The following is a 458,307-nucleotide window of genomic DNA, read 5'->3' on the forward strand; positions in this document are numbered from 1 at the left end:
CGCGGGGCGTGATGGGCTCGATGGCACCGCGCAGGCCGTGCACGAGCCCGGCGGAGAAGTCCACCATCCGGCGGGCCTCGGCCTCGCTCATGCCGGTGAGGTTGATGATGACGGGCGCGCCGTCGCGGAAGGCCTCGCCGATGACGCGGGCCTCGTTGTAGGTGGAGGGGTGCACGGTGACGATGCGGCGCAGATCGGGCACCGACACCGGCTCCAGAGCGGCCTCATAGGCGCTCGGGGCCGACGGCTCGGGGTCGGCCTCCTCGGCCACCTGATCGAAGACGGGGGCGTAGACCTCCTCGTCCTCCGCGTAGAGCTCCCGCTCGGGCTCGGTGTACCCGAGGAATGTCGACACCTTGCGCAGTGCGCTCATAGCTGGCTCCTTCTCCGTTGGCTCCCCCGGGCGTCCCCTGGCCTCCCGGTGTGGGCGACGTTATCGGTCATCGGAGCGAGCGTCGGTGATTGGGCACGGCGTGTCCTCGAAGCGACCATGAGGCAATACCCCTACGATCAGGCAATTCTCAGATTGTTGTCAGGACGATACCAGCCAGGCGCCCCGTGGTTCCCTCGCGGCGGTAGGAGAAGAAGCGCTCATCCTCGAAGGTGCACCACTCGCCCGGCGCGATCCGCGCGACACCGGAGCGCTGAAGCTGGGCGATAACGCCGGCCGCGACGTCGAGGCCGGGGGTCCCCCAGGATGTGGTGGAGGCGCAGGCCGGCTCGACGGCGGCGGCCTCGTCGCGCATGGTTCCGGGCACCTCGTAGCAGCGCCCGCAGATGCTCGGACCGATCGCCGCGCTGATTCCCGACGGATCTGCCCCGAGCCGCGTCATCTCCTCGACCGTCCTGGGCACGACGCCGCCGAGCATGCCCCTGCGGCCGGCGTGGACCGCGGCCACCAGGCGCCCATCCGCGGAGGCGAGCAGCAGTGGCACGCAGTCGGCGACCAGCACGCCCGCGCCGCGCGGGGACCGGGCAGAGGCCTCCTCAGCGCGCGCGTCGAGGATGAGGGCGTCGGCGGTCGGGGCGCTCCCCCGCCGGGCATGGGCGATGATGTCGGAGTGGACCTGGTTCATCCAGGCGATGTCCCCGCCCTCCAGGCCCACGGTGCTCTCCAACCAGGCACGGCAGGCGGCGACATGGGCGGGGTCGTCGCCGACGTGGTCGGCGAGGTTGAGCCCGGCGTAGCCCGCATCGATCGGTGCGGGCAGGCGAGAGGCCCCCGCGCCGCGGGAGGTGAAGTACCCGCGGGCGCGGGGGCCCAGGTCGGCCTCGATAAGGCCGGGGATCGTCATGCCGGCTCCCGCGCTCAGCGCAGGAAGTCGGGCAGGTCGATGGTGTCCTCGGCGTCGGCGCCCAGCATCGGGGGCACCGCGAGCTCCACGGGGGGCTGCTCGGCGGCGGCGTCCACGAACACGGGAACGGAGCCGGTGTTGTCCGAGGGCGAGACCGGGACGGAGGCGGGGCGCTCCTGGGCGACGGGCGCGGGCAGCGGAGGAACCGCAGTGGGGGCGGAAGCGGACACCGGGGCGGACTTCACCGCCGGCGGCTGCGGGACCGGAGTGGTCACGGCGGGGTCCGCCGCGTGCGAGGAGTTGCGGGGCTCAACGGTGCGGGTGGCCGGCTGAGCGGAGTGGCGGGCGCTCTTCTGGGAGGCCGCGCGGTCGAGGCCCGCGGGGACGGGCTCCTCATCGAAGCCGGCCGCGATGACGGTGACGCGGACCTCGTCACCCAGAGCGCCGTCGACCACGTTGCCGAAGATGATGTTCGCCTCGGGGTGGACGGACTCGCGCACGAGGTTGGCGGCCTCGGAGATCTCGAAGAGGCCGAGGTCGGAGCCGCCCTGGAAGAAGATGAGGACACCGTGGGCGCCATCGATGGAGGACTCCAGCAGCGGGGAGGCGATGGCCTGCTCGGTGGCGGCCAGCGCGCGGCCCTCGCCGGTGGCCGAGCCGATGCCCATGAGGGCGCTGCCGGCGTTCTGCATGACGGACTTGACATCGTTGAAATCGACGTTGATAAGGCCGGGGGTCGTGATGAGCTCGGTGATGCCCTGAACACCTTGGAGGAGGACCTGATCGGCCTGCTTGAAGGCGTCGACCACGGAGATGTTGCGGTCCGCGATCTGCAGGAGGCGGTCGTTGGGGATGACGATGAGGGTGTCGACCTCGGCGCGAAGCTTGTTGACGCCCTCCTCGGCCTGGGCGGCGCGGCGCCGGCCCTCGAAGGAGAACGGACGAGTGACCACGCCGATGGTCAGGGCTCCGAGCTCGTGAGCGACACGCGCCACGACGGGCGCGGCACCGGTGCCGGTGCCGCCACCCTCGCCCGCGGTCACGAAGACCATGTCCGCGCCCTCGAGGGCCTCGCGGATCTCCTCCTCATGGTCCTCGGCGGCCTTGCGCCCGATCGACGGGTCCGCCCCGGCGCCCAGACCGCGGGTCAGATCCCGACCGACGTCGAGCTTCGTGTCCGCGTCGGACATGATGAGGGCCTGGGCGTCGGTATTGACCGCCAGGAACTCCACGCCGCGCAAGTCGGCCTCGATCATGCGGTTAACGGCGTTGACTCCGCCACCGCCGACGCCCACGACCTTGATGATCGCCTGGTAGTGCTGGGACTCCACCACTGTCTGCCTCCGCGCTCGTGCGAGCCCTCCGGGCTCCCCTCGACCCTCAACCTCACGTTGAGGTTTATACTTATGTCATTCTTGCGATGACAAGGGCAACGCTATGGGTCCGCGGCGGAACCGGCCTGGATTTTCCTCGGCGTGTCAGACGCGCGCTCAGCGGGTCGTCGGGTTGTGCGGCGCGGAGACGTCATAGACGCGGGCAGACGTGGTCAGCAGGGTGGCCAGGACCCTCGCCTTGAGGGCGTTCTGGGAGCCGTCGCCCCACACGACGCTCGCCCCATCGGCCAGGGACAGCCCCACCTGGCCCGTGGTGGAGATCGTCGCCTGGGAGACCCGCTGGCGGGTCGCCGCGTCGAGGCTGCCCATGATGGCCGTCATCGTGGCGACCTGCGCGGCGTTGAGAGGCGGGGCGCCGCCCTCCCCCGCCCCGTCAACGGCCAGGCGCGCGAGGCCTGCGGGCGCCTCGGTCACGGTCTCGAGAACAACGGCTTCGGAGTCGAGCACCGCGTATCCCTCTTCGGTCTCCTGCGCGGCGACCGGGTTCCTCAGCTCCAGGGAAACGGTCAGGCCGTGGGGCCAGGAGCGGGTCACTGTGGCCGAGCGCACACGGACCAGGCCGTCGGCGACCTCGCCACCGAGCCGATCGACGTCGAGCCTCACGAGGGACTCCCCCTCGTGGGCGGCGAGCACGCCGCGCACCTGGTCGGCGTCCACTCCGCTGCTGGCGTCCTGCGCCCCCTCGACAGTGATATCCGCCGGGCGCAGGGCCAGGAGCGGGGAGTAGAGGACGCCCCAAGCGATCGCAGCGATGACCAGGATGACGGCGACGGCGCCCGTCAGGCGCCGCAGCCTCAGGGTGCGGGCGGCCCGGCGCCGCTCGGCCAGGCGGTCGGTGAGCCCGGTGGAGATGACGGAGGAGGCGGCGTGCTCGCGCAGCCGCCCGAGTGAGCCGGGTTCGGCCCTGGTCGCGACCCCGGTCGGAGCAGTGGCAGAGTCCGCGCCGGGCACTGCGGCGGAGTATCGCGCGGGACCGGCCCCCTCGGGGATGGCAGAGCCGGGACGGGCCCTGCCTCCGGCCCGGTCGGGGGCCTGCCGCGCCTCCTCGACGCCCGTGGGCTCGACGGGCTCGTGCGTCGGGCGCGGAGCGCGGGGCCTCCTCATCGGCTCCCCCGGCCCTCGGAGTCGGAGGCGGGCGACGCCGTGAGATCGGCGAGGATCACCTCGCCGAGCGCGGTGACATCCCCCGCCCCGACTGTCAGAAGGAGGTCGCCGGGGCGCGCGAGGGCGGCGATGGCGTGGGCGGCCTCGAGGCGGTCGGGAATGAAGCGGGCCCTGGAGCCGGGGACCTCGGCGACGATCGTCCCGCCATCGACCCCGGGGAAGTCCTCCTGGGCCTCGCGGGCGGGGTAGACATCGGCGACGACGACGGCGTCGGCCTTGGCCAGGGCGGCGCCGAAGCGGGGGGCGAAGGCGGCGGTGCGGGAGAAGAGGTGGGGCTGGAAGAGGACGAGCAGGCGGCCGCCCCGCGCGGTGGCAACCCCGCGGGCGGTGGCCACCAGGGCCTCGATCTCGGTCGGATGGTGCGCGTAATCGTCCACCACCCGCACTCCCCCGGCCTCGCCGCGGTCCTCGAAGCGGCGCCCGGTACCGCCGAAAGCGCCCAGGGCATCGGCCATCGCCTGACCGGCGACCCCCAGCTCGACGCCCGCGGTCCAGGCGCCGGCGGCGTCGAGGGCCACATGGTCGCCCGGGACCCGCAGGTCGAGTGAGACCAGCTCCCGCGCGCCGTCGGGAGTGGCGCGGGCGAGGGTGGCGGCGGTGGAGCCCGCTGCCCTGCCGGTGATCCGCAAGCGGGTGTGGGCCTCGTGGCTGGGACCGAGGAAGGCCGGCTCGGCGTTGCCGAAGGTGGCCACGCGCAGTCCCTCGGCGACGGCGGAGGCGGCGAGGCGGGCGGCGCCCGGGTCGTCGGCACAGGCCACGAGCAGCCCACCGGGGACGAGACGCCGTGCGAAGTCGACGAAGGCGGCCTCGAAGGCCTCGGGCGTGCCGTAGTTGTCGAGATGGTCCGGCTCGACATTCGTCACCAGGGCGATGCGCGGGGCGTAGTTGAGGAAGGAGCGGTCCGACTCGTCGGCCTCGGCCACGAAGGCGCGACCGGAGCCCAGATGCGCGCCGGTGCCCAGGGCGCGGACCACGCCGCCGATCGCGAAGGAGGGGTCCGCCCCCGCCTCGGTGAGCGCCTCGGCGAGCATGCCGGAGGTGGTGGTCTTGCCGTGGGCGCCGGCCACGGCGACGAAATCGCGGCCCTCCGCGGCCAGGGCGAGGGCCTGGGAGCGGTGCAGGACCTCCTGGCCGCGCCGGCGGGCGGCGGCCAGCTCGGGGTTGGCCTCCTTGACGGCGGTGGAGACGACGAGCGTCGCGTCGGGCGGGACGTTGGCGGCGGCGTGGCCGATGACCACGCCGATCCCGGCCGCGGCGAGGCGGTCGAAGGCCTCGCCCCCATTGGCATCGGAGCCGGTGACCGCGGCACCGCGCTCGACGAGCAGCTGGGCGACGACGCTCATGCCCGCGCCGCCCACGCCCACGAGGTGGAAGGCCCGGCCCTCCAGGCCGGCGGGCCCGGAGGCCCCCGGATGACTGGGCTGCTCGCTGGTGCTCATTTCTTCTTCCCTTCGGCATCGGCGCTGCTGGTCACTGCGGCTCGGATGAGGGCTCCGAGCCGGGCGGCGCCGTCGCGCACGCCCACACCGGCTGTGGCCCTCGCCATGGCGGCGCGCTGCTCGGCGTCGGCGATGACGCCGGTGAAGGAGAGCAGGGCGTCGGCGTCGAGATCGGCGTCGGGGACGATCCGCCCTCCCCCAGCGCTCACGCAGTCGGCGGCGTTGAGGCGCTGCTCGCCGTTGCCGATGGGCAGGGGAACGTAGAGGGCCGGCAGGCCCAGCGCCGTCAGCTCGGCCACGGTCCCGGCACCGGAGCGGCACACGACGCCGTCGGCGCAGGCGTATGCCTGCTCCATGGCAGTCAGGTAGTCGAGGACCCGGTAGCGGTCCGGAAGGGACGGGTCCTGCCCGGCGGCGCTCTCCAGGGCCTCGCGCACGGGGACGTCCTTGCCCCTTCCGGTCAAATGGAGAACCTGGAGCCCCTTGGGCAGGCGGGCCATCGAGGCGGAGAGGACCTCGTTGAGGCGCTGCGCGCCGAGCGAGCCCCCGGTGACGAGGAGGGTGGGGCGCTCGGGGTCGAGGCCGAGGGCGGCGGCGCCCTCGCGCCGGGCGGTGGCGGCGCCGTCGGCGGTGACCTGGGACGCGACGAGCCCGGCGATCGCGGGGCGCAGGGGTAGCCCGGTCATCTCGGTGGATCCCTTGGCGGCCATGAGCGGAGTGGAGGCGAAGGTGAGGGCCACGGCGCGGGCCCAGCGGGCGCCGAGCCTGTTGGCCAGGCCGGGGCGGGCGTTCTGCTCGTGGATGACGATGGGCACGCCGGCGCGGCGGGCGGCGAGGTAGGCGGGGGTGGCGACGTAGCCGCCGAAGCCGACGACGACGTCGGCCCCCACGCGCTCGATCGCCTCGCGCGCGGCGCGCACGGCGGAGCGCAGGTTGCCGGGCAGGCGAAGCAGGTCGAGACTCGGCTTGCGGGGCAGGGGGACGCGGGGGATGAAGGCGAGGTCATGGCCGGCCTCGGGCACGAGGCGCGCCTCCAGTCCCTGGCGGGTGCCCAGGACGAGGATCCGAGTGCCCGGATGGCCGCCCAGGGCGGGGTCGGTCAGGGCCGCGGCCGTGGCCAGGAGGGGGTTGACGTGGCCGGCGGTGCCTCCCCCGGCCAGGAGGACGCGCAGGGGGCGCAAGGGGGCATCGTCGGGGCGGTTGTCAGGCACGGTTCCTCCTGCGGGTCGAGATCACCGCAAGCGTACGGCGCACGGCGCCGGGCCGTGATCTGAGCCCCTGCTGGGCTCCCGGCTCCCGCCTGGCGAAGGACAGGGCTATCCCGATGGCGAGCAGCACGGATATGAGGGCGCTGCCGCCCTGTGAGATCAGCGGCAGAGGGACGCCGAGCACCGGCAGGAGGTTGGTCACCACGGCCATGTTGATGATGGCCTGGCCGATGATCCACACCATGATGCCGCCGACGACGACGCTGGCGTACAGGGAGTTGGAGCGCCGGATGATCCGCGCCAGGGCCCAGCCCAGGACCGCGAACAGGATGATGACGAGCAGCGCCCCGGCCAACCCGAGCTCCTCGCCGAGGACCGCGTAGGCGTAGTCGGACTCGGCCTGGGTGAGGTAGCCCCACTTCTGGCGCGATGATCCCGGCCCCACGCCCTGCCATCCGCCGGTGGCCAGGGCCCAGCGGGCGTGCTTGGGCTGGTAGCCGATGTCCAGGGGGTCATCGCGGTCGGGGTGGAGCCACACGAGGATGCGCGTACGCCGGTTGAGGGAGATGACCGAGGCGAAGATGAACAGGGCCGCCCCGGCTGTCCCGAGGGTCACGAACCAGCGCTTGGCCAGGCCCGCCATCCAGCCCGCGCCGGCCAGCAGGATCCCCAGGATGATGACGGTTCCCAGGTCCCCGCCGCCCATGACCAGGGCGATGGCGGCGGCTGGGAGGAGGGCGGCGGTGGTCTTGACGAGCCAGTGCAGTCGCTGCCAGCGCCCCTCCGCGAACCAGCGGGCGATGATGAGGCCCGTGTACAGGCTCAGCCCCACCTTGATGAACTCCGAGGGCTGGGCGGTGCCGATGCCGGGGACCTCCACCCAGTTGCAGTTGCCGCCGGTGCAGGTGCCCAAAGGCGTGAAGACGAGCGATTGGAGCGCGGTGGCGCCCATGAGGACGGGGATCGCCAGGTAGCGCAGCGCGCGCTCGGAGAGCAGGGACATGCCCCACATGCCGATCAGCCCGACCCCGGCGAAGATGAGGTACTTGGAGAAGTCGACGACGGCGTCGCGCCCGCGGGCGGCGGATACCACCTGCTGGACGGAGAAGACCGTCATGAGGCCGAGCGTGAGGAGCAGGACGGTGGCCAGCAGCAGCGCGTAGAAGCTCAGCAGGCTCATATCCGCGTCCCTCGGCCCGTCGGGGCCGCCGATACGCCTGGCCGCGCGTCGCAGGGCGCGGCCTATGGGCCCGGGCCGGCGCTCGGGCGCGGCGGCGGGCGGCGCGGCGGCTTCACACCCGGAGGGCGAGCCCTCCCCCGGCAGGGGGATGATGGGCGGCCGAGAACGCTGTCCGCGCGCACGACCGCTGGGGCCCGTGCGCGCGGGCCGACGTTGCTGGGCGCTCATGACCGCTCATCATCCTCGTTCTCGACACTCGCGGCGTGATGGCGCGCCGCGTCGGCGAAGAGGTCGCCGCGCTCGGCGTAGGAGGCGAACTGGTCCCAGGAGGCGCAGGCCGGGGCGAGCATGACGGTGTCCCCCGGCTGCGCCATGGCGGCCGAGGCGGCCACGGCGCCCTCGATGACCTCGCGGGGGGAGCCGTCGGCCACGCGGGTGACGGGCAGACCGGGGGCCTGGGCGGCCAGGGCCTCGGACATCGCGGACTGGTCGCGCCCGATGAGGACCACGCCGCGCAGGGCGGGGGCGACGGCGCGCACGAGCTCGTGGAAGGTGGCGCCCTTGGTGTCCCCGCCGGCGATCCATACGCCGGTGCCGGCGGGCAGCCCGGCGAGGGCGGCCCGTGCGGAGTGCGGGTTGGTGGCCTTGGAGTCGTCCACCCAGGCGACCCCACCCGCCTCGGCGACTGTGACGATGCGGTGGGCGCCGGGGGCGAAGGCGCGCAGTCCTGCGGCCACGGCCTCGGCTCCGACCCCGGGAAGGCCCGAGCCCAGCGCGAGGGCGGCCGCGGCGAGGGCGTCGGCGACGATATGGGCCGGGAGGCGGTCGGCGCTCCCGCCGGGCGCCAGGTGGGCGAGGTCGTCGAGGGTGGCGATCTCGCGGCCCTCGGCGTGGCGGGCCGAGTGCAGGGCGCGGTCCACGAGGAGGTCCTCGACGAGGCCGACCTGTCCCAGGCCGGGTGCGCCCAGTGTGAAGCCGACGGCGAGGCAGCCCTCGACGACATCGGCATCAGACACCATGGCGCGGGTGGCCTCATCCTGGCAGTTGTAGATGGCGGCGCGCTGCGCGCGGGCGTAGACGCGCGCCTTGTCCGCGGCGTAGGCCTCGGGACCGCCGTGCCAGTCGAGGTGATCAGCGGCCACGTTGAGACAGGCCGCCGAGGCCGGCGAGAGGGTGCGGGTGGTGTGGAGCTGGAAGCTGGAAAGCTCGACGGCCAGCACGTCGGCCTTCCCCGCCAGGACGGTGGAGATGACCGGGTCGCCGATATTGCCGACGGCCGGGGCGGCGAGCCCTGCGGCGGTGAGTATGGACGCGAGCATGCCGACCGTCGTCGTCTTGCCATCGGTGCCGGTGACGGCGAGCCAGGGCACGCCCGGGCGCGCCGAGGCGCGTTGGAGGCGCCAGGCGAGCTCGATCTCGGACCAGGTCTCGATGCCGGCGGCCTGGGCGGCGGTGAGGATCGGGCCGGTGGCGGGGACTCCCGGGGAGACCACGAGCAAGCGCAGATCTGAGGGCTCCAGGGCGGCGGCGATGTCCTCGGGGCTGCCCGCCATGCGCGAGGCCACTGGGGCGACGAGGGCCTCAACTGCCTCGGCGCGGCCGTCGTAGGCGTGTACCTCGGCTCCCAGGGTCGTCAGGGCATCGACGACGGCGGCCCCGGTCCTGCCCAGGCCCACCACTCCGACGCGCGCACCGTCCAGCTCGTTCATCTCGGGACTTCCATTCCTTCATGTGCTCGGGAGGCGCCGTGGGCGCCGTCGGGTGCGGCGCCGTGGGCGCCGATGCGGGCGGGGACGGGATCAGGAGACGAGGAACTCGGCGTAGAACAGGCCCAGGGCCGCCACGACGCACAGGCCCGCGACGATCCAGAAGCGGATGACGACATTGACCTCGGTCCAACCGCCGAGCTCGAAGTGGTGGTGCAGGGGCGCCATGCGGAAGACGCGCTTGCCCGTGGACTTGAAGGAGACGACCTGGAGGATCACGGAGATGACCTCCGCCAGGAACAGGCCGCCCAGGATGACGGCGAGGAACTCGGTGCGCGACAGGATGGACATCCCGGCGACCGCCCCGCCCAGGGCGAGTGAGCCGGTGTCCCCCATGAAGATCTTGGCCGGGGAGGCGTTCCACCACAGGAACCCGAAGCAGGCGCCCATGAGGGCCGCGGCGATCATGGCGAGATCGCGGGGGTCCCGGACCTGGTAGCAGGTGTTGACCACGATGTCCGGGTGCCCGTAGACGCAGGACTGGTTGGACTGCCAGACGCTCACGAGGGTGTAGGCGCCGAAGACCATCGCGGAGGCGCCCGCCGCGAGGCCGTCGAGGCCGTCGGTGAGGTTGACGGCGTTGGACCAGGCGGTGATGAGGAAGTTCGACCACAGGATGAACAGCAGGAGGGCGACGGCCGCCCCCGCCAGGGTCAGGCCGGTGGCGCCGCCGAGGCTGAACGATCCGTTCCCGCCGCGCAGGAAGGCCATGTCGATGAGGGAGTCGCGGGCGAAGGAGATGCGGGTGGAGGCGGGGGTCAGGCCGTTGCGATCGGCGAAGAGGAGGCCTGCCACGGAGAAGGCGATCCCGATGACCGCCTGGCCGAGCATCTTCTGCCAGGGGGTCAGGCCCAGGGATCTCTGCCGGGAGATCTTCTCGAAGTCGTCGAGGAAGCCGATGAGCCCCAGCCCGACGATGAGGAAGAGCAGGAGGATGCCGCTGGCCCGCGGCGTGCGGAGCTCGACGAGGTTGGCCGCGGCGTAGCCCAGGACGAGGGCGATGATGATGACGAGGCCCCCCATCGTGGGGGTGCCGCGCTTGATGAAGTGCCCCTCGGGGCCGTCGTCCCGGATGAACTGTCCGTAATGGCGCCGCTCCAGGAACTTGATGAGGGCGGGTGTGCCCAGAAGGGCGACGAGCAGGGAGACGGCGGAGGAGACGAGGATGGCGGTCATCGGGCGTCCTTTCCATCGCGTCCGTCGATCGCGTCGTGGCTGGCGGACGTCGGGCCGCCGGCGGCCAGGTGGTCGGCCACGCGCCAGGCGCCCGATCCGTGCGAGCCCTTGACGAGGACCGCGTCCCCGGGGGCGAGGAGTGAGGGGATGCGAGCGATGGCCTCGTCGGCGTCGGGGGTCTCGACGACCTCCACGCCGCGCCGGCGGGCGGCCTCGGCGGCGGGTGCCGCGCCCGCGCCGATGGACACCAGGAGGGCGGCGCCGGCGTCCGCGACGAGCCTCCCCGTGGTGGCGTGATCGGCGGCGGAGGTCTCGCCGAGCTCGAGCATCTCCGAGATGACGACGACGCGGCGGCGGTCCCCGGCCAGCGCGGGCAGGGAGGCGAGCGAGGCGGTCATCGAGTCGATGTTGGCGTTGTAGGAATCGTCGATGAGGCGGCCGCCTCCGGGCAGGTCGCTGACCGCCATGCGGTGGGGGCTCTCCAGACCCGCGGCGGCGATGGCATCCAGGAGATCATCGGCGCCCACGCCCGCGGCGAGGGCCAGCCCGAGGGCAGCCAGGGCATTGGCGACGTTGTGAGCGCCGGGCAGTCCCAGGCGCGCGCGGCGGGGCGCGGCGCCGGGCAGGTGGATATCGGCGACGGCGTGGGCGGCCTCATCGAGCTCCACGCCGGTGGCGCGCAGGTCCGCGCGCTCGTCACCGCTGGCGGAGAACGTGAGGACCCTGCCGGGCGCGAGGGGACGCATGGCGGCGGCCCGCTCGTCGTCGAGGTTGAGGACGGCGGTGCCGTGGGGCAGAAGGCCGCGCACGATATGGCTCTTGGCGGTGGCGACACCCTCGATGGAGCCGAAACCGCCCATATGGGCGTGGCCGATCATGAGGACGGCGGCGGCGTCCAGCGGAGCGATCTCTACCAGTTCCGCGATGTCATCCGGTCCGGAGGCGCCCATTTCGAGAACGAGGTAGCGGGTGGACTCGTCCGCCTCGAGAACGGTCAGGGGCAGGCCGATCTCGTTGTTGAACGAGGCGACCGGCGCGATCGTGGGCCCTTGGGCGGCCAGGAGCTGGCGGGTGAGGTCCTTGGTGGTGGTCTTGCCCACCGATCCGGTCATCGCGATGACGGCCAGGCCCCGATCCCCCGCGCGCTGGCGCAGGTCCGCGAGGTGCCCCCGGGCGATGCGCCCGAGGGCGGCCACGGTGTCCCCCACGACGATGAGTGCCATCGCCGCGCCGGGCCCGTCGGCCTGGCCGGCCTCGGCGAGGGCGGCGCGAGCCGCGGCCTCGTCGCTGACGAGGGCGGCCGCGGCGCCGGCGCGGGCGACGGCGGTGAGATAGTTATGGCCGTCAGCGCGCTCGCCCTTGATGGCCACGAAGAGCGCGCCCGGCCCGGCCCGGCGGGAGTCGGTGACGACTCCGGTCACGGGAGCCGCCGGCGGGCCGGGAGGAATGAGGCGGCCCTCGGCCCAGAAGGCGAGCTCGTCTATCGTGCGGGCGATCACGCGGCACCCCATTTCGCGTCGACGGCCTCGCGCATGACGGGGGCATCGTTGTAGCGGATGAACTCGCCGGCAGCCTCGAGGAAGGGCTCGTGGCCCTTACCGGTGACGATGACGGTGTCCTCGGGGCCGCAGAGCTCGACTCCGCGGCGCACGGCGTCGCCACGCCAGGTGGTGATCTCCTCGACGTCGGTCAGATCGGGGCGCACGGAGCGCACGCCGTCCAGGATCGCGTCGCGGATGAGCTGGGGGTCCTCGCTGCGGGGGTTCTCATCGGTGATGACGAGCACGTCCGCCAGGCGCGCGGCGACCTCGCCGAGCATGGAGCGCTTGCCCTGGTCGCGGTCTCCGTCGGAGCCGAAGACGACGATGAGGCGCCCGGGGGTGATCGGGCGGACGGCGGCGAGCGCCAGCTCCATGGCGTCGGGGGTGTGGGCGAAATCCACGATGGTCAGGCCCCGAGTGCCGTCGCGCTGGCTGATGCGCTGCATGCGTCCCGGGATGTTGTGCGCGGTGGCCAGCGCCTGGACGGCGACCTCGGCGGGCACACCGGCGCGGATCGCCATGACGAGTGACAGGGCAGCGTTCTGGACGTTGACGAGCCCGGGCAGGGGGCAGCTGGCGGCGATCTCCACGCCGTCGGGCCCGTGAAGGGTGAAGGTGGTGGCCGAGTCCGTCAAGGACACGGCCGCGTCAGCGACCCACCAGTCGGCGGGGGCGTCGCCGCCGTAGGCCCGCACGCGGTCCAGGGGGAGCTCGCCTGCCCGGGCGATTCGCTCGGCGAGCGCGGCCCCCCAGGAGTCGTCGACGCAGACGACGGCGCGCCGGGCGTGCTCGGGGGTGAAGAGCTGGGCCTTGGCGTCGAGGTACTCCTCCATCGTGCGGTGGAAGTCGAGGTGGTCGCGCTGGAGGTTGGTGAAGCCGGCGACATCGATCCGGGTGCCGCCGAGGCGGTGCAGGACGATGGCATGGCTGGAGGCCTCCAGGGAGGCGGCGCCCACGCCCTGCTCGACGCACAGCGCCATCATGCGCTGCAGGACCGGCGCCTCGACAGTGGTGCGGGGCGACTCCACGGACAGACCGCCCGCGCGCAGCTCCACTGTGCCGGCCATCATGCAGCCGCCGAGGTGGGCGGTGAGCATGGCGTCGAGGAAGTAGGAGGTGGTGGTCTTCCCGTTGGTGCCGGTGACGGCCGTGGCGACCAGCGAGCGCGAGGGGTGGTGGTAGATCTCCGCGGCCAGGGGGCCCACAATGGCGCGCGGGTCGGCGCTGATGAGCACGGGGATTGCGGGGCAGGAGTCGTGCACGATGCTCGCTCCCGCCTCATCGGTGACGACGGCGACGGCGCCGGCCTCGACGGCCTGGGCGGCGTAGTCGGCGCCGTGAGCGCGGAAGCCGGGCAGGGCGACGAAGAGCTCTCCGGGAGCGATGTCGCCGGAATCCACGGAGGCCCCGGTGACGGTCAGGGGGGCGGGGGCGTTGATGCCCTGGGCATCGGCGGGAGCGGCAGGGGTCAGGGAGAATCGCTGGGCGAGGTCGCTCAGAGCGATGGGAGCGTTTCGGTGCGGGCGCAGGGCCGCGGCCGACTCGTACGCGTGGTTGCTCATAGTCCCACAATCTATCGTGACCGGCGGCGCGCGCAGATCAGGAGAGGCGAGCTGGTTCTGTGATCCCCGCGTTCTCCCATACGGCGCTTGAGGGGCGTGAGCAGGATCTCCCCCGAACCGGGAAGGCGCAGGCGCGTGGGGGTCCGCCGGGCGGCGCGCCCGGCGGTCGGCCCCATGATTCCCTGCTCGGGCCCGGCCGGACTCGTGAGAACCGGCGCCATCGCTCAGCCCTGCCCCGGGGTCGCGCTTGCCCGGTCCTGGTCGGAGGGGGCGGCCTGGGCCCCTTGGTGGGCCTTGGCCGTCGCGATGACAGAGGGGTCCGGGGCGATGCCGAGCTTGTGGAGCGCGGCCAGGGCGATGGTCCGGAAGACGGGGGCGGCGACGACGCCGCCGTAGATGCCCGAGGGCTTGTTGACGATGACGGCGGCGGCGATGGCCGGGTCATGGGCGGGGGTGAAGCCGACGAAGGAGGCGACGGTGGCGTCCTCGGAGATGATCTCCGTGGTGCCGGTCTTGCCGGCCACGAGGTAGCCGTCGATCGAGGCCTCCTTGGCGGTGCCCCCCTCCTGGGTGACGCCGACGAGCATGTCTGTGAGGGTCCTGGCGGTGGCCTCTGAGACGACGCGCACGCCCTCGGGCCGGGCCTGCCGCGTGACGGTGCCGTCCGCGGCGGTCCAGGAGGCGATGACGCGGGGCGCCACGCGCACGCCGTTGTTGGCGATGGTGGCCAGGACCTGCGCGGACTGGAGTGTGGTGCCGGCGATGCCCTGGCCGAACATCGTGGTGTAGCGGGTGCGGTCGTCCCATTCCGAGGGGGGCGTGAGCAGCCCGGCGGACTCCCCCGGCAGCTCGATGCCGGTGGGGGCGCCCCAACCGAAGCGCTCCATGTAGGCGTAGCGGACGTCGTCGGCGAGCCTCTCCCCGATCTGGACGGTGCCGACGTTCGAGGACTCGGCGAGGACCTGCGCCGTCGTCAGTTGCTCGACGCCGTGGGCATGGGAGTCGACGAAGCTCTGGCCGTTGGCCGAGGTCCAGGAGTAGGGGACGGTCCAGGTGTCCTCGGGCGTGACGGCACCCTCCTCCAGGGCGGCGGCGAAGGTGACGACCTTGCCGACGCTGCCGGGCTCGAAGACGGCCTCGACGCAGCGAACGCCGCGGTCCCCCGCGGCGGAGCCGATGGGGTTGGCGGGATCGACGGTGCGGCTGTCCGCCATGACGAGGACCTCGCCGGTGGAGGGCTCCATGACGACACAGCAGCCCCATTCGGCGCCCTGGGCGGTGACGACCTCGTCGATGGCCTGCTGAGCGAGGACCTGGAGGTCGGGGTCGATGGTGAGGGTGACGGTGGCCCCGGGGATCGAGGCGGTCTCGGTAACTCTCCCCGAGGGGATCTGCGTGCCGGTGCGGCCCACCTCCATGGAGCCGGAGCCGTTGATGCCGGTGAGCTGCTCGTCCTGCGTGATCTCGACACCGGCCGTGCCCTCCAGGACGCGGCCCTCGCCCTCGGCGGTCAGGCCGACGACGTTGCCGGCGACATAGCCGGCCGGGTAGGTGCGGCGCACCCGCTGGTCCGGCTCGATGCCGCGAATGCCCAGGGCCTTGATCTGGCGCCAGGTATCCGGGGGGACCGCCTCGGCGATGACGGAGTAGGTGGACTCCCCCACCATCCTGGCCCCGAGCTCGGCGGCGTCGACCCCGAGGATGGGGGCGAGCCTGTCGGCCGCGGCGGCGGGTCCGTGCCCGACGACGACGGTCTCGGGCAGGCCGGTGGTGGGGCTGTCCTGCTCCACCTTGTCCTCCCATTGGGCGACGAGCACCTGATTGACACCGATGTCGAAGCTCACCGAGGAGGTGGCCAGGACGGTGCCATCACGGCCGCAGATGTTGCCGCGCAGGGCAACGTTGGTCCATGTCAGAGTGCGCTCGGCGCGGGCCTTCTCCGCGAGGTCCGGGCCCTGGACCACCTGGAGCCAGGCGGTTTTGCCCGCCACGGCGACGAAGCCGGTCAGACCGAGGAGCTGCAGGGCACGACGTCGACTCGGGTTCATCGGCGATTACTGCCCACTCGCGCCTGTGCTGCCGGCGCTGGGAGCACTGGCAGCGCCATCCGCGCCCCCGGCGCCACTCGCGCCGGGGGCTCCGGCGGCGCTGCCGCCGGTGACGGTGCCGCCGCGCAGGTCGACCACGCCGGGGGCGGCCGCCGGCACCATGCCGAGCTCGGCGGCGCGCTTGGCCAGGGCGTCGGGCGCAGCGGCGGCGTTCACCTGGCCGCGCACGGTCTCGACGTGGTCCTGGACGACGTCGAGCTCGGCGGAGGCCTTCTGGAGGTCGTAGGCGGTGGCGGCCATCTTGGCGTTGAGGACCATCGTAGTGGCCAGCGCGCCGACGAGGATCGCGGCGATGAGCAGGACGAAGGGGATGGTGGAGCGCCCGGGCGCGATGCCCCGCACCACGTGCAACTGGCGCTGGGACGGTGAGGACTCCCGGACGCCGGAGCGGGGCCGGACGGCGCGGCGTTCGCCCTCCCAGGTGGTCGGGGCGGGGCTGGTGGGGCGGGCCGTGGCAGTCGCTGCGCTCATCGGCTCCTCCTTCCTCGATCGGTCTGTGCTCTGCGGCGGTGTGCCGGTTCAGGGGCCGGTGCAAGGGAGGCGGGGCGGGTACGGGTAACGGCCCGCAGGCGCACGGGGGCGCTGCGGGGATTGGCGTCGAGCTCGGCCTCATCGGCCCGCTCGGCGCCCCGGGTGAGGGGCTCCAGGTAGGGGCGGTCCTCCTCGGGGACGATGGGAAGGCCCTGGGGGGCCCTGCTGGTGGTTCCGGCGGCGATCGCCTGCTTGACGATCCGGTCCTCCAGGCTCTGGTAGGACTCGACGACGAGGCGCCCGCCCACCCTCAGGGAGTTGAGGGCCCGGGGCACGGCGCGCTCGAGGACGTCGAGCTCGGCGTTGACCGCGATCCGCAGCGCCTGGAAGGCGCGTTTGGCGGGGTGTCCGCCAGTGCGCCGGGCGGCGGCGGGGATCGCGTCGCGCACCAGCTCGGCGAGCTCGTCGGTGCGAGCCAGCGGCACTCCGCCATCGCGCCGGGCGATGATCGCCCGGGCGATGCGGGGAGCGAAGCGCTCCTCGCCGTAGACGCGCAGGATGCGGGTGAGCTCGGCGGCGTCGGCGGTGGCGAGGATCTGCGCGGCGGTGGGGCCCGCGCCCTGGTCCATGCGCATGTCCAGCGGGGCGGGGCGGGCGTAGGAGAAGCCGCGCTCGGCGTCGTCGAGCTGGAGGGAGGAGACCCCGAGGTCCATGAGGACGGCGTCGACGACGCCCACGCCCTCCTCGGTGGTCACGGCTCGCTCGCGCGCCACGTCCTCGACGGCGTCGTAGGTGGCCCGCACGGCTGTGAAGCGCTCGCCGAAGGGGGCGAGGCGCTCGCGGGCCAGGGCGATGGCCTGGGGGTCGCGATCGATGCCGATGACGTGCAGGGTCTTGAAACGCTCCAGGGCTCCCTCGCTGTGCCCGCCCATGCCGAGCGTGCAGTCGATGAGGACGGGGGTGGTGCCGCGGGCGGCGGCCTCCTCGATGGCGGGGGCCATGAGGTCGAGACAGCGGGCGAGGAGCACCGGGGTGTGCCGCTGCGCCGCGGAACCCGCGGGGGCGGTGATCGCGTTCATCGGTGCTCCTCCTTCCTGTCGTGCTGCGGTGCTGGTGGGGGTGGCGCCGTCGGCGCCGGGCCGAGTCGGCCGCGGATCGTCCTGCCAGGACTCCTCCCGCAGGTTCCGGCGCCGGGGAAGAGACGTCGGATGCGGCGGCGGGCGGAGACCTCACGGGGCGATCCGGCTGGGCCGATCGGTTAGAAGAAGCCGGGGATGATCTCCTCGGCGGTGTCGGCGAAGACCTGCTCCTGGGCGCGCAGGTAGTTCTCCCAGGCGGTGGCATCCCAGATCTCGACGCGCGACCCGGCGCCGATGACGGCCAGGTCGCGATCCAGGCCGGCGTAGGCGCGCAGAGGAGCGGGCAGGGTGATACGGCCCTGCTTGTCGGGGATCTGGGAATCGGCGCCGGAGAGCATGACGCGCACGTAGTCGCGTGCCTGCTTCTGCGCCAGGGGCGCCTCGCGGAGCTGGGCGTACATGCGCTCGAACTCCGCGGTGGTGAAGGCGTAGAGGCAGTGCTCCTGGCCCCGGGTCAAGACGATCCCCCCGGCCAGCTCCTCGCGGAACTTGGCCGGGAGGATGAGGCGGCCCTTGTCGTCGAGGCGGGGCGCGTGGGTGCCCAGGAACATCGGGTCCACTCCTCCCCCTCGGCGATCCAGTGGACTCCACCATACTCCACTTTCCTCCCTTTCCAACCACCTCGACATTCACTTGTGATGGATATCCACCAACCGTTGACAGAGGATCCGCGGGATTCCGCGGTTTCACGCGGTGGAGGGAAGTGGGGGACATGACGGCGCCGGGCCCGTCAACCATGGGTGGTGACGGGCCCGGCGGGCGGATATGGAGTCAGGAGAAGGGCCGATACAGGGGTCTCGACGGCGTAGGGACGGGGGGTGCGGGGGCTCCCGTGGAGGGGAGTGGAGGAGGCCTGCGGGAGATGCCGAGGGCACCGGGGCGGAGGGAGGAGTGCCGAGCCCGGAGGGGAGGTAGAGAGATGCGGGGAGCGCTGATCAGGAGGATGCTCAGCGGTCGCCGTCCCGGCGGCGCTCCCAGCGCTCGGACTGGCGCTCCATGAAGGTGGAGCGCCCGGTGCGGTCCTTACCCATCCCGCCACGGGCATCCTTGAGCACCGGGGGCCGGCGCACCATGAGCGCGACGCCGGCGACCGCCAGGCCGAAGCCGGTCACGCCGACGATGATGGAGACGAGCCCGTTGCCGTGGCCCAGTACGACGCCGGAGATGACCACGACCAATCCGACGAGCACCAGGGCGATCCCCCATCCGATATTCCTCGGGGAGACGCGCGCGAGATGGCGCTCGGGGTACTGGATGGTCTCCGCGAGGGTGGGATCCTCCTCGTGGAGCTGGCGCTCGAGGTCTCGCAGCACCCGCTGCTCGCGCTCCGAGAGCGACATGCCAGTGCCTCGCTTCCTGTTCACCACTTGAGCCTCGCCGCCCTGGGGTGATGGGAGCGGGGCAGGGCCGGGACCGGCTCTCGGAGCCCGGCCTGAAGCCCCGAGTCGGTCGCTCATGCAGGTATGCCGAGCCCAGGGATTCGTCACCGAGTCTACTTGCTCTGGTTCACCGACCGCTAACCGGACGGCGGAGAAGACTGGCTGGGGCCACGGCTCCGGCTCCCCATCTGCGCCGCACCTCGTCCGCCGCGCGCTCGGGCGCCCCGCGCCGGGAGTCGTCGTCGAGGAGGAGCTGGACACCGTCATCGCCGCGGCTCAGGCCCTCGCAGCGCACGCCGAGGAGACGGTACCCGCCCGACGGGGCGGGCAGGGCCTCGAAGAGGGATTCGATGGTCTGCCACACATCGCGGGCCAGGTCCGTGGGCTCGGCCAAGGTCCGTGAGCGGGTCACCGTGGTGAAGTCGGCGCCGCGGGCCTTGAGGACGACGACACGGGCCCGCAGATCCCCCGCCCTCAGGCGCGCCGCGCATTGGTGGCACTGGTCGAGCAGGACACGACGGGCGTGATCGCGGTCGTGCAGGAGGTCGAAGAAGGTGGACTCCGTGCCCACGGACTTCTCCTCGCGGGAAGGGCTGACGGGGCGAGGGTCGATCCCGTGGGACAGGGCGGACAGGTGGTGGGCGGCGGAGGGGCCGAGGATGCGGGTGAGGGTGCGGGTGTCCGTGACGGCCAGCGCGCGCACGTCGGTGATGCCCCAGCGGGCCAGGGCGGCCTCGCTCTTGGCGCCCACTCCCCACATGGCGCCCACCGGCAGGAGATCCAGGAAGTCCTGGGTGGCGGTGGCGGGGATGAGAAGGAGCCCGTCGGGCTTGGCGTGGGAGGAGGCGAGCTTGGCGACGAACTTGGTCGACGCGATGCCCACGGAGGCCGGCAGACCCAGGCGGTCGCGGATCTCGCGGCGGATCCAGCGGCCGATGGCGGTGGGGCTCCCCATGCGGCGCCGGGATCCGGCGACGTCGAGGAAGGCCTCGTCGACGCTGACCTTCTCCAGCAGGGGGGTGACCTCTCCCAGGATGCCCATGACGGCCCGGGAGACCTGGCTGTAGTGACGGTGGCGCACGGGCAGGACAACGGCCTGCGGGCAGCGGCGCATGGCCTCGGCCATGGGCATGGCGGAGGCCACCCCGTAGGCGCGGGCCTCATAGGTGGCGGCGGAGACGACCCCGCGCCCCTCAGTGCCGCCGACGATGACGGGGCGGCCGACAAGCTCGGGATGGTCGAGGAGCTCGACGGAGGCGAAGAAGGCGTCCATGTCGACGTGGAGGATGGGGGCGGCGGAGTCGTCGTCGCCCCAGTCGCGGCGGGCACCGGCGGCGCGCGGGGCCCTGCTCATGGGTCCTCCTCCCCCGCCGGCGCCCTGCGCGGCGCCGTGCTGATCCGATCGTGCTCGTGACGGCCTCAGGCTAGCGTGCTCCTGTGACACGCAAGCAGGCCCGGAGCGGCGATCGACGGCGCGCAGGCGCGGCGCGCTCCCCCGCGCGCTCACTGGCGGCCCTCCCGGTGGGCCCGGTGCCCACATCCTTGGCAGTGGCGGAACTGCGGGTGCGCGAGTCGGGCGTGCTCCTCCTGCTCGATGGGACGGAGTCGTCGTGGATCGACCTGCGCGATCCGGCGCACCTGGACTTCGAGTACCAGCAGCAGATGGAGGCCGTGCTCAACGCGCTGAGCAGGACCGGGCGGGTGGGCACGGCGCACGGGCCCGGCGCGCCGGTCCATGCCCTGCACCTGGGTGGGGCGGGCTGCGCGCTGGCGCGCGCCTGGGACGCCACCCGGCCGGGCTCGACGCAGACGGCGGTGGAGATCGACGAGGTCCTGGCGGGAAGCGTGCGGGAGTGGTTCGACCTCCCGCGCTCGCCACGGCTGCGGATCCGCGTGGGCGATGCGGCACGGGTGGTGCCCGGGCTGCGCGCCGGCGAGTGGGATGTCATCGTGCGCGACGTGTTCGCCGCTGGGCAGGTGCCCGCGTCCTGCCGGGACGAGTCCTTCCTGAGGGGCTGCCGCGAGGCGCTGGCCGACGGCGGGCTGCTCCTGGCGAACTCACCGGCGATGCCCCGCGAGCAGGCCCATAGCGAACTGGAGGCGGCCTCCCGCCTCTTCGGCGGGGTCCTCGTGGTGGCCGATCCGGCAGTGGCCCGTGGCAAGCGCCAGGGCAATGTGGTGATCGTGGCCCGCCGCGAGCCCTTCGGACCGGCTGAGGAGGAAGCGGTCGAGCGGGCGGTGCGGCGGTTGCCGCTGCCGGTGCGCACGTGGGGCGCGGACGCGCTGGCGCCTCGCGGGCGCTGAGCCCGTCCCGCCTCTTCCCCCCAGGGTCAGGACGGGTTGGTGCCGGGGTCCTTCGTCTCGAGGAAGGCCTCGAGGCGCGCGCCGATCTCATCGGCGCTGGGCAGGTCGAGCAGGGAGGCGAACTCGCCGATGCCCTCCTCGTCCTTGCTCGGGGCCAGGGCGTCGTACTGCGCCTCCAGGGCCTTGACGATCGCGGTGACCTCGGGCTGCTGGGAGGCCTCGGCGTCGATCTCGAGCCTGTTGAGGCTGGCGGCGGCCTCGAGGTCGCCCAGGGGCAGGGCGAGCCCGGTGACATCGGCGACCGCGGCCAGGAGCGCTGAGGCGCCGGCCGGATAGTCGTCACGAGCGACGTAGTGCGGGATGCCCGCGGCCAGCCCGCGGGAGTCGAGCCCGGTCTCGCCCAGCCGGACCTCCATGTAGGTGGCGAAGGTGCTGGGGATCTCGACGGTGCCGAAGAAATCAGGCTGCTCGGGCAGCAGATCGAGGCGGCTTCCATGCTGGTGGATGAAGGTGGGGCGGGTGTGGGGCACGGCCAGGGGCAGCCCGTGGATACTGATGGCCTGGCCGACGCCCAGCGAGACGGCCAGGTGGGTGATGGCACCGGCGACATCCTGCCAGCGGTAGTCCGGCTCGGCGCCGTGGAGGAGCAGGAGCTGGGCGCCGTCGTCGTCGGTGAGGAGGTCCAGGACGAGGCTGGGCATCTCCACATTCGTGAACTGGCGGGACTCGAAGCGCGCGACGGGGCGGCGGGCCCGGTAGTCGATGATCCCGTCGACGTCGAAGGTTGCGAGGCGCTCGTGCGGGAGGGCGAGGAGCAACTGCTCGACCGCGAGCGCCCCGGCGTGGCCCGCGTCCATGGCGCCGTCGAAGTGGTGGAGGAGGACGCGCGGGGCGATGGGGCGCGTCAGGTTGGCGAAGGTGTAGAGCGGCGGTTGGATCATCCCTGGTCTCCTCTCGTGATCGTCGTCGCAGTTGTGGCGATGATTGCCCGGCTGCCCGAGGAGGGCAGGGGCGCTCCTCATCGCTCCGGGCGAGGGGCGCCTCAAGGCCAACACGCTGCCGCCCCGGAGTGTTCCCGTACTGTTCCCGCCCGGCCCGGCCCGTGCCCGGGAGCGCGGTGCGGCGCAGATGACGGGCGTGTTCGCGGTGGGCGTCGCCCGGGCCGCGCCACGGCGCCCCCATGAGGAGAATAATGGACGCCCCTGTGCTGCGGGCGCATCGGACGTCCGCGCCACCGCAGCACGACCGCGCCCGGGCCCGCCCGGAAGCGCGCTGGGCCGTCCGACGGCCCGTCATATTCCGTCATTGATCTCAGTGAGGCCCCGTGAGCACGTCGAGCCGGTCCCCCCAGGTTGCGCCCGATCCCACCCCCGAGGCGCTCCCCGCCGACCAGGGCCCGGAGGCGGCGGCCCGTGAGCGCGAGATCGCCGTCGAGCAGCGGGTGGTGGACGGCGCCTACGGAGAGCTGGACCGCCGGCTCGCCGAGGCCAGGTCCGCTCTGAGGCGCACTGAGGCGCGCGGCGCGAGCGGCACCCATCAGTCCCGGGGCGAGCGCGACGCCTACGCCGTTCATTACTCCGGGCTGATCTCCACCCTGGAGGGCGTCGAGGAGCGCCTGGTCTTCGGGCGGATGGACATGCGCGCAGACGATCCCGCCGCCACCGAGGCGGGCGGGAGCGGTGGGGATGCCGACGGCGCGGGCGCCCCGCCCCCGGGGGATGGAGCGGGCGCAACTGGCGCCGTCGGCGGGCCCGAGCGGCACTACGTGGGCAGGATCGGACTGCACGACGCCGCCCGCCGCGAGGTGGTCCTGGACTGGCGGGCGCCCTTGGCCAGGGCCTTTTACCAGGCGACCGCCTCGGATCCGATGGGGCTGGTGCGGCGCCGCCATATCGATACGCGCGCCCGGCGCGTCCTGGGGGTGGAGGACGAGCTCATCGATGTCTCGGCCCTCGGCGGCGCGGGGTCCGTCGGCGGGCAGCCGGCGCGCCTGGCGGCGAAGGGGCTGCAGGGCGAGGGGGCGCTCCTGGCGGCGATGTCGGCGGCCCGCGATGGCCGCATGGGGGACATCGTCGCGACGATCCAGGCCGAGCAGGACCGGATCGTCACGGCTCCGGGCACGGGGGTGCTCGTGGTCCAGGGCGGGCCGGGCACCGGCAAGACGGCGGTGGCGCTGCACCGGGTGGCCTACCTCTTCTACGCCGAGCGCGAGCGCCTGGAGCGCTCCGGAGTGCTGCTAGTGGGCCCCTCGCGGACCTTCCTGCGCTATGTGGAGCAGGTGCTGCCCTCGCTGGGAGAGACGGGCGTGGTCTCCACGACCATCGGCGACCTGGTGCCCGGGATCCGGGCTCGCGGCGCCGAGAGCGCCGCCACCGCGGAGATCAAGGGGCGGGCCGTGTGGGCTCGGGTGCTGGCCCGGGCGGTCAAGGGCCTCCAGCGCGTGCCTGACGGGCCGCGCCCCATCGTGGTGGAGGGCACGGCGCTGGAGCTGAGGCCCGACGACGTGCGAGAGGCGATGTCCCGGGCGCGGCGCGGCGGCAAGCCGCATAACCTGGCCCGCGAGCCCTTCGTGCTGTGGCTGCTGGAGCGCTTGACTGACCAATTCGCCGCCGCGACCCGCCAGGACGCCTCGGACCCGGAGACGCGCGCGTGGATCCGCGAGGACATCCGCACCTCGCGCGACGCTCGCCGGGAGATCAACCTGTGCTGGATGCCGACGACGCCGCAGGGCCTCCTGGAGCGCCTGTGGGCGCGCCCGGCCCTGCTGGAGCGCCTGGCCCCCGAGCTCACCGGCGCCGAGCGCGAGGCCCTGCGCCGCTCGCCCGGTTCCGAGCTGACGCCCGCGGACATCCCCCTCATCGATGAGCTCGCCGAGCTGCTGGGCCCCAGTGACGACGCCCAGGCGCAGCGGGCCCGCCTGGAGGCGCGTCGCCGCGAGGAGCTGGTGGCCTACGCCGCCGAGGCGATCGAGTCCCAGGAGCTGGGCGGCGGGATCGTGACGGCCGAGATGCTGGCCGATCGCGTCGCCGATCACGGGCCCTCACTCACCCTCGCCGAGCGTGCCCGGGCGGATCGGAGCTGGACGTACGGGCACGTCGTCGTCGACGAGGCGCAGGAGCTGGGGGCGATGGCCTGGCGTGCGCTGGCGCGGCGCTGCCCGGTGCGCTCCTTCACGGTGGTGGGCGACCTGGCGCAGTACTCGGGGCCGACGGCGCCGTCGAGCTGGGAGCAGGCTCTGCGGGCGCTGGGCACGAGCCCGTCGGCGGATGGCGGGAGGAGCCCCCAGGCAGATCATCACCAGCGCGGTCGGCGCGCCCGCGGAAGGCACGGAGGCCGAGGGCGGCGTGTCGCGCAGGAAGGCTCGACGCCGCTGCGCGAGGAGATCCTCACCGTGTGCTATCGCACCCCGGCCACGGTCATGGAGGCCGCGGACGCGGCGGCGGCCTCGCTGGGGCACCCACCGGTCTACCCCGTGTCCTCGGTGCGCGACCTGCCGGACTGCCTGCGGGTGGACCGCGTGGGCCCGGCGGGCCGGACGGAGGGCGCCGGGGGCGCCGCCCTCGAGGGGACGGTCCTGACGGCGGTGCGCGAGGAGATGGCGGCGCTCGATGAGGCGGTGGGGCCCGAGGGGGGCCGGATCGCCGTCATCGCACCCGATCCCGAGCCCTGGGCCGCGCGCCTGGCGTCCGACGCCGCACTGGCCGCCGCGATGGGGGCGCCGGGCGGGGACGTGCTGCGCTCGCGCCTGGCGGTCATGGGCCCGGTGATGTCCAAGGGACTGGAGTTCGACGTCGTCGTGCTCGTGGAGCCGGGCCGGATCGGCCGGGCGAGTCCGGGCGACCTGTACGTGGCCATGACCCGCCCGACCCGGCGCCTGCGCGTGGTCTCCTCCGGGCCACTGCCGAGCGGGCTTACGGCACCGTAGGTTACGGTTGCGTAGGAGCGCGCGCCGCGCCCGGCGGCGCCGACCAACGCGAGGAGGACGAGTGGATCAGGACCAGGACGGCCCCGCCGCCACCCCTGCTGGCCCCACCGCGCCGGCCCCTCGGGCCACCGGCCCAGGGGCCTCGGCACCCGGGCGGGCGAGCCGGCCGCACTACGCCCCGGGCGTGGCAGCGACGATCCCGCCCATCACCGAGCCGCTGTCCCGGATGCTCGATGACGCCGCGCGCGACTACCCGGACCGGGTCGCCCTGGACTTCCTGGGCGCCACCACGACCTATGAGCGACTGGCCCGACAGGTGGCCCGAGCCGCGCAGGCGCTGCGGGGCCTGGGGGTGCGGGCCGGCGACGTCGTCGGCCTCATCCTGCCCAACTGCCCCCAGCACGTCGTCCTCGCCTACGCGGCCTGGCGGATCGGCGCGATCGTCGCCGAGCACAACCCCCTGGCCCCGGCCGCCCAGATCCGCGAGCAGATCGAGATCCATCAGGGCGAAGTCATCATCGCCTGGGAGAAGACGATCGCCCGGGTCGCGGCGGCCACCGGATCGCTGGCCGAGGCCTCGCTGGAGGGCCGCCAGATCTTCAGCGTCGACCTCTCGCGCCGCCTGCCCCTGACGAGCCGCCTCGCCCTCAAACTGCCGGTGGCCGCCGCCCGCTCCCAGCGCCACGAACTGCGCGGGCAGGTGCCCGCGGGCGTGCGCTCCTGGGACGACCTCGTGGCCGCCTCCCCCCTGCTGCCCACGAGCCACCCACTGCCCGGCGTCGACGACGCCGCCGTGCTCCTCTACACCGGCGGCACCACGGGAGCCCCCAAGGCCGTGCGGCTGACCCATGCGAACCTGCGCTCCAACGCCGAGATGAGCCTGGAGTGGGCCTCGCAGGTCTGCGCGCCTGGCCGCGAGACCTTCTACGCGGTGCTGCCCTTCTTCCACGCCTTCGGGCTCTCCCTCAACCTGCTGTGCGCCGTCGGCCTGGCGGCCGCCCAGGTGGTGCTGCCCAAGTTCAGCGCGGATATGGTGCTGACGGCCTGGAAGCGCCGCCCGGCCACCTTCTTCCCGGGCGTGCCCGTCATGTTCGACCGGATCCTCACCCGGGCCAACGCCACTGGCGCCGACCTGTCAAGCTGCAAGATCGCCGTGTGCGGGGCCGCCGCCAACCCCAAGGCCGTCGCCCAGGCCTGGGAGGAGGCCACCGGCGGGACGATCATCGAGGGCTACGGCATGACCGAGGCCTCCCCCATCATCCTGGGCAACCCGATCTCCCCCGAGCGGCGCGCAGGGGCGCTGGGTGTGCCCTACCCCTCCACCGACGTGCGCCTGGTCGACCCGGAGGACACCGAGGTCGACGTCGAGCCCGGGCAGGTTGGTGAGCTGCTCGTGCGCGGCCCCCAGGTCTTCGCCGGTTACTGGGACAACCCCGAGGAGACCGACGCCGTCCTGCTGCCCGGAGGGTGGCTGCGCACCGGCGATCTCGTGCGCCAGGAGGCCGACGGCTTCTACGTCATCGCCGACCGCCGCAAGGAGCTCATCATCTCCGGCGGCTTCAACATCTACCCCACCGAGGTCGAGGCCGCCGTGCGCTCCATGCCGGAGATCGCCGACGTGGCCGTGGTGGGCGTGCCCAGTCGCGCCGGCGATGAGCGCGTGGTGGCGGCGATCGTCCCCCATGAGGGGCAGACCGTCACCCTGGAGCAGGTGCGCGCGTGGGCCGAGCGGACGCTCTCCCATTACGCCCTCCCCCGTGAGATCGCGATCCTGTCCGAGCTCCCCCGCTCGATGATCGGCAAGGTGCTGCGCCGCGCGGTGCGCGACCAGATCATGGCCGTCCGGGGCGAAGGCGCGGGAGGCCAGGGGCCCCAGTCCGATCAGTGAGGGCCCCAGTCCGAATCGACGTTCTGCACCAGGTCGGCGAAGCGGTCCGGGAAGAAGTTGGACACGCCGATGGTGCGGGCCTTGCTGGCCCCGAGGGCAGCCTCCATGGCGCGGTAGGTGCCGTAGTAGTCGCCTAAGGGCCGGCGGACGAGGAGGAGGTCGGCGTCGTCGGTGCCCAGGCATCGCAGGGAGGCGTCGATCGGGCGGCAGCCGACCTCGATGGCCTCGCGCACGGCCCGCTCGGTCTCCTCGGGCGGGGTGAGGAAAACGCCGTAGCCGATGACCGGCGTGGCGACGCCGTTGTTGAGGGTGGTGGTGGAGACCTCAGGGCTGGATAGAGCAGTGGTCATGAGGATCCCCCTCGCGGTGAAGAGGTTGCGGTGGTCGCCGCGGTGACGGGCGCAGTGGCGGGGCTCTTACAGGAGGCCGGAGGCGGCCAGCACCGCGCGCAGGGCATCGATCTCCTCGGCGGAGGCGCGCACGAGCGGCAGACGCAGGGCGGCACTGGGGATGCGCCCCTGGAGGAGGAGGGCCTCCTTGGCCATGACGGCGCCCTGACCGCCTCCCATGATCGCGGCCGTCAGCGGCCGCATCCGCTGGGCGACAGCCCGCGCCCCGGGCAGGTCCCCGGCATCGACCTCGGCCACCATCTCGCGCCAGGAGTGCGCGTCAGCGTGGGCTACCACGGAGACCACGCCGCTGGCCCCGTGCGCCAGCCAGGCGAAGTTGAGCCCGTCGTCGCCCGAGTAGTAGGCCAGCCCTGTGGCCTCCATCCGTCTGAATCCCTGCTCGACGTCGCCGGTGGCGTCCTTGACGGCGAGCACCCGCTCGTGCTCGGCCAGCCGGGCCAGGGTGTCGTCCTCGATCCTCACCCCGGTACGGCCAGGGATGTCGTAGACCATGACGGGCAGGTCGGTGGCCTCGACGACGGCCATGATGTGCTGGTAGACGCCCTCCTGGCTCGGCCGGTTGTAGTAGGGGGCGTTGATGAGCAGCCCCTGCGCCCCGGCCTCCTGGGAGCCGGCCCCAATGCGCACGGCATGGGCGGTGTCGTTGGATCCCGCGCCGGCCACGAGCATCGCGCGCCCGTCCAGGGCGTCACCCACCTCGCGAAGCAGGGTCTGCTTCTCCGGCAGGTGGGTGGTAGGAGCCTCCCCTGTCGTGCCGGCCAGCAGGATCATGTCGGCCCCGTCCTCGACAAGGCTGAGGGCCAGGGCCTGCGCGGCCTCGATGTCAATCGAGCCGTCGGGGTGGAAAGGAGTGACCATCGCGACGCCGACGGATCCGAAGGGGCGCGGGGGCAGGGTGTTCGGGGTCATGCCCTGAGGGTAACGGCGATCACGCGCCGAGGACAGGGCGTCTCAGGGCCTCTCCGAGTCTTCCTGGGTCTTCGGCTCTGCTCGGGCTCGCGGCTACTGCCTCGGGGCGACGACCCTGTCGATGGCGGCGACGTCGAGGCCGCCGTAGCCCTGGGCGTGGGCGGCGGCCAGCTGCATGAGCCCAGCCGCGCCGACGGGTACGGGCACCCCCAAGCGGGCGGCCGCCTCGACGGCCAGGCGCAGGTCCTTCAGGGCCAGGTCGATGCCGAATCGGTTAGCCAGGTCTCCCTCGATCATCCACGGCAGGCGCAGGTCGGCCTGGTAGGACCAGGCGCCGGTGTCCTTGAGCGCCTCGTGGAAGACGGCGGGCTCCACACCGCTGGCGCGGCACAGCTCATAGCCCTCAGCAACGAGCGCGACGGTGGTCATCCCAATGAGGTTGGAGACGAGCTTGAAGGCGGCGGCGCTCTCCACCGTGCCCATGCGGTGGACGACGGCGCCAATGACCCCGAGGACCTCCGACAGCTCCTCCAGGGCGCCCTCGTCCCCGCCCACGAAGAGCGGCAGCTCGCCGGCCTCGGCCTGGGCCGGGCCCTTGCCCAGTGGGCAGGCGACGAAACGGCGGCCGGTGGCTCGGGCGCCATCGGCGAGAGCGCGGGCGGTAGCGGGATCGACGGTGGAGGTGTCCATCCAGATCGCCCCTGCGGGCGAGTACTCGCGGTTGGCCTGGTGGACCTCGAGGACCGTCTCGGGCATGGGCAGGCAGGTGATGACGAGGTCGGCGCCGTCGAGGGCCTGCCTCATGCCGGCCGCGGCGATGGCCCCGGCTTCGACGCAGGCCTCGACAGGAGCCTTGCTGCGCCCGACCACGCGCACCTCGAAGCGGCGGCTCCTGGCCAAGTTCCTCGCGATGCCGCCGCCCATGCGGCCGACCCCGATGCAGGCGATGGTGTGGATCATTCGCTTCCTCCTCCGCGTGGGGCGCTCGAGCCCGTTCCCGCCGCCTGCCAACCACCATAGCCAGGCCGGGGCCGGCAGGGGAGGGGTCAGCCGATAGGCTCGCGCTCATGAGTGAGACCAGCGAGCGGCACCAAGCGCCTTCCGTCTTCGACGCCGATCCCTCCTCCGGGCTGAGCCCCGTGGCCGAGGAGCCGGCGGCGGGCCACGGTACGGCGCGAGCGGGCTTCGTGCGCCCCGCGCGGGAGTCGGACCTGCCTCTGATCGGGAGGGTCCACGCGGTGACGATGCTGGCCTCCATGGAGGCGGGCCACGCCAGCGCTCACGGTGGCGCAGGCCTTCCCGACGGCGTGCGGGCGATGATCGCGGCGCCCGTGGTGGCGGCGGGCTGGGAGGAGGCGGTGACCGCGCCGCCGAGCCCGCGGCATCATGTCCTGGTGGCCACACAGGGAGCTCTGGTGGTGGGGCTGGTGGGGCTCGCCCCCACGCAGGGCCTTGATGATTCCGGGCGGCCGGTGGCTGGCGCCGAGGCAGTGGAGGTGACGGCAATCGGGGTGGCGCCGGAGCACCAGCGGCTCGGGCACGGCTCGCGGCTCATGGCGGCAGCGGTGGACGTGGCCCGTGAGGACGGGGCGGGCGCGGTGAGCGTATGGGCAGTGCGCGGGGATGAGTCGATGTCCCGGCTGTTCACGGCGGTGGGGATGGCTCCCACGGGGATGCGGCGCGAACTGCCGATCGGCGATGGCGTCATCGAGGACTGCTGGGCCGCCGTCATCTGACTGATCGCGCGGAATGGCGAGGTTTGAGGATTCCTTTTTCTGACGCGATTCCATATTACACGTTAATGCTGGTCAGAGCGTTACCTCATTCGAGAATCGGGCATTCAGGGCCCATCTGCGGGCGAGCAATCCTCAAATCTCGCCACTATCGAAGCGCCTCAGAGATCGAGGAGGTTCTCCAGGCCGATGGTCAGACCCTCGCGGTTTCCGACCTGGCGCACGGCCAGCAGCACGCCGGGCATGAAGGAGGCCCGGTCGAAGCAGTCCGTGCGAATGGTGAGCTGCTCGCCCGGGTTGCCCAGGACGACCTCCTCGTGCGCGGTCAGGCCCCGCAGGCGCACGGCGTGGATGTGAACGCCGTCGACGACCGCCCCACGGGCGCCGTCGGGGTCGGTCCGGGTGGCGTCGGGCGAGGGGCCGAGGCCCACCTCGGCGCGGGCGGCGGCGATACCCTTGGCGGTGGCGACGGCCGTGCCGGAGGGGGCGTCAACCTTGTTCGGGTGGTGCAGCTCGATAACCTCGACGGACTCGAAGTAGGGGGCGGCCAGGGCAGCGAAGCGCATGGAGAGCACGGCCGAGAGGGCGAAGTTGGGGGCGATGAGGACGCTGCGCCCGGCGGCCTCGGGACGGGCCAGGTGCTCGCGGACGCGGCCGTAGGACTCCTCGTCCCAGCCGGTGGTGCCGACGACGACGTCGACGCCGGCGTCGACGAGGGCGTGCACGTTGGCCTCGGTGACGGTGGGCACGGTGAAGTCGACTGCGACGCCCGCTCCGGCGAGGGTTTCGGAGGTGATCTCATCGCCGACGTCGAGGCGGGCGACGAGCTCAAGCCCCTCGGCCTCCTCCACCGCCTGGCAGACGGTCGACCCCATGCGCCCGGCGGCGCCGACAACGGCAACACGAATCATCATGCCGGCAGTCTACGCAGCCGCCCCCGCGTGCCACCGGACGTGACCGCGGGGTGGCCGGTCTCTCGGGCCTCAGGCAGCGGGCCCGACGAGGACTCGGGCGCGCCTCTGAGCGGCCAGCCAGGCGGCCAGGGCGCGCACGTCCTCGGCGGTGACAGCCTCCAGGAGCCGCAGGTTCTCATCCATGGAGCGCAGGCGGCCCGTCGAGACCTCGCCGCGGCCGAGGCGGCCCATGCGGGCCAGGGAGTCCTCCCCGCCCAGCACCATGGAGCCGCGCAGCTGGGCGCGGGCACGGGCGAGCTCGCGCTCGGTGATCCCGTCGGCGGCCAAGCGCTCGAACTCCCCCACCATGACAGCGGCGACCTCCTGGGCGTCCCCGGGGGCGCAGCCCGCGTACATGCCGAAGGCGCCCGAACCCGTGTAGGCGGCGTCGAAGGCGTAAGTCGTGTAGGCCAGGCCGCGCTTCTCGCGCACCTCCTGGAACAGGCGCGAGGACATGCCCCCGCCCAGGATGGTCGTGAGCACGCTCATCACCCAGCGGCGCTCGTCGCGCACGGGGATGCCCTGGCAGGCGAGGTACAGGTGGCTCTGCTCGCTATCGCGCCCGATGGTGACGTCGTGGACATCGAGATCGACGATCGGCTCGGTCTCGAAGCGGCGGGGGCGCGGCACGGCATCGGCCGAGGCGTCCCAGCCCGCCACCGCGAGGTCGGCGACCACGCGCTCGCAGATCTCGTCGTGGTCGACGGCGCCGGCCGCGGCCACCACGAGCGTGTCGGAGGCGTAGGTGCGCCGGTAGTGCGCCCACACGGCGTCGCGTGGCACGGCGGTCACTGTCTCCGGCGTGCCGCCGATCGGACGGCCCAGCGGCGTGCCCTCACCGAAGGCGGCGCGGGCGAAGGCCTCCTGCGCGACGTCCTGGGGATCGTCGGCGGCATCGGCGAGCTCGGAGACGATAACGGTGCGCTCGGTCTCCACCTCGGCGGGGTCGAGGAGGGAGGAGGTGACCATATCGGCCAGGATGTCCAGGGCGGTCGGAACGTCCTCGCCCTGGACGCGGGCGTAGTAGGAGGTGTGCTCCTTGGCGGTGGCGGCATTGGACTCCCCACCGATCACGTCGAAGGCCTCGGCGATGCCGCGGGCGTCGCGCGTTGGCGTGCCCTTGAACAACAGGTGCTCCAGGAAGTGAGTGGAGCCCTCCTGACCGGGGGCCTCGTCGCGCGAGCCCACCCCGAGCCACATGCCGAGCGCGGCCGAGCGCAGCCCGGGCACCTGCTCGGTGATGACCCGCACTCCCCCGGGCAGAATGGAGCGGCGCAGCCGGGCACCGTCGTCGGTGAGGGTCAGCTCTGTTCCGGGAGCTCCCGCGCTGGCGCGGATGAGCTCCGCCTCGGCGTAATCGGCTCCGCTCCGCGCGCCCCTGGTTCCCGTGTCCGTCTTGCTCGTGCTCGTCTCAGTCACCCGCGCAGCCTAACCGCCCCGGTAGACGTTCCTCGCGCAGGCGGAGCGTGATGCTCCGCCTGCGCGAGGAACGTCAGACGCGGTTCGCCGCGGGAGGATCAGTCCTCGGCGGCCTCCGCGGTACGGGTGCGACGACGGCGCGGGCGGCGCTCACGGCGCTCAGAGCCCTCGGCGTCGCCCGCCTCGGCATCCTCCGACTCGGCGGAGGCGGCGCGGGCGCGGCGGGGCCGGCGCTCACGGCGCTCGGCCCCCTCAGAGCGCTCGCCGCGGTGGGCACGGGCCTCGTCCTCCGCGGCCTGCTGCTCCTCGGTAAGGACGGCGTGCAGGCTGAGCTTTCCGCGCGGGTCGATCTCGGCGAGCTCGACCTGGACCTTGTCGCCCACGGCCAGGACGTCCTCGACGTTCTCCACGCGCCTGCCCCCGACGAGCCGGCGGATCTGCGAGATGTGCAGCAGGCCGTCCTTGCCCGGGGACAGGGACACGAAGGCGCCGAAGGTCGTGGTCTTGACGACCGTACCGATGAAGCGCTCGCCGATCTCGGGCATCTGCGGGTTGGCGATGGCGTTGACGGCCTCGCGGGCGGCCTCGGCGGACGGGCCGTCGGTGGCGCCGATGTAGATCGTGCCGTCATCCTCGACCGTCAGGTCCGCACCGGTGTCCTCCTGGATCTGGTTGATCATCTTGCCCTTGGGACCGATGACCTCGCCGATCTTGTCGACGGGGATCTTGACGGTCAGCACGCGCGGAGCGGTGGGGGCCATCTCGAAGGGCTCATCGCCCAGGGCCTCGTCGATGAGGTTGAGGATGTGGAAGCGGGCGTCGCGGGCCTGGCCGAGCGCACCGGCGAGGACCTCGGAGGGCAGACCGTCGAGCTTGGTGTCGAGCTGGAGGGCCGTGATGAAGTCACGGGTCCCGGCGACCTTGAAGTCCATGTCGCCGAAGGCGTCCTCGGAGCCGAGGATATCGGTGAGGGTGGCCCACTTGGTCTCGCCGTCGATCACCTCGTGCATGAGGCCCATGGCGATGCCGGCCACGCGGTCGCGCAGCGGAACGCCGGCCTGGGACATCGACAGGGTCGAGGCGCAGACCGAGCCCATGGATGTCGAGCCGTTGGAGCCCAGGGCCTCGGAGACCTGCCGGATGGCGTAGGGGAAGTCGTCGCGGCTGGGCAGGACGGGCACGAGGGCCCGCTCGGCGAGGGCGCCGTGACCGATCTCGCGGCGCTTGGGGGCGCCGACGCGGCCGGTCTCCCCGGTGGAGAAGGGCGGGAAGACGTACTGGTGCATGTAGCGCTTGTGGGTGATCGGCGAGAGGTCGTCGATCTGCTGCTCCATGCGCAGCATGTTGAGAGTGGTCACGCCCATGATCTGGGTCTCGCCGCGCTCGAAGATCGCCGAGCCGTGGACGCGGGGCAGGACCTCGACCTCGGCGCCCAGGGTGCGAATGTCCTTCAGGCCGCGGCCGTCCATGCGGATGCCCTCGGTGAGGGTGCGGTGGCGCACGACCTTCTTGGTCACGGACCGGAAGGCGGCCTTGAGGGCCTTGGCGTCCTCCTCGGCGGGGAAGGCCTCGGCGAGGTCGTCCAGGACCCGGTCGCGGACGGCGTCGATGGCCTCGTCGCGGGCGTGCTTGCCCTCGGTGGCGATCGCGGCGGCGAGGTCGTGGGCCTGGGCGGCCTTCTCGACGGCCTCGTACTGCTCGTCGGAGTAGTCCAGGTAGAGGGGGAAGTCGGCGGTGGGCTTGGAGGCGTGCCTGGCGACCTCCATCTGGGCCTCGCACAGGGCCTTGATGTGCGGCTTGGCGGCCTCCAGGGCCTCGGCGACGACGGCCTCGGTGGGGGCGGTGGCGCCGGCGGCGATGAGGTCCATCATGTTCTCCGTGCCACCGGCCTCGACCATCATGATGGCGACGTCGCCGTCCTCCAGGACGCGGCCGGCCACGACCATGTTGAAGGTGGCGCGCTCGAGCTCGGACCAGCGGGGGAAGGCCACCCACTGGCCGTCGATGAGTGCCAGGCGGGTGCCGGCCACGGGACCGGCGAAGGGCAGGCCCGCGATCTGAGTGGACATGGAGGCGGCGTTGATCGCCAGGACGTCGTAGGCGTCGTCCGGGTGGATCGCCAGGACCGTCTCGACGACCTGGACCTCGTTGCGCAGGCCCTTGACGAAGGAGGGGCGCAGGGGGCGGTCGATGAGGCGGCAGGCCAGGACGGCGGAGGTGCCGGCGCGGCCCTCGCGGCGGAAGAAGGAGCCGGGGATGCGGCCGGCGGCGTACTGGCGCTCCTCGACATCCACGGTCAGCGGGAAGAAGTCGAACTGGTCCTTGGGGTGCTTGCCCACGGTGGTGGCGGACAGGATGGCGGTCTCGCCGTCGAGATAGGCCATGGCACTGCCCGCGGCCTGCTTGGCCAGGCGGCCGGTCTCGAAGCGGATCACGCGCTTGCCGAAGGAGCCGTTGTCGATCACTGCCTCAGCGGCGGTGACCTCGGGGTCATCAATGAACATCGTCGATGTGTCTCTTTCTCACAAAGATATGGCAGGAAAAGTTTAATCCGGAAGCCGCCCGGGCGGCCGGATCCATCACGTGAGATGGGACGCGCCGCGAGGAGGGCCGCGGGCGGCGGAAGCGGTCGCGGCCGATCCCCGCCCACCAGCGCCCCCCCACCAGCCCCGATGCCGGCCCCGCCAACCGCTTCGGCCGCCCCGCCCGCTACACGACGTCGAATGCCGCGTGGGCGCTGGCCGCGCTGGAGCCGCCCACGTAAACATCGATCGTGGTGGCGTCCTGGACGCGCGAGCGGGTGGCGGCCGACCAGTAGGACAGCTCATCCGGGCCGAGCACGAACTCGACGGAGCGGGATCGGCCGGCGGGAATGGCGACGCGCGCGAAGGCCTTGAGCTCCCGCTCAGGGCGGCTGGAGGTGCCGTGGCGCTGGTGGATGTAGAGCTGGACGACCTCCTCGCCGTCGCGCGGGCCGATGTTGGCCACGTCCACGCTCACGGTCACGCTCCGCCCCACGGCGATGCTGGGCGAGGACAGGCGCGGCTCGGAGTAGGAGAAGGCCGTGTAGGAGCCCCCGTGCCCGAAGGCGTAGAGGGGCGTGGAGGCCTCGTCCCAGTAGCGCTCGCCCGCGCCCTCGGGCTGAAAAGTGCGGTAGTGGGAGTGGATCATGGGGACCTGGCCCACGGTGCGCGGCCAGGTGAAGGGCAGGCGCCCGGCCGGGTCGATGTCCCCGAACAGGGCTGCCGCCACGGCCTCGCCGCCACGCGTTCCGGGGTACCAGACCTGCATGATGGCCGGCAGGTTCTCCTGCGCCCAGCTGAGGTTGAGGGGGCGCCCGGACATGACGAGCGCGACGGTGGGCGTGCCGGTGGCGGCCACGGCCCGGAGCAGCTCGAGCTGGCGGCCGGGGAGCTCCAGCGTGGAGGTGGAGGCCCTCTCGCCGATCTGGTTCTGCGCCTGCCCGACGACGACGATCGCCACCTCGGCGCCCTGCGCGGTCTCGACCGCCTGGGCGAGGGCCGCATCGTCGTCGAAGCCCTCGGGGCGCACGGGTAGGGATCCCGGGGCCTCCTGGTCGTCGAACATGGAGGGGAAGACCCGCGGGGGCGCCCACTCCCCCACCGCGTAGTCGACGCGCGCGCCTCCCGCTCGCGCGCGGATACCGGCCAGGATCGTGGTGACCTCTGCGAGGTCCTCGTCGAAGACCCAGGGCCCCAGGGTGTCGCGGGGCGAGTCGGCGAGCCGGCCGATGACGGCGATGGAGGGGACGCCCTCGCCCAGGGGGAGGACGGGAGCCCCGCCGGGCATGCCGCCATGCGCCTCGCCCGCCGAGGGCCCCTGCCAGGGCTCGTTCTTGAGCAGGACGAGGCTGCGCTCAGCGGCGCGGCGGGCGACCTCGCGGTGGGCGGGATCGGCGAGGACCGCGGGGGCGGCCTCGGCATCGGCGTAGGGGCTCTCGAACAGGCCCATGGCGAACTTGGCGGTGAGCACGCGGCGCACGGCCTCATCGACGTCGCGCTCATCCGCCCTCCCGGCCCGCACGGCCTCCGGCAGGCGCCTGAAGGCGGCGTCCTCGAACGCCATCTCCATATCGAGGCCCGCCGTCAGGGCGCGGGCGGCGGCGTCGGGCAGGTCGGCGGCGAAGTGCTGGGTGGTGAGCGAGCGCACGGCGTTGGCATCGGAGACGACGAAGCCCTCGAAGCCCATCTCCTCGCGCAGCACGTCGGTGAGGAGCCAGGCATTGCCGGAGGCGGGCACGCCGCCCAGATCCATGTAGGCGCTCATGATGTTGCCCGCCCCTGCCTCGATGGCGGCGCGGAAGGGCGGGAGATAGACATTCCACAGCTCGTTGTCGGAGATCTCGGCGTCCTCGTAGTCGCGGCCACCGCGCGCCGCCCCGTAGCCCGCGAGGTGCTTGGGGCCGGCGATGACGCGCCCGGGGGCGCCGATCCGCTCCCCCTGGAAGCCGCGCACCTGGGCGGCGGCGGCTGCGGCGCCCAGGCAGGGGTCCTCCCCCGCCCCCTCGACGATCCTGCCCCAGCGCGGATCCCGGGCGATGTCCACCATGGGGGCGAAGGTCCAGGACAGGCCGACGGCGCGGGCCTCGCGCGCGGCGACGGCCTGCGCCTCCTCGGTCATGGCGGGGTCCCAGGAGGCGGCCATGGCGATGGGCACGGGCATGATGGTGCGCAGGCCGTGGATGACGTCGTAGCCGAAGAGGAGGGGAATGCCGTGGGGGCCCTCCTCGACGGCGATGCGCTGAAGCGCGTTGATGGTCTCGGGGCTGCGCACGAAGAGCAGGCTCCCGGCCCGCCCGGCGCGCACCTCGCCCTCGACCATCTCGGACTGGGCCAGGGCCTTCCGGTCCTGCTCTGCGAGGTGATCGGCGCCATCGGGCCCGGGGAGCCCGGGGATCATGGAGCGCAGGTAGAAGTACTGGGTGAGCTGGCCGGCCTTCTCCTCCAGGCTCAGGCGCCCGAGCAGGTCCTCGACGCGCTCGCCGATGGGCGCGGCGGGATCGCGGTAACGGGGGCGAGCGGGACCGGCCGGCTGATCGGACGCGTTGGGCGCTGCGGGCATTGGGGCCTCCTCGGGCGGGACGTCGGCGGTGGCGCGGGCCCGCTCTGCGCGGACGGCGGCCCTTGCGATCCTAGACGACCGGGGAGGACGAGCGCGGCCGGATCAGCACGAACGCGCCCGGCCCCGCCATCCGGGGGATGACGGGGCCGGGTCGAGGATCTCGGGCGCGGGCCTCAGCGGCGGATGCCGAGGCGGGCGATGAGCGAGCGGTAGCGCTCGATGTCCTCCTTCATGAGGTAGTCGAGGAGGCGGCGGCGCTTGCCGATGAGCAGGTAGAGGCCGCGGCGCGAGTGGTGGTCGTGCGTGTGGGTCTTGAAGTGCTCGGTGAGGTTGGAGATGCGCTCGGTGAGAACGGCGACCTGCACCTCGGGGGAGCCCGTGTCACCCTCATGGGTGGCGTACTCGGCGATGATCTCGGACTTGCGCTCAGGGGTGACCGACATATGCGGGCTCCTCACTTCTCGTTGCGCGGAGCGCCGGGGCATGTTCACCCGGGCATGACGATTCCGCGGCCGATCGACGGCGCGCCAACAGTACCAGCAGACCGCTCGCCTCCCCTCCCCGGGGCCTGTGGGACCGGGCACAGGGCGGACGGCCCCTCGCGGCGGGGCGCACTCAGGCGGTGACATCCTGCGGGCGCAGGGGCTCGGGAACGGGGACACCCAGGGCCCCGGCGGTCTCGATGACATCCCGGCGCATCCGCTCCAGCAGCGGCTCCAGGGAGTCGAAGGCGAGCATGGGGCGCAGGTGGGACACGAAGTCCACGGCCACATCCTCGCCGTAGAGATCGAGGTCCGCCCGGCCGAGGACGTGGGCCTCGACGGTGCGTGCCGGGACATCGTCGAAGGTGGGGTTGGTGCCGATCGAGATCGCGGCGGGCAGGCGCTCGCCCTCGGAGGCACCGCCGCGCCCCCCTCGCACGAGCCATCCGGCGTACACGCCGTCCGGGGGCACGACGCCGGCGGTGGCGGCGTCGAGGTTGGCGGTGGGGAAGCCGAGTTCGCGACCGCGCCGCAGCCCATGGATGACGACGCCGCGCACGCGATGGGGCCGCCCCAGGATCTCAGCGGCTTGGCGCACGTCCCCGGCGGCGAGGCACTCGCGCGCCCAGGTGGAGGACCATCGCCGCCCGCCGGGGGCCAGGACCTCGGGAACGATCTCGATCTCGACGCCGTCGGCGGCGCCGATGGCGCGCAGGGAGTCGGCGTCGCCGGAGTTGTCCCGGCCGAATCGCACGTCGCCCCCGACGACGATGGCCCGCGCACCGAGGAGCCTCTCGAGCCAGTCGCGCACGAAGCCTTCGGGCGACTGGTCGGCGAAGCCCAGGGTGTAGGGGATGACGAGGGCGGCGTCCAGGCCGGTGGCGGCCATGGCCTCGAGGCGGTCGGGCAGGGAGGCGATCATCGCCAGGTCGATCCCGGGGCGATGGACGGTCAGGGGATGCGGGTCGAAGGTGACGGCGACGGCGAGGCAGCCGGGCCCCAGGGCACGGGCGCGCTCGACGACGCGGGCCAGGATCCGCTGGTGGCCGCGGTGGACGCCGTCGAAGACGCCGACGGTCACGGCGCTTCCAGCGTTAGCGGCGCCTCTGGGGGGGCGCGGCGACTCGGGCACCTGCTCGGCGCCGTACCAGATCTCCACCGGGTGCGATCCTGCTCTTCTCATGGCCGGCGGGCGCCCGCGGGTGGGCGGCCCCGCCGGGCCGGCCTGCGTCACTGGGGCAACCCTGCCACGGAGGCGACGACGGCGCGAACCAGGAGGAGGCAACGGGCCCCGTCCCCCCCCCCCCCCCCCCGCACTGTCGAATCGGCCGCGGCCAAGCGGGGCCTCAGTTCCCCTGGTGCCCGCAGCCGCAGCCACCAGAGGTGGCCGGCGCGGTGCTGGCGGCGCGCAGGCCCAGGACGTTGCCGGCCTTGCGGCCGGGGACGATGCCCCCGGGACTCGCGGAGCCTCCGGCCGTGACCGCCACGGGCCGGGCCGCCTGGGGGGCCGGGGCGCGACCTGCCCGGACCTCGGCGGACTCCGCGCCGGGGCCGCCGCACGCGCATCCTCCGCAGCCACATCCACCCATCGCCGTACTCCCTTCGCCGGGGCTCATCATGCCGATGAGAGGACGAGGGCCGGCCGGGCCCGCCCGCCCTTTCGGATCAACAGTGCCACGAGGACGCCGTCGGGATCGAACCCGGCGACGATGCCGCGCCCCTCGTCGTACTCGTCACCGGCGGCCTTCGCCGCTTTCGCGACCACGGGGCGCTCGGGCGCCGGACCTGCGCGGTCCAGCACCGCCGCGGGCAGTCCCCGCCCATAGCGGATCGCGCGAGCCTCGTCGCGGCCGAGCTCGACGGCGGGGAAGCAGCGCCTCCCGGCCTCGGCCAGGGGCAGCGTGCGCAGCCCCGATGGCGGATCATCTCCGGCGCCGGCCTCCACCTGGGCACCGGCCTGGTCCAGGGAGAGGGCCTCGGCCGCATCGAAGGGGCCGACGCGGGTGCGGCGCAGGGCGGTCAGGTGCGCGCCGCAGCCCAGGGCCTCGCCGAGATCGCGCGCCAGGGCACGGATATAGGTCCCCGAGGAGCAGGACACCCGCAGATCAAGGTCGACGACGGGCACCTCCTGTCCCGCCCGGCCCGTCACGGTTCCCGGGCGCAGGGCCCCGAGGGGGGTGATCGAGTGGATCGTGACGGGGCGGGCCGCCAGGGCGACCTCCTCGCCGTCGCGCACGCGCTTATAGGAGCGCACTCCGTTGACCTTGATGGCGGAGACGGCGCTGGGGACCTGCATGATCGGGCCGGTCAAGCCGGCCAGCACGGCGTCGAGGCGCCCATTGAGATCGGTCTCCCGCGCCTCGCCCGCGGGCGCCGGGCAGCCCCGCCAGGCGGTGGGCTCGCCCTCGGCGTCCTCGGTGAGGGTCTCCTGGCCCAGGCGCACGGTCGCCTCGTAGGTCTTGTCCGCACCCACGAGGTGGGTGAGGAAGCGGGTGGCGCGGCCGACGCCGAGGATGAGCAGGCCGGTGGCCATGGGGTCGAGGGTGCCGGCGTGGCCGACCTTGCGGGTGGCGCCCATGCGGCGCGCAGCGGCGACGACATCATGGCTCGTGACGCCCACGGGCTTGTCGATGAGGAGGAGACCGTCGTCGGCGGTGACGGCGCCGCGGGCGACCCGGGGACGGTTCACCGCTCGGCCGCCGTGCCCGGTGCCCAGGTGCCCCCGGGGGCGGGGTCGTCGTCAGGACCCTCGGCGAAGTCCTCAGCGGGCTCCTCGTCGTCATGCCGGTAGGGGTCGGCGTCCCCGGCGTAGGCGGCGCCCTCGGCGGCACGGGCGATCCGCTCGTCGTTGACACGGGCCTGAGCGAGGGCGTCCTCGATGGACTTGGCCGTCGTCGGCAGGGCATCGAGTTGGAAGGCGATCGTGGGGGTGAGCCGGATGCCGAGCGCGCGGCCGACCTCGGAGCGGATGAGGCCGGTCGCCGAGCGCAGCGCGGCGGCGGTGTCCCGGCGCTCCTCGTCGGAGCCGTAGACGGTGTAGAAGACGGTGCCCTGCTGCAGGTCGCCGGTGACGCGGACGTCGGTGATGGTGATGAACCCCAGGCGGGGGTCCTTGATGCGGCCCTGGAGGAGGCGGGCCACGGTCTCATGGATGCGGTCGGCGACCTTGCGGGCGCGGGCGGAGTCGGCCATGGGGCTCTCCTTCATCCGGCATGCGGATTCACACGGCATGCGGGTCGATGCGGGACGGTGAGACATCCGGGCGGGGCGCCCGGCGCGCCGATAGTATCGGGCCCGCCCCTGCAGGCACGAAAGCCAGGTCGACCACGCCATGAGCGCACGATGAGCACCGCATGAGCACTCCCTTCCCACCCACCCGGTCCCCCGCCCCGGCCACCGTCGGCCTGACGATGGTGCTCGGCTGCTATCTGCTGTGGGGGATGTTCCCACTGTACTTCCGCCTGCTGGCCGCCGCCGGCAGCCTGGAGATCATCGGGCACCGGATCCTGTGGACGCTGGCCACCTGCCTCGTCACCGTGGCCCTGCTGCGCCACTGGGGACGGCTGCGAGCCGCGCTGGCCATGCCCCGGCTGGCCGGATCCCTCGTGGTCTCAGGCGTCATCGTCACCCTCAACTGGCTCATCTACGTCTATGGCGTGAACTCGGGGCGCACGGCCGATGCCGCCCTGGGCTACTTCATCAACCCGCTCGTCACCGTGGCGCTGGCGGCACTCTTCCTCGGGGAGCGCCTGCGTCGGCTCCAGCTGGTGGCGCTGGCCCTGGCGGGGGTCGGTGTGCTCGTGCTCGTCGTCGCCCAGGGGACGCTGCCGTGGGTGAGCCTCGGACTGGCGGGGACCTTCGGGCTCTACGGGTTGGCGAAGAAGCGCTCCGGGGCGCATGTGGATGCCCTCACGGGGCTCACCGTGGAATCCCTGGCCGTAGCACCGCTCGCCGCCGCCTACCTGGGTTGCCTCGCCGCCCAGGGCCGGACGGTCTTCCAGGGCGCGCAGGCCTCGCCGAGCATCGGGGCGCTGCTCCTGATAGCGGGGCCCGTGACCGCCGTCCCCCTCCTGCTCTTCGCCGCGGGCGCCCGCCGAGTGACCCTGACGACGATCGGCATGGTGCAGTACCTGGGGCCGATCCTTCAATTCCTCCTGGCGTGGCTGGTGTTCCACGAGGAGATCTCCGGCGCGCGCTGGGCCGCTATGGCGCTGGTATGGGCGGCGGTCGCCGTGTTCGTCATCGATCTCGTGGCCCAGATCCGCTCTCGAGATCGGTTCCTGGCGCATGTCGTCCAAGGACGTCTTCGAACTCTACGAGCTCGTCCAATCGCTGCGGCGCCAGGGCGAGCCGATCGCGGAGACCCACGAGGAGAGATGGAGGCACCAGGAGTTATGCGCCGGCCTGTTCCGCGCCATGGGCCACCGGGCCGAGGTCACGCTGCCGACCAATGACGGCGGGCTGGACCTCAGAATGGAGAGAGACGGACGCAGGTACATCGCTGCGTGCAAGTACTTCACTCCGGGGAACGCCGTCGGGAGGCAAGCCCTTCCTCGTCGGGGACGGGAAGGGCGGGGCGAGCAGGATCACGGTGGTCAGCGCCGTGCCGTCATGCTCAGAACGGTCTTGCCGCGCGAGTGCCCGTTGGCCACTTTGTCCAGAGCGGCGCCGACCTCGTCGAAGGGGAACACCTCGTCGACGGACGGGACGATCCGCCGAGTCGAGAGAAGGTCGGCGATCTCCTGGAGCTGCACCCCGTTTGATTCCACGAAGATGAAGTCGTAGCGGACCCCGTATCTGCGGGCGGCGCGGTCCAGGCGCCATCCGGCCGCCGTGAAGAGCGCCCGCTTCCAGGTCGGCATCCCCATCCGTGAGGCGAAGGCCCCGTTGGGCAGGCCGCGCAGGGAGACGAGGTGCCCACCGCGCCTCATGATGCCCATCTGCCGACGGGTCTCCTCGCCCCCCAGGGTGTCCAGGACGTAGTCGATGCCACTGAGGACCTGCGCGTAGTCCTCGGTGCGGTAGTCGAGGAAGCGGTCCGCGCCCAGGGAGAGGACCCGCTCGCGGTTGGGGGCGCTGCCGTTGGTCGTTATGGTCAGACCCCTGGACTTGGCGATCGGGATCGCCATCGCGCCCACCGAGCCCGTACCGCCCGAGATGAAGATCGTCCCCCCGGCGGTGGCGCCCATGAGATCGAGCGCCTGGACGGCCGTGAGGGCCGTCAGGGGCACGGCGGCGGCCTCCTCGTCGCTGAGGTGCTCGGGGACCGCCGCCAGCGCGTCGGCGTCAACGGCGACGTACTCGGCGAAGGCGCCGATGGAGCCCAGGGGAAGGCGCGAGAAGACGCGCTGCCCCAGTTCCAGGGAGCGCACGCTCGAGCCGACATGCTCGACGATCCCGACCATCTCGTTGCCGACGACCAGCGGCAGGCCATAGGGAGTGATGAGGCGGACCTCGCCTCGGGCGATCATGACGTCGAGCGGGTTGACCCCGGCGGCGGAGACCTTGATCAGGGCCTGGTGCGGGCCGATCTCGGGTCGGCGGACCCGCGTGAGCTCCACGCGGGGGTTCTTCGCGTCGTAGGAGGTCTGAACGGCGGCTCTCAATGGTGCGTCTCTCATCTGGGGCCGGGCGCGCTGAGCGCGCGGCGGCCGGATACTGTGTGGATGCGGCGGTGGTCGACGGCGGGGGCGAGGGCGAGCGCATCTGCGCCCCGCACGAGCCGCCCAGCCGTTCCCCCGACGGCGGCGGCCGGCCACGACGAGGGTGACCGGCCGCCGCCGCTCGGAGGCGCTCAGGAGCGGGGCTTCTCGCGCATCTCCCAGGTCTCGATGACGTCGCCCTCCGCGATGTCCTTGAAGCCCAGGTTGATTCCGCACTCGTAGCCCTCGCGGACCTCGGTGACATCGTCCTTCTCACGGCGCAGGGTCTCGACGGTGAGGTCGCCGCCCACGACCACGCCGTCGCGCACCAGGCGGGCCTTGGCCCCGCGCTTGATGGCGCCCGAGCGGACGATCGAGCCCGCGATCGAGCCGAACTTCGAGGAGTGGAAGACCTGGCGGATCTCGGCGGTGCCGAGCTCGACCTCCTCGTAGATGGGCTTGAGCATGCCCTTCATGGCGGCCTCGACGTCCTCGATCGCGTTGTAGATGACCGAGTAGAACTTCATGTCGACGCCCTCGTGGTCGGCCAGCTCCGCTACGCGCTCGGCGGGGCGGACGTTGAAGCCGATGATGACGGCCGAGTCGACCGTCGCGAGGTTGACATCGTTCTGCGTGATAGCGCCGACACCGCGGTGGATGACGCGCAGGGCGACCTCCTCGCCGACGTCGATCTTGAGCAGCGAGTCCTCCAGGGCCTCGACGGCGCCCGAGCTGTCACCCTTGAGGATGAGGTTGAGGGTGTCGACCTTGCCGGCCTTGAGGACGTCGGAGAGGTTCTCAAGGGACACGCGCTTGCGGCGCTTGGCCAGGAGAGCGGCGCGCTCGGCGGCCTCGCGCTTGTCCGCGATCTGCCGGGCAGTGCGGTCGTCCGGGGCGACGATGAAGGAGTCGCCCGCGCTGGGCACACTCGTCAGCCCCAGGACCAGGGCCGGGCGGGCGGGCCCGACCTCGTCGAGGTTGTCCCCGTGCTCGTTGAACATGGCGCGCACGCGCCCGTAGGACGAGCCGGCCACGATCGGGTCCCCCACATGCAGGGTGCCCTGCTGGACGAGCACCGTGGTGACGGCGCCGCGGCCCTTGTCGAGCTTGGCCTCCACCGTCACGCCGCGCGCGTCCGAGCTCGGGTTGGCCCGCAGGTCCAGAGCCGCGTCGGCGGTGAGGACGACGGCCTCGAGGAGCTCATCGATGTGAAGGCGCTGCTTGGCGGAGATGTCGACGAACATGGTGTCGCCGCCGTACTCCTCGGGCACGAGGCCGTACTCAGTGAGCTGGCCGCGGATCTTGTCCGGGTTCGCGCCCTCCTTGTCGATCTTGTTGACGGCCACCACGATCGGCACATTCGCGGCCTGGGCGTGGTTGAGGGCCTCGACGGTCTGCGGCATGACGCCGTCATCCGCGGCGACGACGAGGATCGCGATGTCCGTGACCTCGGCACCGCGGGCGCGCATGGCCGTGAAGGCCTCGTGACCGGGGGTGTCGATGAAGGTGATCGGACGGGTCTCGTTGCCCACGGGGACGCGCACCTGGTAGGCGCCGATCGACTGCGTGATGCCGCCGGCCTCGTCCGCCACGACATCCGTGGAGCGGATGGCGTCGAGGAGCTTGGTCTTGCCGTGGTCGACGTGGCCCATGACGGTGACCACGGGCGGGCGGGGGGCCATGTCCTCGTCGTCCCAGGCGGCCTCCTCGGCCTCCAGGTCGATGTCGAAGGAGCCCAGGAGCTCGCGGTCCTCGTCCTCCGGGGAGACGATCTGGACGTCGTAGCCGAGCTCGGCGCCCAGCAGGCCGAAGGTGTCCTCATCGAGGGACTGGGTGGCCGTGGCCATCTCCCCCAGGTGGAACAGGACGGTGACCAGGGCCGCCGGGTTGGCGTTGATCTTCTCGGCGAGGTCGGTCAGCGTGGCGCCCTGGCGCACGCGCACCACGGTGGAGCCATCGCCGCGCGGAACGATGACGCCGCCGAGCGACGGCGCGCTCTGCTGCTCGAACTCCTGGCGCTTGGCCCGCTTGGACTTGCGCCCGCGGGGGGCGCCGCCACCGCGCCCGAAGGCGCCCTGCGTGGAGCCGCGGCCGCCTCGGCCCCCGCGGGGGGCGCCGCCGAAGCCGCCACCGGGACGGCCGCCGCCACCGGGGCGAGACCCGCGGCCGCCACCGGAGCCGCCGCGGCCGCCGGCGCCGCCCCGGGAGGAGGAGCCGGGCCGGCCGACCGAGGAGCGGCCGGGCATCATGCCCGGGTTCGGGCGGGGGCCGCCGCCGGGACGGGGCCCGGGAGCCGGGCGGCCGCCTTGACCGCCGGCGCCCTGGGGGCGCGGGCCTCCGGAACCGCCGCGGCCGGCGGCACCGCCCCGGGGACGGGGGCCGCCGCTGCCGCCGGGCCTGGGCATGCCCTGGCTGGAGGCGAAGGGGTTGTTGCCCGGGCGCGGGCCTCCGGGTCGCGGGCCTCCGGGTCGGGGGGCGCGGTCGGAGCGCTCACCGCGCTCCGAGCGGTCCTGCCGGTCGGAGCGGCCATCGTGCCTGGGCATGCCCTGGCTGGAGGCGAAGGGGTTGTTGCCCGGGCGCGGGGCGCCGGGGCGAGGGCCTGGGGCTGCCGGGCGGGGGGCCGAGGGCCGGGGAGCCGAGGGCGTCGCGGCCTGGGGCTTGGAGGGCTCCCGGGGGCTGTCCGGCACGGGGGCCGGCTGAGGAGCGGGCACGGCCTCGGGCGCCGACGGGGCGGCGGGGGCCGGGGCGGGCTCAGTCGGCCTCGCGCCGGGCTTGGGGGTCGCCGGCCTCGCGCCGGGCTTGGGCGCGGACGGCGCCTTGGCCTCCTTATTCGCCTCGGCGGGCTTGGCGGCCGCGGCCGCTTGCACCGCGAAGTGCTCGCGCACGCGGCGCGCGACCGGGGGCTCAACGGCGGAGGAGGCCGCCTTGACGAACTCCCCTTGGTCCTTAAGCCACGAGAGGATCATCTTCGAGGTGATCTTCTTGCCAGTGGGGTCGAGCTCCTTGGCGAGCTCGTGAACGCGTGGTTTTGCCACTTTTCTCCTGTCAGGTTGCCCGCTCCCTGGCAGGAGCGGGCGCTAGTAGAGGCAGCTCATCGCTGGGTACTCATCGGGTGCCCATCGGCTTCCTACCCGCCTTCGCTATCGGTGGTCCGGTCCCGCAAGGGGCCGGTCGGATCATGCGCTCCCGAGGGCGCCGCGTGAGCGGCGATCCAGTCGCGCACATGGGCCGCGTCGAGCGGGCCCTCAGCGCGCAGAGCACGCCCGAGGGCGCGCCTGCGCTCGGCGAGATCGAGGCACACCGGATCCGCATGGATCCAGGCGCCGCGCCCTGGCATGAGGGCCCGGGCGTCGACCGCGAGCTCGCCACTCGCGGTCAGAGCCAGCCGCAGCAACTGCGATCTGGGGGCCTTGACGCGGCAGCCGGTACAGGTCCGTTCAGGCACATGCGAGGAGGCTGTCACCGACTCACCGTGTCCTTCCGGGATCTCATCTCCCACCGCTCGCGGGCGCGAGAGCGCTGCTCGGCGTCCCGCGACCCGCTCAGGGCCCGCGGGAATTCTACCGAAAGCGCTGTCAGGAGCCGTCGTCGGGGTTTGAGGTACCTGTCACGTCGTCGGCGCGCGATCCATGGCCCGGGGCGATCTCGCCGAGCTCGGCGTCGGCGTGGATATCGATCTTCCAGCCGGTCAGGCGCGCGGCGAGGCGGGCGTTCTGCCCTTCCTTGCCGATGGCCAGCGAGAGCTGGAAGTCCGGGACGACAGCGCGGGCGGTGCGCTCGGCCTCGTCGATGACCGTCACGGAGGCCACCCGCGCCGGGGACAGGGCGTTGGCCACGAAACGGGCCGGGTCCTCGGAGTGGTCGACGATGTCGATCTTCTCCCCGCCGAGCTCGGCCATGACGGCGCGCACGCGCTGGCCCATGGGACCGATGCAGGCGCCCTTGGCGTTGACGCCGCGGGTGCGGGCGCGAACCGCCATCTTGGTGCGGTGCCCGGCCTCGCGGGCGATGGCGACGATCTCGACGTCGCCGGAGGCGATCTCCGGGACCTCGCGCTCGAAGAGCTTCTTGACCAGCCCCGGGTGGGTGCGCGACAGGATGATCTGGGCGCCCTTCATGCCCCGGGAGATCTCAGTGCAGTAGACGCGGACGCGGTCCCCGTGGCGGTAGCGCTCGCCGGGCACCTGCTCGTGCGGGGGCATGATCCCCTCGTGCTCCTCGTCGAGGCGCACGTGGATGATCCGGGGGTCGCGGCCCTGCTCGACGACGCCGGAGATGAGCTCCCCGGTCTTGTCCTTGAAGGCGCCCAGGACCTCGAAGTCGCGGCGGTCCTGGATGCGCTGGACGATGACGGATCGGGCTGTGGCCTGCGCGATGCGCCCGAAGTCGTCCGGAGTGTCGTCGAAGAACTCGCCGGTGGGCTCGTCCTCCTCATCCACCTCCGGGGCCAGCACCGACATGTGCCCGGTCTTGCGGTCGATCTCGACGTGGGCGCCCCGGATGGCCCCGGGCACCTTGGAGTAGGCGCCGAGGATGGCGTCCTCGATGGCGGGCAGCAGGGCCTCGAGGTCGATGCCCAGCTCATCTGCTGCGACGCGCAGCTCCGGCATGTTGATGTCCATGGTTCCTCTTGTCTGGTGCCGTGTGCGGATTCGGGGGTGGGGTCCGGACGGTTCGTGCGGTCAGAAGACGACGATCATCCGCGCGCTGGCGATGTCGTCGAGGCGGAGCACCGCGGCAGTGCCATCGGTCTGGATCGTGACGGTCTCGTCGTCGACCTGGGTGACGACGCCGGTGACAGTGATGGGGGCGGCGCTCCCAGTGCTCTCAGGAGTTTCGACGCCGCCGGCGGTGGTGAGGGTGGCGCTGTGGCCGACGGCGCGGCGGAAGTGCCGGGGAGAGCGCAGCTCGCGCTCGGCGCCGGGGGTGGAGACCTCGAGGGAGTACTGGCCCTTGACGGGATCGGCGTCGTCGAGGGCCGCGGAGAGAGCGGCGGTGGCCTCGCCGATGCGGTCGAGATCGAGATCGCCGGGACCGTCGGGGAGGTCGACGATCACCCTCACCACCGAGTGCTTGCCGGCCCGGGTGGTCTCGATGCCCTCGAGGAAGAGGCCCTCGGCCTCGACGACGGGGGCCAGCAGGTCGGTGAGCCGCGACGCGAGCGTGTCCGTCATGGTGTCCCTCGTTCCTCATCGGCGTGGTGCCGGCTGAGCGCCGGCATTGCGGTGGCGCGATGCCGGCGGGCACCGCGCGTTCGGTCGGGACAATCGTACCCGCCCGCCGCGGATGGCCGAGAGGGCGGGTGGGCGGCGCGGTGCCGCGATCGCATCGGGCTCTCGCGCTGCGCGCCGTGCCCTTCGCGCCCCCTGGGGCGCCTCACGCTGAAGGATGCGCCGCGGCGTGGGAGGATCGGGGCGTGAACGACACCGCGCGCCCACGCTCCCCGCGCTTTTCCCCCCAGCCGGCCCGCGCCCTTCCATCCAGACGATCCGCCCTGGTCAGAATGGGCGCCGCCGTGCTCGGGACGGCCGCTATGGCGGGGGCCGCGGCGTGCGAGGTGCCGGTGGGCTCCTCCGATCCGGATCCGCTGCCGACGATGACGGGCGACGAGGCCTCGCGCGAGGCCCTGGCCCGCCGCGCCGCGCTCATCGGCTCCACCGCGCGCGCCGTCATCGCCCAGGGCGGGCGGGGCAGTACCAGCGCGCAGGCGGAGGTGATCGCGCAGGAGGCGGATACCCAGCTCGCAGCTCTCGGGGGCGTCTGGGAGCCCTGGCCGACCGGCGCCCCGACGGGCTACCCCACCGCCACTCCCGTGGAGACGGCGGCCGGGACGGCCACGAGCGAGGATCTGGTCGCAGCGCTGGGCGACGGCGCGGCGTCGGCGCGCTCGGCGCTGGAGTCCGCCCAGGCGGAGGAGCTCGCGAGACTCGTCGTCTCGCTGCACATCGCCTGGTCTCTGCGCGAGGAGGCCCTCTCCCCCGGCTCGGTGGCGACGTCCGCCCGATCGGCCTCGACGACGACTTCGCCGCTGCCCGACACCACCCTGGCGCTCTACGACCAGTTGCGTTACACCGGTGAGCTGTTGGCGGCGCAGTCGGCCTCGGACTCGACCGCGCGGAGGCGTGCCGTCGAGGACGCCGCGGCCGCCACCGCGGTGGTCAACGCCTCGATCGCCGCCAAGGGGCCGGCGACGGCACAGCCCTCCGACCCGCGCCAGCCCGCCTACGGCGCGCCCGCCGGGGCCGACTCCGCGGACTCCCCCTCCGGCCAGTGGATGGGCGCGCTGTGGCGCTCAATCATGGTCGAGGAGATGTCGATCGCCGTCTCCGGCTCGGGCGAGCAGCGCCTGGTGTCCGCCGACGCCTCCGTGGCAGCCGCACTCCGAGCGATCTCCTGGGGGGTCGAGACCGCCGAGGCGCTGCCCGGTACCGCGGGCTGAGGCGCCCATTGGGACCAGGAGGCCGGCGGGCGCGCCGCCGCGCCGTCACCACCGGTTATTGGGCGAGGGCGTCGCGCACGAGCGCGCAGGCCTGCTCGGCCGCCTGGTCGGCGGGCACGGAGCGGCGCGCACCGCTGCGGCGGTCGCGGATCTCCACTGTGCCGTCCTTGGCGAGGTCGCGGCCGATCACGATGGTGTAGGGCAGCCCCAGGAGCTCGGCATCGGCGAACTTGACGCCGGCGGAGACCTTGCGGCGGTCGTCGTAGAGGACCTCGATGCCGTCTGCATCCAGAGCGGCGGCGATGCGCTCCGCCGTGGCGAAGACGGCGTCGTCCTTGCCGGTGGCCAGGATCTGCACGTGGTACGGCGCCACGGCGATGGGCCAGGCCAGGCCGCGCTCATCGTGGTTGGCCTCGGCCAGGGCCGCCATGACGCGCGAGACGCCGATGCCGTAGGAGCCCATGGTGACCACGCGGGACTTGCCGTTCTCGTCGAGGACGCTCAGCCCCAGGGCCTCGGAGTACTTGCGTCCCAGGGCGAAGATATGGCCGACCTCGATGCCGCGGGCGAGGCTGAGCGGACCGGAACCATCGGGGGCGGGGTCGCCCTGGCGAACCTCTGCGGCCTCGATGGTGCCGTCGGCGGTGAAATCGCGGCCCATGACGAGGCCGAGCACGTGCTTCTTGGGCTCGTTGGCACCGGTCACCCAGCTGGTGCCGTTCACGATGCGGGGGTCGACGAGGTAGGGCACGGAGCCCACGAGGCGCTCGGAGCCGTCCTGGTCCCTCTCCACGCGGCGCAGGGGCGAGTTGGGACCGACGGCTTCCGGGCCGATGTAGCCGCGCACGAGCTCGGGGTGGCCCTCGAAGTCCGATTCCTCGGCCATGGCGACCTCTGCGGGGGCGACGGCCGCCTCCAGGCGCTTCATGTCGAGATCGCGATCGCCGGGGATGCCGATGACGAGGAGCTCGCGCTCACCGCCGGGGTGGGTGAGGGTGACGACGAGGTTCTTGAGGGTGTCGGCGGCCTCCCAGGCCCGCCCGTCGGAGCGCGGGTAGGCCTCGTTGCACAGGGCGACGAGGGTGTCGATCGTGGGGGTGTCGGGGGTATCGACGACGCGCGCCTCGGGCGCCCCGGAGGCGTCGATCTCATCGGGGACGACGGTGGTGACGGCCTCGGCGTTGGCGGCATAGCCACCGGCGGAGCGCACGAAGGTGTCCTCCCCGATGGGCGAGGGGTGGAGGAACTCCTCGGAATGGGAGCCGCCCATGGCACCGGACATGGCGTTGACGATGACGTAGTCCAGGCCGAGGCGCATGAAGAGCCGCTCGTAGGCGTCGCGGTGGAGCTGGTAGGAGGCGTCCAGGCCGGCCTCGTCGATGTCGAAGGAGTAGGAGTCCTTCATGACGAAGTCGCGGCCGCGGATGATGCCGGCGCGGGGACGGGCCTCGTCGCGGTACTTGGTCTGGATCTGGTAGACGATGGCGGGCAGGTCCTTGTACGAGGAGTACATGTCCTTGACCGCAAGGGTGAACATCTCCTCGTGGGTGGGGGCCAGGAGGTAGTCGCCGCCCTTGCGATCCTTGAGGGTGAACAGGGTGGGGCCGTACTCGGTCCAGCGACCGGAGGCCTTGTAGGGGTCGGCGGGCAGCAGCCCGGGGAAGTGGACCTCCTGACCGCCGATGGCGTCCATCTCCTCGCGCACGATCGCCTCGATCTTGCGCAGCGTGCGCAGCCCCAGCGGCAGCCAGGTGTAGATGCCGGGCGCTGCGCGGCGGATGTAGCAGGCGCGCACGAGGAGCCTGTGGCTGGCGACCTCGGCGTCGGCGGGGTCCTCGCGCAGAGTACGGATGAAGGCGTTCGACATCGTCTGTAGCACGTGCCGATCCTACGTGCTCAGCGCACGGGCGCCCGAATCAGGGCGGGATGGGCGGCGCCGGGACGGCGAGGCCCGGGATGCTGCGGGCACTGGCCCTGGGGCGACGGGCGCCCCCTGGTTCGACATGACGTGGCCGAGCGGTGGGTGCTGGCACCCGCCGTGCGGCCCCTGATGGATCAGAGCATCACCGTGGCGAAGGCGCCGTGCTGGGTGAAGCCGAGCGAGTGGTAGAGCGCCTGCGCCGGGGCATTGAAGTCATTGACGTACAGGCTCACCCCACCATCGGGCCCCACGTGCTCTTGTCGCACGGCGTCGACGGCCGCGGCCAGCGCCGCGCTGCCCACTCCCCTGCCTCGCAGGTCCGGGCGCGTCCACACGCCGGTGAGCTGGGCGACCGCGCCGTCAGGAGCGTGCCAGATCCCGCCGACGTCGACCTTGAAGGCCACTCGCGCCGGGCCCCCGGGGCGCGCGGGGCGCCCCTGGCCGTCGTCGAGGAGTACGTAACTGCGGCCCTCGCCCACGAGCCATGAGACGTGGCGGGCGTAGGAGCCGCCGGAGGATATGGGGTCGTAGCCGACCTCCTCGGTGAACATGGCCACCGAGGCCGGCAGGACGAGGGGCTCCTCCTCGGGGCGCGCCCGGCGAGTCCCGCGCGCGGCCCAGTCCAAGGATGGGCGCCGGGCCACCGCCTGGGCGGCGAGTCCCCCGGGTGGGCTCGGTGCGATGAGGACGGGCTGGTTCCACCGCGCCTCCCGGTAGCGCATCCCGGCGGCCTCCAGGCGTTCCCACAGCAGGGAGACGTCCTCGGGGCTGCCGAGGATCGAGCCGTTGCGCGTCAGGCGCGGGCGGGCGTGCTCGGCGAGCGCCTGGGCGCCGACGCGGCCCGCCCCGGGCAGGCCCAGCTCGGGGCGCGGGGCAAGGCCCATGACGATGAGGGAGCCCGTGGACCAGGCGGCGGCGTCGGGGGCCGCGGGCCGTCCCAGGACGACGACGTCCCCCGATCCCCAGTGCCTCCAGCGCTCGAGCTGCTGGGCGAGCGGCAGGAACAGAACGGGATCGCGGGAGCACAGGGCGAGCACGCCCCCGGCGCGGCGGGGGCTCACGGGGGTCAGTCGGCGCGTGAACAGGGGCATACCGAGGCGGACGGAGCGGACCGCACCCGCCACTGCTGTCCCTCAGAGCGCCAGGACCGAGGGCGCCGTGCCCTTGAGGGCGTCCTCGCCGAGCTCGGCGCGCATCTGCTCGGCCATGGCCTCGGCATGCTTGATGAGGGTCTCGACGACCTGGTCCTCCGGGACGGTCTCGACGACCTTGCCGTGGACGAAGATCTGGCCCTTGCCGTTGCCCGAAGCGCAGCCGAGGTCGGCCTCGCGGGCCTCTCCGGGCCCGTTGACGACGCAGCCCATGACGGCCACGCGCAGCGGGGCGCTGATGGACTTCAGGCCCTCCTCGACGGACTCGGCGAGGGACCACACGTCCACCTGGGCGCGGCCGCAGGAGGGGCAGGAGACGATCTCGAGCTTGCGCTCGCGCAGGCCCATGAACTCCAGGAGCTTGGTGCCGACCTTGACCTCCTCGACCGGCGGGGCGGACAGGGAGACGCGGATGGTGTCCCCGATGCCCTGAGCCAGCAGCGTGCCGAAGGCGGCGCAGGACTTGATGGTGCCCTGGAAGGCGGGGCCGGCCTCGGTGACGCCGAGGTGGAGGGGCCAGTCGCCCATCTCACTGAGCAGCTGGTAGGCCCGCACCATGGTGACGACGTCGTGGTGCTTGACCGAGATCTTGAAATCGTGGAAGCCGCACTCCTCGAAGAGGCCGGCCTCCCAGACGGCGGACTCCACGAGGGCCTCCGGGGTCGCCTTGCCGTGCTTCTTGAGCAGGCGCGGGTCCAGGGAGCCGGCGTTGACGCCGATGCGCAGGCTCACGCCGGCGTCGGAGGCGGCCTTGCAGATCGCGGCGACCTGGTCGTCGAACTTGCGGATGTTGCCCGGGTTGACGCGCACGGCCCCGCATCCGGCCTCGATCGCCTGGAAGACGTACTTCGGCTTGAAGTGGATATCGGCGATGACGGGGATGCGAGACTGCTTGGCGATGATGGGCAGGGCCTCGGCATCCTTGTCCGTGGGGCAGGCGACGCGCACGATGTCGCAGCCGGAGGCGGTGAGCTCAGCGATCTGCTGGAGGGTGGCCCCGATGTCGTGGGTCTTCGTCGTCGTCATCGACTGCACGGTGATGGGGGCATCGCCGCCGACGGAGAGGTCGCCGACCCGGATCCTCCGGGTGGGCCTGCGGGGGGCGAGAACAGGGCGCTCCTCGCGCATGGAGGGGATGCCAAGGGCGATCGCTTCAGTCACGCGCCCCAGTATGGCACCGCGCTGCGCGCGCGCACGACGCCGGAGGGTGTGGTGCGCGCGATGCCGCAGCCGACCAGGTCACCCGGTGGTGTCACTCGGATAGTGCGGAGACATGCCGCCACCGCGCCACGAGTCCGGCCCGTCAGCAGGAGATCACTTGGGCAGCGCGCCTATCCGGCGATCGGGGCCACGAGGTCGACCCACACGAGGATGACGGTCATGACGATGAGGATGCCGAAGACCACCTGCCCCACGGGCAGCATGCGGGCGGTGTCCACGGGGCCGGGGTCTGGGCGCCCGTGCGCCAGCGCCCAGCGGCGTCGGGCCCCCTCCCAGAGGGCGCCGGCCACATGGCCGCCGTCGAGGGGCAGCAGGGGGATGAGGTTGAAGGCGAAGAGCGCCAGGTTGAGCGAGCCGAGCAGCATGAGCATCTGGGCCACGCGCAGTTCCAGCGGGACGCTCACCGCGGATGTGCCCGTGCCGGCGCTGGACACCTCGCCCGCGATGCGCCCGACGCCCACGAGGCCGATGACGCCGGCGGAGCGCTCCTCGTGACCGAGCCCGGCGGCCACTGCGTGGTAGAGGCCCACCGGCAGGGTGGCGATCACCTCAACCGTGCCGGTCACGGCCTGCCCGATCGTGGATGGGAGCTCGCCGATCGGCAGGGGCACCGCCCCGTACACGGGGCTGATGCCGACGTAGGGGCGGCTGGTGGTCGTGGGGCTGCCGTCGGAGTCGAGCACGGGGTTGCCCTGGAGATCGAGGACCTTTCGCTGGAGCTCGGCGGCGGTGACGGTCAGGGTGACCTCAGCGCCGTCGCGCTCGACGACGACGGGCACGGAGCGCGTGCCGGAGGCGGCGATCGCGGCCTGGACGTCCTTCCATGAGGATGTCCGCGCGCCGTCCCAGGAGCGGATCTCGTCACCCGCCCGGAGGCCCGCGGCCGCCCCGGGCGCCGCCGGATCGGCGTCCGTGCAGGCGGTGTCGGAGTCGACGTCGGAGGTCAGGCAGGTCGAGACGCTCTTGAGCGTGGTGGTGCCGCCCGGGATGCCGATGCCGCAGAAGGCGACGGCGAGCAGGAGGACGCCCAGCACGAGGTTGGTCAGGATTCCGCCCGCCATGACGAGGAGCTTGCGGGGCACACTGAGGAGGTAGAAGGCGCGGTGCTCCTCGCCCGGCCCGATCTCCGCCAGAGCCTCGGCGCGGGCCTCGGCGATCTGGGAGCCGGGCTTATCCGGGCGGCCCGACCTGGCCGGGGGGATCATGCCGACGAGCTTGACATAGCCACCCAGCCAGATCCATTTCACCCCGTACTCGGTCTCCCCCCGGCGCGTGGACCAGACGCGGGGCCCGAAACCGATGAAGTACTCGGGGACCTTCACGCCGAAGCGCTTGGCGGGGATCATGTGCCCGAGCTCGTGAAGCGCGACCGAGATGCCGATGCCGATCACGAGGACGAGGATGCCGAGGGCGTATGCGAGGGCCTGAGTCATGCGCGCAGTCTGCCATGGGAGGCGATGAGCTCGTCGGCGCGCGCCCTCGCCCAGGCCTCCACCTGCGCCACCTCGTCGAGGCCGGGCGCGGCCAAGCCCTCGTGCTCGCCCAGGACGGCTGCGTCGATGCCCACGATGTCCAGCCATTCCAGACCGCCCGCCAGGAAGGCGGCGACGGCCTGCTCGTTGGCGGCGTTGAGGACGGCGGGGTGGGTGGCTGAGGCGGCCACGGCGGAGCGCGCCAGGCCGACGGCGGGGAAGGCGTCGTCATCGAGGGGCTCGAAGCCCCAGGCCACAGGGGCGCTCCAGTCGTTGGGGGCCACCAGCCCGGCCAGGTCCGGGCGCTCGGGCCAGGTGAGGCCCAGCGCAATGGGCAGGCGCATGTCCGGAGGGGAGGCCTGGGCGATCGTGGCGCCATCGATGAACTCGACCATTGAGTGGATGACCGATTGGGGGTGGACGACGACGTCGATGCGCTCGGGCGGGATGTCGAACAGGAGGTGCGCCTCGATGAGCTCGAGCCCCTTGTTGACAAGGGTGGAGGAGTTGATGGTCACCACCGGGCCCATCGCCCAGGTGGGGTGGGCCAGGGCCTGCTCGGCGGTGACACCGGCGAGCGAGGCGCGGTCGCGTCCGCGGAAGGGGCCGCCGGAGGCGGTCAGGATCAGGCGGCGCACCTCGCTGGTCCCGGTGATGACGGGACTGGTCAGGCCCTTCTCATGACGGCCGGAGGCCAGGGCCTGGGCGATCGCGGAGTGCTCGGAGTCCACGGGGACCACTTGGCCGGGGCGGCGCAGCGCTTCCTTGACCAGCGCCCCGCCGACAACGAGTGATTCCTTATTTGCCAGGGCCAGGCGCGCCCCGCTGGCGAGCGCGGCCAGGGTGGGGCGAAGGCCCACCGAGCCGGTGATGCCGTTGAGGACCGTGTCCCCCTCCCCCATGCCGGAGGCCTCGATGGCGTCCGCGGCGGCGTCCGGGCCGGTCAGGATCGTGGTGACGGGGTCGGGGCGGCCCAGGCGCTCGGAGGCGGCGGTCAGGGCGTCGCGCAGCGCCCGCTCGATTCCCGGACGCTCATCGGCCAGGGCCACGAGCGGAACGGTGAAGCGCAGAGCCTGCTCGGCCAGGAGATCGAGGCGGGAGCCGCCGGCGGCCAGCGCGGCGACACGGGGGGCGCCCCGCCCGAGGCGCCGGACGACCTCGAGGGCCTGGGTGCCGATGGATCCCGTGGAGCCCAGGAGGACGAGAGCCCCGGGGGCGCCGGCGCGGGCGGTCATGCTGATGATGCTCGTCCCCTTCCGGACTCGGCCCGGGCGGGCCTCACTCAACGGAGAAGACGACCTCGACGACGCGCGCGAGGTAGCGGTCGACGCTGGACTCGTCATAGGCCTTGGAGCCGCGCGCGCTGCTGAACACGGCCGTGCGGACCTCGGCGGAGGTCAGGGGCTCCTCGGAGTCGAAGTAGGCGGCGATGCGGTCCATGAGGGCGTCGACGTCGGCCTTGGCGTAGCCGTGGCGGCGGGCCGGGGCGAAGCGCTCCCCAGCGGGGCGAAGGAGGCGGGGGTAGAGCGTGGTGGCGAGCTCGGCCACTTGGTCCATCCAGGCCTGGCGCCCGTTCTGGGCGACGAACTCGGCCCGGCGCCGCTGCAGGAAGGCGGTCTCGAGACGGTCGAGGGCCGCGTCGACGGCGCCGGGCTCGTAGCCCCGGCGCACGATGTCGAAGGCGACGGTGCGCACGCCCTCGGAGTCCATCTCGTCGAGGTCCTCGGACTCGTAGATGTCCTTGGCCGTCTCGAAGTAGCCGTCCACCTGCGAGGGACGGTATCCCCGGCGGAAGAACGACGTCCTGGGGAACATGGTCATGACCTGATCCTCTCCTGCTTGAGAACCTCCGCCGCCAGCTGGCCGCAGGCGCCGTCGATGTCGCTTCCGCGCGTGTCGCGCACGGTGGTGGTGATGCCGGCGCGCCGAAGCGTGCCCACGAATAGATCTTGCACGCTGGGCTCGGAGCACGTCCAGATCGATCCCGGCGTGGGGTTGAGCGGAATCGGGTTCACATGCGCCCAGCCGCGGCCCCGCCGGTTCAGCTCATCGGCGAGCATCTGAGCCCGCCAAGCGTGGTCATTCATGTCCTTGATCAGGGCGTACTCGATGGATACGCGCCTGCCGGTGGCGCGGAAGTAGTCGTGGGCGGCGTCGAGGAGCTCGCCGACCCGCCATTTGGAGTTGACCGGGATGAGGGCGTCCCGCAACTCGTCGTCGGGGGCGTGGAGGGACACGGCGAGCGTGACGGGCATCCCCTCCCCCGCCAGCTTGCGGATGAGCGGCACGAGGCCGACAGTGGAGACTGTGATGCCGCGGGCGGACAGGCCGAAGCCCTCCGGTGAGGGGTCGATGAGGCGGTGGAGGGCGGCGACGACGTTCCTGTAGTTGATCATCGGCTCGCCCATGCCCATGAAAACGACATTGCTCAGGCGCACGGGGCCGTCGGCCGGGGCGCCGTCGGCGCAGACACGGGCGGCGTGGCGGACCTGTTCAACGATCTCGGCGGTGGTGAGGTTGCGGGTCAGGCCCATTTGCCCGGTGGCGCAGAAGGGGCACGCCATGCCGCAGCCGGCCTGGGAGGAGACGCACAGGGTGGTGCGGTCCTTGTAGCGCATGAGCACGGATTCCACGCGCACCCCGTCGTGGAGCTCCCAGAGGTGCTTGAGGGTGCGGCCGCCGTCGGCGCGCATGGTCCTCACCTCGGTGATGAGCTCGGGCAGGAGCTCGGCGGCCAGCTGCTCGCGCACGGAGGCGGGCAGGTCCGTCATCTCCGCGGCGTCACGGGTGAAGCGGGTGAAGTAGTGGCGGGAGAGCTGGTCGGCGCGGAAGGCCGGCAGGCTGACTTCGGCCAGCGCCGCCTTCCTGCCCGCGAGGTCGAGGTCGGCCAGGTGGCGGGGAGCCTTGCCGCGGGCGGGCGGGACGGCGAAGGACAGGCGGGGGCGCGCGTCAGAGGTAGCGGCGCCCTCGGGAGGCTGGTCCGTGGGCATCACCTGGACCTCGCCGGGCACTGGACCGCTGGCCCGGCGCCGCAGGGCGACGGGCTCAGGGCGCCCGGTGCGGGCGCGACCGACGGTGGAGCTCACGGGGCTCGGGGTCCTTTCTCTCAATTTGTCTCACTGGTGGCTCATGGTCTCGTCCCGCGCGGCCGTCACCAGGGGATGAGGGTGAACAGGTACACGATAGGCGCAGTGACCAGGATCGAGTCGAGCCGATCCATGAGGCCGCCGTGCCCGGGCAGAAGCGTACCCATGTCCTTCAGGCCGAGATCGCGTTTGAGGAGCGACTCCCCCAGGTCGCCGAGCGTGGCCACGATCGTGCAGCAGGCGCCGAGCGCCGCGCCCGCCCACAGCGGCCCGTCGAGGAACAGCAGGCAGGCCGCGCCCGCCCCGACGGCGGCGATGAACGATCCGGCGAATCCCTCCCAGGACTTCTTCGGGGAGACCGCGGGGGCCATGGGGTGGCGACCCATCGTGATGCCGGCCAGCCAGCCCCCGGTGTCGTTGGCGATCGGCAGGGCGAGCAGGGTGATGACCTTGGCGACGCCGTGGTCCTGGGCGACGAGCAGCACGGCGAAACTGGCGAGGAACGGGAGGTAGGTGGCGGCCAGGACGGAGGCCGTGGCGTCCACGGAGCGCGAGCGTCGGACCTCGTCGTGAGCATCGGTGCGCGGCACGTCGTGGGGGCTGGCCTCGAGGACGGTCCCGTCCTCGGCCTCGGCGTGCTCCACGAAGGACCACAGGACGCAGGCCCCGGCGGTCGCCAGGTAGGCGCCGAAGGCGCTCTCGGCACCGAGGGTCCAGGCGGTGATGGCGATACCGGCGGTCCCCACCCACAGGAGCAGGAGTGGCAGGGCGATGCCCTTGCGCGCGAAAGCGCCCGCGAGCTCCCACAGCGCCCCGCACACGGCGAGGATGACGACGCCGACGAAGTACTTCTTCTCGAAGACCAGGGAGGCCAGGATCCCGCCGATGAGGACCGCGGAGACGCCGATCGCGGCCGGCAGGTTGCGGCCGGCCCGGCCCGTGGCGGGCAGGGGCGCGCGATTGCGCGTCGGTGGCGGTGTCAGCAGAGCGCTCAGAATGGTCACGAGGGGTTCTTCGGGTCGGGGTGGGGCGTCGCCGTTCCGTCAAGTCCCGCGAGGGGCCGGCGGGCTCGGGCGGATCAGACGGAGAGGAGCTCCTCCTCCTTGGAGGCCAGCGACTTGTCGATGGCGTCGACGAAACGCTTGGTGAGCTGGTCGAGCTCACCCTCGGCGCGCTTGACGTCGTCCTCACCGGCCTCGCCATCGCGCTTGATGGCCTCGAGCTCCTTCTTGGCCTTGCCGCGCACGCCGCGGACCTGGACACGGGCCTCCTCGGCGCGCGAGCGCGCGAGCTTGACATAATCCTTGCGGCGCTCCTCGGTGAGCGCGGGCAGGGTGACCCGGATGACCGTTCCGTCATCGGTGGGGTTGACCCCGAGGTCGGACTCGCGGATGGCGGTGGTGATCGCCTTCATCGCGGAGCGGTCGAAGGGGCTGACGATGACCGTGCGGGCCTCGGGGATCGTCAGGGAGGCGAGCTGCTGGAGGGGGGTGGGGGCGCCGTAGTAGTCCACCAGGATCGAGTTGAACATGGAGGGGTTGGCTCGGCCGGTGCGGATGGCGGCGAGCTCGCCCCTGGCGGCCTCCAGGGCCTTGTCCATCTTCTCCTCGGTGGAGAGCATGACATCGTCGATCATCGTTCTTCCTTCGCTTGGGGGGGTATCTGGGTGGTCATCGCACCGCGGCGCGGCACGTGCTGGATCGGACTGAACCGGTTCTCGCGCCCCGTGACTCAGGGCCTCCCCCTGGAGACGAGCGTGCCGATCTTCTCACCCAGGAGGGCCCTGGTGATATTGCCGTCCTCGCCCATCCCGAACACGCGCATCGTCAGGCCGTTGTCGCGGGAGAGGGCGAAGGCGGAGGCGTCGACGACGGCGAGCCCGTCCGCCAGGGCGCGTTCGTAGGTGAGGTGGTCGAGCTTGACGGCGCTGGGGTCCTTGCGGGGGTCCGCCGTGTAGACGCCGTCGACCCCGTTCTTACCGACCAGCAGCTCGTCGCAGCCGGTCTCCAAGGCCCGCTGGGCGGCGACGGTGTCCGTGGAGAAGTAGGGCAGGCCCGCGCCCGCCCCGAAGACGACGACGCGTCCCTTCTCCAGGTGGCGGATGGCGCGCAGCGGGATGTAGGACTCGGCGACCTGCCCCATGGCGATGGCGGTCTGCACGCGGGCGGGCACCCCGGCCTTCTCGATGAAGTCCTGGAGTGCCAGGGCGTTCATGACGGTGCCGAGCATGCCCATGTAGTCGGCACGGGCGCGCTCCATACCGCGGGCCGACAGCTCGGCGCCGCGGAAGAAGTTGCCCCCGCCGACGACGACGGCGACCTGGACCCCGGCGCGCACGGCGTCGGCGATCTGCGTGGCGGCATCGGAGACGACGTCGGGATCGAGGCCGATGGACCCTCCGCCGAAGACCTCGCCCGAGAGCTTGAGCAGGACGCGCCGCGGGTGGTGGCCGTGCGCGACGCGGTCGTCTCTGCTGCTCTTGTCTGCCATCTCTGCCTCTCCGCTTCTCTGCCTGTGCCGTGGCCCGCCCGCGCGGCCGCCGGACAACGCCCGCGCTTCGGCGGGGCGGTGGTCGCGGGCGGGCCTTGAGCCGTCTGGTAGAGACTACCCGCTCGCACCGTCGCGGGAGACCCGCATGGGGCGGCGGGACGGCGGCGCGCAGGCAGGCGATCCAGGCAGATCGGTGTACCAAAACGGTCACAAGCCCTTAACACGAACGCTAGGCTCGCACAGAAGACCCATTCATGTGTCTCGGTTCACATCCAGGAGGCGTTGATGACCGCATCCCACTTGATCCCTCCCCTCGCCGCGTCGGGCTCCTCCACACTGCTGGAGGCCCGCTGGTACGACTACTTCCCCATCATCGTCTACTTCGCCTTCGTCATGGGAGTCGGCTTCATGGCCAAACGGCGCACGGCCTCATCCGATGACTTCCTCACCTCCGGCCGCTCCCTGCCCGCCTGGGTGACCGGCATCGCTTTCGTGTCGGCCAACCTCGGCGCCGTCGAGATCATGGGCATGTCCGCCAACGGCGCCCAGTACGGCCTGCCGACCTTCCACTACTTCTGGATCGGCGCCATCCCGGCCATGATCTTCCTGGGCCTGGTCATGATGCCCTTCTACTACGGCTCCGGAGTGCGGTCGGTGCCCGAGTTCATGCTCAAGCGCTACGGCAAGGCCGCTCACCTCATCAACGCCCTCTCCTTCGCGCTGGCCCAGCTGCTCATCGCCGGCGTCAACCTGTACCTTCTGGGCTCGATCGTCCACCGCCTGCTGGGGTGGCCGCTGTGGGTGGCGCTCATCGTCGCCGCCGTCATCGTCTTCAGCTACATCAGCCTGGGCGGGCTGTCCGCAGCCATCTACAACGAGGTCCTCCAGTTCTTCGTCATCATCGTGGCGCTGCTGCCGCTGACCCTCGTCGGCCTCAACCGCGTGGGCTGGTGGAGCGGCCTCAAGGAGAGGATCACAGAGGCGGCCACCACCCACGGCACCGGGGCCTACGCGGACCCCAGCGCACAGTTGCACTCCTGGCCCGGCAACCTGCTGTCCGGCTTCGACTCCTCGGCCCTGTCCGTCTTCGGCATCGTCTTCGGCCTGGGCTTCGTTCTGTCCTTCGGCTACTGGACGACGAATTTCGTGGAGGTCCAGCGCGCCATGGCGGCCGACTCGATCTCGGCGGCGCGCTCAGCCCCGATCATCGGCACCTTCGCCAAGATGGCCGTGCCCTTCCTCGTCATCATCCCGGGCATGGTGTCCGCGGTCCTCGTCTCCGAGATCATCGCACTCAAGCAGTCCTCGCTCAGCGGCGCGACCGCCAGTGGGGAGATCACCTACAACGACGCCGTCCTGCTGCTCATGCGCGAGGTCCTGCCCAATGGCCTGCTGGGCCTGGCGATCACCGGTCTGCTGGCCTCCTTCATGGCAGGCATGGCGGCGAACATCTCCGCTTTCAACACGGTGTTCACCGTGGACCTCTACGAGCGCTACATCAACACGAAGGCCGATGACGCCACCTATTTGCGCATGGGCAAGCTCACGACGGCGATCGCCACGATCGTCGCGATCTTCACCGCGCTCATCGCCTCGAACTACTCCAACCTCATGGACTACCTCCAGCAGCTCTTCTCCATGTTCAACGCGCCGCTGTTCGCCACGTTCATCATCGGGATGTTCTGGCGCCGGGCCACGAGCCACGCGGGCTGGTCCGGGCTGGCCTGCGGGACACTGGCGGCGCTCGCCCTCAACGTGGCGTCCCGGACGGGGCACCTGACGCTGCCCGGCCAGGGCCTGGCCTTCCTCGCCGCGGGCACGGCCTTCGCCGTCGACATCCTCGTGACCGTCGTCGTCTCGTTGATGACCGCGCCCAAGCCCGCCGCGGAGCTGGAGGGCTTCGTCTACTCCCTCACGCCGCAGGAGGCGCGCACGGACCCGAACGAGGCGGCGCTGCCCTGGTTCCGCAAGCCGGTCCCGCTGGCGATCTGCGCGGGCACACTCGTCATCCTGCTCAACTCGATCTTCCACTGAGGAGCCGCAGACATGTCATTGCTGTCAAAGATCCTGGCCGATATCCGCACGGTCATCGCCGCTGTCCTCGGTATTTTCGGCCTCTTCCTGCTCATCTGCGCGGGATTCCTCAACGGCGCGGAGGAGATGGCCAAGACGGGCGGCGTCAACGCGAACCTGTGGGCGGGCATCGCCCTCGTCGTCGTCGCGGTGCTCATGGCCCTGTGGTGGGGCGTCTCCCCCGGCAACTCCGGCAAGGGATCGGGCGACTCGCCCTCCGATCCCGGGGCCCACCGCCAGGGCTGAGCCCGGCCACTGCTCGGATCCCCCATCGCCGCATCGCGCCTCCCGGTTACCGTCGCGCGCGTGCGGACGCGCGGAGTGCTTGCGGACGCGCCCCCGGCGCGCGTCGTCAAGCCCCGGGCGCGTTCACAAGCACCAAGCGCATCCTCAACGGACCGGGTTCCGCGTTGGTCGCGCTGCGCGCCACGGCCCCCGGTCCACGAGGGACCGGGGGCCGTGCTATCGCTGACCGCTGAGTCAGCGGGCTTTCGTGATCAGGCGCCGACGCGGAAGCGGACGAAGCCGACGAGCTCACCGCCGGTGGCCTCGATGACCTTGCCGACCGTGGTCTTGGGGTCCTTCGCGAAGGCCTGCTCGACGAGGCAGTTCTCCTTGAAGAAGCCGCCCAGGCGGCCCTCGACGATCTTCGGGATGGCCTTCTCGGGCTTGCCCTCGGCGCGAGTGGTCTCCTCGGCGATGGCGCGCTCCTTGTCGACGATATCGGCGGGGACGTCCTCACGGGTGGCGTAGGCCGGGGAGTAGGCGGCGGTGTGCATCGCAACGTCGTGAGCCACCTCGGCGGCCTTGGCGTCGGTGCCGACGAGCACGCCCACCTGGGCGGGCAGGTCGGGATTGGTGCGGTGCAGGTAGAGCTCCACCTTGGGGGCGCTCAGGCGGCCAACGCGGCGCACGACGATCTTCTCGCCGATGACGGCCTGCATGGAGTCGGTGAGGTCCTTGACGGTGGAGCCGTCGACCTCGACCTCGGCCAGGGCCTCGGCGGACTCGGCGCAGGAGGCCAGAGCGGCGGAGAGGACCTTGTCGGCGTAGTCGAGGAACTTCTCGTTCTTGGCCACGAAGTCGGTCTCGGCATTGATCTCGACGAGCACGCCGGTCTGGCCGTCGGCGTCGTCAACGACCTTGGCGGCGATGAGTCCGGCCGAGGCTGCGCGGCCCTCGCGCTTGGCGATGCCCTTGAGGCCCTTGACGCGAATGATCTCGATGGCCTTGTCGACGTCGCCGTCGGCCTCGTCGAGGGCCTTCTTGACATCGAGCATGCCGGCGCCGGTCTTCTCGCGGAGCGCCTTGATGTCAGCAGTGGTGTAGTTCGCCATGGATTCTCCTGGTGTTGAAGCGTGGGGAATGTCGTCAGGGGCGCTCAGGCCTGCTCGGCCGAGGGCCCGTCGGGGTCGGCCTCAGCCGGGGCGTCGGCGGGAGCCTCGGCGGCCGCCTCAGCGGGCTGCTCGGCCGCGGCGGCCTCGGCACCGGCGAGGAGCTCGGCCTCCCACTCGGGCAGCGGCTCAGCCTCGGGTGTGCCGGCCTCGGAGCCGGTGCGGGCGCGGCCGGCGGAGCGGGCGAGGAGGCCCTCGGCGGCGGCGTCGGCGACGACGCGGGTGAGCAGGCTGACGGAGCGGATGGCGTCGTCATTGCCCGGGATGCCGTAGGTGACCTCGTCGGGGTCGCAGTTGGTGTCGAGGATCGCGATGACCGGGATGCCCAGCTTGGAGGCCTCGGAGATGGCCAGGTGCTCCTTCTTCGTGTCGACGACCCACACGGCGGCGGGGAGCTTGGCCATGTCGCGGATACCGCCGAGGGTGCGGATGAGCTTGTCCTTCTCGCGGCGCATCATGAGCAGCTCCTTCTTCGTGCGTCCGGAGCCGGCCACGTCGTCGAAGTCGATCTGCTCGAGCTCCCTCATACGGTCCAGCCGGGCGCGCACGGTGGAGAAGTTGGTGAGCATGCCGCCCAGCCAGCGCTGGTTGACGTAGGGCATGCCGACGCGCTGGGCCTGCTCGGCCACGGCGGCCTGCGCCTGCTTCTTGGTGCCGACGAAAAGAATGCTGCCGCCGCGGGCGACGGTCTCCTTGACGAAGTCGTAGGCGGTGTTGATGCCGTCGACGGATTTCGTGAGGTCGATGACGTAGATGCCGTTGCGCTCGGTGAGGATGAAGCGCTTCATCTTGGGGTTCCACCGGCGGGTCTGGTGCCCGAAGTGGACACCGGACTCGAGGAGCTGGCGCATGGTCACGACTGCCATGACTTGTCCTTTCGCGCGGCCGGGAGGCTGCCCGGTCCGCCATGTATCAGGGGACGCCGTCGATCTGCGACGGCGTCCCATGGGTTCTTTGAGTTGATCCCCTGCGCCCGGACGTGCCGGGGCCGCCCTGGAGCGGGCGGATGGGGCCTGGTGCCCACGACGCGCGGCCACCCGCCTGCGCCTCCCGGTGCTTCGGGAAGGCCCTGCGGGACCGCGACCGCGGCGTCCGAAAGGACGTTCCCAGAGCCCGAGGGCGCTGGTTGCGGGCACGCGAAGTCGGTCGCCGCCCCCCGGGATCCAGAGGATCCGGGCCCGCGCCGGACCGATGCTCCCGAGGGAACCCGACCGACACGCATCACAGCGAACCGCGTGCGAGAGGCTATCACAGCGATATCGACCTTTCCGCATTGTGACGGGCAATGATGCCACTGCCCAGGTGTCGTTCTCATCACGGGGCCGGGTCTCGCCCGGGAACCACAGGCATGGCGGCGCGGCGGTTCCCGGCGCTCCTGTGAGGGCGGGGCACCGGGGCGCGATGAAGAGGCTGAGCATGGGGTCATGCCGCTTTCGCCGCCCGTTCCGCCACCCGCCCCACTACCGTTCTCGCCCGCGGCTTCCGCTCTGATCCCCCATGCCTCCCCATGGCCGCACCGCGCGCTGCTCCTGCTGGTCACGCCGCTCATCGCTCTGGCCCCCGCGGTGCTCATCACCTCCCCCGCCGTCGGCGCTCTGCCCGTGGAGCCCGGTGCCGAAGCGGCAGCGCTCAGTGCGGCCCTCCCCACGAGCGCGCCGGTGGAGCGTGCGGATGATGCGCATCGGGGCACGCGCTACGTGTGGCCCACGGGTGAGCCAGTGGCGGTGGTCGAGGGCTTCGATCCTCCCGCCGTCGTCTGGGGCTCGGGGCACCGCGGCATCGACCTGGCAGTGGCCGCGGGCAGCCCCGTGCGCGCGGCGGGCGCGGGCACGGTGTCCTTCGCGGGGATGGTGGCGGGGCGCCCCGTGGTCTCGATCGATCATGCGGGCGGGGTCCGCACCACCTATGAGCCGGTGGAGCCGGCGGTGGCCGCGGGCGACGCGGTGGGCGCCGGTCAGGTGATCGGCACCCTGCTGCCCGGTCACCGCTCCGACGGCGTTGATGCTCTCCACTGGGGCGCCAGGACTGGGAAGAAGTCCTATATCGATCCGCTTCGCCTCCTGCGCCCGCCGGTCATCCGCCTCAAACCCGCCGCGCTGACCGGTGCCATCCGCACCCACTGGTGCGGGCAGGATGCGCCACTCGGCGGAAACGGCACCACCCGGGACGGCGCGCACCAGTCGATGGTTGCCTGAGCGCCCCGGGGCGCGCCCTCAGGCCCGGGGGAAGGCCTGCTCGTAGACGGCCCGCAGCCGCTCGGCGGACACGTGCGTGTAGCGCTGGGTGGTGGCCAGGGATGAGTGGCCCAGGAGCTCCTGGACGCTGCGCAGGTCCGCCCCTCCGGAGAGCACGTGCGTGGCGGCGGAGTGGCGCAGCCCGTGCGGGCCCAGGTCCGGAACCCCGGCGGCCGCGGTGGCGCGGTGGACCACCTCGCGGATGGCGCGGGTGTCCACGCGCCCGCCCCTGGCACCGAGGAAGAGGGCGGCGCCGGTGCGGGGGCCGACGAGGGCGGGGCGCTGATCGAGCCATCGCTCCAGGGCCCGGGCGGCCGGGGCGCCGTAGGGGACGGCGCGCTCCTTGTCCCCCTTGCCCAGGACGCGGATGGTGCGCCTGCCGCTGTCGACGTCCCCGAGGTCCAGTCCGGCGAGCTCGGAGACCCTCATGCCGGTGGCGTAGAGGATCTCCAGGAGGGCGAGGTCGCGCGCGGCCAGAGGGCGCTCGGCGGGTGGGGCCTGGCTGGCGCGCGCGGATGCCGCGGACAGGAGCACGGCGGCCTGCTCGGCGGTGAGGACGGTGGGAAGGCGGTTGTCCACGCGCGGGGAGCGCAGGCGCGCGGCGACGTCGGAGTGGAGCAGGCCGCAGCGCTGAGCCCAGGTGGAGAAGGCACGGATCGCGGCGCTGCGCCGGGCCATGGTGGCCCGCGAGCGCCCGGCTCCGGACATGCCTGCGAGCCAGGCGCGCAGGTCGGCCAGGTCGAGGCTGGCCAGGGCGGGTCCGATGGGCTCGGCCTCCCCCGCGCCCACCCCGAGGAAGTCGAGCAGGTCCTCCAGGTCGCCCACGTAGGCGCGCACCGTGTGCCCCGACAGGCCCCGCTGCAGGCCCAGATGCCGGAACCAGGCGTCCAGGAGCTCCCCGCGCAAGGAGGGCAGGTCCGTGCCCGTCCCGGGGCCGTGGTCGCCGCTCATGCGCCCAGGGTAGAGGACCGGACCCGGTCCGCTGGTGCTGAGCGGCGCAGGGCGGGCCGTCGCCAGCGGGCACCATCGCTCTGGGCGCGACCGGCCAGCTCGAGCGCGCCCAGGGCGGCCAGGGTCTCCCGCTCGGACAGTCCGGCGGCCCGGGCGACGGATTCGATGCTGGCCGCCGCGCGCACGGGCAGGGCGTCGACGACGGCGGCGGAGACGGCGTCGAGCCCATCGAGCAGCCCGGGCCGGCACGCCTCGGATAGCTCCTCCTTGGGGGCATCGGCGTCCGCGGCGCCCATGGGAAGGAGCAGCTCGAGGGCCTCCTCGACGTCGGTGACGCAGGTCGCGCCCTGGCGCAGGAGGCGGTGGCAGCCGCCTGAGGCCATGGAGGTCACCGGCCCGGGAACGGCCCCCACAGGGCGCCCGATCTCCATGGCGTGGTGGGCGGTGGACAGCGCGCCCGAGCGCCAGGCCGCCTCCACGACGAGGGTGGCGCCCGTCATCGCGGCGATGATCCTGTTGCGGGTCAGGAAGCGGTGGCGAGCGGGCTGGCTGCCGGGCGGCACCTCGGCCACCAAAGCCCCATGGTCCACAACTGCCTGGAGCAAGGTGGTGTTGCCGGCCGGGTAGAGGCGATCCACTCCCCCGGCCGAGACGGACAGCGTGGGCCCCGCGGTGAGCGCCCCCCGGTGCGCAGCGGCGTCGATGCCGAAGGCACCGCCGGAGACGATGAGCGCGCCGCACTCGGTGAGCCCCCGGGCAAGATCGATGGCCATGCGCTCGCCGTAGGCAGTGGAGTCTCGGGCGCCGACGAGCGCGAGCGCGTGACCGGCCCCGCGTCCCGCGCCCATGCGGTCCTCCCGCACCGCCAGCCCCAGCGCTCCCTCCCCGGCGCCCGCCTCCTCGCGGCCCACGAGCAGGGCGGGGTCCCCTCGCAGCCAGAGGCAGAAGGGAGGCTGCTCGAGGTCGTCCATTCCCGGTGGCCACCAGGGATCGCCGGGGACCACGAGGGAGCCGCCCAGGCGCTCCAGGACATCGAGCTCACGGCGGATGTCCAGGCCCGCGAGCCTGGGCGCCCATCGCTCCACGGCGCTCGCCCATCGGCGGGGCGTGACGTCCTCCAGGAGGTGCTCCGGCAACGGCGGGGGCTCAGGGCGCCCCGAGCCGTGCTCGGCCCTGTGGCGCGCCCAGGCCAGGGCCTCGGGCGCGCCGAGGCCGGCCACGAGGATGGCCGCGGCGTGGTCGGCCGGCTCGGCGAGCCGCGACCAGGTGGCGCGGGCCAGGAAATCCGCCTCATCGGGCGGTTCGACCGGTCGTGCCTGCCGAGGCCGCGGCTTCGGTGCGTCACCGGGTGGCGCGGTGCCGTCGCCCGGTAGGACGGGGCGGAGGGCGGCATCGGAGGCGACAGGATCGGTGGTGTCCCGGGCACTCATGAGCGGGCTCCTCGTGTGCGCAGGGCCAGGGCGGCCCCGAGGTCGGGCGGGGCGGGGCGGTCGTGCTCAGCGAGATCGGCCAGAGTCCAGGCCAGGCGGAGAACGCGGTCGACACCGCGCAGAGTGAGGTCGCCCCGATCGAGGGCCTCCATGAGCGGGCGCATGAGGGTCGGATCGGCCCCACCCTCCTCGCTGCGCAGGTAGGAGCCCGGAACCTGGGAGCTGAGTCGCCAGGGGGTTCCCGCCAGTCGCGCCGCGGCCCGCTCGCGCGCGGCGAGCACCCTCGCGGCCACCGCGGCGCTCGACTCCCCGGGCGCGCCCGAGGCGAGGTCGGAGGCACTGAGCGCGTCAACCTCCACCTGGATGTCCACCCTGTCCAGAAGCGGTCCGGACAAGCGGGAGAAGTAGCGGCGCCGCTGAAGGGAGGTGCAGGTGCACCCCAGGCCCTTGCCGCCGGCGCGCCCGCAGGGGCAGGGGTTGGCGGCGAGCACGAGTTGGAATGCCGCAGGGTAGTCGGCCCGCCCGCCGACGCGGTCAATGCTCACCTCCCCGGCCTCCAGTGGCTGGCGCAGGCAGTCCAGGACACTGGCGGGGAACTCCGGCGCCTCGTCGAGGAAGAGGACGCCCCGGTGGGCCAGGGACACGTCCCCAGGGCGGGGCAGACCGGAGCCCCCGCCGATGATGGCGGCGCGCGTGGCGGTGTGGTGCGGGCAGCGCATGGGCGGCTCAGTCAGCAGGCCGGCATCGGCGTCGAACAGGCCCGCCAGGGAGTGCAGGGAGGTGACCGTGACGGCGTCGCTCTCGGCCAGGGGAGGAAGGATCGAGGGCAGGCGCTCGACGAGCATGGTCTTGCCCGCCCCGGGCGGCCCGACCATGAGCAGGTGATGACCGCCGGCGGCAGCGACCTCGAGCGCATGGCGGGCCTGAGCCTGCCCGACGACGTCGGCGAGGTCGGCCCGACGGCCGGAGCCCGCGCGCCCGCCGGCGGGGGCGACGACGACGGACGGTGGGCGCTTCTGGGCGCCGCGCATGATCTCGACGGCGGCGCGCGGCAGGCGCCCGCCGTAGCCCTGGACGAGCTCGCCGAGGTGGTGGACCGCCTGAATGCTCGCTCCCGGCACCAGACGGGCCTCCGACGCGCAGGCGGCGGGGACCACAATGCGGCTCACGCCGGCCTCGACGGCGGACAGCACCGCAGGGAGCACGCCGCGCACAGGATGCACAGCGCCGTCGAGGCCGAGTTCCCCGATGTAGGCCACCCGAGCCATGCTGGCCAGGGCGCGGGGCGGGAGGGCTCCGCGCGCGCCGAGCACGGCCAGGGCCAGGGCCAGGTCGAAGCCGGTACCGGTCTTGGGCAGGTCCGCCGGGGAGAGGTTGACGGTCAGGCGCTGCTCGCCCCAGGTCGTGCCGCAGACGGTGAGAGCGGCGCGCACGCGCTCCCGGGACTCCCGGATCGCGGCGTCGGGCAGGCCTACGAGCATGAAGCCCGGCAGGCCGGAGGTGGCGTGGGCCTCGACGTCGACGAGGTGCCCCCGCAGCCCGGTGAGGGTGACGGCCAGGGTGCGCGCGATGCTCATGATCCGCACACCGCCCTGTGGTGGCGCAGGAGCGCGGGGGCGCCCTCGCGCAGGATGACGGAGACAACGTCCAGGCGGAGGCGGTGCGGCGGGGCTCCCCGCTGGCCGGCCCAGGCGATGGCCAGGCGCCGCAGGCGCGCCTCCTTGGGAGGGGTGACGGCGGCGGCGGGCGGCCCGGCGCGCAGGGTGGATCGGGTCTTGACCTCGACGATGACCAGAGCGCCAGCGGGATCCTCGGCGATGATGTCGATCTCGCCGCGAAGCCCGGATCCGGCGGGTGCGCGCCAGTTGCGATCGAGGATCCGCCAGCCTGAGTCGCGCAGATAGTCGACGGCGATGTCCTCGCCCCGTTGGCCGGTGAGGCGCCGCTTCTCCGCGGAGCGCGGGGCCGCGGCGGGCGGTGCCTCCCGAGCGGCGGGCGGGATCAGTGGGTCGGGGCGCGCTGCCAGCGGCGCGGGGATGGGCGGGTTCGTCGGGATCATGGTGGTCACCTCCGTGACCACGGTGCCTCGCCGTCGGACTGGTCCGCGCCCGCCGTCCCCAGGAGGGGATGGGACCCGCACGCGGCGGCCCCGGTGGTTCCCGGCGCATGGTGGCGCGAGGGCAGCGCGCGGACCTCGGGCGCACCGCCCCGGGCCCGAGAACCGTCGCCGCGAGGGGTCAGGCGCTCATGAGGGGATCTTCATCTCCGGCTTGGACAGCTCCTCGACATTGACGTCCTTGAAAGTGACCACGCGCACGGACTTCACGAAGCGGGAGGAGCGGTAGATGTCCCACACCCACGCGTCCTCCAGGCTCAGCTCGAAGAACACCTCGCCGCCGTTGGTGCGCACCTGGACGTCCACGGAGTTGGCCAGGTAGAAGCGGCGCTCCGTCTCGACGACGTAGTCGAACAGGCCCACGACGTCCCGGTACTCCCGGTACAGGTCGAGCTCCAGATCGTTCTCGTATGCCTCAAGGTCCTCTGCACTCACCGGGCCATCATGCCCGCCACCGCCGCCCGGACGCGAGAGGCGGGCGGGTTGCGTCGCCCACCCACGACTCCCTGCGCCCGGGCGGCGGGCGCGGGGAGTCAGCCCAGCCCGGGCAGGCGCCAGCTGCGGCGGTGCTGCTCGCAGGCGCCGAGCGCGGCCAGGCCTGCCTGATGCGCAGCCGAGCCGTAGCCCTTGTTGGAGGCCCAGCCGTAGCCGGGGTCGGGCAGGGCGGACATGATCGCGTCGCGCTCGACCTTGGCGAGCACGGAGGCGGCTGCGACGACGGCGCAGCTGGCGTCGGCCTTGACGCGCATGACGACGCCGGGGATGTCCTCGCCGGGGATCGCAGGACCGTACTCGCGGCAGAGCGCGATCGGATCCGGCTGGTCGAGGGAGGACAGAAGGTCCCCGGCGGGAGGGGTCAGCCAGTTCGTGGCGCCGTCGAGGATGATGACGCCGGGCAGGTGCCCGCGCTCACGGACCTGGGCCAGGGCCCGCCGCCCGGCCAGGCGCAGGGCGGCGGCGATGCCGAGGGCGTCGATCTCGGCCGGTGAGGCGTGGGCGATGGCGTGGTCGGTGAGCCATGCGGCGCAGGGGGCTGTGAGGGCCTCGCGCCGGGAGGCGCTGAGCATCTTGGAATCGGCCAGCCCCTCGGGGAAGGCGCCAGCGGTACTCCGGGAGACAACCGCGAGGCCGACGGTGACGGGGCCGGCCAGCGCGCCCCTGCCGACCTCGTCGAGGCCGCCGACGAGCTCGTGGTCCCTCAGGAGCGAGGTCTCGAGAGCGCGGTCGGGTCGGGTGCGCGACATGGGTCAGGCCGCGCGGACCATGCCCGCGGGCGCATCCTCCCGGAGGGCGACGGCCGCGGCGGTGGTGGTGGCTGCGAGCGGGTCAGCGGCGGGGACCTCCTTGAAGGCCTCGCGCCCACCGGCCAGCGTGCCCCAGTGGGAGAAGGGCCAGACGATCCCCTTGGCCACGCCCACGACGTCGGTCAGGGGCAGGGCGCCTCCATGGGCGTCAGAGGTGTGGAATCGGGAATCGGCGGAGTTGGAGCGGTTGTCCCCCATGACCCACACGCAGCCCTCGGGCACGACGACGTCGAAGGGCGTGGTGGACGGCGAGGTCCCCGGCCGGAGGTAGGGCTCATGGATCTGGACGCCGTTGACGGTCAGGCCGCCGTGGCCGTCGGCGACGACGCGGTCCCCCGGCATCCCGATGACGCGCTTGATGAGGTGGTGCCCGGAGCCCTCGGGCAGGAGGCGGATCGCGATGGCGAAGTCGCGCAGCGCGCCCCTGAAGCCCGTGGGATCAGTGGTATCGAGCCAGGAACCGGGGTCGCGGAAGACGACGATGTCCCCGCGCCGCAGGTCCTTAGAGTCGTACATGGTGACGGCCACGCGGTCCCCGTTGACGAGGGTGGGCTCCATGGAGGCCGAGGGGATCTCGAAGGTCTGGACGACGAAGGACTTGATGAACGCCGAGCCGGCCAGGACAACGACGACGACGATGAGGCTCGAAAGCAGGCGCCGCCAGCGGCTGGAGGCCGAGGGCGTGGGGGCCGAGTCGGCCAGGCGCGTGCCGGTGGCGTTGGCGACCGGCTGGCGGGGAGGGATGGCGGGGGGAAGGGAGAGGGGGGAGTTTCCGCCCTCCTGGTGGGGCTCCTCGTCCTCGGGGTCATCCTGGGAGGCGCCCAGGACGATGATCGGCTGGCGCTGATCGGTCACAGGGCCTCCTCTCGATGATCGTGGTGGCGGACGTTGACGGGGCGGCGCCATGCGCCGGATGGACTCAGCGCCCGGGGCTCGGGGCCCCGGGCGCTTGAGGGAGAAGCGGGATCAGGCCTCCCGGCGCTCCTTGATCTTGGCGGCCTTACCGCGCAGGTTGCGCAGGTAGTACAGCTTGGCGCGGCGCACGTCACCGCGGGTGACGACCTCGATCTTGTCGATCGAAGGGGTGTGCACCGGGAAGGTGCGCTCGACGCCAACGCCGAAGGAGATCTTGCGGACCGTGAAGGTCTCGCCGATGCCACCGCCGTGACGGGCGATCACGACGCCCTGGAAGACCTGGACGCGGGAGCGATTGCCCTCAACGACCTTGACGTGCACCTTGACGGTGTCGCCGGGGCGGAAGCTGGGGATGTCGTCGCGCAGCGACTTGGCGTTGATCTCGTCGATCAGGTTCATTGTTCTCTCCTGCGCACGTGCCACTGGTCATGAGCGCTTGATAAGTGGGGCCGCACCGTCCCGTGAGGATGGGGCCGCCCCGGAGCGTGTGCCCGACGGGTCCTGCGATGCTGGGCCCTCCCCAGTGGCGGAGGCGCCCCGAGTCCCGTGGGCGGGCCCAGTCTGCCACAGGGCCGCGGGGCGCGGCGATGAGGCCCATGCCCAAGTGCGCGACCTCACGCGGTGCCCGCGGCGTCAGGAGGCGGTGGGCACGCCGGAGAAGGCCTCCTCGCCGTCGGTCAGGCTTCCCCAGCGGGAGATGGGCCAGGCCACGCTCTTGGCGACGCCGACGACGTCGTCGAGCGGCACGAAGCCCCCGTTGGCATCATCCTGGTGGTAGCGCGAGTCCTCGGAGTTGGAGCGGTTGTCTCCCATGACCCAGACCTTCCCCGGCGGGACGACGACGTCGAAGGCGAGCTCGGAGGGGGCCCGGCCGGGTTTGATGTAGGGCTCGTGGATCGGCGTCCCGTTGACGGTGATGGGGCCGATGCCGTCGGCGACGACATGGTCCCCCGGCATCCCGATGACGCGCTTGATGAGGTAGTCGCCAGTGCGGTCGGGCAGCAGGCGCACGGCCACGAGGGCGTCCCGGAAGAGGCCCGCGAGGCCGGTGGGCTGGGGATCGTTGAGCCAGTCATCGGGGTCGGCGAAGACGACGATATCGCCGCGGCGGATATCGGTGGCATCGTACGTGGTGACGACGACCCTGTCGCCCTTCTTGAGGGTATTCTCCATGGAGCCGGACGGGATGATGAAGGACTGGGCGACATAGGTCTTGAGCAGGGCGGCGCCGATGATGCCGACGATGAGGAAGGCGACGACGATGAGGCGGCCGCGCCAGCGGTCGGCCCGGCTCCGCTCGGCGCCGTCGACCCCGTCAACAGCGTCGGCGCCCTCGGCGGTGTCGGCGGTCCCGGTCTCGGCACCCGGGTCGGCTGGGGCGTCCTCGGCTCTGGTCAGCGCGTCGCTCATGCGTGCGGCTCCTTCCTGGGGTTGGGCTCGCCGGCGGGATCGAGGGTCAGGGACATGACGACGTCGCGGCAGGCGATTCCGCCCACCTCGTAGACGCGCTTGCCGCGCGGTCTGAAACCGGCGCGCTTGTAGGCCTTCTGCGCGCGCCTGTTGCCCTCATGGGTGCCCAGCCAGATCTCGGTAGCGCCGGCGCGGCCCGCACCGGCGAGGGCATGGGAGATGAGGACCGGGGCCAGGCCCGAGGCGCGCAGCCGGGAGTCGGCGTAAACCTTGGACAGCTCGGCCACAGCCCTGCCGCTGGCTGCGTCGGGCGCGGCGATGCCGGGCGGGCGGGCGTCGAGGCCCTCGGGAAGGGCGCCATCGGCGTCGCGGGCCTCGAGGAGGCTGACCGCGTAGCCGACGAGTTCACCGGGGGCGATCGGCTCGGCGTCGGAGTCAGCGGGCGAGCCCTCGGGCAGCTCCGCGACGGTGACACCGGCGCGCTCGTCGGCGATCCACTGGGCGAAGCGCTCGGGGCACAGGGCGCGGGAGATATGCGTGGCGATCTTCTCGGGGGGGAGGAAGGGCGGGCAGGCGTCCGGGAAGGTCCGCGCGGCCAGGGCGGCGAGGGCCTCGGCATCGTCGGGCTCGGCGGGGCGCAGGCGCATGGGAACGGGGCGTGGGGCCCCGGCGGGCACCACCCAGCCGTGGCGGGCGAGGGTAGTGCGGTCCTGGGAGTCGAGGGTGGCGGGATCCAGGGCGCGGATCATGTCGGGGCGCCGAGCGGCGGTGCGGGCCAGGGCCTCGTCGCGACGCGCGCGGGCGATGCGGGCATGGTCCCCGGAGAGCAGCACTTCGGGAGCGTCGAGACCCCGCCAGGCGACGGGGCGGGTGAGCGCCTCATGCTCGAGGAGGCCGGCGGCGCTGTGGGACTCCTCGAGGACGGAGGCGGGGTTGCCGACGACGCCCGGCAGGAGCCTGGCGATGGCCTCGATCATGACGATGGCGGCCGCCTCTCCCCCGTTGAGGACGTAGTCGCCGATCGACAGCTCACGCACCTCGAAGCCGCGCGCCGCGTAGTGGCGGGGCACCCGCGAGTCGATGCCCTCGTAGCGCCCGCAGGCCACGACGAGGCGGTCGGCCCGGGCCAGGTCCTCGGCGGTGCGCTGAGTGAAGACCTCCCCGGCGGGGGTGGGGATGAGTAGGACGGCGCGGCCCGCCCCGGGTGCCTCGGGGCCCCCAGCGAGGACGGCGTCGAGGGCCTCCCCCCACACATCGGGCCTCATGACCATGCCGGCGCCGCCGCCGAGCGGGGTGTCATCCACGGTTCGGTGGCGGTCGTGCGCCCAGTCGCGCAGGTCGTGGATGCGCAGATCGATGAGGCCGTCCTCTCGGGCGCGCCCGATGAGGGACAGATCCAAGACATCGAGGAAGGCCGGGAAGATGCTGACGATGTCGATGCGCGTCCGCTGGGCTCGCGAGGGGAAGACCCCGCTCGTCTCAGTCATGATGAGCGCCATCGACGGCCTCCCCGGCGCTGCGAGTGGCGCGGGAGCCCGAGGTCCCCGCGGTGTCCTCGCTGACCTCTGCGGCGCCCAAGTCCGGGAAGAGGCCTCCGGGCGGGTCGATGACGACCAGGCCGGCCTCGAGGTCGACCTCGGGCACGAGCGCCTCGACGAAGGGGACCGCGACGCGCTGCCCACTGGGCGTGGTGATGATGAGACGGTCCTGGGCGACGCCGGGCTCGAGATCGGTGACGGCGCCGAGCCCAGTGCCGTCGACGCGGCGCGCGGTCAGGCCCACGAGCTCGTGGCGGTACCAGGCGTCGTCGTCCTCGTCCTCGGGCTCGGTATCGGTGTCGATGAGGAGGCGGTGGCCCCGCAGGGCCTCGGCGGCGGTGCGGTCGGGGGCCTCGGCGAAGGCCGCGAACCAACGGGTGCCGTCGAAGCGCAGGCGCTCCACGGTGAGGTCGGCGGCCGGTCTCCCAGAACGGTCCTGGGTGGCCAGGACGGCGCCGGGGGCGAGGCGGCCCTCTGGGTCGTCGGAGCGGATCTCCAGGCGGACCTCGCCCTTGAGGGCATGGGCGGGGCCGATGATGGCGACGGTGAGCTGCACCTGGTCTCCTGGGTGGGCGTGGGTCGGCGGCGCGATCGATCCGCCGTGTCGGTGACCAACCTACCGCGCCGCTCGCCCTGGCCCTCGCGCAGGCGCGAGGAGGGGCGAAGGTCACTCCTCGAGCAGGAGGCGGCCCCGGCGACGCTCTCTCACGGTCCGATGGGAGGAGGCCGGGGCGGCGTCGAGAATGGCGGTGATCATCCTGTCCATGAACTGAGGGGCGCCGAGGTCGGCCGGGATCTCGTCGGCGAGGATCGACACCGCGCCGGATGGGCCGGCGTCATACATGAGGAGGCATGTGGCTGTGTAGCCGTTGCCGTCACCGCGGTCGCGGAGCTTGCGCATCATGTCGATCGCCCGCTCCAACTGGCTGGGCTCGGCGTCGATCGCCGAGGACAGCGCGAAGGCGAATCCCACGGCGGCCAGGGGGTACCTCGCACGCAGGTTGCCGGCGTCCCCATAGGCCTCCTCGAAGCGATTGGGGAGGTTCTTGCCGAAGGAGGAGCTCTGGGACTTCGTGGACAGGAGGAGCTCGGGCCCGGTGGACCAGGAGGACATGACGACGTCGACCTGCTTCGTGTACGCCCTGCCCAGGATGCTTGCGTCCTGGGGCGCGACGGCGCGCAGCCTGAGGAGCCTGGCCGTCAGGTCGTTCCTCAGAGCAGTCGGTAGGCGCTCGAGGAGCGCCTTGAGGTCAGTGGGCAGCACTCGTGGATCACTCGCTCGTGGCCACACCGAATCCGGGTCGAAGCCCGCGCGGCGGAACTCGTGGGCGAACCACGCATCGAGGCCCTTGCCGAGGAGGCCGGTCTGCGTGGAGGCGCTCTCGCTCACGGGGATCGTGAGGATGCTCCCCAGGAGATCGAGATCCGGGAGGTAGACGCGGCCCCCGACCCCGTCATGGCGCCAGGGCGACTCGCAGGACGCGGCCCGGATGAGGTCGTCGTAGCGGGCGACGCCGCGGGGGCCGGTCTCAGCGCTGCTGGGCATGGTCGACTCCTCTGCCTCTGGCCGCGCGCCTCGCCGCCAGGTAACGGCGGGTCCGACGGATCTCCTCCAGCCCGCTGTCGCCGATCAGGGCGCCCAGCCCGAGGGCCTCATCGACGACGCACCGGGCGGCTGCGGCCTCGCCCTGGTCGACCAGCTCCAGGACCCGCGGCAACGCCCGCTCGAGTGGTTCGGCGGCGCTGCGCACCACGTCGAGACTGGGGACCGGCAGATCGCGGGCCTCGCGGGGCTCCAGCTTGAGCAGGCCTCCCCCATAGGCGCGCCCCGTGTACTCCGCGCCGAGCGCGGTGGCGGAGTTATGCGCGGCCAGGGCCAGCAGGCGTGGCGGGATCCCCGAGGCGTCCGGCGCCAGGACGAGCCCGTGGACGGAGTTCAAGTGCGCCGCCCCGGCCTCGTTCGCGCACAGGGCGACGCTGTCCGCGTTCATGTAGGTGACGAGCAGATCGGCGACAGGCGGCCTGGGAACGCGCCACCAGGGGGACCTCACCCGGCACTTGTAGGCCTCGGAGACTCCGGCGAGCTCTCCGGCCCGAATATACCGGGCGCCCGCGGGCGAAGGAGCGCCGGGCGGCGAGAACAGGAGGGTCCGCGCGCCGCTGTCCCCCAGGGCGCTGAGATCGGCGGCGCTGAGCCGCAGGCGGCGCAGATGGCGCGAGCCGGGAGGGCTGAGGGGGACGACATCGCGCCCAGTGAGACCGAGCTCGTCAGAGCGCTGCGGGCTCAGGGCGAAGTACTTGTTGGCACCGGTGACCGCCCCGAGGGTGAGCCGCCCCCATCCCGAGAGGCGCCCGAACGCCTGAGAGTCAATGATCTCCTGGTGGGAGGGGCAGGCGGCCAGCGCCGGGGTCCACTTGTCACCGGGCAGGGCCGGAGTCCATGTGCTCACGGCTCGCGAGGTGGCGAGGTCGGCGAGGCTCTCCACCTGCATGACCTCGAAGGAGTCGGATCCGCCTCCGTCAGGGCGGTAGCCATCAGCGAGCAGGAGCAGCACTTCCTCCTGGACATCGGGGAAGACCCTCGCGGCGAACAGGACGAGCCTGACCCGCTGGAAGGAGCGCAGCAGGTAGGAGCGCACCTCGGCGGCGTAGTTGACGCTGAGCAGCTCGGCGGGCAGGACGAGTCCGAGCCTCCCGCCGACCACCAGGTGGGTGGTGGCGACGACGGTGAAGGCCGCCCACGAGGAGGCGAGCGCGGTCAGGCGCGCGCCCGCTGCGAGGGCCGCCTCGGCGCCCTTCAGGCGAGCGCTGCCACTGAAGCCGTGGTAGCGGATATAAGGGGGATTCCCGATGACCGCGTCCACGGCGGCCCCACGGTAGTCGAAGAAGTCGCTCACCGTCAGCGCGGCCTCGATGCCCTGTGCGCGCAGCGCGTCGGCCGCCCGGCGCACCGAGCCCTCGTGAAGGTCGACGCCCATCAACTGGGCCGCGCGCGGGTCCCCACCGAGCTCGGCGATGCGGCGCGCCGCCGCGGTCAGGAATACAGCCTCGCCGCAGGAGGGCTCGAGGACGGAATCGCTGGCGCCCCGGATCGCCCAATCGGCGATGAAACGCGCCAAGGAGGGCGGAGTGAAGAAGGCCCCGCGCTCCTTCCTGGACTCACGAGGATCCACGTAGGTCTGCATGGTCGTAGTCTGCCCGCCCGCTCCGACACGAATAGTGGACACTTGGCGCGCCGAGCCTAGCAGCGCGGGTGGTGCCCGGAGGGCGCTGCGCCGACTCGGCCCCTCCCGCGGACCGCCGGAGCTGTCTCAGGCGACGGCGTCGGACAGGCGCGTGAGGCGATCGGCCTCCTCGGGGGCCAGGACGAGGTCGAGCGCGGTGGTGATGGCCGGGAGCTGGGCGAGCGAGCGAGCGGAGGCCAGGGGCGCGACGACACCGGGGCGGTCGCGCAACCAGGCGAGAGCCACGGAGGCCGGCTCCACGCCGTGGGCGGCGGCGATCTCGACCACGGCGTCGACGACGTCGAAGCACTCAGGGCGCAGATAGTCCGCGACCATTCCGGAGCGAGCGCCGGTGGGCATCTCATCGCGCCGGTACTTGCCGGCGAGGAATCCCGCGGCCAGGGAGAAGTACGGCACGAGGCCGAGGCCGTGCCGGGCGGCCACCCCGCCGCGACCGCCGGGGCCCTCGACGTCACCGCGGTGCAGGAGGTTGTAGTGGGGCTGGAGGGCGACGGGGGCGGCTGCGCCCTGCTCGGCGGCGAGCGCCATCCACTCCTCGATGCGCTCAGGGGCGTAGTTGGACAGGGCGACGTGGCGGATCTTGCCGGCCGCGCGGATCTCCTCGAACACGGCGACGGTCTCGCCCAGGGGCACGACGGGGTCGTCGAAGTGGGCGTAGTAGAGGTCGATGGCCTCGACTCCCAGGCGTCCCAGGGACTCATCGACGGCGAGGCGCACGTTGTCAGGGGCCAGGCCCCTCCGGTCGGGCTTGGTGGAGACCTTGGTGGCGATGACGAGATCGTCGTGGTGGCCCCGCGCGCGCAGCCAGGAACCGATGATGGTTTCCGACTCCCCGCCGCGGTTGCCGCTCGCCCAGTGGGAGTAGCCGTCGGCGGTGTCGATGAAGTTGCCCCCGGCCTCCACATAGGCGTTGAGCACGGCGTGGCCGGTGGCCTCATCGGCGGTCCATCCCAGGACGTTGCCGCCGAATCCGATCCTGGCGACGTCGAGGTCCGAGTCCCCTATGCGCATGAGTCTGTCTCCTTCGTCGAACCGCGTGAGGTGGCCCGGATGGGGCCGGTGAGAGGCACAACGCCGTTGCCCGGCCCTCCATTCCTGAAGGGCCGGGCAACGGGTTGGGAGATGCGCAGACCTCTCGGCCGCTCCGTGCTCAGCGGCGGTCGGTGTCGACGACGTCGACGCGCACCGGCGAGTCCGCCAGCGCGCCCACGACCGTGCGCAGGGCCCGGGCGGTGCGGCCCGAGCGGCCGATGACGCGACCGAGGTCCTCGGGGTTCACGCGCACCTCGAGGAGGTCGCCGCGGCGCAGCGACCGGGGGGTGACGGTGACGTCATCGGGATTGTCGACGATCCCGCGAACGAGGTGCTCGAGCGCGTCGGCGAGCATGTCAGGCCTCCTCGGAGGGGACCTCGGGAGCGGAGTCCCCGGAGGACCCCTCCGCGGCCTTGGCCTCGGCGTCGGCCTTCGCCTTGGCGGCGGCGGCCTTGCGCTTCTCGGCGTCGTCGGAGACGGCCTTGACGGCGGCCTCCTTGGCGGCCGCAGCGGCCGCAGCGTCCTTGACCTTCAGACGGCCCTCGGCGCCGGGCAGGCCCTTGAACTTCTGGTAGTCGCCCGTGATCTTGAGCAGGTTGAAGACGGTGTCGGAGGGCTGGGCTCCCACGCCGAGCCAGTACTGGACCCGCTCGGAGTCGATGCTGATGAGCGAGGGCTCCTGCATCGGGTCGTAGAGGCCGACCTCCTCGATGACACGGCCGTCGCGCTTCTTGCGGGAGTCGAGGACGACGACCCGGTAGAAGGGGGCGAACTTCTTGCCCATGCGCTTGAGGCGAATCTTGACTGCCACTTGGTTGAACTCCTGGTTCTGGATGGTTTGGCCCGCGCCGATCCCCGGTGGGGTCAAGCAACGGTTTCCGGCGGGAGCCGAGACGCGAGGGCGCAAGGGAGAGGGGCCTCGCGCGCTCGAGTGCACAGGGGATTGTGCCAGATGCCGCCAAGAGGCCGCCACCGCGAGCGCCACCGACCAGCGGTGGCGTGGTGCGAGATCGCCCACAGGGCGCTCCGCCAGAGCGGGCCCGATGCCCCGGGGCCCGTGGGCGAGACTCCGGGGCCGCTCAGGCCTCCTCGTCGAGGCTGGCCACGCGCGCGGCGGCCTTGTCCGCCGTCCAGATATCGCCGTCGAGGTCCGCGGGCAGGCCGGCGCGCTCGGCGACGAAGGCCGGCTCGGCGACGCCATCGGATCGCTGGCGGTCGTAGTCGCGCAGAACGGCGAAGACCCAGCGGCTCAGCCAGAGCACGGCCACGAGGTTGAGGATGGTCATGAGGGCGAGGGCGACGTCGGCCATCACCCAGGCCAGGTCGAGGGCGACGACCGCGCCCAGTCCCGTAGCCGCCGTCATCGCCAGGCGCAGCGCCACGCCGGTGCGGCGCCCGCCGCCGAGATAGCTGAGGTTGACCTCCGCGAAGTTCGAGTAGCCCAGCACCGAGGAGTAGGCGAAGGTCGCCACGACGAAGGTCATGAACCAGACGACCCACCCGCCGGGCAGGGCGTCGGCCAGGGCGTGCTGGACGAGCGTGGTCTCGGCCCACTCGGGCTCGACCCCCGGGGTGTAGATCGAGGGGGCGGCCAGCAGCACGGTCAGGCCAGTGGCGGTGCAGATGATGATCGTGTCGATGAAGACGCCGAGGGACTGGATGAGTCCCTGGACCACGGGGTGGGCGACGTCGGCGGTGGCCGCGCCGTTGGGCGAGGAGCCCTGGCCCGCCTCGTTGGAGAACAGGCCGCGCTTGGTGCCGTTGAGGAAGGTGGCGAACAGACCCCCGCCCACGCCGGCCAGGCCCGGCCGCAGGCTGAAGGCGCCGGCGATGATATCCCCGAAGACCCCGGGAACCCTGGGCAGCGAGACGATGATGACGACGGCGACCACGGCGATGTAGGCCAGGGCCATGAGGGGCACCAGCCACTCGGTCACCTTCGCCACGAAGCGCATCCCGGCCAGGAGGATCGGGGCGGTCACCAGCATGAGGACGATCGCGGTGGCCGTGGTGGACACGTGGTGGGAGGAGTCGAGGGTGGCCGCGATGGTGTTGGACTGGACCATCGGGAAGATGAGCCCGTAGGAGAAGATGAGCATGAGCGCGAAGACGACGCCCATCGCCCGGCCGATCCCGCCGCGCCCGGCGAGGGCCAGGCCCCGCTGCATGTAGTAGGCGGGCCCGCCCCGGAAGATGCCGTCGGCGTTGCGGACCTTGAAGACCTGGGCGAGTGTGGACTCGGCGAAGGATGTGGCCATGCCGAGCAGGGCGACCACCCACATCCAGAACAGGGCGCCGGGCCCGCCCATGGTGACCGCCAGGGCGACGCCGGCGATGTTGCCGGTGCCCACGCGCCCGCCCAGGCCGATGACGAAGGCCTGGAAGCTGGAGAGGGATCCGCGCTGGTGGCGCGAGCGCAGGACCAGGCGGAGGCTTCGGGTGAAGAGGCGCAGTTGAACGCCGCGGGTGCCCAGGGTGAGGAAGAGCCCGGCGCCGAGCAGGATCCACACGAGGATCTTGCCCGACACGAAGCCCTCGAAGGCCCCCAGCGACTCGGTGAGCCGCTCGGCGAGAGGCTCGTCCGAAGCCGCGGGGAGGGCCGCCGGGAGGGCGATGGGCATGGCGATGGGCATGAGGGGTCCCGTCAGTCCGGTTCCGGGTGAACCCCGTGAGACTAGCCGAGACCGTGAAACGCCGCGTTCTCACGTCCGGCCCTCGGCTGGCGCGGGGAAGGCCGCCGGGAGACGGTCCCGCCCCCGTGACATCTGTCATCGGCGGATGGTGACAGCTCTCAGTACCCGGCATCGCCCATCGCTCCGACCATGGGGCCATGGTGCAGCACATGACGGGCGGCCCAGGCGCCCTGAAACCCTCCGGTCACTCGCCCGCCCCGGGCCCGCTCGCCGAGAGGAACGCGCAGCCCCCGGCCGTCGAGGTAACCGGCCTGGTCAAGATCTTCGGGCCAGTGCGCGCCGTCGACGGTATCGACCTGCACGTGGCCCCCGGCGAGGTCGTGGCCTTCCTCGGTCCCAACGGCGCCGGGAAGTCCACCACCCTGGACATCATCCTGGGCTTCTCCTCCCCCGATGCCGGGGCCGCCCGGGTCTTCGGCCTCACCCCCGCCCAAGCGGCCCGGGGGCTGCGCACCGGCGCGATCCTCCAGGAGGGTGGCCTCCTGCCCGACTACACGGTGGGCCAGACGATCCGCGCTGTGGCCGCCATGCGCGGAGCTCGCCACGATATTTCGTCCGTCCAGGAACTCTCCGGGATCTCCCCGATCCTGGGCCGGAGGGTGGCCAAGTGCTCCGGGGGCGAGCGTCAGCGCCTGCGCCTGGCCCTGCTGGGCAACCCGGATCTCATGGTGCTCGACGAGCCCACCGCCGGCATGGACGTCACCGCCCGCCGCTCCTTCTGGGCCGCGATCCGCGAGCGCGCCGCCGGGAACAAGGCGGTCCTCTTCGCCACGCACTACCTCCAGGAGGCCGCGGACTTCGCCGACCGGATCATCATCATCCACCACGGCCGGATCATCGCCTCGGGCTCGGTGGACGACGTGCGGGCGCTCGGCGAGGGCACCATTGTCACCGCCACCTGGCCCGGCATGTCCGGAGTGGCCGCGCTCGATGAGGCGCTGGCCGAGGTGCGCGCCTCGCTCCAGGACGTCGCGGTGCGCGGCGAACACGTCGAGCTGCGGACCACCGCGCCCGACGACGTCGCCCGCATCCTGCTGACCCGCACACCCGCCCACCACCTGGGGATCACGCCTCTCAGCCTCGACGATGTCTTCGCCGATCTCGTCGAGGACTCCGTGCCGGCCGGAGGAGCGTCCGCCCCTCCGGCGCGATAAGCGCTCGGGCACGCCCGTCCACGACCATCTCGACACCGCCCGGAGACCGCCATGAGAACTGAGACCAGCGCCGATACCAATACTAAAACCAGCACCGCGATCGACCCGGCCCCCTCGGAGCGCCCGAGCCCGATCCCCTACCTGCTCTGTGAGCTGCGCGCGACGGTCCTGAGGGCGGACACGATCATCTTCATCGTCATCATGCCGCTGGGCATGTACCTCCTGTTCGGGACCATGGCCTCCTACAGCGATATTGATGCGGACCGAGGCAATGTCAACGCCGTCATCATGGTCAATATGGCGGCCTTCAGCACCGCCATGGCGGCCACGACCATGGCGGGGAGTTGCGCCGTCGAACTCGCGGGGGGATGGGGTCGCCAGATGGGACTGACCCCCGGTGGAATGCGCACGTACTACCTGGTCAAATCCGCCGCTGCGGTTCTGCTGTCACTCGTACCGACCACCCTGCTCTTCACCACCGGGGCCCTCATGGGCGCACAGTGCGACAACCCGCTCGTCTGGCTGGGCTCGTACGCGGGCAGCCTGCTGCCGACGATCCCCTTCGCCCTGTACGGCCTGGCCATCGGCATGTGGTTCCCCTCCCAGGGGGCCGTGGGCACGGCCGCCGCCTCCGTGACGGTGTGGGCCTTCCTGTCCAACATCTTCATGCCGCTGTCCGGGACGCTGTTCACGATCGCGCACTACACGCCGCTCTACGGAGCCGCGACCCTCGCGCAGCGCCCCATCATGGGCGATGTCATCAACACGGCCTCGAGCATCGTCCACGAGAGCCCGTGGATCCAGGTCGCTAACCTCATGGCATGGACGCTTATCATCGCCACCGTCTGCCTGCTCTCCCGCCGCCGGGGAACGAGCCGGCGATGAGCGAGCGGGTGACGGGCCCCCTGGCCGCGACGCCGCAGGCGCCCAACTGGCGGGACTGGCGCTGGACCTGGCCCGGCGCGCCCGGATGGTGCGGCGTCGACTGGGAGGCCTCCATCTGGATCGGCTTCCTGCTACCGGGGATCGCCTTCCTCCTGGCGTCGCGGGCCCCGCTGTGGGCGAAGATCCTGGGGACCTCCGGCATGGCGGCCTTCGCGGTCATCTACGTGATCGAGGTCAGCCTTATCGCCAAGCGCGGTGACTTCTCCCGGCTCACCCCGGGCTCGGCACTGCGCGAGGAGTTCGCCCCTGCGATTCGTCCACTCATCCTCCTGGGACTCTGCGCGGTTGGGTCCACGATCGCGATCACCTGGTATTACGCGGTATTCCTGCCCTATTTCTGCGCAGTCGTCCTGTTCACCACCAGGTTTGGCACAGGTCTGGCGGCCAGCGCGGGAATGTGCCTGGCCGCCCTGGCCGTCGTCCTAGCGGCAGGCCCGGGTGAGTCGGGGCTCATGACACTCAGCTGCATCGCGTCGTCGGGATTCGTGGTCATCGCCCGCTCCTTCTCCGAGCAGGAGGTGCAGCGCGCCCAGCGGGCCCGCGCGGAGGCGGCGATGGCCGAGCGCGAGGAGATCGGCAGGAACGTGCACGACATCCTCGGGCACTCGCTCACCGTTCTCACCCTCAAAGCGGAAGTGGCCCAAAGGCTCCTGCACAGGGATCCCGAGGCGGCCGAACGCGAGCTCGCGGAGGTCATCGAGCTCTCTCGGGCCGCCCTGGCCGATGTGCGCTCCACCGTCACGCGCCTGCGCACCCCGGATCTGGCCAGTCAGATCGAGTCCTCGCGCACGGCTTTCAACGCCGCCGGCATCGACGCAGGGATCACCGGCGGCCCCGAGGACATCGCGCTGGGCCAGCGCGAGCTGGCCTCCTGGGCCCTGCGCGAGGCCACGACGAACATCCTCCGACACGCCGCGGCCACCCGGGTGAGGATCGCTCTGGCTCCGGGGCGGATCGTCGTGACGGACAACGGGCGGGGGATGGAGGGAGCCTCGCCCGGCAACGGGTTGCGGGGGCTGCGCCAGCGCCTGGAGGCAGCGGGCGGTGAACTGCTCCTGGCCAGCCCCGTGCCGTCACCGCCTGGATACGAGCCGGATGGAACGGGCGGACCGGGAACCGAGATGGAGGTCGTGCTGTGAGCATGGGGAACGCGGGGAGCACGGCGATCCCAGGGGCGGCGGCCAGGGGCATCCGCCTGCTCATCGCCGATGACCAGGCGCTGGTGCGCGGGGCGATGTCCACTCTGCTGGGGCTGGAGGCGGATCTGGAGGTGGTGGCGCAGGTGGGCACCGGCAACGAGGTAGTGGCGGCCGCCCGCGAGCATGGCGCCGATGTAGCACTGCTGGATATCGATATGCCCGATGGCGACGGCCTGGCCGCCGCCGCCGCGCTGGCAGCCTCCGGGCTGGCCTGCCGCAGCCTCATCGTGACGACCTTCGGGCGGCCGGGGTACCTGTCGCGGGCGCTGGAGGCCGGGGCGAGCGGCTTCCTGGTCAAGGACACTCCCCCGGAGCAGTTGGCGGACGCGATCCGCCGCATCCATTCAGGGTTGCGGGTCATCGACCCGACCCTGGCCCAGGAGTCGGTGCTCCTGGGCCCCAATCCACTCACCGAGAGGGAGAAGGAAGTGCTGCGCCTGGCCGCCCGGGGCGATGACGCCCACGGGATCGCGGCGGGACTGCATCTGGGCAAGGGGACGGTGCGCAATTACCTGTCCAGCGCGATCGCCAAGACCCACGCGCGCAACCGCACCGAGGCGGCCCACACCGCCGAGCGCAACGGCTGGCTGTAGGAACGGGTGGTTGAACGGGTGGTTGTCGGAGCAGCCGGCAGCCTCCCCAGCATCGAGTTCGTGCTGTTGGTGACGAGCTCGTCCTCTACCCGCCGCCCTCGACGCGGGGCCCGGGGTTGTGGAGGCGCCCCGGGGACGTGGACTGGCGGTGGGGTTGCCGACGCGCCCCGGGGACGCATCCACAACCCCCGCGCACGTCGGCAACCAGGCGCCGGCGTACCCGACCAGACACCCCGACCAACAGACAACACCCGACGAGCCGGCGGGTGCGGCCTGGGCGCCCACGGAGGCGCCAGCGGCGCATCCCGCACTGAACGGCACGGTGCTATTCGCGCCCATTGGTGCGTCCTGCCCGCACCAGTGGGCGCGAGCAGCACCACCCGGTGGAAGCCCCCACCAATCGGCGCAGCCCCCGTCTCATACCACGGTCTGAAGCCGCCTCTGCGCCCTCCGCCACGGCAGCAGAGGCAGCAGAATTGACGCAGCGATCGCCGCCACTCGCCACCCAGCGGTCCGGGGCACGGGCATGATCCGTCGGTCGCTCAGCGCCTCGCAGGCCCTCGCCGACATAGAGGACGCGGCCGGAGCCGGGACACGGGAGCACGAGCGTCCATGACGCCGACAACGCGGCCCCCGCGGAGGCGGAGGGCCCCGCGCCACCTACGGGGGCGCGTCGCCGGGGCCCGGGTACCAAGGGCGGGATCGAGGCCCTCAGCACCTGAGTCCGCGGGCCGCTACCCCGCCGGCCTCAGAGCCCGAGACGGCGTCGCAGGTCCTCGGGGAGCGCTGCCATGGCGTCGGCGACGTCATCGCCACCGGAGACAGCGGCCTGCTGGGACTGCGCAGGGGCGGCCTGCTGGCCCGGCATGATGCCGTAGCCGCCGGCAGTACTGCCGGTACTGCCCGCGCCCGCTTGGCCCAGCCCGAAGGAGGATCCGGCCACCGGCGCGGCGGGCGCATCCTGGGCCCCCCGCGCGGTCTGCCTGGCCTGGCGCGCCGCCTTGGCGGGGTTGCCGGAGCGGCCCTTCTTGCCGCCCTTGCCCTTCTTCTTGGCCTTGGGCGCCTGGCGGGCCTTGGAGTGCTTGCCCATGGACGGCAGCGACCCCATTCCGGGCATTCCACCCGGGCCGCCGGCGCCTCCCATGCCGCCCGACGCCATGGCCTCCATCATCTTCTTGGCCTGCTCGAAGCGGTCGACGAGCTCGTTGACCGCCTGGACGGTAGTGCCCGAGCCCTTGGCGATACGGCTTCGGCGCGAGCCGTTGAGGATCGTGAGGTCCTTGCGCTCGGCGGGAGTCATCGAGCAGACGATCGCCTCGATGCGGTCCACCTCGCGGTCGTCGAATGCCTCGATGGCCTCGCGCATCTGCCCCATGCCGGGCATCATGCCCAGCAGCTTCTTCATCGAGCCGAGCTTGCGGATCTGGCGCAGCTGGGTGAGGAAGTCGTCGAGGGTGAACTCGCCCTTGGCGAGTTTGGCGGCGGCGTCCTCGGCCTCCTTGGCGTCGAGGGTCTTCTCCGCCTGCTCGATGAGGGTGAGCAGGTCGCCCATGTCGAGGATGCGGCTGGCCATGCGGTCGGCGTGGAAGCGCTCGAAGTCGTCCAGGCCCTCGCCGGTGGAGGAGAACAGGACCGGGGCGCCGGTCACCCCGCGCACGGACAGGGCCGCGCCACCGCGGGCGTCTCCGTCGAGCTTGGAGAGCACGACGCCGGTGAAGCCCACGCCGTCGCGGAAGGCCACCGAGGTGTTGACGGCGTCCTGCCCGACCATCGCGTCCAGGACGAAGAGGATCTCGTGGGGGGCGACGGCGTCGCGGATGCGGATCGCCTGATCCATCATCTCCGCGTCCACGCCCAGGCGGCCGGCTGTGTCCACGACGACGACGTCGTAGCCCTTGGCGCGAGCCTGCTCGACACCGCTGGCGGCCACCTGAACCGGGTCGCCGACGCCGTTGCCGGGCTCGGGGGCCCAGATGTCCACGCCCGCGCGCTCGGCGACGACGCCGAGCTGTGTGACGGCGTTGGGGCGCTGGAGGTCGGAGGCCACGAGCAGGACGCGCTTGCCATCGCCCTTGAGCCAGCGCCCGAGCTTGCCGGCGAGCGTCGTCTTACCGGCGCCCTGGAGGCCGGCGAGCATGATGATCGTGGGGCCGCGGTCAGCCCAGTTGATCTCGCTGGTGGCACCGCCCAGGACCTCGATGAGCTCGTCGTTGACGATCTTGATGACCTGCTGGGCGGGATTGAGCGCCTGGGAGCGGGCGGCGTCGACGGCCTTCTCGCGCACGGCGGCGGTGAAGGCGCGCACAACGGGCAGGGCGACGTCGGCCTCAAGGAGGGCGCGGCGGATCTCGGTGACGGTCGCCTCGACGTCGGCCTCGGTCAGGCGGCCCTTGCCGCGCAGTGAGTTGAAGGAGGCGGTGAGCCGGTCGGAGAGGTTGCCGAACACGGGGGTCCTTCCTGGGGCGCGGACGCGCCGGTCGGGGGTGCGGGCCCGAGCGGCATGGCGCCACCCGGACTCCGCGTTGCTGCCGCCCAGGATAGCGGCCAGGGCAAGCGCGCTCCCCCACCCCGCGCGTCACTCCCAGGTGACCGAGCCCGGGTCCACCCCCTGGGCGAGGGCGGATGCGTCGATGATCTCCTTGATCCAGGCCGCCAGCCCCTTCTCCTCAGCATCGTAGTGATCGGTGAAGCGCTGATCGTCGACGTAGCCGCGGGCGATGAGCACCTGCTTGGGCACGGTCACATCGAACCAGCGGTTCAGCTCCTCCCGGTGGCGCTCGGCCAGGGCATTGGCCTCCTGACTGCCGGGAGCGACACCGCGGCGCATGGCATCGGCGAGATCGGCTTCCAAGCGCTTGGCCTCATCGGCCGCCCGCTGCCAGTCGTCCAGTGTCATGGCGGCTTTGCGCCGCTCGGACTCCGCCCAATCGTCGGTGCCGCCCCAGCGTTCCTCGGCCTGCGCGGCGTACTCCTCGCTCCACTGGCCGTGCCAGGCCCGGGCCCGCTCGGCCCCGCTCATGTGATTTCCCATGGTCTCTGCCTCCATCATGGTGTCGATGACGCGGACCATCCGCGTCAGGCGGGAGATCCGCTCGGACAGGAGGCGGCGCTGCTCCACCAGGTGCTCGGCGGCCGTCGCCGGGGCGCCGTCAAGCAACTCGCCGATCGCGGCCAGGCCCATGCCGGTCTCGCGGTAGACGAGGATCTGCTGGGCGCGGTCGAGGTCGGCGTCGCTGTAGAGGCGGTATCCGGACCAACTGCGTCCTGAAGGGGTGAGCAGGCCGATGGCGTCCCAGTGGTGGAGCGCGCGCACGCTCACGCCCAGCAGCCGCGCGGCGGCGCCGACCGTGCAGTCGTCCCCTCGCGCGGGGGCCTCGGCTGCGGCCGGCATCGGAGTCGGCGTCGGGCGCTGGGGAAGAGCGTCATCCATGCCCTGAGGATCTCTCATGCGGCGCAGCCTGTCGCCTCACACCGCGTGAGGGTCAAGCAGTGGCCCGCAACCAGGCGAGGACGGCGCGGAAGGGGTGGTCGTCGTGCGGGCGAGGGGTAGCCGACCCCGCCGGACTCTTCGGCGAGCAGGTCGCGCGCGTGGTCGAGGCGCTTCCCGAGAACGAGGCGACGGGAGCTCGCGGACCCTCCTGCGGGCGCGGGAGTGAGGAGGCGAGCGCCGGTGCTCGCCCTCAGGCCAGGAGGGCGTCAACGAAGCCCTCGGGATCGAAGGGGGCCAGGTCGTCAGCGCCCTCACCCAGGCCGACGAGCTTGACGGGCACTCCGAGCTCGCGCTGGACGGTGACGACGATGCCGCCCTTGGCGGTGCCGTCGAGCTTGGTGAGCACGATGCCGGTCACGCCCACGGCCTCGGAGAAGACCTGGGCCTGTCGCATGCCGTTCTGGCCGGTGGTGGCGTCCAGGACGAGGAGGATCTCGCCGACGGGGGCGATCTTGCCCATGACGCGCTTGATCTTGCCGAGCTCGTCCATGAGGCCGGCCTTGTTCTGGAGGCGCCCGGCGGTGTCGATGAGGACGACGTCGGCGTTCTGGTCGGCGGCCTTGCGCACGGCGTCGAAGGCGACGGAGGCGGGGTCGGCGCCCTCGCGCTCGGAGCGGACGACCTCCACGCCCACGCGCCGGCCCCACGTGGACAGCTGCTCGGCGGCGGCGGCGCGGAAGGTGTCGGCGGCGCCCATGACGACGGTCCTGTCCTGGGCGACGAGGACGCGGGCGAGCTTGCCGCAGGTGGTGGTCTTGCCGGTGCCATTGACGCCGACCATGAGGATCGCGGCGGCGGGCTCGGCGCCCGCGGGCAGATCGGCGCTCTCGGCAGCCGCGGGCCGGGCGAGGTTGAGGGAGCGGTCCATGGTGGGGTCGACGAGCTCGAGGAGCCCGGAGCGCAGGACGCCGCGGATGGCCTCGGGGTCGGAGGTTCCGAGCACCTTGGCCTGGGTGCGCAGCCCGTCCATGAGCTCCATGGTCACCTCAACGCCGAGGTCGGAGGTCAGCAGGGTGTCCTCGATCTCCTCCCAGTCGGACTCGGACAGGTCGCCGCGGGACAGGACCGACAGGATGGCCTTGCCGAAGCCCCCGGAGCCGGCCAGGCGGGCGCGCAGGCGCTGCATGCGCCCGGGGATGGACTCGGGCCGCTCCAGGGTGGCGACGGCGCCCCCGGCGCGCTCCCCGGCCTCAGGGGCCTCGCCGGGGGATTCGGTCCCCGCCCCCGCCTCCTCGGGTCTGGCGGTGGGAAGGGCCTCCTCGCGATCCAGGGGCTTGTGGGGGCTGACCTCGGGGGGTACGCGGCCGCGGCGGCGGCCGGAGACGAGCCAGAGCCCTCCCGCCAGGGCGAGGACGGCGAGGACGGCAATCACGACGAGCATCGGGTCCATGCCCCCATCATGCCCGATGCCCCGCGCCCCGTGTCAGCCCCCAGTGCCCTCATCGCCGTCGGCGCCCCGTTTGCGCGCCAGGCGCTGGGAGACGGCCTGGGTGATGCCGTCGCGCATGGTGATGCCGTAGAGGGCGTCGGCGACCTCCATGGTGCGCTTCTGGTGGGTGATGATGATGAGCTGGCTGGACTCGCGAAGCTCGGTGAAGATCTCCAGCAGGCGCCCCAGGTTCGTGTCATCGAGGGCCGCTTCCACCTCGTCCATGACGTAGAAGGGCGAGGGACGCGCTTTGAAGATCGCGATGAGCAGGGCGACCGCCGCCAGGGATCGCTCCCCGCCGGAGAGCAGGGAGAGGCGCTTGACCTTCTTGCCCGCCGGCCGCGCCTCGATCTCGATGCCCGTGGTGAGCATGTCGCCCGGGTCGGTGAGCACGAGGCGGCCCTCGCCGCCGGGGAAGAGGCGGTCGAACACGGAGGCGAACTCACGGGCTGTGTCCTGATACGCGGAGGTGAAGACCTCCTGCACGCGCGCATCGATCTCCTCGACGATGTCCAGCAGGTCCGCGCGCGAGCGCTTGAGATCGGCGAGCTGCTCGGCGAGGAAGCGGTGGCGCTGCTGCAGCGCGGCGTGCTCCTCGAAGGCCAGGGGGTTGATCTTGCCCAGGCGGGCGAGGTCGCGCTTGGCACGGGCCAGGCGCTTCTCCTGCTCGGCGCGCGCGTAGGGCCGCCCGGGGCGGGCCCTCGGAGTCCGCGAAGCGCGCTGCGCGTCGGTCCCCTCCCCCGGCTCGGCGGCCTCCGGTTCAGAGGCGCCCGGCGGCTCTGACGGGCCCGGCGCCGGCTCGGCGTCGTCCTGCTCGATCTCGGGGACGGGCATATGAGGTCCGAACTCCTCCACCAGGGGATCGAGCTCGAGCCCGAGCTCGGTCAGCGCCCGCTCGGCCAGGGCCTCCAGGCGTGTGCGGTGCTCGGCGCGGGCGATCTCCTCCCGGTAGGCGGCGTCGGTGAGCGCGGCGATCTCCTTGGTGAGGCGGTCGATCTCATCGCGGACCTCCCGGGTGGCCTCCAGGGACTCGGTGCGCTCCGCCTCGACGGCGGCCCGCCGCTGCGCCGCCTCGGCGGCCCACTCGCGGCCCGCCTCGGCGGAGCGCCGGGCCTCATCGCGCACCCGCTGGGCCACGAGGAGCTGCCGCGCCCGGCGCTCCCGGGCGCGCTCGGCGGCCGCTCGGGACTCGCGCTCGCGCCGGGCGGCCAGGCGCAGGGACTCGGAGCGGCCCCGCCCGGAGCGCTCGCGCTCCTCGGCGGTGCGAAGGGCGAGACGGGCATCGGTCTCGGCGGCGCGGGCGGCGGTGGCCGCCTCGGCCGCCTCATCGCGGCGCGCCCGGGCTGCCTCAATGGCCGCCTCGGCGTCCACCGGCGCCCCTGACCCGCCGCCCTCCTCGCCGTCGGGGGCGCCCGGGCCGGGGGCCTGCTCGATCTCGGCCAGGGCGGTGGAGGCGGCGGCGAGCTCGGCGGCGCGCCGGGCGGTCTCCTCCTCGGCGCGCTCGAGGGCGCGCCTGGCTCGCCCGGCCTCCTCGGTGGCCGCATGGGCGGCGGAGGCGAGGCGGGCCAGGGCCTCGGCCTCGCGGGCGGCCTCGGCGTCGGCGCGGCGCAGCTGCTCCAGGGCGGCGGTGAGGCCGCCTCTGCAGGCCTCCTCGGCCTGGCGGGCCTCTACCAGGGCCGTCTCCGCCGCCTCCTGGGCCTCGCGGGCGGCCTCGGCCCGACTGGCGGCCTCGTCATGGGCGGCGGCGAGCTCCAGGACGCTGGCCGAGCCGCGCCCGCCTCCGCCGGCCCATCCGGGGGCCAGGATGTCACCGTCGCGGGTGACGACTCTGGCTCGCGGGTCGGCGACGCGCGCCGCGGCGCCGGTCTCGAGATCGGGCACGGCCCACGCCCCGGCGAGCAGGCGATCGAACGCGGCCTGGAGGCCGGAGCGCTGCGCGGTACCCGCCTGGATGGTGACCAGGCCCCTGGCGGGGACAGCGCCCTCCACCGGGGGTACGGGCCGAGACCGGTCGATATCACGATCGAGACCGGGCCCGCCCCCCTCCACCGGGGGCTCGGGCGCATCCGAGGCCCCGTCGTCGCCGTCAGTCCCCTCCTGGGCGATGATGAGCCGGATCGCCCCGGCCTCGGCCCTGCGGGCGTGCTCCAGGGCGGCGATGGCCGTGGCCTCGTCGGCGGCCAGGGCGGCTGCGGCCAGATCCCCGAGAAGCGCGGCGATGGCGTTCTCCCAGCCCTTCTCGATGCTCAGGTGCTCGGGCAGCGGCCCGAGCAATCCCTCCAGGCCGGCCTCGGCGAGCTCAGCGGTGGCGTCCTCCGCCCGCAGCGACAGTGCCAGGGCGTCGCGGCGGGCCGCCCAGGTGGCCTGCTCGGAGACTGCCTGGGAGCGGGCCTCGGTCGCGGCGGCGAGTGCGTCGCGCGCGGAGGCGAGGGCCGCCGTCGCCGCCTCGTGGCGAGCAGTGGCCTCCACCTGCTCGGAGCTGGCGCTCCCCGGCGCGTCCTCTTCCGCGGCGGCGGCGCCACCGGCCCCGGGGGCGGCCTCCTCCAGAGCGGCCTGGGCGGCGGCCCGCCGCTCCTCCGCGGCGACCAGGGCGATGCGGGCCTGCTCTCGGGCGGCAATGGCGGCCTCGTGGCGGGAGCGCGCGGAGGCCAGACGGCCGCCTGCGCGCGCCACCCTCTCCCGATGCTCGGCCTGGCTGCGTTGAAGGGCGGCGAGCGCACTCTCGGCGGTGCTCTGCGCGGCCTCGGCCTCCACCCGCTCCTGGGTGGCGGCGGCCAGCGCGCTACGGGTCGACTCGATCCGCTCAGCGAGCTCGGCCTCCTCGACGGCGGCGGCCTCAGCGCGCCGGTCCAGCTCCTCGGGGTCGGTGCCGAAGGACGGCTCGGGCGCGTTGGCCAGGCCCCTGACACGCTCGGCGGCGACGTCGGCGAGCGAGGAGAGCTGCTGGGCGGCACCGGCGAGGTTCTCCCACACCTGGGTGGCGGCGGCGAGCCTGCGCCCGGCGCCCGCCTCGACCTCGGCGAGCCCGGCCAAGCGATCGCGGGCGGCCTTCTCGGCCTCCTCGGCGGCGGTGCGGCGCGCGGTCACGGCGGCCGTGTCCTCCTGGCCGGCCTCGAGAAGCTGCTGGACAGCAACAACATCGTCGGCGAGCAGCCGGGCGGTGGCGTCGCGGACCTCGATCTGGATGGTGCGGGCGCGGCGGGCGACGGCGGCCTGCTTGGCCAGGGGCCCGAGCTGGCGGTGGAGCTCGTTGGCCAGGTCGGCGACGCGCGCGAGGTCGGCTGCCATGGAGTCGAGCTTGCGCAGGGCGCGCTCCTTGCGGCGCCGGTGCTTGAGGACGCCGGCGGCCTCCTCGATGAAGCCGCGGCGATCCTCTGGGGTGGCGGCCAGAACGGCGTCGAGCTGGCCCTGGCCGACGATGACGTGCATCTGGCGCCCCAGGCCCGTGTCGCTCAGGAGCTCCTGGACATCGAGGAGGCGGCACTGGGCGCCGTTGATCTGGTACTCCGAGCCACCGCCTCGGAAGAGCGTGCGGGTGATGGTCACCTCGGAGTAGTCGATGGGCAGGGCGCCGTCGGCGTTGTCGATGGTCAGGGAGACCTCGGCGCGCCCAAGCGCGGGCCTCGACCCGGCGCCGGCGAAGATGACATCGGCCATGGTGCCACCGCGAAGATTCTTGGCGCCCTGCTCTCCCATGACCCAGGTCAGGGCGTCGACGACGTTGGACTTCCCCGAGCCGTTGGGGCCGACGACGGCGGTGATGCCCGGTTCCAGGCGCAGCGTGGTTGACGAGGCGAAGGACTTGAAGCCCTTGATCGTCAACGTCTTGAGATGCACGACCCCACGATACCGTCCGCCGTGGACCGTCGTCCGAGGAGGCCGAGGAGGCCGAAGGCCCGCCCCGTCCGGCCACCGGCACCGAGGTCCCTCATCCCGCTCACGGGCACCACGTGGTCCTCCTCGCCCGGGACGATGAGCACCGGCGGGGCGGGGGATCGGCACGCGGGTCGGCCGCGCGGGCCGATCCCCCACCCCGGCCCGTCATGCCCCCATGGCGCCGAGGGCAGTCGGCCCGCCGGCGAGGAGGGTCTCGAATCCCAGCTCGTCGAGGATGGGCAGGCCGAGATCGCGGGCCTTGGCCTCCTTCGAACCGGCATTGGCGCCGACGACGACGTAGCTCGTCTTCCTCGACACGCTCCCGGCGGCCTTGCCGCCGCGCGCCACGATGGCCTCCTTGGCGCTGTCGCGGGTGAAGCCCTCCAGGGCGCCGGTGACGACGACGGTCAGTCCCTCCAGGGTGCGAGCGGGGGCCCCGCTGTCAGGGGCCTCGTCGGCGGTGCGCACGCCGGCGGCTGCCCAGCGCTGAAGGATCTCGGCGTGCCAGTCCACGCCGATCCACTCGATCCAGGAGGCGGCGATGGCGGGGCCCACGCCTTCGACCTCTCCCAGCTCCTCCGGGCTCGCGACGCGAAGGGCGTCCAGGGAGCCGAAGCGGGCCGCGAGCGCGCGGGCGGCGGTGGGACCGACGTGGCGGATGGACAGGGCCACGAGCACTCGCCACAGGGGCTGGTCCTTGGCGGCGGCGAGCTGGGAGAGCATGGCGGTGGCGTTCTTGGCTGGCGCTGCCGGCTTCTTGACCTCGCCGTCCTTGGTGAGGATCGCCTTGGTCCAGAAGTAACGGACGAGGCGCCAGTCACCGGTGGGGCGCCCGTGCGCGGCGACCGGGCGCCAGACCATGACGTCGCGCAGGTCCTCGGCGGTGAGGTCGAAGAGCTCCCCCTCCCCCGCGATGGCGGGGTCCTGCTCGATGATGCCGTGCTCGGCGAGAAGGGCCTCGACGGCGTCAACGCGCTGGGAGGGGCGGAGGGCCCCCAACTCGGCGGCCTCGAGGCGAAGGCTCCCCCGCTCGGTCTCCAGGCGCGCCCCGGCGGCGAGCGCCGCGATGGCCTCGGGGCGCCCGGCGTCGGGCTGGGTGAGGGCAACGGCGGCCTCGTCCCCCAGGCCCTCGACGTCGAGCGCGCCGCGTGAGCCGATATGAGCGATGCGCTCGGTGACCTGAGCGGGGCAGGAGCGCGTGTTGGGGCAGCGCAGGTCCACGTCCCCCTCCTTGGCGGGCGCCAGGGGGGTGCCGCAGGACGGGCAGTCGGAGGGCATGACGAAGGGCTGCTCGGTGCCGTCGCGCTGGGCGACCACGGGCCCCAGGATCTCGGGGATGACATCGCCGGCCTTGCGCAGCACCACCATGTCGCCGATGAGGATGCCCTTGCGGGCCACCTCGGCGGCGTTGTGGAGGGTGGCCCGGGCGACGGTGGAGCCGGCGACGCGCGTGGGCTCCATGATCCCGAAGGGCGTGACGCGCCCGGTGCGGCCGACCTGCACACCGATGTCGAGCAGGCGCGTGTGGACCTCCTCGGGCGGGTACTTGTAGGCGGTTGCCCAGCGGGGCACGCGGGAGGTGTGCCCGAGCTCGTCCTGGAGGGAGCGGTCATCGATCTTGAAGACGATGCCGTCGATCTCATGGAGGAGGTCGTGTCGGTGCTCGGCGTAGCGGTCGATGTAGGCCTGCCGCTCGGCGGCGCCGCGCACGATGGCGTTGTAGGGGGAGGTGGGCAGCCCCCAGCGCTCCAGGAGCTCGTACCACTCGTGCTGGCTGGCGGGAAGATCGGCTCCGGGGCCGGGGATGATGGCGCCGATGCCGTGGGCGATGAAGGCCAGAGGCCGGGTCGCGGTGATCCGGGGGTCCTTCTGCCGCAGGGATCCGGCGGCGGCGTTGCGGGGATTGGCGAAGACCGGCAGGGCGGCGCCCCGGCGGGCGGCGCGCCCGGCGGCGTCATCGGCCTCGGCCTTCTCATTGGCGGCGCGGCTGGCGGCGTTGAAGGCCTCGAACTCCTCGACGGGGAAGTAGACCTCGCCTCGGATCTCCACGAGGGAGGGCAGGCCGGGGCCGGCGGGGCCCTCGGGCTCGGCACCGGTGAGGCGCTCCGGGATGGAGTCGATAGTACGGGCGTTGGCGGTGATGTCCTCGCCGGTGGTGCCGTCGCCGCGGGTGGCGGCACGGGTCAGACGTCCATCGGTGTAGGTCAGGGCGATGGCCAGGCCGTCGATCTTGACCTCGGCGGTCATGGCGAGGTCGGCGTCGGCCCGCCCGGTGGCGGCGCTCATGCGCGCAGCCCATTCCCCGACCTCCTCGAGGGTGAAGACGTCCTGCAGGGAGTACATGCGCTCGTGGTGAGTGGCGGGGGGAAAGCCCCGGGTGGCACTGCCGCCGACGGTGCGCGTGGGGGACAGCGCGTTGTCGAGGGCCGGGTGGGCCCCCTGGAGGGATTCGAGCTGTCGGTAGAGCTCGTCGTAATCGGCGTCGGAGATGGCGGAGGCGACGATCCCCTTGCCGGTACCCGCGCTGTCGGCGACATTCTCGACGGCGTCGTAGTAGTCGGCGCGGGCGGCCTCGATGGCGCGCACGAGCTCGGCCCAGCGCAGGCGGTCGGCCTCGGGGACGCCGGCGAGCTCCGGGGAGGCCAGGAGGGCGTCGAGCTGCTCGTCGGGGGTCGACGGCACTGACGGCACTGACGGCACTGACGGCGCAGCGGGCACAGCGGGCGCGGTTCGCTCAGTCATGCCCCCATCCTCCCCCATGTCCGCCACTTCCCGGGGACAGCGGTGCCCCGGGAGCAGTGGCGCCGTCGTCTCGCCATCCGCCGTGAACCACCGGGGACATCACGCAGCCCCAGCGGAGGTCCATCCACACTGGCCGAGCGCGGGCCCGGCCCCGGGGCGCACTCTCATGCCATGCCCTCGCGCTCCCCCTCCCCGGCCTTCGACTCCCCCGTCTCCGCGGCCCGCCATGCCCTGGGCCGCGCCTGGCACATGGCGGTGCTCTCGGGCCCCGACGCAGGCCTGGTCCTCCCACTGCCCGCTTCGGGGACGATCGGGCGCTGCGGGGCGCTGAGCGATCCGGAGGTCTCCCGTGAGCACCTGCGGGTGCGCTGCAGGGCCGACCGCGTGATGATCGGGGACGCGGGCTCGGCCAACGGCACCCGGGCGCGACGACGCCTGCGAGGCTGGCGCCGGCTCCGCCGCCCGCGCGCCTTCCACGAGGGCCAGCGCCTGAGGGTGGGAGGCAGTGTGCTGGAACTGCGGCGCCGGCCCGCCTCGCTCCTCGTCCCGGCTCCCGACAGCGGTCGGCCCTCCGGGAGGAGGCGGATCGGCTCCATTATCGCCGGCCTGCTCTGCCTGCTCGTCATAGGGGCGATCGTGGTCGGTGCGCTGCGCATGGGCGGGCGCGGTGGCATGGGGATGCTCATGCTGGCGCCGATGCTCCTCATGGGCATCATGAGGATCGGCTCATTGCTCTCCGGTGGGGGCGCCCGGGAACGCGGGGCCGAGAGCGCCCGCGCGGGATGGCGGGGGCGGTCGCATCGGCGGCCCGACCCCTCCGAGGCGCTCCTCGCCGTGGCGGCGCGGGCGCTGTCCGGAACTGCGGGGGCCTCGCCCCTCAGCGCCCCGGGAGCGGGCTCGGGCGCCTCGGGCGAGGAGCCGGCGGCCTGGCTCGGGCACCGTCGGCGCGGGACCGCCCTGACGCTCCGGGCAGGGGACCGCCTGGCCCTCACCGGTGCGGGCGCCCTGCGGGCCCAGCGATGGTGGGCGGCTCAGGTGCTGGCCCGGATCGGAGCACCAGCCGACTTCGCCTCCGCGCCGCTGGCCGGCGGGCGGGCCGAGGAGGCGCCGGGCATGTCTGCGCCCGATGCGCCTGCTGCGCCCGGCGAGCCCGATGATTCCCGGGCTCCGGGGGCCGCGCGCGCCCTGGTCCCCCACTCCCCGGCGAGCTGGAGAGCCCCGGGCGGGGTCCCCTCGGCGGCGCTCGGCGCGAGCCGCGGCGCCCTGGACCTCCAGATGGTCGGGGAGGCCGAGTCCACCGGGATCGTGGCGACCTGGCGCGGTGATCGCGCCGAACTGCTCATCGCGCCCCAGGGCAAGGACCTCCCTGCGAGAGCCCTGAGCGCACGACGCGCTCCCAGAGGAGCTCCGGCCGTCACCGATCGCTGGTGGGAAACGGTCCTCCTCGCCTCAGGCCGGCGGCTTCCCCGGCGCTCCGGTCCCGCCCGGCCCCGCGGGCGAGGCGTTCCCACCGGGGTGGATGATCCCCTGGCTCCCCCCGAGGGGATCATCCTCCCCGAGCTCACCGGCCCTCTCAGCGCGCGGGCCATCCGCGAGCGCTGGCGGACGACAAGCCCTGGCGGGATGCGGCTGCCCGCGATCCTCGGCGTCGGGCCGCGCGGCGCCATCGACGTGGACCTCGTGGCCGACGGGCCCCACGCCCTTCTGGCCGGGACGACGGGCTCAGGGAAGTCCGAGCTGCTCACGGCATGGCTCCTGCAACTGGTCCTGGGGGTGCCGCCGGAGCGGCTGTGCCTGGTGCTCGTCGACTACAAGGGCGGGGCGACCTTCGGCCCCCTGGAGGACCTGCCGCACACGGCGGGCGTGCTCACGGATCTCGACCCCGCTGCCACAGCACGGGCGCTGTCCTCGCTGGAGGCCGAGCTCCGGCGCCGAGAGCGCCTCCTGGCCGCGCACGGGGTCCGGGATCTGGGCGAGCTCGAGCGCCGATGCGCCTCGGCTCCCGCAGTCGGCGCGCTCGCCCGCGGGGAGGCTCCTCCCCGCCTGCTCATCGCCGTCGATGAGTTCGCGACCCTCGCGGGCCAGCACTCCGAGGTCCTCGACGCCCTCGTGCGGGTGGCGGCGCAGGGCCGCAGCCTCGGCGTCCACCTCATCCTGGCCACGCAGCGCCCCGCCGGCGCGGTCTCTCCGGCGATGCGCGCCAACACGACGATCCGCGCCTGCCTGCGAGTCCTGGACCCGGCGGACTCGCGGGACGTCCTCGGGCACGACGGCGCAGCTCTGCTCCCCCGCCATCCGGGCAGGGTCATCGTCGAGGGCTGCGCCGCTTCCAGGAGCCAGGAGGTCCTCCAGTCCCCCTGGTGCGGCCCTCGCGGGGAACTCGAAGCGCTTGTGGAGCAGGTGCGCCAGGCCCATCAGGGCCCGCGCTCGCCCGATAGCGGGACGGGGACGGGCAGTGGTGCGATCTCCAATGGCCTGTGGCGGCCCTGGGCCCCGCCACTGCCCGAGCGGGCCCACAGGGGGCAGGCGGGCGAGCTGGTCTCGACCGCCTGCCACCCCGGGGGATCGCGGACGGAGAGGGGCGAGGGAGTAGCCCTGGCGATGACGGATCTGCCGGAGGAGCAATCGCTGGGACTGTGGCGCTGGGACACCGGGGAGTCGCTGCTCGTGCTCGGTCAGGCGGGGTCGGGCAGGACCACGGCGCTGGACTCGGCGGCGCTCGGGGCGCTGGCGGCGGGCCGCGTCGTCCACCGCTGCGGCGCGCCGAGCCCCCTGTCGTCCCTGGCCGAGGGCGCCGTGGGCATGGGCACGGTGGTGGGCCCGGATGATCCCCGGCGACTGGCGCGCCTGTGGCGCCTGGCGGCGGAGGGCCGGCTGACGAGAGAGATCCTCGTCCTGGATGATGTCGACTCCCTCATCCCCGCCGTCGATGAGGCGCTGGGGCCGGGCGAGGGCCAGCAGCTCGTGGAGGCGCTGACGAGGATCGCGCCGGCCACGGGGACGGCGCTAATCATCGGCGCGCCCTTCGGCCTGGCCGGCACCCGGTGGGCGGGATCCCTGCGGCACCGTATCGTCCTGGGGGCCTCGACGCCGACCCTCGCCTCGCTGGCCGGGCTGCCCCGGGGCACGGTCACCGGCGCGGCGCCCGGCCGAGGGGCGCTGGTGGACGGCGCGGAGTCGACGCCCATCCAGATCCTCCTGCCCGCGCCCGGCGAGCGGGCCGCTCGCGGCCTCGCCGCCGCCCGTCCGCTGCGCCTGGCTCCGATCCCCCGCGAGGCGCGCCCCTCGCTGCTGCCCGTCGGGACCTGGGCGGTCGGGGGCGACGACGCCGCTCCTCTTCCGGTCCCCAGCGGCGCCGTCCTCGTGACCGGGCCCCCTGGATCGGGGCGCACCACGGCACTGCGGGCGCTGGAGGGCGCGCTCGCCGCCCAGGCGCCGGAGAGGACCGCCCCGCTGGTCATCGACGATGCCGATCTCCTTCCCCAGGCCTCTCACGCCCAGGCGGAGGCGGAGATCGCCGCCGCACTGGGCGAGGGGCGGGGCGTGCTCGTCTCGGCGACCACCGAGCGCGTGGCGGGATCCTTCCGGGGCCCGCTGATGACGCTCAAGGAGAGGGGCTCGCTGGTCATCCTGTGCCCGGGTACGGGCCCGGCGGCACAGGTGGCCGGGGCGCCACTGCGAGGGGTGATCGATCCCCGCGCCCCTCTGGCCCCGGGGCGGGGCGTGCTCGTGGATCACGGGCGTTTCACGCCCTTGCAGGTGGTTCACGGCGAGGCCGCTCAGGGGCGTCCGGCCATGCGTGAGAGAACGAGCTGACGGGGAATCGCGACTGTGAGAATTGCAACATCTTTTCATCGACGGTCTCACACGCGTCAGGTCTTGCCGTTGGGAGAACGGCGTGTGAAAGTTTCCCCAGGACGCGCGACGGCCACTCTGGCCCCCTACCGGGTGGGCACGACGCGCTCGGCCCTCCCCTCTTCTTGACTCACCTGCCCGAAGGAAGCACTCATGGACTGGCGTAACCAGGCTGCTTGTCTCACTGTCGACCCCGAGCTCTTCTTCCCGGTCGGCAACACCGGTCCGGCCATCGCCCAGATCGCCCGGGCCAAGGAGGTGTGCGCCCGCTGCGAGGTGGTCGAGACCTGCCTCAAGTGGGCCCTGGAGAACGGCCAGGACGCCGGCGTCTGGGGAGGCATGAGCGAGGATGAGCGCCGCTCCCTCAAGCGCCGCGCCGCCCGCGCCCGCCGCTCCTCCTGATCGAGACCGGTCGAAAACAACGCCGAGACCGGTTCACCCGGCGCTCATGAGCATCAACGGCGGCCCCTGACCTCGGAGGAGGCGGGGCCGCCGTTCTCACCCCCGCCGGATGCGCGCGGGACCCGGCTGCGCCGCGCGGCGCCCCAGTGGCGCGGTGGCTCAGCCGAGCACGGGCTCGCCGCGGCTCGCGAGCCTGGCGATGATGGCGACATCGGTCCCGCAGGGGCGCCCCTCCTCATCGACGACGGGCTCCCAGTCGATGCTGCCGCGCAGCTCGCCTCGGACGAGCGTCTTGACGATCCTCGTGCCCAGCCCGGTCATGACTGTTCCGGGCTCGATGCCCGCGCCGTCGTCGATGACATGGACCTCGATCCGCTCGCCGTCCCGCAGGGCACGCACGGTGACGGTGCCGTCGCGCTCCTCGAGCCCGTGCTCGACGGCATTGGTCACCAGCTCGGCCAGCACCGTGGCTAGGGCCTGGGCTCCTTCGGCGTCCACGATACCGAAGGAGCCCTCCAGCACAGTCTTGACCTGCCCCGTTGGCGTGGCAACGACCGCGGCGGTGCGCAGGATCGACTCGAAGACCTCGTCGAAGTCGACAGTCTCGTCGACGTTGTGGCTCAGCGCCTCGTGGACGGTAGCGATCGCGGCGACCCTCCGCTCCGCCTCGGCCAGCGCCTGGCGGGTCTCATCGTTGGTGGCGCGGCGGGCCTGCATCCGCAGCAGGGCGGAGACGGTCTGCAGGTTGTTCTTGACCCGGTGGTGGATCTCCCGGATCGTGGCGTCCTTGTTCATGAGGACCTGCTCGCGGCGCCGCAGCTCGGAGACGTCGCGGACCAGGAGGATCGCGCCGGCCCTCTCCCCGTGCACAACGAGGGGGATCGCCCGCAGGACGAGGAAGACACCGGAGATCTCGATCTCCGTGATCCAGGACTGCCTGCCCATGAGAACAACGGCCATGGTCTCGTCCACCGGCGTGCGCTCGGGGATGATGTCCGTGATCGCCGATGCCAGATGCGCGCCGACGATCTCCCCGGCGATGCCCAGCCGGTGCAGGCAGGAGCGGGAGTTGGGGCTGGCGTAGACGATGGTGCCCTCGGCGTCGAGCTGGACGACGCCGTCGGCCACTCGCGGGGTGCCGTGGCGCAGTGCGGTCACTCCTCCGAGGATCGGGAAGGCTCCCTCGGAGATCATCTGGCACAGGGAGTCGGCGAGGGCCTTGAGGGGCTGGTCGCCGAAGCGCTCCCCCCGCATAACCCCCACGCGCGTCTCCCGCGTGACGACGGCGACCGCCCGGCCCTCGTGGAGCACGGGCACGTACTCCTCGCGCACCGCGGTGGTCCCGGTCCACTGGGGATCGGACATGACCAGGATGGTGCCGGTGGTCAGGGTCTCCAGGGCGGCGATCTCGCGCGAGGAGGGCATGCGGCGCCCCACGACCTCCTCCAGGTGGACCGTCTGCCCCGTGGAGGGGCGGCAGTGGGCGATCGCCACGAAGCGACCGCTCAGACCGCGGACCCACAGGACGAGGTCGGAGACGGACAGATCGGCGATGACCTGCCAGTCCGCGATGAGGTGGCGGATCCAGTCGAGGTCGCGCGGCGGCAGGTCGATGGAGGCGCGCGACTGGGGCGGGAGGATCGGCGGCACGGTGGAAGCCTAATCGAGGGGACCGCCCGTGGCGCGATGGCCCCCTCCATGGCAGGCTCTACGGCATGAGGAAGACATTGACCATCACCTACCCCGCCGATCCCCCCAAGGTCGCCACCATGCTGGCGGACCCGGAGTACCAGCGCGGACGGGTCGCCCGACTCGGCTCCGAGACCGTGACCAGCAAGGTAACCACCCAGGGCGACGGCTTCTCGGCCACCGCCAGCGGCACCGTCCCCGCCGATTCCCTGCCCTCGGCCGCCCGCCGCCTGGTGCGCTCGGGCGTGTCCTTCACCGTCACCGAGGCCTGGGGCGGCCCCGCCGAGGACGGCTCGCGCACCGGCACGCTGAGCATCGACGCCGGCGGCGCGCCCGTGCGCTCCTCGGGCACCCTGGCCATGCGCCCCAGTGGCGAGCAGACCGTCGTCGAGGTGGACCTGGAGCTGAAGGTCACCGTGCCGCTGGTGGGCCGCGCCGTCGAGGACAAGGCCCTGTCGATGGCCGGGCGCGTCATCGCCGATGAGGAGTCCCGGGCCGCCGCCTGGCTGGGCTCGCACTGACCGCCCGCCTCCCCGCTCCTCCCCGGAGTATTCCCACCGGCCCGCCGTGTCCGCCCTGCGCGCACGGCGGGCCCTTCGCGCGCGCGCCAGTGGTCCCGGGCCCACTGGGCGTGCCACGATCACCCCATGAGCGATACCCCGACCATCATCCCTACCGCGAAGAACTCCGTATGGGCCGAGCGGACCGGCACGCGCCAGTACGTGGGCCGCAATCACTCCGGCGCCGAGGTGCGCATCGGCACGGGCCCCGGGGAGTTCTCCCCCGGAGAGCTGCTCAAGCTCGCCCTGGCCACCTGCAACTCCCTGTCCGCTGACCACCGCCTGGCCAAGGCCCTCGGCGAGGGCTTCGACGCCAACGTCGTATGCGCGACCACCAAGAACGAGGATGAGGAGCGCTACGACTCCTTCGAGGTGCAGCTCGTCGCCGACTACTCCTCCCTGAGCGACGAGCAGCTCGCCGTCCTGCGCCAGCGCGTCGACGGCGCGATCGACCGCGCCTGCACCGTGGGCCACACCTTGGAGAAGAGCCCCGAGGTCCGCCTGCTCATCGTCCAGGATCCCGACGCCGAGCCCGCGGCCTGACGCGGGTGCCTTCCCCGGCCCGGGGTGTCGGCGCCCGCTGGCGCCCCGGGAAGCACCCCATAGACCACCCTTGACACCTCCCTACGCACCTCAGGAGCATCCGTGAGCCGATCCACCGCCATGATCGAGGCGGCCGTCGACAAGGCGATCGCGATCCCCGCCTCGCGCATCACCGAGCGCGTGGCCCGCATGCGCCGTGACCGCCCCGGCGCCGACACGGCCGAGCTCGTGGCACTCGCCGCGGATCGCTTCCGCAACGAGGCGGGCCTGTCATCCGGGGCCGTCGGCGCCTCGGCGGCACTGCCGTCAATCGGCACCGCCAGCGCGGCAGCGCTCACCGTGGGGCAGGCGGCCGTCTTCATCGGCTCGGCCGTCACCTACGTGCTCACCGTCGCAGAGCTCCAGGGGCTGCGCGTCGTCGAGCCGGAGAAGCGGCGCGCCCTCGTGCTCTCGGCGCTCCTGGGCCGCGAGGGCTCCGAGGCCGTCCAAGGCCAGCTCGGACTGGCCAGCCTCTTCTGGGCGGCCCAGTCCCTGGCCCAGATGCCGATCCCCACCGCCAAGAGCATCAACGGCCAGCTCGCCAAGCGCCTGGCCAAGCGCGCCGTGGCCAAGGGAGGCGCCGTCGCACTCGGTCGGCTCCTGCCCCTGGGCATCGGCGCGGCCATCGGCTACTCGGGCGGGCGGGCCCTGGCCAACCAGGTCATCGAGGGCGCCCAGGCAGCACTGGGACCGGCCTCGCCCTTCACCCCCGCCATGGAGGTCATCGAGGCATGAACGGCACACCAGCACCGGTGCTTCAGGCCATGGGCCTGAGCGCGCCCGACGGCGTCAACGTCGCCTATGAGGAGCTCCTCGCGGACGTCCTCCTGAACGGCACTCTCAAGGACGACCGCACCGGCACGGGCACCCGTTCCCTGTTCGCCCGCCAGCTCCGCTACGACCTGGCCGCCGGATTCCCCCGCATCACCACGAAGTTCGTGGCGATGAAAGCGGTCAAGGGCGAGCTCCTGTGGTTCCTCAAGGGCGCCACGAACATCGGATGGCTCACGGAGCAGGGCATCACCATCTGGGATGAGTGGGCCGATGCCGACGGCGAGCTCGGCCCGGTCTACGGCGCCCAGTGGCGCTCCTGGCCCTCGCACGACGGCGGGGCCATCGACCAGATCACCGCCCTCGTCCACACGCTGCGCACGGATCCGGATTCCCGGCGGATGCTCGTGTCGGCCTGGAACGTCAGCGAGTTGGACCGCATGGCCCTGGCCCCCTGCCACGCCTTCTTCCAGTGCTACGTGGCCGATGGCCGCCTGAGCCTGCAGGTCTACCAGCGCAGCGCGGACATGTTCCTCGGCGTTCCCTTCAACATCGCCTCCTACGCCCTGCTCACCCACATGCTCGCCCAGCAGGCCGGGCTCGAGCCCGGCGAGCTCGTGTGGACCGGCGGGGACTGCCACATCTACTCCAACCATGTCGAGCAGGTGCGCGAGCAACTATCCCGCGTCCCCCAGGCCTACCCGTTCCCGACGCTGCGCCTGGAGCGGGCCGAGTCGATCGACGCCTACACGATGGATGGTATCGACGCCTCGCAGGGCTACCAGCACCACCCCTCGATCAAGGCTCCCGTCGCCGTCTGAGCCCCGGCGCCCGGCGGCTCACCGACGGCGCCAGGCGTCGACCCGCCAGGCGGCGTCCCCCGACACGGCCCGCCATGCGCCCTCGGGGTCAGATAAGGCGGTATCGCGGGCCCAGGCGGAGGTATCGATGCGGGGCGCCCGCACGGCGCCATCGGGGGCGTCGACGGCGAGGTCGAGAGTGCTCACGAGCAGCAGTTCAGCGGCATCGGCATCCATCGCCTGGGCGTAGACGCTGCCGCCGCCGATGATCCACACCCGGGGCAATGCCCCCGCCCGCACGCGCTGATCGGGGCCGAGCTCGGCGTCGAGGTCCCCTCCCGCCAGGGCGATGGCGGAGGCGAGGTCGGGAGCGGCCAGGGCGCCCTCCGCGGACCAGCCGCGCTGGCGGGTGAGGACCACGTTGCGGCGCTTGGCCAGCGCCCTGCCCAGGGAGTCCCAGGTAGCGCGGCCCATGACGAGGCCGCAGCCGAGGGTGGAGGCGCGGAAGTGCCTGAAGTCGTCGGGCACGCGCCACAGCATTCCCCCATCGGCGCCGATGACGCCGGCAGCGTCCTGGGCCCAGATCATTCCCACATGCTTCGCGCTCACGGCCGCCATCCTGCCAGGTCCAGGGGGCGCTCGCGAGCGCGGGGGCCCGGGAGACGCGGCCTGCCGGGCATCGCCGCCCCTGCCATGCCCTAAAGTGCGCCTGTGCCCCTGCCCTCCCCCTCGACTCCTGCCTCCCAGGTCTCAGGCACGGCCTGCGCCACGCTGCGCGCGCTGCTTGCCATCGTCCTGTTCACCTACGTGGCGCAGAACATGCTCAACGCGTCGATCGCTCCCCTGGCCCGGGCACTCGGCCTGCGCGAGTGGATCGTCGGCCTGGCCGTCTCCCTGGCCGCGCTCACAGTGGCCTCCCTCTCGCAGTTCTGGGGGCGCCGGTCGATCGCCTGGGGGCGCCGCCGCGTGCTGCTGAGCGCTCTCGCCCTGGCCATGATCGCGGGCTGCCTCTTCGCCGTCGCGGTGGGACTGCGGAGCGCCGGCCTGCTGGGAGCGGGCGCCGCCGCGGTGGCCGTGGTGACAGCCCGCGGCCCGTTCTTCGGCGGCGCGGTCGCGGCGATCCCACCCACCGGTCAGGCGCTCATCGCGGAGATGACGCCGGACGAGCACGCCCGGGTGAGGGGGTTGTCCGCCTTCGCCGGCGCCGTGCAGATGTCGATCCTCATCGGCTCGGTGCTCTCCTCGGCGCTGGGGGCGTGGTCGATTCTGGCCCCGGTGTACGCCACGCCCGCCTTCGTGGCGATCGCTCTGCTCATCGGCCTGCTCCAAATCCCTCACGACGGCGCCCGGTCGCCCGCCAACGGAGCGGCGATGCCGTCCTCCCCCGCGGGAGCGGACCCGGGGGAAATGCCAGCGCCGCGCGCGACCGCCCTCCCACCGCGCGTGTCCTGGAGGGATCCGCGCCTGCTGCCCTGGATCGGCTCGGGTCTGGGCATGTTCTTCAGCGCGGGAGTGGTCCAGATCATCGTCGGCTTCATCGTCCAGGACCGCCTCGGCCTGCCCCCGGAGCGCGCGGTGAGCCTGACGGCGCTCATGCTGCTGGCCAACGCGGCGGGCGCCATGCTCATGCAACTCGTCGCGGTGCCGCACCTGGGATGGCCGCCCCAGCGGCTCATCCGCATCGGCCTGACCATCGCCGTGGTCGCGCTGGTGGCGCTGGCGATGGCGCCCGCCCTTCCCATCATGGTCATCTCGACGCTCTTCCTGGGCGCGGCCATGGGCCTGGTGGGACCCGGCTTCACGGCGGGCGGCTCACTCGCCGTGCCCGCCGCCGAGCAGGGAGGGGCGGCGGGCATCCTCAACGCCACGGGCGCGGTGACATGGGTTTTCGCCCCCGTCACGGCGACGGCGCTCTACGGCTGGCAGCCCCTGGCGCCCTTCGGCCTCGCGCTGGCCGTGCTCACGGCGTCCTTCACCGTCGCCTGGACGCATCCGGGACTGCGGGGACGATCACGGAGGGCGCCGGAGGCATGACTCCCCCTCGGGTGGAGCGCCGCGCGGGGCCGATCGCAGCACTGGCTGCACCCCTGACGACGTGGACGGATCCGCACGCCGAAGGCGGTTCGGCGCCACGCCCCCTCGCGGTGGTCGTGGCGCCGGACCGTGTTCCATCAGGCTCCGGTCAGGAGTACTTCTCCTCGAAGTGCCGCTCGAGGGACTCCAGGGAGCGGCCGAAGGTCTCCGGCAGGTACTTCGCGTAGAACACCAGCGTGCACGCGTTGATCACCGCGAAGACGAAGAACGTGTTGCCCTGCACCGCCGCGATGAGATTCGGGAAGGCGAAGGCCACGATGACATTGCCCATCCAGTTGCAGAACACCGCCACGCCGTTGGCCAGCCCCCGTACGCGCATCGGGAAGATCTCCGAGAGCATGAGCCAGAAGGTCGGGCCGATGAAGCACTGCATGGAGAACAGGAAGGTGAGCATGAACAGCAGCACCAGGTAGGAGCGCGCCGTCGACTCCGGCAGGAGGAACATCGAGCCCAGCAGGATCAGCGAGATGACCACGCCGGTCTGGCCGATGAGCATCATACGCCGGCGGGGCAGCTTCTTCAGGAAGCCGATGCCGATGGATACCGCCGCCACCGAGACCACGCCGTTGGCGATTGTCGCGACGAGGGCCGCCTGGGTCCCCAGGCCGGTGGTCTGGAGGATCGTCGGGGCGTAGTACATGATGCCGTTGACGCCGGTGAGCTGCGACAGGGCCGCCAGGCCGATGCCGATCGCGGTGATCTTGCCGATCCACGGGGTCTTGAGGTCCACCCAGGAGCCCTTGCCGAGCGCAGCCTCCTCCTCGACGCGGCGGATGATGTCGCTCCCCTCGTCCTCAACGCCGTCGGCCATGCGGACCTCGTTGAGAACCTGCCACATGTCGGCCGTGCGCCCCTGGCTCGCGAGCCAGCGCGGGGACTCCGGAAGCAGGTGCATGCCGATCCACAGGCCGATGGCGGGGACCGAGGCGATGACGAGCATCCAGCGCCAGACGTGGGCCTGCGGCCACATGACGGCGATGAAGGCGTTGAAGGAGTAGGCCAGCAGCTGGCCGGTGACGATCATGAGCTCATTGCGCGCCACCATCGTGCTGCGGATCGTCACCGGCGCCATCTCGGAGAGGTAGACGGGCACGGTGGCGGAGGCGCCGCCCACGGCCAGTCCGAGGAAGAAGCGGAAGGCCACGAGGGCGGGGTAGTTCGGGGCCAGGGCGCAGCCGAGCGCCCCGATGAGGAAGATGACGGCGACGGTGTAGATGTTCCTCTTGCGCCCGTAGCGGTCGGACAGGCGCCCGCCGACGATGGCCCCGATGGCCGCCCCCATCGTGAGGGAGGAGGTGACGATCGACTCCTGGAAGGCCGTCAGCCCCAGGCCGCCCTCCTCGGCGCCGCGCGCGAGGAAGGGCAGGGCGCCGGCGATGACGCCGGTGTCGTAGCCGAACAGGAGGCCGCCGAGGGTGGCGATCGTGCGGATGGTGAACAGGCGCTTGTCGACGCGGGTCTTTTCCGCGGGAGTCCCCGCGTCAGCATGGCGGGCCTGGACGGCCGCACCGGCGTTGTCGCTCATGCGGGGCCTCCTACGGTGAAGGTGGTGATGAACTGGTCCAGGGCCCCCTCGGAGGCGGCGGTGGAGCCGGGCTCGTCCGCGTCGGTGGCACCCCAGGCGAAGGCCTCCATGCCGATGTTGCCGTGGTAGCCCATGTCGGCCAGGGCGGTGACGATGGCACGGTAGTTGATCTCGCCGGTGCCGGGCTGGGCCCGGCCGGGGACGTCGGCGACCTGGAGCTCCCCGATCCAGGGCAGGGCCTGGCGGCACAGCTCGATGAGGTTGCCCTCCCCGATCTGGGCGTGGTATAGGTCGAGATTCAGCCTCAGGTGAGGCGAGTCGACGGCGCGCACGAGGGCCAGGGCGTCGGCCGCGGTGGCGAAGGGGCAGCCGGGGTGGTCCAGCGCGGTGTTGAGGTTCTCCAGGGTGAACACGCGCCCCTCCCTGGCTCCGAGCCGGGCCAGGCGGGCACAGGTCTCGGCGGCGCGCAGCCAGTCGCCCGGGGTGGGGTGGGCGTTGGCCACGACGGGGATGCCGCCCTCGCCCAGGCCGGTGCCGTGGAAGTTGAGCACCGGGCATTCCAGTGTCTCGGCCGCGGCCAGTGACTGCTCGGCGGTCTCGAGCAGGCGGGCGATGCCCTCGGAGGTGGTCAGATCGCCCTCGATGTATCCGGTCATGGACATGATGCGCGCCCCGTCGGCGCGCCGGGCGGCCAGGGCCTGGAGGTCCTTGGCGGTCCAGTCCCAGATCTCCACGCCCAGGCCGCGCGCGGCGATGGCCTCGACGCGCTCCATGAACGGCTTATCGAGATAGATCATCTCAGCGCAGGCCGCCAGGGTGAAGGCGTTGCCCGCAGGCACGGTCACAGATCTCATCGAGCCACCTCCTCAAGGCGCACGGTGCGCGACTGCTGGACCGAGAGGATGGCCGCTCGGGCGATCTCCAGGGCCTTGACGCCGTCCTCACCGGTGGGGATGGCGGGGGCCGCGCCGCTCACGGCCTCGACGAAGGCGGCGAACTCGGCCACGTAGGCGCCGTGGAGGAGATCGGTGTCCGCCCGGGACGTGTCGTAGGAGACGCCGGCCGGCCCGTAGTACTCCATGTCGCTGGTACGGCTGGAGCCGGCGACGGCCATCCCGCCGTTGCCGAAGACCTCTCCGCGCACGTCATAGCCGTAGGTGGCGCTGAAGGAGGCCTCGGCGGTGGCGAAGGCGCCGTTGTCGAAGCGCAGGTGGACGACCGAGGTGTCGAGGAAGCCGGCCTCGCGGGCGTCGGGCCGGATGAGGGCGTCGGCATGGGCGGTGACCTCGGTGACCTCGGAGCCGGGGTTGAGGAAGCGCAGGGTGTCGAAGTCGTGGATGAGGGTCTCCAGGAAGATCGTCCACAGCGGGGTGCGCTCGGGCTCTCCGCCGTAGGGTCCGGGGTCGCGGGTGAGCGAGCGCAGCAGCTGCGGGGTGCCGACGCGGCCGTCGTCCACCGCTCTCCTCGCAGCGACGAACCCGGGGGCGAAGCGGCGGTTGAAACCGACCTGCAGGACGACACCGGCCCGGGCCGTGGCGGCCACGCACCCGTCGGCCTCGGCCAGCTCGGTCGTGATGGGCTTCTCGGCGAAGACGTGCTTGCCGGCCTCGGCGGCGGCGATGATGAGGTCGTGATGGAGAGCGGCCGGGGTCGTGACGACGATGGCGTCGACCCCGGGGTCCTCGAGGACTGACTCGGCGTCGGCCTCGGCACGGGCGCCGAGATCATCGGCCAGGGCGGTGGCGGCGTCGATACGGGGGTCGACGACGGCCACGAGCTCCGCCGTGTGGAGGTCGTGGGCGATCGCGGTGGCGTGGTGCGCGCCGATACGGCCGGCACCGACCAGCGCGATCCTGACGGGCTTGCGAGATGCCATGCTTCCTGACTCCTTCGTCATGGTCTGGGTGGTGAGGCCGGGACTCCGCAGCGTCATCACTGTGCTCCTGGCGACGAAATAGACCGTAGTGCATTCCAATTCCCCTGGATCGCGAGCGCATGAAGTCTGCACCTTCGTCAGCGTCTTATCGCTGCTGGCAGGCCATTCATCCGATGACGGCTCTCGACAGAACGTTCTAAAATTATTAGATTCCAGTTTCAGGCGACCGCCCCGGGGGCGGGAGCCCCGGCCGGGCCCCATCGCGCGGGCAGCGTGCGGCGATGAGAGGACGGCACGATGGCCCGTGGCAGGAGCAGGAGGGTGACGCTGGTCGACGTCGCCCGGGAGGCCAGTTGCTCCGTGTCGATGGCCTCGATCGTCATGCGGGACGCCGCAGGCGCCTCCGAGGAGACCCGTCGTCGCGTCAAGGCCGTCGCCAAACGGCTCGGTTATCGGACGGACCAGAGGGCGCGGGCCCTGCGTTCGGCGCGCTCGGGCCTGATCGGGGTGACCTTCGCCGTCCACCAGCCCTTCCACGCCGAGCTCATCGAGAGCCTCTACCACGCTGCGGAGACCGCCACGACGCACCGCCTCGTCCTATCCGCCGTCATCGACACGATCGATGACCGCCGTGCCGCGGATACGCTGCTGCGCGACCGCGTTGACGCACTCATCATGGTGGCGCCCTCTACCGGCGCGGCGCGGCTGAGGAGCCTCGCCGACGAGGTGCCGGTGGTGACGATCGCCCGACCGGCCGCCAGCCCTGCGGTGGACGTCATCCGAATCGATGATCGGGGCGGGCTCATGCTCGCCGTCGACCATCTCGTCTCCCTCGGGCACCGGCGGATCGCGCATGTCGACGGCGGCACGGCGCCGTCCTCGGCCGAGCGCAGCGCCGGGTACCTGGAGGCGATGGACTCGCACGGCCTGGGCAACGAGATCGTGGTCCTGCCAGGAGGCATCGAGCAGGAGCACGGGCTCGCCGCCGCCGCCGCAATGGTGGAGAAGGCGCTGGCAGCCGGCGGGCTGGAGCACCTGCCGACCGGCATCGTCGCCTTCAACGACCGGGTGGCCGGCGGCATTGTCCTGGGCCTGAGGGCGGCCAGGGCGGCGGTGCCGGAGCGGGTGAGCGTCGTCGGCTTCGACAACGCCCGGCGGGCGCAGGCCGGGCCGGTGACCCTGACGACGATCGACCAGAACACGGATCTCATGGCGCGCCTGGCGCTGGAGCGCGCGATCGGCCGCGCGGCGAACAGCTACCTGCCCACCGAGCAGGTGGTCGTGCCCCGACTCGTGGTCAGGACCTCGACCGCGAAGGCTCCGGGACTGGGCTGACGGACACTCCTCAGGCCTCCTGGGTGGGCGCTGTCGCCGCGGCCGGGAACCGCTCAGCTCACGAGGCCCTGGGCGGCCAGCCAGTCGGCGGCGATGACCTCGGCGGCGAGCTGCTCGCCGGTGGAGCGGGCGTTGAGGGAGCGCAGCTCACCCGGATCCAGGCGCGCGCAGACCGCGTCGATGGCCTCCACGGCCGTGGGCGCCAGAGCCTCGGCGACCAGCGGGGTGACGCGCTGAGGGGCGATGAGACCGGCGGGATCCTCCAGGATCACCAGACCATTGGCCTCGATGGCCGGATCGGAGGAGTAGATGTCGGCGACATCGACGCTCCCGTCGGTCAGGGCCTTGACGGTCAGCGGCCCGCCGGAGTCCTCCACAGGGGTGAGCTCGATATCGACCCCGTAGACGGTTCTGACACCCGCCGGCCCGTAGGGACGGGCCGTGAATTCGCTGTTGGCGGCCATGCTCACCGCGCGACCGAGGCCCGCGAGGTCGCCGATGGAGATCAGGCCATGCTCCTCGGCGCTAGCGCGGGTGACAGCGAAGGAGTCCTGGTCGCTCGCCTTCGCGGGGGCCAGGACCCGCAGTCCGCTGGGGAGGATCCGGGTGAGCTCCTCCTGGACGGCCTCGGCGGTGATGGGGCTGGCGGCGGGGATTGCGGCCCCCTGGGTGGGACCGGTGCTCGCCGTCGCCGAGACGCGCTGGTAGTACTGCAGGAGGTTGCCGCCGTACTCGGGGATGACGTCGATGGAGCCGCTGGCGATCTCGGGCAGGTAGGCCTCGCGCTGGCCGATGCGGAACTCCCGCTGGACGGTGAGCCCCTTGGCCTCGATGGCCTGGGCGAAGAGCTCGGCGATGATCTCGTTGGAGTAGTACTGCTGACTGCCGACGACGATGCTGCCCTCGCGGCGGTGGACGGCGAAGGGATTCGCGTCGGAGCAGCCGGCCAGGAGGGCCGCGGCCCCGGCGCCCAGGCCCGCAAGCATGGCGCGCCGGGTGGGCCGCGCGGCGGAGTGGTTCGGGCGGTTCATCAGGCCTCCTTGCGCCGCTGCCGCGATCCCGCGGGCACACTGGCCCTCTGGAGGAGGGCGAAGAGCCCCTCGGAGACGAGGGCCAGGGCGATCACCAGGAGCGCGGAGGCGAGCATGATCGGGTAGTCCTGGGTCTTGAGGCCGAGGAACATGAGGCGGCCCAAGCCCCCCGCGCCGGTGTAGGCGGCCAGGGTGCCCGTGGCGATGACCTGCAGGGAGGCGGCGCGCAGGCCGCCGAGCATGATCGGGGCGCCCAGCGGCATCTCAACCCGCGCGAGGATCTGCAGTGGGCTCATGCCCGCCCCTCGCGCACCGTCGACGGCGGTGGGGTCCACGGATTCCACGCCCGAGTAGGCCCCGGCGAGGGCGGAGGGAAGCGCGAGGATGACCAGGGCGATCATGGGCGCCCCCGGTCCGATGCCCAGGGCCAGGCCGAACATGGTGACGAGCCCCAGAGTGGGCAGGGCGCGCACGGCGCCGGTGAGGGAGATGACGAGGGCCCGCCCGTGGCCGGTGTGCCCGATCCACCACCCGATGGGCATGCCGATGAGGGCGGCGATCGCCACGGCGGCGAGAGAGTAGGCGGCGTGCTGCACCAAGAGCCGGGCGATGCCCATGGAACCGGACCAGTGGGCGGCGTCGGCCATGTAGGCGAGGGCGTCGAGGAGGAGCCTCATGCGGCGGCCCTCCCTGCCCGGGCTCCCCCGCCGCGGGACCAGGGCATGAGCAGGCGCCCGCCGGCGACGATGAGCAGATCCACCACGAGGGCCGTCAGGGCGGTCAGCAGCACGCCGGCGATGATCTCGGGCCAGATGCCCCGTTCGAAGCCATCGGTGAAGAGCCAGCCGAGGCTGCGCACGCCCAGCACCGCGCCCACCGTCGTCAGCGAGATCGTGGAGACGGTGGCCACCCGCAGGGCGGCGACGATCGCCGGGCCCGCCAGCGGCAGCTCGACGGTGGTGAATCGGCGCAGCCGCCCCATGCCCATGGCGGTGGCGGCGTCGAGGGAGCGGTGGTCGACGGCGTCGAGGGCCTCGACGGTGGCGGGGACGAGGAGGGCCAGGGCGTAGAGGGCCAGGGCGACGACGACGTTGAGCGTGGATCGGATGCCGGTGGCCAGGATGATCGGCAGGATGACGAACAGCGCGAGGGAGGGGATCGCGTAGAGGAGCGAGGCCGCGATGGTGATGAGGCCGCGCAGAGGGCGGGCCCTCTGCGCGAGGCGCGCCAGGGGGATGGTGAGGAGCAGAGCGGCGCCGATCGCGGGCAGCGCCTGGGCGAGGTGGGACTCCAGGCAGCTGAGGATGAGGGCACGGCTGGCGAGGATCCACGTCATGGGCGCGCCACCTCGGCGGCCTCGGGCGCGGGGGCCGGTGAGGACGGCGATCCGGCGCCGGAGTCGCGTATGGCCGTCTCGCGCAGACGGGAGGCCCGGATGTGGTCGTCGAGGCCGAGGAAGCGCTCGACGAATGCGTCGGCCGGGTGATGGAGGATCTGGGGGCCGGTGCCGCGCTGGGCGATCCGGCCGCCCTCGCGCAGGACGATGATCTCGTCGCCCAGGGCCAGGGCCTCATCGACGTCGTGGGTGACGAAGAGGATCGTCTTGCCGAGCTCGCGCTGGAGGCGGGCGGTCTCGGCCTGAAGCTCGCGGCGCACGAGGGGATCGACGGCGCCGAAGGGCTCGTCCATGAGGAGGATCGCGGGGTCGGCCGCGAGGGCCCGGGCGACGCCGACTCTCTGGGCCTGCCCGCCGGAGAGCTCATGGGGGTAGCGCTCGGCCAGGGCGGGGTCGAGGCCGAGGATGCCCATGAGCTCACGGGCGCGGTGGGCGGCATCCGCCCGGCTCGTGCCATTGAGCCGGGGCACGAGGGTGATGTTGTCGATGACGCGGCGGTGAGGCAGGAGACCGCCGTTCTGCATGACGTAGCCGATGGAGCGGCGCAGGACGACGGGATCCCGACCGGCGACGTCCTCGCCGTCGATGAGGACGCGCCCGCTTGTGGGCTCGACCATCCGGTTGACCATGCGCATGAGCGTGGTCTTGCCCGAACCCGACGAGCCGAGCAGGACAGTGGTGGTGCCCTGGGCGATGGTGGCGCTGAAGGCGTTGACCGCGGGGCCCGCCGAGGCATCCGCGCCCTGGCGCCTGGCGCGCCGAGGGACGGGGTAGTGCTTGGTAACGGAGTCGAACTCGATCTCACCACTCATCGACGTGCTCTCCTCGTGGTGTGGGGCCTGGGCTGCCACTCGCTCAGTCCGGGCGCCTGGAGACGCGCTGAGGGTGGTCCCGCATGAGCCAACACCCGATGATCCCATCTCATTCCCCGCTGCTGGGAGGAATCTTCATATCCGCTCCGATTCCCCGCAATCGGCCATGAGCATGAGCGCCCTCCGGCACGCCCTGCCGATCCTATTCAGTCCTGAACGGACTTGATCGGACCTGGTCGGCTCGGCAGGATAGCCGTTCGCGCCTGGCGTCCCACGCCGATTCCTGAGAGATTATCCAGGAGGCCCACCCCGCATGAGTCTTGACGAGGAGATCCCATGCCCGCATCGAGCTCGACTGACCGCTCCACCGCCGCGACTATGCGCGCCGCCGTGCTCACCGGCATCGGCGTGGAGAACCTGCGCATCGTCAATCTGCCGGTTCCCGAGCCCGCGCCGGGATGGGTCCGGATCAAGGTGATGGCCTTCGGGCTCAACCGCTCGGAGTACCACTCGGTGACCGGCCAGGCCGAGGGGATGACCCTGCCGAGGGTGCTGGGCATCGAAGCGGTCGGCGTCGTCGATCTGGATCCCGACGGCACCCTGGCGCCCGGAGCTCAAGTGGCCACGCTCATGGGGGGCATGGGCCGGATTTTCGACGGCGGCTACGCCCAATACACGGTGGTACCGAGCGAGCAGGTCATCCCCTTCTCATCCGATCTGCCGTGGGAGGTCATCGGCTCGGTCCCCGAGACTCTTCAGACCGCCCACGGCTCGCTCACCACCGGCCTGGATCTTCAGCCGGGCCAGTCGCTACTCGTTCGCGGCGGGACCTCCGCGCTAGGCCTGGCCGCGGCGGCCCTCGCGGCGGAGAAGGGCTGCCGGGTCTACGCGACCTCCCGACGCCCCGAGGGCTGCGAGCTCCTGGCCTCCCGGGGTATCACCGCCCTGCTCGACGACGGCTCCGTGGCGCCGCAGGTGCGCGAGGCCGAGCCCAATGGCGTTCACGCGGCACTCGAGCTCGTGGGCGTGCCGGCTCTGCGGGACACGCTCGCCGCCACGGCGGTGCACGGCACCGTGTGCTTCTCGGGGATGCTCTCCGACGCTTGGGCGATCCCGGAGTTCTACCCCCTGGAGTGGCTGCCCTTCGGCGTCCGGCTGACCGCCTATTCCGGGGGCGCGGAATCCCTGCCGGCCGCGGAGTTGCAGCGGGTCCTGGACGCGATCGCCTCGGGAACACTCGACCTCCTGCCGATCCATGCCTACCCGCTGGAGGACATCGCCCGAGCGCAGCGCGACATGGCGGCCGGCACCCATATAGGCAAGCTCGTCGGCCTGCCCTGGTGAGAGGCCGCCTCGCCAGCGACACGCCGGGGAGCCTGATCCTGCCAGTGCCTCTCAGGCGAGCAGGCCGATGGCGAGCGCCACTACGGCCAGCAGGGGCAGCGAACCCTGCTTGAGGGCGGCGGCTCGATGCGGGCGCGAGCTGAGCAGGAGAACGAGGGCCGCGGCCAGCATGGATCCGGTGCCCGCCAGCGCCAGCGCGGCGCCGATCCCCCGGTTCCCCGCGGCGGCGATGGCAATCCCGGCGATGGTCTCGATGGCGAGGAATAAGTTGTAGAAGCCCTGGTTGAAGGCATAGAAGGCGTGCGGGCGCGCCTCGGCGGCAGTGCCGCCGAAGGTCTTGCGGGCCAGCGCCCCCTCCCAGGCGATCGACTCCATGTAGAAGATAACGATGTGGAGGGCGGCCGCCAGGGCGGCGGCGATGAGGCCGAGGACGAGCACGTTGTTTCCTTCCGGGAGGCGGCGGGGCACGGTGCGGCAGCGCGGAGCGCCATCGTCAGATTCTGCACCCTCTCCCCCGCCGCCCCTCCATCGAGACCGGTCGAAAACGGCAACGAGACCGGTCCGCCGTCCATAGGCCGGGGCCCGCCGAACCAGGTGGCGTAGAACTCCTTGGCGCCCTCGAGGTCCCTTACCCGGATGGCGGCATGAGCGATCCGGGCATAGCGCCCCCTCTCCTTGCCCCTGTCATACCAACGGCGTCTTCGGGCAGTGCGCTCACACCACGATCGCCCCGATGACGAAGCCCAGGGCGACAGTGACGATGATCGCCACCGTGCCCGGCAGGACGAAGGGATGCGCGAAGACGTTGCTGCCGACCCGTGTCGATCCGGTGTCGTCCATCTCCATGGCGGCGACCGTCGTCGGGTAGTTGGGCAGGAGGTAGTAGTTCGCCACCGCCGGGTAGCTGGCCACGAGCGCAACTGCCGGCAGGCCCAGCCCCACCATGAGGGGCATGAAGGCCGAGGTCGTGGCGGCGTGGGAGAACATGAGCGGGGCGGCGAAGTAGAAGAAGACGGCGGCGAGCCACGGCGCCGCCTGCAGCGGCCCGGACAGAGCATCGGAGATCGTGGCCGTGTAGTGGTTGACGAAGGTGTTCCCCAGCCAGGCCAGCCCCAGGATGCACACCGCCGCGGTCATGCCGGCGCGGAAGGTGTCCTGGGAGGTGATCGACGTCGTCGGCTTCTTGGCGAGCACGCAGATGAGCGCTGCCGTGGTGAGCATGATGAGCATGATGGCGGCAGTGGAGTCCATCGGGGCCTCGTCCACGAGGCCGAGCTCCTTCGAGGTGATGGTCGCGTAGGCGACGGCGGCGACGAGCCCGCCGATGAACAGCCAGAGGCCGGTGACGGCTGCGGGAGCGGCGACGTAGGAGTCGTCCCCCGCCGTGGAGGGCTTGATGAGGCCGGCGGCCTTGCGCTCCTTATACACCGGGTCGTCGACGAGTTCGCAGCCCTGGTGGGCCGAGACGATCGCGCCGACGGCGCATCCGATGAAGGTCGTGGGGACGACCACGGCGAGGCACTCGAGGTAGCCCACGCCGATGGGCTCGAGTGCGACGACGAGGGCCACCATGGCCGCGGAGATCGGGGAGGCGGCCACCCCGACCTGGGATGACACGACGGCGATGGACAGCGGCCGCGAGGGGCGGATCCCATGCTCCTTGCACACGTCGACGATGACGGGGATAACGGAATAGGCGGTGTGCCCGGTCCCGCACAGGAAGGACATGAAGAAGGTGACGAAGGGCGCGAGGTAGACAATATGGGTGGGATGGCGGCGCAGAAGCACCTCGGTGAGGTGGACGAGATGATCCATGGCGCCGACGACTTGCAGCGCGGCCACCGTGCAGATGACGGACATGATGATCCCGATGACGGACCACGGGATGTCTTCAGTGGCCGCGTCAACGCCGGTGACGACGAGCACGAGGACGCCGGCCGCGCCCATGAGGCCGATGCCGACGCCCCCGAGTCGGGCACCGAGGATGATGAACAGGAGAACGACGAGGATATGGAACCAGATCATAAGTGTCTCCATCAGCATGAGTTCCGAGCATTGTGTTCCGAATGCTCTGATCCAAGAATAGTGACACCTCGCCAGGACCGCCAGGGTTGTCCCAGATGGAAGACACTTTCACCGCCGTTTTTCCACTATTCGGATAACTGAGCCGGGCCCTGGTACCGACGACGGCGCCCGCCCTCCGACATAGCGGGCGCCGTCGTCGGTCCCGCCTGGCCGGGCCCTCTCGATGAGGGCCCGGCCGAGGGCCCGCGCTCAGCGGGCGCGGCTCACTTGGCGGCGCTGGGGTGCGTCATATCCATGGGCACCACCCAGGCGTCGAACTCCTCGGCGGTGACGAAGCCGAGCTCGAGGGCGGACTCGCGCAACGACAGGCCCTTGCGGTGCGCGTTCTTGGCGATCTTGGAGGCCTTGTCGTAGCCGATGTGGCGGTTGAGGGCCGTGACCTGCATGAGGTTCGTGGCGAGGTTCGCCTCGATCTTGGGCAGGTTGGGCTCGATGCCGTAGGCGCAGTTGGTGTCGAAGGAGACGCAGGCGTCGCCGAGCAGGCGGATGGACTCCAGGACATTCCAGGCCATGACGGGCTTGAAAACATTGAGCTGGAAATTGCCCTGGGATCCAGCGAAGCCGACGGCGGCATCGTTGCCGAAGACCTGCACGGCGACCATGGTCATGGCCTCGCACTGGGTGGGGTTGACCTTGCCGGGCATGATCGAGCTTCCGGGCTCGTTCTCGGGGATGAGCAGCTCACCGATGCCGTTGCGCGGGCCGGAGGCGTACCAGCGCACGTCGTTGGCGATCTTCATGAGGGCATCGGCGAGCACGCGAAGCGCCCCGGAGACCAGGACGAGGGCGTCGTGCGCGCCCAGGGCCGCGAAGAGGTTGGCGGCCTGGGTGAACTCGATGCCGGTCTCCTCGCTGATCTTCGCGGCGCAGAGCCGGCCGAAGTCGGGGTGGGCGTTGAGACCGGTGCCGACGGCGGTGCCGCCGATGGCGAGCTCGCGAGCGCGGGAGTCGGCGTAACGGATGCCGTCGAGTGCGAAGTCGATCTGGTCGACCCACCCGGAGATGACCTGGCCCAGGGTGATGGGGGTGGCGTCCTGGAGGTGGGTGCGGCCCACCATGACAACGTCCTTGTATTCCTCGGACTTCTTGGCCAGGGTGTCGCGCAGCTGGGCGACGCGCGGGTACATGGCCGCCAGCTCGCTGACCACGGCGATGTGCATGGCCGTGGGGAAGGTGTCGTTGGAGGACTGTCCGCGGTTGACGTGGTCATTGGGGTGAACGGGGGTTTTGGAGCCCATCTGCCCACCGGCCAGCTCGATGGCGCGGTTGGAGATGACCTCGTTGGAGTTCATGTTGGACTGGGTGCCCGAGCCGGTCTGGAAGACGACGAGCGGGAAGTGGTCGTCGAGCTTGCCGGCGATGACCTCATCCCCGGCGGCGGCGATGAGGTCGGCGATGTCCTGGGGGAGCTCGCCGAGCTCGGCATTGGCCAGGGCGGCTGACTTCTTGAGCACGCCGAGGGCGCGGACCATGGGCCGGCCCCACACGAAGGTGTTGCGGCCGATGTCGAAGTTGTGCAGGGAGCGCTCGGTCTGGGCGCCCCAGTAGCGGTCGGAGGCGACCTCGATGGTCCCCATGGAGTCGGACTCTGTGCGCGTCGTCGCGCCGGACTTCTCAGTTGTCATGGTCCCAAGGCTAGCGAAAAGCGGGCCCACGCACCCGCGGACTCACGTCCCGCAGCACCGGGAGATCGCCGGCTCCCACTCGGAGCCCCAAGGACCGCACCGGAGAAATACCCGGCCAGCGCCCATAGGGCACCTGGCCGCGCGGCGGCTGCCTCAGGCCACGATATGAGGCCCGGCCCGAGGTGGGCCGCACCGACTGGTGCCGCTCCCACCGAATAGCGCCTTCGCCACCGAGTGGTGCTGTGTGCACCCACTGGTGCGTCCTGCCCGCACCTGTGGGTGCACACGGCACCGGTCAGCACCGCCCCGTGCGGAATGCACCGCCGATAGCCCGTGGGTGCCGGCGGCGTACGTGCCGGGCATGCGGGAGGCCCCGGCACCTGCTGGTGCCGAGGCCTCCGGTCTCGTAGCGGGGACAGGATTCGAACCTGCGACCTCCGGGTTATGAGCCCGGCGAGCTACCGAACTGCTCCACCCCGCGTCGGCGAGTGAAACTCTAGCCCGGGCCCGCGCCCGTCTTCAAGCCGCCAGAGCGTGCCCTTCCTCACCAGGAGCGCGGCCGAGCCGGAGGCCGGACCTCCGGCAGCACCGGACCGCAAGCGGCGCGCGGGGTTGGCCGGCCGGGCGCGCCCGGCCGGCCAACCCCGCGGCCCCTACTTGCTGTTCAGCTTCCCCTGGGCGTCGACGGCCCGGGAGATCGCCGCGTCGAGGCGCTTCTGGGCGTCTCCGTAGGCCGTCCAGTCGCCGGCCTTGAGCGCCTTGTCCGCATCGCTCATCGCCGTCTGCGCGTCGGCGAGGGCGCTCTGCAGATCTGTCGCCGGGTCGCCGGTCGAGCCGCTTGTGGAGGCGCTGGGGGCGGGGGAGGCGGGCGCCGTCGTCGCCGGGGCGCTCGGAACGGCCGTCGGCGCGGAGCCGGCTGCCGCTGAAGGATCCACGGCAGGAGCGCCCGCACCCGCCCCACCGGAGTCGATGGGCGCCGTCGAGGTGCCGTTGGCGGCGGCGGCATCGCCGTTGACCTCCTCCTGGCCCGTCTTGGCCCCGGAATCGCCGCCGAAGACCTGATCGAGCGCGCCGGACAGGTTGTCCGCGAAGCCCACCTTGTCCCCGAAGGAGACCAGCACCTTGCGCAGCAGCGGGTACTGCGTGCCCGAGGACGACTGGACGTACACCGGCTGGACGTACAGCAAGCCTCCTCCCACTGGGAGGGTCAAGAGGTTCCCCTTGATCACCTGGGAGCCCTGCTGGGACAGCAGGTTGAGCACCGTCGAGGCCTCGTTGTAGGAGTTGAAGTTGCCCTGGACCTGACCGGGACCCGGGATATTCGAGGATCTGGGCAGCTCGAGGACGCGTATCTTGCCGTAATTCGGATTGCGCACCCCCGCCTGGCCGGAGGAGGTCTCGGAGTCCACCGCCATGAAGGCCGTGAGCACCGTGCGCCCGGGGAAGATGAAGACGCTGGACAGGGAGAAGCTCGCCGCGTCCTGATCCGGCATCTTCAGGCTCAAGTAGTAAGGGTCCTGCGGGGACTCGCCCTGCCTGTTCGGGTCGGCGTCCCGGGTCGGGTCGTCGGGGACCTGCCAGAAGTCGCCGCCGGAGTAGAAGCTGGCCGGGTCCTGCACGTGGTACTTCGCCATGATGGAGCGCTGCACCTTGAACAGGTCCTCCGGGTAGCGCATATGCGCCATGAGGTCGGCGCTCATCCGGCTCATCGGCGTGATCGTTCCGGGGAACACCTTGGACCAGGCCTTGAGGATCGGGTCGTCCTGGTCCCATTCGAACAGGTGCACCGAGCCGTCGTAGGCGTCGACGACCGCCTTGACGGAGTTGCGCACGTAGTTCGACTCCTCGGGCGCTCTCACCAGGTCGTTCGAGCCGGTGGCCGCCGTGAGGGAGGCGTGCTGGGAGTACGGGTAGTTGTTCGTCGTCGTGTAGCCGTCGAGGATCCACAGGACGCGCTTGGGGGTGGAGGGGTCGTCGTCATCATCCACGACGGCCGGATAGGGGTTGCCGTCCAGCGTGAGCCAGGGGGCGACCTTCGCGACGCGCTCGGCGGGGTCGCGATCGTAGAGGATCTGGGAGCCGTCCCGGACCTCCTTGGAGAACAGGAGGTTCATCTCCTGGAATTTCACCGCGTACAGCAACCGGTTCCAGTAGTTCGACACGTTCGGGCCGCCGTTGCCGGCGAAGGTCGAGTTCACCTGGCCGTTGGGGGCGGTGTCGTCGGGGTAGTCGAGCTCGCTGGGGCTGCCGCCGTCGTCCCCGCCGACGATCGAGTACTTGGGCGAGGACTGGCCGAAGTAGATGCGCGGCTCGTAGGCGCCCAGATCCCCCTGGGAGGGGATGCCGCCCTCCCAGAACGCCGGGCTGCCGTCGGAGGCCACCGTGTTGCCGTAGGCGGTGACGACGCCGTAGCCATGGGTGTACACGGTGTGGTCATTGATCCAGGTCCGCTGATCCCGCCCGACGCCGTTGAGGTTGAGCTCGCGCACCGCGATGACCGTGTCCCGGCTGCGGCCGTTGATCTGGTAGCGGTCCACGTTCAGGCGGGGCTGGAAAGAGTAGTACTGCTTGTTCTGCTGGACCTGGCGGAAGGTCGGCGAGATCTGGCCCGGGTCGAGCAGGCGGATCGACGCCGTCGACTCCGCGTCCTCCAGCAGCTGGCCCGGCTCCGCCGTGGTCTTGGCGTCATAGGCGGACAGGCTGGCGTCCCCCAGCCCGTAGGCGGCCAGCGTGGCGTTGATATTGCGGCCGATGTACTCCGACTCCTCGCGCTGCGCGTTGGGCTCGACGACGAAGCGCTGGATGACCACGGGGTAGCCGGTCCCGATGACCAGGGCCGAGGCGACCATGACGACGACGCCGATGATGGGAAGCCGCCACGAGCTGGAGCGGATCGAGGCGATGAACAGCACCGCGATGACGACGGCGATGGCGGCCAGGATCGCCTGGGCGGGCAGGACCGCGTTGACGTCGGTGTAGGCGGCGCCGTCGAACCTGGAGTTCGAGGAGTGCAGCGAGGTGTAGCGGGTCAACCAGTAGCGCGCGCCCTGCAGGAGGCTGAAGGCCGCCATGAAACCGGTGAGGTGGATGCGCGCGGCGCGGGTGACGTGCTGGGCGCGCGCCACCGCGATCCCACCGTAGAGGTAGTGGACGGCCACGCTCGCCAGGCCCGCGAAGATGACCACGCGGATGAGGAAGCCGACCACTGTGGTGAGCACCGGCAGGATGAAGACGTAGAAGGAGATGTCCATGCCGAACTGCGGATCGGTCGCCCCGAAGGGCTCGGCGTTGAGGGCCAGGAGGAACTGCTGCCACTTGGGCGCGAGCTCCCCGGCCGCGCCGGCCAGCGCCAGGGCCGCGGGGATGAGCCAGGCCAGACGCCGGCGGAAGGGCTCGACGAGCGTGCGGTAGGCCTCCAGATTGCGAGTGGCCTCGTCGGTGGGGACCTCGATCTCGCGGGCGCGGTAGGCCGCGGTCATCGCGCCGCCGATGGCCAGGAACATGATGGCGAACCCGACGACGAACAGCGCCCCGGCGCTGGCCCAGTGGGTCCAGAAGATCCGCTGGTAGCCCACCTGGTTGAACCAGAGGACCTCCGTCCACCAGTGCGAGAGGACGCCGATGAGCGCCGCCGCTCCGGCCAGGATGCCAATCGTCAGGGAGAGCGGTCCCGGGCGCCGGGAGGGGCCTGCGCCGCTGGAGGGCCGGTGGGCGCGGCCGCCGTCGTGCCCACCACTGCCATGAGAGCCGCCGGAGCCGCGGCCTCCACTGCGGGAGTCCCCGCCTCCGCCGTCCGCCGGGCCGGGGTCATGGGCCTTGAGGGCATCGCCGAGGTGACGCAGGAAAGCGGCGTCCCCCTCGAAGAACATCCCCGAGCGGACGCGGTCCTCCTTGCTGGGCTCGTCAGCGGAGCCCGCCGAGCCCCCGGATTTCCTCGGCCCCTTCACCCCCTCCGGTTCCTCGGCGCCCTCAGACGGGGTCCGGGGCGCATCCTCGGGCCGGTCGGGATCTGGCTGCTCGATGGGATCGTCGTCGGACCTGTTGTTCACGATCACGCTCCGTCGCTGGTGCCGCGCGACCCTCGCGCGGGCTGGGTCGGCGCCGAGGCGCCCGGTCCCCATGGTCCCATAGGCGCGAGACGGCGATCAAAGCGGGACGCGCCGGTCGGCGCCGGGATCGGCCGGAGGAATGGTTGCGAGGGTGCGAGGATAGGCGCATGACGCAGTCGACCGCCCCTGGGGAGAACCCGTCCGTCACCGGGACCGCGCGCCGCCTCGCGCTCGGCTCGCCGCGCCACGTCGCCCTGGCCGACGCCGTCATGGAGCTCGAGGAGCACATGGCGAAGCGGGGCTGGGACGCTCCCGTGGCGGTCTTCGCACTGGTGCGCACCTCGACGGCCCTCCAGGCCGATCCCTCCCTGGCCGACCTCCTGGACCCCGGCGCCGTGGAGGCGGCCGGGGAGAACCCGGAGTCGCTCATGATCGTTGAGCAGGAGGACCTGCCGCCCTCGTCCACGCTGGAGGACCTGCTCACCCAGCTCGCCTGGCCGATGAGCGTCGACGGCGTGGCCGTGTCCGCTGAGCGCATCATCCTGCCGGCGGAGGCGGAGGCGGAGGCCGCCACGATCGAGGACGAGGCCGAGCAGCTGGCCTACCTGGAGAGCCGGACGGATCGCGAGGAGGTGCGCGTCGTGGTCGGGGCGCTGCGCTCCAATGAGGCGTGGTGCGCGGTGCGCGCCCGCTCCCAGGACTCCCCCGCCATGGTCGCCCAGGGCCCCGACCTGGTGCCAGGGCTGGCGGAGGCCCTGCGGGCCACCTTCATCTGAGCCTCGTCCGGGCGCCGGGGCTCAGTCCTCCCCGCCGGGGGCGCCGGGACCATCCGAGTCGGGGCTCTCGTCCCGCTTCCCGCGCCCGCCCTGATCGGCCCTGTCCGCCTCTCGGGCGGCGTCGGTGTAGCCCAGGGTGCCGTCGAGCAGCGAGGCGAGATCGGCGTCCATCTCGGCGTCCATGTCCTTGTCCGCCTGCCGCATCGTCAGGAAGTCCTCGGGGTGGGCGAGCTCGGAGGCGGTGGGCATGACATCGGGGTGCTGCCAGAAGGCGTCGCGCTCGGCATCGCCGGCCTGCGAGCCGATGCGCCGCCACAGCTCGGCTGCCTCACGGGCGAGCCGGGGGCGGAACTCCAGGCCGATGAGCTGGGCGAAGACCTGCTCAGCGGGGCCGCCGGCGGCGCGACGGCGCCGCATCATCTCGGCCAGCGCCATGCCTCGCGGCAGATGCGGGGCGATCGCCCGCTCGGTGACCACCTGCACCCAACCCTCGATGAGGGCCAGGAGGGTCTCGAGGCGGCCGAGGGCCTCGAGCTGCTCGGGACTGGACTGCGGGGAGAACATGCCCCCGGCCAGGGCCGCCTGGATCGCCTCGGGGTCATGCAGATCCACCTGCGCCACGGCTGCCTCGACGGCGTCTGTGTCGATGGCGATGCCGCGGGCGTAGGCCTCAACGGCGCTCATGACCTGCCCGCGCAGCCAGGGGACATGCGCGTAGAGGCGCGCGGTGGCGGCCTCCCGCACGGCGAAGAACATCCGCACCTCCTCCTCGTCCTCCTCCAGCTCGGCGGCGAAGGCGCTGATATTGGCGGCTAGGAGGGCGGTGCCGGGCTCACGGGTCAGCGGCAGGCCGACCTCGGTGGAGGCGACGGCCTCCTGCGCGAGCCGCCCGATGGCGTGGCCGAGCTGCATGCCGAAGGCGGCGCCGGCCATGGTGCGCATGATCGCCTCCAGGGCGCCGACCTGCTTGGCGGCCTCATCCACCGCCTCGCCCATGTCCCGCATCTGGTGGGTGAGGGCCTCGAAGAGGGCGCGAGTGGCGGCCTGGGCGACGGGCGCGCAGACGTCCTTCCACACGGGCATGGTCTGAGTGACCCAGGCCTCTCGGCTCCAGGCCTCGCGCCCGCCGGGGGCCGGCATGAGCTCGGTAGCGGTGTCCAGCCAGAGATCGGCGACGGTCAGGGCCCGGCGGATGGCCTGGGCCTGCGCGGCCGTGACGGTGGGGTCGCCTGCCCCCTCACGCGCCTGCTGGAGGGCGAGGTCACGGCCCATGGTCCAGTTGACGGGCTGGGATGAGGAGGCGGCGAACATCTGGGACAGCTGCGCGCGCATCGCCATCGCCTGCCCGGGGCTCATGCGCGCGAGCTCTTCCATCCCGCCCATCGAGGCGAGCTGCTCGGGGGCGATGCCGGAGGATCGCAGGGCGGCGACGGCGTCGCGCGCGGTCTGCGGCCCGAGGATCGCGGAGAGGAGCTCCTCAAGGGTCTCGAAGGGGTCCTCGCTCATGGGGTTCCTCCCTGGCGGTGGTGACTGGCTGGCGTCGAGGCGGTGCCGTAAGGCGGGCGCCGAGGGAGCGCCCGCCGGGCACAGGATGATCGTGCCATGGGCGCCTGCGCGCCGGGTGCGCGCTTCGCCGGCAGCGCGATGACGCGAGGGGCGGGGCGGGTGGGCGCGGCGCTGCCCCGTGGGTCATGATGGGGCCCGTGACCGAGCATCCTGTCCCGGCGCTCCCAGCCCCCGGCGCGCCCGCCAACGCACCGACCGCCGTAGCCCCGGACGCGGGGGCCGCCCCTGAGGCCGCCGCCGGGGGCCGCCCGCGCATCGCCCACCCGTGGCGCTGGCTCCTGGCCTGGGTGGCTTTGGGGATCCTGGCCTTCATCGCGGCGGCGACGATCCCCGTCCCGAAGGTCATCGAGAGCCCGGGACGGACCTGGAACGTGCTCGGCACCGTTCAGTCCGAGGGCCAGTCCACCGACCTCATCAGCGTCTCGGGCGCCGAGACCTATCACGCGCAGGGAGCGCTGCGGATGACCACGGTGGCGGTCTCCGGCTGCCCGGGTTACCCGGTGACCGCGCTGGACGTCATCCACGCCTGGTTCAACTCCGATGAAGTCGTGCTCGACCGCGACCAGGTCTGCCCCGAAAGCGTCACCGCCGAGCAGCAGCACAAGGTGGAGCAGGCCCAGATGACGAGCTCGCAGGACGCGGCGGTGACCGCCGCGCTCATGGAGACCGGGTTGGCGGACTCCATGGTCCTCACCGTGCGGGGGACCACGCAGGAGCGGGGCGGCGGCGTGTTCAAGGCCGGGGATGTCATCCGCACGATCACGCCCGCGGGCGGGCAGACGACGACCCTGACCACCTACGCCCAGCTCCAGGAGCTCATGACCACCATCGTGCCGGGCGCCCAGGTCCAGGTCGTGGTGAGCCGCGACGGGCGGGACATCACCCTGGCGATGACGACCCTCGCCCCGGGCCGGGACTCGGGCCGTGAGGGCTCGCTCCTGGGCGTCATGCTCGATGTGCGCGCGAAGTCGGATGTCAACGCGACCTTCTCCCTGTCGGACGTGGGCGGGCCGAGCGCCGGCTCGATGTTCGCCCTCGGCATCGTCGACAAGATCACCCCGGGGGATCTCACCGGCGGCAAGGACATCGCCGGCACGGGGACGATCTCCTCCGATGGCACGATCGGGCCGATCGGCGGCATCGCTCAGAAGATGGCGGGCGCTTCCAACGCCGGGTCGCGCTATTTCCTCGCCCCCGCGAGCAACTGCGGGGACGTCCTGGGTCATGAGCCCGAGGGCATGGAGGTCTACGCGGTGTCCAATCTGCATGAGGCGGTGCGGGCCGTCGAGGGCATCGCCGCCGACGACGCCTCGTCCCTCACCACCTGCCAAGCGGTCGCCTCCCGCTAACCCCCCTCGGATCGAGACCGGTCGAAAAACGCGCCGAGACCGGGCCCCGTCCACAGGCACCCGACGCGCGCTCCCGCGCGCCGGGCTGTGGTTCACGAGTGGGTCAGGGGCTCTCCGAAGACCCGGTGCTCAGCGGGGTCCCAGGCGACCGCGGCGTCGAAAACTGTTCTCGGCCTGCAGAGGCGGGCGGTTTTCCACAGATCCGCCCGCGCCCCTGGCACGACGCCGTCTGAGGTGCCAGGCTGATCCCGGCCGCCCCGCTACCGGCTCACCGGTCCCCCGTTCCCATGTTCCCACGGCGGCCGTGAGGAGAGCGTCATATGCGCCTGCGCGGAGCATCCCCCGTCCTGTGGCGGGGCCCAGGAGAGTGCCAGATCGGGGCCGAGGCGGGCAACGCCGTCGTCCTCAAGGGGATAAGCGCGGCGGAGCAGCGGCTCATCGACCGCCTCGACGAGGGCGTCGACCGGGTCTCGCTGTCCCGCTCAGCGCGCCTGGTCGACCTGCCCCTGCGCCGCGCCCGCGAGCTCGTGGGCAGGCTGCGCGAGGCCGGGATGCTGCGCGAGGAGCCGCTCCCGGGCGAGGGCCGCGAGGCCGACGACCTCCTGTACTGGGAGCGCCTGCGCTCCCCCGGCGGCGCCTCGGCGCGCGCCCACCGCCTGGGCGAGGCCCGCTTGGCGGTCCTGGGGCGCCTCGACGGCGGGGCGCCGAGGATGATCGCCCGTGAAGCCATCGCCTTCCTCGCCGAGGCCGGGGTGGGCACGGTCCTGGCCGAGGATCAGGCCCTCGACGCCGCTGTCGCTCAGTCCTCCCCGACGACGGCGCGACGGGCCCCGCTGCGCACGACTCCCGACCTCATGCTCACCGTGGAGCCGCATCTCATTGATCCGGTCCGGGCGCGGAGCCTGGCACGGGCCGACGCCCCGCATCTGCCGGTGGTGGTGCGGGAGGTGAGCGTGCGAGTCGGCCCGCTCCTGGAGCCGGGCCGGGCCCTGTGCGCGGCCTGCCTCGATCTGCATGAGCGGGACGCCGACCCGCGTTGGCCGGCGGTGGCCACGCAGGAGCGCGGTCTGCCCGCGCCGCGCATCGAACGGCTTCTGGCGCATCAGGCGTCGGGGCTCGTGGCGAGGACGGTCCTGGAGGTTCTGGCCGATGGGCCGGGGGCGTGGGCGGGCCGCAGCCTGGAGATCTCCGGAGCCGAGCCCCTGGGACTGGAGCGGCGGTGGCAGCCGCATCCGGAGTGCGCCTGCGCGGCGCTGGAATCGCAATAGGCCGGGCGGTGCCCTAACCGGTCTGCTCGCGAACGATGGCGAGGACGGCCTCGGAGTAGGCCTCTATCTTGACCGGGCCCACGCCGCGGATGAGGGCGAGCTGCTGACGGGTGCCTGGTTTGACGACGGCGATGGACCGCAGCGTCGTATCCGTGAAGACCGTGTAGGCCGGCACGGAGCGCCCCTTGGCCTCCTCGGCCCGCCAGGCGCGCAGGGTCTCGAACAGGGCGATGGTGGCGGGATCGTTCTCCTGCTCGAAGAGGGCGGCGGCCTCCTTGGCGCGCTCGCGCGGCGAGGAGCCGCCGCCCCGACGTCGCGCCCCGCTTCCCGCGGTGTCGGCGTCGGTGGGCCAGATGCCATCGAGGAAGCGGGAGTGGCGGCGAGAGGCGCGGCCCCCGGGATGACGGGCGCGGGCGTAGGAGATGAGGAGGTGCTCGCGGGCGCGGGTGACGCCCACGTAGAGCAGGCGCCGCTCCTCCTCCAGGGCGGCGGTCCCCTCGGCCAGGGAGATCGGCAGGAGCCCCTCGCAGGTGCCGATGAGGAGCACCGCTTCCCATTCCAGGCCCTTGGCGGCGTGGAGGGAGGACAGGGTGACGCCGTCGACCGTGGGGGCGTTCTGCGCCTCGGCGCGCTCGGTGAGCTCGGCGATGAGGGTGTCGAGGCTGGAGCCGGGGCGGGGGGCGAGCTCATCCGCGAGGGAGATGATGGCGTTGAGGGAGTCCCAGCGCTCGCGCTGGGCGCCGCGGGCGGCGGGGGGCTGCTCGGCCCAGCCCTCGCGGGCGAGAATCTCCCGGGCGTCGCGGGCGACGTCCCCGGTGAGGATGGCGGCCTCGGTGCGGGCGGCGCCGCGCAGCAGCACCATGGCGCGCTTGACCTCGTCGCGCTCGAAGAACCGCTCTCCGCCGCGCACGAGGTATCCGATGCCCGCGGAGGCCAGCGCCTGCTCAACGGCCTCGGACTGGGAGTTGGTGCGGTAGAGGACGGCGATCTCGGACAGGGGCACGCCGGTGGCGGTGAGCCGCCCCACCTGCTCGACGACGCCCGCGGCCTCGGCGGTGTCATCCGCGTAGGAGTCGAAGCGGACGGCAGGGCCGCTGGGGCGCTGGGCGACGAGCTCGACGGCTCCGGCGGGCAGGCGCAGTGCCCCTCCCCCGCGCCGTGAGCGGGCGAGCACCCGGTTGGCCAGGGAGACGACCTGCGGAGTGGAGCGGTAGTCGCGATTGAGGCGGATGACGCGGGCTCCGTCGTACCGGGAGGCGAAACCGGTGAGGAAGTCCGGGGTGGCGCCGGCGAAGGAGTAGATGGTCTGGGAGACGTCCCCGACGACGCACAGCTGGCGGCGCCGTCCGAGCCACAGGTCCAGCAGGCGCTGCTGGATCGGGGAGACGTCCTGGTACTCGTCGACCACGAAGTGCTTGTACTGGCTTCTCACTCGGGCGGCGATGTCCTCGCGCTCGGCGAGGATGCCGGCGAGGATGAGCAGGACGTCCTCGAAGTCGATGACACCGCGCTCGCTCTTGGCCTCCTCGTAGAGGTGGAGGACGGAGGCGATGGTGCCGGCGTCGAGCCCGGCGGCGCTGCGCCCGCGCGCGGTGGCGGCCTGGGCGTAGTCCTCGGGGAGGGTGTTGGTGACCTTGGCCCATTCGATCTCCGCGGCGAGGTCCCGGATGAGGGCGCGGTCCGTTCCCAGACCGAGGCGGGAGGCGGCGACGGCGATGAGGGGGGCCTTGCCGGGCTGGAGGGGGAGGATCTGCCCGCCGATGGCGCTGGGCCAGAAGTAGCGGAGCTGGCTGAGGGCGGCGGAGTGGAAGGTGCGGGCCTGGGCTCCCTCGATGCCCAGCGCGCGCAGGCGGCCGCGCAGCTCGCCCGCGGCCTTCTTGGTGAAGGTGAGGGCGAGGAGCTGGTGGGGGTGGTAGGCGCCGACGGCGACGCCGTGCGCGATGCGGTAGGTGATGGCGCGGGTCTTGCCGGTGCCGGCGCCGGCGAGCACGCATAGGGCGCCCTCCAGGTGCTCGGCGACGGCGCGCTGATCGGGGTCGAGGGCGTCGAGCAGCTGGGCGGGGCTCAGCGGCCGCCCGGCCCGGGTGGGGCCGAGGACGTCGGGGGTCGGGCTGGGCTTGCTCATCGGGGACAGCCTGCCACGACCCGCTGACGCATTCCGACGGCGCTTATCGCGATCCTCCCGCAGCTCACGGTCGCTGCGGCACAACCGCCTCGGGACGGCCCTCGGCATTGCGCGCGGGCGTCTCGGGGAGCTCCCCGCCGTACCAGTCCTCGATAAGCAGGCGGGCGATGGAGGTGGGGCCGGGAAGGATGACCTTCCCGGCGGCCACGGCCTGCGCCAGCTCCGCGCGGGACAGGGTGACGGCGTCGGTGACCTCCTCGTCGTCGGGGCGCGCGGGCCCCTCGCCGGGGGCGAGGCGGGCACGGTAGCCGAGCATGAGGGAGCGGGGGAAGGGCCAGGGCTGGGTGGCGACGTGCTCGACCGCCTCGACCCGCAGCCCGATCTCCTCGGCGACCTCCCTGGCGACGGCGGCCTCGGCGGACTCCCCCGCCTCGACGAATCCGGCGACGGTGGAGTAGCGCAGGGGCGGCCAGGCGGCGCCGTGGACGAGGACGATGCGGTCGCGCTCATCGGTGACCGCCATGATGACGGCGGGGTCGGTGCGGGGGAAGGAGGTGGCTCCGCAGCCGCCGGGGCGCGGGCAGCGGCGGGCCCAGCCGGCCTCGCAGGGCTCGGTGCGGGCCCCGCAGGCGGCGCAGTGGGGGGCGGAGGCGTGCCAGGCGGACAGGGCGACGGCGGCGGTGGCGAGCCCAGCGTCGTGGGTGTCGAGGGCGGCGCCGACGGCGCGCAGCGCGGAGAGCGGGTTGGCCGCGAGGATCCGCCCGAGGTCGGCGCGGGGCCGCCTGGTTCCCTCGGCTTCCTGGGGATCGGTGGCAGTGGTGGCGGGGGCGCCGTCGGGAATGACGGCGGCGATCCAGCTGGCGCCCTCGGCATCCTGGCCCGGCCCTCCCGTTCTCCCCTCACTTGCAGCGCCACCGTGTGGGGAGCGGCCGAGGTAGATGAGGAGAAGCCCGCTCAGGTCCGCATCGGTGGCGCGCAGATCGGCCAGGCGCAGGTTCCCCGGCGCGGGCTCGAAGGGTGTGAGTCCGTCCAGGGGCAGGTCGGGGCGGATGGCGGGGGCCGCGAGCGCCACGCGCCCCCGGGCGTCGGCCAGGAGCAGCCGGGTGGCGGGATCGGCGGCGAGGCGCTCCAGGAGCCCCGGTTCGCTGCGGCGCGCGGTGTCCCGGTCGGTCTCATGAGGCGCGATGGGACGGAGTGCGCTGGGTCTGGAGGACATGGGCCCACCATGCTCCCTTCCCCGCTCGTCTGCCCAACGGGTCCCAGCAGTTGGGGCGCCGCGCCGTCGATGGATGCGGGTCTGGGCGGTCTTGGCCCCGGGGGATCCGACGACGGCGCAGAGGGCGATGCCCGCCCGCCAGCGCCTCGTGCCTCAGCGAGGGTTGGCGCATGCTATCGCGTCGGCCGGGAGCGTCCCCATCGGGCGATCCTCTAGGGTTCCTCCATGCGGACCTACCTCGATCATGCGGCGACAGCACCGACGCGCCCCGAGGTTTCCGAGCAGGTGGCGCGGGATATGGCTGAGATGGTCGGCGGCCTGGCGGGGGCGAATCCGGCGGCGCTGCACGGCTCGGGCCGTGAGGCGGCGGGGCGCCTGGCCGAGGCGCGGGGCCGGATCGCGGCGGCCCTGGGGGTGGACGCGCACGAGGTGATCCTGACCTCTGGTGGGACGGAGTCCGATGGGCTCGTCGTGGCGGGGCGGGCCTTGGCGGTCCCGGGTGGGGTGCTGGCGGTCTCGGCGGTGGAGCACCCGGCGGTGCTGGACTCGGCGAGGGCGGCGCAGGCGCGCTTGGGGGCGCGCCTGCGGATTCTGGGGGTCGACAGTGCGGGGCTGGTGCGGCCGGAGACCGCGGCCGCGGTGGTGCGGGAGGCGCGCGAAGCACGGGAGGCCCCGGCGGATGGGGGCGCGGCCCGCCTCGAGGACGGGGGCGCGCCGGGGCCCGTGGCGCTGGTGAGCGTCATGGCGGCGAATAACGAGACGGGGGCCGTGCAGGATCTGGCGGGGATCGTCGCGGCGGTGCGGGAGGCGAGTGGCGCGCCGCGCCCGGGACGGGCGGGATACGTGCCGGTGCATTGCGATGCGGTGGCGGCTGTGGGAAGGGCTCCGCTGGATGTTCACGGCTGGGGTCTGGACGCGGTGAGCATCTCCGGGCACAAGCTGGGCGCGCCGGTGGGCGTGGGGGCGCTGGTGGCCCGGCGCGATCTGGGGCTGGTGGCACCGATGGGCGGGGGGCGCCAGGAGCGGGGCCTGCGCTCAGGCACGCAGGACGTGGTGGGCGCCCGCGCGCTCGCATTGGCTCTTGAGCTGGCGGTGGCCGAGCGGGAGGCGGAGGCGGCGCGTCTGGAAGGGCTGCGGGCCCGTCTGCTGGCGGGGGCGCTGGCGATCCCGGGGGCGCATGCGACCCTGCCGGAGGCAGCGCCGCATCTGCCTGGGACGGCTCATCTGTGGTTCGAGGGGGTGAGCGCGGAGGCGCTGCTCATGGCCCTGGACATGGCGGGGATCGACGCCTCGGCGGGGTCCGCCTGCCATGCGGGGGTGAGCGGCCCGAGCCATGTGCTGATGGCGATGGGCCTGGGCGAGGAGGCGGCGCGGGGGACGCTGCGCTGCACGATGGGCGCGGGCACGTCTCCCGACGACGTCGAGCGCCTCCTGGCGGCCCTGCCCCGGGCGGTGGGGACGGCGCGGCGGGCGCATCGGCCCCAGTCATCTTCTACGGGTCGCGCCTCCGCACCTCCGTCCTGAGACAGCCGCTCGTGGGCACTCCCAAGGGCCCGAGGCGCAATGACAGGAACTCAACCGGATGCGTCCCCGGAGCTTGCGGCCCGGTCGATCCACTTGCTGAGGGCCTCCAACGGGACACTGACGTCTCGGATCAGGTCAGCAATCGGGTGAACAGCCGCTGATCTTCCGGGCCATTCCTGTGACCTGACGGACGCGGCGGCCTCTCGGCCTGCTCGGGGCCCTCACCCCTCGCTGACTCTCCATTCTTCTCCGGCAGGACACTGCGCGTTCCGGGAGAAGGCGCCGAAGAAGGCGGGGCGAGCCTATCCGTGAGCGGTGATAGATATCACAAAATCGCAGGCTCCCGGTGGACGCAACGGTTCGGCAACGACGACGCCGAGACCACTGAACGAGCCCATTCGCGTCAGTGCTTCGTTCTAGTCTGTTCCCGTCTCCAAGGAAGGAGCCCCCATGCCCCTGTCACCTGCCGCCCAGCGCGTGTGGGCGAAGTCCGGATATGACCCGGAGCGTCGGCGCTGGCTGCCCCTCTGGCTCCACTTCCTCGACTCCGCCGCCGTGGCGGGGCACTTGGCTCGCACGTGGATCGCCCCCACGATCTGCGATCTTCTGGAGAGGGAGTTCTCGGACTCGGCCTCGGGTCTGGCGCCCGCTGACGAGTTCCGTCTCCTCGTCTCGTGGCTGGCGGGCATCCACGACATCGGCAAGTGCACGCCAGCGTTCTCCATGCAGGTCCCGGGCCTCGATGACCGGATGAAGGAGGCCGGTCTTACCCATGCGACGATCGACCCTCGTGAGCGCCGCGAGGTTCCCCACGCGCTGGCGGGTCAGTACATCCTTGAGGGCTGGCTCACTGGCACGCTCGGGTGGACGGGCGCAAGCGCCCAGGCGCTGTCCTCGGTCGTCGGCGCCCACCACGGCATCCCGGCGAGCACGTCCATGCTCAACGACCTGGCCGGCCGGGGGCCGCTCCTGGGAGATGAGCGGTGGGCCGCAGTGCAGCACGAGCTGCTCGACCTCGTCACGTCACGTACGGGCGCCGCGCCGTACCTGGAGCACTGGTCCTCACGCCGGTGGTCGCAGCCCTTCCTCGTCGAGCTGTCCGGGCTCGTCATCGTCGCCGACTGGATCGCCTCCTGCGAGGACTATTTCCCCCTGCTCCACCTCGACGACGAGGGCCTGACCTGGCTGGAGCCTGAGGCCCACACGGTGCGGGCCGCGCAGGGTATCGCCTGCCTAGAGATCCCGAAGCCATGGCGTCCGCGGGACGGCGGGCACTGCCCCGACCATCTCCTGACGTCGCGGTTCTCGCTTCCCGAGGGCTCCCAGGCCACCGACGTGCAGGCCAAGGCGGTTGAGGCCGCCCGCACCATGGCCCTGCCCGGCATGCTCGTCATCCAGGACTCCACCGGAGGCGGCAAGACGGAGGCCGCGCAGCTGGCCGCCGAGGTGCTGGCGGCGAGAACGGGACGATCCGGGGTCCTGTTCGCCCTGCCCACCCAGGCGACGACGGACGCGATGTTCGCCCGGGAGCTGGACTGGCTGGAGCACATCGAGGAGTCCTACGCGGCCGCTGGCGCGCCGTCCACCTTCGCGGTGTCGCTCCAGCACGGCCGGGCTCGTCTCAACCGTGAGGCAGGCCGGTTGCGTCGCAGGGGCTGGGAGATCCACGACCGTCTTCTCAGCGGCCTGGGTGGGGACGACCCTCATGCTCCCGGACCCCGCCCGTCCGACATCGGCCGCGACGAGCACGAGGCGACAACCCCGACGGATGAGGAGCGCCGTCGTGCGGACCTGGCGATCCTGGCGTGGTTCAGCGGGCGCAAGAAGTCCATGCTCTCCGACTTCGTCGTCACGACCGTGGACCACCTGCTCTTCGGCGCCATGCGCGCTCCCCACCTTGCGCTGCGGCACCTGGGGTTGTCCCGCAAGGTCGTCATCGTTGACGAGGTGCACTCCTACTCCACGTACATGAACGTCTACCTGGACCGGGCGCTGACGTGGCTCGCTTCCTACGGAGTCCCGGTCATCCTCCTGTCAGCGACGCTGTCACAGGCGCGCAGCGCCCAGATGGCCGACGCCTACCGCCGCGGCCTGGACCTCATGGCGGGCCGGAAGCCGCCGAAGACACCCGCACCCGAGCCCGTCAGCACACCCTTCCCCTGCCTCGTCAGCGTGGACGCCACGGGAACCCGGGTGGAGGTGGTCTCCTCCTCGGGACGCTCCAGCGAGGTCCACGTGCGACGGCTGGGAAGGGAACCAGACCTGGCGCAGCTGCTGGGTGAGGCGCTGGCCGACGGCGGCTGCGCGCTCGTGGTCCGCAACACCGTGCGCCGGGCTCAGGAGACCTACGAGGAGCTGCGTGAGGTCTTCGGGCAGGAGGTGAGCCTCACCCACGCCCGCTTCACCATCGCCGACCGTCAGGCCAAGGACGCCGACCTGCTGCATCGCTTCGGACCTCCCCGGTCTGGGCCGCAGCGTCCGCACCGGGCGATCGTCGTCGCCACTCAGGTGGTGGAGCAGTCCCTGGACGTCGACTTCGACCTGCTCGTCACCGACCTGGCCCCCATCGACCTCATCCTCCAGCGCATGGGCCGTCTCCACCGGCACGATCGGCCACGGCCCTCGCGCTTGACGGTGCCGACATGCTATGTCGACTGGCTTCCCTCTCTCACCAGCTCCGATCCGGGCATCGAGCCTGGTGCGAAGGCGATCTACGGCGAGCAGGACATGCTCCTGAGCGCTGCTGCCCTCGGCCGGGTTGTGGAGGGGGCGGGCACGGTGCGCACGCCGCAGGACGTCCACGAACTCATCGAGGCCGTGTACGGGGCCGGTGCGCAGGTCCCTCCGACCTGGGGCGAGGCCCTTGATCGGGCACGTGCGGCCGCCGACCAGGAGGCCTCAGACAAGCACAGGGCGGCCAAGGGCTACCTTCTGTCTGAGCCCGACCGGGCGGGAGCACGGGCGGACCTCGTCGACTGGCTCCACACTCCGGCCAGCGACAGCGAGGAGACGGCACGCGCCCAGGTACGCGACGGTGAGGACTCCCTGGAGGTCATCCTCATCACCAGCCGACGGGTCGGAGGCCAGGAAGAACTGAGGACCCTGCCCTCTTCTACCGGAAAGCCGGGCGTCATCCTCCCGATAGACCGGGCTCCCGACCGCGACGTCGTACGCACGATGCTCATGTCCTCAGTCCGCCTTCCTGCTGGGCTGACGAAGGGCCGCCGGATGGACCAGGCCATCGACGAGCTCGAACAGATCGGGATTCGTGTCGCACGTGCCTGGCAGGATGACCGTGACCTGAGGGGGCAGCTGGTCCTGCCCCTGACGGACGGCCGCGCACAGCTGCTCGGCACGACCCTGGAGTACGACTCGTCCACTGGGCTCAAGGAGGTCCGCGAACCATGACAGTTACCTTCAATCTTCTGGACGAGCCCTGGATCAAGGTGACCCGCCTCGACGGCTCCTCCGACGAGGTATCGCTCCTCTCCGTCTTCCAGCAGGCTGAGGAGATTGCCGCCATCCACGGGGAGATCGCCACTCAGGACGTGGCGATCCTGCGTCTGCTCCTGGCGATCTGTCACCGCACCATGGGCGGCCCTGAGGACCTGGACACCTGGGAGGAGTACTGGGACGAACCGGCGCGACTGGGCAGGGACGCCGTCGCCTACCTGGAACGGCACCGGGACCGCTTCGACCTGCGTCACCCGGACAAGCCGTTCTTCCAGGTTGCTGGGATCCACGCTGCATCCGGCAAGATCTCTGCGCTCACGTCCCTGATCGCTGACGTCCCCAACGGGGAACCCTTCTTCACCACCCGTATCGCCGAGGGACTTGAGCGGATGACCTGGGCGGAGGCGGCACGGTGGCTCATCCACGTTCACGCCTTCGACCCCTCCGGAATCCGATCTGGGGCGGTCGGTGACCCTGCGGTCAAAGGAGGGAAGGGATACCCGATCGGCCCCGGATGGGCGGGACAGATCGGAACGGTCTTCATCTCCGGTGACACCTTGGCGCGAACCCTGCTACTCAACACGGTCGTGACCGAGGAGGTCCCTGACCTTGAGGGTGTCGATCCAGAGCAGGACATCGCTCCCTGGGAGCGGGATCCGGACGGCCCGGCAGGGTCATCCTCGGCACAACCGGCCGGTCCGGTCTCCTGCTACACGTGGCAGGCCCGTCGCGTCCTCCTGCACGGGGACGAGGGCTCCGTCATCGGGCTGTTCCTGGGCAACGGGGACAAAGCCACCCCCCAGAACCGGTACTCGGTTGAGCCGATGACCGCGTGGCGCTACTCCGAGCCCCAGACCAAGAAGCTCGGCGGGACGGTGTTCATGCCACGCAAGCTGCCGACCGACCGCGCCTTCTGGCGGGGGCTGTCGACCGTGGTCGCCCAGCTGAGCCTATCGGCGAGAGTCAAGGGGGCCGGTGAGATCACCCGGTACCGGGCACCCGCCGTCGTCGTCTTCTACCAGCGGCTGATGCGCAACGGGGTGGCACCGCGAACCGGTCTCATCCCTCTGCACGCGGTCGGTATGGAGTACGGGGCGCAGGAAGCTGTTGTCTCCGAGCTCGTCAGCGACACCCTGTCGCTGCCGGCGGGCCTGCTGGATCCCGAGAACGTGCGCATGATCGCCATCGTCCATGACGTCATGGAGCAGACTGAGCAGGTGGTCGCTCACGTGCGCAACCTCGCTTCTGACCTGGACCGTGCCCGCGGAGGCAGTCCGGATACTGCGAAAGAGGCGTGCAAACACGCCGGTGCAGCCTTCTATCGGGTCATTGACGCGGAGTTTCCCCGCTGGCTGGCCTCACTCGACGGCGCTGTCCCGGAGACCGCCCGCGACCAGTGGCGCGAGTGGCTGCGGTGCGAGGCCTGGAGCCAGCAGGAGATCCTCACGGCTGCGGTCCCGAGCACTGCCTTCGCGGGCCGTGGTGAGGGCTCCAGCCGCATGGACGTCAGCCATGCCCTGTTCTTCTTCACCCACGCCCTCAGCACCTCGCTACCTCACCCCGACCATGAGGACTCCCCCGTCGACGACGGAGAAAGGACACGAGCATGACCGCCTCACAGACCACCAGCCCCTCAGACGCAGCGAGGGCGGCGCCGACGTCCAACAGACAACCGCGGCGGCTCGGCGTCGCGGGGAGAACCGTCGACCAGCGTCTCGCAGGTCCCCACGGGCTTCAGAGCCGGCACCTTCAGCGCAACGAGTCCGCCGCTCGCGGCCAGCTCGCCGCCCTGCGCAAGGCCTCAAGTCAGGCCCCGGGTGAGAGTCCCGAGGTCTGGAGCCTCACCGAGGTGGTTGTCCCCGAGCACGCCGGGGACGCCCCTACCTGGGAGGAGATCGCTGTGCACACGGCGATGACGCTCTACGCCGTCCACCAGCAGTCGCGGACCGAGCCCATGTTCTCACCGGGCCGAGGACTGGGCCGTGCCGCACGCGCCCTGGTCGGGATCGGGGAGGAGGAGAACCCCTCCACCAGAGCACGTTTCAACGCCCTGGTCACCTCCACGACTATCACCGAGCTGCAGCACCACCTCAGGGGCTTCATCTCCCAGCTGCGAGCACAGAGCATTCCGCTCGATCACGCCATGCTCGCCGACGACCTCGTCGCCTTCCAACGACCGGATGGCGCCACGACCGTCCGCCTGCGCTGGGCCCGTCAGTTCGCGTCCCTGCACACGTCTGAGGATCCCAGCCGGACCTCAGCCCCTTCCACCACCTCGTCCCCCACATCATCTACTCCGGAGAACTGACATGAGCACTTTCGTCGACATCCACGTCATCCAGTCCGTCCCGCCGAGCTGCGTCAACCGCGACGACTCCGGCTCACCCAAGTCCGCCGTCTACGGAGGGGTCAGGCGCTTGCGGGTCTCCAGCCAGTCCTGGAAGCGGGCGACTCGGCTGCACTTCATCGATCATCTCGACACCTCCGACCTGGGCACTCGTACCAAGCGCGTCGTCAAGGTCCTTGCCGAGGCCATTACATCCCAGGCCCCGGATCTGGAAGATCGGGCCATTGCTCTGGCGGAGGATGTGTTCAAGGCTGCCAAGATCAAGCTCACAGCCCCGCGGGGCAACAAGCAGGGCGCTCCTCAGGAGTCCGGCTACCTCCTGTTCCTCTCCCGCAGCCAGGTGGATCGGCTCGCCGACCTCGCCATCGCCGCAGAGCGTGGTGGCACCAGCCTGGAAGCCAAGGAGGTCAAGAAGATCTTCAAGGAGGAGCACGCTGTCGACGTCTCGCTCTTCGGCAGGATGGTTGCCGACGACGCTGATCTCAACGTCGACGCCGCCTGCCAAGTGGCGCACGCGATCTCAACCCACGCTGCGGAGAACGAGTATGACTTCTTCACGGCTGTTGACGACGAGAAGAACCGCTCCGAGGAGGAGGACGCGGGCGCCGGCATGATGGGCACCGTAGAGTTCGCGTCGGCCACCATGTACCGCTACGCGACGGTCAACATCGACCTGCTGAAAATGAATCTCGGGGACGGACAGGCAGCCCTGCACGCACTGGAGGCCTTCGTCTCCGGCTTCTGCCTGTCGATGCCCACCGGTAAGCAGAACACCTTCGCCAATCGCACTCTTCCGGAGATGATCATGGTCACCGTGCGCGAGGACCAGCCGGTCTCCCTGGTGGGCGCTTTCGAGACGGCCGTTCCCGCGAATGCAGGCGACGGGTACCTTGGTCGCTCCATCCAGGCCCTGGCCCAGTACGCGACCAGTATCGAGAGCGCGTACGGGATGAGGCCGGCTGCAAGTTTTGTCGTCTCCCTCATCGACTCCGACGCCGTGGCCTCGCTTGGCGAGCGGCTCACCTTCACTGACCTGCCGGCGCAGGTCAGCCAGGTGCTGGCTTCCCGCGTCCTCGACGAGGAGAATGCCTGATGAGCGTCCTTCTCCTGCGACTCGCAGGGCCGATGCAGGCATGGGGGGTGACTTCACGATTCACGGTGAGAGATACTGAGCCTGCGCCGACGAAGAGCGGGGTCATCGGCATGCTGGCCGCCGCAGTCGGGCGACGCCGCACTGACCCCATCGAGGACCTGCTATCGCTCAGCTTCGGTGTGCGCAAGGACCAGCCCGGCAGCGTCATCCGGGACTTCCACACCGCCCGCACTCTGGACGGCAAGACCTCCATGCCGCTATCCAACCGGTACTACATCGCCGACGCCGTCTTCCTGGCCGGCATCGAGGGGGACCACTCGCTTCTGGAGGGGCTCAACGAGGCACTCCGCCGCCCCGTCTTCCCCCTGTACCTGGGACGCAGATCGTGCCCGCCGACGCAACCGGTGTCGCTGGGACTGCGCCCGGCCCCGCTGCTCGCAGCGCTTCAGGACGAGCCCTGGCAGGCCTCACAGTGGTTTCAGACCCGGAGGCACGGTGCGTTCAAGGCGGAGGTTCTCATCGACCAGGATGCGGTTCCGGTCACGGAACGCCGCTCGGCCTACGCAAGCCGCGACGTTCCGCACTCCTTCGACCCTCGGCGCCGCGACTACGGGTTCAGGCAGGTCGAGCGCCAGTGGGTGGAGGTCGGCAACGCCCACCCTGATTCTCACGACCCCATGGCCGAACTGGAGGAGGCGCAGGAATGTTCTTGACGAAGATCGAGCTGGATCCTGGGCGGAGACTCGCACGCAAGTATCTTGGATCACCGCAGGCGATGCATGCTGCCGTTATGAAGGCCGCAACCCCCTTGGAAAGCACTTCCATCAAAACTCGGGGACGTATTCTCTGGCGCGTGGACCGGGGGGCTTTCGGCGTCACCCTTTATGTTGCCTCCCCCACAGAACCGGCCATGGCTCAACTTATCGCGGAGGCAGCCCCAGCCGGAGCAGACGCTCTCACTCGTGACTACGAACCTTTCCTCTTCCACCTGACGGCAGGACAAGTCTGGGCGTTTCGCCTCGCGGCGAATCCGTCGCATGCGGCACCGCAAGGACCTGGCCTCCGCGGCAAGGTCTATGGACATGTGACGGTGGCGCAGCAGCGCCAGTGGCTCCTCAACAGGGCCGCTAATCATGGCTTCGAGCCTCTTTCCGCAAGTGGCGACGATGGGGACGATTCAGTGACAGTGGTTCACAGAGAGCGTCCTGAATTCTGGAGAAATGATCCTCACGCGAATCGTCGCGCACGCGTGACGATTAATCGAACTGTCTACGAAGGACTTCTGAGAGTGACCGACGCCGACAAGTTGCGGACGACACTGGTGTCCGGAATCGGACGCTCGAAGGCATATGGCTGCGGGCTCATGACGCTCGTCCGGCCTCACAGGAGCTGATCATGACAAGGATGCTGCCCGTGCCCGTCACGGCGCTCCCTCGCGTTCAGGACCGGATGTCCTTCCTTTATTTGGAGCACTGCGTGGTCCATCGGGAGGATGGCGCCCTTACAGCTCGCAATGATCAGGGCACCATTCGAGTTCCAGCGGCTTCTCTGGTGGCTGTCCTTCTCGGCCCGGGAACTTCGGTGAGCCATCAGGCGATGAGTCTTCTGGGCGAGTGCGGGACCACAGCCGTGTGGGTTGGGGAGCGCGGCGTGCGGTACTACGCGCACGGGCGTTCCTTGGCCACCTCCACACGGCTCCTTGTTGAGCAGGCAGCACGCGTCTCCTCGCCCCAGAAACGCTTGCAAGTCGCACGGCAGATGTATTGCTGGCGTTTCGAGGGTGAGAACGTCAGTGGTTTGACGATGCAGCAACTGCGTGGGCGTGAGGGTGCTCGCGTTCGCGAGGTCTACAGGGACAACTCCCGCCGCACCGGTGTGCCGTGGACGAGGCGGGATTATCGACCTGACGATTTCGAAGCCTCCGATCCCATCAATCAGGCGCTGTCCGCCGCGCATGCCGCCCTGTACGGAGTGGTGCACGCGGTGATCGTGTCGCTCGGATGCTCGCCCGGGCTCGGTTTCATTCACACCGGGCATGAGCGTTCATTCGTCTACGACGTCGCCGACCTTTACAAGGCAGAGACGACAATACCGATCGCTTTCAACGTCATCGCGGAAAGAATGGAGGATATCACGGGCACAACCCGACGCAGGGTGCGGGACCGGATCTTCGAGCTGAAAGTGATTGAGCGCGCGGTCCATGATATCCACACAATGCTCGGCACTGAGGAGACAGAGGACCTGGCCATCAACGTGGTCTCCTTGTGGGACTACCAGAAGAAGGCCGTCTCCGGCGGGGCGAACTACGCCGCGATCGGAGTAGAGGAGGCAGGTGGATGGTAGTTCTGGTTCTCACCGCCGCTCCCGCGCAGTTGCGCGGCTCGCTCACGCGCTGGTTGATGGAGGTCTCCCCCGGAGTGTTCGTCGGGCATCTCGCCGCCCGAGTGCGCGAGCAACTATGGGACCTGGTCAGGGCGTATATCGGTGACGGTCGCGCACTCCTCATTTGGTCCACGCGGTCGGAGCAACATTTCTCTGTGGCCTCGCTCGGCCACGATCGGGAACCTGCGGATTTCGAGGGCTGCCTAGTGATGCGGACCCCGTACCGAGCAATCGAAGGATCGCAGGTGACCCCCGGAGCCGCGAGGCCGGCGAAGGAGTCGTGGTCCATTGCCGCTCGTCGACGCCGCTACAGGAACTCGGCGGAACGGGCTCTAGGTGGGGAGTGAAGGCAAAAGGTTTCAGATAGATTACAATGCCGTTGGGGTCTCAAGGATTGCCAAGTGTGCACCCCGCGTATGCGGGGATGATCCCCCCGTCAACGCGCTGCGTAGCGGGGCGCCCCAGTGCACCCCGCGTATGCGGGGATGATCCGCGGGGTTCGTCGGCTCCAAGCCTGACCGGTGGAGTGCACCCCGCGTATGCGGGGATGATCCCGGCTTGGATTCCGCTGAAGCGGCAGTACCAGGGTGCACCCCGCGTATGCGGGGATGATCCCCTGGGCGTGCACCCACATGGCCGGTCGATCGGGGTGCACCCCGCGTATGCGGGGATGATCCGGTGGCGTCATCCGGCAGAGTGCTCGTGCCGAGGTGCACCCCGCGTATGCGGGGATGATCCTCTGAATCAGATTGCCTCGATTAAGCCAAAGGCGTGCACCCCGCGTATGCGGGGATGATCCGCCAGACGCTCGTACTGGTCCCCGCTATCGAGCGTGCACCCCGCGTATGCGGGGATGATCCCTCCCAAGCCCGCCAACCTCATGAGATACCTCAGTGCACCCCGCGTATGCGGGGATGATCCCCAATCGCTGGATGCGTCACCCTTGCATGCGGCGTGCACCCCGCGTATGCGGGGATGATCCGCCACAGCGACGGAGCATCAGGCCCAGTTACCAGTGCACCCCGCGTATGCGGGGATGATCCGCGCGCCATCGTGCTGGGCATGTCTATGCGAGCGTGCACCCCGCGTATGCGGGGATGATCCCGTAGGCGGTGATCGCCCGGTGTGAGAGGCCAGGTGCACCCCGCGTATGCGGGGATGATCCATCCTCGGGCGTGTAGATCAGGCCGGCGAGGGCGTGCACCCCGCGTATGCGGGGATGATCCTATCGGTGCGGATATCCGAAAGAGCGCTCAGTTGTGCACCCCGCGTATGCGGGGATGATCCGAGGGATGAGGCGGTCGCCCAGTGTGTCGCCAGGTGCACCCCGCGTATGCGGGGATGATCCGCCACAATCGAGGATACGCAAAAAGCCGGGAAAGTGCACCCCGCGTATGCGGGGATGATCCGGTCACTGGTCATGGGGTGACGCGCGCCGCACGGTGCACCCCGCGTATGCGGGGATGATCCCATCGCCTGCCGACTGCTGAGCCCGTTGGCCGCGTGCACCCCGCGTATGCGGGGATGATCCGATATCGAGGAGTGCGGTGATTTTCGGAGAGCGGTGCACCCCGCGTATGCGGGGATGATCCGAGGCAGACCTCCTCGCGGGCGTGCAGGATGATGTGCACCCCGCGTATGCGGGGATGATCCCTCACTTTTTTCCAGCGCCCTGGCCCGAGCGGCGTGCACCCCGCGTATGCGGGGATGATCCGCAACTTGATCTCTTCGACACGGAACTCGCCTCGTGCACCCCGCGTATGCGGGGATGATCCGGCGTTCTCCGGCCTGAGCGGGATTCTGGGGGCGTGCACCCCGCGTATGCGGGGATGATCCGAGCATTATCGTCCCCACAGATGAGGGATGGACGTGCACCCCGCGTATGCGGGGATGATCCTGACATTCATTCCCGGCAAGGGGATAAGAAAATGTGCACCCCGCGTATGCGGGGATGATCCCAACCCAACCAGAGCCTCGACGACATGATCGCTGTGCACCCCGCGTATGCGGGGATGATCCGACGGATTGGCGGGCCACGTGGCGCAACTGGATGTGCACCCCGCGTATGCGGGGATGATCCTCCTCGACGGCGCCATCCGCTCCGGCAAAACCTGTGCACCCCGCGTATGCGGGGATGATCCTACGCATCTCGGTTGACGCGCTGTCTAGGGTCAGTGCACCCCGCGTATGCGGGGATGATCCGCTTCGGGACCAGTACCGCCAGCTTTCCACTGAGTGCACCCCGCGTATGCGGGGATGATCCCACGCCGGGCATGCTTGCCCTCGCGCAGCGCCCGTGCACCCCGCGTATGCGGGGATGATCCGATGGGCGGCGGCACGAATGTCGGGCTGGAGGAGTGCACCCCGCGTATGCGGGGATGATCCGTGAGAGTCCCATGAGCCTCACCGACCTGATCCGTGCACCCCGCGTATGCGGGGATGATCCCGCCCCCGCAGCCCCCGGCGGTAGGGGGGTCGCGTGCACCCCGCGTATGCGGGGATGATCCCAAGCTGCTCGGAGTCCGGATCGGTCCACTCCTGTGCACCCCGCGTATGCGGGGATGATCCTCGTACCGTCGCCAGATAGCCCAGCTCCGGTACGTGCACCCCGCGTATGCGGGGATGATCCCGCCGCTAAAATGATCGGTGACGCCCTCGGCAAGTGCACCCCGCGTATGCGGGGATGATCCGCGTCTTGGGGACCGACGCCCGCACCTGAGACAGTGCACCCCGCGTATGCGGGGATGATCCCCGCGCCGAGTTCATCAAGCAGGCGCAGGCTATGTGCACCCCGCGTATGCGGGGATGATCCGTGGGTGACATCTCTCACACTCGGCGAGCATAGGTGCACCCCGCGTATGCGGGGATGATCCGGCACCACCAACGAGGTCACCGCCTCGTGGGACGTGCACCCCGCGTATGCGGGGATGATCCCACGGAGTACACGGCCGACTCGTCCGAGAGCGAGTGCACCCCGCGTATGCGGGGATGATCCGCACTTCGTCCAGGAGAACGGCTTCACTGTGGCGTGCACCCCGCGTATGCGGGGATGATCCGCCGTGTGACCGGGATTACGTTACGGGGGCGTGGTGCACCCCGCGTATGCGGGGATGATCCGGTGCTTTTTGCGATAAGTATTTCAAAAAAGTTGTGCACCCCACGTATGCGGGGATGATCCCGCCCCCGCAGCCCCCCGGCGGTAGGGGTGTAGCGTGCACCCCGCGTATGCGGGGATGATCCCGTCTCGGGTGATGCGGTGACGGGTCAGCGGCGGTGCACCCCGCGTATGCGGGGATGATCCGGACGCGGCCGTCCCCGGCGGCGGCAACAGCCTGTGCACCCCGCGTATGCGGGGATGATCCGCCCCCGCAACCGCCCGGACGGCGGAAGCGGCGGTGCACCCCGCGTATGCGGGGATGATCCGCCGCCACCGAGAGGGTGGCGCCATGACCGGCAGTGCACCCCGCGTATGCGGGGATGATCCTAGCGAGTGGGTCTACGCGCTATTCAGCGGGGGGTGCACCCCGCGTATGCGGGGATGATCCCCGGCGGCCAGCATCGCATCGGAGACCGCCACAGTGCACCCCGCGTATGCGGGGATGATCCCGGCATCATGATCACTGTCGGATCATTGTTCAGGTGCACCCCGCGTATGCGGGGATGATCCCGCCCCAGCTCGCTCACGAGCACGGTCGTCTCCGTGCACCCCGCGTATGCGGGGATGATCCCGCGGGACGTAGCAGTGAAGATCACGCCAGCCGGTGCACCCCGCGTATGCGGGGATGATCCGCTGATCGACGCGGCGAACGCGGCGATCAAGACGTGCACCCCGCGTATGCGGGGATGATCCGACCATGGACCTCGACGAGATCGAGGCCCCCCGGTGCACCCCGCGTATGCGGGGATGATCCGAGAGAAGCTGACCGGCTCGACCAGGCCGCCTAGTGCACCCCGCGTATGCGGGGATGATCCCTGACTCCGTGGTCCTCGGCGTCGAGGGCGCCTGTGCACCCCGCGTATGCGGGGATGATCCCGCTTAAAACCAGGTCCCTCACGCTTCTGGCGTGTGCACCCGTGTATGCGGGGATAATCCCGAGCCAGAGCACGAGCGACACCTTAGCGGCCCGGACGCCTGGACTCATATATGGATGCGTGGTGGTCAACTGACGGCAGCCATGTCAATGACCAGGTTGACCTCCAGCGCACGAACGATGCGCCGGAGCATGAGAACTGAAATAACCCGGCCGCCGTTCTCGACGGCGAAGATGACTGACTGCCAGGAGCCTATGCAGTCGACCAACTCGGCCTGGGTCAGTCCGGCGCGCAAGCCGTGTGGACGCACCCGGCGAGCTGGAGGCGGATCCCCTCTTCGGCCTGGGTAACGTCAGAACAGGCCCGTTCGTCGGGACACGGCAGCCAGAGCCCCGAACTCGACCAGCCCCTGAGCAGTATCACCCTCATAATCACTCCGCCTCCCCTCTAGCTTACTTTTCCCTCGCCCTGCCGCCTGGGCCGTCGGCTCGACCCCACCTGGGCTCGACGGTGAAGCCGGGTCCAGCGACACCGGATCCGTCGGCGAGCTCGATGAGGCTGATGATGAGCAGTGCCGCCCCGATCAGGACCACGCCGCTCCCGATGATCGCGGCGAGACGGGATGCCCGGCCTCGGTGCGGATCACAGGACGGTGCCGGCCAACCGTCAGGCACCGACGGATGGGCGGTGACGGCAGGTAATGCTCACGTCGTGGACAGGCGGTAGCGCAGGGACCATAATGTGGAACCCGACCTGGCTGCGACCGAATGGGTCCCCGGGGGCAATGGCTCATATGGATCATTTGCCGAGGGCATCCGTTAGGACACCGATGGTCCGGATCAGGTGGGCGTTGGAGTTAAGTGCTGCGCCTACCTGCCTGACACTTCCTCCTCCCGGCGGCCCCGCGCGCTGATCTCTCAGCTTGGGCACGGCCGCCACCTCACTTCCCCGATCCCTTCCTCCTTCCGAGCTGGGACGGGACTGCTCCAGAGGAGCCGCCGTACGGTGGTACCACAACCTTACGCAGCAGCGCACCCCAACCAAACTACCCCGAGGAGCACCATGCGCGTCCTGGCCGCCCTGTCCGGCGGTGTCGACTCCGCCGTCGCCGCCGCACGCGCCATCGATGCCGGGCACGACGTCGTCGGCATCCACATGGCGCTGTCCCGCGACCGGGAGGCCACCCGCTCCGGCTCACGCGGCTGCTGCTCCATCGAGGATGCCTCCGACGCCCGCTGGGCCGCCGACATCCTCGGCATCCCCTTCTACACCTGGGACCTGTCCGACGAGTTCGAGGAGCGCGTCGTCGCTGACTTCCTTGCCGAGTACCGCGCCGGCCGCACTCCCAACCCCTGCGTGCGCTGCAACGAACGCATCAAATTCGACGCCCTCCTCGAGCGCGCCCTCGCCCTCGGCTTCGACGCCGTCGCCACCGGCCACTACGCGCGCCTGAGCGGCGGCGCCAGCGCCGGCCGCCCAGGCGACGCCGCCGGCCTGACCCTCTCGCGCGCCGCGGACACCGCCAAGGACCAGTCCTACGTCCTGGCCGTCTCCGGCCGTGAGGGCCTGGCCCGCGCGCTCTTCCCCCTGGGCGACGCCCCCAGCAAGGCCGCCGTGCGCGCCGAGGCCGCCCAGCGGGGCCTGCCCGTGGCCGACAAGCCCGACTCCTACGACATCTGCTTCGTCGCCGACGGCGACACCCGCGGCTTCCTCACCCGCGCCCTGGGCTCCTCCCCGGGCCGAATGGTCACGCCCGACGGCGAGGTGCTGGGCGAGCATTCCGGCTATTTCGGCTTCACAGTCGGCCAGCGCAAGGGCCTGGGGCTCACCCGCCCCGCCCCCGACGGTCGGCCCCGCTACGTCCTGGAGACCCGCCCAGCCACCAATGAGGTCGTCGTCGGCCCCGCCGCGCTCCTCCAGCGCAGGAGCCTCGACGCCGATGGCCTCATCCTCCTGGCCGACCCCGAGCCGTTGGGGCCGAGCGAGGGCACGGGCGCTGATTCAGGTGCCGCCCCCGGGCCGCTCGGATGGGCCGACGCCCACGTGCAGGTGCGCGCCCACGGACGTCCCATTCGGGCACGCGTCACTGCGGACGCCGAGGCCGCATCCCTCCACGTCGAGCTCGGCGAGCCTCTGCGCGGGGTTGCCGCCGGGCAGTCCGTCGTCGTCTACGGCGGGCCCGACAGCCGGCGCGTCCTCGCCCACGCCACCGTCGCCTGAAGCGCCAGAGGTCCCGATCCAATATCCATCGGCAGCCCGGCGTTCCGCGCTTCGCCCCCGAGATACCGTCTCACCCCAGCATTGCGGCTTCGCCCTCCAGATACCGTCTCGGCCCGCTCCTGCGCCCTCATCCTCGCAGTTTGAGGGCGCAGGAGCGGGCCGAAACGGTATCCCCAGGGCGAGACGGTCACGCGAAGCCAAGAGGGCTAGAAGAGGGCGGAATGGATGGAGAGGGCAGGATACTCGTACGAGTCCCTCCAGTCTCCAGGCCAGCGGTGCATGCGATGACGGCGACGGGGCTCATCCGCTGATTCCTCCTCCGAGTTCTCCGGTACGAGCACGCTCACCTCACGCAGGTCCTCCATGCGCATGCCGCGTCTTGAGCTGCTTGACATCCCGGAGGAACCTGGACGTCATATCGGCGCGCAGCATCGGGTTCAGATCCCGAGATCGGCGAAGACCTCATCAGGCCCGCCGAAGCGCACCCCGCCAGAATCGAGGATCCGCTCCGACTCCGCCGGGGCCTCGTGCGAATCCTCGTTGGGCGCCGGGCGGCCGAGCCTGAGAGGGATCACGTTGTCCCTGATAATTCCGCAGGTAGAAGGTACGAGTGACCGATGACAGATCGAAGCCGGAGTCCTCCGCGATCCGGAAGGCTCGGCGCTTGGCCTCCTCATCCGCGCGGTCAGTCACCGATGAACCGCCCATCGCCGTCCCGCCCTCTCCGCACCAATCCCATGCCTGACGGAGTTCGTAAGACATGAGTGCGCCGTCGCCTTACGTGTGTGTCAAGCAGTGACTGACCGCGCGGGGCGAGGAGCGCAAAGCGAGTCGGCTCGCTCGTCGGCCGGGCCTGGCCCGCCTCCACGGACCCACCGGCTCGGCAAGCAGACCCGCCGGTGCACCCCGCAGCCGGGACCGGCTCAGCCCCTCAGACGCGCCAACTCGGCCACCATCTGCGGGACCACCTCGCCCACATCCCCGACGACGCCGAAGTCCGCCATCTCGAAGATCGGGGCCTCGGAGTCGTCGCAGACCGCCACGATGGCCTGCGCACCCTGGATGCCGGAGGTGTGGTGCACGGCGCCGGAGACGCCCAGGCCGATGTACAGGCGCGGGGAGACGCTCACACCGGTCTGGCCCACCTGGGCGCTGCGCTCGATCCAGCCCTCATCGCAGGCCACGCGCGTGGCGCCGACGGCGGCGCCCAGCGGCTCGGCCAATGAGCGGACCAGGTCGAAATCGCCGTCGACCCCACGCCCACCGACCACGACGGTGCGGGCCTCGGTGAGCTCGGGCCCGGCCGCGGCGGCGGAGCGCTCCGACTCCACGAGCTCGACGGCCACGGACTCGGCCGCGGGGGCGACCTCGAGGACCTCGGGGGTGAGCTCGGCGATACCGTCGGCAACGGCCTCGTAGGCACCGGGCCTCACGGCGATCACGGGGGCGGGACCGCCAAGGGCGAGCTCGGAGGTGGTGGACCAGGAGCCGGATAGGACCAGCTTGGCACCGGTAAGGGCGTCGCCGCCCTCAGCCAGGCGCAGGTCGGCCAGGTCGCTGGAGGCGGCCGAGCCGAGCAGGACGGCGGCGCGCCCGGCGATCTCCTTGCCGCGGTAGTCACTGGTCACGAGCACGGCGGCGGCACCAGTGGCCTGCGCGCCGGCAGCCACGGCGTCTGCGGCGCATCCGGCCAGGGCGGGAACGGCGGCGGCCAGCAGCCGGGTCGCGCCCGCGGTGGCCAGGGCGGGACCGACGGCGCTGGCCGCGGCGGCGTCGCCGAGCACGAGGGCGATCGCCTGGGGGCCGAGCGACCTGGCCGCGGCGAGCAGCTCCAGAGCGGCACCTGTGGGATGGCCGGCGTCGTCGAGGTCGGCCAGGACGAGGATGGGGGTGTCAAGCGCGTGGGACATGCGGGATCTCCTTGGGTCTTATGGGCGGCGGGCGCGCACCAGACGTCTAACGGGCGGGCCTCGGATGAGCCCCAAACCAGTCTCAGACGAGCTTCAGACGAGTTTGGACTCGACGAGCCAGGCGGCGAGCTCTCGCCCGGCGTCCCCGGCGTCGGTGCGGATGACGCCGGCCTCGCGGGCCGGCCTCGCCTGGGCGGCCGCCACGCTGACAACCGGATCGCCCAGGCCCCCCAGCCCGAGATCGTCCAACGACAGCACGTCGACGGGCTTCTTCTTCGCCGCGCGCATGGCGGCGAAGTTCGGGTAGCGGGGCTCGTTGGCCTGGTCGGTCACGGAGACGAGGGCGGGCAACGGCGCACGCAGGGTCTCGCGCAGCGTGCCGGTGGTCCGCTGGATCGTCACGGCCCCGGCGGCGATCTCCAGCTCGGTGGCCAGGGTGAGCGCGGGCACGCCCATGGCCGCGGCGAGCGCCCCGGGGAGCATGGAGGTCATGCCGTCCAGGGAGGCCATGCCGGTGACGACGAGGTCGACGCCGCCGATGCGCCCGATGGCGGCCGCGAGCACTCGCGCGGTGGTGACGACGTCGGCCCCGGCGAGCTCGTCATCAGCGATGACGAGGCCGGAGTCGGCCCCCATCTGGAGGGCGCGGCGCACGCCGTCCTCGGAGTCCTCCGGGCCCATGGTCAGGGCGATCACCTCACCCCCGGCGTCCTCAGCGAGGGCGACGGCCGCCTCGACGGCGTTCTCATCGAGCTCGTTGATGACGTCCTCCTCACCGCGCACGAGGCGGCCCTCCTCGATGCGGCGTTCGGACTGCACGTCAGGAACGTGTTTGATGCAGACGACGATTTTCATGCGTCCAAGGTTGCCATAAAGCGGGGTGTGACCGCCCGCTCAGTCCAGTGATCCTTCTATCAGCTCTAGGCGCGACCCGGGCACTTGGTCCCGATCGGCGCGCACGCAACAATGGCGCCCATGTCCGAATCGGCCCAACTCGCCCCTGCGCCACTAGCGCCGGCACGCGCACTCGAGCGCACCCGCTTGGGCGCCACCCCCCGGGGAGATGGGACGGACTTCGTGGTCGTGGCCCCTCGCGCCTCAGCGGTGGACTTGTGCCTCGTCGAGGTCGACGACGCCGGGGTCGTCCTCTCCGAGCGCCGCATCGGCATGCACGGCCCGCAGCAGGGCGCCTGGGACGCGCATGTGCCCGACGTCGGCGCCGGGCAGCGCTACGGGTACCGGGTCCACGGGCTCTGGAACCCCTCCGAAGCGCTCCTGCACAACCCGCGCAAGATGCTCCTCGATCCCTACGCGCGCCTGATCAGCGGATCGACCACGCTCTCGCCGGAGATCTACGCCCACACGGTGGAGGACGACCTCTCCCCCGCCCTCATCCCCTTCGCCCCCTCTCAGTTGGACTCGCTGGGGAGCACGGCGCTGGGCGTGGTCACAGGCGAACCCCGTTTCCCCGTGGTCCCCGGCCCGCGCGTGCCCACCGAGCGCACGGTCATCTACGAGACCCATGTCAAGGGCATGACACTGGGGATGCCCGGCGTGCCCGAGCCCCTGCGCGGCACCTACGCCGGACTCGCCCACCCGGCGACCATCGAGTACTTGCGCGGCCTCGGGGTGACGACGATCGAGCTCCTGCCGATCCACGCGGCCTTCTCCGAGCCGTTCCTCCAGCAGCGGGGGCGGCGCAATTACTGGGGCTACTCGACGCTGTCGTTCTTCGCCCCCGAGCCGTCCTACGCGACGGCCGCCGCCCAGGCCGCCGGCCCCGAGGCGGTTCTCGATGAATTGCGCGGCATGGTCTCGATCCTCCATGAGGCGGGCCTCGAGGTCATCATGGACGTGGTCTACAACCACACCTGCGAGGGCGGCATGGACGGGCCGTCGCTGTCCCTGCGGGGATTGGACAACCTGGAGTACTACCTGCACGCCCCGCACCGGCCGGCCGCCTACGGGGATGTCACCGGCACGGGCAACAGCATCGACTTCCGCTCCCCCCGGGCGGTCCAGCTGGTGCTGGACTCGCTGCGCTACTGGGCGACCGACGTCGGGGTCGACGGCTTCCGCTTCGACCTCGCGGTGACCCTGGGCCGCCACGGCGCCGAGTTCACCCCCCGCCACCCGCTCCTGGCGGCAATGGGCTCCGATCCCGTCCTCAAGCGGGTCAAGCTCATCTCCGAGCCCTGGGACGTGGGCCCGGGGGGCTGGCGCACCGGCGAGTTCCCGGAGCCCTTCAAGGACTGGAACGACCGCTACCGCGGCGCGGTGCGCTCCTTCTGGCTGGCCGATGCCTCGGAGCTGTCCAAGGGGCGCCACGGCTCGGACCTGAGGGACCTGGCCACGCGCCTGTCCGGCTCGGTGGACCTGTTCGGCCACGGGGAGTACCCGGGTGGCCGGGGCCCGCTGGCGAGCGTCAACTTCATCACCGCCCATGACGGTTTCACGCTGAGGGACCTGACCTGCTTCGACCACAAGCAGAACCTGGCCAACGGCGAGGACAACCGCGATGGCACGGATGACAACCGCTCCTGGAACCACGGCTGGGAGGGGCCCGTGGCCGAGGGAATGGATGGCGGGCCGATCGAGGTCCTGCGGCGCCGATCCGCGCGCAACCTGCTGGGCACGCTGCTCATCAGCGCGGGCACCCCGATGATCCTGGGCGGGGACGAGATGGGCCGCACCCAGGGCGGCAACAACAACTCCTACTGCCAGGACTCCGAAATCTCCTGGTACGACTGGGATCTGGAGATCTGGCAGCGCGATCTCATCTCCATCACGCGCTTCCTCGTCCGCCTGCGCGACACGCACCCGGTGCTGCGCCCGGATCGCTTCGCCGTCGGAGCGCCCGCCCTCATCGACGGCGAGCCGGACACGATCCCGGACCTGTCCTGGTTCAGGGCCGACGGCGAGCACATGAGCCACTGGGACTGGCACGACCCGGGCTGCCGGACCGTGCAGATGCTCCGCTCGGGCGCCCCTTGGGGCGACGACGACCTCCTCGTCGTCATCAACGGCACCCTGGAGGAGCAGGAGGTCGTCCTGCCGGAGGCCCACGGCCGCGACTGGCATCTCGTGTGGGACTCCACATGGGCGGTCCCCCGCCCGTGCACCTCGGCGTTCGCGCTGGCCCGCCGGGCACGGCGGGCCCCGGCGCCCGTGCCGGTCTCCACCGTCGGGAGCGCCCAGGGCCCTGTCTGCCGGCAGGACCGCCCCGGGGACACCACGACGATGGAAGTACTCTCCATGCGCATCTACCTCTCCGGCGAGCCTCTCGCCCAGGAGCCGGAGCGCTCCCGCTAGCCGGTCCCCCTCCAGAACCTCCCGCCGGAGCGGTGAGGAGCCGCTCGCGGTTTTCGCCGTCGTCACTCCCCTGTCCGACGGCGGCTGTCTCTCCGTGCACACCCACACCCCGCCGTCGCCCTCGCAGCGCCCGCTCCCCTGAGCTCGGGCGGGCCCGGCGGGCAGGGGCGCGACGTCCTGCGAGGCCCCTCGCCTAGGATGTGCGCCATGACGTCCTCCCCCGCATCCGACACCGCCTCGGCCGCCCAGGCCCCCTCTGCCGCCGAGGAGGCCCTGGCCGGCGCCGTCGACGACGCCTCGCTCGCCCGCTCCATCGTGCGCAGCCGCGAGATCGAGGCGGACATGCCCCTCAACCCCGGCCGCTACCGGATGCTCACCGGCGTGCGCCCCACCGGCAACATGCATCTGGGTCACTACTTCGGGACGATGCGGAGCTGGGCGCCGATTCAGGACATGGGCATCGACACCTGGATCCTCGTGGCCGACTACCAGGTCATCACCGACCGCGACGGCGTGGGCCCCATCCGCGAGCGCGTCCTGTCGCTCACGGCGGACGCGCTGAGCGTGGGGGTGGACCCGGAGCGCTCGACGATCTTCGCCCACTCGGCGGTGCCCGCCGCCAACCAGCTCATGCTCCCCTTCCTGTCCCTGGTCACCGAGTCCGAGCTGCACCGCAATCCCACGGTCAAGGCCGAGCTGGAGGCCACGGCCGGGCGCGCCATGAGCGGCCTGCTGCTGACCTACCCGGTCCACCAGGCGGCGGACATCCTGTTCTGCCAGGCGAATCTCGTGCCCGTGGGCAAGGATCAGCTGCCCCACCTGGAGCAGGCGCGCCTCATCGCCCAGCGCTTCGACAAGCGCTACGGCCGGGCGGAGAAGTCCCGCCCGGTGTTCCGCCGCCCCGAGGCGCTGCTCGGCGAGGCCCCGCTGCTGCTGGGACTGGACGGGGAGAAGATGAGCAAGTCGCGGGGCAACACGATCGAGCTGCGCATGAGCGCCGATGAGACCGCCAAGGCCCTGAGGAAGGCCAAGACGGACTCCAACCGCGTCATCACCTATGACCCCGTGGGCCGCCCGGAGGTGTCCAACCTGCTCATGCTCGCCTCCCTGTGCGGGGCGGGCGCCCCGGAGGAGATCGCCGAGCGCATCGGCGATGGCGGCGCGGGCGCCCTCAAGCGGCTCACCACCGAGGCGGTCAACGAGTACTTCGCGCCGATCCGCGCGCGCCGCCAGGAGCTGGTCGCCGACGAGGACCACCTCCTGGCGGTCCTGGCCTCGGGCAGCGCACGGGCCAACGAGGTCGCGGACGAGACCCTGCGGGCGGTGCGCGCCGCCATGCGCATGGACTACTGACGCGGCTGGGGAGGCCCGGAGCCCGCCTGCCCGCGATCGTCGAGGGGCGCGCCCGGAGCTCCTCCGTTCGGGGTGCCGGATGCGCGCCGGGCCCGTAGTCTTGTCCTGTGATCCGACACACCACCGCCCCGCGTCCTGCCCGCCCCCTCGTCGGCCGGATCCCGGTCACCGAGGTCTTCCCCGTGGTCGAGGATGGCCACTGGCCCGCCAAGGCGGTGCCCGGTGAGGTCATTCCCATCCGAGCGACCGTCTTCCGGGAGGGGCATGACCGCTTCGCGGCGACCGCCGTGCTCATCCGTCCCGACGGCACCGACGGGCCCAGCGCCCGGATGCGGCTCATCGCCCCCGGCCTGGACCGCTACGAGGCCCGCCTGGCCCCGGACGCCCCGGGCGACTGGTCCTTCCGCGTCGAGGGATGGTCGGATCCCTACGCCACCTGGGCGCATGACGCCGGGGTCAAGGTGCCTGCGGGCGTCGACGTCGAGCTCATGCTCGAGGAGGGCGCGCGCCTCATGGAGCGCGCCCAGACGGTGCCCGGTCGGGGCCAGGCCGACGCCGCCGTGCTGGGAGCCGCCGCGGCCGTCCTGCGCGATACCTCCCGCTCGGCCATCGAGCGCCTGGAGGCGGGGCTGGCCGACGCCGTCGTCGGCGTCCTCGACCGCCTGCCGCTGCGGGACCTCGTCTCCCCCTCACGCGCCTACCCCCTGCAGGTGGACCGCGCCCGCGCCCTGGCCGGCTCCTGGTACGAGATCTTCCCCAGGTCGCTGGGCGCCTACTGCGACGAGCACGGCCACTGGCACTCCGGCACGCTGCGCACCGCCGCCGAGAACCTGGACCGCATCGCGGCGATGGGCTTCGACGTCCTCTACCTCACCCCCATCTCCCCGATCGGCACCGCCAACCGCAAGGGCCGCAACAACACCCTCAATGCGCGGCCGGGCGACCCGGGCTCGCCCTATGGCATCGGCTCGGCCGACGGCGGGCATGACGCCATCCACCCGGACCTGGGCACCTTCGAGGACTTCGATGCCTTCGTGGCCCGCTCCCGCGAGCTCGGCATGGAGGTGGCCCTGGACCTTGCTCTCCAGTGCTCCCCGGACCACCCGTGGGTGGCCGAGCACCCCGAGTGGTTCACGGTCCTGGCCGACGGCTCCATCGCCTACGCGGAGAACCCGCCCAAGAAGTACCAGGACATCTACCCCCTCAACTTCGACAATGACCCCGAGGGCATTTACGACGCCATCAAGGGGGTCGTCGACACCTGGATCGCCCACGGCGTGACGATCTTCCGCGTGGACAACCCCCACACCAAGCCCCTGGACTTCTGGCAGCGCCTCATCAGCGAGGTGCGCGAGACCCACCCCGAGGTTCTCTTCCTCGCCGAGGCCTTCACCCGCCCGGCGATGATGCGCACCCTGGGCAAGATCGGCTTCCACCAGTCCTACACGTACTTCGCGTGGCGCAACACCCGCGAGGAGCTGACCGACTACCTCGTGGAGCTGTCCCAGGAGACCGCGCACGTGCTGCGCCCGGCCTTCTGGCCCACGACGCACGACATCCTCACCCCGTTCATGACCCACGGGGGCGTGCCCGCCTTCAAGCTGCGCGCCGTGCTCGCCGCCACTCTGTCCCCCACCTGGGGCATCTACTCGGGCTACGAGCTGGCCGAATCCGTTCCGCGCCCCGGCTACGAGGAACAGATCGACAACGAGAAGTACGAGTACAAACCGCGCGACTTCGCCGCAGCCCGCGGCAACGGCATCGAGGATCTCCTCACCCGGCTCAACGCGATCCGCGCCTCCCACCCCGCGCTCGGCCAGTTGCGGGACATCTGGTTCCACGACACCGGCAACGACCAGATCATCGCCTACTCCAAGCGGGCGCGCCTCGCACAGGCCCCGGCGGAGCCCGAGGGCGCGCAGGGCGAGGATGACGTCGTGCTCACCGTGGTCAACCTCGACCCGCACAACGCGCAGGTCGGCCAGTTGAGCCTCAACCTGGTCCAGCTGGGGCTGCCCGAGGACGCCGACGGCTCGCGGCCCTGCCTGGCGGTCACCGATGAGCTCACCGGGCAGGACTACGAGTGGTCCGACTCGAACTACATCCGCCTCGACCCGCACTCGGGCCAGGTCGCGCACGTCATGCGGGTGCGAGCCCTGTGAGCGCTCCCAGCCCCCTGCCCCCCGAGGCACTGCCCGTCGGCGCGAGCACGCGCCCCCTGGCGACCATGGAGCCCCCGGCGAGCACCGGCCCGACCCCGATGACGGCACCCGTGCCCGCCCCTGGGGCCGCGCCGATGACAGTGGTCCCGCCCGTTCCGGGCGTGCCGGTGCTGCCCGAGCAGCCGCGCCCCGGCCTGGACGCCGACCCCGACTGGTTCCGCACAGCAGTGTTCTACGAGGCCCTCCTGCGCTCCTTCGCGGATTCCGACGGCGACGGCGTCGGGGACATCCCCGGCCTCATCACCCGACTGGACTACTTGGCATGGCTGGGCGTGGACTGCATCTGGATCCCGCCCTTCTACCCCTCCCCCATGCGCGACGGCGGCTACGACATCTCCGACTACACCGCCATCGACCCGCGCTACGGCACCATGGAGGACTTCCGCGAGCTGGTCCACCAGGCGCACCAGCGCGGTATGAGGATCGTCATCGACATGGTCCTCAACCACACCTCGGACGCCCACCCCTGGTTCCAGGCCTCCAGGAGCGATCCCGAGGGGCCCTACGGAGACTTCTACGTGTGGCGCGACGACGACTCCGGGTACCCGGACACGCGCATCATCTTCGTGGACACGGAGGAGTCGAACTGGGCCTACGACGTCGAGCGCGGCCAGTTCTACTGGCACCGCTTCTTCTCCCACCAGCCCGACCTCAACTACGACAACCCCGCCGTGGTGGAGGCCGTGCACGACGTCGTGCGCTTCTGGGCCCGCACAGGAGTGGACGGGTTCCGCCTCGACGCGATCCCCTATCTCGCCGAGGCCGAGGGCACCAACTGCGAGAACCTCCCCGCCACGCACTCGATCATCGCGGGCATCCGGGCGATGCTCGACCGCGAGTTCCCCGGAACCATCACCATCGCCGAGGCCAACCAGTGGCCCCACGAAGTCGTGGAGTACTTCGGCACCGCCGAGGCCCCCGAGTGCACCATGTGCTTCCACTTCCCCGTGATGCCGCGCATCTACTACGCCCTGCGCGCAGGCTCGGCCGAGGCGATCCGCTGGGTGCTCGAGCGCACCCCTGACATCCCCTCCCACGGCCAGTGGGGCACCTTCCTGCGCAACCACGACGAGCTCACCCTCGAGATGGTCACCGAGGAGGAGCGCGCACGCATGTACGCCTGGTACGCGCCCGAGGAGCGGATGCGCGCCAACATCGGCATCCGGCGCCGCCTGTCCCCCCTCCTGGACGCCTCCCGCGCGGAGACCGAGCTCGCCCTGGCCCTCCTGCTGAGCCTGCCGGGCAGCCCCTGCCTCTACTACGGCGACGAGATCGGCATGGGGGAGAACATCTGGCTGGAGGACCGCGACGCCGTGCGCACCCCCATGCAGTGGGACGACTCCCCCAACATGGGCTTCTCCGCGGTGGTGGACCCCGGCGCCCTCACCCTCCCGGTGATCCAGACGCCCGGCTACGCGCACCTGACCGTGTCCACCGAGATGGGCAGGCCCGACTCCCTCCTCCACTTCACCCGGCGCATCCTGCACCTGCGCCGTGCCCACCCGGTGCTGGGCCGCGGCAGCTTCGCCCTGCGAGAGGCCTCCGACCCCGCGGTCCTGGCGCACACACGCGGCCAGGACGGAGCGCCGGGCGACGAGGACGGCGCCATCCTCATCTGCGTGGCCAACCTGGCCGCCGCCCCACGGGCGGTGAGCATCAGTGTCCCCGAGCTCGCCGGCCGGGGCACGCGGGACATCTTCGGCGGGACCCCCTTCCCGCCCATTGGGGCCGATGGCGCCCTGCGCCTGACTCTCGGCGGCCTGGGCTACTACTGGCTCGAGGTCCTGCCCCGCCAGGGCGACCGCGAGGGCAGCGGGGGTCGCGACGACCGCGGCGATCATGAGGATGGAAAGGGCGCCGACCCGAGGCCGGGACACGGCAATGGAACAGGAGAATCGCGATGAGCGATGCCCGCCCCGCGCAGTGGCCCTCGGATGACGACCTCCTGGGGGCGCTGCTGCCCTGGATGCTGGCGCGCCGCTGGTTCCCCCTCAAGGGCGGCGCCACGCCGTCGGTGCTGCGGCTGGCCCACAGCGTCGATCTGGCGCCCGGCGCGCGCGACCTCATCATCGCCGCGCCGCGAGGCGATGCCGGCGGCCGTTCCGCCGAGGTGCTCATCCATGTGCCACTCGTGCTGGGCGAGCCCGAGGATCTGGCGCGCTGCACCGTCAACGGCGGCGCCCCCGGGGCCGCGGGCCTGCTCATGACCGATTCCCAGGGCCGCGAGCTGGCTCTCATCGATGGCGCCCACCACCCCGCCTTCTGGCGGGCCTGGGCCGAGGCCGCCGCAGCGGCGGGGACCGTGCTCGACTCCGAGGGCGCCGCCGCGATCGCCCAGCGCGCCGAGCGGCTGCGCGTGACCACCGGCGAGCAGTCGAACACGAGCGTCATCATGCCCGCACCCGCCTCCCCCGAGCAGGCGGGTGGTGCGGAGGACGCCTCCACCGGCGACCTCATCGTCAAGCTCTTCCGCGTGCTCGCCCCCGGCCGCAACCCGGACGTGGAGGTCCCCGTGGCCCTCGCGCGCGACGGCTGGGACCGCGTGCGCATGCCCGTGGCCTGGTCCGTCGTCGCGGCTCCCGGGCCTGACACGGCGGGCGTCCCCTCGATGGACACGGCCGTGGCCTGCGCCTTCATCCCCAGGGCCGACGACGGCTTCGAGCTGTTCTGCTCGCTGGCCGCCGACGACGGCTCCGGGCCCGCCCGCGAGCGCGCCCTGGCCCTGGCGGCGGACCTGGGGGCGACCACCGCGCAGATGCACGCCCATCTGCGCGCTTCATTGGGCGAGGTGCCCCCGCAGGCGCCGGAGGCGCTGGCCCGCACTCTGCGCGAGCGGGCCGACTGGGCCATGCGGGAGGTCCCGGCCCTGACCGAGGAGGTCCCCGGTCTGGGCGCCGCCGTCGACGCCCTCCTGGCCGAGTTGGCCTCCCTGCCCGTTCTCGAGCCCGCCTGCCGGGTCCACGGCGACTACCACCTGGGCCAGGTGCTCCATGAGATCGGCGGCGCTGAGCGCTGGTACGTCCTGGATTTCGAGGGGGAGCCGCTGCGCCCCCTGGCCGAGCGCTCCCGCCCTGACCAGCCGGCGCGGGACGTGGCCGGGATGCTGCGCTCCTTCGACTACGCCTGGGCGGTCGGCGGGGCGAGCGGCACCGCCGGCGCGCGGGGTTCCAGCGGTGATGGCGGCACCGCCGGCAGTGACTGGCTCGCGGCCGTCCGCGCGGCCTTCCTGAACGGCTACCGCGCCGAGAGCGCCGTCGTGCCCGGGGATGGGGCCGGCGCGGAGGAGGACCGGCGGCAGTCCGTCCTCCTGGCCGCCCTCGAACTCGACAAAGCTCTGTACGAGGCCGTGTACGAGGCCCGCAACCGCCCGGACTGGATGGCGATCCCGCTGCGGGGCCTGGCCGGCATCGTCGCTGCTCGCAGCGCTGATGAAAGCGCCTCCCGCAGCCCGGCGGGAGCCTGATCACCCCCATCCGCCTCCCCGCTCCCTCATCCGACGCAACCAGGGTCCGCATTTCCTCGCATCAGCCCGCCCCACCATGGAAGAATCACGATCATGACCGATGCCACACCCTCAGGGTCCCCCTCGCAGTCCCCCATCCCCAATGCCGAGACCGGCTCCCCCTCCCCTGTTGAGGTCGAGCCCTGGATCCTCGCGGATGTCGCCTACGCGCGCTACCACAACCCGCATGAGGTCCTCGGCGCCCACGTCGGCGCCGACGGCATCACCGTGCGCACCGTGCGCCACCTCGCCGACTCCGTCTCCGTGGTCACCTCCGCGGGCGAGTTCCCCGCAACACACGAGCAGGATGGAGTCTGGGTCGCCGTCATCCCCGGGGACTCGGTCCCGGACTACCGCATCGACGTCACCTACGGCGAGGAGACCTCCCGGGTCGACGACCCGTACCGCTTCCTGCCCACCCTGGGCGAGATGGATACCTACCTCATCTCCGAGGGCCGTCATGAGGAGCTGTGGGAGGTGCTCGGCGCCCATATCAAGCACTACGAGGGCCCCATGGGCGGCGTCGACGGCACCGCCTTCGCCGTATGGGCCCCCAATGCGCGGGCCGTGCGCGTCGTCGGTGACTTCAACTACTGGGACGGCACCGCCTCGGCCATGCGCTCGCTGGGGTCCTCCGGCGTGTGGGAGCTGTTCATCCCGGGCGTCGGGGTGGGAGCGCGCTACAAGTTCGAGATCTGCTTCGCCGACGGCTCCTGGCATCAGAAGGCGGACCCGATGGCCCGCGCCACCGAGGTCCCCCCGGCCACCGCCTCCGTGGTCACCACCGCCGTCCACGAATGGGGCGACGAGGAGTGGATGGAGCGCCGCCGCACCGCCGACCCGCACTCGGGACCCATGAGCATCTACGAAGTCCATATCGGCTCGTGGCGCCAGGGCCTGGGCTACCGGGGCCTGGCCGACCAGCTCGTCGCCTACGTCAAGGAAGCCGGCTTCACCCACGTGGAGTTCATGCCCGTGGCCGAGCACCCCTTCGGCGGCTCCTGGGGATACCAGGTCTCCGGCTACTACGCGCCCACCGCGCGCTTCGGCACCCCCGACGACTTCCGCTACCTCGTCGACGCGCTTCACCAGGCCGGCATCGGCGTCATCCTCGACTGGGTGCCGGCGCACTTCCCCAAGGACGAGTGGGCCCTGGCCCGCTTCGATGGCACAGCCCTGTACGAGGACCCGGACCCCCGCCGCGGCGAGCACCCCGACTGGGGAACCTACGTGTTCAACTTCGGGCGCAACGAGGTCCGCAACTTCCTCGTGGCCAACGCCCTGTACTGGCTCAGCGAGTTCCACGTGGACGGGCTGCGCGTGGACGCTGTCGCCTCCATGCTCTACCTGGACTACTCGCGCCAGGACGGCCAGTGGGCCCCCAACCAGTTCGGCGGGCGGGAGAACCTGGAAGCCATCAGCTTCCTCCAGGAGGCCACCGCCACCGCCTACCGGAAGAACCCCGGCATCATCATGGCGGCCGAGGAATCCACCGCCTGGCCGGGCGTCACCGCCCCCACGAACCACGGCGGCCTGGGCTTCGGGCTCAAGTGGAACATGGGCTGGATGAACGACACCCTGCACTACCTGCAGGAGCTGCCGATCAACCGTCGCTACCACCACGGCGAGCTGACCTTCTCCCTCGTCTACGCCTTCTCCGAGCAGTTCATCCTGCCGCTGAGCCATGACGAGGTCGTCCATGGCAAGGGGTCGCTGCTCTCCCGAATGCCCGGCGACGCCTGGCAGGAGCTCGCAGGCCTGCGGGCCCTGTACGCCTACCAGTGGTCGCACCCCGGCAAGCAACTGCTGTTCATGGGCCAGGAGATCGGCCAGGGCGCCGAGTGGAACGCGGACAACTCCCTGGACTGGTGGCTTCTGGACGACCCGGGCCACGCCGGCCTGCTGCGCCTGGTGACCGACCTCAACCACTTCTACACCTCCTCCCCGGCCATGTGGGCCGATGACTTCTCCCACCGCGGCTTCGAGTGGATCGAGGCCGGCGACGGCGATCACAACGTCATCTCCTACCTGCGCAAGGGCACTGGCCCCGACGGAGCCAGCGATCTGGTAGTCTGCATCGTCAACTTCGCCGGCACCCCGCACGAGGGCTACCGGGTGGGCCTGCCCTTCGCCGGAGGCTGGGACGAGATCATCAACACCGACTCCGAGATCTATGGCGGATCCGGAGTGGGCAACCTCGGCCATGTCGAGGCCGAGGAGCTGCCGTGGAACGGCCGCCCAGCCTCGGTGCGCCTGCGGATCCCCCCGATGGGGGCCGTCTTCCTGCGCCCGGCCCGCGGCTGAGCGAGTCGCGCCCATCGTCAGAGGCCCCCGGGAGGGGATCATGCGGCGCCGCGCCAGGGGCGGGCCCGCATGGGCCCGCCCCTGGCGCGGCGGCCGCGATGATCAGGCCGATCGTATGGCCTCCCGGCCCCGGGAACTCCGTAGCCCCCTGGTACGGGACACGGCTGCGTGTACGATCTGAGCGAGTTCTGCAACCAACTTGCAGCCATCCCAATCCATGTCCGACAAGGGAAGAACTATGACGAAGAACCTGATGGCGACGGTTCCCTCTCAAATCCGCGCCGTCTCCGGTCATCCGGCTGACGCCTCCACCCCGATGGAGGTCTGGCAGGGCCTGTCCGCCGCCGTCGTCGACGCCATCGCGGACGACTGGTATGCCACCACCCGCGCCTACCGGGCGGGGCGGATGGAGCACTACTTCTCCGCGGAGTTCCTCATGGGGCGGGCGCTGCTCAACAACCTGACCAATCTCGGGCTGGTCGACGAGGCCCGCGAGGCCGTCGGCGCCTTCGGCCAGGACCTGTCCGAGATCCTCGAGCAGGAGCCCGACGCCGCGCTGGGCAACGGGGGCCTGGGCCGCCTGGCCGCCTGCTTCCTCGACTCCTGCGCCACCCTCGACCTGCCCGTGGCCGGCTACGGCATCCTCTACCGCTACGGCTTGTTCAAGCAGCTCTTCTCCGACGGCTTCCAGACCGAGCACCCCGACCCGTGGATGGAGGAGGGCTACCCCTTCATCATCCGCCGCGAGGAGTGCGCCCGCATCGTGCGCTACAACGATCTCACCGTGCGCGCCGTGCCCTACGACATGCCGATCACCGGTTACGGCACGAGGAACGTGGGCACCCTGCGCCTGTGGAGGGCCGAGTCGATCGAGGAGTTCGACTATGAGGCCTTCAACTCCCAGCGCTTCACCGACGCGATCGTCGAGCGCGAGCGCACCGCGGACATCTCCCGCGTCCTCTATCCCAATGACACCACCTACGAGGGCAAGGTGCTGCGGGTGCGCCAGCAGTACTTCTTCTGCTCGGCCTCCCTGCAGGAGATCGTCGACAACTACGTCGCCCACCATGGCGCGGACCTGTCCGGCTTCGCCGAGTTCAACTCCATTCAGCTCAACGACACCCACCCGGTGCTCGCCATCCCCGAACTCATGCGCATCCTGCTCGATGAGCACCACCTGGGCTGGGAGGAGGCCTGGGAGGTCGTCTCGACGACCTTCGCCTACACCAACCACACGGTGCTCGCTGAGGCCCTGGAGACCTGGGAGATCTCCATCTTCGAGAAGCTCTTCCCTCGCATCATGGAGATCGTCCGAGAGATCGACCGCCGCTTCCGCTCCGACCTCGCCACCCGCGGCATCGACCCGGCGACCATCGACTACATCGCCCCGATCTCCGGTGGCCGCATCCACATGGCCTGGATCGCCTGCTACGCCTCCTACTCCATCAACGGCGTCGCCGCCCTGCACACCGAGATCCTCAAGCGCGACACCCTCAAGGAGTGGTACGCGATCTGGCCCGAGCGCTTCAACAACAAGACCAACGGCGTCACCCCGCGCCGTTGGCTGCGCCAGTGCAACCCGCGCCTATCCGCTCTCCTGGACGAGGTCACCGGCTCGGACGCCTGGGTCCGCGACCTGTCGGCCCTGCAGGACTTCGACGGCGCCGCCACCAATGCCGTCCTCGACCGTCTGGCCGAGGTCAAGCGCGCCAACAAGGCCGACTTCGCCGACTGGATCAAGGCGCGCGAGGGCATCGAGATCGACCCCGACGCGATCTTCGACGTGCAGATCAAGCGCCTGCACGAGTACAAGCGCCAGCTGCTCAACGCCTTCTACATCCTCGACCTGTACTTCCGGATGAAGGAGGACCCCACGCTCGCGGTCCCTCCGCGCGTCTTCATCTTCGGAGCGAAGGCCGCCCCCGGATACATCCGCGCCAAGGGCATCATCAAGCTCATCAACACCATCGGCGAGCTCATCAACAACGACCCGGTGATCTCCAAGACCCTCAAGGTCGTGTTCGTCCACAACTACAACGTCTCCCCCGCCGAGCACATCATCCCGGCCGCCGACGTCTCCGAGCAGATCTCGATGGCAGGCAAGGAGGCCTCGGGCACGTCCAACATGAAGTTCATGATGAACGGCGCCCTCACCCTGGGCACGCTCGACGGAGCGAACGTGGAGATCCTCGACGCCGTCGGCCCCCAGAACGCCTACATCTTCGGCGCCACCGAGGACGAGCTGCCCGCGCTGCGCGAGAGCTACGACCCGGCTTGGCACTACGAGAACGTCCCGGGCCTCAAGCGGGTCCTCGACGCCCTCATCGACGGCACCCTGGATGACAACGGCTCCGGCTGGTTCGCGGACCTGCGCCGCTCGATCTTCGAGGCCACCTACGAGCCGGCCGACGTCTACTACGTCCTGGGCGACTTCGCGGCCTACCGCGAGGCCAAGGACCGCATGGCCGCCGACTACGCCGACCAGCGCGCCTGGCAGCGCCGCGCCTGGATCAACATCACCCGCTCGGGCCGATTCTCCTCGGACCGCACCATCAGCGACTACGCGAAGGTCTGGGGCATCAGCCCCACGCCCATCGCCTGAGGCCGAGCGCGGGAGGCCCGCCGCCCCGAGGGGCGGCGGGCCTCCCGCTGCACACCGGCGAACAGTCGAGTCCGTGTCAGTAGAGAATCGTCGCGAGGCGTCGGCGGGCGACCTGGACCTCGGGGGCACTGGCACCGATGATCTCGAAGAGCTCCAGGAGACGCAGGCGAGCGGTCTCTCGCTCATCGCCGCCGTGACGGGCGACGGCGTCGAGCGCCCGGGCGAGGCAGTCCTCGGCATCCCCCACGGCGAGCGCAGCGTCGGCCCCCGCCAGAGCGGCGTCGAGATCCTCCGGGGCGGCGTCGGCGGCGGCGAGCAGCGCGGCGGGGTCCTGGCCGTCCATGCGCGCGAGCATCCGAATCTGAGCGCGGGCGGTCTTGAGGTCGGCGTCGGCGGGGCTGTTGGCGATGGCGTGGTCGTAGACGGCCTCGGCGCCGGCCCAGTCCCCCTTCTCGATGGCCTCGCGGGCCTGGCGCTCGACCTCGGTCTCCACGGGCCCCTCGTGATCGTCCGCGGCCGAGGCTCCCGGCGCGAGGCGTCCCGTCACGCCGTTGGCGGCGGCGACCTGGAGGAGCTGGTCGAGCAGGGCGCGGGTCTGCTCCTCACCGGCGGCTCCCTGGGCCAGGGGCACGGGCTGGCCGGCGAGGAGGGCGACGCAGGCGGGGATCGCCTGCACTCCGAGGGCCTGGGCGGCCTCCGGCGCCGCGTCGACGTCGAGGCGGGCGAGCTCGAAGCGGCCCGCGTACTCTTCGGCCAGGCGGCCCAGCATCGTCACGGCCTGGGCGGCGACCTCGCTGCGAGGGCTGTGGCAGATGATGACGACGGGAACCTGCGAGGAGATCGCCACGATATCGCCCAGGGTCTGGGCGTCGATGTCGACGATCAGGGGGGCGGGAATGCCCCCGGCCTGATCGCTTGACGGGGCCTGCGCCGCAGCGGAGGCGCCCGGCTCGGGACTCGCAGTGGGGCGCGGGGCGAGGGAGGACAGATCAACGGCGCCGAACATGCTCATAGGCGGCCTTCCTGAATCGGGCCCGCTGTTCGCGGGCAGGTACTGGTCAATGGGCGTGCCCGGGGCGGCGCCATGCGCGCGCCCCGGGCATCGGGATGGGGGTCAGGCGGGAGCCGTTGAATCATCCCTGGTCACGGACGCGAGGACCACGGATCCGCCCAGCGCGGCGGGAGCCTCCGAGCTCCCCTCGGCGGGGATCGAGAAGGCGATCATCGCGTCGTAGGTAGCAGTGACAGTGCCGCGGACCGCGTCATCGCCTCCCAGCATCTTGCCGAGCGTCGGCCCGGCCTGGAAGCCGGCGTCCTTGACGGTGCGCTTGAACTGCGTGGTGTAGCCGAGGGTGGTCATGACGATGGCCCCGCCGTCGGCGGTCCGCAGGCCGCGGAAGCCATCGGTGCCCGCCGTCGCCGTGACCGTGACCGTGCCCGCGGCGGAGACCTGGTTGTTGATGGACCGATCCGTAGCGACCTGCGCGCGGATGCGGTCCTGGTCATTGGCGAATGTGGTCGCGTTGGCGCCCGAGGGGTTGTTGAGGGCATCGACGTAGGCGGCCAGGACGTCGGCGGGGGTGGAGACGAGCCCGGTGGAGTCCGCGACGATGGCCTCCGTCCCGGCTGCGGCGGTCGGGGTCCCGGGCACGCGCGCGCCGGGGAAGAGCTGCCCCCAGGCCCACAGCTCGAAGTTGTCCCTGGCGTCCTCCTGCGACAGCACGATGATCCAGGGCGCCTTGGCCGCCTCGGGCTGCTGGGACACGACGACGGCGGTGCGCGGGAAGCCCTCGGCCAGGCCGGCGGCGCCAGCCGCGGAGTCAAGGACGATCTGGCTGATTCGCGTGTCGTCCCCCAGGGCCGAGGCCAGGGCGTACTGCTCCGCGCGGCCACGGGCGGCGGGCCCCATCAGGTAGCCGTTGAGGGAGTCGGCGGTGCGGGCAGTGTCCGCCTGGACCAGGCCCGCCTTGATGCGCTCCAGGATGGAGGTCAGGCGCTCGGAGTCGAGCGCCGAATAGGCCTTGGGCGTGCCCGTGGCGGCCACGGGCGTGGTGGTGACTTCCTGCCCGCAGGCGGCGAGCGTCGCGGCGACGGCCGAGGCGGTCACGCCCCCGAGGAAGGAACGGCGCGTGGTCATCAGATGGTCTCCTTGTCGTCCCGGGCACCACCGGCGCCCTGGCCGTCCGTGCTCCTGCCGAGTCCGAGCTCGCCCAGGTCCTCCGTGGAGGGACCCGATGAGCCGGCCCTGTAAGCGGGCAGATCAACAGGCGGGGACGCGGGCAGTGCTTCCGAGGCGCTCGAGCCCCGCGGGTCGTCCACCTGGAAGTAGGGCGCGGAGCCCGGGATCATCGAGGGCGCCGGGCGCAGCGCCTGGGCGCCATCGCCCTCACGGGAGGCGGTTCCGAAGTAATCCACGGGCTCGGCGAGGCCGGCTCCCGATCCCCGATCGCCTTCGCGCGCGCCGTCGTAGGGCCGCAGGGCAGGGGCCTGGTCATCACCGGTGGCCGTTGGGGCGGGGTCGAGCGGGCGCAGGGATGCCGTCGTGCTCTCCCAGGGGCGGTCGGCGGGACTATCCCACGAGCCCTCGCTGGAACTCTCCCATGAGCGCTCGGGGACGCCCTCCCAGGGGCGGTCATACGCCGTCATCCCATCGCCCTGGTCCGGGCGCGAGTCGCCCCGGCCCGCCCCATCGAGGGCGCCCGCCGCGCCACTGCTGGGGGGCGTCGAGGCGGACATGCCGGCGTAGGGATCGTATGAGGTCGCGCCGATGCTCGTATCCGCGCTCGCCGCCCCGGCGCCCTGAGCGGTGAGGGCCTCGGAGGACGAGGGGATCGAGGGGACCTCAACGCCACCGACGTAGACGCGGCCGGTGCGCGGGTCCACCCATTCCTCGCCCTGTCGCTCGGCGCGCTCCTTGTCCCGCTTCTCCCGGCGGGTCAACGGGCGGTCCGGGTCCTCGATGCTGGGCACCGCGGCGGTCGACACGCCATCGGCGGCATCGAGGCGGGCCTGCCGCTCGGCCGCGCGGTTGCGGCGCTCAGCCTCCGCCCGGCGGTTCTGGAAGTCGAGAAGCAGGCCGAACACCCCGATGAGGATGAGCAGGCCGCCCAGGATCAGGCTGGGCATGAACCACCACGTGGACACCGTCCGCTCCCACGACAGGGACACCGACGGCGCGGGACCCGAGCCGTCCGTGGCAACGAGCGCGACCATGTCCGAGGAGCTGACGTTGACGACGGCCGATACCGAGCCCGTGCCGTCGGCCTTGTTGCTCCACAGGTCCGAGGATGTGGGGTCGGCATTGGAGGGCGTCGCCGCGGAGCAGGCCCCCGAGGAGTCGCAGGCCTCCGTCACGGGCGAGGCCTGGAGGGTCTTCTCATCCGTGAGGCCGGTGACCGAGAGGTACGGGTCCTGGGCGAGCCAGGCCTTGGCGTCCGCCTCGTGGCCGACGGCGATGACGACGGGCGAGGCGCCGTCGGCGGCGGTGGCCTTGATCGTCACCGATGAGTCGACCAGGTTGAGCACACCGGGAGCGGTGACGACGTAGTTCTGCTCGGGCGACGCGGGAAGGGTGGCTTCGATGGTCGAACTGGGACGCCACACTGTGGCGAAGCAGACGGCCAGAGCGATGACGATCAGGCCGGCAGCGGCGACGATCGCGCTCAAGAGTCGTCGATTCACGACGCTGAACTCCTCGGACTCGGCGTTTGGTCCCCCGCATCCCGGGCGTGACGCCGGGCGGAACGGGGCATTGATGCCCAGAATCCCATGCCGGCGCACCGGATTCCCACCATCCTGGGGAACATCACACAACGCTGCGCCCTGAGCGGACGACCATCGGAAACCCTGGGAGTGATCTGAGAGCAATCGCAGAGTAATCTGGAAACCCTAAGGGATTCCGAGGTCGCGACCGAGCCGCCCGGAGCCCTACCCTTGTCCCTGAGCCGGGGCACCGCCCCACATATAAGGATGGAGACACCGTGTCCGACGAGACCCATGAGTTCGCCGTGACGATGCGCGGCTACGATCGCGCGCAGGTCGAGCAGCGCATCGAGTCCCTGGTGCGGCAGCTGGCCGATGCGCGCCGCGAGGTCGCCAATCTCGACCAACGAGCGATGACGCTCAGCGGTGAGCTGGCCGATGCGCGCCGTCGTCTGCGCGAGGCCGACAAGCCGACTTACGCCGGCCTCGGATCGCGCATCGAGCAGCTGCTGCGCAGCGCCGAGGAGCAATCCGCCACCGTGATGTCCAAGGCCAATGCCGAGGCCGAGGCCCTGCTCTCCCGCACCCGTACCAATGCCAAGCGCCTGCAGGAGCGCAGTTCCTCCGAGGCCGCCACTCTTGTCGCGGACGCCCGCCGCGAGGCCAGCGAGCTCACCAGCCGTTCCCAGGCGGAAGCGGCGACAACGCTCGCCAACGCCCAGGCCCGGGCCGACGAGATGGTGGCCGCAGCCGAGCGCACCGCCGCCAAGGCGACCACGGACGCGCAGACCGCCGCCACCGAGGCCCGTAGCTCGGCCGAGCGCGAGGCCTCCCTCGTCATCGCCCAGGCGAACAAGCAGGCCACGGAGACCACCGTCGCCGCCGATCAGCAGGCCGCCGCCACCCGTGATGAGGCGGAGGCAGCCGCCGAGGAGCTGCGCCGGACCTCCACGGAGGAGTCCGAGGCACTACTGACCTCCTCGCGCGAGGAAGCGCATCTGACCGTGGAGAAGGCCCGCACAGAGGCGGAGTCCCTCGTTCGCAACGCCAAGGCCGAGGCGGAGTCCCTCGTTCGCAACGCCAAGGCCGAGGCGGAGGCGGCCCGTTCCGAGGTGGCCGAGCTTCGCCAGCAGGCGGCCCTGGAGATCGCCGAGCAGCACGAGGCCGCCGCGACCGAGGACTCCAAGGCCCACCAGGAGACCCAGGAGTCGATCCGCCAGATGGTCGAGGAGGCCCAGGCCCAGACCGCTCAGGCGGAGGCGAGTCTCCAGGAGGCCCTCGATCGCGCGGAGAAGGTGCGCGCTCGCACCGACGCCGAGGCCCGCACCCGCTACGAGGAGGCCACGAACAAGGCCGACGAGATCGTGCGCGAGGCGCGCGACCAGGCTGAGCAGCTCCTCGAGGACGCCCGCGCCGACGCCGAGGCCCAGACCTCGGCGGTGCACCGCCAGATCGAAGAGCTGGAGCGCCAGCGCGACTCGATCGCCGCCTACCTGGAGGACATGCGCGGAATCCTCGGCGACTCCGCGCTCCCTCACGCGCCCGCCCCGGTGATCAGCGGCGCCGGCACCGCTCAGACGGCGCAGTCCCCCCAGGACGCCGAGGGCGAGGAGGCCGACGCCGGGCCCGGGGCCGAGACGTCCGCCAAGCAGTCCTCCGAGGAGGGCGCCAAGAAGGTCACGGCGAAGAAGAAGTCCTGATCCGCCTCGTGGCGCCCGCGCCGAGCGGGCGCCACGAACATCACCGACGCCATTGTCACGTCGCGCCGTGGGGCTCCTGAGTCGTCAGGGGCCCCACGCGCGCGCCAGGAGATCGAGCGCCCTCTCACGGCTCACCCCGAGGTCGCGCAGCGCGTGGGCGCAGCGCAGCGCCTCGCGCTCGGCGGCGGTCCCAGAAGGATCGATGACGAAGGTGCCCTGCCGTCCCCTCCCCTCGATGATGCCCTCGAGCTCCAGCTCGCGGTAGGCCTTGGCCACGGTGTTGACGGCGACGTCGATCTCGGCCGCCAGGGCGCGCGTCGTCGGGAGCCTGGTTCCGGCGGGAAGACGGCCGAAGGCGATGTCGCGGCGCACGGCATCGCAGATCTGCTCGAAGACGGGCGCCGCTGATCCCGAGTCGAGACGGATGCGCAGTCGGGCTGGTTCGGACATGCTTCCAGTGTGCGCTATCCGACAGTCTCTGGTGGCCTCATTGACGACTCGCTTTAGGCTTGGGTTATGCCCGGCATCCAGCCATCCCCCGACCACGACGTCCCGGCCCCGGCGCACGCGGATCCCCCAGCGGCGGCGCCAGAGGATCCCGAGGAGGCCGACTGGGCCTCGCAGCGCCGCGAGGCCGCTGCCCGCAGGGCCCGGATGCTCCGGGCCGCCCGCTCAGCCGAGACCGCCCGGGCGGAGCGGATCGTGCGGGCCTTCCTCGGCGTCGCCTCCGCAGAGGGCCTGGAGCCGGTGGCGCTGAGGGCCAAGGGCTATGGCGGCGGCACCGCGCGCACTCCGCTGAGGGGCTGGTACTTGCGCGCCGATAGGACTGTGGCGATCGACGTCGAGGGGCGCTTCTACATCCTCACCCGCCAACTGGGGCTGAGGGACAGACTGCTCGGCGTCTCCCCGAGCCCGGATCCCGTGCCCCTGACGATCGGGGAGGGCGGGCGCGACGGCGATATCGTGCCACTGCGATTCGCCCTGGACCGTCTGCTGCCCGGCTGGGAGGAGCGCTCGGACGCTCCCCTCGTCTGAGGCTGGTCCGCGCGCCTGCCCCGGATCAGGAGCGCTGCGCGGCACGGACCCGCGGCTACCAGAGGCGGCGCTCCCAGCAGGAGGTGTGCCAGTGCCGGCGCTCCTCCAACCCGCGGTCCGCCCCGAAGAGCGACTCATTGGACCAGGCCACCACATGCGGGGTGCCGGGAACGATGCGCCGATGGCAACCCGGACAGGTGTAGTCCTTGGCGCCGCCGCGCACATGTCGGACGGTGAACTCCGCTCCCCCCGGTCCGGTCTGGCTGCGCGGCACGGAGGCGAGGCGCCCCACGTCGAGGGGGATGTGCCCGGCCCCGTAGGGCCGCTTGGAGCTGCGGCGTGCCATGTCCCTGATTCCAGCACAGCGCCGCGCCGCGCTCCAAGGCGGCCGGGCGCGGTCGGATGCCGTCCGCGCCCGGCCGCGGTCGGCCCCCTCATCGTCTCGCCGAGGGATGAGGGGGCCGGCCCGGGCGCCGTCAGGGTTCCTGACGACTGAGCTCTCAGATGAGGCTCATCGAGGCGACGGCCTCCTTCTCGGAGACGAGCTCGGCGGCGGAGGCGTCGATCCTGGCGCGGGAGAACTCGTCGATCTCGAGGCCCTGGACGATCTTCCACTCGCCGTTCTCGGACGTGCAGGGGAAGGAGGAGATGAGTCCCTCGGGCACGCCGTAGGAGCCGTCGGACATGATCGAGGAGGAGGTCCAGGAGTAGCCCTTGACGCCCAGGCACCAGTCGCGAACGTGGTCGATCGCGGCCGAGGCGGCCGAGGCGGCCGAGGAGGCGCCACGGGCGTCGATGATGGCGGCACCGCGCTTGGCGACAGTGGGGGTGAAGTCCTCCTCCACCCAGACGCGGTCGGCGAGCAGGTCCGTGACGGGCCGGCCCTTGACGGTGGCCTGGGTGAGGTCGGGGTACTGAGTGGTGGAGTGGTTGCCCCAGACCGTGACCTTGTCGACGTCGGTGACGTGGCAGCCGGCCTTCATGGCGAGCTGGGCCAGGGCGCGGTTGTGGTCCAGGCGGGTCATCGCGGTGAAGCGGGAGGCCGGGACGTCGGGGGCGTGGGAGGCGGCGATGAGGGCATTGGTGTTGGCCGGGTTGCCGACGACGAGGACCTTGATGTCGTCCGCGGCGCCGGCGTTGATCGCCTCGCCCTGGGGACCGAAGATGCCGCCGTTGGCGCTGAGCAGGTCGGCGCGCTCCATACCGGCCTTACGGGGCATGGAGCCGACGAGGAAGGCGATGTTGGCGCCCTCGAAGGCCTGCTTCGCATCGTCGAAGATATCGATGGAGCCCAGCGCCGGGAAGGCGGAGTCGAAGAGTTCCATGGCGGTGCCCTCGGCGGCCTTGATGGCCGGGGGGATCTCGAGCAGGCGGAGGTTGACCCGCTGGTCCGGGCCGAGGAGGGTGCCGGAGGCGATGCGGAAGAGAAGGGCGTAGCCGATATTGCCGGCGGCACCGGTGATCGTGATGTTCACGGGGGCGTTGGCCATGGGGTCTCCTTTGATTTCGATCGGGTGTGATGGGGACAGTACTGTGGCGGGACCGCCGCAGTGCTGTCACCGCACTGTTGCGGCACTGGCCGCGCTCGGCCAGCCGTATGGGACGAGCCTACGAGCACCGGGCCCCATGAGGGCGGGACGATGGGGGCGCGATTCTGGCACTCACCCTATGACCCGCAGCACAATAGCCCGTATGCCCGTCTTCTCCGGCCCAGGCCCCTCCCCCACGCGGATCCCGCTGGCGACGCCGTCGTCCAAGCGGGCCAACTTGGCCTCCTTCTGCCTGACCGTCCTCGCCTCCCTGGCGCAGGGCTGGTCGCTCATCTCAGCCGGCCGGGCGCTCGGCGCCCTCATCGATGGCACGGCCCCGGCAGCGCTGCTCGCCTCGGCGCTCCTGTCCGGCACGGCCTCGGCCCTGGCGGCGGCAGGGGCGCGGGCGGTGTCGCTGGGCAGCGCTGCCCGCGAGGAGGCAGCTCTGCGCCGCAGGGTCCTCGCCCACCTCATGGGGCTCGGCCCGGCCCGCGCGGCCCGACAGCGCACCGGGTCGACCGTCTCGGTGCTGACCGACGGCGCCGAGCGAGTGGCCCTGTACCGGCAGACTTTCCTCGCCCCAACGATCGCAGCGGGGCTCGCCCCGGCCCTCGTGCTCGCGGAGCTGGCCATCGCGGTGGACCCGCTCCCCTCCGCTGTGCTGACCCTCGCCGTCGTCGGCGTGCCCACGCTCATCATCGGCTTCCACAGAACACTGAGATCGTCGTCCTCGGGATCGCGCAGGAGCCGAGCGCGCCTGAGCGCGGAGTACCTCGACGCCATCCAGGGCCTGACCACCCTCACGCTAGCCCGCGCGGCGCGGCGCACGCACGAGCGGCTGTGCGAGGCCGGGGAGGGCAACCGTCGCGCGGTCATGCGCCTGCTGGCCGGCAACCAGCTCGTCATCCTGGTCACCGACTCCCTCTTCTCCCTCTTCCTCATCTCGGTGGCCGCGGTCAGCGCCGTGGCTCGACTGGGCTCGGGGGCCATCGGCGTCGGCGACGCGCTGGCGATCGTGCTGACCTCCTTCGTCCTGCTCGAGCCACTGGACCATGTGGGGGCGTTCTTCTACGTCGGCATGGGAGGCCAGGCCAACCAGCGGGTCATCCGCCGCATCCTGTCCTCCTCGGACCGGAGCGGCGCGGCGGCGCTGGGAGGGCCACGGCAGGCGGACGCGACGGGGGCTCGGGAGCCTGCGGGGCAGTCAGGACTGTCCGGGGCCCCGGGGGCGGGTCCCTCCGGGGCGATCCGCCTACGAGGGGCGAGCGCCGCATGGGGGCGCGCCGAGGTGCTCCACGGGATCGACCTCGAAGTGGCGCCCGGCGAGCACGTGGCGGTCGTCGGTCCCTCCGGCTCGGGCAAGTCGACGCTCACGGCCCTGCTGAAGGGCGATCTCCTTCCCTCGGGTGGCGCCGTGGAGGTCGACGGCGAGGCGCTGGCCCCGGGGTCGGGAGCCGCCGAGCAGGAACGGGTCCGCGCCGCGAGCGCCCTGGTGGCGCAATCCACCTGGCTCTTCTCCGGCACCATCGCCTCCAACCTCCGGCTCGCGGCGCCCTCCGCCGGCGACGATGAGCTCTGGGAGGCGCTGACCATAGCCAATCTCGCCGAGGAGGTCCGGGGTATGCCCCAGGGCTTGGCGACCCGTGTGGGAGAGCGGGGCCTGGGACTGTCCGGGGGCCAGGCCCAGCGCGTCTCCCTGGCTCGGGCGGTGCTCGCCGACCGGCCCGTCCTGCTGCTCGACGAGCCGACGAGCCAGGTGGACCTGGCCGGGGAGGCCGTGATCATCGAGGCGATCGAGCGGGTCTCCAAAGGGCGCACCGTCATCACGGTCTCGCATCGCGCCGGCGCGCTGAGCGGGGCTGATCGCGTCATCACCATCGAGGGCGGGCGCCTCATCGCCACCGAGCCCGGAGCGCGGTCGGGTACCGGGGCGGCCCCTGAGGCCGGACACGGGGCGGGAAGGGGCGAGCGATGAGCACGGGCGCGAGACGCGCGCGAGGCGCCCCGGGGGCACAGGACGCCCTGAAGACGCAGACCGGCCCTGGCGGAGCCACCGAGGCTGCCTCCACCCCGCCCTCCCCGCCGAGCCGCCGCGCGCTCATCGGCTGGCTCCTGAGCGTGACGCGGCCGGTCCTGGCGCCCCTGGTGGGCTCAACGCTGTGCCGCATCGCCGAGCTCCTCCTGGGCTGCGCCATCATGGCGATCGGCGCGATCGCCGTCGTCCGCACGGGCGCGCAGGCCGCCTCCGGGGCTCCCATCGGCATCCCCTGGGACCTGGCGGGGCAGCTCGCGCTCGCCTCCCTGCTCAAGGCGGCGCTGCGCTACAGCGAGCAGTTCCTCGGGCACTTCGTGGCCTTCAAGGCCCTGGAACTGCTGCGCGGCGAGATCTTCGCCGCACTCATCCCCCGTGCCCCGAGAGTCATGCTGGAGGCGCGCTCAGGGGACCTGCTGGCGCGCGCCACGAAGGACGTCGACCGGATCGAGGTGTTCTTCGCCCACACCTTCGCCCCCGCCGTCAGCGCCGTCGTCGTGCCCCTGAGCGTGGTGGGCGTCGTCGGGGCGACGACGTCCTGGCCCGTGGCCCTGACCGCCCTGATCTTCCTCGCCGGGGCGATCGGGGCCGTGCCCGCGCTCGGGTGGCGGGCGTCGCTGGCCTCCTCGCGCGGGGCAGTGGCGGAGCGGGCCGGGCTGACTCAGCACGTCACGGACTCCATTCAGGGAATGGCCGAGGTAGTGGGCTACGGGCGCGTGGACGAGCGCCTCGAGGAGATGGGCGCGATCGACCGCGCCATCCAGACCGCCGGAGCCCCGGCGCGGCGCTGGACGTCCCTGCGGCGGGGCGGCGTCCAGCTGCTCACGCTCCTGGGCCCTGCCGCGATGATCCTCGTGGGCGCCGACGACGTGCGGGCGGGGGCCTTCTCCGCGGCCGCCCTGGCGGGAGGCGTGGCGGCGGTGGTGCGCCTGGCCGAGACCGCGCGGGGGGTGGAGGAGTTCGCCGCCGCGCTCACTACCTCCTTCGCTGCGGCCGAGCGGGTGTGGGCCACCGCCCACTCCCCCATCGAGGTCGTGGACGGGCAGGAGGAGCTCCCCCGGGCGGGCTCCCATGAGCTCGTCTGGGAGGGTGTCTCCTACGCCTATCCCGACTCGCCGGGGCTCGCGCTGGAAGGCGCCTCCGTGCGCGCGGCGGCGGGCCGGTGGACCTGCCTCGTGGGGGTCTCGGGCTCGGGCAAGACGACGATGGGCCAGTTGGCGCTGCGCTTCGACGATCCCGCGACGGGCCGGATCCTCCTGGACGGCGTCGACATCCGGGACCTGAGGGGTGACTGCCTACGCCGCGAGGTGGCGCTGGTCAGTCAGAGCGCGCACCTGTTCCGGGCCAGTGTCCTGGACAACCTGCGGCTGGCCGCGCCGGGCGCGAGCGAGGAGGAGGTGCGGCGGGCCTGCCAGGACGCCGGGATCCATGACGACATCATGGCCCTGGAGTCCGGTTACGGCACGATGATCGGCGAGCGCGGGGCCTCGCTGTCCGGCGGCCAGCGCCAGCGGCTCGCGCTGGCCCGGGCGCTGCTGGTCCAGCCCGGGGTCGTCGTCCTGGACGAGTTCACCTCGCACCTGGACCCGGCGCTCGACGCCCGGGTGCGCTCCCGCGTGCGCAAGCGCCTGGCGGGCACGACGGTCGTGGAGATCACGCACCGCCTGCAGTGGGTGGGCGAGGCGGACCACGTGGCCGTTCTCGACGGCGGACGCGTCGTTGAGCAGGGCGCCCCCGCCGCGCTCATGTCGGCCGGCGGGGAGCTCGCCAGGCTCATGGCCCGTCAGGCGTGAGGAACGGCTGCGGCCCCGACTCGGCCTCAGGCACCGGGATTGCCCGCGGCGGCGCTGGAGGCGGCCAGCTCCTCGGGGCTGACAACACCCTCGACGCTCACGCCGTCGAGGTAGGCCATGCCGTCGAAGGCGAGCTCACGGGCGTTCTCCGGGTCCCCCTCGTGGCCGAGGCGGCCATCGGCGAAGCGGTCGATGGTGATGGCGATGGCCGCGTCGCCAGTGACATTGGTGGCGGTGCCGAAGGAGTCCATGGCGATGTACGTGGCGAACATGAGGCCGACCTGGGCGTCGTTGAAGCCCAGCATGGAGGCGATGAGGCCCGAAGCCGCGGCGATGGCGCCACCGGGGACGCCGGGGGCCGCGACCATCGTGACGCCGAGCATGAAGATGAAGCCGATCCACTGGGCGGCGCTGATCGTCAGGCCCTGGGTGAAGGCGATGGCGAAGGCGAAGGCGAAGATCTTCGACGTCGAGCCGGCCAGGTGGATCGTGGCGCACAGGGGGATGACGAAGGAGGCGACGGCGTCGGACACGCCCAGCTTCTTGGTCTGGCGCAGCGTGACCGGGATGGTCGCCGCGGAGGAGGAGGTGCCCAGGGCCGTCATGTAGGCGGGCAGCAGCTTGAGAATGGCCTTGAGCGGGTTCTTGCGGCCGATGGCCCCGGCGGCGGTGTACTGGCAGGCCAGGATGACGACCTCGAGGACGAGAACGACGACGACCACGCGCACGAGGGTCCTCATGACCGCCCATGCCTCGCCCGTGTAGGCGAAGTTGAGGAAGATGCCGAAGATGTGCAGCGGCAGGAGGGGGATGATGATCGTCTCGATGAGGCGGGTGATGATGGCGCGGAACTCGATGAATCCCTTGCGCAGCACGCCGCGGGGCACGAGCGAGAGGCCGATGCCCATGACGAAACTGAGGATGAGGGCGGTCAGGACCTCCACCGGCGGGGCGATCTCAAGGGTGAAGAAGCTCTCCAGGGCGCTCCCAGGCTTGGAGACGTCGCCGAGCATCACCCCGGACAGGAGCGAGGGGAACAGGGCCGCGCAGGTCGCATAGGTGACGAAGCCCGCGAAGAGGGTGGAGGCGTACGCGACGGCGGTGGTGACGCCCAGCCACTTGCCGGCCCCGCGCCCGAGGTCGGCGATGGCCGGGGTGACCAGGCCGATGATGATCAGCGGGATCGCGAATTTGAGGAACTGGCTGAAGACCGCCGAGAAGGTGGCGAAGCCGCGGCCAACGGGGGCGGGGATGATGGGGTGGCCGCCCACGCGAATCGAGCCGAGGGCCACGGCGAGCAGGATCGCGACAATCACCCACAGGAGAATGCCGCCCTTCATGCGGCACTTGCGCGCGACGGGCTGTGCGTTGGACATGTTGGGGCCTTCCAGATACCGGGGGATCGCCGCGTGAGCGCGATAACCGTGACAGCGGGGCAGAATCGCATAGTCGGGCCTGCGCGGGCCGGGGCGTCTGCCATCCGGGATGGGATGCCGCCCGGTTGGCACCCTCCGGCCCGTAGGCCTCAGCCGGAAATGCGCGGGAGGTCCGCGTAGGCGGCCAGTACGAGGAGCGCCAGGGCGAGCAGTGCCCCGAAGAGGACGTCGAAGAGCCGCGAGCGCGCGGAGATCCAGGTGCCCTGGGGACGCTGGAAGCGCATGACGACGAGGGTGAGGAGCAGGGCCACCAGCGCGATAACGCCGAGCCGCTGGTGCCCCAGCAGGCTGCTGGCGGGAACGACGGTGAGGCTCACCGCCACGGTGACGACGCCGGCGATCCGGTAGGTCTGATGGGCGCGGCTGCGCGGTGGAGCCACGCCCCGTCGGGGGCGCTCATCAGCGGGTCCCGCCGAGGACCCGCCCGTGGTGCTGGCGCCGGCGGCGCTGTCCCGCTCCTGGCTCACGCGCCCACCCTATCGCCCGTTCCGGTCGCGGCCCGGCCGCACCGGGCCGCGCCAGGCCGAACTGGGAGCGGCGGGGCCTGTCATGCCGGGGCGGGCGCCACGGCCTCAGTGGAAGAAGTGGCGCCGCCCGGTGAGGTACATGGTCACGCCCGCGGCCTTGGCTGCGGCGATGACCTCCTCGTCGCGGATGGAGCCGCCGGGCTGGACGACTGCGCGCACACCGGCGTCGATGAGGACCTGCAGGCCATCGGCGAAGGGGAAGAAGGCATCGGAGGCGGCCACGGCCCCCCGGGCGCGCTCGGGGGCGGAGCCGGTGAGGATCTGGGCGGCGTCGCCCCCGCCGACGGCCCCGGTCTGCCCGGCCTCCGCGGTGTCCCCGGTCTCCGCGGTCGCGGCGGCGGGCGCCGCGGCGTCGCCGGTGGAGCGGGCGCCGAGCGTGTTGGCGCGCTCGACGGCCAGGCGGCAGGAGTCGACGCGGTTGACCTGGCCCATGCCCACGCCCACGGTGGCCCCGCCGGAGGCCAGCAGGATGGCGTTGGACTTGACCGAGCGGATGGCGCGCCAGGCGAAGCGGAGGTCGGCGAGGGTGGCCTCATCGGCGGGGCGGCCGGCGGCGAGGGTCCATGCGGCGGGGTCGTCGTCACCGGCCTGATAGGCGTCGCGCTCCTGGATGACGGCGCCCCCGGAGATCTGCCTGATCTCCCATCCCTCGCGCTCGGGCGCCTCGACGGCGAGGATGCGCAGGTTCTTCTTGGCCCTGAGGATCTCCAGGGCCTCGTCCTCGAAGGCGGGAGCGACCACGACCTCGGTGAAGATCGGCTTGATCTGATGCGCCATGGCGGCGGTGACGGTGGCGTTGGTGGCGATGACGCCGCCGAAGGCGGACACGGGGTCGCAAGCATGGGCGAGGCGGTGGGCCTGCGCGACATCACCACTGGGGCTGATGGCCACGCCGCAGGGGTTGGCGTGCTTGATGATGGCCACGCAGACCTCGCCGTCATGGTCGTAGGCGGCGCGCAGGGCGGCGTCGGCGTCCGTGTAGTTGTTGTAGCTCATGGCCTTGCCGGACAGCTGCCGGGCCTTGGCCACTCCTCCGCGCGCCCCCGGGGCGGTGTAGACGGCGGCGCCCTGATGGGGGTTCTCGCCGTAGCGCAGGGCGGCGAGGCGCTCGTAAGCGGCACCGACGTAGGCGGGGGGCGCGGCCGGGCCCTCGGCATCGGCCGCACTGCCGGGGCCGGCCTCTGCGCCGTCGGCCTCGGTCTGCTGAGCGAACCAGGTGGCGACGGCGGCGTCGTAGGCGGCGGTGCGGGCGTAGGCGGCCGCGGCGAGGCGGCGGCGCTGGGCGAGGGAGAATCCGCCATCGGCGATGGCCTGGACGGCCTCGGCGTACTGGTCGGGGGAGGTCAGGACGGCGACGCCGGGGTGGTTCTTGGCGGCGGCGCGGACCATGGAGGGACCGCCGATGTCGATCTGCTCGACGCAGGCGTCGAAGGGAGCGCCGGAGGCGACGGTGGCGGTGAAGGGGTAGAGGTTGACGACGACGAGATCGAGGGGGGCCACGCCCAGGGAGCCGAGCTGGGCGAGGTGGTCGGGCTTGCGGCGGTCGGCGAGGATGCCGGCGTGGATGCGCGGGTGGAGGGTCTTGACGCGGCCCTCGAGGCACTCGGGGAAGCCGGTGACCCGCTCGACGCCGGTGACCGCGATACCCGCGGCGGCGATGGTGGCGGCCGTGGAGCCGGTGGAGACGATCTCGACGCCGGCGGCGGCCAGGGCGGTGGCGAGCTCGACGAGACCGGTCTTGTCGTAGACCGAGACGAGCGCGCGGCGCACGGGGACGATATCGGGATTGACAAGTCCCTCGGTGGGCACGTGGGCGGTGGGCACGGTGGTCGAGGCTGCGGGGGCCGGTGAGGCGGTCACAAGGGGCTCCTGTGGTTCCGGGGGTCGGCGGGACGCCCAGGCGGGCGACGTCCCCTCCACATGGGGCGGCGGCCACTCCCCGGTGGTGCCCCACCCTCGCCAGTCGCGACCGGTCCCAGGCTAGCGCGCTCCCGCCCCGCCCCGCCACATCACGCCGAGGCCGGTCGAAAATAGGGGCGAGACCGGTTCCCCGCACCCTGCCAACCGGTCTCGATCACTATTTCGACCGGTCTCGGGTTAAGAGCGAAGGACAGGGGCACGGGGCGCGGATCAGTCCTCGGTCTGCTCCTGCTGCTTGCGCCAGCGGATGCCGGCATCGATGAAGCCGTCGATGTCGCCGTCGAAGACGGAGTCGGGGTTGCCGACCTCGTAGTTGGTGCGCAGGTCCTTGACCATCTGGTACGGGTTGAGGACGTAGGAGCGCATCTGGTCGCCCCAGGAGGCCTTGATGTCCCCGGCGAGCTCCTTCTTCTTGGCGTCCTCCTCCTGCTGCTTGAGCAGGAGGAGCCGGGACTGCAGGACACGCATGGCCGCCGCACGATTCTGGATCTGCGACTTCTCGTCCTGCATGGAGACCACGAGGCCCGTGGGCAGGTGGGTGATGCGCACGGCGGAGTCGGTGGTGTTGACGGACTGGCCGCCTGGCCCCGATGAGCGGAAGACGTCGATGCGGATGTCGGTCTCGGGGACGTCGATGTGGTCGGTGGACTCGATGAGCGGGATGACCTCGACGGCGGCGAAGGAGGTCTGGCGGCGCCCCTGATTGTCGAAGGGGCTGATGCGCACGAGGCGGTGCGTGCCGCCCTCCACCGACAGGGTGCCGTAGGCGTAAGGGGCGTGGACCTCGAAGGTCACGGACTTCAGCCCGGCCTCCTCGGCGTAGGAGGTGTTGAGGACCTTGATGGCGTAGTCGTGGCGCTCGGCCCAGCGCGTGTACATGCGCAGGAGCATCTCGGCGAAGTCGGCAGCATCGACTCCCCCGGCGCCCGAGCGGATGGTGACGACGGCGTCGCGCTGGTCGTACTCGCCGCTCAGCAGGGTGCGGATCTCCAGGTCGGCCAGGTCCTTGGAGATGGCGGCGAGGTCGGCCTCGGCCTCGGCGAGGATCTCCGCGGCGTCGTCGCCCTCCTCCTCCCCGGCGAGCTCGACCATCGTCCCGAGATCGTCGATGCGCTCGCCCAGCTCCTCGACGCGTTTGAGATCCGCCTGGGCGTGGGACAGGGCGGAGGTGACCACCTGGGCGGCGTCCGGGTCGTCCCACAGATCCGGGGCGGCAGCGGACTCGCTCAACTCGACGATGCGGGCGCGCAGGGCGTCGGGGTCGGTCACCGCGGCGATGGAGGCGTAGGTGTGTCGGAGTCGTTCGATCTGCACGGGGAAGTCAATGGCCACTCGGCAAGACTAGTCGATCCGGGGTCGGGCGGTGGCGGGGCCACGCGTCGCGGCGCGGGAGGCGCCGTCCGCATCAGCCCATGACGGTGCCCAGGGGGATCGTCTGCTCCAGCAGCGCTGCCAGGACCGCGCGCACCGCCGGCCCGGGCTCGGTGCGCGTGGCGCGATGGCGCACGACGAGCTGTCGGGCCCCGATGCCCGGCAGCCGAGTGATGTGCAGGTCATCGGGGATGACGCTGCTGCGCACGGCGAGCTCGGGGAGGAGCGCGTAGCCCAATCCCGCATGGGCCATGGCGAGCACGACGTCGTAGTCGTAGCCCACGTGCCGAGTGGCCAGGGGGACTCCGAGTTGCCTGGACAGGCGGGCGAGCGCGAACGCCCCGGCGGTGGAGGGATCAAGAGCGATCCAGGTGGCGCCGGTCAGGTCCGCCAGCGACGCCGGCACGGCGCTGCCCGGCGGGACGACGACGAGCCAGGACTCATCGAGGATCGGCACATCGCCGAGACCTCGGGGGGCCGGCGGAAGGGCACGGGCGTCGCGCTCCAGGAGGAGCAGGTCGAGCTCGCCGCGGCGCAGGCGGGCCAGGCCCGCGCGCTCCTCGACCTCCTCGATGATGACGTCGAGCCCGGGGCGGTTGACCTCCAGGTCGGCGATGAGGGGCAGGAGGATGGCGCGCACGGCGGTGGCGAAGGAGCCCACGCGGACTGTCCCCGTGGGGCTGGCGCCGTCGAGTCCGGCGAGCTTGCGCTGAGCCTCTGCGAGCTCTCCCTCGATGCGCTCGGCGGTCTCAGCCAGGACTCGGCCCGCCTCAGTGAGCACCGATCCGGTGGGCGCGCGATCCATGAGGCGGGCGCCGGTCTCCTCCTCCAGAAGGCGGACGTGCTGGGACACGGCGGAGGGGCTCATATGTAACGAATCCGCAGCTGCGACCACCCCTCCGGAGCGCTGGACGGCGAGGAGGACGGACATCCGGCGAGGCGACAGGTTCATGAAGTAAAACTACATCCCCTATACAGATACCTGCGATTGATCTTCATCGCGAAGGGGTCCAGGATCATCCCCCGTGACCCATCTCGTTCCCTCCCTCCTGTCCCTGGCCGGTTGGCTCGGCGCCGCCGAGCTCCTCTGGGCGTACGCCCTCATCTCGTCGGGCAAGCTGGCCGGTGATTCCCTCAAGTACCAGGCCCTCAACATCTCGGGCTCGATCATGCTCATGGTCAACTGCGCCTCCTCGGGCGCCTGGCCGAGCGTCGTCGCGAACCTCTTCTACCTGGTGGTCGGCATCAACGTGCTCCTGACCGTCAAGCGCGCCTACATCGCCGGCCTCGTGCGCCGCGAGGCGGCCGCCGTCTCCGCCCGCTGGCAGCGCCCGGGGCTGGCGGGCCCCGCCACCGCCCCGGCCGCACGGGTGCTTCCGGCACCCACGGCCGAGGCGACGGCGATGCCCACTGGTCAGGCGGCGTCGGCCGCCGCTCTCCTGAGCACCGCCGCCTGACCGAGCCGCCCATCGACTGGTGCGCGCTCCGCACCGGGCGGTGCTGCGCGCGCCGAACGGTGTGAGCTGCCCGCACCGGTGGGTGCGAATGGCACCGGTGAGCGCGCATCGCGCGGTTCCCTGTCCGTCTCAGGGCCCCGTCGTCGTCCGGGCCGACCCAGTGGCACTGATGTCGAAGCCCTCGAAGGGCAGCAGCCCCCAGGGCAGGACGGGCGGGCGCGAGTGGCCGCTGAGGGTGACGACGGCGATCCTCCCATCCTCGGCGTGGGCATCGCTGACACCCACATCGCTCAGGCCCCCGGCGCTCGCCACTCCCAGCTCGGCCTGGGAGGCGAGGTCGTCGACGGCTGCGCTGCGCACGGAGGCGTCGTCCATGGCCACGGGCGCGGCGGGAAGGCCGCCCGCGTAATAGCCGTCGGGCGCGGTATTGCCCGCCCCCGCCACCGCGGCGGAGTCCGCCATGGCGGTCAGGCGCTTGACGTCCAAGTAGACGGAGGTCACCGACGTGATGCCGAGGATGAGGGCGAGCACGACGGCGATCATGCCGATCCCGAGCAGCATGGCCTGGCCGTCCTCGGCCGCGCAGCGACGGCGCAGCGCCCTGAGGCGCCGTCGCCAGGGGGCGGGCGCCGAGAGCGCGGGTGAGCCCGTGGCGGCACGGGCATTGTTGTGCCTCATCGATCACCCCCTGGGGCCGGGAGGCCATTCTCGATAGTGCTCACGGGGCGCACGGCGGAGATCGTGACGAGATCGTCACCGATCCCGGTCGCGGACACGAGCGGCAGGTCGACTCCCACCTCCACGCGCACGGCCCTGGGCCGGGCGCAGGCGGAGTCCTCGCAGTCGAGGGCGAGCGCGGTGGCGGGGTCATCGTCGAGCCCTTGATCGGCCAAGGCGAGGCCGACGGCGGCACGGGCGCGGGCCGGCCCCAGGCCATCGGCGTCACCCGCGCTGGACTCCATGGCGCGGGCGGCGGAGTCGGCGGCGCTGGCCACGGCAAATGAGGCCGCCTGGGCCTGGGCGAGGGCGACGATGAGGTAGAGGATCGGCACGACGATGACCACGCTCCATCCGATGAACTCGACCGTCGCACTGCCCCGCTCGGCTCCCCCGCCCGGCACGGTGAGCCACCGGGCCCTCGCCAGCCGGCTCATGGCGTCGCGCCCGCTCGGGCGAGGGCCGACTCATCGAGGGCGTGACCGCTCACGCGCAGGCTCCCGCCGGGGCCGAGCAGCCCGAGGACGGGCATGGGTGCGCTCGCCTCGACCTCCACCACGGGCAGACCATCGCGAACCACGCGGCGGACCCGCACATCCGTGACGTAGTCGTCGGCGAGGGCGGCGCCCGTCAGGGCGCGGACGCGCGCGGTGGCCTCCTCCTCGGTGCCTCCCGCCAGCGCGGCGCGCCTGGCGCCCTCGCCCGCGGCATCGGTGAGGACATTGCGGGCGTAGAGCCCCAGCGCGAGCTGGAGGAGGGCGATGGCCACCGCGATGACGAGGGCGCCGACCATGACGAACTCGGCGATCGCCGAACCCTCCTCACCGCTCCCCCGCCCAGGGGCACGGCGGCATCGGGGCAGGCGCGGGACGTCGAGCCGACGCGGGCCGCGGATCTCAGATCGCACCGGTCACCTTGTTCATCGCGGAGGTGAAGATGTTGACGAGCGCGGGACCGGCCACGGTCCACAGGGCGACGACGAGTCCGGCGGTCATGAGCGTGACGAGGACCCATCCGGGGACGTCGCCGCGCTCGGGCGAGAGCGCGCGGCCGGCTCGAACGGCGAGGGCCCTGGCGCGCCGGGCGCAGCCGAGCAGGGCGGCATCCAGTGAGTCGCTCAATCTGGCGGCGGCGCGCCGGACACTGCGGGAGGGGATGCTCATGGTGGTTCCTTTCTTGGATAGGGGCGGGGATTGGGCTGCGGCTCCGGGCGGTCAGATGCCCAGCCGCAGGACGACGAGCCCGGGATAGAGGGCGAACAGGATGGTGATGGGCAGGACGAGGAAGACGACGGGCACCATCTGGGCGATCTCGCGCTTGCCGCCCTCCTCGATGAGGGCCCGCCGGGCGGCCTCGCGGGAGTCGGCGGCCTGGGAGCGCAGAACCTCGGCCAGGGGCGTCCCGCGCTCCATCGCCACGGTGATGGCCTCGCAGAGGCGGGACAGGGCCGGGCAGCCGCACCGCGCCTCCAGGCCCTCGAGAGCGGTGGCCAGGACGGTCCCCGAGCGAATATCGGCCAGGGTCATGCCGAGCTCGTCGACGAGGTCCCCGCGCCCTCGGCGGGTGACCCGCTCGATGGCGTCCACCGGCCCTTGACCGGCCCCGACGGCGAGCGCGAGGAGTTCGACGACGTCGGGCAGCTGCGCCTCGATCCTCGCGGTGCGCCGCTTCACGGCGCGCGAGAGCCACCAGTCGCGGGCGGCCACCCCGGCGATCGCCGCGATGAGGGCGCCTATCAGCACAGCAGGAACGCTAATGGGCCGCACGAACGAGGAGATGAGCCCCAGCCCGAGGGCGGCGGATAGGCCCGCGCCCGCCCAGACGAGCTGCTGGACCCTCAACTCGTCGTAAGTGAGGTGGGAGCCGGATCGGGCCAGGCGCCGTCGGACTGAGTCCGCGGACGACCCCATGGACTCCAGGAGCCCGCCGAGGTCGGCGACGGCGGCCAGCAGCAGGCCGGGAACGGTCTTCCCGCCAGGACCGGGGGCGCGCAGGAGCGCGGATCCGCGGGGCCGCTCCTGGACATAGGGTTCGAGACGGGCGACGAGGCCGGGGCGCCGCCGCGACAGGGCCTGAAGGACCAGGACGATGCCGAGCGAGGCGAGCAGGCCGATCAGGCCCCCGACAACGAGATGGTTGCTCATCGCAGCACCCGCTCCTCCTCGGGCAGGCGCCCGATCCTCAGCATGAGGCGGTAGGCGAACGCGCTGGCCATCGCCCCGATGAGCAGGACGAGGGCGCCGCCGCTCGTGGCGTAGGCGGCCGCGGCCTGGGGACGCGTGGACAGCAGGCCCAGGACGAGCCAGGGGGCGGCCACGGCCACCCGCGCGCCATTGACGGTCCAGGACTGGCGGGCCTCGAGCTCGCCGCGGGTGCGCATGTCCTCGCGCAGCATCCGGGCCAGGGACCGCATGAGGTCGGCGAGCTCGGTGCCGCCGACCTCATGGGCGAGGTGGAGCGCCTCGATAATCCTGTCCGCGACGGGGTCGGCGAAGCGGGCCTTCAAACGGGCCAGGGACTCGTCGAACCGCGCGGTGGCCGCGTAGTCGACGGCGAAGGCGGAGAACTCGGCGCGCACCGCCTCCGGGCCCCGCTCGGCGAGGCTGGCCAGGGCCTCGGGCAGGCTCATCCCGGCCCGGATCCCGGAGACGAGCGTGTCGACCGCCTCGGGCCAGATCTCGCGCAGACGAGTGCGCCGGGCGCGGGCCCGCGAGGAGATGAGGAGGAAGGGGCAGAGGGATGCGATGACGCCGAAGGCGGCCGCGATGCTCCATGCCCCGGTGGCGCCGAGGAATCCGAAGGCGACGACGGCGCCGGCCCCGAGGCTCCCGGTCACGAAGGCGGCGGGGCTCGTGCGCCCGGCGCCGGCTCGGATGAGAAGGTCTCCCAAGCGCCGGGAGCGCTCGGATCGCCACTGCGGGGGCTCGCTCGTGCAGGCCTGCCAGATGAGGACGAGGCCCAGGCCCGCCAGGAGCCCTGCGATGGCACCCATCAGTGGCCCTCCCGCCCGGCGGGGACCACGTGGGAAGCCGTGACGGCGGGGCCCGGGGAGGAACGCCGTCGGGCGAGCGCCGCGGTCCCCGGTGACGCGGCGTCGGGGAGGGACGGCGCCTGGTCGACGGCCAGGAGGCGGGAGAGGTCGTGCCCGGCGCGCTCGTAGCGCTCCCGGCCCGGCGGCAGGCCGGTGCCGCGAACGAGGCGGTCAGCCCGGTCGCGGTGGAAGAGGTCGGCCAGTTCGATGACGCCGTTCTCGACCCGGCCCGTGACGGCGTGGATCTCTCGCACGGTGCGGCGGCCGGCGGCGTCGAGGCCGAGGTGAACGACGAGGTCGATGGCGCTGGCGACCGTGGGCATGACGAAGGCGGCGGAGACGTTCTCCCCGGCGAGCAGAGGCAGGGTGCAGATCTTGACGACGGCCTCCCTGGCCGAGTTGGCGTGGAGGGTGGACATGGCCGGCAGGCCGGAGTTCATCGCGATGAGCAGATCGAGGGCCTCGGCCTCCCGGACCTCGCCGATGAGGAGGCGGTCGGGGCGCATGCGCAGCGCCTCCTTGACCAGGCGCCGCAGGGTGATCTCACCGGCGCCCTCAAGATTGGCGGGGCGGGTCTGCATGGCCACGCAGTCGCGGTTGCGCAGGGAGAGCTCGAAGACCTCCTCGCAGGTGATGATGCGCTGCCCGGCGGGGATGGCCCCGGCCAGGGCGCGGACCATGGTGGTCTTGCCAGCCTGGGTTGCCCCCGAGACGAGGATGTTGAGGCCCGCCTGCACGGAGGCGTCGAGGAAGGCGGCCGCCCTGGCCGGCAGGGAGCCGAGGCGGACGAGATCGGTCAGGCAGCCGGCGCGGGCCATGTGCTTGCGGATGTTGACCGCCCAGTGGGCGCCGGTGATGGGCGGGATGACCACGTGGAGGCGCTCGCCGCCGGGCAGCTGCGCGTCGACGAAGGGACTGGACATATCGAGGCGGCGCCCGGAGACGCGCAGCATGCGCTCGACGAGGACGCGCAGGTCGCCTTCGGCCAGGAGGGTGGTGGTCAGCTCGGGGCGGCCCGAGCGGGCCACGAAGACGCGATCCGCGCCATTGACCCAGATCTCCTCGACCTCGTCGTCGTCGAGGTAGCGCTGGAGGGGCCCCATGCCGGCCAGGGCGTCGATGATGTCGGCGGTGGCCGCCTCGGGATCGAGCAGGGGCGGGACGAGTCCGGCGTCAGCACGGGCGAGGTAATCGGCGGAGGCCTCCCTGACGAGACCGGCCAGGGATCCGGGCTCGGAGAGGGGGTCGATGCCGCGACGGCGCACGAGCTCGCGGACCTCTGTGTGCAGCAGCGTCGCGGCGTCCATGGGGTTCCTCGGTGGTCGAGCGGGAGGAGGGGCGTCTGGCTCGGGGGACCAGTCGAGGTCAGGGGCCGGCGCTATGGTCGGATCGCGGCTCCGACCTGGGACGATCGGACGCGAACCGAGACTAAGCGAGGATCCGCGCCTCGCGCTACCCCATTCGGCGAACCTGTGGATAACCGCATGGATGGCGGGGATGGTGCTTGTAGGGGCGCCACTGGCCCGCTCACCAGGCGAGCGGGCCAGGCGCGGCGGCTGCGCGAGATGCCGCGCCTCGCCTACGGTTGGGTCATGACGCCCACGGACCCCGCCCCGGACCCGGCCATGGAGATGAACGCTGAGACGAGCGCTGAGACAGGCGCGGGGGCCTCCCCCAGCGCGCCGTCGGGCTCGAAGGGCGAGAGGCCCGGGCACGGGGTACTGCCCGACGGCGAGCAGGCCTCCCCCGAGGACGCCGACGAGGCGATCCCCTCCCCTGAGCGCGCCGAGGTCCCCGAGAGCGCGGGCGCGCCGGAGGGGACGCCGGTCGAGCACCGCTCAGCGCTGGCCTTGGCCGCCATGGCGTCGATCGCGGTGCGGGGCCTGGACCCGGCCCGCCTGGCGCTGCCCCAGTTGGATTCCGCGCATCTGAGGGTGGTCGGCGTCATCGACACCCGGGGGCGCCATTGGGAGGTCCACGAGGCCCTCGACGACCTCACCGGCGCCGAGCTGGTGGCCGAGGCGGAGGTGCTGCGGCGCATCGGCAGGGTCGTGGACGGCGGGCTCCTGTCCTTCGACGTGCCCCGGCCGGCCGGATTCCTCAGGCGCAACGGCGCCTGCATACAGGTCCGCTCCCATATGGCGGGCCGGCCGATCAATCTGATGTCCCTGCACCCGGGGCCGGGATTGTCGGCGGGGCTCGGCAAGGCGCTGGGTGAGCTGCATGAGCTTCCCACCGCCGTCGTGTCGGAGGCGGGTATGCCGGTGCACGACGCGAATGAGGTGCGGGGCTCGTGGCTGGCGCTGCTCGATGAAGCCGCGAGCACGGGCAAGGTGCCGTCCTCGGTGCTCTCGCGCTGGGAGCAGGCCCTGGAGGACGCGGCGCTGTGGCGCTTCCGGCCGGTGGTGGTCCATGGGGACATGGCCGCGGAGAACGTCCTGACCGCCGGGGGCACCGTGGTGGCGATGAGCGGGTTCGGCCAGGCGCATGTGGGCGACCCGGCGGAGGACCTGGCGTGGATCTACTCCTCGGCGCCCCTGGACTGCCTGGACTCGATCGAATCGGCCTACGACCTGGCGCGCTCGGAGGGGGTGGACCGCCACCTGCGCGACCGCGCGGAGTTGGTGAGCGAGATGAGCCTGGCGCGCTGGCTGTTGCACGGCGTCCACTCGGAAGACGAGTCGGTCACTCGGGATGCGGTGGCGATGCTGGAGGATCTGGCCGACCAGGTGGGCGACGATCCGATCGTCGACCATCATGAGCCGCGCCTCGCCTCGGTGCCAACGGACTCGGCGCTTCAGGCCGCCGGTGAGATGGAGGCGGTGACCTCCGAGGTCCCCACGCCCCTGCGGGCCGTGCCCCGCCCCGAGGAGTAGGGGCGAAGAGGCGGGGTTGGAGGATCGCTTTCCTCCCAACCGCTCCGTCGATGGCCGGATTCGTTGGAATCATGCGGTTGGGGCGAGGAGGCCCTCGACGGCATCCAGTGGCAGCAGATCCGCCGGCGTGAGCTCGTCGACCTCACCCAAGTCCACATAGGCGTAGGCGGCGCTCACCCGGTCCACCGCAATCCCCTGGCTGGCGGCCCAGGCATGGACGTAGACACTCAGCTGGCCCACGGGGACGCGGCGGCGCCCCGTCTTCCAGTCGACGATGAGCCAGGAGCCGTCCGGGGCGGCGAAGACGGCGTCGATCCGGCATCGCAGCGTTGTGCCGCCCAGCGTGAGCTCTCGCTCCACCTCGGTGGCGTGCAGGGCGCGGCCCTCCAGGAGGGGCAGGGACTCAGCAGTGGCGAGCCAGCGCTCGACGCGCTTCCGGTCGGCCGGGGGAAGGGCGTCGGGGACGCCCGCATCAGTGAGCGGGATGAGGGCCGCGCGACCCGCGAGGCGCTGGGCGATGGCGTCGTGGAAGACGGTGCCGAGCCGCCCGGCGATCCGTGGCTCGGGCGGCAGGGGGCGGCGCAGGTCGAGGGCGAAGGCGGCGGGATCGGCGCGCAGACGGTCCAGGCTTGTGGCCGCCAGGTGGGAGGGCATGCGCACCCCGGTAAGTGCATCCTTGGTCCGACGGCGCTCGGCCAGCAGTAATTCGGCCTCGGCCTCCCATCGGGCCACGAGTGGATCCGTGGGCGGCACCGGATCCTCTCCGGCCTGCGGCGCGGACGCGCGGCGGGCGGCGTCGACGGCACGGGCGGCCGCGATCCTCGCCGCGCGAGGGCTTCCGGGCCCGGCGGGGTGCTCCACCGGCCACCAGGCTGAGGCGGTGGCATCGTGGAGGGGGTTGGAGGCCCCGTCGCCGAGCTCAGTCAGGCCCGGGCCCCAGGCGGTGGCGGGCGAAGCCCCTCCACCGCCGCCCAGGACCTCGGCGAGGAAGCGGGACATGCACCGCGGGGTCTTGCCTGTCTTGACGAAGTGCGATCCGGTGAGCAGCAGGTCGTGGCGGGCGCGGGTCACGGCCACGTAGGCCAGGCGCCTCTCCTCGGCGATGGCGTGGCGGCCCAGGGCCCGCGTGTACCGCTCCCACATGTCCTTGACGTCCTCCTTGTCCACGTGCGGGGGCTCCAGGGCCCCCAGCTCGAAGGGCGGCAGCTCGCCGGCGTCGGCGCGCAGGGGATGGGGGAACTCCTCCGTGCTGGAGGTCCAGGAACCCGTCTTGATGGCGCCGTCCTCCTCGGCCTTGCCCCGGTAGGAGGGGAAGGCGGTCTCGGTCATGCCGATGACGGCGACGGCGTCCCATTCCAGGCCCTTGGCGGCGTGCATAGTGAGGAGCTGGACGGCGCCGGGCTCGGGAGCGGGCTCGGGGGCGTCGAGCCCGTTCTCCTCGGATTGGGCGACCTGGAGCCAGTTGAGGAACCCGGCCGGGGTCGGGGCCTCGGTATCCGCGGCGTACTGCTCGGCCACGGCCCTGAAGGCGTCGACGGCGCGCCGGCCGCCCCACTGGGGGCCCATGGCGGCGATCTCAATATCGAGGTCGAGGGCCTGCTCGGCGATGTCGATGATGTCCGGCAGTGGCAGGTCGAGGGCGGCGCGGACCCGGCGCAGGGCGCGGGCCAGGCGCAGGGCGAGAGCGCGCCCGGCCTCGGACAGGCCCTCGATGGGACCGTCGCCGCCCGGTTCCTCGGCGCGCCGGGCGATGGTCTCCAGTGCCTCGGTGAGCAGCGGTGCCTCGGGGGCCTCCTCCTGGCCGTCGACCGGGGCCCCGGGCAGGGCGGGGTCGGCGATCCCGCCCCGGCGCTCCGCGGGCCGCTGCGGACCGCGGGTATGGCGGCGCGCCAGGGCGTGGAGGGCTCGCAGGTCGGCGGCGCCGATGTCCCCGGCGCTCAGCAGGCGCATGAGGCGGTCCCCCCGCTCGGGGTCCGCGGCCGCGGTGATGAGGGCACGGAGGTCCGCGACCTCGGGAACGCCGAGCATTCCGCCGATGCCGACGACCTCGTAGGGGATGCCGCGCGCCTGGAGCGCGTCGGCGATGGGGAGGAGCTGGGAGCGCGTGCGGGACAGGACTGCGAGCTCGGCGCGCGGCCCCCAGCACCGCGCCATGAACTCGGCCACCTCCTCGGCCTCTGCGAGGGGATCGGACAGGAAGGCGACGCGGACGGCGCCCTCGGCCAGACCCGCGGCCGCGGAGCGGGGGACGAGGCGCGTCACGGAGATGCGCTCCACGGCGGCGTCCCCCGGCTCGGGGCTGCGGTCGCGCAGGGGGGCGGAGATGATGTTGGCGGCATCGAGGATGCGCCGGTCATTGCGCCAGGCGGTGGATAGGGGCAGCACGGGCGTGGCGAGCGCGGGGTCCGCCCCCGCAGCCAGGGCCTCGGTGCCCGCGGGGTTGAAGCGGGCGTGGAAGGAGTCGAGGGCCCCGGCACTGGCGCCGCGCCATCCGTAGATCGCCTGGTTGGGGTCCCCGACGGCGGTGACGCCTCCCCCGGCGAAGAGGCGGGAGAGCAGGAGGGTCTGGGCCACCGAGGTGTCCTGGAACTCGTCGAGGAGGACGGCGGAGTACTGCTCGCCGAGCGCGCGGACGGCGCCGGGGACCTCCTCGACGATCCGGCACGCCAGGGAGATCTGGTCCCCGAAATCGACGAGCCCGTGGCGGCGCTTGTGCTCGCGGTACTCGGCGGCGAGCTCGAGGAGGGCGCGCTGGGTGGCCATGGTCTCCGCCCTGGTCTTGAAGATGCCGGCCAGGCCTCTCACACCGGCGAGTCCCGCGAAGAGGTGCTGGAGGTCATCCAGGCCCTCAGCGGCCTCCTCGACGTCGAGCAGGTTCTCCGACAGGGCGCTGTCGACGCGCAGGACGGCGCGCACGGTGGTGGGGGTGGGGTCGAGGGGCAGTGGCGTGACGCGCTCGGCCAGCATGTCGTCGACGATCTGCCAGGCGCGCGCCGCGGTGATGAGCGTGGCGTCGGGATCGACGCCGATGCCCAGGCCGTGGTCGCGCACGAGTGCGGCGGCGAAGGAGTTGTAGGTGGAGATCGTCGGCTCGCCGAGTTCGGCGGCGGCGCCGTCGGCCTCGGTCGCTCCGGGCAGGAGCCCCGCCTCGGCGAGCTGGCCGAGGCGGGCGGACACGCGCGAGGCGAGCTCGGCAGTGGCCTTGCGGGTGAAGGTGAGTCCCAGGACCTGGTCGGGGCGAACGGCGCCGCTGGCCACGAGGTGGACGACACGCTGACTCATGGTGGCGGTCTTCCCGCTGCCCGCGCCGGCGACGACGAGCAGGGGGGTCAGCGGGTGGGCGATGACCTGGGACTGCTCGGCCGTGGGCGGGGGCAGGCCGAGTGCCTCGGCCAGCGCCCGGGGGCTGGGGCCCGGCCTGGCGTCGGGCTGGTCGGTTCGGCCAGTGGTCCGGGGCTCGCTCATGGGAGCGTCCTCCTCCCCTCGTCGACGGCGGGACAGGCGTCCTTGACGGCGCAGAAATGGCAGTGACGGCCCGTGGTGGCGCGCAGGCGCGGGCCCCTGGCGGCCAGGGCGGCGCCGGCGACGAGGGCGGTGGCCCAGTCCTCGCCGGTCTCGGGGTCGGGGATGGGAGCGAGGGCGGCGGCATCCGGGGCGAGGCGCACGCCGCCACCATTATTCTTGCGCGGCTCGGCACCGAGGAGGACGAGCGCCCCGCCGTCGACCCGATAGCCCAGGGATTCCAGGGCCAAGCGGTAGGCGGTCAACTGCGGGTGGCGGGAGGCGTCTCCCTCGCCCGCGCTCTTGCCGGTCTTGAGATCGATGAGGCGCAGACGCTGGCCCGTGCCGCCGGGCAGAGGGGCGCCCGGCTCACCGGCCGCGGGAGGGACCTCCCCCTCGATGACCTCGAGGCGGTCGATGCGGCCGCGCAGCCGCACCTCGATCGTCGCTCCGCCAGCGCCGCCCGATGTCGGGGCCCCGCCATCGCCCTGCCCCTCCCCAATGTCCGTGCCGGCAGGCAGCGGCAGGGCGAGGGTGGCGTCGATGGAGCGCTCGACCTCCACCTGACCGGGCACGTCCTCGAGGCGCGCGTTGAGGCGGCGGATCATCTCGCGGGCGCGCTCGGCCTCGAGGGAGCCCATCCAGGTGGACGGGAGGCCGAGCTCGGGCAGGCGCGCCTCGAGGGCCTCCATGAGGGCCTGCCCGCGCAGACCCTCGCGCTGTGCCCGCTCGGCGAGCGAGTGGATGAGGGTTCCGAGCGCCTGAGCGCCCGTGGGCGCGCCGCCGGCGCCGTTGCGCTGGAGGAACCAGCGCAGCGCGCAGGTGGTGAGGCCCTCGACGTCGGAGGGGCTCACGCGCACCGGCTGGCCGTCCGCCACGAGGGGCTCGGTGGAGGTGGGCTCGGACAGTCCGCCCCAGGTGGCCGGATCGGCGCCGGCCACGCCTGCCCCAGCCAGGCGCGCGAGCAGGGCGGCGGCGCGGGCACCCCGCTGGCGCGCCAGCGCCGTGGCCTGGGGCGATTGGGCGGCCAGGAGAGCATGGCGGAGCTCACCGACCAGGCCGCGCAGGGTGAGATCGCCGGTATCCGGCGCGATGAGCGGGTCGCCGTCGGCATCGGTCAGGGGGCGGCCGGCGGCGACGGCGACCTCGATGAGGAAGGAGGAGGGCGAGTTGTCATCGTCCTGGACGGCGGTGGCGATGAGGCGGCGGGTGGCGCGGGTGAGGGCGGCCAGGAGCATGCGGCGCTCGTCGGCGCGCACCTGGGCGCGGGCGGCGGTGACGTCGAGCGCACCGATGGGGGCGCCGTCGGGGCCGACGGGCAAGCGGCCGGTGGCGGCGTCCACGAGGAGGCCGGAACGGGTGAGGGAGTCGCGCAGGCGCAGATCAGGCCAAGAATCGCGGCCCAGCCCCATGACGGCGACGGTGGCCCACTCGCGGCCTGCGGCGGCGGCCGGGGTGAGAACGGCAACGCCCTCGGGGCGAACCCCGGCGGGGGCCACGGAGTCGGAGGGGAGGACCTCGGCGGCCAGCTCGTCGAGGAAGGCGGTGGCGTGGGCGCCGGGGTGCCGCTCGGCCCAGACTTCGGCTCGCTTGAACAGCGCGGTGACCACGTCGAGGTCGCGCTCGGCGGCACGGGCGAGCGGCGCCCCGTGATCGCCCGCCAGCGCAAGACGGCGCCAACGCTCGGCGCAACCCGAGGCGCTCCAGGCCGCCCAGAGCAGCGCCTCGGCGTCGATGCGCCCATCATCCGGCGCCTCCGCGCTCTCCGGCCCGTCATCGCACCGCGGGCCCTGGAGAGCGGCGACGCCGCGCAGGGCCTCGATGATCCGGGCGGCCCGGGCCAGACGCGCGGCCTGCTCGGCCAGGGGCTCCTCGGCGAGCTCCGCGGCGAGATCCCCACCGGCACTGGTGGAGGCGAGGGCGGCGAGCAGGTGCTCGTCCGGGACCGTCCGGGCGGGACGATCCTCGCGCAGACGGCGGCGCAGACGGCGCAGGTCCAGAAGGCTGAGGCCCACGAGCGGGCTGGTGAGCAGGTCGATCGCGGCAGTGCGCTCCGGTGGCTCGCCCACTGCCCCAAGACGACCGTCGACAGCGGCGCGGGACACCCGCAGGAGGGCTGCCGCAGCGGGCTCGGCGCGCAGCAGGACGGCGGGGGCGGAGGCCGCCAGGGGCACCCCTCGCCGCCCGAGCTCGCGGGCGACCGCACGGGCCCGCCCGGCGGAGCGCACGATGACGGCCATCTCCCGCCAGGGCGTGGCGTGGTGGATGTGCTCGGCGCGCAGGGCGCGCGCCACATGAGCGGCCTCCTGCGCGGCGGAGGAGGCGACGATCGGCTCGATCCCCGAGGGAGCGCCGGCATCCCCCGGCCCGGCCGGCGGTGCCCCGCCCGGCACCGGCTCGGTCGTAGCCGCGCCGCCGCCCCGCTCCGGGCTGAGGCTCGGGTGGCGGTGGGTGGCTGATCCCGTGACGGGCAGCCGCCCGGCCTGATCCGCCCACAGGGCCGCGAGCGCGGGCGTGCCGCGGTGCAGGGTGCTCAGGCGCAGGCGGCGCGCCGCGAGCCCGGAGCGGTCCTCGGCGGCCGGCAGAAGGCTGGGAGAGCCGCCGCGGAAGGTCTCGACGGCGACGTCCGGGTCCCCCAGGACCACCACCTGGGCGCGGTGCCCGCGCTCATCGGAGCGGGCGAGAGCGGTCAGGAACCGGGCGGTGGCGGCGGTGCAGTCCTGGTAGTCATCCACGATGACCAGGCCGGGCACGGGCCGGGGGACGGCGACGCCGTCGGCGTCCCAGGAGGCCAGGGCCTCAGCGGCGCGGTCCTGGAGGCGGGCGGTGTCCATGCGGCGGGTATCGGCGCGGCGCTCCGCGGTGGGACGGCCCTGGGCGTCCCAGGTGCGCAGGAGCGCGGAGGCCGGCCCCCACAGGGGGACGTCGAGGGCACGACCCAGCCCGGCGAGGTCGTCGGCGGTGACGCCGAGCTCCCCGGCGCGGGCGAGCAGGTTGCGCAGCTCGGTTCGGAAGGCGCGCGATCCGACGGCCTCGGGCGGCAGGCCGGGCCACTGCTCGGGGCGGATGAGGGAGGCGAGCGCGGCGTCCTCCTCCGCGCCGGCCAGCAGGATCGGGGCGGGCAGCGGGTCCGGGCGCTGAGTGAGGGATGCGGTGAGGATGGTCAGGGCGAGGGAGGCGGGCGTGCGGGCACGGACCACCCCCCCGCCGCGGGCGCCGAGGAGGGATGCGGCGCGTTGGCGCAGGCGGTCCGCGCGGGCGCGCGTGGGGGCCAGGAGGACGGCGTCGGTCCCCCGCCCGACGGCGCCGGCGAGCATCCGCAGGGCGAGGCTCGTCTTTCCGGTGCCGGGGGCGCCGAGCACAACGATGTTGTCCCCGCCGGCGACCGCCTCGAGGACGGCGCGCGCGGACGCATCCGGCTCCGGCAGGGGCTCGGGGGCGGGAGCCGGCAGGAGGCGCGGCGACGCGATGATCGCCGGATTCGCGGCGCTGGCCATACTGCCGGCACTGCCGGTGCTCGGGGTGGCCTCCTGGATCCGCATGGATCTATCTCACCACGCCTCACCGACACGCATAGGCGCGCGCAAGGCCCCGGCTCAGCGCTCCGGCCCTCCCCCGACCGCGCCCCGTCCGCGCGGCGCGAAAACCGACGCCGCCGGACCCGCGCTGTCGCCGTCGTCGACCACGGGCGCCCTACGATCGGGGCAGCGACGCGGGACCCTTCGGGGCCGCCCGCGCACAATCCGCCCCCCCCGATCCGCTCTTCAAGGAGTCACCATGCAGGTCAGCCTCGGCTTCAAGCACGCCGCCCGTCAGATCGAGATCGAGACCTCCGCCTCCCACGACGAGGTCCTGGGCGCGCTGTCCGACTCGGCGACGAAGGATGTCGTCCTCACGGATGACCGGGGCCGCAAGGTGCTCGTGCCCGCGGGCTCCCTGGCCTACGCCGAGCTCGGGGCCGCTGAGCAGCGTCGCGTCGGCTTCGGGATCTGAGCCTGCGCCGCCCGCGCGACGCCTGCCGGGAACGGCCCGCCCGCCCGCGATCCTACCGGTCTCAGACGCGCAGCCCGAGGCCCTTCATGCGGCTCGTCATGCCGGAGGACAGGACGGCGCTCAGGCGCGCCGCGCCCTGCTCCCCGCCGGCGAGCTCGGGGAAGCGGGCGAGCATGAGCTGGATCGCGCCGATCTCCTCGCCCGCCACCCGGCGACCCCACAGACCCAGGCGGGCGGCGAGTTGGGGGTCGCCGTCGAGATCGGCCATGAGTTCGGCGGCGGCGAAGGAGCCGAAGCGGTCCTCGGACAGGGCCTCCAGGACGGCGCCGCGCACACGCGGGGGCAGGGAATCGGTCAGGGCCATGCCGAAGTCGACGAGTAGCCCGAAGGATAAATAGGTCTTGACCAGCCGCTCGACCCAGTCGTGGGGGCGCAGGCGATCGTCGACGTCGCCCAGGGAGCCGAGGAAGCGCTCGGCGGCCGCCGGCACGTCCACGCCCTCATCGGCGCCGATGCGGATGATCGCATCGAAGGCACTCACCTTGGCCGCGCTCATGCGCAGCAACTCGACGCGCAAGGGCATCGCCGGGGCCCTGTCCGCGTCCTTGGCGTAGCGCGTGCAGGCCACGGAGCAGCTGTAGCCGACGACGCCGAGCACGGCGGCCATGAAGGCATCGGGCGCGCTGGGGGCGGGGGTCGGGGGCGGCGGGGCGGGGACCGGGTCAGGAACGGAAGGGCTCATGGGCAAAGCGTAGAGCGAAGGCCCCGCTCCCGCGGCCGCCTTGGCGAAGGCGCGTGATGTGCCCCACCTACCGGAGGCAATCGCCGTCGCATCACCGCCGCGAGGGCGAATGACCGGTAGTCTGCCGACGTCCACGGTTGCCCGGTCGTCCAGCAGCCTGGTCCCGCCTGCCCGCGAGCCGCGCCCAGAGCGCGGCGGCGCCCCTGGCCCCTGAACGGGACACGATTCACGATCGGCTGCCACACATACGACCGCAAGCGCGGCCCAGGGCCCCGCCGGCCCGGGCAGCGGGGCCCTGTCGGCCCGCGCAGGACCCCCCTCCGCGCCGGGCACTGGGCCGCGGTCCACATCCGAAGGAACGTCGTGACCGACGAGAACCCCGTCATCACCAGCCCCGCCGAGGCCGGCTCGGCCGCCAGCGCCCCCAGCCCGACCAGCCCCGCGAGCACCCCCGCCTCGGGCCTCATCGAGACCGCGGGTGCCCACGCCCCCGTCCTGGACGAGGCAGCCCCCGACATCACCGATGAGGGCGCCCAGGCGGACCTGAGCATCAAGTCCTTCGCGGACTTCGGCGTCGAGTCCGAGATCTGCGAGGCACTGGCCGCCAAGGGCATCATCCACCCCTTCCCCATCCAGGCCCTCACCCTCCCGGTGGCCCTGGAGGGCAACGACATCATCGGCCAGGCCAAAACCGGCACCGGCAAGACCCTGGGCTTCGGCATCCCACTGCTCATGGACACCCTGGGCCCCGGTGAGGAGGGCTGGGACTCCGATCCGGCCTCCGGCAGCCCGCAGGCCCTCATCGTCCTGCCCACACGCGAACTGGCCAAGCAGGTCGCCGTCGAGCTGGAGCAGGCCGCGGCCAAGCGCACCGTGCGCATCGTGCAGGTCTACGGCGGTCGCGCCTACGAGCCGCAGATCGAGGCCCTGGAGAAGGGTGCCGAGATCGTCGTGGGAACCCCGGGGCGCCTCATCGACCTCATGGACCGCGCCGTCCTGGACCTCGCCCACGTGACCACCGTGGTGCTCGACGAGGCCGATGAGATGCTGGATCTGGGCTTCCTGCCCGATGTGGAGAAGATCCTGGCCCGCACCCGCGCCGACCGCCAGACGATGCTGTTCAGCGCCACGATGCCGGGTGCCGTCGTCGCCCTGGCCCGCCGCTACATGACTCAGCCGACCCACATCCGCGCCCAGGACCCCGGGGATGAGTCGATGACGGTCAAGTCGGTGGCGCAGGTCGTCTACCGCACGCACGCCCTGAACAAGGTGGAGGTGGTCGCCCGGATCCTCCAGGCCGAGGGCCGGGGCCGCACGATCATCTTCGCCCGCACGAAGCGCACGGCGGCGCGAGTGGCCGACGACCTGGCCTCACGGGGCTTCGCCACCGGTGCGCTGCACGGCGATCTGGGACAGGGGGCGCGCGAGCAGGCCCTGCGCGCCTTCCGCAACGGCAAGGTGGACGTGCTCGTGGCCACCGATGTCGCCGCCCGCGGCATCGACGTCGACGACGTCACCCACGTCATCAACTACCAGTGCCCCGAGGACGAGAAGGTCTACGTCCACCGCATCGGGCGCACGGGCCGCGCCGGGAACGCGGGCACGGCCGTGACCTTCGTGGACTGGGATGACATCCCGCGCTGGCGGCTCATCGCCAAGGGCCTGGGCCTGCCGGTGACCGAGCCGATCGAGACCTACCACACCAGCGCGCACCTGCACTCCGACCTGTCGATCCCCGAGGGCACCACGGGCACGTTGCCGCGCTCCAAGCGGACACTGGCCGGCCTCGACGCCGAGGAGATCGAGGACCTGGGCGAGACCGGCAAGCGCAGCGGGCGCGATGACCGACGCGATCGCCGCGGCGGGGCCAGGGGCCGCGATGGGCGGGGCTCGCGCTCCCGAGGCGGCCGGGGCGGCGGCGCTTCGCGGGCTCCGAAGGACGGCGAGCGCCGGCAGCCCTCCGGGCGCGTCTGCGACGGCGAGGCCCCGCTGCGCGCGAGGAACCGCAAGCGGACGCGCGGCGGCAAGCCGATCGACTCCGCCGGCCAGGACTGAGCCGGGTCGCCGCGGCCAGCGGGCCGCGGCGACCGAATACGGCAGAGGCGGGGAAGGTGCGGGCGCCCCTGGTATCAGGGGGCGACGAGCGGGAGGGTCCCCTCGTCCACGATCCGCTCGAGGAGCTCGGGGGGCATGAGATTCTCCCCGAGTCGATTGGGCTTTCCGGCGCCATGGTAGTCGGAGGATCCCGAGACGCCCAGGCCGAGGCGATCGGCGAGGTCCTGCGCGGCGCGGCGGTCGGCGGGCCCGTGGTCGCGGTGGTCGACCTCCAGGGCGGCGAGCCCGACCTCGGCCATCGCGGCGAAAGTCTCATCGGGCACGAGCCGGCGCTGGCGCTCGGAGGCACGGGGATGGGCGGCAACGGGCACGCCCCCGGCGGCCCGCACGAGGGCGCAGGCCTCGACGGGGTCGAGAGCCCAGTAGGGCACATAGTAGGGACTGGAGACGGCCAGGGGACCGGCGAAGACTGCGTCCCGGTTCTCGAAGGAGCCCGCGGCGACGAGCGCATCGGCGATATGGGGCCGGCCGATGCTGTGGCCGACCGACTGGACGAGCACGTCCTCCCACGTGATGGGGTAGTCGACGGCGATGCGCTCGACCATGTGCTGGGCGCGGGTTCCCCGGGAGTCGCGGGCGTGGGCGAAGGCCTTGGCGAGGTCCGCGTTCTCGGGATCGAAGAGGTAGGCGAGCAGGTGGAGGGTGACCCCACTCGCGGCGCAGGAGATCTCGGTGCCGCGTAGGAGGGTCACTCCTGTGGACTGCACGGCGGCCTCGGCCTCCTCCCAGCCGATCGTCGTGTCGTGGTCGGTCAGGCCGACGACGTCGAGGCCCGCTTGGGCGGCTGCCCGCATGAGCTCCGCCGGGGTGTCCGTGCCGTCGGAGCAGGAGGAGTGGGTGTGGGGGTCGATGCGCACCGGCCAAGTCTAGGAGGGCGTGCCGGGCGGCGCAGGAGCACGCCCGCCGGCGGGGCACGGGCCGGCCGGGTACGCGCCCCGCCGGCCACAGCCGGTGACAGGGCGCCGGCTCAGTGGAACAGTGGGGCCATGAGCACAGCGAGCACCGGCCGTCCCTCCCCCGTCGTCGCATCTGGCGCGCCCCTCCCCCATACCCGCACCGGGCCCTCCGCGAGCGCTGGGCGCCCGGTGCGCTTCGGCGTCGTCGGCGCGGGATTCATCGCCGCCTGGTTCGCCCGCGCCGTGGCCGCCGAGCCCGCCGCCGAGATCGTCGCCGTCACCTCGGCCAGGCCCGAGCGCGCCGCCGCCTATGCCGCCAAGCACGGCGTCCCCCACGCCCATCCCACCCTCGAGGCGATGCTCGCCGAGCACGGCCCGGACTGCGCCGCGCCCATCGACGTCATCTACATCGCCTCGCCCAACTCCCTGCACGCATCCCAGGCGATCGCAGCCTTGGAGGCCGGATACGGGGTGCTCGTGGAGAAGCCCTTCGCCCTGACTCCCGCTCAGGCCCGGGCCATGGCCGTCACCGCGGAGCGCACCGGCGGCTTCCTCATGGAGGCCTGGCAGACCGCCTTCGAGCCCGGCGCCGCCGCCATCCGCTCCGCTCTTCCCCGACTCGGGGAGCTGCGCCGAGCCGCCTTCGTGCGCGAGCAGTTCTCCTCGCGCATGAACGCCTACCGGGCCGGCGAACTCCCCCCGGCCTTCAACCCGACGCTCGGCGGCGGCTCGCTCATGGATCTCGGCATCTACCCCGTCAGCCTGGCCATCCATCTGTTCGGACGCCCGGACCGCGTCACCGCCACGGCGCAACTCCTGGACTCCGGCGTCGACTCCCACGGCACGCTCACCCTCTCCTACGGCACCGGGGAGCACGCCGGCCTCGAAGTGGCCTGCCTGCACTCCAAGACCTCCGCCAATGCCCTGGGCAGCCAGATCTCCGGCGAGTCCAGGGCGATCCTCCTCGACCACTGCCAGTGGCCCGAGCGCATCAGTCTCATCACCGCGCCGGGCTCCCCCGAGGAATCCCATGAGGACCTGTCCGTGACGCGCTCGGCCGAGGTGATGGGCCCCCTCCTGGCGGAGGTCTGCCGGCTCGTGAGCGCCGGCGCGCGCGGCTCCGAGCTCCACCCCGTGTCCGCCTCGGTGGCCGCGATCGAGGTCCTGTCCGAGGCCCGCTCGCAGATCGGGGTCCATTTTCCCGACGACGGCGCCGATGCCTGAGCCTGCGGCTTGAGGGAGCACGGCCCGCCCAGCCCGGCCGTCCGGGCTGGGCGGGCGCCTGGCCGCGGTGGGAGGATGCCCCCATGAGCCAGTCCTCCCCCGCTAGCCGCCCCCAGGCGCCCGCCGCCCCCGAGACCACTGCGGGCGCCCCCGCCCCGAAAGCCCCGGTTGTCGCCGGGCAGTCCCTCGCGCAGCGGGGCGGAAACCGCTCCCGCCAGCCCACCAACCAGGCGTTCCGGGATTTCATCGGCTCCGGCTGGGGGCCTCGCCCGGCCGGGCTCCCTCCGCGCTCGGAGGCCGCCGACTGGGCCGTCGCGCGCCGCGCCGCCCTGGGCGCCCAATTCCCCGGCGAGCGCCTCGTCTTCCCCGCCGGCCCCCTCAAGGTTCGCAACAACGACTGCGACTACCGCTTCCGCCCGCACTCCGCCTTCTGCCACCTGACGGGCACCGGCACCGATTTCGAGCCCGACGCAGCGCTCGTCCTGGAGCCCCTCACTCCGCCCGGCGCCCCCGCGCCCGAGGGAGAGCCCACGCATGAGGGCGTCCTGTACTTCCGGCCCCGTGCTTCACGGATCTCCCAGGAGTTCTACGCCGACCCCCGCTACGGCGAGTTGTGGGTGGGGCCGCGTCCCTCCATCGAGGAGGTCGAGGCCGTCACCGGGATCCGCTGCGCCCATATCGATAGCCTCGGCGATGCCCTGGCCAAGGACGCCGGGGCCGACGGCGTGCACCTGCGCGTCATCGCCCAGGCCGATGAGGCCATCACCGCACTCGTGGACCAGGTCCGTCAGGCCTCGGGGCTGGCCAGTGGGCGGGCCGCCACCGAGGTGGACGACCGCCTCCTGGAGGCGGCCAGCGAGCTGCGCCTGCGCAAGGACGCCTGGGAGATCGCCCAGATGCGGGCCGCCGTCGACGCCACGAAGGCCGGATTCGATGACCTCATCCGCTCCATCCCGCGCGCGGTGGGTCACTGGCGCGGCGAGCGCGTGCTGGAGGGGGCCTTCGCCGCCATCGCCCGTGAGGAGGGCAACGGCCTGGGCTACGACACGATCGCCGCGGCCGGGGACCACGCCAACACCCTGCACTGGATCAACAACGACGGCCCCGTGCGCCCCGGCGAGCTCGTGCTCGTGGACGCCGGGGTGGAGATCGATTCCCTCTACACTGCGGACGTCACCCGCACGATCCCGGTCGACGGCGTCTTCACCGGCCCGCAGCGCCGCGTCTACCAGGCGGTGCTCGACGCCGCCGATGCCGCCTTCGCCCGCGCGAACCAGCCAGGCTGCCGCTTCAAGGACGTCCACAGCGCCGCCATGGAGGTCATCGCCGCCCGTCTGGAGGAGTGGGGGCTGCTGCCCGAGGGCGTGACCGCCGCGGACTCCCTGGGCCCCGACGGCCAGTATCACCGCCGCTGGATGGTGCACGGCACGAGCCATCACCTGGGCCTTGACGTGCATGACTGCGCACAGGCCCGCCGTGAGATGAGCATGGACGCGCTACTGGAGCCGGGCATGGTCTTCACGATCGAGCCGGGCCTGTACTTCCGCGCAGATGATCTGCTCGCCCCCGAGGAGCTGCGCGGCATCGGGATCCGCATCGAGGACGACGTCGTCGTTCGCCCCGATGGGAGCGTCGAGCGGCTGACGGCGGGCATCCCTCGCACGGTCGAGGAGGTCGAGGCCTGGGTGAGCGGCCTCATCGCCTGAGGCGCCCGAGCCGCGGGCCGTCCGAGCTCCCGGCCCCGGGCTCGGGCGGCCCTGCGAGGCGGCGCCCATGGCTGCCGGCCCGCGTGGGACCCTCGGGGCCGCTCTCCATGCGGGGATGCGCGACATCGTGGGGCGGCCGCTCTCCACGATGGGGCGCCTCGTCAGCGGCGCAGGTAGGGGTCGTGGTCCTCGGGAACCGGGGTCCCGCCCCCACTGGGCCGAGCGGCCCCGCCCGCCTCAGTTCCCCCGGCAGGACCGGCAGCGCCGGAGGCCCCGGAAGTGGCGGCAGCCCCGCCGCCCGAGACCGCGCCGTCGGGCTGGATGCGCACGCCGAAGCGGGGCTGCTCGTCGGGGCGCGATCCGAACGCCGTGGGCCCGTCAGCGGACTCCGCGCGGGCGCGACGGCGCTCCTCGGCGCGGCACGCGGCCTGGCCGCCCCGGCTCAGGTTGCCCGGCGCGTCCGCCAGCGCCCGAGCCGCCTCCTGGACCCGGTCCGCGGCGAGGATCGAGTAGCGCGAGGCCACCACCTGGCTGATGGAGGTGAAGTCCCGGCGACCGCGCGTGAGCGCGTATCCGACCACCTGGAAGAGGATCCCCCACACAACGCCCAGCAGCACGGCGCCGAGGAGCATCGGGGACGTCGAGGCACTGCCGATGAAGTTCATCATGAGGGCGAAGAACACGCCGATCCACAGCCCGGACCCGGCGCCGCTGGCCACCGCCCGCCCCCAGCTCAGGCGGCCGGTGATGCGCTCGACCTGCCGCAGATCGGTGCCGATGATCGACAGCAGTTGGACGGGGAAGCCCTCGTCCGACAGGGAGTCGACGGCGTGCTGCGCCTGCGCGTAGGTGGCGAAGGAGGCGATCTCCTCCCCCTGGGGCAGCGCGCCCCCGCGACCGACGATCGTGTCAGGACCCATCTGGATGCTCATGGCCCCATCGTCCCATGCCGACCGCCGCGGAGACGAGCCGGTCCGCCCTCCGTCGCCCCGATCCGCTCTCAGCGACCACGGGGCGGCGGGGGAATATCGGTCCGATGGCGCCCCTCAGGAATCAGCAGCGAGTGAGTGCCTGGCCGCTCGATTCCAGTCAGGAGTATTCATCAGACCTCCGCCGCGCCGACCGCGCTCTCGATTCCGAAGAGGCACATGCAAAACCATAGGGTCGACAGCAGGAGGAATAAGCCAATGCAATGCATCACGAACTCGCAACGACCGCATCGCGCCATGGAACCACTATTTACGCGAAGCCATGCCCACAGGTAATCTAGTGGCCGCGAACACAGCCGAAGGCATATGGGGCCATCATGACCGCTCAGAAGAGCGCGCGACTGCGGAATAAAACGGCACTTCAGTTCCTCTGGGGACTCCTTGTGATGAAGATCATCACCTGCTGCATCCGGGGGTTGCCCCTCTCAGCGCTCAGCACATGGGCGGACCTCACAACCTGGATGTACTCGCTTGTTCCAGCCATGATCTTCACCGTCAGCTACTACCGCTTCTCGATAAGCCGTCACAATCCGTCTTAGGGCTCAGGACAGCGCGAGGCGGCGCCGAGTAGGCGAGCGTCGGAGCCGGCGGGCACGAGGATTCGCCGAGGGCTCTTCCAGCGGGCCGTCCTCGCGCCCGCCGGCTCACGGGCCCGCCCCCTCGGATGCGGCTAGGCTGTGCCCGTGGAGAGCAGCAGGGCGCGCAGCGCAAACAGGGTCTTCGTGGCGCGGCTCGTCGGCACGACCGTCTTCGACCCCCTCGGGGATCCCGTCGGCCGCGTCCACGATGTCGTCGTCCTCATCCAGTTGCGCGGCGAGCCCCGGGCGGTGGGCTGCGTCATCGAGGTGCCCGGACGGCGCCGCGTCTTCCTGCCGCTGTCGCGCATCACGGCGATCGAGCCGGGCGCGGTCATCACCACGGGAGTGGTCAACATGCGCCGTTTCGAGCAGCGCAAGGTCGAGACTCTCGTGGTCGGCGAGCTCCTCGACCGCGTCGTCACCCTCAAGGACGGCACGGGCACCGTGGAAATCCGCGATGTGGCCATCGAGCGCGACGCCGGCATGGATTGGAAGGTCACCCGCCTGTTCGTCCAGCGCGCCTCGTCGGGCCCCCTGGGACTGCGGCGCGGGGAGACCGCCATGGTCCGCCCCGACGAGGTCACGGGCCTGGCAGGCGGCATGGAGCAGCAGGGCGTCACCGCCCTCCTGGCCACCCTGGAGGACCTCAGGCCCGCGGATCTGGCCGAGGCGCTGCGGGACCTCCCTCCCACCCGCCGCGTCGAGGTGGCGCGCGAGCTGCCCGACGACCGCCTCGCCGACGCCGTCGAGGAGCTGGGCGATGACGACGCCGTCGCCCTCTTGTCCGCCCTGGAGTCGGCCCGCGCCGCCGACGTCCTGGAGGCGATGCAGCCCGACGACGCGGCCGACCTCGTCGCCGAGCTCCCCCAGCTCAAGGCCAACGAGCTCCTCGAGCTCATGCAGCCCGATGAGGCCGCCGACGTGCGCCGCCTCATGCGCTACGACGAGTACACCGCCGGCGGCCTCATGACCACCGAGCCGATCATCCTGCCGCCCGAGGCGAGCGTGGCCACCCTGCTGGCCCGGGCCCGCAAGGCGGAGGTCCCCCCGGCCCTGGCGGCGGTGGCCTTCGTGTGCCGCCCGCCACTGGAGAGCCCGACGGGCATGTACCTGGGCATGGTCCACCTCCAGCGCGCCCTGCGCGAGCGCCCCCAGCAGATGGTGGGGCGCATCCTGGACAAGGACCTCGGCGCCGTCGGACCCACCGACTCCATTGGCACGATCACGCGCCTGCTGGCCACGTACAACCTCACGGCCATGCCCGTGTGCGATGAGGCCGGTCGCCTCGTGGGCGCGGTGAGCGTGGACGACGTGCTGGACCACCTCATGCCCGATGACTGGCGCGAGGCCGACGACGCCGTCACCGACGAGATGATCGAGAGGAGCGCCAATGCCTGAGCAGCTCGATCAGCCGTTGGACCAGGGACGCGGTCGCCGGCTGCGCGGGCTGCGCCCGCGCCGGTCCTCGCGCTCGGACGCCTTCGGGCGCTTCGCGGAGGCCACCGCCCGCTTCATGGGCTCGCCGAGGTTCGTCCTGTACATGACGGTCTTCGTCATCACCTGGATCGTGGCGAACATCGCCCTGGCGAGTGCTTCCAAGGCCTGGGACCCCTACCCGTTCATCCTGCTCAACCTGGCCTTCTCCACCCAGGCCTCCTACTCCGCCCCCCTCATCATGCTGGCGCAGAACCGCCAGGACGACCGCGACCGCGTCACCGCCGAGCAGGACCGCCAGCGCGCCGAGCGCAATCTGGAGGACACCGAGTACCTCACCCGGGAGATCGCCGCGCTGCGCCTGGCGATGAACGACGTCGCCACTCGTGACTTCGTGCGCGGCGAGCTGCGGGACATGCTCTCCGAGATCCTCGCCGAGGAGCGCGCCATCCGCGAGGAGATCTCCGAGCTCGGCGATGACGAGCACGCCGAGGGCGACGAAGCGCCCGTCCTGGCCGAGACGGCCTCCCCCGAAGGCTCCCACGGGGCCCGACCCTCACCGCCGCTCCCACTCGCCCCCTCCCCCTGATCCGACACGGTGGGCCCAGAGCTGACGAGCCCGTAGGATGAGGGCATGCCCATGCCCACTGAAGAGGCCGTCCGCGATGCTCTCGCCCGCGTCAACGACCCTGAGATCCGCCGTCCCATCACCGAGCTCGGAATGGTGGACTCCCTCGAGATCTCACCAGACGGCGTCGTGAGCGTCCATGTCCTCCTCACCGTGGCTGGCTGCCCGCTCAAGGACACGATCACGGAGGACACCACGCGGGAGGTCGGCGCCGTCGAGGGCGTCACCGGTGTGCGCGTGAGCCTGGGCGTCATGACCGATGAGCAGCGGGCGGCCCTGCGCTCCCAGCTGCGCGGAGGGGCGGCGGAGCCCGTCATCCCCTTCACCCAGCCCGGCTCGCTCACCCGCGTCTACGCGGTCACCTCCGGAAAGGGGGGCGTCGGCAAGTCCTCGGTGACGGCCAACCTCGCCGCCGCCATGGCCGCGCAGGGCCTGAGCGTCGGCGTCGTCGACGCGGATATCTACGGCTTCTCCATCCCCCGGATGCTGGGCTCGGAGCAGGTGCCCACCCAGCTCGATGGCATGATCGTCCCGCCCATCGCTCACGGCGTGAAACTCATCTCGATCGGCATGTTCGTCGATGACAAGCAGCCCGTGGTGTGGCGCGGCCCCATGCTGCACCGCGCGGTCCAGCAGTTCCTCTCCGATGTCTTCTGGGGGGACCTCGACGTCCTCCTCCTCGACCTGCCCCCCGGCACCGGGGATGTGACGATCTCCGTGGCGCAGCTGCTGCCGGGCGCGGAGATCCTCGTGGTCACCACGCCCCAGCAGGCGGCGGCCGAGGTGGCCGAGCGCACGGGTCTCATCGCCATCCAGACCAAGCAGCGGGTGGTGGGCGTCATTGAGAACATGTCCTACTTGACGCAGCCCGACGGCTCTCGCCTGGAGATCTTCGGCTCCGGCGGCGGCCGGGCCGTGGCCGGCTCCCTGACCGAAACGCTGGGCTACGACGTGCCGTTGCTCGCCCAACTTCCCCTGGACATCAAACTGCGCGAGGGCTCCGACACCGGCGTACCGGCGACCATCGGCGGGGGCGGCCGCGCGCCCGCGGACGCCCCCGCCGCCCAGGAGCTCTCGGCGGTGGCGCAGAGGCTGTCCCACCGCTCCCGGGGCCTGGCCGGACGCCCCCTCGGCGTCACCCCCGCCTGATTCTCTCTCCCCCCCCCCGCACCGAGACCGGTCGAAAACAGCATCGAGACCGGTCGATATTAGAAACGAGACCGGTTCGGGGCGGGTGGCGCGACGCGATCGGGGCGCGCCGGGGCCCCTCGCCGGGCTTCAGCAGTGATGGATGGGCCGAGCGCTGTGGGCTGCGGTGAGAACGCGCCCGGAGGCGCTCATCGCGACCATCGGTGCGGAGCATCATCGCCGACGCACCGTTCCACGGGCTGAGCCCAGTCGAATGACTGAGGGGGCTCAGTCGACGGGCGCTGACGCCGCGGCCACGCGGCTGCGAGAGGCCTCCTTGGCGGCCCGCACGATGTCGCGCGGCGAGAGTGGGCGCGGCGCGCTGGATGCGGCCGCCGACGCGGCTGCGGGATCCTCCACCAGCGAGGCCGGCACGGCCACCGGCTCGGTCATCGGGTCAGCGGTGGGCGCGACGACGGCGGGCTCTGGAGCGGCGGGATCAGCCGTCACAGGCTCGACAGGCGTGGGCTCCCCCGCCGACTCGGCCTCATCCCTCTCCTCGGCACCGGCCGCCGGATCGGCCTGGGACGCCTCCACCTGCGGGAGCTCGGCGGTGGAGGCCTCGCCCTCCTTCACGGCCCGGGCAGCGGCGAGGGCCTCGGCCTTCTTCTCCTCGATCTTGTTGGCCAGGGAGTTCGCCCGGTCCTTGTCCCGAGCCTCCTTGACGGAGGCGTCGATGGCGTCGGTGGTCTCCTTGGCGGCGTCCTTGACCGCCTTGAAAGGCGACTGGAGGTCCTTCTTGATGGCGTCGAGGTCCTCGCCCAGGGCGTCGCGCACGATCTTGCGCGGGTCGTACTGGCGCGGGTCGAGGCTGGACAGGTCGAGGTCGGCGAGCTCGGGGCCGACCTCCTCGGCGATCTGCGTCTTGGTGCTCTCCAGGAAGACGCGCAACTGACGGACCATCTGAGTGAGTTTGCGAGTGTACTCGGGCAGCCTCTGGGGGCCGATGACCACGACGGCCACCAGCAGGAAGACCACGAACTCAGATGAGGAGAATCCCAGCACGAGGCGAGTATAGAGAGCGCGGGCCGCGATACCCTCATGCCTCCGCTCCCGGCTCAGCGTGTCCCGGCCCAGCGCGCCGCACACCACACTCCGGGCAAGACGGCGGGTCGGGCGAGGAATTCCCCATGGTCCTGGGACAATTCGGTTGCCGCGCGGATGGCGCGGCGAGCTCGAGCGCACGCTTCACCGCCATGGAAGGGACTCACTGTGAGCGCGGACAAGACTCTGACCTGGTCCTACACCGAGGAGTTCCCCTTCGAGGACGAGGCGACCTCCCAGGCCCGCCTGCGCGGCATCGAGCTCGGCATCTCGCCGGTCTCCCCGGCCACCGGCGCCGCCCTGCGCGCACTCGCCGCGGCCGCGGGCGCGAAGTCCGTGGCCGAGATCGGCACGGGCACGGGGGTCTCCGGACTGTGGCTCATGGCCGGCATGGGCGCCGACGGCGTGCTGACGACCATCGACGTCGAGGCCGAGTTCCAGCGGGAGGCGCGACGGGCCTTCGACGCCGCCGGGTACTCCGGCCACCGCACGCGCATCATCCAGGGCCGGGCCTCCGACGTCATGCCCCGTATGGCGGCGGGCTCCTACGACATGGTGGTGCTCGACGTCGACCCGCAGGATGCCGCCGACCTCCTCCCGGACGCTTTGCGGATGCTGCGCGCCGGGGGGTCGCTCATCATCACCCACGCGCTGTGGCGCGACCATGTGGCCGACCCCGCGCGCCGCGACGCCGTGACGGTGGCCGCCCGAGAGCTGGGCAAGACCCTGCGGGACGCCGACGGGCTCCTGACTTCCCTGCTTCCCGTGGGCGATGGCTTGCTCGTGGCCGTGCGCCGGAGCTGAGGGCGGCTACGGCATCACCCGCCCCGAGGGGCGCGTTCCGCCCCGAGGGGCGCCAGCCGCTCCCACTGGTAGGTCCTGCCCGCGCCTGTCGGCGCAAGTGGCACCTCCCGGGGCGAGAGGTGGCTGTCGGTGCAAGACGCACCACTCAAAGCGAGGTGCGCCCTAGGAGCTGACGGAGACGGAAGAAGGACCGCCCCGATCCGGGAACGGTCCTTCTCCTATGCGATACGGCCATTCGGCCCCTCCGACGGTGGACGGGTGAGCGGCCGACCAGTTCCGGCACTCGGCGCCGGGGCATGGCTCAGATCTTGACAGTGGCCAGCGCCTCGCTGAGAGCCTTGATCTCATCAGGGGTGATCTCAACGACCAGGCGGCCGCCGCCCTCGAGGGGCATGCGCATGATGATGGCGCGTCCCTCCTTGACGACCTCCAGGGGGCCGTCCCCAGTACGGGGCTTCATGGCAGCCATATGCATCCCTTCCATCGTGCTCGCGCGGTTCCGCCCGCGGTGCTGCCTCTCATTCTAAGGCATGATTCTCGACGGCACGATAAGTAGGACACAAGGCTCACGGCCCGGCGCCCGACTCATTCCGGTGACGTGGGACGGATCCTCTGGGCGCCCGCGACCACGTACTCGACCGCCTCGGCAGCGGTGTCGACGACGCGCAGCAGGTCGAGGTCCTGTGACGCGATCATGCCCGATCCCAGGAGCGAGGAGCGGATCCAGTCGACGAGCCCGCCCCAGTATTCGCGCCCGACGAGCACCACGGGGAAGGAGTCGACCTTGCGAGTCTGAACCAGTGTGATGGACTCGAAGAGCTCGTCAAGGGTGCCGAAGCCACCGGGCATGACGACGAATCCGTCGGAGTACTTGACGAACATCGTCTTGCGGGCGAAGAAGTAGCGGAAGTTGATGCCGAGGTCGACGTACTCGTTCATGGATTGCTCCATGGGCAGCTCGATGCCGAGTCCCACGGACAGGCCGCCAGCCTCATGAGCTCCCTTGTTGGCGGCCTCCATCATGCCCGGACCGCCGCCGGTGATGACGCCGTAGCCGGAGCGGACCAGCCCAGTGGCGATCTCCTCGGCGAGGTGGTAGGCGGGATCTTCCCGCTTCGTGCGCGCCGAGCCGAAAACGCTGATCGCGGGTCCGATCTCCGCCAGGGCGCCGAAGCCCTCGACAAACTCGGACTGAATGCGCAGCACCCGCCAGGGGTCGGCGTGGAGCCAGTCGGAGCGCTCGGTCGCGGAAAGGAGGCTCGCGTCGGAGGTCTGCCGGGGGATCTGCGTCCCCCGCAGGAAGACAGGGCCCTTGCGATAGGTCTGGCGATCAGTCATGCCCGCATTGTGTCATCACGTGTGCGACGAGCCCTAGGTCACAGGTGTTCCATAGCCTCTGACCAGCAACATCAGATGTTGTGGGAGGTGCCACGCATGAACGCCATCACCTTGTCCACTAGAAGGAGAGCCCGACCGGTACGGTCAAGTCATGACCCACTCCCCCAAGGCTGCCCCGACCACCGGGGTTGTCCGTACTACCGTCGCGCAGTGGATCGCCGAGGACCCCGATGAGACCACTCGCGAGGAGCTATCCGAGCTGCTCGCCCTCCATGAGGCGGGGGATCCCGCTGCCACAGCCACCCTCGCCGAGGCCTTCTCCGGTCCGCTGACCTTCAGGAGCGCGGGCCTGCGCGGCAGGCTCGGCCCTGGTCTAGGCAGGATGAACCGGGCCGTGGTCATCCGTGCAACGGCAGGCCTGTGCGCCTATCTGCGCGAGGAGATCGGGGACGGCTTCATCGTCGTCATCGGCTACGATGCCCGCCACTGCTCCGACGTCTTCGCCCAAGACGCCGCCGCCGTGGTCACCGGCGCTGGGGGCCGAGCCCTCCTCATGGACTCCCACTGCCCCACCCCCCTGCTGGCCTTCGCCCTGCGCGCGCTGGACGCGGACGCGGGCATCATGGTCACCGCCTCGCACAATCCCGCCCAGGACTCCGGTTTCAAGGTCTACCTCGGTGGCCGGGCCACCGACGACTGGGACCGCGGCGCACTGATCGCCCCGCCGCAGGACGCGGCCATCAGCGAGGCCATCACCGCCCTGGGCGCCCTGGACTCGATCCCCCGCGCGGACTCCGGCTGGGAGCTCGTCGGGCCCGAGCTGCGCGAGGACTACATCGAGCGCGTAGTCACCGCCGCTCGGACGCGCGCGGCCGCGAGCCTGCGCATCGTCCTGAGCGCCATGCACGGCGTGGGCGGGCGGATCTGCCTCGAGGCGCTGCGCCGGGCGGGCTTCGACGACGTCGTCGTGGTCCCCGAGCAGTTCGAGCCGGATCCGGGATTCCCCACCGTGGACATCCCCAATCCGGAGGAGGCCGGCGCTATGGACCTCCTGCTGGACCTGGCCCGCCAGGAGGGCGCGGACCTGGCCATCGCCCTCGATCCCGACGCGGACCGCTGCTCGGTGGCCGTCCCTGATGAGACCGTGCCCGGCGGCTGGCGCCAGCTCACGGGCGACGCCGTCGGGATCTTCCTGGGCGAGCAGGCGGCCGAGCTGGCGGCCTTCACCGGCACCGGCGTGCTGGCCTCCTCCATCGCCTCGGGCCGGATGCTGCGCAAGATCGCCCAGGACCACGGGCTGGCGCACCGCATCACCCCGACGGGCTTCACCTGGATCAGCCGCGTGCCCGGGCTCGTCTTCGGTTACGAGGAGGCCATGGGCTACTGCGTGGACCCCGCCTCCGTGCGGGACAAGGACGGCATCGCGGCCGCCGTGCGCATGGCGCTCCTCTCATCGGTCCTCAAGACGCAGGGGCGCTCCCTGCTCTCGCTCCTGGATCGGCTCGCCCAACGGCACGGCCTGCACCTGACCGGGCAGATGAGCATCCGCGTCGACGACATGGCGATCATCGAGCGCATCATGCGGCGCCTGCGCGAGGGAGGGGCCCCCACAAAGCTGGCGGGCTCGCCAGTGGTGGACGTCTTCGACCTCATGGATGGGGCCAGCGACGGCAATGGCGCGCAGTTGCCGCCCGCGGACGGGATCATCATCAAGACCGCCGCGGACGACCGCGTCGTCCTTCGACCCTCGAGCACCGAGCGCAAGCTCAAGTGCTACTGCGAGGTCATCATGGAGATCCCCGACGGCGAACCGGTCCCGGCCGTCCGAACCGCGGCCGCCGAGCGCCTGGAGCTCATCAGGGCCGATCTGCGCGAGGCACTGGGGATCCGCGCCTGATCGCCCGCCAGCAGACCGCCACCAGGTAGACCGCGGCGACGATGGCGGCGATCATGCCGCCCACGGAGAGCCTCAGCGCCACGCCGAGCACGAGGCCCACCAGCGCGCTCGCCGCACCGAGCAGGGGAGCCCCGATGAGGAGCCCGCGCGCGCTGCGCGCCGAGGGCGCCAGAGCGGCCGCGGGGGCGGCGATGAGGGCGATGGGCAGGATGGTGCCGACGGCGGGCACCAGCACCACGATGGTGGAGGTGATGAGGACGAGCACCGCGCCCTCGGCCCAACCGGCTCGCAGGCCCGCCGCGCGGTGGCCCACCGGGTCGAAGGCATGGAAGACGAGGGCCCGATCCGTCAGGGCGACCACCGCCACGGCCACCACCAGGACCGCGCCCACGGCGGCTACGTCCACGCGCCCCACGTTGAGCACGGAACCGGTGAGGAAGGAGTCGATCTTGAGCGGCAAGGGCTTGAACCAGCCGGCCAGGAAGTAGCCCAGGGCCGAACCGATGGTGAGCACGATGCCCGCCGCCGACTGGGGCCCCAGCCCCTCCACGCGTGCCAGCGCGCGCATGAGCGCGGCCATGGGCAGGCACATGAGGGCCGCGCCCACGAGCAGCATGGCGCTCAGCAGTTCGAATCCGGGGCGCCCGTGCCCGAGCGCCGCGGCGATCCAGGTGGCGACGACGACGCCGATGATCGCCCCGGGAAAGGTCGCGTGGGTGAGGGACTCGGTGAAGAAGACGCGGCGGGACAGCAGGGCCAGGGCGCCGACGAGGCCGGCGAGGAGTCCCATGAGAACCGCCTCGAGTGCGGGCAGGGCCAGCAGTCCCAGTGAGACATCGGTGAGGCCGCCCGCACCGGGCGCGCCGACATCGCCTCCTGCGCCTCCCATGGCGCCGATGCCGCTCATGCCCTCCCCCTCCCGCAGGCCCGGCGCCGCACGGAGGCTGCGATGATGGCGCACAGGAGCAGCGCCGACGTCGCGAGGCTGACGGCCGCCTGCGGGGAGACGGGCCGGGGACTGGGCATGACGGCGGCGAGCATGCCGAGGTAGCCGCCGAGCACACCGGTGGCCACGGCGATGATGACCATGGAGCGCGCCCGGTGGGCGAGGACCCGCCCAGTGGCGCCGGGGACGATGAGGGCGCCGACGACGAGCAGCGTACCCACGGCGGTGGAGGCCGAGACGACGACGGCCGCGATGGCCGCGTTGAGGGCCAGGTCGAGGGCGAGGAGCCGGTGGCCGGCGGCCCGGGCCCCCACGGGGTCGAAGGCGTAGGCGACCTGCCCCCGCCAGGTGACGGCCACGAGGATGATCGCCATGAAGCAGGCGATGAGGGCATGGGCGAGCCCGGCGTCGGTGACCTCCAGGAGCCGCCCGAACATGAGGGCCTCCAGCTGCCCGGACATATCCCCCTCGGCCAGGGACAGGATGATGCCCACGGAGAAGAAGCCTGTGAGCACGACGGCGGTACCGGCCTCGGCCCCGCCGCCCCCGGCCGAGCGGCGGGCCCCGGCGATGCGCCCCGAGTGGTGGGTGAGAATGGTCAGGCCTGCCGCCGCGATCATGGCGACGGTGGAGGCCGCGGGGGTGATCGCCTCGATTCCCCAGAAGACGGCGCCGGCCACGATCCCGGGGAAGACGGCATGGACGAGGGCCTCGGCGCTGAACTCCGCGCCCCGCAGGTTGACGAGCACCCCGACGACGCCCGAGACGATCCCCAGCAGGACCACCATGACCAGGGGCCGGAAGAAGAAAGGGGCGCCGGCCAGGGGCACGAGGCCGGGGACACCGACAAGCGCCAGCCGAAGCTGCTCGACAGCGCCGGCCACGAGGGCGGTGAGCGGATCCATGGCGGTCATCAAGCCTCCTCCGCCTTGAGCAGGAGGTCGTCACGACCGCTCGCGCCGGCCCCGTAGGCCCGTTCGATGAGGTCGGGGACGAGGACCTCCTCGCGGGGCCCGAAGGCGATCTGACGCCCGGCGAGCAGGGCCGCCTGCTCGCAGCACTCGCGGGCGATGACGAGGTCGTGGGTGGAGATGACCAGGGCGACGCCGTCGTCCTTGAGGGCGGCGATGATGCGCAGGAGGGCGTCGCGGTTGGGCTGGTCGAGGCCGTTGAAGGGCTCGTCGAGGGCGATGAGCCGGGGGCGGGTGGCGATGCAGCGGGCCACGAGGACGCGCTGCTGCTGGCCGCCGGACAGGGTGCCGAAGCGCCGTCCCGCGGCCTCGGCCAGGCCCACGGACTCCAGTGCGGCCAGGGCGCGCCCCCGGGCCTCGCGGCGACGGTCCCCGAGCAGCGGGAGCGCGCCGAAGCGGGCCGCGGAGGCGGTGATCCCCATGAGGACGACATCGAGGACGGTGACGGGGAAGGTGGGGTCGAGATCGGCGACCTGAGGGACGTATCCGATCGAGCCCCTCCGGGCCCGGCCGGGCGCTCTCCCGCAGACCTCGATGCGCCCGGCGGCGACATCGACCATGCCGAGCAGCCCCCGCAGCAGGGTGGTCTTGCCCGAGCCGTTGGGGCCGATGAGGGCGAGCGCGGTACCGGGCCCCACCTCACCGGTGACGCCGGTGAGCGCCACGGTGCGCCCGTAGACGAGGGCGGCGCCATCGCAGCGGACAACAGCGCCCCCACCCTCGGGATGCCCGGGGATCACTGCGCCACCGCCTTGGGAGTCCAGGCGGCCAGCGAGGCGGGGATGGGGGCCACGGTGCCGCCCCAGGCATTGGTGAGCACGGTGATGTTGTGGAGGATGGATCCGATGTAGGTCTCACCGTCGGATCCGGGCTCGCCCAGCGAATCGCCGTAGAGGGCCTCGTCGCCGATGATCGCCTTGACGCCCGCGATCTGGGCCACCTTGCGCACGGAGGCGGGGTTGTTGGAGTTCTCGGCGAAGATGGCCACGGCGCCCGAGGCCCTCACGGCGTCGGCGGTGCTCTGGATCTGCTGGGCCGTGGCGTCCTGCTGGGCGTTGAAGTCGGACAGGGCGGCACCCTCGAACCTCAGTCCGTAGGCCTTCGACAGATAGCCGAAGGCATCGTGGCTGGTGAACAGGACGCGCTTGTCCGCCGGCACGGTCTCGAAGCTGGAGCGGGCCCAGGCGTCGAGCTCGGTGAGCAGGGAGACATAGGCCTCGGTGCGCTCGTTGATGATTGCGGCGCCGGCCGGGGAGGCCATGGCGAGGGCCTCGCCGATGTTGCGCACCTGGATCATGGCGCCGGCCGGGGAGGTCCAGACATGCGGGTCGAAGCGGAACTCGGCCTCGGACTCGCTCTCCTCGGGGGCGAAGGGCCAGGGAGCGGCGTCGACCTTCTGGCTCCCGCGCTCGACGGTGTAGGGCAGGTCCTTCTCCTTGGCCTTCTGAGCGTCGAGGTCATCGATATCGGCGGCTCCGTAGACGCCGGAGGTGATGACCATGGTGCCCTTGAAGCCGGTGGAGACGACGGCGTCGTCGAGGAAGTGCTCCAGGTCCACCCCCGAGACGAGGAAGAGATCAGCCTCGGACAGGGCCTTGGCCTGCGCAGCGGTGATGTCGTGCTCGTGGGTGGAGGCGTTGGGGGCGAGCAGGCAGGTGAGGTTGATTCCGGCGCCGGCCTTGGCGCCTTCAGGGCCCAGGTGGGTGGTGATGCCGTCGGCGCCGGTGCGGTCAAGGGCCAGGGAGTCCGAGTCGGAGGGATTGCCCCCGGTGACGATCTGGGTGACGTAGTCGCAGATCTGGGTGGTGGAGGCGACGACTTTGATGGCTCCGGTCCGGCCGCCCGGGGAGGTCTCGGCGCAGGCGGTGAGAGCGGGGATAGCGAGAGCGAGGGAGGCGAGCGCGATGGCAGCCCGGCGCCCGGGGCTGGGGAGGATTCTCATGAGAGCCGAGAATAGTTTCGGCCACCCGAAGTTCGCAAACCCGAAATTTCTCGTGCGCGCTTCGCGCGGGGCTGGCGGCTCGCGGGCGGCCTACAGCAGGCCCGTCCGGCCGTCCTGCTTGAGACGGTCGACGGCGCCCTTGACGTCCTGGGCGCACTCCGGCATCGTCACCAGCAGGGCGTCCGGGGTGTCGACGACGATGAGTCCGGGCACACCGAGCAGCACGATCCTCCGCCCGGTCGTCGTGGCGACGATCGCCCCCGAGGAGCCCACGGCCTCGACGTCGGCGGCGGGGCTTCCCTGGCCGGCGCCGTCGAGCACGGCAACGCCCTCGGCGCTGCCCTCGGCCTCGACGGGGACGATGGCGGACAGCGCGTCGAAACCGCCGACGTCGTCCCAGCCCATGGCGGCCGGGACGGTGGCCACTCCCCCTGCGGCGGCGACGGGCTCGGCGATGGCGTGGTCGATGGCGATCCTCTCCAGGCCCGGCCAGACGCGCTCCAGGACCGGCTCCCGCTCGGGGGTGTCCCAGGCGGCGGCGATCTCCTCCACGCCCGCGGCGAGCTCAGGGCGCTGGGCGGCGAGGTGGTCGAGGAGGACCCCGGCGCGCACGACGAACATGCCGGCGTTCCAGCGGTACTCGCCGGTGGCGAGGTACTCGGCGGCGGTGGCGGCGTCGGGCTTCTCGGTGAAGCCGAGGACGACCCGGCCCTCGGGGGCCCCGGGCACGGAGGTGGGGCCGCCGGCGTGGATGTAGCCGAAGGCGGTGGAGGGGTGGGTGGCCTCGATGCCGATCGTCACCACCCAGCCGTCCTCGGCCAGCGCCGCGGCCTGGCGCACGGCCCCAACGAAGGCGCCCTCGTCGGCGATCACCTGGTCGGCGGCGAATGAGCCGACGACGGCATCCGGTGTGTGGCGTCGGGCGATGACGGCCGCGGCCAGGCCGATAGCGGCCATGGAGTCGCGGGGGGAGGGCTCGGCGAGGATCGACTCGGCGGGCACGCCCGGCAGTTGCGCGGCGACGGCCTCGACATGGGCGGCGCCGGTGACGATCGTCGTCGTGGCGGCCACGGGCTCCAAGCGGGCGACGGTGCCCTGCAGGAGGGTGCGCCCGGCGCCGGTGAGATCGAGGAGGAATTTCGGGCGCTCGCGGCGACTGAGCGGCCAGAGCCTGGTGCCCGCGCCGCCGGCGGGGATGATGGCGTGGATGGGCTTGCCCTGACAGGTCGGCGCTGCGGCGCGCCGGGCCTCGGCACTGGCGGGGGAATCGGTCATTGGCCCAGGTTAGTGGGGATCAGCCCTCGGGAGGAACGTCCCGGTCGACAGGGCGCCCCCGACCCTCGGTCGGCGCGGGGACGCGCTCCCCGGCCGGCGCGGGCGGCCGGTAGTCGGGGTGCTCCGTGGGATCGACCTCGACGGTGCCGGTCAGGGACTGCCGGGGCCAGGCCAGTGTCTCGGGGACGGACAGGGTCACGTAGTTGGGGCGCGCCCTGGCATGGACCTCATCGGGATGCTCGATGAGGGCGGGTCGCGGGGGGTTGGCGATCCAGGCCGCGACGAGGAGGAGGATGCGGCTGGCCAGGTGCAGCCAGAGGATGAGGATGACGATCGCGGTGAAGGAGGCCAGGAGGGGGTTGTGCCAGCTCGACCCGACGGCGCGCGAGCCGATTTCGCGCAGTGCGCCGAAGGCGAGGGCTCCCAGGCACACGCCCCCGGCCAGGTCCTTGCGGGGGACGCGGATGCCGCAGGCTGCCAGCAGGAGGGCCAGCACGGCGGCGTCGATGAGGAAGGAGATGACGACGACCGCCAGGTGGGCGCCGGCACCGCTGAGCCAGGCGGGCAGCCCGATGAGGCTGGCCGTCGAGCCGGCGAGCGCCGTCGTCAGGGCGGACGCGGTGGCGGTGGCGAGCACGCCGGCCATCATGACGAGCAGCGCCGCGAGGTTCCACGCCCATGCCCTCACGGGATTCTCCGGGAGACGGGCGATGCCGAACATGGCGCGCAGGGCGGTCTTGAGGACCCCCATGAGGGCGACGGCGGAATAGAGGAGGACGCCGCCCGCGGCGAGAGAGCCGATGTTGAGCACCGAGCCGAGGGTGAGCTGGTCGACGGTCACCAGGCCGCCCGAACCGGTGTCGATGACACCGGGGAGGGCCTGTCCGATCTGCTCAAGGACCCGGTCGCGCAGGGCCGGCTGGCTGCCGAGCAGACCCATGAGGATCGTGACGCCGATGGCCAGGGCGGAGAACACGGAGAACAGGCCCGTGTAGGCGATCCCCCCGGCCAGGAGCGCGCCGCGGGCCATGGAGTACCGGGTCAGCGCCCGCCCGAGGCGGCTGGACTTGTAGCGGTTGACGAGCGCGGCGGCGCCTGCGCGCATCGTGGTGATCGCGCTCGCCATGCCGTTGCCGCCCTGACGTCTCACGCCGGCGCTGCCCCGCCCAAGGGGATGCGCGCCAGGAGCGCGCAGTGGTCCCGGTTCAAGGTGTGCAGGAGCATCTGCCCGGCGACGAATGCGGCGTCGAGGGCAGCCCCGGCCCGCATGGCGGCGTCGAGCGCGGCCTGGCCCACCTCATGGGCGAGGGTCACGTGGGGGTGGAAGGGGAAGCGCAGAGGGGCGCCGAGCGGGCCGGAGGCATCGCGGATGTCCTGCTGGAGGGAGCGCAGTGCGTCGCCGCCGCCGATCACCTTGAGATAGGCGACAGCGCTGACGGGCAGGAAGGTCGCGGCACCCGACAGGCGCAGGTCGATCGGCGCATGGGCGCGGGCGACGTCGGCCAGGTGCTCCTTGATGGAGTCGAGCCGGTCGGTCGGCACCGCCGTGGGCGGCACAAGGGTGATGTGGGGGGCGATCCGGGCAGCGAGCGGGTCTCCCGCGTCGCGGCGGATATCGCGGATCGTGGCGGCGAAGGGCTCGGGAACGGGCACGGTGACACCGACCACGCTCTCGCGGTCGGCAGGCTCAGGGACCTCCATGACCCTCCTCTCCGTGCGTTAGGGGCGCACTCGGCGGTCTCATCGGGTGTCCGCGGCGGCGGGGTCCGCCACGGGCCGGCCAAGCCTAACCCGCATCGCCCCCAAAGGCATCACCCGCATGGCACGATGTGCGTTATGAGCGACCTCACCACCGACGCTGACGCCGTCACGCCCCCCGCCGCCCCTGATTTCTCCCCCGCCTTGACGAATGAGGAGGGCATCGCCCAGGCCACCGCCCTGTTCCACGAGGCCTTCGACTCCGACCCCGACGGCGTCTGGTACGCGCCGGGGCGCGTCAACATCATCGGGGAGCACACCGACTACAACGGCGGCCTGGCGCTGCCCATCGCTCTGCCGCACCGCGCCTTCCTGGCGCTGCGCCGCCGGGATGACCGCACAGTGCGCCTCATCTCCCCGCAGACGCGCGAGGCCGTGGACGTGCTCGACCTGGACGCCATCGGCCCCAAGGGAACCCCCGGCGAGATCCCCCGGTGGGCCTCCTACATCGCGGGGGTCGCCTGGGCCCTCGAGTGCGACGGCCTCGGCCCCCTGCCGGGCTTCGACGCCGCCCTGGTCTCCTGCGTGCCACTGGGAGCGGGCCTGTCCTCCTCGGCCGCCCTGGAGTGCGCCACGAGCGTGGCCCTCGATGAGATCGCGGGGCTCGCACTGGCCGGGCCCGCCGACGCGCCCGCGGACGCCGGCCGCGCCCGCCTGGTGACCTCCTGCGTGCGCGCGGAGAACGAGATGGCCGGAGCGCCCACGGGCGGCATGGACCAGTCGGCCTCCCTGCGATGCCGCGCCGGCCACGCCCTCGAGCTCGACTGCCGCGACGGCGAGGTCGTTCACGTCCCCTTCGACCTGGCCGCCGAGGGATTGGCCCTGCTCGTCATCGACACCCGCGCCGAGCACTCACTGGCCGATGGCCAGTACGGCGCGCGCAGATCGGCCTGCGAGCGCGCGGCGGAGATCCTCGGCGTCGAACTCCTGGCGGATATCGCCCCCGAGTGCCTGGAGGAGGCGCTGGCCGCCCTGCGCGAGCGCGGCGGCGAGGAGGCGGAGGTCCTGGTGGCCCGCACCCGCCACGTCGTCACCGAGATCGCCCGGACTGTCGAGCTCGTCTCCCTCCTGTCCGACGGCCGCCCGCTGACCGGGGAGAAGCTGACGAAGGTCGGGCAGCTCATGGACGCCTCGCACGAGTCGCTGCGCGTGGACTACGAGGTGACCTGCCCCGAGCTGGACGTGGCCGTCGAGGCGGTGCGCGCGGCCGGCGCCCACGGCGCCCGTATGACCGGCGGCGGGTTCGGGGGCAGCGCGATCGCCCTGGTGGACGCCGATCGGGTGGACGATGCGGCGCGCGCCGTCGTCGCCGCCTACGGGCGCGAAGGCTTCGCTCCCCCTGCCTTCCTCGACGCCGTCCCCAGCGCTCCCGCGGGGCGCGCGAGGGGCTGAGGGGCTCCGCCGAGACCGGTCGAAGGATCGAGACCGGGCGCGCCCCCCGCTCGTCCGCCCCGTCATGGTCCCTGCCGCGGAAACACGGTTTCCGAACACACCCTCACGATCTCGGCCGTTTGGAGCGATAACAATGCCATTGCGCTGGTGGCGCCCGCACCCCTGAGGTTGCTATTGTCGCTTGCGTTCGCCGAGGTATGGCGAATTCCCATCGCCACCTCGATCCCTTCCTATCAGGACAAACATTCCCACACCCCGCCGCCCCACCCTCATCTGTCGGCGAGGCAGGGAGTGCCACGTCCGATTCACAACGAAGAGTGACTCATGGCATCCGGTTCCCACGCTCTGCCGCGCATCAACCACATCACCCGATGCGCGATACTCGCCGTCTGCGCGTTTGCCCTCATCTGCGTTGACGCGATCAGCATTCCCCGCCCCCTCGGCATCATCGCGACCGCCCAGGCGGCGGACGGGATCTTCGACTGCTCTCCCGGGTACGTGTACGGCCTGGACCGGGATGGGCACATCAGCAGGATCTCCCCCGACGGCACCGTCTCGGAGGTGGCCGGCGACGACATTCCCTGGGACTGGTTCTTCGATGGGTACCGGGCGAACAGCCTGGGCATCGAGAAGAACGGGACCGGCGCCTACTACGTCATCCAGAGCCAGCCGGACGGCGGCTCCCGGACCATCAGGATCGCCCGTTACACCAATGAGGGATGGACGTCCACGGAGCCTGTGGACTCCGCCGAGCGCGGTCTCCTCTCCGGAGGGACCTATATCGCCGGCGGCGTCCAGCCCTCGACCGGCGACTACTACTTCGGTGGCTACCAGGAGCACGAGGACGAGCAGAGCGGCAAGACCCACCTGCGTTTCCGCATCTGGAAGCTTCCCCACGACTCCGGGATGAACGCCGATCGGATCCAGGAAGTCGGCTACGTCGACGTCGGCGAGCAGCACCCCCGCGGCGACGGCAACGGCGACCTGGCCTTCGACGACAACGGGAACATGTTCATCGTCCGGAGCGTGAGCACCTCGGGCCTCACCCAGATCTACTCCGTCACCGCTGAGACTCTCGCCACGGCCATCGGCAGCGACTACAGCATCCCCTCGAACGCCACCAAGGCCGACATCGTCTCAGCCAATATGGCCATCAACGGCATCGCCTTCGACTCCGAGGGGAAGCTCTACCTCTCCGACGCCTCCAACGTGGGCACCTACGACCCGGTCAGCTTCGACGCCATCGAATCGAAGATCAATAAAACAACCCTCACTAACAACTACGACCTGGCGAGCTGCGGCTCGCCCGCAACATTCATCCTGAAGAAGGACATCGTCAAGCGGGACAAGCCCGGCGACCAGTTCCGCCTCTCAGTGAGCTACGGGGAGCCGAACGATGAGATCGCCTCGGTTGACACCACGGGTAGCAGGACTGGCGTGCAGAGCGAGCTCATCGGCCTCTTCCCGGTGAGGATCGGCGGCTCCTTTTCCTTCTCGGAAACCGCCGTCAATGGCGCCGTCCTCTCCAACTACTCCTCGTCGTGGAGCTGCACGAAGAACGGGAGCAGCACCCCATTCGCCCAGGGCATTGGAACCGGGAGCACGATCAAGATCCCTCAGGAGAACGGCGTCGCAGTGGAGTGCACACTCACCAATACCGCCCTCACCGGCTCCCTGTCCTGGGACAAGACGGCCAGCGACGCGCCGTCCCAGTATCTGCCCGGCTCCGAGTGGTCTCTCTCCGGCCCTCACGGCACCGCGCTGGCGGTGAAGGACTGCGTTTCCCCTGGGCAGTGCGATGGCACGAACGACGCCGACCCCGCCCCTGGCAAGTTCCGCGTCGAGAATCTCCCCCTGGGCGACTACTCCCTCACCGAGACCGTCCCTCCCGAGAACTATAAGAAGGCCACGACCGCCTGGAGTGGGAGGATCACGAGCGACCAGCTCGATGCGCGCATCAGCGACGTCACCAACGATCGCCTCGAAGCGGCCCTCACGATGACCAAGAAGGCCCTCGCGGTGGACGGGACTCCGCTGCCCGCCTCCCGCAAGGGCTGGGAGCTGACCGCCGCCGCCCAGGACTCCTCCACCGTGGTGGGCGGCACCCAGACCACGGGGGACGATGGCACGGTCACCGATCCTTGGACCGTCACCGTTCCCTCCGGCAAGAGCACCGGCACCGTCACCATCAGTGAGGCAGCCGTCGAGGGCTGGGAGAACAAGGCGATCTCCTGCACGGCCGAGGACGGTTCCTCCCTCCCCGTCACCCCCACCGGCAAATCCGGCGAGGGCACGATCACCGTCTCGCCCGGCACCACAATCGCCTGCGAGTTCACCAACCAGCGCAAGCCCGGCACCCTCACCTGGACCAAGACCGACGCCGGCACCGCGGAGGAGATCCCCGGATCCTCCTGGACGATCAAGAGCGCGAGCCCCGGCGCCGCAGAAGTGACCGTGACGGACTGCGTTGAGGACGGGAAGTGCCAGGACGGCATCGCCGACTCCGATCCCGCTCCCGGAAAGTTCAGGGTGACGAACCTGCCCTGGGGCCGCTACACCGTGACCGAGGCCACCGCTCCCAGTGGCTATGTCCTGGACGCCACCGTCCGGCCCGCGGAGATCTCGGGCACGGCACTCGACGTTGATCTTGGAGCCATCGCGAACACCCGGACCACTGGCGCAGTGACCTGGAAGAAGGTCGATGGCGATAGCAACAAGGCCCTGGCGGGCTCCGAATGGACCCTCACCGGGCCCTCCTTCCCCGCAGCGACTGTGATCACCGACTGCGATTCCGGCGATTGCAAGGCCAAGGCCGCGGGCGCGACCTACTACGACGCCGACCCGGCTCCTGGCGCCTTCAGGGTCGAGGGCATTCCCGCCGACGGCGCAGCCCTGGCACTCACCGAGTCCAAGGCGCCGGCCGGGTACTGGCTCGACAATACGGCGCAGGCCTTCAGCATCACGATCGGAGCGGACGGCGCCGTCGTGAACCACGTGTTCGACGATCCCTTCCCGAACTACAAGAGCCCGGTGCCCGCGCTCCCGGTGACCGGCGGAATAGGAGCCGATTTCTTCTACCTCGGAGGACTCGGCCTGGGCCTCACCGCGGTCATCGCGCTCGTCACCAGGCGGCTGCGCCGCCGTCGGGCCTGATCTCGCTACAGCCGAAGACGGCCCCAGGGCGGCCGAGACCAGGTCAGAAGCCTCCACCTGGTCTCGGCCGCCCTGGGGCCGCGCCCGGGCTACAGCCGGTAGTCGACGACGAGCGGGGCGTGATCGGACCAGCGCTTCTGGTAGTCCTCGGCGCGGTCCACGCGCAGGCTCTTGGCGCGCTCGGCCAGGCCGGGCGTGACGACCTGGTAGTCGAGGCGCCAGCCGACGTTGTTATCGAAGGCCTTGCCGCGTTGGGACCACCACGTGTATGGGCCCTGAGCGTCGGGATGAAGGTGGCGGGAGATGTCGATCCATCCGGCGTCGAACCAGGATTCCAAGTGGGCGATCTCGTCATCGAGAACGCCGGCGACCTTGTTGTGGTTGGGCTTCCAGTTCTTGATGTCGCGCTCGGAGCGCACCACGTTGAGGTCACCAGCCATGAGGATCTCACGGGCGCCATCGCAGGCCGCGCGCTCGGCCAGGAGGGCGGCCATACGGGCGTCGACGAGCTCGAGATGGGCGTACTTCTGCTCCATCTTCTCCGTGCCGATCTGGCCGGAGTGCAGGTAGGCGGAGATGACCGTGAGGAGGCGGGAGGCGCCCGGGGTGGCGTCGGGGAGGGCGAGGTCAGCCTCCAGCCAGCGGCCGGAGTCGACATCGGGCTCGTCGCTCCCGGGCACGGCGACTCCCAAACGGGTCCGCCCCACCGTGATGCCGCTGCCCTCGCGCACGGCGACGGCGACTCCCGCGCGACCTTTGATGCGGCAGGGCCAGATGATGGGCTCGTAACCGGGTAGGAGCGGGGCGGCGATCTCGGGGTCGGCGCGCACCTCCTGCAGGAGGAGGACATCGGGCGCGGCGGCCTCAAGCCAGTCCCCCATTCCCTTGCGGGCGGCGGCCCGGATGCCGTTGACATTGACGGTGGCGATTCGCATGGCGACCAGGGTAAGGCGAGCGGCGGCGCCCCAGCGAGCACCGGCGAGCCGCGGCAGAGCGCAGCTGAACGAGGCGGGTTGAGACCCGGCGAGGCGGATGACCGCCTGCGACAATGGGAGCATGAGATTCATCGGCGGCAAGGGCGGCAGAGCGGCGAGCGTTGGAGCACAGGATGAGGCGGACACGGGGGCTGACAGGGCGCCGAGCACCGGGACGGGCGCTGACGGCGGAACCCGCGCGCGCACGATCCACGCCCTGGTCTCAGGGCGGGTCCAAGGCGTCGGCTTCCGCTGGTCCTGCATGGAGGAGGCAGAGCGCCTCGGCCTGGTGGGCGAGGTGCGCAATCTGCCCGATGGCGATGTGGAGGTCCTCGCGCAAGGCCCTGCCGACGACGTCGCGCGCCTCATCGCCTGGCTCTACCGCGGCCCGCGCTGGGCCTCGGTGAGCGCCGTCGTCATCACGGACCTGGAGCCCGGGAGTCTGAGGAAGCGCGCCTTCGTCATGGGCAACTGACTGACCGTCCCCCTCCCCTCTCACCGAGACCGGTCAAGGGGCCACACGGGCGGTGCGCTCGGCGGCCTCCACGACGTTGGCCAGCAGGAGGGCGCGGGTCATCGGGCCCACCCCCCCGGGATTCGGGGAGAGCCACGAGGCGACCTGGTCGACGCCGTCGGCGACATCCCCGGCGATCCGGCCCTTGCCAGTGCCGGGGTCCACCACGCGCGAGACGCCCACATCGAGCACGACGGCGCCCGGTGCCACCATCGCAGGAGTAATGATCCCGGCCGAGCCGGCCGCGGAGATGACAACGCCTGCGCGGCGCACGTGCGCTGCGAGGTCGGCGGTGCCCGTATGACACACGTCCACCGTGGCGTTGACATCCTTTCGGGCCAGCAGGAGGCCGATGGTGCGCCCCACGGTGACGCCGCGACCGACGACGCACACGTCCTTGCCGGCCAGGTCGATGCCATGGCGGGCCATGAGCTCGATGCAGCCGCGCGGCGTGCACGGCAGCGGCGAGTCGATGGGCCCGGAGCCGCGCAGGACGAGTCGGCCGAGGTTGGTGGGGTGGAGCCCGTCGGCGTCCTTGTCGGGGTCGATGCGCTCCAGGATGGCGTTGGTGTCGATGCCGCGCGGCAGCGGCAGCTGAACGATGTAACCGGTGCAGGCGGGATCGGCGTTGAGGCGATCGATCGCGGCCTCGATCTCCCCCTGGGCGGCGGTGGCGGGCAGATCCACTCGGATGGACTCGATGCCGGCCTCGCGGCAGTCCGAATGCTTGCCGGCCACGTATTTCACGCTGCCCGGATCCTCACCGACGAGCACTGTGCCCAGCCCGGGCACGACCCCACGGGCCCGCAGCACCGCCACTCGCTCGGCGAGCTCGGCCTTGATGGCGGAGGCGGCGGCCTTGCCGTCCAGGACGCGGGCAGCGCCCTCCCAGGGGGCCCTCACTGAGCCAGGCCCGGGTAGAGCGGGAAGGCGTCGGTCAGGGCCGTCACCCGCGAACACAGGCCCGTGAGCAGATCCTCAGTGGCGTTGCCGGTGGCGCCCGCGGTCAGCGCGGTGGCGATGATCTCGGCGACCTCGGTGAACTCGGCCTCGCCGAAGCCGCGGGTGGCCAGAGCGGGGGTGCCGATGCGCAGTCCGGAGGTGACGCGCGGGGGGCGGGGGTCGAAGGGCACGGCGTTGCGGTTGACGGTGATCCCCGCAGCGTGGAGGAGGTCCTCGGCCTGCTGGCCGTCGAGAGCGGAGTCGCGCAGGTCCACCAGGACGAGGTGGACGTCGGTGCCGCCAGTCACCAGGCTGATGCCCGCGCCGCGCACGTCGTCGGCGAGGAGGCGCTCGGCGAGGATCCGGGCACCGGCGAGGGTGCGGGCCTGCCGGTCGGCGAACTCGGGGGTCCCGGCGATCTTCATGGCTATGGCCTTGGCGGCGATGACGTGCATGAGGGGCCCGCCCTGCTGGCCGGGGAAGACGGCGGAGTTGAGCTTCTTGCCCCACTGCTCGGCGCGGTTGGACAGGATCATGCCCGAGCGCGGCCCGCCGAGGGTCTTGTGAACGGTGGTGGACACGACGTCGGAGGCGGGCAGGGGGCTGGGGTGCAGGCCTGCAGCGACGAGTCCGGCAAAGTGCGCCATGTCGGTCCACAGGGCGGCGCCGACCTCGTCGGCGATGGAGCGGAAGGCGTCGAAGTCCAGATGGCGGGGGTAGGCGGACCAGCCGGCGATGATGACGCGAGGACGCTCGCGCAGGGCGGTCTCGCGCACCTGCTCCATCTCGATGCGATGGGTGGTCTCATCGACGCCGTAGGCGGTGGCGTGGTAATTCTTCCCGGAGAAGTTGATTCGCATGCCGTGGGTGAGATGCCCACCGTGGGCGAGCGACAGGCCGAGGATGGTGTCGCCGGAGTCGGCCAGGGCGTGGAGAACGGCAGCGTTGGCCTGGGCCCCGGCGTGGGGCTGGACATTGGCGTACTCGGCGCCGAAAACGGCCTTGGCGCGGTCGATGGCGAGCTGCTCGGCGACGTCGACGACCTCGCAGCCGCCGTAGTAGCGCTTGCCGGGGTAGCCCTCGGCGTACTTGTTGGTGAGCACGCTGCCCTGGGCCTGGAGAACAGCGCGGGGCACGAAGTTCTCCGAGGCGATCATCTCGAGCGTTCCGCGCTGGCGGTCGAGTTCGTCGTCCAGAACGGCGGCGATCTCGGGGTCGAGCTCGGCCAGGGGGAGGTTGTTGAGGCAGACGGTGGCTGGGGCGGTCATGCTTCTCCTGCGAGTACATCGGGCGCGCGTGCGCTGCGGCGGGCGATCCGCGGCCCAGGCGGGCGACCCCGGATCTGCGTGTCATGCCGCTCCCCGGTGGTGATCCACCCGGCGCCAGTCGCGACGGCCATACCCTATCGCGCCCGACGGCACGACGCGCGGCGACACCAAGGAGACGACGGGGGACGGCGCGCGCCGGTCGGCCGGTGCTATCCGCCCCGAGTGGCGCCATTCTCACCGAGTGGTGCGTCCTGCCCGCACCGGTGGGTGCGAGCCGCACCGGTCGGCCCGCCGGCCCCACGGCTCCTCAATCTCCGCCGAACCAGTCATCCATGGCATCGCCGTCGGGGCCGCTCCAGGCCAGGGCCATCACGAACTCGTCGGGCCTCAGGAGGATGCGGGAGAAGGCCTCGCGCACGCGCTCGCAGGCGGCGTCGTCGGCGATGCCGGTGATCACCAGGTGGCAGCGCGGGCCGACGGGCCCGCCCACTGCGGCCCCCAACGTCTCCTCCCCTCCCCAGGCAACGGGTGCCTCGTCCCAGGTGCCGGCATCCCCCACAGTGACGGCGCCGCCGGCGACCTCCCACGCGCAGACGCGCCCGGGACGGCTGGGCAGCCAGAAGCAGCCGCGCGCGCACATACCCGCCCCGGCGAGGTCGGCGACGAGCTCGCGCAGTCGCTCGGGATGGAAGGGTCGGTCGGAGACGAGGTCGAGGGTGCGCACGCCGTGCTCCACCGGCCCTCCCCAGGCGCGGGTGGAGGCGGGATGGACTCGGGCTACGGCGGCGCGGGCGTCATGGCGCACCGACATGAGGGCGTTGAGGACCGGCGCATCGAATCCGGGCAGGAGGAGCGCGTCGTGGGCGCGCAGGTGCTCGACGAGGTCCGCGCCCGCACCCTCCTCCCCCACCGCGATGATGACATCGGCGTAGCCGAGCCCCAGCATATGGACCTCGCCGGTGCAGCGGGGGTCGCCCTCGCCCCAGGCCAGACCGCGGTCGGCCAGGGGGATGTGGGTGAGGATCTCGTCGACGGCGGTGACGGTGAGCACCGCGTGGGCGACGCCCGCCAGCGCGATGCCCGGGACGGCCTCGAGTGCCTCTGCCAGGCGCGGTGCGAGGTGGACGATCTCGATCGCCGGGGGCAGGAGGATGACGGTGGCACCGCGCGGATCATCGGCAGCGCGGTCCTGGGCGACGGCGAGGAGCACCTCGCGCAGGGCGCAGGTGGGACAGGGCATCGGCATGTCGATATCGAGCACGGCGGGCTCGGCGAGCGCCGGGGAGGGCTCGCCGTCGAGGGCCTCCGATCCAACCGACGACAGGCTGATGACGCCATGCTCGCCCCGGTCTGGGTGGATCGTGGTGGCGATGACGAGGGCGTCCTCGCCATGGAGGCTGAGAGCCGCCAAGTCCAGCAGCGCGGGATCGACGGCGCCGATGAGGGCGATCCGGTGGCCGGCGTCGGCGTGGGGGCCGCGGGAGGGGGGCGGGTTCGCCCCGGGCGGGGATGAGTCGAAAGTCATGGGGGGCTCCAACTTGACGGTAATGAGATTCAATCCCAATACTGCCCCCATGACCACCTACTGCCAAGTCACGGGGGCCCGACCGGTCTTCGGAAAGTCCGTCTCCCACTCCCACCGCCGCACGAACCGGCGCTGGGACCCCAACCTCCAGCGCAAGCGCTACTGGGCGCCCTCGCTCGGGCGCACCATCACACTGACCGTCAGCGCACGCGGGATCAAGACCATCGACAAGAGGGGCATCGACGCCGTCGTGACTGACATGCTCGCCCGAGGGGAGAAGTTGCGATGAGCACGGCCGCCAAGGGCCTGCGCCCCATCATCACGATGGTGTCCACCGCGGGCACGGGCCGCACCTACGTCACGCGCAAGAACCGCCGCAACACCCCCGATCGCCTCGTGCTGCGCAAATTCGACCCCGTGGTGCGCCGCCACGTTGAGTTCAAGGAGTCCCGCTGATGGCCAAGAACTCCAAGATCGCCGCGGACAAGCGCCGCCGCGCCGTCGTGGCCCGCTACGCCGAGCGCCGCGCCGAGCTCAAGAGGATCTCCGTCAACCCGCACCTGAGCGCCGCCGAGCGAGAGGCCGCCATGGCCGCGCTGCACGCCCTGCCCCGAGACGCCTCCCCCACGCGAGTGCGCAACCGGGACGCCGTCGACGGGCGCCCCCGCGGATACCTGCGCGCCACCGGGACCTCCCGCGTGCGATTCCGCGAGATGGCCGCGCGCGGCGAGCTGCCCGGCATCGTCAAGTCGTCCTGGTGACAAGCTGATGACAAGGAGCACGCCATGAGACCCGGAATCCACCCCGACTACCACCCGATCGTCTTCCGCGATAAGAGCGCGGGCTTCGCCTTCCTGACCCGCTCGACCATGACCTCCGCCGAAACCATCGAATGGGAGGACGGCAATGCCTACCCCGTCGTCGACGTGGAGGTCTCCAGCGCTTCCCACCCGTTCTGGACCGGCCAGGGCCGGATCCTGGACACGGCCGGCCGCGTGGAGAAGTTCGAGCGCCGCTACGGCAAGCGCGCCCGCCCCGCCAGTAAGGAGGCCTGAGAATGAAGGTCCGCGCCTCGATCCGCTCCCTGGCCAAGCAGCCGGGCTCGAAGGTGGTGCGCCGTCGCGGTCGCACCTATGTCATCAACAAGAGGAACCCGCGTCTCAAGGCCCGCCAGGGCTGAAGCGCCGCGAGAGCTCACTCCAGGGAGCCCTCCGCTCACCCCCTCGCGCCCCGCGTCGGCATTGATCCGGCGCGGGGCTCGCAATGTTGTCGCAACACATCGGCACTAGCGTCCACCGGCGGAAAAGACCACTCCGCACGCCGTCGACGGCATCAGAATCCCCTACCGCCCGAGGATAGGATCCGGGCCCGCCGAAGGCTCTGGAAAGGACGATATGCATATTCCTGACGGTTACCTCTCCCCGGAGACCTGCGCCGCGACCTTGCTCATCACCGTGCCGAGCCTCGCGCTCGCCGCGCGCAGGGTCGGCGAGGAGATCGGTACCCGCCAGGTCCCGGCCCTCGCCCTGTTCTCATCCTCCAGCTTCCTGATCATGATGCTCAATCTGCCCGTGCCGGGAGGCACGACGGCCCACGCCGTAGGGGCCGTCATCATCGGGGTGGTGCTGGGGCCCTGGGCGGCCATGATCGCCGTCGCGGTGGCTCTGCTCTTCCAGGCCCTGCTCTTCGACGACGGCGGCATACTCACCTGGGGCGCCAACGTACTCAACATGGCGATCCTCATGCCGATCGTCGGCCTGGCGGTCTATCGCCTCCTCTCCAAGGGCTCCATGCTGAACTCGCGGCGCCGTACCCTGGCCGCAGCGCTCGGGGGGTACACGGGGATGCTCGCGGCGGCACTCGCCGTTGCGGTCGAGCTGGGCATCCAGCCGGCCTTTTTCCACTCCGACGATGGGACCCCCCTGTACTCACCCTATTCCCTGTCCCAGACACTGCCGGCGATGCTGGTGGCGCACTTGCTCGTCGCCGGGCCCGCCGAGGCCCTCCTCACCGGTGCCCTGCTCACCCGCATCGCGCGCACGCGCCCCTCGCTCCTGCTGCGCACCCATACCGGGCTCATCGGCGGGGCCGCTGCCGACGGAGCCGCACGCGCGGCCAAAGCTCCCAGGAGCATCCTGGCGCTCATCGCCCTGGCGCCCCTCGGCATGCTCGCAAAAGGCACGGCCTTCGCCGAAGACGCCCCCGAGGATCTCTCCCCCTCCGACCTCGGCCTCAATGCCCTCCCCTCCGGGATGACGCGCTACGCGGAATTCTGGAACCATGCACTGCTCTCGGGCTACGGCGCGGATGGCCCGCATCCCGTCCTCGCGTACTGGGGATCCGCCATCCTGGGCACCCTCACGATCGGGACCCTCGCCATGGTCATCATGCGCCTCGTCCGCCACCCGGCCGGCAGAGCGCCCCATTCCTCCCCGCCCCACCGGCCCACAGGACCGAACACGGCCATCGTGGCGTCGGGACCACCGGCGTCAGACTCGTGAGATCCCCGCACTGGGCCCGCTCCACGCGCCGAGCACTGACGAGGACCCTCGCCGATGCGACGGCGGCCGCCTCGCTCGCGCTGCGCGAGGGCCGCCCGCCGCATCCCGGAACCAGCCCGCCCCGCGGCATCGACGCCAGGTGCGCAGTCCTCCTCTCCCTGGCGGGCCTCATCCGCATCGCCCTCGTCCGCTCCCCGATCACCCTGGCCGTCATCTACGCGTCCGAGGTGATCCTCGCCCGCAGCGCGCGCCTGCCAATGGGGGCCTTCCTGCGCCGCAGCCTCCTGCCCGCTCCCCTGTTCACTCTCGCGCCCGCGCTGCCGGCCGCACTGTCCGCAGTCTCACCGGGCCCCGTGCTCTTCGCGCTTCCCGGAGGCCTGACCGTGACGACCATCGGCGTCATCGTGGCTGCGCGCCTTGTCGAGCGCGCTGCCTGCTCACTCGCGCTCGTCGCCCTGCTCGTCATGACCACGCGGTGCTCCGCGCTCCTCGAAGCGCTCACGGCGCTGCGCGTGCCCCGTCTCATCACGACAATCGCGTCGATGGCCCATCGCTACCTGCTGGTCCTGCTCGGCGTTGTTGCCGATGCCATCGACGCGCGGCGCTCGCGCACGGTGCGCCCCAGGCTGGCGCCCGGCGGGACGGGCGCGGCAGTGGCCCATGTGGGAGCGGCCGCCCTCGTACGGGCCGGCGCACTGTCCGAAGAAGTCCACGACGCCATGCTCGCCCGCGGCTTCCGCGGGTCCTTTCCCGCTGTGTCCGGCCCTCGGGGTCTCGGGCACCGGGAGGCGGTCCTGATCGTCACAGTCTTCATCTCATTCCTCCTCTGGGGCGGTCTCGACGTCCTTGCGGGGCAGTGGGGCCCATGGGGGAGGTGGGCGGCGTGAGAGCGTGCCTCCGCTCCCGCGCCGCCTCGTCGTCCCCTCCCTCCGGGGCCGGCGAGCTCCCTCCCCTGATCCGCCTGGTCGGCATCAGCCACGTGTACGACGGCCCGGTCACGGCGCTCGACGACGTCACCCTCGATATCGTCGCCGGTGAGTCGGTCGCGCTCCTCGGCGCCAACGGATGCGGGAAGTCAACCCTCCTGCGCGTGCTCGATGCCCTCCTGGCGCCCACACGGGGATCATTCGCCCTGGAGGGCCGCCCTATCAGTGAGGATTCCCTGGAGGACGAGGAGGCCAATGCCTGGTTCCGCTCGCGCGTCGGGTTCGTCTTCCAGAACACCGATGCCCAGCTGTTCTCGGCCTCGGTGCGGGAGGAGATCGCCTTCGGCGCCCATCAGCTCGGCCTGAGCGTCGATGAGGCCGCGGATCGTACGTGGACCGCGATGCGACGCATGGGGATCGAGGCCCTCGCGGATCGGCCCCCATTCCGCCTGTCGGGCGGGCAGAAGAAGCGTGTGGCCCTCGCCTCCGTCCTCGTCATGGAACCGCGCGTCATTCTCATGGATGAGCCGACGTCGGCTCTCGACCCGCGCTCACGGGCATGGCTCATCGATGTGGTCGACGGCTTGCGCGCCGCGGGCACGACCCTCGTCATCGCCAGTCATGATCTGGACTCCGTCGCCGCGATGACCTCGCGCGCCGTTGTCCTGGGGGAGGACCACCGTGTGTCCGCCGACGCCCCGACTCCCGAGGTGCTGGCGGATCGCGTCCTGCTCGAGCGGGTCAACCTCATCGCCCCGTCCGGCCCCGCCCGCACGGCCGATGGGCATCCCGCCGCGTAGAAGCCAGCACTACCCGTCTCATCAGGGATTACCGTAAGCGTCCTGAAACATTCAGGGAGTTGCATCACCTTGTCAGCGGAGCCGGACCGTCCGGTCGTCCGCAACCCGGGAGGGACTATGCATCTGACGCCCAGGGAGCAGGAGAAGCTGCTCATCGTCGTCGCCGCCGACCTCGCCCGTCGCAGGAAGGAGCGGGGCCTCAAACTCAACCATCCCGAAGCGGTCGCCTACATCACCGCCGAGATCCTCGAGGGCGCCCGCGACGGGCGCAGCGTCGCCGAGCTCATGTCCTATGGGACGACCCTGCTCACACGCGACGACGTCATGGAGGGTGTCGCGGAGATGATCCACTCCGTCCAGGCCGAGGCGACATTCCCGGATGGGACCAAGCTCGTCACCGTCCACGACCCGATCCGGTGAAGGAGAGGCCGATGATCCCAGGAGAGTACCGACTGGCCGATGGCCCCATCACGATCAACGAGGGCCGTCCCACCGTCGAGCTGGCAGTCATCAACACCGGCGACCGCCCCGTCCAGGTGGGGTCGCACTTCCACTTCGCCGAGGTCAACCCCGCCCTCGCCCTCGATCGCGAGGCCGCCCGCGGCTTCCGGCTCGACATCCCCGCCGGAACCGCGATGCGCTTCGAGCCGGGGGACGCGCGCACCGTCCGACTCGTCGCACTGGCCGGCGCGCGCGAGGTCCATGGTCTGGCCGGGCGCACCAATGGCTCCCTCGATCAGGCCGACGACTGACGGGCGAAGGAGGCAGAACCATGAGCAAGGCACTCAGCCGCGAGGAGTACGTGGCCCTGTACGGCCCCACAACCGGCGACGCCGTGCGCCTGGCCGACACTGACCTGTTCGCCAGGATCGAGCGCGACCTGACCAACCACGGCGATGAGGCCGTCTTCGGGGGCGGCAAGGTCATCCGCGATGGGATGGGGCACAACGGCCGCCTCACGCGCTCCAACGACATACCGGACACCGTCATCACCAACGTCATCATCATCGACCATACGGGCATCTACAAGGCCGATGTCGCGCTGCGCGACGGCGTCATCCAGGCCATCGGAGCCGCGGGAAACCCGGATATCAGCGATGGCATCGACATCGTCATCGGCGCCTCCACCGAGATCATCGCCGGCGAGCACCGCATCCTCACCGCTGGCGGCATCGACTCCCATATCCACTTCATCTCCCCCAGCCAGGTGGGAACGGCCCTGGCCTCCGGTGTGACGACGATGATCGGGGGCGGCACCGGCCCTGCGGACGGCACGAACGCCACCACGATCACTCCCGGCTCATGGCACTTGGCCCGGATGCTCCAGGCCGCCGAGTCCTGGCCGATGAACATCGGCTACCTCGCCAAGGGGCATGCCTCGGCGCGGGGCCCCCTCGTCGAGCAGCTCGAGGCCGGTGCCTGCGGTTTCAAGATCCACGAGGACTGGGGCGCCACCCATGCCGTCATCGACGAGGCCCTCAAGGCCGCGGATGAGTACGACGTCCAGGTCGCCATCCACACCGACACGCTCAACGAGTGCGGCTTCGTGGAGGACACCCGGCGCGCCATCGCCGGGAGGGTCATCCACACCTTCCACACCGAGGGCGCCGGCGGCGGCCACGCCCCGGACATCATCGCACTGGCGCAGTACCCCAATATCCTGCCGTCATCGACGAACCCGACGCTGCCGTACACGCGCAACACCACTGAGGAGCACCTCGACATGCTCATGGTGTGCCACCACCTCAACCCCTCGATCCCCGAGGATGTCGCCTTCGCCGATTCGCGCATCCGCCCCGAGACGATCGCGGCCGAGGATGTGCTGCACGACATGGGCGTCTTCTCGATGACCTCGTCCGACTCCCAGGCGATGGGGCGCGTCGGCGAGGTCATCCTCCGCACCTGGCAGGTGGCGGACCAGATGAAGAAGGCCCGTGGCCGCCTCGCGGGCGACCCCGCCGGTGGGGACAACCTGCGCATCAAGCGCTACGTCTCGAAGTACACGATCAACCCTGCCCGCGCCAACGGCATCGGCGATGTCGTCGGTTCCATCGAAGTGGGCAAGTGGGCCGACCTCGTCCTGTGGGAGCCCCAGTTCTTCGGCGTCAAGCCGACGATGGTCCTCAAGGGGGGTCAGATCGCCAGCGCGGTTATGGGCGACGCCAATGCATCGATCCCCACCCCTGAACCGAGACTCATGCGTGACATGTTCGGTGCGCAGGGCAGTGCCCCGGCCTCCAACTCGATCACCTTCATGTCGCAGGCGGCGATCGATGCCGGCGTACCCGCCTCCCTCGGCCTGCGCCGCGAGGTGCGCGCCGTCCACGGCGTGCGCGCGCTGAGCAAGGCGGACATGGCCTTCAACGACCGGATGCCCGCTCTCGCCGTCGACCCGGAGACCTACGAGGTCACGGTCGACGGGGAGCGCATCGGCTGCGAGCCCGCCGAAGTCCTCGCAATGGCCCAGCGCTACTTCCTGTTCTGAGGAGGGCCCGGATGATCATCACTGAGATCGTCGGCTCCATCGGCTCCCTGTCGCCCGAGGAGCTGGACTCCTGTCACATCGAGCGCGTGCGCATGCCCCTGTCCGATCTCACCCGGCGCATCCAACGGGTGAGGACCGACCATGGCCGGGAGCTGGGCATCCGCCTCGCCCCCGGGGCCGCGGATCTGCGCGCGGGGGACATCCTCGCGCGCGACGAGCGCAGTCTGGTCGTCATCGAGTTGGAATCCACGGATGTCCTCGTCATCGCGCCGGCCACCATCGAGCAGATGGGCGTCGTCGCGCACAACCTCGGCAACCGCCATCTACCGGCCCAGTTCTTCGGGCCGGAGGAGGATTTCGAGGGGCTGGGGGGCCACGACGGCGTCATGGTCATCCAGTACGACCACACGGCGGAGCACTACCTCGAGCGCATCGGGGTCCCCCACATCCGCCTCCAGCGCGCCATGCGAGTCCCCTTCCGCCATGCCGAGCACACTCACTGACCCAGCGGCGGGCACGGCGCCGGAGGGCGCCGTGCCCGGGTGGTTCCTCCCTCTCGCCCAGTTGTGCGACTCAGCGCTTCCCACCGGCGCCTTCTCGCACTCGCTCGGCATGGAGACCTACATCAGCGAGGGCATCATCCATGACGAGGAGTCCTTCGTGGCCTGGCTGCGCGTTCTCATCACCACCCAGCTCACCTACTCGGATGGCCTGGGCCTGCGCCTGGCTCATGAGGCGGCTCTCGATGGGAGCACCGCGCGACTGCGGCAGATCGACCTGCGCCTGCGCGCGCAGGCCATTCCCCGGCAGGTGCGCGAGGCGGGCAGAACGATGGGGCGGCGCATGCTCGCCATCGCCCTGGCGAGCGTCCCCCAGGCGCGCAGCGCCCTGGAGGGGTACTCGATGGATGTCGTCTCGGGCGCCTGCTCGGGGCACCCCGCTGTCGTCCTCGCGCTCGTCGGCCACGCCCTGAACGCGCCCATCGGGGCCCTGATGGCGAGCTATCTGCAGTCCAGCGTCATCTCGCTGACCCAGAACGCCGTCAGAGCCGTCCCCCTGGGGCAGGACGCGGGCCAGCGCTCCATCGCCACTGTGCGCGATCAGGTGCGCGAAGCCGTCAGGACGGCCCTGTCCCTGGAAGCCGACGAGCTCGGAGCGACGGCCCCGGGGATCGAGATCGCTCAGATGCGCCACGAGCATCAGCGCGCACGCATGTTCATGTCCTAGCCGTCCACCCCCGCGCACGCGGCCCCATCCTCAACAGCATCCGCCATCATCTAGGAGAACCCCATGCCCGGATCTTCAGCCCCCTCATCAGCCGCCCCGGCGCGAACCACCCCCGCTTCGGGGACAGGCCCTGTGCGCATCGGCGTCGGGGGCCCCGTCGGCGCCGGGAAGACCCAGCTCATCGAGCGCATCACCCGCGCCATGATCGACGAGGTCTCGATGGCCGCCGTGACCAACGACATCTACACGATCGAGGACGCCAGGATCCTCGCGAAGAACGGCGTCCTGGCCGACGATCGCATCATCGGCCTGGAAACCGGGGGCTGCCCCCACACGGCGATCCGCGAGGATACGTCGATGAACGACGCCGCCATCGCCGAGCTCGTCGGGAGGCATCCGGATCTGGAGATCGTCTTCGTCGAGTCCGGCGGAGACAATCTCTCGGCGACTTTCTCCCCCGAACTCGTCGACTTCTCGATCTACATCATCGACGTCGCCCAGGGGGAGAAGATCCCCCGCAAGGCCGGGCAGGGGATGATCAAGTCGGACCTGTTCATCATCAATAAGACCGACCTCGCCCCCTACGTCGGGGCGGACCTCTCCGTCATGGAGGCGGACTCGCGGACCTTCCGCGGGAACAAGCCATTCTGCTTCACCAACCTCAAGACCGACGAGGGCCTGGGTGCCGTACTGGACTGGATCCGTCACGACGTGCTCATGACGGACCTCGAGCGGTGAGTGGGAGTGATCGGGCCTGGGCGGTTCCTCCCCCGTCCTGGCCGGTTGAGCCCACGGGCGAACTGCACCTCGCCGTGGGCTCGCGCGGCAACCGCTCCGTCGCGACACGGCAGCACCACCGCGGCGCCCTGCGCGTCATCCGTCCCATGTACCTCGACGACAGCTCGCAGGTCACCTATGTGATGGTCAACCCGGGCGGCGGCTACCTGGGCGGCGACACCTACTTCACAGATGTCGTGGTCGACGACGGCGCGCGCCTCTTGCTCACCACCCAGGCGGCCACGAAGGTCTACCGCACACCGGGGAATCGCGCGCGCCAGCGCACCGAGGCCGTCCTCGGTGAGGGAGCCGTCCTCGAGATCATCCCGGACCAGCTCATCGCCTACCGGGGCGCCGCTTACGAGCAGACAACCCATGTCACCATGGCGCCCTCCGCGATCCTCATCAGCCTCGACGTCGTCACACCCGGATGGGCGCCCGACGGGTCCGCCTTCGGCTACGACAGCGTGCGCCTGCGCACGCGCGTCGACATCGCCGATTCGCCCGTCCTGCTCGACAACCTGCGCCTGGAACCCGCCGACGGCGACATGCGCGCCCTGGGGCTCCTGGAGGGACACAGCCATGTGGGCTCCCTGACCGTCATCGGGCAGAGGACTGACGACGGGATCATCGAGCGGGTCCGCGCGCTGCTGGCCAACGTGGGCGCCGGTGTGCGCGCCGCCGTCACCCGCATCGAGGGCCCCGGGATGCTCGTGCGAGTGCTCGGCCACGACACGGGAACGATCACGGCCCTCCTGCTGGGCGTTGACGCCCTCGTGCGCCGCGAGTGGCTGGGAGCCTCCCCACTCGTACTGCGCAAATACTGACCCCCGCTCTGCCCTGGGCCGCCCGAGGAGGCGTCCCCACCAGACCATCAGGAAGGACCGAGCCATGTCCGCCGCAACCGCATCCCCCACCGAGGCCGCAGCCCTGCTGCCCCAAGTGCTCGGCGCCGGGCATGCCATCGCCCTCGGGCTGGGGCAGATCTTCCTCCAGCCCCGCGCGTGGACCGGGATGCTCATCCTCGCGGGGATCACCGTCCACTGCCCGCTCATGGCGCTCCAAGCGCTACTGGGCACCGTCATCGCCACGGTAGCGGCCCGTTCACTCGGGCTGCCGCTGGAGGCGGGCCTGCAGGGGTACAACGGCGCCCTCGTTGGGCTGGCGGCTTGGTCGACGCTCTCGGCCACATGGCCCGCCACGCTCGTCACCACCGTCGGCGCCGCGGCCTGCCCCGCCATCAGCCGCCTTCTCGCCACGGTCTGCGACCGCTCAGGCCTGCCAGTGCTCACCGCCCCCTTCTGCGTCATCAGCGGGCTGATGACCATGCTGGTGGGCTCGATCGCCCCTGCCCCGCACGCCGGCAGCGCCGCCCCCGACGAGAGCGTCGTCGTGCTGCTGGCCGAGGGCGTGCTCACCTCCGTCGCCGAGGTGGTGCTCGCACCATCATGGATCGCGGGGCTGGTCATTCTCGTCGGGCTGCTCGTCGCAGGCCGGCGGGTCGCCACAGCCGCGCTGCTGGGGGCCACTGTCGGCACGATCATGTGCGACCTCGCCTCCGGCGCCGATGCGGCCCACAAGGGACTGGACGGGTACTCCCCCGTACTGACGGCGATCGCCATCGCCGCCGTATTCCTGAAGGACGGCGCGCGCTCATGGATGGTCGCGCTCATCGCGAGCGCACTGACCGTCATTGTCGAATGGGGGCTGGCCCTCGCGCCGATTCCGATCTACACCTGGCCCTTCATCATCACGACGTGGGCGGTCCTCGCCGCAGTGCGATGGCGGGACCGTCGGCGCCGGGACGGCCCGCCCTGACCCGGTGCGGGGCGGAGGGGAAGGACGGCGCGCGCCAGGAGCCGGGACCGAGGAGTCGTTGTCTGCGCCATCACAGCTGCGGCGTCGGCGCTGTGGGAACACCGTCGTCGGGCTCAGCGCGCTGGGGGCGGGGCGCTGCGCTACGACGGCCTCGAATCGGGGGACACGCGGCGGGGCTGGGTAGGCTGCGCTCATGACTGCTCCCGCGACCACGCCCGCGACGGCTCCCGCCACGCCGTCGGCCCCCTCCCCCACCGCCCATCTCGTACTCACCCTGTCCTGCCCGGACCGCCCCGGGATCGTCCACGCGGTCACGGGGGCACTGGCCCGGCGCGGCGGGAACATCACCGAGTCCTCCCAGTTCGGCGATGAGGAGACCGGCCTGTTCTTCATGCGCGTGACGGTGCTCACCCGCGTGCCCCGCTCGGAATTGGAGGCCGACCTCGCCGAGCTCGCCAGGACCTACTCGATGCGATGGGAGCTGGGCGAGGTGGATCGCCCCCTGCGCACGCTCATCATGGTGAGCAGGGACGCCCACTGCCTGACCGACCTGCTCTTCCGCGCTCGCAGCCAGGGCCTGCCGATCGACGTCGCGGGCGTGGTGAGCAACCATGAGGACCTGCGGCCCGTCGCCGAGTTCTACGGCGTCCCCTTCCGCTGCATCCCGGTCACCAAGGAGACCAAGGCGGACGCGGAGGCCGAGCTGCTGGAGCTCGTGGACGAGCTCGGCGTGGAGCTCGTGGTGCTGGCGCGCTACATGCAGATCCTCTCGGAGTCCCTGTGCGAGCGGCTGCGCGGCAACATCATCAATATCCATCACTCCTTCCTGCCGTCCTTCAAGGGAGCCAAGCCCTACCACCAGGCGCACGCGCGCGGCGTCAAACTCATCGGCGCCACCGCCCACTACGTGACGGCGGACCTGGACGAAGGGCCGATCATCGAGCAGGACGTCACGCGCGCCTCGCACAGCGACTCCCCCGTGGCGCTTCAGCGCAAGGGCCAGGACGTCGAGCGCCGGGTGCTGGCGCAGGCCGTCAAATGGCATGCCGAGCACCGTGTTCTCCTCAACGGCAACCGGACCGTCGTATTCGCCTGACCCTCCTGACCGCGAGGGTCGGGCGAGGGGCCCGAGGGCGGAGGAGGCGCGGAGAGGCCCATGCGGGCTTCTCGGCCAGGGCCGCCGGAGTGGTCATGACGAGCACCGACGCCGTATCCTGAACCCGCGCGCACCGGGCGCGGCGTTGGAGCGAGGAGGCTGCCATGAGCGGGGCTGACCAGGTTGAGACACGGGGGGCGCAGGAGGAACGGGAGGCGCGGGCGCTGAGATCGCTCCTGATCGATGCCCTGGGGCGCTCGCGCGAACGCCTGGGCCGGGCCCTGGAGGGTGTGAGCGCTGAGCAGGCCAATGCCCGGCCGGTCAACGACCTCGCACCGCGGATCGATTCACTCACATGGCTCGCCTGGCACACGGCGCGGGCGATCGACTTGCAGATCGCGCCCCTGGCGGGTCGCGAGCCGGAGTGGACGTCGGGCGGGCACGCGGCGCGGTTCGCCCTGCCCCTGCCCGAGGACACCGAGGATTGGCGGCACGCGCCCGAGGAGTCCGCGAGGGTGACGGTTCCCGATCTGTCTGTGCTGACGGACTACCTCGACGCCGTCTATACGACCGCCACGGCGTTCCTCGAGTCGCTGGACTCGGCGTGGCTCGGTGATGTCATCGACGAGGCGTGGGAGCCGCCGGTGACGCTCGGAGTGCGCCTGGTGTCGATCATCGACGACGCCTCCCAGCACTCCGGCCAGGCCATCTATGCCCGCCGCCTCCTGGGCCTGCCCGGATGACTCCCCGCCCTCTCTCCCCCTCCACCGAGACCGGTCGAAAATAGGAGCGAGACCGGTCCGGGAACCGGTTTCGCTCCTGATAGCGACCGGTCTCGCTCGTCATTTCGACCGGTCTCGCTCATAGGAGGGGTCAGGCGGCGTGGGGGTTGGTGAGGTCGACGTCGGCGCCTCGGCGCATGACCCGCATGGGGGTGAGCTCGGCGTCGGTGACCAGCACATCGGCCCATAGGCCCGGTCGCAGCGCGCCGATACTGGCGTCCCCGAGGATCGTCGCCCCCTGGACAGAGGCCGCGTACACGGCATCCACCAGGTCCACCCCGCCCTTCCAGGTGGTGCGCACGACGTCGAGCAGGTGCGCCGTCCCGCCGGCGATCGCGTCCTTTCCGGTCAGCCGGGCGACGCCCCCGGAGACGGTGACGGCCTGGGGGCCGAGGACGTAGTCGCCATCGGGCATGCCGGCCGCGGCCATAGCGTCGGTGACGAGGACGACGTTGTCCCGCCCGACCGTCTCGAACACGTCGAGCACGATGGCCGGGTCGAGGTGGGTGCCGTCGCCGATCATCTCCAGGACGCACTCGCCCCGCTGGGCGGCGGCCAGGAACTCCGGCACCGGTCCCGGAGCGCGATGGTGCATGGGCCGCATGCCGTTGAACAGGTGGGTCGCCGTCGAGCGCGGCGAGCGGATCGGCTCTCCGGCCGCCAGGCGCGCCGCGATGCGGGCGGCGGCGTCGGCCAGGGCGGCCCGCACGGGGGCGGCGCCGGAATCGGTGTGCCCGAAGGAGGGCAGGGCGCCGCCCTCGATGAGCGCCGCGTTGACGCCCTCGTCGCCGGTGATGCCGGGCCTCTCCGGGGCGATCGTCATCGTGACCACGTGACCGCGCCCCAGCTCGATGAGCTCGCGGGTGAGCGGGGCATCGGGGTCGATGATGTAGGTGGGGTCCTGGGCCCCGCAGCGCTCCACGGAGACGAATGGTCCCTCGAAGTGGATGCCGGCGAGCTCGCCCGCCTCGCACAGCCCGGCCAGGACCGCGGTGCGCTCCTTCAAGACATCGGCGGCCGCCGTCACGCAGGAAGCCACGAGGGAGGTGGTGCCGTGGCGGCGGTGCTCCAGGATGGAGACCATCGCCTGCTCGGGGGCGGTGGCGTTGGGGAACGACTCGCCGCCGCCGCCATGGCAGTGCACGTCCACGAGGCCGGGCAGGAGGTAACCGCCCTCGGGGGCCTCCTCGGCGCCCTGGAGCGCCTCGCCGAATCCCGCGCCCGTCGCCGCCGAGGCCTCCCCGACCCAGGCGATATGGCGGTCGGCGATGACGACGAGGCCGTCGTCGATGATGGCGTCCGGTGTGACGACTCGTCCGCGCAGGGCGGTGGCGACGCTGGTCATGCTCGCAGCATAGACCCAGACATCAGACAACCGCGACCGCGCTGGTCGCGTCAACGGGCCAATCGCTCCTCGATGCGGCGCACAGCCCGCTCCACATCCCTCTCGAGGCGCGCCGAGCGCCGGACTCCGGAGGCCCAGATCAACCCCGCGCCGACAGGCCTGACCGCCACCACGCGCCCGCGGTCCACGAGCAGGGGCCGGAACATCCCGTTCATGGAGGGGCAGATGAGGCTCTCACCGGCGTCGTCGGTCAGGCAACTGCGGTCCCTGTAGCCCACGTGGAGCTCATCGAAGGAGGCCAGGAAGAGCGTCCGCTCGGCATCCTCGCGGTTGGCGGCGAGCAGATCGGGCAGGTCCGCGCGCAGGTGCAGCACGGCAGTGCCGGTCGGCGCATCCTCCCCCGCGCCCAACAGCCGCAGGCTCCCTCGGGCCCCTCCCGAGGCCACCGCCCGGGCCAGCGGCACGGCGCTGGCGCCCGGGTCGGCCGTGTAGTCCTGGGCGTTCGTCATCTCAACGGCATCGGCGAGCGCCCGGGCGGCCTCACCCTTGGGCAGAGTGGTCCAGCGGGAGAGGTCCTCGGCGGTGATCGGACCGTGGCTGGTGGCGTAGCGCCGGGCGATCTCGGCGAGGGCGGCGCGGTGGCCGGCCTCTCCCCTGGCGACTCCCCCGCCACCGCCCGGCCCGCTCTCGGCCCCGGGCAGGGGGCGGGCGTCGATGATGAGGTGCTCGCCGCCCTCGCGCGGTCCCTGGACGAGGGCGCCGATCGCGTGGAGGCCGACGACGAGGTGGCGCCTCGCGTAGCCCTCCGGGGCACCGGAGGCGATGAGATCGGGCAGGACGCCGTCGTCGTCCCATGCCTCGACGATCTCGGCGCGAGTGGCTCCCCGGCGCCCGGCGGCCTCTGCCCGGTCGATCGCCTCCCACGCCGCTCGCGCAGCGCGCTCGATGCCGGCCGAGCCGTGCCCGAAGCGCTCCTCGTCGAGGCGCATCCAGTTGGACAGGCGGTGAACGAGGGCCTGGCGCATCCAGTGGTGGTCGACCGCCGTCGTGACGTGGACGGTGCCGCGCATGGGCCAGGAGCGCACGAGCTCGCGGGCGGCGAAGGCCTCCTCGATCCTCGCGCGCCCCACCTGCGCAACGGTGCGCGAGGCGATGGCGTGAGGGATGGCGGAGACCTGCTGGCCCTGGATGGCGAGCTGGCGCCGCACGGCCTCGACCGGATCCGGGGCTGCGGTCGCGGGCACGAGCCCCTGCGCCACGATCCGCAGCAGCGAGGCCTGCCGGGGCAGGGGCCCGCCCACAGGGGCCTTGCGAGGAGCGCGAGCGGTCATGGGGACCTCACTATCAGAAGAGGCGCGATTCGACGTCGTCCATGCCGCGCATCGCATCGTAGTCCAGGACGACGCAGCGGATGCCCCGGTCCTCAGCGAGCACGCGCGCCTGGGGCTTGATGGTCTGGGCGGCGAAGACCCCGCGCACGGGGGCGAGCAGGGGGTCGCGCCCGAGGAGGTCGAGGTAGCGGGTGAGCTGCTCGACGCCGTCGATCCCGCCCACGCGCTTGATCTCGACGGCGACGCTCGCCCCCGTGGAGTCCTTGGCCATGATGTCCACCGGGCCGATGGCGGTGGGGTACTCGCGGCGCACGAGGCGGTGGCCGGGCCCCAGGACCTCGATCTGCTCGGCGAGGAGCTCTTGGAGGTGGGCCTCGACGCCGTCCTTGAGCAGGCCCGGTTCGGGGCCCAGGTCCACCGAGTCATCCGAGATGATCTCGTGGATGCGGATGACGAGGCGGTCGTCGGTCTTGGTGGAGGAGACCTCCCAGCGGGCGACGACACCGACCTCGCGGTCCTCCTCGTCCGGCTCCAGCTCGGTCAGGCGCGCCGGCGGGCTCATCCAGTTCAACGGCTTGTAGGAGCCGCCGTCGCAGTGGACGAGCACGGAGCCGTCCGCCTTGACCATGATGAGGCGGTTGGCACGGTCCAGGTGGGCGGACAGGCGGCCGGAGTAATCGACGGAGCAGGAAGCGATGACGACGCGCACCGGCCCACCCTAGCGGGTGGCCTCGGTCGCGGACGACACGACGGCGCCCCGGCCAGCCGCGACGCGGGAGGAGTCCCCGTGATCCCCTCCGAGGATCCCCCTCATCCGCCACTGAGCGGGGCTCCTCGACTGGCGAGCCGATCCGCGCACTCGCCCGCGATGGTGGATGATCTGCCTGTTGATCGAGGCTCACCGAGTCCTGAGGAGTCCCACGAATGAGCAGCACGAGCGCCACGGCACCGCCCGCCCCCATCCCCGCCCCAGATCCGGCGAGCTGGCGCCTTCCCCTGCGCCGGGGGCCGTACCTCACCGGGACGGCCGGACCGGATCGGCTCATCGGCCTCGATGCCGCTCGGGGCCTCGCGCTGTTCGGCATGGCGGCCGTCCATGTGGGCATAACGAGCTGCGGGCTCAACACGCTGCCGGGCTGGCTCAACCTGGCGCACGGCCGCTCCGCGGTGCTCTTCGCGATCATCGCCGGGTTCTCGCTCGGGATCATGTCCGGGCGCAAAACGCCCCACGCGGGCGAGCGCCTCGTGCGCACGCGGCTGCGGATCCTCGTGCGCGCGGTGCTGCTCATGGCGGTCGCCGGGGCGCTCATCACCTTCGCCACCGGGGTGGCGATCATCCTGGGCTACTACGCGGCCTGGTTCGCCGCGGCCCTGCCGGTCCTCCACTGGAGGGCCCGCAGGCTGCTCATCGCCGCGGCGGCGACCGCCGTCGTCGGGCCGCTCGTCCTCAAGGTGCTTCCGCTGGCGATGGCGCGCGGGGACCTGGAGCCCTGGCCCTCCGTCTCCGACGGCTCCGAGGCGCTCCTGGGCCTGTTCGTCACGGGCGTCTACCCCGGCGCGGTATGGATGTCCTTCATCTTCTTGGGGATGGGGCTGGCGAGGATGGGGATCAGTGGGACCGGGCGCCTGGCCCGGCTCGCGGCGATCGGGGTGCTGTGCGCGCTGCTCGGCTACGGCGGCGCTTACGTGCTCACGCGCGCGGCGGGGGCGGAGGAGCCGGACGCCTTCCACCTCATCGCTCCCATGAGCCGGGCTGCCTCCGTCGTCGGCTCCGATATGCGCCCGGAGCCCGAGGCCGAGCGGGCCGTCGCCGTCGAGACACCGAGCTGCGGCGACGGCGAGGCGATCAGCGCCTCCTCCGAGTGGCCGGTGCTGCTGTCGGCCAAGCCGCACACGAACAGCTTCTTCGAGGTCGTGGGCTCCGGCGGAGTGGCAGTGACAGTCATCGCACTGCTGCAACTACTGGCCTCGGCGGGGGCATGGGCGAGGTGGTCGCTCGCGCCGCTGGCCGCTATGGGATCGATGTCGCTGACGATCTACAGCGCGCATATCGTGGCGATCTGGGCCTTCGACCTCATGAGCGCCCAGACGAACAGGCCGCTGATGACCATGATGGGCATCCTGGCGGCCTTCGCGATGGCCTGGCTGGCCGTCTTCGCCCGCGGGCCGATGGAGCATGTCATGCATGTCATCTCCCTGCGGGCCACCCGGGCCCCCAGCAGCCCGCCCTCCCCCGCGTAGCAGCGTCACGCCCCTCTCCCCCTCTCACCGAGACCGGTCGATATCGGCAGCGAAACCGGTCCGCCTCCCGCGCTCCCCCAGGTGTCCCGCGCATCTCGCACTGAGCGGTGCCGTGCGCACCGAGCAGCGCGCGCTACCCGCACCAGTGGGTGCGAACGGCACCGCCCGACCGATGCACCGATGCTGGTGCAGGGGATTAGAGGAGGGTGGGCTGGGTGGGGGCGGCCGACTCCATCCAGGCGACCAGGGCGGAGTGGGAGGCCTCGTGCATCGCCAGCTTGTAGCGCTGGCCCGCGATGGTGCAGGGGACCTCGAGGACCTTGCCGTTCTCGAAGCGCCTCACGGCCTGGCCGAGCTCGATCGATTCCCGGGCCCAGTGGGCGGCGGGCCGAGGGGACACCGAGACGAGCCGGTACCACCGCAGGGAGTTATCGGTGAACAGCGCGAGCCCGGAGGTCCAGGCCATGCCTCCAGGCCGCTGCAGAGCGCACTCGAAGGAGCCCACGCGCCCGGCGATCGAGCGCAGCCGGGTCAGGAAGATGGCGAGGACGACGACGGGCAGGACCACCAGCGCGAGAACCACGAGCACCTGCCCCATCATCGTCACTCCGCGCTCGTCGTCGTGCCGCTCAGCCCGCCGGCGCTGACGGCCTCGGCGCCGGGAGCCCCAGCGGCGGCGACCTCCGCCCCCGCCAGATCGGCCGCCACGGTGATCGTGTTGTGGTCCACGGAGCAGAAGCCCCTGGCGACCGGCACCTCGACGGGCGTCCCCTCCACGGTGGTCAGCCGGACGATCCCGGTGCCCAGCAGTGCCAGGACCGGCTGGTGCCCGGGCAGGATGCCCATCTCGCCGTCTTCGAGCGGGACGGAGGCCTGAGAGGCCTCGCCCTCCCAGGCCGTGCCCGCGTTGCGGGAGACGATCTCGACCGTGAGCACTGCGGGCGCCATGGCGCTCACTTCCCGGCGAGCTCGGCGGCCCGGCGCTCGAGGTCCTCGATGCCGCCGATGTTGTAGAAGGCCTGCTCGGGGTAGGAGTCGTAGTCTCCGTCGCAGATCCGCTTGAAGGCCTCGACGGTCTCGGCCAGGGGCACGGTGGAGCCGGGCACACCGGTGAACTTCTCCGCCATGTAGGTGTTCTGGCTCAGGAACTGCTCGATGCGCCGGGCGCGGGCCACCGTGACCTTGTCCTCCTCGCTCAACTCATCGACGCCGAGGATGGCGATGATGTCCTGGAGCTCTTTGTTCTTCTGGAGGATGGACTTGACCCGGGTGGCGACGTCGTAGTGCTCCTGGCCCACATACTGGGGGGCGAGCAGCCTCGAGGAGGAGGCCAACGGGTCCACCGCGGGGTAGATGCCCCGCGAGGCGATCTCGCGGGACAGCTCAGTGGTGGCGTCCAGGTGCGCGAAGGTCGTGGCCGGAGCGGGGTCGGTGTAATCGTCCGCGGGCACGTAGATGGCCTGAAGGGAGGTGATGGAGTGGCCGCCGGCCGACGTGATGCGCTCCTGGAGCAGGCCCATCTCATCGGCGAGGTTCGGCTGGTAGCCCACGGCCGAGGGCATGCGGCCCAGCAGTGTGGAAACCTCGGAGCCGGCCTGCGTGAAGCGGAAGATGTTGTCGATGAACAGCAGCACGTCCTGGTGCTGGACATCGCGGAAGTACTCGGCCATCGTCAGGGCGGACAGCGCCACGCGCAGGCGCGTGCCCGGCGGCTCGTCCATCTGACCGAAGACGAGGGCGGTCTTGTCGAAAACGCCCGCCTCCTCCATCTCGACGATGAGGTCATTGCCCTCGCGGGTGCGCTCACCCACGCCGGCGAAGACGGAGACGCCTCCGTGGTTCTGGGCCACGCGCTGGATCATCTCCTGGATGAGGACGGTCTTGCCCACGCCGGCACCGCCGAACAGGCCGATCTTGCCGCCCTGGACATAGGGGGTGAGCAGGTCGATGACCTTGATGCCGGTCTCGAACATCTGCTCCTTGGACTCGAGCTGCTCGAAGGTGGGGGGCTGGCGATGGATGGGCCAGCGCTCGGTGACCTCCAGGGTCTCGCCCTCGGCGAGGTTGAGGACCTCACCGGTGACGTTGAAGACGCGGCCCTTGGTGATATCGCCGACCGGCACGGAGATGGGGGCGCCCGTGTCACGGACCTCGGTGCCGCGCACGAGCCCGTCGGTGGGCTTGAGGGAGATGGCTCGCACGATGTTGTCCCCCAGGTGCTGGGCGACCTCGAGGGTGATCTCGCGCGCCTCCTCGCCCTCACTGGTGGCCTGGATGGTCACCTTGAGGGCGTTGTACATGGCGGGGATCGCGTCCGGCGGGAACTCGACGTCGACGACGGCGCCGATGATCCGCGTGACGCGGCCGGTGCCGGGGCCCGCCTCGGTGGTGTCCGGGGCGGCCTGGGTGGTGGTGTCATCCATGATGCGCTCTTCCATGTCTGAGTCTGTCGATGCCTATTGACGTTGAGTCGGGTCTTGCGGGCGGCGGGGCCGCCGGGGTTGTCGGTGGGTCTATTCGGCGGCGAGGGAATCGGCGCCGGAGACGATCTCGGAGATCTCCTGGGTGATATCCGCCTGGCGAGCCGAGTTGGCGAGCCGGGTGTAGGTGGTGATGAGCTCCTCGGCGTTGTCCGTGGCCGTGTGCATGGCCTGCTGGCGGCTGGCCAGCTCGGAGGCTGCGGACTGGAGCAGGGCGTTGCGGATGCGCGAGCCCACGTAGCGGGTGAGGAGCGCATCGAGCACCTTGGAGGTGGAGGGCACGAACTCGTAGAGGGGCTGGGTTCCCTTGATGGCGGAGAGCTGGACCGCCTGGGTGGCGGCGATGTCCTCGCGGTTGATCTCGCCCGGGCCGCCCAGGTCCACGACCGTCAGCGGGAGCATCCGGCGGACCTCCGGCACCTGGGAGACCATGGAGACGTAGCGGGTGAAGACGATGTGGACCTCGGCCACTCCCCCGGCGTCGGCGGAGGCGAGGAAGTACTCGAGGAGGAGGGAGGCGACCTCCTCGATGTGCTCGGCGCTGGGGCGGTCGGAATCCCCCGTCCAGGAGTACTCCACGGTGCGGCCGCGGAAGGCGAAGTAGTTCTGCGCGCGGCGCCCGTAGGTGAACAGGATCGGCTCCTTGCCGTCCTCCATGAGGTGCTCGATGAGCCGCTCGGACTCGCGCAGGATGGTGGCGGAGTAGGCGCCGGCCATGCCGCGGTCGGAGGTGACGACGAGCACCGCGACCCGGTTGGTGTCCTCGCGCTCGCGCGTGATGGGGTGGTCGAGACCGGAGTAGGTTCCGACGGCGGCCACGGCCTGGCTCAGCGCGTGATCGTAGGGCCCGGCCTCAGCGGCGCTGCGGCGCGCGGCACCGATCCGGGAGGAGGCGATGAGCTCCATGGCCCGGAACACCTTCTGGAGGGTCTGGGTCGACCGGATGCGCTGCTTGTAGACGCGCTGGTTGCCTGCCACGGGTCAGCCCCTCTTGAGCACGATCTGCTCGCTCGTGCGCTCGGCGACGACCTCGTCCTGCGCGTCGGCGACCTCGCCGGAGAGCATCCTCCCGCCGGAGAGGTAGGTGGTGCGGAAGGACTCGACGGCGGCGCGCAGCTCGGCCTCGGTCTCCTCGGAGAGCTGCCCGGTGTCCCGGATCGTGGCGAGCACGGTGGAGTTGCGGCGCAGGTGGTCCAGGAGGGCCGCCTCGAAGGGCAGGACGTCGGCCACCTCGAGGTCGTCGAGGTACCCGTTGGTGCCCGTCCACACGCTCACCACCTGCTCCTCAACGGGGTAGGGGGTGAACTGGGGCTGCTTGAGCAGCTCCATGAGGCGCTCGCCGCGGGTCAGCTGGGCCCGGGTGGTGGCGTCCAGGTCGGAGGCGAACATGGCGAAGGCCTGCATGGAGCGGTACTGCGCCAGCGTGATCTTGAGGGTCCCGGCGACCTTCTTCATCGCCTTGACCTGGGCCGCTCCGCCGACTCGGGAGACCGAGATGCCGACGTCGACGGCGGGGCGCTGGTCGGAGTTGAACAGATCGGACTGCAGGAAGATCTGCCCGTCGGTGATGGAGATGACGTTGGTGGGGATGTAGGCCGAGACGTCGTTGGCCTTGGTCTCGATGACCGGCAGGCCGGTCATGGAACCGGCGCCAAGGTCGTCGGAGAGCTTCGCGCAGCGCTCGAGCAGGCGCGAGTGCAGGTAGAAGACGTCACCGGGGTAGGCCTCGCGGCCCGGCGGGCGGCGCAGGAGGAGGGAGACCGCACGATAGGCCTCGGCCTGCTTGGACAGGTCGTCGAAGACGATGAGGACGTGCTTGCCGGCGTACATCCAGTGCTGGCCGATGGCCGAGCCGGTGTACGGGGAGAGGTATTTGAAGCCGGCGGGGTCGGAGGCCGGGGAGGCGACGATGGTCGTGTACTCCAGCGCGCCGCGCTCGGCCAGGGCCGCGCGCACGGCGGCGATGGTCGAGCCCTTCTGACCGGTGGCCACGTAGATGCAGCGGACCTGCTTGGCGGGGTCGCCGGTCTCCCAGGCGTCCTTCTGGTTGAGGATGGTGTCCAGGGCGATGGCGGTCTTGCCGGTCTTGCGGTCGCCGATGATGAGCTGGCGCTGGCCGCGGCCGATGGGGATCATCGAGTCGATGGCCTTCAGCCCCGTCTGGAGCGGCTCGTGAACGGACTTGCGGGCCATGACGCCGGGGGCCTGGAGCTCCAGGGCGCGGCGTCCCTCGGCGGCGATCTCGCCAAGGCCGTCGATGGGGCGGCCCAGCGGGTCGACGACGCGCCCCAGGAAGGCATCGCCCACGGGGACGGACAGGACCTCACCGGTGCGGCGCACGGTCTGGCCCTCGTCGATGCCGGCGAAGTCGCCCAGGACGACGACGCCGATCTGGCGCTCGTCGAGGTTCATGGCCAATCCGGCGGTGCCGTCCTCGAAGGTGAGCAGCTCGTTGGCCATAACGCCGGGCAGGCCCTCGACGTGGGCGATGCCGTCGGCGGCGAAGATGACGTGGCCGACCTCCTCGGCGGCGACCTCCGCGGGCTTGTAGGCCCGCGCGAAATCACTGAGCGCCGAGCGGATCTCCTCGGCCTTGATGGTCAGCTCTGCCATCTTTGGTCTCCTTTGCGAAGCATTGAGTCGGTGGGGGCGGCCTGCATCCGGTAGTGGGACACGGGGCTCATCCCGCGAGCTGGGCGCGCAGGTCGGCGACGGCGCTGCGCACGGTGTGGTCGATGATGTGGCTCTTGATGGCGATGCGCACCCCGCCGATGACGGCGGGGTCGATCGAGGTGTTGAGCTCGACCTCGGTGCCGAGCCGCTTGGTGAGGGTGGCCAGCAGCCGGGCCTCCTGCGCGCTGGTCATGGGGACTGCGGTGACGACGTCGGCGATGGTGCGGTGCTGGAGGGCCGCGGCGCGCTCGACGACGCGGCGCAGGTTGCGCCGGGGGCCGCCCTCGGCGTGGTGACGAACGCACCAGCGCACCAGGCTCATGGCGGGCGCGGACAGGTGCGGGCCGAAGACCTCGTCCGCCAGGCGCACCCGCTGCTCGGCGGTGGTGCGCCACGAGGGCTCCAGGGCCTCGCGCAGCTCGCGGTCCTGGCCGATGATCTGCGAGGCCTCGAAGACCTCCCGCTCGATGTCGGCCACGGTGCCATCGGCGTGGGCGCCGGCAAGGATCGCCTCGATGCCCAGGTCATGCAGGGCGGAGACGAGATCGACGGGCTTGGACCAGCGCCCGCGCGCCATGCCGCGCAGAAGCTCGACAACGCGCTCGTCGAGGCGGCCGGAGAAGAGCCGGGAGGCGAGTGCGGCCTTGTCCTCGCCGCTCCGCCCGGGGTCGGTCAGCGGCCCGCGCAGTGGGTGCGCGGCGATCTCGTGGGCCATGGCCAGGATCTGCTGACCCAACTCCTGGCCGTAGGCGCCCGCGTCGCGCAGGACGGGGGTCCATGCGGCGCGGGTGGCGGCGCGGGTCGCGGATGTGCCCTCGTTCACCGGAGCTCCTCCACGGAGGCGCCGCCGTCGACACCCGGGGACGCGGGGGCGGCCTCGAGCTCATCGAGGAAGCGATCGATGACGCGGCTGGACAGCTCGGTGTCCTTGAGCTGCTCGCCGACGATCCGCTCGGCGAGTGTGGAGGCCAGCAGGCCGACCTCCGTGCGCAGCGAGATCTGGGCGGCCTGGCGCTCGGCGAGGATCTGGCGCTGGGCGGCGTCAAGAGCCCTGCCCGCCTCCCCCTGGGCCTCGGCGCGGGCGGCGGCCACGATGGAGGCGGCCTCGCTCTGAGCCTTCTCCCGGATGGAGGCGGCCTCGCGGCGCGCCTCCTCCACGAGGCGGGCGGCCCGCTGCTCGGCGCCGGCCTGGTCCTTCTTGGCCCTGTCCGCGATGGCGAGGCCCTCCTCGATGCGCGCGGTGCGCTCGTCGAGGACCTTCGTGAAGCGGGGCAGGACGTACTTGATGAGCACCAGCGCCACGATGGCGAAGGAGATCGTGCCCCAGACCAGGTCATAGGTGTGGGGCAGGAGGAGGCTGTTCTCCTCCCCCGACGCCGTCTCCGAGGCCGCGGCGAGGGTGGTGATCATGACGGGGGCCATGGGGATGACCGTCGCCGATCAGAAGGCGAAGCCCGCGGCGAAGCCCAGCAGACCGAGGGCCTCGATGAGGGCCGCGCCGATGAACATATTGGTGCGCAGGGCCCCCGCGACCTCGGGCTGGCGAGCGGTGCCCTCCTGCGTCTTGCCGACGAGGATGCCGATGCCGATGCCGGGGCCGAGGGTGGCCAGGCCGAAGCCGATGGTGGCGATGGATCCGGTCATGTTGCTTCTCCTTGAGAGTCTGAACGAGGGTTCTCGTCATCCCCGGGTGGGCCCGGGTGGCTTGCTGGTGTTCGGGTCGTCGATGGGCGGGAGATAGTCGCTGCGGGAGCGATCAGTGGGTGTTGATCGAGGAGTCGATGTACACGGCGGTGAGCAGGGCGAAGATGTAGGCCTGGAGGGCTGCGACGAAGATTTCGAAGAGGACGAAGGCGATCGAGGCCCCGAAGGTGAGCGCCCCCAGGCCCTTGAGCGCCCCGGTGGCGTGGATGAACAGGGCGTTGGTCGCCGCGTAGCACAGCGCCAGGAGGAAGTGGCCCGAGACCATGTTGGCCAGGAGTCGTATGGTCAGGGTCACCGGCCGCATGACGAGGTTCGAGAAGAACTCGATGGGGATGATGAGGATCCACAGCGCCTTGGGCACGCCCCCGGGGAGCACCTGGGAGCGCAGGTATCCGAAGACGCCGTGGTTCTTGATCCCCGCGTAGGTGAAGGCGATGTAGGCGACGACGGCGAAGACGATCGGCATGCCGATGACGCTCGTGGCCGCGATATTGAGCCCGGGGATGACGCCGGAGATGTTGAGGAACAGCACGCCCAGGAAGATCGTGGTGATGATCGGGACGTAGGGCGCTGCCCGGCGCTTGCCGATGATCTCCTCGGCGATGTTGACGCGGGCGAAGTCGATGAGCATCTCGCAGGCGCCCTGGAAGCGCCCCGGCACGACGCGCGCCCGCGAGGCGCCGATCGCGAAGAGGAGCACGAGGACTCCGGTCATGATGAGGCGGATCATCATGATGCGGTTCATCTCGAAGGGCGTGCCGACGAAGGCGAAGCCCTCCGGGAAGAAGTCGGAGATCGACGGCGGCTCGAAACCCTCCCGCGAGGCGGGCGCGAGCGCGCTGGTCACGAGAGTCGCGCTCATTGGCACATGGCCTCCTCAAGGCAGTCCGGGGCGATCGATCAGGGCGAGGGCACCGGTGGCGCCCGCCCGGCGGGCGGCGTTCACCGGCATCGCGCCCACCACACTACTCCACGTCGCCCGGTGCGACGACAGTCATCTCGCATCGGCGGGGCGCAGCATGGCCGCCGAATTCCATGGGGGGCAGTCGCATCGGCGACGATGCCTCAGGGGCGGTCGCCCGCGCCGTCGGATCGCGGCGCCGCGGGATCGGCGCCCTCAGCGCACTCCGAGACCCCTGTGATCTCCGCGTTTCCTGTGATCCCTGCGATCTCGATGGTCAGGGCCCGCCCTCTCGCCAGGGTCACGACCTCCACGATGGTCACCACGATGAGGATGAGCGCCAGGGAGGCGAGGAACCATGGGCGGGAGAGCCCCTCCCGATGGGGCCCGGCCAGCAGGACCACTGCCGCCATGACGGCGATCTTGGCTGCGAAGGAGAGCATGACCCCGGCGGAGGCCATGAGGGGGAAGCGCTGCCACGGCACGAGCAGGGCGACGGCGGTGATGACGGTCAAGGCCAGGCCCGCGCCGGCGCCCCAGGCCGCACCGGCCAGGGCCCGGCCACCACCGGCCGCCCCGGCGGCGAGGCAGGCGGCGGCCAGCGCGGTGCCGATGACGCCGACCCGCCGCCCGGCTGCGCGGAAGGCCGCCTCGGAGGTCCGGGCGGTGGGTCGCCCCGCTCCATCGGGCGCGCTCACGGGCGCTCCCCTGCCGCGGGGACGGCGTCGGGGGCCTGGGACTCCTCGGCGGGGTCGGGGGTCGCATGGGGGTGGGGCAGCCTCCGGGGAGCCGCGGATCGGAGCGCTCGGGAGGCCTGGTGGCGGGCGCGCTTCCTGGCCCCGGGACCGACGCCGGGTATGAGGTCGGTGGTCAGGGCCAGCGCGATGACGACGGCGGCGAGGGCGCCGCAGGCCACGCGCGGCCAGGGCTGGATCGCGAGCGCCACAACGGAGAAGGATCCGATGGCGGCCCACAGGTACATGGTGAGGACGGCCTGACGATGCGAGTGCCCGCCCGCGAGGAGCCGGTGGTGCAGGTGGAGCTTGTCGGGGTGGAAGGGGCTCTTGCCCGCCAGGGTCCGGCGGGTGACGGCCATGAGCATGTCCGTCAGGGGGATCAGGAGGATCGCGACGGGCAGGATGAGGGGCAGGAACACGGGCACGGCCGAGGAACCGGTGATCGTGCCCGGGTCGATCTGGCCGGTGACGATGATCGTGCCCGCCGCGGAGACGAGTCCGAGCTGCATGGAGCCCGAGTCGCCCATGAAGATCGTGGCGGGGTGGAAGTTATGGGGCAGGAAGCCCAGGCATACGCCGATGAGGGCGGCCATGATGGTGGCGGCCAGCGAGGTGTAGGCCTGGGGGCTGGTGGCCCTGGTGAGGATGTAGACGTAGACGAAGAAGGCCGTAGCGCCGATCCCGATGATCCCCGCGGCCAGCCCGTCGAGCCCGTCGACGAAGTTGACGGCGTTGACGACCACGATGATGACCAGCACGGTGGCGGCCAGGGAGAGCCGGGAGGAGCCGATGGTCAGGCCCCCCACGGGGAAGGTGATGAGCTGGACCCCCATGAAGGCCATGACGCCGGCGGCGAGGATCTGGCCGGCGAGCTTCGTCATCCAGTCGAGCTCCCACAGGTCGTCGACGACGCCCAGGAGGCACACGAGTCCCGCGCCGATGACCACCGCCCCGGCACTGGCGTCGATCGTGCTGGAGAGGTAGGGGATGCGCGAGGCCACGGCGATGGCGGTGGCCAGGCCGACGAACATGGCGACGCCGCCGAGCCGGGGGATCGGCGCGGTGTGGACGTCCCGGTCCCGCACGGGGGTGAGCGCGTGGGAGACGAGGGCGATATGCCGTACGATCGGCACGGAGATGTAGGTGGCCGCAGCGGCGATGAGCAGGATGAGCAGGTAGACCCTCATGCGCGGCCCTCCCGCGCCGGCTCGGGCGCCGCGCTCGGGCCCGCCTGGGCGGCGAGCAGGGGCTCGAGGACCTCCTCGATCCGGCGGACCGGGATGAGGCCCTCGCGCAGGACACGGGGCCTGGTGGCGTTGTCGCCGGCCAGGGAGACGATGGTCGAGGGAACGGGGCCGGGCGTGGGCCCGCCATCGATGAGCAGGATGCTGGGCCGGCCGCCCTCGGCCGCGAGCGCGCCGGGGGCATCGGCGACCTGACCGGGGAAGGCCAGCCTCGCGCTGGCGGCATCGGTGGCCGGCGGCTCCCCCGTGCGGTTCGCACTGGTGACGGCCATGGGGCCGGTGGCGCGCAGGAGGGCCAGGGTCAGGGGATGGTCGGGCATGCGCACGGCGATGGTCCCGCCGGTCTCCCCCAGGTCCCAGGCCAGCGCCGGCGAAGCGGCGAGGACGAGGGTCAGGGCGCCGGGCCAGAGGGCGTCCATGAGGGCGAGGGCGGCGGGGGACGGATCGGCGACGACGCCGTCGAGCTGGTCGCGCCCCGCCACGAGGACGGGCGGGGGCATCCGGCGCCCGCGCCCCTTGGCGCCCAGGAGGCGCGCGACGGCGGTCGCGTCGGCGGCGGTGGTGCCGATGCCGTAGACCGTGTCGGTCGGGGTGATGACCAGGCCCCCGGCTCGGGCGCGAGCCGCCGCGGCGGCGATGATGTCCGCGCTCTCGCCGTGGTCACCGCCGTCGCCGTCGCGCTCGGGGGCGGAGGCGCCCATGGGGGAACTCGTCTGGGTCACGCCCCATATCCTCGCACGGATCGCGTGGCGGCTCAGGCGCTGCTCGCGGCCTGTCACGGGGCGATCATCGCACGTCGATGGCGAGGATCACCAGGCGCGTCGCGCCCTCGTCGGCACCGGGCTCCTCGGCGGCGACGAGGGCGCGCACCGGGCCCGGCCCGTTGGAGGCCCCCTGGGGGCGGGGCAGGATCACGAGGTCGGAGTAGCCGAAGGGCTCGCCGGGACCGGTCAGCCCCACCAGTGTCCGCCACTGGCCGTCGGTTCCCCGCATGGAGAGGCGCCCGGCGCACCGGACGACGGGGTCCGAGGAGTGGGACAGGAGGAGCGAGCCGTCGGGCAGACCTGCCATGCCTGCGTTGCAGCCTGGGTCGCTCAGGGCGGGGACCGCCTCGGGGCGAGTCCACGTCATGCCTCCGTCGACGCTCGTGGACTCCAGGCGGGTGCCGCCGTAGGCAGCGTCGCGCGCGCTCATGACGAGTAGGCCCCCGCCGGGGGCTGCTGGGGCGATGGCGTGCTCGTCGGTGCCGCTCGTGGCGGCGCCCCCGGCCAGGCTCGTTGCGGTGGCGTCGACCCGGGGGACAGGGGCGCCGAGGCGCCAGGAGGCGCCGTCGTCGGACAGGAGGCAGGCCGAGCGCAGGGGCCGCGAGCCGTCCTCGCGCGGGGCGAGGGCGACGACCACGGGCTGGACGAGGCCGGTCGGCGTGGCGATGCCGTGACCCGAGACTGGGAAGAGGACGGCGCCGTCGGGCCACTGAGCGCTGGGCAGGGCCGCGTCGGTGGCGTCGCGCCAGCGCCAGGTGGCGCCCTCGTCAGCCGAGACGGCGTGGAGGAGGCGCATGGTGCCGGGCTCGGGGGGCTCGCCGCGCCTCCAGGGGCGCTGGGGAGGGCGGGCGCCGAAGAGACCCGCGCCCGAGCTCGCCGCGGCCAGGAGGTGGAGGGCCCCGTCGGGGGCGGCGATGAGAGAGGGGTCCGAGACGCCCGTGATCCCGGGCAGGACGGCGGGGTCGGGGTCCAGCGGGACCGACTCGTCCCAGGTGGCGCCGCCGTCGGGGGAGCGGCGCAGGCGGAGGCGGTTGGGGTTGGGCAGGTCGTCGGGGAGGGCGCCGCCCGAGGACCGCCATGCGTCGCCGCCCGCGCGCGGGCGCAGGTCGTGGACGAGGAGGAGATCGCCGCCCGGGCGGGCGAGGAGCGCCGGGACGCGCAGGGATCCGGTGGGGGCGCCGTCGGCGCCGCGCGGTGCGGCCAGGACGGCCAGGCGCTCGACCCGGCCTGCGCGCCAGGGATGGGGCATGGGGTTCGGGGGTCCTCTCAGACGATCCGGTGGGCGGCGGCCCAGCGGGTGAGCTCGTTCCGGTTGGACAGCTGGAGCTTGCGCAGGACGGCGGAGACGTGGGTCTCCACGGTCTTGATGGAGATGAAGAGCTCGGAGGCGCACTCCTTGTAGGTGTAGCCGCGGGCGATGAGGCGCATGACCTCGCGCTCACGCGCGGAGAGACGGTCGAGCTCGGAGTCGGCGACGGCCACCTCCCCGGCCTGCGCGCCGAAGGCGTCGAGGACGAATCCGGCCAGGCGCGGTGAGAAGGCGGCGTCCCCGGCGGCCACGCGCCGAATCGCCATGGCGAGGTCGGTCGTGGAGATCGCCTTGGTGACGTAGCCGCGGGCGCCGGCGCGGATGACGGCGACGACGTCCTCGGCGGCGTCGGAGACGGATAGGGCTAGGAAGCGGGTCCCGGTGGCGTCGGCGCAGCTGGCGGCGACCTCCGCCCCTCCCCCGCCGTTGCCGCCGGGCAGGTGGACATCGAGGAGGACGACGTCGGGGGCGAGGGCTCGCACGGCGGCGATGGCGCCCTCGACGTCGTCGGCCTCGGCGATGACCTCGATGTCGGGGGCGTGGGCGGCCAGCTCGGAGCGCACTCCTGAGCGCACGAGGGCATGGTCGTCGACGACGAGGACCCGCAGGCGCGGGGAGGCCGGCGTCGCGGACGCGCGGGAGGAGTCGGATCGGCGCCCGTCCTCGGGCGGCTGAGCGTTGGTCATGACGGGCTCTCCTGGGTCGCGCGGGCGGGAAGCGCGAGCCTGACCTCGGTGCCGTTGTCGAGGCAGCGGATCCGCGCGGTTCCACCATATCGCTCCATCCTGGCGATGATGGACTCGCGCACGCCGTGGCGGTCGGACGGGGCGGCCTCAGGGTCGAAGCCGGGGCCGTGGTCGCGGATGAAGGCCTCGATGAGGTCCGCGGAGGCCTCCACGTAGAGGGAGACGGGGGGCTCCCCGTGGCGCACGGCGTTGGACAGGGCCTCGCGGCTGGCGGCGACGATGACCTCGGCGACGCGGTCCGGGGCGCGGTCCCCCACGCAGACGACATCGATGGGCACGCCGTGGAGGTCCTCGATCTCCCCGGCGAGGTCCCGGAAGGCGTCGGCCACGGAGGTACCGGCCTCGGGGCGGTCGGTGTAGAGCCAGGCCCGCAGCTCGCGCTCCTGGGAGCGGGCCAGGCGCGCCACTGTCTCGGGCTCGTCGGCGCGCTTGCGGATGAGGGTGAGGGTCTGCAGGACGGAATCGTGGAGGTGGGCGGCGATATCCGCGCGCTCGGCGGCGCGCGCCTCGGCGGTTCTCGTGGCGGCCAGGTCCCGGCTGATGCGCAGCCAGAAGGGGGCGAGGATCGTGGCGATGCCGAGGACGAGGGCGCCGCCGGTCAGGCCGCCCGTGAGCATGGCGCGCGGTGGAATGTCGGAGGCGAGCCACATGAGGATGCCGGTGGCGACCAGGACGAGTCCCGCCGCCAGGCGGGCGAGGGCCCAGCGGTCGCGGGGCTCGCTCGTGCCGTGGGCGCCGGTGACGGCGTCGAGCTGGGACCAGGCCAGGCCCGCGCCCGTGGCGATGATGAGCGCGGGGAGCGCCGTCCCGGCGCGCGGCAGGAGTCCGAAGCGCCAGAGCGCGAGCAGGATCGCCGCGGCGAGGAGGCCGACGGCGCCCTGGAGGGCGCGGTTGCCCTCACCGCCGGAGTCGCCGCGCAGCGAGCGCCAGGCGCGCGCCGCCCAATGCTCTCTCCCCGGGGCTGGCCACGGGGCCGGCACAGGGGCCTGACGCGGGGCGAGGCGGGAGCGATCGGCGGGCAGGGCGCCCGGGGACTGGGCGGCCTCGGCCCAGGGGTCGCCTGCGGGCACGAGTACCCACAGCGCCAGGTAGAGGACGGGACCGATCCCGGTCTGGACGCTCAGCAGGATGAAGGCGAGGCGGATGACGAAGGGATCGAGGCCCAGGTGGGCCCCGAGGCCCGCGGCGACGCCGCCGCCCCAGCGCCCGGAGCGCCGGCCGCTACCGGGGGCGAGGACGGGGCGGCGGCCCGGCCGGCGCAGTGGCAGCCGGGACGAGGCGGGGACCTGCGGCGCCCGGGCGCCCAGCAGGGTGCCCGGGCGCAGCGGCTGCGCGGCTCCCCGCCCGGGGGAGCTTCCCACCGAGGCGGGGGCGGCGGGGATCCCCCAGGATCCGGGGGAAGGGGTGCTCGTCGTGCTCACGGCGCCATCGTGGCACGGGGAGGAGCGCAGGGGGATGCCCGGAAGGGCGAACCAGGGGCGGCCCGGGAGCGTTTCAGGGGCCGCTCAGGGTGTCCCCCGATCGTCTCGCGGGGCGGGTCGCGGCCAGGATGGAGCCATGAGCACGACACCCCCTCCCTCAGAAACGCCCTCCTCCGATCCCCTCGGCGGGCAGGGGGCCCCCTTCTCGGGCGCCCCGCAGTCGGACCCGCAGGCAGGCCCCCAGCCCGGCCGCCCCTTCATGGCAGGCGTGTTCGACTCCCTGCGCCGCAGCGGGGTGGTGCGCACCGAGCGCCGTGTCGTCGGCGGCGTGTGCGGGGGGCTCGCCCAGCGCCTGGGCATCGATCTGATCCTCGTGCGGTGCGTCGTCGCCGTTGTCTGCCTCGCCCTGGGACTCGGCCTCCTCGCCTACGGTTTGGCCTGGGTCCTGCTCCCCGAGGAGCGCAATGGGCGCATCCACCTCCAGCAGGCCTTCAACGGCGATGTGAGCGCGGGATTCGTCGGTGCCCTGGTCTGCGTCATCAGCGGGCTGTCCCGCCCCGAGTGGGGCCTGGGCGACGGCGTGGTCCTCGGCGCTCCGGGCTGGGCGGGAGCGACCTGGGGCCTGCTCTGGACCGCCGGCGTCATCGGATCGATCATCTGGCTGGTCAGCTCGCGGCGCCAGCAGCGCGCAGGCCAGCCCCCACAGCCGGCCCGGCCGGTGGCCGACGGGGCATGGTCGGCTCCGGCCGGGCACCCCGGGGCGGGCTGGGGCGCTCCTCAGAGTTCCCCGGCCCCGGGAAGCGGAGCAGCGAGCGGCCCGACCTGGTCGGCTCCCGCCTTCGCTCGTCCCCGCCCGCCGCGCCGCCCGGGACCCGGGCGCAGGATGGGCTCCGTCATCGGAGGACTGCTGCTCCTCGCCATCGCGGGCGTGGCGCTGGCGAAGCGGCACCACATGCTGGACAGCCTCTCCTACTCCCACGCGCTCCTCATCGTCGGTTCGATGACGGCGCTCCTGGGCGCGGGTGTCCTCGTCTCCGGGCTGATCGGGCGCCGCGGCGGCTGGATGAGCGCGCTGGGGGCCATCGCCGTCCTCATCACCCTGCCCATGCTCGCCGCCAGTCCTTTCGCCGCCCATGGGCTGGACCGGCTCGTCGCCGACGACGTCCTCCTCGTCCCCTCCGATGAGCAACTCTCCAGCGATGACGTCGATCTGGGGACCTTCGGCGCCGGCGATACGGTCCTCGACCTGCGGGCTCTGGAACAGCGGCACGAAGGCGTCACGGCGCATGTGTCCATGGGTGCAGGGGACCTGAGGGTCTTGGTGGATCGCGATCAGCCGGTGAGGATCCGGACGCGGGTCGGCGCGGGCCAGGTCGACGTGCTCGGTGACCAGAAGTGGGCGGTTGAGGGCACCCAGGACGGGAACAGCATCCACACCGTCTGGCAGGGCTCTACCGACGAGTCGGGCACCGCAGCATCGATCGAGGGCGTGCACATCGACGCGGTCCTGACCCCCAAGGGCACCGACTCCGACGTTCTGACCATCGACGTGAGCCTCGGCGCCGGGGATGTCACGATCGAGGAGTCCTCCCGCGCCTGGACTGCCTCCTCCCCCACGGCCTCCCCCAGCACGACGGCGGGCGCCTCGCCCTCCGCCTCCCCATCGCCGGTCCTGAGCCCCACGGCGTCCGCTTCCGCCAAGCCCTCGGGCTCAGTAGTCCCGAGCCCCACCCCCACGCACTGACCTCACAGAGACGAGACAGCCATGAGCAGCAGCACGAACAGCAGTCCGACGAGCCCGGACGAGGCCGCCGGAACGGGACTTCAGGCCGACGGCGCCCCCACCGAGTCGTTCACGGAGCCACTGGCACCCACCGATGCCTTCCCCGTCGTCGAGCCCCCCGCGGCGAGCCTCGCCGCCGTCGAGCCGGCCACCGAGCCGCTTAGCGCCACCAACCCGGCCACTGAGCCACTCGACGCGAGCCCCGCCATCCCGGGCGCGCCCGATGGCGCCGTATGGTCGGCCTCCTCCGTGCGCGGCGGGATGCGCGGGGCCAGTGCCAGTGCCACTGATCCCGCCGAGGCCGGTCCCGGCACGCCTGGGATCGGCGCGACCACTACCACCCCTGGGACCGCGAGCGCGACAGGCGCTTCAGGCCAGCCGGGGGCCACGAGCGCCCGTCCGCAGACCGGCCGGACCTTCGATACACGGCACGGCTGGCGCGCGGAGGAGCCCGTGCCGTGGAGGCGCGCCAGCACGGGGACGATCATCTGGGGGATACTGCTCCTGGCCCTGGGGGGCCTGACCATCGCGGCGGGCGTCGGGCTGCGCGTCGACCTGCAGCTCGCGACCATCGGGGTCCTGGGCGTCCTGGGCGTCGTCCTGCTGATCCTGGCGATCCTGCCGCATCGAGACCGGATGGGGCGCCCCTGACCAGCGACGATCTCCAGCATTCACAGTAACGGCCCCCGGCCGCCCTGCTCCAGGGCGGCCGGGGGCTGTCGGCACGCGCTCAGCGCTGGAGGACGACGGCGCCCGCCACGGCCTCGGCAGCGGCGTCGCCCAGGTAGTGCCGGACGATCTCGATGCCGAGCTCGGCGGCGGTGGCCATACCCCGGCTGGTGAGGATGGCGCCGTCAACGACGACGCTGTCCTGGCTCGTGATCGCGCCATGCTCCTCCAGCACGTGCATGAAGCCGGGGTTGGAGGTGGCGCGGCGCCCCTCGAGCAGGCCCAGTTCTGCGAGGATCGAGGGGGCGGCGCAGATCGCGGCCACCGGGCGCCCGGCGCGCACGCGCTCGGTGACGGCCTCGGTGACGACCCGGCTGGCCTTGAGGTTGGGGGCACCGGGGATCCCGCCGGGCAGGAAGAGGAGGTCGTAATCGTCCAGGTCGGTTTCGGCAAGCGTCTTCGCGCAGGTCAGGACGATCTCATGGGAGGAGACAACGGTGCGCTCCTCGGCGACGGCGATCATGTCGCAGGGTATGCCGGCGCGGTAGAGCACATCGACGACGGCGAGGGCCTCGACCTCCTCCAATCCCGGTGCGATGAGGGCTGCCACCCGCTTATCGGTCTTCGCCTCGAATGCCATGGCGCTGTCCTTCCCGCGCGCGGCGCGCGCTCGACTGTCCGGCTGCGGCTCCCGCGCCGCGCCTCCAGGCTACTCCGACGGGCGGGCCCGGGCTCAGTCGTCGAGGATCCCGTTCCAGGCCAGGAAGGAGGCGCTGGCGGTCACGGCGGTCTCCCAGCGATCGTCGCCGAAGCCGTGGCCGGCGCCGGGGATAACGCGCAGCTCGGCGTCGCGCAACTCGCGCTCGGCGCGCTGGGAGAGCGCCAGGGGGACGGACTCGTCGCGATCCCCGTGGACGAGGAGGATGGGGCGCGGGAAGCGGGCGAGCTCGGTGACGGCGTCGATGCCCCAGGCGTCGCGGGCGTAAGCCCTGGATAGACGGCTGCCCCTGTGCTCGAAGCGATCGGGGACCTCGGTCGGGCTCCGGAAGCGGGCGCGCAGGCCGGCGCCGGGCTGGAGCGCCGGGTACCACAGGACGAGCGCGCCGATCTGCGTGGGGCGCCGGGCGGCCGCGAGCGCGGCCACGGCCCCGCCCAGGGAGAGCCCGAGCAGGGCGATGCGGGAGGAGTCGGCCTCGGGCCAGGCGCTCGCTGCGTCGATGACGGCGAGCAGGTCGGCGAGCTCGGTCAGCGGGGTCATCGCCAGGGGGTCGCCGCCGTTGTCGCTCCCGCCGCCGCCCCGGAAGTCGGGGCAGGCGGCGATGGCGCCCGCGGCGGCCAGGCGCCGGGCGATGGGGGCCACGCGCATCCAGGAGCCGTCCATGCCGTGGCAGCACACGACGAGCGGGTGGGGGCCGGGCAGGATCCGCCCGCTGGGCCCGGCGGGCAGGTAGGCGGCGCCGCCGAGCCGCTGCCCGTCCACGACCAGCTCCAGGGCGCGGGTGGCGAGGACGGTGGGATTCGGGGATGCCGGGGTCACCGGCCCATCCTAGTGCCGCGCTGGGGAGCCCCGCCCCCTGCTCCGGCCGCGCCTCAGCGGTAGGCCTCGTGGGAAGCGCTCTCGTCGTAGCCGGCGACGAGGACGAGCGCGGACAAGGCCCGAGGGCCCCCGACGTAGGGCAGGGCCTGGACGAGCGCGGCGGTCACGCGCTCAAGGCTGTTGCCCGCGCGCACAGCGCCGGCGATGTGGGCGCCCAGTTGGGCGGTGGCCCCGATCGCGGTGATCGCCACGAGGCTGATGATCTCCCGCTCGGCGATGGTCAGGACTCCGCGGCTGTAGTAATCGCCGAAGCAGGCGGTCGTCACGAGCTCGGGGGCCACGGCGTCGAAGGGCGCGGGCAGGGAGGCGAGGACCTCCTTGATCTCAGTGCCGTAGAGCGGCTCCTGAATGGCGGCGCCGGCTGAGTGGCGTCCTTGGGCGTCGTCGGGAGCGACGGTGGCGGCGCCGGGCAGGGGCAGCTCGACGCTTTGCTCGGCGAGCACCTCATCGAGGGCTGCGACGGCGTTGAGGGCACGCGGATAGCCGATGTAAGGGGCGCACTGGTAGAGCGCCTCGCGCAGTTGCAGCGGGGTAGCGCCGGCATTGAGCGCGGCGGCGGAGTGGGCGCGCAACTGCGGGAGGGCCTGGAGGCAGCCGAGGACCGCGACGGTGATGATCTCGCGCTCGACGTCGGTGAGGACCCCGGTGGAGAAGACCTCGCCGAAGATCTGGTTCTGGAGGATCTCGTAGAGCTCCGGGTCGGTGGGGTGCGGCTTGGCCGGGACGCCGAAGAGGCGGGTGAACGTCTCTTGGGCCTGCGGTGCGAGTGCCATGGTGGTGATCCTCCTGGGGCGATGGGCGGTCAAGAGCTGCGGGGGATGGCTCAGGCCCGCGTCGTCGTCGAGCCCGGGGTGGGCCGCTCCCCCGGCCGCTGCAGGGCGCCGACGACGTCGTGGGCGACATAGGGCTCCTCCAGGAAGGCGATCTCCTCGTCGGTCAGGGTCAGGTCAAGAGCGCGGACGGCGTCATCGACGCGGCTGGGGCGCGAGCAGCCGACGATGGGGGCGGCTACGCCCTTGGCCCAGTGCCAGGCCAGGGCGACGTCGGCCATGGGCGCCTCGTGGCGGCGCGCGACCTCGGCGACGCGCTCGATGATCGGCATGTCGAGCTGGCGGTCACGGTCGTACTTGGCGCGCATGGTACCGTCGGTGGTCGAGCGCGTGGAATCGGAGTCCCAGGTCGGCCGGGTCAGGTGCCCCGAGGCGAGCGGGCTGTAGGGGGTCAGCGACATGCCGAACTGCTGGGCCACGGGGATGAGGTCGCGCTCGTCCTCGCGGTAGAGCAGGTTGTAGTGGTTCTGCATGCTGGCGAAGCGGGTCCAGCCGTTCTGCTCGGCGACGACCTGCATGTTGTGCAGCTGGTAGCCGTACATGGCGCTGGCGCCCAGGGCCCTGACCTTGCCGGCGCGCACGAGCCGGTCGAGGGCCTCCATCGTCTCCTCGATCGGGGTGGCGTAGTCGAAGCGATGGATGATGTAGAGGTCGAGGTAGTCGGTGCCCAGGCGCTCCAGGGTCCCGGCGATCTCCCGCTCGATGGCTTCAGCGCTCAAGTGGCCCTCGTTGAAGTAGACCTTGGAGGCCAGGACGACGTCCTCGCGCTTGACGCCGAGGTTCTTCAGGGCCCGGCCGATGTACTCCTCGCTCGTGCCGTGGGCGTAGACGTTGGCGGTGTCGATGAAGTTGACGCCGAGCTCGAGGGCCCGGGCGATGACGGCCTGGGTCGAGGGCTGGTCGATGACCCACTGGTGGAAGTCGGGGAAGACCTTGCCGAAGCTCATGCCTCCCAGGCACAGACGGGAGATCGTGATGTCGGTGGTTCCAAGCGTCGTGCGCTCCATGGTGTTCTCCTCCTGCGAGCCAGCTGCAGTCCCGATTCGTCGCCCCGGCGGTGGGGCGCTCTCGTCCCTAACATTCCCCCATGCCAGGCCTCAGTGCCAGGCCCTGCCAGGCCCCCTCGGCCGTGACTTGCGAATGAGCGCTACTTCCTCCAGCGTCGCAGATGGGGAGGAACAGCGGCCATGTATGGAGAGACCCATGTAGGAGACCGCCTCACCCGCGGTGATGGGGATGTGGACGTGGTTGTGGACGTGCGGCGGGGTTGTGGGCGCATCCCGGGGGCGCGTCGGCAACCCCGCCGCACGTCCACAACCCCGGGGCGCGTCCTCGATGGCCCCCGGGGCGCGTCGAAGCCGCCGGCGCGGACGCGCTTCAGAGCCCTTCGACGAGGGCGATGACGCGCTCGGCGTGCTCGGCGGCGCGGTCCTTGATGGAGGCCAGCGCGTCCGGGTCGGTGCGGGACTGGTAGGAGACGCCGTCGGTCCAGATCGTGCCGACGATCTCCATGCCGACCAGCCGACAGGTGGCCTCGATCGGGGCGCACAGCTCCTCGATCGTGTGCCCCGTGACACCGTCGGGGGCGTAGGCGGGCCCGGGTGCGCCGGTGGTCAGCGAGATGATGAGTCTCTTGCCGCGCAGGCGGTCCCCTGTGGAGCCGTGGCTCCAGCCGTGGACGAAGACCTGCTCCACCCAGCGCTGCAGCAGTGAGGGCATGGAGTACCAGAAGACCGGGAACTGGAGGACGACGACATCGGCCGCCTCGAGCTTGGCCTGCTCGGAGGCCGCGTCGATGCGGAAGTCCTCGCCGTAGAGGTCGGCGAGGGGAACGACGACGGCGCCCGGCATCCGGTCGGAGAGCTCGTCGAGGATGGTGGCGTTGGCGACAGAGCCCCCCTGGCCGGTGTGGCCGGAGACGATGAGGACTCGGGGCATGGTTCCTCCTTGGTGGGGCGCTGGCGAGCACGAGGTTGGAGCGTCTGTCCGCAGAATAGCGAACCGCGTCCCAGGCACGGCGTTCTCAACCACGGCTGGAGGCCGAAGAGCATCGGCCGCGGCACGCGCGCCCCCTCGGTGGGGAGGCGCGCGCTTCAAGACATCTTGACGAGCACCTTCTTCGAGCAGATGCCGAGGACGCCAATTCCAGCATCGCAGTGGCCTGGGACCATGTCCAGCAGCCGCTCCGATGACACCAGTCATCGGCCTTGACCGGGCGGCACAGCACGATGGCGCGATCGGACATGAGATGCTGGCTGACGACGAGAGGCCGGGTTCGGGGGCGCCCATGGGAAGCCCCGACCACCATCCGAGCACGACGGCGGCCGACGCCTCCTACGAGCGCGCCGGCCGCCGTCATGCCTGGGAGCGCCTCACTCCCACTCGATGGTGGCGGGGGGCTTGCTGGTCACATCCAGCACCACCCGGTTGACCTCGGGCACGGCGTTGGTGATGCGCGTGGAGATGCGGGCGAGGATGTCGTAGGGCAGGCGCGTCCAGTCCGCCGTCATGGCGTCCTCGCTGCTCACGGGGCGCAGCACCACGGGGTGGCCGTAGGTGCGCCCGTCTCCCTGGACGCCCACCGAGCGCACGTCGGCGAGCAGGACCACCGGGCACTGCCAGATCTCGCCGTCGAGCCCGGCGGCGCTGAGCTCCTCACGAGCGATGGCGTCGGCGGCGCGCAGCACGCGCAGATTCTCGGCCGTCACCTCCCCGATGACGCGAATGCCCAGACCCGGGCCCGGGAAGGGCTGGCGGGAGACGATCTTCTCGGGCACGCCCAGCTCACGGCCGATGGCGCGCACCTCGTCCTTGAACAGCTCGCGCAGCGGCTCGATGAGCTCGAAGTCGAGGTCCTCGGGCAGGCCGCCGACGTTGTGGTGGCTCTTGATGTTGGCGGTGCCCTCGCCGCCGCCGGACTCAACGACGTCGGGGTAGAGCGTGCCCTGGACGAGGAAGCGGATCTCGCCGCCGGCGGCGCCCACCTCCTCCACGACACGGCGCTGGGCGGCCTCGAAGGAGCGGATGAACTCGCGCCCGATGATCTTGCGCTTGGCCTCCGGCTCAGTGACGCCGGCAAGGGCGTCGAGGAAGCGGTCGGTCTCATCGACGGTGATGACGCGGATGCCCATGCCCTCGGCGTAGTCGCGCTCGACCTGCTCGCGCTCCCCGTCACGCAGCAGGCCGTGGTCGACGAAGATGCACGTCAGCTGGTCGCCGACGGCGCGGTGGACGAGGGCGGCAGCCACCGAGGAGTCCACTCCCCCGCTCAACCCGCAGATGACGTGGGCGCCGCCCACCTGCGCGCGGATCCGGGCCACCTGCTCGTCGATGATGCTGTCCGGGGTCCAGGTGCCGGGGATCCCGGCGCCCACATGGAGGAAGTTGGCCAGGGCGGCCTGTCCGTGCTCGGAGTGGAGCACCTCGGGGTGCCACTGGAGGCCGAAGAGGCGACGGCCTCGATCCTCGAAGGCGGCGACGGGCGTCTGCGCCGTGGAGGCGGTGACGGCGAAGCCCTCGGGGGCCGCCTGGACGGCGTCACCGTGGCTCATCCACACTGCTTGCTCGGCGGGGGTGCCGGCGAAGAGGCAGGACTCGGGGGCCACGGTGGCCGGGGTGTGCCCGTACTCGCGGGTGCCGGTGCGGCCCACCGCCCCGCCGAGAGCCTGCGCCATGGTCTGGAAGCCGTAGCAGATGCCGAGGACCGGCACCCCGACATCGAAGATCGCGGGGTCGATGGAAGGCGCGCCCTCCTCGTAGACCGACGACGGCCCGCCGGAGAGGATGATCGCCGCGGGGCGCTTGGCGAGCATGGCCTCCACGGGCATCGTGTGCGGCACGATCTCGGAGTAGACGGAGGCCTCGCGGACGCGGCGGGCGATGAGCTGGGCGTACTGGGCGCCGAAGTCGACGACGAGGACGGGGCCGGTGGTGCCCGCAGGCGCCTCGGGGGCCGCGATAGCGATCGCCTGGGCGGTGGAGTGGGTGGTCACCGGGCCAGGATAGCCGCCCGGCGACCGGTGGCACCCATCACACGATCGACATCACATGCGGTTGTCTAGACAATTGGCGGAGGAGAGCCCTAGATTATCGACCAGCGGGGGAGCCGATCCCCCACCCCGGGGCAACCCGGATGCACAAGGACCGTGCAGGGACGCACGGCCCGAAGGCCGATGAGGACCCCTGCGCGACACACAGACAGACCGCACAGTCGGAAGGCATCATCATGACCACCACCCTCGAGCGCGCCGCCGAGTCCACCGCGACCGCCGCCCAGACCCGGACCACCCCCGCCGCCACCCAGACGGCCGCGGAGGCCGACCGCCTGACCTTCGCCATCGCCATCATCGCCGTGGCCACCACGATCCTGCTCATGGCCGCCATCGGCGCCATCACCGCCACCCCGGCGATCCTCTTCGTCTCGGCCGCCCTGGGCCTCATCACCGCCGTGGTGGGCGTCTACACCAGCGTCAACCTGCTCGCCCGCTGAGGCCGAGCCTCCCGACCGACCGGATCCCCCGGCGCCTCACCGGCGCCGGGGGATCCGCGTTCTCCGGGCCGACCACTCGTCCCGGTCGGCGGCCCCGAGCACGGCCCTACAGGGACATGTCGACGACGGCGCGTCCCTGGATCCGGCGGTTGCGCAGCGCCTCGTAGCCGGCCCCGGCCTCCTGCAGGGGGAAGCACTGGGACACCACGTCCTTGTAGTTGATGACGCCGCGCGCCGCGAGGTCGACGACGGCGGGCAGGTCCTGGCGGGTCCGCGCACCGTAGGAGCCCAGGATCCTCTGACTGCGGCGCACGGTGCGGTTGATCTCGACACCCGCGGTCTGCACGCCGGCGCCCAGGCCGATCGGCACCATGCGGCCGCCGTCGGCCAGCACATCGAGGGCGGTGGTCCAGGTGGCGGGGATGCCCAGGGCCTCGAAGGCGACATCGACGCCCTTGCCCCCGGTCAGCTTGAGGACCTCCTCGCGGGCGTCGTGAGTCGCAGCGTTGACCACGGCGGTGGCGCCGTAACCCACCATGGGGGCGAGCTTGTCGTCGGAGACGTCGATGGCGATGACCTGACTGGCCCCGAAAGCGCGGGCGATCTGCACGATGTTCGTGCCCACTCCCCCGGTGGCGACGACGGCGACCGTCTCCCCGAAGCGCAGGTCCGCACCGCGGCGCACGGCGCCGTAGCCGGTCATCGCGGCGCAGCCGAGGATGGCGGCGGGCACCATGTCGATCGAGTCGGGCACAACGGCCACGGATGTGGACGGGACGACGGCGTACTCGGCGAGGCCGCCCATGGAGTACATGGCGACGCTCTCGCCCTCCGGGGTGGCCAGCCGGGTGGCGCCGTCGTAGAGGACGCCCTTCAAGCGGTTGAGCTCGAAGAAGGGGCCGCACAGCTCGTCACGCCCCTCGGCGCAGGCATCGCACTGCCCGCAGGGCATGAGGAAGCCCCCGGCCACGTTCTGCCCGACGGCCAGGCCGGTGTGCTCGTTGCCGGGGCCGACCTCGACGATGGTGCCGGTGACCTCGTGGCCGAGGACGGCGGGCAGGGGGAAGGCGATGGCGCCGCCGATGACGTGGAGATCGGAGTGGCACAGGCCGCAGGCGGCGACCTTGATGAGGACCTCGCCGGCCTTGGGCCGGGGGGTGCGCAGGGTCTCGACCTCGAGGCCTTTGGCGGTGTCGCGCAGGACGGCCGCACGCATGGTATCGGGGATGTCGGGGTTCTGGACTGCGTCGTTGCTGGTCATGACCGCAAACCTCTTTCGGTGGTGGCAGGCCCGCCACGCGATGGCCGGCCTCGTTGACATGCACCTCAGCCTACCCTATTTGTCCGGACATTTATCGAGGGACTATTGGCCCGAGCCCCCGGCATTCCGGGACCGCCTCATCCCGCGCCGACACTGCGGGGCAGGCGCAGAAGGACGACGACGAGTACCACGGCCTCGAAGCCGAGCAGCGCGTACGCGGCCGTCACCGCGCCGAGTTCCTGGACAATGATGATCGGCACGAGGATGGTCGCGAACCGCGCGATCGACTCCCCCAGCGCACAGGCGCGCCGCTGCGCGGCGACGAGCCACGGCGGCACCCTGGGGTCGATGGCCCCCCGGCAGGCCGGCTCGAGACCGATCCACTGCGCGGCGACGAGCCCGAGCAGCCCCAGCGTCGTCCCAGCGCCCCGTCCCGCCCCCAGGGGCGCCGAGGCGCCGGCGACGAGGGCGGTGGCCGCCAGGATCGTCAGGGCGACGCCGAGGACGATCCTGGCGAATCGCAGCCCGTCCACCCTCAGGACGAGGAGCAGCGCCAGGGCGGAGACGGCGATCCAGCCGACGGCCAGGGCGAGGGTCCATGCCGTGGGAACCGCGTTCGCGCCTACGGCGTCGGCCACCATGCGCAGCCCCAGCACCAGCGCCGCGGCGCCCAGCGGGGCCTCGCGCGCCAGCACGAGGACGAAACCGGTCAGCACGGCGGCGCGCACCTGGGGAACGCGCAGGTCCGCGCCGGTGAGGGGCTGCTGCTCGGCGAGCATCTCGGCGTCGAGGCGCGCCCAGTCGATCGCGACAGCGGCCTCGAGAGGACCGTGAAGCTCTTTGAGAGCGGCCACGGATCGGTCGAGGCGCCCGTGAGCGGCGTTCCACACAGGCGATTCCGGCAGGCCGGCGGCCAGGAGCGCATGGACCGCCCCCAGGCCCAGGACGAGGAGCCAGGCGGTCATGATCGCATCCGGCGACCACCGGGAGATGAGGGCGCTGGCCGCCGCTCCGGCGGGGATGAGGGCGAGGGCCTGCGGAGTGAGGCGGCGGTGCCCCCGCAGGGACAGCTCGTGGGCGATCTGGGGCAGGACGAGCAGGAGGGCCCCCGCGCCCAGTCCCACGACGGCGGCGCCCGCGAGCGGCCAGGGCCCGGGCAGGAGGGCGGCCCCCAGAGCCGCGGGGGCGACGAGCACCCCGGCGGCGAGGTTGACCGGCCTGCGCCCCAGGTAGTCGCTCGGCCAGCGGGCGACGAGGGCGCCCAGGGCCATCCCCAGGCCGAGCGCGATGACGAGCGCGGGCACGCCCTCGGCGCGGGCGCCCAGGCTGATGGCGATGACGCCGTGGACGGCGCCCAGCAGCAGGCCGGCCAGCCAGGCGCCGGCCCGCAGGCGCAGCGGTCCGGGCGCCGGGATGACCCCGGCGCCCGGACGCGTGTGGAAGGAGCCGGCGATCAGCTGTACTCCTTCTCGAAGCGCATCTCGAGCTCCTCGAGGGAGTCGTACTTCGTCTCGGGCACGACCTTCATGTAGAAGAGGAGGGAGCCGACGTTGATGAGGGCGAAGATGAGGTAGGTGCCCGCCCCGCCGATGTACTCCATCATGACAGGGAAGATGTAGGCGACGATGCCGTTGGCGATCCACAGGGCCGCGACCGCCAGGCCGAGCGCGGTGCCGCGGACCTTGGCCGGGAAGATCTCGGAGACGAGCACCCAGGTCACCGTGCCGGACTGCTTGGCGAACACGAACAGGCACACGATGATGAGCACAAGGACCGGCGCGAATGAGTTGAAGCCCGCGGCCCCGGTATCGATGTTGCCCTCGGAGTCCTGGAAGGGCTGGATCATGAAGAAGAAGACCGCCGAGAGGGCCGTCAGCGAGACCACGATCGAGGCCTCCTGGTAGATGCCCACGTGGCGGCGGGCGAACTTGGTCACCAGCCACAGGCCCACGGCGGAGCCGATGAAGGAGATGCCGCCGGAGATCACGTTGAGGGAGATCGAGTCGGTCACGGAGAAGCCCGCGGCGGCCAGGACCTTGGGCGTGTAGTACATCGCGGTGTTGATTCCGGTGAACTGGTCCGCCAGGCCCAGGATGATGCCGATCCACAGCAGTTTGCGGGTCCAGGGGGTGGCCCAGATCTGGGACAGCCCCCACTTCTCCTGCGTCGCCTCCTGGCGCTGGACCTCGATCATCTCGTCGATCTCGTTGGCGATGGGGCCGTCCTTGGCCTCGTCGCGCACTCGTTTGAGGGCGCCGATGGCCTCGGGGATGCGCAGGTTCGCCACGTACCAGCGGGAGGACTCGGGCATCATGCGGATGCCGATCCACAGGAAGATCGCGGGCAGCGAGGCGATGACGAGCATGTAGCGCCAGGCCGTGCCGTTGCCGCCGTCGATCATCGCCAGGTCGACGGTGTGCTTGACGGCCTCCCACTGCTGCTCCTCGCCGTTGACGTGGACGGCGGGCCCGCCGTGCGCCTGGGCGAGGGCGGCGTTCATGGAGAAGGCGACGAACTGCCCGAAGACGATCATCATCTGATCGAGGGCGACGAGGGTGCCGCGAATGCGCTTGGGCGCCGTCTCACCGAGGAAGACGGGCACGGTGGCCGAAGCACCGCCCACGGCGAAGCCCAGCACGACGCGGAAGACGTAGAGGACCCAGATGTTCGGGGAGAAGGTGCATCCCAGTGCTCCCACGAGGAACACGATGGCCAGGACGGTGATGTTGTGGCGCCGCCCGTACATGTCGGACAGGCGTCCGCCGAGCCAGGCGCCCAGGGCCGCGCCCAGGCACAGCGTGGCGCCGACGAGCCCCTCCTCGGTGGCGTTGATGTTCAAACCGCCCGCATCGGTGGGCAGGTACATGTAGGGCAGCGCCCCGGAGATCACTCCGGTGTCGTAGCCGAAGAGCAGCGATCCCAGCGTGGCGACGATGGCGATCGCGCCCAGCGAGCGCTTCTTCCCGGATGGTGGCGTCTGCTCCACCAGTTCCGTGATCTTGTCGTGGGTGTAGTAGTCCACCGACGTCGTCTGATCGGACATGGATGTGGTACTCCTTGATCGGGACCGGCCCGCGCCTGTGCAGGCCTGGGTGAAGTATCGCGGACTCAGCGCTGAGGCCGCCAGGAGCTGGGGCCGGCCCGTCGGGCGGGCCCCAGCCGGGCTCAGCCGAGCTCAGTCCTGAGCCGTTCGAGCATCGCTCGGTTGATGTCGTCGGCCCGCTCGTGCCAGCCGAAGACGCATACGGAGACGACGCCGTCGAAGCCCACGTCGCGCAGCGTGGAGAAGACGGTGTCCCAGGGGACCTCGCCGTTGCCGATCTCGTTGTGCTGGTGCACGGTGACATCGGCGCCCGGCGGGTTGATGATGTACCGGTTGCCGTCGTTGGCCCGGTGGTTGAACACGTCGGCCACGTGGACCTCGCGGAGCTTGCCCGCGTCGGAGGCCGTGCGGATCATGCGCTCCACGTCGCCCGCGCCATCGGAGAGGTGGAAGGCGTGCGGGCAGCAGAACTCGTAGCCGATCCAGTCCTTGTTGACGGCGCGCACGAGGCGCAGGGCGTCGTCGTGCAGCTCGATGAAGTCGTAGGGGTGGGCCTCCATGTTGAGGCGGATCCCGTACTTCTCGAAATCCGGGATGAGCTCCTCGATCGATCGGAACCACTGCTCCTCGCTGCCCTTGGCGTCGTTCCGGTCCCCGGAGAACTCCGAGGTGATCTCCCGGACGTCGAGGGCATCGGCGAGCTCGAGCAGGCGCCGCCAGTTGGACACCTGGGCGGCCCGCTCTCGCTCGTCGAGGGAGGACCAGTTGAACACGGGGTTGAGGGTGCGGACCTTGACGCCGGTCTCCTTCTGGGCCTTGTTCAGCTCGGCGACGAAGGCGTCATCGGCGGCCGGGCGGTGGTGCCAGAAGTGGAAGTCGGCGTTCGGCGAGAGCTCCACGTGCTCGAAGCCCAGCTCGGCCGCCTTGTGGAGGGTCTGCGGGGTGGGCATCGTGCGGTAGTACATATTGGGGTCGAGTGCGATATCAACCATGTCGTTCTCCTTCCGTGCGGCGCTCAGCGGGGCTCAAGCGTAGAAGCCCGGCTTGTCGATGAGCTCCACGTCGACCAGCGGCGAGCCGCCATCCTCATGGGACTTCACGGCGGCGTCGACAACGCAGGTGGCGGCGTAGCCGTCCCAGGCGGTGGATCCGGTGTGGCGGTCCTCCGCGACCGCGTTGATCCACTCCTGGACCTCCCGGTTGAAGGCGGCCTGGAAGCGGTCGATATGCGACTGGCACATGGCGTTGCGGTTGCCGTGGGAGTCGCGGATGTGGATCCTCTCCTGGTCCCCCAGTCGCACGGCGGCGGTCTCGAGGACGAGCTCGCACTCGATGGAGTAGGCCCACTGGAGGTTGACGTTGACCTCATCGTCGATGCGCACCCCGGACTCGGTGTAGGCCACGACGACGATGGGATCGATGAGGTGGTCGAAGCGGTGGGTGGTGGGCTTGGGGCGGTCGACGCGCACCTTGACGATCTCCTCGCCCAGCAGCCAGCGCATCGTGTCGAACTCGTGGATGGCGGTGTCGTCGATGGCCATGCGCGAGGTGTAGTTCTCCGGCACCGAGGGGTTGCGGTGGCGGTTGTGGACCATGAGGACCTGGCCGTGCTCGCCGGAGTCGAGGACCTCCTTCATCTCGTTGTAGGCGGCGTCGAAGCGGCGCATGAAGCCGACCGTGACGAGCCTCTTGCCGGCCCTCTGCTCGGCGTCCATGATGGCGATACAGTCCTCGGCGGTGGTGGCCAGGGGCTTCTCGCACAGGACGTACTTGCCGGCCTCGATGGCCTTGATGACATCGGGCGCGTGGACCTTGCCGAAGGTGGCGATGAGCACGGCGTCGACGTCGGGATCGTTGATGAGCTCATCGGAGCTGACGTAGGCCTTCGCACCGTAGGGCTCGGCGGCGGACCTCGCGGCGTCGGGGTTGATGTCGGCGACGGCGACGATCTCGCCGCCCGAGAGATCGTCCTGGATGCGGGCCAGGTGGGCGCGGCCCATGCCGCCGGCGCCGATGAGGCCGATACGGACTGTCATTGTCTTCTCCTCATTGAGAGTCGTGGTACGGGATCGTGATGGACAGGGATCAGGCTCGCCGCCCCGGGGTCAGGCCAGCCCCAGGCCGCACTCGGCCAGGTAGGTGCGCATGTTGATGGCGTTGGCCTTGGGGAAGGACGGGTCGCAGGGGTAGCAGTCCTGCTCGCAGATGGCGTAGATGGGCTTGTCGAGAGCCGCCAGGGCATCGACGAACTCGTGCATCTCGGGAAGGCCGGCGGGCGGGCAGACCGAAGCGCCCTTGGTGACGGCCTCGCCGAAGGGCCAGTCCTTCTCGTGGGCCTCGCGGGTGATGGCCTCATCGAAGGCCTTGATGTGGACGTAGGTGATGCGCTCGGGGTACTTCCGGCACAGCTCGACGGGGTCGCCACCGCCGTAGACCACGTGGCCGGAGTCGAGGCAGAGGTTGACGTAGGTCGGGTCGGTGGCGTCGAAGATCCGGGCGATCTCCTCGGGGGTCTCGATGTGGGAGTCGCCGTGGGGGTGGAGGACCATCTTGAGGCCGTACTCGTCCAGCAGCATCTGCCCCAGGGCGTTGGCGTGCTCGACGTAGAGCTTCCAGGCGTCATCACTCAGGACGCGGTCATCGGTCCACTCCCAGGTCTTATCATCGCGGTAGAGCGGGGGGAGGTGGACGATGTACTCCGCTCCGACGGCGGCGTGGGTCTCGGCAATGGCGCGGAAGGTCTTCAGCGTGGTCTCCCAGGCCTCCTGCTTGTGCAGGATCCCCCAGCCGGTGCCGGCGACGACGCGCATGCCGAACTCGTCGCACCACTTCTGCAGTTCCTTGGGGTCGGTCGGGAAGTACCCGTAGGGGCCGGTCTCGATGACCTCGAAGCCGGCCTCGGCCATCTCCTCCCAGGCCTGGCGGGGGTCCATCTGCTTGGGATCCTCGGGGAACCAGACGCCCCACTGGTCCGGGCAGACGCCGATCGTGAGCTTCGAGTACTTCGGGTCGTTGGTGTTGACAGCCTTCGAGATCGTTGTCGTCGTCGACATCGTGGTGCTCCTTCGCAACAGATGCTCCGAATCGTTTCGGAACCATGCTCAGCATACAGCCCCCACCGTCACAGGGGAAGGTTTTGTGCGGACAAAGTTGTTCGAGAGCGCCCCGGGGCGGCGCACCCGGCCCGTGGGCCCGACGGCCCCTCGGCCGGAGCGCGCCGCCCCGGATCCGCTCTCAGCGCGCCGTCACTCCTCGCGCTGGAACGACATGGTGGCGGCGTAGGTCTTCTCGCTGGGCCAGCGGGACGTGATGGCCTTGGCGCGGGTGTAGAACTTGACGCCCTCGGGGCCGTGGATGTGGGTGTCTCCCAGCAGGGACTCCTTCCACCCTCCGAAGGAGTAGTAGGCGACCGGCGTGGGGATCGGCACGTTGACGCCGACCATGCCGGCCTCGACGTCGAGCTGGAAGCGGCGGGCGATGCCGCCGTCGTTGGTGAAGATGGCCGAGCCGTTGCCGAAGGGCGAGGAGTTGACGATCTCGATGGCGTCGTCGTAGGTGTCGGCGTGCACGATGGAGAGCACCGGGCCGAAGACCTCCTCACGGTAGAGGTCGGAGTCGAGCGGCACGTTGTCCACGATGGTGGGGCCGAGGAAGTGGCCGTTCTCGTGGCCGGGGATCACCAGAGCGCGCCCATCGAGGACCACCTGCCCGCCCTTCGACTCGCCCTCGTCGATGAGGCCGACGATGAACTCCTTGGACTTGGCGTCGATGACGGGGCCCATCTCGACGCCCTCGTCCATGCCGTAACCGACCTTGATCCTCTCGGCGTGGGCCTTGACGCGCTGGGCGAGGTCGGGGCCGCAGCCGCCCACGGCCACGACGACCGGCAGGGCCATGCAGCGCTCACCGGCGGCGCCGAAGGCGGCGGCGGAGATGTGCTGGGCGGCGAAGTCCAGGTCGGAGTCGGGCATGACGATGGCGTGGTTGTTCGCCCCGCCCAGCGCCTGGACGCGCTTGCCGTTGGCGACGCCGGTGTTCTGGATGATGTGGGCCACCGGCGTGGAGCCGACGAAGGAGATCGCGTCGATCCCCGGGTGCTCCAGGACCTTGGCGACCATGGTGCGGTTGCCGGACACGACGTTGAAGACGCCGTCGGGCAGGCCGGCCTCCTTGTACAGCTCGGCCGTCAGCAGCGCCGCCGACGGCGTGGCGGAGGCGGGCTTGAGGATGAAGGCGTTGCCGGTGGCAATGGCCACCGGGTGCATCCACATGGGCACCATGGCGGGGAAGTTGAAGGGGCAGATGCCGGCGACGACGCCGACGGGCTGGCGGATGGTGTGGATGTCGACACCGGTGGAGATGTCGAATGAGTACTCGCCCTTGAGGGCGACGTTGATCGACGTGGCGAAGTCGAGGGTCTCGCGGCCGCGCTGGATCTCGCCGATGGCGTCGGAGTAGTTCTTGCCGTGCTCCTCGACGATGAGGCGGGCCATCTCGTCGGAGTGGGCCAGGACCAGCTCGCGCATCTTGAACATGATGGCGGTGCGCTTGGCCAGGGAGTAGCCGGCCCAGCTCCTCTGGGCCTCCCTGGCCACCTCGACGGCGTGATCGAGGTCGGCCTCGGAGGCCTGGATCAGCTCCTTGACCACCTCGCCGGTGCCGGGGTTCTCGACGGGGAAGCGGCCGATCGGGCTGCCCTCGTAATACGCTCCATTGATCCAGTGCTGGATCGTCTTCATCGTCATTGACTCCTTCGAATCGAGGGGTGAGGCCGGCGATCGTCGCTGGCCGCCGTCGAGACCGGCCGCTTCGCGCGGGTACCGGACGTGACGTCGTCACACTACGGCATCCCAGGACCTTTGTCAGCACATTGTGACCTTCGGCCCAGAGTCCGGACAGTGGCCCACGGAGCCCTCCGGCGCAGCCCTCCCTCCGAGCACCGCCCGAGGCGGGGAACCCGGGATCTCCCCCGGCTCCCCGCCTCAGGCGCCCCGATGACCTCCGGCGCCCGCGCGGCGCCTCGGCGCGCTCACAGGTAGTGGCGCTGCGGCCCGCGATCGCGACAGTAGTCCTCGTAGGCCCTCTGCGTGGACTCCAGGCGGGAGACACCGGAGACGGGCACGTCCCACCAGCTCGACCCGGGCGGGTTGGGTCCGTGGAGGTCGGTCTCGATGTGGATCATCGAGGGCTTCTCGCCGGCGGCGGCCTTGGCGTAGGCCTCGCGGAACTCGGCGATGGAGTGGACCTCGTGGACCTCGATGCCCCAGGAGCGCGCGTTGGCGGCGATGTCGACGCCGGGGATCCGCTCCTCGTCGGCCAGATGGCTGCCCGACCCGCGCCGGCGGTACTTGGTGCCGAAGCGCTGGGAGCCGCGGGACTCCGACAGCGACCCGATGGAGGCGAAGCCGTAGTTCTGCAGCAGGACGTAGATGACCTTGATGCCCTCCTGGACCACCGTGGCCAGCTCCATGGGGAGCATCTGGTACGTGCCGTCGCCGACGATCGAGACGACCTCGGACTCGGGGCGGGCGAGCTTGCAGCCCAGGGCGGCGGGCACCTCGTAGCCCATGCAGCTGAAGGCGTACTCCACGTGGTATTGGACGGGCGTGCGGGCCTGCCACAGGGCCTGGAGGTCGCCGGGCATGGAGCCGGCGGCGTTGATCATGATGTCCTCATCGCCCATGAGCTCGTTGAGCGCCCCGAAGACCTCGGTCTGGGCGGGCAGCGGGCCGTGGCCCAGGTGGTAGCACTCGGCGGTGCGGGCCAGCCACCCCTCGCGCTCGGCGGCGATCTCGGCCGAGTAGGCCTCGTCCACGTGGTAGCCGTCCAGCGCCGCTGTCAGGGCGGCCAGAGCCTCGCGGGCGTCGGCCACGACCATCTCGGCGCTCTCCTTGGCGGCGTCGAAGGCGCAGACGTTGATGTTGACGAAGCGGACGTCGGGGTTCTTGAACTGCGTCTTGGAGGCGGTGGTGAAGTCGGAGTACCGGGTGCCCACGCCGATGACGAGGTCGGCCTTGTCGGCGATGTGGTTGCCCGAGTCGCCGCCGGTGGAGCCCACGCCCCCGATGGCGCAGGGGTGGTCGAAGTTGATGGCGCCCTTGCCGGCCTGGGTGTCGGCCACGGGGATGCCGGTGGCCGTGGCCAGGGCGCGCAGCTCCTGCGAGGCCTCGGAGTAGATGGTGCCGCCGCCGGAGATGATCATGGGGCGCTTGGCGGCCTTGATCATGTCCACGGCGCGCGCCAGGGCGGCGGGCTCGGGCAGGGGGCGGCGCACGTGCCACACGCGCTTGCGGAAGAACTCCACCGGCCAGTCGTGGGCCTCGGCCTGGACGTCCTGGGGCATGGCGATGACGACGGCACCGGTCTCGGCGGGGTCGGTGAGCACGCGCATGGCGTTCAGGAGCGAGGGGATGAGCTGCTCGGGCCGGTTGATGCGGTCGAAGAAGCGCGAGACCGGGCGGAAGGCGTCATTGACGGTGACGTCGAGGGTGCGCGGGTCCTCGAGCTGCTGGAGCACCGGGTCCGGGACGCGGGTGGCGAACTGGTCGGAGGGGAAGAGCAGGACGGGGAGCCGGTTGGTGGTGGCCAGGGCCGCGCCGGTGATCATGTTGAGGCTGCCCGGGCCGATCGAGGCGGTGCACATGTAGGTCTGCAGCCGGTTCTTGACCTTGGCGAAGGCCGCCGCCGCGTGGACCTGGCCCTGCTCATTGCGGGGCATGATGTAGGGCATCGGCCCCTCGCCGTCGGCGGGCTCGATCTCGTTCTGGAGGAGCGCCTGACCGATACCGGCGACATTGCCGTGGCCGAAGATGCCGAAGGCGCCGGCGATGAGGCGCTGCTCGACGCCGTCGCGCTCGGAGTACTGGTTGGACAGGAAGCGGATGGTCGCCTGCGCCACGGTCAGGCGGATGGTTCCCGAGTAGGCCTCATTGCTCACGTTCGTGGTCTCTCTCTCGTGCGGCTTCGGACGATGCGCAAAGCATGTCATATCAAACGGTCATTTGGAATGGAGGGGTCGCTGGACGGACGAGCGGCACCGGGCCGGCCCGCCCGGGCATCAGCGCGCCATGGGCAGCCTGGGATCGACCTCCTGGGTCTCCCAGGTGGCACGGATCCAGTGATGGGACGGGTCGTCGGGGGCGAGCCAGACGAGATCCTCATCCGGCCCGGCCATGACGTTGAGGTAGTACATGTCGTAGCCGGGGGCCGCAACGCAGGGGCCGTGGTAGCCGTAGGGCACGAGGGCCACGTCCCCCTTGCGCACGGGCACGCACAGGTCGATGGGGCGGTCCTGGCGCGCGGCGTAGGTCGCGTGAAGGCCGAAGCCGGGGTTGCCCTCGGGGCTGTCGGCGATCTCGAAGTAGTAGATCTCCTCGAGCTCGCGCTCGGCCTCGGAGCGCTCGTCGTGCTTGTGGGCGGGATAGGAGGACCAGTTGCCCCCGGGGGTGAGGACCTCGCAGCACAGCAGGTGGCTGGTCTCGACCCCATTGGCCAGGCAGTAGTTGTTGACCTGGCGCGAGCAGTCGCCGGCGCCGCGCAGGTCCACCCGCACCTGCTCGCGCCCGTAGTAGGCCACGGGCAGATCGCGCGTGGCGATCGCCGAGGGGAGGGCGAAGCGCCCGCCTCCGGGCGAGGAGAGGGTGAAGTCCTTGTGACGGGGGATGTAGAGATAGTCGGTGATGCCGGTGAAGACGCCGGCGCGCCCGTCGAGCTCGTAGCCCCGGCCATCGACCTCGACGGCGCAGCCGCCCTCGAGCGGGAGCACGAGCAGCTCGGACTCCCCGGTGGACAGGGTCTGCGAGGAGCCCGGCTCGAGCACGGCCACGCGCAGCCCGGAGTAGGTCCACCCCGCGCTCTCGGGGGTGATGTCGACGGCGAGGCCGTCGTGGCCGGAGGAGCCGGCGGGGATGTGGATGTCGGTGACGCTGGGGACGGGGATCGCGGTGTGTCCAGTGGTCATGAGAGCAGTCCTACGGTGGAGTCGACGGCGGCGGCGACGTCGTCGTCGGGCGGATAGAGAAGTGAGCGGCCGATGACGAGGCCCTTGACCGTCGGCAGGGCCAGCGCCCGCGCCCAGGCCTCGCGCGCCTCATCGGCGCGCTCGCTGACCGCGCCCCCCAGGATGAGGGCCGGCAGTGTCGACGCCTCCATCACCCGCTCCATCTCCGCCACGGCGGGGAGCTTGAGCCAGGTGCGGGCCGAGGTGCGCCCCAGGCCGGAGGCGATGGCCATCGCGGAGATGACCGCGTCGGGGCTCAGGTCGTTGATGATACGTCCTTCCTCCCAGCGGGAGATGAAGGGCTCGACCATCGCCATGACCCGGTTCTCGGCGAGCTCGTCGACGGCGCGCGCGCAGGCCGCCAGGGTGTCGGCCGTGGCCGGGTCGGAGTAGTTGATGCGCAGGAGCATCTTGCCGCCATCGAGACCGGCCCCGACGACGCCGCGGGCATCGTAGCCGGTGAAGCGGTCGTCCATCTCGAAGGAGGCCCCGGCCAGACCTCCCCGGTTCATCGAGCCGTAGACGAGCTTGCCGTCCAGGGCGCCCAGCAGGGCGAGGTCCTCGATGAGGTCGGCGGTGCCCAGGAAACCGTTCACGCCGGGACGGCCCAGGGCCTCGACGCAGCGCGCGAGGACATCCTCGCGCGAGGACATGGCCAGGGGATCGGGCCCGGCCGAGAGCGCGCCGCGGGCGGGGTGGTCGCAGGCGATGATCATGAGCTTGCCGCCGTCGGTGGGCAGGGCGCCGCGGGGGCGATCGGCCAGGGCCCGGGCGATGCGCTCGGGGTCATTGGCCCGGATCTCGACGAGTCGTTCGGTCAGTCCTGCCATGTCACAGATCCTTCAGGCTCGGGGCGCACCGGTCGCGGTGGCGCCGCATGACGTTGAGGAGCTCGGGCTCGGTGGGCATCGCCGTCGAGCACTCGATGCGCTCGCAGACGATGGCGCCCGCGGTGGAGGCGGCGAAGATCGTCTTCTCCAGGGACCAGCCCGACAGCAGGCCGTGGCAGACGGCCCCGCCGAAGGCGTCCCCGGCGCCCAGGCCGTTCTTGGTCTCGGCGGGGGTCACGGGCATCTCGATGCGCTCGTCGCGGGTCTTGGCCAGGGTGCCCAGCGGCCCCTGCTTGACGATGGCGAGCTCGACGCCGGCCTCCAGGAGGGCATCGGCGGCGCGGTCCGGCTCGGTCTCGCCCACGGCGACCTCGCACTCCTCGCGGTTGCCGATGGCCACGGTCACCTTGGGCAGGATCTTGGCGACCTCCTCGTGGGCGGTGGCGCGGTCGGGCCAGAACATCTCGCGGAAGTCGAGGTCGGCGATCGTGTGCGCCCGGCGCCCCCGGGCGTCGAGCGCGGCATGGTGGGCCCCCCGGGAGGGGGACTTGGTCAGCCCTGTGGCCGAGACCCAGAAGATGCGGGCGTCGCGCACGGCGTCGAGGGGGATGTCGGCGCCGTCGAGCTCGAGGTCAGGGGCGGAGGGCTCGCGGTAGAAGTAGAGGGGGAAGTTGTCCGGCGGGAAGATCTCGCAGAAGGTGACCGGCGTGTTCATGCCCGGCTTGGGCACGACGTAGTCGTCGTAGACGCCCAGGGCGCGCATCTCCTGGCAGACGAAGCGGCCGAAGGGGTCGTCGCCCACGCCGGTGATGACGGCGGAGCGATGACGGTAGCGGGCGGCGGCGACGGCGACATTCGTGGGACTGCCGCCGAGGAACTTGCCGAAGGACTCAACGTCCTCCAGGCCGACACCGATCTGGAGGGGGTAGATGTCGACGCCGCAGCGGCCGATGGTCAGGACATCCAGGGGCGGAGTGGTCGAAACGGTCATGGGCTTCCCTTCCACTTCGTCGGGGCGGGGCGGGCGCCCGCTCGGCACCCTCGGCCCAAGCCTGCCCCCGCTCCTCACCGCTGTCAACATTTGTCCGAACAAATGCGGAACATGACATAGGAGCGCATGGTCGGATAGTCTCCCGCCACACCCTGCGCCATCAGCACGGGACTCGCCGCCAGTCACCGCGCGGGCGGAACCCCGCCGAGCGCACGAGCCGAAGACCCAGAGAACGCCGATCATGCCCGATCCGAGCCCCACGCCGTCGCACACCCCCTCCACCCAGGACAGGGCGCCGCGCGTCGTCGACATCCAACTGGACCGCAAGAGCCCCGTTCCGCTCTACTTCCAGATCTCCGAACCGATCGCGGAGGCGATCCTGAACGGCGAGCTGCCCGTGGGCACGCGCCTGGAGGACGAGCTGTCGATGGCCAAAAGGCTCGCGGTCTCCCGCCCGACGGCCCGTCAGGCGCTCCAGCGGCTCGTGGACCGGGGACTGCTCACCCGCAGGCGGGGCGTGGGAACCCTGGTCTCCCCCACGCGGGTCCGCCGCCCGATGGAGCTCACGAGCCTCCACTCCGACCTCGAGTCCGCGGGCCACAAGGTATCCACCGAAGTCCTGGACCACGACGAGCACCCTGCGGACGCCGCCGAGGCGACGAGCCTGGAGGTGGCCGAGGGGACCCCGATCGTGCGCCTGTCGCGCCTGCGCACGGCCGACGGCGAGCCGATCGCAGTGCTCACCAATCTCATCCCGGCCGATATCTGCCCCTCCCGGGAGGCCCTGTCCGCCGGAGGCCTGTACGACCTCCTGCGCGCCGAGCAGATCATCCCGACGACGGCGCACCAGACCATCGGCGCCCGCCCCGCCACGGCCCCCGAGGCGAGGATGCTCGGGGAGAAGCGCGGCGCCGCCCTGCTCACCGCCACGCGCACCACCTATGACACCTCAGGCCGGGTCATCGAGTACGGCACCCACGTCTACCGCGCCTCCCGCTACTCCTTCACCACCACCCTCTTCTCCACCTGATCCCACCTCCCCATCACCCCTCCCACATGCGAGACCGGTCGAAAATAGGAGTGAGACCGGTCCGCGGACCGGTCTCACTCCTATTTTCGACCGGTCTCGATGAAGAGATTTGTCTGGACAATCGGTTGACAGGGGCGACGGCGTCGGCTTGAATAGGACCCGCAGCCAGGCAACGCCGCCAGGCGACTGCGGTTGAACACTGTGGGAACCCGACCAGGAGAGCAGCAGATGACCATCGAACACACACCCGGCCCACTTCTCGAGGCCGCTCAGAACTTCCCCACGGCGCTGTGGAACGACTCAGCGGATCCCGACGAGCTCCGCCAGTCCATCTCCTTCGGAGGCGTGGGCGCCACCTGCAACCCGACCATCGCCTTCACGTGCATCAACCAGCGCAGGGACGTGTGGCTCCCCCGGATCGCCGAGCTCGCCGAGATGATGCCCGAGGCCTCCGAGTCGGAGATCGGCTGGCAAGTCGTGCGCGAGCTGAGCCTCGAGGCCGCCAAGCTCCTCGAGCCCGCCTTCGAGGAGCACAAGGGCCGCAACGGCCGCCTCTCCATGCAGACCGACCCCCGTCTGGCCCGCTCCGCCAAGGCCCTGGCCGACCAGGCCGAGGAGTTCTCCAAGCTGACCAAGAACATCATCGTCAAGATCCCCGCCACCTCGGTGGGCATCGAGGCGATCGAGGACGCCACCTACCGCGGCGTGTCGGTCAATGTCACCGTCTCCTTCTCGGTCCCCCAGGCCGTGGCCACCGGCGAGGCCATCGAGCGCGGTCTCAAGCGCCGAGAGGCCGAGGGCTTGGACACCTCCACCATGGGCCCGGTCGTCACCCTCATGGTCGGCCGCCTCGACGACTGGATCAAGACGGTCGCCAAGAAGGAAGGCCTCTTCCTCGACCCCGGCCACCTGGAGTGGGCCGGCATCGCCGCCTTCAAGCGCGCCCACGCCGAATTCCAGGCCCGTGGCCTGCGCGCCCGGATGCTCGCCGCGGCCTTCCGCAACGTCATGCACTGGTCCGAGCTCGTCGGCGGCGACGTCGTCATCTCCCCGCCCTTCAAGTGGCAGGAGATCATCAACAAGTCGGACTACAAGCCCGCCAACCGCCTGGATGTCCCCGTCGACGAAGCGATCATGAAGACGCTGCTCGGCATCCCCGAGTTCGTGCGGGCCTACGAGCCCGACGGCATGACCCCGGCGGAGTTCGACACCTTCGGCGCCACGGTCAACACGCTGCGCGGGTTCCTCCAGGCCGATGCCGACCTGGACGCCCTGGTCCGCGACGTCATCATGCCCAAGCCGTGAGCGCGAGTCGGCCGGGGAGGCGGTGAGAGCCCTTCCCCGGCCGACCCCGCCCCACCCCTGACACACAGCAGAAAGAACAACAATGCTCAGAATCGCCGTCATCGGCGCCGGCCGCATCGGCCACGTCCACGCCAAGACCATCGCCGCCCACCCGCAGGCCGAGCTCGCCCTCGTCTGCGATCCCATGGGCACAGCCGCCGAGGACCTCGCCGCCCTCTACGGGGCCCGCTCGTGCAAGGAGGCCGATGAGGTCTTCGCCGACCCGGACGTCGACGCCGTCGTCGTCGGCTCCCCCACCCCCCTGCACATCCCCCACCTCCTCGCAGCCGCCAAGGCCGGCAAGGCGGTCCTGTGTGAGAAGCCGATCGCCCTGGACATGAAGGACGTCGAGGCCGCCCGCGCCGAGCTCGACGCCGTGACGACCCCCGTCATGTTCGGCTTCAACCGCCGCTTCGACCCCTCCTTCGCGGCGGCGCGCGCCGCCGTGGCCGACGGCCGCATCGGCGCGCTGGAGCAGCTGACCATCATCAGCCGCGACCCCGCCGCCCCGCCGGTGGAGTACATCAAGGTCTCCGGCGGCATCTTCCGCGACATGACGATCCACGACTTCGACATGGCCCGCTTCTTCCTGGGCGACATCGTCGAGGTCCACGCCGTCGGCCAGAACCTCGACGAGGACATCAAGGCCACCGGTGACTTCGACGCCGCCGTCGTCACCCTCAAGGCCGCCTCGGGGGCCGTTGCGACCATCATCAACAACCGCCACTGCGCCTCCGGCTACGACCAGCGCCTGGAGGCCTCGGGCCGCGACGGCGCCCTGTTCGCCGAGAACATCCGCGCCACCACCGTGCGCCTGTCCAACGCGGAGGTGACCGACGCCCAGGAGCCGTACCTCGACTTCTTCCTGGAGCGCTACGCCGACGCCTACCGCCTGGAGCTCTCCGCCTTCATCGAGGCCGTCGAGGCGGGCACCGCCCCGCCCACGAGCATCGACGACGCCATCAAGGCCCTGCGACTGGCCGAGGCCGCCACGACCTCCGCCCAGTCCGGCCAGCCCGTGCGCCTGGACTGAGCCGCCGCGGCCCCGCTCAGGCGGGGCATCCCGGCGGGCGCCGTCGCCTCCCATGTCCTCAGGGGGTGGCGGCGCCCGCCGCTCGTCATCACCAGGACGCGCCCGCCGGGGCCGGGCTCAGCGCGGGGCCCGGGCGGTATGCGCGGCCGGAGCGGCCTGACTGGTCCCCCGCATGACGAGCCGGGGCATCACTGAGTACAGCAGCCCGCCCTCGGGGCGCTCCTGGACGACGACGTCGGGCATCGTCGGGGGCGCCACCGCGGGGGCTCCCGCGCCGCGAACCCCCGTTCCCCCGCCGGACTCGCGCGCCTCCATGCGCGCGACCAGGGCCCGCACGGCGACCTCGGCCAGGAGCAGCGCGTCCTGCTCGATGGTGGTCACGGAGAAGGCCGTCAGCCCGGTGGCGGGAATGCCGTCATAGCCGGTGACCGCGATATCCTCCGGCACGCGCACCCCGCACCGGCGCAGCTCCATGAGGGCGCCGATCGCCTGGTGGTCGTTGAAGCACAGGATCGCGTCGGGCAGGGCGCGGGCGTCGAGGAGGACGCGCACGGCGCGCGTGCCGGACTCCTCGTCGGAGCCGCCGTCGAGCACGCGCGCCCGGTCGCCCAGGCCGTGCTCGGCCATGGCCGCGAGGAATGCGGCGCGGCGCATGGGGGTCGAGCTCGCCCCTCCGCCATCGATATGGGTGATCCGACGGCGCCCGGTGAGCACGAGATGATCGACGAGCGCGGTGATGCCCACATCGTCGCGCGAGCGCACGAGGTCGGCGTTCGGCAGTCCCGACTCCCGGCACACCATGACCACCGGCACGCGCGCGGCGGCGTCGGCGACGATGTCGTGCCCCACCCAGGGGTCGACGAGGATGAGCCCCTCGCAGCGCTCGGTGAGCAGGGAGCGCAGCCCCTCGGCCTCATCGCGGTGCGGGGTCGAGGCCGCCAGCACGAGGGAGCGCCCGTGCTGGGAGCAACTGCGGTAGAGGCCATCGATGATGCCGCCCTGGAAGGCCTGGTTGATGTCGAAGCTGGCGCCGATGAGACCGGTGCGCCGCTGCCGCAGGAGGCGTGCCCGGGGGTCGGCGTTGTAGCCGAGCTCAGCGGCCACGGCCAGGATCTCCTCGCGGGTCGCGGGCGCGACGCCGGCCGCGCCGTTGAGCGCCGCGGAGACGGTGGAGATCGAGCGCCCGCAGCGCGCCGCCACCGTGGAGATCGTGACGCGTCCGTCACGGCCTGTGGTCATTGGGGCTCCGTCCTGCTCGAGGATCGCCGGTCGGCTCGCCCCTGTCGGGGCCGCCCGATCGTATCCTGGCCTCGTGAGGACGCCCGGGCCCCGTCCCGGGCCGATCGATCGTCCGCCCAGGTGCGGCCCCGGGCCGGGGCGGCGCGGACCGCGGGGAGGAGGATATGGCGATGCCCGACGGCGCGCCGCGGGAGCACGCGACCCAGTCCGACGTAGCGCGGGCGGCCGGCGTGTCCCGGGGGCTCGTCTCCCTGGCTCTCAAGGGCGGCGGGCGGATGTCCGAGCGCACCCGTGAGCGGATCCTCCAGGCGGCCCGGGACCTCGACTACCAGCCCAACGGCGCGGCGGCACAACTGGCCGCGCGCCGCTCCAGCCGCCTCGTCATCGTGCTCCCCTACCTGGACAACCCCTTCTTCGACATCCTGGTGCGCCATGTCCGCGGGGAGGCCTCCGGGGTGGGCCACAGCCTGGTGGTGCTCGTCTCCGATCTCGAAGCGCGCCTGGAGGAGAGCACGATCGCCGACGCCCTGCGGATGCGTCCCGCCGGTCTCATCCTTCCGGGCACGCGCATGGGGCCCGAGGCCCTGGAGCGCCTGGGGAGTCGTTTGCCGGTGTGCCTGTTGGACCGCGCCCTGCCCGGGCACGTCGTGGCGACGGCCCATATGGACGAGACGAGCGCGGCCAACCAGGTCATGGAGCACCTCTCGGGGCTCGGCACCCGGCATATCGCCTACCTGATTCCGGCACGGATCCTGCATGAGCGGCTCGTCGACGATCGCGGTCTCGCCTGCCGCGCGGCCGCTCAGGAGCACGGGATGTCCTTCGCCTCGGCCGCCTGCGAGGACGGCGCGCTGCCAGCCCTGGACTCGGCTCTCGCCGGCGCGCCGGGCCCCGCAGCGATCGTGGCCTACAACGACCTGCTGGCCATCGACGTCGCCGCGGCCCTGTACCAGCGGGGCGCGCGCCTTCCACTGGTCAGCTACGACAACACGCCCTTGGCCTCGCGCCCGGAGTTCTCCCTGACGAGCGTCGACCAGGACCCCGCAGCACTGGCGAGGGCGGCCGTGGGGATGCTCACCGGCATGGGCCCGCCCCCCGGCGTCGCCACGATCGCCCCGAGTCTCGTCATCCGGGCGTCGACGGCGCCGGCAGTACCGGCCTGACCAGCCCCCTCTCTCGCCCGTGCGCCCCGGCCCTCCTCTCGCACGGGCCCGCGACAGGGCCGCGTTCGTCGCCGCTGGCGCGAGTCCCCGTCATGCCTGTCCGCGACTGGGCTGGGAACGGCTCCGAACCGGTCTCGTTCCTATTTTCGACCGGTCTCGGTGGGAGGGGCGGGGACTCCTTGCGGAGCCGCCACACTTCCTGCTATTGTCCGGACAACGCTGCGATGACGCGCGTTACCAGCATCGCTCCGCCATTTCGTGACAGAGACGTCGGAAAGAAGAAGGAAGTCAGATGAGTTCGAAGAAACCCCTGGGGATCGGTGTGATATCCCTGGGCTGGATGGGGCGCCTCCACGCCCGCTCCTACCGGTCCCTGCCCGAGCGCTTCCCCGAGCTCGGCATCGCCCCCCGGCTCGTGGCCGCCGCCGACCCGATCGAGGAGGCCCGCGCGAACGCCGTCGAGGACCTCGGATTCGAGCGCGCCTACGCCGACTACCGCGAACTGCTGGCCGATCCGGAGGTCGAGGCCGTATCCATCTGCTCCCCCAACTTCCTGCACCACGAGATGGCCATGGCCGCCATCGAGGCGGGCAAGCCCTTCTGGATCGAGAAGCCCATGGGGGTCAGCGCCCGGCAGTCCAAGGAGATCGCCCAGGCGGCCGAGGCCGCGGGACTCGTGAGCGCCGTCGGCTTCAACTACCGCCACACTCCGGCCATCGAGTACATGCGCCACCTGGTGCGGTCGGGCGAGCTGGGCCGCATCACCAATGTGCGCGTGTGGTTCATCGCCGACTACAACGCCTCGCCGCTGGGCCCGCTCACCTGGCGCGCCTCGCGCGAGAAGGCGGGCGCCGGCGTCGTCCCCGATCTCATGAGCCACGGGGCGGACCTCGCCCAGTACGTCGTCGGTCGGATCGCCTCGGTCTCGGCGGCCACCGGTACCTTCATCACTGAGCGCCCCATCCCCACGAAGATGGGCATCGGCCACTCCGGCTTCGAGATCGGCGACGAGGTCGGCCCTGTGGAGAACGAGGACTACGTCGCCATGCTCGTGCGCTTCGACGACGGCACGATCGGCACGATGGAGTCCTCCCGCGTGTCCGTGGGACCTCGCGCCGAGTACGTCGTCGAGGTCTACGGCACGCAGGGATCGGCCCGATGGAACTTCGAGCGCCTCAACGAGCTCGAGGTCTGCGTGGGCATCGACGGCGGCCCCGCCCACGGCTACACCCGGGCCATGGCGAACCCCGCGTGGGGCCAGTGGCACCGCTACCAGCCGGCCATCGGCACCTCCATGGGCTTCGACGACATGAAGTCCATCGAGGCCGCCCAGTTCATCGAATCCATCGCCACGGGAGCCCAGATCGCCCCCTCGGCGGCGGACGCCTGGTGCGCGGCGGAGGTGGACGAGGCCATCGTGGCTTCCGCCGCCGACGGCCAGTGGCACGAGGTGGCGCGCATCGACGGCGCAACGACCTTCGACCGCTGAGCCTCGGCCCCCAGTCCCCCGGCGGTCCTCCGCCGACGGCTCCCCGGCATCGTCGCCGGGCCGGGGACCACCCGGGCGATCCCGCCCATCTCGCAATTCCCTGGCACGCTCGCCAACCACCCAAGGAAACCACCCATGAGTCAAACCAGTACCGGCCTCTCCCTGAGGGGCATCACCAAGGACCAGATGCGCCAGGCCGTGGCCGAGACCCCGCCGTCGGGCAAGCACCGCGGCATCGGCGCCGTCGCCGCCGTCGCCACACTGGGCTCGCTCCTCTTCGGCTACGACACCGGCGTCATCTCCGGGGCGCTGCCCTACATGTACATGCCCCATGACGCCGCCGGACTCCAGCTCACCAGCGGCCAGGAGGGCGCGATCGGCGGCACGCTGCTCATCGGCGCGGCCCTCGGCGCGCTCTTCGGCGGGCGCCTGTCCGACCGCTATGGGCGCCGCCACAACATCACGATCCTGGCCATCGTCTTCCTCCTGGGCGCGATCGGCACTGCCACCGCGCCCAACATCTGGCTGATGTACGTCGCCCGCTTCGTGCTGGGCCTGGCCGTGGGAGGCGCCTCCGCCACCGTCCCGGTCTACCTGGCCGAGACCGCGCCCAAGCGCATCCGCGGCTCCATCGTCGCCATCGACCAGCTCATGATCGTCACCGGCCAGCTGCTCGCCTTCGCCATGAACGCCGCCATCAGCGCGGCCAGGGGCGGCCCGAGGATCACCATCGAGGCGGACCCCTCGGGCTCGGGGCTGGTCAGCCTCGGCGAGCAGTCCTTCGACAACCTCGCCCGCCTCCAAGCCTCCCAAGGCGGGACGCTGTCATCGGCCGAGTACCACGAGTTCCTCAACCAGCTCGTCATCTCCCACGGCAACGGCGAGACCTGGCGCTACATGCTCGTCCTGTGCTCCCTCCCGGCCGTCGCGCTGTGGATCGGCATCCGCCTCATGCCCGAGTCCTCCCGCTGGTACGTAGCCAAGGAGCGCCTCTACGACGCCATCGGCGCCCTCAAGCGGGTGCGCGACGAGGCCAAGGACGGCCCCCTGGAGGACGAGCTCATGGAGATCGCCGAGGCCCGCCAGAGCGAGCTGGAGCTTCAGTCCAAGCGCCTGGGGCTGGGCCACGTGTGGAGCACCCCCTGGCTGCGCAAGCTCATGCTCGTCGGCATCTTCCTGGCGATCGTCAACCAGACCACGGGCGTCAACACGGTCATGTACTACGCGCCCAAGGTCCTGGAGTACGCCGGCATGTCCTCCTCCTCGGCGATCATCGCCCAGGTGGCCAACGGCGTCATGAGCGTCATCGGCTCGGCGATCGGCATCTGGCTCATCATGCGCTTCCGCCGCCGCCAGATCCTCATCGCCGATGTCACCGGCGTCGGCATCTGCCTGCTGGGCATCGCCGCCACCTTCGCCCTGTTCATCGCCCCGCACATGGACAACGGCACGCGCCCGCCGTCCTGGGCGGCCTTCCTCATCCTGGGCCTGATGTCCGTGTTCATGCTCATCGTCCAGTCCTCCAACGGGACCGTCGTGTGGACGATGCTCGGCGAGATCTTCCCCGCGAACGTCCGCGGCATCATGAACGGTACCGCCGTGTTCTGCATGTGGATCGCCAACGCGATCATCACCTGGACCTTCCCGCACATGATGGAGACCCTGGGCGGAGGGATCACCTACACGATCTACGGCGTGCTCAACCTCGTCATCGCCCTCATCCTGCTCAAGATGATGCCGGAGACCTCCGGCAAGTCCCTGGAGCAGATCGAGCACGAGATGGAGAAGCGCTACTCCTGACGGCCCCGCGGCCGCTAGAAGACCCCACAATTGTCCTGACATTGCGGCACACCTGCCGCAGCGGGCTCGCGAGGCCCTCCTCGCGAGCCCGCCCGGCCGCCACCGACGGCGCCCGGAAGCACCCCCGCGAAAAGGAGCAACGATGTCCTTCACCCTCGACCCCACCACCGCCATCACCGACCCCCATGGCATCACCTGGGGCATGCACCCCATCACCTGGCGCAATGACGACATCCCCGAGGTCGGCGCCTTCAACACCCTGGAGGACATGCTCCTCGACCTGGCCGACACCGGCTACCGGGGCACCGAGTGCGCTGGCTTCTTCCCGCCCAAGGAGGAGGTCAAGGCCGCCTCCGAGGCCCGGGGGATCAAGATCGTCGCCCAGTGGTTCTCCTCCTTCATCGTGCGCGACGGCATCGAGACCGTCATCCCGGACTTCGAGGCCACCTGCTCCCACCTGGAGTACCTGGGCGCCACCCGCGTGGTGGTCTCCGAGCAGACCGGCTCGGTGCAGGGCAAGCGCGATGTCTGCATCTTCACCAATAAGCCCACCTTGACCGACGAGGAGTGGGACCTCCTGGCCGATGGCCTCAACCGCTTGGGCGACATCGCGCACGCCCACGGCCTGGAACTCGTCTACCACCACCACCTGGGCACCGTCGTCCAGACCAAGGCCGAGACGATCCGCCTCATGGAGGCGACCGACCCGGCCAAGGTCTCGCTCCTGTTCGACACCGGGCACGCCTATGTGGGCGACGGCGATGTCATGGGTCTCCTCCAGGCCTGCATCGACCGCATCAAGCACGTCCACTTCAAGGACGTGCGCCCGGAGAGGATGGCGGAGTCGAGGGCCGCCAACCGCTCCTTCCTCGACTCCTTCCTGGCCGGGATGTTCACGGTACCCGGGGACGGCACGATCGACTTCACCGAGCCCTACCGCTTCCTCGTGGACCACGGCTACGACGGTTGGATCCTCGTGGAGGCCGAGCAGGACCCGGCCATCGCCAACCCGTTGGAGTACGCCCGCAAAGCGCGCGCCTACATCGAGAGCGCACTGTTGAAGGCGTGATCCCGCCCCGAGGCGCCCGCCCCCTGACGGCCGCATCCGCGCCACTCGCGCCGGCCGCGGCCGAGGATGGCGCCCCCATCCGGTGTCCGGACGGGGGTGCCATCCTCCTCATCGGCTGCGCGGGCGGCGCCTCCGCCACCGTGCCGGTCTACCTGGCCGAGACCGCGCCGAGATCCATCCGCGGCACCCTCGTGGGCATCGACCAGCTCATGATCGTCACCGGCCAGTTCCTCGCCTTCGCCATCAACGCCGCCATCGCCAGGATCACCGGGGGCCCCGAGGCCACCATCACCTCCGTGGAGCCCGGCACCACCGTCAGGATCGACGGTGTCGAGCAGGCCGTCGAGGTCGGCAAGTCCTACAGCTGGGACGTCCTCAAGGGCGTCCAGGACGCCATCGCCGTCGACGGCGGCACCGGCAGCACCTGGCGCTACATGCTCGTCATCTGCTCCATCCCCGCCGTCGCACTGTGGCTGGGCATGCGCATGATGCCCGAGTCCTCCCGCTGGCACGCCTCCCAAGCCCGTTACATCCAGGCCATCGCGGAGCTCAAGCGCGTGCGCAAGCCCGATGACGACATCGCCGGGGAGATCGACGAGATGATCATGCTCAACCGCCGCGAGGCCGGCACCGAGCACTGGAGCCTGTCGCGCTGCTTCCAGATCCGATGGACGCGCAAGCTCCTCGTCATCGGCGTGCTCGTGGGCGTGTTCAACCAGACCACGGGCGTGAACACGATGATGTACTACGCCCCGAAGATCCTGCAGAGCGCCGGCTTCGGCACGGAGTCCGCCATTACGCTCACGGTGCTCACCGGCATCGCCTCGGTGCTCGGCTCCTCGCTCGGCCTGTGGCTCCTGCTGCGCTTCTCGCGGCGCGGTGTCCTCCTGGGCGGCACCATCGGCCTGACCGTCATGCTGTGGGTCATGACCGCCGTCTTCCTGTTCGACATCAACCCCCACCGCGACGACGCCGGCAACATCGTGGACACCATGCCCACGATGATCCCCTACCTCGTGGTGACGGTCATCATCTTCTACATGCTCTTCATGCAGGGCGGCAATGCCCCCGGCACCTGGGTCATCATGTCCGAGCTCTTCCCGGCGCGCATGCGCGGGGCGGCGATGGGCTTCGCGGTGCTGTGCCTGTGGGTGGTCAACGCGATCATCACCTTCCTCTTCCCCATCATGATGGACAAACTCGGGCCGGTCATCACCTACCTGGCCTTCTCACTCATCAACGTCATCGCGGTCATCTACATGTACCGCAACGTCCCGGAGACGAAGCACTCCTCCCTGGAGGAGTTGGAGGAGGAGTTCCAGCGGCGCTACGCGTGAGCCGGGCCGCCCCACCGCGGGCGAGCGCCCCACGGCCCCGGCTAGACTGCGCTCGCACGCAGCCGCCAGTCAGGAGCCGTATGAGCCAGCGCCCCGCCACGCAGAGCGATATCGCGCTCGCCGCGGGCGTCTCCCGCTCGCTGGTCTCCCTGGCTCTCGCCGGATCACCGAGGGTGGCCCGCCAGACGCGCGAGCGCATCGAGGAGGTCGCCCGGGACCTGGGCTACCGCGTCAACGTGGCGGCCTCCTCGCTGGCGCGGCAGAGCTCGTCGATCATCGGGCTGGTGCTGCCCAACCTGCGCAACGCCTTCTTCGAGCGCATGGCCAAGTGCCTCAACGAGGCCGCCTCCCAGCGCGGCATGACGCTGTTCGTCACCGTGGGCTCGGAGGACCCGGTGGCGCTCCACCGGGCGATCGACTCCCTCCTGGGCGTGCGAGTGGCGGGGATCGCGATGGTCTCGCCATGGCTGACCGGCCAGGACGTGGTTGCCGTGGGCGAGGAGGTCGCCACCTGCGTCATCGGGCGCAGGAGCCCCGGCGGCAGGATCGACGCCGTGCACATCGATGAGCGGGCGGCGGCCGGCCTCGTCGCGGACCACCTGCGCGAGCGGGGGGCGTCGTCGCTCGTCTACGTGCGCCCCCGGACGGGCGACGAGACCTCCCGCCATGAGCGGGAGATCGCCCTGACCGACGCCGCGAGGGATGCGGGCCTGCCGCTGACCGCCTACGGCTGCGCCGACGGGGCGGGACCCGCCGTGCGGGCCGCCGTGAGCACGCATCCCGAACCACTGGGCCTGGTCATGCACAACGACGTCCTGGCGATCGACGCCGTCGCCGCCCTGCGCACCGCGCGGCGCAGTCAGGGCGCCCCCGTGCTCATCGCCTCCTACGACAACACCTACCTGGCCCAGCGAGAGGAGTTCTCGCTGACGAGCGTTAACCAGCCCGAGCCCGTCATGGCGGCACGGGCCATCGAGCTCATCTGCCAGCGGGCGGGACTGGGGACCCAGGATCCCCTGGCCGCCGACGAGCCGGCGCGCAGCGTGGTCCTGGCCCCCACTCTCGCCATCCGCTCCTCATCGGCGCGATAGCGGCGCGACGGGCGAGCCGACCGGCGGAGCCGCGCTCATGTCCGGTCGGGAAGCGCGGGTCTCCAGCCACGCCCTTGACAGGGGAACGCTCCGATGACAACATTGCCAGCACCGATTCACGCGCGTGAATTACGGGGTCTGCCCCCATCGAGCATCCGTCAAAGAGGACAGGAAGGCACACTCATGAGCGCATCATCCGCCCCGCTCTCCGTCGCCGTCATCGGCGCGGGCATGGCCGGCACCACCCACGCCAACGCATGGCGTCAGGTCGGCACCGTCTACGACCTCGGCCTGCCCAAGGTCCGCCTGGCCGCCATCGCCGACGCCTACGAGCCCTTCGCCGTCGACGCCGCCGAGCGCTACGGCTACGAGAGGGCCGTCACCGACTGGCGGGCCATCGCCGACGACCCCAATATCGACATTGTATCCATCGTGGTGGGCAATGCCCTGCACCGGGAGATCGCCGAGGCCCTCATCAGGGCCGGCAAGCACGTCCTGTGCGAGAAGCCGCTCGCGGACACCCTCGACAACGCCAGGGCGATGGCCGAGGCCGAGAGGAGCGCCGGCGTCGTCACCGCGACAGGCTTCACCTACCGGCGCAACGCCGCCGTCGCCGAGCTCGCCAAGCTCGTGGACAGCGGGCACCTCGGCGAGATCAACCACTTCGACGCCCGTTACTGGTGCGACTACGGCGCCGACCCCGCCACCCCCATGGCCTGGCGCTACAAGGGCCCCATGGGCTCGGGCGCCCTGGGCGACGTCGGGAGCCACCTCATCGACACCGCCGAGACCATCTGCGGACCGCTGGTCAGCGTCTCCGGCGCGGCCATGATGACCTCGATCAAGCAGCGCCCCGTCGCCAGCGGCCACGTCACCCGCGGCACAGCCCTGGACACCGCCGACGCAGCCCACGAGGACGTGGAGAACGACGACGTCGCCACCTTCACGGCGCGCTTCGCGAGCGGCGCGGTGGGCACTTTCTCCTGCTCGCGCGTGGCATGGGGACTGCCCAACTCCCTCATGGTGGACGTCCTGGGCTCCAAGGGCCGTGCCTCCTGGGACCTCGCCCGCTGCGGTGAGATCAAGATCGACGACGTCAACTCCCCCACCGGCCTGGGCGGGGCGCGACGGGTGCTGGTCAACCCGGACTTCCCCTACTTCGCCCGCGGGTCCTCGATGGCCTTCGGCGGGGTGGGCCTGACCCAGATCGAGCAGTTCACCTACCAGGCCTATGCCTTCCTCCAGCAGGTCGCCGGCGCCACCGGCGAGGGCGCCCTGCCGCCCTGCGCGACCTTCGCAGACGGCTACCGCGAGATGCGCATCGCCGACGCCGTCGCCCGCTCCGCCGCCAACGGCGGCTCCGAGGTGGACGTCTCAGCCTTCTGAGCCCCGCCCGGCCCCCGCCCGCTCACCTCTTGATCGAAGGAGATCACCCACCATGGCACTCACCTACGGCGCCTACACCGCCTGCCTGTCCGACCGCCCCCTGACCGCCGCCCTCGACGTCCTCAAGGAGGCGGGGCTCACCGGTGCGGAGGTCAACGTCGGGGGCTTCATCCCCTCGCCCCACTGCCCCGTGGACGCCCTGCTCGCCTCGAAGACCGCCCGGGAGGACTACCTCGGGCTCTTCTCCGAGCGCGGCATGAGGCTCTCGGGCCTCAACACCTCCGGCAACCCCACCTCACCGCTGGCCAATGAGGGTCTCAAGCACGCCGAGGACATCCGCAACGCCATCCGCCTGGCCGGGGCTCTGGGCGTGGGGGAGATCGTCACGATGTCCGGCACGCCGGGCACCGACCCCACCGCCAAGTACCCCACCTGGGTGGTCAACCCCTGGAACGGCATAGACATGGAGATCCTGGACTACCAGTGGAGCGTCGTCGTGCCCTTCTTCAAGGAGATCGACGCCCTCGCCCGGGACAACGACGTGCAGGTCTGCCTGGAGCTCCACCCGCGCAACCTCGTGTTCAACGTGCCCTCCTTCGAGAGGCTGATCGAGGAGACCGGGGCCACCAACATCAAGGTGAACATGGACCCCTCGCACCTCTTCTGGCAGCAGATGGATCCCATCGCGGCCACCAAGCGCCTGGGTGGGCTCATCGGGCACGTCCACGCCAAGGACACCAAGATCTTCCCCGGAGCCGCCTATCGCGGCGTGCTCGACACCGACTTCGGCCACGTCGCCGCCGATGCCGAGGGCAAGGTCCCGGTGGCCTACGGCTACTGGTGCAACGCCTGGCCCGAGGACCCGGCCTGGCGCTTCGTCGCCCTCGGCCTGGGGCACGACACCGACTACTGGGCCGACTTCCTGCGCGCCATCGAGCAGGTCGCCCCGGAGATGAACGTCAACATCGAGCACGAGGACGCCGAGTACGGCAACGTGGAGGGCCTCAAGCTCTCCGCCTCGAACCTCCTGGCGGCCGCCGCCAAGCTCTGACGGCACTGCGACCAGGGCGTAGTGTCCTACTCGTTCCCCTGATCAACCCCTTCTCACCCGACGGCGGGCCGGCTATGCGCGACGCACTTCTCCTCCCCCGAGCGCTCGTAGCCGCGCCCGCCGTCGGCCCCCTCCCCGACGCCGTCACCATGGGGCCGACATCGGCGTGGGCCCTGCTCATCGTCAGCGCCCTGCTCGTGGGCCTGTCCAAGACCGCCCTGCCCGGCGTCACCACGATCGCCGTGGCCATATTCGCCCAGGTGCTCCCCGCCAAGGAGTCCACCGGCGTCATGCTCCTGCTGCTCCTGACCGGGGACCTGCCCGCCATCTGGGCCTACCGCCGCGACGCCGACGCCACCATGCTCAAGCGGCTCGTGCCGGCCGTCGCCTGCGGCGTGCTGATCGGCGCGCTCTTCCTGCGCGTGGCCTCCGACGATCTCATGCGCCGCGTCATCGGCTGGCTGCTGATCGTCCTCATCGTCATCACCCTCGCGCAGCGCGCTCGCGGTCGGTACCGAACCGGCGCCAGGTCCCGGGCCACGAGCGCGGGAGCATCATCGAGGGGCGGCACGGGCTCGGCCTCCAGGGCCGGCTCCTCGCCCACCGCCCGCATGGTCTACGGGGCGCTCGCGGGCTTCTCCACGATGGTCGCCAACGCGGGCGGGCCCGTGACGAGTCTGTACTTCCTGGCCTGCCGCTACCCGGTCAAAGCCTTCCTGGGCACGACCGCCTGGTTCTTCTTCCTGGTCAACCTCACCAAGCTCCCCTTCAGCATCGCCCTGGGGATCATCCATGTGGACGCCCTGGCGCTCGTAGCGGTCCTCATCCCGGCGGTGCTGGTGGGAGCCCTGGCCGGCAGGCTCCTGGCCGACCGCATGCCGCAGCGCGTCTTCGACCCCGTCGTCATGGTCCTCACCGTCGTGGCGGCCCTGCCCCTCGTCGCCTGATCCCCCACCCCAGCCCCATGAGCGGCCTGTGGGTGTTCCCACAGCCCGGAGGCGCGCGTTTAAGGGACTTTGGTCGTCCTCGGGCGCGGAGAGGGGCACAATCGGTCATGAGCGCCGGCCGCCGCCCGGCGCCGCCGCTCGACGTCGAGATGAGAGAAGGACCAGCACCGTGGCGCGCAGCATCTACATCGCATCCCCCAACGCAGGAACCGGCAAGTCGACCGTGGCCCTCGGCCTGGTCAACGTACTCGCCAAGGTCGTCGCCAAAGTCGGCGTCTTCCGCCCCTTCGTGGATTCTCGCGCCGAGCACACCTTCCTCGACCTCCTCCTGACCCACTCCGGCTCCTCGCTGCCCGCCGAGCAGTGCATCGGCGTCACCTGGGACGAGTTCCACGCCGACCCCGAGGAGGCGCTGCCCCGGATCGTCGACGCCTACCGCGCCGTTGCCCGCGAGCACGACGTCGTCATCATCGACGGCTCCGATTTCACCGACGTCGCGGGCAACCCGGAGCTGTCCTTCAACGCGCGCGTCGCCGCCAATATCGGCGCCCCCATGCTCCTGGTCGTCTCCGGCGCCGGGGCTCCCGAGGAGGTACGGGCCAGCGTCGAGGTCTCCATGGCGGAGATCTCCGACAACCTCGGGCGCACCGCCGCCGTCCTGGCCAACCGCTGCCCCGAGGCCTCCCGCCGGGCGATCGCCGAGACTCTGGGCGGCATCGAGGGCGTCACCGCCTCCACCCTCCCCGAGGTGCCGCTCCTGTCCGCCCCGTCGGTCGGGGAGATCCTGAGCGCGGTGGACGGCACCCTCATCTCCGGGGATCCCGCCCTGCTGGAGCGCGAGGCGGAGTCCGTCCTCATCGGCGCTATGGACGTCTCCCACCTCCTGGACCATCTCAAGGAAGGCCAGCTCGTCATCGTACCGGCCGACCGCTCGGCCGTGCTCATCTCCCTGGCGGCCGCCCAGGCCTCCTCCACCTTCCCCACCCTGTCGGGCCTCGTGCTCAACGGCGGTTTCAACGTCGCCCCGCACGCCCTGAGCATCGTCAAGGGCCTCGGGCTGACCCTGCCGATCATCACCTCGCCCTTGGACACCTACGCCGCCGCCTCAGCAGCCGGCTCGGTCAAGGGCTACCTGGCCACCGCCTCGAAGCACAAGCTGGACGTCGCCATCACCGCCTTCGAGCAGGAGGCGGACATCGCCTCCCTCATGGCGGCCCTCGAGGTCGAGCCCTCCGATGTCGTCACCCCCATCATGTTCCAGGCCGAGCTGGTGGAGCACGCCAAGGCCCGCACCACGACGATCGTCCTGCCCGAACCCGACGACGACCGCGTCCTGGAGGCCGCCGACGCCATCCTGCGCCGGGGCATCGCCGCCATCGTCCTGCTCGGTGATGAGACCGCGGTCCGCTCGCGCGCCGCCGAGCTCGGCCTGGACATCTCCGCGGCGCGCGTCGTCTCGCCCTCGGACCCCGAGCTGCTGGAGAAGTACGCCGCCGAGTTCGCCCGCCTGCGCGCCAAGAAGGGCGTCACCCTGGAGGAGGCCCGGGAGAAGGTGCAGGACGTCTCCTACTTCGGCACCATGATGGTCCACATGGGGGACGCCGACGGCATGGTCTCCGGCGCCGCCCACACCACCGCCCACACGATCGTCCCCTCCTTCCAGATCATCAAGACCAAGCCGGGAACCTCCATCGTCTCCTCGGTCTTCCTCATGCTCCTGGAGGACCGCGTCCTCGTCTACGGCGACTGCGCCGTCAACCCCGAGCCCACCGCCGAGCAGCTCGCCGATATCGCCATCTCCAGCGCGCAGACCGCCCGCCAGTTCGGCGTCGAGCCGCGCGTGGCGATGCTGTCCTTCTCCACCGGGACCTCCGGCCAGGGCGCGGACGTGGACAAGGTCCGCGAGGCCACCGAGCTGGTGCGCGCCAAGGCGCCCGAACTCGCCGTCGAGGGCCCCATCCAGTACGACGCCGCCATCGACCCGACGGTCGCGGCGAAGAAGGCCCCTGACTCGGCGGTGGCAGGCAAGGCCACGGTCTTCATCTTCCCGGACCTGTCCAGCGGAAACATCGGCTACAAGGCTGTGCAGCGCTCATCGGGCGCCGTCGCCGTCGGCCCGATCCTCCAGGGCCTCAACAAGCCCGTCAACGACCTGTCCCGCGGGGCGCTGGTCGAGGACATCGTCAACACCGTGGCCATCACCGCGGTCCAGGCCCAGGGCTGACCGGTCCGTCGCGGCTTCCCCTCCTCCCCTCCCCCACGAAAGGCAGATATGACCACCCGAACCGTCCTCGTCATCAACTCCGGTTCCTCCTCCATCAAGTACCAGCTCGTCGACCCGGACTCCGGGGCCTCCCTGGCCTCCGGCCTCGTCGAGCGCATCGGCGAGCCCGAGGGCGCCATCAAGCACAAGCACGGCGAGGACGTCACCGAACTGACCGGGCCCGTGGCCGATCACGGCGCCGGCCTGACCGAGGTGCTGCGCCTCTTCGATGAGAAGGGTCCCACGCTCACCGAGGCGAACATCGTGGCCGTGGGCCACCGCGTCGTCCAGGGCGGCAAGCACTTCTCCGGTCCGGCGCTCATCGACGACGACGTCGTGGCCACCATCGAGAGGCTCGTGCCGCTCGGCCCCCTGCACAACCCCGCCCACCTCAAGGGCATCGAGGTGGGCCGCAAGCTCCTCTCCGATGTTCCGCACGTCGCCGTCTTCGACACCGCGTTCTTCCAGGACCTGCCCGAGGAGGCCGCCCGCTACGCCCTCAACCGGGAGGTGGCCGACGCCTACGAGATCCGCCGCTACGGCGCCCACGGCACCTCCCACCAGTACGTCTCCGGCGTCGTCGCCGACATGCTGGGCCGCGACGACCTCAAGCAGGTGGTCCTCCACCTGGGCAACGGCGCCTCCGCCTCCGCCGTCGTCGGCGCTCACGCGGTCGAGACCTCCATGGGTCTGACGCCGCTGGAGGGCCTCGTCATGGGCGGGCGCACCGGCGACATCGACCCCGCCGCCGTCTTCCACCTGACCCGTGTGGCCGGCAAGAGCGTGGACGAAATCGACCACCTCTTCAACCGCGAGTCCGGCATGAAGGGCCTGGCCGGGGACAATGACATGCGCGCCGTCTGGGCCCGCATCAACGCCGGGGAGTCCCAGGCACGCGAGGCCATGGACATCTACCTGCACCGCCTGGTCAAGTACGTCGGCGCCTACACTGCCGTCATGGGCGGCCTCGAGGCCCTCACCTTCACCGCGGGCATCGGCGAGAATGACGCCAACCTCCGCGCCGAGCTCTGCGAGCGCCTCGCCTACATGGGAATGCGGATCGACGGCGAGGCGAATGCTCTCCACTCGGCTGAGGCGCGTATCATCTCGACTCCGGAATCCACTGTCACCGTACTTGTGGTTCCCACCAACGAGGAGCTCGCCATCGCGCGCCAAGCGATGACTCTGGTTCAAGGCTGATCTGAGGCCTCCCTGGCGCCGGCAACAGCGCTCCTCGAACGGGCCCGGCCGCAGCACCCCGCTGCGGCCGGGCCTGCTGGTACCTACCCGGGCGCCCGGTCCACATGAGACCGCGCAGGCTCCCCCGCGCGAGCGCCCTCGGGCGCCGGGGGCCGCTGCTCCGGGCGGAGCGGTCGGGGCCTCAGAAGAGGGTGCCTCGCTCGGCGCGCAAGCGGGCGCGTCGGGCGGCAGTGGCACCGGGCACCGCAGCGGATTTTTCGGCGGACGTCCCGGTGGGAGCCGCAGAGGCGCCGGGCGCTCCGACCGGCCGCGCGGGCGAGCCGGCGCAGGGCCAGCCCGGCCCGCTGGGAACCGCGCCGCCCCGCTGGTAGGCGGTGGCGGCGGCGCGGGCACGGGCATCGGCGGCCTCATTCATGGGATGGCCCACGTGCCCCCTCACCCATTCGAAGCGCACCTGCCGACCTGCCAGGGCCCCGTCCAGGGCGCGCATGAGGTCCTCGTTGAGGACCGGCTTGCCGTCGGCCTTGCGCCAGCCGCGCCTCTTCCAGCCGTGGCGCCACTTGGTCAGGGAGTTGATCACGTACTGGGAGTCCGCCTGGATGAGGATGTCCTCGCCCTCCAATCCGGCGGCGGCGGTCGCCCGCAGGAGCTCGAGGACGGCGGTGAGCTCGCCCCGGTTGTTCGTGGACTCGGGCCAGCCGCCGGCCGCCCAGCAGTCGTCGCTCACGTACCATGCCCAGCCGGCGGGTCCGGGATTGCCGAGGGCCGAGCCGTCCGCGGCGGCGATGATCGTCATGGCGCACACCCTACCGGGCGATGGCGGTTCCCCGGCGGCGCCCCCGAACCTGCGGGGCGCCCCTCCGCTTCGGGAGGGGCGCCCCGCAGGCGCAAGATGCGAGAGCGCCTCAGGCGTCGAGGTCGGTCTCGAGGAGGGCCTTGAGCTCGGCCAGGGCGGCGTCAGCGCCGTCGGCGTCCGAGGCCAGGGTGACGACATCGCCGAAACCGGCGCCAAGGGTCATGACGCCGAGGATGGAGGAGGCGTCGACCGGCGCACCGCCCTCCTTGGCGATGGTGACGGGGACGCCCTTCTCGGCGACGGCCTTGACGAAGGTGGCGGCGGGACGGGCGTGAAGACCGACCTTGGAGGCGATGGTGGCGGTGACCTGAGCCATAGTGGTGCTCCTTAGGATGAGGGACAGGCGCGCGGGCGCAGCGTCCTGATGGTGTGCAGCGATCCCGCTGAACGTGTCACAGCCTATCCGTTTTGCTCCTCCGCGGCATGTCTCTCGTGGGATCAGTCACGGATGGCATGTAGGGGGCGACGACGATCTGGGCGCGCTGAAGCTCCTTGACGTCGCCATAGCCGGTGGTGGCCAGGGTGCGCCGCAGGGCGCCCATGATGTTGAGCGTGCCATCGGCGCGGTCCGAGGGGCCGTTGAGGATCTCCTCGAGGGTTCCCACGGTGCCCACATGCGTGCGGTAGCCGCGCGGGAGCCGGTCGTGGTAGGCCTCCGGGCCCCAGTGGTAGCCTCCGCCCGGCGCCTCGGCCGCCCGGGCGAGCGCCGCGCCGAGCATGACGGCATCGGCCCCGCAGGCGATGGCCTTGACGACGTCGCCGGAGTTGCCGACCCCGCCGTCGGCGATGACGTGGACGTAGCGGCCCCCGGACTCGTCCATGTAGTCGCGTCTGGCGGCGGCGACGTCGGCGACTGCGGTGGCCATGGGCATGTGGAGGCCGAGGACCTGGCGGATGGAGGAGGATGCCCCACCTCCCTGGCCCACGAGGACCCCGGCGGCCCCGGTGCGCATGAGGTGGAGGGCCGCCGTGTAGGTGGTCACCCCGCCGACGACGACGGGCACGTCGAGCTCGTAGATGAAGCGCTTGAGGTTGAGCGGCTCCTTGGCGCCGGAGACGTGCTCGGCCGAGACGGTGGAGCCGCGGATGATGAGCAGGTCCACGCCGGCCTCGATGACGGCGCGCCAGTGCTCGAGGGTGCGGTTGGGGCTGAGCCTGCCCGCGACGACGGCGCCGGAGGCTCGCAGCTCCGAGACGCGCTCGGCGATGAGGGCGTGGTCCACGCGCCGCGAGTACACGTCCTGAAGGACGCGCGTGGCCTCCTCGGGAGCGGCGGAGCGGATGCGCGCATAGGCATCGGCCGGGTCCTCGTAACGGGTCCACAGGCCCTCCAGGTCAAGGGTGCCGATGCCTCCCAGGCCGCCGACGGCGATCGCCGTCCGCGGCGCCATCGCGGAGTCCATGGGGGCGGCCATGACGGGCAGGTCGACGTGGTAGGCGTCCAGTTGCCAGCCGACGCGCACATCACGGACGTCCCGGGTGCGCCGGGAGGGGACGAGGGCGATGTCCTCGAAGGAGTAGGCCTGGTGCGCGCGCTTGGAACGCCCGATCTCGATCTCACCGCTCATGGGGTGATGGTAGCGGTGAGCGGTGAGACGGCAGCGGCGGGCGCTGCGAACGAGGTTCGGGCGACCTTTCCTGGCGCGCGCCCTCCCGCGGGTCGAACCACCTATCCGGCACGCATCCCTCCCCCAGTGCGGACCACCTCGTCACTCCAATGAGGTGGTCCACACGTCAGAAGGTGGTCCGTATTGCGGGAAAGCGGTCCATACCGCGGGAAGCTGATCCGTACCCGGCGCCAGCGGCGCCACCAGCACGGCCGCACGCGCCGCTGGTTACTCCCGCCGCCTCGTGTGCGCCCCGCACCCGATCTACCGCGGGTGCATTAGGAGCCGCCCCTGCACATACCGGATGGCCGGCCTGCCGCCCGACGAGGCCTCCGTGCGCCGCCCCAGCCGCCCCCCTACGCATGCCGGGCAGCCGTTCGTGTCCGAAGGCGGTGGCACACTCGGGGCATGAGCCACAGCACTCCTCACCCTCACTCCACCAGCTCCCCCACCGGGACCGGCAGCCCCTCCCGCACCTGGGCCGACGGACCGCTGCTCGGCTTCGACACGGAGACGACCGGGGTGAGCCCCACCCAGGACCGTCTCGTGACGGCGGCACTCGTCTGGCGCGGCCCGCGGCTGCCGGACGACACCCGCGCTCAGAAGGTGCGCACCTGGCTGGCGGACCCCGGCGTCGAGATCCCCGCCGCGGCGGCGGCCGTGCACGGGATCACCACGCAGCGCGCCCGCGCGCAGGGGCGGCCTGCGGCCGAGGTGCTGGAAGAGGTCGCCGGAGCCCTCGCCACGGCGATGGCCCAGGGAACGCCGGTGGTCGCTTTCAATGCCCCCTTCGACCTCACGCTCATGGAGGCCGAGCTGGCCCGTCACGGCCTGTCCACCCTGCGCCAGCGCCTCGGCGGCCAGATCGCCCCGGTGCTGGACCTGCTCGTCCTCGACCGTGCCGTCGACCGCTACCGCAAGGGCAAGCGCCGCCTGGGGGACGTGTGCGCGGTCTACGGCGTGCAGGTGGACGAGGCGCTGCACACGGCGGAGGTGGACGTTGCTGCCACGCTCGACGTCCTCGAGGCGATGGCCCGCGTGCACCCGCGGGTGGCCGGCACGGACCTGGCGGCCCTGCAGGGCCTGCAGGCCGAGGCACACCGCGCCTGGGCCGAGTCCCTCAACCAGTGGCTCACCCGCCGGGGCCGCACCCCCGACGCCGACCCCTCCTGGCCCCTGGCCAGCACGAGCTGACGGGTCGACCAGGCCCAGCGGCCCGGCCGACCCGTCGCTCCCGACGCCCAGGCAGCTCAGGACGCCTTGGCCAGGGCCTCCTTCCAGGCCATTGCCTTGCCGGTGTGGAGCAGGCCGCGGTCGTAGACGCGCGCGCCCAGGATGATGGCGGCGACCGTGGTGGTGATGAGGAGCACCACGGACACCATCGGCTCCCACCAGGCCACGGAGTCGTCCAGGTACATCCGCACGGGCAGCGCGATGGGCGAGCTGAGAGGGATGTAGCTGAGCACCGTCATGAAGGTCGCGTTCGAGGCGCCGAGGAGAACCCCGAAGTAGGGCAGCATGACCAGCCACATCATCGGCTGCAGGACACTCTGAAGGTCCTCGTTGCGCGACACCAGGGCCGCGCCCGCGGCGAACAGGGAGGCGATCATGACGAAACCGACAATGAACAGCGGGATGAACCACAGCACCGGCCCCACGAGGTCGCCCGCGGGCAGGACCTCGTCATTGATGGCCAAGCCCAGCAGCAGGGCCCCCGCAATGAGGAGGATCTGCACCAGCGCCGCCAAAGAATTGCCCAGGATCTTGCCGGTGAGCAGGGCCCTGGAACTGATGGAGGCCAGCAGGATCTCGACGATGCGCGTCTCCTTCTCCTCCACCACCGACTGCGCGATGGTCATACCGAAGCCCAGGGCGGCGCTCATCCACACCAGGGCGAGGCCCAGCGGCAGCAGGTAGCGGATCGCCGGGTTGGGGGCGTCGGGATCGAGCAGCTCCACCGCCGGGGAGGCCGACAGCCCCTGGATCAGCTTGTTCGGCGGCTCGCTGAGCGCGAGGATCCTCAAGCCCACGGGGTTGTCCGCCTCGGGCACGACGGCGGCGTCGGCGCCCTTGTCCAGGACTGCCTGGCGGGCCGCCTCAGCATCGTCCACCGCCAGGACCTCCACATCCGGCAGGCCCTGCAGAACGGCCGTCTCGCTGGGTGGCGCCGCCACGGTGGTCGGCCCGCCGGCGATGAGGTCGCCGATGCGCGGGCCCAGGACCACCATCAGGAGCATGAGCAGCACGGTGATGACGGTGGAGATGATGAAAGCCTTGGACAGGAACCTGGCCGTGATCTCGCGACGCGCGACGACGGCGACGGTGGTCCGGAAACTGGGTCGGGTGCTCACTTGGTCATCTCCTTGTACGTCTCGTGCAGAGAGCGGGTCACGCGGCGGAAGACCGTGACGGTGCCGCGCTGGAGCGCGTCTGCCAGGACCCGGTTGGCGGCGGCGACGTCGGCGGAGCGGAAGCGGACGTAACCGCCGTCGTACTCGACCACCTCAGTGCCGGTGTCTGCCACCCACCCGGTGTCCGAACCGCTCTCCATCTCCCACTCGTTCGTGGTGGCGGCCTCCAGCAGCTCGGTGCGGGTGCCCGCGGCCCGGATCTCGCCGTCGCTGATGATGACGAGCCGGTCGCACAGGCGCTCGACGACATCGAGCTGATGGGAGGAGAAGAGCACGGGAGCGCCGGCGGCGGCGTACTCGCGCAGCACCTGGACGCAGGCCTCCATGGACTCGGGGTCGAGCCCGGAGAAGGGCTCATCGAGGATGAGGGCCGAGGGCCGGTGGACGAGGGCAGCCGCGATCTGCACGCGCTGCTGGTTGCCCAGGGACAGGGACTCCAGGGTGTCGGTCGGCTCGCCCTTGAGCTGGAGGCGCTCGAGCAGCTCCAGGGCGTGGCTGCGGGCATCCGCGGCCTCCAGCCCGTGCAGGCGCGCGAGGTAGACGAGCTGGTCGATGACCTTCATCTTGGGGTACAGGCCCCGCTCCTCGGGCATGTAGCCGATGGCGGCGCGCTGATCCGCGGTGATGGGCGCCCCGTCGACGAGCACCTGCCCGCTCTGGGCCGCCAGCACACCCAGGATGATGCGCATGGAGGTGGTCTTGCCCGCGCCATTGCCGCCGACGAAGCCGGTCATCACCCGGGGGTGGACATCGAAGGACACGTCTTTGAGGACATGCTTCTCACCGTAATACCGGTGAATGTGACGTACGCTGATCATGGCATCAGGCTAGGTGGGGGCCTGCTCCGCCACCTCCCGCAGCAGGGTGAAAGATCTCCTCCCCCGTGCGGGGGATCAGGCCGCGATGCCGTGCTTGAAGGCCCAGATGACGGCGGCCACCCGGTCGCGCAGGCCGAGCTTGGCCAGGATGTTGGACACGTGCGTCTTGACGGTCTCGGTGCTCACGTACAGCTCGGCCGCGATCTCCGCGTTGGTCATCCCTCGGGCCAGGCACCGCAGCGTGTCAACCTCCCGCTGTGTCAGCTCCGACGGCGTCTGCGCGCCCCGGCCCGCACCCGCGCCCTGGGTGCCGGCGTAGCGGGTGAGAACCCGGCGGGTGACCTCGGGCATGAGCAGGGCGTCACCGCGCCCCAGCACCTGCACGGCCTCGATGAGCTTCTCCGCCTCGGCCGTCTTGAGCAGGAAGCCGCTGGCCCCGGCGTCCAGGGTCTCGAAGAGGAAGTCGTCACGGTCGAAGGTGGTGAGGATGAGCACGGCGGCCCGGCAGCCGCGTGCGACGAGCTCGCGGGTGGCAGCAATGCCGTCCATCACCGGCATTTGCACGTCCATGCAGATGACGTCAGGCTCCAGCCGCATCGCCCGCTCCAGAGCCTCGGCCCCGTTGGCCGCCTCCCCCACGACCTCCAGGCCCGGCTCGCTGTCCAGGATGGTGCGGAAGCCGGCCCGGATGAGCATCTGGTCGTCCACGAGCAGCACCCGGGTCACAGGGCCGCTCCCACCGGGCTCTGGGTTTCTCCCACCGGGATCCGGGCGCGCACGCGGAATCCGCCGCGGGGCTTGGCGCCCGCCTCCAGGGTGCCGCCGACGGCGATGACCCGCTCACGCATGCCCACCAGGCCTGTGCCGGTGCCGGGCACGGGGGTGGGACCGCCGCAACCGTCGTCGGACACCTCCAGCTCCACGAGGTCGGGACGCACCCGCAGGCGCACCGCCACACTGGCCCCGGGGCCCGCGTGCTTGGCCGCGTTGGTCAGACCCTCCTGCGCCACCCGGTACAGGACCAGCCCGATGACGGGGTTGACCTGCACCTCGCCGCCGATCTGCTCGAAGGTGGTGCGGGTGCCGGCCTGGCGGGACTGCTCCACCAGGTCCGGGATGTCGTCCACGGTGGGTGCTGCGTCCTCATGGTCGTCGCTGCGCAGGGTGAGCACCAGGGTGCGCAGCTCGGCCACGGCCTGGCGGGCGGCGGACTCGATCTGCTTGAGAGAGCCGACCGCCTGGTGGGGCGCGTGCGCCTGGGGGCTGCGTTCCAGCAGGCGTCTGGCCGCTGCGGCCTGGACGGACATGGTGGTGACATGGTGGGCGACGACGTCGTGCAGCTCGCGAGCGATGCGCAGCCGCTCCTGCCCGACGGCGGCGTCCACGAGCTCGGCGCGCAGCTCGCGGATGTCCGCATAGGCGTTCTCGAGCTCGGCGAGCGCCACGGCCCGCGCCCACTCACGGTTGCCGAAGTACCAGGCACCGGTGAAGAAGGCGACGTTGATGAATAGCTGGTACACCACGACCGCCAGGAGCGAGCGGACGGTGAAGGCCTCCGTCGAGCCCACGGCCTCGAAGTACAGCCAGACGCCAGCGGCCGCCAGCCACACCCCCATGCCCACGCAGATGATCACGCGCACGCGCGTGGCCCACTGACGCTGCGCGGACCAGGCGCCGATGGAGAAGAAGGACATGAACAGCAGCACCTGAGAGGTGTTGTGTTCGAATCCTGTGAGGTAGCTGAGCACCCCGTAGGTCAGTGCGTGGATCAGCCCGACGCACAGCGGCCACCGCCGACGCCAGATGAGCGGCACCGCCAGCAGCACGCTGCCCATCACCTGCAGGTGCATCTCCTGCTTGAAGAAGCCGGTCCCGCCCGTGAGGGACAGCCAGGACATCAGGGCCCCGAGCAGCGCCAGCCCGGCGGCGGAGATCGCGTCGGTACGCAGGTAGCTGGCGGGCAGTGGCCGGACGAGGGCAGCAGGGCACTGCCGCCCGTCCAGGGCGTCGGCATCGCCCGTCGGCAGTGTGGTCATCCGCGGCCCGAGTAGTTCGGGGCCTCGGCGGTCATCATGACGTCGTGCGGGTGGGACTCCTTGAGGCCCGCCGCCGTGATCCTCACGAACTGGCCGTTGGCCTTGAGCTCACCGATCGTGCGGGCGCCCACGTAGAACATCGACTGGTGGAGGCCCCCCACCAGCTGGTAGACGACGTCCGCCAGCGAGCCGGAGTAGGGCACCTGGCCCTCGATGCCCTCGGGGACGATCTTGGAGTCCGAGGAGACGTCGGCCTGGAAGTAGCGGTCCTTGGAGTAGGAGCGGCGCCCGCGCGAGCTCATGGCGCCGAGCGAACCCATGCCCCGGTAGCGCTTCCACTGCTTGCCGTTGACGAAGACGAGGTCCCCCGGGGACTCGGTGCATCCGGCGAGCAGCGAGCCGAGCATGACCGTGTCCGCACCGGCCACGAGCGCCTTGGCGATGTCGCCCGAGTACTGCAGGCCGCCGTCGGCGATGAGCGGGATGCCCGCGGGGCCGCAGGCGCGCGCGGCCTCGTAGACGGCGGTCACCTGCGGGACGCCGACGCCCGCCACCACGCGGGTGGTGCAGATCGAGCCCGGGCCCACGCCGACCTTGACAGCGTCGACCCCGGCATCGATGAGTGCCTGGGCGCCCTCGCGTGTGGCCACATTGCCGCCGATGACCTCAACGTGGGAGAAGGCCGGGTCGGACTTGAGGCGCGAGATCATCTCCAGGGCCAGGCGCGCCCCGCCGTTGGCGGTGTCGACGACGAGCACATCCACGCCGGCCTCGGCCAGAGCGGTGGCCCGCTCCCACGTGTCGCCCCAGTAGCCGACGGCGGCTCCGACGACGAGGCGGCCCTCGGCGTCCTTCGTGGCGTTGGGGTACTGCTCGGTCTTGACGAAGTCCTTGACGGTGATGAGGCCGGTGAGGCGCCCGGCGTCGTCGATCAGGGGGAGCTTCTCGATGCGGTGCTCGGCGAGCAGGGCCTTGGCGTCCTCGCGGCAGATCCCCGTGCGTCCAGTGACGAGGCGCTCGCGCGGGGTCATGCAGTCGCGCACGCGCAGCTCGGCCCATGCCTCGGTGGGCACGAAGCGCAGGTCGCGATTGGTGATGATGCCCAGGAGGTTGCCGGCGTCGTCGACGACGGGCAGGCCCGAGACCTTGTAGTGGCCGCACAGCTCGTCGAGCTGGGCGATGGTGGCGTCGGGGGCGATCGTCACGGGGTCGGAGACCATGCCGGACTCCGAGCGCTTGACCCGGCGCACCTGGTCGGCCTGCTCCTCGATGGACAGGTTGCGGTGGAGGATGCCCATGCCGCCCTGCCGGGCCATGGCGATGGCCATCTCCGACTCGGTGACGGTGTCCATGGCGGCGCTGAGCAGCGGCGTTGACAGGGTGATCCCGCGGGTCAGGCGGGAGGTCGTATCGACCTCCGAGGGGATGACGTCGGTCAGCCTGGGCAGGAGGAGGACGTCGTCGTAGGTCAGTCCGGTGGGGGCGTAGATATCGGGGCTGGTGATCGAGTCGCTCACGGTCGCATCGTAGGTCGGCGGCGGGGCCGGGCGCATCCCAGGTCCGCCTGCCGCGATGAGGGCCGCTCACCGGGCGGCCGGGGCCGGTCCCAGGCGCCGCAAGTCGGGCCCGGTGCCCGAGGCGCGCGGATCCCCCGGCGGCCGAGACGGCCCCTCCGGGGGATCCGAGGTGCGGGCCGAGCCCGCGGGAGTCACTTCGTGACGATCGCGAGGACGTCGCGGGCGGAGAGAATGAGGTACTCCTCGCCGTCGTACTTGACCTCGGTGCCGCCGTACTTGGAGTAGATGACGATGTCGCCCTCGGCGACATCGACCGGGACGCGGTTGCCCTTGTCGTCGACGCGGCCGGGGCCCACGGCCATGACCTTGCCCTCCTGCGGCTTCTCCTGGGCGGTGCCCGGCAGGACGATGCCGGAGGCGGTGACCTGCTCGGCCTCGACCGTCTGGACGACGATCCGGTCCTCGAGCGGCTTGATGGAGATCGACATTGCGGACCTCCCCTTCTCGCTAGTGGGTGGATGACATTGTCTGCCGCGCTCGATGCGCGCTGTACCGCCGTCGCGGGGGCCGGCAAGCGCTCCCGAGTGCGAGCCGCGGGGCCGGTGGGCCCCGTGCCGAGAACGAATCTACGTCCGCGATTAGCACTCAGTCAACGCGAGTGCCAAGCGTTCGCGGGGCTTTCGCCGATGGCGTGGCCGGGCCCGCCGGCCCCGGCGCTCCTGACAGGCCTGGCGGGCCCATCGGGGCCGGCCGATCGGGATGGCGACGGGGAGCACGGGGCGCATGCCATGATCGGGGGGATGACTGACTCCCAGCGCGACGTCGCCACGACTGAGCCCACCCAGCCCGATCCCGCCTCCCCCTCCGACCCCGCGGCGCTGGCCCTCATGCCCCTGCTCACCCCGGAGGGCTGGGCACTGCTCGGCTCGCTGCCCCCATACGACGAGGCCGAAGCGCTCCGTCTCGCCGAGTCCCTGCGCGAGGAGGGCCACTCCCCCGGACTCGTGGCGGCGGCGCTGTCCCAGCAGCGCCTCCGGGCTCGGGCGGAGGCCAAGTTCGGCCCCTTCGCCGCCACCATGCTCTTCACCCCCGACGGGCTGGAGCAGGCCACGCGCCTGGCCGTCGCCGCCAGGCACGCCGCCCGCTACGCGGCGGCCGGGGCGGGCAGAGTCGCGGATCTCGGATGCGGCATCGGCGGGGACGCCATGGCCCTGGCGGGACTGGGACTCGATGTGCTCGCCGTCGAGCGCGACGAGGCGACGGCGGCGCTCGCCACGGTCAACCTCATGCCCTTCGACCGGGCGCGGGTGCGCTGCGCCGACGCCCTGGGGATCGACCTCGGGGCCGAGGGCGTCGACGCCGTCTTCGCCGATCCCGCCCGGCGCGCCGGCGGGCGCCGCATCAAGGACCCCGAGCAGTGGTCTCCCGCGCTGTCCGAATTGCTGGCCATGCGCCGGGCGGTGCCCGCCCTCGGGCTCAAGGTGGCGCCGGGCCTCGACCACTGCGCGATCCCCGAGGACGCCCACGCGCAGTGGGTGAGTGTGGATGGCGCCGTCGTCGAGGCCGGCCTGTGGTTCGGGCCTCTCGCGCCGGAGGGCCCGGGGCGCTCGGCCCTGTGCCTGCGCACCGAAGGGCCTGGAGGGACCGATGAGGAGGCCGGGGCGGCCGGCGCGGTGAGCGCGGCGGTGCTGGCCGACGAGAGCGGCGCGGCGCCGTCGTCGGAGCCGGAGCAGGCCGAGCCCATCGGGGGCATCGACGACCTGGGAGAGCTCATCATCGAGCCCGATGGCGCCGTCATCCGGGCGGGGCTGGTGGCGCGGGTGGCGCGCGACTCGGGAGCCCGGCCCGTGGGCTCGCGCATCGCCTACCTGACGGCCGACGAGGCGCCGGGCGCGGAGTTGAGGCCCTTCGTGCGCGCATGGCGAATCGTCGAGATCCTGCCGCTGCATGTGAAGTCCCTCAGGGCGCGGGTGCGCGAGCGGGGGATCACCCGTCTGGAGATCCACAAGCGCGGCGTGGATGTGTCTCCCGATCAGCTCAGGGCGGCGCTGCACCTGCGCGGGGGCAAGGCGGGGGACGGCGAGACCTGGCTGCTCACTCGCATCGGGCCCCGGATCGGCAAGGGCCCCAAAGGCGCAGTCCTTGTCGTCACCCCACTCCAATAACCGCCAATTATCGCCGAGACCGGTCGAAAATAGGAGCGAGACCGGTCGGCCGACCGGTCTCGCTCCTATTTTCGACCGGTCTCGCTCATAGGGGGAGGTGATTGGTGGGGAGGGTCAGCGGCTGCGAGCGACGATAGTGTCGAGGGGCATGCCGGAGTCGGGCGCGAAGTCCAGGGGTGAGGGCTCGACTCCGGCGCGCATCGCGGCCGCCCCCAGGGCGGCGATCTGGGCGCCGTTGTCCGTGCAGTAGCGCAGCGGCGGGATGCGCAGGGCGATGCCCGCCGCCTCGCAGCGCTCGGCCGCGAGTTCCCGCAGCCGCGAGTTCGCGGAGAACCCTCCGCCGATGACGAGGGTCCCACAACCGGTGTCGAGGCAGGCGGCCACGGCCTTGGCGGTCAGTGAGTCGTTGATGGCCTCGGAGAAGGCGGCGCAGATGTCATCCACCGGCACCTCCCGCCCGCCGTCCTCCAGGGACTCCACGTAGCGGGCCACGGCCGTCTTGAGGCCGGAGAAGGAGAAGTCGTAGCGGTGGCGCTCGCGGTCCTTCGCGGCGGCCAGCCCCCTGGGGAAGCGGATCGCCTCGCGGTCGCCGGCCCGGGAGCGGCGATCCACATGCGGCCCGCCGGGGTAGGGCAGCCCGAGGAGGCGGCCGACCTTGTCGAAGGCCTCTCCCGCGGCGTCGTCGAGGGTGCCGCCGAGCTCGACGACATCGGTGGCGATATCGCGGATGCTCAGGATGCTCGAGTGCCCGCCGGAGACGATGAGCCCGATGAAGCGGTCGGGCAGGGGCCCGTCGACGAGCTCGTCGACGGCGAGGTGGCCGATGACGTGGTTGACGCCGTAGACGGGCTTGCCCAGGGACGCTGCCAGGGCCTTGGCCGCGGAGATGCCCACGGTGAGCGAGCCGATGAGGCCGGGGCCCGCGCACACGGCGATGGCGTCGATCTCCTCCAGGCCCACTCCGGCCCGCTCCAGGGCGGCGTCGAGGGTGGGGACGAAGGCCTCCAGGTGGGCGCGGGAGGCGATCTCTGGGATGATCCCGCCGAAGCGGGCGTACTCATCCATGGATGTGGCGGTGACATCGCCGAGCAGCTCGCGGCCGCGGACGAGGGCCACGCCGGTCTCATCGCAGGTGGACTCGATGCCGAGGATCAAGGGGGCGCTCACGGCGCTCAGCCTAGCCCCTGCCCGGCGGGCGCCCGCACCGCGCCATCGCCCCGCGCGGGCACCGCCGGGCCGTCGTCATGGCGATGCGGGGCGCGGTTCTCGAAAGCGCCGCCGAGTCTCCTCGAACGGGCGCTGCGAGAACCGCGCCCCGCTGGTCAGCGCGGGCTCCAGTGCGCCTCCGGGCGTCAGCGAGCCCGCGGGCCTCAGCGCTGCCTAGTGAGCCTTCTGCCCCTTCCACAGCGCGTGGCCGAGGTCGCGGTTGAGCCGTGAGATGACCTCGATCGGCACGGACTTGGGGCACACGGCGGCGCACTCGCCGATGTTCGTGCAGCCGCCGAAGCCCTCGGCGTCGTGCTGGTTGAGCATGGAGACCACGCGGGCGAGGCGCTCGGGCTGACCCTGCGGGAGCAGGCCCAAGTGGGAGATCTTCGCGCCGGTGAACAGCATGGCGGAGGCATTCGGGCAGGCGGCGACGCAGGCGCCGCAGCCGATGCAGGCCGCGGCCTCGAAGGCGGCGTCGGCCTTCTCCTTCTGGACCGGCACGGAGTGGGCCTCGGGGGCGCCTCCGGTGTTGACCGAGATGTAGCCGCCGGCCTGGACGATGCGGTCGAGGGCGGAGCGATCCACCATGAGGTCCTTGAGGATCGGGAAGCCCGTCGAGCGCCAGGGCTCGATGGTGATCGTGGAGCCGTCCTTGAAGGAGGGGTCCTCGGCGAGGTGGCGCATGTGCAGCTGGCAGGTGGTGGAGCGGATGGGCCCGTGGGCCTGCCCGTTGATGACGACGCCGCACTGGCCGCAGATGCCCTCACGGCAGTCGGAGTCGAAGGCGACGGGGTCCTTGCCCTCGGCGAAAAGCTGCTCGTTGAGCAGGTCGAGGACCTCGAGGAAGCTCATGTGCTCCTCGACGCCGGTCATCGAGTACTCCTCGAAGTGGCCCTTGGCGCTCGCGTTCTTCTGGCGCCAGATCTTCAGCTTGATGTTCACTTGTAACTCCGCTGCTTGAGCTCGATGTCCTTGTAGATGAGGTCCTCCTTGTGGAGGATCGGGGGCTGGTTCTCGCCGCCCCACTCCCATGCGGCGACGTAGAGGAACTCGTCGTCATGGCGCAGCGCCTCGCCCTCGGGGGTCTGGGACTCGGCCCGGAAGTGCCCGCCGCAGGACTCCCGGCGGTGGAGGGCATCGATGCACATGAGCTCGGCGAGCTCGAAGAAGTCGAGCAGGCGCCCTGCCTTCTCCAAGGCCTGGTTGACCTCCATGGCCTCGCCGGTGACGCGGCCGTCCCTCCAGAACTCCTCCTTGAGGGCGCGGATCTGCTTGATGGCCTCGCGCAGTCCGGCGTCGCGGCGCTCCATGCCGCAGTACTCCCACATGATGCGGCCCAGGGCCATGTGGAAGTCGTCCACGCTGCGGGTGCCGCGCAGGGCCATGAGGCGGTTGATGCGGTCCTCGACGGCGGCCTTGGCCTCGGCGATCTCGGGGGCGCTCGGGTCGACCTTGCCCAGGCGAAGCATGTCGGCCAGGTAGTCGTTCATGGTGTCGGGCAGGACGAAGTAGCCATCGGCCAGGCCCTGCATGAGGGCCGAGGCGCCCAGGCGGTTGGCCCCGTGGTCGGAGAAGTTGGCCTCCCCGCCGACATAGAGGCCCGGGATGTTGGACTCCAGGTCGTAGTCGACCCACAGCCCGCCCATCGTGTAGTGGACGGCGGGGTAGATGCGCATCGGGACCTCATAGGGGTCGTCGCCGGTGATGCGCTGGTACATCTCGAACAGGTTGCCGTAGCGGGCGGAGACGGCGTCCTTGCCCAGGCGGCCGATGGCCTCGGAGAAGTCGAGGTAGACGCCCCGGCGCATCATGCGCTCGGTGCCGTCAGCGGCCTTCTCCTTGATGGCGGGGCCGACGCCGCGGCCCTCGTCGCACATGTTCTTGGCCTGGCGCGAGGCGATGTCGCGGGGCACGAGGTTGCCGAAGGCCGGGTAGATGCGCTCGAGGTAGTAGTCGCGGTCCTCCTCGGGGATCTGGCGCGGGTCCTTGTCGCAGTCCTCGGCGCGCTTGGGCACCCAGATGCGCCCGTCGTTGCGCAGCGATTCGCTCATGAGGGTGAGCTTGGACTGGAAGTCGCCGGACTGCGGGATGCAGGTCGGGTGGATCTGCGTGTAGCAGGGGTTGGCGAAGTAGGCGCCCTTGCGGTGCGCGCGCCAGATGGCGGTGGCGTTGCAGCCCATGGCGTTGGTGGACAGGAAGAAGACGTTCCCGTACCCGCCGGTGGCCAGTACGACGGCGTCGGCCAGGTGAGTGGAGATCTCGCCGGTGACCATGTCGCGAGCGACGATGCCGCGGGCCCGGCCGTCCACGATGATGAGCTCGACCATCTCGTGGCGGCGGAACTCCTTGACCGTCCCGGCGTGCACCTGGCGCTCCAGGGCCTGGTAGGCGCCGATGAGGAGCTGCTGGCCGGTCTGGCCGCGGGCGTAGAAGGTGCGGGAGACCTGGACGCCGCCGAAGGAGCGGTTGTCGAGCAGGCCGCCGTACTCGCGGGCGAAGGGGACGCCCTGGGCGACGCACTGGTCGATGATGTTGGCGCTGACCTCGGCGAGCCGGTAGACGTTGTCCTCGCGGGCGCGGTAGTCGCCGCCCTTGACGGTGTCGTAGAAGAGCCGGTAGACAGAGTCGCCGTCGTTGCGGTAGTTCTTCGCGGCGTTGATGCCGCCCTGGGCCGCGATGGAGTGCGCGCGGCGGGCGGAGTCCTGGTAGAAGAAGACCTGGACGTTGTAGCCCTGCTCGCCGAGCGAGGCCGCCGCCGCGCCACCGGCCAGACCGGAGCCGACGACGATGATGTCGAGCTTGCGGCGGTTGGCGGGGTTGACGAGCTTGGCGTTGAACTTGCGCTGCTCCCAGCGCTGCGCGATCGGGACGTCGTGCGGGGCCTTGGTGTCGGCGATGCTGTCGCCCTCGTAGTAGAGGCCGTCGACGAGCGGCGCCGTCGGGGTGGGGGTCGATGCGGTGGTGTTGCTCATGTCTTTCACTTACCCATCCAGTTGATGCCCGCGTTCGCGGCCTCGACGGCGTACGTCGCGGCGTCCATGGGCTCAGGGGTCAGGCCCAGGAGGATCGCCGTGGGCACGCACATGAAGGCGAAGAAGAGCCCGAAGGCGACGATGAACGCGATGAGGCGGACGAAGGGGATGACGCTGCCGCGGATCGCCCCGAGGGTCTGCAGGGCGGACCACACGCCGTGCCACACGTGCAGGCACAGGGCGACCAGCGCCACCGCGTAGATCAGCCAGACCCACCACAGCTGGAAGCCGTAGTACATGTTCATGTAGGCGCGGCCGTGCTCGTAGCGTCCACCGGGCGTCAGGTGAAGGGTGGTGAACTGCAGGATGTGCCAGATGATGAACAGCAGGAGGATGACGCCGCCCCAGCGCATGGTGCGCATGGCGTAGCGGGAGGCGAAGTACTCCGCGTTGGACTTCTTCACCGCGTAGGGGTCGTTGCCTCGGGCCTTGACGTTGCGGTGCCACAGGTGGAAGGCGCTTCCAGCGTGAGCCAGGAGGCAGAGAGCCAGAACGGCACGGAAGATCCACAGGAACCCGCCGAAGGGGAGGATCGGGACGAGCAGCTCGCGCAGGAAGTACGCGTAGTGATCGTAGGCGATCTCACCCTCGAAGTAGTGGGTGTTGCCGTAGGCGTGGAACAGGACGAAGAGCAGGAACACGATGCCCGAGATCGCCATCATGCGCTTCATGAAGACGGTCGTCGTCAACGCGCTCCGCTTCTTGGAGGGAACAGTCGCTTTGGTCACGTGATGAGCCTACGGATCTGCCGGGGCGGATGTTCGGGACCCTTGGACCCAGAACGTCAGATCATCCGCCCGACCGCGTGTTTCCAGGCGAAACTCAGGACGATTCGTCGCCATGGGGCCCCGATCGCCCCGGCGGAGGGGACCCGATCAACGCCGGAGGCGCTCGGCATTTCGTCACGCCCGCATAAAGGAAATAGTGATGGAAATCCTACCCGACGGCGGCCCTGGGCGACACAGGAGGACGATTCGAGCCGGTCAGACCGCTTCCGAACCCACGGGGCCGATGCCCGCGGTGCGGTCAGCGCCGCCGGTGGTCTGATGACCGGGCCCGCCGAGCGCCAGGCGCATGACGACGGCGTCCTCGGTGGGGGCGGAGTAGTAGCGGCGGCGCCGACCGGCCGGCGTGAAGCCCCGCGAGAGGTAGAGCGCCTGGGCGGCGTCGTTGGAGGCGCGGGCCTCGAGCAGGACGGCGCCGCAGCCGGCGCCCCGCGCCCGGTCGATCAGGTAGTCGAGCATGGCCCGGGCCAGGCCGAGGCGCCGGGCGCGCGCCGCCGTGGCGATGGTGAGCAGGTCGGCGTCACCCCGGCCGTCCCCGATCCAGAGCCCCGCGTAACCCAGGATCGCGCCCGAGCCGTCGACGCCATCGGCGCCATCCGCGCCTTCAGCCCGATCAGCGGCGTCCTCCACGACGATGTAGTGGCGGTCGGCCCCCTGGCCCTGACTGGCGGCGAGCTCGGCGCTCAGCAGCGCCGGGCTCCAGGCCTCGCCCCCGAAGAGCTCGGCCTCGAGGGCGGCGACGGCGTCGAGGTCGCCGGCGCGCATCTCGCGCAAGCGCGCACCGGTGGGCGTGAGGCGCTCCACGGATCCGGAGAGCATCTGGGCGCGCGGGCTCAGCCCGCGAGGGCGCGCTTGCGGCCGGTCGGCACCTGGGCGTCTGCCAGGCGCAGGTAGAGGGGCTCCGTGGCGAGCTCCTCCCCCCGGGCGAGGCGGGCCAGCGCGATGCGGGCCTGCGCCCGGGCGCTGCCGGAGGCCGGGGCGAGCACGGGGCGGCCGTCGGCGATCTCGGGGTAGAGGACGCAACCCGAGCCGGCGGGAACGGCGGCGGGGCCGAGCTCGGCCAGGCGCTCGGCGGCGGCCAGCGGGGTGGTGACCGCGGGAGCCGTGAGGGGCTCGACGTCGTCGGCGCCCCGGGCGCGGTAGGCCGCGCAATAGACCTCCTTGCGGCGCGCGTCCGTGGCCACGAGGACGGTCGCGGCATCGGCCGCCTCGCACCCGTTCTCGGCGGCGATCTCGTCGAGGGCCTGGCGGGCGACGGCGTCGAGGCTCGGGACTCCGCGCGCGGGGATGGAGCGGGCGCGGGCAAGGGCGCGGGCGGTGACGAGGCCGGCGCGCAGGCCGGTGAAGGGCGCGGGGCCGGTGGCGACGACGACGGCGTCGAGCGGGGCGCCGTCATCGGGGGCCGCGAGGGCGGCGGCGAGCATCGGCCCGAGCGACTCGGCGTGACGCCGGGAGTCCTCCTGCGCCTGGGCCGACAGGATCCTCAGGGCGCGCGGGGCGCCGTCGGCGGGGGCGCCGGGATCCGCGTCGCACAGGAGGAGCTGGGTTCCGAGGGATGAGTCGATGGAGAGGATGCGCACAGGGCGAGCCTATCCCCGCGCCCGTCAGGGCTGCTCGGGCGTCCTGGCCATCTCGGGCGTCTTGGTGGTCTCCGGGGCGCCGTCGTGCTGCTTGGCGGGGGCCCGGTCCGGGCGGACGGGTTCGGCCGCCCTCCACGACCTGGTCCTGGCAGGAGGCCTGGCGGGGGAGAGGATCCGTCGCTCCCGGCGCACGGTGATGATGATGAGGAGCAGGCCGATGACCACGGCGGCGGCCACCTGCGCCTGCTGGTCCGGACTGAGCGAGGAGTCCTCGGCCTTGCCGATGACCGGGGCGGGGGACGTCGTCTGGGAGCGCTGGAGGATGGCCGCGGAGTAGTCGCGCAGGGAGATGGGGCCGGCGAGCACCGCCTGGGCGCCGTGGGAGGCCGCCCGGACCCGACCGCCCGAGACCAGGTACCAGTCGGTGGAGTGCCCGAGGACGATGATCGCGCCCTGGGCGTCCGAGGGGAGCGCCTGGGAGGCGGCGTCGGCGATGGTCCGGGCAGAGGCGGCCTCCACGAGCGCGGCGGCGAGAAGACCGTCCTCGATGGCGGTCCCCTGGGCCGTGGAGGCGGTGACGATGACGGCGATGGCGCCGACGGGGTCGCCGTCGACCAGGACGGGCGCGGCCCAGAGGGCGGCGGCCGGCAGCGGGGCCTCCGGCGCGCTGCCGTCGAGGAAGCCGGTGGACCAGCGGTGGGCCTGGACGGGCTCGCCCAGTGCCGCCCGGCCGTCGGCCGCAGCGAAGCTGGAGGCCAGGGATGGCCCTTGAGCCCGGAGCCAGGCGCGCGCAATGCCATCGTCCCCGGGGGCGGGGTCTGCGGCGGCGTGCGGGTCCAGGACCGTTGAGAGGGACGAGGAGGAGGTGGGGGCCACGGGTGCCGTCGGGCGCACGGGCGGTGCGGGTGATGCGGCGGCCCTGGGGACGATGAGGAGGCGCGAGGCGGCGAGCGGCGCGAGGGCGATGAGCACCGAGAGCGCTGAGAGCGCCAGGAGGCGGAGGACCCCGCGCATCAGCCGACCAGCGCGCCGAGGTCCACGTCGGCCCAGCGCCGCCCGCGGGCCTGAATCGTGATGGCGCGGCACCCGTCGTCGACGCCGTCGAGGTCGAGGACCGGATGGGCTGCGGGATCGACGGGACTGGCGGCGGGATGAGCGGGCGCGCCATGGCCATCATCGGCCGCGCCCCCCGGAGCGGGGAGGCCTCCATGGGGGCGGTCGACGGAGATCTCGAGGCGGTCCTCGGCGAGGCCCTCGACCTTGTCCCGCCCCCACTCGACGAGGGTGACCGAGCGCTCCATGGAGGAGTCGAGGTCGAGGGCATCGACCTCCTCGAGACTGGACAGCCGGTAGGCGTCGACGTGGATGAGGTCCGGGCCGTCCCCGAGGGCGGGGTGGGCGCGGGCGATGATGAAGGTGGGCGAGGAGAGGCGGCCGCGCACATCCATGGCGGCGCCGATCCCCTGGGCGAGGGTGGTCTTGCCCGCGCCGAGCCCGCCGGTGAGGAGCACGAGGTCACCGGCTCGGAGCAGGGCCGCGAGGCGCGCACCGAGGGCGCGGGTGGCCTCCGCATCGGCCGTGCTCACCACGATCTGGCGCGGGCTGTCTGACATTGCGGGTCCTCTCAGCTGGAAATGGCGGATCAGACTCTATCCTCCCAGTCAACTCCCAGATAGATTCGGGGCACGCGCGCGCCGAGACGGGTGACGATCTCATAGTTGATGGTGCCGCATACGGCGGCCCACTCGTCCACCGTCGGGATGCCCGCCGGATCAGCGCCATCGCCCCACAGGACGGCGGTGTCACCGGCCCGGGCCGGGGGTTCGCCCCCGGCGGTGTCACCGGCCCGGGCCGCGGGCCCGAGGTCGATGACCACCTGGTCCATGCACACGCGGCCCACGATCCTGGTGCGGATCGGGGGCGGGACGGCGGCGTCGGCACTGACTGATGAGCCGACCGGGGAGGGGATCACCGTGACGGGGGCGCCGGAGGCCGCGCGCGGGATGCCGTCGGCGTAGCCGAGGGGGACCAGGCCGACCCAGCGGCTGGTGGGAGCGGTCCAAGTACCACCGTAGGAGACCGCTTGACCTGCGGGGATGCGCTTGACGAGCGCCAGGGGGGCTTCCAGGCGCATGGTGGGGCGCAGCCCGAGCTCGGCGCTGGTGGCGACGGCCGGGTCGGGTGAGAGCCCGTAGAGCCCGATGCCCGCGCGCACGAGGTCGAGGCGCGCGTCGGGGTGCCAGAGCAGCCCGCCAGTGGCCGCGAGATGGCGGACGACCGGCGCGAGCCCAACCGCGGTGACGCCGGCGTCGGCGGCTCGGAAGCGGGCCAGGTGGTCCTCGGTGGAACCGGAGTCGGGCTCATCGGCGCGCGAGAGGTGGGACCACAGGCCGACGACGACGAGGCTCCCGGCGCGCTCGGCCCCGACGAGGGCGGAGGCCAGCGCGGGGAGCTCGCCGTCGGTCGTGCCGGCGCGGGACATGCCGGTATCGACCTTGAGGTGGACGCGGGCGGCGCGCCCCTCGGCATCGGCGGCGGCCGCGATGGCGCGGGCCTGGTCGGGGGTGGACACGGAGAGGTCGAGGTCTGCGGCGATCGCTGCGCGCAGGGGGGAGCCCGGGGCTGCGGCGTCCTCGGGGGTGAGGACGGGGGCGAGCCAGGTGAGGATGCGCGGCGCATCCGGCGTCGGCAGTGAGCGGAGAGCAGGGGCGGGGCGCGCGATGCCCGTGGCGTCGAGGAGGGAGCGCAGGTGGAGGGCCTCGGCGAGCTGAGCGACGCCGAGCCAGGTGGCGCCGGCGCCGAGGCAGGCGCGCGCGACGGGCTCCAGGCCGTGCCCATAGGCATCGGCTTTGACGACAGCCATCCAGGCAGTGCCGGCGGCCCGGGCGAGGACGGCGGCGTTGTGGGCGATGGCGCCGAGGTCGATGACGGCCCGGGAGGTGGTGGCCGGGATCGGCGGTGCAGTGGAAGGTGTTGTCGCGCTCACGCCGCGATTCTCCCACTGACCCGCCCCCGCCCCCTCCTTCTCCCTTTCATCGAGACCGGTCGAAATTAGGAGCGAGACCGGTCCGCGGACCGGTCTCGCTCCTAATTTCGACCGGTCTCGGCGAGAGAGGCGGGCTGGTCGTGCGGGAGCGCCTGGGCGCGGAGGCGCTGGCGGGCGCAAGGGAGGTGATCGGCGACGTCGAGTGCCGCAATGGGGCGGCCCTCGTGCCCCCACCCCAGCGCCTGCCCGCTGGCCAGGCGGCCGGCGTCGGCATGGAGGCGCACGGACGCGGCGGCCGCGAGCGCGACCGCGTCCTCCAGGAGCAGGCCCGCCGCACCGATGCTGAGCTCACCGCGCTGGTGGCCCTCAGCGCGCTCGCGATCGGCGCGCACGGCCGCGAGCACCGCCCCGAGGGCACCCGCGAGGACGTCCCCACTGCCCGCAGTCGCCAACCAGCCCGGCCCGGCGTCGAGCGAGAGCACAGGCCCGCCACCGGGGCTCGCGATGAGCGCGGGCACGGCTTTGAGGATCACCGTTGCCCCGGTCGCCCCGGCGAGCCCGCGCGCGGCCGAAGCGGGGGCGGCCTCGACCTCTTCGCGCGTCGCCGGCAGCCCGAGGCCGCTGAGGAGAGCAGCGGCCTCGCCCGCATGAGGCGTGAGGACATGCTCTGGGCCGCAGATGAGCCCCTCGCCGAGAAGGTCGGGCAGGAGTGGGAGCGCCCCGGCGTCGATCACCGCCCACTGGCCCTCGCCGCTCCCCCGGCGCAGCGCGGCGCGCAAGGCGCCGCGCAGTTCCTCGGCCCGGGGCTGATCGGCGGGATAAGTGCCGGGACCGACGACGATCGCCTGGCACCGCCCAATCGCCGGGACCGCCTCGGGGCGGGAGGCGAGGACGAGGTCGACGGCACGCCGGGGCGCCTGGATCCGGGCCATGCCGACCCCTGCTCGGATGGCGCCGCTGACGGCGAGGACCGCGGCCCCGGGATAGGCCTCACTGCCCGCATGGAGGCCGACGACGCCGCGCGTGTACTTGTGGTCGGTGGCGCCGGGGGCGCGCAGGAGCGCTGCGAGCAGCGCCGGATCGGGAACCGAGGCGAGAGGCTCGCTCCCAGTCGGCACCGGCAATCCGAGATCGACGACGTCCACGCGCCCGCTCAGGGGTGCCGCGGGCGGCAGGAGGTGGGCGCCGCGCGGGCAGGTGAAGGTGACGGTGCGATCGGCGGCGAGCACAGGCCCCGGCAGGGAGCCGTCGTCCACGCCGACGCCGGACGGGACGTCGACGGCGAGGACGCGGAACGCCCGTTCCCCAGGCGCGCCCGCGGCGATGAGGGGCGCGATGAGCGCGGCGGCGCGCGGGCGCAGGGGCCCGCTGGCGCCGATGCCGGTCAGTCCGTCGATGATGAGATCGGCCGCGGCGCCGACGGGTGAGGGGGCGGGAGCGTCCGCGACCGCGACCCCGGCGGCGCGGGCCTCGCTCAGCGCCGCCCCATGCGGGTGGTCGGTGGCCGGCCGGGCCTCCACGCGGGCGCCACGGCGGGCGAGGAGGGCCCCGGCGAGGAGGGCGTCGCCTCCGTTGCGCCCACCGCCAACCAGGACGAGGACTCGGCTGCCGGCGACCGAGCCGCGCAACTCGCGCAGCTCGGCGAGGCAGGCGCCGGCGACGGCGCGGGCGGCCCGCCGCATGTACTGGTCGGTGCCTGCGGTCAGCGGCGCCTCGGCCCGGGCGATGGCCCGGGCCGGGTAGGCGGCGCGGCGGGCGAGCGTAGGGGTCGCTGCACACTCGGCGGCTTCGAGGACGCGGGCGTCGCTCATGACGGTGGGCATCCGCCCCCTCACTCCACGGTGACGGACTTGGCCAGGTTCCTGGGCTGGTCGATGTCCAGTCCCTTGGCGCCCGCGAGCGCGGCGGCGAAGATCTGCAGCGGGACGACGGTGAGCAGCGGCGCCATGAGGGTGGGAGCGGCGGGGATGCGGATGATGTGCTCGGCGAAGGCGTCAACGGCGTCGTCCCCCTCCTCGGCCACCACGATGGTGCGCGCGCCGCGAGCGCGGATCTCCTGGACGTTGGACAGGACCTTGTCGTGCAGGATGGGGCGGCGGGGGGTGGGCACGATGACGAAGACCGGCAGCCCCTCCTCCACGAGCGCGATGGGCCCGTGCTTGAGCTCTCCCGCCGCGAAGCCCTCGGCATGGACGTAGGCGAGCTCCTTGAGCTTGAGCGCGCCCTCGAGTGCCACCGGGAATCCCACGTGGCGGCCCAGGAACAGGAAGGAGGAGCGATCCGCGAGCTCGGCGCCCAGCGCCCGCACGACGCTCTGCTGCTCATCGAGGATCCACTGGACCTTATCGGGCATCTCGCCGAGCTTGGCGAGGTAGTCGGCAACCTCCTCGGGCCACTTGTTGCCGCGCAGCTGGGCGAGGTAGAGGCCCAGCAGGTAGCAGGCGGTGATCTGGGCGAGGAAGGCCTTGGTCGAGGCGACGGCGACCTCCGGGCCGGCGTGCGTGTAGAGCACGGCGTCAGCCTCGCGGGCAATGGTCGAGCCGTAGGCGTTGACGATGGCCAGGACCTTGCTGCCCTGCTCGCGGGCGTGGCGGACGGCCTGGATGGTGTCCATGGTCTCCCCGGACTGGGAGATCGCCACGGTGAGGGTCTTCTCGCTCACGACGGCGTCGCGGTAGCGGAACTCGTGGGCGAGCTCGATCTCCACCGGCACGCGGCACCAGTGCTCGATGGCGTACTTCGCGACGTGCCCGGCGTAGGCGGCGGTGCCGCAGGCGATGACGATGATCTTGTCGACGCTGCGCAGGACGGCGGGGTCGATGCGCATCTCGTCGAGCTGGATCTCGCCGCGCTCGTCGACGCGCCCGCGCAGGGTGTCGGCGACGGCGGCGGGCTGATCGTGGATCTCCTTGTCCATGAAGGTCTCGTAGCCGCCCTTGACGGCCGCTGAGGCATCCCAGGAGACCTCCCAACCCTTGGGCTCCACGATGCAGCCGTCCTTGTCCCACACGGTGACCGAGTCGGGGCGCAGGAGGAGGATCTGGTCATCGCCGACCTCGGCGGCGCGGGAGGTGAAGGCCACGAAGGCGGCGACGTCGGAGCCCAGGAAGTTCTCGCCGTCGCCCAGGCCGATGACCAGCGGGCTGGAGCGGCGGGCGGCGACGATCGCCTCGGGCGCCAGGGAGGTGACGGCCAGGAGCGCGAAGGCGCCCTCGAGGCGCTCGGTGACAGCGCGCATGGACTCCACGAGAACCTGCGCGGGATCGGCCGAGGGATCGGCGGCGGTCGCCTCGGCCAGGCGGGCGGTGAAGTCCATGTCGAGGATGTGGGCGGCGATCTCGGTGTCCGTGTCGGACAGGAGCGCGCGGCCCGCCTCCTCGACCTCGGCGCGCAGGGCGCGGAAGTTCTCGATGATGCCGTTGTGGACGACGGCGATACTGCCAGCGCGGTGCGGGTGGGCGTTCTCCGTCGTCGGCCCGCCATGGGTGGCCCAGCGGGTGTGGCCGATGCCGGCGGTGGCCGGAGCCGGCGGCTCGGCCGCGATGGCGGCGCGGAGGTTCTCGAGCTTGCCCGCCGCCTTGGCGACCTGCAGCCCTGACGGGCCGACGAGGGCGACGCCGGCGGAGTCGTAGCCGCGGTACTCCAGGCGGCCCAGGCCGTCGAGGAGGACGCAGAGGGTGCGCCCCTCAACCTCGGGGGTCGCGGCGGAGGAGATGACGGGGGCGAGGGGGCGGACATGCCCGACGATTCCACACATGGGGCGATCGAATCATGAGTGGAGGGCTCAGGAAAGCGCCATCCGCCGGGTCTTCTGTGATTCGCGGCAATCGACTGCGCGGACCTGCGCGTGATCTTGACGCATGCGTCAGACTTGGGCAGTGACCTCCTCGCACTCCCCCTACATCGAGTTGTCGCGCGAGCAGTGGCGGGCCCTGGCCTCCTCCACTCCCCTGCCCCTGGCGCAGGATGACGTCGTCAAGCTCCGCGGCCTGGGAGATCCCACGGACCTCACGGAGGTCGACGCCGTCTACCGCCCCCTGACCGCGATCCTCCAGGACTACATCCTCACCTCCCGGGAGCGAGCGCGCCGCACCGCCGGGTTCCTGGGCGTTGATACCCGCCCCACGCCCTTCGTCATCGCAGTGGCCGGATCGGTCGCGGTCGGCAAGTCGACGACGGCCCGCCTCATCGCCCACCTCCTGGCCCGCTTCCCGGGCACCCCTCGCGTGGACCTGGTGACCACCGATGGGTTCCTCCTGAGCAACGCCGAGCTGGAGGCGCGCGGGCTCATGTCGCGCAAGGGCTTCCCCGAGTCCTACGACCGGCGCGCGCTCGTGGAGTTCGTGGCCGCGGTGAAATCCGGGGCGCCCCGCGTCCAGGCCCCCGTCTACTCCCACAAGGTCTACGACATCGTCCCCGGTCGCAGCGTCGTCGTCGAGAGGCCCGACGTCCTGGTCCTGGAGGGGCTCAACGTGCTCCAGCCCGCCCCGAGGGGGCGCGCGGCCGCGGAGCACCCCGATGAGCCGGGAGGCCACCCGATGGCCTCCGTTCTGGCGGTGTCGGACTTCATCGACTTCTCGATCTACGTCGACGCCGATCCTGCCGATATCCGCCGCTGGTACCTGGAGCGCTTCCTCACTCTCAAGCGCACCGCCTTCAATGACCCGGACTCCTACTTCCAGCGCTTCGCGTCGATCCCCGACGACATCGCCCTGACGGCGGCCAGTGGGATCTGGGAGTCGGTCAACCTGGTGAATCTGCGTGAGAACATCGCCCCCACCCGCGGGCGGGCGACCCTCGTGCTGGTCAAGGGATCCGATCACCACATGCGCCGCGTGCTGCTGCGCAAGGCCTGAGTCCCCAGGACCGATGGTGCGGCGCCGCGGCCGCGCGCGCCACGGCCCGGCCCCGTCGGCAGTCCCGCCATGCCGACGGTCCTAGATGACCCCCATGATCTCCCCATTACTGTTGCGCCCACCACCGTCATGCCTGGGAGCCGCTCTCTTGGCGCCGCCGGGGCATGCCTGCTGAGAGGAGCCTCCATGCGCGTGGGAATCCCCTGCCAGGCGCCGGGCCATGCCCTGGCCGCCGCGACGCCGCGGACCGTCGCCCGAATCATCCGCCTGGGATACGACGTCGCCGTCGAGCGCGGCGTCGGGGAGGCGGCCCGCTTCCCCGATTCCGATTACGAGGAGGCGGGCGCTCTGCTCATCGACCGGGCGGGCGCGTGGGGGGCCGATGTCGTCGTCTCCACCGGGGCGCCCGGCACGGCCGAGCTCGACCTCATGCGCCCGGGCGCCACGCTCATCAGCCGCCTGGGCCCCGCGCGCAGCCCCGAGCTCCTCGATGAGCTGCGCCGACGCGGTCTGACGGCCCTGGCGATCGACACCGTGCCGCGCATCTCCCGCGCCCAGGCCATGGATGTGCTCTCGTCCCAGGCGAACCTCGCCGGCTACCGGGCGGTCATCGAGGCGGCCTCACGCTTCGGCCGTCTGCTGGGCGGGCAGGTGACGGCCGCCGGCAAGTTCCCGCCGGCCACCGTCTACGTCATCGGGGCGGGCGTGGCGGGACTCGCGGCGATCGGCACGGCTCACTCGCTGGGCGCCGTCGTGCGCGGCACCGACGTGCGCCCCGAGGTGGCCGACCAGGTGCGCTCCGTGGGGGCAGAGTTCGTGCCCGTGCCCACCGCGCAGGAGGTCTCCTCCGACGGCTACGCCAAGGAGATGAGCTCCGATCAGGCCGCCCTGGCCCGTTCCCTCTACGCCCGGGAATCGGCGGGCGCGGATATCGTCATCACGACGGCGAATATCCCCGGCCGCCGCTCCCCCATCCTCCTGGACCGCGCGGCCGTCGAGGCCATGCGACCCGGCTCGGTCATCGTGGACATGGCTGCCGCCAACGGCGGCAACACCGAACTGACCGTGCCGGGCGAGACCATCACCACCCCCGGTGGCGTCGCCATCATCGGAGCCACGGATCTGGCCGAGCGCCTCCCGGCCCAGGCCTCCCAGCTCTATGGGCAGAACATCGTCAACCTGCTCGCCCTCATGACTCCCGCCAAGGACGGGTCCCTCTCGCTCGACCTGGACGACGAGGTGGTCCGCGGCATCACCGTGTGCGCCGATGGCGAGCTCATGTGGCCGCCGCCGCCCATCTCGGTCTCGGCGCCGGCCGCGCCGGGTGCCGCGCCGTTGCGCTCCCCGGAGGAGGAGGCGGCCGAGCTCGCCGCCGCGGCCCGGGCCAAGGCGCGCTCCCGGCGGCGCCGCCTGGCCGGGCTCATGGTCTCCGCCGCCCTGGCAGCGGCTCTCGTCCTGGTCACGCCGGCCGCTGTGACCAGCCACTACATCGTGCTGGCCCTGTCCATCATCCTCGGGTTCCACATCATCTCCAATGTCACCCCGGCCCTGCACACTCCGCTGATGTCGGTGACCAACGCGATCTCCGGCATCATCCTGCTCGGGGCCATCTCGCAGGTCGGCAATGCGAACCCGCTCATCAGTGCCATCGCCTTCGTCGCGGTCGCGCTGGCCACGATCAACGTTTTCGGCGGCTTCGCGGTCACCCACCGCATGCTCGCCATGTTCAGGAAGGACTGAGCCGATGCACGCAGCACTCGCCCTGCCCTCCCCGGTGGCGCTGGCGTATATCGTCGCCGCGCTCCTGTTCATCGCCGCGGCGGCGGGCCTGTCACGCCATGAGACCGCCGTCATCGGCAACATCGCCGGGGCCGTCGGCATGGGGGTCGCCGTGGCGGCCGCCGTCGGCCTGGCGCTCACCTCCCACCCGGGCCGCGGCGTCGTGGCCACCGCGATCCTCATCGCTCTGGCCCTGGGGATCGGCGCGGTCATCGGCATGGTCCTGGCCGGGCGGGTCGCCATGACCGGCATGCCGCAGCTCATCGCCGTCCTCAACGGGCTCGTCGGCCTGGCCGCCGTCCTCGTGGGATACAACTCCTACGCCGCACCGGACGCCATGTCCCGCGCCCTCGGGGCATTCCACCTGGGCGAGGTGTTCCTGGGCGTTCTCGTGGGCGCCGTGACCTTCACCGGCTCGGTGCTGGCCGCCCTGAAGCTGTCCGGCAAGGTGCCGGGACGCCCCCTGGCCCTGCCGGGCCGCAACCTGCTCAATCTCGGGATGCTGCTCGTCTCCGGCGCCCTCATGATCGCCTTCATGCTCCTGCCCGAGCATTCGCCCGCCGCCTGGGCGTGCCTCGGAGTGATGACGCTCCTGGCGCTCATCCTGGGGGCGCACCTCGTGCTGGCGATCGGCGGAGGGGATATGCCCGTGGTGGTGTCCATCATGAACGCCTACTCGGGCTGGGCCTCCGCCTTCACCGGCTTCATGATCAACAACGACCTGCTCATCATCACGGGCACGCTCGTGGGATCCTCGGGCGCCTACCTGTCCTACCTCATGTGCCAGGCGATGAACCGCTCCTTCATGTCCGTGCTCCTGGGGGGCTTCGGCACCGAGGGGGCGACGGCGTCCGGCGCGTCGGCACCCGAGGGCGCGATCGTCGAGATCGACGCCGCCTCCTTGGCGCGCGAGCTGCAGTCCGCCCGGCGGGTCGTCATCACCCCGGGCTATGGGATGGCGGTGGCCCAGGCCCAGTATCCGGTGGCCGTGCTCACCGAGATGCTGCGCTCCCAGGGCGTCGAGGTGAGCTTCGGCATCCACCCCGTGGCCGGCCGCCTGCCCGGGCACATGAATGTCCTGCTGGCCGAGGCGAAGGTCCCCTACGACCTCGTTCTGGAAATGGACGAGGTGAACGACGACTTCTCGGATGTGGACGTCGTGCTGGTCATCGGCGCTAATGACACGGTCAACCCGGCCGCAGAGGAACCGGGTTCCCCCATCGCGGGCATGCCCGTGCTTCGCGTGTGGGAGGCGGGGCGCGTCGTCGTCTTCAAGCGCTCGATGGCCACCGGATACGCGGGCGTGGCCAATCCCCTGTTCTTCAAGGAGAACACCGCCATGCTCTTCGGCGATGCCAAGAGCACGGTGGAGGACATCATCCGCGCCCTCGACTGAGGCCGCGCCGCCCTTCGCGCGAATGGGGCGGGGCCCGGCATCACGCCGGGGCCCCGCCCCGCATCCATGACTCCCCTCAGAGCGCGAGGCGCTCCTTGACGACACCGGCGAGGCGGCCGGCGACGGCGTCGGCCTGCTCCTGGGTGGCGGCCTCCACCATGACCCGCACGAGGGGCTCGGTGCCCGAGGGGCGCAGGAGGACCCGCCCAGTCTCGCCGAGCTCGGTCTCCGCAGCGGCGACGGCGTCCTGGACGCCCTGGTCCGTGCCCGCAGCGCCCTTATCCACGCCCTTGACATTGATGAGGGTCTGGGGCAGGCGGGTGACGATGCCGGCGAGCTCGGCGAGGCTCTTGCCGCTGCGCTTGACGCGGGCGGCGATGTGCAGGGACGTGAGCACGCCGTCACCGGTGGTGGCGTGGACGGTGTCGATGACATGGCCGGACTGCTCGCCGCCGAGCGTGTAGCCGCCGGCGAGCATCTTCTCCAGGACATAGCGGTCGCCCACGCCGGTCTGGACGGTGCGGATGCCGTGGTCGCGCATGGCCAGGATGAGACCCAGGTTACTCATGACGGTGACCACGAGGGTGTCGGAGCCGAGCGTGCCGTCGGCCTTCATGCCCAGCGCCAGCAGGCCCATGATCTGGTCGCCGTCGACGAGGTTGCCGTCGGCGTCCACGGCGAGGCAGCGGTCGGCGTCGCCGTCGTAGGCCACGCCCATATCCGCGCCCACGGAGGGCACGTAGCGCTGGAGCTGCTCGGGGTGGGTGGATCCGCAGTCGGCGTTGATGTTGAGGCCATCCGGGGAGGCGTTGATGACGATCACCTCGGCGCCCGCGGCGCGCAGGGCGGCGGGGCCCACGGTGCTGGCGGCTCCGTTGGAGGCGTCGACGACGATCCGCAGGCCCGACAGGTCCGTGGCCACGGAGTCGACGAGGTGGTTGATGTAGTTCTGGTCGGCGACCGTCTCGCCTTTGATGACCCGGCCGACGTCGGCGCCGGTGGGGCGGTCCTCGATGCCCCCGAGCAGGGCCTCGATCTCATCCTCGACGGCGTCCTCGAGCTTGTAGCCGCCGCGGGCGAAGAACTTGATGCCGTTGTCGGGGAAGGGGTTGTGGGAGGCGGAGATCATGACGCCCAGGTCGATGTCCTGGGTGGCGGTCAGGTGGGCGATCGCCGGGGTGGGCAGGACGCCGACGCGGGTGACGTCCACGCCGGAGGAGGCCAGGCCCGAGCTGATGGCGTGGTCGAGGAACTCGCCGGAGGCCCGGGTGTCGCGCCCGACGATCGCTCGGGGCCGGGCGCCGCGGGAGCGCGCGCGGGCCTCCTTGGTCAGCACGCGGGCGGCGGCTTCGCCGAGCTGGACGGCGAGGGCGGGGGTGAGCAGGTCGTTGGCCAGGCCCCGAACTCCGTCGGTGCCGAAGAGTCGTGCCATGGATGGGCTCCTCTCGTGTCTGGATTCCGAGGAGCATCCTCCCACTGTCCGCCGCCTCGCGCACCGGCAACGACGCCGTGAGTGCTCCGAGTGCCATGACGGACGCCGCCCCGTCGGCCCCGCATGAGAGCGGGCGGACGGGGCGGCGTCGTCGATGAGGGGCGGCGGCGCGGGGGCAGCCGACCCGGAGCGGATCAGCGCTTGGAGTACTGCGGGGCGCGGCGGGCCTTGTGCAGACCGGCCTTCTTGCGCTCGACGATGCGGGCGTCGCGGGTGAGGAAGCCGGCCTTCTTGAGAGCCGGGCGGTTGGCCTCGCGGTCGATCTCGTTGAGGGCGCGGGCGATGCCCAGGCGCAGGGCGCCGGCCTGGCCGGAGATGCCACCGCCGTGGATGCGGGCCACGACGTCGAAGCGGCCTTCGAGATCGAGGATGGTGAAGGGGGCGCGCACGAGCTGCTGGTGCAGCTTGTTGGGGAAGTAGTCCTCCAAAGTGCGGCCATTGAGCGTCCACTTGCCGGTGCCGGGGATGAGCCGGACGCGGGCGACGGCCTCCTTGCGGCGGCCAAGGCCCGCCCCGGGAGCGGTGATGGACTGCCCGCGGCCCTCCACAGAGGTGCCGCCGGTCTCGGTGGTGTAGCTGGAGGGGGCGTTCTCCTCATCCAGCGCGTCGATGTCGACAGTGGTCTCAGCCACGATGTGTCCTTTGCTTGTCGCGGGGTGCCGAGCGCTGGAGCGCTTACTGGGCGACCTGGGTGATCTCGAAAGCCTGCGGGTTCTGCGAGGCGTGCGGGTGCTCGGGGCCGGCGTACACCTTGAGCTTCTTGAGCTGGGCGCGGCCGAGCTTGGTGTGAGGCACCATGCCCTTGATGGCCTTCTCGACGGCGCGCTCGGGGCGCGTCGCCAGCAGGTCGCGGTAGGAGACGGCCGTCAGACCACCCGGGTAGCCGGAGTGGCGGTAGGCGAACTTGCGGTCGGCCTTGCCATTGGTGAGGGCCACCTTGTCGGCGTTGATGATGACGACGTAGTCACCGCAGTCGGCGTTGGGCGTGAACTGCGGCTTGTGCTTCCCACGGAGCAGGTTCGCGGCCTGAGCCGCGAGGCGGCCGAGAACGACGTCGGTGGCGTCAATGACGTACCAGTTCTTCTCGACGTCGCCGGGCTTCGGTGTGTACGTGCGCACGGGCGTTGCCTTCGTTTCTCTTGGCGAGCGGTCACGTCGACGAGCGTTGAAGCGTCGCTGTTCGACGGGACCGCCATGGTCAGGTGAGGTGGTCGGAGCACTCGCGCCCCGGGGCGAGTGGGATGGCACCGCGGTTGCGCGTTCAGCGTGCTGCACGACGGTTACCCACATTACCGGCCCCTTGTCAGGGGGGTCAAAAGAAGGGACCGCGCTCCCGCCGTGAATCCCGCCACGCCCATGCCCGCCCCTCTCACCGAGACCGGTCTCGATCGTGATATCGACCGGTCTCGGCACAGGGGGCAGGGAGGGTTCGCAGGGCCCTGGCGCGCTCGGCCCGGTCGGCCAGCTCGTCATCCGCGGGGTAGCTCACCCGCTCCAGAGTGAGGCCATGGGCGGGGGCGACCGGCGCCGCGGCGTCCCGGCTCGCGCTCAGGAGGATCCGCGCGGGCCAGTCCTCATCCCTGCGCCCCTGGCCCACCGCGAGGCAGGCGCCCACGAGAGAGCGCACCATCGAGTGGCAGAAGGCGTCGGCGACGACGTCGAGCACCACGAGGCCCTCATCCGCCCCCTCGCGGCCGGTGGTGCCACCGGGGACGCGCGACCATTCCAGGCGCTTGAGCGTACGGATCGTCGTGGCACCCTCGCGGGGCTTGCAGTAGCCGAGGAAGTCGTGCTCGCCGAGCAATGGCGCGGCGGCGCGGCGCATGGCCCCGACGTCGAGGGCCTCGGGGATCCACAGCACGCTCCCCCGCCGCCCCGGATCCCGCGACCCGGCAGCGGGCCCGCCGTCGGCGATCCGGTAGCGGTAGGCGCGCTCGGTGGCGGAGAAGCGCGCATCGAAGCCCTCGGGAGCCTCGCGAGCCCCGTTCACGACGACATCGCTCGTCCCCCGCGGCGCGGTCCCCGCGCCCCCGCTGGCAGCGCTCTCGCGCGCTTCGCGGGCCAGGACACCGGCCAGCCGGGTCAGCAGCGCCTGCCCGGGAGCCCGGTCCGAGCGACCGGGGAGCGACCGCCAGGCCTCCTGCGCGACATCGAAGTGCGCGACCTGGGCCGCGGCGTGAACGCCCGCGTCCGTCCGCCCCGCGACGGTGAGCCGCACGGGAACGCGCAGCACCGTGCCGAGCGCCTCGGTGATCACCCCCTCCACGGTGCGCAGGCCCGGCTGCGCGGCCCAGCCCGCGAATCCCGCTCCGTCATAGGCCAGATCCAGCCGCACGCGCACCAGCGGATCGTCTCCGTTCGGCTCCTTGGAGTCCTCCATGCCCCTATTCGACCACGGGGCGAGCACCTCCCGAGTGGGCCGCGCCCCGGCCCTCGACCAACTCGGGGGCGTCGTCCCGAGCTTGGCGGTAGCGTCGCCCCCGTGAGCACGAATCCCGGAGTCCCGAGCCAGGCGAGCCGAGCAAGTCATCCCAGCCATTCCGCAGCGACCACGTTGTCCGTCGACTGCGGGGGCGGCGGCATCAAGGCCTCCGTCCTCGACGCCGAGGGAACCATCTGCTCTCGCGCCGTGCGCACGCCCACCCCCTACCCGCTTCCGCCGATGAAGCTGGTGGAGACGATCGCCGGCCTCGCTGAGCAGTTGCCCCGGGCCGAGCGGGTCACGGTGGGGATGCCGGGGATGATCCGCCACGGCGTCGTGGTCGCCACCCCGCACTACATCACGAAGGACGGCCCGCGCTCCAAGGTGCTCCCCGAGCTCGCCGAGGCGTGGCACCGCTTCGACATGGGCGCGGCCATCGCGCAGCGCCTCGGCCTGCCCTCGCTCATCCTCAATGACGCGGAGGTCGCCGGCGCCGGAGTCGTCACCGGCCACGGCCTTGAGATGATCATCACCCTGGGCACGGGCCTGGGCAACGCGGTCTTCGACAACGGCGTCCTGGCCCCGCACGTCGAGGTCTCCCAGGGCCCCGTCCGCTGGGGGCTCACCTACGACGACTACATCGGTGAGCACGAGCGACTCCGCCTGGGCGACGCCCACTGGTCGCGCAGAGTGCGCCGCGTCGTCGACGGGCTGCGCCCCATGTACCTGTGGGACCGCCTCTACCTCGGGGGCGGCAACTCCCGGAGGATCACGGCACTCCAGCTCACCCGCATGGGCGACGACGTCGTCGTGGTGCCCAATGAGGCGGGGATGACCGGCGGGGCGCGCTGCTGGACCATGGCTCGCCCCTGAGCCCGGCCGCGCCCGACGTCTCCCGCAACCAGGCGGGCCGGTCGCCCGCCTGGCCCGCCCGCCTGCCGCCGGAGACGCGAGGGGCCCACCCGGATGATCCGGGTGGGCCCCTCGTCCTCAGTCCGGGTCAGTTCTCACTGGCCGGGACCGTGTGGGGATCAGGCGCGGCGTCCGCGGCGGACCAGGAAGAGACCGCCACCGATGACGGCGCCCGCGATGAGCACCGGAACCACGATGCTGGCACCGGTCTTGGCCAGCGAGGGCTTGGAGGTGGGCTGGCTGGTGAACCGGGCCGGGGCAGCGGGGGCCGGAGCCGTGGGGCTCTTGGGAGCCTGGGCGCCGGGCTGCTGCAGGGCCGGAGCCGGAGCGGTCGGCATCGGGGCTTGAGCGGCGGCCTCGGTGGTGGCCGGGTCAGTCGGCATCGGGGCCTGGGCGGGGGCCTCGGTGGTGGCCGGGTCAGTCGGCATCGGGGCCTGGGCGGGGGCCTCGGTGGTGGCCGGGTCAGTCGGCATCGGGGCCGTGGTCTCGGGCGCCGACGCGGTGGTCTCCGGAGCGGGGGCCGTCGTCTCGGGCGCCGACGGCGTCGGAGCGGGGGTGGTCTCCCCGGGAGCGGACGGCGTGGCCGACGGCGTCGTGGTCTCCGGGGCGGAAGGAGGCGCGGTCGGCGGGGTGTTGCTGTCGTTCGGCGTGGTGGCCGTGGGGGTCGGCGCCGGGGTGGCGTTCTTGCCGCCCTGGGCGTTGCCGGAGCCGGCCTCGGTGGCGGTGATGCCGCTGCGCGAGAAGGTCTGGCCGTTCACCGTGGCGGTGTTGGCCTGAGCGGCCTTCGTGGGCTCAGTCGTGGTGTAGAAGCGGACGCGGCACACGGAGTCAGCGGACGGAGCGTCGAACTCGATCTGCTCCTGGGGCCAGCCGGGAGCGACCTTGACATCGGCGACGCCCTGGCCCTCCTGCCAGGAACCGGTGGTGCACAGGACGGAGTTGGCGATGTAGTTGGCACCCGGGTCCTTGACGACCCAGTGGGTGTTCTTGGCGCCGCCGGTGTTCTGGGCGCGCACCTCCCACATGAAGACGTACTTACCCTGTTCGTTGATGCCGTTGAACCAGCCGGACTTGAAGGGGTTGGCCTCAGGGTAGTTGGGCTTGACACCGTCGCAGCCGGTGTCACAGGTGCCATCGCCGTCGGAGTCGCCGAAGACGATGGGCACGGTGGTCGGACCGACCTTGACGGTGCTCCGCTTGAGGTCGATGCCCTTGTTGTTGATCTGGGCCTGGGCGGTGAGCGTGCCGTCGGTGAGCCTGTCCCACTTCTCCGCGCCGGCGGTCAGGGTGCAGGTCATGTCCTGAGAGCCGACGGTGAACGTGCAGTTGCCGACGTCGGAGCCGTCCTGGTCGAGGAGGTCGAAGGCGAGCGAGCCGTGCCACTCCATGCCCTCGCCGAGCTTGACGGTGAAGGAGTCTCCGGTCTTGGGGGCGTCGGCCTCCCACTTGGCCTGGAGGCTCACCTTGTTCCAGGCCTCAACGGTGACGCCGTTGACCGGGCGCTGGCGGGCCTCGGAGGTGACCTTGACGTCGGTCACCTTGATGTTGTTGGAATCGGCGGCCTGAGCCTGTGTGCTCACGGCGACGGGAACGAAGGCGCCTGCGGCAACGAGCGCGCCGGCGGCCAGAGCGGAAGACCGTCTCATGACTCTCCTCATGCGAATAAGGGACTGGTATGGCTGATCTGGGCATACCGCGCCCAAGGCGCGGCCACGCATCCAAACTAACGGAATCAGAGACAGATGTCTCGCCTACGTCACGGATTAACTGGCAGATCACATTTGCGTCACAGGATCCCGTGCTAGCGCAGGTCAGCAAGATTCCGCGAAATATACGGAGGGCTGGAGGCCTTGCGGCCCCCAGCCCTCCGTCAGGATGCGATGTGAATCACAGAAATGTGTTCAGGCGTCGACCTTCTGCGCGGCCGCGCCACCCGCGGGGGCGAAGCCGGCGGCCTCGGCCTCCTCCACGGTGGCGAACCAGACCTCTGCGACTGTGGCGTCGTACCAGCGCGAGCCGGGGACGTGATACTTCATCGAGTCCTCGTTGCCCTTGATGCGGTGCTCGTCGTCGGGAGCATCGGCGGAGCCCTCGTCGAGGTGGACGGCGCCGGCGAACGCGACCTTCTCGGCCTTCGCGCCGGTCTCCTGCGCGGCGAGCGCGGCCTCGCCCTTACCGCCCTTGGCCTCGGCCACGGCCTCCTGCGCGGCCTTCTTGGCGGCGGACTTGGCGGTCTTGACCGCGTCCTCGACAACGGCCTTCTTGGCCACCGGCTCGAGCACGAGGGAGATGACGGCCATGGGGGCGTTGTCACCCTTGCGGGGGGCGGTCTTGATGATGCGGGTGTAGCCGCCGTCGCGCCCCTCCATCTTCGGGGCGATCTCCTCGAAGAGGCGGTACACGGCGTACTTGTCCGTGATCTTCTTCATCACAGTGCGACGGGCGTGGAGGTCCCCGCGCTTGCCCTTGGTGATGAGCTTCTCGGCGTAGGGGCGCAGGCGGCGGGCGCGGGCCTCCGTCGTCGTGATGGACTCGTGGATGAAGAGCTGCCGGGCGAGGTTGGCCAGCAAGTGGCGCTCGTGCTGGGCGGACCCGCCCAGGCGGGGTCCCTTGGTGGGGCGAGGCATTGTTGTCTCCTAGATTGTGACGAGCCGGGGCTCAGGCCTGCTCGTCGCTGAAGGTGGGGTTGGTGTAGTCGTCCTCGGCGAGGTAGTCGAGGGGGGAGCCCTTGAGGGACAGGCCCAGCTCGGCGAGCTTGTCCTTGATCTCGGAGATGGACTTGGCACCGAAGTTGCGGATGTCGAGCAGGTCCGCCTCGCTGCGCGAGACGAGCTCGCCGACCGTGTGGATGCCCTCGCGCTTGAGGGCGTTGGAGGAGCGCGCCTGGAGGTCCAGCTCATCGATCATGAGGGCGAGGTCCTGCTGGAGGGCCTGGTCCATGGGCGACGGGCCCACCTCGATGCCCTCGGCCTCGACGTTGAGCTCGCGGGCCAGGCCGAAGAGCTCGACGAGGGTCTTGCCCGCTGAGGCGAGCGCGTCACGAGGCGTGATAGAGGCCTTCGTCTCGACGTCGACGATGAGTCGGTCGAAGTCGGTGCGCTGCTCGACACGGGTGGCCTCGACGGCGTAGGAGACCTTCTTGACCGGCGAGTAGATCGAGTCGACCGGGATCCGGGAGATCTCTGCGTTCGGGTCCTTGTTCTGGTTGGCCGAGACGTAGCCGCGGCCGCGCTCGACGGTCAGCTCGATCTCCAGCTTGCCCTTCTCGTTGAGGGTCGCGATGACCAGCTCGGGGTTGTGGACCTCGACGCCGGCGGGCGGGGTGATGTCGCCGGCGGTGACGGCTCCCGGGCCGGACTTGCGCAGGTACATGACGACCGGCTCGTCGTTCTCACTGGAGAGGACGATCTCCTTGATGTTGAGGATGATCTGGGCGACATCCTCCTTGACCCCGGGGATCGTGCGGAACTCGTGGGGGACCCCGTCGATGCGCACGGAGGTGACCGCGGCGCCCGGGATGGACGACAGCAGTGTGCGGCGCAGGGAGTTGCCCAGTGTGTAGCCGAATCCGGGCTCGAGGGGCTCGATGATGAACCGCGCGCGGCGGTTCTCCTCGACGACCTCCTCCGTGAGAGTGGGACGCTGTGCGATGAGCACTGTCGGTTTCCTTTCGTCGCGGCGCCCGCTATATGACGCCGTTCCTCATGGTTCTCGCCGCTGGGTCCGGACCTGCCGGAGCGGCGGCCCCGCGCGACGGGGCGGTGCACGGTTCGACGGCGCCCGCCGCACTGGGAGGGAGGGCGGGGCGCCGTCGAACCGACTGTCTCAGACGCGGCGGCGCTTCGGGGGGCGGCAGCCGTTGTGCGCCTGGGGGGTGACGTCCGTGATGGAGCCGACCTCGAGACCGGCGGCCTGGAGGGAGCGGATCGCGGTCTCACGGCCGGAGCCGGGGCCCTTGACGAAGACGTCGACCTTCTTCATGCCGTGCTCCTGGGCGCGGCGCGCGGCGGCCTCGGCGGCCAGCTGGGCGGCGTAGGGAGTCGACTTGCGCGAGCCCTTGAAGCCGACCTGGCCGGAGGAGGCCCAGGCGATGACGGCGCCCGCCGGGTCCGTGAGGGACACGATGGTGTTGTTGAAGGTGGACTTGATGTAGGCGTTGCCGTGAGTGACGTTCTTCCGGTCCTTACGACGCGGCTTGCGCACGGCGGTGCGGGTCTTCGGAGGCATTCTTCCTTCTTCTTCTCAAGATCGGGTTGCGCGGCGGGCATCGGCGCCCGGATCGCGGCTCAACTGCTTACTTGGCCTTCTTCTTGCCGGCCACGGTGCGCTTGGGGCCCTTGCGGGTACGCGCGTTGGTCTTGGTGCGCTGGCCGTGCACCGGGAGGTGACGTCGGTGGCGCAGGCCCTGGTAGCAGCCGATCTCGACCTTGCGACGGATGTCGGCCTGCACCTCGCGGCGCAGATCGCCCTCCACCTGGTAGGTGGAGTCGATGTGGCTGCGCAGAGCCACGAGCTCGTCCTCGGTGAGGTCCTTGACGCGGGTGTCGGGGTTGACTCCCGTTGCCTTGAGGGTCTCGTTCGCGCGGGTGCGACCGATCCCGAAGATGTAGGTGAGCGCAACCTCGACCCGCTTCTCGCGGGGAAGGTCGACGCCGGAAATGCGTGCCACGGTGGTGGTTCTCCTGTGTGCTCCCGGAGGTCGTCACCCACCTCCCCCGCCTCCTTCGGGCGGCCCCGGCCTCCAGGAACCGGGGGTTGCGCAGCGCTGGCCAGTAGGGCTCGGCGCTGATCGCTGGGGTGGGTGCTGATTGACGGCCACAGATCGCGTGGCCGGTGCGCGGGGGCTCAGCCCTGGCGCTGCTTGTGCCGCGGATTCTCGCAGATGACCATGACACGGCCGTGGCGACGAATCACCTTGCAGTTGTCACAGATCTTCTTGACGCTCGGCTTGACCTTCATGATTGTCCTCCGCCGGCCCGGGGGCCGACTTGTCACTTGTACCGATAGACGATGCGGCCGCGCTGGAGGTCGTAGGGGCTCATCTCCACGACGACGCGGTCCTCGGGGAGGATGCGGATGTAGTGCTGCCGCATCTTTCCGGAGATGTGCGCGAGCACGACGTGCCCGTTGCTCAACTCCACCCGGAACATCGCGTTCGGAAGGGCCTCGACGACCGATCCCTCGACCTCGATGACGCCGTCCTTCTTAGCCATGTTCCTCCGTCGGTTCTCTCGCTCGAGTTCTCCGGCGACGACGCCGCCGGTCGGGCGCGCATGCCCCGGCTCGACCGGAAGGGCCGGGTCAGGAGCGGTAGGCGCACCGAGGGCCAACGATACGACACCTCGATACCACACCACCACGCGGGAAGGAGCTCCCGGCCGGTGTTCCCGGACACATCGGCGAACGCGCGCTCGACGGCGATGGGCGGGGAGCGTCGAGACGCGATCAGCCGCGTTCGGGCAGGGGACGGGGCTCGATGCCGAAGGGCGCCAGGCCCTCGACCCCGCCGTCCGGCGCGGTGAGCACCCACACTCCTCCGGGCACGATCGCGACGGTGTGCTCCCACTGTGCGGCGCGCGAGCCGTCCTGGGTGACGACCGTCCAGCCGTCGTCGAGCTCGCGGACCTCGGGCCCGCCGGCGGTGAGCATCGGCTCGATGGCCAGCACCATGCCGGGGCGCAGCTTGGGCCCCTTGCGCTTGATCGAGTAATTGAGAACGTCGGGGGCCTGGTGCATGGCGGTGCCGATGCCGTGGCCGACGTACCCCTGGAGGATGCCGAGCCGGGCCTCGGGACGGCCCTGGCGGGCGGCCTCAGCCAGGGCGCGGTCCACGGTGGCCTCGACGGCGTCGCCAATGGCGTTGAGTCTCGCGGCGCGCCCGCTCGTCCGGCCCTCGGCGGCCCGGGCGACGGCGGCGATCGCCTCCCACAGCGCCTGGCGGGTGGTGGTGTCCAGGAGGCGATCGGAGGCCGAGGCGTACTCACCGCCGACCGCGGTGGTGAAGGCCGCATCGCCGTGCCACTGCTCGCCGCCGTCGAGGATGTAGGCGCCGCAGTCGAAGGTGACGAGGTCGCCCTTCTTCAGGACTCGCGGCCCGGGGATGCCGTGGACGACCTCGTCGTTGACCGAGACGCATACGGTGGCCGGGTAGTCGTAGTAGCCCAGGAAGTTCGAGTGCGCTCCGTCGGCCTCGATGGTGGCGGCGCACACGGCGTCGAGCTCGGCGGTCGTCACGCCCGGGCGGACCGCCTTTCTCAGGGCGGCGTGGATATCGGCGACGACGAGGCCCGCTCGCCGCATGAGCCGGACCTGGTCCGGGGTCTTGATCTCGATGTGCTCGCGCGCCAGCACTGCGCGCCCCCTCTCTCACAGGCAGTGGCGCGGGCCCGACCGGTTCCGCGCCACTGAGGATCGCCCGTTCAGGCCTTAACGCCCGCCGAGGCGAGGGCCGTCATGATGCGCTCGGTAACCTCGTCGATGTCGCCGATGCCGTCGACGCGCACGAGGAGGCCCTTGTCGGAGTAGATCGCGGCCAGCGGCTCGGTCTGCTCGGCGTAGACTTCGAGGCGGCGCCGGATGACCGGCTCCGTGTCGTCGGCGCGGTTCTGCTCGGTGGCGCGCTTGAGAAGGCGCTGGACGACCACCTCGGAGGCGGCGGTGATCTCCAGGACGACGTCGAGGGCGAGGCCCTTGGCGGCCAGCATGGAGTCGAGCTCGTGAACCTGGGCCTCGGTGCGCGGGTAGCCGTCGAGGAGGAACCCGGAGACGGCGTCGTCGGCGTCGATGCGGTCGGCGACCATGGCGTTGGTGACCGAGTCGGGGACGTACTCGCCCTTGTCCATGTACTCCTTGGCCTTGAGGCCGAGCTCGGTGGCGCCGGCGACGTTGGCGCGGAAGATGTCGCCGGTGGAGATGGCGGGGATGCCGAGCCGCTCCGAGATGCGGGCCGCCTGGGTGCCCTTGCCGGCACCGGGAGGGCCGAGGAGGACCATGCGTGCGCTCATGAGAGGAACCCTTCGTAGTGGCGCTGCTGGAGCTGGGAGTTGATCTCCTTGACCGTCTGGAGGCCGACTCCCACCATGATGAGGATAGTCGTGCCGCCGAAGGGCAGGGACTCCGACAGCCCCAGCTCGATGACAGCGAGGGTCGGCACGAGCGCGAGGACCACGAGATAGATCGAGCCGACGACGGTCACCCGATTGATGACGTAGGAGAGGTACTGAACGGTCGGCTCGCCGGCGCGGATGCCGGGGATGAAGCCACCGTACTTCTTCATGTTGTCCGCGATCTCCTCGGCGTTGAAGGTGATCGCCGTGTAGAAGAAGGTGAAGAAGAGGATGAGCAGGCCGTAGGCGACGAGATAGATCGTGTCCGTCTGACGCAGGTTCCGGCCCACCCAGGCCGCCCAGGAGCTGTTCGGGGAGAACTGGGAGACGAGCTGGGGCATGGCCAGGATCGAGGAGGCGAAGATGACGGGGATGACGTTCGCCGTATTGATCTTGATGGGGATGTAGGTGGTGGACCCGCCGTACTGGCGCCGCCCGATCATCCTCTTGGCGTACTGCACCGGGATGCGCCGAGTGCCCTGCTCGACGAAGACGACGGCGATCGTGGCCACGAGGATGACCGTGATGACGATGGCGAACTTTGAGACGCCGCCACTGCCGGTGATGATCGAGCCGAGGTTCTGAGGAAAGCGCGCAACGATCGAGGTGAAGATGAGCAGCGACATGCCGTTGCCGATGCCGCGGTCCGTGATGAGCTCGCCGAGCCACATGATCAGGCCGGTGCCGGCTGTCATGGTGACGATCATGAGGGCGAGGTTGACCGGGCTGCTGTTCGGGATGACGGGGACGGTGCAGCTGCGGAAGAGCTGGCCGTTGGCGGCCGTGGCCACGATGGTGGCGGACTGCAGAACGCCCAGGCCGATCGTCAGGTAGCGGGTGTACTCGGTGAGCTTGGCAGTGCCGGACTGGCCCTCCTTGTGGAGCTCCTCGAAGCGGGGGATGACCACGCGCAGGAGCTGGATGATAATGGAGGCCGTGATGTAGGGCATGATCCCCAGCGCGAAGACGCTCAACTGCAGCAGGGCGCCGCCGGAGAAGATGTTGATGAGGCTCAAGAGGCTCGCGTCCTCGGCCTGGCCCACGCAGGTCTGGATGTTCTTCAGGCTCACACCCGGCGTCGGCAGGACCGAGCCCAGGCGGAACAGGGCCATGATGCCGAGGGTGAAGAGGAGTTTCCTCCTCAGGTCAGGCGTCTTGAATGCCTGGACGAAGGCGCTGAGCACGCGGTCTCCTGTGAGCTCGGGGGATCGGCGTCGATTGGCCCTGCGGGCGCGACGGCGGACGCGCAGGTGCGCGCCGGGCTCACACTACCCCGGAGCAGGGGTCCCCTTCGAGGCCGTGACCCTATCGGAAGGCAAGGCGTGCATCACGCGCCGGGCTCCCGCCTCCCCCGGTCAGCTTCTCCCCCTCCCCTCACCCAGACCGGTCGAAAACAGCATCGAGACCGGTCCGGGCCCGCCGGTCGCCCCTCCCCCGGGCAGGGCGGCGCCCGACGCAGGGTCCGGAACAGGCCCGGCAGCGCCACGAGGCCCCGGTGAGGTGGGCCGGAACCCGCCCTCACCGGGGCCTCGCCTTGCTCGCCTGGAGCGGATCAGCTCTCCGATCAGTCCTCGGAGAGCTCGATCGTGCCGCCGGCGGCCTCGATCTTCTCCTTGGCGGAGGCCGACCAGGCATCCGCCTTGACCGTCAGCTTGACGGAGACATCCCCACCGCCGAGGACCTTGACCAGGTGCCCGTGGCGCACGGCGCCGGCAGCCACCAGGTCGGCCACCGTGACCGTCCCGCCGGAGGGGAACAGCTCGGCGATGCGGCCGACGTTGACCGGCTGGAACTCCACGCGGTTCGGGTTGCGGAACCCGCGGAGCTTGGGCAGGCGCATGTGCAGCGGCATCTGGCCGCCCTCGAAGCCGGGGCGCACCTGGTAGCGGGCCTTCGTGCCCTTGGTGCCTCGTCCGGAGGTCTTGCCCTTGGAGCCCTCACCGCGACCCACGCGGGTCTTGGCCTTCTTGGCGCCCGGGGCGGGGCGGAGATGGTGCAGCTTGACGACGCGCACCTTCTCCGTCGCGGACTCAGCGGCGCTCTCGGTGGCCTTCTCAGAGGCCTTCTTGGTGTCTGCCATCTCAGACCTCCTCAACGGTCACGAGGTGGTGCACCGTCGCGATCATGCCGCGAACGGTGGGGGTGTCCTCGCGAACAGTGGACTGACGGATCTTGCGCAGGCCGAGGGACTTGAGGGTCTCGCGCTGGCGGTGGGTGCCACCGATGCCGGAGCGGACCTGGGTCACCTTGAGCTGCTTCGTGCTCGCGGTCTTGGTGTCAGCCATCACGCCTCCACTCCTTCAGCGGCCTTCTCGGCCTCCTTCTTCTCCGCCTCGGCGCGCTTCTCAGCCTCTCCCTCGGCGCGGGCACGCAGCATGGACTGCGGGGCGACGTCCTCCAGGGGCAGGCCGCGGCGGGCGGCAACCGTCTCGGGCTGCTCGAGCCTCTTGAGCGCGTCGACCGTCGCGTGGACGATGTTGATCGCGTTCGAGGAGCCGAGCGACTTCGACAGGATGTCGTGGATGCCGGCGCAGTCCAGCACGGCGCGCACCGGGCCGCCGGCGATAACACCGGTACCAGGGGAGGCCGGGCGCAGGAGGACGACTCCGGCGGAGTCCTCGCCCTGGACCAAGTGGGGGATGGTGCGGCGGATCATCGGGACGCGGAAGAAGTTCTTCTTCGCGAACTCCACGGCCTTGGCGATCGCGGCAGGCACCTCCTTCGCCTTGCCGTAGCCGACTCCGACCGTGCCCTCGCCGTCACCGACGACGACCAGCGCCGTGAAGGTGAAGCGGCGGCCGCCCTTGACGACCTTGGACACGCGGTTGATGGTGACGACGCGCTCGATGTACTTGTCGTCGTTGCCGCGGCCGGAGTTGCGGTCACGGCGGTCATTGCGGTCACGACGGCCGCGGCTCTCGCCACGGCTCTCGTCGTTGCGGGCCGAGCCGTCGGACGACGCGGACCTGTCTCGCTGCGGTGCAGCCATCAGATTCTCCTTTGCTTTCTCGTCGTCTCAGCGCTCAGAGCGCCAGGCCGCCCTCGCGGGCGCCGTCAGCGACGGCGGCGACACGGCCGTGGTACTTGTTTCCACCGCGGTCGAAGACGACCGCCTCGATGCCCAGCGCCTTGGCGCGCTCGGCCACCAGCTCACCGACCTTGTGGGCGGCGCCGACCTTGTGGCCCTCGACGCCCTTGCAGGCTTCCTCGAGGGTCGAGGCGGAGCACAGGGTGTGGCCGATGGTGTCGTCGACGACCTGGGCGACCATGTGGCGGTTGGAGCGGGTGACGACGAGACGCGGCCGCTCGGGCGTGCCAGTGACGTGCTTGCGCACGCGCTGGTGGCGGATCTTGCGGGCAATCGCCTTGGACTTGCCCCTCTTGATCGAGTAAGCCATGGTCACTTACCAGCCTTTCCGACCTTGCGGCGCACGTTCTCGCCGGCGTAGCGCACGCCCTTGCCCTTGTAGGGCTCCGGCGGGCGGATCTTGCGGATATTCGCGGCGACCTCGCCGACCTGCTCCTTGGAGATGCCGGAGACTGCGATCTTCAGGTTGCCGTCCACCGTGAAAGTGATGCCCTCGGGGGGCTCGACGACGACGGTGTGCGAGAAGCCGAGGAAGAGCTCGATGGCCGAGCCCTTGGCGGCGACGCGGTAACCGGTCCCGACGATCTCGAGGTTCTTGACGAAGCCCTCGGTGACACCGATGACCATGTTGTTGATGAGTGTGCGGGACAGGCCGTGGAGCGAGCGCGAGCGGCGCTCGTCGTCGGGACGGGTCACGAGGATCGTGCCGTCATCCTGCCTGGTCACAGTCAGGGGCTCGGAGATGACGCGGCTCAGGGTGCCCTTGGGGCCCTTGACCGTCACCTCGTTGCCGTTAATGGTGACGTCCACTCCGGCGGGAACCGGAACGGGGAGTCGTCCAATACGCGACATGGTGTTCCTCCGTTCCTTTCTCTCACCAGACGTAGGCGAGGACTTCCCCGCCGACGCCCTTGTTCTCGGCCTGGCGGTCGGTCAGGAGGCCGGAGGAGGTGGACAGGATGGCCACCCCCAGGCCGCCGAGGACCTTGGGCAGGTTCGTGGACTTCGCGTAGACGCGCAGGCCGGGCTTGGAGATCCGCTTGAGGCCCTGGATGGCCCGCTGGCGGTTGGCTCCGTACTTGAGGCTCAGCGTGAGCGTCTTGCCGACCTCGGCGTCCGTGACCTCGTAGTCGGCGATGTAGCCCTCGGTCTTCAGCATCGCGGCGATGTTGACCTTGAGCTTGCTCGACGGCATCGAGACGGTGTCGTGGTAGGCGCTGTTTGCGTTGCGCAGACGGGTCAGCATGTCTGCGATCGGGTCTGTCATAGTCATGAGTGGGCCTTGGCCCTTCCTCGTCGTGGTTTCCTCATCGGACCTGCGACGTAAGTTCTTACCAGCTGGACTTGCTCACGCCGGGGAGCTCGCCACCGAGGGCCATCTCCCGCAGGCAGATACGGCACAGGCCGAACTTGCGGTACACGGAGTGCGGGCGGCCGCAGCGCTGGCAGCGCGTGTAGGCGCGAACACCGAACTTCGGCTTCCGGTTCGCCTTCTGGATGAGAGCGGTCTTCGCCATGTCACTTCTCCTTGAAGGGGAAGCCGAGCCGCGCGAGCAGCGAGCGGGCCTCCTCATCGGTCTTGGCCGTGGTCACGATGGTGATGTCCATGCCACGGACGCGGTCGATCGAGTCCTGGTCGATCTCGTGGAACACAGCCTGCTCCGTGAGACCGAAGGTGTAGTTGCCATTGCCGTCGAACTGCTTGGGGCTCATTCCGCGGAAGTCGCGGATTCGCGGCAGCGAGATCGAGATGAGGCGGTCGAGGAACTCCCACATGCGGTCGCCGCGCAGCGTGGCGTGCGCACCGATCGGCTGGCCCTCGCGCAGCTTGAACTGCGCGATGGACTTGCGGGCCTTCGTGATCTGGGGCTTCTGGCCGGTAATCGCAGCCAGGTCGCGAACGGCGCCCTCGATCATCTTGGAGTCGTGGGCGGCCTCGCCCACGCCCATGTTGACCACGACCTTGGAGACGCGGCCGATCTCCATGACATTGGCGTGCTTGAACTCGTCACGGAGGGCGGGGAGCACTTCCTCGGCGTACTTGGTCTTGAGACGGGGGGTGATCTTGTCGCTCATCAGAGGTCCTTCCCGCTCGCCTTGGCGTAACGGACGCGAACGGTGCGCTTGCGGCCGTTGGGCCGCACGCCCTCCTCAACGCGGAAGCCGACGCGAGTGCGCTTCTTGGTCTGGGGGTCGATGGGCATCACGTTCGAGATGTGGATCGGGGCCTCGACGGTCTCGATGCCGCCGGTGCGAGCGCCCTGGGCAGACTGCCCGACCTTGACGTGCTTGGTCACGCGCTGAACGCCCTCGACGACGACGCGGTCGGTGGCCTTGATGACCTCCAGGACGCGGCCGGTCTTGCCCTTGTCCTTGCCCGCAATGACGATGACCTGGTCGCCCTTCTTGATGCGTGCCATATTCAGATCACCTCCATGGCGAGCGAGACGATGCGCATGAACTTCTTCTCGCGAAGCTCACGGCCGACGGGACCGAAGATGCGCGTGCCGCGCGGCTCCCCATCGTTGTTCTTGAGGATGACGGCCGCGTTCTCATCGAAGCGGATGTACGAGCCGTCCGGACGACGGCGCTCCTTGCGGGTGCGGACGACGACCGCCTTGACGACGTCGCCCTTCTTGACGCTGCCTCCCGGGACTGCGTCCTTGACAGTGGCGACGATCGTGTCGCCGATGCCCGCATAGCGCCGTCCCGAGCCGCCGAGCACACGGATGCACAGGATCTCCTTGGCACCGGTGTTGTCGGCGACCTTCAGTCGCGACTCCTGCTGGATCATAGGGTGTTCTCCTTCGTCGAGCCGGTTCTCGGGTCCCCCCGAGCCTTGCCGAACGTTCTTGATGTTCCTGCGCGCTGCTCCCCCGGCCCGGGGGCAGGAGGAGTCCACGAGGCGTGGGTCCCATCAGACACAGGCGCAGAGGCGCGGGGTCTCTGATGGGCGCGCCGAGGGCGCACGCAACTGTCACAGCCTAGTGCAGCGCCGAAGGCCCCGGATACCACAGGCCCACTCCCACCCTGTGCCCTTCCTCACCAGCCTCCCCCTCCCACCGAGACCGGTCGAAAACAGCAACGAGACCGGTCGGTTTTCCACAGATTTCCCGACCCTCTTTCATGAGCGAACCTCAGCGGCGACGCTTGAGAGATGCACACCACCGACGGCTCCCAGCGCATTCCCCATGTCCACGTCGGCGCACGGAGTTCCCAGCCGGATCGTGAGACCGGCGCCATCCAGGCGATACGTCGTGGCACCGCGATCCGCGCCGACCCGGATGAGCCGCACTGGCGCACATGCTCCCGGGCGAGGGACGCGATCATCGAGTCCTGTGGCGCCGAGGGGCTCGACGGCGTCGTCTGCCAGGAGGCCGCCGCGCGCATCCACGGGGCGAGGGCGATGTCCGAGACTCGGACGATCCACCTCGTGACCTCCTGGAAGCCCGGCGGTCTGCGACGTCGGCCGAGCCCGCGCAACCCGGGCAGGGTCTCATCCCGCGACGCCTCGCGAGCCGAGCGCCGTCGTCTCCTCGAGGCCAGGCCGATCGTGCGTCACCATATGCCGCTGGACGACCGCGATGTCGTCGATCTGAGCGGGCTGCGCGTCACCGGCCTGGAGCGTACGATCCTCGATTGCGCGCGCTTCCTGCAGCCCGATCGGGCGCTCGCCGTCGTCGATTCCCTCTTCGCCGTAGCGGTAGGCGCGGGCGAGCACCCGTGGGATCACCGGCACCGGATCGAGACGGCGTGCGCGGAACTGCGACGTCGGCTCCTCTCGCGGTTGGAGGAGTGGACCGGCCAGCGGGGCTACCGGCGCGCTCAGGCGGTTGTGCTCGCCGCAACCGCGATGAGCCAGTCGGTATGGGAGTCCGAGGCCCGGCGCCTCTGTCTGGCGTCAGGCCTCACTCCCCCACAGGTGCAGATACCCGTGCGCGGGGCCGACGGCCGCGTGTACTTCGCGGATCTCGGCTGGCTGCTCGTTCGCCTCCTCCTGGAGATCGACGGGGAGATGAAGCTCGCGGAGGATCCCGACGGCGAGCTGCGGCGCCGGGAGGTTCGGGAGGGGGCGATCCGCGACGTCGGGTTCGACATGCTGCGTCTGAGTCCCGAGGATCTGAGGGACACGCGCGCCGCGGTGCGCCGCATCTGGGACGCGCTGCCGCCGTCGGCACGCGATGCTCCTCCGATCACGGCGCTGCTGACCACTCATGAGCGCGAATCCGGAGGCCTGCGCCCCGGTGTGCGATAGGCGGCCATCCCGCCGAACCGGTCTCGATCATGATTTCGACCGGTCTCGCTCCTATTTTCGACCGGTCTCGGAGGGGAAGGAGGGAGGGGAGAATGACGACGGCGCCGCGGCGGCCCGCTGGGTGCGGGCGCCGCGGCGCCGTGATGCCGTTGGATCAGCCGGAGGTCACTTGGCCTTCTCGATGATCTCCACGAGGCGCCAGTGCTTGGTGGCGCTCAGGGGACGGGTCTCCATGATCGAGACGAGGTCGCCAACGGCGGCCGTGTTGTTCTCGTCGTGGGCCTTGACCTTCTTGGACCGACGGATGACCTTGCCGTACAGGGAGTGCTTGTAGCGCTCCTCGACGAGGACGACGATGGTCTTGTCCATCTTGTCGGAGACGACGTAGCCGCGGCGGACCTTGCGCTGGTTGCGCTCGGGGGCGGCCTCAGTACTGGTGGTCTGCTCGCTCACTTGGACTCCTGGCTGCTCGGAGCGGTACGGATGCCGAGCTCACGCTCGCGCACGATGGTGTAGATACGGGCGATGTCGCGGCGCACCGCCTTGAGCCGGCCGTGGTCCTCGAGCTGTCCGGTCGCCGAGGCGAACCGGAGGTTGAACAACTCGGCCTTCGCCTTGGTGAGCTCCTCGGCAAGGCGCTCGTTGTCCATGCCGTCGAGGTCGGCGGGGGTCAGCCCCTGGGATCCGATAGCCATCAGACGTCACCACCCTCACGAGTCACGAAACGGGTCTTCATCGGGAGCTTGTGCATCGCACGGCGCATGGCCTCACGGGCGAGCTCCTCGGGGACGCCCCCGAGCTCGAACATGATGCGACCGGGCTTCACGTTGGCGATCCACCACTCCGGGGCGCCCTTACCGGAGCCCATGCGGGTCTCGGCGGGCTTCTTGGTCAGCGGACGGTCCGGGAAGATGTTGATCCACACCTTGCCGCCACGCTTGATGTGGCGGGTCATGGCGATACGGGCCGCCTCGATCTGGCGGTTGGTGACATAGGCGGGCTCGAGGGCCTGAATGCCGAAATCACCGAAGGCGAGCTGGTTGCCGCCCTTGGACATGCCCGAGCGGTGCGGGCGGTGCTGCTTGCGGAACTTGGTCCGGCGGGGGATGAGCACGGCTCAGGCCTCCGTTCTCTGCGTGGCGGCAGCGTTCTCGGTGGTCGGCGCCTGCTCGACCTGCTGCTCGCCGCCCTGACGCGCGCCGCGCTCGCCACGCCGCGCACCGCGGCGGTCGCCGGAGCGACCCCCACGGCCGCGCGGGGCGGACTCGGCCTGCTGGCGGGCGAACTCACGCTCGGTGAGATCACCCTTGTAGATCCATACCTTGACGCCGAGCCGGCCGAAGGTGGTCTTGGCCTCGTAGAAGCCGTAGTCGATGTTCGCGCGCAGGGTGTGCAGCGGCACGCGGCCCTCGCGGTAGAACTCGGATCGGCTCATCTCAGCGCCGCCAAGACGGCCGGAGCACTGGACACGGATGCCCTTGGCGCCGGCGCGGATAGCGGACTGCATGCCCTTGCGCATCGCGCGGCGGAAGGACACGCGGGAGGCGAGCTGCTCGGCAATGCCCTGGGCGACGAGCTGGGCATCCAGGTCGGGACTCTTGACTTCGAGGATGTTGAGCTGAACCTGCTTACCGGTCAGCTTCTCCAGTGAGCCTCGCAGGCGCTCGGCCTCAGCACCACGGCGCCCGATGACGATGCCGGGGCGAGCGGTGTGCAGGTCGACGCGGACGCGGTCGCGAGTGCGCTCGATATCGACCTTGGAGATGCCGGCCCGCTCCATGCCATCGGCCATGAGGCGACGGATCTTGACGTCCTCCTCGACGAAGTCGCGGTAGCGCTGACCGGGCTTCGTCGAGTCCGCGAACCAGCGCGAGCGGTGGTCCGTGGTGATGCCCAGGCGGAACCCGGTCGGGTTGACCTTCTGCCCCATTACCGGGCTCCTTCCTTGCGTGCGATGTCGGCACGATCGCCGACGTGAACGGTGATGTGGCTGGTGCGCTTGAGGATCCGGCTCGCGCGGCCCTGGGCCCGCGGGCGGAACCGCTTGAGGGTCGGGCCCTCATCGGCGAACACCTCGGTGATGAACAGATCGTTCTCGTCGAACCGCTCTCCCGCGGCCTCGGCCTTGAACCGAGCGTTGGCGATGGCGGACTCGATGACCTTGCGCACCGGCACGGCAGCGGCCTGCGGGGCGAAACGGAGCACGTTGACGGCCTCGACGGCGCGCTTGCCGCGGACGACGTCCACGACGCGGCGAGCCTTCATCGGCGTGCAGCGCACGTACTTGGCCTGCGCCTTAGCTTCCATAGTTCTTCTTTGCCTCTCAACTCTCCGCGCGTCAGCGGCGCGACTTGCGGTCGTCCTTGACGTGCCCGCGGAAGGTGCGGGTCGGGGCGAACTCGCCGAGCTTGTGGCCCACCATGGACTCGGTGATGAAGACCGGGACGTGCTTCCGGCCGTCGTGAACGGCGAAAGTGTGTCCGAGGAAGTCCGGCGTGATGACCGAACGACGGGACCAGGTCTTGATGACGTTCTTGGTGCCCTTCTCGTTCTGGGCGTCCACCTTCTTCTGCAGGTGGTCGTCGACGAAGGGACCCTTCTTCAGACTGCGCGGCATATCAAGCTCCTATCAGCGCTTCTTGCCGGTCCGACGACGACGCACGATGAGGCGGTCGCTGGACTTGTTGGGACGACGGGTACGGCCCTCGGGCTTGCCCCACGGAGAGACGGGGTGGCGGCCGCCGGAGGTGCGGCCCTCACCACCACCGTGCGGGTGGTCCACCGGGTTCATGACGACACCGCGGACGGTCGGGCGCACGCCCTTCCAGCGCATGCGGCCGGCCTTGCCCCAGTTGATGTTGGACTGCTCGGCGTTGCCGACCTCGCCGACCGTGGCGCGGCAGGCGACCTCGACCATCCGGATCTCACCGGAGGGCATGCGCAGCGTGGCGTACTTGCCCTCCTTGGCGACGAGCTGGACGGAGGTGCCGGCGGAGCGGGCGATCTTGGCGCCGCCACCGGGGCGCAGCTCGACGGCGTGCACGACGGTACCGGTGGGGATGTTGCGCAGCGCGAGGTTGTTGCCGGGCTTGATGTCCGCATTCGGACCGGCCTCGACGACGTCGCCCTGAGCGAGCTTGTTCGGAGCGATGATGTAGCGCTTCTCGCCGTCGAAGTAGTGCAGGAGGGCGATGCGCGCGGTGCGATTGGGGTCGTACTCGATGTGAGCGACCTTGGCGGGCACGCCGTCCTTGTCATGACGACGGAAGTCGATCAGGCGGTAGGCGCGCTTGTGGCCGCCTCCCTTGTGGCGGGTGGTGACTCGGCCGTTGTTGTTGCGACCACCGGTCTTGTGGAGCGGGCGAACGAGGGACTTCTCGGGCTCGCTGCGCGTGATCTCGACGAAGTCGGCCACGGAGGAGCCGCGGCGACCCGGCGTCGTCGGCTTGTACTTACGGATTCCCATGTCGATCCTTTACCTTCCGTGTCCGTGTCAGTTCGCCACGTCGCCGAAGATGTCGATGGTCCCCTCGCGCAGCGTGACGATCGCGCGCTTGGTGTCCTTCGACTTGCCGAGCCCGGTGCGGGTGCGGCGGGTCTTGCCCTTGCGGTTGGCCGTGTTCACCGAGTCGACCTTGACGTTGAAGATGGACTCGATGGCCATCTTGATCTCGGTCTTGTTGGAACTCGGCGCCACGAGGAACGTGTACTGGCCACGGTCCATGCAGGTGTAGGACTTCTCGGAGACGACCGGCGCGATGATGATGTCGCGAGGGTTCTTGGACTTCTCGAGGCTCACTTGGACTCCTCCTCGCCCTTGCCGAGGAACGAGTCCAGGGCAGCGGAAGTGAAGACGACGTCGTCATTGACCAGGACGTCGTAGGTGTTGAGCTGGTCGGCCCACAGGACGTGCGCCTCGGGGGCGTTGCGCAGGCTCAGGCGGCTCAGGTCGTCCTCGCGGGTGACGACGACGAGGGCCTTGCGGTCCGTCAGGTTGCGCAGCGCGCCGAGGGCCGACTTGGTTGAGGGCTTCTCGGTGGTGACGAACTCGGTGATGACGTGGATGCGGCCGTTGCGGGCGCGGTCCGACAGGGCCGAGCGGAGAGCGGCGGCCTTCATCTTCTTGGGAGTGCGCTGGGTGTAGTCGCGCGGCTGCGGACCGTGGACAGTGCCACCGCCGGTGAACTGGGGGGCACGGGTGGAGCCCTGGCGGGCGCGGCCGGTGCCCTTCTGGCGGTAGGGCTTCTTGCCACCGCCGCGGACCATGCCGCGGGTCTTCGTGGCGTGAGTGCCCTGGCGGGCCGCGGCGAGCTGGGCCACCACGACCTGGTGCATGAGCGGGATGTTGAGGTCGACGTCGAAGATCTCCGCGGGGAGCTCGGCGGTGCCCTTCTTGACGCCCTTGGAGTCGACGATCGTGACGGCGAGGGTCTGGTTCTCAGCCATGGTCTCAGGCTCCCTTCACGGCCGTGCGGACAACGACGACCTGCCCCTTGGGGCCCGGGACGGCGCCGCCCACGAGAAGGTAGCCCTTCTCGGCGTCGATGCCGCGGACCTTGAGGTTCTGGACGGTGGTGGTGGCGTGCCCCATGCGGCCGGCCATGCGCAGGCCCTTGAAGATGCGGCCGGGCGTGGCGCAGGCGCCGACGGAGCCGGGCTTGCGGTGGTTGCGGTGCGCGCCGTGGGAGGCCGAGACGCCTTTGAAGCCGTGGCGCTTCATGACGCCCGCGAAGCCCTTGCCCTTGGAGGTGCCGGTGACGTCGACCAGCTGGCCGACCTCGAAGGTGTCCGCGCCGAGTTCCTGGCCCGGGGTGAACTCCGAGGCGATGGATGTGCGCAGCTCGGCCACGTGGCGGCGGGGGGTGACCCCGGCCTTGGCGAAGTGGCCGGCGAGAGGCTTGGTGACCTTGCGCTCGTCGATCTCGCCGAAGGCGAGCTGGACGGCCTCGTAGCCGTCGGTCTCGACGGTGCGGACCTGGGTCACGACGTTGGAATCGACGCGCACGACCGTGACGGGGCGGAGGACTCCGTTCTCGTCCCAGATCTGCGTCATGCCGAGCTTGGTGCCGAGGAGCGCCTTGGCAGGCGCGGCGGCTGCCGGCTTGTTAAGCGTAGTCATGGCGATGATCCTCAGAGCTTGATCTCGATGTTGACATCGGCCGGGAGGTCGAGGCGCATGAGCGAGTCAACGGCCTTCGGCGTCGGGTCGATGATGTCGATCAGCCGCTTGTGCGTGCGCATCTCGAAGTGCTCGCGGCTGTCCTTGTACTTGTGGGGCGACCGGATGACGCAGAACACGTTCTTCTCGGTCGGCAGCGGCACCGGGCCCACGACCGTCGCGCCAGCGCGGGTCACGACGTCGACGATCTTGCGCGCCGAGGAGTCGATGACCTCGTGGTCGTAGGACTTGAGCCGGATGCGGATCTTCTGTCCCGCCATGGCGCCAAACCTCTCTTACTTTCGGGCGACCGGTCCACGCGCTCGGGCGTGTCGCGAATGCGACGACCCGCGAGGCTCTCTGGTGAGATGAGGGTGGACCGGTCTGGACACACGGAAACCCGATCAATGATCGGCTCCGTCAGACTGGTTCCCGGGGCGGCCCCGGGAGGTGGCCGCCAAGGCTGGCGGGCGCCACCACGACGAGCGCGGCAGCAGGGCCAGGCCCCGGCGACTGACCAACGCTATCAGGGCGGGGCACGGACCGGTCAACCTGAGAGCAGAGCCAGGACTGTGAGACCTACCACCGCCCCACGCGCTCGGGCGTGTCGCGCCGGGCCGAGGGGAGTCATCCGACGGCGCGCCGGCACCTCCTCGAGGAGAACGCGATGAGCGCGCCTGCGATGCCGACCAGCACCGAGCCGGCGAGGATATGCGGGGCGATCCCGCGGCCTCCGGACAGCGGCAGGGTGCCGGCCTGGATGTCGGCAATGGTTAGGGTGTTGACGAGATCCTGCCCCGCAGAGGCCGACACGGTGGCCGTCGAGCCCCCGAGATCACGGGCGTTGAGCACCTCGATCCCCGTCGCGGTGACCTTGATGCGCACCGGATTGGCCAGGAGCTGGTGCCCGGCCGGGGCCCTGGTCTCCACCAGCCAGTACTCGCGATTGACGGGAAGGGCGGAGACGGTGAACTCGCCCTTCGCCCCGGTGGGGGCCACGCCCCCGGCCAATGGCACCGCCCCCGGGCTGGAGGGATCGACCGGGTAGACGTCGAAGGCCGCGCCGTCGAGGTTTCCCTGGCTTCCCGTCTTGATCAAGGTGATGCTGCGCCTGCCCGCATTGGGATCGACGTCCGCACAGGCCGTGTCATGGTTCTTCGTGGTGCTCTTGTCCTTGCCCGCCTCTGGAACGACCCTGTTGAACAGGCCGCGCCCGGGCTGGAGGACCCCATCGCCATCGGCGGCGCAGGCCAGGGCATCGTCGGTGTAGCCCGCGGCGCTCGGATCGATCGAGACGTTGATGCTGACCGTCCAGGTGAGGGTCTGCCCGGAGGCGACGGCCTCGCCGTCCGACACCGGGTAGACGCCGGAGGCATCGGCCGCCACCGCGCGCGGGGCTTCCGAGTCCTTGGCAACCGTCACGCCGTTGATGACCAGCCCCGCGGGGAAGACCGGGGCGTCCTTGACCTGACCGGTGTCGCCGGGAAGAGCGCCCTCATTGACCACGCTGATCGTGTAGGAGACGTCGAAGGTCGATCCGGCGCCGGGGCGAGTCGCCACGACCTTGGAGAATCTCAGCGTCGAGTCGGCGGACAAACAGGCCGTGTCGTCCCCGGTGGTGCGATCGCCCTGCATGATGACCGTATTGACCAGCCCTGAGGGCTGCCCGTCGGCACGCGTGCCGCCGCACCGATAGTCCTCCGCCGCATATCCCGGATAGGAGGAGTCCACTGAGAAGACGACCCGAACGCCGAGGACGCGAGTCCCGCCCCCCGTGGTCGCGCCATCGGGAACCTTGACCAGGGGATCGCCGCTTCCGGCCTCCGCCAGGACGAAGCCCCCGTTCATGGCGGCCTCGGCTCCGGGGATCGTCCGGGTCAGGGCGCCGCCCTCACGGACCTCGACGCGGTCCACCTTGGCTGAGGCGGGCAGTCCCAGCTGGTCGCGGACATCCTGTGCGATCGCCGCATCCACATGCGAGGTGTTGGTCACCGTGACCTCGTAAGAGGCCGTGAACGTGCCCTCACCGGCATCGCGAGTCACCTCCACAGCACTCTTGGATGCCGAGAAGCTCGGGTTCGCGGGGACATCTCCGCATGCGGAGGCCGACACCCCCTGGGCATCCCCCTTCGTCGTCACAGTCGCCGTGTTCCGTATCATGGGAGCGCCGTCGACGCACTGCGCCCCCTGATAGTTCTGCAATCCGGTCAGGCCGGAGTCGGGGGTCGAGACGTTGACCGTCACCGTGTACGTGTGGTTCGCCCCTGCTGCCAGGTCGACGTCCTTGACGTTCCAGGTGAGGCCGGTCACCCTCGCCGGGTGCGCGGGATCCCCGCCGGTGACCGTCACGGAGTTCACGGCCGAGCCCGAGGGAGCCACCGCGGTGTCGTCCACCGAGTAGGCGAGGGCCTGCGCCGTCGAGGGGTTGGCCACGACAACCGTGTAGGTCTGGTCGAAGGTGTCCCTTCCGCCGACGACGGTCGGAGACTTGACCACTCGGTCGAAGGTCTTGGTCACGCCCGCGTGCGGCACGACGGTATTGGTCACGGCGATGGTGACATCGCCGTCAGTGGAGTCGGGCACTGTGAATGACACGCCCGGCCCCACGGAGTCGGTGGCGGGCACGGCGGTGGTCGCCACCTGGGTGGAGGCCCCGCCCTTGCCGACGGCGACCGCGAACGAGGGCTCTCCCCAGGAGAAGCGGCCCCGGTGATCGGGGGACGCCGCCTTCAGGCCGTCGTCGTCGAGTTTCTGCTCGGTGATGACGCATGTGGCGCCCGCCTGAGCCGCGGGCAGGGCGATCGAGGCGCCGTCGGAGCCGACCCTGACAGTGCCCTCCGCCTTGGCGGCCCCGTCCGCACCGGGCGCGCAGGTGTAGTTGAGGGCGTAGTCGGTCAAGGCCGCCCCGTCCGAGGCGCCTGCGACGCTCTTGACCGCCGACACCGGCGTGGTTGTTGTCTTGTGGCGGACCGTGCAGGTGACCTCCGCCCCCTCGGGGAGCGCGAGCTCCTCCCCCGCTGCCACTGGGATGGAGGAACCGTCGGCGGCGGCGCAGGACCACTGACCGTTCTGCGTGTAGCCGAGAGGCCCTCCCGCGGCGCTCAGTTTGTAGGTCCCGGCTGAGGTGGACTGCGCGGTGACCGCCTGATCCCCCGAGACGCCGGTGATGGTCCTCTGACCGTACAGGCCGGTGGACTTCGGCGTGGCCGCGAGGGTCCATTCCGTGGGCGCGGCCGTTCCGGAGTCGACGACATTGACCAGGGTGAGCCGCCCGGGGGCCATGACGTACTCATTGCTCCACGCGCAGTGGATGTCCGTCTCGGTCCGCAGTCGTGCGAGCTTGCTCTGATCGAGGCTCAGCGTGCGCGTGGCGGGATCGAACTGCTTCTCATCGAGGTAGCCGCCGGCCGCGCCACTGAGCTCGAGGCGCTTACTGTCATCGCCGTAGGTGCACGTCACGCCGTTGAGCCTCCAGCCCGAGGACGTCACCGTGCCGTCGGCGGCGATGACAGCGGCCGGCGTCATCTCGCGCTCACGAACGGCGGCCTTGTCATTGGGAGCGAGGAGAGTGTAATTCTGCGTGCTCTCGACCTTGCCCGCCTCACCCCAGTCAGTCGGCGTGAGGGATTCGATCGTCGGCCACGCGTCAGCGCCGTAGGAGCCCGCCTCGGAGACGTTGTCGAATTCGGCGGTCGGGGGTACTGCTCCCGCCTTTCCCGGCACGCGCGCGGATTCATCAGCTTGCACGCTCTTGGAGAAGGTCACGGGCCTCACCTGTTCCAGGGAGCCGTAGAGGCACCCATAGGACGTGGCGCGCTCCTTCGTCACGAAGGCCTCGCTTAGAGCGTTCGGATCGACGGCGGGATCGCATCGGCTGGAATTGCCGATGTTGGTGAATCCCCAGAGCTTGAGCTGGTACTTCACGCCATTGGGGGCTTCCCACATCTCAGTGGAGCGCGTGGCGGTGATGCGCAGATTGTCATCGGAACACTGTCGATTATTGACATCCTTGTTCCCGCGCTCAAGATCATTACCGTCAGTGGCGAAGTAGTAGTAATATCCCTCCTGACGATATTTTCCGCCCAGTTGACCACCACTGTGATAAGCTTGACGCAACTGCCGACCAGCGTAGTCGTAGTAGGTTTTTTGATAATAGGTGCCATCACCGAGCCTGACGAGGCGACCGGCAGCATCCCAGCCCCATTCCGTGGGGATGGCGCTGGGGGAGCCGAACGCTCCCCCATTATGGCCGATGACCATCGAGCCGGTTGAATCGAGGCTCGCCGTGCAATTATTGTACGTGTCCTCCTCGGTCCAGGGGAAGACCTGATTGATGGCGTAACCGCCACCGTGGACGTTCCTGGCGAGCCGGACCCTGATGGAACCCGTGTAGGTCGTCCCCTTGTAAGACGAGACGAACACAGGATTGTTGTCGTGGCGCATGGTGCCGACGAGGAAGATCTGACCCACATTCTTCTCCCCGCCCCCGGCGGGCCTGAAGGACATGGACGTCTGGCCGGTACGGTCCCTAACGGGATCAGTGCCGTAGGAGCCCGGGCAGCGGCTCCCCGACAACATACCGTAGCTGATCCCGGCCCACTGCCCACTGCTGACACTGACCGGTCCCGTGGTTCCGAGGCCGCCCCCGGGATAGTAGTGGCCGCAGTCGGGGTCGTACCCACCCTGCTGGACGCCGGAGATCTCGGCCTCCGTGTCACCGATATCGACGGTGAAATTGGAGTCCGCACCTCTTGCCATCGAAGCACTGACAAGGCCAATGGCTCCGATTGCAGTAGCGACCACGAGGGTGATTATCAGCCACATAGCGCCCGGCCGGAATGAGTGAGAAGAACGATAATGATGCCCGGGGAGCGCACGAGGAGGTAACATTTTTACAACCCAAAGTAGGGGACATAACTCCTGAAGCCGAGAACGGCCTCCTCTAGTCTAATAGAGAGCCCTTCAAGGGCTCCCATCAAGAAGATCACGATTCAATTCTGATACAACCATCAAGTATCGGATTCATCACGAACGACGGCTCGCCTCGGCAAGTGGGGCATGGGTCGGCACGCGGGACTTCGGCATTCGGGGTGTAGCCGGGGAATCGGGCGAGCCCTCGCGGGCCGGCGATGACTCGCCCGCCGTGGCGCAGCGCAGTTCCGCTCCATCACTTGGCTGCCCGAATAGGCGCGGGCAACCAGGGTTCCTGAGCGGAGGAGATGGGGGTGGGGAACCGGCCCGAGCGTAGGGATCGGAGTGCGCGCTTCCCAGAGTCGTCACCGAATCGCGAGTTGATTGGTGTGATCCGGCGGTATGATAGCGCCTCTCGAGGCGTCAGCGTCATTCGGGGCCAAGGGCACCCATCGGATCTCCTCGGGCGAGAGGGCCGACCAGCTCTCGTCCGGTCCGGGAGGCGCCCCGGCGTCAGGGTCCTCGGGCGTCACGGCATTGCGCAGGGAGATCGCGCTGTAGACCCCGATCCGCGCGGGCGTCGCTCCAGCGTCCTCGCTGCGGGCTCCACTGCTATCTGCCGCGTCACTGATGGCGCTGCCTGCGCCGGCATCGCTACTCGCACCGATGGCACTGCCGGCGCCCGCTGTCGTCGCGCTTATCCGGGGGCCGGTCCAGTAGCCCTCCTCGCCATGGGCCGCTGCGCCGTCGGCGCGCCCGGGGCCATGGACGTCCTCGGCGTCCTTCGCGCGGGAGCTGGGGCCGTTCTCGTCGTCGTCATCCTCGGCGGCGGTGGCTGTGGGCGGGTAGCCGGTGCGCCAGAGGTAGAGGCCGACGGCGACGAGGACACCGGTGATCCAAACGGCCCACCAGGGGAAGCCGGGGATCTCCGGTTTGGCGCCGGCGGCGGCGAGGTCATCGGCGGGCGTGGGGGTGATGCGCTCGGCCGTGACGAGGATGCGGTGGGTGTTGATGCCGAGCGGAGTGCAGGTGACGAGGGTGACGAGGTCGCGGTCGGGGTCGGCCCGCAGCGCCTCGGTCTCCTCGGGGGCGACGACTTTCGTCTCGACAACCCGGTAGCTGAGGACCTCGCCGAAGACCTCGAGAGCGAAGGTGTCTCCGACACCGACTTGGTCGAGGTTGGTGAACATGGTGGCGTTGGCGAGGCCGCGGTGCCCGGTGATGACGGAGCGCGTGCCCTTGCCTCCGACGGGCAGGGAGGTTCCTTGGAGGTGGCCGAGGCCGGCCAGGAGGACCTCGTCGGAGGTGCCGTGGTAGATGGGCAGGTCGAGGTCGATTGCGGGAATGCGCAGGCGGCCCATGAGTCCGACGGCGTTGGCGGAGAGGATCTTGTTGTAGTCGAGGGAATCGTCGGGGGCCTCGCCGGCGCCGGTGGGGATGTTGGTGTTGGCCTCGAGGACGGCGCCGGAGGAGAGGGCATCGTTGTAGGCATGGGCCTGGGCGAGCTGTTCCTCGGCGGAGGGCTTCGCCTTATCGACCTGCTCCTCGTAATTTGCAACTACCTTGGACTGGTTGTACTGGCTGATCCAGGCGGCGACGCTGGGGTAGGAGAAGAGGGCGAGGCCGGCCATGGCGAGAACGGCGGGGATGAGATTGGCGACGCGGAGGCGCCAGCGGCGCTCGGCGCGATGGATGCGATGCTCGGATGAGCGCCTGCCAGGGGTGGGGGCATCGGCTCCCGGAGTGGTGGAGGCGCTACCGGGGGTGTTCGCAGCGTCGGCATGATCGGGGCTGGCGGGCCCATGGGTGTCGCTTGCGACGTCGGTAGTGCCGGTGGTGCTGCTCATGGCGTCTCGGGCTCCTGGTGGGTGGGCGAGGTGAGGGCGACGCGGGGCCGGTGGCCGATGAGCCGACGCTTGGTCGGGCGGATGATCGGCTGGGTGTGGTGGTCGTGGGATGGGGCGATGGCGAGGGAGGGAAGCGCGGAGGTGGCGGGGAGGCTGGTGCCTCCCCGCCACCTCATGCGCGGTTGAGGGGCTGGCGCCACCCGGTGCGGGGCGCGGTCACGCCCTTGCCGGAGTGGTCATCAGGCCTCGTTGACGCGGCGCTTGCGGGCTACGAGCACGAAGCCGACGGCGATCGCCATGATCGACAGGCCACCGACGGTCATGAGGATCTTGCCCGCCGCACCCGTGACCGGCAGGGGCGGAACGGTGGTCTTGGTGTTGTCCACGGTGATGTCGGCGGTGGTGGAGACACCGGCGCGGACGGTCACGCCCTTCGTCGCGTCCGCGGTGGCTGGGAGGGTGTAGCCCGCCGGGGCCTTGGTCTCGACGATCACGTAGCATCGCTTGTTGTGATCCGGTGTGACATCAGCAGCACCCGCGACACCCACCTTCTTGTCAACGAACAGTCCCTCAACATTCAGGGTGCCATCAGCGCCCGTCGTGAACTCGCTAACAGCGCCCACGGCGATGGGGTCGCCTTCCTTGACCGCAGTCGAGCAGTCGTCAGCATAGGCGGTGGCGGCACTGGCGTTGTAGACCTGGAAGGTTGCGCCCTCAAGGGCCTTGGAGTTGTCCTTGTCCTGCTTGGCGATCTTGAGATTCCCCCATGTGGAGACCACCTTGTTGCTCGGCGTGCCCGGATCATCGTTCGGAGCGGGAGGTGTGCTCGGGGGCTGGTCCGGCGGGGTGCTGGGGCGATCCGGCGTTCCGGGGATAGTGTCGACGTAAAGGTTAGCGACGTTAGGAATAACGCCGTCAGCGGGCACGGACTTGACATCGGCGGTGAACTCAACGGTGACAGTCGAGCCGAGCTTGGTCTTGAGGTGCTCGAGTCCGGCCTTGGTGAAGGCCACGGTCGACGTCTGGCCGTCAGTCTTCGTGTACTTGTCGGCATCGACATCCGCACCGTCGATCTTGACGGACTTGACCTTGCCGTTCTGCAGGTTCTCGTTGAACGGATCAGAGATGATGAAGTACTTGAAAGCATCATTCGCGCCGATACTCGGCACCTTGGCGCTCACCGGGAAGGTGACCTGCTCCCCGGTCTTGATGCCATGCTTGGTCCCCTCGATGGTGACCTCCTTGGAAGGAGCGTCCACAACGACGTTCTTGGGGTAGACGTTGATGTCGTACAGCCAGTTGCCGTCGTGGCTCGTTGGAGAATTCACCTCATTGTTCGGGAACGGGATGGTGACGAGGAACGGTGCCGCCTTCTGCTTGACAGAGGCAGGCGCGCTCGACTCACACACCAGGTAGGCCTTGACGGCGAGACTATCCTTCTTGGCCGTCCCCTGAGCGTCGGTCTTGGGCAGAGCGATGCCCGCATCGAAGGTGGCGGCCTTGTTGTCCGGCAGCGTGAGGGAGGGAGTGTTCCCATCAGTGCCGCAGGCGGTCACAGGAACCTTGAGGTCGCCGAGGCCGTTCCAGGACTCCTGCTTGCTCAGGTCCAGATTGGAAATCGGGTGCACCGTGAAGACGACATCAGCAACCGGAGTGCCCTGGACGGAAGTCTTACCATCCGGAGTCCCATTGGGATTGAGCGTGCCGGACTGATACTTGTGAACGGTCAGCGAGCCAGTCCTGGCAACATCAATATTGCCATCTGCTGCAGTCGCAGTCGTCGCCACAACAAGTCCGGAGATACCCAGGCTGAGGACGCCGGCGACTCCGAGCGCTCTTCTGGAGAAGCGTGTTGCACGCATGAGTAGGGATTTCCTTTCAGGATCTGCCCGGGGATGGGCTGGCACCACGATTTTGGGACACCGTGCAGGCCCTCAGGCTGAGAGGCCCTCGTACCAATATTTGTGGAAGCTTGCGGGAAGCGCCGATGGGAACCGACTTGGGATCAAGCAACCACTCGATAGCCCCCAGATATCGATCGAGCGCCGACTCAGGATGGGCCATCAGGGTCGAGCATATCGGGTCTCCCGCTCGGTGGGCGCCCCGTACGATTGCGATCCGATCGCTTTTACCGCTACGCGCTCTCGTCCCATGCCCACCGCCTTCCATGGCGGCGGCGGACGATTCAGCCGCCACGGCGGGCAGTCCCGCCGCGCCTAGGACGAAGGAGCTCTCCACATCCCTCCGGTCAGCGGCGACGTGGGAACAAAGAGCATCGAGACCGGCCCTCGTCCACGTCGGAGCAATCGCTGCCGTCGGAGCGCAGGCATCGGCCGGAGAGGCTTGCCGTGGATGAAAGTGCTCCAGCCCGCTCACGAGCTGGTCGCGCGCCGGGAGTTGCGCGCCGGGTCCACGGGCAGGTTCGCCCGCGCCCCACCGATCCAGTCGAAGACCTGCTGGTAATCGCTCGGGCCGCCATCGGGGCTGCCCCGAATGGCCCCCGGATCTGCTCCTGCTGTCCTCGGATCAGAGGGCCCCAGGATGGCCAAGATGAGGAGAGGCGGGCCCTGCGGAGGCCGGCGTCGCGCCCCGCAGGCGGGAGCCGTAGAGTGCCGCGGCGTATGAGGCCGCTGCCTCCGGGAAGGGGACACGATTGCGCCCCTCCAAGATGAGGTGGTTCGGCCCGCCGCGCAGCAGCGGCTGCCGGCCCTCAGGGCGGCCGGCAGCCGCACCGCCCTGAGGGCCGGGGCCTTGAGGGTCAGAGCGAGGAGGCCCTGCGTCCACGGCGGTGGGAAACCGCGACTGCTCCGGCGGCGATCAGGAGCAGGGCGACGCCCGCAGCGCTGAGCAGGATCTTCCCCAGAGAGCCCGTGAGGGGGAGGTTGGGGACGGTTTGCTTGGTGTTCTCGATGGTGATGTTGTCCTCAGTGGTATTGCCGACTTTCACCGTCACCGGGGTCTCCGCCTGCGCAGGCAGGACGTAGCCGGCAGGGGCCTTGGTCTCCACCAGTACGTAGCAGCGCTGGGTGGCGCCGGGCTGATTATCACGATTGGCATCGGTCACCGAGTCGGAGACGAACAGCGCATCGATACTGATCACACCCCGGTCATCGGTGGTCAGCGTGGTCTGGCCGCTCACACTCAGGGGGTCGCCCGTCCTGGTCGCCCCCGCGCAAGAGGCGGCGTAGGGGGTGGCGGCGTTGTAGATCTGGAACTCAGCGCCCTTGAGAGCGGACTTGCCACCTGCCTGAGCTCGGGGGTTCATGAGGAAGGGCATCACGAGCCTCTCCAGAGGCGCTGAAGGGTCGTCTTCCAGATCCCCATCATTTCCCGCGTTCCCCCCGTCCAGGGAGTGGGCGTCCACCTTGGTGATCTTCAGGTCACCCCAGTTGGTCCTGACCTCGGGGGAGGTCAGGGGAGTTCCCGGCGGGGTCTGCGGCGGGGTCTGCGGGTTGGGCGGCTGATCCGCGTAGACGGTGTCGGCGATCAACTGGGCCGTGTTCGGGATGACGCCATTGCCGACACTGGCGACCTTCCCCTGGAACACCGCCTTGACCTCCTGGCCGGCACCGGCCTTGAGCTTGGTCAGGCCCGCGCCGGTGAAGGTGACCGTCACGGTCTGCCCCGTCACCACCACCTCATAGTCGGTGGTCGCCGTCAGCGCGGTGCCACCGAGACTCACCTCGGGCACCGCGAGATCGGTGAGGCGGGAGTCCATGACATCCTTGAACTGGAAGTACTTGTAGTAAGAGCCGGCGTCCAGGGCGGGAAGCGTGGAGGTCACGGGGAACTTGACCAGGGCTCCTGTCGCGTAGCCGTTATTGCGCTGATCATCGATGGTCTTGCTGATCGCGATCCGCTCGTTCTTCGGGTAGACGTTGACGTCGTAGAGCCAGTCTCCCTCCTCGCCCGGTGCGGTGTTGGGGTGGGGCACGGTGACGACGAAGGGCTTCGCCTTCTGAAGGATATCCGAGGGGGTCTTGGTCTCGCAGACGAGGTAGGCCTTCACCGTCAGGCCCCCGATCGTGGCCTGTCCCTGACTGTCGGTATCGCCCGAGGCGGTCCCGGATCCGGCATTGATAGTGTGGCCGGCGAGAGTCGGGGTACTGGGATTCGCGCAGGCCGAAGCGGGAATCGCGCCATCCGCGCTCAACGCGGTCACCGCGCTCCAGCCCTCAACGGTCGTGAGATCGATATCGCTGATCGGGTAGGCGGTGAATTGGACACCTTGAACGGGCTGTCCGCCCTCGACGGCGTTCTGACCGTCGGCTGTTCCACGAGTGCCATCGTTCTGGATGTGCTTATGGATGGTGATGGAGCCGGTGGCGCTCTCCTTGATGTTCCCGTAGTTCGCCTCTTCGGCCGCGGCCGGGGGGACGAGTCCGAGCAGGCCCACGGCGGCGATCCAGGCTACGGCAGCAGCCCGGCTCCCCAGAGTGGAGACGGAGGTTTTCATGTGTTGGGATTCCTTTCATCATCCCCCCGGGGAGGGAGGGGGGTGGAGGATGGCGATGCAGGCGCGAGCAGGACTGCTGCCACCAGCCCCGGGGACGGCGCAGCGCGGCAGGGCAACAGCGCTCACCTGCGATGCGTCGCCCTCCCATGGTTGCCATGACAAGGGGCGAACCACTGAGACTCACTCAGTGGACTCTTCTGGAATCTAACCCAGCTCACGACATAAATAACAAATAATGACCATCCTGTAACCAAAGATATTCATTTGTGACCGGAATTGCCGCAGTTACCTGGCTCTTCCCGGTTGGGAGTGTGGGTTTCGGGTCTGTTGGGAGGGCTCTGGTGCGGGCGGGTCGGTTCCGTGGGTAGAGGTCGGGATTGTCCGAGGATGAAGCTTCCTATGCCGTCCGCCTGGAAGATCTCGGCGTGCTTGACACTGCTTTCACTGATCCTGACCCGGTGGCGTTGTGTTATCCCGACGACCTCGGCCTCGACGTCCTCGGCCAGCATCTGGCCTCCGAGCGCGCCCTCGTGCTGTGCTGCCTGGTCGAGGTCGATGAGCGGTGTCATCGGAGTGGTTGCCATGGTCGTGCCCCGTGACAGCGTGGTGGGTGTGCGAGTTGGCCCACGCCCCGTACCAAACCAACCACCCCACACCCCAACCACACCCCACCCGAGAAGAGCCAGTTACCTTCCTCACGAGTCCGACACCTCGCGCCTCTACCGGGCGGGGCGCCCATCCGACCGTCATCAAAGCGGATGAGGACGAGGCCGCCGCAGGGCACTCAGCCGGAAGGAATAATGACGAGGATCCCCCGGACCCTGACGGGTCCGGGGGATCCTCGCAGCAGCCTGAGCACCTTCGCAGTGCGCCCCAGCGTTCAAGCGGCCGACCGATGATTGACCGCGCAGATCATCACTTGATGATCTTGGTGACGCGGCCGGAGCCGACGGTGCGGCCACCCTCACGGATGGCGAAGCCGAGGCCCTCCTCCATGGCGATGGGCTGGATGAGCTCAACGCTCATCTCGGTGGTGTCGCCGGGCATGACCATCTCGGTGCCCTCGGGCAGCGTGATGACGCCGGTGACGTCCGTGGTCCGGAAGTAGAACTGCGGACGGTAGTTCGAGTAGAAGGGGTTGTGGCGGCCGCCCTCGTCCTTGGTGAGGATGTAGACGTGGCCCTCGAACTGGGTGTGCGGGGTGATGGAGCCGGGCTTGCAGACCACCTGGCCGCGCTCGACATCCTCGCGCTTGGTGCCGCGCAGGAGCAGACCGCAGTTCTCGCCGGCCCAGGCCTCGTCCATCTGCTTGTGGAACATCTCGATACCGGTGACCGTGGTCTTCTGGGCCTCGCGGATACCGAGGATCTCGACCTCGGAGTTGATCGGCAGCTTGCCGCGCTCGACACGGCCGGTGACGACGGTGCCGCGACCGGTGATGGTGAAGACGTCCTCGATGGGCATGAGGAACGGCTTGTCCATGTCGCGCTCGGGGGTCGGGATGAAGGAGTCGACCTCGTCCATGAGCTCCTTGATCTTGGCGGCCCACTCGGCGTCGCCCTCAAGGGCCTTGAGCGCGGAGACGCGGACCACGGGGGCGTTGTCGCCGTCGTAGTCCTGGGAGGACAGCAGCTCGCGGACCTCCATCTCGACCAGGTCGAGGAGCTCCTCGTCCTCAACCATGTCGGCCTTGTTGAGGGCGACGAGGAGGGCGGGGACGCCGACCTGGCGGGCGAGCAGGACGTGCTCGCGGGTCTGGGCCATCGGGCCGTCGGTGGCGGCGACCACGAGGATCGCGCCATCCATCTGGGCGGCACCGGTGATCATGTTCTTGATGTAGTCGGCGTGGCCGGGGGCGTCGACGTGCGCGTAGTGGCGCTTGTCGGTCTCGTACTCGACGTGCGCGATGTTGATCGTGATACCGCGCTGGCGCTCCTCGGGGGCCTTGTCGATCTCGTCGAAGGGGGTGAAGGGGTTGAGGTCCGGGTACTCGTCGTGCAGAACCTTGGAGATCGCTGCGGTCAGCGTCGTCTTGCCGTGGTCGACGTGACCGATCGTTCCGATGTTGACGTGCGGCTTGGTCCGCTCGAACTTGGCCTTGGCCACTGGTGTCCTCCTGGGACTCGGGTAGTGCTCTTCGTCGGGATTCGACTAGCACATGCTAGCCGGTCCCCCTGCCAGAGCCACTACAGGATGGTTGTTGGAAATCTTACTGGAATGCGGGCTCGGCGCCGAACGGCCCGAGCGGTCCCGGGGACCGGGCCGGATCAGTCCGGCCCCCGGGTTCATGGGCCCCGCGCGGGACCGGCGGACTCAGGCGCCCTTCGCCTTGGCGACAATCTCCTCCTGCACGTTGCGCGGGACCTCGGCGTAGGAGTCGAAGGTCATGGAGTAGACCGCGCGGCCCTGGGTCTTGGACCGCAGGTCGCCGACGTAGCCGAACATCTCGCTCAGCGGCACGTTGGCGCGCACCACCTTCACGCCGACGGCGTCCTCCATGGACTGGATCATGCCGCGGCGGGAGTTGAGGTCGCCGATGACATCGCCCATGTACTCCTCGGGGGTACGGACCTCGACGGCCATGATGGGCTCGAGGATGACCGGGCTGGCCTTCTTCGCGCCCTCCTTGAATGCCATGGAGCCGGCGATCTTGAAGGCCATCTCGGAGGAGTCGACTTCGTGGTAGGCGCCGTCGATGAGGGTCGCCTTGATGTCCACCATCGGGTAGCCGGCGAGAACGCCGGTGAGCATGGCGTCCTGGACGCCGGCGTCGACGCTGGGGATGTACTCGCGCGGCACGCGGCCACCGGTGACGGAGTTGACGAACTCGTAGTGGACCTTCTCCTCGCCCTCGGCGGCCTCGACGGCCTCCAGGGGCTCGAAGGACATCTGCACCTTGGCGAACTGGCCGGAGCCACCCGTCTGCTTCTTGTGGGTGTACTCGACCTTGTCCACCTTCTTGCGGATGGTCTCGCGGTAGGCGACCATCGGGTTGCCGACATTCGCCTCCACCTTGAACTCGCGGCGCATGCGGTCCACGAAGACGTCCAGGTGCAGCTCGCCCATGCCGCCGATGACGGTCTGGCCGGTCTCCTCGTCCAGGCGGACGGTGAAGGTCGGGTCCTCCTCGCTCAGCTTCTGGATGGCCACGCCCAGCTTCTCCTGGTCGCCCTTGGTCTTGGGCTCGATGGCCACGTGGATGACCGGGTCCGGGAAGGTCATGGACTCCAGGATGATCGGGGCGCTCTGCGACGAGAGGGTGTCACCGGTGGTGACGTCCTTGAGGCCGATGAACGCGTAGATGTGGCCCGCGGAGGCCACCTCCACCGGGTTCTCCTTGTTGGAGTGCATCTGGAAGAGCTTGCCGATGCGCTCCTTCTTGCCCTTGGTGGCGTTGAGCACCTGCTCGCCCTGCGCGACCTTGCCGGAGTAGACGCGAACGTACACGAGCTTGCCGTAGAAGGGGTGCGTGGCGACCTTGAAGGCCAGAGCGGAGAAATCGGCCTTGGCGTCGGCCGGACGGGTGTCGGCCTCGTCCTCATTGCCGGGCTTGTGGCCCTCGACCGCCGGGACGTCCAGCGGGGAGGGCAGGTAGTCCAGCACGGCGTCGAGAACGGGCTGGATGCCCTTGTTCTTGAAGGCCGAGCCGGCCAGGACCGGGAAGGCCTTGCCGGCGATGGTCAGCTTGCGGATGCCGGACTTGAGCTCGGCGACGCTGAGCTCCTCGCCCTCCAGGTACTTCTCCATGAGGGCGTCGTCGGCCTCGGCGACCGTCTCGACGAGTTCGGCGCGGAGCTCCTCGGCCTTGGACACGAGGTCAGCGGGAATCTCCTCGTACTCGACGACGGAGCCGCGGGTCTCCTTGCCATCGGCATCCTTCTCGGGGAAGCGGATAGCCCGCATCTCCAGGACGTCGACGAGGCCGGAGAACTCGCTCTCGGCACCGATGGGGAAGTTGATGACGATCGGGGTGGCGTGGAGGCGGTCCCGGATGGTCTGGACGGAGAAGTCGAAGTTCGCGCCCAGCTTGTCCATCTTGTTGATGTAGCACACGCGCGGGACGTTGTACTTGTCCGCCTGGCGCCACACCGTCTCGGACTGGGGCTCCACGCCCTCCTTGCCGTCGAAGACCGCGACGGCGCCGTCGAGCACGCGCAGGGAGCGCTCGACCTCGACCGTGAAGTCCACGTGGCCGGGGGTGTCGATGATGTTGATCTGGTTCTTCTTCCAGAAGCAGGTGGTGGCGGCGGAGGTGATGGTGATGCCGCGCTCCTGCTCCTGCTCCATCCAGTCCATCGTCGAGGCGCCGTCGTGGGTCTCGCCGATCTTGTAGTTGATGCCCGTGTAGAAGAGGATGCGCTCCGTCACGGTCGTCTTGCCGGCATCGATATGGGCCATGATGCCGATGTTGCGGACCTTGGTGAGGTCGGTCAGCACGTCGAGTGCCACGTGTGGTGTCCTTCGTTCGAGAGATCTGTGGATTCGCGTCGGCCGGGGCGGGTCCGGTGGCCCGCGAGCGGGATCCTGCGGGACTGGCTCCCGCGAGCGGCGGGCGCCGCCGGGCCCCGCCCCGGCCGACGATGGGCTTTACCAGCGGTAGTGCGCGAAGGCCTTGTTGGACTCGGCCATGCGGTGCATGTCCTCGCGGCGCTTGACCGCGGCGCCGAGGCCGTTGGAGGCGTCGAGGATCTCGTTCATGAGGCGCTCGGTCATGGTGTTCTCGCGGCGCTGCCGGGAGAAGTCGACCAGCCAGCGCAGGGCCAGCGTGGTGGCGCGGTTGGGGCGCACCTCGACCGGGACCTGGTAGGTCGCACCACCGACGCGGCGGGAGCGGACCTCGAGGGCCGGGCGGATGTTGTCCAGCGCGCGCTTGAGCACGGAGACCGGGTCCTGGTCCGTCTTGGCGCGGACGCCCTCGAGAGCGCCGTAGACGATGCGCTCCGCCGTCGACTTCTTGCCGTCGAGGAGGACGCGGTTGACGAGCTGAGTGACGACCGGGGAGCCGTAGACGGGGTCGACGACGAGCGGGCGCTTCGGGGCGGGGCCCTTACGAGGCATTACTTCTTCTCCTTCTTGGCGCCGTACTTGGAGCGTGCCTGCTGGCGGTTCTTGACACCCTGGGTGTCGAGAGCGCCGCGCACGATGTGGTAGCGGACACCGGGAAGGTCCTTCACACGACCACCGCGGACGAGCACGATCGAGTGCTCCTGGAGGTTGTGCCCCTCGCCGGGGATGTAGGCCGTGACCTCGATGCCGGAGGACAGGCGCACGCGCGCGACCTTCCGGAGGGCGGAGTTCGGCTTCTTGGGGGTCGTGGTGTACACGCGGGTGCACACACCACGACGCTGCGGGCTGGCCTTCAGCGCGGGCGTCTTGGACGCGGAGCGCTTGGTCGAGCGGCCCTTGCGGACCAACTGCTGAATCGTAGGCACTACGGATTCTCCATCTTGAGTGCATGCTGACAGTGCTGCTGCCCTCACCGGCCCCGCCCCCCAGTTCGCGACGACGCGCACCGCCAACTGGCGAGGCCGGCCCGCCCGGGGCACGGCCCTCGGACGCCCGGAGCCCTCCGGCCACTGGGGCACGGGGAGGACCCGTCGGTTCCCGCCGCGGCAGACCCGCGTGGCGAAGGGAAGACGCGATTCGCGCCGTACCCGCCCGCTGGGAACGGAATGGAGATCGGAGCCCGCATGCGGGCACCGGGGAACACAGTACTCGGGCGGCGCCGGCCGGGCCAGGCCAGCGGCTCCCGCCGGCACATGATCCTCGCCACGCCTCCCCGCACCATCACCGCCCCTCCGCTTATGAGCGAGACCGGTCGATATCACGATCGAAACCGGTCGCGTATCCACAGCCCGACCAAAACGGAACAAGCGCCGCCGCCCCTGGGGACAGCGGACCGGTTTCGGTGCCGTTTTCGACCGGTCTCGGCGATGAGGCAACGGAGGTCCGCGGCTGGGGCAGATAGCGCTCGGCAAGGCCGAGGCGCAGGGCGCGGACGAGCACTGCCTCGAGAGCACCGAGCGCTTAGACGCCGGCCGACGGCGCCAGCGGCTGCGCACCGAGCTGCCGCTCCGGCGGCGCCCAGAGCGGGGTGTCCCCGCGCGCCGCGCCCATGGCGGGATCAGGCCTCGACGAGAACCGAGACGCCGTCCCCCAGGTCGATGACGTCGCCCGTGCGCAGCAGCGCCCGCTGGTGCTGGGTGAGGCGGCGCGGGGGCTCGGAGGGCCGCATGAGGATCGTGCCGTTCGTGGATCCCAGGTCCTCGACGCTCAGATCCCAGTCATCCAGCCTCACCGCGCAGTGCGACTTGGAGATCGCCTTCGAAGGGCTGATAACCGCCATGAGGCGCGGCTGCGGCTCGCCCTCCGGGGCGTCCGACTTGGGCACGCGCCCGATGATGATGTCCCCGTCGATGGGCAGGGCGGTGCCGTCGGAGGCGTGCAGCGTGCCGAGCACGGGCCGGTTGACATGCCCTGTGCGGCTGGTCAGCGCCCCGCCGCACACCCGGCAGTGCGGGGCATGGATCGGGTTCGGGTGCCCCTCGGCGCAGAACGCGGCGAGGACCTTGACGGCGTTCTCCGGGGCGGGCTCGTCCTCCCCCGCGGGGGCGGGCGACGGGGAGTCCGTCGCCGCGACGGCGCGAACCGCCTGCGACGAGCTCTCGGCGACGGGGCCCTCCCCGCCCGGCGACCCCGCTGCGGGCATGTTGGTGAGCGTCTGCCCGTCATGCGACCAAACCTCGGAGGCCTTCTCTCCGACGGTCCCGCTGGCAACCGCCCCCGCAGCGCCGAGGGCCCCGTCGGCCTGGACGGGGATCGGCAGGACCGGCGTGGGCTCCGCGGTGGCGGCGATCTCGGCCTCCGCGTAGGCCTCGAGCCTCTTCGCGGCACGAGTGAGCTCGGACAGGTCGTTGACGGCGGGGACGTCGTCGGCGCTGATGGGCTCGACGGCATCGGACCGCGCCTGCCCGGCAGCAGCGCCCGCCCCGCCGTCGGCACCGGATCGGCGCTCGGCCTGCCACCGGCTGATGACGGCGTCCTCGGGCGCTCCGATGACGGAGAGCACCGGGGACTTCACCGAGGGCGCATCCACCAGGGCGAGCTGCGGGTCCGCGTGCTTCTCGGCGCCCGCGCCGTCACCGGCGTCGGGCTCAGCGGCGGCATCCTCGACCGGGATGGGTCCCGTGGCGGCGGCCCGGGAGGGGATCCCCACGATCGCGTCGATCTCGGCGAGGTCGGCCTGCGAGGGCTCAGCGGCGGCAGCCGAGGCGATCGGCGCGGCCTGAGCGGCGGCGCGGCGGCCGCTGCGGCCGCGGCCCTGAGCGGCCTCGGCATCGGCCGTGGGCTCAGCGGCGCCCGTCTCAGTGGCGGCGGAAGAATCGGAGTCGTCAGTGGTACCAGCGGAACCCGCTGGTCCAGCCTCCTCGTCGTCGGAGGACGGGGTCTCCGAGCTCGACGACTTCCGAGATCCCTCGGCCAGCGAGCCCAGGGCGACGTAGGATGCCGCGACAACGCCGGAGGCCACCGGCAGCGGGGCGGTGTCCGCGGAGCCGGAGTCGGTGAGGTCCAGGCCGATGCCGCGCACGCCGCGCAAGCGGACCTCCTCCCAGGCAAGCACCTCGGGGGCGGAGATCGTTCGCATGCCCTCGTCAGTGTCGACGATGAGCTTGAGACTGCCGCGCACGGCCGCGGTCAGCTCGCCGTCCTCCAGGACGGCGACGACGAACTCGGGCAGGTCGAAGACGCTCCCGCCATGGGTGTCCATGAGCCCGTGAAGGAGATCGATGAGGGGGGCACCGTCGAGCATCGAGGCCCAGAGCCGGGGGACGTCCTCGACGGAGGCCTGACCGCCGGGAGCGGAGGCGACGGCAGCAAGGCCGCGGTCGCAGATGGCGGTGCGGGTCAATCCAGGGATGTGGAGGGCGGCGGCATGGCCAGGGATGCTCTGCGCGTGCCTCATGCGGGGTTCTCCTTGTTGCTGTGCTGCTCCCGCGCTCGGGGCAGCGTGTCGTGCTTCGTCGACGGAATCGTCGAGCTGTCCACGTCCGTCGCTGCGTCCGGCGCAGCGGGCGGAGCGTGGGTAACGTCAATGACAATAACTGACAATAACTGTCGCATTGTCCTTGCCACCAGTCCCCAGGGCAGTGGCGATCAGCGCATCCGCCGTCTCCTGGGGTCCCTGGCCTCGGCGAATGGCCTCTGCAGGGGAATCGTCATCTATCTCACCACTGATGCCGTCAGTGCACACGATGAGTCGATCGCCGACCCGCGCGGGAATGAGGAAATGGTCGGCGAGGTAGGAGTCCTCGTTGCGGCTGCGGGTGAGGCCGGTATCGGTGGTGGCGCCATGCTCCAGGAGGATCTCGTCGGCGCTCGCCCCCGACTCGCCTGCTCGCGACATCTCAGGCTTCCACTCGCGCCGTGCGCTCGCCCAGCCGGATCGTGGCGCCGATGGGCACGGGGACCATCATCCCGGGTAGCGCCTGGGTGGCGGCGCCGTTGGGCGCCACGACGACCGTGCCGTTGGTGGACTGGAGGTCCTGGATGACGAGGCGGCCGCCGTCGTAGGTGATGACGGCGTGCGTCTTGGAGATGGAGAAGGCGGGGTCGTCCACGGGCACCGGCTGGGCCTGCGCCCAGGGTCCCGCGGCCACGGGGGCGCGACCGATGAGGGAAGTCCGGCCGAGCTGGACCACCTGGCCGGTGTCGAGCGCGAGGCGGAGCGAGGGCGCGCCGATCCCGGCCTGCTGGGCAGAGGAGCGGTCGAAGACGACGGTGGCCGCGGCGCCGGCGGCCTGGGCCTCGTAGGCACCGGTGCTCGGGGCCTGGGGCGCCGGGGCGCCGGCCTGCGGAGCCTGGAACGGCGCCTTTCCGGCGGGCTCGACCCCCTGGGCGGGCATGCCCTGCTGGGCCTGCGGGAACGGCGACTGGTAGGAGGCCGGCTGCTGGTAGCCGGGCTGCTGGAGGGGCTGCGCGGGCTCCGCCGCACCGGGGACCTGGTAGGCCTGGCCGGGGACCTGGTAAGGCTGCTGCGGTGCCTGCGGGAGCTGCTGGCCGGTCCGATAGGCCTGCGCGAGCTCGTCCGCCGGGGCGTATCCCGGCTGGAAGGGTTGGGCGGTCTCGGGGACGGCGGGGCCCCGGTCCCACCCGCCGGGCTGCCAACCGCCTGAGGCGGGAATGCCCTCAGGGCCGGTCTGGGGCGCCTGCGGCTGAGCGGACTGAAGAGCGGAGAGCCAGCCGGCGCCGGAGGGGGCCGCCGGGGCCGACGGCGCCTGGGAGGCCGAAGGAACCTGGGGGTGCGGAGCCGCGTGAGCGCCCCGGGGAGGGGCGGATGGGGCGTCGACCTGGCCCTGGGCGCCCTCGAAGACGGCGCGGGCCGAGTCCTGATCGATGTAGGTGGTCTGCGCCTGGAGGGGGGCGAGCATCTCGGCGGCGTCGGGCGCCGGTGCGAGGGCCGGCCCCGGCTCGGTGGCAGGGGGGCACGGGGCGCCGTCGGTCGCCGGGGCGGAAGCGCCCTGCCAATCGACCTGCCCCATGGCCAGGGGCGATCCGGCGTCGTTGTAGGCGGGGGCCACCGCGATGGGCTCCTGACCCCAGGGCAGGGAGGCATTCTTGGCGTCGGCGGCGTAGATGTCAGTGACCCGGTCGAACCAGAAGCGGTTGTACTCGTCGCGGGTGAAGAGGTAGACGATGACGGGCCCCACCACGGTGCAGCCGATGAGCGACTGGATGATCTTCTTGAGCAGGCCCTGCCAGCCGGGGTAATCGGGGTAGGACCATCGGACCCAGGTCACGCCGGCGATGCGCATGCCGGGCGTGGCCCCCTTCCTCATCAGCGCGAGGAGCCAGTACTTGATGAGCGCCCACAGGACGGGGATCCCGCCGACCACACCCCCGATCACTCCCCCGGTCGCGTCGGCGGCCATGATGCCGGCCCCGACGGCCGCGCCCATGACGAGACCGAGCAGTCCCGTGAGGATGTTGTCGAGCAGGAATGCGATGAACCGCGCTGAGAGCCGCGCGGGCGGGGCGCTTGAGAGATGCGGCGGAAGCAGCCCGGGACCGCTGATGCTGGGGAGGGTCATAGTCACGTCCATCCTGATCGGCGTCGCCCAGTCAGTGACTGGGGCGCAGATTGCAGAGTCAACCGCGCCTCGCGGGCACGGATTCGGATGCGGCAAGCCGACGTCGTCCTGGATGGATGACGGGAGTCTTCGCCGATCCGTGATCCGAGCGTAGCGAGAACCGGCCACTCGCGTTTCCCCCACGAAGGGATGAGGTGGAGCAGGGACGTGGGATATCTCGCCCTCCGCACTGGCGCGGCCCGGAGGGTGCGGGCGGCCTTCGGCCCGTCACGGCCTCACATGCGGGCGGTGGGCGCCGGCACCTTCTCCACGGCGGCCGTGATGACCTGCGTGGCCGTGGCCCCGGCGAACTCGGCGTCGGGATCCATGACGAGGCGGTGCGCCCACACGACCTCCGCGAGGGCCTTGACGTCGTCGGGCAGGACGTAGGCGCGCCCCTGGGACGCGGCCCACACGCGGATCGCCCGGGTCATGGCGATAGCGCCACGAGTGGATACCCCCAAGCGAGTGGAGGAGTCCTCACGGGTCGCCTCGATGAGCGCGCCGATGTAGTCCAGGACGGCGGGCTCCACATGGTTCTCCGAGGCCAGATCGGACATGGAGGCGACGGCGGAGGAGGAGATGACCGCGGAGATCTCCTGGGAGCGGTCAGGGCGGGCGGAGCCGGCCAGCACCTGGGTGAGCGCCGAGCGGTCCGGGTATCCCACCGAGGTCTTCATGAGGAAGCGGTCGAGCTGGGCCTCCGGGAGGCGGTAGGTGCCCGCCTGCTCCACGGGGTTCTGGGTGGCGATGACCATGAAGGGCCGGCCCGCGTCGTGGCGGACGCCGTCGACCGTCACATGCGACTCCTCCATGACCTCCAGGAGGGCGGACTGCGTCTTGGGCGAGGCGCGGTTGATCTCATCGGCCAGGACGATGGAGGAGAAGACGGGCCCGGGGTGGAAGTCCCAGGAGCCGGTCTTCTGGTCGTAGACGGTCACGCCCGTGATGTCGCTGGGAAGGAGATCGGGGGTGAACTGGATGCGCGAGTGGGTGCCCTGAACGGTGGCCGCGATAGCGCGGGCCAAGGCCGTCTTGCCCGTTCCCGGGGCGTCCTCCAGGAGGAGGTGGCCCTCGGCGAGCATCGTGGTCAGGGCGAGGCGGATGACATCCTCCTTGCCCAGGAGGGCCTGGCCGACGTTGTCGACCATCTTGCCGAAGGTCTCGGCGAACCAGGTCGCGTTCTCCTGGGTGATGGGCATGGCTGGGTTCCTGTTCGGGTCACGTGCGAGAGGAGGCTAGGGACGAGAGGGCTCCGCTGGAGCTCAGACCCACTCCCGAGGCGCCCCGCGCGCCAGGCCCGCCTTGTTCAGGGAGATGCGGACCGACTCACAGGATGCCTCCGTTCGCAAAGGATTCTCGCACACTCGCGGGCGCCGACTGCGGCAGACGCCGCCCCGCCAGGCCACGAATTGGACTCAATGATGAATGACCAGGTGAAGCACCACAACAACTGATCGCCCGGAGCGCGAACGATGGCCGTGGGCCGGCCCACGGCCATCGTTCGCGCTCCGGGCTCAGGCCCGGCTCAAAGAGCTCTCCGCGCCCTGGGGGCGGTCAGAACTCCACGTCCTGGCTGTTGAAACCCGTGCGGAAATCGTCGGAGAAATCCGCGCGGAAGTCGCCGCCGAAGGAGAAGTCGTCCAGCGCGATACTCTCCCCCACGCCGAACATGTCCTCGGAGAAGCCGGTGCGGGAGAAGACCTCCGCCCTCGTCTCCTCGGTGGGCTCCACCTCGATGTCCGAGTAGCGGGCCAGGCCCGTGCCGGCGGGGATGAGCTTGCCCAGGATGACGTTCTCCTTCAGCCCCACCAGCGGGTCGGACTTGCCGTTCATGGCGGCCTCGGTGAGCACGCGCGTGGTCTCCTGGAAGGAGGCGGCGCTCAGCCAGGAGTCCGTGGCCAGGGAGGCCTTGGTGATGCCCATGAGTTCGGTGCGCCCGGAGGCGGTCTTACCGCCCTCGGCCACGACGCGGCGGTTCTCCGAGCGGTAGGTCATGACGTCCACGAGGTCGCCCTGCAGGAGCGTGGTATCGCCCGGGTCGAGCACGGTCACGCGACGCAGCATCTGGCGCACGATGACCTCGATGTGCTTGGAGTGGATGTCCACGCCCTGGGAGCGGTAGACCTCCTGGACCTCGTCCACGAGGTGGCGCTGGGTGGCGCCGACGCTGCGCAGGCGCAGGATCTTCTTGGGGTCCACCGGGCCCTCGGTGAGAGCCTGGCCGGGCTCGAGGTGCTGGCCGTCGACCACCAGGAGGCGGCGGCGCGAGGAGACGGGGACCACGAGGTCCTCCTCGCCATCGTCGCGCTTGATGATCAGGCGCTTGCCGTCGGCGTCCTGCTCGATGGCCAGCGTGCCCGCGGCCTCGGCCACGACGGCCTCGCCCTTGGGGGTGCGGGCCTCGAAGAGCTCCTGCACGCGGGGAAGGCCCTGCGTGATGTCCGCGGCGCCGGCGGCGCCACCGGTGTGGAAGGTGCGCATCGTCAGCTGCGTGCCGGGCTCGCCGATGGACTGGGCGGCGATGATGCCCACGGCCTCGCCGATGTCCACGCGCTTGCCGGTGGCCAGGGAGCGGCCGTAGCAGGCAGCGCAGGTGCCGACGGCGGAGTCGCAGGTCAGCACAGAACGGACCGTGACCTCTTCGATGCCGGCCTCGATCGCGGCGTTGGCCTCGGCGGTGCCGATGTCAGCACCGGCGGGAATGATGACATTGCCCTCGGCATCGACGACGTCCCGGGCCGCGGTGGTGCCGATGACCGTGGTGTCGAGGATCTCCGAGACGTCCTTGAAGCGCTCGCCGTCGGCGTCCTTCCAGGTGAAAAGGCGCTTGGCGAGGCCCTTGCGGGTGCCGCAGTCGTCCTCGCGCACGATGACGTCCTGGGACACGTCGACGAGGCGGCGGGTGAGGTAGCCGGAGTCGGCGGTCCGCAGAGCGGTGTCCGCCAGGCCCTTGCGGGCGCCGTGCGTGGCGATGAAGTACTCCAGGACGCTCAGGCCCTCGCGGTAGTTCGACTTGATGGGGCGGTCGATGAGGCGCTGCTTCGGGTCCGCCACCAGGCCGCGCATGCCGGCGAGCTGACGGATCTGGTCCCAGTTGCCTCGCGCCCCGGAGACCACCATCTGGTAGACGGTGTTGCGGTGCGGGAAGTTCTCGCGCATGGCCTCGGCGACCTCGGCCGTGGCCTTGGTCCAGATGTCGATGAGCGAGGAGTAGCGGTCCTCCTCGGTCAGCGCGCCGAGGTCGAACTGCTCCTCGATCTGGGCGGCCTCGGCCTCGTGGCGGGCCAGGATCTCCGCCTTGGCCTGCGGGGAGACGACGTCGGCGAAGGCGACCGTGATGCCGGACCAGGTGGACCAGTAGAAGCCGTTCGACTTGAGCATGTCGAGGGAGGCGGCCACGTCCACGCGCGGGAAGGACTCGGCCAGGGTGTTGACGATATTGCCCAGGGCCTTCTTGTCCACTGTGTAGTTCACGTAGGGGAAGGCCTCGGGCAGCGCCGTGTTGAACAGGGCCCGGCCCAACGAGGTGCGCAGGGTGATCGGGTCGCCCTCGCTCCAGCCCTCGGGGGCCTGCCACCCCTCGGGGGCGACGATCCCCTCGGTGAAGCGGATATCGCAGGTGGCGTTGACATCGAGCTTGCCGAAATCGTGCGCCATGACCGCCTCCGCGAAGGAGGAGAAGGCCGGGACGATCTCCTCGCCGTCGGCGTCCTTGGCGACCTCGACGGCCGGGTCGGGCTCCTGGGTGAGGTAGTAGGTGCCGATGATCATGTCCTGGCTGGGCATGGTCACGGGGCGCCCGTCGGAGGGCTTGAGGATGTTGTTGGACGAGAGCATGAGGATGCGGGCCTCTGCGGAGGCCTCGGCGCCCAGCGGCAGGTGGACCGCCATCTGGTCGCCGTCGAAGTCCGCGTTGAAGGCGCCGCACACGAGCGGGTGCAGCTGGATGGCCTTGCCCTCGATGAGCTGGGGCTCGAAGGCCTGGATGCCCAGGCGGTGGAGGGTGGGGGCGCGGTTGAGCAGCACGGGGTGCTCGCGGATGACCTCGGCCAGGACGTCCCAGACCTTCGGGTTGGCGCGCTCCACCATCCGCTTGGCGGCCTTGACGTTCTGGGCCTCCTTGAGCTCGACGAGCCGCTTCATGACGAAGGGCTTGAACAGCTCCAGGGCCATCTGGCTGGGCAGGCCGCACTGGTGGAGCTTGAGCTGGGGGCCCACCACGATGACGGAGCGGCCCGAGTAGTCCACGCGCTTGCCCAGGAGGTTCTGGCGGAAGCGGCCCTGCTTGCCCTTGAGCATGTCGGACAGGGACTTCAGCGGGCGATTGCCCACGCCGGAGACGGGACGGCCGCGGCGGCCGTTGTCGAAGAGGGCGTCGACGGCATCCTGGAGCATGCGCTTCTCGTTGTTGACGATGATCGTCGGGGCGCCCAAGTCCATGAGCCGCTTGAGGCGGTTGTTGCGGTTGATGACGCGGCGGTAGAGGTCATTGAGGTCCGAGGTGGCGAAGCGGCCACCGTCGAGCTGCACCATGGGGCGCAGGTCCGGCGGGATGACCGGGATGTTGTCCAGGACCATCGACTCCGGCTTGGTGCCGGTCATGCGGAAGGCGTTGATGACCTTGAGGCGCTTGATGGCGCGGGTCTTGCGCTGCCCGGCACCGGAGGCGACCACCTCGGACAGGGCCTCGGCCTCCGCCTCCAGGTCGAAGCCGCGCAGGCGATCCTGAATGGCCTGGGCGCCCATGGCCCCCTTGAAGTAGATGCCGTAGTCCGCCTGCATGTCGCGGTAGAGGACCTCATCGCCCTCGAGGTCCCCGACTTTGAGGCCCACGAAGCGATCCCAGACCTTGTCCATGTGCTCCAGCGTCCGCTGGTTCTTGCGGCGCATGGCGCCCATCTCGCGCTCGGCGGCCTTGCGGAGCTTGTCGCGCTGGGAGGCCTCGGCACCCTCCGCCTCGGCGGCGGCCAAATCCTCTTCCAGGCGGCGCTGGCGGGCCTCGACATCGGCCTCGCCGGCCTGCTCGACGTGCTTCTTCTTCACCTCGAACTCGGAGCGCAGGGAGGGCAGGTCGTCGTGGCGGCCCTCCTCATCGACCTCGGTCACCATGTAGGCCGCGAAGTAGATGACCTTCTCCAGGTCCTTGGGGGCGAGGTTGAGCAGGTACCCCAGGCGCGAGGGAACGCCCTTGAAGTACCAGATGTGGGTGACGGGGGCGGCCAGCTTGATGTGGGCCATCCGCTCGCGGCGCACCTTAGAGCGGGTGACCTCCACACCGCAGCGCTCGCAGACGATGCCCTTGTAGCGCACGCGCTTGTACTTGCCGCAGGCGCACTCCCAGTCCCTGGTGGGGCCGAAGATCTGCTCGCCGAACAGGCCGTCCTTCTCCGGCTTGAGCGTGCGGTAGTTGATGGTCTCGGGCTTCTTGACCTCACCGTGCGACCAGGACTTGATGTCCTCCGCGGTGGCCAGTCCGAGCTGGATGCGATCGAAGACGTTGGCGTCGAGCACAGTTCCTACTTCCGATGGGTCAGATCTCGTCGATGGTGGAGGCCATGGCCCCGCCCGGGCGGCGGCCCAGGTCGAAGCCGAGCTCCTCGGAGGCGCGGCGGCCGTCGTCGTCGGCGTCGTCCAGGCCGATGACATTGCCCTCGGCGTCCAGTGCCTCGACGTTCAGGCACAGGGACTGCATCTCCTTCATGAGCACCTTGAAGGACTCGGGGATGCCGGGCTCGGGGATGTCCTCACCCTTGACGATGGCTTCGTAGACCTTGACCCGGCCCACGACGTCGTCGGACTTGACGGTGAGCAGCTCCTGGAGGGCGTGGGCGGCGCCGTACGCCTCCATGGCCCACACCTCCATCTCCCCGAAGCGCTGACCGCCGAACTGGGCCTTACCGCCCAGCGGCTGCTGCGTGATCATCGAGTACGGACCCGTGGAGCGGGCGTGGATCTTGTCATCCACGAGGTGGTGGAGCTTGAGGATGTACATGTAGCCGACCGAGACCGGGTACGGGAAGGCCTCGCCGGAGCGGCCGTCGAAGAGCCGGGCCTTGCCATTGGGGGCGACGAGCTGCTCGCCGTCGGCGCCCGGGATGGTGGAGTCCAGCAGACCCATGAGCTCGTCGTCGCGCACGCCGTCGAAGACCGGTGTGGCCACGGGGGTGCGCGGCCCGGCGGTCACGCCGTTATCCGGCAGGCGCAGGGCCCACTCCTCCCCCGCCTCGCGGGCCGCCGTGGCGTCCCATCCGCGGGAGGCCACCCAGCCCAGGTGGAGCTCGAGGACCTGGCCGATGTTCATGCGGCTGGGCACGCCCAGGGGGTTGAGGATGACATCGACGGGGGTGCCGTCGGCGAGGAAGGGCATGTCCTCCACGGGGAGGATCTTGGAGATGACGCCCTTGTTGCCGTGGCGGCCCGAGAGCTTGTCGCCGACGGTGATCTTGCGGCGCTGGGCGATGTAGACGCGCACCATGCGGTTGACGCCGGCGGGAAGCTCGGCGTCCTCGCTGGCGGCGTCGAACTCGCGCACGCCGGTGACGATGCCGTACTCGCCGTGGGGGACGCGCAGGGAGGTGTCGCGCACCTCGCGGGCCTTCTCACCGAAGATGGCGCGCAGGAGGCGCTCCTCGCTGGTCAGCTCGGTCTCCCCCTTGGGGGTGACCTTGCCGACGAGAATGTCACCGCTGCGGACCTCGGCACCGATGCGGATGATGCCGCGCTCGTCGAGGTTGGCCAGGGTCTCCTCGGAGACGTTGGGGATGTCCCGGGTGATCTCCTCGGCGCCCAGCTTGGTGTCCCGGGCGTCGACCTCGTGCTCCTCGATGTGGATGGAGGTCAGGATGTCCTCGGAGACGACCCGCTGGGACAGGATGATGGCGTCCTCGAAGTTGAGGCCCTCCCAGGTCATGAAGGCCACCAGGAGGTTCTGGCCCAGGGCGAGGTCGCCCTCGGCGGTGGCGGGGCCGTCGGCCAGGACGGTGCCCTCCTCCACGCGCTCGCCCTCGGAGGCCACGACGCGCTGGTTGTAGCAGTTGCCCTGGTTGGAGCGCAGGAACTTGGCGACCTTGTAGACCGTCTCGGTGCCGTCGTCGTTGGCCACGCGCACGAAGTCCGCGCAGACCTCGGTGACGACGCCCGCCTTGGAGGCCACGAGGACATCCCCGGCGTCGACGGCGGTGCGGCGCTCCATGCCCGTGCCCACGAGGGGGGCGTCGGGGCGGATGAGCGGCACGGCCTGGCGCTGCATGTTGGCGCCCATGAGGGCGCGGTTGGCGTCGTCGTGCTCCAGGAAGGGGATGAGCGAGGTGCCCACGGAGACCATCTGGCGCGCGGAGATGTCCATGAGGTCCACCTGGTCCGCGGGAACCAGGGCGGGCTCGCCGCCGGTGACGCGGCACAGGACGTGGTCCTCGGCGAAGCGCCCCTCCGCCGTGAGCTCCACATTGGCCTGGGCGATGACGTGGCGGTCCTCGTCGTCGGCGGTCAGGTAGTGGGTCTCGTCGGTGACCAGGCCGTCCTTGACCACTCGGTACGGGGTCTCGATGAAGCCGAAGGGGTTGATGCGGGCGAAGGTCGCCAGTGAGCCGATGAGGCCGATGTTCGGGCCCTCGGGGGACTCGATGGGGCACATGCGCCCGTAGTGCGAGGCGTGGACGTCGCGGACCTCCATGGAGGCGCGCTCGCGGGACAGGCCCCCGGGGCCGAGGGCGGACAGGCGGCGCTTGTGCGTCATGCCGGCCAGGGGGTTGTTCTGGTCCATGAACTGGCTCAGCTGGGAGGTCCCGAAGAACTCCTTGATCGCGGCCGTCACGGGCCGGATATTGATGAGGGTGTTCGGCGTGATGGCCTCGACGTCCTGGGTGGTCATGCGCTCGCGCACCTGGCGTTCCATGCGGCTCATACCGGTGCGCACCTGCGCCTGGATGAGCTCTCCGACGGCGCGGATGCGGCGGTTGCCGAGGTGGTCGATGTCGTCGTACTCCACCGGCATGTCCACGATCTCGCCACCGCGCAGACCCTCGATCGTCTCGGCGCCGGCGTGCAGGGCGAGCAGGTACTTGATCGCAGCGGTGATGTCCTCGATGCGCAGCACCGAGTCGGTCAGCTCCGCGTCCAGGCCCAGCTTCTTGTTGATCTTGTAGCGGCCGACCTTGGCCAAGTCGTAGCGCTTGGGGTTGAAGTAGAAGTTCTCGATGAGGGTGCGGCCGGCCTCGACGCTCGGCGGCTCGCCGGGGCGGATCTTCTTGTAGATGTCGAGCAGGGCCTCGTCCTGGGTGATGATCTTGCGGTCCTCGTCCAGGGCGACGGTCAACGCGGGGTAGTCGGCGAACTCCTTGCGGATCTCCGCCTCGTCCATGCCCAGGGCGAGCAGGAAGACGGTGATGTCCTGCTTGCGCTTGCGGTCGATGCGCACGGCGACGCGGTCCGACTTGTCGATCTCGAACTCCAGCCAGGCGCCGCGCGAGGGGATGAACTTGACGTTGTAGACGTACTTGTCAGTGGTCTTCTCGGTGGTGCGCTCGAAGTAGACCCCCGGGGAGCGCACGAGCTGGGAGACGACGACGCGCTCGGAGCCGTTGACGATGAAGGTGCCCTTGTCCGTCATGAGGGGGAAGTCGCCCATGAAGACGGTCTGGGACTTGATCTCGCCGGTGGAGAAGTTCTCGAAGTCGGCCACCACGTACAGGGGGGCGGAGTAGGTCAGGTCCTTCTCCTGGCACTCCTCAGCGGTGTACTTGGGCTCCTCGAAGCGGTGATCGTGGAACGACAGCGCCATGGTCTCGCCGAAGTCCTCGATCGGGGAGATCTCGTCGAAGATCTCCTCCAGGCCCGAGGTCTCGGGCAGGGAGCCGGGGCGGGCGGCGTTGGCGGCGTTGACGCGGGCGCGCCACTTCTCGTTGCCGACGAGCCAGTCGAAGGACTCGGTCTGCAGGGCGAGGAGGTTGGGAGCCTGCAAGGGCTCGGGGATCTTCGCGAAGTTGATGCGCCGTGACGCGGTGCGCGCGGCGATGTCAGCGGCAGTGGGTGCAGAGGTGCGCGAGGCAGCCAAGTGGGGATCCTTCCCTCAGTCCGGGGATCACTCTCGCGTCCGACGGCGTGGCCGGCACCGACTCTCCCCCAGAACGACGCTGATCATGGGCTGATCATGGCAGGGCTCGTGGCAGGCCCTGACCGCGCCGTCCGAGGGGGCCATCGAGGACAGCACGCATACTGGACGCAAAGCGCTAGCGTACACGGCGGGTTTTTCGCCTTCCACATCGAGACAGGACTCGATCTTGCGATTCCCGCCACAGTCGCGCATACTGCCCCACCGCGAAGGGGGATTCCCCACCCGCTGGCGAGGATCGAGGCGGGTGGTGGGTGGCTGAGCGGGCGAGTGCGGCATTGGGGGCGGTGACCCGAGCGGCGGGCGGCCCATCCGCCTCACCGACATCCCCATGGAGTCGCCGTAGAGTCTGCCTCGTGCATGACGAGCCGACCGACGCCCCCGCCTGGGCCGCGCCGCGCGCCATGGGGCCGCTCAACGCCGTCGTGGAGCTGCCGGGCTCGAAGTCGCTGACCGCGCGGGCGCTCGTGCTGGCAGCCACCGCGGCCGGGCCCAGCACGCTGGCCGGCGTCCTGCGCGCTCGCGACACCGATCTCATGATCGCCGCCCTGACCACGCTCGGCGCGCGCTTCGAGGAGGACGGCTCCCCCACGCGCCTGCGCGTCACCCCGGCGCCGATCCCGTTCCCCGTCAGCCGGTCCGCGCGCCCGACATCCGAGGCGACCGCCAGCGCCCCCGCGCGCATCGACTGCGGTCTGGCGGGCACCGTCATGCGCTTCATCGCGCCGCTGGCCGCGCTCGCCGACGCCCCCGTCCTCCTCGACGGCGACAAGGCCGCCCGATCCCGCCCGCTCAGACCACTGCTCGACACCGTCTCCGCCCTCGGAGCGCGAGTCGACTACCTGGCCGCGCCCGGCTTCCTTCCCGTCCTCATCACCCCGGGGGCCCCGGACAACGCGGTGGTGGGAGCGGGGACCGGGCCCCGGGACCTCGCCATCGACTCGACCGCCTCCTCCCAGTTCCTCTCCGCGCTCCTGCTCGCCGCCCCCCTGCTGCCCGGCGGCGCGCGGATCACCCCGACGGGGCACGTGCCCTCCCTGCCGCATGCGGCCATGACCGTGGCCTCGCTGCGGGAGCGGGGAGTACGAGTCGAAGAGCCCGCCGCAGGCATTCCCGAGGGCGAGCGCACCTGGGCGGTGGCGCCCGGTCGGCCCGCGGGCGCCAGGATCACCATCGAGCCGGACCTGTCCAACGCCGGTCCCTTCCTCGCCGCCGCTCTCGTGGCGGGCGGGAGCGTGAGCGTGCCCCACTGGCCGGCCCGCACCACCCAGGCCGGCGACGCCTGGCGGAGTCTCCTGCCCCGGCTCGGCGGGACCACCCGGCTCATCCGGGACTCGAACGGCGCCCCCGCCCTCGAGGCCGCCGGCACCGGGGAACTGGCGGGTATCGACGCCGATCTCTCCGCCGTCGGTGAGCTCGCGCCCACCGTCGCGGCCCTGGCCGTCCTCGCCTCCGCCCAGGGCCGCGCCTCACGGCTGAGGGGCATCGCGCACCTGCGCGGGCATGAGACGGACCGACTCACCGCGATCGTCGCCGAGGCCCGCAGGCTCGGCGCCCCGGCCCGCGAGACCGCGGACGGCATCGAGGTCGGCGCCATGACCGCCGGAGCCCGGCTGCGCCCGGCCCTGCTCCACTCCTACGCGGACCACCGCATGGCGACCTTCGCTGCGATCATCGGGCTGGTCGTCCCCGGGGTGCGGCTCGACGACGTCGCCTGCACCTCCAAGACCCTCCCGGGCTTCATCGGGCTGTGGGAGCGGATGCTCGCCGGCGCCCCACCGGCCGCCCCCGGGCGGGAGGCGCGCTGATGGCCCGCCGCGACATCGGCACCGACGACCCCCGCGTCCACGTGCGCCCGGGACGGGGATCGCGGCCGCGCACCAAGCAGCGCCCGGCCCATGCCGACGCCGCCGAGGGCATGGTCACCCGCATCGACCGGGGCCATTACCGCATCCGCCTGGCCGACCCCTCCCCCACACTCGACGCCGCGGGCGATATCACCGCTATGAAGGCCCGCGAGCTCGGGCGGGGGAAAATCGTCGTCGGGGACCGAGTGGCCGTCGTCGGGGATCTCAGCGGCCGCGACGGCACCCTCGCCCGTCTGGTGCGCATCGAGGAGCGCCGCACGCTCCTGCGCCGCAGCGCCGACGACGGCGACGCCGTCGGCACCGAGCGTCCCATCGTCGCCAACGCGGACATACTCGTCATCGTCACCGCGGCGGCCGACCCCGAGCCGCGCCCCCGTATGATCGACCGCTACCTCGTGGCGGCCTACGACGCCGGTATGGAGCCCCTTCTCGTCCTGACGAAATCCGATCTCGCCGACGCCTCGGCACTGCTCGCCCTCTACGAGCCCCTCGGCGTGCGCTCCCTACCCACCAGCCTCGATGCGGCCTCGCGCGCCGAGGCCTCCTGCGCCGGAGAGGGCGTGGACGCCGTGCGCGAGGCCATCGAAGGGCGGACCGCTGTGTTCGTCGGCCACTCGGGTGTCGGCAAATCGACTCTCATCAACGCCCTCGTGCCCGGAGCGCACCGCGCCACCGGGCGCGTCAACGAGGTCACCGGCCGGGGCCGGCACACATCCACGAACCTGCAGGCCCTCGAGCTGCCCGGCAGCGGCTGGGTCATCGACACCCCCGGGGTGCGCTCCTTCGGCGTCTCGCATGTCTCCAGCGCCGACGTCCTGCGCGGCTTCCCCGACCTGGCCGCCGTGGCCGAGGACTGCCCCCGCGGCTGCACCCACGAGACCGGCGCCATCGACTGCGCCATCGACGACTGGGCCGCCGGACGCGCCCCCGGGGAGGCCGACGACGGCCGGGCCCCGACGCATGGGGCGCATCAGTACGGGGCCGGACCGGGGACGCGCCCGGCCAGGGTCGACTCCTTCCGCCGTCTCCTGGTCCCCTCCCGCCTGGCCGGGGACCCCGCCAGGCCGGTGTCGAGATGAGCGCTGAGGCGAGCACGACGATCTCCTCACCCGCCGACGAGCCCTCCCGGCGATCGATGCCCATCCGCCCCTGGCCCCGTACCGAGCCATGACTCGCGAGGCCCGCTCCAAAGCCGAATGATGAAGCCCCGTGACAGCGGCACTTCCGGGACCTTGGAGACTGTGTTCCGACCTGCGGCAAGTCATAGGCTTCCCCCATGCCCGACTCGCCAGCGGCACCAGCCGCTCCTGATCCCACGGCTGAGCTCCTGCCCCGTCCCACTTGGTCGGATCTGTCTGCCCGAGCCGACCTCACCGTGGCGCGCCGCCGGGTCCTCGAGCTCGTCGAGGCCTCCACCGCCCCCCTGACCGCCGCCGAACTGGCCGACCGACTCGAGCTCCACCACAACACGGTCCGCGAGCACCTCGACGCGCTCGTGGAGGCGGGCTTCGTGACGGCCTCGACGCGTCCCACGGGCAGGAGGGGCCGGCCCGCGCTGCTGTACACGGCGGTCTCCCCCGACCCGATGATCGTCATCGACTCCTATCTCACCCTCCTCGATGCCATCGTCGAAACCTTCGGAACCGGTCCGGAGGCCCAGAGCATCGCCCTGCGCGTCGGGCGCCGCTGGGCCGAGATGAGCCCCGCGCCGGCCGGCAACGAGTCCCTGCCGCCGGGCGCCAGCGTCTCGGACCGGCTCGCCGCGCTCCTCCCCGACCTCGCCCTCATGGGCTTCGCCCCGCAGATCGAGGGCGAGAAGGTCGTCCTCAAGGCCTGCCCGCTCGTCACCCGGTCCCGCGCGCCCCACCCGCTGGTCTGCGTGATGCACGAGGGATTCCTCAACGCCGTCGCCCGGCGGCAGGGCCTGCTGCCGGCGCTGCCCGAGGAGGAGCCCGACCACGGGGACCGCCCCCTGCTCGCCGTCTACCCCCTGCTCGACGACGGCTGCCACGCCCGTTTCGAGGACTGATCCCCCGGGGCTCCCCGAGACCGCCCCCGCGCAAGACCCGTGGATGAGGGACCGGCCGCCCACCGGGAGCCTGCCCGGGCCGTCGTCTAGTCGCTCGTCTTGAGGATCGCCTTGGCGCCCTTCTCCATATCCGCGAAGGCGTGCGTCACCACCGCATAGCTACCGGCCGCCGGCACCACGGCCTCCACGAAGCCGCCCTGCGCCGGCTGGAGGCCGAGTGCCTGCGAGCCGCCCCTCCAGGAGCGGCCGACGCCGTCGGGGCCGCCCAGCTGGTAGGCCCCCTCGAAGAACACCGTGTCGAACTGGAGGCCCACCACGTGGAAGGAGGTGGGCAGGGAGGGGCCCGCGTCCATCACCCAGAAGCGCACCCGCTCCCCCGCCCGGGCCTGGAGGGGCTGGAGGGCGTACTGGAAGGCGACCCCGTTGAAGCACATGAGATCCGGGGTCTTGGCCGACACCTTCGCGGCGTCGGCCTGCCCGCCCTCGGGCCCCAAGTAGATCTCGGATTGGATGAGGACATACTCGCGGTCCACGGCATCGAGCCCGTCGGGATCGATGATGACGGCGCCGTGCATACCGGAGGCCAGGTGGACGCTCATGGGCGCCGTCGAGCAGTGGTACAGCCAGATGCCGGCGTGCTCGGCGGTGAAGGAGTAGACGAGCGACTCCCCGGGATTGATGGAGCGCATGACCGCGTCCGGGGAGACGATCCCGGCGTGGAAGTCGATGGAATGGCTCATGGAGCCGTTGTTGACCAGCGTGATCTCGAATGCGTCCCCCACCTTGCCGCGTAGAACGGGGCCGGGGGCCGTGCCGTTGAAGGTCCAGCGGGTCTGGGTGACGCCCGCGCCCACGTAGGCACCGGGCACCTCGGTGACGGTGAAGGTGTGCTGGTGAACGGTCCCTGCGGGCGCGGGAGCGAGGACGGCGTCGAAGGGGGTGAAGCCGTCGGGCAGGGGCGCCTCGAGGTTCGGGGTGGCGCTCGGGCCATCTGACGCCGAGCCGTGCGCGCCGTGGCCGGTGGCCGCCTGGCTCGACTGGGCCGTGCCCGTCGCCTGCCCGTCGGCGGTGATGCGCAGGACCATGCCCTGGGCGCGGTGCCCGGCGATGGAGCACCAGCCCTCGACGGGCCCGGTGATGACACCGGCGTCGACCCGTGCGCTGGCGCCCGCCGCAACGCGCCCGGTGGTGGCGCCGCCGGCCAGGACGAGGTCATGGACCTGGTCGCCGGTGTTCTCCAGAGTGATGACGAGCCGGTTCCCGCCGGCAACGTCGATCGTGTCGGGCACAAAGCGCATTCCCTCGACGGTGACCGTGACCTCGGTGGTGCGTGCGGAACCGGTGGCGCCGCCCTGGGAGGCGCCGTCCCACGCGTGGATCGCCGTGCCGACGACGGCGGCCGCGCCAGCGGTGGCCACGCCGAGGAGCGCCCCGCGCCGGTCGAGGGCGCGAGCGGGAAGGGCGCCCGCGGCCTTGGAGGCGCCGGGGGCACTCGGCGCACCGGGGGCACTGGTGGCTCCGGGAGCGCTGGGAGCGCTCGGCTTCTCAGGGACATCGGTCATGGTGCTCTCCGGTGGTGGGGGCGCCCGCGGACGCGGGTCGTGAGGGGATGGGATGGGCGCGGCTGGAGCGATGGGGGCCGCGGGCCGGATCACTGGTGCCATGGGGCCGCAGCTCGAGCGCGCATCGCGCCATGCCCACCGGCACAGCGGCCGCGAGCGCGCCCGCCAGCAGGGCCCCGGACAGGCGCATCGGCGTCGTCAGGACGGGGGCGAGGGCGATGAGCAGCCCGGCGTTGGCGGCGGTGACGCGGTAGGAGGCGGCGCGATCGAGGATGGCGTTGGTGGCGCGCGTGGCGGCGGGACCACCGCCGAGCATGACGGGCGTGAGATAGGACAGGGCCCCGATCAGCACCTGGAGGGCGAAGCCCGCGGCCAGGGGGAGGCGCAGGGCGTGGATCGCCTGGCGCACGGCGGCGGCCTGGGAGGCTGCACCGGCGCCTTGCGCACCGTCGGCCAGGGCCTCCACGATCCCACTGCCGAGCAGGACGACGCCGGCGATGAACCAGCAGATAGCGGCCGCAGTGGAGGCAGTGGCGTAGGAGTTCGGGGGCACGCGCCGGGCGGTGCGCAGTGCGGGGCCGAGGACGCTCGCGGCGCCCAGCAGGTAGATCGCCACCCCGAGCGCCCCGAGCGGCGCCCATGTGCCGCTGCCGGCGACGAGCGCGGTCCCCACCACGAGGACCGGCAGTCCCCGGACCGCCCGGCGCGGGGCGTCGGGCTCCATGCGGGTGCGCAGCATCGTGGGCCACAGGACGGTGAGGGTGCCCAGCACCGTGATGCCCACGAAGCCCAGGAGCATCGTCGTCGTATGGGCGATGTAGAGGGCGTCGACCAGGCGCGAGCCGACTGCTCCGACCGCACTGCCGCCTCCGCCGCGCTCCCCCGCCCAGCTGGTGAGCCAGCCGAGGAGGGCGCCCGTGGCCAGGGCGACGAGGGCGACGGCGTAGTGGAGGGCGAGCGCCCCCATCCGAGGCGCGACGGCGCGGCGGCGCTGGACGATGATCGCCGCCACGCCCAGCAGAGCCTGGGCGATGACCACTGCGGCACCGGCCAGGGCGAGCCGGTCCAGGCCCGCGGTGATGCCGGTGAGCACGGCGATGGCGCCGAGGCCGTGGGCGGCGAGCCGGGCGTCGAGGAGCGCGGCGCCGCCCCAGGCGGGCCGGTGGAGGAGGGTGTCGGCGAAGTGGGCCGACCAGGTGGTGATCGCCGAGCCGATGCCGCCCAGCAGCAGGATGTGCAGGGGCAGCCACGCCCCCCAGGTGGCCAGCGGGCCGGCGAGGACGCCCACCGTCACCGCGACCGCCGCGGCGAGCCAGGCCAGGACGACGCCATTGCGGCGCGTCTGGGCGGCGCGTCGGCCCGCGCGCCTTCCCCCGGCTCCGCCCGCACGCCCGGGGCGGGGGGACGGCCTGCCGGGAGCACGGCCGGAGGGGCCGGGCATGGGGATCGACGGCATCATGGGCGGCTCCCGATCCTGCCCGAGGAGACCGCCCGGGTGACGGCGATGAGCATGAAGGCGAGGATCCCGATGATCCCCGCCACGCCGCCGACCTGCCATGGTCCCAGGGCCCCGACCGCGAGCGCGCCCACCCGCAGCGCCAGGCCGCCATGGAGGAGGGCGAACGGCAACCACATGAGGGGGTGGTGGGGCAGTTTCCGGTGGACGATGGCGGGGATGATCGTGGGGGCGTGGGCCAGGATCATGGAGAAGGCGAAGCCCAGGCAGAGGCAGTGGATGATGATCTCGTAGGCGTTGCCCTCCAGGTCCCGGATGGTCCAGACCGCTCCGGCGACCGCGACCCAGAGGTAGCCGGCGAGCATGGAGGCGGCGGAGAAGCGGACGGCGCCGGCGGCCCGGCCCCGGGAGCGGATCGTACGGCGCGCCACGTCGTGGTAGGCCATGGTCACGGCCAGCCCGAGCAGCGCGGGGCCGATGATGATCGCGGCCCAGTCCCCGGCGGGGTGGAGGCAGGCTCCCAGCAGGGCGGTGGCGGACAGCGCCGCCACGACCGTCTCGACGACGCCGTCGAGGAAGGCGACGCGGGCGAGCTCGAGACGCTCGCCGACGATCGTGAGCGTGGGGAGGAGGAGCCACAGGGGGACGCAGTCCTCGATGGGGGCGCCTGCGGCCCACAGCAGGATCCCGAGGATGAGGGCGATGGCGCCCAGGGCCTCGACGTCACCGGCCACTGAGGGGGCGCGGCGGTGGACGGCGATGTAGATGGCGCCCAGGGCGAGTGCCCCGGCGAGCATGATCAGGCGGCCGGCAGTCTGCGGCGCGCCGGCTGGGCCGAGGAGCGATCCGAGGGCCAGCCCGGCCGGGGCCAGGAAGGCCCAGGATGTCCTGGCGGCAACGGCCCGCTCCAGGGAGATGACCGTGCCGAGGAAGCCCACGAGCATGAGAGGGCCGTGGAGGGAGGCGAGGGATCCCGGGGCGAGCCCCGCGTCGGTGACCGGCGCGGGGAGGCTGAGCCTGAGGAGGGCGGCGTCGAGGCCGGTGAGCAGACAGGCGCCGGCCATGGCCAGGGCGAGGAGGCGGGGAGCGAGCCCGGGGGTCCGGGCACTCTCTGCCCCGTCCGCCCTCTCGGGGCGGCTCCGCTCGCCCCGGCCCAGGATTTTAATCACAGGTCCTACCGTATTAAAATCGTGAGGAGGCGAGCAATGCCCGCAGCAGCGGTCCTGCTCACCCGGTGGCCGTCAGGCCGCCGATCACAGCCATTCGGCCGCCGCATGGCCCCTCGGGCCCATCGGCCCACGCGTCCCAAGGAGCACCACATGAGCGAGAACCCGAGCCTCCTGCCGATCGAGGAGAAGAAGTCCGGCGGTTGCGAATGCGGCTGCGGATGCGGCGACGAGCGCCTCTCCCTCGACGCCCGCGCGATCCCCCATCGCCTGCGCCACGCCGCCGTCCTGGGAGCGGCGTCGAGCCTGGCGGTCGGCGAGTCCTTCGACCTCCTCGCCCCGCACGTGCCCACCCCGCTGCTGGCCCAGATCGACCAGCTCGACGGCTCCTTCGCCCATGAGCTGCTCGAGGCCGAGGACGGCTACGCGCGCGTCGAGATCCGCCGCACCGCCTGAGCCCCGCGGCGCCCCCTCAGGTGGGGGTCGCGGCGGGGCCGTCCCGTCGTGGTCCCCGTACGGGGGGGCGCCCCGTATTCTTTGGTTCCATGATCCCTGCCCCTGCTCTCGCCCCGGGCATCGGCACCGGCAGGACGCCCCTGCCGGTGCCACGGCGCCGCGCGCCCGAGGGACCGGGCGCGGTGGGCCCGGAAGCAGACGCCGGAGCCGGCGCAGGACCAGTCGCGGGCGGGCCCGGGGTCGCAGCGATCTCCCGGCCGAGCCCTCCGCCGAGCCGACTGACCGACCGCTACGGGCGCGTAGTGCGGGACCTGCGCCTGTCGATCACCGATCGCTGCAACCTGCGCTGCTCCTACTGCATGCCCGCGCAGGGCCTGGACTGGCTCGCCTCCCCCCTCCTGCTCACGGCCGACGAGATCGGCCGCCTCGCCCGCATCGCCGTCACGCGACTGGGGGTGGAGCGAATCCGCATCACCGGCGGGGAGCCGCTCATGCGCCGGGACCTTGAGGAGATCATCAGCGCCATCGCCGCCCTGCGCACCCCCGACGGCGCGGTCCCGGACATCGGGTTGACCACCAACGGGCTCGGGCTGGACAAGCGCGCCGCAGCCCTGCGCGACGCGGGCCTGGCCCGCGTCAACGTCTCGATCGATGCCCTGGACCGCGAGACCTACGCGGCGCTCACCCGTCGCGACCGGCTCGACGACGCCCTGGCCGGGGCCACCGCCGCGCAGGCCGCTGGCCTGGCGCCCATCAAGATCAACGCCGTCGCCCTGCCGGGCACGTTCGACGCGCAGGCGCCCCGTCTGCTCGCCGAGTGCCTGCGGCGCGGGTGGCAGTTGCGCTTCATCGAGCACATGCCCCTGGGTCCGAGCGCGTCCTGGAGCGCCGACGACGTCGTCGGCGCCGAGCGGATCCTCGCCGTGCTGGCCGATGCGGGATTCGCGCTGGAGGAGGCCGGGCGCCCGGACCGCCGCCCCGCCGCGCTGTGGCGCGTGGCCCCCGGTGAGCACGACGGCGCCGCCCATCCCGCCGGAAGCATGGGCATCATCGCCTCGGTGAGCGCCCCGTTCTGCGCCGACTGCGACCGCTCCCGCATCACCGCGGACGGCCGCCTCATGACCTGCCTGTTCTCCACCACCGAGACCGATCTGCGCGCCCCCCTGCGCTCAGGCGCGACAGACGAGGACATCATGCGCCTGTGGGCGGCCGCCGCCTGGCGCAAGCCCCTCGCCCACGGGTCGGACGATCCCGGCGCGCTGCCCTCGGGCTTCGAGAGGCCGGGCCGGACGATGTCCGCCATCGGCGGATGAGGCCCGGACCGCCCGGCACCCCAGGCGCCTCGCCCCAGCCACACGGAAGGACCACCATGACAGCATCCGCGCACGCCGTGATCGAGCTGCGCTACTTCGCCGCCGCCGCCCAGGCCGCGGGCCGCGCCGAGGAGCGACTGGAGGCCGCGGGCCCACTCACGCTCGCGGGCCTACGCGAGCAGCTGGCGGGGCGCGGCGTCGAGATGGCGAGGATCATCAGCATCTCGACCTTCCTCGTCAACGGCCTGTCCACGCCCGCGGACTCCCTGGCCCCGCTGGCGGACGGCGACCGGGTGGACGTCCTGCCGCCCTTCGCCGGGGGCTGAGCCCGGGCCCGCCCGGCCCTGACCCCCGCCCGAGGCCGGGCGCGCCAGTCAGGCGCAGTTGCTCCACTCGGTGGTGCCGTCGGAGAAGCGCTGGTTCTTCCACACGGGCAGGCGGCGCTTGACCTCCTCGACGGCGGCGCTCACAGCGGCGAAGGCCTCGGCGCGATGGTCGGCGCTGGCGGCCACCCCCAGCGCGGTGTCCCCGATCGCGAGCTCGCCCGTGCGGTGGGCGATCGCCAGCGCGCGCAGGCCGGGGCGCGCCGCGATATCCGCGGCGATCCGCTCGATGACCTCCCCCGCGCTCGGATGGGCGCAGTAGGCGATGGACTCCACGGAGCGGCCGTCGTCGTGATCGCGGACCATTCCGTCGAAGACGACGACGGCCCCGGCCGCGCGATCGGCGACGGCGCGCGCCAACTCGGCGGCGCTCACGGGGTCCTCGGTCATCTCGGCGCGCACAATCCGCGCGCCCCCCTGGCCCGTGGCACCGGTAGCCTCGTGCGCAGCGCCGTAGTCCGCCTCGCGCGCCATCCCGCCCTCCTCGACTGCATGATGGACGCGCCAGACCCTACACCGCCCGCCCCGCCGAAGCGCCCCGAGGAGGAGCCATGCCCAGCCCCGCGATGATCACGCCCGAGCGCTACGTCGACGAGGCCCTGGCCGCCCTGCGCCCGCTCGGCGCTGTCCCCACACGTCTGGAGGACGCGCACGGGCTGGTCCTGGCCGAGGATGTCACCGCCGCACTGCCGGTACCGCCCTGGACGAACTCGGCGATGGACGGATACGCCCTGCGGGCGGAGGACGCCGTCGGCGCCGCCGAGCGGGCGCCCGTCATCCTGCCGGTGGCGGGCGATATCCCGGCGGGCAGCCCTCCGGCGCCACTGCCCCCGGGGACCGCGATGCGCATCATGACCGGCGCGATGCTGCCCGAGGGTGCCGACGCCGTCGTGAGGGTGGAGGACACCGACCAGTCCCCGGGCCCGCGCCCGCTGCCCCGGGAGGTCGCGATCCATGCCGCCCCTACCGTCGGCCTCCATGTGAGGCGGGCCGGCGAGGGCTGCGCCGCCGGGGACCCGGTCATGGGCGCGGGGACCCTCCTGGGCGCCACCGCGATCTCCGCGCTCGCCTCGGTGGGCCGCGACGAGGTGCTCGCCCGCCCGCGTCCGCGCGTGGCGATCGTGTCCACCGGCGCCGAGCTCGTCGAGCCGGGGCAGGGGCTCGCACCGGGAACGATCCCGGACTCGAACTCCCTGCTGCTGGCCGGCCTCATCCGCGAGCACGGCGCCGCCCTCGCGGGCGCGCGCCGCAGCGCCGATTCCGCCGAGGACCTGGCCCAAGCCCTCCTCGAGGCGGCCGGGGGCGCGGACCTCGTGGTGACCTCGGGCGGCGTGTCCGCCGGGGCCTTCGACCCGCTCACCATGCTCGCCGCCGGCACCGGGGCGCGGATGCGGCTCAGTCTCTCCAAGGTCGCCATGCAGCCCGGAAAGCCTCAGGGGCACGGCGCCGTCCTCGCCGACGACGGGCGCGAGGTGCCGCTGCTGTGCCTGCCGGGCAACCCGGTCAGCGCGCTCGTGTCCTTCGCTCTCATCGTCGCCCCCGCGCTCGCCCTCCTCGCCGGCCGCCCGGGGGCCCCCGCCACTGCGGCGGCCCCCACCTCCCACGCGAGGGCCGCCGTCGCGTGGACGGGCCCGGTGGGACGGCGCCAGTACGTCCCGGTGCGAGTCGTCGGCGCACCGGACCCTCTGCCCGAGTCGCTGCCGGCGCCCCCCGATGGGACGGGGCCGATCCTGCCCTGGGTGGAGCCCACCCATCGGCTCGGCTCGGGCTCGCATCTCGTGTCCTCGCTCGGCACCGCCGTGGCCCTCGCCGTCGTCGACGAGGACTCCGCCGGGGCGCGGGGAGGCGACGTCGTCGGCCTCATCCCCCTGCCCTCCTCCGCCCGCCCCTGCTGAACCACTGCTGAACTATTGCTGAAAGAGGAGCCCGAGATGGCTGATCCCGCCCCCATCCGACTGACCCACCTCGACTCTTCGGGCGCCGCCCGCATGGTCGATGTCACTGGGAAGGCCCCCACCGCGCGATCGGCCAGCGCCGCGGCCACCGTGCGCTGCTCGCCGGCGATCGTGGAGGCGCTGCGCGCGGGGACCGTCCCCAAGGGCGACGTGCTGGCCGCGGCGCGCATCGCCGGCATCGCCGCCGCCAAGCGCGTCCCCGAGCTGCTGCCGCTGGCGCATGTCATCGGCGTGCACGGGGCGAGCGTGGACCTGAGGATCGTCGACGACGGCGTGGAGATCCGCGCCACCGTGCGCACCGCGGACCGCACCGGGGTGGAGATGGAGGCGCTCACCGCCGCCGCCGTGGCCGGCCTGGCAGTGGTGGACATGGTCAAGGGCGTCGACCGCGACGTCATGCTCACCGACGCCCGCGTCACCGCGAAGTCCGGCGGTCGCAGCGGGGACTGGACCCGCCCGGAATGATGGCCGCGCTCGACGCCGTCATCCTCGCCGGCGGGACCGCCCGCCGCCTGGGCGGGGTCTCGAAGCCGGATGTGCTCCTGGCCGGTCGGCGCCTGCTCGACCACGTCCTGGAGGGGATCGGCGCCCTGCGCGCCGGCGGGGGGATTCCCGCGGGGCGGACCGTCGTCGTCGCCCCCGAGGGGGTGGCGCTGCCCGCGGGGGCGCTGCGGGCCCTGGAGGACCCGCCGCTGGGCGGGCCGGTGGCGGGGATCGCCGCCGGCCTCGATACCCTGGCCGCGGGCGGCGGGACAGCCGCGATCGCGCCGGTGACCGCCGTGCTCACCTGCGACGCTCCCGGGGCCCCGGCCGCCCTGCCCGCGCTCCTGAGGGCGCTTCGGGCAGCGGAGTCCGACGCGGGAGTCGACGGTGCCTGCGCCCGGGCCGGAGATCGCGCGCAGTACCTGCTCGGCGCCTACCGGACCCCCGCACTGCGCGGGGCGGTGGCGCCGGGGGGCCGACCGCTGCGCGATGTCGCCGTGCGCCGGGCGCTGGGGGCGCTGCGCGTGCGGGAGGTGACCGGCACGGCCGACGCCGCCGCGGACCTCGACACCTGGGAGCAGGTGCGCGCCTGGCGGGGATGACCCGGGACCGGAGGTCCCTCCCGGTCCCAGCGGTTCCCGCTGGGACCGGCTCAGTGGTCCCCGCCGCCGAGCTGCTCCAGCACATGCGGGATGAGCGGCCCGACGACGGTGATCGAGTCCTTGACCCCGCCCTTGGAGCCAGGGGCGTTGACGACGAGGGCGCCGTCGGCGCCGCGCGAGGTAACCCCCACGTATCCCCGTGACAGGCCTGCGAGCGGCGTCTTGGTCAGGCCGTGGGAGCGGATCTGGGCCTCGACGCCCTCCAATCGCGCGACCAGGAGCGGGGCGGTGCCCTCGGGGGTCAGGTCCCTGGGGGTGACGCCGGTGCCGCCGGTGGTCAGGATAACGCGGGCGCCGTCGGCGATGGCCTCCTCGATGGCGGCGCGGACCTCCCGGGCGCCGTCGGGGATGAGGCGGACGGCCTCGACGACGACGCCGTGCTCCGCCAGGAGGCGCTGCGCGAGGGGGCCGGACTCGTCCGGGCGCGAGCCGGACGCGCAGCGGTCGGAGACGGTGATGACCGCCCCGCGCACGGTGCCGGTCATGGGGGCGAGGCGCTTCTGAGCGATGGGCTCGTCGGCCGACGCGGGGTCGGGGCGCACAGTGGCGCTGGTGGCGGGAGCTGGGGGCGTCGGAGTGCTCATGGCCCCACGGTAACGGCGCCGGGACCGGTCTCGGTCCCGTTCTCGACCGGTCTCGCGAGGAGGGGCGAGGCGATTAAGTGACTCATACGTGACCTTAAGGGGAGAGGCGCCACTTCGAAGGGCATGCCCCTTCTGCCGCCCCGCCAGCACCTTTCCCTTTACACCGGGCCGTTCCAGCGTATTTCGGGCATCATGTCCGGGCACCCTTCGCGGGGCCGCTCGCCATGCGCATTCGCCGTGAACGATCACGATGCGCGCCCGGCGACGACGACGCCGTCCACCTCCCAGGAGACATCTTGCCCACGCTCGACACCACCGGCCGAACGCTCACCGGATGGAACCCCGAGGAGCCCGAGAACTGGTCCTCGTCCATCGCCTGGCGCACTCTGGCCATCACCACCTTCTCCCTCATGCTCGGCTTCACGGTCTGGTTCCTGCCGAGCGCCATCGCCCCGCGCCTCAACGAGATCGGCTTCGCTCTGAGCAAGAGCCAGCTCTACTGGCTGACCTCGATGCCCGGCCTGTCCTGCGGCCTGCTGCGACTGGTCTACATGTTCCTGCCGGCCACCATCGGCACGCGCAAGATGATCGGCATCTCCTCCCTGCTCTACCTGCTGCCGATGCTCGGCTGGTTCTTCGCCGTCCAGAACCCCTCCACCTCCTACGGGGTCCTCCTCGGCCTGGCCTTCGCCTGCGGCATCGGCGCCGCCACGTTCTCCGGCTACATGCCCTCCACCGGCTTCTTCTTCCCCAAGCGCCTGTCCGGCACCGCCCTGGGCCTCCAGGGAGGTCTGGGCAACATCGGCGCGGGCATCATCCAGCTCGCCGCGCCCTTCCTCATGTCCACCTCCCTGTTCGGCCTGACCTGGGTGGAGCGCCATTCCGAGGGCGCCCCCATGGTCGTCAACGCGACCGTCTTCTTCCTGCCCTGGTCCGTCCTGGCCGCCCTCCTCGCCTTCGCCTGCCTCAAGGATGTGCCGGTCAAGGCGAACATCAAGGAGCAACTGGACATCTTCGGCAATGTCGACACCTGGCTCATGACGATCCTGTACATCATGACCTTCGGCATCTTCTCCGGATTCGCCGCCCAGACGGCCCTCATCATCAACAACAACTACGGCGCCGCCTCCGCCCTGGCCGACGCCGGCCTCACCGGCCTGCCCAAGGGCGCCAGCTACGCCTTCCTGGGCACCTTCATCGGCTCGCTGCTGCGCTTCGCCTGGGGCCCCCTGTGCGACCGCTTCGGCGGAGCCATCTGGACCTTCGTCTCCGCGATCGGCATGGCGGCGACCCTCGGGTTCTGCGGCTGGCAGCTGACCATGATCGACTCCGCCGGGGACTTCAAGGTCTTCATGGCCGGTCTGCTGGGCATGTTCTTCTTCGCGGGCGTCGGCAATGCCGCCACCTTCAAGCAGATGCCCATGATCATGCCCAAGCGCCAGGCCGGCGGCGCCATCGGCTTCACCGCCGCCGTCGCCTCCCTGGGTCCCTTCCTCGTCGGCGTGGCGCTGGCCGCCATGCCGGCCTCGACCTTCTTCCTCGCCTGCGCCGCCTACTGCGCGCTGTGCGCCGTCATCTGCTGGATCCGCTACGCGCGCCCGAACGCCAAGCGCCCGGGCTGATCCCGACCGGCTCCGGCACCCGGAGCCATCCGCGGTGACGGGGCCGCATCGGGCGGCCACGCCGCCCCTCCCGCCCATCACTCCACCCACTCTCACTGAAGGACCCCAGATGACCAGTCCAGCGGACCCGAGGCACCTCGCCCAGCCGAGCGCCCCGATGATCTCCGAGGATGCGGCAGCGGTGGCCGAGCCCGGCGCGTCCCTGTACAGCCTCGGCTCCTACCTGCGCCGGGGCAAGGCCTCCAACGACGCGCGCAGGCTGTTCCTCGAGGGGGGCCGAGAGGCCGATGCCTTCTACCGCCACCGGTGGAGCCACGACAAGATGGTCCACTCCACCCACGGCGTGAACTGCACAGGCTCGTGCGCCTGGGAGGTCTACGTGACCGACGGCGTCATCACCTGGGAGAAGCAGATCACCAACTACCCGGCCACCCCGGCGGGCATGCCCGACTACGAGCCCCGCGGCTGCCCGCGCGGCGCCGCCTTCTCCTGGTACACCTACTCCCCCACCCGCATCCGCTACCCCTACGTGCGCTCCGTCCTGCTCGACGCCTTCCGCGCCGCCAAGGAGCGCAACGCCGGCGACGCCGTCGCCGCCTGGGCGGAGATCACCGACACCCCCGAGATCGCGCGGGCCTACAAGTCGGCCCGGGGCAAGGGCGGCATGGTCAGGGTCGGCTGGGATGATGCCATGGAGATCATGGCGGCCGCCTACGTCCACACGATCCGCACCTGGGGCCCGGATCGCTGCGCCGGCTTCTCCGTCATCCCCGCCATGTCCATGATCTCCTACGGGGCGGGAGCCCGCTTCCACGAGCTCATCGGCGCCACGATGCTGTCCTTCTACGACTGGTACGCGGACCTGCCGCCCGCCTCCCCCCAAGTCTTCGGGGACCAGACGGACGTGCCCGAGGCCGGCGACTGGTACAACTCCGACTTCCTCATCATGTGGGGCTCCAACATCCCCCTCACCCGCACGCCCGACGCGCACTTCATGACCGAGGCCCGCTACCACGGCACGAAGATCGTGGCGGTCTCCCCCGACTACACCGACAACACGAAGTTCGCCGACCAGTGGCTGCGCGTGGCCCCCGGCACCGACGGCGCCGCCGCCATGGCGATGGGGCACGTCATCCTCAAGGAGTTCCACGTAGGGGCGCGCACCCCCTACTTCCTGGACTACATGAGGAGGTGCACCGATGCCCCCTTCCTCGTCGAGCTCCTGCGCGCCCCCGACGGCACCGGCATGATCCCCGGGCGCTTCCTCACCGCCGACCGGGTGCCGGGCGTGGCCGAGGGCATGCCGAAGAACGAGTTCCGCCCCCTGGTGTGGGACCGCGCCGGCGGCCCGGCCGATCCGCGCGGCACCCTGGCCGACCGCTTCACCGATGAGGGGCTCGGCCACTGGAACCTGCGCATGGACGGCGTCGACCCGGTCATGAGCATCGAGGAGCTGGAGGACGCCGGCCTACGGGTGGAGCCCACTGAGCTGCTCCTGCCCCGCTTCGACCTGCCCGCCTCGGCCACCCCCTCCGGCACCGTGGGCGGCGGCATCATCCACCGGGGCGTGCCCGCCACCCGCCTGGCCGACGGCACACTGGTGACCACCGTCTACGACATCCTCCTGGCCAACTACGCCGTCGAGCGACCGGGGCTGCCGGGGGCGTGGCCCGCCGACTACCAGGACGCCACCGTCCCGGGCACGCCCGCCTGGGCCACCGAGCAGTGCGGCGTCTCCGGACCCGCCCTCATCCGGGCGGCGCGCGACTTCGCCACCAACGCCGCCCAGACCCGCGGACGCTCCCAGATCATCATGGGGGCGGGCATCAACCACTACTACCACGCCGACGAGATCTACCGCACGATCCTCGCGCTGACCTCCATGTGCGGTACCCAGGGCGTCAACGGCGGCGGATGGGCGCACTACGTGGGCCAGGAGAAGGTCCGCCCCATCGGGGGATGGCAGCAGTGGGCCTTCGCCCTGGACTGGGCGCGCCCCCCGCGCCACATGATCTCCACCGGCTTCTGGTACCTGACCACCAGCCAGTGGCGCTACGACACCACCCGGGCCGAGCGCGTCGCCTCGCCGCTGGGCCCGGGCACCCTGGCCGGCAAGACCACCACCGACGTCATGGTCGAGGCCATGAAGCGCGGCTGGGTGCCGTCCTACCCCACGTTCAACCGCTCCCCGCTGCTGCTGGGCCAGCAGGCCGAGGAGGCGGGCATGAGCGCGGCCGACTACGTGGTCTCGCAGCTGACCAGCGGAGAGCTGCGCTTCGCCTGCGAGGACCCCGACGCCCCGGAGAACTTCCCGAGGATCCTGGCCAACTGGCGCACCAACCTGCTCGGCTCGTCGGCCAAGGGCACCGAGTTCTTCCTGCGGCACATGATCGGCGCCGACAACGACGTCAATGCCCAGGAGACCCCCGAGGCGCTGCGCCCGGCCTCCGTCACCTGGCGCGAGGCCCCCAAGGGCAAGCTCGACCTCATGTGGACCGCAGACTTCCGCAACACCTCCACGACCCTGCACTCCGACATCGTCCTGCCCGCGGCCACGTGGTACGAGAAGTACGACCTGTCCACCACGGACATGCACCCCTTCATCCACTCCTTCAATATGGCGATCGACCCGCCGTGGGAGGCCCGCAGCGATTTCGACATCTACCAGCAGCTCGCGCGCCTGGTCTCGCAGTGGGCGCCGGCCTACCTGGGCACGCAGACCGACATCGTCGCCGCGCCCATCAACCACGACACCCCCGAGGCCCTCACCATGGCGCACGGGGATATCTCGGGCCTGCCGGACGGCTGGGTACCGGGGGTGACCATGCCCAAGCTCGTGCCCGTGGAGCGCGACTACACCCAGATCCTCAACAAGTTCAATGCCCTGGGCCCGCTGGCGGACACGGTCGGCATCCCGGCCAAGGGCATCATGCTCATCCCGGACAAGGAGATGGGCGAGCTCGCCGCCGCCCACGGCACCGGCGCGGGCGCGGCGCAGGGCCGCCCCCTCGTCGACACCCCCATCCGCGCCGGCGATGGCGTCATGCACATGTCGGGGGCCACCAACGGGCGCCTGGCCACCCAGGGCTGGGCGACCCTGTCCAAGCGCACCGGCACCGAGCTCATCGAGCTGAGCCAGGAGGAGGCCGGCAAGCAGGTCACCTTCCAGCAGACCCAGGACGCGCCCGTCGGCGTCATCACGACCCCGGAGTGGTCCGGTTCCGAGCACGGGGGCAGGCGGTACACGGCCTTCTGCGTCAACGTGGAGCACGACAAGCCGTGGCACACGGTCACCGGCCGCATGCACTACTACCTCGATCACGACTGGATCATCGACATGGGCGAGTCCCTCCCCCAGTACCGACCCCCACTGGACTTCACCGCCCTGTACGGGGAGAAGCCCGTGGGCCACGTGGGGCCCACGGAGGAGGGCGCCGTCGAGGTGGCGGTGCGCTACATCACCGCCCACAACAAGTGGGCGATCCACTCCCAGTACTACGACAACCTCCACATGCTCACGCTGGGCCGGGGCGGCCAGCAGGTGTGGATGAGCCCCGCCGACGCCGAGAAGATCGGGGTGCGGGACAACGAGTGGGTGGAGGCCTACAACCGCAACGGCATCGTGGCGGCCCGGGCGAACGTCTCGCACCGCGTGCCCGAGGGCATGGTCCTCATGCACCACGCGCAGGAGCGCACGATGAACACCCCGCTCACCGAGCGCTCCGGGCGGCGCGGGGGGACGCACAACTCGCTCACCCGCATCGTCCTCAAGCCCAGCCACTTCACCGGCGGCTACGGCCAGTTCACCTACGCGTTCAATTACATCGGCCCCACGGGCAACAACCGCGACGAGGTCACTCTGATCCGCCGTCGGACCAATCAGGAGGTGACGTTCTGATGAAGGTCATGGCGCAGATCGCCATGGTGATGAACCTGGACAAGTGCATCGGCTGCCACACCTGCTCGGTGACCTGCAAGCAAGCCTGGACGAACCGCGAGGGCACCGAGTACATGTGGTTCAACAACGTGGAGACGCGTCCGGGCGTCGGCTACCCGCGCTCCTGGGAGGACCAGGAGCGGTGGAAGGGCGGGTGGGTGCGCACCCCCGGCGGGCGGCTCAAGCCCCGCTCCGGCGGGCGCCTGCGCAAGCTCGCCACGATCTTCGCCAACCCGGATATGCCGGTGGTCGAGGACTACTACGAGCCGTGGACCTACGAGTACGACAAGCTCCTGTCGGCCCCCAAGGACTCCCCCGCGCTGCCGGTGGCCCGCGCCAAGTCCCAGCTGACCGGCGAGTACATGCCGACGATCTCCTGGGGCCCCAACTGGGATGACAACCTGGGCGGCTCGACCGAGACCATGGCCGAGGACCCGGTGCTCGCGCGCATGAACGAGCGCGTCTCCACCGAGATCGACCGCACATTCATGTTCTACCTGCCGCGCATCTGCGAGCACTGCCTCAACCCCACCTGCGTGTCGGCCTGCCCGAGCGGGGCCATGTACAAGCGCGCCGAGGACGGCATCGTGCTCGTGGACCAGGACGCCTGCCGCGGCTGGCGCATGTGCGTGAGCGCCTGCCCCTACAAGAAGGTCTACTTCAACCACGCCACCGGCAAGGCCGAGAAGTGCACCCTGTGCTACCCGCGCCTGGAGATCGGCATGCCGACCGTGTGCTCCGAGACCTGCGTGGGGCGCCTGCGCTACCTGGGCGTCCTCCTCTACGACGCCGACCGCGTCTCCCAGGCGGCCGCCGTCGAGGACCCCCGCGACCTCTACATGGCCCAGCGCGACATCCTGCTGGACCCCCACGACCCGGCGGTCATCCGGGGGGCCCGTGCCGAGGGCGTCCCGGAGACCTGGATCACCGCGGCGCAGCAGTCGCCGGTGTGGGACCTCATCTCCACCTACGAGGTGGCCCTGCCGATCCACCCCGAGTACCGCACCCTGCCGATGGTCTGGTACATCCCACCGCTCTCGCCGATCGTCGACGAGGCCGTGGCCGCGGGCCTGGACGGGGAGAACCACAGAGTGCTGCTGACCGCCGTGTCCGAGATGCGCATCCCGCTGGAGTACCTGGCGGGCCTGTTCACGGCGGGCGACACCGACGTCGTCGAGAGGGTCCTGCGGCGCCTGGCCGCCATGCGCTCCTACATGCGCGATATTCGCGTGGGGCAGGAGCCCGATGAGAAGATCGCCGCCGCCGTCGGCATGACCGGCGATGCCCTGAGGAGCATGTACGAGCTGCTGGGAGTCGCCAACTACGACGACCGCTACGTCATCCCCACCGCCAAGCCGGAGATCCCCCGCGGCATGGCGGCCATGGGCGAGGACGTGCGCATGCTGCTGGGCGACGGCGCGCCGTCAGCCTGCCACTCCGATGCCTCGGGCCTCCACGGGCAGGCGGGATACGGTCCCGTGCCCCTGCCCCTGCCGACCATCCGCCGCTCCCCCGTGCCCGCGGCGGGGCCGGATGCCCTGGGCGCGGCGCACCGCCCCGGCATGCCCGTCCTCGGCATGCCCCTGGAGGACGACGACACCCGCCCGGTCCCGGTGGTCGAGCGTCTCGGGAAGGCGCCTCGATGAGCGCTCCCGGCGCCCTGTTCGTGCGCCCGCCCCTGGCGCTGGAGCCCCTGGAAGCGGTGGAAATGACCGCCTCCCAGCGGGCCGCGGCGCATATGTGCGCCTCACTCCTCCTGGATTACCCCCGCGAGGGGGAGCTGGGCAGGCGCCTGGACGCCGTTGAGGAAGCGCTGGCGGGCGTGCCCGATCCCGTACGGGAGCGCCTGGCCGGCTTCGTGGCGGATGCCCGCCGGCGAGGCGAGCGCGCCCTGGCCGAGCACTACGTGGACATCTTCGACCGGCGCCGACGCTGCTGCCTGTACCTCACCTACTACGCGGTGGGCGACACGCGCCAGCGCGGGGCCGCCCTCGTGGCCTTCAAGCAGGCCCTGGCCGCCTCCGGCTACGAGATGGTCGGCGATGAGCTCCCCGACTACCTCCCGGTGGTCCTGGAGTTCTCCGCGCGCAGCGTCGAGAGCGGCGACGAGATCGCTGGCGCCCTGCTCGCCTCGCATCGCGAGGGCATCGAGGTGCTGCGCAGCGCCCTGACGGATATCGGCTCCCCCTACGCCGACCTCATCGAGGCGGTCTGCATGACCCTGGCGCCACTGGACGAGCCCACCGCGGAGAGGATCCGCCGGCTCGTGGCGGCCGGCCCGCCCACGGAGACCGTGGGCGTCACTGAGGTCCTGCCCTTCCCCTCAGCGCCCCCCTCAGTCCCCATCTCGATGCCCGTCGCAGGTCCCTTCCAGCAGTTCCAGAGCGAGGCCGTCCTCGGCGTCGCCCCCGTCCAGGAGTGAGCATGAGCACCTTCGAGCACTACGTCCTGTGGGTCGGCCTGCCCTACGCCGCCTTCCTCCTCCTGGCCGTCGGCCTGTGGTGGCGGTGGCGCACGGACCAGTACGGCTGGACCTCCCGCTCCTCGCAGTGGAATGAGAACCGGATCCTGCGCTGGTCCTCCCCCCTCTTCCACTTCGGGGTGCTCTTCGTGGCACTCGGGCACTTCATGGGTCTCGTGATCCCCAAGTCCCTCACCGAGGCCATGGGCATCCCGGAGCGCGCCTACCACCTCATGGCGGTCATCCCCGGCACCATCGCCGGCCTGATGACGACCGTCGGGCTGGGGGGCCTGCTCTACCGGCGCATCGTGGTCAAGTCCGTGCGCCTGGCGACCACGCGCAACGACATGGTCATGTACGTCATGCTGCTCATCCCGATCCTCCTGGGGGCGTGCGCCACCATCACCACCCAGCTCCTGGGAGGCGAGCACGGCTACGACTACCGTGAGACGATCAGCCCCTGGTTCCGCTCGATCTTCCTGCTGAGCCCCGAACCGGCCCTCATGGCGGACGTCCCGATGGTCTTCAAGCTGCACATCGTCGCCGGCCTGCTGCTCTTCGCGATCTGGCCCTTCACGCGGCTCGTCCACGCGGTCTCGGCTCCCGTGGGATACATGTCCCGGCCCTACGTCGTCTACCGCTCCCGCGCACCGCGCACCGCGGCCGTCGCCCCCAGGCGCGGCTGGGACCCGGTGCGCACGCAGGGCACCGGGAATCAGGGCCCCGACGACGTCGCCGCCTCCGAAGGGGCGTAAGAGGGATACTGCGCCCATGCGCCTCCGCGATCTCCTCCCGAGCCGCGCCGTCCTCATCGCGCTCCTCCTCGCGCCCGCAGCGTGCTCCGGGACCCCATCCTCCACGGCCTCCGCACCCATGGCGGCGACGGGGGCCCCGGCGGGCGCCACCACTGCGGTGGCCGGTCAGCTCACCGTCTTCGCCGCGGCCTCCCTCAAGGAGGCCTTCGAGGAGATCGGGGCCGCGCTCACCGAGGACAATCCCGGTCTGACGATCACCTACGACTTCCAGGGCTCCCAGGATCTCGTCTCCGCTCTCGCCAACGGCGCGGCGGCCGACGTCCTGGCCACCGCTGACGAGAGGTCGATCGCCTCGGCAACCGAGCAGTCCCTCGTAACGCGCCCATCCGAGTTCGCCACCAACCGGCTCACCCTCATCGTCCCGCCGGGCAACCCCGGGGGCATCACCGGCCTGGACTCCTCACTGGCCGGCAAGGACCTCGTCATCTGCGCCGACGCCGTCCCCTGCGGCAATGCCACGGACAGGCTCGAGGAGGCCCTGGGCGTCGCCCTTTCCCCCTCCTCCGAGGAGCAGAAGGTGACCGACGTGCGCGCCAAGGTGGAGTCGGGCGAGGCCGACGCCGGCATCGTCTACAGAACCGACGCTGCGGCCTCCGCAGACGCGTCGGATGAGGTCACGATCCCCGACGGCGGCGTCGTCAACCACTACCCGTTGGCGGTGACCTCATCAGCCGCCAACCCTGCCGCCGCCCAGGCATTCGTCGACTTCGCGCGCGGCAGCGAGGGCCAGGCGATCCTCGCGGCGCACGGCTTCGGCGCCCCCGACCAGTGACGCTCGCCCGGACGGCACTGTGGCCGCTGCCGCGCCGCTCCCGGGCCGCCCGGGCCCCGCTGCCCCTGACGGTGGCGCTCCTCGGGCTGGCCGGGGCGGCGCTCATCATCCTGCCGTTGGCGGGCATGGGGACGCGGGTCGCCTGGGGCCGTTTGCCGGAGCTGCTGTCCTCCCCCTCCGCCACGGCGGCGCTGGGGCTGTCGCTGCGCACCTGCCTCGCCTCCACCACCATCTGCGTGCTGCTCGGGGCGCCGCTGGCGCTGCTGCTGTCCCGGCAGTGGCGCGGAGTGCGCCTGGCGCGGGTTCTCGCCGTCCTGCCGATGACGATGCCGCCGGTCGTGGCGGGGATCGCGCTGCTGGCGACCCTCGGCAAGAAGGGCGTGCTGGGAGGGGTCCTGGATGCCTGGGGGATGCGCATCGCCTTCTCGACGACGGCGGTGGTCATCGCGCAGGTCTTCGTCGCCATGCCCTTCCTGGTGGTGACGCTCGAGGCGGCGCTGCGCTCGCGCGATGAGCGGGCGGAGATGATCGCCCGCACGCTCGGCGCCGGGCCGTGGAGGCTGCTGGTCCGCATCACCCTGCCGATGGTCGGGCCTGCACTGGCGCGGGGGACGGCGCTGGCACTGGGACGCGGCCTCGGCGAGTTCGGGGCCACCATCGCCTTCGCGGGCTCGAAGGAGGGGGTCACGCGCACGATGCCCCTGGCGATCTACCTCCAGCGGGAGGAGGACACGGCCACCGCGCTGGCACTCGCCGTCGTCCTCATCGCCGCCGCCGCCCTGGTCGTGGGGGCGACGACGGTGCCGTGGGGGACGCTGCTCCAGCGGTGGCTCCTCCCCGCGGGCCGGTCCCCCGCACCTTCGGGCACCGAGCATCCGTCGGCGCTCCCACCAGTCCCGATGCCCGCGTCACAGGACGAGCCCGCCCTTCCCCACACTCAGCGGAACGCACGCCGCCTGCCGCTCACAATCTCCTTCACCTCCGCCGAGCGCGACGTGTCGGTCTGCCTGGAGATCGGGGCCGGGCGCAGGCTGGCCCTCATCGGCCCCAATGGATCCGGGAAGTCCACGGCCTGCCTCGTGGCAGCGGGGCTCCTCGACGCCACCGGCGGCGAGGTCCGGCTCGGGGAACGCGTGCTCGACGGAACCGGCTTCGTGCCCGCGGGCCAGCGCGGTATCGCCCTGCTCTCCCAGGAGCCGGGGATCTTCGCGCATATGTCCGTGCTGGAGAACGTCGCCTTCGGACCGCGCTGCCAGGGCCTGGGGCGCCGAGCCGCACGGGAGCGGGCCCGGGCCGAGCTGGTGTCCGTCGGCGCCGAGCACCTCGCCGGACGATCCGGAGGCGCGCTCTCCGGCGGGCAGGCCGCGCGAGTGGCCCTGGCGCGGGCGCTGGCGACCTCCCCTCGCGCGCTCATCCTCGATGAGCCCATGGCGGCCCTCGATGCGGGGGCCCGTCAGGAGATGCGGTCTCTCGTGACCCGGCGGGCGAGCGAGGAGGGCCTGACGGTCCTGCTCGTCACCCATGACGTGCTCGACATCGCCTCCTTGGCCGACGACGTCGTCGTCCTGGAGGCGGGGCGAGTGGTCGAGCGCGGGGAGGCGGCGCGAGTGCTATCGGCTCCGGGCAGTGACTTCACCGCGCGCCTGACCGGCATGTCCATCCTCATGGGCACCGCAGCGGGCAGTCGGGAGGACCCCCGCGTCGATCTGGGGGCCGGAATGGTCATCCATGGGCGCCCGGACCAGGAGGTCAGGGAGGGCGAGCCCGCGGCCGCGCTCATCCCCCCGGAGGCCGTGGCCCTCTATGAGGAGGCCCCCTCGGGCTCGCCGCGCAACGCGCTGCCCGCCGTCGTGCGCACGGTCGAGCGCTCGGGAGCCCTGGTGTCGGTGGGCCTGGAGAGCGGAGGGCACCGCCTGGCCGCCTCGGTAACGGCAGCCGCCGTCGCCCAACTCGGCATCGCCCCCAACCGCGAGCTCATCGCCATCATCAAGGCCGTCGAGGTCCGGGTCGTCCCGCGCGGCTGATCCGCCCGCCCGTTGCGGCCGAAGTGGCGAGGTTCGAGGATTTCTCCTCATGGCACTGCGCCGCTTCAGACGATGGCGCGGATCAGGGGATCGGCATTCGCGCGCGATCCGCCCCCGGCGGCGAATCGCCCGAGCGGTCCTCGAACCCCGCCGCCCTCCATGGGTCACGGCTCCTCCTTGCGCAGACCCACGAACCACAGCAGATACAGGCCCCCGCAAGCGGCACTGACCAGGCCCACCGGGATCTGGAACGGCGCGAGGAGGCGGGCGGCGAGGACATCGGCCAGCGCGAGCAGCAGCGCGCCCATCGCGGCTGAGGCCGCCAGGGCGGTGCCGGCCGAGTGCGAGGCGCGGCGCGCCAGTTGGGGAGCCGCGAGCGCCAGGAAGGCGATGGGCCCGCTCACCGCCACGCAAACGGCCGCCAGGACCACTCCGTAGCCCAGGAGGATGCCCCGGGCCCGCGCAGCACTCAGCCCCAGGGCGGTGGCGGCGTCGTCGCCGAGCTCGAGGATCCCGGCGGGTCGGCCGAGCCACGCGATGAGCGGCAGGAGAAGAGCGGCCGCGGCCAGGAGCGGGCTCACCTGCGCCCAGGTGATCGCGTTGAGGGAGCCGAATTGCCAGGCCTTGGCGGCCTCGGCGCTCTCGATCGTGGCGCGGGTGAGCAGGTAGTCGTTGCTCGCGGCGAGCATCTGGGACAGGGCGATTCCGACCAGGATGAGGGCATCGCCGCTCGCGCCGCGCCGCAGGGCCGCGAGCACGACGAGCACGGCCGTGACGAGGCCTCCCAGAATCGTTCCCAGGGCGATCATCGGCAGGGATGACGCCGTGGACAGGAGGATCACCACCAGTCCCCCGGTGGTGGCGCCCTTGGTGAAGCCGACGATGTCGGGGCTGCCCAGGGGGTTGCGGGACAGCGATTGGAAGACGGCGCCGGCCACCGCGAGCAGTGCCCCGATGAGCAGGGCGGCGAGGGCCCGCGGAAGGCGCTGGTCGAGCACGATGAACCTGTCCAGATCACTGCCGGAGCCGGCGAGGACCGCCAGCGCGTCGGCGGCGGAGAGCCGGTAGGCACCGGTGAGAAGGGCACCGGTGCTCACGATCAGCGCTGCCAGGAGGAGGATGAGGGTGATTGCCAGGGCGCGCCGGTGGAGCAGGATCGAGCGCCCCCGTCCCAGGGGGACGGCGAGCTGCGCCCTCGGGGTTCCCAGGCATGCGGAGGGGCGAGCCGCGCCGGCCGCCTCAGCTCCGTCCCGCCGACTCACGCGCGCCGCCTCGGGCGGGCGAGCACGAGGCCGATGAGGACGGGACCCCCGAGGAAGGCGGTCACCACGCCCGCCTCCAGCTCATCGGGCCAGATGAGGCGCCGCCCGACGACGTCGGCGAGCAGCAGCAGCGCGGGCCCGGCGATGAGGGAGGCCGCGAGGATGCGCCGCTGATCGGCGCCCAGGAGGAGGCGCAGCGCATGGGGGACCATGAGGCCGACGAAGGAGATCGGGCCGATGGCCGCCGTGGTCGCCCCGCACAGGAGTGTGATGGTGACGAGCGCCAGGGCCCGCACCGCGCCGACGCGCGCCCCGAGCGCGCTGGCCTGCTCCTGCCCCAGGGCGAGCGCGTTGAGGGCGTGGCCCAAGGCCATCGCCAGGAGCAGGCCGACCAGGAGGAAGGGCGCGACCCAGGCCAGGACCTCCGCGCCGCGCCCCTCCAGGGACCCCACCACCCAGAAGCGGTAGGAGTCGAAGGCCTGCGTGTCGCGCATGGTGATGGTCCCCGTGATCGCGCCCAGGGAGGCTCCCAGGGCGACCCCGGCGAGGACGAGGCGCGTCGGCCCGGCGCGGCCGGAGCGGCCAGCCATGAGGTGGACGAGCCCGGCGGCGGCCGCGGCCCCGGCGAAGGCGAACCAGAGGTATTCCGTCACGCCGGTGAGCCCCAGCAGGCAGATCGACAGGACGACGGCGAGCGCCGCTCCCGCGTTGACGCCCAGGATGCCGGGCTCGGCGAGGGGGTTGCGGGTGAGGGCCTGCATGACGACGCCGGCCGCGGCGAGTCCGGCGCCGGCCCCGATGGCCAGGAGGGTGCGCGGCATGCGCAGCTGCCAGACGATGATGGAGGGGACGCTGCGATCACGGGCGAGCAGGCCATGCACCGTCTCACCCGCTCCGAGCGGTCGCGAGCCGATGGCCAGGCTCAGCACCACGAGGAGGGCGAGGATCACGGCCCCCACCGCGGCCAGGAGCAGGAGGCGCGCCGCGGGGGCATTGCCGGGCCCGGGGGCGCGCCCGTTCCTCGCGCTCGTATGGGCAAATCGCATGCAATGAGGTTAGCCTACCCACATGGCTCATCTCCACAGTCGACGCACCGTGCTCTCCGCCGCCGCCCTCGCCTCAGCGCTGCCCATCCTCGTCGCCTGCTCCTCGTCCGGCGACAACGCCTCCTCCGCCTCGGGCGGAGCCGCCACCGGCGAGTCCTCGGCCGCCCCCGGCGCCCCGACCCCCACATCCTCCATCCCCACCACGATCCCCGAGGGCATGGGATCGGGGCAGGGCGACGGCATCTTCCCCCGGACGGTCGGCCATTTCCAGGGCTCGACGACGATCCAGGCGCCCCCCAGCAAGGTCGTCATCATCTCCACCGGCCAGCTCGACGCCGCTCTCACGCTCGGGGTCGTACCGGTGGGCGCGGCCGCCGGCGACGGGGCGAAGGCCGTCCCCGACTACCTGGCCAGGGCCTTCCCGGAGCAGGCCGGCGCACTGGGGGCGATCACCGAGGTCGGCTCGCGGAAGGAGCCGAACGTGGAGGCGATCTCCGATCTCGCCCCGGACCTCATCCTCGTCAACAACACGGGCAAGGATCCGGCGGCCCTCTACACGACCCTGTCCAACATCGCGCCCACCGTCGTCACGCAGGGCACGGGCCAGTACTGGAAGCAGGACTTCCTCCTCCTCGCGGACGCCCTGGGGAAGGTCGACGCGGCCCGCACCTGGCTGGACATCTTCCACTCCGACGCCGCCGCGGCCGGGAAGCCGATCGACGGCGCCGGCACCGTCTCCCTGCTGCGCAAGAACGGCGACCGCACGCGGATCTTCGGGGCGATCTCCTTCGCCGGATCCGTCCTGGCGGATATGGGCGTGGCCCGCCCGCAGACCCAGTCCTTCACCGAGGACACCTCCCACGACATCTCCGCAGAGCAGCTCGACCAGGCCGATGCCTCCTGGATCCTCTACGGCGTGCAGGGCGATGCCTCCGCCCTGACCTCGGCGGCACTGTGGCCCACGCTCGGGGCCGTCACCGCCGGCCGGGCGATCCAGGTGGAGGACGACCCCTTCTACCTCAACGCCGGGCCCACGGCCGCCCGCTTCGTCCTGACGACTGTCTCGACGACGGTCAAGTGAGGCGGGGCCTCCACCGTCATCGGGCGCCCGCCCCCGATTTCACGCCCGATGGCGCACCGGGCCTGGCCGCCGAGGCGGTCACGCTCTCCTATCAGCCCCTCCATCCGGTGGTCGAGGACCTCTCGGTGAGCATCACCCCCGGGGAGGTGACGATGATCGTGGGTCCCAACGCCTGCGGGAAGTCGACGCTCCTGCGCGCGCTGAGCCGTGTCCTGACTCCCGACAGCGGTGGCGTCGTCCTCGATGGCAGGCCGGTCGCCCGGATGCGCCCCAAGGCCTTCGCCCGGCGGGTGGGTCTCCTCGCCCAGTCGTCGCTCGCCCCCGAGGGGATCACCGTCCACGAGCTCGTGGCCCGGGGGCGCTACCCCCACCAGTCGGTTCTGCGCCAGTGGTCGCCCGAGGACGACGAGGCCGTCAGCGAGGCCATGGAGCGCGCCGATGTGACGGGGCTGGCGGGCCGCCGCGTCTCCTCGCTGTCCGGCGGACAGCGCCAACGGGCGTGGATCGCCATGGCGCTGGCCCAGCGCACGGACATCCTGCTGCTCGATGAGCCCACGACCTTCCTCGACCTGGCCCACCAGGTGGAGGTCCTCGAGCTGTGCCGCGAGCTCAACGCCTCCCTCGGCACGACGATCGTGGCGGTACTGCACGACCTCAACCAGGCCTGCCGTTACGCCGATCGCGTGATCGCCATGCGCTCGGGGCGGATTCTCGCCCATGGGGCGCCGTCGGAGGTCATCACGGAGGAGGTCGTCGAGGAGGCATTCGGGCTGCCCGTGCGGGTCATGAGCGACCCGCTGACGGGCACGCCCATGGTGCTGCCCCTGCCCCGCCGGCCCTGACGCCCGCCCGGCGGCGGGCCATTCCTGGCACTGAGAGGGCCTGGCTGCGAGTGCGGCGGCTTCCGTAGGCTCTGACGAATCGACCGATTCTTATCAGAGAGGCCCCGCCATGAGCACCACCCCACCGACAGCCCCCGCCCTGCCCGCCACCATGCGCGCAGTCGTCATGAACGCACCCGGCGACGTCGCCGTGGAGACCATCGAGACACCGCGCGTGGCGGGGCCCGGCGACGTCGTCATCAAGCTCGCCGCCGCCTGCGTGTGCGGCTCCGACCTGTGGCCCTACCGGGGCGCCCAGCCCGTCGACCACCAGTACATGGGCCACGAGTACGTCGGCACCATCGTGGAGAAGGGCGAGGATGTCCGCACCCTGGAGCTCGGGGACTTCGTCATCGGCTCCTTCATGCTCTCCGACGGCACCTGCGAGATCTGCCGGGCCGGTTACCCCTCGCGCTGCGCCAACGCCGGGCACTACACCGGCAGCCAGGCCGAGTACATGCGCGTCGAGCTCGCCGACGGCTCCCTGGTGAAGGTCCCCGGCGGCGAGCCGGACGACCCCGAGCGCCTCGCCGACTACCTCGCAGCCTCGGACGTCCTGGGCACCGGCTGGTACGCCGCCGTCGCCGCGAACGCCGGTCCGGGCAAGACGATCGCCGTCGTGGGCGACGGCGCCGTGGGGCTCTCGGCGGTCCTGGCCGCCAAGGCGCTGGGAGCCGAGCGGGTCATCGCCTTCTCCCGCCACGAGGACCGCGCGGCACTGGCCCGCGAGTTCGGGGCCGACGTCGTCATCGCCGAACGCGGCGAGGAGGGCGCGGCGAAGGTCAAGGAGCTGACGAACGGCTACGGTGCGCACGGCGTGTGCGAGGCCGTGGGCTCCCAGGAGTCCATGGACCAGGCGCTGGCCTCATGCCGTCCCGGCGGCTACATCGGCTTCGTCGGCGTCTCGCACGACCAGACGATCGACGGCTTCAACCTGTTCTTCCGCGAGGTCCACCTCGAGGGCGGGCCCGCCCCCGTGCGCCGCTTCCTGCCCGACCTCATCAAGCGCATCGACGCCGGGGAGATCCACCCCGGCCGCGTCTTCACCAAGCGCCTGCCGCTGGACGAGGCCGCCGAGGCCTACAGGGCCATGGATGAGCGCCGCGAGATCAAGGTTCTCCTGGAGGTCTGAGCCCGTGGCCCCCGTTCCCGGCGGCGCCGCGCACCCCGGGAACGAGGGCTGCGCCGCCCCGGCCTACTCCAGGCGCCCGAGGATGGGGCGGTTCGTGGAGGTCAGGACGCTGCGGTACTCGGCGCAGCGCGCCATGAGATCCGTCTCCATCATGCCCAGGCAGCCCATGACGATGAAGGGGACGAGGTAGGTCATGGAGCAGGTGGCGGCCGAGGCCTGGAAGGGGCGCAGGAGCTCGGTGAGCGAGTAGCCCACCATGCGCTGTCGGCCGTATTCCGCGGCGCCCGCGGTGGTGGCGATCATGAGCTCCTTGCCGAGCAGGGCGACGCCGTCGGGCCCGTGGGCCCACCCGAAGGTCAGGACGTCGTCGAGCCATTGCTGGACCAGCGGCGGGGCGGAGAACCAGTGCAGGGGGAACTGGATGACGATGCGGTCCGCGCCATCCATGGCGGCCTGCTCCGCCGCGACGTTGATGACGCCATCGGGATAGAGGTCGTACATCCGGCGCACGGTCACACCCGACACGCCCTCCGCCTCCGCGGCCAGGGCGCGATTCACCACGGAGGAGGTCATGTCAGGGTGGAAGACGAGAACCAGGGTGTTCACGACTGCTCCTTCAGTTGTCCATGAGACCGGGCCGGACCAGGGGCCGGGTCATCCTGGTTCGAGCCTATCGGGAGCCCACCCCGCATGAGAGCCCGGCGTGATACAAGGTGAGCAGGCCCACCCCGACTCGCCGCCACGGCTCATCGCCTCCCGGCGCTCTCCGACGGCGCCGCGCAGCCCGTTGGGCCCATCGGCGGAGAGGCAGCAGCGGTATGGGGGCGCGGGCGGAGCCGCGCTGGGCCGACGCAGTGGCGCCTCAGCAGGGCCGGTCTTCCCACCCGAGCGTCCCACGGGCGCTACCGTGGTGCCATGAGCGCCCCCATCTCGCCCGAGCGCCGCTGGCGCGACGACCTGCACCTGGCCCACACCATCGCGGATCAGGCGGACGCCCTCACGCTGCCCCGTTTCGAGGCCCAGGACTTCAACGTCGAGACCAAGCCCGACCTGACCCCCGTCACCGAGGTCGATCGCACCGCCGAGAAGCTGGTGCGCGACTACCTCGCGCGCGCCCGCGGACGCGACTCGGTCCTCGGCGAGGAGCTGCCGCCCACCGGCCACGCCCCCCGGCAGTGGGTCATCGATCCGATCGACGGCACGAAGAACTTCGTGCGGGGCGTGCCGGTGTGGGCCACGCTCATCGGGCTCGTCGAGGACGGGCAGGTCGTCGTCGGGCTGGTGAGCGCGCCGGCACTGGGCAAGCGCTGGTGGGCGGTGGCCGGCGGCGGCACCTGGACCGGGCGGTCCCTATCCTCCGCCAAGCGCCTGGGAGTCTCCAGCGTCGGCTCGCTCGGGGACGCCTCGCTGTCCTACTCCTCCCTGTCCGGATGGGCCGAGCGCCATCGCCTGCGCGGGATGCTCTCGCTCATGCAGTCCTGCTGGCGCACGCGCGCCTACGGCGATTTCTGGTCCTACATGCTCTTGGCCGAGGGGGCCGTGGATCTGGCGGCCGAACCGGAGCTGGAGCTCTACGACATGGCGGCCCTCGTGCCCATCGTCACCGAGGCGGGCGGCGCCTTCACCTCGCTCGACGGTGAAGCGGGGCCCTGGGGAGGCAGCGCTGTCGCCTCCAACGGGCGCCTTCACAAGGCGATCATGAAGCACCTCGGCTCCGAGACCGACTGATATCCGCACCGATCGGTGCCGTTTCCACCGAGAGGTGCGCCCTGCCCGCACCAGTGGGCGGGAACCGCACCAGTGGGCGGGAACCGCACCAGTCAGTGCGGATGGCGCCGAGGGCTCGACGCCGGTAGCCTTCCCGAAGCATCACGGAGGCACCGGCCCCGTCATCGTTCCTTGATCGGAGTCCCATGAACTGGCTGCACGCCGTCCTGCTCGGCATCGTCGAGGGCATCACCGAGTTCCTTCCGGTGTCCTCGACCGGGCACCTCAACATCGTCGAGAAGCTACTGGGCTACGACATCGACTCGGTGGGCATGACGGCCTTCACCGCGGTCATCCAGGTCGGCGCGATCCTGGCCGCCGTCGTCTACTTCTGGCGCGACATCGTGCGGATCGTGACCGCCTGGTGCAGGGGATTGGTGAACGAGGAGGCCCGCCGCGACCCCGACTGCACGCTGGGCTGGGGCGTCATCCTCGGCTCCATCCCGGTGGCGGTCATCGGGCTGCTCTTCAAGGACTTCATCGAGGTCACGGCGCGATCCCTGTGGATCATCGCGGCCGCCCTCGTCATCTGGTCGGCGGTCATGTGGATGGCCGACACCCGCACGGACCTTGATAAGGGCATGCGGGATGTGTCCATCAAGGACGCCCTCATCATCGGAGTCTTCCAGGCGCTCGCCCCGGTCTTCCCCGGCATCTCCCGCTCGGGTGCGACCATCTCCGCGGGACTCTTCCTGCGCTTCGACCGGGTGACGGCCACGCGCCTGTCCTTCTTCCTGGGCATCCCCGCCCTGCTCGCGGCCGGCGCGCTCGAGGCCGTGACGGCCTTCGACCACATCTCGGACCCGAGCATCGGCTGGAGCGCGACGATCATCGCCACGGTCGTCTCCGGCGTCGTGGCCTACGCAACCATCGCCTGGCTGCTCAAGTTCGTCTCCTCCAACAAGTTCACGGGCTTCCTCGTCTACCGCGTGGCGCTCGGCGGCGTCATCGCGGCCCTCGCGGCCACGGGCACCGTCGCGGCCTGATCGCTCCGGCGACGGCGCCAAGGGGTATCCGGCCCCTTAACGCCTCTCATTCGCGTCAGCGCCCCGTGAGACAGTGTGCCCATGCGGATCCTGCACACCTCCGACTGGCACCTGGGGCGGACCTTCCACGGACGCGCGCTCGACGACGCCCACGCGGCCTTCGCCGACCACCTCGTCGGGCTCGTGCGCACCGAGGGCGTCGACGCCGTCCTCGTGGCCGGGGACGTCTACGACCGGGCGGTGCCGCCCACGGACTCGGTGCGCCTGCTCGACGAGACGCTGCGGCGCCTGAGTGAGCGCACCCGCGTCGTCCTGACCCCCGGCAACCACGACTCCGCCCGCCGCCTGGGCTTCGCCGCCGGTCTGCTGCGCGAGGGCCTCGTCATCCGGGCGCGCACCGACGCCGTCCACCACGCCGTCGTGCTACCCGACGCCGACGGCGGCCCGGGCGCGCTCGTCTATGCCCTGCCCTACCTCGACCCGGACGCCGCCCGGGCCACCCTGCCGCGTCTGCTCGCCGAGCAGCTCGGTGAGCGCAGTGAGGACGGCGGCCCGGCTGCGGGTGACGGCGAGCCGCAGCCGCCCAGACTGGCGCGCTCCCACGAGGCCGTCGTCAGCGGCGCCCTGCGGCTCGTCGCCGCGGACCTTGCGGCACGCAGGGCCGCCTCGCCGGTGCGCACGCCCGCCCTCGTCATGGCGCACGCCTTCGTCGCGCCCGCGCGCACGAGCGAGGACGGCTCGCTGTCCCCCGCTAAGGACGCCCCGGCGACGACACAGTCCGAGCGGGACATCAGGGTCGGAGGCGTGGACCTCGTCCCCTCCCAGGTCTTTGCCACGCTTGGCGGCTCGCCCCTGGCAGCGCAGGCGGGCGGCCTCGACTACGTCGCCCTGGGCCACCTCCACCGCCCCCAGGCCGTCCACCTGCCCGAGGCCCTGCACGCGCAGGACCGGCCCGTCGACACCGTCCTGCCGGTGCTGCGCTACTGCGGCTCACCACTGCCCTTCTCCTTCTCCGAGGCGCCCTGCGCCAAGTCCTCGGTGCTCATCGACGTCGGCGCCTGCGGCGTCAGCAGCACCGAGCTCGTCCCTGCCCCCGCGCCCCACCGGATCGAGACCGTGCGCGCCACGATGGCCGAGCTGCTCTCACCGCGCTACGACGAGCTCACCGACGCCTGGCTGCGCGTCGAGCTCACCGGGGAACTGCCCCACGGCGCTCTCGCCCGTCTCAAGCAGCGCTTCACCCACATGCTCTCTTTCAGCCGGATCGCCCCCACCGCCCGTCCGCATGAACGGGTCGTTATCACACGTCAGGCCGACCCCGTGAAGGTCAGCGAGCAGTTCCTCGCCGAGGTCGGGGGCAGGGAGCCCAGCCCGGCCGAGTCCGCCGTCCTCAGCGAGGCCTACGAGGCCGTCCGCGCCGCCGAGAGGAGCCTGTGATGCGTATTCACCGCCTGACGATGACGGCCGTCGGTCCCTACGCGGGCACCGAGACGATCGACTTCGACCGCTTCGCCGACTCGGGCCGCTTCCTCCTCACCGGCCCGACCGGCTCGGGCAAGACGACGATCATCGACGCGATCGTCTTCGCCCTGTACGGCGAGGTCGCCGACGCCTCGGACTCCTCTAAGGACCGCATCCGCTCGCGCTACGCGTCCCCCGAGCAGCCGACCGTCGTCGAGATGGTGTTCTCCACCGGTGCCGGAGTGTTCAAGGTGCGGCGCACGCCCGAGTACGAGCGGCCCAAGAAGCGTGGGGCCGGCACGACGACGCAGAAGGCGAGCGCCCACCTGTGGCGGCTGACCTCCCTGGACGAGCAGGCCGTCGAGGAGCCGGGCGAGGAGCCCGTCGTCGGCCCGCGCGAGGTCGGCCCGGAAATCACACGGGTCGTCGGGCTCACCCGCGAGCAGCTCACCCAGACCGTCGTCCTGCCCCAGGGCAAGTTCGCCCGCTTCCTGCGCGCCTCCTCCCAGGAGCGTCATGTGCTGCTGCGTGACGTGTTCGGCACGGGTCTCTACGACCGGATCCAGGACGAGCTCGCTAACCGCTCGCGTGACGCCCGCCGCCGGGCTGAGGCCGCCCGCTCCGCTCTCGTCCACGCGGTCGCGAGCCTGCTCCCGCTGCTGCCCCAGGAGGAGGCCGACGGCGAGGCCGCGCCAGGTCGTGCCGACGACGGGGTCGCGGTGGGCAGGAGCGACGCCCTGAGCACGGACGAGGCGCCCGGCTCGCTGGAGGAGACGTCATCCGGGTCAGAGCCCGCAGCCAGTCGTGCTGAGAGGATTCACGCCGCCGCCAGCGGACCGGTCCCGGACGAGCAGGCCCTCTCCCGCCTGCTCGATGAGGCGATCGCCCGCTCGCACGCCCGCGTGAGAGCCCACGAGAGCGTCCAGGAGCAGGCCACCGCGCAGCGCGACGACGCCGCTCGACACCTGCAGGCCACCCGGGACCTCGCCGCTCTCATCGCGACGCGTACGAAGCTCCTCGATGAACAGGCCCGGCTGGCAGATCGCGCCGAGGCTGATGACGCCGACGCCGAGCGCCTCACCCTGGCTGAGAGGGCCGCACGCGTCTCCTCCCCCGCTGCTGTGGCGCAGCGCCACGCCCGCACCGCCCTTGGGGCGCTCGATGCGCTGGAGCCGGCACTGAGCGCATGCGCCCAGGCGGCGTCGGACCACACGTCCACCCCCGCGGATCCAGCGGAATCAGGGGCGTCCGGTGCGCCTGGGCCCCCGGGCACACCGCTGCCCCTCACCGCTGTGCGCGGCGCACGCGCCCTGGAGGCGCTAAGGCCTGTGCTTGTGCAGTCCGCCGCCCCCACGGCCTCCACCGCTGCGGACGGCCACGACGTCGGGGACCTCGCACCCGCAGACCTCGACGCCCTCACCACCGCGTCCAGGGCCAGCGCCAAGGACCTGGAGGCGGCAGCCGACCGCGAGAGGCTCGACGCCGGAGCCCTGCAGGCCCTCGTCGAGTCCGAAGCCTCCCTGCCCTCCCGTCGTGACGCCCTCGCCCGAACGCGCACGGATCACGCCGCCGAGATCGTTGCGATCACGCAGGAGCGCGACGCCCTGTCTGAGCGACCCGCCCACCACGCTCAGCTTCAGGCGTCGCTCGCCGCCGCCCGCGCCGCCGAGTCGCTCGTCCCGACGCTTGTGGCCTCACGCGACGCCGCCCGCACCCGGCATGAGGCCGCCCTGCGCGTCGCCCGGCTCACCGAGCAGGTTCTCGCCGCCCAGGAGGCGACCGACGCCGCACGGCGCGCGGCCGAGCAGGCGGCGGACACGCTCCACACCCGACGTCGTGCCTGGATCGCCCTGACTGCCGGCAGTCTCTCCGCCGACTTGCGCACCGGTGAGCCCTGCCCCGTGTGCGGCTCGACCGAGCACCCCCGTCCCGCCCCGGTCGAGGATGGCACCGTCACCCGCGCCGACGTCGAGTCCGCCGACGCTGCCGAGAAGCAGGCCGCCGCGCTACTGGCCGAGCGGGCCGGGGACCTCGACTCCCTCAAGCGGCAGCGCGCCGACGCCGAGGAGCAGGCCGGCGGGCTCGATGTGCGCGCCGCAGCCGACGCCCTCACGACCACCGAGGCCGCGCTCTCGCAGCACCAGGCGCTGGCCGCAGGCGTCGAGGCCCTCTCCACCGAGCTCGAGGGCTTCGCCCAGCAGACCTCCGCGCTCACGGAGGCCCTGGCCGCGCGCCAGGCCGCCGCCACCACCCAGGCGCAGCACCTGGCGGACACCGAGCGCCAGCTGGACGCCGAGGCCGAGCGCCTGACGCAGGCGCGCGGAGCTGAAGCCTCCGTCAGCGCCCGCGCGAGCGCGATGACGGCTCGCGCTGACGCTCTCGCTTCGGCCGCCCGCGCCGTGCACGGTGCCGTCAATGCCGTACACGCGACCGTGCAGGCGCACGCCGACCTGCGCACCGCCCTGGCCGACGCCGGCTTCGGTTCGCTCGAGGCGGTCCACCAGGCCTCCCTGGCCCCAGCCGAACTCGACGCGCTGCGTGCGCGTGTCACCGCCGTCGCCGCCGCCCGCGAGCACGTGAGGCAGGGACTCGCCGAGGAGGCGGTCGCCTCCCTCACAGGTCAGGAGCAGGCCGACGTCGAGGCCGCAACCGCCGCCCACGCCGACGCGGACGCCGCCCACACGCAGGCGGTGCGCGCCGTCGAGCAGGCACGTGCCGCCCACGCGGCCCTCGATGAGGCCGCCCGGGCCGTGCGCGAGGCCGCCCGGACCCTCAGCCGCACGAGCGCGGACCAGCAGGCCCTGCTGCGCGTCGCCGAGCTCGCCGGCGGGACGAACGACCGGGCGACGCCGCTGGCGACCTGGGTCCTCGTCGAACGGTTCGCCGAGGTCCTCACCTTCGCCAACCAGCGCCTGGAGGAGATGTCCGACGGACGCTTCAGCCTGGCCAGCACCACCGAGGAGGCAGGCTCCGCGCGGCGCAAGGACCGTGGCCTGGGCCTGGCCGTTATCGACCACGACGCCGGGGACGACCCGCGCGACCCCCGGACCCTGTCCGGTGGTGAGACCTTCTACGTCTCCCTCTCCCTCGCCCTGGCACTGGCCGACGTCGTCACCGCCGAGGCCGGCGGCACCACCCTGGAGACGTTGTTCATCGACGAGGGCTTCGGCACGCTCGACCCGCAGGCGCTCGACAACGTCATGGGTGAGCTCTCCCGGCTCCAGGCCGGCGGGCGCACCGTCGGCATCGTCTCGCACGTTGAGGAGCTCCGGCGCCAGGTCCCCGACCGGGTGGAGGTGCGCCGTGCTGGCGTCGGCTCCACGCTCACCCTGCGCGCCCGATGAGTGCGGGCCCGCGCACCGCCGGCCACGGGCCGGGCGGCGCGCCTGAGTGCGCTCAGCCGAGCTCGGCGGCCAGCGCCCGCCTCTCCGAGACGTCGAACCACAGCAGGTCCGCCTGCGCCGCCCGCTCGAAGGCCTCCTCGTCACCCGTGCGGGCGGCGGCGACGTCGGCCCGTGCCTCCGGCTCGTCCACGAGCAGCGCAGCGACGTCGTCCCACGCCACCGGTGCGAGCAGCTCGACCGTGCCGGGCAGGACCTCGTCACCGACCTCGAGCTCGCGCACCACCGAGGCGTCCACGTCCGCGGCGATGACCACGCGGCGGTCCGCCAGGCCGCTCGCGCCCGGCTCGGAGAGCAGCAGGACGGAGGCGTCGGCGGCGCACAGGCTCGCCGAGACCTCCAGGCCCTCCTCGTCCTCATCGGGCAGGGCGGCGGCCAGGGAATCCGTCGCGGCATGGGCCCGGCGGGCGGTGATGGGATCAGCGGCGAGGTCGGCGGCCGTGGCGGGCAGGTAGATGCGCATGGGCCTAGTGTGCCCGTCGGCGGCCGTGGCGGCCGTCCCCGGCGGCTCGCGTGTTCCCGCGCCGAGAGCGGGAGCGGGCGGGCCGCGAGCAGCCGGCGGATGGATCGAGGGCGTCCACCAGCCCGGCCAGGGCCCGCCCCAGCGCCGATCCGGGGCACAGGTCGAGAACGGCGCGGGCCTCCAGGACGCAGCGGTCGGCCGCCTGGGGATCCTCGGGCAGCAGGATCGGATCGGCGACGCCGCCGAACCTGCCCAGGGACTCCCGCACCGCCCGTGCCGGTGAGGGCCCGGCCGCGGAGGCCCGCACCCGGTTGACGACGACGCGCGGCGCTCGCCCTGCCCCCAGGGCCTCCTCGCAGTCGGTGAGCAGCTGGAGGAGGCGGCGCACCCCGATCGGATCCCCCGCGCCCACGAGCAGGACCTCGTCGGCCTGGCGCAGCAGTTCGGAGGCCATGGCCCCACGGCCGGGCTCGAGGGAGTACTCGTCGACGGCGTCGTCGATCGGGCCGCCCGCCAGGTCCACCACCGTCCAGGCGGCCGCGCGGCGCGCCCGCCCCCAGACGGCCTCCATCGCCACCGGCGGCAGCTCCCGCCAGCGCCCCGGCCTGCCGAGCCCGGACAGGAGCCCGACACCCGCGCCGATCGGCACGACGAGCCGGGCGAGCTCCGCATCGTCCAGGCGCCCATGGGCTGCCAGGCGCGCGGCCGTGGCCAGTGAGGAGGAGTCCTCAGGAACACCGAGGAGCTCCACGAGGCTCGGGGCCTCGATATCGGCGTCGACCAGCAGCGCACCGCCGGAGGGGGCCAGACCGTGGGCGAGGCTGGCAGCGATCGTGCTGCGGCCGGGGGCACCGTGGGGCCCCCACACCGCCACGATCCTCCCCCGCCGACCGGCTGCCGGCGCCCCTGGTGGAGGCGGTGCCGCCTCCACCGCCTCTTCGGACCGCGCCATCGGCTCGCCCGGGACGGGCGCACTGCCGATGGTCGCCCGGGCCCCCTGCGGAGCCGAGCCGGTCGTCATGGCAGCGGTGCCCCAGCCTCCGGCGGGAGGCGGGGGCACCGCCCGGCGGGCCAGCGCCTGGAGGGCGCCGCGCACCTCGGCGGGCCGGGCTGCGGCGCTCAGGACGATCCAGCCGGGCATGGACCACTGGGCCTCCTCACCATCGGGAACGAGGAGCACGCCGACGGCACCGCAGCGGGTGATCCGGTCGATGATGGCGCGATCGACGTCGTCGAAGGCCGTCTCGAGGACGACGAGCGAGGCGAGCCCGGCCATGGCCGCGCCCACGAGGTCGGTGAGGTCCGCGCACCGGCGCACCACCCGCAGCCCTGATCCCTGGGCATCGATGGCCCGCAGCGTCTCCGCGTCCGAGCCGGCCAGGCCCAGGAGGACCCCGCTCGCTGGCGCCGCCATGTCAGGAGCCCTGCCCGGTGGGCACGAGCACGAGCGGCCGCCCCGATCCGACGGCGGTGAGGACGTCGGCCACGGATCCCTCGGGCACGAGCACCTCCACCGTTGTGGTCCCGGTGGACACGAGACTGGTGCGCTCCTGGTTGACGGCGCGGATGACGAGGCCCTGGGCCACGACCCGCGCCCGACCGGCGCCCTCCTGAGACTCCTGGGAGGAGTCGCCCGCCGGCGCGGTGCCGACCGAGGGATGGGCCGTCACCGCACTCGCCACGGGGGCTGCCGATCCGGCGGATCGCGGGGCCTGGCCGTCCGGCAGCTGCCACAGGTCAACGCCGTCGCCGGCGCCGGTGCCCTTGGGCAGTCCGAGGGATGCCTCGATGACGATGGAGCGCTGGGAGGCGGCCGAGGCGGGGGCGACGGCGGCCGTGGGCAGCAATTCGCCCTTGCCCAGGGAACGGGTCGCGATCGCGTCGCCGGGCAGGCTCCCCGCCGGGATGTAGGCGCCCGTGCCGGGGCGGGAGTCGACGAGGGCGAGCACGCCGTCGGCGGTGAGGTCCGTGCCGGGGGCGACGTCGCGGGTGAGGATGTAGACCTCCTGGGTGCCCGCGGCGGAGTCGACCGCCCATGCGCCCAGGGCGACGGCGCCGCCGATGAGGGCGAGTCCGCCCGCCAGGCGCGGGTCCCGCCAGCCCGGGCGCCGCCACCTGGCGGGGGCCGGGGATGAGGGGGAGAGGTGCGCGGGAAGCGGGGCCTGGGAGCGCTGGGCGGCTGGCACGAGATCCTCCTTGATGATTCGCAGCCGATCCTGACGATCGTTGATGACTTTTCGTTATCCACAGGGATGCCCGAGGGGTAGCGCGCCCAGGGTGCGCGGTGAGACCATCGTGCCATGCCCAGACGCTTCTTGACCATCGCCGATGTGGCCGACCAGCTCCAGCTCTCGGCGCAGGGCGTGCGCGCACTCATCCAGTCCGGCGATCTGCCCGCCATCCAGGTGGGCGCCCGGCACCTGTGGCGGATCGAGGAGGCGGCGCTGGACGAATACATCGACCGCCAGCTCGACGCGACCAGGGAGATGATCGCCTCCGGCCGGGTGACGAGCGGGTCCTGAGCGCCCCTACCTGCTCCGGACCAGGTCGATGGCGTCGAAGGCGATGCTGATCCTGGTCGGCCGCTCCGCAGCGGCCTCCAGGAGATCGACATGGTCGGCACCCACGCGCACGATCCGCCCCACGACGTCGCCCGCGGGCATGAGCAGGCGGGTCCGCGAGCCCCTGCGCCCCAGCTCCCGGAGCACGGTGGCCAGGGTCGCGCGCGAGGGGCGCCGCGGTTGCGGGGCCGCTGCCACGAGCCCGACCACCACCGCGATCGAGGGGAGCGGAGCAACGGCCTGGAGGCCATCGGGCTCATCGATGAGCACGATCCCATCCCCCATCTGGGTCAGAACGCCGTCGACGTCGTTGCCGCCACGGGTGCGCAGCCGGACCTGCTGGCCGACGCGGCCTCGGAGCCGATCGACGAGGCGGATGAGCGCGGCGTCGGCGGCGGCGCTCTCGACGCTCTGAGCGGCGACCTGCGCCCGCCGCTCGGCGTCGAAGCGATTCTCCAGGTCGTCCAGCATCCGGCTCCAGCCCGCGCCTGCGTCCATGGGCGTAGCCCACCACGGCTCAAGCGGCGGGACAAGACCGGCGAGACAGCAGATCGGATCGACGAGACCCCACATCACCCCCTTGACGCATCTCAAACAATCATGCATCCTTAAACATCATCAAACATGATCATGAAGGGATGAGGGCATGACTGTCGCACACCGCCTCCTTCTCATGGCCGCCGTGAGCGCCGCTGTCACCCTCGCTCTCGCCCTGGCCAGCGCGGACGCCGTGGGCGTCCTGGTGCGCGCCGATCCCTCCCGGTGGGGCCGCGCCGAGCTCAGCGCTGCCCTGGTGGCGGCTCTGGGCGGCCTCGGATCGCTCGGAGCCTCCTGGCATCTGATCTCCGCGGCGGTCGCGATCGCCGCGACCCGGACTCCCAGGGGCGGACTCGCCCGCACTGCCGTGGAGCGCTGGGGCGCGCCGCTGGTCCGCAGGATCGCTGTCGGCGCGCTGCTGGCCGGCGCGGCCGCGCCGGCGGCGGCAGCACAACCGCCCGGCCCGGATGCGCCGTATCTGGGCTGGCGGCCCACGAGCAGCCAGACCGGGCCCACGGCGACCCCGGCGTCCTCGGACTCGCCCGCAACGGACCCCTCGGCGCCATCGGCCGCGCCCGATCCGGGAGCGGGCTCGACGCCCGAGTCGTCGTCGGCGCCGCTCGCCCCGGAGCCACCCAGCGGGGGCGGCGGGCAGGGGGCCGGGAGTCCACGGCCCCGGCAGGACGCCGCCGGTTCCACGCGGGACGCGGGCAGCGCCCCTTCGCCCGGAACCGGGGAGGAGGCCGCGCTCGTCGTCGAGCCCGGCCAGAGCCTGTGGTCGATCAGCGCCGCGAGGCTCGGCCCCCGGGCATCCGCGGCGGATATCGCCCGAGCCTGGCCCCGCCTCTACCGGGCCAATGAGGGGACCATCGGCTCCGAGCCCGGCCTCATCCGCCCCGGCCAGAGGCTCACCGTGCCCGAGGACCTCGCTCCCCCGGAGCGGGACTGATCACGCCGCCCGCTCCCCCACTTGCCCTCCCCGCTCCCCCGCGAAGCCCTGACACGCGTATCCATCCATCACCGACGATGAAACGGAGCCCGTCATGAGCGCCCTCCTCGAAGCCCCCGCCCCGTCCCTCGATTTGCGCCAGACCCAGGCCCTGACCTCCATGCTCGCTCCCGCGAGGGCGGCGCGCCGCATCGTCAACGGTGCGGAGAGGCCGTCTCTCCCCTCGCCGACCCACTCATCGAGCAGCGCCTCAGCGCCCTCCCGGTCGGCGAGTGGGGATCGCACGGACGCGAGCGCCGATGCCGCCCGCGCGGCCCGTGTCCTCATCACCGCGGCCGTCGAAGTGCTCCTCGGCCTGCGGGCGCCGAACCAGCTCGATCGCTGGACAGAGCCGGATCTCATGGACGCCCTCATGCGGCGCGCGGGGCTCGCCCAGCGCCGTTCGGGCGCGGCCCGCAGGCGCGGGCCCATCGTCCGCTCCGTCCACACTCAGCCCACCGCCAACGGGGACTGCGAGGCCGCAGTGCTCCTCGACTGCGGGGACCGGGTCCGGGCGGCGGCCGCCCGCCTCGTCCCGCGCCGGGAGAAGTGGGTGCTGGCGAGCCTGGAGGTGATCTGAGTCCCGCGCCCCCAAGAAGTCGGGGGCACGGGCCTCAACCCTGCTATCGCAACCCTGCTATCGCACTGCCACGGAGCTCGCCGCCGGGGCAGTGGCACGCGTCAGTGGCGCTTGCGCTTCTTCTTGGCTGCGCGGCGCTCGGCGCGGTTGGCCCCCTGGGGGGCATCATCGTCGCTCGCGGAGGGGACGGCCTCGGCCACGGGGCTCCCGCCGCCCATGGCGGGGGCGGCCCCGCCGTCCTCAGCGGGTCCGGAGTAGGAGACCCGCTGATTCATGGCCTCCTGCCCCATGTCCCCCATCACGGTGCCGCGCGGGCGGCCCGCGGCGGCGGTGGCGTCAGCGGCGGCCACCATGCGGGCGGCATCGGCGGTGCCATCGGCCTCGGCGCGCTCGGCGGCAGCCTTGAAGCGGGCGGCGTTGGCGAAGACCTGCTCGACGGTCTCCTCCCGGATGCCCTCCATCATCGCCTTGAACATGTGGGCGCCCTCATTGGCGTACTCGACGAGCGGGTCCCTCTGGGCCATGGCGCGCAGGCCGATGCCCTCCTTGAGGTAGTCCATCTCGTAGAGGTGCTCGCGCCAGCGCTTGTCGACGACGGCGAGCAGGACCCGGCGCTCCAGGGCGCGCATGGGCTCGTTGCCGAGCTGGGCGCGGGCCAGGGCGTTGCCCTCCATCTGGGCCTCGGCGTCCTCGTAGGCGACGGCGGCGTCCTCGGTGAGCTCGGTGGCCAGGCGCTCGGGGGTGAGGCGGTCGATGCCGCCCACGGCCTCCTCGAGCTCCTCGGCGGTCAGGCCCACCGGGTAGAGGTGACCCAGGTCGTTCCACAGGGCGTCCAGGTCCCACTCGTCGGGGCGCCCCTCGGCGGTGTGGGCGCCCACGATGGTCTCCACCGCCTGGGAGCGGAAGTTGGCCATCTGCGGCTCGAGATCCTCGCCGTCGAGCACGCGGCGGCGCTCGTCGTAGACCTTCTCGCGCTGCTCAGTCATGACGTCGTCGTACTTGAGGACGTTCTTGCGGATCTCGTAGTTGCGGGACTCCACCTGGCGCTGCGCCGAGGCGATGGCGCGCGAGACCATCTTGGACTCCAGGGGGACGTCGTCGGGGTAGGCGCCCGAGGCCATGATGCGCTGGGCCGCGCCGGAGGCGAACATGCGCATGAGGTCGTCCTCCATGGACAGGTAGAAGCGGGACTCGCCGGGATCTCCCTGGCGGCCGGATCGGCCCCGCAGCTGGTTGTCGATGCGGCGGGACTCGTGGCGCTCAGTGCCCAGGACGTAGAGGCCGCCGAGCTCGACGACCTCGTCATGCTCCGCCGAGCAGGCCTCCTTGGCGGCCGCCAGGGCGGCGGGCCAGGCCCTCTCGTACTCCTCGGAGTCCTCCTCCGGGTCGAGGCCGGCCTCCTTGAGGGCGGCCACGGCGATGTGCTCGGCGTTGCCGCCCAGCATGATGTCGGTACCGCGACCGGCCATGTTGGTGGCCACGGTGACGGCGCCCTTGCGCCCGGCGAGCGCCACGACGGCGGCCTCGCGGGCGTGCTGCTTGGCGTTGAGGACCTCGTGGGAGATGCCGCGCTCGGTGAGCATGGTGGAGAGCTGCTCGGACTTCTCCACGCTCGTGGTGCCCACGAGGACGGGCTGGCCCGCCTCGTGGCGCTCCTCGATGTCGTCGACGACGGCGATGAGCTTGGCCTTGACGTTGGTGTAGACGAGATCCGGCTGGTCGACGCGGATCATCGGCTTGTTCGTGGGGATCGGGACGACGCCGATCTTGTAGGTGCCGGCGAACTCGGCGGCCTCGGTCTCCGCGGTGCCGGTCATGCCGCAGCGCGAGCCCTCGGGGTAGAGGCGGAAGTAGTTCTGCAGGGTAATGGTGGCCAGGGTCTGGTTCTCGGCCTTGATCTCCACGCGCTCCTTGGCCTCGATGGCCTGGTGCATGCCCTCGTTGTAGCGGCGCCCGGGCAGGACGCGACCGGTGTGCTCGTCGACGATGAGGACCTCGCCGTCGCGCACGATGTAGTCCTTGTCCCGATGGAAGAGCTCCTTGGCGCGGATGGAGTTGTTGAGGAAGCCGATGAGGGGGGTGTTCTCGGACTCGTAGAGGTTGTCGATGCCCAGGTAGTCCTCGACGCGCTCGATGCCGCGGGCCAGGACGCCCACGGTGCGCTTCTTCTCGTCGACCTCGTAGTCCTTCCCCGCGTTCAGGCGCTCGGCGATGGTGGCGAACTCCTTGTACCACTTGTTGACGTCCCCGGTGGCCGGCCCGGAGATGATGAGCGGCGTGCGGGCCTCGTCGATGAGGATGGAGTCGACCTCATCGACGATGACGAAGGCGTGCCCGCGCTGGACGAGGTCCTCGGGGCGCTGGGCCATGTTGTCGCGCAGGTAGTCGAATCCGAACTCGTTGTTGGTGCCGTAGGTGATGTCGCAGGCGTACTGCTTTCGGCGCTCGGCGGGGGTCTGACCGGTCAGGATGCATCCGGTGGTCAGCCCGAGGAAGCGGTGGATGCGGCCCATGAGGTCGGACTGGTACTCGGCGAGGTAGTCGTTGACGGTGACGACGTGGACGCCCTTGCCGGTCAGCGCGCGCAGGTAGGAGGGCAGGGTGGCGACGAGGGTTTTGCCCTCACCGGTCTTCATCTCGGCGATGTTGCCCAGGTGCAGGGCCACGCCGCCCATGAGCTGGACGTGGTAGGGGCGCATGCCCAGCACTCGGTCAGCGGCCTCGGCGACGGTGGCGAAGGCCTCGGGCAGGAGCTCGTCGAGGGTCTCGCCCTCGTCGTAGCGCTTCTTGAGCTCGTCAGTGGCTTCGCGAAGCTCCTCATCGGTGAACTCGCTGTAGGCGTCGGCGAGGGCCTCCACCTGGGTCGCGAGGGCGTCGAGCCTCTTGAGGGTGCGTCCCTCGCCGATGCGAAGGATCCGGTCGACGATCGACACGCTGCTTACTCCCTTGGACGTGGATGGGCCGCCCAGCCCCGAGGCGCTGGATGAGTCCAGATTGGGCCGGGGGCGCGGGCCTTGCACATGCTAGTGGACCCCCGCCCCGCTCCCCAAGGTGATCGGGGACTCCTCTCCAAACCGAGACCCGGCGCGGTCGGCCCGGCGGCCCCACGGGCCCTGCCGCCGGCGGCCCGCGGGGAACCACAGAGCGCACAGCGCCGCCCTCCCGGCGCGTCTCGTGGGAGCGCCCCATCCGCGGCGCGCCCGCACGTCGAGACTGGCGCCATGACACCACTGGCACGACCGGCATCACCGGCATCACCACCGCGCCCAGGGCCGTGGGCATGGCTCGCCGCCCTCCCCACGGCCCTGGGCCTCGCGCTGCCCGAGGCCTGCGCGGGTTGCGGCCGCTGGGAGACGGCGCTGTGCCCCGGCTGCGCCGCGCTCCTGGACGCGCCCCTGGCCGAGGTCACGAGCGCGGCGGCGGAACTGCGCGTCCACGCCGTCCTGGCCTACGCCGGCCCCGGCCGCGCCCTCATCCTGAATTGGAAGAACGGGGCCCGGGAGGACCTCGCACCGGTGATGGCCGCCGTCGGGGCCCGCGCGGGCGAGCGGTGGGCCGCGCTCTCCGGCTGGCCGGGTGACCGGCGCGACGCCGGGGCGCTCGATCCTCCGCGACTCATCGTGGTCCCCGCCCCCTCCGGGATCGCGCGCCGGGCACGCGGCAGGCTCGTGGCGGCATCCCTGGCCGACGCCATCGCGCAGGGGATCGCGCGGGCGCCGGCGCCCCCTCCTGGCGGGGCGGGCGGCCCCGGCCCTCTCATCGTCAGCGCGGACATCCTGCGGCGGGAGAACGGCCGCGCCTTCCGCGGCGCGCACCAGGCCGGTCTGTCAGCCGCGCAGCGCCGCCGCAACCGCCAACCCCCTCCCCGGGTCCTGGCGGATGCCGGCGGCTGGGACGCGCTCATCGTCGACGACGTCGTGACCACGGGCTCCACGCTGCGCTCCTGCGCCGCAGCGCTGAGAGGCGCTGGCGCCCGGCCGCTCGGGGCCCTCGTCCTGGCGGCGACGCCGCCCCCGGCCCGCACTGCCGCGCGGCTTCCCGGCCCCGCCCCCGCGGGGCTGCCGGGCGGAGGCGAGCGGAGGAGGCGCGCAGCCGCGAAGAGGTTCTGATCCGCTCCGTCCGCCCGGGGCGATCGCGGGCATGGACTGCCTCAGGCGCGCACCCTCATGGTGTAAGTTATGTGTCACAAGGCACATGGGGTGCAAGGGTCCGCCGGCGGATCCGCTCCGCCGGCGAGGACGTCGCGGGGCACTCCCCGCGACGCGCAGGAGGTGAGACCACCGCTCCAGAGCCCGCCGCGAGGCGCGGCGGGTGCCCATCGCATCGGGTCCCGGTTCCCGGGCCGCCCAGGTTCCAGAAAGGTTCCACCATGGACATCACCGTCGTCGGCCGCAACGCTGAGATCAGTTCCCGCCTGCGCGACTACATCGAGGAGAAGGCCACCAAGGTCGAGCAGTTCGATCCCCGCGTCCAGCGCGTCGAGGTCGAGGTCACCCACGAGCGCAACCCGCGCCAGGCGGACACCGCCGAGCGCGTGGAGATCACCGTCATCTCCAAGGGCCCGGTCATCCGCGCCGAGGCCAGCTCCTCCGATCGATTCGCCGCCTTCGACATCGCCATGGGGAAGCTGACCGAGAGACTGCGCCGCGCCCGCGACCGCAAGAAGGACCACCACCGCACCGACACGGTTCCGGCCCCCAAGGACCTCCCCGTGGCGGAGGAGACGGCCGAGGTCGCCGATGAGGCCGAGAAGGTCGACGAGGCCCCGAGAGTGCCCACGGAGAAGGGGGTCGCCGTCGAGTCCCAGCTGGGCGACTCACCCGTCGTCGTGCGCCAGAAGCTCCACGACGCCACGCCGATGACCGTCGAGGAGGCCCTGGACCACATGGAGCTCGTCGGCCACCCGTTCTACGTGTTCATCGAGAAGTCCACCAGGCAGCCCTGCGCGGTCTACCACCGCCACGGCTGGACCTACGGCGTCATCCGCCTCGACGCCCAGGTGCTCTAGGAGCGCCGGGCCCGGGCCCGTCCTCCCCTCGGGAGGGCGGGCCCGGGGCATTCCCGGTCAGGGCACCGTCACACGATGGGGTAGCCGGCGTCCGTGACGGTGGTCGAGATGACGCGCCATGTCCCCGAGGCCCTGCCCCACAACTGGCCGTCGGAGTCCGAGAGCAGCATGGTCTGATCGAGGCAGTTGGCGGCGATTCCGGAGGCGGTGGGCGGGCCCGGGGACCGCGAGGCCTCCAAACCTCCCAAGGAGGCGATCACGAGGCTCGCAGTGCCCTGGCCGTCCTGGGACGGTTCGATGGTGATGAGCTCGGTGCCCGAGTACCAGGCGAGCTCATGGGCGCCCTGCCCCGTCAGGCCGGCCACGGGGTACGGATCGCCCAGGCGCGTGGGACGCCCCTCCCCGTCGCGGATGATCGCCGCGACATCCACTCGCTCGCCGGACTGGTTGGAGGGATCGGCGGCATCGCGATGGCGCACGGCGATCCGATCCGACTCCGCCGAGATATCCATGCTGATCACGCCGCGGCCATCGAGCCAGGCGGCGACCACCTCCGCCCGCACGCCCCGCGCGTCGACGACGATGAGCCTGCCCTGGCTGGCCGTCCATATCCAGCGGTGCCTGTCCTGGCGGGGAGGGAGGAGGTCGGCGGCGTCCGCGGGCGAGTCGCCGACGGACAGGATCGAGGCGGCCTGGGTCCCACCGGGCCCGACCCTCAGGATGCTGGGACCCGAGACGACGCACACGCCCCCATCGACTCCCAGGGAGGGGTGTCGGGCGCCCGTGGTGCCCAGCGTCGAGGGCTGCATGAGCACGGCGCGGGTCGTGCTCGTGCCGCGCACCACCGCGCCGCCGCTCATCCCCACGACCGCGCCCGGTTCCGCGGCGGCGTCGAGAGGGGTGACCTGCGCGGCGAGCCGCTGATCCCCGGCCATGACGATGACGGTGTCGATCCCGCTCACCTCCTTCATAGTGGCGGTGATCTGGGCGACGACGAGCGCCTGGACCTCGGAGTCCCAGGAGGAGGCATCCGCGTGCAGGCGCACGGTGGCCGCTCGGTCCACGACCTTGACGTCCTGGAGTCTCGTCCCGCTGGGGATCGCGGTGGTCGCCACGTCCTTCAACCAGGCGGCGGGCCCCATGAGGAGTGCCTCGAGGGCGGCCTCCTCCAAGCGCTTGCGCGACAGCCAGCGGGGGTCGGGGATGGGGCGGTCGTGCGCGGCGTTGAGGAACCTGATGCTCTGCTGGGTGAAGGCGGTGCGCAGCACGGAGCCCGGCACGACGGCGCCCGGCGGTGGCGAGGCGATCCGCCACTGCCTCCGCGCCGCGGTGACGAGCGTGAGCGTCTCGGAGTAGTCGAGCCCCTGAGCACTCAGCACGCCGGTGGAGTCGAGGCTGCCCTCCAGCCTCCCGGAAATGGAGACCCCGCCGTCATCCGCGCGGCGCACGGTCAGTGGCTCGGTGCCGGAGGCGAGCAGAAGGGGGGTCATGGGCTGCCAGGAGTCGGCCGCGCTATCGACGAGGAACTCGCGCGCGGTGGCGAAGCCGTCGGAGAGCCCGGCGGTGCAGGCCCGCAGGAATCCCTCGACGATCGCCACGGGGTCCGCGCCGTCGACGGGGCCGGGAGCCGTCTGGACGAGGACGTCACTGCCCTCGTCGACGGCGTTGGACTGGAAGACGTCCCCTTCCATGGGGAGGCTGGAGCATGCCGCGAGGGAGCCCGCTCCCCCGACGGCGAGCATCGCGATGGCCGCGCGCCGGCTCGGGAGGCGCGTGGGAGGGGGCGAGTCGTGAGTGCCGCGCGGCGCGCTCACGACGGCCTCCCGCCGGACACCTCCGGGGTTCGGGCCGTGGGCGCCTGGCCGGGGGCGATGACGGTGACGTGCCCCGGGGCGACGGGGGCGTCGGCGACGGCCAGGGGCACCTCCCCATCCCCGTGGGGGCGCGCCGAGCGGCGCGAGACGGGCCCGGGTCCGAGGACGGTCCCGGTGACGGCCTCGGGGGCTCGGCGGGGCTTGACACGCGCGACGGCGGGGGCGTCGTCGGGGATGCAGGGCAGGGGGCCGGGCTCGGAGTAATGGCCGGGGGTCCCGCCCTCGCCGAGCTCGCGCGGGAGGGTGAGGAGGAAGGAGGCGCCGTCGGCGGGCCACCCCCAGGCCTGGAGGGAGCCCCCGTGGAGATGGGCATCCTCGGCGGAGATCGACAGGCCGAGCCCCGTGCCCCCCAGGGTGCGCTTGCGGGAGGGATCAGCGCGGTAGAAGCGGTCGAAGACGCGCCCGACCACGTCAGGGCTCATGCCTACGCCGTGGTCGCGCACGCGCACGGCGACGGCGTCGTCGTTGACCGCCATGGTGATATCGATCGGGTTGGACTCGGCGTGCTCGATCGCGTTGAGGATGAGGTTGCGCAGGATCCGCTGGACGCGCACGGAGTCGACCTCCGCCGTGGCGGGCTCATCGGGGGCCTGGAGGCGGATCTCGCAGCCCGAGGACTGGATGTGCACCTCATTGTCCTCCAGGACGCCGGACAGCAGGTCGCGCAAGTCCACCTCATCCGAGCGCAGCGTGACCCGCCCGGAGTCGATCCTGGAGATCTCGAGCAGGTCGGTGAGCATCGTCTGGAAGCGGTCGACCTGGCCGTGCAGCAGCACCGCGGCGCGGCGCACGAGGGGGTCCTCGATCTCCTCGCGCAGCTCGAAGATGTGCTCTGCCGCCATCTTGATCGTGGTCAGCGGGGTGCGCAGCTCATGGGAGACGTCGGAGACGAACAGCTGCTGGGAGACGGACATGGCGTTGAGCCGGTCGATCTGGGACTGGATGGACTCCGCCATCGTGTTGAAGGACGTGGCCAGAGCCGCGAGCTCGTCCTCCCCGTTGACGGCCAGGGGCTTATCGAGGCGCCCCTCCGCCAGGCGCTTGGCGGCCAGGGAGGTCCGCCGCACGGGGATGAGGACGCGCCAGGTGAAGACCGCCACCGCCAGGATGATGATGAGGAGGAAGCCGACCCCTGTGAGGACCACGGAGCGCTTGACCGTGTCCACCACCTGCTGCTGGGACTCCAGGGAGTAGACGATGTAGAGCTCGTAGTCCCCGGCCAGCGGCATGGAGACGCGCGATCCGACCACCATCCCGGACACGGTTCCGGCGCGCTCCCCGGGAACGCTCACGGACTGCCAGTACTGCCGGCCGATCCGGCCATTGCGGACCTCGCGCTCCATGCGATCCGTGATGAGATCGGTCAGGCGGTCATCGGTGGCCAGAGTGTTGATGGCCACCGATGACGACTCCCCGCTGCCCTGGACGACGGCTCCGATCGCCCCGGCGCCCGACGCGGAGTCGCTGATCCCCGACAACTCGGCTTGAATCGCCGCGGAGACCTCCTCGGAGGTGGAGGCCACCGTCGTCGCCAGGGCGGCCTGGGCGGCGACGATGCGCTGATGAGCGTTGGCCAGGATCGCGTCGCGCCGGTCGTTGAAAACGTTCTGGTGGATGGTGACGTTGACGATGCTCAACAGGATGGCGGTGGCCAGGGCCCCGATGATGACCGCGCCCAGGGTCATCCTGGCGACCAGGCTGTGCCGGAAGAGGAGGATCGGGCGCCATCGGGCGCGCCGGGAGCGCACGGGTCAGCGGGCGTCGCCGGCGCGGTACCCGACGCCGCGGACTGTCAGAACGATGGTCGGGTGCTCGGGATCCTGTTCGATCTTGGCGCGCAGGCGCTGGACGTGCACATTGACGAGCCGGGTGTCCGCGGTGTGCCGGTAGCCCCAGACCTTCTCCAGGAGCTCCTCGCGGGTGAAGACCTTCCAGGGGGTGCGGGCGAGGGCCAGGAGCAGGTCGAACTCGAGGGGGGTGAGGGCGATGCGCTGATCGCCACGGCGGACCTCGTGCCCGGCGACGTCGATATCGAGGTCGCCGGCGCGCACGTGCTCGGCCACGGGGTCGACGCCCCGGCGCAGGCGGGTGCGGATGCGGGCGAGGAGCTCCTTGGAGCGGAAGGGCTTGGTGACGTAGTCATCGGCGCCGGCCTCCAGCCCGGCCACGACATCCATCGTGTCGGTGCGGGCTGTCAGCATGATGATGGGGACGTCGGACTCGGCGCGGATGAGGCGGCAGACCTCGACGCCGTCGAGGCCGGGGAGCATGAGGTCGAGAAGCACCAGGTCTGGCGTGTTCTCGCGGAAGGCCTCGAGCGCCCGCGAGCCGTCCGTGCAGAACGACGGCGTGCACTCCTCAGCCTCGAGCATGATCCCGATCATCTCGGCCAGGGCGGTGTCGTCATCCACGACGAGGATATTGGTGCTCATGGGGCGTATCTTGGCACGACCATCCCACCTGGGAACACGCTGACACCCCGACTGATTCCTCCTTGTGATATGCGGGGCGCCTCCCGGGCCCGCTGAGGGCACGGTCTCCTCTGGGCCGCCCATGGGCCGAGACCCCCTGATTCCTCCTCTGGATGGAGGAGAGCGCTGCGCCGCGCGTGACAGCATGGGGGCATGAGCAATGACAGCAGTCACTGGCTGCCCCCCTCTCAGCCCGATACCGAGGACCCTAAGGGCATCGGTACCGGCGGCGAGCAGCCGGCACCGGACTCGCCGGGCGCGAGCGGCACTCCCGCGCGGCCCGCCTATGGCGCCTACGGGACCCCGCCCGCCGGTCAGGCGCCGTCGGCCGAGGGCATGGTCGGCGATCCCCACTGGGGCGCGCAGGGCTTCTTCGTGGCCCCCAAGCCGGGCGTCATCCCCCTGCGGCCGCTGGGCATCGGGGACATCATCTCCGGCGCCTTCGAGTCGATGCGCGCCAATCCCAGGGCGATGTTCATCCCGGCACTGCTGACCATGGCGGTCGTCGGCGCGATCAACGCCGTCGGCAGCTACTCCCTGGGGAACTCCCTGCTGACCATCATCCCGGACCCGGGAACGAGGGAAGCGCTCACCCCCGAGGAGGCTGTGGCGCAGCTGCCCGCCCTCCTGCTCGGCCTGGCGTCCCAGCTGGGCTCGCTGGTCCTGACTTTCCTGGCGACGACCGTGCTGTCCGGACTGCTCATCATGACCGTCTCCCGCTCCGTCCTGGGCAGGGTCGTGAGCCCGAGCGAGGTATGGGGCCGGGTCAGGGGTCGGATGTGGGCCCTCATCGGGCAGGCGGCGCTCATCAGCCTCATCTCCTTCGCCACCGTCGCGGTCCTCGGGGGACTGGCCCTCCTGGCGGTCTACGGCATCATCAGGGATGCGAGCTCATCCCTCCCACCGGTCCTGGCCCTGCTCGTCATCCTGACCGCCTTCGCGGTCGCGATCCTGGCCATCGCGCTGTCCGGAGTGTTCCTGGTCCGTTTCACCTGCGCCCCCAGCGCGCTCATCCTGGAGGATATCGGGATCATCGAGTCGCTCAAGCGCTCCTGGCGCCTGAGCCGGGGCTCCTTCTGGCGGGTACTCGGCACCTTCCTGCTGGCCATGCTCATCACCCAGATCGCCTCGAGCCTGGCGACGCTCCCGATCTCCCTACTGGCCTCCGCCAACGTGCTCGTCGGGAGCAGCACTCTCCCCCTCATGGCGGCCCTGCAGGTCTTCTTGGCCAATCTCGTCCAGGCGATCATCCTGCCGTTCAGCGCCGCGGTGTCCGCCTTGATCTACATCGACCTGCGCATGCGGGGCGAGGGCCTCGACGTCGAGCTGCGCCGCGCGGCCCAGGCCTGAACCATGGCGGAGCGGTGGCGGGATCACGCATGATCGCATTGGAGACGGCGGCCTTCCAGGACTGGGGCGCGCCGGGAGGGCTCGCCCGCGCGGGGGGCCCGCCGGCGACGCCGGATGCCTCGCAGGCCGGCGAGGCGGCCCGGCGCGAGCTGGCGAAGCCCGCCTACGCCGAGAGGACCGACCCGCTGACGGCGATCTGGCAATGGCTCCAGCACCATATCGATCTCGGCTCGGTCATCCCCGGCATCCCGCCGTGGGCCTCCGTGACGATCGTGGTCCTCGCGCTGACGGCCCTCATCGTCATCATCGGCGCGATGGCGAGGCGGGTCACGATCGCCAGGCTCAGCGGCGACGTCCGCGGCCCGCTGTTCGAGGACGACCGCGACGCGGCCGCCCTGACCAGCACCGCGGACCTCGCCGCTAATCGGGGCGACTTCGCCACCGCGGTCGTCGACCGCTTCCGGGCGATCATCCGCTTCCTCGATGAGCTCTCCATCCTCGAGGACTACCCGGGGTTGACCTCCCACGAGGCGGCCGCGCTCGCCGCGAGCGCGCTGCCCGAGCTGTCCGCCGACCTCCACACCGGCGCCCGCCTCTTCGACGCCGTTCGCTACGGGGACGTGGTGGCCAGCCCGGATGAGGACGCCTGGATGCGGGCCCTGGCTGGCGACGTCGAGGCCCAGGCGGGCCGCGCGCAGCCGGGCGCCAGGGCCCGCGCCGGACGCCCCGCTGGCGCTCCGACCGCGAGCGGGGCGCGCCGGTGACCCCCATTGGGGCGCGCCCCGGGACCGCGCCCCTCGTCCCAGTGCCCCCGGAGCCAGGGCCGGCGGGCGCGGGTGGGGGCCAGGTCATCGGCGCGACCATCCATCAGCGCCTGCGCTCCTGGAGGCCAGGGCTCCTCGCGCTGCTCGCCCTGCTCGTCCTGGTCATCCTCGCCCAGGCCCTCAAGCCCCCTGAGTCGACCGAGCCGCTGGCCATCGACAACCCGCACTCGAATGGGGCGAAGGCCCTCACGGCCCTCGTGGGCGAGTGGGGCGTCGAGGTCGATGCCGTCTCGACCGCGCGCGCCGCGCGCGAGGCCTCAGCCGAGGGCGCGACCGTCGTCCTCATCAACGCCGGGCGCCTCAGCGACGAGGAACGGGAGCGGCTCGCCTCGGCCGGCGGCGACGTCGTCGTCCTCGGCGCCCTCGACAACAACCTCGGGGGGCTCACCGAGCTCACGCCCAGCGGCGTCAGCGCCGCCCCCGGCGCCACTGTCAGCGCCCAGTGCGGCGACGTCGACGCCCAGGCCGCGGGGACCATCCCGGCCGGGCGCGGTTCGGTGGGACTGGGCGGCGCGGAGGGGGCCACGGGCTGCTTCCCCGTCGCCGACGGCATGTACGGCTACGCCACGGCGCCGCTCCCCTCGGGCGGGACTCTGCGCGTCCTGGCCTGGCCCGACACCGCGATGAACTCCCAGCTGACCGATCAGGGGAACGCGGCGCTGGCGATCCGCGCGATCGGCGTCTCCAAGCGCGTCGTGTGGTACGACGCCGCTCAGGCGCGGAGCCGGAGCATCTGGGACGAACCATCGATGCCCCGCTTCCTGCCGGTCGTCCTGGTGCAGTTGACCATCGCGGCGCTCGCCCTGGCCATCGTCCAGGGCCGCCGGTTCGGACGCGTCGTCGTCGAGGATCTGCCCGCCGTCGTGCGCTCCACGGAGACCACGATCGGCAGGGGCCGCCTCTACCGGCGAGCCCGGGACCGCGGCCGTGCCGCCACCGCCCTGCGCGCGGGGACGGCCCTGCGCCTCGGCAAGCGCCTCGGGCTGCCCACGGGCGCCGGGCGAGGCGAGCTCATCGACGCCCTGTGCCGTGACGGGCGCCTGCGGCCGGCCGACGTCGACCGCATCCTCTACGGCCCCACGCCCCCCGACGACCGGTCCCTCTCGGACCTGGCCGCCCAGCTCGACCGACTCGAGAGCGAGGTCCACTCATCATGAGCACCACTGACACCGGCCGACCCGATCAGGCCGATCGCTCCCCCGCGGCGCCGGCCCCGCCTGGAAGCCCGAACGCTTCCGGTGCCCCCGGAAGCGCTCGGAGGGCGGAGAGCGCCGGCCCCGATCCCCGCTCCCGCCTCGTCGCCCTGCGATCGGAGATCGGCAAGGCGGTGGTCGGCCAGGATGCCGCCATCACCGGGCTGGTCATCGCCCTCCTGGCCGACGGGCACGTCCTGCTCGAGGGCGTGCCCGGCGTGGCCAAGACACTGCTCGTGCGCTCCCTGGCCCGGGCCCTCGCGATCGGAACCAAGCGCGTGCAGTTCACGCCGGACCTCATGCCCGGAGATGTCACCGGCTCCCTCATCTACGACGCCCGCAGCGCCGAGTTCTCCTTCCGCGCGGGGCCGGTCTTCACCAACCTGCTGCTGGCTGACGAGATCAACCGCACTCCCCCCAAGACGCAGGCGGCCCTCCTGGAGGCCATGGAGGAGCGCCAGGTGAGCGTCGACGGCGATCCCCGCCCCCTGCCCTCGCCCTTCATGGTGATCGCCACCCAGAACCCCGTCGAGTACGAGGGGACATACCCGCTGCCGGAGGCCCAGCTGGACCGATTCCTCCTCAAGCTCGTCCTGCCCCTGCCCGAGCGCGGTCAGGAGGTGGAGGTCCTGAGCCGCCATGCCGGTGGCTTCAACCCTCGTGACCTGGCGAGCGCGGGCCTGACGGCGGTCGCCGACCCCGCCGATCTCCTCGCGGCCCGCGAGCAGGTGCGCGACGTCGGCGCCTCCCGGGAGGTCCTGGGCTACATCGTCGATCTCGTGCGCGCCACGCGCGAGGCGCCCTCGGTGTCCCTGGGGGTCTCCCCCCGCGGCTCGACCGCTCTGCTCGCGGCCGCGCGCGCCTGGGCCTGGCTCTCCGGGCGCGCCTTCGTCACCCCCGACGACGTCAAGGCGCTGGCGCTGCCCGTCCTGCGCCACCGCATCGGGCTGCGCGCAGAGGCCGAGCTCGAGGGCGTGACGGCGGAGGCGATCGTCACCGGCGTCCTGCGCTCCGTCCCCGTCCCCCGCTGAGCCCCATGCGCGAGCCCCGGGCCTTTCATCGATTCCCGCCCTCCACGGCGCCGCTGAGGGGAGAGCCGCCATGTTCCTAGCGCGGCGCACGGCCGTCGTCCTCGCCCTCGGCGCGCTCCCCGGCCTGATCTGGCCCCGGCCCGCGACCATCGCGGTCGTCCTGGCCGCCACCGTGATCGCGGTGGGAGCCGATGCGCTGCTGGCCGCGTCGCCGCGAGATCTGCGCGTCCGGCGGAGCCTGGACGGCGCCATCATGCTCGGCGAGACCGCCACCGCCACCCTGACTGTGACGAACACCGGCTCGCGGACCGCGGTGGCCGAGGTCCGCGACGCCTGGGCGCCGTCGGCCGGGGCGGCCGGTGAGCGCAGTCGAATGACGATCCCGGCCGGGCAGCGGCGCCGGACCCGCACCGCACTCACGCCCACGCGGCGCGGGGATCGACGGGCCGATCTCGTCACCGTGCGGCTGCTCGGCCCACTGGGGCTCGCCGGGCGCCAGGCCTCCCTGGTCGCCCCCGCGCGCCTGAGGGTGCTGCCGCCCTTCGCCTCCCGTCGCCACCTGCCCAGCAAGCTTTCCCGCCTGCGCGAGCTGGATGGGCGCAGCGCCGTGATGGTGCGCGGCGCAGGGACGGAGTTCGACTCACTGCGCCAGTACGTCGTCGGCGATGACGTGCGCTCCATCGACTGGCGCTCGACAGCGCGCCGAGGGGAGGTCGTGGTGCGGACCTGGCGCCCCGAGCGGGACCGCCGCGTCCTCATCGTCCTGGACACCGGGCGCCGGGCGGCGGCGAGGCTGGGGGACGCGCCCCGGCTCGATGCCCAGATGGAGGCCGCTCTGCTCCTGGCCGCCCTGGCCTCGCGGGCCGGCGACCGCGTGGACGCCCTCGCCGTCGACAGCGCCGTGCGCGCCCAGGTGCGGGGCGCGTCCGGCGCCTCCCTCATGAGCTCGCTCGCCGACGCCTTCGCCCCTCTCGAGGCCTGCCTGGTGGAGACGGACTGGTCGCTGATGACCTCGGCAGTGCGCCGGCTGCTCCCCCAGAGGTCGCTCGTCGTCATCCTGACCGGGATCGATGGCTCCGCCACCGATGCGGATATGCTGCACGCGACCTCCGCGCTGGCCAAGGATCACTTGCTCATCATCGCCTCGGCTCTCGACCCCGGGCTCGCCGAGCTGCGGGCGGAGAGGGGCGACCCCGTCTCCGTCTACACGGCCGCCGCCGCCGAGAGCGATCTCGTCGAGCAGCACGCGGTGCGCGCTCACCTGGCCCGCTCGGGGGCCGAGGTCGTCCAGGCCGATCCTGCAGGGCTGGCACCGGCCCTGGCCGACGCCTACCTCGCGCTCAAGGCCTCTGGACGGTTATGACGGCGGCAAGGAGTATGGGAGCGCCGAGCCCGCTCCCGGCACTGGCTGGGCGCCCGGGGCGGGGGCGGGCTCGGCGCCCTGCGGGCATCGTGTCCGGGGGCGGCGCCTGCCGCTCAGCCCGCCTCGGACGCGGCGTAGCCCATCTCATCGACGCGCACGACGTCGTCGCCACCGGCGAGGGCGCGCTCGGCGCGGCGCCCCAGGACGAGCACGGCCGCCCACAGGACCGCCAGGGCGAGCAGCCCCAGTGCCGCCTTGAGCAGCCACGGGATCCGCGCCGCGGTGACGAAGCCCTCCAGGAGCCCGGCGATGGCGAGCGCTCCCGTCAGCCCCACCGCAGCGGTGATGAGCAGCCGGCCGTCCTCGGCGAGCGCCCGTCCACGAGAGCGCGGTCCGGGGGCGAGAAGGGCCCAGAAGAGCCTGAGGCCCACACCGCCCGCGAAGAACACGCAGGTCAGCTCCAGCAGTCCGTGCGGGATGATGAGCGCGAGGAAGTGGAGGAAGCGATCATGGTCGGCCATGACGGCGCCGCTCCGGCCGAGGGCCATGGCATTGATGAGCACGAGGAAGGCGGGCACGACGCCGGTGATGCCCGCACCGATGCAGATCGCCGCGATCCGGGCATTGTTGGTCCACACCAGGGCGGAGAACTCGTGGGAGTCGTAGGTGGAGTAGTAGTCCTCGAAGCTCTGGTCGGCGTACCTGTCCAGCGCGCCGGGCGTCCCGAGGGCGCCCATGGCCTCCGGGCTGCGCAGGGTCCACAGGCCGACGACGACGGCGATCGCCGTGAACGCGGTACCCACGCCGATGGCCCACCAGCGCGCCCGGTAGAGGGCGAGGGGGATCGTCTGCGTGAGGAATCGGGTGATATCCCTGACCCGGATCTCCCGGGGGCCGGTGATCCTCCCCCTCGCTCGGGCCACCCGCGCCGACATCTCGGCGATGAGCTGGGGGTCGGGCGCGGTCGTTCTCAACCGGGACAGGTGCTGCGCGGTGATCCTGTACAGGATGACGAGCTCATCGGCCTGGGCGCCGCTCAGGCGGCGCTTCGCGGCCAGTGCGTCCAGCCGCTCCCACTCATCGCGGTGCGCGGCAGTGAAGGCATCGATATCCACAGTTAGGAGCATGGCATGGAGGATGAAACGATGGCCTCATCCGAGCGGATGATGGAGGAGGTCCGGATCGTCACGGGCGAGGCGGTGCTCCTCGACGCCGCCCCGGCCTCGGTCGCAGTGCGCATGCTCAGCGGCCTCATCGACTACGGCCTGGTGATGGTTGGGCTTGTCCTGTCCCTCATCACGCTCGTGTCACTGCGGCCCATGAGCGCGGCGGCCCCGGATCCACTGATAGTCATCGCAGTCTCACTGATCCTCCTGACCTGGCTCGTCGTCCTGCCGCTGACGATCGAAACCGTCTCGCGAGGCTCCTCCATCGGCCGGTGGGTCCTGGGGTTGCGAGTGGTGCGGGACGATGGCGGTGCCGTGAGGCTGCGCCACTGCCTGGTCCGCGCGCTCGTGGGCATCATCGAGATCTACGCTGCCTTGGCGACACTGGCGATCGCCTCGTGCGCGGTGACCAGGCGCGGCAAGCGGCTGGGGGATCTGCTCGCGGGGACCTACGTGGTCCGTGATCAGGTGGAGACGGCCGCGGCACCGCCGATCCTCATGCCGCCCGAGCTCGCGTCCTGGGCGGAGCAGGCGGATCTGCGCGCCCTGCCGGGGGACCTGGCGCTGGTCGCGCGGACCTTCCTGCAGCGAGCCTCGACGATCGAGCCCCGTTCGCGGGAACGGATCGGCGCCGAGCTCGCCGCGAGTATCTCCCCCAGCGTCTCACCCCCGCCGCCGGAGGGCACGCACCCGGAGAGATTCCTCGCGGCCGTGCTGGCGGAGCGGCGGGATCGCAAGCTCGCCCTGGCATGGAAGGACCGGCGCGCAGCCGAGTCGACTCGCGCCCGGATGGCCCTCCTGCCCCACGGCATCGGCGAGTAGGAGGGCATCCCACCCCAATCACCCATCACCCCTTCTTATGAGCGAGACCGGTCGATATCAGGATTGAAACCGGTTCGGTAACCGGTTTCAATCCTGATATCGACCGGTCTCGCAGGAAGAGAGGGTCAGTCCTCCTTCTCGCCGCGCAGGACCCGGAGATGTCCGCGGCGGGCGATCTCCCCGTCCCCGAGACCCGTGAGGTGGTCGGGCAGGACGTTGGGATCGTGGGTGAGCGGGGCCGGCATGATGCCGCCGGGGCGGCCCACGCGCTCGGCGGGCCGGGCCGGGGGCCTGGGAGCGCGCGAGGCCTCGCGAACGGCATCGGCCAGGGCGAGCAGGTCGTCCTCCGACGGCGGCGCGGGAGCGAACTCGGTGGCCAAACGGATGATCTGCCACCCCCTGGGGGCGGTGAAGGACTCGACGTGCTTGGTGCACAGGTCGTAGGCCTCGGGCCGGCGCTCCGTTGACAGCGGTCCGATGACGATCGTGGAATCCGCGTAGACGCTGGTGAGCGTCGCGACAGCAGGGTTCTCGCAGCCGGGCCGCCGGCAGCTCCTCACATTCCTCACCAGCGCAGGTTATCGCGCCCGGCCAAGCGAATCACTCCGGGCGACGGCGGGGCGCGCACGGCCGCCCCTCGGCCCGGCACGTATGGTGGCCGCGTGAGACGCTCCCGCCCTTTCCAGCCCCGAGCCCTCCCGGCCCCGGCCCCGAGATCGGCCAGGCGCCACCGGGACCGTCACGGGCACGGCCTGCGCGGCCCGCTCATGCCCCCGGTGCTGCCGGCCTGGCGGACCCGTGCCGAGCTCTTCGACACCCTCGTCATCGAGGTCGCCGACGATCTGGCCCGGAGGCACCCCTTCGTCGCGGATGTGCAGTTCGCCGTCGAGGAGGTTCCCCCCTCCGACCCCGCGCCCTGGGAGCCGGGGATCGTCCTGGGGCGCGGTTTCGCTCCGGAGCCCCGCGCGGGGCTGCCCGGGCGGGTGGTGGTCTACCGCAGGCCCGTGGTCTCCCGGACCCGGGACATCACCGAGCTGCGCGCGCTCGTGCGCCACGTCGTCGTCGAACAGGTCTCAACAATGATGGGCCGCCGCCCGGAGGAGATCGACCCGAACTTCTTCTGACGCCCTGCCCGGTCCGCGGTCCTCGGCATCGCTGCCCGCGCCCGGACCTGGTCAGCCGAGGCTGATCCGCGTGGAGGGCTGCGAGGCGGAGTCGGCGATGACCGGCAGGACGGCGATGAGCGGGCCGGCCGCGTCCCCCGAGGCCTTGCGGGTGAGCAGCACGGCGGCGCTCAGGCCGTCGGGCTGCGCAGCACTCAGCCGCACGGCGCTCACACCCGCCGGCACCTGGGCCGTCACGCTCGACCCCGCCGGGATGTCGACGGTGGTCGACCATCCCCCATCGGGACTGGCCAGGTCCACGGTCCTGGCCTCGCTCGCCGTCGAGGAGATGACGAGGCCCGGCGAGACGCCGTCGCGGGGCATGAGGGCCGTCGCGGAGGCGAGAGCACCGGGTGGGGCCGCCTGGCTCCAGGCGACATCGTGAACGAGAGCGCCGGAGCCCGCGGGCAGCTCGCCGCCGACGCGGACCATCCTGGCGGCGGCGCTGACCGGAGCGTCGGAGGTGACCCGGATGCCGTAGGCACCGGGGTCGACACCGGTCAGCGTGATGTCGAAGACAGAGCCGGGATCGATGGTGACGGCCTGCGCGCCGGGCAGTGGGGAGGGGCCGGCGCTGCCGGAGAGCGCGACCGCGACGGTGGCCGTCGTGTCCCCGGGATTGACCACGCGCAGGACGGGCTCGTCGGAGGACTCCGCCCCGTTCACGGCCTCGGAGCCCTGCTCGGCGGCCTTCGCCATGACCACCGCGGGGATGGTCTGCTCGGTGGCGGGCGCGGCGCCCGGGGTGAGCATCTCCACCCCGGCGGGGGTCTCGCCGTCAAGTCCCTCGGCGACGAGGGTGGGGACGATGCTCCCGCCGTCGGATTCGACGGACAGGGCGATCCTGGGGTCGGCGGCGCCGGCGGACTCCAGGAGGAGGGACGAGGTCTTCCCCGCCGCGACGACGACCTCGCCATTGGAGGGGAGGGAGATCGCCCCGGCCGATCCGTAGAGGCGCACGCGGGCGGTCACAGTGGTGACGCCGGGGTTGGTCAGGCGCAGCTCGGCGGAGGAGCCGAGGGCGGTCGAGCCCCCGACGATCCAGGCGACGGGGCGGGCGGGCGCGCAGGGCGCGGCGGCCAGCCCGCGCAGGTCCCCCGCATCGGTGGCCGAGGTGACGGCGCCGGCGGCGCCGGCGGGCGCGGCGGTGAGGACTCCGCCGCCGGAGCCCTGGGAACCGGTCAGCGTCGTCGGCGTGGAGGTCGCGGCACCCACGGCCCTGCCCGCGTAGCTCAGTGAGGCGGGCGATCCGATGGGGAGGATCGTGGTGGTCGTGACGGCCTGCCGCACGTCGACACCGCCGAGGGTGTTGCCGGGGGCGGCGGGGCAGCCGTAGGCCGCGGTCCCGGGGGGCGTATCGACATCGACGGCCCCGACCTCCCGGATGGGTGCCGCGGGAGCGGGGCCGGCCCAGGCCGCCAGGGCGACCGCGCCTGTGAGGAGGAGGGCCCCGGCACCCCATCCGGCGGCGCGCCGAGCGGGGCTGGACCCGAGGCTGATGCGGGGGCTCATGCGGACCTCCTGCGACGCAGCGGGAGCGCGGCCAGGGCGGTGATCGCCCAGACCGTCATGATGGCGACGGCGAGGATCCGCTCGTCGAGAGAGGAATGGGTGAGGGTGAGCTCGCCGCCGCCGGCGGGGACGAGGAAGGCCTGCTGCCACTGGCCCCGGCCATCGGTCCGGGCGGTGGCCTGGAGGGGCTCTCCGTTGAGGGCGGCGCTCCAGCCCGGGTCGGCGCGCTCGGCGAGCACGAGCACGCGCTCGCCCCCGGAGACGGAGTCGGGGATGGTCGTGGTGGTGCCCTGGCCGGTGAACGGGACGGTGGAGGCGCTCGGGCCATCGCCGTCGGCGGTCTCGAGGAGGACGGCGCGCGCCGATTGCGCGGCATTACCGGGGCTGACGCGCCAGGAGACGCCCGCGTCCGTGCGCGCGAGCTCCTCCAAGCCGGGGGTGGAGGCCAGTCCGGCGCGGGCAGTGGCCGTGGTCTCGTCGCCCTGCCTGGTAGTCAGCAGGACGACGCCGATGCCGTGCGCCGAGAGCTCGTCGGCGGCGGTCTCGCCCTGGCCCGCGACGGCATGGGCGATGGCCGCCGCCAGTGAGGAGTCGGCGGTGTCGGCGAGGCCCGCGGACCCGTCCGCGGCCGGACCCGCTGAGGCGGACTGGGCGGCGCGGCTGTCGAGACGCGCGCCGGTGGGCTCGGGCAGCGCATCGGTGAGCAGGAGACCGGCGCCGCGCCAGATGGAGGCGGTCAGGGCGGAGCCGTCCCCGGTCCCTGACGAGCCGAGGACGAGGACGCGACTGGCCTCGGGGGCGCGCTGGAGCTCGCGCGCGATGAGCGGGACCCGCTGCGCTGCCGGCCGCAGGGCCATGAGGGGGGCGCCCGGGTTGGCGGCCCGCGCCTGACCGGGGACACGGTCGCCGTTCGCGACGGCGAGGGCCCATCCGGCGCCGAGCACCAGGGGCGGGGTGAGGACGAGCGCGCAGGCCAGCGGGGCGGCGATCTGGAACCAGCCGTGGGAGCGCTGGACCAGGGCGGCGCGAGCGGCGTCGGCCCCGGCCAGGGCCGCGGCGAGCATCCCTGCCAGGGCGAGGCTCTGCGCGGCGCCGGGCCAGCCGGCCACGGTCATGCGGACGCCGCTGGGCGCGAGATCGGTGCCGATGATGGTCCCGGTGGTGACGACGGCGAGGGCGAGGGCGCCGATCGCCGCGAGGGCGCCCGCGCGTGCTCTGCCGCCCCGGCGCCCGGAGGCCAGCAGGCCGGTGAGGGCGAGGAGTGGGGCGAGCGCCAGCAGAAGGCGGACGGCCAGGAGCGCGTGCGCGCCGG

390 protein-coding genes, 1 tRNA gene, 1 pseudogene, 1 CRISPR repeat array and 2 riboswitches (2 of these 395 running past the window's edge) are annotated in these 458,307 nt (G+C 71.6%); of the genes and pseudogenes, 140 read left to right on the forward strand and 252 right to left on the reverse strand.

Going from position 1 to position 458,307, the window contains the following annotated elements; translation table 11 throughout:
* From B6G06_RS05640 to dinB, 17 genes are all read right to left on the reverse strand, one after another.
* A protein-coding gene (locus tag B6G06_RS05640) for a cell division protein SepF (protein WP_080463021.1) crosses the window boundary here: on the reverse strand, positions 1–373 show its 5' portion. The gene continues 80 nt to the left of window position 1, outside the view; only the first 373 of its 453 coding nucleotides appear in the window; the start codon lies at positions 371–373; its stop codon lies beyond the left edge, outside the window.
* Between the two features lie 148 nt (positions 374–521).
* Complete coding sequence (gene pgeF / locus B6G06_RS05645) at positions 522–1,295, reverse strand: peptidoglycan editing factor PgeF (protein WP_081171405.1); 774 nt, start codon at positions 1,293–1,295, stop codon at positions 522–524.
* 14 nt (positions 1,296–1,309) lie between these two features.
* Positions 1,310–2,629, reverse strand: coding sequence for a cell division protein FtsZ (ftsZ, locus tag B6G06_RS05650; RefSeq protein ID WP_080463019.1), 1,320 nt, complete (start codon positions 2,627–2,629; stop codon positions 1,310–1,312).
* A gap of 156 nt (positions 2,630–2,785) precedes the next feature.
* Positions 2,786–3,793, reverse strand: coding sequence for a cell division protein FtsQ/DivIB (locus B6G06_RS05655; RefSeq protein ID WP_081171407.1), 1,008 nt, complete (start codon positions 3,791–3,793; stop codon positions 2,786–2,788).
* On the reverse strand, positions 3,790–5,292 hold the full coding sequence (murC, locus tag B6G06_RS05660) for a UDP-N-acetylmuramate--L-alanine ligase (protein WP_081171409.1): 1,503 nt from the start codon (positions 5,290–5,292) through the stop codon (positions 3,790–3,792). The genes B6G06_RS05655 and murC overlap by 4 nt, the downstream gene beginning before the upstream one ends.
* The gene (locus B6G06_RS05665; protein ID WP_081171411.1) at positions 5,289–6,503 is read right to left on the reverse strand and encodes a UDP-N-acetylglucosamine--N-acetylmuramyl-(pentapeptide) pyrophosphoryl-undecaprenol N-acetylglucosamine transferase; all 1,215 of its coding nucleotides are present in this window, start codon (positions 6,501–6,503) and stop codon (positions 5,289–5,291) included. Before B6G06_RS05665 ends, murC begins: the two co-directional genes overlap by 4 nt.
* On the reverse strand, positions 6,496–7,680 hold the full coding sequence (locus B6G06_RS05670) for an FtsW/RodA/SpoVE family cell cycle protein (protein ID WP_240494022.1): 1,185 nt from the start codon (positions 7,678–7,680) through the stop codon (positions 6,496–6,498). Before B6G06_RS05670 ends, B6G06_RS05665 begins: the two co-directional genes overlap by 8 nt.
* Before the next feature lie 224 nt (positions 7,681–7,904).
* Positions 7,905–9,389 carry a UDP-N-acetylmuramoyl-L-alanine--D-glutamate ligase gene (murD, locus tag B6G06_RS05675; RefSeq protein ID WP_081171415.1) on the reverse strand — a complete coding sequence of 495 codons (1,485 nt, stop codon included), beginning with the start codon at positions 9,387–9,389 and terminating at the stop codon, positions 7,905–7,907.
* 90 nt (positions 9,390–9,479) lie between these two features.
* Positions 9,480–10,622, reverse strand: a complete 1,143-nt coding sequence (gene mraY / locus B6G06_RS05680; protein WP_080463013.1) for a phospho-N-acetylmuramoyl-pentapeptide-transferase — start codon at positions 10,620–10,622, stop codon at positions 9,480–9,482.
* Positions 10,619–12,133: a UDP-N-acetylmuramoyl-tripeptide--D-alanyl-D-alanine ligase gene (locus B6G06_RS05685; RefSeq protein WP_081171417.1), complete on the reverse strand. Its 1,515-nt coding sequence runs from the start codon at positions 12,131–12,133 to the stop codon at positions 10,619–10,621. Before B6G06_RS05685 ends, mraY begins: the two co-directional genes overlap by 4 nt.
* Positions 12,118–13,725 carry a UDP-N-acetylmuramoyl-L-alanyl-D-glutamate--2,6-diaminopimelate ligase gene (locus B6G06_RS05690; protein WP_081171419.1) on the reverse strand — a complete coding sequence of 536 codons (1,608 nt, stop codon included), beginning with the start codon at positions 13,723–13,725 and terminating at the stop codon, positions 12,118–12,120. Before B6G06_RS05690 ends, B6G06_RS05685 begins: the two co-directional genes overlap by 16 nt.
* A gap of 224 nt (positions 13,726–13,949) precedes the next feature.
* The gene (locus B6G06_RS05695; protein ID WP_081171421.1) at positions 13,950–15,773 is read right to left on the reverse strand and encodes a peptidoglycan D,D-transpeptidase FtsI family protein; all 1,824 of its coding nucleotides are present in this window, start codon (positions 15,771–15,773) and stop codon (positions 13,950–13,952) included.
* 6 nt (positions 15,774–15,779) lie between these two features.
* A complete protein-coding gene (gene ftsL / locus B6G06_RS05700) occupies positions 15,780–16,304 on the reverse strand; it encodes a cell division protein FtsL (RefSeq protein ID WP_080463009.1) in 525 nt (174 codons plus the stop codon).
* A complete protein-coding gene (rsmH, locus tag B6G06_RS05705; RefSeq protein WP_080463008.1) occupies positions 16,301–17,383 on the reverse strand; it encodes a 16S rRNA (cytosine(1402)-N(4))-methyltransferase RsmH in 1,083 nt (360 codons plus the stop codon). Before rsmH ends, ftsL begins: the two co-directional genes overlap by 4 nt.
* A gap of 179 nt (positions 17,384–17,562) precedes the next feature.
* A complete protein-coding gene (mraZ, locus tag B6G06_RS05710; RefSeq protein WP_080463007.1) occupies positions 17,563–17,994 on the reverse strand; it encodes a division/cell wall cluster transcriptional repressor MraZ in 432 nt (143 codons plus the stop codon).
* 396 nt (positions 17,995–18,390) lie between these two features.
* Positions 18,391–18,783 carry a DUF3040 domain-containing protein gene (locus B6G06_RS05715; protein WP_080463006.1) on the reverse strand — a complete coding sequence of 131 codons (393 nt, stop codon included), beginning with the start codon at positions 18,781–18,783 and terminating at the stop codon, positions 18,391–18,393.
* A 166-nt stretch (positions 18,784–18,949) separates the two neighbouring features.
* Positions 18,950–20,176 (reverse strand): DNA polymerase IV, encoded by a 1,227-nt coding sequence (dinB, locus tag B6G06_RS05720; protein ID WP_080463005.1) that lies wholly within the window; start codon positions 20,174–20,176, stop codon positions 18,950–18,952.
* Positions 20,177–20,328: 152 nt separating this feature from the next.
* On the opposite strand from dinB, the gene B6G06_RS05725 reads away from it, so the two are divergent.
* The gene (locus B6G06_RS05725) at positions 20,329–21,126 is read left to right on the forward strand and encodes a spermidine synthase (protein ID WP_420807204.1); all 798 of its coding nucleotides are present in this window, start codon (positions 20,329–20,331) and stop codon (positions 21,124–21,126) included.
* A 26-nt stretch (positions 21,127–21,152) separates the two neighbouring features.
* On the opposite strand, the gene B6G06_RS05730 is transcribed toward B6G06_RS05725, so the two are convergent.
* Positions 21,153–22,067 (reverse strand): PAC2 family protein, encoded by a 915-nt coding sequence (locus B6G06_RS05730; protein WP_080463003.1) that lies wholly within the window; start codon positions 22,065–22,067, stop codon positions 21,153–21,155.
* A 383-nt stretch (positions 22,068–22,450) separates the two neighbouring features.
* On the opposite strand from B6G06_RS05730, the gene B6G06_RS05735 reads away from it, so the two are divergent.
* Entirely contained in the window at positions 22,451–25,051 is a 2,601-nt protein-coding gene (locus B6G06_RS05735) for a HelD family protein (RefSeq protein ID WP_081171425.1), read from the forward strand.
* Positions 25,052–25,112: 61 nt separating this feature from the next.
* Positions 25,113–26,939, forward strand: a complete 1,827-nt coding sequence (locus B6G06_RS05740) for an AMP-binding protein (protein WP_080463001.1) — start codon at positions 25,113–25,115, stop codon at positions 26,937–26,939.
* Here B6G06_RS05740 and B6G06_RS05745 read toward each other — a convergent pair.
* The 3 genes from B6G06_RS05745 to B6G06_RS05755 all read right to left on the reverse strand — a co-directional run bounded on the left by B6G06_RS05745 (position 26,933) and on the right by B6G06_RS05755 (position 29,218).
* On the reverse strand, positions 26,933–27,289 hold the full coding sequence (locus B6G06_RS05745) for an aldo-keto reductase family protein (RefSeq protein WP_373284830.1): 357 nt from the start codon (positions 27,287–27,289) through the stop codon (positions 26,933–26,935). The genes B6G06_RS05740 and B6G06_RS05745 overlap by 7 nt on opposite strands.
* A 66-nt stretch (positions 27,290–27,355) precedes the next feature.
* A complete protein-coding gene (gene dapA / locus B6G06_RS05750; protein WP_080463000.1) occupies positions 27,356–28,258 on the reverse strand; it encodes a 4-hydroxy-tetrahydrodipicolinate synthase in 903 nt (300 codons plus the stop codon).
* Between the two features lie 93 nt (positions 28,259–28,351).
* A complete protein-coding gene (locus B6G06_RS05755; protein WP_080462999.1) occupies positions 28,352–29,218 on the reverse strand; it encodes an NAD(P)-dependent oxidoreductase in 867 nt (288 codons plus the stop codon).
* Between the two features lie 107 nt (positions 29,219–29,325).
* Here B6G06_RS05755 and B6G06_RS05760 point away from each other — a divergent pair, with 107 nt between their 5' ends.
* A complete protein-coding gene (locus B6G06_RS05760; RefSeq protein WP_080462998.1) occupies positions 29,326–29,994 on the forward strand; it encodes a GNAT family N-acetyltransferase in 669 nt (222 codons plus the stop codon).
* 158 nt (positions 29,995–30,152) lie between these two features.
* Here B6G06_RS05760 and dapB read toward each other — a convergent pair whose 3' ends face one another.
* The 9 genes from dapB to rbfA all read right to left on the reverse strand — a co-directional run bounded on the left by dapB (position 30,153) and on the right by rbfA (position 41,119).
* A complete protein-coding gene (gene dapB, locus B6G06_RS05765) occupies positions 30,153–30,905 on the reverse strand; it encodes a 4-hydroxy-tetrahydrodipicolinate reductase (protein WP_081171427.1) in 753 nt (250 codons plus the stop codon).
* A 69-nt stretch (positions 30,906–30,974) separates the two neighbouring features.
* Complete coding sequence (locus B6G06_RS05770; protein WP_081171429.1) at positions 30,975–32,363, reverse strand: M16 family metallopeptidase; 1,389 nt, start codon at positions 32,361–32,363, stop codon at positions 30,975–30,977.
* A gap of 98 nt (positions 32,364–32,461) precedes the next feature.
* Positions 32,462–34,867 (reverse strand): polyribonucleotide nucleotidyltransferase, encoded by a 2,406-nt coding sequence (locus tag B6G06_RS05775; protein ID WP_081171431.1) that lies wholly within the window; start codon positions 34,865–34,867, stop codon positions 32,462–32,464.
* A gap of 205 nt (positions 34,868–35,072) precedes the next feature.
* Positions 35,073–37,445 carry a glycoside hydrolase family 3 N-terminal domain-containing protein gene (locus B6G06_RS05780; protein ID WP_080462994.1) on the reverse strand — a complete coding sequence of 791 codons (2,373 nt, stop codon included), beginning with the start codon at positions 37,443–37,445 and terminating at the stop codon, positions 35,073–35,075.
* A gap of 173 nt (positions 37,446–37,618) precedes the next feature.
* Positions 37,619–37,888, reverse strand: a complete 270-nt coding sequence (gene rpsO / locus B6G06_RS05785; protein ID WP_017176975.1) for a 30S ribosomal protein S15 — start codon at positions 37,886–37,888, stop codon at positions 37,619–37,621.
* A gap of 172 nt (positions 37,889–38,060) precedes the next feature.
* Positions 38,061–39,086, reverse strand: a complete 1,026-nt coding sequence (locus B6G06_RS05790) for a bifunctional riboflavin kinase/FAD synthetase (protein WP_081171433.1) — start codon at positions 39,084–39,086, stop codon at positions 38,061–38,063.
* 187 nt (positions 39,087–39,273) lie between these two features.
* Entirely contained in the window at positions 39,274–39,414 is a 141-nt protein-coding gene (locus B6G06_RS10520) for a hypothetical protein (RefSeq protein ID WP_240494023.1), read from the reverse strand.
* Positions 39,415–39,542: 128 nt separating this feature from the next.
* The gene (truB, locus tag B6G06_RS05800; RefSeq protein WP_081171438.1) at positions 39,543–40,616 is read right to left on the reverse strand and encodes a tRNA pseudouridine(55) synthase TruB; all 1,074 of its coding nucleotides are present in this window, start codon (positions 40,614–40,616) and stop codon (positions 39,543–39,545) included.
* Positions 40,613–41,119: a 30S ribosome-binding factor RbfA gene (rbfA, locus tag B6G06_RS05805; RefSeq protein ID WP_081171440.1), complete on the reverse strand. Its 507-nt coding sequence runs from the start codon at positions 41,117–41,119 to the stop codon at positions 40,613–40,615. Before rbfA ends, truB begins: the two co-directional genes overlap by 4 nt.
* A gap of 161 nt (positions 41,120–41,280) precedes the next feature.
* On the opposite strand from rbfA, the gene rarD reads away from it, so the two are divergent.
* Positions 41,281–42,381: an EamA family transporter RarD gene (gene rarD, locus B6G06_RS05810; protein ID WP_081171443.1), complete on the forward strand. Its 1,101-nt coding sequence runs from the start codon at positions 41,281–41,283 to the stop codon at positions 42,379–42,381.
* Positions 42,368–42,418 (forward strand): annotated as a pseudogene (locus B6G06_RS10735) (hypothetical protein); the annotation flags it as partial. The gene rarD and the pseudogene B6G06_RS10735, both read left to right, overlap by 14 nt.
* Before the next feature lie 104 nt (positions 42,419–42,522).
* On the opposite strand, the gene B6G06_RS05815 reads toward B6G06_RS10735, so the two are convergent.
* From B6G06_RS05815 to B6G06_RS05835, 5 genes are all read right to left on the reverse strand, one after another.
* Positions 42,523–43,533, reverse strand: a complete 1,011-nt coding sequence (locus tag B6G06_RS05815; protein ID WP_081171445.1) for an NADP-dependent oxidoreductase — start codon at positions 43,531–43,533, stop codon at positions 42,523–42,525.
* Between the two features lie 188 nt (positions 43,534–43,721).
* On the reverse strand, positions 43,722–46,604 hold the full coding sequence (gene infB, locus B6G06_RS05820) for a translation initiation factor IF-2 (protein WP_095532506.1): 2,883 nt from the start codon (positions 46,602–46,604) through the stop codon (positions 43,722–43,724).
* Positions 46,605–46,696: 92 nt separating this feature from the next.
* Positions 46,697–47,068: a YlxR family protein gene (locus B6G06_RS05825; RefSeq protein WP_338025847.1), complete on the reverse strand. Its 372-nt coding sequence runs from the start codon at positions 47,066–47,068 to the stop codon at positions 46,697–46,699.
* Between the two features lie 76 nt (positions 47,069–47,144).
* A complete protein-coding gene (gene nusA / locus B6G06_RS05830) occupies positions 47,145–48,191 on the reverse strand; it encodes a transcription termination factor NusA (RefSeq protein WP_080462987.1) in 1,047 nt (348 codons plus the stop codon).
* A gap of 60 nt (positions 48,192–48,251) precedes the next feature.
* Positions 48,252–48,743: a ribosome maturation factor RimP gene (locus tag B6G06_RS05835; protein ID WP_081171449.1), complete on the reverse strand. Its 492-nt coding sequence runs from the start codon at positions 48,741–48,743 to the stop codon at positions 48,252–48,254.
* A 242-nt stretch (positions 48,744–48,985) separates the two neighbouring features.
* Here B6G06_RS05835 and B6G06_RS05840 point away from each other — a divergent pair, with 242 nt between their 5' ends.
* On the forward strand, positions 48,986–50,008 hold the full coding sequence (locus B6G06_RS05840) for a Tat pathway signal protein (protein ID WP_125898897.1): 1,023 nt from the start codon (positions 48,986–48,988) through the stop codon (positions 50,006–50,008).
* Between the two features lie 55 nt (positions 50,009–50,063).
* On the opposite strand, the gene B6G06_RS05845 is transcribed toward B6G06_RS05840, so the two are convergent.
* From B6G06_RS05845 to pyrH, 10 genes are all read right to left on the reverse strand, one after another.
* Positions 50,064–51,875, reverse strand: a complete 1,812-nt coding sequence (locus B6G06_RS05845; protein WP_420807205.1) for a proline--tRNA ligase — start codon at positions 51,873–51,875, stop codon at positions 50,064–50,066.
* A 188-nt stretch (positions 51,876–52,063) separates the two neighbouring features.
* Positions 52,064–53,020 carry a GNAT family N-acetyltransferase gene (locus B6G06_RS05850; RefSeq protein WP_080463050.1) on the reverse strand — a complete coding sequence of 319 codons (957 nt, stop codon included), beginning with the start codon at positions 53,018–53,020 and terminating at the stop codon, positions 52,064–52,066.
* Between the two features lie 42 nt (positions 53,021–53,062).
* Entirely contained in the window at positions 53,063–54,208 is a 1,146-nt protein-coding gene (gene ispG / locus B6G06_RS05855; protein WP_229657903.1) for a flavodoxin-dependent (E)-4-hydroxy-3-methylbut-2-enyl-diphosphate synthase, read from the reverse strand.
* 203 nt (positions 54,209–54,411) lie between these two features.
* A complete protein-coding gene (locus tag B6G06_RS05860) occupies positions 54,412–55,734 on the reverse strand; it encodes a M50 family metallopeptidase (protein ID WP_080462982.1) in 1,323 nt (440 codons plus the stop codon).
* A complete protein-coding gene (gene dxr / locus B6G06_RS05865; RefSeq protein WP_081171453.1) occupies positions 55,731–57,008 on the reverse strand; it encodes a 1-deoxy-D-xylulose-5-phosphate reductoisomerase in 1,278 nt (425 codons plus the stop codon). The genes B6G06_RS05860 and dxr overlap by 4 nt, the downstream gene beginning before the upstream one ends.
* Positions 57,009–57,051: 43 nt before the next feature.
* Positions 57,052–57,594, reverse strand: a complete 543-nt coding sequence (locus tag B6G06_RS05870) for a DivIVA domain-containing protein (RefSeq protein WP_373284814.1) — start codon at positions 57,592–57,594, stop codon at positions 57,052–57,054.
* Positions 57,591–58,859, reverse strand: a complete 1,269-nt coding sequence (rlmN, locus tag B6G06_RS05875; protein WP_081171455.1) for a dual-specificity RNA methyltransferase RlmN — start codon at positions 58,857–58,859, stop codon at positions 57,591–57,593. The genes B6G06_RS05870 and rlmN overlap by 4 nt, the downstream gene beginning before the upstream one ends.
* 65 nt (positions 58,860–58,924) lie before the next feature.
* Positions 58,925–59,854 carry a phosphatidate cytidylyltransferase gene (locus B6G06_RS05880; protein ID WP_081172227.1) on the reverse strand — a complete coding sequence of 310 codons (930 nt, stop codon included), beginning with the start codon at positions 59,852–59,854 and terminating at the stop codon, positions 58,925–58,927.
* Between the two features lie 83 nt (positions 59,855–59,937).
* Positions 59,938–60,495 carry a ribosome recycling factor gene (frr, locus tag B6G06_RS05885; protein ID WP_080462979.1) on the reverse strand — a complete coding sequence of 186 codons (558 nt, stop codon included), beginning with the start codon at positions 60,493–60,495 and terminating at the stop codon, positions 59,938–59,940.
* Between the two features lie 95 nt (positions 60,496–60,590).
* On the reverse strand, positions 60,591–61,349 hold the full coding sequence (gene pyrH, locus B6G06_RS05890) for a UMP kinase (RefSeq protein ID WP_080462978.1): 759 nt from the start codon (positions 61,347–61,349) through the stop codon (positions 60,591–60,593).
* A gap of 285 nt (positions 61,350–61,634) precedes the next feature.
* Here pyrH and B6G06_RS05895 point away from each other — a divergent pair, with 285 nt between their 5' ends.
* Together B6G06_RS05895 and B6G06_RS05900 are read left to right on the forward strand one after the other, a co-directional pair.
* Positions 61,635–63,383, forward strand: coding sequence for a sodium:solute symporter family protein (locus B6G06_RS05895; RefSeq protein WP_081171457.1), 1,749 nt, complete (start codon positions 61,635–61,637; stop codon positions 63,381–63,383).
* A 12-nt stretch (positions 63,384–63,395) separates the two neighbouring features.
* A complete protein-coding gene (locus B6G06_RS05900; RefSeq protein WP_081171459.1) occupies positions 63,396–63,668 on the forward strand; it encodes a hypothetical protein in 273 nt (90 codons plus the stop codon).
* A 251-nt stretch (positions 63,669–63,919) separates the two neighbouring features.
* On the opposite strand, the gene tsf is transcribed toward B6G06_RS05900, so the two are convergent.
* The gene (gene tsf, locus B6G06_RS05905; protein WP_080462975.1) at positions 63,920–64,759 is read right to left on the reverse strand and encodes a translation elongation factor Ts; all 840 of its coding nucleotides are present in this window, start codon (positions 64,757–64,759) and stop codon (positions 63,920–63,922) included.
* 44 nt (positions 64,760–64,803) lie between these two features.
* On the reverse strand, positions 64,804–65,682 hold the full coding sequence (gene rpsB, locus B6G06_RS05910; protein ID WP_080462974.1) for a 30S ribosomal protein S2: 879 nt from the start codon (positions 65,680–65,682) through the stop codon (positions 64,804–64,806).
* A gap of 558 nt (positions 65,683–66,240) precedes the next feature.
* On the opposite strand from rpsB, the gene B6G06_RS05915 reads away from it, so the two are divergent.
* Positions 66,241–67,011: a M23 family metallopeptidase gene (locus B6G06_RS05915; protein ID WP_240494025.1), complete on the forward strand. Its 771-nt coding sequence runs from the start codon at positions 66,241–66,243 to the stop codon at positions 67,009–67,011.
* Between the two features lie 18 nt (positions 67,012–67,029).
* Here the strand turns inward: B6G06_RS05915 and B6G06_RS05920 are convergent, their stop codons facing one another.
* From B6G06_RS05920 to B6G06_RS06000, 17 genes are all read right to left on the reverse strand, one after another.
* Positions 67,030–68,001, reverse strand: coding sequence for a tyrosine recombinase XerC (locus tag B6G06_RS05920; protein WP_080462973.1), 972 nt, complete (start codon positions 67,999–68,001; stop codon positions 67,030–67,032).
* On the reverse strand, positions 67,998–69,431 hold the full coding sequence (locus B6G06_RS05925) for a DNA-processing protein DprA (protein WP_081171461.1): 1,434 nt from the start codon (positions 69,429–69,431) through the stop codon (positions 67,998–68,000). Before B6G06_RS05925 ends, B6G06_RS05920 begins: the two co-directional genes overlap by 4 nt.
* Positions 69,428–71,008, reverse strand: a complete 1,581-nt coding sequence (locus B6G06_RS05930) for a YifB family Mg chelatase-like AAA ATPase (protein ID WP_081171463.1) — start codon at positions 71,006–71,008, stop codon at positions 69,428–69,430. Before B6G06_RS05930 ends, B6G06_RS05925 begins: the two co-directional genes overlap by 4 nt.
* A complete protein-coding gene (locus B6G06_RS05935; RefSeq protein WP_081172230.1) occupies positions 71,005–71,490 on the reverse strand; it encodes a YraN family protein in 486 nt (161 codons plus the stop codon). Before B6G06_RS05935 ends, B6G06_RS05930 begins: the two co-directional genes overlap by 4 nt.
* A 186-nt stretch (positions 71,491–71,676) precedes the next feature.
* On the reverse strand, positions 71,677–71,982 hold the full coding sequence (locus B6G06_RS05940; protein ID WP_080462970.1) for a DUF2469 domain-containing protein: 306 nt from the start codon (positions 71,980–71,982) through the stop codon (positions 71,677–71,679).
* A 98-nt stretch (positions 71,983–72,080) separates the two neighbouring features.
* Positions 72,081–72,791, reverse strand: coding sequence for a ribonuclease HII (locus B6G06_RS05945; protein WP_081171465.1), 711 nt, complete (start codon positions 72,789–72,791; stop codon positions 72,081–72,083).
* A gap of 3 nt (positions 72,792–72,794) precedes the next feature.
* Positions 72,795–73,706 carry a signal peptidase I gene (gene lepB / locus B6G06_RS05950; protein WP_081171467.1) on the reverse strand — a complete coding sequence of 304 codons (912 nt, stop codon included), beginning with the start codon at positions 73,704–73,706 and terminating at the stop codon, positions 72,795–72,797.
* A gap of 111 nt (positions 73,707–73,817) precedes the next feature.
* On the reverse strand, positions 73,818–74,165 hold the full coding sequence (gene rplS, locus B6G06_RS05955) for a 50S ribosomal protein L19 (protein ID WP_080462967.1): 348 nt from the start codon (positions 74,163–74,165) through the stop codon (positions 73,818–73,820).
* 234 nt (positions 74,166–74,399) lie between these two features.
* Positions 74,400–75,176 carry a signal peptidase I gene (gene lepB, locus B6G06_RS05960; protein ID WP_081171469.1) on the reverse strand — a complete coding sequence of 259 codons (777 nt, stop codon included), beginning with the start codon at positions 75,174–75,176 and terminating at the stop codon, positions 74,400–74,402.
* The gene (gene trmD / locus B6G06_RS05965; RefSeq protein ID WP_081172232.1) at positions 75,173–76,663 is read right to left on the reverse strand and encodes a tRNA (guanosine(37)-N1)-methyltransferase TrmD; all 1,491 of its coding nucleotides are present in this window, start codon (positions 76,661–76,663) and stop codon (positions 75,173–75,175) included. Before trmD ends, lepB (B6G06_RS05960) begins: the two co-directional genes overlap by 4 nt.
* Positions 76,656–77,270, reverse strand: a complete 615-nt coding sequence (gene rimM / locus B6G06_RS05970; RefSeq protein ID WP_081171471.1) for a ribosome maturation factor RimM — start codon at positions 77,268–77,270, stop codon at positions 76,656–76,658. Before rimM ends, trmD begins: the two co-directional genes overlap by 8 nt.
* 111 nt (positions 77,271–77,381) lie before the next feature.
* Positions 77,382–78,260: a hypothetical protein gene (locus B6G06_RS05975; protein WP_081171473.1), complete on the reverse strand. Its 879-nt coding sequence runs from the start codon at positions 78,258–78,260 to the stop codon at positions 77,382–77,384.
* Positions 78,244–79,899, reverse strand: a complete 1,656-nt coding sequence (locus tag B6G06_RS05980; protein WP_081171476.1) for an N-6 DNA methylase — start codon at positions 79,897–79,899, stop codon at positions 78,244–78,246. Before B6G06_RS05980 ends, B6G06_RS05975 begins: the two co-directional genes overlap by 17 nt.
* Before the next feature lie 126 nt (positions 79,900–80,025).
* Complete coding sequence (locus B6G06_RS05985) at positions 80,026–80,970, reverse strand: aldo/keto reductase (protein WP_081171478.1); 945 nt, start codon at positions 80,968–80,970, stop codon at positions 80,026–80,028.
* Positions 80,971–81,109: 139 nt separating this feature from the next.
* A complete protein-coding gene (locus B6G06_RS05990; protein ID WP_080462961.1) occupies positions 81,110–81,346 on the reverse strand; it encodes an RNA-binding protein in 237 nt (78 codons plus the stop codon).
* A 1-nt stretch (position 81,347) separates the two neighbouring features.
* Positions 81,348–81,803 (reverse strand): 30S ribosomal protein S16, encoded by a 456-nt coding sequence (rpsP, locus tag B6G06_RS05995; RefSeq protein WP_080462960.1) that lies wholly within the window; start codon positions 81,801–81,803, stop codon positions 81,348–81,350.
* Between the two features lie 268 nt (positions 81,804–82,071).
* Positions 82,072–83,625, reverse strand: coding sequence for an alanine/glycine:cation symporter family protein (locus B6G06_RS06000; RefSeq protein WP_240494026.1), 1,554 nt, complete (start codon positions 83,623–83,625; stop codon positions 82,072–82,074).
* A 197-nt stretch (positions 83,626–83,822) separates the two neighbouring features.
* Between B6G06_RS06000 and B6G06_RS06005 the strand changes: the two genes are divergently transcribed.
* The 4 genes from B6G06_RS06005 to B6G06_RS06020 are packed head-to-tail and all read left to right on the forward strand — an operon-like array spanning position 83,823 to position 87,576.
* Positions 83,823–84,839: an ABC transporter ATP-binding protein gene (locus tag B6G06_RS06005; protein WP_081171480.1), complete on the forward strand. Its 1,017-nt coding sequence runs from the start codon at positions 83,823–83,825 to the stop codon at positions 84,837–84,839.
* 51 nt (positions 84,840–84,890) lie between these two features.
* Entirely contained in the window at positions 84,891–85,724 is an 834-nt protein-coding gene (locus tag B6G06_RS06010) for an ABC transporter (RefSeq protein ID WP_081171482.1), read from the forward strand.
* The gene (locus B6G06_RS06015; RefSeq protein WP_081171484.1) at positions 85,721–86,923 is read left to right on the forward strand and encodes a sensor histidine kinase; all 1,203 of its coding nucleotides are present in this window, start codon (positions 85,721–85,723) and stop codon (positions 86,921–86,923) included. The genes B6G06_RS06010 and B6G06_RS06015 overlap by 4 nt, the downstream gene beginning before the upstream one ends.
* A 2-nt stretch (positions 86,924–86,925) precedes the next feature.
* Complete coding sequence (locus B6G06_RS06020) at positions 86,926–87,576, forward strand: response regulator transcription factor (RefSeq protein WP_081171486.1); 651 nt, start codon at positions 86,926–86,928, stop codon at positions 87,574–87,576.
* Positions 87,577–88,324: 748 nt separating this feature from the next.
* Here the strand turns inward: B6G06_RS06020 and ffh are convergent.
* The 5 genes from ffh to ligA form a co-directional block, all read right to left on the reverse strand.
* Complete coding sequence (gene ffh / locus B6G06_RS06025) at positions 88,325–90,022, reverse strand: signal recognition particle protein (protein WP_081171488.1); 1,698 nt, start codon at positions 90,020–90,022, stop codon at positions 88,325–88,327.
* Between the two features lie 129 nt (positions 90,023–90,151).
* Complete coding sequence (locus tag B6G06_RS06030; protein WP_240494027.1) at positions 90,152–91,024, reverse strand: MerR family transcriptional regulator; 873 nt, start codon at positions 91,022–91,024, stop codon at positions 90,152–90,154.
* Positions 91,025–91,256: 232 nt separating this feature from the next.
* The gene (ftsY, locus tag B6G06_RS06035; protein WP_080462953.1) at positions 91,257–92,456 is read right to left on the reverse strand and encodes a signal recognition particle-docking protein FtsY; all 1,200 of its coding nucleotides are present in this window, start codon (positions 92,454–92,456) and stop codon (positions 91,257–91,259) included.
* Positions 92,457–92,489: 33 nt separating this feature from the next.
* On the reverse strand, positions 92,490–96,332 hold the full coding sequence (locus B6G06_RS06040) for a chromosome segregation SMC family protein (protein ID WP_081171492.1): 3,843 nt from the start codon (positions 96,330–96,332) through the stop codon (positions 92,490–92,492).
* Between the two features lie 204 nt (positions 96,333–96,536).
* Positions 96,537–99,113 carry an NAD-dependent DNA ligase LigA gene (ligA, locus tag B6G06_RS06045; RefSeq protein ID WP_081171494.1) on the reverse strand — a complete coding sequence of 859 codons (2,577 nt, stop codon included), beginning with the start codon at positions 99,111–99,113 and terminating at the stop codon, positions 96,537–96,539.
* A 171-nt stretch (positions 99,114–99,284) separates the two neighbouring features.
* Here ligA and B6G06_RS06050 point away from each other — a divergent pair, with 171 nt between their 5' ends.
* Together B6G06_RS06050 and B6G06_RS06055 are read left to right on the forward strand one after the other, a co-directional pair.
* A complete protein-coding gene (locus B6G06_RS06050; protein WP_081171496.1) occupies positions 99,285–102,929 on the forward strand; it encodes an FtsK/SpoIIIE domain-containing protein in 3,645 nt (1,214 codons plus the stop codon).
* Between the two features lie 192 nt (positions 102,930–103,121).
* On the forward strand, positions 103,122–103,370 hold the full coding sequence (locus B6G06_RS06055; RefSeq protein WP_017177051.1) for a WhiB family transcriptional regulator: 249 nt from the start codon (positions 103,122–103,124) through the stop codon (positions 103,368–103,370).
* A 159-nt stretch (positions 103,371–103,529) separates the two neighbouring features.
* On the opposite strand, the gene B6G06_RS06060 is transcribed toward B6G06_RS06055, so the two are convergent.
* Positions 103,530–105,020, reverse strand: a complete 1,491-nt coding sequence (locus tag B6G06_RS06060) for a sensor histidine kinase (RefSeq protein WP_080462949.1) — start codon at positions 105,018–105,020, stop codon at positions 103,530–103,532.
* 65 nt (positions 105,021–105,085) lie between these two features.
* Here B6G06_RS06060 and B6G06_RS06065 point away from each other — a divergent pair, with 65 nt between their 5' ends.
* The 4 genes from B6G06_RS06065 (at position 105,086) to B6G06_RS06080 (ending at position 107,793) form a co-directional block, all read left to right on the forward strand.
* Complete coding sequence (locus B6G06_RS06065; protein ID WP_081171501.1) at positions 105,086–105,580, forward strand: DUF2505 domain-containing protein; 495 nt, start codon at positions 105,086–105,088, stop codon at positions 105,578–105,580.
* 126 nt (positions 105,581–105,706) lie between these two features.
* Entirely contained in the window at positions 105,707–106,162 is a 456-nt protein-coding gene (locus tag B6G06_RS06070) for an OsmC family protein (RefSeq protein ID WP_080462947.1), read from the forward strand.
* A gap of 120 nt (positions 106,163–106,282) precedes the next feature.
* A complete protein-coding gene (locus tag B6G06_RS06075; protein WP_081171505.1) occupies positions 106,283–106,936 on the forward strand; it encodes a hypothetical protein in 654 nt (217 codons plus the stop codon).
* Complete coding sequence (locus B6G06_RS06080; protein WP_081171507.1) at positions 106,933–107,793, forward strand: thymidylate synthase; 861 nt, start codon at positions 106,933–106,935, stop codon at positions 107,791–107,793. The genes B6G06_RS06075 and B6G06_RS06080 overlap by 4 nt, the downstream gene beginning before the upstream one ends.
* 18 nt (positions 107,794–107,811) lie before the next feature.
* On the opposite strand, the gene B6G06_RS06085 is transcribed toward B6G06_RS06080, so the two are convergent.
* Complete coding sequence (locus B6G06_RS06085) at positions 107,812–108,360, reverse strand: dihydrofolate reductase (RefSeq protein WP_081171509.1); 549 nt, start codon at positions 108,358–108,360, stop codon at positions 107,812–107,814.
* 123 nt (positions 108,361–108,483) lie between these two features.
* Between B6G06_RS06085 and B6G06_RS06090 the strand changes: the two genes are divergently transcribed.
* Positions 108,484–109,806, forward strand: a complete 1,323-nt coding sequence (locus B6G06_RS06090) for an MFS transporter (RefSeq protein WP_081171511.1) — start codon at positions 108,484–108,486, stop codon at positions 109,804–109,806.
* Between the two features lie 148 nt (positions 109,807–109,954).
* Here the strand turns inward: B6G06_RS06090 and B6G06_RS06095 are convergent, their stop codons facing one another.
* The 3 genes from B6G06_RS06095 to B6G06_RS06105 are packed head-to-tail and all read right to left on the reverse strand — an operon-like array spanning position 109,955 to position 113,267.
* Positions 109,955–111,391 (reverse strand): sugar porter family MFS transporter, encoded by a 1,437-nt coding sequence (locus tag B6G06_RS06095; RefSeq protein ID WP_081171513.1) that lies wholly within the window; start codon positions 111,389–111,391, stop codon positions 109,955–109,957.
* Positions 111,388–112,245, reverse strand: coding sequence for a TIM barrel protein (locus tag B6G06_RS06100; RefSeq protein WP_081171515.1), 858 nt, complete (start codon positions 112,243–112,245; stop codon positions 111,388–111,390). Before B6G06_RS06100 ends, B6G06_RS06095 begins: the two co-directional genes overlap by 4 nt.
* On the reverse strand, positions 112,242–113,267 hold the full coding sequence (locus tag B6G06_RS06105; RefSeq protein ID WP_081172236.1) for a Gfo/Idh/MocA family oxidoreductase: 1,026 nt from the start codon (positions 113,265–113,267) through the stop codon (positions 112,242–112,244). Before B6G06_RS06105 ends, B6G06_RS06100 begins: the two co-directional genes overlap by 4 nt.
* A 321-nt stretch (positions 113,268–113,588) precedes the next feature.
* On the opposite strand from B6G06_RS06105, the gene B6G06_RS06110 reads away from it, so the two are divergent.
* Positions 113,589–114,602 (forward strand): LacI family DNA-binding transcriptional regulator, encoded by a 1,014-nt coding sequence (locus B6G06_RS06110; RefSeq protein WP_081171517.1) that lies wholly within the window; start codon positions 113,589–113,591, stop codon positions 114,600–114,602.
* Positions 114,603–114,655: 53 nt separating this feature from the next.
* On the opposite strand, the gene B6G06_RS06115 is transcribed toward B6G06_RS06110, so the two are convergent.
* From B6G06_RS06115 to B6G06_RS06130, 4 genes are read right to left on the reverse strand one after another with little or no spacing between them, the layout of a single operon-like run.
* Entirely contained in the window at positions 114,656–115,633 is a 978-nt protein-coding gene (locus tag B6G06_RS06115) for an ABC transporter substrate-binding protein (protein ID WP_081171519.1), read from the reverse strand.
* Positions 115,633–116,310, reverse strand: coding sequence for an ABC transporter permease (locus tag B6G06_RS06120; protein WP_080462939.1), 678 nt, complete (start codon positions 116,308–116,310; stop codon positions 115,633–115,635). Before B6G06_RS06120 ends, B6G06_RS06115 begins: the two co-directional genes overlap by 1 nt.
* On the reverse strand, positions 116,307–116,969 hold the full coding sequence (locus B6G06_RS06125; RefSeq protein WP_081171521.1) for an ABC transporter permease: 663 nt from the start codon (positions 116,967–116,969) through the stop codon (positions 116,307–116,309). The genes B6G06_RS06120 and B6G06_RS06125 overlap by 4 nt, the downstream gene beginning before the upstream one ends.
* Positions 116,966–117,841, reverse strand: coding sequence for an ABC transporter ATP-binding protein (locus tag B6G06_RS06130; RefSeq protein ID WP_081171524.1), 876 nt, complete (start codon positions 117,839–117,841; stop codon positions 116,966–116,968). The genes B6G06_RS06125 and B6G06_RS06130 overlap by 4 nt, the downstream gene beginning before the upstream one ends.
* A gap of 336 nt (positions 117,842–118,177) precedes the next feature.
* On the opposite strand from B6G06_RS06130, the gene B6G06_RS06135 reads away from it, so the two are divergent.
* Positions 118,178–119,185: a zinc-binding dehydrogenase gene (locus tag B6G06_RS06135; RefSeq protein ID WP_205635445.1), complete on the forward strand. Its 1,008-nt coding sequence runs from the start codon at positions 118,178–118,180 to the stop codon at positions 119,183–119,185.
* Between the two features lie 51 nt (positions 119,186–119,236).
* Here B6G06_RS06135 and B6G06_RS06140 read toward each other — a convergent pair whose 3' ends face one another.
* The 5 genes from B6G06_RS06140 to B6G06_RS06160 form a co-directional block, all read right to left on the reverse strand.
* The gene (locus tag B6G06_RS06140) at positions 119,237–119,623 is read right to left on the reverse strand and encodes a DUF1304 domain-containing protein (protein WP_080462936.1); all 387 of its coding nucleotides are present in this window, start codon (positions 119,621–119,623) and stop codon (positions 119,237–119,239) included.
* A gap of 276 nt (positions 119,624–119,899) precedes the next feature.
* Entirely contained in the window at positions 119,900–121,210 is a 1,311-nt protein-coding gene (locus B6G06_RS06145) for an anaerobic C4-dicarboxylate transporter family protein (protein ID WP_080462935.1), read from the reverse strand.
* A gap of 263 nt (positions 121,211–121,473) precedes the next feature.
* On the reverse strand, positions 121,474–122,895 hold the full coding sequence (gene fumC, locus B6G06_RS06150; RefSeq protein ID WP_080461765.1) for a class II fumarate hydratase: 1,422 nt from the start codon (positions 122,893–122,895) through the stop codon (positions 121,474–121,476).
* A 407-nt stretch (positions 122,896–123,302) separates the two neighbouring features.
* A tRNA-Met gene (locus B6G06_RS06155) sits at positions 123,303–123,376 on the reverse strand.
* A gap of 172 nt (positions 123,377–123,548) precedes the next feature.
* The gene (locus B6G06_RS06160) at positions 123,549–126,944 is read right to left on the reverse strand and encodes a UPF0182 family membrane protein (RefSeq protein WP_081171526.1); all 3,396 of its coding nucleotides are present in this window, start codon (positions 126,942–126,944) and stop codon (positions 123,549–123,551) included.
* A gap of 167 nt (positions 126,945–127,111) precedes the next feature.
* Between B6G06_RS06160 and B6G06_RS06165 the strand changes: the two genes are divergently transcribed.
* Positions 127,112–127,720, forward strand: a complete 609-nt coding sequence (locus B6G06_RS06165; RefSeq protein WP_081171528.1) for a PPA1309 family protein — start codon at positions 127,112–127,114, stop codon at positions 127,718–127,720.
* A gap of 21 nt (positions 127,721–127,741) precedes the next feature.
* Here B6G06_RS06165 and B6G06_RS06170 read toward each other — a convergent pair whose 3' ends face one another.
* On the reverse strand, positions 127,742–129,226 hold the full coding sequence (locus B6G06_RS06170) for a zinc-dependent metalloprotease (protein ID WP_081171530.1): 1,485 nt from the start codon (positions 129,224–129,226) through the stop codon (positions 127,742–127,744).
* A gap of 188 nt (positions 129,227–129,414) precedes the next feature.
* On the opposite strand from B6G06_RS06170, the gene B6G06_RS06175 reads away from it, so the two are divergent.
* Positions 129,415–130,635: a YlbL family protein gene (locus B6G06_RS06175; RefSeq protein WP_240494126.1), complete on the forward strand. Its 1,221-nt coding sequence runs from the start codon at positions 129,415–129,417 to the stop codon at positions 130,633–130,635.
* 320 nt (positions 130,636–130,955) lie between these two features.
* A complete protein-coding gene (locus B6G06_RS06180; RefSeq protein WP_081171534.1) occupies positions 130,956–131,903 on the forward strand; it encodes a hypothetical protein in 948 nt (315 codons plus the stop codon).
* A 13-nt stretch (positions 131,904–131,916) separates the two neighbouring features.
* On the opposite strand, the gene B6G06_RS06185 is transcribed toward B6G06_RS06180, so the two are convergent.
* A complete protein-coding gene (locus B6G06_RS06185; protein WP_081171536.1) occupies positions 131,917–134,028 on the reverse strand; it encodes an ATP-dependent DNA helicase UvrD2 in 2,112 nt (703 codons plus the stop codon).
* A 64-nt stretch (positions 134,029–134,092) separates the two neighbouring features.
* Complete coding sequence (nudC, locus tag B6G06_RS06190) at positions 134,093–135,244, reverse strand: NAD(+) diphosphatase (RefSeq protein ID WP_081171538.1); 1,152 nt, start codon at positions 135,242–135,244, stop codon at positions 134,093–134,095.
* 225 nt (positions 135,245–135,469) lie between these two features.
* Between nudC and B6G06_RS06195 the strand changes: the two genes are divergently transcribed.
* From B6G06_RS06195 to mnmA, 10 genes are all read left to right on the forward strand, one after another.
* The gene (locus B6G06_RS06195) at positions 135,470–136,768 is read left to right on the forward strand and encodes a cysteine desulfurase family protein (RefSeq protein WP_081171540.1); all 1,299 of its coding nucleotides are present in this window, start codon (positions 135,470–135,472) and stop codon (positions 136,766–136,768) included.
* 450 nt (positions 136,769–137,218) lie between these two features.
* Positions 137,219–140,176, forward strand: a complete 2,958-nt coding sequence (locus tag B6G06_RS06200) for a CRISPR-associated helicase/endonuclease Cas3 (RefSeq protein ID WP_081171542.1) — start codon at positions 137,219–137,221, stop codon at positions 140,174–140,176.
* Positions 140,173–141,831: a type I-E CRISPR-associated protein Cse1/CasA gene (gene casA / locus B6G06_RS06205; protein ID WP_081171544.1), complete on the forward strand. Its 1,659-nt coding sequence runs from the start codon at positions 140,173–140,175 to the stop codon at positions 141,829–141,831. Before B6G06_RS06200 ends, casA begins: the two co-directional genes overlap by 4 nt.
* Positions 141,828–142,529 (forward strand): type I-E CRISPR-associated protein Cse2/CasB, encoded by a 702-nt coding sequence (casB, locus tag B6G06_RS06210; RefSeq protein ID WP_081171546.1) that lies wholly within the window; start codon positions 141,828–141,830, stop codon positions 142,527–142,529. Before casA ends, casB begins: the two co-directional genes overlap by 4 nt.
* A 1-nt stretch (position 142,530) precedes the next feature.
* Positions 142,531–143,661 carry a type I-E CRISPR-associated protein Cas7/Cse4/CasC gene (cas7e, locus tag B6G06_RS06215; protein ID WP_081171548.1) on the forward strand — a complete coding sequence of 377 codons (1,131 nt, stop codon included), beginning with the start codon at positions 142,531–142,533 and terminating at the stop codon, positions 143,659–143,661.
* Positions 143,661–144,374, forward strand: coding sequence for a type I-E CRISPR-associated protein Cas5/CasD (cas5e, locus tag B6G06_RS06220; protein ID WP_081171550.1), 714 nt, complete (start codon positions 143,661–143,663; stop codon positions 144,372–144,374). The genes cas7e and cas5e overlap by 1 nt, the downstream gene beginning before the upstream one ends.
* The gene (gene cas6e, locus B6G06_RS06225) at positions 144,365–145,054 is read left to right on the forward strand and encodes a type I-E CRISPR-associated protein Cas6/Cse3/CasE (protein WP_081171552.1); all 690 of its coding nucleotides are present in this window, start codon (positions 144,365–144,367) and stop codon (positions 145,052–145,054) included. The genes cas5e and cas6e overlap by 10 nt, the downstream gene beginning before the upstream one ends.
* Positions 145,055–145,056: 2 nt before the next feature.
* Positions 145,057–146,004, forward strand: a complete 948-nt coding sequence (gene cas1e / locus B6G06_RS06230; protein ID WP_081171554.1) for a type I-E CRISPR-associated endonuclease Cas1e — start codon at positions 145,057–145,059, stop codon at positions 146,002–146,004.
* The gene (gene cas2e / locus B6G06_RS06235) at positions 145,998–146,390 is read left to right on the forward strand and encodes a type I-E CRISPR-associated endoribonuclease Cas2e (protein ID WP_080461784.1); all 393 of its coding nucleotides are present in this window, start codon (positions 145,998–146,000) and stop codon (positions 146,388–146,390) included. Before cas1e ends, cas2e begins: the two co-directional genes overlap by 7 nt.
* 56 nt (positions 146,391–146,446) lie before the next feature.
* A CRISPR array of direct repeats spans positions 146,447–150,076; the repeat unit is 28 nt; unit sequence GTGCACCCCGCGTATGCGGGGATGATCC.
* Between the two features lie 1,061 nt (positions 150,077–151,137).
* Entirely contained in the window at positions 151,138–152,295 is a 1,158-nt protein-coding gene (gene mnmA / locus B6G06_RS06245) for a tRNA 2-thiouridine(34) synthase MnmA (protein WP_081171556.1), read from the forward strand.
* A gap of 437 nt (positions 152,296–152,732) precedes the next feature.
* Here mnmA and B6G06_RS10240 read toward each other — a convergent pair whose 3' ends face one another.
* The 3 genes from B6G06_RS10240 to B6G06_RS06255 all read right to left on the reverse strand — a co-directional run bounded on the left by B6G06_RS10240 (position 152,733) and on the right by B6G06_RS06255 (position 155,060).
* Positions 152,733–152,870: a hypothetical protein gene (locus B6G06_RS10240; protein WP_158082808.1), complete on the reverse strand. Its 138-nt coding sequence runs from the start codon at positions 152,868–152,870 to the stop codon at positions 152,733–152,735.
* 348 nt (positions 152,871–153,218) lie between these two features.
* Complete coding sequence (locus tag B6G06_RS06250) at positions 153,219–154,205, reverse strand: electron transfer flavoprotein subunit alpha/FixB family protein (RefSeq protein WP_080461786.1); 987 nt, start codon at positions 154,203–154,205, stop codon at positions 153,219–153,221.
* Positions 154,206–154,298: 93 nt separating this feature from the next.
* Positions 154,299–155,060, reverse strand: coding sequence for an electron transfer flavoprotein subunit beta/FixA family protein (locus B6G06_RS06255; RefSeq protein ID WP_080461787.1), 762 nt, complete (start codon positions 155,058–155,060; stop codon positions 154,299–154,301).
* Between the two features lie 120 nt (positions 155,061–155,180).
* Between B6G06_RS06255 and glgX the strand changes: the two genes are divergently transcribed.
* The 7 genes from glgX (at position 155,181) to B6G06_RS06290 (ending at position 169,500) form a co-directional block, all read left to right on the forward strand.
* Positions 155,181–157,517, forward strand: a complete 2,337-nt coding sequence (gene glgX, locus B6G06_RS06260) for a glycogen debranching protein GlgX (protein WP_080461788.1) — start codon at positions 155,181–155,183, stop codon at positions 157,515–157,517.
* Positions 157,518–157,724: 207 nt separating this feature from the next.
* A complete protein-coding gene (gene trpS, locus B6G06_RS06265; RefSeq protein WP_081171558.1) occupies positions 157,725–158,870 on the forward strand; it encodes a tryptophan--tRNA ligase in 1,146 nt (381 codons plus the stop codon).
* A 107-nt stretch (positions 158,871–158,977) separates the two neighbouring features.
* Complete coding sequence (locus tag B6G06_RS06270) at positions 158,978–161,032, forward strand: alpha-1,4-glucan--maltose-1-phosphate maltosyltransferase (RefSeq protein ID WP_081171560.1); 2,055 nt, start codon at positions 158,978–158,980, stop codon at positions 161,030–161,032.
* Positions 161,033–161,130: 98 nt separating this feature from the next.
* Positions 161,131–162,996: a maltose alpha-D-glucosyltransferase gene (treS, locus tag B6G06_RS06275; RefSeq protein WP_420807206.1), complete on the forward strand. Its 1,866-nt coding sequence runs from the start codon at positions 161,131–161,133 to the stop codon at positions 162,994–162,996.
* Positions 162,993–164,555, forward strand: coding sequence for a phosphotransferase (locus B6G06_RS06280; protein WP_081171564.1), 1,563 nt, complete (start codon positions 162,993–162,995; stop codon positions 164,553–164,555). The genes treS and B6G06_RS06280 overlap by 4 nt, the downstream gene beginning before the upstream one ends.
* Before the next feature lie 93 nt (positions 164,556–164,648).
* Complete coding sequence (gene glgB / locus B6G06_RS06285) at positions 164,649–166,898, forward strand: 1,4-alpha-glucan branching protein GlgB (RefSeq protein WP_240494028.1); 2,250 nt, start codon at positions 164,649–164,651, stop codon at positions 166,896–166,898.
* Positions 166,899–167,136: 238 nt separating this feature from the next.
* Positions 167,137–169,500 (forward strand): glycogen/starch/alpha-glucan phosphorylase, encoded by a 2,364-nt coding sequence (locus tag B6G06_RS06290; RefSeq protein ID WP_081171566.1) that lies wholly within the window; start codon positions 167,137–167,139, stop codon positions 169,498–169,500.
* Between the two features lie 76 nt (positions 169,501–169,576).
* Here the strand turns inward: B6G06_RS06290 and B6G06_RS06295 are convergent, their stop codons facing one another.
* From B6G06_RS06295 to B6G06_RS06305, 3 genes are all read right to left on the reverse strand, one after another.
* Complete coding sequence (locus tag B6G06_RS06295; protein WP_164505204.1) at positions 169,577–170,512, reverse strand: tetratricopeptide repeat protein; 936 nt, start codon at positions 170,510–170,512, stop codon at positions 169,577–169,579.
* Between the two features lie 102 nt (positions 170,513–170,614).
* Positions 170,615–171,637, reverse strand: coding sequence for a DUF8094 domain-containing protein (locus tag B6G06_RS06300; RefSeq protein ID WP_081171568.1), 1,023 nt, complete (start codon positions 171,635–171,637; stop codon positions 170,615–170,617).
* Positions 171,637–173,181 (reverse strand): hypothetical protein, encoded by a 1,545-nt coding sequence (locus B6G06_RS06305; protein WP_125898898.1) that lies wholly within the window; start codon positions 173,179–173,181, stop codon positions 171,637–171,639. The genes B6G06_RS06300 and B6G06_RS06305 overlap by 1 nt, the downstream gene beginning before the upstream one ends.
* 299 nt (positions 173,182–173,480) lie before the next feature.
* On the opposite strand from B6G06_RS06305, the gene B6G06_RS06310 reads away from it, so the two are divergent.
* The gene (locus tag B6G06_RS06310; protein WP_125898899.1) at positions 173,481–174,902 is read left to right on the forward strand and encodes a DivIVA domain-containing protein; all 1,422 of its coding nucleotides are present in this window, start codon (positions 173,481–173,483) and stop codon (positions 174,900–174,902) included.
* Positions 174,903–174,986: 84 nt separating this feature from the next.
* Here the strand turns inward: B6G06_RS06310 and B6G06_RS06315 are convergent, their stop codons facing one another.
* Positions 174,987–175,352, reverse strand: a complete 366-nt coding sequence (locus B6G06_RS06315) for a GntR family transcriptional regulator (protein ID WP_081171570.1) — start codon at positions 175,350–175,352, stop codon at positions 174,987–174,989.
* Positions 175,353–175,418: 66 nt separating this feature from the next.
* Between B6G06_RS06315 and B6G06_RS06320 the strand changes: the two genes are divergently transcribed.
* Positions 175,419–175,937 carry a hypothetical protein gene (locus B6G06_RS06320; protein ID WP_080461798.1) on the forward strand — a complete coding sequence of 173 codons (519 nt, stop codon included), beginning with the start codon at positions 175,419–175,421 and terminating at the stop codon, positions 175,935–175,937.
* Positions 175,938–175,992: 55 nt separating this feature from the next.
* Here B6G06_RS06320 and B6G06_RS06325 read toward each other — a convergent pair whose 3' ends face one another.
* A complete protein-coding gene (locus tag B6G06_RS06325) occupies positions 175,993–176,283 on the reverse strand; it encodes a hypothetical protein (protein ID WP_080461799.1) in 291 nt (96 codons plus the stop codon).
* Positions 176,284–176,437: 154 nt separating this feature from the next.
* The gene (locus B6G06_RS06330) at positions 176,438–177,427 is read right to left on the reverse strand and encodes a malate dehydrogenase (protein WP_081171572.1); all 990 of its coding nucleotides are present in this window, start codon (positions 177,425–177,427) and stop codon (positions 176,438–176,440) included.
* A 202-nt stretch (positions 177,428–177,629) separates the two neighbouring features.
* On the opposite strand from B6G06_RS06330, the gene B6G06_RS06335 reads away from it, so the two are divergent.
* On the forward strand, positions 177,630–179,441 hold the full coding sequence (locus B6G06_RS06335; RefSeq protein ID WP_081171574.1) for an ABC transporter ATP-binding protein/permease: 1,812 nt from the start codon (positions 177,630–177,632) through the stop codon (positions 179,439–179,441).
* Positions 179,438–181,291, forward strand: a complete 1,854-nt coding sequence (locus B6G06_RS06340) for an amino acid ABC transporter ATP-binding/permease protein (protein ID WP_081171576.1) — start codon at positions 179,438–179,440, stop codon at positions 181,289–181,291. The genes B6G06_RS06335 and B6G06_RS06340 overlap by 4 nt, the downstream gene beginning before the upstream one ends.
* Positions 181,292–181,317: 26 nt before the next feature.
* Here B6G06_RS06340 and B6G06_RS06345 read toward each other — a convergent pair whose 3' ends face one another.
* The 5 genes from B6G06_RS06345 to B6G06_RS06365 form a co-directional block, all read right to left on the reverse strand.
* A complete protein-coding gene (locus tag B6G06_RS06345; RefSeq protein ID WP_081171578.1) occupies positions 181,318–182,667 on the reverse strand; it encodes a dicarboxylate/amino acid:cation symporter in 1,350 nt (449 codons plus the stop codon).
* Positions 182,668–182,816: 149 nt separating this feature from the next.
* Complete coding sequence (locus B6G06_RS06350; RefSeq protein WP_240494029.1) at positions 182,817–183,194, reverse strand: DUF3017 domain-containing protein; 378 nt, start codon at positions 183,192–183,194, stop codon at positions 182,817–182,819.
* A 105-nt stretch (positions 183,195–183,299) separates the two neighbouring features.
* Positions 183,300–185,114 carry a bifunctional phosphoribosylaminoimidazolecarboxamide formyltransferase/IMP cyclohydrolase gene (gene purH / locus B6G06_RS06355; RefSeq protein WP_081171582.1) on the reverse strand — a complete coding sequence of 605 codons (1,815 nt, stop codon included), beginning with the start codon at positions 185,112–185,114 and terminating at the stop codon, positions 183,300–183,302.
* 27 nt (positions 185,115–185,141) lie between these two features.
* A riboswitch (ZMP/ZTP riboswitch) is annotated at positions 185,142–185,231 on the reverse strand.
* Between the two features lie 153 nt (positions 185,232–185,384).
* Positions 185,385–186,506, reverse strand: coding sequence for a peptide chain release factor 2 (prfB, locus tag B6G06_RS06360; RefSeq protein ID WP_081171584.1), 1,122 nt, complete (start codon positions 186,504–186,506; stop codon positions 185,385–185,387).
* A gap of 73 nt (positions 186,507–186,579) precedes the next feature.
* Positions 186,580–187,497 carry a LysR family transcriptional regulator gene (locus B6G06_RS06365; protein ID WP_080461807.1) on the reverse strand — a complete coding sequence of 306 codons (918 nt, stop codon included), beginning with the start codon at positions 187,495–187,497 and terminating at the stop codon, positions 186,580–186,582.
* A 73-nt stretch (positions 187,498–187,570) separates the two neighbouring features.
* Here B6G06_RS06365 and B6G06_RS10070 point away from each other — a divergent pair, with 73 nt between their 5' ends.
* Complete coding sequence (locus B6G06_RS10070; RefSeq protein WP_080461808.1) at positions 187,571–188,002, forward strand: CBU_0592 family membrane protein; 432 nt, start codon at positions 187,571–187,573, stop codon at positions 188,000–188,002.
* A gap of 129 nt (positions 188,003–188,131) precedes the next feature.
* On the opposite strand, the gene B6G06_RS06375 is transcribed toward B6G06_RS10070, so the two are convergent.
* Genes B6G06_RS06375 through B6G06_RS06405 form a run of 7 tightly spaced genes read right to left on the reverse strand, consistent with a single transcriptional unit; the run spans position 188,132 to position 193,057 of the window.
* On the reverse strand, positions 188,132–188,680 hold the full coding sequence (locus tag B6G06_RS06375) for a pilus assembly protein TadG-related protein (protein WP_081171586.1): 549 nt from the start codon (positions 188,678–188,680) through the stop codon (positions 188,132–188,134).
* The gene (locus tag B6G06_RS06380; RefSeq protein ID WP_205635446.1) at positions 188,677–189,156 is read right to left on the reverse strand and encodes a peptidase T4; all 480 of its coding nucleotides are present in this window, start codon (positions 189,154–189,156) and stop codon (positions 188,677–188,679) included. Before B6G06_RS06380 ends, B6G06_RS06375 begins: the two co-directional genes overlap by 4 nt.
* Positions 189,153–189,626: a TadE family protein gene (locus B6G06_RS06385; RefSeq protein WP_081171588.1), complete on the reverse strand. Its 474-nt coding sequence runs from the start codon at positions 189,624–189,626 to the stop codon at positions 189,153–189,155. The genes B6G06_RS06380 and B6G06_RS06385 overlap by 4 nt, the downstream gene beginning before the upstream one ends.
* The gene (locus tag B6G06_RS06390) at positions 189,616–189,882 is read right to left on the reverse strand and encodes a hypothetical protein (RefSeq protein ID WP_233129469.1); all 267 of its coding nucleotides are present in this window, start codon (positions 189,880–189,882) and stop codon (positions 189,616–189,618) included. Before B6G06_RS06390 ends, B6G06_RS06385 begins: the two co-directional genes overlap by 11 nt.
* A 51-nt stretch (positions 189,883–189,933) precedes the next feature.
* A complete protein-coding gene (locus tag B6G06_RS06395; RefSeq protein WP_080461811.1) occupies positions 189,934–190,863 on the reverse strand; it encodes a type II secretion system F family protein in 930 nt (309 codons plus the stop codon).
* Positions 190,860–191,711, reverse strand: coding sequence for a type II secretion system F family protein (locus B6G06_RS06400; RefSeq protein ID WP_080461812.1), 852 nt, complete (start codon positions 191,709–191,711; stop codon positions 190,860–190,862). Before B6G06_RS06400 ends, B6G06_RS06395 begins: the two co-directional genes overlap by 4 nt.
* A complete protein-coding gene (locus B6G06_RS06405; RefSeq protein WP_081171590.1) occupies positions 191,711–193,057 on the reverse strand; it encodes a TadA family conjugal transfer-associated ATPase in 1,347 nt (448 codons plus the stop codon). The genes B6G06_RS06400 and B6G06_RS06405 overlap by 1 nt, the downstream gene beginning before the upstream one ends.
* 285 nt (positions 193,058–193,342) lie before the next feature.
* Between B6G06_RS06405 and B6G06_RS06410 the strand changes: the two genes are divergently transcribed.
* Complete coding sequence (locus tag B6G06_RS06410) at positions 193,343–194,626, forward strand: phosphotransferase (protein WP_229657886.1); 1,284 nt, start codon at positions 193,343–193,345, stop codon at positions 194,624–194,626.
* Positions 194,627–194,695: 69 nt separating this feature from the next.
* On the opposite strand, the gene B6G06_RS06415 is transcribed toward B6G06_RS06410, so the two are convergent.
* Positions 194,696–198,091 (reverse strand): ATP-dependent helicase, encoded by a 3,396-nt coding sequence (locus B6G06_RS06415; protein WP_081171592.1) that lies wholly within the window; start codon positions 198,089–198,091, stop codon positions 194,696–194,698.
* Entirely contained in the window at positions 198,088–201,669 is a 3,582-nt protein-coding gene (locus B6G06_RS10640) for a PD-(D/E)XK nuclease family protein (protein WP_276205779.1), read from the reverse strand. The genes B6G06_RS06415 and B6G06_RS10640 overlap by 4 nt, the downstream gene beginning before the upstream one ends.
* A 235-nt stretch (positions 201,670–201,904) precedes the next feature.
* Here B6G06_RS10640 and B6G06_RS06425 point away from each other — a divergent pair, with 235 nt between their 5' ends.
* Positions 201,905–202,120 carry a DUF3107 domain-containing protein gene (locus B6G06_RS06425; protein ID WP_080461815.1) on the forward strand — a complete coding sequence of 72 codons (216 nt, stop codon included), beginning with the start codon at positions 201,905–201,907 and terminating at the stop codon, positions 202,118–202,120.
* 61 nt (positions 202,121–202,181) lie between these two features.
* On the opposite strand, the gene B6G06_RS06430 is transcribed toward B6G06_RS06425, so the two are convergent.
* Positions 202,182–202,862, reverse strand: coding sequence for a ferritin-like fold-containing protein (locus B6G06_RS06430; RefSeq protein ID WP_080461816.1), 681 nt, complete (start codon positions 202,860–202,862; stop codon positions 202,182–202,184).
* 363 nt (positions 202,863–203,225) lie between these two features.
* Between B6G06_RS06430 and B6G06_RS06435 the strand changes: the two genes are divergently transcribed.
* Positions 203,226–204,917, forward strand: a complete 1,692-nt coding sequence (locus B6G06_RS06435; protein ID WP_095532441.1) for a DEAD/DEAH box helicase — start codon at positions 203,226–203,228, stop codon at positions 204,915–204,917.
* Positions 204,918–204,991: 74 nt separating this feature from the next.
* Here B6G06_RS06435 and B6G06_RS06440 read toward each other — a convergent pair whose 3' ends face one another.
* Positions 204,992–205,834 carry a PHP domain-containing protein gene (locus tag B6G06_RS06440; RefSeq protein WP_080461817.1) on the reverse strand — a complete coding sequence of 281 codons (843 nt, stop codon included), beginning with the start codon at positions 205,832–205,834 and terminating at the stop codon, positions 204,992–204,994.
* A 129-nt stretch (positions 205,835–205,963) separates the two neighbouring features.
* Between B6G06_RS06440 and B6G06_RS06445 the strand changes: the two genes are divergently transcribed.
* Complete coding sequence (locus tag B6G06_RS06445) at positions 205,964–207,097, forward strand: Gfo/Idh/MocA family protein (RefSeq protein ID WP_081171594.1); 1,134 nt, start codon at positions 205,964–205,966, stop codon at positions 207,095–207,097.
* Between the two features lie 83 nt (positions 207,098–207,180).
* The gene (locus B6G06_RS06450; protein ID WP_081171596.1) at positions 207,181–208,803 is read left to right on the forward strand and encodes an aminopeptidase P family protein; all 1,623 of its coding nucleotides are present in this window, start codon (positions 207,181–207,183) and stop codon (positions 208,801–208,803) included.
* Positions 208,804–208,964: 161 nt separating this feature from the next.
* Here B6G06_RS06450 and B6G06_RS06455 read toward each other — a convergent pair whose 3' ends face one another.
* On the reverse strand, positions 208,965–209,735 hold the full coding sequence (locus B6G06_RS06455) for a YflT domain-containing protein (RefSeq protein WP_080461820.1): 771 nt from the start codon (positions 209,733–209,735) through the stop codon (positions 208,965–208,967).
* Between the two features lie 740 nt (positions 209,736–210,475).
* On the opposite strand from B6G06_RS06455, the gene B6G06_RS06460 reads away from it, so the two are divergent.
* Genes B6G06_RS06460 through B6G06_RS06470 form a run of 3 tightly spaced genes read left to right on the forward strand, consistent with a single transcriptional unit; the run spans position 210,476 to position 213,581 of the window.
* The gene (locus B6G06_RS06460; RefSeq protein WP_080461821.1) at positions 210,476–211,768 is read left to right on the forward strand and encodes a magnesium transporter MgtE N-terminal domain-containing protein; all 1,293 of its coding nucleotides are present in this window, start codon (positions 210,476–210,478) and stop codon (positions 211,766–211,768) included.
* Complete coding sequence (locus B6G06_RS06465; protein ID WP_080461822.1) at positions 211,761–212,393, forward strand: DUF1003 domain-containing protein; 633 nt, start codon at positions 211,761–211,763, stop codon at positions 212,391–212,393. The genes B6G06_RS06460 and B6G06_RS06465 overlap by 8 nt, the downstream gene beginning before the upstream one ends.
* 45 nt (positions 212,394–212,438) lie before the next feature.
* Positions 212,439–213,581 (forward strand): Mrp/NBP35 family ATP-binding protein, encoded by a 1,143-nt coding sequence (locus tag B6G06_RS06470; protein WP_081171598.1) that lies wholly within the window; start codon positions 212,439–212,441, stop codon positions 213,579–213,581.
* A gap of 267 nt (positions 213,582–213,848) precedes the next feature.
* Here B6G06_RS06470 and B6G06_RS06475 read toward each other — a convergent pair whose 3' ends face one another.
* Positions 213,849–214,625 carry a twin-arginine translocase TatA/TatE family subunit gene (locus B6G06_RS06475; protein ID WP_081171600.1) on the reverse strand — a complete coding sequence of 259 codons (777 nt, stop codon included), beginning with the start codon at positions 214,623–214,625 and terminating at the stop codon, positions 213,849–213,851.
* A 207-nt stretch (positions 214,626–214,832) separates the two neighbouring features.
* Here B6G06_RS06475 and B6G06_RS06480 point away from each other — a divergent pair, with 207 nt between their 5' ends.
* Complete coding sequence (locus tag B6G06_RS06480; RefSeq protein ID WP_080461825.1) at positions 214,833–215,468, forward strand: O-methyltransferase; 636 nt, start codon at positions 214,833–214,835, stop codon at positions 215,466–215,468.
* 301 nt (positions 215,469–215,769) lie between these two features.
* On the opposite strand, the gene B6G06_RS06485 is transcribed toward B6G06_RS06480, so the two are convergent.
* Entirely contained in the window at positions 215,770–215,937 is a 168-nt protein-coding gene (locus tag B6G06_RS06485) for a DUF3117 domain-containing protein (protein ID WP_017177161.1), read from the reverse strand.
* A 116-nt stretch (positions 215,938–216,053) separates the two neighbouring features.
* Complete coding sequence (locus tag B6G06_RS06490; RefSeq protein WP_081171602.1) at positions 216,054–216,806, reverse strand: LOG family protein; 753 nt, start codon at positions 216,804–216,806, stop codon at positions 216,054–216,056.
* 151 nt (positions 216,807–216,957) lie between these two features.
* Here B6G06_RS06490 and B6G06_RS06495 point away from each other — a divergent pair, with 151 nt between their 5' ends.
* Positions 216,958–218,703, forward strand: coding sequence for a phospho-sugar mutase (locus tag B6G06_RS06495; protein ID WP_081171604.1), 1,746 nt, complete (start codon positions 216,958–216,960; stop codon positions 218,701–218,703).
* Here the strand turns inward: B6G06_RS06495 and B6G06_RS06500 are convergent.
* The 7 genes from B6G06_RS06500 to B6G06_RS06530 all read right to left on the reverse strand — a co-directional run bounded on the left by B6G06_RS06500 (position 218,663) and on the right by B6G06_RS06530 (position 225,538).
* Positions 218,663–219,592, reverse strand: coding sequence for a metal ABC transporter permease (locus B6G06_RS06500; RefSeq protein WP_081172250.1), 930 nt, complete (start codon positions 219,590–219,592; stop codon positions 218,663–218,665). The two genes, B6G06_RS06495 and B6G06_RS06500, sit on opposite strands and share 41 nt — an antisense overlap.
* 14 nt (positions 219,593–219,606) lie before the next feature.
* Positions 219,607–220,554, reverse strand: coding sequence for a metal ABC transporter permease (locus B6G06_RS06505; protein WP_420807207.1), 948 nt, complete (start codon positions 220,552–220,554; stop codon positions 219,607–219,609).
* A gap of 8 nt (positions 220,555–220,562) precedes the next feature.
* Positions 220,563–221,360, reverse strand: a complete 798-nt coding sequence (locus B6G06_RS06510; protein ID WP_125898900.1) for a metal ABC transporter ATP-binding protein — start codon at positions 221,358–221,360, stop codon at positions 220,563–220,565.
* Positions 221,357–222,562 (reverse strand): metal ABC transporter solute-binding protein, Zn/Mn family, encoded by a 1,206-nt coding sequence (locus B6G06_RS06515; RefSeq protein WP_081171611.1) that lies wholly within the window; start codon positions 222,560–222,562, stop codon positions 221,357–221,359. Before B6G06_RS06515 ends, B6G06_RS06510 begins: the two co-directional genes overlap by 4 nt.
* A gap of 90 nt (positions 222,563–222,652) precedes the next feature.
* On the reverse strand, positions 222,653–223,837 hold the full coding sequence (locus B6G06_RS06520) for a mannose-1-phosphate guanylyltransferase (protein WP_081171613.1): 1,185 nt from the start codon (positions 223,835–223,837) through the stop codon (positions 222,653–222,655).
* 19 nt (positions 223,838–223,856) lie between these two features.
* Positions 223,857–224,942: a YihY/virulence factor BrkB family protein gene (locus tag B6G06_RS06525; protein WP_081172252.1), complete on the reverse strand. Its 1,086-nt coding sequence runs from the start codon at positions 224,940–224,942 to the stop codon at positions 223,857–223,859.
* Between the two features lie 41 nt (positions 224,943–224,983).
* Positions 224,984–225,538 carry a 2'-5' RNA ligase family protein gene (locus B6G06_RS06530; RefSeq protein ID WP_081171615.1) on the reverse strand — a complete coding sequence of 185 codons (555 nt, stop codon included), beginning with the start codon at positions 225,536–225,538 and terminating at the stop codon, positions 224,984–224,986.
* A 135-nt stretch (positions 225,539–225,673) separates the two neighbouring features.
* Here B6G06_RS06530 and galK point away from each other — a divergent pair, with 135 nt between their 5' ends.
* Together galK and B6G06_RS06540 are read left to right on the forward strand one after the other, a co-directional pair.
* Positions 225,674–226,987 carry a galactokinase gene (gene galK / locus B6G06_RS06535; protein WP_081171617.1) on the forward strand — a complete coding sequence of 438 codons (1,314 nt, stop codon included), beginning with the start codon at positions 225,674–225,676 and terminating at the stop codon, positions 226,985–226,987.
* Positions 226,988–227,311: 324 nt separating this feature from the next.
* Positions 227,312–230,140, forward strand: a complete 2,829-nt coding sequence (locus tag B6G06_RS06540; protein ID WP_081171619.1) for an MSCRAMM family protein — start codon at positions 227,312–227,314, stop codon at positions 230,138–230,140.
* A gap of 89 nt (positions 230,141–230,229) precedes the next feature.
* Here the strand turns inward: B6G06_RS06540 and B6G06_RS06545 are convergent, their stop codons facing one another.
* Positions 230,230–231,075 carry an exodeoxyribonuclease III gene (locus B6G06_RS06545; RefSeq protein ID WP_080461834.1) on the reverse strand — a complete coding sequence of 282 codons (846 nt, stop codon included), beginning with the start codon at positions 231,073–231,075 and terminating at the stop codon, positions 230,230–230,232.
* 247 nt (positions 231,076–231,322) lie between these two features.
* Between B6G06_RS06545 and B6G06_RS06550 the strand changes: the two genes are divergently transcribed.
* A complete protein-coding gene (locus B6G06_RS06550) occupies positions 231,323–231,589 on the forward strand; it encodes an acylphosphatase (RefSeq protein ID WP_229657901.1) in 267 nt (88 codons plus the stop codon).
* Positions 231,590–231,622: 33 nt separating this feature from the next.
* Here B6G06_RS06550 and B6G06_RS06555 read toward each other — a convergent pair whose 3' ends face one another.
* From B6G06_RS06555 to B6G06_RS06565, 3 genes are all read right to left on the reverse strand, one after another.
* Positions 231,623–232,531, reverse strand: a complete 909-nt coding sequence (locus B6G06_RS06555) for a bifunctional methylenetetrahydrofolate dehydrogenase/methenyltetrahydrofolate cyclohydrolase (RefSeq protein WP_080461835.1) — start codon at positions 232,529–232,531, stop codon at positions 231,623–231,625.
* Complete coding sequence (gene glyA, locus B6G06_RS06560; RefSeq protein WP_080461836.1) at positions 232,528–233,838, reverse strand: serine hydroxymethyltransferase; 1,311 nt, start codon at positions 233,836–233,838, stop codon at positions 232,528–232,530. The genes B6G06_RS06555 and glyA overlap by 4 nt, the downstream gene beginning before the upstream one ends.
* Positions 233,839–233,883: 45 nt before the next feature.
* Positions 233,884–233,970, reverse strand: a riboswitch (ZMP/ZTP riboswitch).
* Positions 233,971–234,145: 175 nt separating this feature from the next.
* Positions 234,146–235,363 carry a CobW C-terminal domain-containing protein gene (locus B6G06_RS06565; RefSeq protein ID WP_081171621.1) on the reverse strand — a complete coding sequence of 406 codons (1,218 nt, stop codon included), beginning with the start codon at positions 235,361–235,363 and terminating at the stop codon, positions 234,146–234,148.
* A 49-nt stretch (positions 235,364–235,412) separates the two neighbouring features.
* Between B6G06_RS06565 and rpmB the strand changes: the two genes are divergently transcribed.
* The 18 genes from rpmB to B6G06_RS06655 all read left to right on the forward strand — a co-directional run bounded on the left by rpmB (position 235,413) and on the right by B6G06_RS06655 (position 247,736).
* Positions 235,413–235,652 (forward strand): 50S ribosomal protein L28, encoded by a 240-nt coding sequence (rpmB, locus tag B6G06_RS06570; protein WP_081171623.1) that lies wholly within the window; start codon positions 235,413–235,415, stop codon positions 235,650–235,652.
* Positions 235,649–235,819 (forward strand): 50S ribosomal protein L33, encoded by a 171-nt coding sequence (gene rpmG / locus B6G06_RS06575; protein WP_080461839.1) that lies wholly within the window; start codon positions 235,649–235,651, stop codon positions 235,817–235,819. The genes rpmB and rpmG overlap by 4 nt, the downstream gene beginning before the upstream one ends.
* Positions 235,819–236,124, forward strand: coding sequence for a 30S ribosomal protein S14 (gene rpsN, locus B6G06_RS06580; protein WP_081171625.1), 306 nt, complete (start codon positions 235,819–235,821; stop codon positions 236,122–236,124). Before rpmG ends, rpsN begins: the two co-directional genes overlap by 1 nt.
* 24 nt (positions 236,125–236,148) lie before the next feature.
* Positions 236,149–236,418, forward strand: a complete 270-nt coding sequence (locus B6G06_RS06585; protein ID WP_080461841.1) for a type B 50S ribosomal protein L31 — start codon at positions 236,149–236,151, stop codon at positions 236,416–236,418.
* A gap of 2 nt (positions 236,419–236,420) precedes the next feature.
* Entirely contained in the window at positions 236,421–236,543 is a 123-nt protein-coding gene (gene ykgO, locus B6G06_RS06590; protein WP_080461842.1) for a type B 50S ribosomal protein L36, read from the forward strand.
* 214 nt (positions 236,544–236,757) lie between these two features.
* Complete coding sequence (gene cbiM, locus B6G06_RS06595) at positions 236,758–237,864, forward strand: cobalt transporter CbiM (protein WP_080461843.1); 1,107 nt, start codon at positions 236,758–236,760, stop codon at positions 237,862–237,864.
* Complete coding sequence (locus tag B6G06_RS06600; RefSeq protein WP_164505205.1) at positions 237,861–238,751, forward strand: energy-coupling factor transporter transmembrane component T family protein; 891 nt, start codon at positions 237,861–237,863, stop codon at positions 238,749–238,751. Before cbiM ends, B6G06_RS06600 begins: the two co-directional genes overlap by 4 nt.
* The gene (locus tag B6G06_RS06605; protein WP_205635447.1) at positions 238,748–239,590 is read left to right on the forward strand and encodes an energy-coupling factor ABC transporter ATP-binding protein; all 843 of its coding nucleotides are present in this window, start codon (positions 238,748–238,750) and stop codon (positions 239,588–239,590) included. The genes B6G06_RS06600 and B6G06_RS06605 overlap by 4 nt, the downstream gene beginning before the upstream one ends.
* Before the next feature lie 117 nt (positions 239,591–239,707).
* On the forward strand, positions 239,708–240,010 hold the full coding sequence (locus tag B6G06_RS06610) for an urease subunit gamma (RefSeq protein ID WP_080461845.1): 303 nt from the start codon (positions 239,708–239,710) through the stop codon (positions 240,008–240,010).
* An 11-nt stretch (positions 240,011–240,021) separates the two neighbouring features.
* Positions 240,022–240,342 (forward strand): urease subunit beta, encoded by a 321-nt coding sequence (locus B6G06_RS06615; RefSeq protein ID WP_080461846.1) that lies wholly within the window; start codon positions 240,022–240,024, stop codon positions 240,340–240,342.
* A gap of 20 nt (positions 240,343–240,362) precedes the next feature.
* Positions 240,363–242,075, forward strand: coding sequence for an urease subunit alpha (gene ureC / locus B6G06_RS06620; RefSeq protein WP_081171629.1), 1,713 nt, complete (start codon positions 240,363–240,365; stop codon positions 242,073–242,075).
* A gap of 11 nt (positions 242,076–242,086) precedes the next feature.
* Positions 242,087–242,578 carry an urease accessory protein UreE gene (gene ureE / locus B6G06_RS06625; protein ID WP_081171631.1) on the forward strand — a complete coding sequence of 164 codons (492 nt, stop codon included), beginning with the start codon at positions 242,087–242,089 and terminating at the stop codon, positions 242,576–242,578.
* Positions 242,559–243,302: an urease accessory protein UreF gene (locus tag B6G06_RS06630; RefSeq protein WP_081171633.1), complete on the forward strand. Its 744-nt coding sequence runs from the start codon at positions 242,559–242,561 to the stop codon at positions 243,300–243,302. Before ureE ends, B6G06_RS06630 begins: the two co-directional genes overlap by 20 nt.
* 63 nt (positions 243,303–243,365) lie before the next feature.
* Positions 243,366–244,040, forward strand: coding sequence for an urease accessory protein UreG (gene ureG / locus B6G06_RS06635; protein ID WP_080461850.1), 675 nt, complete (start codon positions 243,366–243,368; stop codon positions 244,038–244,040).
* A complete protein-coding gene (locus B6G06_RS06640) occupies positions 244,037–244,906 on the forward strand; it encodes an urease accessory protein UreD (RefSeq protein ID WP_081171635.1) in 870 nt (289 codons plus the stop codon). Before ureG ends, B6G06_RS06640 begins: the two co-directional genes overlap by 4 nt.
* A gap of 64 nt (positions 244,907–244,970) precedes the next feature.
* A complete protein-coding gene (locus B6G06_RS06645; RefSeq protein ID WP_081171637.1) occupies positions 244,971–245,897 on the forward strand; it encodes an urea transporter in 927 nt (308 codons plus the stop codon).
* Between the two features lie 193 nt (positions 245,898–246,090).
* Positions 246,091–246,993, forward strand: a complete 903-nt coding sequence (gene purU, locus B6G06_RS06650; RefSeq protein ID WP_081171639.1) for a formyltetrahydrofolate deformylase — start codon at positions 246,091–246,093, stop codon at positions 246,991–246,993.
* Positions 246,994–247,157: 164 nt separating this feature from the next.
* Positions 247,158–247,736, forward strand: a complete 579-nt coding sequence (locus tag B6G06_RS06655) for a DinB family protein (RefSeq protein ID WP_081171641.1) — start codon at positions 247,158–247,160, stop codon at positions 247,734–247,736.
* Between the two features lie 130 nt (positions 247,737–247,866).
* On the opposite strand, the gene B6G06_RS06660 is transcribed toward B6G06_RS06655, so the two are convergent.
* The 3 genes from B6G06_RS06660 to nucS are packed head-to-tail and all read right to left on the reverse strand — an operon-like array spanning position 247,867 to position 251,160.
* Positions 247,867–249,120, reverse strand: a complete 1,254-nt coding sequence (locus tag B6G06_RS06660) for an N-acetylglucosamine-6-phosphate deacetylase (RefSeq protein WP_081171643.1) — start codon at positions 249,118–249,120, stop codon at positions 247,867–247,869.
* A 50-nt stretch (positions 249,121–249,170) separates the two neighbouring features.
* Positions 249,171–250,451 (reverse strand): DNA glycosylase AlkZ-like family protein, encoded by a 1,281-nt coding sequence (locus B6G06_RS06665; RefSeq protein WP_081171645.1) that lies wholly within the window; start codon positions 250,449–250,451, stop codon positions 249,171–249,173.
* Positions 250,452–250,464: 13 nt separating this feature from the next.
* On the reverse strand, positions 250,465–251,160 hold the full coding sequence (gene nucS / locus B6G06_RS06670; RefSeq protein WP_080461857.1) for an endonuclease NucS: 696 nt from the start codon (positions 251,158–251,160) through the stop codon (positions 250,465–250,467).
* Positions 251,161–251,375: 215 nt separating this feature from the next.
* Between nucS and B6G06_RS06675 the strand changes: the two genes are divergently transcribed.
* On the forward strand, positions 251,376–252,692 hold the full coding sequence (locus tag B6G06_RS06675; RefSeq protein ID WP_081171647.1) for a DUF418 domain-containing protein: 1,317 nt from the start codon (positions 251,376–251,378) through the stop codon (positions 252,690–252,692).
* 196 nt (positions 252,693–252,888) lie between these two features.
* Here the strand turns inward: B6G06_RS06675 and B6G06_RS06680 are convergent, their stop codons facing one another.
* The 15 genes from B6G06_RS06680 to B6G06_RS06750 all read right to left on the reverse strand — a co-directional run bounded on the left by B6G06_RS06680 (position 252,889) and on the right by B6G06_RS06750 (position 266,671).
* Positions 252,889–253,293: a DUF2550 family protein gene (locus B6G06_RS06680; protein WP_080461859.1), complete on the reverse strand. Its 405-nt coding sequence runs from the start codon at positions 253,291–253,293 to the stop codon at positions 252,889–252,891.
* 2 nt (positions 253,294–253,295) lie between these two features.
* The gene (locus B6G06_RS06685) at positions 253,296–253,640 is read right to left on the reverse strand and encodes a F0F1 ATP synthase subunit delta/epsilon (RefSeq protein WP_080462063.1); all 345 of its coding nucleotides are present in this window, start codon (positions 253,638–253,640) and stop codon (positions 253,296–253,298) included.
* A 5-nt stretch (positions 253,641–253,645) separates the two neighbouring features.
* A complete protein-coding gene (atpD, locus tag B6G06_RS06690; RefSeq protein WP_080462062.1) occupies positions 253,646–255,115 on the reverse strand; it encodes a F0F1 ATP synthase subunit beta in 1,470 nt (489 codons plus the stop codon).
* Between the two features lie 90 nt (positions 255,116–255,205).
* Complete coding sequence (locus B6G06_RS06695; protein ID WP_080461860.1) at positions 255,206–256,150, reverse strand: F0F1 ATP synthase subunit gamma; 945 nt, start codon at positions 256,148–256,150, stop codon at positions 255,206–255,208.
* Between the two features lie 3 nt (positions 256,151–256,153).
* Positions 256,154–257,785: a F0F1 ATP synthase subunit alpha gene (atpA, locus tag B6G06_RS06700; protein ID WP_080461861.1), complete on the reverse strand. Its 1,632-nt coding sequence runs from the start codon at positions 257,783–257,785 to the stop codon at positions 256,154–256,156.
* A 67-nt stretch (positions 257,786–257,852) separates the two neighbouring features.
* Positions 257,853–258,668, reverse strand: coding sequence for a F0F1 ATP synthase subunit delta (locus B6G06_RS06705; RefSeq protein ID WP_081171649.1), 816 nt, complete (start codon positions 258,666–258,668; stop codon positions 257,853–257,855).
* On the reverse strand, positions 258,665–259,267 hold the full coding sequence (locus B6G06_RS06710; RefSeq protein WP_080461863.1) for a F0F1 ATP synthase subunit B: 603 nt from the start codon (positions 259,265–259,267) through the stop codon (positions 258,665–258,667). The genes B6G06_RS06705 and B6G06_RS06710 overlap by 4 nt, the downstream gene beginning before the upstream one ends.
* An 18-nt stretch (positions 259,268–259,285) precedes the next feature.
* On the reverse strand, positions 259,286–259,489 hold the full coding sequence (gene atpE, locus B6G06_RS06715; RefSeq protein WP_073451362.1) for an ATP synthase F0 subunit C: 204 nt from the start codon (positions 259,487–259,489) through the stop codon (positions 259,286–259,288).
* A 112-nt stretch (positions 259,490–259,601) separates the two neighbouring features.
* Positions 259,602–260,411, reverse strand: coding sequence for a F0F1 ATP synthase subunit A (atpB, locus tag B6G06_RS06720; RefSeq protein ID WP_080461864.1), 810 nt, complete (start codon positions 260,409–260,411; stop codon positions 259,602–259,604).
* A 203-nt stretch (positions 260,412–260,614) separates the two neighbouring features.
* On the reverse strand, positions 260,615–261,148 hold the full coding sequence (locus B6G06_RS06725; protein WP_229657883.1) for a hypothetical protein: 534 nt from the start codon (positions 261,146–261,148) through the stop codon (positions 260,615–260,617).
* On the reverse strand, positions 261,145–262,374 hold the full coding sequence (locus B6G06_RS06730; RefSeq protein ID WP_080461865.1) for an MraY family glycosyltransferase: 1,230 nt from the start codon (positions 262,372–262,374) through the stop codon (positions 261,145–261,147). The genes B6G06_RS06725 and B6G06_RS06730 overlap by 4 nt, the downstream gene beginning before the upstream one ends.
* Positions 262,371–263,153: an L-threonylcarbamoyladenylate synthase gene (locus B6G06_RS06735; RefSeq protein WP_240494031.1), complete on the reverse strand. Its 783-nt coding sequence runs from the start codon at positions 263,151–263,153 to the stop codon at positions 262,371–262,373. Before B6G06_RS06735 ends, B6G06_RS06730 begins: the two co-directional genes overlap by 4 nt.
* Positions 263,154–263,217: 64 nt before the next feature.
* Positions 263,218–264,444, reverse strand: coding sequence for a sialidase family protein (locus B6G06_RS06740; protein WP_081171651.1), 1,227 nt, complete (start codon positions 264,442–264,444; stop codon positions 263,218–263,220).
* A gap of 17 nt (positions 264,445–264,461) precedes the next feature.
* Complete coding sequence (locus B6G06_RS06745; RefSeq protein WP_229657881.1) at positions 264,462–265,190, reverse strand: LuxR C-terminal-related transcriptional regulator; 729 nt, start codon at positions 265,188–265,190, stop codon at positions 264,462–264,464.
* Entirely contained in the window at positions 265,187–266,671 is a 1,485-nt protein-coding gene (locus tag B6G06_RS06750; protein WP_240494032.1) for an ATP-binding protein, read from the reverse strand. Before B6G06_RS06750 ends, B6G06_RS06745 begins: the two co-directional genes overlap by 4 nt.
* Before the next feature lie 136 nt (positions 266,672–266,807).
* Between B6G06_RS06750 and B6G06_RS10245 the strand changes: the two genes are divergently transcribed.
* Complete coding sequence (locus B6G06_RS10245; protein WP_164505206.1) at positions 266,808–268,415, forward strand: PspC domain-containing protein; 1,608 nt, start codon at positions 266,808–266,810, stop codon at positions 268,413–268,415.
* 21 nt (positions 268,416–268,436) lie between these two features.
* Positions 268,437–269,105, forward strand: coding sequence for a hypothetical protein (locus tag B6G06_RS06760; protein ID WP_080461868.1), 669 nt, complete (start codon positions 268,437–268,439; stop codon positions 269,103–269,105).
* A 79-nt stretch (positions 269,106–269,184) separates the two neighbouring features.
* Here the strand turns inward: B6G06_RS06760 and B6G06_RS06765 are convergent, their stop codons facing one another.
* The 6 genes from B6G06_RS06765 to guaA all read right to left on the reverse strand — a co-directional run bounded on the left by B6G06_RS06765 (position 269,185) and on the right by guaA (position 275,509).
* The gene (locus B6G06_RS06765; RefSeq protein WP_080461869.1) at positions 269,185–269,763 is read right to left on the reverse strand and encodes a DJ-1 family glyoxalase III; all 579 of its coding nucleotides are present in this window, start codon (positions 269,761–269,763) and stop codon (positions 269,185–269,187) included.
* 93 nt (positions 269,764–269,856) lie between these two features.
* A complete protein-coding gene (locus tag B6G06_RS06770; protein ID WP_081171655.1) occupies positions 269,857–270,660 on the reverse strand; it encodes an alpha/beta hydrolase family protein in 804 nt (267 codons plus the stop codon).
* Positions 270,661–270,713: 53 nt separating this feature from the next.
* Positions 270,714–271,493: a carboxymuconolactone decarboxylase family protein gene (locus tag B6G06_RS06775; RefSeq protein WP_081171657.1), complete on the reverse strand. Its 780-nt coding sequence runs from the start codon at positions 271,491–271,493 to the stop codon at positions 270,714–270,716.
* A gap of 50 nt (positions 271,494–271,543) precedes the next feature.
* Positions 271,544–272,557, reverse strand: coding sequence for an aldo/keto reductase (locus B6G06_RS06780; RefSeq protein ID WP_081171659.1), 1,014 nt, complete (start codon positions 272,555–272,557; stop codon positions 271,544–271,546).
* Positions 272,558–272,927: 370 nt separating this feature from the next.
* Entirely contained in the window at positions 272,928–273,488 is a 561-nt protein-coding gene (locus B6G06_RS06785; protein ID WP_081171661.1) for an NAD(P)H-dependent oxidoreductase, read from the reverse strand.
* A 434-nt stretch (positions 273,489–273,922) separates the two neighbouring features.
* Complete coding sequence (gene guaA / locus B6G06_RS06790; RefSeq protein WP_125898958.1) at positions 273,923–275,509, reverse strand: glutamine-hydrolyzing GMP synthase; 1,587 nt, start codon at positions 275,507–275,509, stop codon at positions 273,923–273,925.
* A 266-nt stretch (positions 275,510–275,775) separates the two neighbouring features.
* Between guaA and B6G06_RS06795 the strand changes: the two genes are divergently transcribed.
* Positions 275,776–276,039: a hypothetical protein gene (locus B6G06_RS06795; RefSeq protein ID WP_080461874.1), complete on the forward strand. Its 264-nt coding sequence runs from the start codon at positions 275,776–275,778 to the stop codon at positions 276,037–276,039.
* A gap of 106 nt (positions 276,040–276,145) precedes the next feature.
* Here the strand turns inward: B6G06_RS06795 and B6G06_RS06800 are convergent, their stop codons facing one another.
* From B6G06_RS06800 to iolC, 11 genes are all read right to left on the reverse strand, one after another.
* Positions 276,146–277,300 (reverse strand): zinc-binding dehydrogenase, encoded by a 1,155-nt coding sequence (locus B6G06_RS06800; RefSeq protein WP_081171666.1) that lies wholly within the window; start codon positions 277,298–277,300, stop codon positions 276,146–276,148.
* 137 nt (positions 277,301–277,437) lie between these two features.
* The gene (locus tag B6G06_RS06805; protein WP_240494033.1) at positions 277,438–278,604 is read right to left on the reverse strand and encodes an MFS transporter; all 1,167 of its coding nucleotides are present in this window, start codon (positions 278,602–278,604) and stop codon (positions 277,438–277,440) included.
* Positions 278,605–278,753: 149 nt separating this feature from the next.
* Entirely contained in the window at positions 278,754–280,343 is a 1,590-nt protein-coding gene (locus B6G06_RS06810) for an MFS transporter (protein WP_081171667.1), read from the reverse strand.
* Positions 280,344–280,465: 122 nt separating this feature from the next.
* Entirely contained in the window at positions 280,466–281,335 is an 870-nt protein-coding gene (locus B6G06_RS06815) for a sugar phosphate isomerase/epimerase family protein (protein WP_081171668.1), read from the reverse strand.
* A gap of 33 nt (positions 281,336–281,368) precedes the next feature.
* Positions 281,369–282,379 (reverse strand): Gfo/Idh/MocA family protein, encoded by a 1,011-nt coding sequence (locus tag B6G06_RS06820; RefSeq protein WP_081171670.1) that lies wholly within the window; start codon positions 282,377–282,379, stop codon positions 281,369–281,371.
* Positions 282,380–282,448: 69 nt separating this feature from the next.
* The gene (locus B6G06_RS06825) at positions 282,449–283,378 is read right to left on the reverse strand and encodes a sugar phosphate isomerase/epimerase family protein (RefSeq protein WP_081172261.1); all 930 of its coding nucleotides are present in this window, start codon (positions 283,376–283,378) and stop codon (positions 282,449–282,451) included.
* Between the two features lie 210 nt (positions 283,379–283,588).
* On the reverse strand, positions 283,589–285,082 hold the full coding sequence (locus B6G06_RS06830; RefSeq protein WP_081171672.1) for a CoA-acylating methylmalonate-semialdehyde dehydrogenase: 1,494 nt from the start codon (positions 285,080–285,082) through the stop codon (positions 283,589–283,591).
* Positions 285,083–285,372: 290 nt separating this feature from the next.
* On the reverse strand, positions 285,373–287,280 hold the full coding sequence (gene iolD / locus B6G06_RS06835; protein WP_080461880.1) for a 3D-(3,5/4)-trihydroxycyclohexane-1,2-dione acylhydrolase (decyclizing): 1,908 nt from the start codon (positions 287,278–287,280) through the stop codon (positions 285,373–285,375).
* Positions 287,281–287,400: 120 nt separating this feature from the next.
* Entirely contained in the window at positions 287,401–288,303 is a 903-nt protein-coding gene (gene iolB / locus B6G06_RS06840; RefSeq protein WP_081171674.1) for a 5-deoxy-glucuronate isomerase, read from the reverse strand.
* A complete protein-coding gene (locus B6G06_RS06845; protein WP_080461882.1) occupies positions 288,300–289,172 on the reverse strand; it encodes a Cgl0159 family (beta/alpha)8-fold protein in 873 nt (290 codons plus the stop codon). The genes iolB and B6G06_RS06845 overlap by 4 nt, the downstream gene beginning before the upstream one ends.
* Before the next feature lies 1 nt (position 289,173).
* Positions 289,174–290,163, reverse strand: a complete 990-nt coding sequence (iolC, locus tag B6G06_RS06850; RefSeq protein WP_095532444.1) for a 5-dehydro-2-deoxygluconokinase — start codon at positions 290,161–290,163, stop codon at positions 289,174–289,176.
* A 241-nt stretch (positions 290,164–290,404) separates the two neighbouring features.
* Between iolC and B6G06_RS06855 the strand changes: the two genes are divergently transcribed.
* The 3 genes from B6G06_RS06855 to iolG all read left to right on the forward strand — a co-directional run bounded on the left by B6G06_RS06855 (position 290,405) and on the right by iolG (position 293,570).
* A complete protein-coding gene (locus B6G06_RS06855) occupies positions 290,405–291,193 on the forward strand; it encodes a GntR family transcriptional regulator (protein WP_081171676.1) in 789 nt (262 codons plus the stop codon).
* 228 nt (positions 291,194–291,421) lie between these two features.
* Positions 291,422–292,498 carry a transaldolase family protein gene (locus tag B6G06_RS06860; RefSeq protein WP_081171678.1) on the forward strand — a complete coding sequence of 359 codons (1,077 nt, stop codon included), beginning with the start codon at positions 291,422–291,424 and terminating at the stop codon, positions 292,496–292,498.
* Positions 292,499–292,580: 82 nt separating this feature from the next.
* Entirely contained in the window at positions 292,581–293,570 is a 990-nt protein-coding gene (gene iolG, locus B6G06_RS06865; protein ID WP_081171680.1) for an inositol 2-dehydrogenase, read from the forward strand.
* Positions 293,571–293,687: 117 nt separating this feature from the next.
* Here the strand turns inward: iolG and B6G06_RS06870 are convergent, their stop codons facing one another.
* Positions 293,688–294,809, reverse strand: coding sequence for a LacI family DNA-binding transcriptional regulator (locus B6G06_RS06870; protein WP_081171682.1), 1,122 nt, complete (start codon positions 294,807–294,809; stop codon positions 293,688–293,690).
* 170 nt (positions 294,810–294,979) lie between these two features.
* On the opposite strand from B6G06_RS06870, the gene B6G06_RS06875 reads away from it, so the two are divergent.
* From B6G06_RS06875 to B6G06_RS06925, 11 genes are all read left to right on the forward strand, one after another.
* The gene (locus tag B6G06_RS06875) at positions 294,980–295,972 is read left to right on the forward strand and encodes a LacI family DNA-binding transcriptional regulator (protein WP_080461888.1); all 993 of its coding nucleotides are present in this window, start codon (positions 294,980–294,982) and stop codon (positions 295,970–295,972) included.
* Positions 295,973–296,264: 292 nt separating this feature from the next.
* Positions 296,265–297,461 carry a Gfo/Idh/MocA family protein gene (locus B6G06_RS06880; protein WP_081171684.1) on the forward strand — a complete coding sequence of 399 codons (1,197 nt, stop codon included), beginning with the start codon at positions 296,265–296,267 and terminating at the stop codon, positions 297,459–297,461.
* A gap of 135 nt (positions 297,462–297,596) precedes the next feature.
* The gene (locus B6G06_RS06885) at positions 297,597–299,261 is read left to right on the forward strand and encodes an MFS transporter (RefSeq protein ID WP_080461890.1); all 1,665 of its coding nucleotides are present in this window, start codon (positions 297,597–297,599) and stop codon (positions 299,259–299,261) included.
* Between the two features lie 142 nt (positions 299,262–299,403).
* The gene (gene iolE / locus B6G06_RS06890) at positions 299,404–300,330 is read left to right on the forward strand and encodes a myo-inosose-2 dehydratase (protein WP_080462070.1); all 927 of its coding nucleotides are present in this window, start codon (positions 299,404–299,406) and stop codon (positions 300,328–300,330) included.
* Entirely contained in the window at positions 300,327–301,667 is a 1,341-nt protein-coding gene (locus tag B6G06_RS06895; protein WP_164505207.1) for an MFS transporter, read from the forward strand. The genes iolE and B6G06_RS06895 overlap by 4 nt, the downstream gene beginning before the upstream one ends.
* A gap of 80 nt (positions 301,668–301,747) precedes the next feature.
* On the forward strand, positions 301,748–302,758 hold the full coding sequence (locus B6G06_RS06900; protein ID WP_080461892.1) for a LacI family DNA-binding transcriptional regulator: 1,011 nt from the start codon (positions 301,748–301,750) through the stop codon (positions 302,756–302,758).
* 183 nt (positions 302,759–302,941) lie between these two features.
* Complete coding sequence (locus B6G06_RS06905; protein WP_080461893.1) at positions 302,942–304,144, forward strand: Gfo/Idh/MocA family protein; 1,203 nt, start codon at positions 302,942–302,944, stop codon at positions 304,142–304,144.
* Between the two features lie 52 nt (positions 304,145–304,196).
* The gene (locus tag B6G06_RS06910) at positions 304,197–305,195 is read left to right on the forward strand and encodes a sugar phosphate isomerase/epimerase family protein (RefSeq protein ID WP_081171688.1); all 999 of its coding nucleotides are present in this window, start codon (positions 304,197–304,199) and stop codon (positions 305,193–305,195) included.
* 149 nt (positions 305,196–305,344) lie between these two features.
* A complete protein-coding gene (locus B6G06_RS06915) occupies positions 305,345–306,142 on the forward strand; it encodes a sulfite exporter TauE/SafE family protein (protein ID WP_081172263.1) in 798 nt (265 codons plus the stop codon).
* A 169-nt stretch (positions 306,143–306,311) separates the two neighbouring features.
* Complete coding sequence (gene pta / locus B6G06_RS06920; protein ID WP_080461895.1) at positions 306,312–308,366, forward strand: phosphate acetyltransferase; 2,055 nt, start codon at positions 306,312–306,314, stop codon at positions 308,364–308,366.
* A gap of 48 nt (positions 308,367–308,414) precedes the next feature.
* Positions 308,415–309,605 (forward strand): acetate/propionate family kinase, encoded by a 1,191-nt coding sequence (locus B6G06_RS06925; RefSeq protein ID WP_081171690.1) that lies wholly within the window; start codon positions 308,415–308,417, stop codon positions 309,603–309,605.
* Between the two features lie 181 nt (positions 309,606–309,786).
* Here the strand turns inward: B6G06_RS06925 and B6G06_RS06930 are convergent, their stop codons facing one another.
* The 3 genes from B6G06_RS06930 to B6G06_RS06940 form a co-directional block, all read right to left on the reverse strand.
* Positions 309,787–310,401, reverse strand: coding sequence for a ribonuclease H family protein (locus B6G06_RS06930; RefSeq protein WP_081171692.1), 615 nt, complete (start codon positions 310,399–310,401; stop codon positions 309,787–309,789).
* 109 nt (positions 310,402–310,510) lie between these two features.
* Complete coding sequence (locus tag B6G06_RS06935; RefSeq protein ID WP_080461898.1) at positions 310,511–310,777, reverse strand: HPr family phosphocarrier protein; 267 nt, start codon at positions 310,775–310,777, stop codon at positions 310,511–310,513.
* Positions 310,778–310,853: 76 nt separating this feature from the next.
* Positions 310,854–312,029, reverse strand: a complete 1,176-nt coding sequence (locus B6G06_RS06940; RefSeq protein ID WP_081171694.1) for a GuaB3 family IMP dehydrogenase-related protein — start codon at positions 312,027–312,029, stop codon at positions 310,854–310,856.
* 447 nt (positions 312,030–312,476) lie between these two features.
* Here B6G06_RS06940 and B6G06_RS06945 point away from each other — a divergent pair, with 447 nt between their 5' ends.
* Positions 312,477–313,262, forward strand: coding sequence for an exonuclease domain-containing protein (locus B6G06_RS06945; protein ID WP_081171696.1), 786 nt, complete (start codon positions 312,477–312,479; stop codon positions 313,260–313,262).
* A 56-nt stretch (positions 313,263–313,318) separates the two neighbouring features.
* Here B6G06_RS06945 and B6G06_RS06950 read toward each other — a convergent pair whose 3' ends face one another.
* The 6 genes from B6G06_RS06950 to groES all read right to left on the reverse strand — a co-directional run bounded on the left by B6G06_RS06950 (position 313,319) and on the right by groES (position 319,338).
* On the reverse strand, positions 313,319–314,419 hold the full coding sequence (locus tag B6G06_RS06950) for an ABC transporter permease (RefSeq protein WP_081171698.1): 1,101 nt from the start codon (positions 314,417–314,419) through the stop codon (positions 313,319–313,321).
* On the reverse strand, positions 314,416–315,297 hold the full coding sequence (locus B6G06_RS06955; RefSeq protein ID WP_080461902.1) for an ABC transporter ATP-binding protein: 882 nt from the start codon (positions 315,295–315,297) through the stop codon (positions 314,416–314,418). Before B6G06_RS06955 ends, B6G06_RS06950 begins: the two co-directional genes overlap by 4 nt.
* A gap of 75 nt (positions 315,298–315,372) precedes the next feature.
* Positions 315,373–316,023, reverse strand: coding sequence for a response regulator (locus tag B6G06_RS06960; RefSeq protein ID WP_080461903.1), 651 nt, complete (start codon positions 316,021–316,023; stop codon positions 315,373–315,375).
* Positions 316,020–317,333, reverse strand: coding sequence for a sensor histidine kinase (locus B6G06_RS06965; protein ID WP_081171700.1), 1,314 nt, complete (start codon positions 317,331–317,333; stop codon positions 316,020–316,022). The genes B6G06_RS06960 and B6G06_RS06965 overlap by 4 nt, the downstream gene beginning before the upstream one ends.
* Positions 317,330–318,886, reverse strand: coding sequence for an IMP dehydrogenase (guaB, locus tag B6G06_RS06970; protein ID WP_240494035.1), 1,557 nt, complete (start codon positions 318,884–318,886; stop codon positions 317,330–317,332). Before guaB ends, B6G06_RS06965 begins: the two co-directional genes overlap by 4 nt.
* Before the next feature lie 155 nt (positions 318,887–319,041).
* Positions 319,042–319,338, reverse strand: coding sequence for a co-chaperone GroES (gene groES, locus B6G06_RS06975; RefSeq protein WP_080461905.1), 297 nt, complete (start codon positions 319,336–319,338; stop codon positions 319,042–319,044).
* Positions 319,339–319,650: 312 nt separating this feature from the next.
* On the opposite strand from groES, the gene B6G06_RS06980 reads away from it, so the two are divergent.
* Positions 319,651–321,015: a class I SAM-dependent methyltransferase gene (locus B6G06_RS06980; RefSeq protein WP_081171702.1), complete on the forward strand. Its 1,365-nt coding sequence runs from the start codon at positions 319,651–319,653 to the stop codon at positions 321,013–321,015.
* A 114-nt stretch (positions 321,016–321,129) separates the two neighbouring features.
* On the opposite strand, the gene tsaD is transcribed toward B6G06_RS06980, so the two are convergent.
* The 11 genes from tsaD to glmS all read right to left on the reverse strand — a co-directional run bounded on the left by tsaD (position 321,130) and on the right by glmS (position 334,364).
* The gene (gene tsaD, locus B6G06_RS06985; protein WP_081171704.1) at positions 321,130–322,182 is read right to left on the reverse strand and encodes a tRNA (adenosine(37)-N6)-threonylcarbamoyltransferase complex transferase subunit TsaD; all 1,053 of its coding nucleotides are present in this window, start codon (positions 322,180–322,182) and stop codon (positions 321,130–321,132) included.
* Between the two features lie 213 nt (positions 322,183–322,395).
* Positions 322,396–323,166, reverse strand: a complete 771-nt coding sequence (locus B6G06_RS06990) for a succinate dehydrogenase/fumarate reductase iron-sulfur subunit (protein ID WP_073451411.1) — start codon at positions 323,164–323,166, stop codon at positions 322,396–322,398.
* A complete protein-coding gene (locus tag B6G06_RS06995) occupies positions 323,163–325,196 on the reverse strand; it encodes a fumarate reductase/succinate dehydrogenase flavoprotein subunit (protein ID WP_081171706.1) in 2,034 nt (677 codons plus the stop codon). Before B6G06_RS06995 ends, B6G06_RS06990 begins: the two co-directional genes overlap by 4 nt.
* Before the next feature lie 5 nt (positions 325,197–325,201).
* Entirely contained in the window at positions 325,202–325,927 is a 726-nt protein-coding gene (locus B6G06_RS07000) for a succinate dehydrogenase cytochrome b subunit (RefSeq protein ID WP_205635486.1), read from the reverse strand.
* Between the two features lie 312 nt (positions 325,928–326,239).
* Positions 326,240–326,860, reverse strand: coding sequence for a GNAT family N-acetyltransferase (locus B6G06_RS07005; protein ID WP_240494036.1), 621 nt, complete (start codon positions 326,858–326,860; stop codon positions 326,240–326,242).
* A gap of 14 nt (positions 326,861–326,874) precedes the next feature.
* A complete protein-coding gene (tsaB, locus tag B6G06_RS07010) occupies positions 326,875–327,621 on the reverse strand; it encodes a tRNA (adenosine(37)-N6)-threonylcarbamoyltransferase complex dimerization subunit type 1 TsaB (protein WP_080461911.1) in 747 nt (248 codons plus the stop codon).
* 24 nt (positions 327,622–327,645) lie between these two features.
* Positions 327,646–328,635 (reverse strand): hypothetical protein, encoded by a 990-nt coding sequence (locus B6G06_RS07015; RefSeq protein ID WP_081171710.1) that lies wholly within the window; start codon positions 328,633–328,635, stop codon positions 327,646–327,648.
* Positions 328,635–329,234 (reverse strand): tRNA (adenosine(37)-N6)-threonylcarbamoyltransferase complex ATPase subunit type 1 TsaE, encoded by a 600-nt coding sequence (gene tsaE, locus B6G06_RS07020; protein WP_080461913.1) that lies wholly within the window; start codon positions 329,232–329,234, stop codon positions 328,635–328,637. Before tsaE ends, B6G06_RS07015 begins: the two co-directional genes overlap by 1 nt.
* A gap of 29 nt (positions 329,235–329,263) precedes the next feature.
* Positions 329,264–330,607 (reverse strand): alanine racemase, encoded by a 1,344-nt coding sequence (gene alr / locus B6G06_RS07025; protein WP_081171712.1) that lies wholly within the window; start codon positions 330,605–330,607, stop codon positions 329,264–329,266.
* A 101-nt stretch (positions 330,608–330,708) separates the two neighbouring features.
* Positions 330,709–332,418, reverse strand: coding sequence for a bifunctional ADP-dependent NAD(P)H-hydrate dehydratase/NAD(P)H-hydrate epimerase (locus tag B6G06_RS07030; protein ID WP_081172269.1), 1,710 nt, complete (start codon positions 332,416–332,418; stop codon positions 330,709–330,711).
* Between the two features lie 20 nt (positions 332,419–332,438).
* Positions 332,439–334,364, reverse strand: a complete 1,926-nt coding sequence (glmS, locus tag B6G06_RS07035; RefSeq protein ID WP_081171714.1) for a glutamine--fructose-6-phosphate transaminase (isomerizing) — start codon at positions 334,362–334,364, stop codon at positions 332,439–332,441.
* A 103-nt stretch (positions 334,365–334,467) separates the two neighbouring features.
* Between glmS and coaA the strand changes: the two genes are divergently transcribed.
* The 3 genes from coaA (at position 334,468) to B6G06_RS07050 (ending at position 338,638) form a co-directional block, all read left to right on the forward strand.
* Positions 334,468–335,463, forward strand: coding sequence for a type I pantothenate kinase (gene coaA, locus B6G06_RS07040; protein ID WP_205635448.1), 996 nt, complete (start codon positions 334,468–334,470; stop codon positions 335,461–335,463).
* A 186-nt stretch (positions 335,464–335,649) separates the two neighbouring features.
* Positions 335,650–337,203 carry a Re/Si-specific NAD(P)(+) transhydrogenase subunit alpha gene (locus tag B6G06_RS07045; protein ID WP_081171722.1) on the forward strand — a complete coding sequence of 518 codons (1,554 nt, stop codon included), beginning with the start codon at positions 335,650–335,652 and terminating at the stop codon, positions 337,201–337,203.
* 4 nt (positions 337,204–337,207) lie between these two features.
* Positions 337,208–338,638, forward strand: coding sequence for an NAD(P)(+) transhydrogenase (Re/Si-specific) subunit beta (locus tag B6G06_RS07050; protein ID WP_081171725.1), 1,431 nt, complete (start codon positions 337,208–337,210; stop codon positions 338,636–338,638).
* Between the two features lie 76 nt (positions 338,639–338,714).
* On the opposite strand, the gene glmM is transcribed toward B6G06_RS07050, so the two are convergent.
* From glmM to B6G06_RS07070, 4 genes are all read right to left on the reverse strand, one after another.
* A complete protein-coding gene (gene glmM / locus B6G06_RS07055; protein ID WP_081171727.1) occupies positions 338,715–340,070 on the reverse strand; it encodes a phosphoglucosamine mutase in 1,356 nt (451 codons plus the stop codon).
* 194 nt (positions 340,071–340,264) lie between these two features.
* On the reverse strand, positions 340,265–340,762 hold the full coding sequence (gene rpsI / locus B6G06_RS07060) for a 30S ribosomal protein S9 (protein ID WP_080461921.1): 498 nt from the start codon (positions 340,760–340,762) through the stop codon (positions 340,265–340,267).
* A 43-nt stretch (positions 340,763–340,805) separates the two neighbouring features.
* Positions 340,806–341,249 (reverse strand): 50S ribosomal protein L13, encoded by a 444-nt coding sequence (rplM, locus tag B6G06_RS07065; protein ID WP_017177291.1) that lies wholly within the window; start codon positions 341,247–341,249, stop codon positions 340,806–340,808.
* Positions 341,250–341,499: 250 nt separating this feature from the next.
* Positions 341,500–342,510, reverse strand: a complete 1,011-nt coding sequence (locus tag B6G06_RS07070) for a tRNA pseudouridine synthase A (protein WP_081171729.1) — start codon at positions 342,508–342,510, stop codon at positions 341,500–341,502.
* A 174-nt stretch (positions 342,511–342,684) separates the two neighbouring features.
* Between B6G06_RS07070 and B6G06_RS07075 the strand changes: the two genes are divergently transcribed.
* The gene (locus tag B6G06_RS07075; protein ID WP_080461923.1) at positions 342,685–343,425 is read left to right on the forward strand and encodes an ROK family protein; all 741 of its coding nucleotides are present in this window, start codon (positions 342,685–342,687) and stop codon (positions 343,423–343,425) included.
* 158 nt (positions 343,426–343,583) lie between these two features.
* On the opposite strand, the gene B6G06_RS07080 is transcribed toward B6G06_RS07075, so the two are convergent.
* The 20 genes from B6G06_RS07080 to rplN form a co-directional block, all read right to left on the reverse strand.
* A complete protein-coding gene (locus B6G06_RS07080; RefSeq protein WP_081171733.1) occupies positions 343,584–345,110 on the reverse strand; it encodes an Ig-like domain-containing protein in 1,527 nt (508 codons plus the stop codon).
* Between the two features lie 255 nt (positions 345,111–345,365).
* Positions 345,366–346,091 (reverse strand): 50S ribosomal protein L17, sunset domain variant, encoded by a 726-nt coding sequence (rplQ, locus tag B6G06_RS07085; protein WP_080461925.1) that lies wholly within the window; start codon positions 346,089–346,091, stop codon positions 345,366–345,368.
* 31 nt (positions 346,092–346,122) lie between these two features.
* Positions 346,123–347,121, reverse strand: a complete 999-nt coding sequence (locus B6G06_RS07090; RefSeq protein WP_080461926.1) for a DNA-directed RNA polymerase subunit alpha — start codon at positions 347,119–347,121, stop codon at positions 346,123–346,125.
* Positions 347,122–347,289: 168 nt separating this feature from the next.
* Positions 347,290–347,691, reverse strand: coding sequence for a 30S ribosomal protein S11 (gene rpsK / locus B6G06_RS07095; protein WP_017177296.1), 402 nt, complete (start codon positions 347,689–347,691; stop codon positions 347,290–347,292).
* A 67-nt stretch (positions 347,692–347,758) separates the two neighbouring features.
* Complete coding sequence (gene rpsM / locus B6G06_RS07100) at positions 347,759–348,133, reverse strand: 30S ribosomal protein S13 (protein WP_080461927.1); 375 nt, start codon at positions 348,131–348,133, stop codon at positions 347,759–347,761.
* Between the two features lie 176 nt (positions 348,134–348,309).
* Positions 348,310–348,423, reverse strand: coding sequence for a 50S ribosomal protein L36 (gene rpmJ / locus B6G06_RS07105; protein WP_005987264.1), 114 nt, complete (start codon positions 348,421–348,423; stop codon positions 348,310–348,312).
* Positions 348,424–348,455: 32 nt separating this feature from the next.
* Positions 348,456–348,677 carry a translation initiation factor IF-1 gene (gene infA / locus B6G06_RS07110; protein WP_017177298.1) on the reverse strand — a complete coding sequence of 74 codons (222 nt, stop codon included), beginning with the start codon at positions 348,675–348,677 and terminating at the stop codon, positions 348,456–348,458.
* Between the two features lie 232 nt (positions 348,678–348,909).
* The gene (gene map / locus B6G06_RS07115; protein ID WP_081171737.1) at positions 348,910–349,815 is read right to left on the reverse strand and encodes a type I methionyl aminopeptidase; all 906 of its coding nucleotides are present in this window, start codon (positions 349,813–349,815) and stop codon (positions 348,910–348,912) included.
* 68 nt (positions 349,816–349,883) lie between these two features.
* The gene (locus B6G06_RS07120; RefSeq protein WP_198939960.1) at positions 349,884–350,468 is read right to left on the reverse strand and encodes an adenylate kinase; all 585 of its coding nucleotides are present in this window, start codon (positions 350,466–350,468) and stop codon (positions 349,884–349,886) included.
* Complete coding sequence (secY, locus tag B6G06_RS07125) at positions 350,465–351,754, reverse strand: preprotein translocase subunit SecY (RefSeq protein ID WP_080461930.1); 1,290 nt, start codon at positions 351,752–351,754, stop codon at positions 350,465–350,467. The genes B6G06_RS07120 and secY overlap by 4 nt, the downstream gene beginning before the upstream one ends.
* Before the next feature lie 380 nt (positions 351,755–352,134).
* Entirely contained in the window at positions 352,135–352,650 is a 516-nt protein-coding gene (gene rplO / locus B6G06_RS07130) for a 50S ribosomal protein L15 (protein ID WP_080461931.1), read from the reverse strand.
* A gap of 1 nt (position 352,651) precedes the next feature.
* On the reverse strand, positions 352,652–352,855 hold the full coding sequence (gene rpmD, locus B6G06_RS07135; RefSeq protein WP_017177303.1) for a 50S ribosomal protein L30: 204 nt from the start codon (positions 352,853–352,855) through the stop codon (positions 352,652–352,654).
* Positions 352,855–353,559, reverse strand: a complete 705-nt coding sequence (gene rpsE / locus B6G06_RS07140; protein WP_080461932.1) for a 30S ribosomal protein S5 — start codon at positions 353,557–353,559, stop codon at positions 352,855–352,857. Before rpsE ends, rpmD begins: the two co-directional genes overlap by 1 nt.
* 34 nt (positions 353,560–353,593) lie before the next feature.
* Entirely contained in the window at positions 353,594–353,968 is a 375-nt protein-coding gene (gene rplR, locus B6G06_RS07145) for a 50S ribosomal protein L18 (protein ID WP_080462073.1), read from the reverse strand.
* A gap of 2 nt (positions 353,969–353,970) precedes the next feature.
* Complete coding sequence (rplF, locus tag B6G06_RS07150; RefSeq protein WP_080461933.1) at positions 353,971–354,510, reverse strand: 50S ribosomal protein L6; 540 nt, start codon at positions 354,508–354,510, stop codon at positions 353,971–353,973.
* 22 nt (positions 354,511–354,532) lie between these two features.
* Positions 354,533–354,931, reverse strand: a complete 399-nt coding sequence (rpsH, locus tag B6G06_RS07155) for a 30S ribosomal protein S8 (RefSeq protein ID WP_017177307.1) — start codon at positions 354,929–354,931, stop codon at positions 354,533–354,535.
* A 58-nt stretch (positions 354,932–354,989) separates the two neighbouring features.
* Positions 354,990–355,175, reverse strand: a complete 186-nt coding sequence (locus B6G06_RS07160; protein ID WP_017177308.1) for a type Z 30S ribosomal protein S14 — start codon at positions 355,173–355,175, stop codon at positions 354,990–354,992.
* Position 355,176: 1 nt separating this feature from the next.
* Complete coding sequence (rplE, locus tag B6G06_RS07165) at positions 355,177–355,734, reverse strand: 50S ribosomal protein L5 (protein WP_080461934.1); 558 nt, start codon at positions 355,732–355,734, stop codon at positions 355,177–355,179.
* On the reverse strand, positions 355,734–356,078 hold the full coding sequence (gene rplX / locus B6G06_RS07170; RefSeq protein WP_080461935.1) for a 50S ribosomal protein L24: 345 nt from the start codon (positions 356,076–356,078) through the stop codon (positions 355,734–355,736). Before rplX ends, rplE begins: the two co-directional genes overlap by 1 nt.
* Positions 356,079–356,080: 2 nt before the next feature.
* Complete coding sequence (gene rplN, locus B6G06_RS07175; RefSeq protein WP_073451440.1) at positions 356,081–356,452, reverse strand: 50S ribosomal protein L14; 372 nt, start codon at positions 356,450–356,452, stop codon at positions 356,081–356,083.
* Positions 356,453–356,815: 363 nt separating this feature from the next.
* Between rplN and B6G06_RS07180 the strand changes: the two genes are divergently transcribed.
* Complete coding sequence (locus B6G06_RS07180; protein WP_081171739.1) at positions 356,816–357,913, forward strand: hypothetical protein; 1,098 nt, start codon at positions 356,816–356,818, stop codon at positions 357,911–357,913.
* A gap of 165 nt (positions 357,914–358,078) precedes the next feature.
* Here B6G06_RS07180 and rpsQ read toward each other — a convergent pair whose 3' ends face one another.
* The 16 genes from rpsQ to B6G06_RS07260 all read right to left on the reverse strand — a co-directional run bounded on the left by rpsQ (position 358,079) and on the right by B6G06_RS07260 (position 374,285).
* On the reverse strand, positions 358,079–358,366 hold the full coding sequence (rpsQ, locus tag B6G06_RS07185; RefSeq protein ID WP_017177313.1) for a 30S ribosomal protein S17: 288 nt from the start codon (positions 358,364–358,366) through the stop codon (positions 358,079–358,081).
* Positions 358,363–358,608: a 50S ribosomal protein L29 gene (gene rpmC, locus B6G06_RS07190; protein ID WP_017177314.1), complete on the reverse strand. Its 246-nt coding sequence runs from the start codon at positions 358,606–358,608 to the stop codon at positions 358,363–358,365. The genes rpsQ and rpmC overlap by 4 nt, the downstream gene beginning before the upstream one ends.
* Positions 358,608–359,027 (reverse strand): 50S ribosomal protein L16, encoded by a 420-nt coding sequence (rplP, locus tag B6G06_RS07195; RefSeq protein ID WP_080461937.1) that lies wholly within the window; start codon positions 359,025–359,027, stop codon positions 358,608–358,610. The genes rpmC and rplP overlap by 1 nt, the downstream gene beginning before the upstream one ends.
* Positions 359,028–359,030: 3 nt before the next feature.
* Positions 359,031–359,843: a 30S ribosomal protein S3 gene (gene rpsC, locus B6G06_RS07200; RefSeq protein WP_081171741.1), complete on the reverse strand. Its 813-nt coding sequence runs from the start codon at positions 359,841–359,843 to the stop codon at positions 359,031–359,033.
* The gene (rplV, locus tag B6G06_RS07205; protein ID WP_080461939.1) at positions 359,843–360,220 is read right to left on the reverse strand and encodes a 50S ribosomal protein L22; all 378 of its coding nucleotides are present in this window, start codon (positions 360,218–360,220) and stop codon (positions 359,843–359,845) included. Before rplV ends, rpsC begins: the two co-directional genes overlap by 1 nt.
* A 31-nt stretch (positions 360,221–360,251) precedes the next feature.
* Positions 360,252–360,530, reverse strand: a complete 279-nt coding sequence (gene rpsS, locus B6G06_RS07210) for a 30S ribosomal protein S19 (RefSeq protein WP_009748893.1) — start codon at positions 360,528–360,530, stop codon at positions 360,252–360,254.
* 12 nt (positions 360,531–360,542) lie between these two features.
* Positions 360,543–361,379, reverse strand: coding sequence for a 50S ribosomal protein L2 (gene rplB / locus B6G06_RS07215; protein ID WP_080461941.1), 837 nt, complete (start codon positions 361,377–361,379; stop codon positions 360,543–360,545).
* A gap of 27 nt (positions 361,380–361,406) precedes the next feature.
* The gene (gene rplW, locus B6G06_RS07220; RefSeq protein ID WP_080461942.1) at positions 361,407–361,712 is read right to left on the reverse strand and encodes a 50S ribosomal protein L23; all 306 of its coding nucleotides are present in this window, start codon (positions 361,710–361,712) and stop codon (positions 361,407–361,409) included.
* Positions 361,709–362,359 (reverse strand): 50S ribosomal protein L4, encoded by a 651-nt coding sequence (gene rplD / locus B6G06_RS07225; RefSeq protein WP_080461943.1) that lies wholly within the window; start codon positions 362,357–362,359, stop codon positions 361,709–361,711. Before rplD ends, rplW begins: the two co-directional genes overlap by 4 nt.
* Before the next feature lie 4 nt (positions 362,360–362,363).
* A complete protein-coding gene (rplC, locus tag B6G06_RS07230; RefSeq protein WP_080461944.1) occupies positions 362,364–363,032 on the reverse strand; it encodes a 50S ribosomal protein L3 in 669 nt (222 codons plus the stop codon).
* Between the two features lie 11 nt (positions 363,033–363,043).
* Positions 363,044–363,352, reverse strand: a complete 309-nt coding sequence (rpsJ, locus tag B6G06_RS07235) for a 30S ribosomal protein S10 (RefSeq protein WP_005987219.1) — start codon at positions 363,350–363,352, stop codon at positions 363,044–363,046.
* Positions 363,353–363,698: 346 nt separating this feature from the next.
* Positions 363,699–367,829 (reverse strand): SpaA isopeptide-forming pilin-related protein, encoded by a 4,131-nt coding sequence (locus tag B6G06_RS07240; RefSeq protein ID WP_081171743.1) that lies wholly within the window; start codon positions 367,827–367,829, stop codon positions 363,699–363,701.
* Positions 367,830–368,347: 518 nt separating this feature from the next.
* The gene (locus B6G06_RS07245) at positions 368,348–369,829 is read right to left on the reverse strand and encodes a class C sortase (protein ID WP_081171745.1); all 1,482 of its coding nucleotides are present in this window, start codon (positions 369,827–369,829) and stop codon (positions 368,348–368,350) included.
* Complete coding sequence (locus B6G06_RS07250; protein WP_081171747.1) at positions 369,826–370,005, reverse strand: hypothetical protein; 180 nt, start codon at positions 370,003–370,005, stop codon at positions 369,826–369,828. Before B6G06_RS07250 ends, B6G06_RS07245 begins: the two co-directional genes overlap by 4 nt.
* A gap of 63 nt (positions 370,006–370,068) precedes the next feature.
* Entirely contained in the window at positions 370,069–371,691 is a 1,623-nt protein-coding gene (locus B6G06_RS07255; protein WP_081171749.1) for a SpaH/EbpB family LPXTG-anchored major pilin, read from the reverse strand.
* A gap of 896 nt (positions 371,692–372,587) precedes the next feature.
* Positions 372,588–374,285 carry a SpaH/EbpB family LPXTG-anchored major pilin gene (locus tag B6G06_RS07260; RefSeq protein ID WP_081171751.1) on the reverse strand — a complete coding sequence of 566 codons (1,698 nt, stop codon included), beginning with the start codon at positions 374,283–374,285 and terminating at the stop codon, positions 372,588–372,590.
* Between the two features lie 425 nt (positions 374,286–374,710).
* On the opposite strand from B6G06_RS07260, the gene B6G06_RS10250 reads away from it, so the two are divergent.
* Positions 374,711–374,884 carry a hypothetical protein gene (locus B6G06_RS10250; RefSeq protein WP_164505208.1) on the forward strand — a complete coding sequence of 58 codons (174 nt, stop codon included), beginning with the start codon at positions 374,711–374,713 and terminating at the stop codon, positions 374,882–374,884.
* A 316-nt stretch (positions 374,885–375,200) separates the two neighbouring features.
* Here B6G06_RS10250 and tuf read toward each other — a convergent pair whose 3' ends face one another.
* From tuf to rpoB, 10 genes are all read right to left on the reverse strand, one after another.
* Positions 375,201–376,391 (reverse strand): elongation factor Tu, encoded by a 1,191-nt coding sequence (tuf, locus tag B6G06_RS07265; RefSeq protein ID WP_080461950.1) that lies wholly within the window; start codon positions 376,389–376,391, stop codon positions 375,201–375,203.
* 207 nt (positions 376,392–376,598) lie between these two features.
* Positions 376,599–378,734, reverse strand: coding sequence for an elongation factor G (fusA, locus tag B6G06_RS07270; RefSeq protein ID WP_081171753.1), 2,136 nt, complete (start codon positions 378,732–378,734; stop codon positions 376,599–376,601).
* A gap of 138 nt (positions 378,735–378,872) precedes the next feature.
* Positions 378,873–379,343 carry a 30S ribosomal protein S7 gene (gene rpsG, locus B6G06_RS07275; protein WP_006548368.1) on the reverse strand — a complete coding sequence of 157 codons (471 nt, stop codon included), beginning with the start codon at positions 379,341–379,343 and terminating at the stop codon, positions 378,873–378,875.
* Positions 379,343–379,717 (reverse strand): 30S ribosomal protein S12, encoded by a 375-nt coding sequence (gene rpsL, locus B6G06_RS07280; protein WP_017177329.1) that lies wholly within the window; start codon positions 379,715–379,717, stop codon positions 379,343–379,345. The genes rpsG and rpsL overlap by 1 nt, the downstream gene beginning before the upstream one ends.
* A 692-nt stretch (positions 379,718–380,409) precedes the next feature.
* On the reverse strand, positions 380,410–382,248 hold the full coding sequence (locus B6G06_RS07285) for an FHA domain-containing protein (protein WP_081171755.1): 1,839 nt from the start codon (positions 382,246–382,248) through the stop codon (positions 380,410–380,412).
* Between the two features lie 126 nt (positions 382,249–382,374).
* Positions 382,375–382,689, reverse strand: a complete 315-nt coding sequence (locus B6G06_RS07290; RefSeq protein ID WP_080461953.1) for a PP2C family protein-serine/threonine phosphatase — start codon at positions 382,687–382,689, stop codon at positions 382,375–382,377.
* A 1-nt stretch (position 382,690) separates the two neighbouring features.
* Entirely contained in the window at positions 382,691–384,373 is a 1,683-nt protein-coding gene (locus B6G06_RS07295; protein WP_240494130.1) for an RDD family protein, read from the reverse strand.
* 275 nt (positions 384,374–384,648) lie between these two features.
* Complete coding sequence (locus tag B6G06_RS07300; protein ID WP_080461955.1) at positions 384,649–385,614, reverse strand: AAA family ATPase; 966 nt, start codon at positions 385,612–385,614, stop codon at positions 384,649–384,651.
* A gap of 355 nt (positions 385,615–385,969) precedes the next feature.
* Complete coding sequence (locus B6G06_RS07305; RefSeq protein ID WP_081171759.1) at positions 385,970–389,926, reverse strand: DNA-directed RNA polymerase subunit beta'; 3,957 nt, start codon at positions 389,924–389,926, stop codon at positions 385,970–385,972.
* A gap of 19 nt (positions 389,927–389,945) precedes the next feature.
* Positions 389,946–393,467: a DNA-directed RNA polymerase subunit beta gene (gene rpoB / locus B6G06_RS07310; protein WP_080461957.1), complete on the reverse strand. Its 3,522-nt coding sequence runs from the start codon at positions 393,465–393,467 to the stop codon at positions 389,946–389,948.
* Positions 393,468–393,880: 413 nt separating this feature from the next.
* Here rpoB and aroA point away from each other — a divergent pair, with 413 nt between their 5' ends.
* The 3 genes from aroA to B6G06_RS07325 all read left to right on the forward strand — a co-directional run bounded on the left by aroA (position 393,881) and on the right by B6G06_RS07325 (position 397,421).
* Positions 393,881–395,332: a 3-phosphoshikimate 1-carboxyvinyltransferase gene (gene aroA, locus B6G06_RS07315; RefSeq protein ID WP_420807188.1), complete on the forward strand. Its 1,452-nt coding sequence runs from the start codon at positions 393,881–393,883 to the stop codon at positions 395,330–395,332.
* Positions 395,332–396,471 carry a ribosome small subunit-dependent GTPase A gene (rsgA, locus tag B6G06_RS07320; RefSeq protein ID WP_081172271.1) on the forward strand — a complete coding sequence of 380 codons (1,140 nt, stop codon included), beginning with the start codon at positions 395,332–395,334 and terminating at the stop codon, positions 396,469–396,471. Before aroA ends, rsgA begins: the two co-directional genes overlap by 1 nt.
* A gap of 197 nt (positions 396,472–396,668) precedes the next feature.
* On the forward strand, positions 396,669–397,421 hold the full coding sequence (locus tag B6G06_RS07325; RefSeq protein WP_080461959.1) for a helix-turn-helix transcriptional regulator: 753 nt from the start codon (positions 396,669–396,671) through the stop codon (positions 397,419–397,421).
* A gap of 86 nt (positions 397,422–397,507) precedes the next feature.
* On the opposite strand, the gene B6G06_RS07330 is transcribed toward B6G06_RS07325, so the two are convergent.
* From B6G06_RS07330 to B6G06_RS07340, 3 genes are read right to left on the reverse strand one after another with little or no spacing between them, the layout of a single operon-like run.
* Positions 397,508–398,983, reverse strand: coding sequence for a multicopper oxidase domain-containing protein (locus B6G06_RS07330; protein WP_081171761.1), 1,476 nt, complete (start codon positions 398,981–398,983; stop codon positions 397,508–397,510).
* On the reverse strand, positions 398,967–400,442 hold the full coding sequence (locus B6G06_RS07335) for a hypothetical protein (RefSeq protein ID WP_240494037.1): 1,476 nt from the start codon (positions 400,440–400,442) through the stop codon (positions 398,967–398,969). The genes B6G06_RS07330 and B6G06_RS07335 overlap by 17 nt, the downstream gene beginning before the upstream one ends.
* Positions 400,439–401,608 carry a hypothetical protein gene (locus B6G06_RS07340; RefSeq protein ID WP_420807189.1) on the reverse strand — a complete coding sequence of 390 codons (1,170 nt, stop codon included), beginning with the start codon at positions 401,606–401,608 and terminating at the stop codon, positions 400,439–400,441. Before B6G06_RS07340 ends, B6G06_RS07335 begins: the two co-directional genes overlap by 4 nt.
* A 150-nt stretch (positions 401,609–401,758) precedes the next feature.
* Here B6G06_RS07340 and B6G06_RS07345 point away from each other — a divergent pair, with 150 nt between their 5' ends.
* From B6G06_RS07345 to B6G06_RS07355, 3 genes are all read left to right on the forward strand, one after another.
* Complete coding sequence (locus tag B6G06_RS07345) at positions 401,759–402,061, forward strand: DUF2249 domain-containing protein (RefSeq protein ID WP_080461961.1); 303 nt, start codon at positions 401,759–401,761, stop codon at positions 402,059–402,061.
* Positions 402,062–402,150: 89 nt separating this feature from the next.
* Positions 402,151–403,374 (forward strand): GTP 3',8-cyclase MoaA, encoded by a 1,224-nt coding sequence (moaA, locus tag B6G06_RS07350; RefSeq protein ID WP_080461962.1) that lies wholly within the window; start codon positions 402,151–402,153, stop codon positions 403,372–403,374.
* Positions 403,375–403,430: 56 nt separating this feature from the next.
* Entirely contained in the window at positions 403,431–403,700 is a 270-nt protein-coding gene (locus tag B6G06_RS07355; RefSeq protein ID WP_080461963.1) for a MoaD/ThiS family protein, read from the forward strand.
* Positions 403,701–403,748: 48 nt separating this feature from the next.
* On the opposite strand, the gene B6G06_RS07360 is transcribed toward B6G06_RS07355, so the two are convergent.
* Positions 403,749–404,231: a molybdenum cofactor biosynthesis protein MoaE gene (locus tag B6G06_RS07360; RefSeq protein WP_081171765.1), complete on the reverse strand. Its 483-nt coding sequence runs from the start codon at positions 404,229–404,231 to the stop codon at positions 403,749–403,751.
* Positions 404,232–404,308: 77 nt separating this feature from the next.
* Here B6G06_RS07360 and B6G06_RS07365 point away from each other — a divergent pair, with 77 nt between their 5' ends.
* Genes B6G06_RS07365 through mobA form a run of 3 tightly spaced genes read left to right on the forward strand, consistent with a single transcriptional unit; the run spans position 404,309 to position 406,797 of the window.
* Positions 404,309–405,652: a molybdopterin molybdotransferase MoeA gene (locus B6G06_RS07365; protein ID WP_081171767.1), complete on the forward strand. Its 1,344-nt coding sequence runs from the start codon at positions 404,309–404,311 to the stop codon at positions 405,650–405,652.
* A gap of 36 nt (positions 405,653–405,688) precedes the next feature.
* A complete protein-coding gene (gene moaC, locus B6G06_RS07370) occupies positions 405,689–406,177 on the forward strand; it encodes a cyclic pyranopterin monophosphate synthase MoaC (RefSeq protein WP_080461966.1) in 489 nt (162 codons plus the stop codon).
* Positions 406,174–406,797 carry a molybdenum cofactor guanylyltransferase gene (gene mobA, locus B6G06_RS07375; protein WP_080461967.1) on the forward strand — a complete coding sequence of 208 codons (624 nt, stop codon included), beginning with the start codon at positions 406,174–406,176 and terminating at the stop codon, positions 406,795–406,797. Before moaC ends, mobA begins: the two co-directional genes overlap by 4 nt.
* A 50-nt stretch (positions 406,798–406,847) precedes the next feature.
* Here the strand turns inward: mobA and B6G06_RS07380 are convergent, their stop codons facing one another.
* Complete coding sequence (locus B6G06_RS07380) at positions 406,848–407,441, reverse strand: MogA/MoaB family molybdenum cofactor biosynthesis protein (protein ID WP_080461968.1); 594 nt, start codon at positions 407,439–407,441, stop codon at positions 406,848–406,850.
* 296 nt (positions 407,442–407,737) lie between these two features.
* Between B6G06_RS07380 and B6G06_RS07385 the strand changes: the two genes are divergently transcribed.
* The 7 genes from B6G06_RS07385 to B6G06_RS07415 all read left to right on the forward strand — a co-directional run bounded on the left by B6G06_RS07385 (position 407,738) and on the right by B6G06_RS07415 (position 419,072).
* Positions 407,738–409,063 (forward strand): MFS transporter, encoded by a 1,326-nt coding sequence (locus tag B6G06_RS07385; RefSeq protein WP_081171768.1) that lies wholly within the window; start codon positions 407,738–407,740, stop codon positions 409,061–409,063.
* 157 nt (positions 409,064–409,220) lie between these two features.
* Entirely contained in the window at positions 409,221–412,961 is a 3,741-nt protein-coding gene (locus tag B6G06_RS07390; protein ID WP_080462077.1) for a nitrate reductase subunit alpha, read from the forward strand.
* Positions 412,961–414,646: a nitrate reductase subunit beta gene (narH, locus tag B6G06_RS07395; protein ID WP_081171769.1), complete on the forward strand. Its 1,686-nt coding sequence runs from the start codon at positions 412,961–412,963 to the stop codon at positions 414,644–414,646. The genes B6G06_RS07390 and narH overlap by 1 nt, the downstream gene beginning before the upstream one ends.
* Positions 414,643–415,422, forward strand: a complete 780-nt coding sequence (gene narJ / locus B6G06_RS07400) for a nitrate reductase molybdenum cofactor assembly chaperone (protein ID WP_080461971.1) — start codon at positions 414,643–414,645, stop codon at positions 415,420–415,422. Before narH ends, narJ begins: the two co-directional genes overlap by 4 nt.
* A gap of 2 nt (positions 415,423–415,424) precedes the next feature.
* On the forward strand, positions 415,425–416,216 hold the full coding sequence (narI, locus tag B6G06_RS07405; RefSeq protein ID WP_081171770.1) for a respiratory nitrate reductase subunit gamma: 792 nt from the start codon (positions 415,425–415,427) through the stop codon (positions 416,214–416,216).
* A 16-nt stretch (positions 416,217–416,232) separates the two neighbouring features.
* The gene (modA, locus tag B6G06_RS07410) at positions 416,233–417,048 is read left to right on the forward strand and encodes a molybdate ABC transporter substrate-binding protein (RefSeq protein ID WP_081171771.1); all 816 of its coding nucleotides are present in this window, start codon (positions 416,233–416,235) and stop codon (positions 417,046–417,048) included.
* Entirely contained in the window at positions 417,045–419,072 is a 2,028-nt protein-coding gene (locus tag B6G06_RS07415) for an ATP-binding cassette domain-containing protein (protein WP_081171772.1), read from the forward strand. The genes modA and B6G06_RS07415 overlap by 4 nt, the downstream gene beginning before the upstream one ends.
* A gap of 164 nt (positions 419,073–419,236) precedes the next feature.
* On the opposite strand, the gene B6G06_RS07420 is transcribed toward B6G06_RS07415, so the two are convergent.
* Both B6G06_RS07420 and B6G06_RS07425 read right to left on the reverse strand, forming a co-directional pair.
* Positions 419,237–420,334 carry a FecCD family ABC transporter permease gene (locus B6G06_RS07420; RefSeq protein WP_081171773.1) on the reverse strand — a complete coding sequence of 366 codons (1,098 nt, stop codon included), beginning with the start codon at positions 420,332–420,334 and terminating at the stop codon, positions 419,237–419,239.
* Positions 420,331–421,380: a FecCD family ABC transporter permease gene (locus B6G06_RS07425; RefSeq protein ID WP_080461976.1), complete on the reverse strand. Its 1,050-nt coding sequence runs from the start codon at positions 421,378–421,380 to the stop codon at positions 420,331–420,333. The genes B6G06_RS07420 and B6G06_RS07425 overlap by 4 nt, the downstream gene beginning before the upstream one ends.
* 22 nt (positions 421,381–421,402) lie before the next feature.
* Here B6G06_RS07425 and B6G06_RS07430 point away from each other — a divergent pair, with 22 nt between their 5' ends.
* The 3 genes from B6G06_RS07430 to B6G06_RS07440 all read left to right on the forward strand — a co-directional run bounded on the left by B6G06_RS07430 (position 421,403) and on the right by B6G06_RS07440 (position 424,474).
* Positions 421,403–422,461, forward strand: coding sequence for an ABC transporter substrate-binding protein (locus tag B6G06_RS07430; RefSeq protein ID WP_080461977.1), 1,059 nt, complete (start codon positions 421,403–421,405; stop codon positions 422,459–422,461).
* A 62-nt stretch (positions 422,462–422,523) separates the two neighbouring features.
* Positions 422,524–423,303: an ABC transporter ATP-binding protein gene (locus tag B6G06_RS07435; protein ID WP_081172275.1), complete on the forward strand. Its 780-nt coding sequence runs from the start codon at positions 422,524–422,526 to the stop codon at positions 423,301–423,303.
* Between the two features lie 109 nt (positions 423,304–423,412).
* Entirely contained in the window at positions 423,413–424,474 is a 1,062-nt protein-coding gene (locus B6G06_RS07440) for a zinc-binding dehydrogenase (protein WP_080461979.1), read from the forward strand.
* A gap of 63 nt (positions 424,475–424,537) precedes the next feature.
* Here B6G06_RS07440 and B6G06_RS07445 read toward each other — a convergent pair whose 3' ends face one another.
* Positions 424,538–425,080 (reverse strand): NAD(P)H-dependent oxidoreductase, encoded by a 543-nt coding sequence (locus B6G06_RS07445; RefSeq protein ID WP_080461980.1) that lies wholly within the window; start codon positions 425,078–425,080, stop codon positions 424,538–424,540.
* 309 nt (positions 425,081–425,389) lie between these two features.
* Here B6G06_RS07445 and hisN point away from each other — a divergent pair, with 309 nt between their 5' ends.
* The 4 genes from hisN to B6G06_RS07465 all read left to right on the forward strand — a co-directional run bounded on the left by hisN (position 425,390) and on the right by B6G06_RS07465 (position 432,032).
* On the forward strand, positions 425,390–426,202 hold the full coding sequence (hisN, locus tag B6G06_RS07450) for a histidinol-phosphatase (RefSeq protein WP_081171774.1): 813 nt from the start codon (positions 425,390–425,392) through the stop codon (positions 426,200–426,202).
* 185 nt (positions 426,203–426,387) lie between these two features.
* On the forward strand, positions 426,388–427,227 hold the full coding sequence (locus tag B6G06_RS07455) for an undecaprenyl-diphosphate phosphatase (protein ID WP_081171775.1): 840 nt from the start codon (positions 426,388–426,390) through the stop codon (positions 427,225–427,227).
* 81 nt (positions 427,228–427,308) lie between these two features.
* A complete protein-coding gene (locus tag B6G06_RS07460) occupies positions 427,309–428,664 on the forward strand; it encodes an exonuclease SbcCD subunit D (RefSeq protein ID WP_081171776.1) in 1,356 nt (451 codons plus the stop codon).
* Positions 428,664–432,032, forward strand: coding sequence for an AAA family ATPase (locus tag B6G06_RS07465; RefSeq protein ID WP_081171777.1), 3,369 nt, complete (start codon positions 428,664–428,666; stop codon positions 432,030–432,032). Before B6G06_RS07460 ends, B6G06_RS07465 begins: the two co-directional genes overlap by 1 nt.
* Before the next feature lie 52 nt (positions 432,033–432,084).
* On the opposite strand, the gene B6G06_RS07470 is transcribed toward B6G06_RS07465, so the two are convergent.
* The 3 genes from B6G06_RS07470 to B6G06_RS07480 are packed head-to-tail and all read right to left on the reverse strand — an operon-like array spanning position 432,085 to position 434,738.
* Positions 432,085–432,552, reverse strand: a complete 468-nt coding sequence (locus B6G06_RS07470; protein ID WP_080461985.1) for a DUF6912 family protein — start codon at positions 432,550–432,552, stop codon at positions 432,085–432,087.
* 4 nt (positions 432,553–432,556) lie between these two features.
* Positions 432,557–433,966 carry a CpaE/TadZ family protein gene (locus B6G06_RS07475; RefSeq protein ID WP_081171778.1) on the reverse strand — a complete coding sequence of 470 codons (1,410 nt, stop codon included), beginning with the start codon at positions 433,964–433,966 and terminating at the stop codon, positions 432,557–432,559.
* Position 433,967: 1 nt separating this feature from the next.
* Positions 433,968–434,738: a hypothetical protein gene (locus tag B6G06_RS07480; protein ID WP_081171779.1), complete on the reverse strand. Its 771-nt coding sequence runs from the start codon at positions 434,736–434,738 to the stop codon at positions 433,968–433,970.
* A gap of 114 nt (positions 434,739–434,852) precedes the next feature.
* On the opposite strand from B6G06_RS07480, the gene B6G06_RS07485 reads away from it, so the two are divergent.
* Positions 434,853–435,074 (forward strand): helix-turn-helix domain-containing protein, encoded by a 222-nt coding sequence (locus tag B6G06_RS07485; RefSeq protein ID WP_080461988.1) that lies wholly within the window; start codon positions 434,853–434,855, stop codon positions 435,072–435,074.
* A gap of 6 nt (positions 435,075–435,080) precedes the next feature.
* On the opposite strand, the gene B6G06_RS07490 is transcribed toward B6G06_RS07485, so the two are convergent.
* The gene (locus tag B6G06_RS07490; RefSeq protein WP_229657876.1) at positions 435,081–435,611 is read right to left on the reverse strand and encodes a Fis family transcriptional regulator; all 531 of its coding nucleotides are present in this window, start codon (positions 435,609–435,611) and stop codon (positions 435,081–435,083) included.
* A 148-nt stretch (positions 435,612–435,759) separates the two neighbouring features.
* Between B6G06_RS07490 and B6G06_RS07495 the strand changes: the two genes are divergently transcribed.
* Positions 435,760–436,599: a LysM peptidoglycan-binding domain-containing protein gene (locus tag B6G06_RS07495; protein ID WP_081171780.1), complete on the forward strand. Its 840-nt coding sequence runs from the start codon at positions 435,760–435,762 to the stop codon at positions 436,597–436,599.
* A gap of 94 nt (positions 436,600–436,693) precedes the next feature.
* Positions 436,694–437,218, forward strand: a complete 525-nt coding sequence (locus B6G06_RS10535; RefSeq protein WP_229657875.1) for an Rv3235 family protein — start codon at positions 436,694–436,696, stop codon at positions 437,216–437,218.
* A gap of 101 nt (positions 437,219–437,319) precedes the next feature.
* Here B6G06_RS10535 and secA read toward each other — a convergent pair whose 3' ends face one another.
* The gene (gene secA / locus B6G06_RS07505) at positions 437,320–440,151 is read right to left on the reverse strand and encodes a preprotein translocase subunit SecA (RefSeq protein ID WP_080461991.1); all 2,832 of its coding nucleotides are present in this window, start codon (positions 440,149–440,151) and stop codon (positions 437,320–437,322) included.
* A 288-nt stretch (positions 440,152–440,439) separates the two neighbouring features.
* On the opposite strand from secA, the gene B6G06_RS10255 reads away from it, so the two are divergent.
* Together B6G06_RS10255 and hpf are read left to right on the forward strand one after the other, a co-directional pair.
* A complete protein-coding gene (locus tag B6G06_RS10255; protein ID WP_081171781.1) occupies positions 440,440–441,327 on the forward strand; it encodes a ComF family protein in 888 nt (295 codons plus the stop codon).
* Positions 441,328–441,587: 260 nt separating this feature from the next.
* Entirely contained in the window at positions 441,588–442,226 is a 639-nt protein-coding gene (gene hpf, locus B6G06_RS07515) for a ribosome hibernation-promoting factor, HPF/YfiA family (protein ID WP_080461993.1), read from the forward strand.
* Positions 442,227–442,294: 68 nt separating this feature from the next.
* Here the strand turns inward: hpf and B6G06_RS07520 are convergent, their stop codons facing one another.
* Genes B6G06_RS07520 through mtrA form a run of 3 tightly spaced genes read right to left on the reverse strand, consistent with a single transcriptional unit; the run spans position 442,295 to position 446,532 of the window.
* On the reverse strand, positions 442,295–444,040 hold the full coding sequence (locus B6G06_RS07520) for an LpqB family beta-propeller domain-containing protein (RefSeq protein ID WP_081171782.1): 1,746 nt from the start codon (positions 444,038–444,040) through the stop codon (positions 442,295–442,297).
* Entirely contained in the window at positions 444,037–445,848 is a 1,812-nt protein-coding gene (gene mtrB, locus B6G06_RS07525; RefSeq protein WP_268237213.1) for an MtrAB system histidine kinase MtrB, read from the reverse strand. Before mtrB ends, B6G06_RS07520 begins: the two co-directional genes overlap by 4 nt.
* Positions 445,849–445,851: 3 nt before the next feature.
* Positions 445,852–446,532 (reverse strand): MtrAB system response regulator MtrA, encoded by a 681-nt coding sequence (mtrA, locus tag B6G06_RS07530; RefSeq protein ID WP_080461995.1) that lies wholly within the window; start codon positions 446,530–446,532, stop codon positions 445,852–445,854.
* Between the two features lie 192 nt (positions 446,533–446,724).
* Between mtrA and B6G06_RS07535 the strand changes: the two genes are divergently transcribed.
* The 5 genes from B6G06_RS07535 (at position 446,725) to B6G06_RS07555 (ending at position 452,332) form a co-directional block, all read left to right on the forward strand.
* Positions 446,725–447,921, forward strand: coding sequence for a DUF7847 domain-containing protein (locus tag B6G06_RS07535; RefSeq protein WP_081171783.1), 1,197 nt, complete (start codon positions 446,725–446,727; stop codon positions 447,919–447,921).
* Between the two features lie 29 nt (positions 447,922–447,950).
* A complete protein-coding gene (locus B6G06_RS07540; RefSeq protein WP_080461997.1) occupies positions 447,951–448,685 on the forward strand; it encodes a DUF4129 domain-containing protein in 735 nt (244 codons plus the stop codon).
* Positions 448,686–448,726: 41 nt separating this feature from the next.
* Positions 448,727–449,902, forward strand: coding sequence for a DUF4350 domain-containing protein (locus B6G06_RS07545; RefSeq protein WP_240494038.1), 1,176 nt, complete (start codon positions 448,727–448,729; stop codon positions 449,900–449,902).
* Entirely contained in the window at positions 449,899–450,969 is a 1,071-nt protein-coding gene (locus B6G06_RS07550; protein WP_081171785.1) for an AAA family ATPase, read from the forward strand. Before B6G06_RS07545 ends, B6G06_RS07550 begins: the two co-directional genes overlap by 4 nt.
* 70 nt (positions 450,970–451,039) lie before the next feature.
* Positions 451,040–452,332 carry a DUF58 domain-containing protein gene (locus B6G06_RS07555; RefSeq protein ID WP_080462000.1) on the forward strand — a complete coding sequence of 431 codons (1,293 nt, stop codon included), beginning with the start codon at positions 451,040–451,042 and terminating at the stop codon, positions 452,330–452,332.
* Between the two features lie 113 nt (positions 452,333–452,445).
* Here B6G06_RS07555 and B6G06_RS07560 read toward each other — a convergent pair whose 3' ends face one another.
* Complete coding sequence (locus B6G06_RS07560) at positions 452,446–453,459, reverse strand: stage II sporulation protein M (RefSeq protein WP_240494039.1); 1,014 nt, start codon at positions 453,457–453,459, stop codon at positions 452,446–452,448.
* 3 nt (positions 453,460–453,462) lie between these two features.
* On the opposite strand from B6G06_RS07560, the gene B6G06_RS07565 reads away from it, so the two are divergent.
* Positions 453,463–454,320, forward strand: coding sequence for an RDD family protein (locus B6G06_RS07565; protein WP_081171786.1), 858 nt, complete (start codon positions 453,463–453,465; stop codon positions 454,318–454,320).
* A gap of 125 nt (positions 454,321–454,445) precedes the next feature.
* Here the strand turns inward: B6G06_RS07565 and B6G06_RS07570 are convergent, their stop codons facing one another.
* Positions 454,446–454,889, reverse strand: a complete 444-nt coding sequence (locus B6G06_RS07570) for a DUF3499 domain-containing protein (protein ID WP_081171787.1) — start codon at positions 454,887–454,889, stop codon at positions 454,446–454,448.
* Between the two features lie 93 nt (positions 454,890–454,982).
* Between B6G06_RS07570 and B6G06_RS07575 the strand changes: the two genes are divergently transcribed.
* A complete protein-coding gene (locus tag B6G06_RS07575) occupies positions 454,983–455,444 on the forward strand; it encodes a metallopeptidase family protein (RefSeq protein WP_229657872.1) in 462 nt (153 codons plus the stop codon).
* Between the two features lie 51 nt (positions 455,445–455,495).
* Here B6G06_RS07575 and B6G06_RS07580 read toward each other — a convergent pair whose 3' ends face one another.
* Together B6G06_RS07580 and B6G06_RS07585 are read right to left on the reverse strand one after the other, a co-directional pair.
* Positions 455,496–456,995 carry a DUF5719 family protein gene (locus tag B6G06_RS07580; RefSeq protein WP_081171788.1) on the reverse strand — a complete coding sequence of 500 codons (1,500 nt, stop codon included), beginning with the start codon at positions 456,993–456,995 and terminating at the stop codon, positions 455,496–455,498.
* Positions 456,992–458,307, reverse strand: the 3' portion of a protein-coding gene (locus tag B6G06_RS07585) for a glycosyltransferase family 2 protein (protein ID WP_081171789.1). The gene runs 2,530 nt beyond the window's last position; the window shows 1,316 of its 3,846 coding nt (coding positions 2,531–3,846); its start codon lies off the right edge, out of view; the stop codon is at positions 456,992–456,994. Before B6G06_RS07585 ends, B6G06_RS07580 begins: the two co-directional genes overlap by 4 nt.

The organism is Actinomyces gaoshouyii, from assembly GCF_002076915.1.
Classification (GTDB): domain Bacteria; phylum Actinomycetota; class Actinomycetes; order Actinomycetales; family Actinomycetaceae; genus Actinomyces; species Actinomyces gaoshouyii.

What these genes read in the sequence shown, in the direction of transcription:
- B6G06_RS06585 (WP_080461841.1), top strand. Translation starts at nt 236,149, where the DNA reads ATGAGACCCGGAATCCACCCCGACTACCACCCGATCGTCTTCCGCGAT.
- mtrA (WP_080461995.1), bottom strand. Translation starts at nt 446,532, where the DNA reads ATGAGCACCAATATCCTCGTCGTGGATGACGACACCGCCCTGGCCGAG.
- B6G06_RS07345 (WP_080461961.1), top strand. Translation starts at nt 401,759, where the DNA reads ATGAGCGAGAACCCGAGCCTCCTGCCGATCGAGGAGAAGAAGTCCGGC.
- B6G06_RS06515 (WP_081171611.1), bottom strand. Translation starts at nt 222,562, where the DNA reads ATGAGAATCCTCCCCAGCCCCGGGCGCCGGGCTGCCATCGCGCTCGCC.
- B6G06_RS07380 (WP_080461968.1), bottom strand. Translation starts at nt 407,441, where the DNA reads ATGAGCACTCCGACGCCCCCAGCTCCCGCCACCAGCGCCACTGTGCGC.
- B6G06_RS06135 (WP_205635445.1), top strand. Translation starts at nt 118,178, where the DNA reads ATGCCCGCATCGAGCTCGACTGACCGCTCCACCGCCGCGACTATGCGC.
- B6G06_RS10535 (WP_229657875.1), top strand. Translation starts at nt 436,694, where the DNA reads ATGAGCGCCCTCCTCGAAGCCCCCGCCCCGTCCCTCGATTTGCGCCAG.
- rpsG (WP_006548368.1), bottom strand. Translation starts at nt 379,343, where the DNA reads ATGCCTCGTAAGGGCCCCGCCCCGAAGCGCCCGCTCGTCGTCGACCCC.
- B6G06_RS06980 (WP_081171702.1), top strand. Translation starts at nt 319,651, where the DNA reads ATGACTGACTCCCAGCGCGACGTCGCCACGACTGAGCCCACCCAGCCC.
- B6G06_RS06470 (WP_081171598.1), top strand. Translation starts at nt 212,439, where the DNA reads ATGCCCATGCCCACTGAAGAGGCCGTCCGCGATGCTCTCGCCCGCGTC.
- rpmC (WP_017177314.1), bottom strand. Translation starts at nt 358,608, where the DNA reads ATGGCTATCGGATCCCAGGGGCTGACCCCCGCCGACCTCGACGGCATG.
- B6G06_RS07070 (WP_081171729.1), bottom strand. Translation starts at nt 342,510, where the DNA reads ATGGAGGACTCCAAGGAGCCGAACGGAGACGATCCGCTGGTGCGCGTG.
- B6G06_RS07000 (WP_205635486.1), bottom strand. Translation starts at nt 325,927, where the DNA reads ATGAAGCGCATGATGGCGATCTCGGGCATCGTGTTCCTGCTCTTCGTC.
- B6G06_RS06290 (WP_081171566.1), top strand. Translation starts at nt 167,137, where the DNA reads ATGACGAAGAACCTGATGGCGACGGTTCCCTCTCAAATCCGCGCCGTC.
- nudC (WP_081171538.1), bottom strand. Translation starts at nt 135,244, where the DNA reads ATGTCCTCCAGACCCAGCGCACTCCGTCCCATCGCGCCTCATGAGACC.
- B6G06_RS05945 (WP_081171465.1), bottom strand. Translation starts at nt 72,791, where the DNA reads ATGTCGCGCACCCGACCCGACCGCGCTCTCGAGACCTCGCTCCTGAGG.
- rsmH (WP_080463008.1), bottom strand. Translation starts at nt 17,383, where the DNA reads ATGAACGCGATCACCGCCCCCGCGGGTTCCGCGGCGCAGCGGCACACC.
- B6G06_RS05895 (WP_081171457.1), top strand. Translation starts at nt 61,635, where the DNA reads ATGACCGCATCCCACTTGATCCCTCCCCTCGCCGCGTCGGGCTCCTCC.
- B6G06_RS07045 (WP_081171722.1), top strand. Translation starts at nt 335,650, where the DNA reads ATGCGCGTGGGAATCCCCTGCCAGGCGCCGGGCCATGCCCTGGCCGCC.
- B6G06_RS06855 (WP_081171676.1), top strand. Translation starts at nt 290,405, where the DNA reads ATGCCCGATCCGAGCCCCACGCCGTCGCACACCCCCTCCACCCAGGAC.
- tsf (WP_080462975.1), bottom strand. Translation starts at nt 64,759, where the DNA reads ATGGCGAACTACACCACTGCTGACATCAAGGCGCTCCGCGAGAAGACC.
- B6G06_RS07365 (WP_081171767.1), top strand. Translation starts at nt 404,309, where the DNA reads ATGCCCAGCCCCGCGATGATCACGCCCGAGCGCTACGTCGACGAGGCC.
- B6G06_RS05780 (WP_080462994.1), bottom strand. Translation starts at nt 37,445, where the DNA reads ATGCCCGCAGCGCCCAACGCGTCCGATCAGCCGGCCGGTCCCGCTCGC.
- B6G06_RS05850 (WP_080463050.1), bottom strand. Translation starts at nt 53,020, where the DNA reads ATGCCCCTGTTCACGCGCCGACTGACCCCCGTGAGCCCCCGCCGCGCC.
- glyA (WP_080461836.1), bottom strand. Translation starts at nt 233,838, where the DNA reads ATGACCGCCCCAGCCACCGTCTGCCTCAACAACCTCCCCCTGGCCGAG.
- narI (WP_081171770.1), top strand. Translation starts at nt 415,425, where the DNA reads ATGAGCACCTTCGAGCACTACGTCCTGTGGGTCGGCCTGCCCTACGCC.
- B6G06_RS06765 (WP_080461869.1), bottom strand. Translation starts at nt 269,763, where the DNA reads ATGGCATTCGAGGCGAAGACCGATAAGCGGGTGGCAGCCCTCATCGCA.
- rpsN (WP_081171625.1), top strand. Translation starts at nt 235,819, where the DNA reads ATGGCCAAGAACTCCAAGATCGCCGCGGACAAGCGCCGCCGCGCCGTC.
- casA (WP_081171544.1), top strand. Translation starts at nt 140,173, where the DNA reads ATGACAGTTACCTTCAATCTTCTGGACGAGCCCTGGATCAAGGTGACC.
- nusA (WP_080462987.1), bottom strand. Translation starts at nt 48,191, where the DNA reads ATGGACATCAACATGCCGGAGCTGCGCGTCGCAGCAGATGAGCTGGGC.
- B6G06_RS07245 (WP_081171745.1), bottom strand. Translation starts at nt 369,829, where the DNA reads ATGAGCAGCACCACCGGCACTACCGACGTCGCAAGCGACACCCATGGG.
- tsaE (WP_080461913.1), bottom strand. Translation starts at nt 329,234, where the DNA reads ATGTCAGACAGCCCGCGCCAGATCGTGGTGAGCACGGCCGATGCGGAG.
- rplF (WP_080461933.1), bottom strand. Translation starts at nt 354,510, where the DNA reads ATGTCGCGTATTGGACGACTCCCCGTTCCGGTTCCCGCCGGAGTGGAC.
- B6G06_RS06330 (WP_081171572.1), bottom strand. Translation starts at nt 177,427, where the DNA reads ATGGCCAACGCCCCCGTGAACATCACGATCACCGGTGCCGCCGGCAAT.
- B6G06_RS06900 (WP_080461892.1), top strand. Translation starts at nt 301,748, where the DNA reads ATGAGCCAGCGCCCCGCCACGCAGAGCGATATCGCGCTCGCCGCGGGC.
- B6G06_RS06820 (WP_081171670.1), bottom strand. Translation starts at nt 282,379, where the DNA reads ATGACAGTCCGTATCGGCCTCATCGGCGCCGGCGGCATGGGCCGCGCC.
- B6G06_RS07390 (WP_080462077.1), top strand. Translation starts at nt 409,221, where the DNA reads ATGATCTCCGAGGATGCGGCAGCGGTGGCCGAGCCCGGCGCGTCCCTG.
- mnmA (WP_081171556.1), top strand. Translation starts at nt 151,138, where the DNA reads ATGCGCGTCCTGGCCGCCCTGTCCGGCGGTGTCGACTCCGCCGTCGCC.
- B6G06_RS06430 (WP_080461816.1), bottom strand. Translation starts at nt 202,862, where the DNA reads ATGAGCCCTTCCGTTCCTGACCCGGTCCCCGCCCCGCCGCCCCCGACC.
- B6G06_RS05915 (WP_240494025.1), top strand. Translation starts at nt 66,241, where the DNA reads ATGCCGCTTTCGCCGCCCGTTCCGCCACCCGCCCCACTACCGTTCTCG.
- B6G06_RS07180 (WP_081171739.1), top strand. Translation starts at nt 356,816, where the DNA reads ATGCACACCACCGACGGCTCCCAGCGCATTCCCCATGTCCACGTCGGC.
- B6G06_RS06500 (WP_081172250.1), bottom strand. Translation starts at nt 219,592, where the DNA reads ATGGGAGGCGCAGGAGGCGATGTCGGCGCGCCCGGTGCGGGCGGCCTC.
- B6G06_RS05715 (WP_080463006.1), bottom strand. Translation starts at nt 18,783, where the DNA reads ATGTCGCTCTCGGAGCGCGAGCAGCGGGTGCTGCGAGACCTCGAGCGC.
- B6G06_RS05975 (WP_081171473.1), bottom strand. Translation starts at nt 78,260, where the DNA reads ATGCCCAGCAGCGCTGAGACCGGCCCCCGCGGCGTCGCCCGCTACGAC.
- murC (WP_081171409.1), bottom strand. Translation starts at nt 5,292, where the DNA reads ATGAGCACCAGCGAGCAGCCCAGTCATCCGGGGGCCTCCGGGCCCGCC.
- B6G06_RS07295 (WP_240494130.1), bottom strand. Translation starts at nt 384,373, where the DNA reads ATGACCCTCCCCAGCATCAGCGGTCCCGGGCTGCTTCCGCCGCATCTC.
- B6G06_RS07005 (WP_240494036.1), bottom strand. Translation starts at nt 326,860, where the DNA reads ATGCTCTCCGGATCCGTGGAGCGCCTCACGCCCACCGGTGCGCGCTTG.
- B6G06_RS06775 (WP_081171657.1), bottom strand. Translation starts at nt 271,493, where the DNA reads ATGGCACTCGCACCGCAGGCCCAAGAGACGTTCACCCGCCTCTTCGGC.
- glgX (WP_080461788.1), top strand. Translation starts at nt 155,181, where the DNA reads ATGTCCGAATCGGCCCAACTCGCCCCTGCGCCACTAGCGCCGGCACGC.
- purU (WP_081171639.1), top strand. Translation starts at nt 246,091, where the DNA reads ATGACTGCTCCCGCGACCACGCCCGCGACGGCTCCCGCCACGCCGTCG.
- iolB (WP_081171674.1), bottom strand. Translation starts at nt 288,303, where the DNA reads ATGACCACTGGACACACCGCGATCCCCGTCCCCAGCGTCACCGACATC.
- B6G06_RS06955 (WP_080461902.1), bottom strand. Translation starts at nt 315,297, where the DNA reads ATGATCAGCGTACGTCACATTCACCGGTATTACGGTGAGAAGCATGTC.
- B6G06_RS06300 (WP_081171568.1), bottom strand. Translation starts at nt 171,637, where the DNA reads ATGACCACGCGCCGTTCCTTCCTCGGGGGCGTGACCGCCTCGGCCGTC.
- B6G06_RS06665 (WP_081171645.1), bottom strand. Translation starts at nt 250,451, where the DNA reads ATGACCGCTCGCGCTCCTCGCAAGGCCCCTGTGGGCGGGCCCCTGCCC.
- B6G06_RS06010 (WP_081171482.1), top strand. Translation starts at nt 84,891, where the DNA reads ATGAGAACTGAGACCAGCGCCGATACCAATACTAAAACCAGCACCGCG.
- B6G06_RS06410 (WP_229657886.1), top strand. Translation starts at nt 193,343, where the DNA reads ATGACGCCCACGGACCCCGCCCCGGACCCGGCCATGGAGATGAACGCT.
- B6G06_RS06335 (WP_081171574.1), top strand. Translation starts at nt 177,630, where the DNA reads ATGCCCGTCTTCTCCGGCCCAGGCCCCTCCCCCACGCGGATCCCGCTG.
- B6G06_RS05760 (WP_080462998.1), top strand. Translation starts at nt 29,326, where the DNA reads ATGAGTGAGACCAGCGAGCGGCACCAAGCGCCTTCCGTCTTCGACGCC.
- B6G06_RS07030 (WP_081172269.1), bottom strand. Translation starts at nt 332,418, where the DNA reads ATGAGCGACGCCCGCGTCCTCGAAGCCGCCGAGTGTGCAGCGACCCCT.
- B6G06_RS05925 (WP_081171461.1), bottom strand. Translation starts at nt 69,431, where the DNA reads ATGAGTGCCCGGGACACCACCGATCCTGTCGCCTCCGATGCCGCCCTC.
- B6G06_RS06655 (WP_081171641.1), top strand. Translation starts at nt 247,158, where the DNA reads ATGAGCGGGGCTGACCAGGTTGAGACACGGGGGGCGCAGGAGGAACGG.
- B6G06_RS06195 (WP_081171540.1), top strand. Translation starts at nt 135,470, where the DNA reads ATGCGGACCTACCTCGATCATGCGGCGACAGCACCGACGCGCCCCGAG.
- B6G06_RS05930 (WP_081171463.1), bottom strand. Translation starts at nt 71,008, where the DNA reads ATGAGCATCGCGCGCACCCTGGCCGTCACCCTCACCGGGCTGCGGGGG.
- B6G06_RS06485 (WP_017177161.1), bottom strand. Translation starts at nt 215,937, where the DNA reads ATGGCTGCCATGAAGCCCCGTACTGGGGACGGCCCCCTGGAGGTCGTC.
- B6G06_RS06000 (WP_240494026.1), bottom strand. Translation starts at nt 83,625, where the DNA reads ATGCCCATCGCCATGCCCATCGCCCTCCCGGCGGCCCTCCCCGCGGCT.
- B6G06_RS07285 (WP_081171755.1), bottom strand. Translation starts at nt 382,248, where the DNA reads ATGAGGCACGCGCAGAGCATCCCTGGCCATGCCGCCGCCCTCCACATC.
- B6G06_RS07255 (WP_081171749.1), bottom strand. Translation starts at nt 371,691, where the DNA reads ATGCGTGCAACACGCTTCTCCAGAAGAGCGCTCGGAGTCGCCGGCGTC.
- B6G06_RS06085 (WP_081171509.1), bottom strand. Translation starts at nt 108,360, where the DNA reads ATGATCTGGGCCCAGGACGCTGCCGGCGTCATCGGCGCCGATGGGGGA.
- cas6e (WP_081171552.1), top strand. Translation starts at nt 144,365, where the DNA reads ATGTTCTTGACGAAGATCGAGCTGGATCCTGGGCGGAGACTCGCACGC.
- B6G06_RS07550 (WP_081171785.1), top strand. Translation starts at nt 449,899, where the DNA reads ATGAGCACCACTGACACCGGCCGACCCGATCAGGCCGATCGCTCCCCC.
- B6G06_RS06055 (WP_017177051.1), top strand. Translation starts at nt 103,122, where the DNA reads ATGGACTGGCGTAACCAGGCTGCTTGTCTCACTGTCGACCCCGAGCTC.
- B6G06_RS05835 (WP_081171449.1), bottom strand. Translation starts at nt 48,743, where the DNA reads ATGACGGACACGCTCGCGTCGCGGCTCACCGACCTGCTGGCCCCCGTC.
- B6G06_RS06185 (WP_081171536.1), bottom strand. Translation starts at nt 134,028, where the DNA reads ATGAGCAAGCCCAGCCCGACCCCCGACGTCCTCGGCCCCACCCGGGCC.
- dapB (WP_081171427.1), bottom strand. Translation starts at nt 30,905, where the DNA reads ATGATGATTCGTGTTGCCGTTGTCGGCGCCGCCGGGCGCATGGGGTCG.
- B6G06_RS06800 (WP_081171666.1), bottom strand. Translation starts at nt 277,300, where the DNA reads ATGACCAGCAACGACGCAGTCCAGAACCCCGACATCCCCGATACCATG.
- B6G06_RS05655 (WP_081171407.1), bottom strand. Translation starts at nt 3,793, where the DNA reads ATGAGGAGGCCCCGCGCTCCGCGCCCGACGCACGAGCCCGTCGAGCCC.
- B6G06_RS06180 (WP_081171534.1), top strand. Translation starts at nt 130,956, where the DNA reads ATGCGCCTGCGCGGAGCATCCCCCGTCCTGTGGCGGGGCCCAGGAGAG.
- B6G06_RS06660 (WP_081171643.1), bottom strand. Translation starts at nt 249,120, where the DNA reads ATGACCAGCGTCGCCACCGCCCTGCGCGGACGAGTCGTCACACCGGAC.
- dxr (WP_081171453.1), bottom strand. Translation starts at nt 57,008, where the DNA reads ATGACCGCCCGCGCCGGCGCCCCCGGGGCTCTCGTCCTCCTGGGCTCC.
- B6G06_RS06795 (WP_080461874.1), top strand. Translation starts at nt 275,776, where the DNA reads ATGACCACCACCCTCGAGCGCGCCGCCGAGTCCACCGCGACCGCCGCC.
- atpB (WP_080461864.1), bottom strand. Translation starts at nt 260,411, where the DNA reads ATGAGCGCGACTCTCGTGACCAGCGCGCTCGCGCCCGCCTCGCGGGAG.
- narJ (WP_080461971.1), top strand. Translation starts at nt 414,643, where the DNA reads ATGAGCGCTCCCGGCGCCCTGTTCGTGCGCCCGCCCCTGGCGCTGGAG.
- B6G06_RS06645 (WP_081171637.1), top strand. Translation starts at nt 244,971, where the DNA reads ATGTCCGCCGCAACCGCATCCCCCACCGAGGCCGCAGCCCTGCTGCCC.
- B6G06_RS06390 (WP_233129469.1), bottom strand. Translation starts at nt 189,882, where the DNA reads ATGAGCATCCCCTCCCGCAGTGTCCGGCGCGCCGCCGCCAGATTGAGC.
- iolG (WP_081171680.1), top strand. Translation starts at nt 292,581, where the DNA reads ATGCTCAGAATCGCCGTCATCGGCGCCGGCCGCATCGGCCACGTCCAC.
- B6G06_RS07120 (WP_198939960.1), bottom strand. Translation starts at nt 350,468, where the DNA reads ATGAGCGCACGCATGGTCCTCCTCGGCCCTCCCGGTGCCGGCAAGGGC.
- atpA (WP_080461861.1), bottom strand. Translation starts at nt 257,785, where the DNA reads ATGGCAGAGCTGACCATCAAGGCCGAGGAGATCCGCTCGGCGCTCAGT.
- B6G06_RS06945 (WP_081171696.1), top strand. Translation starts at nt 312,477, where the DNA reads ATGAGCCACAGCACTCCTCACCCTCACTCCACCAGCTCCCCCACCGGG.
- glgB (WP_240494028.1), top strand. Translation starts at nt 164,649, where the DNA reads ATGACCGATGCCACACCCTCAGGGTCCCCCTCGCAGTCCCCCATCCCC.
- murD (WP_081171415.1), bottom strand. Translation starts at nt 9,389, where the DNA reads ATGAACGAGCTGGACGGTGCGCGCGTCGGAGTGGTGGGCCTGGGCAGG.
- B6G06_RS06365 (WP_080461807.1), bottom strand. Translation starts at nt 187,497, where the DNA reads ATGAACCTGTCGCCTCGCCGGATGTCCGTCCTCCTCGCCGTCCAGCGC.
- ureG (WP_080461850.1), top strand. Translation starts at nt 243,366, where the DNA reads ATGCCCGGATCTTCAGCCCCCTCATCAGCCGCCCCGGCGCGAACCACC.
- pgeF (WP_081171405.1), bottom strand. Translation starts at nt 1,295, where the DNA reads ATGACGATCCCCGGCCTTATCGAGGCCGACCTGGGCCCCCGCGCCCGC.
- B6G06_RS05900 (WP_081171459.1), top strand. Translation starts at nt 63,396, where the DNA reads ATGTCATTGCTGTCAAAGATCCTGGCCGATATCCGCACGGTCATCGCC.
- B6G06_RS05755 (WP_080462999.1), bottom strand. Translation starts at nt 29,218, where the DNA reads ATGATCCACACCATCGCCTGCATCGGGGTCGGCCGCATGGGCGGCGGC.
- mraY (WP_080463013.1), bottom strand. Translation starts at nt 10,622, where the DNA reads ATGACCGCCATCCTCGTCTCCTCCGCCGTCTCCCTGCTCGTCGCCCTT.
- ureC (WP_081171629.1), top strand. Translation starts at nt 240,363, where the DNA reads ATGAGCAAGGCACTCAGCCGCGAGGAGTACGTGGCCCTGTACGGCCCC.
- rpsJ (WP_005987219.1), bottom strand. Translation starts at nt 363,352, where the DNA reads ATGGCGGGACAGAAGATCCGCATCCGGCTCAAGTCCTACGACCACGAG.
- mraZ (WP_080463007.1), bottom strand. Translation starts at nt 17,994, where the DNA reads ATGTTCCTGGGCACCCACGCGCCCCGCCTCGACGACAAGGGCCGCCTC.
- groES (WP_080461905.1), bottom strand. Translation starts at nt 319,338, where the DNA reads ATGTCGATCTCCATCAAGCCGCTCGAGGACCGGATCGTCGTCCAGACG.
- rplD (WP_080461943.1), bottom strand. Translation starts at nt 362,359, where the DNA reads ATGGCTGAGAACCAGACCCTCGCCGTCACGATCGTCGACTCCAAGGGC.
- B6G06_RS05985 (WP_081171478.1), bottom strand. Translation starts at nt 80,970, where the DNA reads ATGCGCATAGGGGACTCGGACCTCGACGTCGCCAGGATCGGATTCGGC.
- cas7e (WP_081171548.1), top strand. Translation starts at nt 142,531, where the DNA reads ATGAGCACTTTCGTCGACATCCACGTCATCCAGTCCGTCCCGCCGAGC.
- B6G06_RS07330 (WP_081171761.1), bottom strand. Translation starts at nt 398,983, where the DNA reads ATGACCGATGTCCCTGAGAAGCCGAGCGCTCCCAGCGCTCCCGGAGCC.
- B6G06_RS07290 (WP_080461953.1), bottom strand. Translation starts at nt 382,689, where the DNA reads ATGTCGCGAGCAGGCGAGTCGGGGGCGAGCGCCGACGAGATCCTCCTG.
- casB (WP_081171546.1), top strand. Translation starts at nt 141,828, where the DNA reads ATGACCGCCTCACAGACCACCAGCCCCTCAGACGCAGCGAGGGCGGCG.
- hpf (WP_080461993.1), top strand. Translation starts at nt 441,588, where the DNA reads ATGGACATCACCGTCGTCGGCCGCAACGCTGAGATCAGTTCCCGCCTG.
- B6G06_RS07495 (WP_081171780.1), top strand. Translation starts at nt 435,760, where the DNA reads ATGACTGTCGCACACCGCCTCCTTCTCATGGCCGCCGTGAGCGCCGCT.
- rpsS (WP_009748893.1), bottom strand. Translation starts at nt 360,530, where the DNA reads ATGCCGCGCAGTCTGAAGAAGGGTCCCTTCGTCGACGACCACCTGCAG.
- B6G06_RS06495 (WP_081171604.1), top strand. Translation starts at nt 216,958, where the DNA reads ATGACCCACTCCCCCAAGGCTGCCCCGACCACCGGGGTTGTCCGTACT.
- ligA (WP_081171494.1), bottom strand. Translation starts at nt 99,113, where the DNA reads ATGACTGAGCGAACCGCGCCCGCTGTGCCCGCTGCGCCGTCAGTGCCG.
- B6G06_RS06815 (WP_081171668.1), bottom strand. Translation starts at nt 281,335, where the DNA reads ATGGTTGATATCGCACTCGACCCCAATATGTACTACCGCACGATGCCC.
- B6G06_RS05690 (WP_081171419.1), bottom strand. Translation starts at nt 13,725, where the DNA reads ATGAGCAACCACGCGTACGAGTCGGCCGCGGCCCTGCGCCCGCACCGA.
- B6G06_RS07455 (WP_081171775.1), top strand. Translation starts at nt 426,388, where the DNA reads ATGAACTGGCTGCACGCCGTCCTGCTCGGCATCGTCGAGGGCATCACC.
- B6G06_RS07355 (WP_080461963.1), top strand. Translation starts at nt 403,431, where the DNA reads ATGACAGCATCCGCGCACGCCGTGATCGAGCTGCGCTACTTCGCCGCC.
- B6G06_RS06615 (WP_080461846.1), top strand. Translation starts at nt 240,022, where the DNA reads ATGATCCCAGGAGAGTACCGACTGGCCGATGGCCCCATCACGATCAAC.
- B6G06_RS10255 (WP_081171781.1), top strand. Translation starts at nt 440,440, where the DNA reads ATGACACCACTGGCACGACCGGCATCACCGGCATCACCACCGCGCCCA.
- rpsH (WP_017177307.1), bottom strand. Translation starts at nt 354,931, where the DNA reads ATGACTATGACAGACCCGATCGCAGACATGCTGACCCGTCTGCGCAAC.
- rpmJ (WP_005987264.1), bottom strand. Translation starts at nt 348,423, where the DNA reads ATGAAGGTCAAGCCGAGCGTCAAGAAGATCTGTGACAACTGCAAGGTG.
- B6G06_RS07485 (WP_080461988.1), top strand. Translation starts at nt 434,853, where the DNA reads ATGCCCAGACGCTTCTTGACCATCGCCGATGTGGCCGACCAGCTCCAG.
- B6G06_RS06875 (WP_080461888.1), top strand. Translation starts at nt 294,980, where the DNA reads ATGCCCGACGGCGCGCCGCGGGAGCACGCGACCCAGTCCGACGTAGCG.
- B6G06_RS06885 (WP_080461890.1), top strand. Translation starts at nt 297,597, where the DNA reads ATGAGTCAAACCAGTACCGGCCTCTCCCTGAGGGGCATCACCAAGGAC.
- rpsO (WP_017176975.1), bottom strand. Translation starts at nt 37,888, where the DNA reads ATGTCGGTCACCCCTGAGCGCAAGTCCGAGATCATCGCCGAGTACGCC.
- B6G06_RS06505 (WP_420807207.1), bottom strand. Translation starts at nt 220,554, where the DNA reads ATGGATCCGCTCACCGCCCTCGTGGCCGGCGCTGTCGAGCAGCTTCGG.
- B6G06_RS06340 (WP_081171576.1), top strand. Translation starts at nt 179,438, where the DNA reads ATGAGCACGGGCGCGAGACGCGCGCGAGGCGCCCCGGGGGCACAGGAC.
- atpD (WP_080462062.1), bottom strand. Translation starts at nt 255,115, where the DNA reads ATGGATGACACCACCACCCAGGCCGCCCCGGACACCACCGAGGCGGGC.
- trpS (WP_081171558.1), top strand. Translation starts at nt 157,725, where the DNA reads ATGACGTCCTCCCCCGCATCCGACACCGCCTCGGCCGCCCAGGCCCCC.
- coaA (WP_205635448.1), top strand. Translation starts at nt 334,468, where the DNA reads ATGCGTCAGACTTGGGCAGTGACCTCCTCGCACTCCCCCTACATCGAG.
- B6G06_RS07015 (WP_081171710.1), bottom strand. Translation starts at nt 328,635, where the DNA reads ATGCGCGGGGTCCTCCGCCTCCTGGCGCTCTCAGCGCTCTCGGTGCTC.
- B6G06_RS07560 (WP_240494039.1), bottom strand. Translation starts at nt 453,459, where the DNA reads ATGCTCCTAACTGTGGATATCGATGCCTTCACTGCCGCGCACCGCGAT.
- B6G06_RS06080 (WP_081171507.1), top strand. Translation starts at nt 106,933, where the DNA reads ATGAACGGCACACCAGCACCGGTGCTTCAGGCCATGGGCCTGAGCGCG.
- B6G06_RS06940 (WP_081171694.1), bottom strand. Translation starts at nt 312,029, where the DNA reads ATGAGCGGTGAGATCGAGATCGGGCGTTCCAAGCGCGCGCACCAGGCC.
- B6G06_RS06965 (WP_081171700.1), bottom strand. Translation starts at nt 317,333, where the DNA reads ATGACCACACTGCCGACGGGCGATGCCGACGCCCTGGACGGGCGGCAG.
- ykgO (WP_080461842.1), top strand. Translation starts at nt 236,421, where the DNA reads ATGAAGGTCCGCGCCTCGATCCGCTCCCTGGCCAAGCAGCCGGGCTCG.
- dapA (WP_080463000.1), bottom strand. Translation starts at nt 28,258, where the DNA reads ATGACCCCGAACACCCTGCCCCCGCGCCCCTTCGGATCCGTCGGCGTC.
- B6G06_RS06380 (WP_205635446.1), bottom strand. Translation starts at nt 189,156, where the DNA reads ATGAGCCGGCTGGCGAGGGCCCGGTGGCTCACCGTGCCGGGCGGGGGA.
- cas5e (WP_081171550.1), top strand. Translation starts at nt 143,661, where the DNA reads ATGAGCGTCCTTCTCCTGCGACTCGCAGGGCCGATGCAGGCATGGGGG.
- narH (WP_081171769.1), top strand. Translation starts at nt 412,961, where the DNA reads ATGAAGGTCATGGCGCAGATCGCCATGGTGATGAACCTGGACAAGTGC.
- rplB (WP_080461941.1), bottom strand. Translation starts at nt 361,379, where the DNA reads ATGGGAATCCGTAAGTACAAGCCGACGACGCCGGGTCGCCGCGGCTCC.
- B6G06_RS06680 (WP_080461859.1), bottom strand. Translation starts at nt 253,293, where the DNA reads ATGATGGGGCAGGTGCTCGTGGTTCTCGCGCTGGTGGTCCTGCCCGTC.
- B6G06_RS05860 (WP_080462982.1), bottom strand. Translation starts at nt 55,734, where the DNA reads ATGACTCAGGCCCTCGCATACGCCCTCGGCATCCTCGTCCTCGTGATC.
- B6G06_RS06075 (WP_081171505.1), top strand. Translation starts at nt 106,283, where the DNA reads ATGATCGAGGCGGCCGTCGACAAGGCGATCGCGATCCCCGCCTCGCGC.
- B6G06_RS06870 (WP_081171682.1), bottom strand. Translation starts at nt 294,809, where the DNA reads ATGACCACAGGCCGTGACGGACGCGTCACGATCTCCACGGTGGCGGCG.
- B6G06_RS07470 (WP_080461985.1), bottom strand. Translation starts at nt 432,552, where the DNA reads ATGCGCATCTACCTGCCCGCCACGGCCGCCGACCTCGCCGCTGATCCC.
- B6G06_RS06405 (WP_081171590.1), bottom strand. Translation starts at nt 193,057, where the DNA reads ATGGACGCCGCGACGCTGCTGCACACAGAGGTCCGCGAGCTCGTGCGC.
- B6G06_RS07465 (WP_081171777.1), top strand. Translation starts at nt 428,664, where the DNA reads ATGCGTATTCACCGCCTGACGATGACGGCCGTCGGTCCCTACGCGGGC.
- rplC (WP_080461944.1), bottom strand. Translation starts at nt 363,032, where the DNA reads ATGACTACGCTTAACAAGCCGGCAGCCGCCGCGCCTGCCAAGGCGCTC.
- B6G06_RS06320 (WP_080461798.1), top strand. Translation starts at nt 175,419, where the DNA reads ATGCCCGGCATCCAGCCATCCCCCGACCACGACGTCCCGGCCCCGGCG.
- glmM (WP_081171727.1), bottom strand. Translation starts at nt 340,070, where the DNA reads ATGGCACGACTCTTCGGCACCGACGGAGTTCGGGGCCTGGCCAACGAC.
- B6G06_RS05935 (WP_081172230.1), bottom strand. Translation starts at nt 71,490, where the DNA reads ATGATCCCGACGAACCCGCCCATCCCCGCGCCGCTGGCAGCGCGCCCC.
- B6G06_RS06630 (WP_081171633.1), top strand. Translation starts at nt 242,559, where the DNA reads ATGCCGAGCACACTCACTGACCCAGCGGCGGGCACGGCGCCGGAGGGC.
- B6G06_RS07325 (WP_080461959.1), top strand. Translation starts at nt 396,669, where the DNA reads ATGCCCGACTCGCCAGCGGCACCAGCCGCTCCTGATCCCACGGCTGAG.
- B6G06_RS06395 (WP_080461811.1), bottom strand. Translation starts at nt 190,863, where the DNA reads ATGAGCAACCATCTCGTTGTCGGGGGCCTGATCGGCCTGCTCGCCTCG.
- treS (WP_420807206.1), top strand. Translation starts at nt 161,131, where the DNA reads ATGACGGCACCCGTGCCCGCCCCTGGGGCCGCGCCGATGACAGTGGTC.
- lepB (WP_081171469.1), bottom strand. Translation starts at nt 75,176, where the DNA reads ATGAGCGACGCGCTGACCAGAGCCGAGGACGCCCCAGCCGACCCGGGT.
- B6G06_RS07300 (WP_080461955.1), bottom strand. Translation starts at nt 385,614, where the DNA reads ATGCCCATCACCCAGGAGAACGCGACCTGGTTCGCCGAGACCTTCGGC.
- rplQ (WP_080461925.1), bottom strand. Translation starts at nt 346,091, where the DNA reads ATGCCTCGCCCCACCAAGGGACCCCGCCTGGGCGGGTCCGCCCAGCAC.
- rsgA (WP_081172271.1), top strand. Translation starts at nt 395,332, where the DNA reads ATGGCCCGCCGCGACATCGGCACCGACGACCCCCGCGTCCACGTGCGC.
- B6G06_RS06935 (WP_080461898.1), bottom strand. Translation starts at nt 310,777, where the DNA reads ATGGCTCAGGTCACCGCCACCATCGCCTCCAAGGTCGGTCTTCACGCC.
- cas1e (WP_081171554.1), top strand. Translation starts at nt 145,057, where the DNA reads ATGACAAGGATGCTGCCCGTGCCCGTCACGGCGCTCCCTCGCGTTCAG.
- rarD (WP_081171443.1), top strand. Translation starts at nt 41,281, where the DNA reads ATGAGCACTCCCTTCCCACCCACCCGGTCCCCCGCCCCGGCCACCGTC.
- B6G06_RS06545 (WP_080461834.1), bottom strand. Translation starts at nt 231,075, where the DNA reads ATGCGAATCGCCACCGTCAATGTCAACGGCATCCGGGCCGCCGCCCGC.
- B6G06_RS07440 (WP_080461979.1), top strand. Translation starts at nt 423,413, where the DNA reads ATGAGCACCACCCCACCGACAGCCCCCGCCCTGCCCGCCACCATGCGC.
- B6G06_RS06995 (WP_081171706.1), bottom strand. Translation starts at nt 325,196, where the DNA reads ATGAGCAACACCACCGCATCGACCCCCACCCCGACGGCGCCGCTCGTC.
- B6G06_RS07080 (WP_081171733.1), bottom strand. Translation starts at nt 345,110, where the DNA reads ATGAGACGGTCTTCCGCTCTGGCCGCCGGCGCGCTCGTTGCCGCAGGC.
- moaA (WP_080461962.1), top strand. Translation starts at nt 402,151, where the DNA reads ATGATCCCTGCCCCTGCTCTCGCCCCGGGCATCGGCACCGGCAGGACG.
- B6G06_RS06315 (WP_081171570.1), bottom strand. Translation starts at nt 175,352, where the DNA reads ATGTCCGAACCAGCCCGACTGCGCATCCGTCTCGACTCGGGATCAGCG.
- B6G06_RS05990 (WP_080462961.1), bottom strand. Translation starts at nt 81,346, where the DNA reads ATGCTCGCCGACGCGCTCGAGCACCTCGTTCGCGGGATCGTCGACAAT.
- infA (WP_017177298.1), bottom strand. Translation starts at nt 348,677, where the DNA reads ATGGCTAAGAAGGACGGCGTCATCGAGGTCGAGGGATCGGTCGTCGAG.
- rplX (WP_080461935.1), bottom strand. Translation starts at nt 356,078, where the DNA reads ATGGCACGCATCAAGAAGGGCGACCAGGTCATCGTCATTGCGGGCAAG.
- B6G06_RS06785 (WP_081171661.1), bottom strand. Translation starts at nt 273,488, where the DNA reads ATGCCCCGAGTCCTCATCGTCTCCGGCCACACCGGCCAGGGGGGCTCT.
- B6G06_RS10245 (WP_164505206.1), top strand. Translation starts at nt 266,808, where the DNA reads ATGAGCACGACACCCCCTCCCTCAGAAACGCCCTCCTCCGATCCCCTC.
- B6G06_RS06250 (WP_080461786.1), bottom strand. Translation starts at nt 154,205, where the DNA reads ATGTCCCACGCGCTTGACACCCCCATCCTCGTCCTGGCCGACCTCGAC.
- B6G06_RS06015 (WP_081171484.1), top strand. Translation starts at nt 85,721, where the DNA reads ATGAGCGAGCGGGTGACGGGCCCCCTGGCCGCGACGCCGCAGGCGCCC.
- B6G06_RS06675 (WP_081171647.1), top strand. Translation starts at nt 251,376, where the DNA reads ATGAGCAGCACGAGCGCCACGGCACCGCCCGCCCCCATCCCCGCCCCA.
- B6G06_RS07540 (WP_080461997.1), top strand. Translation starts at nt 447,951, where the DNA reads ATGATCGCATTGGAGACGGCGGCCTTCCAGGACTGGGGCGCGCCGGGA.
- B6G06_RS07360 (WP_081171765.1), bottom strand. Translation starts at nt 404,231, where the DNA reads ATGGCGCGCGAGGCGGACTACGGCGCTGCGCACGAGGCTACCGGTGCC.
- iolC (WP_095532444.1), bottom strand. Translation starts at nt 290,163, where the DNA reads ATGACCGTTTCGACCACTCCGCCCCTGGATGTCCTGACCATCGGCCGC.
- B6G06_RS06125 (WP_081171521.1), bottom strand. Translation starts at nt 116,969, where the DNA reads ATGACGTGGATCCTCGCCAGCCGTGCCCTCATCCTCAGCTGCCTGGAG.
- B6G06_RS07460 (WP_081171776.1), top strand. Translation starts at nt 427,309, where the DNA reads ATGCGGATCCTGCACACCTCCGACTGGCACCTGGGGCGGACCTTCCAC.
- B6G06_RS06710 (WP_080461863.1), bottom strand. Translation starts at nt 259,267, where the DNA reads ATGGCCCCCGTCATGATCACCACCCTCGCCGCGGCCTCGGAGACGGCG.
- rpmG (WP_080461839.1), top strand. Translation starts at nt 235,649, where the DNA reads ATGAGCACGGCCGCCAAGGGCCTGCGCCCCATCATCACGATGGTGTCC.
- B6G06_RS06175 (WP_240494126.1), top strand. Translation starts at nt 129,415, where the DNA reads ATGGGGCCCGTGACCGAGCATCCTGTCCCGGCGCTCCCAGCCCCCGGC.
- B6G06_RS05920 (WP_080462973.1), bottom strand. Translation starts at nt 68,001, where the DNA reads ATGAGCGGCGACCACGGCCCCGGGACGGGCACGGACCTGCCCTCCTTG.
- B6G06_RS06255 (WP_080461787.1), bottom strand. Translation starts at nt 155,060, where the DNA reads ATGAAAATCGTCGTCTGCATCAAACACGTTCCTGACGTGCAGTCCGAA.
- B6G06_RS06065 (WP_081171501.1), top strand. Translation starts at nt 105,086, where the DNA reads ATGAGGAAGACATTGACCATCACCTACCCCGCCGATCCCCCCAAGGTC.
- B6G06_RS06910 (WP_081171688.1), top strand. Translation starts at nt 304,197, where the DNA reads ATGGCACTCACCTACGGCGCCTACACCGCCTGCCTGTCCGACCGCCCC.
- B6G06_RS06915 (WP_081172263.1), top strand. Translation starts at nt 305,345, where the DNA reads ATGGGGCCGACATCGGCGTGGGCCCTGCTCATCGTCAGCGCCCTGCTC.
- B6G06_RS07250 (WP_081171747.1), bottom strand. Translation starts at nt 370,005, where the DNA reads ATGAGGTGGCGGGGAGGCACCAGCCTCCCCGCCACCTCCGCGCTTCCC.
- ftsY (WP_080462953.1), bottom strand. Translation starts at nt 92,456, where the DNA reads ATGGACCCGATGCTCGTCGTGATTGCCGTCCTCGCCGTCCTCGCCCTG.
- B6G06_RS06740 (WP_081171651.1), bottom strand. Translation starts at nt 264,444, where the DNA reads ATGCCCCATCCCTGGCGCGCAGGCCGGGTCGAGCGCCTGGCCGTCCTG.
- rpsB (WP_080462974.1), bottom strand. Translation starts at nt 65,682, where the DNA reads ATGGCAGTCGTGACCATGCGCCAGCTCCTCGAGTCCGGTGTCCACTTC.
- B6G06_RS06520 (WP_081171613.1), bottom strand. Translation starts at nt 223,837, where the DNA reads ATGACCGATTCCCCCGCCAGTGCCGAGGCCCGGCGCGCCGCAGCGCCG.
- B6G06_RS06295 (WP_164505204.1), bottom strand. Translation starts at nt 170,512, where the DNA reads ATGAGCATGTTCGGCGCCGTTGATCTGTCCTCCCTCGCCCCGCGCCCC.
- B6G06_RS06685 (WP_080462063.1), bottom strand. Translation starts at nt 253,640, where the DNA reads ATGGCGCCCGCAGTGCTCACGGTCGAGATCGTCTCCCGCAACGCGGGC.
- B6G06_RS06170 (WP_081171530.1), bottom strand. Translation starts at nt 129,226, where the DNA reads ATGAGCGAGGACCCCTTCGAGACCCTTGAGGAGCTCCTCTCCGCGATC.
- B6G06_RS06130 (WP_081171524.1), bottom strand. Translation starts at nt 117,841, where the DNA reads ATGAGTGGTGAGATCGAGTTCGACTCCGTTACCAAGCACTACCCCGTC.
- rbfA (WP_081171440.1), bottom strand. Translation starts at nt 41,119, where the DNA reads ATGGCCGACTCCGCCCGCGCCCGCAAGGTCGCCGACCGCATCCATGAG.
- B6G06_RS06780 (WP_081171659.1), bottom strand. Translation starts at nt 272,557, where the DNA reads ATGGAGCGCACGACGCTTGGAACCACCGACATCACGATCTCCCGTCTG.
- B6G06_RS05845 (WP_420807205.1), bottom strand. Translation starts at nt 51,875, where the DNA reads ATGTCGAACGCCTTCATCCGTACTCTGCGCGAGGACCCCGCCGACGCC.
- B6G06_RS06005 (WP_081171480.1), top strand. Translation starts at nt 83,823, where the DNA reads ATGGTGCAGCACATGACGGGCGGCCCAGGCGCCCTGAAACCCTCCGGT.
- B6G06_RS07475 (WP_081171778.1), bottom strand. Translation starts at nt 433,966, where the DNA reads ATGGCGGCGCCAGCGAGCGGGGTCCTCCTGGGCCTGGCCGGCTCGGAC.
- ispG (WP_229657903.1), bottom strand. Translation starts at nt 54,208, where the DNA reads ATGCGCGAGGAGCGCCCTGTTCTCGCCCCCCGCAGGCCCACCCGGAGG.
- B6G06_RS06525 (WP_081172252.1), bottom strand. Translation starts at nt 224,942, where the DNA reads ATGCGCGCAGGCGCCGCCGCGCTCGTCAACCGCTACAAGTCCAGCCGC.
- atpE (WP_073451362.1), bottom strand. Translation starts at nt 259,489, where the DNA reads ATGACCGGATCCATCGCCACCATCGGCTTCGGCCTGGCCACCCTCGGC.
- rplE (WP_080461934.1), bottom strand. Translation starts at nt 355,734, where the DNA reads ATGAGCGACAAGATCACCCCCCGTCTCAAGACCAAGTACGCCGAGGAA.
- B6G06_RS06165 (WP_081171528.1), top strand. Translation starts at nt 127,112, where the DNA reads ATGACGCAGTCGACCGCCCCTGGGGAGAACCCGTCCGTCACCGGGACC.
- B6G06_RS06030 (WP_240494027.1), bottom strand. Translation starts at nt 91,024, where the DNA reads ATGAGAGATCCTCAGGGCATGGATGACGCTCTTCCCCAGCGCCCGACG.
- rpsC (WP_081171741.1), bottom strand. Translation starts at nt 359,843, where the DNA reads ATGGGGCAGAAGGTCAACCCGACCGGGTTCCGCCTGGGCATCACCACG.
- B6G06_RS06345 (WP_081171578.1), bottom strand. Translation starts at nt 182,667, where the DNA reads ATGTCCAACGCACAGCCCGTCGCGCGCAAGTGCCGCATGAAGGGCGGC.
- B6G06_RS07050 (WP_081171725.1), top strand. Translation starts at nt 337,208, where the DNA reads ATGCACGCAGCACTCGCCCTGCCCTCCCCGGTGGCGCTGGCGTATATC.
- cas2e (WP_080461784.1), top strand. Translation starts at nt 145,998, where the DNA reads ATGGTAGTTCTGGTTCTCACCGCCGCTCCCGCGCAGTTGCGCGGCTCG.
- B6G06_RS07425 (WP_080461976.1), bottom strand. Translation starts at nt 421,380, where the DNA reads ATGCGATTTGCCCATACGAGCGCGAGGAACGGGCGCGCCCCCGGGCCC.
- ureE (WP_081171631.1), top strand. Translation starts at nt 242,087, where the DNA reads ATGATCATCACTGAGATCGTCGGCTCCATCGGCTCCCTGTCGCCCGAG.
- rplO (WP_080461931.1), bottom strand. Translation starts at nt 352,650, where the DNA reads ATGGCAGACACCAAGAAGGCCTCTGAGAAGGCCACCGAGAGCGCCGCT.
- B6G06_RS05670 (WP_240494022.1), bottom strand. Translation starts at nt 7,680, where the DNA reads ATGAGCCTGCTGAGCTTCTACGCGCTGCTGCTGGCCACCGTCCTGCTC.
- B6G06_RS07565 (WP_081171786.1), top strand. Translation starts at nt 453,463, where the DNA reads ATGGAGGATGAAACGATGGCCTCATCCGAGCGGATGATGGAGGAGGTC.
- dinB (WP_080463005.1), bottom strand. Translation starts at nt 20,176, where the DNA reads ATGAGCAGGGCCCCGCGCGCCGCCGGTGCCCGCCGCGACTGGGGCGAC.
- B6G06_RS07535 (WP_081171783.1), top strand. Translation starts at nt 446,725, where the DNA reads ATGAGCAATGACAGCAGTCACTGGCTGCCCCCCTCTCAGCCCGATACC.
- iolE (WP_080462070.1), top strand. Translation starts at nt 299,404, where the DNA reads ATGTCCTTCACCCTCGACCCCACCACCGCCATCACCGACCCCCATGGC.
- B6G06_RS06375 (WP_081171586.1), bottom strand. Translation starts at nt 188,680, where the DNA reads ATGAGGCACAACAATGCCCGTGCCGCCACGGGCTCACCCGCGCTCTCG.
- B6G06_RS06540 (WP_081171619.1), top strand. Translation starts at nt 227,312, where the DNA reads ATGGCATCCGGTTCCCACGCTCTGCCGCGCATCAACCACATCACCCGA.
- B6G06_RS06490 (WP_081171602.1), bottom strand. Translation starts at nt 216,806, where the DNA reads ATGACTGATCGCCAGACCTATCGCAAGGGCCCTGTCTTCCTGCGGGGG.
- B6G06_RS06880 (WP_081171684.1), top strand. Translation starts at nt 296,265, where the DNA reads ATGAGTTCGAAGAAACCCCTGGGGATCGGTGTGATATCCCTGGGCTGG.
- B6G06_RS05980 (WP_081171476.1), bottom strand. Translation starts at nt 79,899, where the DNA reads ATGCAGACCTACGTGGATCCTCGTGAGTCCAGGAAGGAGCGCGGGGCC.
- B6G06_RS06730 (WP_080461865.1), bottom strand. Translation starts at nt 262,374, where the DNA reads ATGAGGGTCTACCTGCTCATCCTGCTCATCGCCGCTGCGGCCACCTAC.
- B6G06_RS06145 (WP_080462935.1), bottom strand. Translation starts at nt 121,210, where the DNA reads ATGATCTGGTTCCATATCCTCGTCGTTCTCCTGTTCATCATCCTCGGT.
- B6G06_RS06530 (WP_081171615.1), bottom strand. Translation starts at nt 225,538, where the DNA reads ATGGAGGTCCCTGAGCCTGCCGACCGCGAGAGCGTGGTCGGTGTCACC.
- B6G06_RS06095 (WP_081171513.1), bottom strand. Translation starts at nt 111,391, where the DNA reads ATGAGCGACAACGCCGGTGCGGCCGTCCAGGCCCGCCATGCTGACGCG.
- B6G06_RS07240 (WP_081171743.1), bottom strand. Translation starts at nt 367,829, where the DNA reads ATGGCAAGAGGTGCGGACTCCAATTTCACCGTCGATATCGGTGACACG.
- B6G06_RS05870 (WP_373284814.1), bottom strand. Translation starts at nt 57,594, where the DNA reads ATGACCATGTTCCCCAGGACGTCGTTCTTCCGCCGGGGATACCGTCCC.
- B6G06_RS05695 (WP_081171421.1), bottom strand. Translation starts at nt 15,773, where the DNA reads ATGAACCCGAGTCGACGTCGTGCCCTGCAGCTCCTCGGTCTGACCGGC.
- fumC (WP_080461765.1), bottom strand. Translation starts at nt 122,895, where the DNA reads ATGACAACTGAGAAGTCCGGCGCGACGACGCGCACAGAGTCCGACTCC.
- B6G06_RS07260 (WP_081171751.1), bottom strand. Translation starts at nt 374,285, where the DNA reads ATGAAAACCTCCGTCTCCACTCTGGGGAGCCGGGCTGCTGCCGTAGCC.
- B6G06_RS07335 (WP_240494037.1), bottom strand. Translation starts at nt 400,442, where the DNA reads ATGATGCCGTCGATCCCCATGCCCGGCCCCTCCGGCCGTGCTCCCGGC.
- pyrH (WP_080462978.1), bottom strand. Translation starts at nt 61,349, where the DNA reads ATGGCAGACAAGAGCAGCAGAGACGACCGCGTCGCGCACGGCCACCAC.
- B6G06_RS06860 (WP_081171678.1), top strand. Translation starts at nt 291,422, where the DNA reads ATGACCATCGAACACACACCCGGCCCACTTCTCGAGGCCGCTCAGAAC.
- B6G06_RS06115 (WP_081171519.1), bottom strand. Translation starts at nt 115,633, where the DNA reads ATGAACCGCCCGAACCACTCCGCCGCGCGGCCCACCCGGCGCGCCATG.
- B6G06_RS06745 (WP_229657881.1), bottom strand. Translation starts at nt 265,190, where the DNA reads ATGACCAACGCTCAGCCGCCCGAGGACGGGCGCCGATCCGACTCCTCC.
- rpsK (WP_017177296.1), bottom strand. Translation starts at nt 347,691, where the DNA reads ATGCCTCCGAAGACCCGCACCGCCGTGCGCAAGCCGCGTCGTAAGGAC.
- B6G06_RS06925 (WP_081171690.1), top strand. Translation starts at nt 308,415, where the DNA reads ATGACCACCCGAACCGTCCTCGTCATCAACTCCGGTTCCTCCTCCATC.
- B6G06_RS06930 (WP_081171692.1), bottom strand. Translation starts at nt 310,401, where the DNA reads ATGACGATCATCGCCGCCGCGGACGGCTCGGCCCTCGGCAATCCCGGA.
- frr (WP_080462979.1), bottom strand. Translation starts at nt 60,495, where the DNA reads ATGATCGACGATGTCATGCTCTCCACCGAGGAGAAGATGGACAAGGCC.
- galK (WP_081171617.1), top strand. Translation starts at nt 225,674, where the DNA reads ATGAGCGACCTCACCACCGACGCTGACGCCGTCACGCCCCCCGCCGCC.
- rplR (WP_080462073.1), bottom strand. Translation starts at nt 353,968, where the DNA reads ATGGCTTACTCGATCAAGAGGGGCAAGTCCAAGGCGATTGCCCGCAAG.
- modA (WP_081171771.1), top strand. Translation starts at nt 416,233, where the DNA reads ATGCGCCTCCGCGATCTCCTCCCGAGCCGCGCCGTCCTCATCGCGCTC.
- B6G06_RS06845 (WP_080461882.1), bottom strand. Translation starts at nt 289,172, where the DNA reads ATGGCAGGACTGACCGAACGACTCGTCGAGATCCGGGCCAATGACCCC.
- B6G06_RS06810 (WP_081171667.1), bottom strand. Translation starts at nt 280,343, where the DNA reads ATGTCCGATCAGACGACGTCGGTGGACTACTACACCCACGACAAGATC.
- B6G06_RS07160 (WP_017177308.1), bottom strand. Translation starts at nt 355,175, where the DNA reads ATGGCGAAGACCGCTCTCATCCAGAAGGCGAACCGGAAGCCGAAGTTC.
- B6G06_RS07555 (WP_080462000.1), top strand. Translation starts at nt 451,040, where the DNA reads ATGTTCCTAGCGCGGCGCACGGCCGTCGTCCTCGCCCTCGGCGCGCTC.
- B6G06_RS06020 (WP_081171486.1), top strand. Translation starts at nt 86,926, where the DNA reads ATGGGGAACGCGGGGAGCACGGCGATCCCAGGGGCGGCGGCCAGGGGC.
- cbiM (WP_080461843.1), top strand. Translation starts at nt 236,758, where the DNA reads ATGCATATTCCTGACGGTTACCTCTCCCCGGAGACCTGCGCCGCGACC.
- guaB (WP_240494035.1), bottom strand. Translation starts at nt 318,886, where the DNA reads ATGCGCCCGGCCCCGCCGCCGACCTACGATGCGACCGTGAGCGACTCG.
- B6G06_RS06120 (WP_080462939.1), bottom strand. Translation starts at nt 116,310, where the DNA reads ATGAGGCTCCTCCTCGACGCCCTCGCCTACATGGCCGACGCCGCCCAC.
- moaC (WP_080461966.1), top strand. Translation starts at nt 405,689, where the DNA reads ATGGCTGATCCCGCCCCCATCCGACTGACCCACCTCGACTCTTCGGGC.
- B6G06_RS06760 (WP_080461868.1), top strand. Translation starts at nt 268,437, where the DNA reads ATGAGCAGCAGCACGAACAGCAGTCCGACGAGCCCGGACGAGGCCGCC.
- B6G06_RS05685 (WP_081171417.1), bottom strand. Translation starts at nt 12,133, where the DNA reads ATGGGGTGCCGCGTGATCGCCCGCACGATAGACGAGCTCGCCTTCTGG.
- B6G06_RS06465 (WP_080461822.1), top strand. Translation starts at nt 211,761, where the DNA reads ATGCCTGAGCAGCTCGATCAGCCGTTGGACCAGGGACGCGGTCGCCGG.
- B6G06_RS06200 (WP_081171542.1), top strand. Translation starts at nt 137,219, where the DNA reads ATGCCCCTGTCACCTGCCGCCCAGCGCGTGTGGGCGAAGTCCGGATAT.
- B6G06_RS06445 (WP_081171594.1), top strand. Translation starts at nt 205,964, where the DNA reads ATGAGCACAGCGAGCACCGGCCGTCCCTCCCCCGTCGTCGCATCTGGC.
- B6G06_RS06280 (WP_081171564.1), top strand. Translation starts at nt 162,993, where the DNA reads ATGAGCGATGCCCGCCCCGCGCAGTGGCCCTCGGATGACGACCTCCTG.
- hisN (WP_081171774.1), top strand. Translation starts at nt 425,390, where the DNA reads ATGAGCGCCCCCATCTCGCCCGAGCGCCGCTGGCGCGACGACCTGCAC.
- B6G06_RS06830 (WP_081171672.1), bottom strand. Translation starts at nt 285,082, where the DNA reads ATGAAGACGATCCAGCACTGGATCAATGGAGCGTATTACGAGGGCAGC.
- glmS (WP_081171714.1), bottom strand. Translation starts at nt 334,364, where the DNA reads ATGTGTGGAATCGTCGGGCATGTCCGCCCCCTCGCCCCCGTCATCTCC.
- B6G06_RS06100 (WP_081171515.1), bottom strand. Translation starts at nt 112,245, where the DNA reads ATGAGATCTGTGACCGTGCCTGCGGGCAACGCCTTCACCCTGGCGGCC.
- rplS (WP_080462967.1), bottom strand. Translation starts at nt 74,165, where the DNA reads ATGAACCTGATCGACGAGATCAACGCCAAGTCGCTGCGCGACGACATC.
- B6G06_RS06105 (WP_081172236.1), bottom strand. Translation starts at nt 113,267, where the DNA reads ATGGCATCTCGCAAGCCCGTCAGGATCGCGCTGGTCGGTGCCGGCCGT.
- B6G06_RS06425 (WP_080461815.1), top strand. Translation starts at nt 201,905, where the DNA reads ATGCAGGTCAGCCTCGGCTTCAAGCACGCCGCCCGTCAGATCGAGATC.
- rplN (WP_073451440.1), bottom strand. Translation starts at nt 356,452, where the DNA reads ATGATCCAGCAGGAGTCGCGACTGAAGGTCGCCGACAACACCGGTGCC.
- B6G06_RS05745 (WP_373284830.1), bottom strand. Translation starts at nt 27,289, where the DNA reads ATGACCACTGCTCTATCCAGCCCTGAGGTCTCCACCACCACCCTCAAC.
- B6G06_RS06610 (WP_080461845.1), top strand. Translation starts at nt 239,708, where the DNA reads ATGCATCTGACGCCCAGGGAGCAGGAGAAGCTGCTCATCGTCGTCGCC.
- B6G06_RS07490 (WP_229657876.1), bottom strand. Translation starts at nt 435,611, where the DNA reads ATGGACGCAGGCGCGGGCTGGAGCCGGATGCTGGACGACCTGGAGAAT.
- rpmD (WP_017177303.1), bottom strand. Translation starts at nt 352,855, where the DNA reads ATGGCTGACACCAAGACCGCGAGCACGAAGCAGCTCAAGGTGACCCAG.
- B6G06_RS05730 (WP_080463003.1), bottom strand. Translation starts at nt 22,067, where the DNA reads ATGATCCAACCGCCGCTCTACACCTTCGCCAACCTGACGCGCCCCATC.
- mobA (WP_080461967.1), top strand. Translation starts at nt 406,174, where the DNA reads ATGATGGCCGCGCTCGACGCCGTCATCCTCGCCGGCGGGACCGCCCGC.
- B6G06_RS07580 (WP_081171788.1), bottom strand. Translation starts at nt 456,995, where the DNA reads ATGAGCCCCCGCATCAGCCTCGGGTCCAGCCCCGCTCGGCGCGCCGCC.
- trmD (WP_081172232.1), bottom strand. Translation starts at nt 76,663, where the DNA reads ATGACTGAGACGAGCGGGGTCTTCCCCTCGCGAGCCCAGCGGACGCGC.
- B6G06_RS07430 (WP_080461977.1), top strand. Translation starts at nt 421,403, where the DNA reads ATGGCTCATCTCCACAGTCGACGCACCGTGCTCTCCGCCGCCGCCCTC.
- B6G06_RS10640 (WP_276205779.1), bottom strand. Translation starts at nt 201,669, where the DNA reads ATGCGGATCCAGGAGGCCACCCCGAGCACCGGCAGTGCCGGCAGTATG.
- B6G06_RS06565 (WP_081171621.1), bottom strand. Translation starts at nt 235,363, where the DNA reads ATGACTTTCGACTCATCCCCGCCCGGGGCGAACCCGCCCCCCTCCCGC.
- B6G06_RS06905 (WP_080461893.1), top strand. Translation starts at nt 302,942, where the DNA reads ATGAGCGCATCATCCGCCCCGCTCTCCGTCGCCGTCATCGGCGCGGGC.
- B6G06_RS06455 (WP_080461820.1), bottom strand. Translation starts at nt 209,735, where the DNA reads ATGAGCATCCAGATGGGTCCTGACACGATCGTCGGTCGCGGGGGCGCG.
- rpsE (WP_080461932.1), bottom strand. Translation starts at nt 353,559, where the DNA reads ATGGCTGCACCGCAGCGAGACAGGTCCGCGTCGTCCGACGGCTCGGCC.
- B6G06_RS06400 (WP_080461812.1), bottom strand. Translation starts at nt 191,711, where the DNA reads ATGGGTGCCATCGCAGGGCTCCTGGCGGGCCTGGGCCTCGTCCTCATC.
- B6G06_RS06325 (WP_080461799.1), bottom strand. Translation starts at nt 176,283, where the DNA reads ATGGCACGCCGCAGCTCCAAGCGGCCCTACGGGGCCGGGCACATCCCC.
- B6G06_RS06070 (WP_080462947.1), top strand. Translation starts at nt 105,707, where the DNA reads ATGAGCGATACCCCGACCATCATCCCTACCGCGAAGAACTCCGTATGG.
- B6G06_RS06415 (WP_081171592.1), bottom strand. Translation starts at nt 198,091, where the DNA reads ATGAGCGAGCCCCGGACCACTGGCCGAACCGACCAGCCCGACGCCAGG.
- rpmB (WP_081171623.1), top strand. Translation starts at nt 235,413, where the DNA reads ATGACCACCTACTGCCAAGTCACGGGGGCCCGACCGGTCTTCGGAAAG.
- B6G06_RS06450 (WP_081171596.1), top strand. Translation starts at nt 207,181, where the DNA reads ATGAGCCAGTCCTCCCCCGCTAGCCGCCCCCAGGCGCCCGCCGCCCCC.
- B6G06_RS05775 (WP_081171431.1), bottom strand. Translation starts at nt 34,867, where the DNA reads ATGTTCATTGATGACCCCGAGGTCACCGCCGCTGAGGCAGTGATCGAC.
- ftsL (WP_080463009.1), bottom strand. Translation starts at nt 16,304, where the DNA reads ATGAGCGCAGCGACTGCCACGGCCCGCCCCACCAGCCCCGCCCCGACC.
- B6G06_RS06050 (WP_081171496.1), top strand. Translation starts at nt 99,285, where the DNA reads ATGCCCTCGCGCTCCCCCTCCCCGGCCTTCGACTCCCCCGTCTCCGCG.
- rplV (WP_080461939.1), bottom strand. Translation starts at nt 360,220, where the DNA reads ATGGAAGCTAAGGCGCAGGCCAAGTACGTGCGCTGCACGCCGATGAAG.